The sequence below is a fragment of the Marinobacter sp. LV10R510-11A genome, from assembly GCF_900215155.1.
In the GTDB taxonomy this organism is placed as follows: Bacteria; Pseudomonadota; Gammaproteobacteria; order Pseudomonadales; family Oleiphilaceae; genus Marinobacter.
In genome coordinates this window covers 2,121,776-2,580,812 of the sequence record NZ_LT907980.1, presented here as the reverse complement: position 1 = coordinate 2,580,812, position 459,037 = coordinate 2,121,776, and the positions used below count along the sequence as shown (strand labels likewise).

The 459,037-nt window shown below is 54.0% G+C and carries 427 protein-coding genes, 13 tRNA genes, 6 rRNA genes, 1 other RNA gene, 9 pseudogenes and 1 riboswitch (2 of these 457 cut by a window edge); of the genes and pseudogenes, 306 read left to right on the top strand and 150 right to left on the bottom strand.

Annotation, left to right across the window (positions count from 1 at the left end; all coding sequences use genetic code 11):
• From CPH80_RS12360 to rpsU, 10 genes are all read right to left on the bottom strand, one after another.
• A protein-coding gene (locus CPH80_RS12360) for a hypothetical protein (protein WP_096278193.1) crosses the window boundary here: on the bottom strand, positions 1-277 show its 5' portion. 38 nt of this gene lie to the left of the window's left edge; the window shows 277 of its 315 coding nt (coding positions 1-277); the start codon lies at positions 275-277; its stop codon lies off the left edge, out of view.
• On the bottom strand, positions 271-582 hold the full coding sequence (locus tag CPH80_RS12355; protein ID WP_134032380.1) for a hypothetical protein: 312 nt from the start codon (positions 580-582) through the stop codon (positions 271-273). The genes CPH80_RS12360 and CPH80_RS12355 overlap by 7 nt, the downstream gene beginning before the upstream one ends.
• The gene (locus tag CPH80_RS21660; protein WP_134032383.1) at positions 575-811 is read right to left on the bottom strand and encodes a hypothetical protein; all 237 of its coding nucleotides are present in this window, start codon (positions 809-811) and stop codon (positions 575-577) included. The genes CPH80_RS12355 and CPH80_RS21660 overlap by 8 nt, the downstream gene beginning before the upstream one ends.
• Before the next feature lie 20 nt (positions 812-831).
• Positions 832-1,215, bottom strand: a complete 384-nt coding sequence (locus tag CPH80_RS12350; RefSeq protein ID WP_096278189.1) for a hypothetical protein — start codon at positions 1,213-1,215, stop codon at positions 832-834.
• Between the two features lie 314 nt (positions 1,216-1,529).
• Positions 1,530-1,787 carry a YdcH family protein gene (locus CPH80_RS12345; RefSeq protein WP_096278187.1) on the bottom strand — a complete coding sequence of 86 codons (258 nt, stop codon included), beginning with the start codon at positions 1,785-1,787 and terminating at the stop codon, positions 1,530-1,532.
• Between the two features lie 178 nt (positions 1,788-1,965).
• A complete protein-coding gene (locus CPH80_RS12340) occupies positions 1,966-2,775 on the bottom strand; it encodes an OmpA family protein (RefSeq protein WP_096278185.1) in 810 nt (269 codons plus the stop codon).
• Positions 2,776-3,413: 638 nt separating this feature from the next.
• A tRNA-Ile gene (locus CPH80_RS12335) sits at positions 3,414-3,490 on the bottom strand.
• Between the two features lie 94 nt (positions 3,491-3,584).
• Complete coding sequence (rpoD, locus tag CPH80_RS12330; protein WP_096278183.1) at positions 3,585-5,426, bottom strand: RNA polymerase sigma factor RpoD; 1,842 nt, start codon at positions 5,424-5,426, stop codon at positions 3,585-3,587.
• Between the two features lie 117 nt (positions 5,427-5,543).
• The gene (gene dnaG, locus CPH80_RS12325; RefSeq protein WP_096278181.1) at positions 5,544-7,271 is read right to left on the bottom strand and encodes a DNA primase; all 1,728 of its coding nucleotides are present in this window, start codon (positions 7,269-7,271) and stop codon (positions 5,544-5,546) included.
• 147 nt (positions 7,272-7,418) lie between these two features.
• Positions 7,419-7,634 (bottom strand): 30S ribosomal protein S21, encoded by a 216-nt coding sequence (gene rpsU / locus CPH80_RS12320; protein ID WP_096278179.1) that lies wholly within the window; start codon positions 7,632-7,634, stop codon positions 7,419-7,421.
• Between the two features lie 240 nt (positions 7,635-7,874).
• On the opposite strand from rpsU, the gene tsaD reads away from it, so the two are divergent.
• Positions 7,875-8,933, top strand: coding sequence for a tRNA (adenosine(37)-N6)-threonylcarbamoyltransferase complex transferase subunit TsaD (gene tsaD / locus CPH80_RS12315; RefSeq protein ID WP_096281593.1), 1,059 nt, complete (start codon positions 7,875-7,877; stop codon positions 8,931-8,933).
• 15 nt (positions 8,934-8,948) lie between these two features.
• Here the strand turns inward: tsaD and plsY are convergent, their stop codons facing one another.
• Entirely contained in the window at positions 8,949-9,539 is a 591-nt protein-coding gene (gene plsY, locus CPH80_RS12310) for a glycerol-3-phosphate 1-O-acyltransferase PlsY (protein ID WP_096281591.1), read from the bottom strand.
• A 142-nt stretch (positions 9,540-9,681) separates the two neighbouring features.
• Here plsY and folB point away from each other — a divergent pair, with 142 nt between their 5' ends.
• Together folB and folK (CPH80_RS12300) are read left to right on the top strand one after the other, a co-directional pair.
• A complete protein-coding gene (gene folB / locus CPH80_RS12305; RefSeq protein ID WP_096278177.1) occupies positions 9,682-10,050 on the top strand; it encodes a dihydroneopterin aldolase in 369 nt (122 codons plus the stop codon).
• The gene (gene folK / locus CPH80_RS12300) at positions 10,050-10,574 is read left to right on the top strand and encodes a 2-amino-4-hydroxy-6-hydroxymethyldihydropteridine diphosphokinase (RefSeq protein ID WP_096278175.1); all 525 of its coding nucleotides are present in this window, start codon (positions 10,050-10,052) and stop codon (positions 10,572-10,574) included. The genes folB and folK (CPH80_RS12300) overlap by 1 nt, the downstream gene beginning before the upstream one ends.
• Here folK (CPH80_RS12300) and pgi read toward each other — a convergent pair.
• The 10 genes from pgi to dksA form a co-directional block, all read right to left on the bottom strand.
• Entirely contained in the window at positions 10,557-12,257 is a 1,701-nt protein-coding gene (gene pgi, locus CPH80_RS12295) for a glucose-6-phosphate isomerase (RefSeq protein WP_413772269.1), read from the bottom strand. The genes folK (CPH80_RS12300) and pgi overlap by 18 nt on opposite strands.
• Complete coding sequence (panC, locus tag CPH80_RS12290) at positions 12,254-13,102, bottom strand: pantoate--beta-alanine ligase (RefSeq protein WP_096278171.1); 849 nt, start codon at positions 13,100-13,102, stop codon at positions 12,254-12,256. Before panC ends, pgi begins: the two co-directional genes overlap by 4 nt.
• Positions 13,099-13,893, bottom strand: coding sequence for a 3-methyl-2-oxobutanoate hydroxymethyltransferase (panB, locus tag CPH80_RS12285; protein WP_096281589.1), 795 nt, complete (start codon positions 13,891-13,893; stop codon positions 13,099-13,101). Before panB ends, panC begins: the two co-directional genes overlap by 4 nt.
• A 61-nt stretch (positions 13,894-13,954) precedes the next feature.
• Positions 13,955-14,452, bottom strand: coding sequence for a 2-amino-4-hydroxy-6-hydroxymethyldihydropteridine diphosphokinase (gene folK, locus CPH80_RS12280; protein ID WP_096278169.1), 498 nt, complete (start codon positions 14,450-14,452; stop codon positions 13,955-13,957).
• Complete coding sequence (gene pcnB, locus CPH80_RS12275) at positions 14,452-15,834, bottom strand: polynucleotide adenylyltransferase PcnB (protein WP_096281587.1); 1,383 nt, start codon at positions 15,832-15,834, stop codon at positions 14,452-14,454. The genes folK (CPH80_RS12280) and pcnB overlap by 1 nt, the downstream gene beginning before the upstream one ends.
• 684 nt (positions 15,835-16,518) lie before the next feature.
• Entirely contained in the window at positions 16,519-17,916 is a 1,398-nt protein-coding gene (locus CPH80_RS12270) for a sigma-54-dependent transcriptional regulator (RefSeq protein WP_096278167.1), read from the bottom strand.
• A 7-nt stretch (positions 17,917-17,923) separates the two neighbouring features.
• Positions 17,924-20,890 (bottom strand): sensor histidine kinase, encoded by a 2,967-nt coding sequence (locus CPH80_RS12265; protein ID WP_096278165.1) that lies wholly within the window; start codon positions 20,888-20,890, stop codon positions 17,924-17,926.
• Positions 20,880-21,056: a hypothetical protein gene (locus CPH80_RS21865; RefSeq protein ID WP_172898599.1), complete on the bottom strand. Its 177-nt coding sequence runs from the start codon at positions 21,054-21,056 to the stop codon at positions 20,880-20,882. The genes CPH80_RS12265 and CPH80_RS21865 overlap by 11 nt, the downstream gene beginning before the upstream one ends.
• Positions 21,057-21,106: 50 nt before the next feature.
• Positions 21,107-21,991, bottom strand: coding sequence for a tRNA glutamyl-Q(34) synthetase GluQRS (gluQRS, locus tag CPH80_RS12260; RefSeq protein ID WP_096278163.1), 885 nt, complete (start codon positions 21,989-21,991; stop codon positions 21,107-21,109).
• 63 nt (positions 21,992-22,054) lie between these two features.
• On the bottom strand, positions 22,055-22,495 hold the full coding sequence (dksA, locus tag CPH80_RS12255) for an RNA polymerase-binding protein DksA (protein WP_096278161.1): 441 nt from the start codon (positions 22,493-22,495) through the stop codon (positions 22,055-22,057).
• A gap of 181 nt (positions 22,496-22,676) precedes the next feature.
• Here dksA and sfsA point away from each other — a divergent pair, with 181 nt between their 5' ends.
• Positions 22,677-23,408 carry a DNA/RNA nuclease SfsA gene (gene sfsA / locus CPH80_RS12250; protein WP_096278159.1) on the top strand — a complete coding sequence of 244 codons (732 nt, stop codon included), beginning with the start codon at positions 22,677-22,679 and terminating at the stop codon, positions 23,406-23,408.
• Here sfsA and CPH80_RS12245 read toward each other — a convergent pair.
• From CPH80_RS12245 to CPH80_RS12235, 3 genes are read right to left on the bottom strand one after another with little or no spacing between them, the layout of a single operon-like run.
• Complete coding sequence (locus CPH80_RS12245; RefSeq protein WP_172898598.1) at positions 23,392-23,769, bottom strand: Rieske (2Fe-2S) protein; 378 nt, start codon at positions 23,767-23,769, stop codon at positions 23,392-23,394. The genes sfsA and CPH80_RS12245 overlap by 17 nt on opposite strands.
• A 5-nt stretch (positions 23,770-23,774) precedes the next feature.
• The gene (locus tag CPH80_RS12240) at positions 23,775-24,131 is read right to left on the bottom strand and encodes a pentapeptide repeat-containing protein (protein WP_096278157.1); all 357 of its coding nucleotides are present in this window, start codon (positions 24,129-24,131) and stop codon (positions 23,775-23,777) included.
• A 32-nt stretch (positions 24,132-24,163) separates the two neighbouring features.
• Positions 24,164-25,705: an AAA family ATPase gene (locus tag CPH80_RS12235; protein ID WP_413772268.1), complete on the bottom strand. Its 1,542-nt coding sequence runs from the start codon at positions 25,703-25,705 to the stop codon at positions 24,164-24,166.
• Positions 25,706-25,862: 157 nt separating this feature from the next.
• Here CPH80_RS12235 and mrcB point away from each other — a divergent pair, with 157 nt between their 5' ends.
• Together mrcB and CPH80_RS12225 are read left to right on the top strand one after the other, a co-directional pair.
• On the top strand, positions 25,863-28,193 hold the full coding sequence (mrcB, locus tag CPH80_RS12230) for a penicillin-binding protein 1B (RefSeq protein WP_096278153.1): 2,331 nt from the start codon (positions 25,863-25,865) through the stop codon (positions 28,191-28,193).
• Entirely contained in the window at positions 28,190-28,762 is a 573-nt protein-coding gene (locus CPH80_RS12225) for a tetratricopeptide repeat protein (protein WP_096278151.1), read from the top strand. The genes mrcB and CPH80_RS12225 overlap by 4 nt, the downstream gene beginning before the upstream one ends.
• Before the next feature lie 56 nt (positions 28,763-28,818).
• Here CPH80_RS12225 and CPH80_RS12220 read toward each other — a convergent pair whose 3' ends face one another.
• From CPH80_RS12220 to CPH80_RS12195, 6 genes are all read right to left on the bottom strand, one after another.
• Positions 28,819-29,739 carry a lipase family alpha/beta hydrolase gene (locus tag CPH80_RS12220; RefSeq protein WP_096278149.1) on the bottom strand — a complete coding sequence of 307 codons (921 nt, stop codon included), beginning with the start codon at positions 29,737-29,739 and terminating at the stop codon, positions 28,819-28,821.
• Between the two features lie 351 nt (positions 29,740-30,090).
• Positions 30,091-31,371 (bottom strand): glutamate-1-semialdehyde 2,1-aminomutase, encoded by a 1,281-nt coding sequence (gene hemL / locus CPH80_RS12215; RefSeq protein WP_096278147.1) that lies wholly within the window; start codon positions 31,369-31,371, stop codon positions 30,091-30,093.
• On the bottom strand, positions 31,368-32,054 hold the full coding sequence (gene thiE / locus CPH80_RS12210; RefSeq protein WP_197703542.1) for a thiamine phosphate synthase: 687 nt from the start codon (positions 32,052-32,054) through the stop codon (positions 31,368-31,370). Before thiE ends, hemL begins: the two co-directional genes overlap by 4 nt.
• Positions 32,042-32,830 carry a bifunctional hydroxymethylpyrimidine kinase/phosphomethylpyrimidine kinase gene (gene thiD, locus CPH80_RS12205; RefSeq protein ID WP_413772267.1) on the bottom strand — a complete coding sequence of 263 codons (789 nt, stop codon included), beginning with the start codon at positions 32,828-32,830 and terminating at the stop codon, positions 32,042-32,044. Before thiD ends, thiE begins: the two co-directional genes overlap by 13 nt.
• Before the next feature lie 12 nt (positions 32,831-32,842).
• Entirely contained in the window at positions 32,843-33,265 is a 423-nt protein-coding gene (gene hemJ / locus CPH80_RS12200; RefSeq protein ID WP_096278141.1) for a protoporphyrinogen oxidase HemJ, read from the bottom strand.
• A 3-nt stretch (positions 33,266-33,268) separates the two neighbouring features.
• Positions 33,269-35,059: a chloride channel protein gene (locus CPH80_RS12195; RefSeq protein ID WP_096278139.1), complete on the bottom strand. Its 1,791-nt coding sequence runs from the start codon at positions 35,057-35,059 to the stop codon at positions 33,269-33,271.
• A 145-nt stretch (positions 35,060-35,204) separates the two neighbouring features.
• Between CPH80_RS12195 and argC the strand changes: the two genes are divergently transcribed.
• The 4 genes from argC to erpA all read left to right on the top strand — a co-directional run bounded on the left by argC (position 35,205) and on the right by erpA (position 37,888).
• Entirely contained in the window at positions 35,205-36,242 is a 1,038-nt protein-coding gene (argC, locus tag CPH80_RS12190) for an N-acetyl-gamma-glutamyl-phosphate reductase (RefSeq protein ID WP_096278137.1), read from the top strand.
• A 9-nt stretch (positions 36,243-36,251) separates the two neighbouring features.
• On the top strand, positions 36,252-36,992 hold the full coding sequence (locus CPH80_RS12185) for a DUF6776 family protein (protein ID WP_096278135.1): 741 nt from the start codon (positions 36,252-36,254) through the stop codon (positions 36,990-36,992).
• Positions 36,993-36,994: 2 nt separating this feature from the next.
• On the top strand, positions 36,995-37,471 hold the full coding sequence (locus tag CPH80_RS12180; RefSeq protein WP_096278133.1) for a bactofilin family protein: 477 nt from the start codon (positions 36,995-36,997) through the stop codon (positions 37,469-37,471).
• 84 nt (positions 37,472-37,555) lie between these two features.
• Positions 37,556-37,888, top strand: a complete 333-nt coding sequence (erpA, locus tag CPH80_RS12175) for an iron-sulfur cluster insertion protein ErpA (RefSeq protein ID WP_197703646.1) — start codon at positions 37,556-37,558, stop codon at positions 37,886-37,888.
• 40 nt (positions 37,889-37,928) lie between these two features.
• Here the strand turns inward: erpA and CPH80_RS12170 are convergent, their stop codons facing one another.
• Both CPH80_RS12170 and CPH80_RS12165 read right to left on the bottom strand, forming a co-directional pair.
• A complete protein-coding gene (locus CPH80_RS12170; protein WP_096278129.1) occupies positions 37,929-39,026 on the bottom strand; it encodes an anhydro-N-acetylmuramic acid kinase in 1,098 nt (365 codons plus the stop codon).
• A gap of 5 nt (positions 39,027-39,031) precedes the next feature.
• Positions 39,032-40,414 carry a peptidoglycan DD-metalloendopeptidase family protein gene (locus CPH80_RS12165; RefSeq protein ID WP_096278127.1) on the bottom strand — a complete coding sequence of 461 codons (1,383 nt, stop codon included), beginning with the start codon at positions 40,412-40,414 and terminating at the stop codon, positions 39,032-39,034.
• A gap of 301 nt (positions 40,415-40,715) precedes the next feature.
• Between CPH80_RS12165 and tyrS the strand changes: the two genes are divergently transcribed.
• The 55 genes from tyrS (at position 40,716) to rplQ (ending at position 82,017) form a co-directional block, all read left to right on the top strand.
• Positions 40,716-41,918: a tyrosine--tRNA ligase gene (gene tyrS / locus CPH80_RS12160; RefSeq protein WP_096278125.1), complete on the top strand. Its 1,203-nt coding sequence runs from the start codon at positions 40,716-40,718 to the stop codon at positions 41,916-41,918.
• A gap of 367 nt (positions 41,919-42,285) precedes the next feature.
• Positions 42,286-43,825: ribosomal RNA gene (locus CPH80_RS12155) — 16S ribosomal RNA — on the top strand.
• Between the two features lie 104 nt (positions 43,826-43,929).
• Positions 43,930-44,006 (top strand) — tRNA-Ile (locus tag CPH80_RS12150).
• Between the two features lie 3 nt (positions 44,007-44,009).
• Positions 44,010-44,085 (top strand) — tRNA-Ala (locus CPH80_RS12145).
• A gap of 307 nt (positions 44,086-44,392) precedes the next feature.
• A 23S ribosomal RNA gene (locus tag CPH80_RS12140) occupies positions 44,393-47,287 on the top strand.
• 97 nt (positions 47,288-47,384) lie between these two features.
• Positions 47,385-47,500, top strand: a 5S ribosomal RNA gene (rrf, locus tag CPH80_RS12135).
• Together the 16S, 23S and 5S rRNA genes with 2 tRNA genes alongside form the textbook arrangement of a ribosomal RNA operon.
• A gap of 115 nt (positions 47,501-47,615) precedes the next feature.
• Complete coding sequence (locus CPH80_RS12130) at positions 47,616-48,584, top strand: biotin--[acetyl-CoA-carboxylase] ligase (protein ID WP_096278123.1); 969 nt, start codon at positions 47,616-47,618, stop codon at positions 48,582-48,584.
• A complete protein-coding gene (locus CPH80_RS12125; protein WP_096278121.1) occupies positions 48,581-49,315 on the top strand; it encodes a type III pantothenate kinase in 735 nt (244 codons plus the stop codon). Before CPH80_RS12130 ends, CPH80_RS12125 begins: the two co-directional genes overlap by 4 nt.
• Positions 49,312-49,974 (top strand): hypothetical protein, encoded by a 663-nt coding sequence (locus CPH80_RS12120; protein WP_096278119.1) that lies wholly within the window; start codon positions 49,312-49,314, stop codon positions 49,972-49,974. Before CPH80_RS12125 ends, CPH80_RS12120 begins: the two co-directional genes overlap by 4 nt.
• 31 nt (positions 49,975-50,005) lie before the next feature.
• A tRNA-Thr gene (locus tag CPH80_RS12115) sits at positions 50,006-50,081 on the top strand.
• Between the two features lie 40 nt (positions 50,082-50,121).
• Positions 50,122-50,206 (top strand) — tRNA-Tyr (locus tag CPH80_RS12110).
• Positions 50,207-50,217: 11 nt separating this feature from the next.
• Positions 50,218-50,292, top strand: a tRNA-Gly gene (locus CPH80_RS12105).
• A 14-nt stretch (positions 50,293-50,306) separates the two neighbouring features.
• Positions 50,307-50,382, top strand: a tRNA-Thr gene (locus CPH80_RS12100).
• Between the two features lie 51 nt (positions 50,383-50,433).
• Complete coding sequence (gene tuf, locus CPH80_RS12095; RefSeq protein WP_096278117.1) at positions 50,434-51,630, top strand: elongation factor Tu; 1,197 nt, start codon at positions 50,434-50,436, stop codon at positions 51,628-51,630.
• A gap of 37 nt (positions 51,631-51,667) precedes the next feature.
• Positions 51,668-51,743: transfer RNA gene (locus tag CPH80_RS12090), tRNA-Trp, on the top strand.
• A gap of 34 nt (positions 51,744-51,777) precedes the next feature.
• Positions 51,778-52,146 (top strand): preprotein translocase subunit SecE, encoded by a 369-nt coding sequence (gene secE, locus CPH80_RS12085; RefSeq protein WP_096278116.1) that lies wholly within the window; start codon positions 51,778-51,780, stop codon positions 52,144-52,146.
• Positions 52,147-52,158: 12 nt separating this feature from the next.
• Positions 52,159-52,692, top strand: coding sequence for a transcription termination/antitermination protein NusG (gene nusG / locus CPH80_RS12080; protein WP_096278114.1), 534 nt, complete (start codon positions 52,159-52,161; stop codon positions 52,690-52,692).
• A 102-nt stretch (positions 52,693-52,794) separates the two neighbouring features.
• Positions 52,795-53,226, top strand: a complete 432-nt coding sequence (gene rplK, locus CPH80_RS12075) for a 50S ribosomal protein L11 (protein ID WP_096278112.1) — start codon at positions 52,795-52,797, stop codon at positions 53,224-53,226.
• A gap of 1 nt (position 53,227) precedes the next feature.
• Positions 53,228-53,926 carry a 50S ribosomal protein L1 gene (rplA, locus tag CPH80_RS12070; RefSeq protein ID WP_096278110.1) on the top strand — a complete coding sequence of 233 codons (699 nt, stop codon included), beginning with the start codon at positions 53,228-53,230 and terminating at the stop codon, positions 53,924-53,926.
• Positions 53,927-54,159: 233 nt separating this feature from the next.
• Complete coding sequence (gene rplJ, locus CPH80_RS12065; protein WP_096278108.1) at positions 54,160-54,690, top strand: 50S ribosomal protein L10; 531 nt, start codon at positions 54,160-54,162, stop codon at positions 54,688-54,690.
• A gap of 39 nt (positions 54,691-54,729) precedes the next feature.
• Positions 54,730-55,107, top strand: coding sequence for a 50S ribosomal protein L7/L12 (rplL, locus tag CPH80_RS12060; protein ID WP_096278106.1), 378 nt, complete (start codon positions 54,730-54,732; stop codon positions 55,105-55,107).
• Positions 55,108-55,349: 242 nt separating this feature from the next.
• A complete protein-coding gene (gene rpoB / locus CPH80_RS12055) occupies positions 55,350-59,426 on the top strand; it encodes a DNA-directed RNA polymerase subunit beta (RefSeq protein ID WP_096278104.1) in 4,077 nt (1,358 codons plus the stop codon).
• A gap of 76 nt (positions 59,427-59,502) precedes the next feature.
• Positions 59,503-63,717 (top strand): DNA-directed RNA polymerase subunit beta', encoded by a 4,215-nt coding sequence (gene rpoC, locus CPH80_RS12050; protein ID WP_096278102.1) that lies wholly within the window; start codon positions 59,503-59,505, stop codon positions 63,715-63,717.
• 162 nt (positions 63,718-63,879) lie between these two features.
• Positions 63,880-64,254, top strand: coding sequence for a 30S ribosomal protein S12 (gene rpsL / locus CPH80_RS12045; RefSeq protein ID WP_096278100.1), 375 nt, complete (start codon positions 63,880-63,882; stop codon positions 64,252-64,254).
• Between the two features lie 115 nt (positions 64,255-64,369).
• On the top strand, positions 64,370-64,840 hold the full coding sequence (rpsG, locus tag CPH80_RS12040; protein WP_096278098.1) for a 30S ribosomal protein S7: 471 nt from the start codon (positions 64,370-64,372) through the stop codon (positions 64,838-64,840).
• A gap of 18 nt (positions 64,841-64,858) precedes the next feature.
• Positions 64,859-66,964, top strand: a complete 2,106-nt coding sequence (gene fusA, locus CPH80_RS12035; protein ID WP_096278097.1) for an elongation factor G — start codon at positions 64,859-64,861, stop codon at positions 66,962-66,964.
• A gap of 35 nt (positions 66,965-66,999) precedes the next feature.
• On the top strand, positions 67,000-68,196 hold the full coding sequence (tuf, locus tag CPH80_RS12030; protein ID WP_096278095.1) for an elongation factor Tu: 1,197 nt from the start codon (positions 67,000-67,002) through the stop codon (positions 68,194-68,196).
• A gap of 191 nt (positions 68,197-68,387) precedes the next feature.
• Positions 68,388-68,699, top strand: coding sequence for a 30S ribosomal protein S10 (gene rpsJ / locus CPH80_RS12025; RefSeq protein ID WP_007350503.1), 312 nt, complete (start codon positions 68,388-68,390; stop codon positions 68,697-68,699).
• A gap of 76 nt (positions 68,700-68,775) precedes the next feature.
• Positions 68,776-69,414: a 50S ribosomal protein L3 gene (rplC, locus tag CPH80_RS12020; RefSeq protein WP_096278093.1), complete on the top strand. Its 639-nt coding sequence runs from the start codon at positions 68,776-68,778 to the stop codon at positions 69,412-69,414.
• Between the two features lie 11 nt (positions 69,415-69,425).
• On the top strand, positions 69,426-70,031 hold the full coding sequence (rplD, locus tag CPH80_RS12015) for a 50S ribosomal protein L4 (protein ID WP_096278091.1): 606 nt from the start codon (positions 69,426-69,428) through the stop codon (positions 70,029-70,031).
• Positions 70,028-70,321 (top strand): 50S ribosomal protein L23, encoded by a 294-nt coding sequence (gene rplW, locus CPH80_RS12010; protein WP_096278089.1) that lies wholly within the window; start codon positions 70,028-70,030, stop codon positions 70,319-70,321. Before rplD ends, rplW begins: the two co-directional genes overlap by 4 nt.
• Before the next feature lie 17 nt (positions 70,322-70,338).
• A complete protein-coding gene (rplB, locus tag CPH80_RS12005; RefSeq protein WP_096278087.1) occupies positions 70,339-71,166 on the top strand; it encodes a 50S ribosomal protein L2 in 828 nt (275 codons plus the stop codon).
• A 23-nt stretch (positions 71,167-71,189) separates the two neighbouring features.
• Positions 71,190-71,465, top strand: a complete 276-nt coding sequence (gene rpsS / locus CPH80_RS12000) for a 30S ribosomal protein S19 (protein WP_096278085.1) — start codon at positions 71,190-71,192, stop codon at positions 71,463-71,465.
• A gap of 17 nt (positions 71,466-71,482) precedes the next feature.
• On the top strand, positions 71,483-71,815 hold the full coding sequence (rplV, locus tag CPH80_RS11995) for a 50S ribosomal protein L22 (RefSeq protein ID WP_096278083.1): 333 nt from the start codon (positions 71,483-71,485) through the stop codon (positions 71,813-71,815).
• Positions 71,816-71,826: 11 nt separating this feature from the next.
• On the top strand, positions 71,827-72,510 hold the full coding sequence (rpsC, locus tag CPH80_RS11990; protein WP_096278082.1) for a 30S ribosomal protein S3: 684 nt from the start codon (positions 71,827-71,829) through the stop codon (positions 72,508-72,510).
• 12 nt (positions 72,511-72,522) lie between these two features.
• Complete coding sequence (gene rplP, locus CPH80_RS11985) at positions 72,523-72,936, top strand: 50S ribosomal protein L16 (protein WP_096278080.1); 414 nt, start codon at positions 72,523-72,525, stop codon at positions 72,934-72,936.
• The gene (gene rpmC / locus CPH80_RS11980) at positions 72,936-73,127 is read left to right on the top strand and encodes a 50S ribosomal protein L29 (protein ID WP_071267346.1); all 192 of its coding nucleotides are present in this window, start codon (positions 72,936-72,938) and stop codon (positions 73,125-73,127) included. The genes rplP and rpmC overlap by 1 nt, the downstream gene beginning before the upstream one ends.
• Position 73,128: 1 nt before the next feature.
• A complete protein-coding gene (rpsQ, locus tag CPH80_RS11975) occupies positions 73,129-73,395 on the top strand; it encodes a 30S ribosomal protein S17 (RefSeq protein WP_071267344.1) in 267 nt (88 codons plus the stop codon).
• Positions 73,396-73,413: 18 nt separating this feature from the next.
• Entirely contained in the window at positions 73,414-73,782 is a 369-nt protein-coding gene (rplN, locus tag CPH80_RS11970) for a 50S ribosomal protein L14 (protein WP_096278078.1), read from the top strand.
• A 17-nt stretch (positions 73,783-73,799) separates the two neighbouring features.
• Positions 73,800-74,120: a 50S ribosomal protein L24 gene (gene rplX / locus CPH80_RS11965; protein ID WP_096278077.1), complete on the top strand. Its 321-nt coding sequence runs from the start codon at positions 73,800-73,802 to the stop codon at positions 74,118-74,120.
• 15 nt (positions 74,121-74,135) lie between these two features.
• Positions 74,136-74,675, top strand: a complete 540-nt coding sequence (rplE, locus tag CPH80_RS11960) for a 50S ribosomal protein L5 (protein ID WP_096278075.1) — start codon at positions 74,136-74,138, stop codon at positions 74,673-74,675.
• Positions 74,676-74,688: 13 nt separating this feature from the next.
• Entirely contained in the window at positions 74,689-74,994 is a 306-nt protein-coding gene (gene rpsN / locus CPH80_RS11955; protein ID WP_096278073.1) for a 30S ribosomal protein S14, read from the top strand.
• 89 nt (positions 74,995-75,083) lie between these two features.
• Positions 75,084-75,476 carry a 30S ribosomal protein S8 gene (gene rpsH, locus CPH80_RS11950; RefSeq protein WP_096278071.1) on the top strand — a complete coding sequence of 131 codons (393 nt, stop codon included), beginning with the start codon at positions 75,084-75,086 and terminating at the stop codon, positions 75,474-75,476.
• 9 nt (positions 75,477-75,485) lie between these two features.
• Positions 75,486-76,019 carry a 50S ribosomal protein L6 gene (gene rplF, locus CPH80_RS11945; RefSeq protein ID WP_096278069.1) on the top strand — a complete coding sequence of 178 codons (534 nt, stop codon included), beginning with the start codon at positions 75,486-75,488 and terminating at the stop codon, positions 76,017-76,019.
• A 9-nt stretch (positions 76,020-76,028) separates the two neighbouring features.
• Positions 76,029-76,376, top strand: coding sequence for a 50S ribosomal protein L18 (gene rplR, locus CPH80_RS11940; protein WP_096278067.1), 348 nt, complete (start codon positions 76,029-76,031; stop codon positions 76,374-76,376).
• Positions 76,377-76,388: 12 nt separating this feature from the next.
• Entirely contained in the window at positions 76,389-76,892 is a 504-nt protein-coding gene (rpsE, locus tag CPH80_RS11935) for a 30S ribosomal protein S5 (RefSeq protein ID WP_096278065.1), read from the top strand.
• Between the two features lie 4 nt (positions 76,893-76,896).
• On the top strand, positions 76,897-77,085 hold the full coding sequence (gene rpmD, locus CPH80_RS11930; RefSeq protein ID WP_096278063.1) for a 50S ribosomal protein L30: 189 nt from the start codon (positions 76,897-76,899) through the stop codon (positions 77,083-77,085).
• Position 77,086: 1 nt separating this feature from the next.
• Positions 77,087-77,521: a 50S ribosomal protein L15 gene (gene rplO / locus CPH80_RS11925; RefSeq protein ID WP_096278061.1), complete on the top strand. Its 435-nt coding sequence runs from the start codon at positions 77,087-77,089 to the stop codon at positions 77,519-77,521.
• Between the two features lie 17 nt (positions 77,522-77,538).
• Positions 77,539-78,861 carry a preprotein translocase subunit SecY gene (gene secY, locus CPH80_RS11920; RefSeq protein ID WP_096278059.1) on the top strand — a complete coding sequence of 441 codons (1,323 nt, stop codon included), beginning with the start codon at positions 77,539-77,541 and terminating at the stop codon, positions 78,859-78,861.
• A 30-nt stretch (positions 78,862-78,891) separates the two neighbouring features.
• Positions 78,892-79,005 carry a 50S ribosomal protein L36 gene (gene rpmJ, locus CPH80_RS11915; RefSeq protein WP_072799745.1) on the top strand — a complete coding sequence of 38 codons (114 nt, stop codon included), beginning with the start codon at positions 78,892-78,894 and terminating at the stop codon, positions 79,003-79,005.
• A 141-nt stretch (positions 79,006-79,146) separates the two neighbouring features.
• On the top strand, positions 79,147-79,503 hold the full coding sequence (rpsM, locus tag CPH80_RS11910) for a 30S ribosomal protein S13 (RefSeq protein ID WP_096278057.1): 357 nt from the start codon (positions 79,147-79,149) through the stop codon (positions 79,501-79,503).
• Positions 79,504-79,516: 13 nt separating this feature from the next.
• A complete protein-coding gene (rpsK, locus tag CPH80_RS11905) occupies positions 79,517-79,906 on the top strand; it encodes a 30S ribosomal protein S11 (protein WP_096278056.1) in 390 nt (129 codons plus the stop codon).
• Between the two features lie 18 nt (positions 79,907-79,924).
• On the top strand, positions 79,925-80,545 hold the full coding sequence (rpsD, locus tag CPH80_RS11900) for a 30S ribosomal protein S4 (protein WP_096278054.1): 621 nt from the start codon (positions 79,925-79,927) through the stop codon (positions 80,543-80,545).
• Between the two features lie 35 nt (positions 80,546-80,580).
• Complete coding sequence (locus tag CPH80_RS11895; RefSeq protein WP_096278052.1) at positions 80,581-81,585, top strand: DNA-directed RNA polymerase subunit alpha; 1,005 nt, start codon at positions 80,581-80,583, stop codon at positions 81,583-81,585.
• A 33-nt stretch (positions 81,586-81,618) separates the two neighbouring features.
• Complete coding sequence (gene rplQ / locus CPH80_RS11890) at positions 81,619-82,017, top strand: 50S ribosomal protein L17 (RefSeq protein ID WP_096278050.1); 399 nt, start codon at positions 81,619-81,621, stop codon at positions 82,015-82,017.
• A gap of 59 nt (positions 82,018-82,076) precedes the next feature.
• Here rplQ and uvrA read toward each other — a convergent pair whose 3' ends face one another.
• Positions 82,077-84,911: an excinuclease ABC subunit UvrA gene (gene uvrA, locus CPH80_RS11885; protein ID WP_096278048.1), complete on the bottom strand. Its 2,835-nt coding sequence runs from the start codon at positions 84,909-84,911 to the stop codon at positions 82,077-82,079.
• A gap of 176 nt (positions 84,912-85,087) precedes the next feature.
• On the opposite strand from uvrA, the gene CPH80_RS11880 reads away from it, so the two are divergent.
• The 21 genes from CPH80_RS11880 (at position 85,088) to CPH80_RS11775 (ending at position 106,816) form a co-directional block, all read left to right on the top strand.
• Positions 85,088-86,458 (top strand): MFS transporter, encoded by a 1,371-nt coding sequence (locus tag CPH80_RS11880; protein WP_096278046.1) that lies wholly within the window; start codon positions 85,088-85,090, stop codon positions 86,456-86,458.
• Positions 86,459-86,515: 57 nt separating this feature from the next.
• Positions 86,516-87,070 (top strand): single-stranded DNA-binding protein, encoded by a 555-nt coding sequence (ssb, locus tag CPH80_RS11875; protein ID WP_096278044.1) that lies wholly within the window; start codon positions 86,516-86,518, stop codon positions 87,068-87,070.
• Positions 87,071-87,270: 200 nt separating this feature from the next.
• Entirely contained in the window at positions 87,271-88,758 is a 1,488-nt protein-coding gene (locus tag CPH80_RS22460) for a PilN domain-containing protein (RefSeq protein ID WP_227520135.1), read from the top strand.
• Complete coding sequence (locus CPH80_RS11860; protein WP_096278042.1) at positions 88,755-89,447, top strand: type II secretion system protein M; 693 nt, start codon at positions 88,755-88,757, stop codon at positions 89,445-89,447. The genes CPH80_RS22460 and CPH80_RS11860 overlap by 4 nt, the downstream gene beginning before the upstream one ends.
• A gap of 1 nt (position 89,448) precedes the next feature.
• Positions 89,449-89,763, top strand: coding sequence for a hypothetical protein (locus CPH80_RS11855; protein ID WP_096278040.1), 315 nt, complete (start codon positions 89,449-89,451; stop codon positions 89,761-89,763).
• Positions 89,760-91,496, top strand: a complete 1,737-nt coding sequence (gene mshL, locus CPH80_RS11850; protein ID WP_227520134.1) for a pilus (MSHA type) biogenesis protein MshL — start codon at positions 89,760-89,762, stop codon at positions 91,494-91,496. Before CPH80_RS11855 ends, mshL begins: the two co-directional genes overlap by 4 nt.
• 1 nt (position 91,497) lies before the next feature.
• The gene (locus CPH80_RS11845) at positions 91,498-92,337 is read left to right on the top strand and encodes an ExeA family protein (protein ID WP_096278038.1); all 840 of its coding nucleotides are present in this window, start codon (positions 91,498-91,500) and stop codon (positions 92,335-92,337) included.
• Positions 92,334-93,362, top strand: a complete 1,029-nt coding sequence (locus CPH80_RS11840) for a tetratricopeptide repeat protein (protein WP_096278036.1) — start codon at positions 92,334-92,336, stop codon at positions 93,360-93,362. Before CPH80_RS11845 ends, CPH80_RS11840 begins: the two co-directional genes overlap by 4 nt.
• Before the next feature lie 3 nt (positions 93,363-93,365).
• Positions 93,366-95,159 (top strand): GspE/PulE family protein, encoded by a 1,794-nt coding sequence (locus CPH80_RS11835; RefSeq protein ID WP_096278035.1) that lies wholly within the window; start codon positions 93,366-93,368, stop codon positions 95,157-95,159.
• On the top strand, positions 95,159-96,388 hold the full coding sequence (locus CPH80_RS11830; protein WP_096278032.1) for a type II secretion system F family protein: 1,230 nt from the start codon (positions 95,159-95,161) through the stop codon (positions 96,386-96,388). Before CPH80_RS11835 ends, CPH80_RS11830 begins: the two co-directional genes overlap by 1 nt.
• Positions 96,389-96,391: 3 nt before the next feature.
• Entirely contained in the window at positions 96,392-96,973 is a 582-nt protein-coding gene (locus CPH80_RS11825; RefSeq protein ID WP_227520133.1) for a hypothetical protein, read from the top strand.
• A gap of 42 nt (positions 96,974-97,015) precedes the next feature.
• Positions 97,016-97,543 (top strand): type II secretion system protein, encoded by a 528-nt coding sequence (locus tag CPH80_RS11820; RefSeq protein ID WP_096278030.1) that lies wholly within the window; start codon positions 97,016-97,018, stop codon positions 97,541-97,543.
• Positions 97,544-97,578: 35 nt separating this feature from the next.
• On the top strand, positions 97,579-98,040 hold the full coding sequence (locus CPH80_RS22950) for a type IV pilin protein (protein WP_197703541.1): 462 nt from the start codon (positions 97,579-97,581) through the stop codon (positions 98,038-98,040).
• Between the two features lie 189 nt (positions 98,041-98,229).
• Positions 98,230-98,673 (top strand): type IV pilin protein, encoded by a 444-nt coding sequence (locus CPH80_RS23170; protein WP_096278028.1) that lies wholly within the window; start codon positions 98,230-98,232, stop codon positions 98,671-98,673.
• 196 nt (positions 98,674-98,869) lie between these two features.
• A complete protein-coding gene (locus CPH80_RS22945; RefSeq protein ID WP_096278026.1) occupies positions 98,870-99,313 on the top strand; it encodes a type IV pilin protein in 444 nt (147 codons plus the stop codon).
• A 365-nt stretch (positions 99,314-99,678) separates the two neighbouring features.
• Positions 99,679-100,122, top strand: a complete 444-nt coding sequence (locus CPH80_RS23165; RefSeq protein WP_197703540.1) for a type II secretion system protein — start codon at positions 99,679-99,681, stop codon at positions 100,120-100,122.
• A 165-nt stretch (positions 100,123-100,287) separates the two neighbouring features.
• Complete coding sequence (locus tag CPH80_RS11795) at positions 100,288-100,770, top strand: type II secretion system protein (protein ID WP_227520132.1); 483 nt, start codon at positions 100,288-100,290, stop codon at positions 100,768-100,770.
• On the top strand, positions 100,767-101,276 hold the full coding sequence (locus tag CPH80_RS11790; RefSeq protein WP_227520131.1) for a type II secretion system protein: 510 nt from the start codon (positions 100,767-100,769) through the stop codon (positions 101,274-101,276). Before CPH80_RS11795 ends, CPH80_RS11790 begins: the two co-directional genes overlap by 4 nt.
• Positions 101,276-102,067, top strand: a complete 792-nt coding sequence (locus CPH80_RS11785) for a type II secretion system protein J (RefSeq protein ID WP_096278020.1) — start codon at positions 101,276-101,278, stop codon at positions 102,065-102,067. Before CPH80_RS11790 ends, CPH80_RS11785 begins: the two co-directional genes overlap by 1 nt.
• A complete protein-coding gene (locus CPH80_RS11780; protein WP_096278018.1) occupies positions 102,057-102,473 on the top strand; it encodes a hypothetical protein in 417 nt (138 codons plus the stop codon). The genes CPH80_RS11785 and CPH80_RS11780 overlap by 11 nt, the downstream gene beginning before the upstream one ends.
• A gap of 80 nt (positions 102,474-102,553) precedes the next feature.
• On the top strand, positions 102,554-106,816 hold the full coding sequence (locus CPH80_RS11775; protein ID WP_157746893.1) for a DUF6701 domain-containing protein: 4,263 nt from the start codon (positions 102,554-102,556) through the stop codon (positions 106,814-106,816).
• A 377-nt stretch (positions 106,817-107,193) separates the two neighbouring features.
• Here CPH80_RS11775 and glnG read toward each other — a convergent pair whose 3' ends face one another.
• The 4 genes from glnG to glnA all read right to left on the bottom strand — a co-directional run bounded on the left by glnG (position 107,194) and on the right by glnA (position 111,894).
• Positions 107,194-108,624, bottom strand: coding sequence for a nitrogen regulation protein NR(I) (gene glnG / locus CPH80_RS11770; protein ID WP_096278014.1), 1,431 nt, complete (start codon positions 108,622-108,624; stop codon positions 107,194-107,196).
• Positions 108,621-109,715, bottom strand: a complete 1,095-nt coding sequence (gene glnL / locus CPH80_RS11765) for a nitrogen regulation protein NR(II) (protein ID WP_096278012.1) — start codon at positions 109,713-109,715, stop codon at positions 108,621-108,623. Before glnL ends, glnG begins: the two co-directional genes overlap by 4 nt.
• A 72-nt stretch (positions 109,716-109,787) precedes the next feature.
• Entirely contained in the window at positions 109,788-110,312 is a 525-nt protein-coding gene (locus CPH80_RS11760; RefSeq protein ID WP_096278010.1) for a DUF4124 domain-containing protein, read from the bottom strand.
• A 178-nt stretch (positions 110,313-110,490) separates the two neighbouring features.
• Positions 110,491-111,894 carry a glutamate--ammonia ligase gene (gene glnA / locus CPH80_RS11755; RefSeq protein WP_096278008.1) on the bottom strand — a complete coding sequence of 468 codons (1,404 nt, stop codon included), beginning with the start codon at positions 111,892-111,894 and terminating at the stop codon, positions 110,491-110,493.
• Between the two features lie 613 nt (positions 111,895-112,507).
• Between glnA and typA the strand changes: the two genes are divergently transcribed.
• From typA to CPH80_RS11730, 5 genes and pseudogenes are all read left to right on the top strand, one after another.
• On the top strand, positions 112,508-114,319 hold the full coding sequence (gene typA, locus CPH80_RS11750) for a translational GTPase TypA (protein ID WP_096278006.1): 1,812 nt from the start codon (positions 112,508-112,510) through the stop codon (positions 114,317-114,319).
• Positions 114,320-114,456: 137 nt separating this feature from the next.
• The gene (gene pip / locus CPH80_RS11745) at positions 114,457-115,419 is read left to right on the top strand and encodes a prolyl aminopeptidase (RefSeq protein ID WP_096278004.1); all 963 of its coding nucleotides are present in this window, start codon (positions 114,457-114,459) and stop codon (positions 115,417-115,419) included.
• Positions 115,420-115,515: 96 nt separating this feature from the next.
• Positions 115,516-115,909, top strand: a pseudogene (locus CPH80_RS11740) (D-aminoacyl-tRNA deacylase).
• Between the two features lie 253 nt (positions 115,910-116,162).
• Positions 116,163-117,236, top strand: a complete 1,074-nt coding sequence (locus tag CPH80_RS11735; RefSeq protein WP_096278002.1) for a porin — start codon at positions 116,163-116,165, stop codon at positions 117,234-117,236.
• A gap of 102 nt (positions 117,237-117,338) precedes the next feature.
• Entirely contained in the window at positions 117,339-118,268 is a 930-nt protein-coding gene (locus CPH80_RS11730; protein WP_096278000.1) for a CYTH domain-containing protein, read from the top strand.
• A 6-nt stretch (positions 118,269-118,274) separates the two neighbouring features.
• Here CPH80_RS11730 and CPH80_RS11725 read toward each other — a convergent pair whose 3' ends face one another.
• Positions 118,275-119,444: a potassium channel protein gene (locus CPH80_RS11725; protein ID WP_096277998.1), complete on the bottom strand. Its 1,170-nt coding sequence runs from the start codon at positions 119,442-119,444 to the stop codon at positions 118,275-118,277.
• 78 nt (positions 119,445-119,522) lie between these two features.
• On the opposite strand from CPH80_RS11725, the gene glnE reads away from it, so the two are divergent.
• The 3 genes from glnE to CPH80_RS11710 all read left to right on the top strand — a co-directional run bounded on the left by glnE (position 119,523) and on the right by CPH80_RS11710 (position 124,153).
• Entirely contained in the window at positions 119,523-122,426 is a 2,904-nt protein-coding gene (gene glnE, locus CPH80_RS11720; RefSeq protein WP_096277996.1) for a bifunctional [glutamate--ammonia ligase]-adenylyl-L-tyrosine phosphorylase/[glutamate--ammonia-ligase] adenylyltransferase, read from the top strand.
• Between the two features lie 79 nt (positions 122,427-122,505).
• Positions 122,506-123,429, top strand: a complete 924-nt coding sequence (locus CPH80_RS11715) for a branched-chain amino acid transaminase (protein ID WP_096277994.1) — start codon at positions 122,506-122,508, stop codon at positions 123,427-123,429.
• A 7-nt stretch (positions 123,430-123,436) separates the two neighbouring features.
• Entirely contained in the window at positions 123,437-124,153 is a 717-nt protein-coding gene (locus CPH80_RS11710) for a 3-deoxy-D-manno-octulosonic acid kinase (protein WP_096277992.1), read from the top strand.
• Here the strand turns inward: CPH80_RS11710 and CPH80_RS11705 are convergent, their stop codons facing one another.
• On the bottom strand, positions 124,154-125,032 hold the full coding sequence (locus CPH80_RS11705) for a lysophospholipid acyltransferase family protein (RefSeq protein WP_096277990.1): 879 nt from the start codon (positions 125,030-125,032) through the stop codon (positions 124,154-124,156). It abuts the gene before it with no gap.
• 206 nt (positions 125,033-125,238) lie between these two features.
• On the opposite strand from CPH80_RS11705, the gene CPH80_RS11700 reads away from it, so the two are divergent.
• The 8 genes from CPH80_RS11700 (at position 125,239) to pseI (ending at position 133,309) form a co-directional block, all read left to right on the top strand.
• Positions 125,239-126,129, top strand: coding sequence for a glycosyltransferase (locus tag CPH80_RS11700; RefSeq protein WP_096277988.1), 891 nt, complete (start codon positions 125,239-125,241; stop codon positions 126,127-126,129).
• A 101-nt stretch (positions 126,130-126,230) separates the two neighbouring features.
• Entirely contained in the window at positions 126,231-127,736 is a 1,506-nt protein-coding gene (locus CPH80_RS11695; RefSeq protein WP_157746892.1) for a hypothetical protein, read from the top strand.
• 10 nt (positions 127,737-127,746) lie between these two features.
• Positions 127,747-128,745 carry a UDP-N-acetylglucosamine 4,6-dehydratase (inverting) gene (gene pseB / locus CPH80_RS11690; protein ID WP_096277984.1) on the top strand — a complete coding sequence of 333 codons (999 nt, stop codon included), beginning with the start codon at positions 127,747-127,749 and terminating at the stop codon, positions 128,743-128,745.
• A gap of 2 nt (positions 128,746-128,747) precedes the next feature.
• Positions 128,748-129,917 carry a UDP-4-amino-4,6-dideoxy-N-acetyl-beta-L-altrosamine transaminase gene (gene pseC, locus CPH80_RS11685; RefSeq protein WP_096277982.1) on the top strand — a complete coding sequence of 390 codons (1,170 nt, stop codon included), beginning with the start codon at positions 128,748-128,750 and terminating at the stop codon, positions 129,915-129,917.
• Positions 129,918-130,622 (top strand): pseudaminic acid cytidylyltransferase, encoded by a 705-nt coding sequence (pseF, locus tag CPH80_RS11680; protein ID WP_096277980.1) that lies wholly within the window; start codon positions 129,918-129,920, stop codon positions 130,620-130,622.
• Positions 130,619-131,728 carry a UDP-2,4-diacetamido-2,4,6-trideoxy-beta-L-altropyranose hydrolase gene (pseG, locus tag CPH80_RS11675; RefSeq protein ID WP_096277978.1) on the top strand — a complete coding sequence of 370 codons (1,110 nt, stop codon included), beginning with the start codon at positions 130,619-130,621 and terminating at the stop codon, positions 131,726-131,728. The genes pseF and pseG overlap by 4 nt, the downstream gene beginning before the upstream one ends.
• On the top strand, positions 131,725-132,252 hold the full coding sequence (pseH, locus tag CPH80_RS11670) for a UDP-4-amino-4,6-dideoxy-N-acetyl-beta-L-altrosamine N-acetyltransferase (RefSeq protein ID WP_227520130.1): 528 nt from the start codon (positions 131,725-131,727) through the stop codon (positions 132,250-132,252). Before pseG ends, pseH begins: the two co-directional genes overlap by 4 nt.
• Positions 132,245-133,309 (top strand): pseudaminic acid synthase, encoded by a 1,065-nt coding sequence (pseI, locus tag CPH80_RS11665; protein ID WP_096277976.1) that lies wholly within the window; start codon positions 132,245-132,247, stop codon positions 133,307-133,309. Before pseH ends, pseI begins: the two co-directional genes overlap by 8 nt.
• A gap of 3 nt (positions 133,310-133,312) precedes the next feature.
• On the opposite strand, the gene CPH80_RS11660 is transcribed toward pseI, so the two are convergent.
• The 4 genes from CPH80_RS11660 to CPH80_RS11645 form a co-directional block, all read right to left on the bottom strand.
• Positions 133,313-134,287, bottom strand: a complete 975-nt coding sequence (locus CPH80_RS11660; protein WP_096277974.1) for a hypothetical protein — start codon at positions 134,285-134,287, stop codon at positions 133,313-133,315.
• Positions 134,280-135,560: an O-antigen ligase family protein gene (locus CPH80_RS11655; RefSeq protein WP_096277972.1), complete on the bottom strand. Its 1,281-nt coding sequence runs from the start codon at positions 135,558-135,560 to the stop codon at positions 134,280-134,282. Before CPH80_RS11655 ends, CPH80_RS11660 begins: the two co-directional genes overlap by 8 nt.
• Before the next feature lie 166 nt (positions 135,561-135,726).
• Complete coding sequence (locus CPH80_RS11650; RefSeq protein ID WP_096277971.1) at positions 135,727-137,583, bottom strand: DUF3413 domain-containing protein; 1,857 nt, start codon at positions 137,581-137,583, stop codon at positions 135,727-135,729.
• A 9-nt stretch (positions 137,584-137,592) separates the two neighbouring features.
• The gene (locus tag CPH80_RS11645; RefSeq protein ID WP_096277969.1) at positions 137,593-139,008 is read right to left on the bottom strand and encodes a mannose-1-phosphate guanylyltransferase/mannose-6-phosphate isomerase; all 1,416 of its coding nucleotides are present in this window, start codon (positions 139,006-139,008) and stop codon (positions 137,593-137,595) included.
• Between the two features lie 126 nt (positions 139,009-139,134).
• On the opposite strand from CPH80_RS11645, the gene CPH80_RS11640 reads away from it, so the two are divergent.
• Together CPH80_RS11640 and CPH80_RS11635 are read left to right on the top strand one after the other, a co-directional pair.
• Positions 139,135-140,157, top strand: coding sequence for a glycosyltransferase (locus CPH80_RS11640; RefSeq protein ID WP_096277967.1), 1,023 nt, complete (start codon positions 139,135-139,137; stop codon positions 140,155-140,157).
• Positions 140,154-141,179, top strand: coding sequence for an ELM1/GtrOC1 family putative glycosyltransferase (locus CPH80_RS11635; protein ID WP_157746891.1), 1,026 nt, complete (start codon positions 140,154-140,156; stop codon positions 141,177-141,179). The genes CPH80_RS11640 and CPH80_RS11635 overlap by 4 nt, the downstream gene beginning before the upstream one ends.
• 14 nt (positions 141,180-141,193) lie before the next feature.
• On the opposite strand, the gene CPH80_RS11630 is transcribed toward CPH80_RS11635, so the two are convergent.
• Positions 141,194-142,303: a glycosyltransferase family 4 protein gene (locus CPH80_RS11630; RefSeq protein ID WP_096277963.1), complete on the bottom strand. Its 1,110-nt coding sequence runs from the start codon at positions 142,301-142,303 to the stop codon at positions 141,194-141,196.
• A complete protein-coding gene (locus tag CPH80_RS11625; protein WP_096277961.1) occupies positions 142,300-143,280 on the bottom strand; it encodes a mitochondrial fission ELM1 family protein in 981 nt (326 codons plus the stop codon). Before CPH80_RS11625 ends, CPH80_RS11630 begins: the two co-directional genes overlap by 4 nt.
• 168 nt (positions 143,281-143,448) lie before the next feature.
• Between CPH80_RS11625 and waaA the strand changes: the two genes are divergently transcribed.
• Positions 143,449-144,702, top strand: coding sequence for a lipid IV(A) 3-deoxy-D-manno-octulosonic acid transferase (gene waaA, locus CPH80_RS11620; RefSeq protein WP_096277959.1), 1,254 nt, complete (start codon positions 143,449-143,451; stop codon positions 144,700-144,702).
• Between the two features lie 57 nt (positions 144,703-144,759).
• Here waaA and CPH80_RS11615 read toward each other — a convergent pair whose 3' ends face one another.
• The gene (locus tag CPH80_RS11615; RefSeq protein WP_096277957.1) at positions 144,760-146,145 is read right to left on the bottom strand and encodes a TolC family outer membrane protein; all 1,386 of its coding nucleotides are present in this window, start codon (positions 146,143-146,145) and stop codon (positions 144,760-144,762) included.
• 197 nt (positions 146,146-146,342) lie between these two features.
• Positions 146,343-146,457: riboswitch (TPP riboswitch) on the top strand.
• 92 nt (positions 146,458-146,549) lie between these two features.
• On the opposite strand from CPH80_RS11615, the pseudogene thiC reads away from it, so the two are divergent.
• The 4 genes and pseudogenes from thiC to cpdA all read left to right on the top strand — a co-directional run.
• Positions 146,550-148,331, top strand: a pseudogene (gene thiC / locus CPH80_RS11610) (phosphomethylpyrimidine synthase ThiC); the annotation flags it as partial.
• Between the two features lie 62 nt (positions 148,332-148,393).
• Entirely contained in the window at positions 148,394-149,008 is a 615-nt protein-coding gene (locus CPH80_RS11605; protein WP_096277956.1) for an NUDIX domain-containing protein, read from the top strand.
• A gap of 2 nt (positions 149,009-149,010) precedes the next feature.
• Entirely contained in the window at positions 149,011-149,496 is a 486-nt protein-coding gene (locus CPH80_RS11600) for a DUF1249 domain-containing protein (protein ID WP_096277954.1), read from the top strand.
• A gap of 43 nt (positions 149,497-149,539) precedes the next feature.
• Complete coding sequence (gene cpdA, locus CPH80_RS11595; RefSeq protein WP_096277952.1) at positions 149,540-150,346, top strand: 3',5'-cyclic-AMP phosphodiesterase; 807 nt, start codon at positions 149,540-149,542, stop codon at positions 150,344-150,346.
• Here cpdA and metE read toward each other — a convergent pair.
• The gene (gene metE / locus CPH80_RS11590) at positions 150,340-152,661 is read right to left on the bottom strand and encodes a 5-methyltetrahydropteroyltriglutamate--homocysteine S-methyltransferase (RefSeq protein ID WP_096277950.1); all 2,322 of its coding nucleotides are present in this window, start codon (positions 152,659-152,661) and stop codon (positions 150,340-150,342) included. The genes cpdA and metE overlap by 7 nt on opposite strands.
• A gap of 122 nt (positions 152,662-152,783) precedes the next feature.
• Here metE and CPH80_RS11585 point away from each other — a divergent pair, with 122 nt between their 5' ends.
• The 3 genes from CPH80_RS11585 to CPH80_RS11575 are packed head-to-tail and all read left to right on the top strand — an operon-like array spanning position 152,784 to position 155,348.
• Entirely contained in the window at positions 152,784-153,674 is an 891-nt protein-coding gene (locus tag CPH80_RS11585; protein WP_096277948.1) for a LysR family transcriptional regulator, read from the top strand.
• A gap of 45 nt (positions 153,675-153,719) precedes the next feature.
• Positions 153,720-154,112 (top strand): glycine cleavage system protein GcvH, encoded by a 393-nt coding sequence (gene gcvH / locus CPH80_RS11580; protein ID WP_096277946.1) that lies wholly within the window; start codon positions 153,720-153,722, stop codon positions 154,110-154,112.
• A 39-nt stretch (positions 154,113-154,151) separates the two neighbouring features.
• On the top strand, positions 154,152-155,348 hold the full coding sequence (locus tag CPH80_RS11575) for a class I SAM-dependent rRNA methyltransferase (protein ID WP_096277945.1): 1,197 nt from the start codon (positions 154,152-154,154) through the stop codon (positions 155,346-155,348).
• A 50-nt stretch (positions 155,349-155,398) separates the two neighbouring features.
• Here the strand turns inward: CPH80_RS11575 and CPH80_RS11570 are convergent, their stop codons facing one another.
• Complete coding sequence (locus CPH80_RS11570) at positions 155,399-156,055, bottom strand: HAD family hydrolase (RefSeq protein WP_096277943.1); 657 nt, start codon at positions 156,053-156,055, stop codon at positions 155,399-155,401.
• A 172-nt stretch (positions 156,056-156,227) separates the two neighbouring features.
• Here CPH80_RS11570 and CPH80_RS11565 point away from each other — a divergent pair, with 172 nt between their 5' ends.
• From CPH80_RS11565 to CPH80_RS11555, 3 genes are read left to right on the top strand one after another with little or no spacing between them, the layout of a single operon-like run.
• Positions 156,228-156,758: an RNA pyrophosphohydrolase gene (locus CPH80_RS11565; protein WP_096277941.1), complete on the top strand. Its 531-nt coding sequence runs from the start codon at positions 156,228-156,230 to the stop codon at positions 156,756-156,758.
• A 15-nt stretch (positions 156,759-156,773) separates the two neighbouring features.
• A complete protein-coding gene (gene ptsP / locus CPH80_RS11560) occupies positions 156,774-159,089 on the top strand; it encodes a phosphoenolpyruvate--protein phosphotransferase (protein ID WP_096277939.1) in 2,316 nt (771 codons plus the stop codon).
• Positions 159,086-160,330 (top strand): patatin-like phospholipase family protein, encoded by a 1,245-nt coding sequence (locus CPH80_RS11555; RefSeq protein WP_096277938.1) that lies wholly within the window; start codon positions 159,086-159,088, stop codon positions 160,328-160,330. Before ptsP ends, CPH80_RS11555 begins: the two co-directional genes overlap by 4 nt.
• Positions 160,331-160,391: 61 nt before the next feature.
• Here the strand turns inward: CPH80_RS11555 and hslU are convergent, their stop codons facing one another.
• The 6 genes from hslU to CPH80_RS11525 all read right to left on the bottom strand — a co-directional run bounded on the left by hslU (position 160,392) and on the right by CPH80_RS11525 (position 170,913).
• Positions 160,392-161,723, bottom strand: coding sequence for an ATP-dependent protease ATPase subunit HslU (hslU, locus tag CPH80_RS11550; protein WP_096277936.1), 1,332 nt, complete (start codon positions 161,721-161,723; stop codon positions 160,392-160,394).
• A gap of 12 nt (positions 161,724-161,735) precedes the next feature.
• Complete coding sequence (gene hslV, locus CPH80_RS11545; RefSeq protein WP_096277934.1) at positions 161,736-162,296, bottom strand: ATP-dependent protease subunit HslV; 561 nt, start codon at positions 162,294-162,296, stop codon at positions 161,736-161,738.
• Positions 162,297-162,402: 106 nt separating this feature from the next.
• Positions 162,403-162,888, bottom strand: coding sequence for an SPOR domain-containing protein (locus CPH80_RS11540; RefSeq protein ID WP_227520129.1), 486 nt, complete (start codon positions 162,886-162,888; stop codon positions 162,403-162,405).
• Between the two features lie 150 nt (positions 162,889-163,038).
• Entirely contained in the window at positions 163,039-164,724 is a 1,686-nt protein-coding gene (argS, locus tag CPH80_RS11535) for an arginine--tRNA ligase (protein WP_096281572.1), read from the bottom strand.
• A gap of 160 nt (positions 164,725-164,884) precedes the next feature.
• The gene (locus CPH80_RS11530; protein WP_096277930.1) at positions 164,885-168,541 is read right to left on the bottom strand and encodes a hypothetical protein; all 3,657 of its coding nucleotides are present in this window, start codon (positions 168,539-168,541) and stop codon (positions 164,885-164,887) included.
• Positions 168,542-168,738: 197 nt separating this feature from the next.
• The gene (locus CPH80_RS11525; protein WP_227520128.1) at positions 168,739-170,913 is read right to left on the bottom strand and encodes a primosomal protein N'; all 2,175 of its coding nucleotides are present in this window, start codon (positions 170,911-170,913) and stop codon (positions 168,739-168,741) included.
• Between the two features lie 182 nt (positions 170,914-171,095).
• Here CPH80_RS11525 and rpmE point away from each other — a divergent pair, with 182 nt between their 5' ends.
• The gene (gene rpmE / locus CPH80_RS11520) at positions 171,096-171,323 is read left to right on the top strand and encodes a 50S ribosomal protein L31 (RefSeq protein ID WP_096277927.1); all 228 of its coding nucleotides are present in this window, start codon (positions 171,096-171,098) and stop codon (positions 171,321-171,323) included.
• Between the two features lie 226 nt (positions 171,324-171,549).
• On the top strand, positions 171,550-172,815 hold the full coding sequence (locus tag CPH80_RS11515) for a malic enzyme-like NAD(P)-binding protein (protein ID WP_096277925.1): 1,266 nt from the start codon (positions 171,550-171,552) through the stop codon (positions 172,813-172,815).
• A 58-nt stretch (positions 172,816-172,873) separates the two neighbouring features.
• Here the strand turns inward: CPH80_RS11515 and CPH80_RS11510 are convergent, their stop codons facing one another.
• Positions 172,874-175,387 (bottom strand): penicillin-binding protein 1A, encoded by a 2,514-nt coding sequence (locus tag CPH80_RS11510; protein ID WP_096277923.1) that lies wholly within the window; start codon positions 175,385-175,387, stop codon positions 172,874-172,876.
• A gap of 196 nt (positions 175,388-175,583) precedes the next feature.
• Here CPH80_RS11510 and CPH80_RS11505 point away from each other — a divergent pair, with 196 nt between their 5' ends.
• From CPH80_RS11505 to hemE, 11 genes are all read left to right on the top strand, one after another.
• Positions 175,584-176,648: a pilus assembly protein PilM gene (locus CPH80_RS11505; protein ID WP_096277921.1), complete on the top strand. Its 1,065-nt coding sequence runs from the start codon at positions 175,584-175,586 to the stop codon at positions 176,646-176,648.
• A complete protein-coding gene (locus CPH80_RS11500) occupies positions 176,648-177,211 on the top strand; it encodes a PilN domain-containing protein (protein WP_096277919.1) in 564 nt (187 codons plus the stop codon). Before CPH80_RS11505 ends, CPH80_RS11500 begins: the two co-directional genes overlap by 1 nt.
• Positions 177,211-177,822 (top strand): type 4a pilus biogenesis protein PilO, encoded by a 612-nt coding sequence (locus CPH80_RS11495; RefSeq protein ID WP_096277917.1) that lies wholly within the window; start codon positions 177,211-177,213, stop codon positions 177,820-177,822. Before CPH80_RS11500 ends, CPH80_RS11495 begins: the two co-directional genes overlap by 1 nt.
• A gap of 2 nt (positions 177,823-177,824) precedes the next feature.
• Positions 177,825-178,373, top strand: coding sequence for a pilus assembly protein PilP (locus tag CPH80_RS11490; protein WP_096277915.1), 549 nt, complete (start codon positions 177,825-177,827; stop codon positions 178,371-178,373).
• Positions 178,374-178,438: 65 nt separating this feature from the next.
• Positions 178,439-180,502, top strand: coding sequence for a type IV pilus secretin PilQ family protein (pilQ, locus tag CPH80_RS11485; protein ID WP_096281570.1), 2,064 nt, complete (start codon positions 178,439-178,441; stop codon positions 180,500-180,502).
• A 141-nt stretch (positions 180,503-180,643) separates the two neighbouring features.
• The gene (gene aroK, locus CPH80_RS11480; RefSeq protein ID WP_096277913.1) at positions 180,644-181,210 is read left to right on the top strand and encodes a shikimate kinase AroK; all 567 of its coding nucleotides are present in this window, start codon (positions 180,644-180,646) and stop codon (positions 181,208-181,210) included.
• Positions 181,203-182,300, top strand: coding sequence for a 3-dehydroquinate synthase (gene aroB / locus CPH80_RS11475; protein ID WP_096277911.1), 1,098 nt, complete (start codon positions 181,203-181,205; stop codon positions 182,298-182,300). Before aroK ends, aroB begins: the two co-directional genes overlap by 8 nt.
• Before the next feature lie 35 nt (positions 182,301-182,335).
• Positions 182,336-183,763, top strand: coding sequence for an SPOR domain-containing protein (locus CPH80_RS11470; protein WP_096277909.1), 1,428 nt, complete (start codon positions 182,336-182,338; stop codon positions 183,761-183,763).
• 221 nt (positions 183,764-183,984) lie between these two features.
• A complete protein-coding gene (gltB, locus tag CPH80_RS11465) occupies positions 183,985-188,430 on the top strand; it encodes a glutamate synthase large subunit (protein WP_096277907.1) in 4,446 nt (1,481 codons plus the stop codon).
• A gap of 90 nt (positions 188,431-188,520) precedes the next feature.
• Positions 188,521-189,939, top strand: coding sequence for an FAD-dependent oxidoreductase (locus tag CPH80_RS11460; RefSeq protein WP_096277905.1), 1,419 nt, complete (start codon positions 188,521-188,523; stop codon positions 189,937-189,939).
• A gap of 128 nt (positions 189,940-190,067) precedes the next feature.
• The gene (gene hemE, locus CPH80_RS11455; protein ID WP_096277903.1) at positions 190,068-191,132 is read left to right on the top strand and encodes a uroporphyrinogen decarboxylase; all 1,065 of its coding nucleotides are present in this window, start codon (positions 190,068-190,070) and stop codon (positions 191,130-191,132) included.
• 183 nt (positions 191,133-191,315) lie between these two features.
• Here the strand turns inward: hemE and radA are convergent, their stop codons facing one another.
• On the bottom strand, positions 191,316-192,692 hold the full coding sequence (radA, locus tag CPH80_RS11450; RefSeq protein WP_096277901.1) for a DNA repair protein RadA: 1,377 nt from the start codon (positions 192,690-192,692) through the stop codon (positions 191,316-191,318).
• Positions 192,692-194,352, bottom strand: a pseudogene (gene ettA, locus CPH80_RS11445) (energy-dependent translational throttle protein EttA). Before ettA ends, radA begins: the two are co-directional and overlap by 1 nt.
• Before the next feature lie 236 nt (positions 194,353-194,588).
• Here ettA and glyA point away from each other — a divergent pair.
• The 9 genes from glyA (at position 194,589) to CPH80_RS11400 (ending at position 202,083) form a co-directional block, all read left to right on the top strand.
• Complete coding sequence (gene glyA / locus CPH80_RS11440; RefSeq protein WP_096277900.1) at positions 194,589-195,842, top strand: serine hydroxymethyltransferase; 1,254 nt, start codon at positions 194,589-194,591, stop codon at positions 195,840-195,842.
• Between the two features lie 24 nt (positions 195,843-195,866).
• Entirely contained in the window at positions 195,867-196,385 is a 519-nt protein-coding gene (gene nrdR / locus CPH80_RS11435) for a transcriptional regulator NrdR (RefSeq protein ID WP_096277898.1), read from the top strand.
• Positions 196,382-197,497 (top strand): bifunctional diaminohydroxyphosphoribosylaminopyrimidine deaminase/5-amino-6-(5-phosphoribosylamino)uracil reductase RibD, encoded by a 1,116-nt coding sequence (ribD, locus tag CPH80_RS11430; RefSeq protein ID WP_096277896.1) that lies wholly within the window; start codon positions 196,382-196,384, stop codon positions 197,495-197,497. Before nrdR ends, ribD begins: the two co-directional genes overlap by 4 nt.
• Before the next feature lie 75 nt (positions 197,498-197,572).
• The gene (ribBA, locus tag CPH80_RS11425) at positions 197,573-198,688 is read left to right on the top strand and encodes a bifunctional 3,4-dihydroxy-2-butanone-4-phosphate synthase/GTP cyclohydrolase II (protein WP_096277894.1); all 1,116 of its coding nucleotides are present in this window, start codon (positions 197,573-197,575) and stop codon (positions 198,686-198,688) included.
• A gap of 47 nt (positions 198,689-198,735) precedes the next feature.
• A complete protein-coding gene (ribE, locus tag CPH80_RS11420) occupies positions 198,736-199,212 on the top strand; it encodes a 6,7-dimethyl-8-ribityllumazine synthase (RefSeq protein WP_096277892.1) in 477 nt (158 codons plus the stop codon).
• On the top strand, positions 199,212-199,688 hold the full coding sequence (nusB, locus tag CPH80_RS11415) for a transcription antitermination factor NusB (RefSeq protein WP_096277890.1): 477 nt from the start codon (positions 199,212-199,214) through the stop codon (positions 199,686-199,688). Before ribE ends, nusB begins: the two co-directional genes overlap by 1 nt.
• A gap of 3 nt (positions 199,689-199,691) precedes the next feature.
• On the top strand, positions 199,692-200,648 hold the full coding sequence (gene thiL / locus CPH80_RS11410) for a thiamine-phosphate kinase (RefSeq protein WP_096277888.1): 957 nt from the start codon (positions 199,692-199,694) through the stop codon (positions 200,646-200,648).
• Positions 200,645-201,172, top strand: a complete 528-nt coding sequence (locus tag CPH80_RS11405; RefSeq protein ID WP_096277886.1) for a phosphatidylglycerophosphatase A — start codon at positions 200,645-200,647, stop codon at positions 201,170-201,172. Before thiL ends, CPH80_RS11405 begins: the two co-directional genes overlap by 4 nt.
• Before the next feature lie 197 nt (positions 201,173-201,369).
• Positions 201,370-202,083, top strand: a complete 714-nt coding sequence (locus CPH80_RS11400) for a DUF2057 family protein (RefSeq protein ID WP_096277885.1) — start codon at positions 201,370-201,372, stop codon at positions 202,081-202,083.
• Between the two features lie 4 nt (positions 202,084-202,087).
• On the opposite strand, the gene CPH80_RS11395 is transcribed toward CPH80_RS11400, so the two are convergent.
• Together CPH80_RS11395 and CPH80_RS11390 are read right to left on the bottom strand one after the other, a co-directional pair.
• Entirely contained in the window at positions 202,088-203,617 is a 1,530-nt protein-coding gene (locus CPH80_RS11395) for a WS/DGAT/MGAT family O-acyltransferase (RefSeq protein WP_096277883.1), read from the bottom strand.
• A 157-nt stretch (positions 203,618-203,774) separates the two neighbouring features.
• Positions 203,775-204,743: a polyprenyl synthetase family protein gene (locus tag CPH80_RS11390; protein WP_096277881.1), complete on the bottom strand. Its 969-nt coding sequence runs from the start codon at positions 204,741-204,743 to the stop codon at positions 203,775-203,777.
• A gap of 249 nt (positions 204,744-204,992) precedes the next feature.
• Here CPH80_RS11390 and rplU point away from each other — a divergent pair, with 249 nt between their 5' ends.
• The 4 genes from rplU to proB all read left to right on the top strand — a co-directional run bounded on the left by rplU (position 204,993) and on the right by proB (position 208,105).
• A complete protein-coding gene (rplU, locus tag CPH80_RS11385) occupies positions 204,993-205,304 on the top strand; it encodes a 50S ribosomal protein L21 (RefSeq protein WP_096277879.1) in 312 nt (103 codons plus the stop codon).
• Between the two features lie 41 nt (positions 205,305-205,345).
• Positions 205,346-205,609, top strand: coding sequence for a 50S ribosomal protein L27 (gene rpmA, locus CPH80_RS11380; protein ID WP_096277878.1), 264 nt, complete (start codon positions 205,346-205,348; stop codon positions 205,607-205,609).
• Between the two features lie 147 nt (positions 205,610-205,756).
• Positions 205,757-206,956, top strand: coding sequence for an Obg family GTPase CgtA (gene cgtA, locus CPH80_RS11375; protein WP_096277876.1), 1,200 nt, complete (start codon positions 205,757-205,759; stop codon positions 206,954-206,956).
• Between the two features lie 24 nt (positions 206,957-206,980).
• The gene (gene proB / locus CPH80_RS11370) at positions 206,981-208,105 is read left to right on the top strand and encodes a glutamate 5-kinase (protein ID WP_096277874.1); all 1,125 of its coding nucleotides are present in this window, start codon (positions 206,981-206,983) and stop codon (positions 208,103-208,105) included.
• A gap of 85 nt (positions 208,106-208,190) precedes the next feature.
• Here proB and rpsT read toward each other — a convergent pair whose 3' ends face one another.
• Positions 208,191-208,460 (bottom strand): 30S ribosomal protein S20, encoded by a 270-nt coding sequence (gene rpsT, locus CPH80_RS11365; RefSeq protein ID WP_096277872.1) that lies wholly within the window; start codon positions 208,458-208,460, stop codon positions 208,191-208,193.
• A 296-nt stretch (positions 208,461-208,756) separates the two neighbouring features.
• On the opposite strand from rpsT, the gene murJ reads away from it, so the two are divergent.
• The 12 genes from murJ to CPH80_RS11305 all read left to right on the top strand — a co-directional run bounded on the left by murJ (position 208,757) and on the right by CPH80_RS11305 (position 223,129).
• Positions 208,757-210,337: a murein biosynthesis integral membrane protein MurJ gene (gene murJ, locus CPH80_RS11360; protein ID WP_096277870.1), complete on the top strand. Its 1,581-nt coding sequence runs from the start codon at positions 208,757-208,759 to the stop codon at positions 210,335-210,337.
• Between the two features lie 82 nt (positions 210,338-210,419).
• Positions 210,420-211,367, top strand: a complete 948-nt coding sequence (gene ribF / locus CPH80_RS11355) for a bifunctional riboflavin kinase/FAD synthetase (protein WP_096277868.1) — start codon at positions 210,420-210,422, stop codon at positions 211,365-211,367.
• 28 nt (positions 211,368-211,395) lie between these two features.
• A complete protein-coding gene (ileS, locus tag CPH80_RS11350) occupies positions 211,396-214,215 on the top strand; it encodes an isoleucine--tRNA ligase (protein WP_096277866.1) in 2,820 nt (939 codons plus the stop codon).
• An 11-nt stretch (positions 214,216-214,226) separates the two neighbouring features.
• Positions 214,227-214,742, top strand: coding sequence for a signal peptidase II (gene lspA, locus CPH80_RS11345; RefSeq protein WP_413772233.1), 516 nt, complete (start codon positions 214,227-214,229; stop codon positions 214,740-214,742).
• A gap of 5 nt (positions 214,743-214,747) precedes the next feature.
• Positions 214,748-215,200: an FKBP-type peptidyl-prolyl cis-trans isomerase gene (gene fkpB, locus CPH80_RS11340; protein ID WP_096277862.1), complete on the top strand. Its 453-nt coding sequence runs from the start codon at positions 214,748-214,750 to the stop codon at positions 215,198-215,200.
• 2 nt (positions 215,201-215,202) lie between these two features.
• On the top strand, positions 215,203-216,153 hold the full coding sequence (ispH, locus tag CPH80_RS11335; RefSeq protein ID WP_096277860.1) for a 4-hydroxy-3-methylbut-2-enyl diphosphate reductase: 951 nt from the start codon (positions 215,203-215,205) through the stop codon (positions 216,151-216,153).
• 151 nt (positions 216,154-216,304) lie between these two features.
• Positions 216,305-216,826, top strand: coding sequence for a GspH/FimT family pseudopilin (locus tag CPH80_RS11330; protein WP_096277858.1), 522 nt, complete (start codon positions 216,305-216,307; stop codon positions 216,824-216,826).
• Complete coding sequence (gene pilV / locus CPH80_RS11325) at positions 216,823-217,269, top strand: type IV pilus modification protein PilV (protein ID WP_096277856.1); 447 nt, start codon at positions 216,823-216,825, stop codon at positions 217,267-217,269. The genes CPH80_RS11330 and pilV overlap by 4 nt, the downstream gene beginning before the upstream one ends.
• Positions 217,266-218,399 (top strand): PilW family protein, encoded by a 1,134-nt coding sequence (locus CPH80_RS11320; protein ID WP_096277854.1) that lies wholly within the window; start codon positions 217,266-217,268, stop codon positions 218,397-218,399. The genes pilV and CPH80_RS11320 overlap by 4 nt, the downstream gene beginning before the upstream one ends.
• Positions 218,396-218,950, top strand: coding sequence for a PilX N-terminal domain-containing pilus assembly protein (locus CPH80_RS11315; RefSeq protein WP_096277852.1), 555 nt, complete (start codon positions 218,396-218,398; stop codon positions 218,948-218,950). Before CPH80_RS11320 ends, CPH80_RS11315 begins: the two co-directional genes overlap by 4 nt.
• Positions 218,951-218,973: 23 nt before the next feature.
• The gene (locus CPH80_RS11310; protein WP_157746890.1) at positions 218,974-222,696 is read left to right on the top strand and encodes a pilus assembly protein; all 3,723 of its coding nucleotides are present in this window, start codon (positions 218,974-218,976) and stop codon (positions 222,694-222,696) included.
• A 1-nt stretch (position 222,697) separates the two neighbouring features.
• Entirely contained in the window at positions 222,698-223,129 is a 432-nt protein-coding gene (locus CPH80_RS11305) for a type IV pilin protein (protein WP_096277848.1), read from the top strand.
• 53 nt (positions 223,130-223,182) lie between these two features.
• On the opposite strand, the gene CPH80_RS11300 is transcribed toward CPH80_RS11305, so the two are convergent.
• The 3 genes from CPH80_RS11300 to CPH80_RS11290 form a co-directional block, all read right to left on the bottom strand.
• On the bottom strand, positions 223,183-223,740 hold the full coding sequence (locus CPH80_RS11300) for a GspH/FimT family pseudopilin (RefSeq protein WP_096281568.1): 558 nt from the start codon (positions 223,738-223,740) through the stop codon (positions 223,183-223,185).
• An 83-nt stretch (positions 223,741-223,823) separates the two neighbouring features.
• The gene (locus CPH80_RS11295; protein WP_096281566.1) at positions 223,824-225,200 is read right to left on the bottom strand and encodes a sigma-54-dependent transcriptional regulator; all 1,377 of its coding nucleotides are present in this window, start codon (positions 225,198-225,200) and stop codon (positions 223,824-223,826) included.
• 19 nt (positions 225,201-225,219) lie between these two features.
• Positions 225,220-226,860 (bottom strand): sensor histidine kinase, encoded by a 1,641-nt coding sequence (locus CPH80_RS11290; RefSeq protein WP_096277847.1) that lies wholly within the window; start codon positions 226,858-226,860, stop codon positions 225,220-225,222.
• 93 nt (positions 226,861-226,953) lie between these two features.
• On the opposite strand from CPH80_RS11290, the gene CPH80_RS11285 reads away from it, so the two are divergent.
• Positions 226,954-228,618 (top strand): NAD+ synthase, encoded by a 1,665-nt coding sequence (locus CPH80_RS11285; RefSeq protein ID WP_096277845.1) that lies wholly within the window; start codon positions 226,954-226,956, stop codon positions 228,616-228,618.
• 11 nt (positions 228,619-228,629) lie between these two features.
• Here CPH80_RS11285 and CPH80_RS11280 read toward each other — a convergent pair whose 3' ends face one another.
• A complete protein-coding gene (locus CPH80_RS11280) occupies positions 228,630-229,463 on the bottom strand; it encodes an outer membrane protein assembly factor BamD (RefSeq protein ID WP_096277843.1) in 834 nt (277 codons plus the stop codon).
• A gap of 68 nt (positions 229,464-229,531) precedes the next feature.
• Between CPH80_RS11280 and rluD the strand changes: the two genes are divergently transcribed.
• From rluD to clpB, 3 genes are all read left to right on the top strand, one after another.
• On the top strand, positions 229,532-230,509 hold the full coding sequence (gene rluD / locus CPH80_RS11275) for a 23S rRNA pseudouridine(1911/1915/1917) synthase RluD (RefSeq protein ID WP_096277842.1): 978 nt from the start codon (positions 229,532-229,534) through the stop codon (positions 230,507-230,509).
• Positions 230,499-231,266: a peptidoglycan editing factor PgeF gene (gene pgeF, locus CPH80_RS11270; RefSeq protein ID WP_096277840.1), complete on the top strand. Its 768-nt coding sequence runs from the start codon at positions 230,499-230,501 to the stop codon at positions 231,264-231,266. Before rluD ends, pgeF begins: the two co-directional genes overlap by 11 nt.
• Positions 231,267-231,401: 135 nt before the next feature.
• On the top strand, positions 231,402-233,978 hold the full coding sequence (gene clpB / locus CPH80_RS11265; RefSeq protein WP_096277838.1) for an ATP-dependent chaperone ClpB: 2,577 nt from the start codon (positions 231,402-231,404) through the stop codon (positions 233,976-233,978).
• 66 nt (positions 233,979-234,044) lie between these two features.
• Here the strand turns inward: clpB and CPH80_RS11260 are convergent, their stop codons facing one another.
• Complete coding sequence (locus CPH80_RS11260; RefSeq protein ID WP_096281565.1) at positions 234,045-234,506, bottom strand: DUF4124 domain-containing protein; 462 nt, start codon at positions 234,504-234,506, stop codon at positions 234,045-234,047.
• Between the two features lie 482 nt (positions 234,507-234,988).
• Here CPH80_RS11260 and CPH80_RS11255 point away from each other — a divergent pair, with 482 nt between their 5' ends.
• From CPH80_RS11255 to CPH80_RS11150, 21 genes are all read left to right on the top strand, one after another.
• Positions 234,989-236,707, top strand: a complete 1,719-nt coding sequence (locus CPH80_RS11255) for an acetolactate synthase 3 large subunit (RefSeq protein ID WP_096277836.1) — start codon at positions 234,989-234,991, stop codon at positions 236,705-236,707.
• A 2-nt stretch (positions 236,708-236,709) separates the two neighbouring features.
• Positions 236,710-237,201: an acetolactate synthase small subunit gene (gene ilvN / locus CPH80_RS11250; protein WP_096277835.1), complete on the top strand. Its 492-nt coding sequence runs from the start codon at positions 236,710-236,712 to the stop codon at positions 237,199-237,201.
• A gap of 65 nt (positions 237,202-237,266) precedes the next feature.
• Positions 237,267-238,283: a ketol-acid reductoisomerase gene (gene ilvC / locus CPH80_RS11245; RefSeq protein ID WP_096277833.1), complete on the top strand. Its 1,017-nt coding sequence runs from the start codon at positions 237,267-237,269 to the stop codon at positions 238,281-238,283.
• Positions 238,284-238,372: 89 nt separating this feature from the next.
• The gene (pssA, locus tag CPH80_RS11240) at positions 238,373-239,224 is read left to right on the top strand and encodes a CDP-diacylglycerol--serine O-phosphatidyltransferase (protein WP_096277831.1); all 852 of its coding nucleotides are present in this window, start codon (positions 238,373-238,375) and stop codon (positions 239,222-239,224) included.
• 425 nt (positions 239,225-239,649) lie between these two features.
• Positions 239,650-241,189 (top strand): 16S ribosomal RNA (locus tag CPH80_RS11235).
• Between the two features lie 210 nt (positions 241,190-241,399).
• Positions 241,400-241,476, top strand: a tRNA-Ile gene (locus tag CPH80_RS11230).
• Positions 241,477-241,479: 3 nt separating this feature from the next.
• Positions 241,480-241,555: transfer RNA gene (locus CPH80_RS11225), tRNA-Ala, on the top strand.
• Between the two features lie 307 nt (positions 241,556-241,862).
• Positions 241,863-244,757, top strand: a 23S ribosomal RNA gene (locus tag CPH80_RS11220).
• 97 nt (positions 244,758-244,854) lie between these two features.
• Positions 244,855-244,970: ribosomal RNA gene (rrf, locus tag CPH80_RS11215) — 5S ribosomal RNA — on the top strand.
• A 145-nt stretch (positions 244,971-245,115) separates the two neighbouring features.
• On the top strand, positions 245,116-246,666 hold the full coding sequence (locus CPH80_RS11210) for a 2-isopropylmalate synthase (protein ID WP_096277829.1): 1,551 nt from the start codon (positions 245,116-245,118) through the stop codon (positions 246,664-246,666).
• A complete protein-coding gene (locus tag CPH80_RS11205) occupies positions 246,667-247,476 on the top strand; it encodes a 2-isopropylmalate synthase (protein WP_096277827.1) in 810 nt (269 codons plus the stop codon). It abuts the gene before it with no gap.
• The gene (gene rimI, locus CPH80_RS11200; RefSeq protein ID WP_096277825.1) at positions 247,476-247,964 is read left to right on the top strand and encodes a ribosomal protein S18-alanine N-acetyltransferase; all 489 of its coding nucleotides are present in this window, start codon (positions 247,476-247,478) and stop codon (positions 247,962-247,964) included. Before CPH80_RS11205 ends, rimI begins: the two co-directional genes overlap by 1 nt.
• An 87-nt stretch (positions 247,965-248,051) precedes the next feature.
• Complete coding sequence (gene prfC / locus CPH80_RS11195) at positions 248,052-249,632, top strand: peptide chain release factor 3 (protein WP_096277823.1); 1,581 nt, start codon at positions 248,052-248,054, stop codon at positions 249,630-249,632.
• Between the two features lie 23 nt (positions 249,633-249,655).
• Positions 249,656-250,429, top strand: coding sequence for a TatD family hydrolase (locus CPH80_RS11190; protein ID WP_096281563.1), 774 nt, complete (start codon positions 249,656-249,658; stop codon positions 250,427-250,429).
• 212 nt (positions 250,430-250,641) lie between these two features.
• On the top strand, positions 250,642-251,070 hold the full coding sequence (gene rplM, locus CPH80_RS11185) for a 50S ribosomal protein L13 (RefSeq protein ID WP_096277822.1): 429 nt from the start codon (positions 250,642-250,644) through the stop codon (positions 251,068-251,070).
• Between the two features lie 12 nt (positions 251,071-251,082).
• Positions 251,083-251,475: a 30S ribosomal protein S9 gene (rpsI, locus tag CPH80_RS11180; protein WP_096277820.1), complete on the top strand. Its 393-nt coding sequence runs from the start codon at positions 251,083-251,085 to the stop codon at positions 251,473-251,475.
• A 243-nt stretch (positions 251,476-251,718) separates the two neighbouring features.
• Positions 251,719-252,312, top strand: a complete 594-nt coding sequence (gene petA, locus CPH80_RS11170) for a ubiquinol-cytochrome c reductase iron-sulfur subunit (protein ID WP_096277816.1) — start codon at positions 251,719-251,721, stop codon at positions 252,310-252,312.
• A complete protein-coding gene (locus CPH80_RS11165; RefSeq protein WP_096277814.1) occupies positions 252,312-253,544 on the top strand; it encodes a cytochrome b in 1,233 nt (410 codons plus the stop codon). Before petA ends, CPH80_RS11165 begins: the two co-directional genes overlap by 1 nt.
• On the top strand, positions 253,544-254,299 hold the full coding sequence (locus CPH80_RS11160) for a cytochrome c1 (RefSeq protein ID WP_096277812.1): 756 nt from the start codon (positions 253,544-253,546) through the stop codon (positions 254,297-254,299). Before CPH80_RS11165 ends, CPH80_RS11160 begins: the two co-directional genes overlap by 1 nt.
• Positions 254,300-254,408: 109 nt before the next feature.
• Positions 254,409-255,038, top strand: a complete 630-nt coding sequence (locus CPH80_RS11155; RefSeq protein ID WP_096277810.1) for a glutathione S-transferase N-terminal domain-containing protein — start codon at positions 254,409-254,411, stop codon at positions 255,036-255,038.
• A gap of 63 nt (positions 255,039-255,101) precedes the next feature.
• Entirely contained in the window at positions 255,102-255,512 is a 411-nt protein-coding gene (locus CPH80_RS11150; protein WP_172898650.1) for a ClpXP protease specificity-enhancing factor, read from the top strand.
• A 52-nt stretch (positions 255,513-255,564) separates the two neighbouring features.
• Here CPH80_RS11150 and CPH80_RS11145 read toward each other — a convergent pair whose 3' ends face one another.
• The 3 genes from CPH80_RS11145 to CPH80_RS11135 are packed head-to-tail and all read right to left on the bottom strand — an operon-like array spanning position 255,565 to position 258,481.
• Positions 255,565-256,155 (bottom strand): SIS domain-containing protein, encoded by a 591-nt coding sequence (locus CPH80_RS11145; RefSeq protein ID WP_096277807.1) that lies wholly within the window; start codon positions 256,153-256,155, stop codon positions 255,565-255,567.
• 6 nt (positions 256,156-256,161) lie between these two features.
• Entirely contained in the window at positions 256,162-256,530 is a 369-nt protein-coding gene (locus CPH80_RS11140) for a YraN family protein (protein WP_096277805.1), read from the bottom strand.
• 31 nt (positions 256,531-256,561) lie between these two features.
• A complete protein-coding gene (locus tag CPH80_RS11135) occupies positions 256,562-258,481 on the bottom strand; it encodes a penicillin-binding protein activator (protein WP_227520127.1) in 1,920 nt (639 codons plus the stop codon).
• Positions 258,482-258,583: 102 nt separating this feature from the next.
• Here CPH80_RS11135 and rsmI point away from each other — a divergent pair, with 102 nt between their 5' ends.
• The 18 genes and pseudogenes from rsmI to lpxC all read left to right on the top strand — a co-directional run bounded on the left by rsmI (position 258,584) and on the right by lpxC (position 278,308).
• A complete protein-coding gene (gene rsmI, locus CPH80_RS11130; protein ID WP_096277803.1) occupies positions 258,584-259,453 on the top strand; it encodes a 16S rRNA (cytidine(1402)-2'-O)-methyltransferase in 870 nt (289 codons plus the stop codon).
• Positions 259,454-259,509: 56 nt separating this feature from the next.
• An RNA gene (gene rnpB / locus CPH80_RS11125) (RNase P RNA component class A) lies at positions 259,510-259,870 on the top strand.
• 305 nt (positions 259,871-260,175) lie between these two features.
• A complete protein-coding gene (mraZ, locus tag CPH80_RS11120) occupies positions 260,176-260,628 on the top strand; it encodes a division/cell wall cluster transcriptional repressor MraZ (RefSeq protein ID WP_096277801.1) in 453 nt (150 codons plus the stop codon).
• A complete protein-coding gene (gene rsmH, locus CPH80_RS11115) occupies positions 260,625-261,608 on the top strand; it encodes a 16S rRNA (cytosine(1402)-N(4))-methyltransferase RsmH (protein WP_096277799.1) in 984 nt (327 codons plus the stop codon). The genes mraZ and rsmH overlap by 4 nt, the downstream gene beginning before the upstream one ends.
• A 2-nt stretch (positions 261,609-261,610) precedes the next feature.
• A complete protein-coding gene (gene ftsL / locus CPH80_RS11110) occupies positions 261,611-262,015 on the top strand; it encodes a cell division protein FtsL (protein ID WP_096277798.1) in 405 nt (134 codons plus the stop codon).
• A gap of 32 nt (positions 262,016-262,047) precedes the next feature.
• A complete protein-coding gene (locus CPH80_RS11105; RefSeq protein ID WP_096277796.1) occupies positions 262,048-263,787 on the top strand; it encodes a peptidoglycan D,D-transpeptidase FtsI family protein in 1,740 nt (579 codons plus the stop codon).
• A 4-nt stretch (positions 263,788-263,791) separates the two neighbouring features.
• Positions 263,792-265,276, top strand: coding sequence for a UDP-N-acetylmuramoyl-L-alanyl-D-glutamate--2,6-diaminopimelate ligase (locus CPH80_RS11100; protein ID WP_096277794.1), 1,485 nt, complete (start codon positions 263,792-263,794; stop codon positions 265,274-265,276).
• Complete coding sequence (locus tag CPH80_RS11095; protein WP_096277792.1) at positions 265,273-266,664, top strand: UDP-N-acetylmuramoyl-tripeptide--D-alanyl-D-alanine ligase; 1,392 nt, start codon at positions 265,273-265,275, stop codon at positions 266,662-266,664. Before CPH80_RS11100 ends, CPH80_RS11095 begins: the two co-directional genes overlap by 4 nt.
• Entirely contained in the window at positions 266,649-267,734 is a 1,086-nt protein-coding gene (mraY, locus tag CPH80_RS11090; protein WP_096277790.1) for a phospho-N-acetylmuramoyl-pentapeptide-transferase, read from the top strand. The genes CPH80_RS11095 and mraY overlap by 16 nt, the downstream gene beginning before the upstream one ends.
• A 15-nt stretch (positions 267,735-267,749) precedes the next feature.
• Positions 267,750-269,105, top strand: a complete 1,356-nt coding sequence (gene murD, locus CPH80_RS11085) for a UDP-N-acetylmuramoyl-L-alanine--D-glutamate ligase (protein ID WP_096277788.1) — start codon at positions 267,750-267,752, stop codon at positions 269,103-269,105.
• Positions 269,105-270,307, top strand: a complete 1,203-nt coding sequence (gene ftsW / locus CPH80_RS11080) for a putative lipid II flippase FtsW (protein WP_096277786.1) — start codon at positions 269,105-269,107, stop codon at positions 270,305-270,307. Before murD ends, ftsW begins: the two co-directional genes overlap by 1 nt.
• A complete protein-coding gene (gene murG, locus CPH80_RS11075; protein WP_096277784.1) occupies positions 270,300-271,406 on the top strand; it encodes an undecaprenyldiphospho-muramoylpentapeptide beta-N-acetylglucosaminyltransferase in 1,107 nt (368 codons plus the stop codon). The genes ftsW and murG overlap by 8 nt, the downstream gene beginning before the upstream one ends.
• On the top strand, positions 271,399-272,844 hold the full coding sequence (murC, locus tag CPH80_RS11070; RefSeq protein WP_096277782.1) for a UDP-N-acetylmuramate--L-alanine ligase: 1,446 nt from the start codon (positions 271,399-271,401) through the stop codon (positions 272,842-272,844). Before murG ends, murC begins: the two co-directional genes overlap by 8 nt.
• A gap of 1 nt (position 272,845) precedes the next feature.
• A complete protein-coding gene (locus tag CPH80_RS11065) occupies positions 272,846-273,826 on the top strand; it encodes a D-alanine--D-alanine ligase (RefSeq protein WP_096277780.1) in 981 nt (326 codons plus the stop codon).
• Positions 273,819-274,658, top strand: a complete 840-nt coding sequence (locus CPH80_RS11060; RefSeq protein WP_096277778.1) for a cell division protein FtsQ/DivIB — start codon at positions 273,819-273,821, stop codon at positions 274,656-274,658. Before CPH80_RS11065 ends, CPH80_RS11060 begins: the two co-directional genes overlap by 8 nt.
• 36 nt (positions 274,659-274,694) lie before the next feature.
• The gene (ftsA, locus tag CPH80_RS11055) at positions 274,695-275,930 is read left to right on the top strand and encodes a cell division protein FtsA (protein ID WP_096277776.1); all 1,236 of its coding nucleotides are present in this window, start codon (positions 274,695-274,697) and stop codon (positions 275,928-275,930) included.
• A gap of 95 nt (positions 275,931-276,025) precedes the next feature.
• Positions 276,026-277,067, top strand: a pseudogene (gene ftsZ / locus CPH80_RS11050) (cell division protein FtsZ); the annotation flags it as partial.
• A gap of 323 nt (positions 277,068-277,390) precedes the next feature.
• Complete coding sequence (lpxC, locus tag CPH80_RS11045; RefSeq protein ID WP_096277772.1) at positions 277,391-278,308, top strand: UDP-3-O-acyl-N-acetylglucosamine deacetylase; 918 nt, start codon at positions 277,391-277,393, stop codon at positions 278,306-278,308.
• A gap of 11 nt (positions 278,309-278,319) precedes the next feature.
• Here lpxC and CPH80_RS11040 read toward each other — a convergent pair whose 3' ends face one another.
• Entirely contained in the window at positions 278,320-278,766 is a 447-nt protein-coding gene (locus CPH80_RS11040; protein ID WP_096277770.1) for a DciA family protein, read from the bottom strand.
• Positions 278,767-278,978: 212 nt separating this feature from the next.
• On the opposite strand from CPH80_RS11040, the gene CPH80_RS11035 reads away from it, so the two are divergent.
• From CPH80_RS11035 to ribA, 6 genes are all read left to right on the top strand, one after another.
• A complete protein-coding gene (locus tag CPH80_RS11035) occupies positions 278,979-279,932 on the top strand; it encodes a M23 family metallopeptidase (protein ID WP_096277769.1) in 954 nt (317 codons plus the stop codon).
• Positions 279,933-280,111: 179 nt separating this feature from the next.
• On the top strand, positions 280,112-282,859 hold the full coding sequence (secA, locus tag CPH80_RS11030; RefSeq protein WP_096277767.1) for a preprotein translocase subunit SecA: 2,748 nt from the start codon (positions 280,112-280,114) through the stop codon (positions 282,857-282,859).
• Between the two features lie 124 nt (positions 282,860-282,983).
• Complete coding sequence (gene argJ / locus CPH80_RS11025; RefSeq protein WP_096277765.1) at positions 282,984-284,201, top strand: bifunctional glutamate N-acetyltransferase/amino-acid acetyltransferase ArgJ; 1,218 nt, start codon at positions 282,984-282,986, stop codon at positions 284,199-284,201.
• Positions 284,202-284,203: 2 nt separating this feature from the next.
• Positions 284,204-285,187 carry a Nudix family hydrolase gene (locus CPH80_RS11020; protein ID WP_096277763.1) on the top strand — a complete coding sequence of 328 codons (984 nt, stop codon included), beginning with the start codon at positions 284,204-284,206 and terminating at the stop codon, positions 285,185-285,187.
• A 78-nt stretch (positions 285,188-285,265) separates the two neighbouring features.
• Positions 285,266-285,748, top strand: coding sequence for a cyclic pyranopterin monophosphate synthase MoaC (gene moaC, locus CPH80_RS11015; protein ID WP_096277761.1), 483 nt, complete (start codon positions 285,266-285,268; stop codon positions 285,746-285,748).
• Positions 285,749-285,820: 72 nt separating this feature from the next.
• Entirely contained in the window at positions 285,821-286,435 is a 615-nt protein-coding gene (gene ribA / locus CPH80_RS11010) for a GTP cyclohydrolase II (RefSeq protein WP_096277759.1), read from the top strand.
• Positions 286,436-286,443: 8 nt separating this feature from the next.
• On the opposite strand, the gene dxs is transcribed toward ribA, so the two are convergent.
• From dxs to CPH80_RS10990, 4 genes are all read right to left on the bottom strand, one after another.
• On the bottom strand, positions 286,444-288,375 hold the full coding sequence (gene dxs, locus CPH80_RS11005) for a 1-deoxy-D-xylulose-5-phosphate synthase (protein ID WP_096277757.1): 1,932 nt from the start codon (positions 288,373-288,375) through the stop codon (positions 286,444-286,446).
• Between the two features lie 81 nt (positions 288,376-288,456).
• Positions 288,457-289,353: a polyprenyl synthetase family protein gene (locus CPH80_RS11000; RefSeq protein ID WP_096277755.1), complete on the bottom strand. Its 897-nt coding sequence runs from the start codon at positions 289,351-289,353 to the stop codon at positions 288,457-288,459.
• Positions 289,353-289,607: an exodeoxyribonuclease VII small subunit gene (locus CPH80_RS10995; RefSeq protein WP_096277753.1), complete on the bottom strand. Its 255-nt coding sequence runs from the start codon at positions 289,605-289,607 to the stop codon at positions 289,353-289,355. The genes CPH80_RS11000 and CPH80_RS10995 overlap by 1 nt, the downstream gene beginning before the upstream one ends.
• A 55-nt stretch (positions 289,608-289,662) precedes the next feature.
• On the bottom strand, positions 289,663-290,436 hold the full coding sequence (locus CPH80_RS10990; protein ID WP_096277751.1) for an NRDE family protein: 774 nt from the start codon (positions 290,434-290,436) through the stop codon (positions 289,663-289,665).
• 100 nt (positions 290,437-290,536) lie between these two features.
• On the opposite strand from CPH80_RS10990, the gene CPH80_RS10985 reads away from it, so the two are divergent.
• From CPH80_RS10985 to CPH80_RS10970, 4 genes and pseudogenes are all read left to right on the top strand, one after another.
• Entirely contained in the window at positions 290,537-291,334 is a 798-nt protein-coding gene (locus tag CPH80_RS10985) for a sulfite exporter TauE/SafE family protein (protein WP_096277749.1), read from the top strand.
• 10 nt (positions 291,335-291,344) lie between these two features.
• Positions 291,345-292,133 carry a prolipoprotein diacylglyceryl transferase gene (gene lgt / locus CPH80_RS10980; RefSeq protein WP_096277747.1) on the top strand — a complete coding sequence of 263 codons (789 nt, stop codon included), beginning with the start codon at positions 291,345-291,347 and terminating at the stop codon, positions 292,131-292,133.
• On the top strand, positions 292,130-292,969 hold the full coding sequence (locus tag CPH80_RS10975) for a thymidylate synthase (protein ID WP_096277745.1): 840 nt from the start codon (positions 292,130-292,132) through the stop codon (positions 292,967-292,969). The genes lgt and CPH80_RS10975 overlap by 4 nt, the downstream gene beginning before the upstream one ends.
• A 165-nt stretch (positions 292,970-293,134) precedes the next feature.
• A pseudogene (locus tag CPH80_RS10970) lies at positions 293,135-293,638 on the top strand (dihydrofolate reductase); the annotation flags it as partial.
• Here the strand turns inward: CPH80_RS10970 and CPH80_RS10965 are convergent.
• Positions 293,629-295,116 (bottom strand): DEAD/DEAH box helicase, encoded by a 1,488-nt coding sequence (locus tag CPH80_RS10965; protein WP_096277744.1) that lies wholly within the window; start codon positions 295,114-295,116, stop codon positions 293,629-293,631. The pseudogene CPH80_RS10970 and the gene CPH80_RS10965 overlap by 10 nt on opposite strands.
• A gap of 198 nt (positions 295,117-295,314) precedes the next feature.
• Between CPH80_RS10965 and CPH80_RS10960 the strand changes: the two genes are divergently transcribed.
• The gene (locus CPH80_RS10960) at positions 295,315-296,103 is read left to right on the top strand and encodes an acyl-CoA thioesterase (RefSeq protein WP_096277742.1); all 789 of its coding nucleotides are present in this window, start codon (positions 295,315-295,317) and stop codon (positions 296,101-296,103) included.
• Between the two features lie 41 nt (positions 296,104-296,144).
• Here the strand turns inward: CPH80_RS10960 and CPH80_RS10955 are convergent, their stop codons facing one another.
• Together CPH80_RS10955 and CPH80_RS10950 are read right to left on the bottom strand one after the other, a co-directional pair.
• A complete protein-coding gene (locus CPH80_RS10955; RefSeq protein ID WP_096277740.1) occupies positions 296,145-297,044 on the bottom strand; it encodes a haloalkane dehalogenase in 900 nt (299 codons plus the stop codon).
• A 145-nt stretch (positions 297,045-297,189) separates the two neighbouring features.
• Positions 297,190-297,537 carry a hypothetical protein gene (locus CPH80_RS10950; RefSeq protein WP_172898596.1) on the bottom strand — a complete coding sequence of 116 codons (348 nt, stop codon included), beginning with the start codon at positions 297,535-297,537 and terminating at the stop codon, positions 297,190-297,192.
• 120 nt (positions 297,538-297,657) lie between these two features.
• Between CPH80_RS10950 and CPH80_RS10945 the strand changes: the two genes are divergently transcribed.
• The 4 genes from CPH80_RS10945 (at position 297,658) to CPH80_RS10930 (ending at position 301,279) form a co-directional block, all read left to right on the top strand.
• Positions 297,658-298,737 (top strand): AI-2E family transporter, encoded by a 1,080-nt coding sequence (locus CPH80_RS10945; RefSeq protein WP_096277736.1) that lies wholly within the window; start codon positions 297,658-297,660, stop codon positions 298,735-298,737.
• 114 nt (positions 298,738-298,851) lie between these two features.
• Positions 298,852-299,256 carry a peptidoglycan-binding domain-containing protein gene (locus tag CPH80_RS10940; protein ID WP_227520126.1) on the top strand — a complete coding sequence of 135 codons (405 nt, stop codon included), beginning with the start codon at positions 298,852-298,854 and terminating at the stop codon, positions 299,254-299,256.
• A gap of 188 nt (positions 299,257-299,444) precedes the next feature.
• Positions 299,445-300,701, top strand: coding sequence for an HDOD domain-containing protein (locus tag CPH80_RS10935; protein ID WP_096277734.1), 1,257 nt, complete (start codon positions 299,445-299,447; stop codon positions 300,699-300,701).
• Positions 300,698-301,279 carry an LON peptidase substrate-binding domain-containing protein gene (locus tag CPH80_RS10930; RefSeq protein WP_096277732.1) on the top strand — a complete coding sequence of 194 codons (582 nt, stop codon included), beginning with the start codon at positions 300,698-300,700 and terminating at the stop codon, positions 301,277-301,279. The genes CPH80_RS10935 and CPH80_RS10930 overlap by 4 nt, the downstream gene beginning before the upstream one ends.
• Here CPH80_RS10930 and CPH80_RS10925 read toward each other — a convergent pair.
• The 3 genes from CPH80_RS10925 to CPH80_RS10915 are packed head-to-tail and all read right to left on the bottom strand — an operon-like array spanning position 301,232 to position 304,745.
• The gene (locus CPH80_RS10925; RefSeq protein ID WP_096277730.1) at positions 301,232-302,737 is read right to left on the bottom strand and encodes a bifunctional DedA family/phosphatase PAP2 family protein; all 1,506 of its coding nucleotides are present in this window, start codon (positions 302,735-302,737) and stop codon (positions 301,232-301,234) included. The genes CPH80_RS10930 and CPH80_RS10925 overlap by 48 nt on opposite strands.
• Positions 302,734-303,732, bottom strand: a complete 999-nt coding sequence (locus CPH80_RS10920; protein ID WP_096277728.1) for a GGDEF domain-containing protein — start codon at positions 303,730-303,732, stop codon at positions 302,734-302,736. The genes CPH80_RS10925 and CPH80_RS10920 overlap by 4 nt, the downstream gene beginning before the upstream one ends.
• Positions 303,729-304,745 (bottom strand): GGDEF domain-containing protein, encoded by a 1,017-nt coding sequence (locus CPH80_RS10915; RefSeq protein WP_096277726.1) that lies wholly within the window; start codon positions 304,743-304,745, stop codon positions 303,729-303,731. Before CPH80_RS10915 ends, CPH80_RS10920 begins: the two co-directional genes overlap by 4 nt.
• A 134-nt stretch (positions 304,746-304,879) precedes the next feature.
• On the opposite strand from CPH80_RS10915, the gene CPH80_RS10910 reads away from it, so the two are divergent.
• The 10 genes from CPH80_RS10910 (at position 304,880) to lipB (ending at position 313,948) form a co-directional block, all read left to right on the top strand.
• Positions 304,880-306,136 (top strand): glutamate-5-semialdehyde dehydrogenase, encoded by a 1,257-nt coding sequence (locus CPH80_RS10910; RefSeq protein ID WP_096277724.1) that lies wholly within the window; start codon positions 304,880-304,882, stop codon positions 306,134-306,136.
• Positions 306,137-306,141: 5 nt separating this feature from the next.
• Positions 306,142-306,780, top strand: coding sequence for a nicotinate-nucleotide adenylyltransferase (gene nadD / locus CPH80_RS10905; RefSeq protein WP_096281557.1), 639 nt, complete (start codon positions 306,142-306,144; stop codon positions 306,778-306,780).
• 81 nt (positions 306,781-306,861) lie between these two features.
• A complete protein-coding gene (gene rsfS, locus CPH80_RS10900) occupies positions 306,862-307,212 on the top strand; it encodes a ribosome silencing factor (protein WP_096277722.1) in 351 nt (116 codons plus the stop codon).
• A gap of 2 nt (positions 307,213-307,214) precedes the next feature.
• Positions 307,215-307,685: a 23S rRNA (pseudouridine(1915)-N(3))-methyltransferase RlmH gene (gene rlmH / locus CPH80_RS10895; protein ID WP_096277720.1), complete on the top strand. Its 471-nt coding sequence runs from the start codon at positions 307,215-307,217 to the stop codon at positions 307,683-307,685.
• A gap of 9 nt (positions 307,686-307,694) precedes the next feature.
• The gene (mrdA, locus tag CPH80_RS10890; RefSeq protein ID WP_096277718.1) at positions 307,695-309,593 is read left to right on the top strand and encodes a penicillin-binding protein 2; all 1,899 of its coding nucleotides are present in this window, start codon (positions 307,695-307,697) and stop codon (positions 309,591-309,593) included.
• Positions 309,593-310,735, top strand: a complete 1,143-nt coding sequence (gene rodA / locus CPH80_RS10885) for a rod shape-determining protein RodA (RefSeq protein WP_096277716.1) — start codon at positions 309,593-309,595, stop codon at positions 310,733-310,735. The genes mrdA and rodA overlap by 1 nt, the downstream gene beginning before the upstream one ends.
• A gap of 104 nt (positions 310,736-310,839) precedes the next feature.
• Complete coding sequence (locus CPH80_RS10880; RefSeq protein WP_227520125.1) at positions 310,840-311,769, top strand: septal ring lytic transglycosylase RlpA family protein; 930 nt, start codon at positions 310,840-310,842, stop codon at positions 311,767-311,769.
• 48 nt (positions 311,770-311,817) lie between these two features.
• Positions 311,818-312,996 (top strand): D-alanyl-D-alanine carboxypeptidase family protein, encoded by a 1,179-nt coding sequence (locus CPH80_RS10875; protein WP_096277714.1) that lies wholly within the window; start codon positions 311,818-311,820, stop codon positions 312,994-312,996.
• A 32-nt stretch (positions 312,997-313,028) separates the two neighbouring features.
• On the top strand, positions 313,029-313,298 hold the full coding sequence (locus tag CPH80_RS10870) for a YbeD family protein (RefSeq protein ID WP_096277712.1): 270 nt from the start codon (positions 313,029-313,031) through the stop codon (positions 313,296-313,298).
• Positions 313,299-313,303: 5 nt separating this feature from the next.
• On the top strand, positions 313,304-313,948 hold the full coding sequence (lipB, locus tag CPH80_RS10865) for a lipoyl(octanoyl) transferase LipB (RefSeq protein ID WP_096277710.1): 645 nt from the start codon (positions 313,304-313,306) through the stop codon (positions 313,946-313,948).
• Here lipB and CPH80_RS22430 read toward each other — a convergent pair.
• Positions 313,945-314,424 (bottom strand): GGDEF domain-containing protein, encoded by a 480-nt coding sequence (locus CPH80_RS22430; RefSeq protein ID WP_227520123.1) that lies wholly within the window; start codon positions 314,422-314,424, stop codon positions 313,945-313,947. The two genes, lipB and CPH80_RS22430, sit on opposite strands and share 4 nt — an antisense overlap.
• Positions 314,425-314,860: 436 nt before the next feature.
• Here CPH80_RS22430 and CPH80_RS10855 point away from each other — a divergent pair, with 436 nt between their 5' ends.
• Positions 314,861-316,306: an ABC1 kinase family protein gene (locus CPH80_RS10855; protein ID WP_096277708.1), complete on the top strand. Its 1,446-nt coding sequence runs from the start codon at positions 314,861-314,863 to the stop codon at positions 316,304-316,306.
• Here the strand turns inward: CPH80_RS10855 and CPH80_RS10850 are convergent.
• Positions 316,246-316,689 carry a YqaA family protein gene (locus tag CPH80_RS10850; RefSeq protein WP_096277706.1) on the bottom strand — a complete coding sequence of 148 codons (444 nt, stop codon included), beginning with the start codon at positions 316,687-316,689 and terminating at the stop codon, positions 316,246-316,248. The two genes, CPH80_RS10855 and CPH80_RS10850, sit on opposite strands and share 61 nt — an antisense overlap.
• Before the next feature lie 182 nt (positions 316,690-316,871).
• On the opposite strand from CPH80_RS10850, the gene CPH80_RS10845 reads away from it, so the two are divergent.
• Positions 316,872-317,126: a GrxA family glutaredoxin gene (locus CPH80_RS10845; protein ID WP_096277704.1), complete on the top strand. Its 255-nt coding sequence runs from the start codon at positions 316,872-316,874 to the stop codon at positions 317,124-317,126.
• Here CPH80_RS10845 and CPH80_RS10840 read toward each other — a convergent pair whose 3' ends face one another.
• Complete coding sequence (locus CPH80_RS10840) at positions 317,127-318,389, bottom strand: 6-phosphofructokinase (protein ID WP_096277703.1); 1,263 nt, start codon at positions 318,387-318,389, stop codon at positions 317,127-317,129.
• Positions 318,390-318,544: 155 nt separating this feature from the next.
• On the opposite strand from CPH80_RS10840, the gene mpl reads away from it, so the two are divergent.
• The 4 genes from mpl (at position 318,545) to CPH80_RS10820 (ending at position 323,903) form a co-directional block, all read left to right on the top strand.
• A complete protein-coding gene (gene mpl, locus CPH80_RS10835; RefSeq protein WP_096277701.1) occupies positions 318,545-319,939 on the top strand; it encodes a UDP-N-acetylmuramate:L-alanyl-gamma-D-glutamyl-meso-diaminopimelate ligase in 1,395 nt (464 codons plus the stop codon).
• Positions 319,940-319,963: 24 nt separating this feature from the next.
• The gene (locus CPH80_RS10830; protein ID WP_096277699.1) at positions 319,964-320,647 is read left to right on the top strand and encodes a flavin prenyltransferase UbiX; all 684 of its coding nucleotides are present in this window, start codon (positions 319,964-319,966) and stop codon (positions 320,645-320,647) included.
• Between the two features lie 85 nt (positions 320,648-320,732).
• The gene (locus tag CPH80_RS10825) at positions 320,733-321,872 is read left to right on the top strand and encodes an acyl-CoA dehydrogenase family protein (protein WP_096277697.1); all 1,140 of its coding nucleotides are present in this window, start codon (positions 320,733-320,735) and stop codon (positions 321,870-321,872) included.
• Positions 321,873-322,025: 153 nt separating this feature from the next.
• Positions 322,026-323,903: a hypothetical protein gene (locus CPH80_RS10820; protein ID WP_096281553.1), complete on the top strand. Its 1,878-nt coding sequence runs from the start codon at positions 322,026-322,028 to the stop codon at positions 323,901-323,903.
• Here CPH80_RS10820 and CPH80_RS10815 read toward each other — a convergent pair.
• Together CPH80_RS10815 and CPH80_RS10810 are read right to left on the bottom strand one after the other, a co-directional pair.
• Positions 323,895-324,278, bottom strand: a complete 384-nt coding sequence (locus tag CPH80_RS10815) for a potassium channel family protein (protein ID WP_227520122.1) — start codon at positions 324,276-324,278, stop codon at positions 323,895-323,897. The two genes, CPH80_RS10820 and CPH80_RS10815, sit on opposite strands and share 9 nt — an antisense overlap.
• 239 nt (positions 324,279-324,517) lie before the next feature.
• Positions 324,518-324,604: transfer RNA gene (locus CPH80_RS10810), tRNA-Leu, on the bottom strand.
• A gap of 253 nt (positions 324,605-324,857) precedes the next feature.
• Here CPH80_RS10810 and rnr point away from each other — a divergent pair.
• From rnr to alr, 8 genes are all read left to right on the top strand, one after another.
• Entirely contained in the window at positions 324,858-327,317 is a 2,460-nt protein-coding gene (gene rnr, locus CPH80_RS10805; protein WP_096277695.1) for a ribonuclease R, read from the top strand.
• A 15-nt stretch (positions 327,318-327,332) separates the two neighbouring features.
• On the top strand, positions 327,333-328,070 hold the full coding sequence (gene rlmB / locus CPH80_RS10800) for a 23S rRNA (guanosine(2251)-2'-O)-methyltransferase RlmB (RefSeq protein WP_096277693.1): 738 nt from the start codon (positions 327,333-327,335) through the stop codon (positions 328,068-328,070).
• Between the two features lie 230 nt (positions 328,071-328,300).
• Complete coding sequence (gene rpsF, locus CPH80_RS10795; protein WP_096277691.1) at positions 328,301-328,768, top strand: 30S ribosomal protein S6; 468 nt, start codon at positions 328,301-328,303, stop codon at positions 328,766-328,768.
• A gap of 25 nt (positions 328,769-328,793) precedes the next feature.
• The gene (gene rpsR, locus CPH80_RS10790; protein ID WP_007348899.1) at positions 328,794-329,024 is read left to right on the top strand and encodes a 30S ribosomal protein S18; all 231 of its coding nucleotides are present in this window, start codon (positions 328,794-328,796) and stop codon (positions 329,022-329,024) included.
• 26 nt (positions 329,025-329,050) lie between these two features.
• The gene (locus CPH80_RS10785; protein WP_096277689.1) at positions 329,051-329,917 is read left to right on the top strand and encodes a hypothetical protein; all 867 of its coding nucleotides are present in this window, start codon (positions 329,051-329,053) and stop codon (positions 329,915-329,917) included.
• A gap of 20 nt (positions 329,918-329,937) precedes the next feature.
• Complete coding sequence (gene rplI, locus CPH80_RS10780) at positions 329,938-330,384, top strand: 50S ribosomal protein L9 (protein WP_096277687.1); 447 nt, start codon at positions 329,938-329,940, stop codon at positions 330,382-330,384.
• A gap of 181 nt (positions 330,385-330,565) precedes the next feature.
• Positions 330,566-331,972: a replicative DNA helicase gene (gene dnaB / locus CPH80_RS10775; RefSeq protein ID WP_096277685.1), complete on the top strand. Its 1,407-nt coding sequence runs from the start codon at positions 330,566-330,568 to the stop codon at positions 331,970-331,972.
• Positions 331,972-333,048, top strand: coding sequence for an alanine racemase (gene alr, locus CPH80_RS10770; RefSeq protein ID WP_096277683.1), 1,077 nt, complete (start codon positions 331,972-331,974; stop codon positions 333,046-333,048). Before dnaB ends, alr begins: the two co-directional genes overlap by 1 nt.
• A 20-nt stretch (positions 333,049-333,068) precedes the next feature.
• Here the strand turns inward: alr and CPH80_RS10765 are convergent, their stop codons facing one another.
• Positions 333,069-333,251, bottom strand: coding sequence for a hypothetical protein (locus CPH80_RS10765; protein ID WP_143752922.1), 183 nt, complete (start codon positions 333,249-333,251; stop codon positions 333,069-333,071).
• 84 nt (positions 333,252-333,335) lie between these two features.
• Here CPH80_RS10765 and CPH80_RS10760 point away from each other — a divergent pair, with 84 nt between their 5' ends.
• Positions 333,336-334,214, top strand: coding sequence for a sugar nucleotide-binding protein (locus tag CPH80_RS10760; RefSeq protein WP_096277679.1), 879 nt, complete (start codon positions 333,336-333,338; stop codon positions 334,212-334,214).
• A gap of 40 nt (positions 334,215-334,254) precedes the next feature.
• On the opposite strand, the gene fnr is transcribed toward CPH80_RS10760, so the two are convergent.
• The 3 genes from fnr to ylqF form a co-directional block, all read right to left on the bottom strand.
• Entirely contained in the window at positions 334,255-335,010 is a 756-nt protein-coding gene (fnr, locus tag CPH80_RS10755; protein ID WP_096277678.1) for a fumarate/nitrate reduction transcriptional regulator Fnr, read from the bottom strand.
• Positions 335,011-335,092: 82 nt separating this feature from the next.
• Positions 335,093-336,307 (bottom strand): beta-ketoacyl-ACP synthase I, encoded by a 1,215-nt coding sequence (gene fabB / locus CPH80_RS10750; protein ID WP_096277676.1) that lies wholly within the window; start codon positions 336,305-336,307, stop codon positions 335,093-335,095.
• Between the two features lie 11 nt (positions 336,308-336,318).
• Positions 336,319-337,254, bottom strand: coding sequence for a ribosome biogenesis GTPase YlqF (ylqF, locus tag CPH80_RS10745; protein WP_096277674.1), 936 nt, complete (start codon positions 337,252-337,254; stop codon positions 336,319-336,321).
• A gap of 171 nt (positions 337,255-337,425) precedes the next feature.
• Here ylqF and CPH80_RS10740 point away from each other — a divergent pair, with 171 nt between their 5' ends.
• On the top strand, positions 337,426-337,869 hold the full coding sequence (locus CPH80_RS10740; RefSeq protein WP_096277672.1) for a Spy/CpxP family protein refolding chaperone: 444 nt from the start codon (positions 337,426-337,428) through the stop codon (positions 337,867-337,869).
• A 105-nt stretch (positions 337,870-337,974) separates the two neighbouring features.
• Here CPH80_RS10740 and CPH80_RS10735 read toward each other — a convergent pair whose 3' ends face one another.
• From CPH80_RS10735 to CPH80_RS10725, 3 genes and pseudogenes are all read right to left on the bottom strand, one after another.
• The gene (locus CPH80_RS10735) at positions 337,975-338,412 is read right to left on the bottom strand and encodes a hypothetical protein (protein WP_134032809.1); all 438 of its coding nucleotides are present in this window, start codon (positions 338,410-338,412) and stop codon (positions 337,975-337,977) included.
• A gap of 249 nt (positions 338,413-338,661) precedes the next feature.
• Positions 338,662-339,705 carry a lipoyl synthase gene (gene lipA, locus CPH80_RS10730; RefSeq protein ID WP_096277668.1) on the bottom strand — a complete coding sequence of 348 codons (1,044 nt, stop codon included), beginning with the start codon at positions 339,703-339,705 and terminating at the stop codon, positions 338,662-338,664.
• Positions 339,706-339,866: 161 nt separating this feature from the next.
• Positions 339,867-341,144: pseudogene (locus CPH80_RS10725) on the bottom strand (O-acetylhomoserine aminocarboxypropyltransferase/cysteine synthase family protein).
• A 181-nt stretch (positions 341,145-341,325) separates the two neighbouring features.
• On the opposite strand from CPH80_RS10725, the gene CPH80_RS10720 reads away from it, so the two are divergent.
• Positions 341,326-341,658, top strand: coding sequence for an SMR family transporter (locus CPH80_RS10720; protein WP_096277666.1), 333 nt, complete (start codon positions 341,326-341,328; stop codon positions 341,656-341,658).
• On the opposite strand, the gene CPH80_RS10715 is transcribed toward CPH80_RS10720, so the two are convergent.
• Together CPH80_RS10715 and CPH80_RS10710 are read right to left on the bottom strand one after the other, a co-directional pair.
• Complete coding sequence (locus CPH80_RS10715; RefSeq protein WP_096277663.1) at positions 341,655-342,104, bottom strand: PACE efflux transporter; 450 nt, start codon at positions 342,102-342,104, stop codon at positions 341,655-341,657. The genes CPH80_RS10720 and CPH80_RS10715 overlap by 4 nt on opposite strands.
• 91 nt (positions 342,105-342,195) lie before the next feature.
• Positions 342,196-342,272, bottom strand: a tRNA-Met gene (locus CPH80_RS10710).
• Positions 342,273-342,577: 305 nt separating this feature from the next.
• Between CPH80_RS10710 and CPH80_RS10705 the strand changes: the two genes are divergently transcribed.
• Positions 342,578-343,027: a CopD family protein gene (locus CPH80_RS10705; protein ID WP_096277661.1), complete on the top strand. Its 450-nt coding sequence runs from the start codon at positions 342,578-342,580 to the stop codon at positions 343,025-343,027.
• A 55-nt stretch (positions 343,028-343,082) separates the two neighbouring features.
• Here CPH80_RS10705 and ychF read toward each other — a convergent pair whose 3' ends face one another.
• From ychF to CPH80_RS10665, 8 genes are all read right to left on the bottom strand, one after another.
• A complete protein-coding gene (ychF, locus tag CPH80_RS10700; RefSeq protein ID WP_096277659.1) occupies positions 343,083-344,174 on the bottom strand; it encodes a redox-regulated ATPase YchF in 1,092 nt (363 codons plus the stop codon).
• 116 nt (positions 344,175-344,290) lie between these two features.
• Entirely contained in the window at positions 344,291-344,884 is a 594-nt protein-coding gene (pth, locus tag CPH80_RS10695) for an aminoacyl-tRNA hydrolase (protein WP_096277657.1), read from the bottom strand.
• A gap of 21 nt (positions 344,885-344,905) precedes the next feature.
• Positions 344,906-345,544: a 50S ribosomal protein L25/general stress protein Ctc gene (locus tag CPH80_RS10690; protein WP_096277656.1), complete on the bottom strand. Its 639-nt coding sequence runs from the start codon at positions 345,542-345,544 to the stop codon at positions 344,906-344,908.
• Between the two features lie 186 nt (positions 345,545-345,730).
• A complete protein-coding gene (locus tag CPH80_RS10685; protein ID WP_096281551.1) occupies positions 345,731-346,681 on the bottom strand; it encodes a ribose-phosphate diphosphokinase in 951 nt (316 codons plus the stop codon).
• Between the two features lie 52 nt (positions 346,682-346,733).
• Positions 346,734-346,808 (bottom strand) — tRNA-Gln (locus CPH80_RS10680).
• A gap of 19 nt (positions 346,809-346,827) precedes the next feature.
• Positions 346,828-347,691: a 4-(cytidine 5'-diphospho)-2-C-methyl-D-erythritol kinase gene (ispE, locus tag CPH80_RS10675; RefSeq protein ID WP_096277654.1), complete on the bottom strand. Its 864-nt coding sequence runs from the start codon at positions 347,689-347,691 to the stop codon at positions 346,828-346,830.
• The gene (lolB, locus tag CPH80_RS10670; protein WP_096277652.1) at positions 347,688-348,323 is read right to left on the bottom strand and encodes a lipoprotein insertase outer membrane protein LolB; all 636 of its coding nucleotides are present in this window, start codon (positions 348,321-348,323) and stop codon (positions 347,688-347,690) included. Before lolB ends, ispE begins: the two co-directional genes overlap by 4 nt.
• Positions 348,323-350,083: a tetratricopeptide repeat protein gene (locus CPH80_RS10665; RefSeq protein ID WP_096277650.1), complete on the bottom strand. Its 1,761-nt coding sequence runs from the start codon at positions 350,081-350,083 to the stop codon at positions 348,323-348,325. The genes lolB and CPH80_RS10665 overlap by 1 nt, the downstream gene beginning before the upstream one ends.
• A 246-nt stretch (positions 350,084-350,329) precedes the next feature.
• On the opposite strand from CPH80_RS10665, the gene hemA reads away from it, so the two are divergent.
• From hemA to CPH80_RS10635, 8 genes and pseudogenes are all read left to right on the top strand, one after another.
• Positions 350,330-351,619, top strand: coding sequence for a glutamyl-tRNA reductase (gene hemA / locus CPH80_RS10660; RefSeq protein WP_096277648.1), 1,290 nt, complete (start codon positions 350,330-350,332; stop codon positions 351,617-351,619).
• Positions 351,616-352,704: a peptide chain release factor 1 gene (prfA, locus tag CPH80_RS10655; protein WP_096277647.1), complete on the top strand. Its 1,089-nt coding sequence runs from the start codon at positions 351,616-351,618 to the stop codon at positions 352,702-352,704. The genes hemA and prfA overlap by 4 nt, the downstream gene beginning before the upstream one ends.
• On the top strand, positions 352,694-353,560 hold the full coding sequence (prmC, locus tag CPH80_RS10650) for a peptide chain release factor N(5)-glutamine methyltransferase (RefSeq protein WP_096277645.1): 867 nt from the start codon (positions 352,694-352,696) through the stop codon (positions 353,558-353,560). Before prfA ends, prmC begins: the two co-directional genes overlap by 11 nt.
• On the top strand, positions 353,550-354,293 hold the full coding sequence (gene moeB / locus CPH80_RS10645; protein WP_096277643.1) for a molybdopterin-synthase adenylyltransferase MoeB: 744 nt from the start codon (positions 353,550-353,552) through the stop codon (positions 354,291-354,293). The genes prmC and moeB overlap by 11 nt, the downstream gene beginning before the upstream one ends.
• A gap of 235 nt (positions 354,294-354,528) precedes the next feature.
• Positions 354,529-354,675 (top strand): annotated as a pseudogene (locus tag CPH80_RS22940) (PAAR domain-containing protein); the annotation flags it as partial.
• 38 nt (positions 354,676-354,713) lie between these two features.
• Entirely contained in the window at positions 354,714-355,502 is a 789-nt protein-coding gene (locus CPH80_RS22420; protein WP_227520121.1) for a T6SS phospholipase effector Tle1-like catalytic domain-containing protein, read from the top strand.
• Between the two features lie 11 nt (positions 355,503-355,513).
• Entirely contained in the window at positions 355,514-355,855 is a 342-nt protein-coding gene (locus CPH80_RS22415) for a hypothetical protein (protein WP_227520120.1), read from the top strand.
• Positions 355,856-355,871: 16 nt separating this feature from the next.
• Positions 355,872-356,489: a DUF2931 family protein gene (locus CPH80_RS10635; protein ID WP_157746889.1), complete on the top strand. Its 618-nt coding sequence runs from the start codon at positions 355,872-355,874 to the stop codon at positions 356,487-356,489.
• Positions 356,490-356,603: 114 nt separating this feature from the next.
• Here the strand turns inward: CPH80_RS10635 and phrB are convergent, their stop codons facing one another.
• On the bottom strand, positions 356,604-358,040 hold the full coding sequence (gene phrB, locus CPH80_RS10630) for a deoxyribodipyrimidine photo-lyase (RefSeq protein WP_096277639.1): 1,437 nt from the start codon (positions 358,038-358,040) through the stop codon (positions 356,604-356,606).
• 156 nt (positions 358,041-358,196) lie between these two features.
• Between phrB and CPH80_RS10625 the strand changes: the two genes are divergently transcribed.
• Genes CPH80_RS10625 through CPH80_RS10600 form a run of 6 tightly spaced genes read left to right on the top strand, consistent with a single transcriptional unit; the run spans position 358,197 to position 362,808 of the window.
• A complete protein-coding gene (locus CPH80_RS10625) occupies positions 358,197-359,006 on the top strand; it encodes a hypothetical protein (RefSeq protein ID WP_096277637.1) in 810 nt (269 codons plus the stop codon).
• A 24-nt stretch (positions 359,007-359,030) separates the two neighbouring features.
• Positions 359,031-359,918 carry a mechanosensitive ion channel family protein gene (locus tag CPH80_RS10620; RefSeq protein WP_172898595.1) on the top strand — a complete coding sequence of 296 codons (888 nt, stop codon included), beginning with the start codon at positions 359,031-359,033 and terminating at the stop codon, positions 359,916-359,918.
• The gene (locus tag CPH80_RS10615) at positions 359,899-360,390 is read left to right on the top strand and encodes an ATP-dependent zinc protease (protein ID WP_096277635.1); all 492 of its coding nucleotides are present in this window, start codon (positions 359,899-359,901) and stop codon (positions 360,388-360,390) included. Before CPH80_RS10620 ends, CPH80_RS10615 begins: the two co-directional genes overlap by 20 nt.
• 3 nt (positions 360,391-360,393) lie before the next feature.
• Positions 360,394-361,299: a 30S ribosomal protein S6--L-glutamate ligase gene (gene rimK / locus CPH80_RS10610; RefSeq protein WP_096277633.1), complete on the top strand. Its 906-nt coding sequence runs from the start codon at positions 360,394-360,396 to the stop codon at positions 361,297-361,299.
• A gap of 3 nt (positions 361,300-361,302) precedes the next feature.
• On the top strand, positions 361,303-362,367 hold the full coding sequence (locus CPH80_RS10605) for a succinylglutamate desuccinylase/aspartoacylase family protein (protein WP_096277631.1): 1,065 nt from the start codon (positions 361,303-361,305) through the stop codon (positions 362,365-362,367).
• Between the two features lie 15 nt (positions 362,368-362,382).
• A complete protein-coding gene (locus tag CPH80_RS10600) occupies positions 362,383-362,808 on the top strand; it encodes a secondary thiamine-phosphate synthase enzyme YjbQ (protein ID WP_096277629.1) in 426 nt (141 codons plus the stop codon).
• A gap of 787 nt (positions 362,809-363,595) precedes the next feature.
• Here CPH80_RS10600 and CPH80_RS21655 read toward each other — a convergent pair.
• Positions 363,596-363,859, bottom strand: coding sequence for a hypothetical protein (locus CPH80_RS21655; protein ID WP_157746888.1), 264 nt, complete (start codon positions 363,857-363,859; stop codon positions 363,596-363,598).
• Positions 363,860-364,088: 229 nt separating this feature from the next.
• On the opposite strand from CPH80_RS21655, the gene CPH80_RS10585 reads away from it, so the two are divergent.
• The 4 genes from CPH80_RS10585 to lnt are packed head-to-tail and all read left to right on the top strand — an operon-like array spanning position 364,089 to position 368,066.
• Positions 364,089-364,892, top strand: coding sequence for a helix-turn-helix domain-containing protein (locus CPH80_RS10585; protein WP_157746887.1), 804 nt, complete (start codon positions 364,089-364,091; stop codon positions 364,890-364,892).
• Positions 364,889-365,824, top strand: coding sequence for a lipase secretion chaperone (locus CPH80_RS10580; RefSeq protein ID WP_096277622.1), 936 nt, complete (start codon positions 364,889-364,891; stop codon positions 365,822-365,824). Before CPH80_RS10585 ends, CPH80_RS10580 begins: the two co-directional genes overlap by 4 nt.
• An 8-nt stretch (positions 365,825-365,832) precedes the next feature.
• Entirely contained in the window at positions 365,833-366,540 is a 708-nt protein-coding gene (locus tag CPH80_RS10575; RefSeq protein ID WP_096277620.1) for a lipase secretion chaperone, read from the top strand.
• Positions 366,537-368,066 (top strand): apolipoprotein N-acyltransferase, encoded by a 1,530-nt coding sequence (gene lnt / locus CPH80_RS10570; protein ID WP_096277618.1) that lies wholly within the window; start codon positions 366,537-366,539, stop codon positions 368,064-368,066. Before CPH80_RS10575 ends, lnt begins: the two co-directional genes overlap by 4 nt.
• 76 nt (positions 368,067-368,142) lie before the next feature.
• Here lnt and CPH80_RS10565 read toward each other — a convergent pair whose 3' ends face one another.
• Positions 368,143-369,045, bottom strand: a complete 903-nt coding sequence (locus tag CPH80_RS10565; protein ID WP_227520441.1) for a LysR family transcriptional regulator — start codon at positions 369,043-369,045, stop codon at positions 368,143-368,145.
• Positions 369,046-369,228: 183 nt separating this feature from the next.
• On the opposite strand from CPH80_RS10565, the gene CPH80_RS10560 reads away from it, so the two are divergent.
• Positions 369,229-369,468 carry a hypothetical protein gene (locus CPH80_RS10560; RefSeq protein WP_157746886.1) on the top strand — a complete coding sequence of 80 codons (240 nt, stop codon included), beginning with the start codon at positions 369,229-369,231 and terminating at the stop codon, positions 369,466-369,468.
• Positions 369,469-369,511: 43 nt separating this feature from the next.
• Here the strand turns inward: CPH80_RS10560 and CPH80_RS10555 are convergent, their stop codons facing one another.
• The 3 genes from CPH80_RS10555 to CPH80_RS10545 all read right to left on the bottom strand — a co-directional run bounded on the left by CPH80_RS10555 (position 369,512) and on the right by CPH80_RS10545 (position 371,390).
• Positions 369,512-369,877, bottom strand: coding sequence for a methyltransferase family protein (locus CPH80_RS10555; RefSeq protein WP_227520440.1), 366 nt, complete (start codon positions 369,875-369,877; stop codon positions 369,512-369,514).
• Between the two features lie 397 nt (positions 369,878-370,274).
• On the bottom strand, positions 370,275-370,952 hold the full coding sequence (locus CPH80_RS10550) for an HAD family hydrolase (protein WP_157746885.1): 678 nt from the start codon (positions 370,950-370,952) through the stop codon (positions 370,275-370,277).
• Positions 370,953-371,009: 57 nt separating this feature from the next.
• Complete coding sequence (locus CPH80_RS10545) at positions 371,010-371,390, bottom strand: hypothetical protein (RefSeq protein ID WP_096277608.1); 381 nt, start codon at positions 371,388-371,390, stop codon at positions 371,010-371,012.
• A gap of 179 nt (positions 371,391-371,569) precedes the next feature.
• On the opposite strand from CPH80_RS10545, the gene CPH80_RS10540 reads away from it, so the two are divergent.
• Positions 371,570-371,821, top strand: a complete 252-nt coding sequence (locus CPH80_RS10540; RefSeq protein WP_018402812.1) for a type II toxin-antitoxin system Phd/YefM family antitoxin — start codon at positions 371,570-371,572, stop codon at positions 371,819-371,821.
• A complete protein-coding gene (locus CPH80_RS10535) occupies positions 371,818-372,072 on the top strand; it encodes a Txe/YoeB family addiction module toxin (protein WP_096277606.1) in 255 nt (84 codons plus the stop codon). Before CPH80_RS10540 ends, CPH80_RS10535 begins: the two co-directional genes overlap by 4 nt.
• A 175-nt stretch (positions 372,073-372,247) precedes the next feature.
• Here CPH80_RS10535 and CPH80_RS10530 read toward each other — a convergent pair whose 3' ends face one another.
• From CPH80_RS10530 to CPH80_RS10500, 7 genes and pseudogenes are all read right to left on the bottom strand, one after another.
• Positions 372,248-372,757, bottom strand: a complete 510-nt coding sequence (locus CPH80_RS10530; RefSeq protein WP_096277604.1) for a DUF1993 family protein — start codon at positions 372,755-372,757, stop codon at positions 372,248-372,250.
• Positions 372,758-372,861: 104 nt separating this feature from the next.
• On the bottom strand, positions 372,862-373,779 hold the full coding sequence (locus tag CPH80_RS10525; protein ID WP_096277603.1) for a homocysteine S-methyltransferase family protein: 918 nt from the start codon (positions 373,777-373,779) through the stop codon (positions 372,862-372,864).
• 1 nt (position 373,780) lies between these two features.
• Positions 373,781-374,074, bottom strand: a pseudogene (locus tag CPH80_RS10520) (pyridoxal-dependent decarboxylase); the annotation flags it as partial.
• 211 nt (positions 374,075-374,285) lie between these two features.
• Positions 374,286-374,495: a BrnA antitoxin family protein gene (locus CPH80_RS10515; protein ID WP_096277599.1), complete on the bottom strand. Its 210-nt coding sequence runs from the start codon at positions 374,493-374,495 to the stop codon at positions 374,286-374,288.
• Entirely contained in the window at positions 374,488-374,784 is a 297-nt protein-coding gene (locus CPH80_RS10510) for a BrnT family toxin (protein ID WP_096277597.1), read from the bottom strand. Before CPH80_RS10510 ends, CPH80_RS10515 begins: the two co-directional genes overlap by 8 nt.
• Positions 374,785-374,912: 128 nt before the next feature.
• Positions 374,913-375,197 (bottom strand): type II toxin-antitoxin system RelE/ParE family toxin, encoded by a 285-nt coding sequence (locus CPH80_RS10505; RefSeq protein ID WP_096277595.1) that lies wholly within the window; start codon positions 375,195-375,197, stop codon positions 374,913-374,915.
• A complete protein-coding gene (locus CPH80_RS10500; protein ID WP_096277593.1) occupies positions 375,194-375,466 on the bottom strand; it encodes a CopG family ribbon-helix-helix protein in 273 nt (90 codons plus the stop codon). The genes CPH80_RS10505 and CPH80_RS10500 overlap by 4 nt, the downstream gene beginning before the upstream one ends.
• A gap of 222 nt (positions 375,467-375,688) precedes the next feature.
• Here CPH80_RS10500 and CPH80_RS10495 point away from each other — a divergent pair, with 222 nt between their 5' ends.
• Together CPH80_RS10495 and CPH80_RS10490 are read left to right on the top strand one after the other, a co-directional pair.
• A complete protein-coding gene (locus CPH80_RS10495; RefSeq protein ID WP_096277591.1) occupies positions 375,689-375,934 on the top strand; it encodes a type II toxin-antitoxin system CcdA family antitoxin in 246 nt (81 codons plus the stop codon).
• The gene (locus tag CPH80_RS10490) at positions 375,934-376,251 is read left to right on the top strand and encodes a CcdB family protein (protein ID WP_096277589.1); all 318 of its coding nucleotides are present in this window, start codon (positions 375,934-375,936) and stop codon (positions 376,249-376,251) included. Before CPH80_RS10495 ends, CPH80_RS10490 begins: the two co-directional genes overlap by 1 nt.
• A gap of 116 nt (positions 376,252-376,367) precedes the next feature.
• Here CPH80_RS10490 and CPH80_RS10485 read toward each other — a convergent pair whose 3' ends face one another.
• From CPH80_RS10485 to CPH80_RS10455, 6 genes are all read right to left on the bottom strand, one after another.
• On the bottom strand, positions 376,368-376,691 hold the full coding sequence (locus CPH80_RS10485; RefSeq protein WP_096277587.1) for a hypothetical protein: 324 nt from the start codon (positions 376,689-376,691) through the stop codon (positions 376,368-376,370).
• 274 nt (positions 376,692-376,965) lie between these two features.
• Complete coding sequence (locus CPH80_RS10480) at positions 376,966-377,271, bottom strand: helix-turn-helix domain-containing protein (protein ID WP_096277585.1); 306 nt, start codon at positions 377,269-377,271, stop codon at positions 376,966-376,968.
• Positions 377,264-377,578, bottom strand: a complete 315-nt coding sequence (locus tag CPH80_RS10475) for a transcriptional regulator (protein ID WP_096277583.1) — start codon at positions 377,576-377,578, stop codon at positions 377,264-377,266. The genes CPH80_RS10480 and CPH80_RS10475 overlap by 8 nt, the downstream gene beginning before the upstream one ends.
• 242 nt (positions 377,579-377,820) lie before the next feature.
• Positions 377,821-378,144: a HigA family addiction module antitoxin gene (locus tag CPH80_RS10470; RefSeq protein WP_227520439.1), complete on the bottom strand. Its 324-nt coding sequence runs from the start codon at positions 378,142-378,144 to the stop codon at positions 377,821-377,823.
• Between the two features lie 10 nt (positions 378,145-378,154).
• A complete protein-coding gene (locus CPH80_RS10465; RefSeq protein WP_096277581.1) occupies positions 378,155-378,433 on the bottom strand; it encodes a type II toxin-antitoxin system RelE/ParE family toxin in 279 nt (92 codons plus the stop codon).
• A 472-nt stretch (positions 378,434-378,905) separates the two neighbouring features.
• Positions 378,906-379,349, bottom strand: coding sequence for a hypothetical protein (locus tag CPH80_RS10455; protein WP_157746884.1), 444 nt, complete (start codon positions 379,347-379,349; stop codon positions 378,906-378,908).
• A 616-nt stretch (positions 379,350-379,965) separates the two neighbouring features.
• On the opposite strand from CPH80_RS10455, the gene CPH80_RS10450 reads away from it, so the two are divergent.
• The 8 genes and pseudogenes from CPH80_RS10450 (at position 379,966) to CPH80_RS10420 (ending at position 386,921) form a co-directional block, all read left to right on the top strand.
• Entirely contained in the window at positions 379,966-380,628 is a 663-nt protein-coding gene (locus CPH80_RS10450; protein ID WP_227520438.1) for a reverse transcriptase domain-containing protein, read from the top strand.
• Between the two features lie 157 nt (positions 380,629-380,785).
• Positions 380,786-382,018, top strand: coding sequence for a site-specific integrase (locus CPH80_RS10445; RefSeq protein WP_096277578.1), 1,233 nt, complete (start codon positions 380,786-380,788; stop codon positions 382,016-382,018).
• Positions 382,015-383,004, top strand: a complete 990-nt coding sequence (locus CPH80_RS10440) for a tyrosine-type recombinase/integrase (RefSeq protein WP_197703603.1) — start codon at positions 382,015-382,017, stop codon at positions 383,002-383,004. The genes CPH80_RS10445 and CPH80_RS10440 overlap by 4 nt, the downstream gene beginning before the upstream one ends.
• Complete coding sequence (locus tag CPH80_RS10435) at positions 382,991-384,001, top strand: tyrosine-type recombinase/integrase (RefSeq protein ID WP_096275471.1); 1,011 nt, start codon at positions 382,991-382,993, stop codon at positions 383,999-384,001. The genes CPH80_RS10440 and CPH80_RS10435 overlap by 14 nt, the downstream gene beginning before the upstream one ends.
• A 109-nt stretch (positions 384,002-384,110) precedes the next feature.
• Positions 384,111-384,335, top strand: a pseudogene (locus tag CPH80_RS22935) (reverse transcriptase domain-containing protein); the annotation flags it as partial.
• 45 nt (positions 384,336-384,380) lie between these two features.
• Positions 384,381-384,782 (top strand): group II intron maturase-specific domain-containing protein, encoded by a 402-nt coding sequence (locus tag CPH80_RS22930; protein WP_264754838.1) that lies wholly within the window; start codon positions 384,381-384,383, stop codon positions 384,780-384,782.
• Between the two features lie 157 nt (positions 384,783-384,939).
• The gene (locus tag CPH80_RS10425; protein ID WP_096277574.1) at positions 384,940-385,851 is read left to right on the top strand and encodes a tyrosine-type recombinase/integrase; all 912 of its coding nucleotides are present in this window, start codon (positions 384,940-384,942) and stop codon (positions 385,849-385,851) included.
• On the top strand, positions 385,848-386,921 hold the full coding sequence (locus CPH80_RS10420; protein WP_096277572.1) for a transposase: 1,074 nt from the start codon (positions 385,848-385,850) through the stop codon (positions 386,919-386,921). Before CPH80_RS10425 ends, CPH80_RS10420 begins: the two co-directional genes overlap by 4 nt.
• A 253-nt stretch (positions 386,922-387,174) precedes the next feature.
• On the opposite strand, the gene CPH80_RS10415 is transcribed toward CPH80_RS10420, so the two are convergent.
• The 10 genes from CPH80_RS10415 to betI all read right to left on the bottom strand — a co-directional run bounded on the left by CPH80_RS10415 (position 387,175) and on the right by betI (position 398,417).
• The gene (locus tag CPH80_RS10415; RefSeq protein WP_096277570.1) at positions 387,175-387,807 is read right to left on the bottom strand and encodes a hypothetical protein; all 633 of its coding nucleotides are present in this window, start codon (positions 387,805-387,807) and stop codon (positions 387,175-387,177) included.
• Between the two features lie 326 nt (positions 387,808-388,133).
• The gene (locus CPH80_RS10410) at positions 388,134-389,258 is read right to left on the bottom strand and encodes an IS91 family transposase (RefSeq protein ID WP_227520436.1); all 1,125 of its coding nucleotides are present in this window, start codon (positions 389,256-389,258) and stop codon (positions 388,134-388,136) included.
• Positions 389,255-389,407, bottom strand: a complete 153-nt coding sequence (locus CPH80_RS21650; protein ID WP_227520370.1) for a phage integrase N-terminal SAM-like domain-containing protein — start codon at positions 389,405-389,407, stop codon at positions 389,255-389,257. Before CPH80_RS21650 ends, CPH80_RS10410 begins: the two co-directional genes overlap by 4 nt.
• A 394-nt stretch (positions 389,408-389,801) precedes the next feature.
• Entirely contained in the window at positions 389,802-391,421 is a 1,620-nt protein-coding gene (locus CPH80_RS10405; protein ID WP_096277566.1) for an alkaline phosphatase, read from the bottom strand.
• A 58-nt stretch (positions 391,422-391,479) separates the two neighbouring features.
• The gene (gene choV, locus CPH80_RS10400) at positions 391,480-392,661 is read right to left on the bottom strand and encodes a choline ABC transporter ATP-binding protein (RefSeq protein WP_096277564.1); all 1,182 of its coding nucleotides are present in this window, start codon (positions 392,659-392,661) and stop codon (positions 391,480-391,482) included.
• On the bottom strand, positions 392,658-393,506 hold the full coding sequence (gene choW, locus CPH80_RS10395) for a choline ABC transporter permease subunit (RefSeq protein WP_096277562.1): 849 nt from the start codon (positions 393,504-393,506) through the stop codon (positions 392,658-392,660). Before choW ends, choV begins: the two co-directional genes overlap by 4 nt.
• Before the next feature lie 155 nt (positions 393,507-393,661).
• Positions 393,662-394,591: a choline ABC transporter substrate-binding protein gene (locus CPH80_RS10390; RefSeq protein ID WP_096277560.1), complete on the bottom strand. Its 930-nt coding sequence runs from the start codon at positions 394,589-394,591 to the stop codon at positions 393,662-393,664.
• 35 nt (positions 394,592-394,626) lie between these two features.
• Complete coding sequence (locus CPH80_RS10385; RefSeq protein ID WP_096277558.1) at positions 394,627-396,294, bottom strand: choline dehydrogenase; 1,668 nt, start codon at positions 396,292-396,294, stop codon at positions 394,627-394,629.
• A gap of 63 nt (positions 396,295-396,357) precedes the next feature.
• Positions 396,358-397,821, bottom strand: a complete 1,464-nt coding sequence (betB, locus tag CPH80_RS10380) for a betaine-aldehyde dehydrogenase (protein ID WP_096277557.1) — start codon at positions 397,819-397,821, stop codon at positions 396,358-396,360.
• Positions 397,821-398,417, bottom strand: coding sequence for a transcriptional regulator BetI (betI, locus tag CPH80_RS10375; protein WP_096277555.1), 597 nt, complete (start codon positions 398,415-398,417; stop codon positions 397,821-397,823). Before betI ends, betB begins: the two co-directional genes overlap by 1 nt.
• 437 nt (positions 398,418-398,854) lie before the next feature.
• On the opposite strand from betI, the gene CPH80_RS10370 reads away from it, so the two are divergent.
• From CPH80_RS10370 to CPH80_RS10350, 5 genes are all read left to right on the top strand, one after another.
• Entirely contained in the window at positions 398,855-399,832 is a 978-nt protein-coding gene (locus CPH80_RS10370) for a TAXI family TRAP transporter solute-binding subunit (RefSeq protein ID WP_096277553.1), read from the top strand.
• A gap of 94 nt (positions 399,833-399,926) precedes the next feature.
• Positions 399,927-402,107 (top strand): TRAP transporter permease, encoded by a 2,181-nt coding sequence (locus CPH80_RS10365; protein ID WP_096277551.1) that lies wholly within the window; start codon positions 399,927-399,929, stop codon positions 402,105-402,107.
• Positions 402,108-402,205: 98 nt separating this feature from the next.
• Entirely contained in the window at positions 402,206-404,020 is a 1,815-nt protein-coding gene (locus tag CPH80_RS10360; protein ID WP_096277549.1) for a sensor histidine kinase, read from the top strand.
• A complete protein-coding gene (locus tag CPH80_RS10355) occupies positions 404,017-405,369 on the top strand; it encodes a sigma-54-dependent transcriptional regulator (protein ID WP_096277547.1) in 1,353 nt (450 codons plus the stop codon). Before CPH80_RS10360 ends, CPH80_RS10355 begins: the two co-directional genes overlap by 4 nt.
• 136 nt (positions 405,370-405,505) lie before the next feature.
• Positions 405,506-407,200 carry a methyl-accepting chemotaxis protein gene (locus CPH80_RS10350; protein ID WP_096277545.1) on the top strand — a complete coding sequence of 565 codons (1,695 nt, stop codon included), beginning with the start codon at positions 405,506-405,508 and terminating at the stop codon, positions 407,198-407,200.
• A 55-nt stretch (positions 407,201-407,255) separates the two neighbouring features.
• On the opposite strand, the gene CPH80_RS10345 is transcribed toward CPH80_RS10350, so the two are convergent.
• The 8 genes from CPH80_RS10345 to CPH80_RS10310 all read right to left on the bottom strand — a co-directional run bounded on the left by CPH80_RS10345 (position 407,256) and on the right by CPH80_RS10310 (position 412,793).
• Complete coding sequence (locus CPH80_RS10345) at positions 407,256-408,611, bottom strand: PhoH family protein (RefSeq protein WP_096277543.1); 1,356 nt, start codon at positions 408,609-408,611, stop codon at positions 407,256-407,258.
• 92 nt (positions 408,612-408,703) lie between these two features.
• On the bottom strand, positions 408,704-409,195 hold the full coding sequence (locus CPH80_RS10340; protein ID WP_096277542.1) for an HPP family protein: 492 nt from the start codon (positions 409,193-409,195) through the stop codon (positions 408,704-408,706).
• 16 nt (positions 409,196-409,211) lie between these two features.
• Positions 409,212-409,952, bottom strand: coding sequence for an START domain-containing protein (locus CPH80_RS10335; protein ID WP_096277540.1), 741 nt, complete (start codon positions 409,950-409,952; stop codon positions 409,212-409,214).
• A 269-nt stretch (positions 409,953-410,221) separates the two neighbouring features.
• Positions 410,222-410,476 carry a cell division topological specificity factor MinE gene (gene minE / locus CPH80_RS10330; protein WP_096277538.1) on the bottom strand — a complete coding sequence of 85 codons (255 nt, stop codon included), beginning with the start codon at positions 410,474-410,476 and terminating at the stop codon, positions 410,222-410,224.
• Between the two features lie 3 nt (positions 410,477-410,479).
• Positions 410,480-411,292 (bottom strand): septum site-determining protein MinD, encoded by an 813-nt coding sequence (gene minD / locus CPH80_RS10325; RefSeq protein WP_096277537.1) that lies wholly within the window; start codon positions 411,290-411,292, stop codon positions 410,480-410,482.
• 81 nt (positions 411,293-411,373) lie between these two features.
• Complete coding sequence (minC, locus tag CPH80_RS10320; protein WP_096277535.1) at positions 411,374-412,129, bottom strand: septum site-determining protein MinC; 756 nt, start codon at positions 412,127-412,129, stop codon at positions 411,374-411,376.
• Positions 412,126-412,515, bottom strand: a complete 390-nt coding sequence (locus CPH80_RS10315) for a HopJ type III effector protein (RefSeq protein WP_096277533.1) — start codon at positions 412,513-412,515, stop codon at positions 412,126-412,128. The genes minC and CPH80_RS10315 overlap by 4 nt, the downstream gene beginning before the upstream one ends.
• Complete coding sequence (locus CPH80_RS10310) at positions 412,515-412,793, bottom strand: DUF1244 domain-containing protein (RefSeq protein WP_096277531.1); 279 nt, start codon at positions 412,791-412,793, stop codon at positions 412,515-412,517. The genes CPH80_RS10315 and CPH80_RS10310 overlap by 1 nt, the downstream gene beginning before the upstream one ends.
• 115 nt (positions 412,794-412,908) lie before the next feature.
• Here CPH80_RS10310 and dinB point away from each other — a divergent pair, with 115 nt between their 5' ends.
• The 7 genes from dinB to CPH80_RS10275 all read left to right on the top strand — a co-directional run bounded on the left by dinB (position 412,909) and on the right by CPH80_RS10275 (position 421,080).
• Complete coding sequence (gene dinB / locus CPH80_RS10305) at positions 412,909-413,973, top strand: DNA polymerase IV (protein ID WP_096277529.1); 1,065 nt, start codon at positions 412,909-412,911, stop codon at positions 413,971-413,973.
• Between the two features lie 34 nt (positions 413,974-414,007).
• Positions 414,008-415,045, top strand: coding sequence for an NADP(H)-dependent aldo-keto reductase (locus CPH80_RS10300; protein ID WP_096277527.1), 1,038 nt, complete (start codon positions 414,008-414,010; stop codon positions 415,043-415,045).
• A gap of 242 nt (positions 415,046-415,287) precedes the next feature.
• Positions 415,288-415,611, top strand: a complete 324-nt coding sequence (locus tag CPH80_RS10295) for a hypothetical protein (protein WP_096277525.1) — start codon at positions 415,288-415,290, stop codon at positions 415,609-415,611.
• 245 nt (positions 415,612-415,856) lie between these two features.
• Positions 415,857-418,067: an acetyl-CoA hydrolase/transferase C-terminal domain-containing protein gene (locus CPH80_RS10290; protein WP_096277523.1), complete on the top strand. Its 2,211-nt coding sequence runs from the start codon at positions 415,857-415,859 to the stop codon at positions 418,065-418,067.
• Entirely contained in the window at positions 418,067-418,537 is a 471-nt protein-coding gene (locus CPH80_RS10285; protein WP_096277521.1) for an FKBP-type peptidyl-prolyl cis-trans isomerase, read from the top strand. Before CPH80_RS10290 ends, CPH80_RS10285 begins: the two co-directional genes overlap by 1 nt.
• Before the next feature lie 172 nt (positions 418,538-418,709).
• Positions 418,710-419,447, top strand: a complete 738-nt coding sequence (locus tag CPH80_RS10280; protein ID WP_096277519.1) for a response regulator — start codon at positions 418,710-418,712, stop codon at positions 419,445-419,447.
• A gap of 64 nt (positions 419,448-419,511) precedes the next feature.
• Positions 419,512-421,080, top strand: coding sequence for an ATP-binding protein (locus CPH80_RS10275; RefSeq protein WP_096277517.1), 1,569 nt, complete (start codon positions 419,512-419,514; stop codon positions 421,078-421,080).
• Positions 421,081-421,312: 232 nt separating this feature from the next.
• Here the strand turns inward: CPH80_RS10275 and CPH80_RS10270 are convergent, their stop codons facing one another.
• A complete protein-coding gene (locus tag CPH80_RS10270; protein WP_096277515.1) occupies positions 421,313-422,386 on the bottom strand; it encodes an ABC transporter ATP-binding protein in 1,074 nt (357 codons plus the stop codon).
• A 5-nt stretch (positions 422,387-422,391) separates the two neighbouring features.
• Positions 422,392-423,306: an ornithine carbamoyltransferase gene (gene argF / locus CPH80_RS10265; protein ID WP_096277513.1), complete on the bottom strand. Its 915-nt coding sequence runs from the start codon at positions 423,304-423,306 to the stop codon at positions 422,392-422,394.
• Between the two features lie 234 nt (positions 423,307-423,540).
• Between argF and grxD the strand changes: the two genes are divergently transcribed.
• Complete coding sequence (gene grxD, locus CPH80_RS10260) at positions 423,541-423,867, top strand: Grx4 family monothiol glutaredoxin (RefSeq protein WP_096281548.1); 327 nt, start codon at positions 423,541-423,543, stop codon at positions 423,865-423,867.
• Between the two features lie 18 nt (positions 423,868-423,885).
• Here grxD and CPH80_RS10255 read toward each other — a convergent pair whose 3' ends face one another.
• From CPH80_RS10255 to CPH80_RS10235, 5 genes are all read right to left on the bottom strand, one after another.
• Positions 423,886-424,668 (bottom strand): energy transducer TonB, encoded by a 783-nt coding sequence (locus CPH80_RS10255; RefSeq protein WP_096277511.1) that lies wholly within the window; start codon positions 424,666-424,668, stop codon positions 423,886-423,888.
• Positions 424,669-424,748: 80 nt separating this feature from the next.
• The gene (locus tag CPH80_RS10250; protein ID WP_096277509.1) at positions 424,749-426,953 is read right to left on the bottom strand and encodes a DUF1631 domain-containing protein; all 2,205 of its coding nucleotides are present in this window, start codon (positions 426,951-426,953) and stop codon (positions 424,749-424,751) included.
• A gap of 198 nt (positions 426,954-427,151) precedes the next feature.
• The gene (locus CPH80_RS10245) at positions 427,152-427,754 is read right to left on the bottom strand and encodes a Yip1 family protein (RefSeq protein ID WP_096277507.1); all 603 of its coding nucleotides are present in this window, start codon (positions 427,752-427,754) and stop codon (positions 427,152-427,154) included.
• Between the two features lie 153 nt (positions 427,755-427,907).
• A complete protein-coding gene (locus tag CPH80_RS10240; RefSeq protein WP_096277505.1) occupies positions 427,908-429,191 on the bottom strand; it encodes an HlyC/CorC family transporter in 1,284 nt (427 codons plus the stop codon).
• Between the two features lie 82 nt (positions 429,192-429,273).
• Positions 429,274-430,080 (bottom strand): inner membrane protein YpjD, encoded by an 807-nt coding sequence (locus CPH80_RS10235; protein ID WP_096277503.1) that lies wholly within the window; start codon positions 430,078-430,080, stop codon positions 429,274-429,276.
• Positions 430,081-430,261: 181 nt separating this feature from the next.
• On the opposite strand from CPH80_RS10235, the gene ffh reads away from it, so the two are divergent.
• The 13 genes from ffh (at position 430,262) to ung (ending at position 443,843) form a co-directional block, all read left to right on the top strand.
• Entirely contained in the window at positions 430,262-431,650 is a 1,389-nt protein-coding gene (gene ffh, locus CPH80_RS10230) for a signal recognition particle protein (protein ID WP_096277501.1), read from the top strand.
• 164 nt (positions 431,651-431,814) lie between these two features.
• Entirely contained in the window at positions 431,815-432,054 is a 240-nt protein-coding gene (gene rpsP, locus CPH80_RS10225; protein ID WP_096277499.1) for a 30S ribosomal protein S16, read from the top strand.
• A 26-nt stretch (positions 432,055-432,080) separates the two neighbouring features.
• Entirely contained in the window at positions 432,081-432,608 is a 528-nt protein-coding gene (gene rimM, locus CPH80_RS10220; RefSeq protein ID WP_096277497.1) for a ribosome maturation factor RimM, read from the top strand.
• Between the two features lie 3 nt (positions 432,609-432,611).
• Positions 432,612-433,370 carry a tRNA (guanosine(37)-N1)-methyltransferase TrmD gene (gene trmD, locus CPH80_RS10215; RefSeq protein WP_096277496.1) on the top strand — a complete coding sequence of 253 codons (759 nt, stop codon included), beginning with the start codon at positions 432,612-432,614 and terminating at the stop codon, positions 433,368-433,370.
• A gap of 25 nt (positions 433,371-433,395) precedes the next feature.
• Positions 433,396-433,752, top strand: a complete 357-nt coding sequence (rplS, locus tag CPH80_RS10210; protein ID WP_096277494.1) for a 50S ribosomal protein L19 — start codon at positions 433,396-433,398, stop codon at positions 433,750-433,752.
• Positions 433,753-433,867: 115 nt separating this feature from the next.
• A complete protein-coding gene (gene xerD / locus CPH80_RS10205) occupies positions 433,868-434,770 on the top strand; it encodes a site-specific tyrosine recombinase XerD (protein WP_096281546.1) in 903 nt (300 codons plus the stop codon).
• Between the two features lie 146 nt (positions 434,771-434,916).
• On the top strand, positions 434,917-435,648 hold the full coding sequence (locus CPH80_RS10200; protein WP_096277492.1) for a thioredoxin fold domain-containing protein: 732 nt from the start codon (positions 434,917-434,919) through the stop codon (positions 435,646-435,648).
• 174 nt (positions 435,649-435,822) lie between these two features.
• A complete protein-coding gene (locus CPH80_RS10195; RefSeq protein ID WP_096277490.1) occupies positions 435,823-437,124 on the top strand; it encodes a homoserine dehydrogenase in 1,302 nt (433 codons plus the stop codon).
• Between the two features lie 26 nt (positions 437,125-437,150).
• Positions 437,151-438,551: a threonine synthase gene (gene thrC / locus CPH80_RS10190; protein ID WP_096277488.1), complete on the top strand. Its 1,401-nt coding sequence runs from the start codon at positions 437,151-437,153 to the stop codon at positions 438,549-438,551.
• A 6-nt stretch (positions 438,552-438,557) separates the two neighbouring features.
• Positions 438,558-440,291, top strand: a complete 1,734-nt coding sequence (gene recJ, locus CPH80_RS10185; protein WP_096277486.1) for a single-stranded-DNA-specific exonuclease RecJ — start codon at positions 438,558-438,560, stop codon at positions 440,289-440,291.
• 128 nt (positions 440,292-440,419) lie between these two features.
• Positions 440,420-441,515, top strand: a protein-coding gene (gene prfB / locus CPH80_RS10180; RefSeq protein WP_096277484.1) for a peptide chain release factor 2 whose coding sequence is annotated in 2 segments (ribosomal slippage) — positions 440,420-440,491 and positions 440,493-441,515 — 1,095 coding nt in all. Because the reading frame shifts where the segments join, the coding sequence is not laid out codon by codon here.
• A 52-nt stretch (positions 441,516-441,567) separates the two neighbouring features.
• Positions 441,568-443,115: a lysine--tRNA ligase gene (lysS, locus tag CPH80_RS10175; RefSeq protein ID WP_096277482.1), complete on the top strand. Its 1,548-nt coding sequence runs from the start codon at positions 441,568-441,570 to the stop codon at positions 443,113-443,115.
• 2 nt (positions 443,116-443,117) lie between these two features.
• Positions 443,118-443,843, top strand: coding sequence for a uracil-DNA glycosylase (gene ung / locus CPH80_RS10170; protein ID WP_096277480.1), 726 nt, complete (start codon positions 443,118-443,120; stop codon positions 443,841-443,843).
• On the opposite strand, the gene CPH80_RS10165 is transcribed toward ung, so the two are convergent.
• The 5 genes from CPH80_RS10165 to nadB form a co-directional block, all read right to left on the bottom strand.
• Complete coding sequence (locus tag CPH80_RS10165) at positions 443,837-444,670, bottom strand: HDOD domain-containing protein (RefSeq protein ID WP_096277478.1); 834 nt, start codon at positions 444,668-444,670, stop codon at positions 443,837-443,839. The two genes, ung and CPH80_RS10165, sit on opposite strands and share 7 nt — an antisense overlap.
• Positions 444,671-444,787: 117 nt before the next feature.
• Positions 444,788-445,798 (bottom strand): YgfZ/GcvT domain-containing protein, encoded by a 1,011-nt coding sequence (locus tag CPH80_RS10160; RefSeq protein ID WP_096277476.1) that lies wholly within the window; start codon positions 445,796-445,798, stop codon positions 444,788-444,790.
• Between the two features lie 21 nt (positions 445,799-445,819).
• Positions 445,820-446,281: a hypothetical protein gene (locus CPH80_RS10155; protein WP_096277475.1), complete on the bottom strand. Its 462-nt coding sequence runs from the start codon at positions 446,279-446,281 to the stop codon at positions 445,820-445,822.
• A complete protein-coding gene (locus tag CPH80_RS10150) occupies positions 446,265-446,537 on the bottom strand; it encodes a succinate dehydrogenase assembly factor 2 (RefSeq protein ID WP_096277473.1) in 273 nt (90 codons plus the stop codon). The genes CPH80_RS10155 and CPH80_RS10150 overlap by 17 nt, the downstream gene beginning before the upstream one ends.
• A 59-nt stretch (positions 446,538-446,596) precedes the next feature.
• Positions 446,597-448,201: an L-aspartate oxidase gene (gene nadB / locus CPH80_RS10145; protein WP_180326094.1), complete on the bottom strand. Its 1,605-nt coding sequence runs from the start codon at positions 448,199-448,201 to the stop codon at positions 446,597-446,599.
• Between the two features lie 201 nt (positions 448,202-448,402).
• Here nadB and rpoE point away from each other — a divergent pair, with 201 nt between their 5' ends.
• The 10 genes from rpoE to rnc form a co-directional block, all read left to right on the top strand.
• Positions 448,403-449,017, top strand: coding sequence for an RNA polymerase sigma factor RpoE (gene rpoE / locus CPH80_RS10140; RefSeq protein WP_227520478.1), 615 nt, complete (start codon positions 448,403-448,405; stop codon positions 449,015-449,017).
• 15 nt (positions 449,018-449,032) lie between these two features.
• Positions 449,033-449,602, top strand: coding sequence for a sigma-E factor negative regulatory protein (locus CPH80_RS10135; protein ID WP_096277467.1), 570 nt, complete (start codon positions 449,033-449,035; stop codon positions 449,600-449,602).
• An 87-nt stretch (positions 449,603-449,689) separates the two neighbouring features.
• Complete coding sequence (locus tag CPH80_RS10130; RefSeq protein ID WP_096281544.1) at positions 449,690-450,655, top strand: MucB/RseB C-terminal domain-containing protein; 966 nt, start codon at positions 449,690-449,692, stop codon at positions 450,653-450,655.
• The gene (locus CPH80_RS10125) at positions 450,652-451,119 is read left to right on the top strand and encodes a SoxR reducing system RseC family protein (protein ID WP_096277465.1); all 468 of its coding nucleotides are present in this window, start codon (positions 450,652-450,654) and stop codon (positions 451,117-451,119) included. The genes CPH80_RS10130 and CPH80_RS10125 overlap by 4 nt, the downstream gene beginning before the upstream one ends.
• A gap of 18 nt (positions 451,120-451,137) precedes the next feature.
• Complete coding sequence (locus tag CPH80_RS10120) at positions 451,138-452,619, top strand: DegQ family serine endoprotease (protein ID WP_172898594.1); 1,482 nt, start codon at positions 451,138-451,140, stop codon at positions 452,617-452,619.
• A 137-nt stretch (positions 452,620-452,756) separates the two neighbouring features.
• Positions 452,757-455,480: an EAL domain-containing protein gene (locus tag CPH80_RS10115; protein WP_096277463.1), complete on the top strand. Its 2,724-nt coding sequence runs from the start codon at positions 452,757-452,759 to the stop codon at positions 455,478-455,480.
• A gap of 105 nt (positions 455,481-455,585) precedes the next feature.
• Positions 455,586-457,388, top strand: coding sequence for a translation elongation factor 4 (gene lepA, locus CPH80_RS10110; RefSeq protein WP_096281540.1), 1,803 nt, complete (start codon positions 455,586-455,588; stop codon positions 457,386-457,388).
• 11 nt (positions 457,389-457,399) lie between these two features.
• Complete coding sequence (gene lepB, locus CPH80_RS10105) at positions 457,400-458,179, top strand: signal peptidase I (RefSeq protein ID WP_096277461.1); 780 nt, start codon at positions 457,400-457,402, stop codon at positions 458,177-458,179.
• 27 nt (positions 458,180-458,206) lie between these two features.
• Positions 458,207-458,596 carry a DUF4845 domain-containing protein gene (locus CPH80_RS10100; RefSeq protein WP_096277459.1) on the top strand — a complete coding sequence of 130 codons (390 nt, stop codon included), beginning with the start codon at positions 458,207-458,209 and terminating at the stop codon, positions 458,594-458,596.
• Positions 458,593-459,037: the 5' portion of a ribonuclease III gene (gene rnc / locus CPH80_RS10095; protein ID WP_096277457.1), read on the top strand. Its footprint extends 245 nt past the window's final position; only the first 445 of its 690 coding nucleotides appear in the window; its start codon is at positions 458,593-458,595; its stop codon lies beyond the right edge, outside the window. The genes CPH80_RS10100 and rnc overlap by 4 nt, the downstream gene beginning before the upstream one ends.

Below are 459,037 nucleotides of genomic sequence, written 5' to 3'. Positions count from 1 at the left end.
GCTGCTCTTTCGATATTTCTAGGCGGATGCGGGTGTTGGCATCAACTACTCCGTTTGCGACGGCTTCACACAGCCACGCGAACAAAACGTTACTGCACAGACCGCTGGTGTTACTGGAGGTGATATTGATTTTTCCCCTTACCTCAACATCGATTAGGATTGGATTTTCATTTGCGAGGGTAATCTGCATCCTGCCATCCTCCATGAACTTGATCTTGCCCTTGGGTGGAACGAAGTTGCCATCGCCATCCTTATCGTACCGGATGCGCATTAACATAGGGCCGGTGGCTCGCCTGCCACGAGGACGTCAAGCATGCCGTTTAAATAGATGTGCTGATCGTTCTTGCAGTCACTCCCGACCTTACAGCCAATGTTGGCACTTTGTACCAGTGTTTTGTCGTTGAGGGGGCTGACATCCGTTGCTTTCATGCGAATGCTGTTGGGTATGCTTTCTCCTGAAATGGAGCCAGCCTCGACGCCCTTTTGATAGGCAAGGTCAGCGTTTGCGTCTGCCGTTGGCAGGTTTCGCAGGGGGAGAGCGACACGATTATTTGAGGGTGCGGAGGCTCTGAATTTATTCACCAATGGGTTGCCGCCCACCCGCCGTGATAGTCGTCGGATCCATGTTCTGCGAGAAACGCACTACCAAGGGTTTGTTGCTTGGGTGCGTGGCGTCTGGTATCCGATCGTCTGAAGACTTGCCGCCGACGCATGTATCCGCTGTCACAGAACTAGGCAGCACCGGCTCCGAAAAATACACAATCACCGGATCGCCTGGGCGTATCTTGCCCTGATTGTCTTCACCGGGCACCCAGCTCTTAATAGTGGGCGCTACGTTATCTGCAAAGCTTGCCGCTGAGGGCGCATCGTCCGGGGTGCGCTCTCGTTGTCTGTGTAAGGGTTAGGCATTAGGAAGCCGTTGGCATCGGACAGAAAGCGAACCTCTACTGCTTCAGATGAGAATCCGGCAGGTAATGCTCCGGCGACGTTAACCACCACGTCAGATCCGGTCATCAGCGAGCCACGGTCGATACGAAGTGGCACGCTCATTCCTGCGTTTTCGAATTTTGGAATAAAACCTAGCTCTGCGAATAAGGTACCGGTTGCAGTGGTGGTGTTGTTGCTGCCCAGTAGTAAGGAACTCAGGCCAACCGAATTATACTCTTCGCCAGACAACGCCAGCTTTCCAACATCTGTTGAGGCCGTCTGGGTCATACGCGCGCGGACGCCCGTCGGTGAGGTTGAATCCAGTGGCTTAAAAGGCCATGGGGCTTCTGCTTGTAGCACGAGAGGTGCATCGGCAATAGTGCTGCGAATGTCGTTTTGAATAGAGCGTGTACATTTGTCTGTTTGGCTAAGATCGAAACGTTGCGCATTAGAATAATGGTCTTTTCGACACAGTATCCTGTTGGGGTGATCGTGTATTGTGAGCCGGGGCAGGATACAGGCGGAAAAGCGAAATAAAGAGGAAATAGAAGGAGCAAGCACACCCCACAGGCAACTGCAGGGCACGCCAAAACTCATTGGGCTCAGCTTGCTACTGAAGCTTCATAATCGCGAATCATTCCGTAGAGCTGATCTTTCAGGCCCAACCGTTTTTTCTTTTGCTCTTCCAGATACTCGTCAGAAGTGGTCTCGACACCCTGCTCAATGCGGCGCACCTCATCATCGGTGTCATGATAGGTTTCGAAAAGCTTCGCAAAATGCTGATCGGTCGTTTTCAGTGTATGAATGGTTTCTTTCGACTCTGGCAGTTCATGTGCAAGATTGTGTTTTTCAAGTGACATTCGTTAGTGCTCCTAGGTATGACAGCGTATTGGTCAGCTTTAGTTTAGGCCGTTTCGCATCGACATGCTTGATCCCCGTCAATGTCTCCGGAATTCAAGTGGGCGGGCTGAAATGACATTTTTGAAAGGGGGAGAGAGCTCTCCCCCTTTTTCCTCAAATGCTCGGTAGCGCTTAGTTTTACCGAGTCTCGATCTCGCCTTCTTCGTCCGAAATAACGATCTCTACGCGGCGGTTTTGTTGCCGGCCAGCGGAGGTGTCATTGCTAGCCACAGGGTATTGTTCACCGTAGCCTTTGGTTTCTACCCGGCGGCGTTCAATTCCCTGAGTTACCAGTGCAGCGCTCACTGCCTGAGCTCGGCGCTCGGACAACGTCTGGTTATAGCCGTCGTCACCGGTGCTGTCGGTGTAGCCCTCTACGCGAACTCTCCGGTCTTCATACTCCCGCATGAATTGTGCAAGGCGACCTATGGTTTGCTCTCCCGATGATTTCAGGTCGGCTTTGTTGAGATCGAAGAGAACATCGCCGAGCGTAAGTACCATGCCGCGGTCGGTACGCTCAGCTTGCAGCTCTTCCATTCTTTTGCGCAGCATTTCGGCTTCATCGCGAGCCCGGGTGGCTTCCTCGGAACTCCTGTCCAGCATTAGCTTGCGCCGGCGCTCTTCGGCAGAATCAACCTGATCTACCAGCCTTGCACGTTCGCCCTGTTCACTGGCGATTTGCGCGTGCCGGTTCGCTAGGTAAGCGGCCTGTTCAATGCGGTTTGTGTCTTCGCCGTCTTTGAGCAGAGACTCTGCCCGATTGAGTTCATCTCTTGCACTGCGCAGATGGCTGTCGCCACTACGGGCAACATCTGGGTCGTCCTTTATTTTAGCGTAAGAGGCGCGTGCCTCGTTTACCATTGTGTTGTTTGGCGGTGTTGAGGCGCAGCCGGCAATCAGTACTGACAAGCCCATAGCCATGCCCAATGTTATGTTGCGTTTGTTCATAACGGTCTCCTTTCCAGATAGGGCGCTTACTGGTCTTGGTTGATTTGCTGGCGAAGAGATTCAATATTATCATTGATCTCCTTATCCTGAAGTCAGGATTGACGGGCTCTTATGAACGGCGAGATATACCGTAAAACTGCGGAGTGCCATGCGCACCTTATTTAAGCTTAGCAGCCAGCTGGCGATCGACCATGACGCATTCGCAATAAACCCGGGTGAGGCGCCTGTGTGAACCAGCGTTATGGTGCCGGGAAAGGTGCCTAAGTGACTGAAATAAAACGTCACTGCCGCCGGGGAAGAGGGTGAATAAGATGTCACGACGGTTGTTTGTTTAGGGTTGAACAGAAGGCCGTTGTGTAAAGATTTATCAGAAGGCTCTGGGAAATCGGGAAGTTCGTTAAATGCACGCTTTGTGTGTCTGCAACTTCAGTATCGTTGGTATAAACGGGGCGATAGGATGTCTCACCAGCCTAGTCTCGTTCCCTGAAAAGCCGAGCAGTTTTCTATGCTCTCTACTTGAGTTTTCCATAACTGAAGCCATCATCGATATACTCGTTGAATCACCCATCCTTTGGATGATACTTATGCCCAATAAACAACAAAGTCCGCTAAGAAGCGGGCTAAGTCGTTGAAAATAATGGTGGGCCTTGCTGGACTTGAACCAGCGACCAATCGATTATGAGTCGAGTGCTCTAACCAACTGAGCTAAAGGCCCATTCAGCGAACGCTGTCTGGTGTGTTTCCTAGGTTGGAAACAAAGCGGGCGCCATTATACCGGGGAGGTGCGGCGCCCGCTACTGTTGTGGTGCTTAACTGTTGCCCTGATCGTCAATAAAGCCGCGCAGGTGATCGGAACGTGAAGGGTGGCGCAACTTACGCAGTGCCTTTGCTTCGATTTGGCGGATGCGCTCACGGGTTACATCGAACTGCTTGCCGACTTCTTCCAGTGTGTGGTCGGTATTCATTTCAATACCGAACCGCATGCGCAGTACCTTGGATTCGCGCGCGGTGAGACCGGCCAGAACGGAGCGGGTAGCTTCGCGCAGGCCTTCTGCCGTTGCAGCATCTACCGGCGAGAGCGCCTGGATATCTTCGATAAAGTCGCCAAGATGGCTGTCTTCATCATCGCCGATTGGCGTTTCCATGGAGATCGGCTCTTTGGCGATCTTCAGCACCTTACGAATCTTATCCTCCGGCATCTCCATGCGTTCGCCCAGTTCTTCCGGCGTGGGCTCGCGGCCCATTTCCTGAAGCATCTGGCGGGAGATACGGTTGAGCTTGTTGATGGTCTCAATCATGTGCACCGGAATACGGATGGTGCGAGCCTGATCCGCAATAGAACGGGTTATGGCCTGACGAATCCACCAAGTGGCATAAGTAGAGAACTTGTAGCCACGACGGTACTCAAACTTATCTACGGCCTTCATCAGGCCAATGTTGCCTTCCTGGATCAAGTCTAGGAACTGCAAACCGCGGTTGGTGTATTTCTTGGCAATAGAAATAACCAGGCGCAGGTTGGCTTCAACCATCTCTTTCTTGGCGCGGCGGGCTCTTGCTTCGCCAATGGATACGCGACGGTTGATTTCCTTGATGTCGGCTACGGCCAAGTCCACGCCGATTTGCACATTCATGATGCGCTTTTGAAGGCGGACAATTTCATCCATACGCTCGTTTATTGCTGCAGCGTAGGGCTTTTTGCTTTTGCCGATCTTCGCGCCCCATTCCTGGTTTGCTTCATTGCCCGGGAATGATTTGATGAAGTCTTTGCGTGGCATTTTGCATTCGCGAACGCAGATCTTCAGGATTGCCCGCTCGTTCTCGCGTACCAGCGCGTTGGTAGAGCGCACCACGTTGACCAGTTCATCGAACGCTTTATTGCCTAGCTTGAACGGTGCAAAAACTTTTCCCAGCTCGTTAAGTGCAGCTTGGGTTTTCTTGTCAGCACGGCCAAGCTTTGACAGCGATTCTTCTGCGGCTGCCAGCTTTTCTCTGAGAAGCTCAAAGCGCAGACGGGTCTCTTCGGGATTTGGGCCGCTCTCGGGTTCTTCTTCCTCTTCGTCCGAATCGTCTTCAGCTTTTTCTTCTTCTGATTTTTCGGGTTTGGGAGGTGGTTCTGGCATGAACGGCTCAGCGCCATCCGGATCCAGAAAGCCGGTTACGATGTCGGTGATTCGACCTTCGTTCTCGATAATGCGATCGTAGGCTTGGATAACCGTGCCAGCGGTGCCCGGGAAGTGGGCAACGGCTGCCATGACGTCCCGGATACCTTCTTCGATGCGCTTGGCGATAACAATTTCGCCTTGACGGGTCAGCAGCTCCACGGTACCCATTTCGCGCATGTACATGCGTACTGGGTCGGTGGTGCGGCCGGCATCGGATTCCACAGCGGCGAGGGCAGCGGCGGCTTCAGCGGCAGCGGCTTCGTCGGCAGTGGAGTCGCCATCGGTCATCAGCAGGGTATCGGCATCTGGTGCTACTTCAGACACCTGAATGCCCATGTCGTTGATCATGCGAATGATGTCTTCGACCTGATCCGGATCGGCAATGTCTTCCGGGAGGTGGTCGTTCACCTCGGCGTAAGTCAGGTAGCCTTGTTCCTTGCCCTTTGCGATAAGGTCTTTCAAACGTGATTTCTGCGAATTGCCTGACATAGACACCCTGTGAACTCGCTTAAATAAGAAAAAATGAAACAGCCATTATAGCTGTCGCTCTAATGCTCTGCCACCGAATGGTTAGATGGTGATCAGTGCGCCAAGTTTCAAGTGCTGCTAATCCGGGGTTCCCCCGCTTAGCTCTCGCAGCTCCTGCCGTTCTTCGGCGGTTAGGTTTGCGAAGTTGCGTAAAAGTGTGGCCAGTCTTTGCTGTCTGGATGCTTCCTCATTGGGGCTAAGCAGCTCTCGTGCTGCGGCTAGAGTGCTTTCCCGGCTTGGGATGTGCTCAATGCCGTCAAACAGATTGTAGAACTGCCCACGCACCTGGCTATCCAGAGCAAGTGCCGTTATAAGTGATTTCCGATCCCGGATTTCACGTTCTAGAATAAAGCTGGCAAAATTTCCAGCCTGTTTATATTTGCGCGAACCGCTTGCCAGTTCGGTGACGTCGCTGGCCAAGTCGGGAGCCTCTAGTAAGGCTAGGCACAAAATGCTGTCTTTGCTCAGTTTTACGTCGATACGTTCTTCAGTAACACGATCCCGCCGGCCACCCTTCCATTTGTTCCATTGCTGGGGCTGGCGGTTTTGCCACGGATTGCGGCCTCCGCAAAGGCGGAGCATTTCGTGCCACATGGCATCCCGTAGGGTGCTTTTGGGCATTTTGTTCAGCAGCGGTTCCGCTCTGGCTCTGAGTTCGCCGCGGTGCTCTGGCAGTGTCAGATCCAGGCCTTCGCTCTGGCGGTCAAACAGATACCGTGAAAACGGGGTGGCACCATCAATGCGCTTCTGGAATGCCTCGGGGCCTTCCTTGCGCACCAGCGTGTCTGGGTCTTCGCCCTCCGGGAGCATCAAAAACTGCAGATGTAGTCCGTCTGCCATTAACTCCAAAGCGTTATCCATCGCCCGGTCAGCCGCTTTAAATCCGGCTTTGTCGCCATCAAAACAAAACACTGCATGCCGCACTTGTCGTAACAGTGCAGCTAGGCTGTCTTGGTTCGTTGCCGTGCCCAAGGTCGCCACGGCGTAATGAATGCCGTGCTGGGCTAGAGCAATTACATCCATGTAGCCTTCTACTACGAGCAGCTTGTCTAACTGTTTCAGTGCCTGTTTCGCTTCAAACAGGCCATATATTTCCCGGCTTTTGTGAAAGACATCCGACTCCGGAGAGTTGATGTATTTTGCCTTGTCGTCGCCGAGCGTCCGTCCGCCGAAGGCTATGGTCTTGCCTCGGCTGTTGCGGATCGGGAACATGACCCGGTTTCGAAAAAAATCACGCGGCTTGCCGTACTTATCAGAGACGGTGCCGGTTTCAATAAGCGGCCCCTGCAGATCCTTGTTTGCAGCGTCAAGCAAGGAGGTGCCTGCGGCTGGCGCGTAACCCACTTGGTATTGCTGGATAACGCTGTCGTCCAGCCCCCGCTGTTTTAAATAATCACGGGCGTAGGTGCCTTGTTCGCTATGAAGCGCCGAATGATAAAAGCGGCTAGTAAAATCTAGCGCGTCGGTCAGCGTTCGCGCCTGCTGGATTTCCTGTTTGGCCGCTTGGTCGTAAGGTACTTCTAGCCCGGCTCTGCGAGCCAGCTCTTCAACGGCCTCTGTAAAGCCGAGGCCCTCAAATTCACGTATAAAACTGATGGCGTCGCCATGAACGCCGCACCCAAAACAATGATAGAAGCCTTTGTCTGGCCTCACATTGAATGATGGCGTTTTTTCATCGTGAAACGGGCAGCACGCTTTGTAATTGGCGCCGGCCTTTTTGAGTGTAATGCGCGAGCCGATCAGCTCTGCCAGATCTACCCGGTCGAGCAGGTCTTCAACAAAGCGTTGGGGGATCAGTCCGCTCATAGTGGCTCCACATCAGGCCCGTTACACACAAGGGCCAATAGCCAAAAATGCCGCCGAAGCCAAGCCCCGGCGGCATTTTGATCGCTCTGTGCAGCCTGGGCTGAACAGGCAATCAGTGCTTTGCAGTCAAGCGGCGTCTACGGTAACTCAGTACAGGCGCTCGAACTTGCGCTGTTCCCGCTGAAGCTTCTTGAGATGACGCTTAACGGCAGCGGCTGCTTTGCGTTTGCGCACGGCAGTTGGCTTTTCATAGTGCTCACGACGACGTACTTCGGAAAGTACACCTGCTTTTTCGCATGAACGCTTGAAGCGACGCAGTGCTACGTCAAACGGTTCGTTCTCTTTCAATTTAACAGCTGGCATTCGAAAATCACCTACCTGATAGATTCGGTTTCAATTTAATGCGCATCCGGCGGTGCCAGACTGGCTCGATCCCCGGCCCGATTGACTAAAACTCGACCAGTTCGTAATTTAGGGCGGCAATGATAGCGCTTGGATCCCGGCAAGGTCAATGTTTGTTCCACAAAACTGCCAGTGAGTTTAGGGTTTCTGCTAAAATGCACCTCGATTATTCATTCATGTTAACCGATGTGGCCAGGCTTTATGCTGATTCTGGGTATTGAAACGTCTTGCGATGAGACCGGCGTTGCTCTGTTTGACACAAATAAAGGGCTCTTGAGCCACGCGCTGTTCAGCCAGATCGACATGCATGCCGATTACGGTGGTGTGGTGCCAGAGCTGGCGTCCCGTGATCATGTTCGCAAACTGCTGCCGCTGTGTGATCAGGTGCTGGCTGAAGCCAAGCTTGGCCGTAAGGATATTGACGGTATTGCTTACACCGCCGGCCCGGGCCTGATTGGGGCCCTTATGGTAGGCGGCTCAGTTGCCCATGCCCTAGGGTTTGCCCTTGGCATACCCGTGCTTGGCGTGCACCACATGGAGGGCCACTTGCTGGCACCTATGTTGGAAGATAACCCGCCTGCCTTTCCATTTGTTGCTCTGCTGGTGTCTGGCGGACACACCCAGCTGGTGCGTGTGGGCGGCATTGGGGAATATGAAATGCTCGGCGAGTCTTTAGACGATGCCGCCGGTGAGGCCTTCGACAAAACCGCCAAGATGCTGGGGCTGGACTATCCCGGCGGCCCTCGAGTGGCGGCGCTGGCCGAAAAAGGTGAGTCTGGTCGCTACCGGTTCCCGCGGCCAATGACGGACCGGCCGGGCATGGATTTCAGCTTCAGTGGTTTGAAGACGTTCACTCTCAATACCGTGAATGCGGAAAAGAAATCCGCGAACGGGCTGACTGATCAAATCCGTGCGGACATTGCCCTGGCTTTTGAAACGGCTGCGGTGGATACCCTGATGATCAAGTGCCGGCGGGCGTTGGAGCACACAGGTTGCAGTCGCTTGGTGATAGCTGGAGGGGTAAGTGCTAACAAGCGGTTGCGGGCCAGCCTTGAAAAAATGGCTGAAAAACGGCGCGCCCATGTATTTTATGCCCGCCCGGAGTTTTGTACGGATAACGGAGCGATGATTGCCTACGCCGGCGCCCAGCGCATGAAGGCAGGGCAACGAGATGGCGAGCGGATTATGGCGGTGCCGAGGTGGCCGATGAATATGTTGCCACCTCTTACTGAGGCACGGCTTGCAGGGCTTATTGATTGATCTGCAGCAGTCGGCCTAAAAGCCGGTTTCTCGCCCCTGGGCGAGCCGGATTAGATTGTTCCGGTGACGCACAACAATGAGAATTGCCAACAGGCCGAACATAGGCAGGCTTTCTGGCTCTAGGAACGCGCTGATGAGAGGCCCGCTAACAATGGCTATTACAGATGCCAGTGCGGAAACTCGCCAGCGCCACAGTACCAGCAGCCACAGAGCCGCCATTGCAGCCGTGGTCGCCGGTGCTAGGGCAAGGCCTGCACCCAGGGCCGTTGCAACGCCCTTGCCACCCTTGAATCGGTAGAACGCGGGAATCATATGCCCGGTAACCGCACACAATGCGACCATTGCCTGAACCAATGCAGATAACCCTGCGTGGTGTGCCAGCCAAACGGGCAGCCAGCCCTTGGCTGCGTCCAGGGCCAGGGTGAGCACGGCGGGCAGCCAGCCACCGGTTCGGTACACGTTGGTGGCGCCTGGGTTTCCTGAGCCTTGTGCTCGAGGGTCGGGTAGCCCCATAAGTCGGCAAACCGGTAGTGCAAACAGCACCGAGCCGGCCAAATAAGCAGCCATACATAGCAGAACAGTTAGTACTGGATCACTCAGGGCCATTTTGCGAGCTCGGAGACAAAGACGTATCAGGGTAATGTGTGCGAAAATGCCGGCGCTAAATTCGCAGGCAGGTGTGGTTACAGTATCCGCAGTCTGTACGTTATTCAATCAGCAGTGAGTGGGATCTTCCCGGGAGCACCCCTTGGCAGACAGTGTTTTGATCGAAGGACTGGTTGTAGAGACCGTGGTGGGTGTATACGACTGGGAGCGTGAAGTAACCCAGGCATTGGTTGTGGATCTTGAGATGGCGTGGGATAACCGTATTCCCGGCGCGTCTGACGATGTGGCAGATGCTCTTGATTACGCAGCTGTTAGCGAGCGCACAGAACGCTGCCTGAAGGAGCTTCAGCCGAGGTTGCTTGAGCACGGTGCGGAGGTTCTGGCAGAGGTATTGCAGCGGGAGTTCGGCGTTGGCTGGCTTCGGCTTACCTTGCGCAAACCCGGAGCTGTGCCTACTGCCCGGTCTGTGGGTGTTTGCATTGAAAGGCCTGCTTTGAAGGGAGCTCGGTAATGCCAAATCAGGTTCCGGTTTATATCAGTATTGGCACTAATATCGACAGGGAGCGCTATGTTCGCGCGGCCTTGGATGCGCTGGCCGGTTGGTTTGGCGAGTTGGGCATTTCCCCGGTGTATGAAAGCGAAGCCGTAGGGTTTGACGGCTCGCCGTTTCTCAATTTAGTGGTTGGCGTGAAAACAAGCTTGTCTGTGGGCGAGCTGTCACGGCAGTTTAAGCAGCTGGAGGCGGAAAACGGCCGCCGCCCAGAAGCCCCAAAATTCAGCGCGAGAACGCTGGATCTCGATATTTTGACATACGGAGAGGCTGTAGGCCGGATGGACGGTGTGGAGCTGCCGAGAAGCGAGATTCTTAATAATGCGTTTGTACTGCGCCCTTTGGCAGATCTTGTACCTACAGTGAAGCACCCGGTGTGCCGGAAGAGTTACCTTGAGCTCTGGCAGAATTATAACACCGGCCAGAAATTGTGGCCGGTGGATTTTAACTGGCAGGGGCGAATCATTTCACAGGCGATTTGCTGAGCGGAATAACTCAATCAGGTTATTCGTAGCGCTGTCACTTGCTTCGCCCGCTGGGATCAATTCCAGTAGCCTTGGCAGAATGTCTTGGCCCAGCTGTTTGCCTAGCTCAACGCCCCATTGATCAAACGAATCAACGTCCCAGATTACGCCCTGCACAAACGTGCGATGCTCGTACAGCGCGATCAGCGCACCCACGGTTTCCGGTGTCACCTTTTTCATCATAAGCGTGTTGCTGGGCTGATTTCCGGGGATTACCTTGTGTGGCGCTAGGCGTTCAATGTCTGCCTCGCTCGCGCCACTGGCTGCCAGCTCGGCTTTGGCCTCTTCCAGACTTTTTCCAGTCATCATCGCGCGGGATTGGCCCAGACAGTTGGCGAAAAGGTCTGCGTGGTGCGTTGCAACTGGGTTATGAGTTTGCAGGGGGATGATGAAGTCTGCCGGAATCAACCGGGTACCCTGGTGGATCAGCTGATGGTAGGCGTGCTGACCGTTGGCGCCCACTCCGCCCCAGATGACAGGCCCTGAATGATACTTTAGGGCTTCGCCGTGCTGGTTTACCCGTTTGCCACTGCTTTCCATATCCAGTTGTTGCAGGTGGTCTGGCAAGCTGCGTAGGTAGTGGTCGTAAGGCAGTATGGCGTGGGTTTCCGCGCCCCAGAAGTTGTTGTACCAAACGCCTAGCATAGCCATAACAACAGGCAGGTTTTTTTCCAGCGGTGCGTCGCGGAAGTGGGTGTCCATGGCGTGGGCCCCGGCGAGCAACGCTCGGAAGTTGTTCATGCCGATGGTTAGTGCGACGGGTAGTCCGATGGCGGACCAAAGGGAATACCGCCCACCGACCCAGTCCCACATGGGGAATACGTTGTCAGGATCAATGCCAAAGCATTGGGCAGCAGCCTTATTGGCTGTTACGGCCATGAAGTGGCTGGCAACCGCCTGCTCATTCCCGCTGCGCTCGATGAACCATGTTCGGGCGACTTTGCTGTTTTCTAAGGTTTCCCGCGTGCCAAACGATTTTGACTGAACCAGGAACAGTGTGGTCTCTGGGTTTACCTTTGCGAGAGTTTCGCAGATTTCCGTGCCATCAATGTTGGCCACATAGTGGCAGCGAAGCCCGGGTGCCCGATACGGCTGCAGCGCCTCGGTCACCAGTTTAGGGCCCAGAAACGAGCCGCCGATGCCAATGCTGACCACATCGGTAAACGCCTTGCCGGTATAACCGGTGCGTGACTGGCTGAGTACCTCTTGTACGAAGGTATCCATGCGGGCCAGCGTCGCGTTTACTTCGGCGATGACATCTTGGCCATCGATGACGATGGCTTCTGTCCCGGGGTTGCGCAAGGCAGTGTGCAGTGCAGGGCGGTTCTCGGTAACGTTCACTTTCTCCCCGCGAAGCAGTGCCGTTCGGCGCTCTTCCAGCTTGCAGCTGCGAGCCAACGCTATCAGGGCCTCGAACACATCATCCGTCAGCCGGTTTCTGGAGAAATCCAGAGACAAGCCCGCACCGTCGATGAAATAACGCTTTGCCCTTTCTGGGTCGTCCGAAAAGAGGGCTTTCATAGGACTGTTTTTCAAGCTTTCCCGGTAGGCCATCAATTTTTGCCATTCGGGTGACGCTGTCAGTGCTGTGTGTGGCGGGGTCATCAGAGAGTCCTTTCCTGGTGGATTAACATAATATCTCAGCGAGTGACTGAGATATTATCAATCAGCCGGGTGGTGCCAAGTAGGGCCGCAGCCAGTAGTGTAATGCCACTGTCTTCCGGTGTGGCAGGCTTCAGGGTTTGGCTGTTGGCAATGTTGAAGTAATCCACATTTAGGCCCGCATCGCGCAGGCTGTCGCCTGCCTCTTGGGCAAGCATTTGAAAATCATCCCGTCCATCGACGATCTTCGCGGCGGTGGCTTGTAGGGCCTGGTAAATAACGGGAGCCATCTGGCGCTCTTCTTCAGAGAGATAGCCGTTACGGGAGCTTTTTGCCAAACCATCTTCTTCACGGACGGTCGGTGCGCCAATAACTTCAACCGGCATCATTAGGTCCCGCGTCATCTTACGAATGACGGCCAGTTGCTGGAAATCTTTCTCACCAAACACTGCAAAGTCGGGCTGGATCATATTGAATAGCACAGACACCACTGTTGCGACACCTTCAAAGTGTCCGGGACGGCTGGCTCCGCAATGCCCTTCACTGACTTCTGGAACGATTATGCGGGTGTGCCGGGCAAGACCGTCTGGATAGACTTCTTCGGCAGAAGGTGCATATACCAACGTGTTTCCGGCAGCGCCGAGTTTCTCTTGATCACCAACTAGGGTGCGAGGGTAGGTTTCAAGATCTTCGTTGGCACCAAACTGCATCGGGTTGACAAAAATACTGGTGATTACAATATCTGCCGCTTCGGCAGCCTTGCGAACCAGTGAAGTGTGGCCCTCATGCAGGTTCCCCATGGTGGGTACCAAGCCGATAGTTTTTTCCTGCTGGCGGTAACCGCGGAGAATGGCACGCAGTTCTTTCAGTGTATGGACGGTTCTCATGCCTTGAACGTATGCTCCTCGGCGGGGAATGTGCGCTCACGCACGGCTTTTGCGTAGGCGGTAATGGCTTCGGGAATAGAGTCGGTTTCGGCCAGGAAGTTTTTCACAAAACGTGGCTTGCGGCCTGTCGTAATGCCCAGCATGTCGTGTAGTACTAAAATTTGGCCGTCGGTATCCGAGCCTGCGCCAATGCCGATGACAGGCGCTTTAACGGCCTGGGCAATCCGGGCTGCCAGCGGTGCTGGGACACATTCCAATAGGATAACGTCAGCGCCCGCAGCTTCTAGTTCGCAGGCGTGCTTTATCATCAGTTCTGCCGCTTTCTCATCGCGCCCTTGAACCTTGTATCCGCCAAATTTGTTGACGAATTGCGGTGTCAGGCCCAAATGGGCGCACACGGGCACCGCGCGGTCGCTCAGTGCGGTGATGGTTTCTTTCATCCAGTCGGTGCCTTCCAGCTTCACCATGTGGGCGCCTGCGCGCATAAGCTCTGCGGCATTCTCCAAGGCCGCATCCACTGTGCCGTAACTCATGAAAGGCATATCTGCCATGATCAACGAACCGCGATTGCCTTTGGCCACACAGCGGGTGTGATACACGATTTGATCCATGGTAACCGGCAAGGTGCTGTCGTGGCCCTGAAGAACCATGCCGAGCGAGTCGCCAATCAGAATAACGTCTACCCCTGCTTCGCTGACTACCTGGGCAAACGTTGCGTCATAAGAGGTGAGGGCGGAGAAGGCTTCGCCCTTTTGCTTGTATTCCCGCAGGGTGTTGATGGTAACAGCCATAAAATCCTTGCCATTTGGGTAGGTGGGCCAAGACCGTGCCGAGATAACCGGCATTCAGTTGCTAAGGGTAATCCGGAGGAGGAAGCCTGCGCAACCGGTTGTCTGGGCATTGTGCCCTTAGGGTAGCAATTGCGGTGCCTTCTGGCAGCGTTAGATCGGGTTTCAGATCTAGCAGCGGCTGAAGAACAAAGTCCCGGTTAGGAAGTTCTCGGTGGGGAACGGTAAGCCGGTCGTCATTCAGCGACTGATTGCCGAATACCAGAAGGTCGAGGTCTAGGGTTCGTGGGCCCCAATGCCTGAGTCGCTCGCGCCCGTGCGCCTGCTCGATCGCTTGAAGCTGATTGAGCAGGGTGTGCGGAGCAAGCTTGGTGCTGAGCCATACCGCGCCGTTTACGAAGTCTGGCTGATCCTGTGGGCCCACAGGGCGGCTGGCGTAAAACGGCGACTGCGCGATCAGCTTGGTGTCGGGCAGCGCGGCTAGTTCAGCTACAGCCCTTGCGAGCTGGGCAGCGGGTTCTTGCAGGTTGCTGCCCAGACCAATGAAGGCGTCCGTTTTCATTAGGGCGCAGGCCGTTGAACTGGCTTACGGCGCCGGCGCTTTTTGGGTGCGTCGCTGGTGAGCTCTGAAAGCATGCGTTCCTGCCCGCGCTCATCCATGCGTTGAAATTCAGTCCACCATTCACCCAGCCCTGGTTCGATTTCACCACAGGCTTCCCGAACCAGCAGGAAGTCATAGGCTGCACGAAACCTTGGGTGGCCCATGGTTACAAAGGCCCGCTTGCCCTGACGGCGGGGCAGGCGCATCTGAAGTTCCCAGATTTCTTTCATGGGGCCTGAGAAGCGCTTGGGTATAGAGGTTGCCTGCACCTGACGCCCAATGACTTTTCCAATGGCACCGTGGAGTGCGGGTTGCACCGGCTCGCCGTTGTCTTGACGGTGGTTCCATTCTCTTTGCAGTGCGGGCCAGAGCATGGCCGCAAATAGGAAGTAAGGAGTAATGGATTTTCCTTGCGCGATACGGGCGTCGGTGTTGCGCAGGGCCTGGCGAATCAGTTCGTCAGGCTCGCCGGCCTCAATAGCCCTCACGGTTTCGGGGAATAGCGGCGCTAGTAAGTTGTAACGGGAGAGAAGCTCGTAGGTGGCTTCGCCGTGACCGGCAGAAAACAGCTTTAGAACTTCTTCAAACAGTCGCGCAGATGGAATGTGAGTCAGTAACGGCGCCAGTTCCCTGATGGGAGCTTCGGTTTTTGGCTCTATGTCAAAGCCCAGCTTGGCAGCAAAACGGACGGCACGAAGCATGCGCACCGGATCTTCCCGGTAACGGGTTTCTGGGTCGCCAATCAAACGCAGTTGCCGGTTTCGGAGATCTTCAATGCCGTTGGCAAAGTCAACGACGGTAAAATCGCGAATGCAGTAGTAAAGAGCATTGACCGTAAAATCGCGGCGCAGTGCGTCTTCTTCCTGATTGCCGTATACGTTATCTCGCAGCAATTGGCCGTGTTCACTGGTTTTGCGGTCATCATGGGCGCTGTCTTTGTCGGCATCGCTTGCGCTACCACGGAACGTGGTCACTTCAATGACCTCACGCCCAAACACGACGTGCACAATCCGAAAGCGCCGGCCTATCAGGCGGGAGTTGCGGAATAGGTCGTGCACTTCTTCTGGGGTAGCGTTGGTGGCTATGTCAAAATCCTTGGGGCGCTGGCCCAGAAGGATGTCGCGCACACCGCCGCCTACAAGGTAGGCGTCATAACCGGATTTATTGAGCCGGCTGAGAACCTTCTTGGCAGGCTCGCTAATAACCGAGCGCGAGACGTTATGCTGGTCTCTGGGGACTTCCCGTCGCTGGTAGACTCGTGCCTTTTTTTTCCCGTTTCGGGGAATGAGTGAGCGGAGCTTATCAACGGACTGCTCGAGGATGGAGGAGAATCTTTTAGGCATTGAAATCCGTGGTTGCGTTGAGCAAAACCGAGAGTTTAACGGTTTGAGCAGGATTTGCACACGTTTAACATACGCCAGATAATCAAAAGGCGGATCCGCTTTCGCGAATCCGCCCTCAAAACGTTGACGATCTGCATTGTTTTTATTTTTTGCCGGGATTTTTTTCGTTTTTGTACCCCACTGTATATCCCCAAAGCTGGGGCTTCTCAGCAGTGCAAACGGAAGGCTTTGAACACAATGAGCAGTCAAAGACATCGAGCAAGTCATTGGTAGGTGCGGTGTCACCTCAAGGGTGATTCTTTTTGCATCTCTACAACTCACACGTGCCAAGGGACTACCAAAAAAGCAAAGTACCCAAAACACTCAGTTCGCTCACGTTCTATTTTTGTTTTTGTTGCTGAACGTTTTCCCGCAGCTTTTTGTTTTTGTTGAGTCGCTGCTTTGTCACTGTTGTTTTTGTTGTTGTGCGCTTAATAGTTTGCAGTTGGTGTGCCAGTTTTTGGAATTTGTTTATTAACAGGAGGTTATGTTTTTGTAAGGGGTAAGTGTTACCCCGTACTCAATATAAGTGTTACCCGTAACAGGTAGTTTCTCTGTGAAGTGTTACCGAGAGGAACATACGGTAACAACTGAGCAAAGGTTCACACTTTTGGTTGGGTGGGTTATCGCGTTGCTTTGAAAGGGTTAGTTTCCAGAGGTTTTCTTGCGGGGAATGCCGAGGCGCTGCCGACGCTCCCAGAGAGACTTTCGGCTGATACCCAGCTTTTGGGCGAGCTCGGTTTCGCTCATGCGGTCCTGGTTTTCCAGAACAAAGTGCTGGAAGTAGTCTTCCAGGGAAAGGTCGTTGGCGCTGTCTGCACCTCGGGAGTGGCGCTGCTCATTGTTACCTTCCACGAGTGTTTCGGGAATGTATTCGTCATCACCCTCGCTGTCGAGGTCCAGCAGCGAGGGTGTGATTATGTCGCCGTCGCAGAGAATACTGGCACGCTCAATAGCATTCTCCAGTTCTCGTACGTTACCGGGCCAGCGGTACCGTTCGAGCACCCGCATGGCTTCGGGGGTGAGGCTTAGGTTAGGTTTGCCCACCTTGTTGCCTTGGGAAACCAGAAAACGCCGTGCGAGCCCCAGAATATCGCTTTGGCGTTCGCGCAGGGGCGGAATCCGTATCTGCATCACGTTCAGGCGATAGTAAAGATCTTCCCGGAATCCGCCGGTGCGGGTCATTGCTTTCAGATTTCGGTGTGTGGCGGCGATCATTCGCACGCTCACTTTCCGGCTCTGAGTTGAGCCAACCCTGCGGATCTCGCCTTCCTGAAGCACCCGCAGCAGCCTTGCCTGTGCTTCGGGCGGTAGCTCACCGATTTCATCTAAAAACAGGCTGCCGCCATCCGCAGCTTCAATCAGGCCGGTTCTTGCAGACACAGCGCCGGTAAATGCGCCTCTTTCATGGCCAAATAGCTCGGATTCTATGAGGCTTTCGGGAATGGCCGCGCAGTTTACTGAGATCAGTGGCTTTGCTGCGCGCGGGCTTAAAAGATGTAGAGCCCGGGCAACAAGCTCTTTACCGGTACCGGATTCACCCTGCACAAGTACCGTTGCTTTTGTGGGTGCTACTTTGCGTATAAGTGTGAACACCCGCTGCATGGGCTCACATTGCCCGTACATGATGCTGGCTGGGTCGCCGTTTTCTGACTGTGCGGTGTCGTCTCTTTGGTGTTCGGGGACTGATGACATAGTGCGGGCGAGAATGCCCTCCACGGCTGCCAGCATCTCATCGTGATCAAAAGGCTTGGCTATGTATTCAACCGCCCCCATTTTCATGGAGTCGACGGCAGAGCGTAGGCTGGCGTAACTGGTCATGATCAGCACCGGCGTGTTCGGCGCCCGGTTGATCAACTCCGTGCCGGCGGCACCGGGGAGGCGTAGGTCTGAAATAATCAGGTCAAACTGATCAGGTTCGTGGTGCTGCTCTGCTTCTTCCACAGAGCCGACATCTTCAACGTCATAGCCCGCATGTAACAGCAGCTTGCGAACAGCGGAGCGAATAATGTCTTCATCTTCCACGATCAGAATTCGGGGCATAACAGTCTCAGAACCTTTCGTTCGGGCGGATGGCGGAGTTGTCTGTCTCCGGCTCAAAAGCGGGTAGCTTCAGTCTGACGCAGGTGCCGAGCCCGCTTACCGGGTCTGTAGGGCTTTCAACCTGAATGTTGCCGTAGTGCTCTTCAATAATGCTGTACACCAGCGACAAACCAAGGCCGGTTCCTTTGCTGGTCGCCTTGGTGGTGTAGAAGGGCTCGAACACATGATCTAGCTGATCCACGGGTATGCCCGAGCCTTGATCAACGATCTCGATGATAGCCGAGTAGCCGTCTGCCTTGCCAGTAACCCGAACATAGCCACCCTTTGGGGAGGCATCCCGAGCATTGGCCAGCAAATTGACAAACACCTGCAAAAGCCGCTGCTCGTCGCCCAGTATTAGAAGTGTTGCAGGGCAATCATTGATGTAGTGAATGCGAAGCCCTTGGTCGCTCAGAGACAAAAGGTTTATGGATTCGTCCACGCAGCGCCGAATGCTCACAGGCTCATATAGATTGGCCTGGGAGTGATTGCCTGTGCGGGCGAAGTTCATCAGCGACTGCAGAATGGTTGATATGCGACGGGTCTGCTGCTGAATCTGGCTAGCCGTTTCCAGGATCTCTGGGTTGTCGGTTTCAAGCCTGAGGTTCTGAGCCAGCGAGGAGATGCCCGTAACCGGGTTGCCAATCTCGTGGGCAACGCCGGCGGCCAGGCGCCCAACGGACGCCAGGCGTTCACTGTGCATCAGCTCGTCTTCTAGTAACCGGGTCTCGGTTTGGTCTTCCACGAGAATAACGCTGCCCCCATCCGGGTGATCCGGGCCGCTGAGGGTAGCTTTGTGGAGGTTCAGCCAGTGGGGCCTGCCTTTTAGATCCAGCCGGTGCTTGTAACGGTGCAGGTCTTCTCCACTGTTGAAGTCATCCAGCAGGTGATGCCAGTGGTCCGGTAGCGCCATCAGCCGGGCACCGACAACATCATCAGCGGTGATGCCGGTGAGTTCTTCAATAGCCTGATTCCACATTAGGATTTCACCGTCTTCGCCAACGGAGCAGGCCGGAATGGGGAGGTTCTGAAGGGTTTGTCGGTAGTGCCGCCGCAGGTTGTCCAGTTCACCCGCCAGCCCAGTAAGGCGGTTCTGATAATCACCCAGTGCACGTTCCACGTACCGGATATCCTGGGCTGTGCCGCCCCGGGCTAAAGGTTTGAAGCCGATGTGGCGTTTTACCATATCCCGTGCGACTGCGGGCCCCAGTAATCCGGATAGGTTGACCTCAACCTGATCCCGCAGGCGCCTCAGCTGATAAGGCCGGTATTCCACGCTCGGAAGCTTTAGCTGCCCCAGTGCGCGTTCTATTTCACGCCTGGATACATCGAAGCCAAGAGGTTCGGCCAACTGGCGTACAAAGTCGGCGGAAGACCCCGCCAGCAGTTCCCGCCGCTGCGGGCGTGAAAGTGCGCCCACGGAGCAGGCTTGGGCCGCGCTGGTTTCTTCGCTGGTGCTGGTGCTGAGAACTGAAATCAGCGCGAACACCGACACGTTTGCCGTTAGGCTGACAAACGTAAATATGTGCCAGTTGCTGTAATCCGGGACCATGGGCGCGTTCAGCCAGCCCAGCAGGTTGGCGGTGTGGGAGAACGGCAGTACCAAGGTGACCAGCCAGATGACCAGCCCTGTAACCAGCCCGGCAATCAGCCCGCGTCGGTTGCCTTCGGGCCAGTAGATCACCCCTAGGGCACCAGGCAATAGCTGCAGTGTTCCCGCAAGTGAGATGGCTCCGAGAATAGACAGATCTAGGTTTTTGCCAAGAGTTTCATGGAACAGCAAGGCCAGCAAAATGATTGCGGCAATCAGCAGGCGCTTTACCCACTGCAGCCAGCGGTAAATGTCACCCTGATCTTTTGGGGTTTTAAGGGGCAGAACCACATGGTTCAGAACCATGCCGGCCAGCGCCAGTGTGCTCACGATCATCAGGCCGCTGGCGGCGGACAGCCCGGCAATGTACATGAGCAAGGTTAGTGCGGGGCTTCCCAGCGCCTGAGCAACGCCAATCGTGTAAAAGTTGGGGCCGGTGGTGACGCCTAGTGCCTGGCCTCCCCAGAGAATCAGTGGCACCGGAATGCCTAGAAATAATAGATAAAGTGGCAGTCCCCAGCTGGCTTTCGCCAGTGCTTTGGGTGATGGATTCTCGCTGAACGTCATGTGGTACATGTGCGGCAAGACCAGAGCACCGGCAAAGGACATCAGCATGAGCGCGCGCCAGCTGCCATCGTCGATACTCAGCGACATGGTCGCTATGGAGGTGGCGGCGTTGCTTTCTAGCCAGGTTTCCAAGCCGCTCATGCCGTCAAATACGCTAAAGAGAATAACGCCGCCAATAACCAGCAAGGCGATCAGCTTAACTAGGGAGTCGAAGGCAATGGCCACAACTAGGCCGGGGTGGTTGTCTGCTTCGTGGTGGCGTCGTGCGCCAAAAAGCATGGCAAATAATACAACGATCAGGCTGAACATAATGCTGATCAGGCGCGGGGAGGTGTCGGGCGCAAGAATGCTGGCGGATGTGGAAACCGCCTGTATCTGCATGCTTAGCAGAGACAATATGGCGCCGCCGGAACACAGAGTAACCAGCGTGCCTGCCCATTGGCTGCGATATCGGTAGGCGAACAAATCTGCCAGAGACGTCAGTTGGTAGGCGCGGCCAATCCGCATGATCGGGTTGAGCAGAATGGGGGCCAGCAAAAAGGCGCCACTGATCCCGAGATAGTAGGCTAGAAAGCCGTAACCGGATTCCGCAGCTAGGCCGACAGAGGCATACACAGCCCAAATTCCGGCGTAAACGCCCAAGCTGAGTGTGTAGACCAATGGGTGGCGAACCCAATGTCGGGGCAGGATGTCTCGCTCGGTTATCCAAGCAATGCCGAACAGGACACCAAGGTATAATAGGCTGGCAAATAACAGCCCGGAAGCGCTAAAACTCATTGGGATCCCGCCGCCACTCCAACCAGAACCCGATAGCAATAAGGCCTGCCCAGATCAGGAAAGGGCTGTACCAGGCGTTCCCGGGGGAAGTCCACCAGTCGAGCATGTTGGGTGAAAAGATATAAATGGCCAGAACCAGCAAAAAAACCAGTCGGTAGATATACATCAGGCATGCGATCCGCGCTGAAGTTTGTGAAAGGCTTTATACCACGACAGTCACTCGAATGTCAGGTGAACGGCCCCGCGGTTCCAGTGCGCACAGGCCCATTGCAGCAAATCTTCCACCGGGCCAGTCAATAGTGATCGTGGAGGCTGTTGGTTCAGAGCGTTCAATGCGGCAATCAGGTTCTCTACCGGAGTGCGATTATCCAGCGCGGCAGCATGGTTCTGTTTGGATAACTTCTGCCCTTTGTCATTAACAATCACAGGAATGTGAAACCAGTTTGGTGGTTTTGCTTCGAAAGCCCGGTAAAGCTGCAGTTGCTGGGCCGTCATGTCCAGTAGGTCTGAGCCGCGCACCACATGGGTAATGCCCTGGGCGATATCATCTACCACCACGGCAAGCTGGTAGGCGAAAAAGCCTTCTTTGCGCAAAATAACCGGGTCGTCTATTTCGGCGCGGACAACCTGATGCTGCGGCCCCAGTAGCTGATCATGCCAGAGGCATTGGTCTTCGTTGAGTGCAAAGCGTATGGCAAAGGGCTGATCGCGGGCGCTGTCATCGTCTCGGCAATGTTGCGGGTGCCTGCCATGATTGGCTTGCAACTGTTTGCGTGAGCAGATGCAGCGATAGGCGTGGCCTTGGCTCAGTAAGTGCTCAATAGCAGTGTGATAGGCCTCATGGCGCCGCGACTGAAAGTGTACCGGCTCGCTGGGAAACAGCCCGTGGGCGTCAAGGCTGTTAAGAATTTGGCCTGTGGCCTCTGCGGGTTCCCGCAGAGGGTCGAGATCCTCAATGCGAATTAGCCATTGCCCATTCTGGGACTTAGCTTCCAGGTAGCTTGCCAGTGCTGTAACCAGCGAGCCGAAATGAAGCGGGCCTGTGGGGGAGGGGGCAAAGCGGCCCCGATAGGTGTGAGAATAGGTGCGAGAGTTGGTCATGAATCAGACCATGTGGCCGGCAGGACCTTATTAGGCTGCGCCGGCCAGGTCAAACTTGCCGCCTTAGATGCCAGTCTGGCGCTCGCGAATTTCGGCAAGGGTTTTGCAGTCAATGCATAGTGTTGCGGTTGGGCGTGCCTCAAGGCGACGGATCCCGATTTCAACACCACACTGATCGCAAAAACCATAGTCGTCTTTGTCGATACGATCGTTCGTCTGGTCGATTTTTTTGATCAGCTTGCGCTCACGATCACGGGTGCGCAGTTCCAGGCTGAACTCTTCCTCCTGGGTTGCGCGATCACTGGGATCTGCGTAGTTTGCTGCATCTTCCTGCATGTGGTGCATGGTGCGGTCCACTTCTTCCATCAGATCCTGCTTCCATTGCAGCAGCAGATTTTTGAAGTGCCCCAGCATCTCCGCACTCATGTATTCTTCACCCTTCTTCATTTCATAAGGGGTGAAGTTTGTAAAACGTTCGCGTGATTGGTCTGCTGTGGTTGCCATATGACCTGGCCTCTTTGTATATACCTCACAAGAACGCTGTGCTTCCCTGCGCGCCAGCCCCCGCCGCGGCGCGGTTATTACTTGGATGAAGCAGTCGTCCTGAAACGGGATTTTGCGGAAAATAGCAGATTAGTCACGGAGGTGCCAGCCCTGTGATGCCTACTTCGCACTTGGAGAGCCTATGAAGTTCCCGGAACCCTTGATTGAAGGGCGTTTAATTCGACGTTATAAAAGGTTTTTAGCCGACGTGCGATTGCCTGATGGCACGGAAATAACGGCCCACTGTCCCAATACCGGCTCCATGCTCGGCTGCCAGCCGACCGATGGCAGGGTATGGCTTAGCCTTAGCAATAATCCTGCGCGTAAATTGCCGTATACCTGGGAGCTTGTCGAAACGGCCCCGGGCGTGCTGGCCTGTGTGAATACGGCAAGGCCCAATGCGCAGGCGCGGGAAGCCATTGCAGCTGGTCGTATTGGCGAACTGAGGGGCTATACCCATTGCCGCCCCGAGGTAAAGTACGGTGCGGAGAAAAGCCGGATCGATCTGCTACTCTCCGGGCATGGGTCGGAACCGGATGCCTGGGTAGAAGTGAAGAACGTAACCCTTGAGGAATCCGGTCAGGGTTTCTTTCCAGACGCAGTGACAACTCGCGGCCAGAAACACTTGCGAGAGCTTATGGCGCAGGTTGCGCTCGGCGACAGGGCTGTGCTGCTTTTTGTGGTTAACCATACCGGCATTGAAACTGTGCGGCCTGCCGATCACATCGATCGGCATTACGGTCAGCTGTTGCGGCAGGCGTGTGACGCCGGCGTGGAAGTCTTGGCCTATCGGGCAAGCCTAGGTCGAGACGACGGCCGTCCGTCTGGCGGGATGGCTTTAATGGAACCTGTCCCAGTTATTCTGGAGATCTGACTTCCAGAGTACCCTCGATTTCTCGCAGGTCTAACGCAGTGAGCGCGTCACCCTGGCAAGGCCCAGCAATACACTCACCGTCTCCTGGCTTGAACAGGGCGCCGTGGGTGGAGCATTGAAGGAACAGGTTGTCGGTGTCCATGAAGCGACCGGGCATCCAGTTCAGCTCAACGCCCATGTGAGGGCATTGATTCAAGTAGGCTCGGGGCGCTGTGCCATCGAGAAACACGAAGCCTGTTAATGGCAGGGTGTCGGCGCTTGTCTCAACGTTGTGCTCAGGGCCGGCCAGCGAGAACTCAACAAACCTGCCAGCCTGCAACTCTTGCCTGGCGCACACCGGCTGCCATGGGTTCATTTGCATACCTGTCATTTGCTGGCGCTGTACCGCATCCGCGTGCCGTGGTTTAAGGACATCACAATCTCGTCTGCTTCAAGCCTGTGCGGGAAAAAACACCCGGAAATCTTGGCGCCGGCAATGCTGGCACCTTCCATTTTCGAGAGGCTGAGGTCTATACCCCGGAGATCCGTGCCTCGGAAGTAAGCGTGGCTCAGGTCGAGGTCCTTGGCGTCCAGCCCGCGTAAATCCAACCCTCGAAAGTCCCCGTGCGCAAAGCTGGGCAAGTCAACCCGCGCTGATTTCTCGGAATTGAAAGCCTCGATATCTTCCTTGCGAAGAGTTTCGTAGAGCGGGTCATCGATATGGCGCACTGAGTCAGTTTCCATGATTCTTCCTTATGGCGTTCAGTTCCGGTTCTTCAGCGAGTATAGCCTGCAAAGTGCTGACGTATGCGGTCTGCGACAGCCTGCGCTACGTGTTCCTGGTCGCTGCGCAGGTGCATCGTATGGCTTTTTTCCACCGTCGTTAGAGGTTCAAACCAATCTTTCTGGGCGTCCAGCAGTTCTTCTGTTGCCTCGGAGGCGTCGCCCTTGCGTTTGCGTACCCATTCTTTGCGAAGCTTTTCAGGTGCTTCGCAGTGGACCAGGGCAAAGGGCACTCCCTGGCTTTCTGCAACGGCGGCAAACAGTGCCCGCTCTTTCTCTTTTAGGCAGGCGGCGTCGGCGATGACGGGCAAACCTGCGGCGAGCAGGTCGCAGGCCAGCTTTGCTAAGCGCTGATAGGTTTTTTCATTGGCCTCGGTAGAGTACAGATTTCCCCCGGCGGGCGACTGGCTGTCTTCCAGTGGTGCAAGGCCATGCAGGCGCTTGCGTTCAATATCAGACCGCAGGCGGATAAGCCCCAGCTCACCCGCCATGGATGCGCTGATACAGGTCTTGCCGCTAGCGGAGAGGCCTACCGTGGCCAGCAGGTAGCGGTTCGGGATGGTGCTGTAGTCTTCTGCCAGCTGAGCATAATCGCGATAGCGCTGCATCAGGGCCTCTTTTTCTTCTTCGCCCAGTGCTGGGTTGGCCAGGGTGAACAGTGCAATTTTCCCTCGCACCAGTGCCCGGTATGCCTTGTAAAGCGGCAGTAGGGGCAGGGCATCGAAATCGTCCCGGTACTCTAGGTAGGTATTCAGAACCAGGTTGGCCAAAGCTGCTTCACCTCGGGACTCCAGGTCCATCAGCAAAAACGCAAGGTCATTGATTACGTCGATGCAGCGGAAGGGCTCACTGAATTCAATGCAGTCAAACACCGTGACCTTGCCGTCGTAAACGGTGATGTTAGCCAGGTGTAGATCGCCGTGGCATTCACGCACAAAACCATCGCGTTTGCGCTGTGCAATCAGATCACGGTGGCGATCGAAGGTGGTCTGCGTCCATGCCTCAAGGTTGTCGAGCTGGCTCAGCAGAGCGCGATCGTCGATCATCGGCCGAAGCTGGTCGAAGTTTTCCTGCATGGCCGCGTACACAGCTTCTGGGGTACCCAGAGGTTTATCGTCTGGTATCGGTTCCAGGCTGTCGTGGAAGCCGGCTACCTGCTGCGCGAGGCTGGAAAGCAGTTCCGGTTTGAGGGAGCCCGCTTCCTGTTGCTGATCAAAAAGCGCGTTCTGGCGGAACTGGCGCATTTTCAGCACGTATTCAAACGGCTCGCCTTCGCCGCCGATAACGGGCTGCTCGGGGGTTCCGGTAATCGGGAGTACTTCCAAGTACAGGGGTTCGGCCAGGCGGCGGTTCAGGCGCAGCTCTTCCTCGCAAAAGTGTTTCCGACGCGCCAGTGTGGAAAAATCAAGAAACCCGAAATCCATAGGTTTTTTGATCTTGTAGGCGTACTGACCGGTTAGGACCACTTGGGAAATGTGGGTTTCGATAATCTGGAATCCGTCAACCGGATGGTTGTACAGAGCCGGGTTCTGCATTGCCAGTAACAAATTGCCGGGGGATGTTTCACTCACGGTGCGCTCCTCGCTTCCCTGAACTTATTGAAGTTTTATTGGCCCATCATAACGGGCAGGTTACATAAATAACACATAGATGGCCTGCCTTATGTCGTGCAGGCTTCGTTATAATCCGCGGATGAAAAAAAACAGATCTCCTTCGAAGCCCAATAGAAAGCCCCAAAGTAAAAACGGCCGGAACGGACGTCGCTCCTGGTTCTGGAAAACTTTTATCCGAGTGTTCGCCATTGGCGCTGTATTGCTGGCGGGCTGGATGGTCTATCTCGATGCGGTTGTCACCGACCGATTCGAGGGGCGGCGTTTTGAAGTGCCCTCGCGGGTTTATGCGCGGCCTCTGGAACTTTATAACGGCGCCGGTCTGAGTTCCGGCGCGCTGGAGCGGGAGTTGGCGCTTTCGGGTTATCGCAAAGGCGATGGTGCAAAACCCGGCAGTTATCGTCGCAATGGCGGCCATTTTATTATCGGCACCCGAGGCTTCCGCTTTCCTGATAGTAATGAGCCTAGGCGCAAGCTCTCATTGAATATATACGGGGACCGCGTTCAGGACTTTTCTGTGGCGGGCGGTGATAATGCTGCAATAGTGCGGCTGGAACCGGCCCGTATTGGCGGAATCTACCCAGCGCACAAGGAGGATCGGGTTCTAGTGCGCCTGGATGAAGTTCCGGTTCAGTTACCCGCCGCACTGATGGCGGTGGAGGACCGGAAGTTCTATGACCATATCGGAATCGCACCTGCCTCCATTGGCCGTGCCATGCTTGCCAATATGCGCGCCGGGCAGATTGTTCAGGGTGGCAGTACGCTGACACAGCAACTGGTTAAAAACTTTTTCCTTACCCAGGATCAAACCCTACTGCGCAAGGGCAATGAGGCCTTGATGTCCATCTTGCTCGAGCTGCATTACGAGAAAGGCGACATACTGGAAACCTATCTGAACGAAGTATATTTAGGGCAGGCAGGCACCCGGAGCATTAATGGGTTCGGGCTGGCCAGCCAGTTCTATTTTGGTGAATCACTGAAAGATCTGGATGTGCATCAGATCGCCCTGCTTGTGGGTATGGTCAAAGGGCCAAGCTACTACAATCCCCGCCGGCACCCAGAGCGGGCTACGCAGCGGCGCAATCTGGTTATCAGCGAGATGGAAGATGCAGGCCTAATCGATTCGTCGAAAGCGGCTCGTGCTCGTGGCTTGTCACTTGGTGTTAGCGCCAAACCGTCGTACTCGGAAAACCGTTATCCTGCCTATATAGATCTTGTTCGAAGACACCTGGCGCGGGATTACAAAGAAGAGGATCTGCGCAGCGAGGGGCTCCGAATATTCACCACACTCAACCCGGCTATTCAGTATGCCGCTGAGTATGCCGTTACCGATACCTTGCCGAGGCTGGCCAGTGGCGACGCCGCCGAAGCACTGGAAGCGACCCTTGTAGTCACCGCCAAGGATACCGGTGAGGTACTGGCCATCGTGGGTGGGAAAGACCCACAGTTTGCAGGATTCAACCGGGCTTTGGATGCTAATCGCCTGATTGGGTCGCTGATTAAACCATTCACCTACCTCACCGCGCTGGAGCAACCGGAGCGCTATACCTTGATGACGCCGGTGTTGGACAAGTCGTTCACCCTCGAATTTGACGACGGGCGGCGCTGGGAGCCAAAAAACTACGATGGCAAGGAGCGGGGCGAAGTTCCCTTGCATCGTGCTCTTTCGAAGTCCTATAACCTTCCGGCGGTTCGGGTAGGGTTGGATGTTGGCGTTCCGGCCGTTCGTAAGACCTTGCGAGCCTTTGGTGTCGTCACGCCCATTTCTGACTACCCCTCCATGCTGCTGGGCTCGGTTTCCATGAGCCCCGTAACAGTCGCCCAGATCTATCAGGGGCTGGCCACCTCCGGGTTTAATACCCCTTTGCGCACTATTCGGGAGGTGACGGATTCCCGAGGGAATGTGCTTTCGCGCTATAGGCTAGAAGTGGATCAGGTCGCAGACCCGGCCGCAGTGCATCTGGTGCAGTACGCCATGCAGGAAACCATGCAGGAAGGGACTGGGCGTTCGGCTTATTATTCGGTTCCCAAAGAGCTGACGCTTGCTGGGAAAACGGGAACAACGGATGACGGTCGTGATTCCTGGTTTGCGGGGTTCAGCGGTGATTTACTGGCAGTTGCCTGGGTAGGGCGGGACGATAATGGCCCGACGGCATTGACCGGTGCCACCGGGGCCCTGCCGGTGTGGTCGCGATTCATGGCGCAGGTGCCACAACATGGGTTTTCACCGGTGGTACCCGATGGCGTGAATTATCACTGGGTAAACCCCGAAAAGCAGGCATTAACCGATGAGTATTGCGATAATGCGCGCCTTCTGCCGTTTATAGCGGGTAGCGAGCCGACACAGACTGTGTCCTGTTCTGGTACCTTTGAGCGGAAAATTCGAGGTTGGTTTGAAGGATTGTTCCAATGAGTAGGCAAGGTGTTATTCATGCAGGTATGTTGGCGGCTCTTCTGAGCGTGGCGGGCTGTGCCTCCGGCCCGGGTGGTTCTATTTACGTGCCCGCAGGGGGCGGCTCGCGCGCGCCGGAACCACCACAGACGGCTGAAGACAAAGAGGAATCGCAGGTCTGGCGCAAAAGCGAACAGGCTGAAGGCCAGGAGCCAAGTCAGCGGCCTCAGCGCAGTAATAAACCGAGTTATCAGGATGCCGGGGACGACCTTTCCCCCGCGGCCCTTGGCTTGGTTCGTGAAGCGGACAATCTTTTAAAAAACGGTGACGCTCAAGGAGCCATTGTGCGGCTGGAGCGTGCGCAGCGGATCGCGCCTAGATCGGCAGAGATATACTTTAAATTGTCGGAAGCGTATGTGGCCGGTAACAAATTTGGGCCTGCAGAGCAGTTTACCTTGAAGGGGTTATCGCTGGCGGGGAATGATGCTCGGCTGCAGCGTGCGGGCTGGCTGTTGCTGGCGGATATCCGCCGGGCTAGGGGTAACGTGGCCGGGGCCAATCAGGCAGAAGAAAGGGCGTCTAACCTTTAATAAATGCAGTGCTGAACGCCTGCCCGAAGTGCTCTCCGGGCGGGCGTTAGTTACGCTTACAGCCCGGCGTTCTTCAGCCGGTTGGCGTGCTGCTTGTATACCGCCTTAGGGTCTGTCTCAAACAGGCTGTGAAGCCCCAGCAGTTGGTTAACTTCATCCAAGTGGTTCATGAAGTAGTTGTCGCGGATTACCTTACCGAAGTGGTTACTGCAACGGCCTACTAAACCATCATTTTGCTCTAGTCCATAAGCCAAGCGAGTTACGCCCAGCAACACATCTGAAGGATCCAGCATGTTGGTTAGAACGCCGGTGCCGCCCCAAGAGTAGAAACGGATGCCATTCTCTGAATAGGTGCCTTCACCGCATGCAGAGGACGGGATACCTGCAGGCGCAAGCTGATTGAAATCGGCACTACCCTGTGTAGTCAACGACTGTAAGCTGGCACTTGTATCTTGGTCGAATCCGCCATCGGACATCAAGTCGATAAGGCCGCCCAAGGCGTTACCTAGAGTGCCAACAAAGCCCTCAGCCGGTGAATCATGGAGGAGGTCTGCTACTGCGGCTCCCTTGTTTGGTGCGCCAACCGTGGTTACGGACGCAACCAGATCTGGACGAACAGCCGATATATAACGCGCAGTAGGGCCGCCATGGCTATGACCGATCAGGTTAACCTTGCCGTGAACGGCCGCGATGGCCTCCACTTGTGGCAGCAAGGCTTCGCCGCGAGCGACGGTGCTATCCAGTGCCTGAACTTGGGTGGTGTAAACCTCCGCACCATTCTTGCGCAAATCCTCTGCGATGCCATACCAGTAATCCACACCGGCGACGGAATCAAAGCCGAACATGCCGTGAACCAGCACTACTGGGTACTGAGTATCTGTGTAGCCGGAAGGTTCGGCATTCCACCACCAGGCTGCTGAGGGGGCCGACCAAGCAACGGTCAGGGCGAGTGTCATTGTTTTAATCCAGATTTTCATTGTTTTTCCTACAGTTTGAGATTGTGTTTGTTATTCAAACTGCGGCCAACCTAACGGGTTGTACCCAGATAATGCGTACCTGTGCCGTACGTGTGAATGTAACGGCTTGAGGCCTCTGTTTGCTGACTTCTATATTGTATTTGTTAGGTTCATGCCGGCAGAGCATCTCTAAAGATCCACAGAGATGTGGCCATAATTTGATCAGAAGGGAGGGCAAGTCAACGGCAGAAGAGGCAAATGTGATTTATTGGCCGTGAAAGTGTGACGATGTTCGCGAAACTAGCCCAGCAGGACATGTTAGTGCGTCAGATCCTGCTGGGAACCCGTTCGGAAAACTGTCAGTTTCGCCTTTTAAAGGGAGGCCATTACTTTTTTCGCAGCTACGACCGTATCGTCAATGTCCTTATCGGTCAGTGCAGCGCTGGTGAAGCCAGCCTCAAATGCGGACGGAGCCAGGTAAATGCCCTCTTTTAGCATGCCCTGGAAGAACTTCTTAAAGCGTTCTACATCGCATTTCATTACCTGGTCAAAGCGAGTGATACTGGGCTCTTCTGTGAAGAAGAAACCAAACATCGCGCCTGCGCCCTGAACCGCTAAGGGAATGCCTGTCGCATCTGCAGAAGCTTTCAAGCCGTCACGTAACTTACGGGTTTTTTGAGTTAGGCGATCATGAAAGCCTGGTTCTGAAATGGCGTTCAGCGTGGCAAGACCGGCACACATGGCCAGTGGATTGCCGCTGAGTGTGCCGGCTTGGTAAACCGGCCCGAGCGGGGAGATGTGCTCCATGATTTCTCGCTTGCCACCGAAGGCGCCAACAGGCAACCCGCCGCCGATAATCTTGCCTAGGGCCGTCAGGTCAGGAGTTACGCCGTACAGCTCTTGAGCCCCGCCCAGTGATACCCGAAATCCGCTCATCACCTCGTCGAAAATCAGCACGGTTCCGTGCTCATCGCAGACCTCTCTAAGCGCTTCCAAGAAGCCCGGAACCGGGGGGATGCAGTTCATGTTTCCCGCAACCGGCTCTACGATAATGGCGGCAATCTGGTCGCCCATTTCTTTGAACGTTTCACGCACGCCATCGATATCATTGAAATCCAGAGTAAGCGTGAGCTCTGCCAAACAGGCGGGTATGCCGGGTGAATTGGGCACGCCCAGGGTCAGTGCGCCGGAGCCGGCCTTCACAAGCAGTGAGTCCACGTGCCCGTGGTAGCAGCCTTCAAATTTTACGATCTTGTCGCGCCCGGTGTAGCCGCGGGCTAGGCGTATAGCACTCATGGTGGCTTCTGTGCCAGAGTTCACCATGCGTACCAGGTCAATAGAAGGTACCAACTCGCAAACTTTGCGAGCCATATCGGTTTCGATTGAGGTGGGGGCGCCGTAGCCAATCCCAAGATCCACCTGAGCGTGCAAGGCATCTTTGATGCGTTGGTCCGAGTGGCCAAGAATCATCGGGCCCCAAGAACCAATGTAATCGATGTAGCGTTGGCCGTCCTCGTCGTAAAGATATGCGCCGTTAGCATGTTTAAAAAAGATGGGGGTGCCGCCCACTCCACGAAATGCACGAACCGGAGAGTTAACACCACCGGGAATGTATTTTTGAGCCTCTTCGAACAGGGTTTCGGAGTGCGTCATTTGTGAGAGCTCCAGTTATCGGGGGATTGAAAAAGTGGGTGGTGGCTGGCAAACAGCCTCTGAAATGTTTTTGCCTTTTGTTCTGTCGCCTCGGGGCTGCCCCCGAAAAGCCCGCCGGCAACCGCCAGCAAGTCAGCACCTGCGCGGATGAGCAGCTCACCGTTCTGTGTGGTGATGCCGCCGATCGCGGTAACTGGCCGGTTGAAGCGTTTTGCTTTGGCCAGTATATCGGTTGAAGCTGCCGAAGCTTCGGGCTTAGTTGAAGATGTAAAAAAGCGGCCAAAAGCCAGATAGTCTGCGCCTGCGTCTATCGCTGTTTGTGCCAGTGCGAGATCCGCATGGCAGGTAATACCGATGATGGCATTATCTCCAAGCAGGCAACGCGCCTCTGCTGCAGAGCCATCTGTTTGGCCCAAGTGTACGCCTGCTGCGCCTACCCGCTTGGCAAGTTCCACGTCGTCGTTAATGAGCAGTGGAACGCCGGCAGCAGCGCATATTGATTGGAGGTTTCTTGCCTGTGCAAGGCGTTCTGCGGTGGGCGCTAATTTCTCACGGTATTGTACCATCACCGTACCGCCGCGAATCGCCGCCTCCACGGAAGCAATCAATGTCGCCGGAGGTGTAAGTTGGCTGTCGGTAATCGCGTAAAGCCCTATTGGGACGCGCGTGTTCATCGTTCCCACAGAATGCCTCGATCTGGAACTGGCTGGCCCTTGCCCACCGCAAGAGCGTGCAAAATGGTACGGTGCACATAGTTCTGAGCCTGGGCAATTGCGGCGCGGGGCGAAAGCCCCTGAGCTCGCCCGGCCGCAATCGCGGCTGCAAGCGTGCAGCCAGTACCGTGATACTCGCCGCCAATGCGCTCGATATCCCACGTCATGGGCGTAGGCGAATGGTTATAAAGTGTATTGGTGATGCGTATACCCGTGCCATGCCCGCCAGTTGCAAGCACCGATGTGCAGCCTTTCTCGAGCAGTTTGCGCGCAGCCTCGTCCGCGTTATCACTTTCCCCCAGTAGTGCCAACTCTATGCCGTTAGGGGTGATCATTTCGGCCAGTGGAAATAGCCGCTCTTTCATGGTGGCAAGCAGCTCGTCATCGGCCAAATCACCGCCGCCCGCTGCCTTGATTACCGGGTCGGTTATAACCGGAATGTCCGGGTACTTGCCGAGGAACTCCACCAGTACTTCCACTACCGCTGAGTTGCCCAAGGCGCCGGTTTTAATCGCGTGTATGGGGGCGTCCTCAGAGATGCACCTAAGTTGCTGGCGAATCAGTTCCGGGTTAACAGCTTCGGCACCGTATACATTCCGGGTGTCCTGAACGGTCAGGCAGGAGAGCACCGGCAACGGGTGACATCCCAGTGACGTGATGGCCTGAATGTCAGCCTGAATGCCGGCACCACCGGACGGATCCAGGCCGGAGAGAACAAGAACCTGAGGGCGGGTGTAGTGTGAGATGGCTAAAACTCCCTAGAAAGGTTTAACGACGGCGAGAATAACAACGGCTAGCAGAACGAAAACCGGCAGCTCATTGAACCAGCGATAGAATACGTGCCCGCGAGTGTTGCCGTCGTCGCGAAACACCTTAACCAGGTGTCCGCAATAAAAGTGATAAACGATCAGCAGTGCGACGAGCACCAGCTTCGCGTGGAGCCAGCCCTGGCTGAAGTAGCCTGATACATTGTAGCTAAGCAACCAAATGCCAAATATGACAGTGGCAATCATCGAAGGTGTGGTAATACCCCGATAGAGCTTCCGCTCCATGATTTTGAAACGCTCGCGCCCCGGCTCATCCTCACAGGCGGCATGGTAAACAAACAGTCTTGGCAAATAAAAGATGCCGGCAAACCAGCACACCAGAGAAATTATGTGAAAGGCCTTAACCCACAGCATTGGTCAGCTCCGTCGATATTGGTAATAGCTTTCGATATCAGATTTAAGCACTACGCCATAAACCCTTTGAATCATTGGCGCCACATGGCGCTGCACATACAGGGCCTCTGCGCTGGTAGCGTCAAACTCGTGCAACGCCTCTTCGAGCGTGGCTTGGTATTGTACCGGTGCAATATCACGCCGGTTAGCCGGGATGTCCATCAGATCAATGGATTCGATTGGCTCACCCGCCTCTTCAGCCGCCATCTCCTCAGCGTCTTCCAAGTAGCGGGCCAGATCAACTGCGGGTAGCAGAGATGTAGGGCCGTTTTTGCCCTCGACTATCAGCCATTTAGGTTCCGCTTTAAGGGCTTTTCGGGCCTCTTCAACCGTCAGGTGTCGATTAATGCGAAGAACACCCTTATCCATGATTGCCGCCACGGACACCCGGCGCAAGGCCTGGATAACTGGCGAACTTTGATAGCTCAGGCCCTGGCTTTTCAGTACGGTCAGGAACAGTGACTTCTTCCCGAATGCTTCACTGGTGATCAGTGTGGCGGTGGTAATAACCAGCATGCCAGGGAGAATTATGTTGGGGTTGCGAGTTAGTTCTAACAACGCCATAAGCGCCGCCAAAGGTGCTTGCAACACTGCGCCCATCATCGCTCCCATTCCGAGCATGGCGTAAAATCCAACGGACGAGGCATGGCCAGGTATAACCTCCGCGCCAATCAGTCCTAGAGCCCCGCCAAGCGTTGCGCCCATGAATAGCGTTGGGCCGATAATGCTGCTGGGCATGCCCAAACCAACCGTTAGGGCGGTAATCACGAGTTTCGCCACCCCTGCACTGAGCAAAAGCCAGAAGCCTAATTCGCCATTAATGGTCGCGTTGACGGTGTCGTAGCCAATTCCCATGGTCTGGGGCACCAACACAGCGACAGGCACCATGAGCGCGCCGGCAATAATGACACGGAGCAGAATCGGCCGGTGATTGAATCGCCCCATGGAATCAACCAGATGTATAAACAGCGCCGCCGAAACGCCAATTATGACTGCAAGGACCAGAATCCAGGGTATCTCAAGTAGCGAATTCATAGTCAGTGCAGGAACGCTGAAGGCGGGCTCCGTGCCATACCCAACCTGCGTTACTACCGCCGCGCTGACAGAGGCAAGCACAATGGGTGTAAAGCCCGCGATGGTGTACTCCATCATCACCACTTCCATAGCGAAAATGACTCCCGAAATGGGGGTGTTGAACGATGCGGAAATAGCGGCCGCGCAGCCGCAGGCCACAAGAGTGCGGATGCTATTATTAGGCAGTCGCATCCACTGCCCCATCAAGCTTGAAAACGCAGCTCCCAAATGCACGGCTGGCCCTTCACGGCCCGCCGATTGCCCGGTAACAACGGTTGTAACGCCCACGATGAATTGAATAAAGGCGCTTTTGGCGGAGATGTAACCTTGATGGTAGTTTAGGCGTTCCATGACATGAACGACGCCAACTTTGCGATCCTGGGTGGCAAGACGGTGTAAAAAAAGACCCAGACCAAGAGCCCCGACGAACGGCAGCAACCCTCGGGTGAGAATGTCCAGGTTCTCGAATGTTTCAGAGGCATAAACTTCAGAGCCGTCCCCCGGCAGGAAATACTCAAGGGGCCACTCGATCGCGAGGCGGAAGATCAGAATAACGCCGCCAGTCACTAGGCCAGATAGCAGACCTAGTACGGCGAGTTGGGGTAACGAGTCGACGCCAGAAAGCCTGCGCGAAAAGACATTAACCAAGTTTTCTCTAATCTCATGCCAAGTTTTTTTCATGGATGCCGGTATTCCGGTGGTCTGCCAAAGGGTTTCTCACAACATTGTAACTGTCGCCCTGTAAGCTGCAATAAGTCGTTGGTTTATCATGCTAGACTAAACTATTAAACTCCCAAATCCTGATACGAATACGCTGGAGAGCAAGTTGATTAAAGTAGGTATCGTAGGTGGCACCGGGTATACCGGCGTCGAACTGCTCAGAATCCTCGCCGTTCATCCGGACGTTACGGTTAGCTGTATTACCTCAAGGTCGGAGGCCGGGATGCCAGTGTCCGATCTGTTCCCGAACCTCCGTGGACATTTTGATCTGGCCTACTCAGAGCCGGATCCTAGCGTTTTGGCTGCGTGCGATCTTGTGTTTTTTGCAACACCCCACGGCGTTGCTATGCGAATGATTCCGGAACTGATGGCATCTGGTGTGCGAGTTGTTGATCTCTCGGCGGACTTCCGCCTTAAGGATTTGCAGGTTTGGTCTGAGTGGTACGGCATGCCCCATGAAGCGCCGGAGTGGGTTGAAAAGGCGGTATACGGGTTGCCTGAAGTCGCTCGCGATGAAATCTCCAAGGCGCAACTGGTTGCTAATCCTGGGTGTTACCCCACGGCGGTGCAACTTGGTTTTCTGCCCCTATTGGAGCAAGGCTTGATTGATCCGTCGCGGCTTATTGCCGATGCGAAATCCGGTTCCAGCGGCGGTGGCCGGCAGGGTAAAATCGGCATGTTGCACGGTGAGGTAGGAGAAAGCTTTAAGGCCTATGGTGCGTCGGGTCATCGCCATCTACCCGAAATTCGCCAGGGCTTGTCTGAGGCTGCAGGCGTTGCGACAGGCGTTACATTTGTGCCGCACCTTATCCCGATGATCCGCGGCATTGAGGCAACTCTGTACGCGGAACTGAAGAATCCGGCTGATTTCGATCGTCTACAGTTGCTGTTTGAAGAGCGTTATCGTAATGAGCCATTTGTTGATGTAATGCCTTTCGGTAGCCATCCGGAAACTCGAAGTGTCCGGGGCGCCAACTTGTGCCGTATGGCGTTGCATCGCCAGGAGCAAAGTAACGTTGTTATCATCTCCTCAGTAATTGACAACCTCGTAAAAGGTGCAGCGGGCCAGGCAGTCCAGAACATGAATATTATGTTTGGCCTCAAAGAAACCTTGGGTCTTGAAGCCCCTGCATTGCTGCCTTAAGGATCACCTGTGAGTGAACAACGCAAGCCGGCCGAGGAATATGTTGTTATCCGCCATCGGCCGGGATACAAGTTGAAGCGAACGTTGATTCTGCTGGCGTTCACGATTATTGCTGCGGCCGCCGGTTATGCTGCTGGGCTTGCGCAGGGTGGCTTTCGCTTCACCAGTGCGGAGGCTTCTAACGAGCGATTGGAAGATCAAGCCGCGACGTTGAAAACCCGTTATCGCGAGGCCCGACAGCAACTGGTTAATCTTGAACGTGGCAAGCTGATCGATGAGCAGGCGCTGAACCAGGCTCGGGAAATTATTGTTGAGTTGGAAACCCGCACTGGCGATTTGAAGTCTGATCTTACGTTCTATAAAAATATCATGGCGCCATCCGAGACCAGCAAGGGGTTGCAGGTTGATCGCTTTTCACTGGCCAGCGACCGCGAGGCTGACGTTTATAACTTTAAATTGGTGCTGACACAGGTTGGCAACAACAAGAGCTATATTTCCGGCGTCGTGGCCGTCAACATAATCGGTAAGCGTGGTGATGAGAAAGAAATCATCGCACTGCGCGATCTGTCTCAGGACATTGAAGATCTCGGCGTAAAATTCCGCTTTCGGTATTTTCAGGACGTGGAGGGTAAACTGGCGCTGCCTGACGGTTTCGAGCCATTCGAAGTGCAGGTGGTTGCCCAAGCCGAAGGAAGCAAATCCTCGCAGGCTGAACGCACATTCAACTGGGATGATTTAACGGAGAATTAAAGATGCTTGGCAAGAAAAAGCAGAAACAGAAGCCCCGCCGGCCCACTGGCAACTTTGACACACTGATTTCATCACGTACTACCGTAGAAGGCGATATACACTTTTCTGGTGGTTTGCATGTAGATGGCCATATTCGCGGCAAGGTGCTGGCTGAGGAGGGCAGTGATGCTGTCTTGCGGGTCTCGGAGGTCGGTGAGATTACCGGCGACATATCGGCACCGCATGTGATCATCAACGGCACTGTTAACGGCGATGTATATGCGACGGCTCACCTTGAGCTGGCAGAAAAGGCCGCTATTAACGGCAGCGTTTACTATAACCTCATCCAGATGGCCATGGGGTCGTCAGTAAATGGCAATCTTGTTCATCAGCGTGAATCTTCCGGGCTGCTAACCCAAGATAAAACGCCGACAGACGATGCTTTGCCCGATGCGGGGTTCGGCGAGCCATCGGAAGAGGATGGTGGAAAATCCGAATAGTTGATTGTTTTAGTCAGGAATACCATAATCACTTAAGTTGTATCAGGTAATCTGGAGGCGAACTTGAGTGTAGTTCAGCAGCAAATGGCAGCACCGCTGTTTTTCAGCGACAGTGCGGTCAATAAAGTACGTGAACTGGTTGAGGAGGAGGGTAACTCCGATCTCAGGCTGCGGGTGTTTGTCACGGGTGGTGGCTGTTCCGGGTTTCAATACGGGTTCTCATTCGATGAAAGCCAGGATGAGGAAGATACAGTTGTTGCACGGGACGGTGCGACTCTGTTGATCGATCCGATGAGCTACCAATACCTGGTGGGAGCCACCGTCGATTATCAAGAAGGACTGCAGGGTTCCCAGTTTGTGGTACAAAACCCCAATGCCAGTTCTACCTGTGGTTGCGGAAGCTCGTTCACCATTTGAGTTTTGCTAGTGGCCTGCACCCGGAGAATACATCTAGGGTTCAGGCGGGGTAGATGGCGCCAAGTATCCGGGGGCCTTTAGCTCCGGTCACTTCTGGTAGATTTCCCGGCTTGCGTTCCATCGTTTGTCGGGCCAGCCATGCAAACGCCGTTGGCTCCACCCATTGAGGGTCAAGGCCCAGCTCGTCGGTATTGAGCACACGAATGGGGCTAAGGGCTTGAGAAAGCTCCCTCATCAGCAGCCGGTTACGCGTACCCCCTCCGCAAGCATAAACCGCCATACCTGGCGACTGAGGCATTTGCCGAACGACCGTGATCACTGACAGCTGGAGCAGTGTGCGCTGAACGTCTTCCGGCCGGGTTTTACTGTGCCGCAGCACCAGAGTTTTGACCCATTCGAGATTAAATTTCTCTTTCCCTGTGCTTTTTGGCGGCAGACGCTCGAAGTAAGCATCTGAGAGCATATCGCTTAGCAGCGCCTGGTCGACTATCCCCTCTTGGGCCCACTGACCATGTTCATCGTAGGCGCGGCCGGTTTGTTCATGGCACCAGGCATCCATCAGCGCGTTTGCGGGGCCTGTGTCGAATCCTGTTACCGGGCTGTCTTGGTCAGAAGGAATCCAAGTAATGTTGGCGATGCCACCGAGATTCAGTATGCACCTGTCTTCGCTTTCGGAGCCAAAGAAATGCTGGTGGAAAGCTGGCACCAGTGGAGCGCCCTGCCCGCCTGCGGCCATGTCCCGGCTACGAAAGTCCCCCACGGTTGTGACACTGGTCTTTTCCGCAATGATAGAGGGATTGCCTACCTGAAGAGAGAAGCGGCCAAGGCCTGAAGGTTGGTGACGCAGAGTTTGCCCGTGGCTTCCGATCGCACGAATCGAGGATCTTTCTATACCGGATTTGCGGATTAGGTTTTCCGCAGCGTCTGCAAAAAGGGTTCCCGTTAGTGTATCAAGCTCACCTACTTCATCAGGTGTTGCCTGGTTCTGGCTTGCAAGGACCAAGCGTTGGCGCAAGTTTTCGGGGTAGGGGGTGGAGAGTGCTTCGTGAATACGGACAGTTTTTTCCTGGAAAGACACCAGCACGGCGTCTATGCCGTCCATGCTGGTGCCGGACATCAACCCGATCCAGGTATCCATGGGCCTCAGTCTTCCGAGGCTAGGGCAGCAAGGTGCTGGTAGTTGTTTCTGAAAGCTTCAAACTGCGCAACCTGCAGCGTTGTAGCACTCTTGAATCGAGCCATTTCAGAGGCTGGGATTGGCTGAGCGTCTGGCAGCTTTACGGTTCGGGAGTTGCGCGGTGAGCCATTAACCCGAAACTCGTAGTGCAGGTGTGCCCCGGTTACCATTCCAGATGAGCCAACATATCCGATAGTGTCTCCTTGCTTTACCCGTGCCCCCGTTTTCATGCCTTTGCCGATCCGGCTCATGTGCGCGTACAGAGTAGTAATGTTGTCGCCGTGCTTCAGAACGACTGTGCGACCATAGCCACCTTTCCAGCCGGAGAACTGAACTCTGCCATTGCCCGCTGCCTTGATTGGAGAGCCCGTAGGCGCGGCATAATCTGTGCCTTCGTGGGGGCGGACAACATCCAGAACCGGATGGCGGCGCTGCAGATTAAACGAAGAAGAAATGCGTGCACTGATCGGCGTACGTAAAAAAGCCTTGCGCATGCTTCTGCCATTGGCCGCATAGTAGTCACTGTCGCCATTGCTGTCTGTATACAGCAGAGCAATGTTTTCCTCGCCCCGATTTATAAAACGGGCCGACAGGATGCGGCCGGTGCTGAACTTTTCTCCGTCGAGATACAGTTCCTCATAAACCACCTCAAACCGATCGCCTTTGCGGACATCGTAGACAAAATCTATATCCCAGCCGAATATTCCGGCAAATTCCATTGTCAGCCGATCGTTAAGCCCGGCTTCGCGAGCTGCGAGGTAAAGCGAGCCGTCAATCGTGCCTGAAGCAAATGCTGGCTTAGGCTCGGGTTCCCGCATTTCCGTTTGGCCTTTAAATGACTCTTCCTGCTTCTCGATCTTCAGCGTTTCCAGCAAGCTGCGCTTGAGTTCAACCGAAGTAAGATTGCCTTCACTATTAGTCGCAAAGCGGATGGTCTCGCCAGCATAGAGGCGCTGCAATTTATCTGCCTCTCCCTCGCCGTGAATAACAGAAAGCATTATGCCGTCATTAAACCCCGCCTTCTTAAAGAGAGAAGACAGAGTGTCGCCTGATTTGATATCGAACGTTTGCCAGTCCAAACCTGATGTCAGCTCGAGATTAGACTGCTCCGGCACTTGCGGTGCTGCCTCAGGCTGAACCTCGGCAACGGATTGCTCAGGAGAAGTTTTGAGTTTTTGCTGCGGCTTTTGCGAGATGATCTTCGACGCGCTCCCCTGTTCAAGATCCAGGGTGTAGGACATTCGTTTGGCCTCAACACCCGCGCTGGGGCTCATCAGAATGGCGGCGGTCACTACAACGGTTGCAGCGGCAGCAATGGTAATGTGTGTTTTTGGGAGCATTTTCAGCACGTATCGCATCCGTTTTAATCGGTATTCCGGCAGCTTGTGCTACCTAGTTAAAGCTGTTGTTCAGGTGTATACCAACAGAATACCGTATAAAAAGTATGTGGAACAGCGCGGAACATTACGGTTGTTGCGCTGCCGGTCGGATTTATTGTGGCGTCATTGATATAATGCGCACGCCCAGACTGCATAGTTTTGTTTAAAAACTGAGCATTTGTACTTTAGCAGGGCGCCGGGTAACGCACAGATTTCTTTTGTTGAAGTCTGTAACTGATAATTTGTGACACTGACTGGGGATGATGAATACATGGCATCTATTGATGAAGCGCTAGCCGTTATCAAGCGAGGCGTAAACGAGCTGATACCCGAAGATGATTTGATCGCCAAGCTGAAGGAAGGTCGCCCTTTGCGTATCAAGGCGGGCTTCGACCCTACGGCCCCTGATCTTCATCTCGGTCACACGGTGCTCATCAATAAGCTGCGGCAGTTTCAGGACCTTGGTCATGAGGTTATCTTTCTGATTGGGGATTTCACTGGGAAGATGGGTGATCCTTCAGGTAAGAGTGTCACCCGACCTCCGTTGACGGATGAGCAAGTAGCTCAGAACGCGATTACCTATAAGGAGCAGGTGTTCAAGATTTTGGATCGCGAGAAAACTCGCGTTGTCTTCAACTCTGAGTGGATGAGTAAAATGACTGCCGCGGACATGATCCGGCTGGCAGGTCAGTATACGGTTGCCCGAATGCTGGAGCGCGATGATTTTACCAACCGCTACCGTGCAGAGCAGCCTATAGCGATTCACGAGTTTCTCTACCCGTTGATACAGGGTTACGATTCCGTGGCGCTAGAGGCGGATGTTGAGTTGGGTGGTACAGATCAGAAGTTCAATCTTCTGATGGGGCGCATTCTGCAAAAAAATTATGGCCAGTCTCCCCAGGCGGTGTTAACCATGCCGATCCTTGAGGGGTTGGATGGCGTTCAGAAAATGTCCAAGTCTTTGGGCAACTACATAGGCGTGAATGACTCACCCGGTGAGATGTACACCAAATTGCTTTCCGTTCCTGATGAACTGCTTTGGCGTTACTTTGAGCTTCTGAGTTTTCGCCCACTTTCAGAGGTGAGCGAGTTCCATAAGGCGGTAGATGAGGGAGCTAATCCCCAGGACTACAAAAAGCTCCTCGCAGAAGAGATCATTACTCGCTTCCATAATGCAGAGGCGGCGCAAACTGCTCACAAGTCTGCGGGCAATCGGGTGGCGCTGGGGGAAATCCCTGAAAACATACCCGATGTGACCGTTTCACTTGATGGGCAGTCCGGCATGCTCATGCCCGCAGTGCTACGCTTATCCGGTCTTGTAAAAAATGGCGCGACAGCCCGCGACGTGCTGAGTCGCGGGGCTGTGTTCGTGGACGGTCAGAAGTTTGAGGGCGATCGAACCTTTGTAGAGGGGGATCGTTGCGTGATACAGGCCGGAAAGAAGAAAATTGCCCGGGTATTGATCGCGGATTGAACGATTTCAGGTCATTTTGAGGTTTTTCAAAATGGCCGTTGACAGATCTGCGTGTGTCTGTAGAATGCGCATCTCGGTCGAGGGACGCACCGCTGAGGCGGGGAGTTCCGAGAACGGCAACTGTTTGAAAGTATTGAAGAAAACGAATTTCAAGTTTCTTTAATTAAGCAGTTGACAGGGTAGCGAAACGATGTATAATTCGCCTCCTTGATTGAGCCACGGCTCAAACGCTCTTTAACAAATTAACCAAGTAATTCGTGTGGGCGCTGGCTGGAGTATTTCGACAAGAAATACCAAGGCAAGCGACTCGTCGAACATTGAGTTTTGTCTTGAGCAAGAATTGAGATCTTCGGATCTTGTATGATTTAAACTGAAGAGTTTGATCATGGCTCAGATTGAACGCTGGCGGCAGGCTTAACACATGCAAGTCGAGCGGAAACGAAGGTAGCTTGCTACCAGGCGTCGAGCGGCGGACGGGTGAGTAATGCTTAGGAATCTGCCCAGTAGTAGGGGATAGCCCGGGGAAACTCGGATTAATACCGTATACGCCCTTTTGGGGAAAGCAGGGGATCTTCGGACCTTGCGCTATTGGATGAGCCTAAGTCGGATTAGCTAGTTGGTGGGGTAATGGCTCACCAAGGCAACGATCCGTAGCTGGTCTGAGAGGATGATCAGCCACATCGGGACTGAGACACGGCCCGAACTCCTACGGGAGGCAGCAGTGGGGAATATTGGACAATGGGCGCAAGCCTGATCCAGCCATGCCGCGTGTGTGAAGAAGGCTTTCGGGTTGTAAAGCACTTTCAGTGAGGAGGAAGGCCTTAAGTTTAATACGCTTGAGGATTGACGTCACTCACAGAAGAAGCACCGGCTAACTCCGTGCCAGCAGCCGCGGTAATACGGAGGGTGCAAGCGTTAATCGGAATTACTGGGCGTAAAGCGCGCGTAGGTGGTTGAGTAAGCGAGATGTGAAAGCCCCGGGCTTAACCTGGGAACGGCACTTCGAACTGCTCGGCTAGAGTGTGGTAGAGGGTAGTGGAATTTCCTGTGTAGCGGTGAAATGCGTAGATATAGGAAGGAACACCAGTGGCGAAGGCGGCTACCTGGACCAACACTGACACTGAGGTGCGAAAGCGTGGGGAGCAAACAGGATTAGATACCCTGGTAGTCCACGCCGTAAACGATGTCAACTAGCCGTTGGGGATCTTGAATCCTTAGTGGCGCAGCTAACGCACTAAGTTGACCGCCTGGGGAGTACGGCCGCAAGGTTAAAACTCAAATGAATTGACGGGGGCCCGCACAAGCGGTGGAGCATGTGGTTTAATTCGACGCAACGCGAAGAACCTTACCTGGCCTTGACATGCAGAGAACTTTCCAGAGATGGATTGGTGCCTTCGGGAACTCTGACACAGGTGCTGCATGGCCGTCGTCAGCTCGTGTCGTGAGATGTTGGGTTAAGTCCCGTAACGAGCGCAACCCCTATCCCTATTTGCTAGCAGTTCGGCTGAGAACTCTAGGGAGACTGCCGGTGACAAACCGGAGGAAGGTGGGGATGACGTCAGGTCATCATGGCCCTTACGGCCAGGGCTACACACGTGCTACAATGGTGCGTACAGAGGGTTGCAAACCCGCGAGGGGGAGCTAATCTCACAAAACGCATCGTAGTCCGGATCGGAGTCTGCAACTCGACTCCGTGAAGTCGGAATCGCTAGTAATCGTGAATCAGAATGTCACGGTGAATACGTTCCCGGGCCTTGTACACACCGCCCGTCACACCATGGGAGTGGATTGCACCAGAAGTGGTTAGTCTAACCTTCGGGAGGACGATCACCACGGTGTGGTTCATGACTGGGGTGAAGTCGTAACAAGGTAGCCCTAGGGGAACCTGGGGCTGGATCACCTCCTTAAACGAAGTTGAAGCTTCGGTCAGAGTCCACACGAATTACTTGGTTAATTGTAAAGAGAGCAAGGGTCTGTAGACCCGACGGTCTTGTCAGTGACAAGCAAAACCGGGTCTGTAGCTCAGTTGGTTAGAGCGCACCCCTGATAAGGGTGAGGTCGGTGGTTCAAATCCACCCAGACCCACCAAATGGGGCTATAGCTCAGCTGGGAGAGCGCCTGCCTTGCACGCAGGAGGTCAGCAGTTCGATCCTGCTTAGCTCCACCATTATTTACCTGACTTCGGTCAGTGTACAGAAACAAGTATTTCAGTTTAGCGTCTGCTAAGTCTGAAGTTTTTCTTTCTGATCACTGGGTCAGATTTGCTCTTTAACAAATTGGATGAGATAGAACACGAAGACTTTTTCTCATAATCTCCGAGAGAAAGTGTTCAATGTGATAACGATTTTTTCAAGCGTTATCCGGTGTTGTCGTTGAAGTGGTTGTTATATCACGTCAAGGCACTGTCTCCACGTATTGGCCCCCTGGTTTACCAGGATGTTGATCCATGGAGAGCAGTTGTCTTGGGGTTATATAGTCAAGCAACTAAGCGCATACGGTGGATGCCTTGGCAGTCAGAGGCGATGAAAGACGTGGAAGCCTGCGATAAGGTTCGGGGAGCTGGCAAACAAGCTGTGATCCGGGCATTTCTGAATGGGGAAACCCACCTAGTTTCGGCTAGGTATCTTGCACTGAATACATAGGTGTAAGAGGCGAACCGGGGGAACTGAAACATCTAAGTACCCCGAGGAAAAGAAATCAACCGAGATTCCCTAAGTAGCGGCGAGCGAACGGGGACTAGCCCTTAAGCTAGACAACTGGTAGGAGAAGGCTCTGGAAAGTGCCGCCATAGTGGGTGATAGCCCCGTATCCGAAACCTGAGTCTAGTGAAATCGAGTAGGACGGGACACGTGATATCCTGTCTGAATATGGGGGGACCATCCTCCAAGGCTAAATACTCCTGACTGACCGATAGTGAACCAGTACCGTGAGGGAAAGGCGAAAAGAACCCCTGTGAGGGGAGTGAAATAGATCCTGAAACCGTATGCGTACAAGCAGTCGGAGCAGACTTGTTCTGTGACGGCGTACCTTTTGTATAATGGGTCAGCGACTTATGTTCAGTGGCGAGGTTAACCGTTTAGGGGAGCCGTAGGGAAACCGAGTCTGAATAGGGCGATTTAGTCGCTGGGCATAGACCCGAAACCGGGCGATCTATCCATGAGCAGGTTGAAGGTTGAGTAACATCAACTGGAGGACCGAACCCACTGTCGTTGAAAAGCTAGGGGATGACTTGTGGATCGGAGTGAAAGGCTAATCAAGCCCGGAGATAGCTGGTTCTCCCCGAAAGCTATTTAGGTAGCGCCTCGGACGAATACCACAGGGGGTAGAGCACTGTTTCGGCTAGGGGGTCATCCCGACTTACCAACCCGATGCAAACTCCGAATACCTGTGAGTACTATCCGGGAGACACACGATGGGTGCTAACGTCCATCGTGAAGAGGGAAACAACCCAGACCGCCAGCTAAGGTCCCGAAGTACCAGTTAAGTGGGAAACGATGTGGGAAGGCTCAGACAGCTAGGAGGTTGGCTTAGAAGCAGCCATCCTTTAAAGAAAGCGTAATAGCTCACTAGTCGAGTCGGCCTGCGCGGAAGATGTAACGGGGCTCAAACTGGTCACCGAAGCTGCGGCTGCATACATTGTATGCGGGGTAGGGGAGCGTTCTGTAAGCCTGCGAAGGTGAGTTGAGAAGCTTGCTGGAGGTATCAGAAGTGCGAATGCTGACATGAGTAACGACAATGGGAGTGAAAAACTCCCACGCCGGAAGACCAAGGTTTCCTGCGCAACGCTAATCGGCGCAGGGTGAGTCGGCCCCTAAGGTGAGACCGAAAGGTGTAATCGATGGGAAACGGATTAATATTTCCGTACCTTGGATAGCTGCGATGGAGAGACGGAGAAGGCTAGGTGAGCCGGGCGACGGTTGTCCCGGTTTAAGCGAGTAGGGAGTGGGTTTAGGCAAATCCGGATCCACAATTCTGAGACGCGACGACGAGCACCCTTAACGGGAGCGAAGTCATTGATGCCCTGCTTCCAGGAAAATCTTCTAAGCTTCAGGCTATTTGAGACCGTACCCCAAACCGACACAGGTGGTCAGGTAGAGAATACCAAGGCGCTTGAGAGAACTCGGGTAAAGGAACTAGGCAAAATGGTGCCGTAACTTCGGGAGAAGGCACGCCGGTGGTATGTGACGCCCTTCGCGGGTTGAGCGGAAGCCGGTCGAAGATACCAGGCCCCTGCGACTGTTTATTAAAAACACAGCACTGTGCAAACTCGTAAGAGGACGTATACGGTGTGACGCCTGCCCGGTGCCGGAAGGTTAATTGATGGGGTTAGCGCTTGCGCGAAGCTCTTGATCGAAGCCCCGGTAAACGGCGGCCGTAACTATAACGGTCCTAAGGTAGCGAAATTCCTTGTCGGGTAAGTTCCGACCTGCACGAATGGCGTAACGACGGGGGCGCTGTCTCTACCCGAGACTCAGTGAAATTGAAATCGCCGTGAAGATGCGGTGTATCCGCGGCTAGACGGAAAGACCCCGTGAACCTTTACTATAGCTTCACAGTGAACTTTGAACATGTTTGTGTAGGATAGCTGGGAGGCTTTGAAGCGTGAACGCTAGTTTGCGTGGAGCCAACCTTGAAATACCAGCCTGGCATGTTTGAGGTTCTAACTCCGTCCCCTTATCGGGGATGAGGACATTGTGTGGTGGGTAGTTTGACTGGGGCGGTCTCCTCCTAAAGCGTAACGGAGGAGCACAAAGGTGGGCTAAGTACGGTCGGACATCGTACGGTTAGTGTAATGGCACAAGCCCGCTTAACTGCGAGACAGACACGTCGAGCAGGTACGAAAGTAGGTCATAGTGATCCGGTGGTTCTGTATGGAAGGGCCATCGCTCAACGGATAAAAGGTACTCCGGGGATAACAGGCTGATACCGCCCAAGAGTTCACATCGACGGCGGTGTTTGGCACCTCGATGTCGGCTCATCACATCCTGGGGCTGAAGCCGGTCCCAAGGGTATGGCTGTTCGCCATTTAAAGTGGTACGCGAGCTGGGTTTAGAACGTCGTGAGACAGTTCGGTCCCTATCTGCCGTGGACGTTGGAGATTTGAGGAAAGCTGCTCCTAGTACGAGAGGACCGGAGTGGACGAACCTCTGGTGTTCGGGTTGTCACGCCAGTGGCATTGCCCGGTAGCTATGTTCGGACAGGATAACCGCTGAAAGCATCTAAGCGGGAAGCCCCTTCCAAGATGAGATCTCCCTGGGCCCTTGAGGCCCCTGAAGAGCCGTTCAAGACTAGGACGTTGATAGGTCGGGTGTGTAAGCGCTGCGAGGCGTTGAGCTAACCGATACTAATTGCTCGTGCGGCTTGACTATATAACACCCAAGACAATTGCGGATATCGCAACGAAAAAATCAATATCACGGCCTAAAAAGCCAGTTCTATCTCATCCCCCAGTGATCAACCGTTTTGTCTGACGACCATAGCGGCTTGGAACCACCTGATCCCATCTCGAACTCAGAAGTGAAACAGGCCTGCGCCGATGGTAGTGTGGCATTTGCCCATGTGAGAGTAGGTCATCGTCAGACTCTTAATACCAAAAACCCCCAGCGGCTCGCCGTTGGGGGTTTTTTCGTTTTGTCTTTTTGTCCTTCCTAGTGTTTAATTCCCGCTTTACTCATTCTTCTGGCCGGATGGTATTTAATGAGATCAAAGGCACTTGTAAAGCTACTCAGTGATGGGCGGGTTCATTCCGGTGAACGTCTGGCCGGGGAGCTTGGCGTAAGCCGTACCGCGGTTTGGAAGCAGGTGCGTCGCGCGATTGATACGGGTCTCGAGATCGAGACGGTTCGTGGGCGCGGTTACAAACTAATCACGCTCGTAGATCTGCTTGACGCAGACGTCATTCTGGGCGGGCTCACCGAAGTGGTTCGTGGTCGGGTTTCTCTGACCGTTCTTGATGAAGTGGACTCCACAAACGCAGAGATTTTCAGGCAGGTAGCCTTAGGCGCCAAAGATGCGCCAGTCGCGATCGCAGATGGTCAAACGCTGGGTAGGGGGCGCCGCGGCCGAACATGGCGCAGCCCTCGAGGTGAGAACCTTTATCTAAGTGCTGGTCTGACGTTTCATGGCGGCTTTTCCGTTCTTGACGGACTTAGTCTTGTGCTTGGCGTCGCCGTCGCTGAGACGCTAGAGAAGCTAGGCGTGCCGGGTGTCTGTCTTAAGTGGCCTAATGATATTTTTCTGCCTGGCGGTAAGCTGGGAGGCGTTCTAGTGGAACTTCAGGGTGAGCTGCAGGAGGGAGTTGTTCAAGTTGTGGCGGGTATTGGTATCAACATCCACATGAGTCGTGCTGATGATGTGGATCAACCCTGGTCTAGTCTCGCCCGGTACTCCCCGGAAAACAGTTGGTCACGGAACGAGGTAGCATCCGTTCTCATTAACGCACTGTTTGAAAGTGCCGAAACCTTTGCTGAAAAGGGTTTCGGAGCCTTTCGCGAGTCTTGGCAAGCGCGCGATCTATTCAAGGGGCAACATATTGTCGCCCGAGAAGGCGAGGTTGCTGGTGTCGGCCGTGGTATCGATGGGCACGGAAACTATTTGGTCGAGACGGAGGCTGGCCTTGTTGCCATCCGCGCGGGAGAGGTTAGTTTGCGGGTGGTGGCCCCATGAGGCTGTTGATAGACGCGGGAAATACTCGGATGAAGTGGCGACTGGAGCAAGCCGGAATCGTTATTGATGAAGGTTGGTCCGCGCTAGATAGCGAGGATCCTTTGGGGGAAATTGCTGACTATCTCGGCTCGATTTCCCGTGTAGGCGTGTCGACGGTAATCCGTGAGGACATCCGGCTAAAGCTTTTGTCTTATCTGGAGCGAAAAGTCCCAGGTTCGGTGTGCTTTTACTGGGCGGAAGCGGAGCGTTTCGGGCTTCAGAACTCCTATGCTGATCCGCAAGCCATGGGGGCTGACCGTTGGCATGGTATGTACGGTGCTTGGGCATTGCATAGAGGCGGTTGCGCAGTTATCGATGCAGGTAGTGCTATTACAGTGGACTATGTGAGTCATGCAGGTCAGCACTTAGGGGGGTATATTCTTCCCGGGTTTAAAATGATGCTGAAGAGTCTGAAGACAGATGCAGCCCGAATTACGTTTGAGAAAAATCATGTTGTATCGGCGCAGCCGGGAAAGAATACGGCGGAGTGCGTAAATCACGGGCTGTCTTGGCTGTCTTTGGCCATGATTGCGCGTGTCAGAAAGGATATGGCGGAGCTTGGTCTTGCTGAGGCGCTGATTACTGGGGGTGATGCGCTACGGCTTTTGGCGCTTGGTATGGATGGAAGTCATCACCCCGCACTGGTGTTAGATGGGCTAGGGTGCATCGATAACGAAGTGTTTGGGATATGAAGCGCTTGGCCTTGATGCTGATGCTGCTTAACGTCTTTGTTTGGTACGGTTTGAATAGCTTTCCTGAATACAGCTCGGCTAGCAGCATGGCGACCGGCACTTTGCCAAGGGTGGCGGAATTAAGGGTTGTCTATTCGGATCCTCTCACCGTACCGGGGGCGTCAGAAGCGCGTAAATGCGTCATGGTTGGCTGGTTTGCCACAGTAGGTGATGCCGAAGCCATCGCTAAAAAGGAGCGTTCGCTGGAATATCTGCATTACCAGGTTGTCGAGACGGAGAGGGAGCGTTCGCCGTTGCACTGGGTAATCATTCCTCCCCAACCGGAAAAGATCGCCTTGGCCCAGTCAAGAAAGCTTCGCAAGCAGGGGGTTGATTCGTACTTAGTTACCCAGGGTAGTAACCGCAATGCCATCTCCCTCGGCCTGTTTGAGTCCCGGGAGGCGGCAATTTCCGTGCTAGAGGAAAAAAAACATCAGAATCTCAATGCAATACTGGCCAACTTCCCCCGAAATCAGATAAGCTACGCGCTGTCTTTTGAAGTGAGCTCGGAATTTGTTGAAAAGCAAATTCAGGCGGCTGAGGCGGATTATGGCAATGAATTCGACTTCGTCGAAATCAACACCTGCGAAGGTGTTGCAACGTCAGTAAAAAATCCGTAGTATACCGCCCTCGCTGAAGAGGCGATTGTGAGCTGGCGTAGCTCAGTTGGTAGAGCAGCTGACTTGTAATCAGCAGGTCGGGGGTTCGATTCCGTCCGCCAGCTCCACTTTTTTGTAGTAACGGGTGCGTGAGAGCGCGCCTAACTCGGAGGGGTTCCCGAGTTGGCCAAAGGGATCAGACTGTAAATCTGACGCGAAAGCTTCGCAGGTTCGAATCCTGCCCCCTCCACCACTTAATTGCTCGCGGGCATCGTATAGTGGCTATTACCTCAGCCTTCCAAGCTGATGACGCGGGTTCGATTCCCGCTGCCCGCTCCAATTTTATATGCAATGCTCATGTAGCTCAGTCGGTAGAGCACATCCTTGGTAAGGATGAGGTCACCGGTTCAACTCCGGTCATGAGCTCCACTATTTATCCGGTCAACGTTACGATCCAGGTTGGTTAGGGAGATTGGTCGAATGTCTAAGTCTAAATTTGAACGTATTAAGCCGCACCTTAATGTGGGCACTATTGGTCACGTTGACCATGGTAAGACGACTCTGACCGCTGCTTTGACTCGTGTATGTCACGAAGTTTGGGGTACTGGTTCTGCGAGTGCATTCGATTCGATCGATAACGCACCGGAAGAGCGTGCGCGTGGTATTACCATCGCGACCTCCCACGTTGAGTATGATTCTCCAGCTCGTCACTACGCACACGTAGACTGCCCGGGCCACGCTGACTATGTTAAAAACATGATCACGGGTGCGGCACAGATGGATGGTGCTATTCTGGTTTGCTCCGCTGCTGACGGCCCCATGCCGCAGACTCGTGAGCACATCCTGCTGTCGCGTCAGGTTGGCGTTCCTTACATCGTTGTGTTCCTGAACAAAGCGGACATGGTAGACGATGAGGAGCTCCTAGAGCTGGTAGAGATGGAAGTTCGCGAGCTATTGGCCGCATACGACTTCCCGGGTGACGACACTCCGATCATCACCGGTTCAGCCCTAATGGCGCTGCAAGGTAAAGACGACAACGAAATGGGTACTACCGCTGTTAAGAAGCTGGTAGAAGCCCTGGATTCGTACATCCCTGAGCCAGAGCGTGCGATCAATCTTCCGTTCCTGCTGCCGATTGAAGATGTGTTCTCTATTTCCGGTCGTGGTACGGTTGTGACCGGTCGTGTAGAGCGCGGCATCGTCAAGGTGGGTGGGGAAGTTGAGATTGTTGGTCTCAAGGATACCGTCAAGACAGTCTGCACCGGCGTTGAGATGTTCCGTAAGCTGCTCGACGAAGGTCGTGCGGGTGAGAACGTAGGTGTACTGCTGCGCGGCACTAAGCGTGACGACGTTGAGCGTGGTCAGGTTCTGTGTAAGCCAGGCAGCATCAAGCCGCACACCAAGTTTGAGTGTGAAGTGTACGTACTGGGCAAGGATGAGGGTGGTCGTCATACCCCGTTCTTCAAGGGTTATCGCCCGCAGTTCTACTTCCGTACAACCGACGTAACTGGTTCCTGTGAACTGCCGGAAGGCGTGGAAATGGTTATGCCTGGTGATAACGTGAAGATGGAAGTGACGTTGATTGCTCCGATCGCCATGGAAGATGGCCTGCGCTTCGCGATTCGCGAAGGCGGTCGTACCGTTGGTGCCGGCGTAGTCGCAAAGATCCTCGAGTAATTTTCTCGATAGAAAGTGCACTGAGTTGTTTCGGTGCAGGCCAGTAGCTCAATTGGCAGAGCAGCGGTCTCCAAAACCGCAGGTTGGGGGTTCGATTCCCTCCTGGCCTGCCATTTTTTTAACATCCTGATACATAAGTTGATTCCCATGGAGTCAAAAGCTGTTCAGTCAAACAGTCGGTTCAACCTAGTGAAGTGGTTGGTTGTCTTTGTGCTGATTGCCGTAGGTGTTGTTGGTAATCAGTATTTTAGCGCCGAATCTCTGCTGTATCGGGTTCTGGCTCTTGTTGGTCTCGCGATCGTTGCGGCGCTTGTCGCTTTGCAGACCGTACGCGGACGTCGTTTTGCGACGTTGCTAAAAGAAGCACGCGTCGAGATTCGGAAGGTCGTATGGCCCACTAGGCCGGAACTGGTTCAGACCACTGTAATTGTTGTGGTCTTTGTGCTGGTTGTGTCCCTGTTGTTGTGGGGTATGGATTCGATAATCAGTTGGCTTGTCGCCGGGTTTATCGGTTAACAGGAGTGGGCAATGGCTAAGCGCTGGTATGTCGTTCATGCGTATTCTGGCTATGAAAAGCAAGTAATGCGCACTCTCACAGAGCGCATCGCGTTTGAAGGTATGGAAGACAGGTTTGGTGACATTCTTGTTCCTACCGAAGAAGTTGTTGAGATGCGTGACGGGAAAAAACGCAAGAGTGAGCGCAAGTTCTATCCTGGATACGTTCTTGTTCAAATGGAAATGGATGACGGTACTTGGCACCTGGTGAAGAATACACCGCGTGTACTTGGCTTTATCGGCGGAACCAAAGATAAGCCGGCTCCAATCACCGAGCGCGAGGCTGAAGCGATTTTGCGCCGCGTTGAAAGTGGTGTGGATAAGCCCAAGCCCAAGACGTTGTTTGAGCCAGGTGAAGTTGTTCGCGTTGTTGAAGGGCCGTTTGCGGATTTCAATGGCGTAGTAGAAGAAGTCGACTACGACAAGAGTCGGGTCAAGGTTGCTGTTCTGATTTTCGGCCGCTCAACTCCGGTAGAATTGGAGTTTGGTCAGGTTGAAAAGGACTGATAGGCAATTTTTAACCGGAAGGCTCGCGCGCTCAGGCGTTGCGGGCTTTTTGTGTCTGCAAACGGGGAGCTGAAGAGCGTTTGAACCCACAGGAGTACTATCATGGCTAAAAAGATAGAAGCATATGTCAAGCTTCAGGTTGCTGCCGGTAAGGCCAACCCGAGCCCCCCCGTTGGTCCTGCTTTGGGCCAGCGCGGCGTTAACATTATGGAATTCTGTAAGGCGTTCAACGCCCAGACCCAGGATATGGAAGCTGGCCTGCCGATACCTACGGTAATTACTGTATACAGTGATCGCAGCTTTACATTTATCACTAAAACACCGCCTGCGCCTGTTCTGCTTAAAAAGGCCGCTGGTGTGAAGAGTGGTTCTGGTCGCCCGAATACCGACAAGGTTGGCAAGGTTACTCGCGAGCAGCTTGAAGAAATCGCCAAGACCAAAGAGCCGGATCTTACTGCTTCCGATATGGAAGCAGCGGTTCGTACCATCGCTGGAACCGCCCGCAGCATGGGCCTCACCGTGGAGGGCGTGTAACATGTCGAAGTTGAGCAAGCGTCAAAAGCTTATTCATGAAAAGGTTGAGTCTACCCGTTCCTACTCTGTTGATGAGGCGGTAGCGCTGCTGGTTGAGCTGGGTCAGACCGTAAAGTTCAAGGAATCCTTAGACGTTGCAATCAATCTTGGTGTTGATGCACGTAAATCCGACCAGGTTGTTCGCAGCAGCACTGTGTTGCCAAACGGCACAGGTAAAACGGTTCGTGTTGCAGTATTCACGCAGGGTGCAAACGCTGAGAAAGCAATCGCGGCCGGTGCTGATATTGTTGGCATGGACGACCTCGCTGACGAGGTTAAGAAAGGCAACATGAATTTCGACGTGGTAATCGCCACTCCAGATGCTATGCGTGTTGTTGGTCAGCTGGGCCAGATCTTGGGCCCTCGTGGCCTGATGCCTAACCCGAAAGTTGGTACCGTTACTCCTGACGTTGAGACTGCAGTCAAAAACGCCAAGGCAGGGCAGGTGCGCTACCGTACGGACAAAAACGGTATTATCCACTCTCCGTTGGGTAACGTTGAATTCTCCGCCCAGAGCATCAAGGAAAACCTTGAAGCTCTCGTGGCGGATCTGAAAAAGGCGAGGCCATCGTCGGCGAAAGGCGTGTATCTCAAGAAGATCACGGTTTCCTCGACTATGGGTCCTGGTCTGACTATCGATCAGAACGGTCTTGAAATCTGACGTTTTGATAGATAGTTGCTTTGTAGTCTAGGCGGAAGCCAAGGCTGTCAAAGACCGCAGGCCCCTGAAGCCTTTTGGCTGGAAGGGTTAAAGCAACGCCTGCGCAGACGGTGTGAAGACGTTCTCTCTGAACCCAAACACCGTTAAGGCGCCCGCAGGAAGCTATACAAAATGGTTTCCGGGGCAATGATGGGTTTGCCGGGATATCCCCGGCGAAATCGAGGAGAAATCCAGTGGCAATTAGACTCGAAGACAAGAAAGCGATCGTCGCTAAAGTCAACGAGACTGCCGGTGGTGCTCTGTCTGTGGTTTTGGCTGACTACCGTGGCGTCACCTCTGGTGACATGACGGCTCTGCGTGCCAAAGCTCGTGCCGAGAATGTTCATCTTCAGGTTGTTCGTAACAACCTTGCGAAGATTGCTATCCGTGGTACTGAGTTTGAGTGCATCGATGAGATCCTAGTCGGCCCGACTATTTTGGCATTCTCTATGGAAGATCCGGGAGCGGCTGCGCGCTTGCTGAAGGATTTTGCTAAAGAGAAAGAGGTGTTCGAGATTAAAGGTCTGGCCATTGGCGGTGAGCTGATGGGTGCAGAGCAAATCGATCGTCTTGCCAAGCTACCAACGCATCACGAAGCATTGACGATGCTGGCAGTTGTAACACAGGCACCAATCACCAAGCTGGCACGGACACTGAACGAAGTTCCTTCGAAAGTGACCCGTGCTGTAGCGGCAGTTCGCGACCAGAAGCAAGACGCTGCTTGATTCTGTTGAACACCATTTTTACTATTTTGGGAGAAAGTCATGGCTCTGTCTAACGAAGACATTTTGAACGCAATCGCAGAAATGAGCGTAATGGACGTTGTAGCGCTTGTTGAAGCAATGGAAGAGAAATTCGGCGTATCTGCCGCTGCAGCCGTTGCTGCTGCACCTGCAGTTGGTGGTGATGCTGCTGCCGTTGAGGAAGAGCAGACCGAATTTGACGTTATTCTTACCGGACACGGCGAGAAGAAAGTAAACGTTATCAAGGCTGTTCGTGAACTGACCGGCCTGGGTCTGAAAGAAGCTAAAGAGCTGGTTGACGGCGCGCCTTCCACTATTAAGGAAGCAGCGAGCAAAGCCGACTCAGAAGAAGCGAAGAAGAAGCTCGAGGAAGCAGGCGCTTCTGTTGAGCTTAAGTAAGAGTCGGCTGTTGATCGAAACTGCGCGTCTAGCGTAGATAGGCTGGTGGCTTTGTGCCACCGGCCTTTTTCTGTTGTATATGCTATAGAGTCTGGTATGCACTTGCAGGTTGGTTTTAGATCTGCAACCGGTTACCAGAGTCTTTGTTTAAGACGGCGCGATAAGCCGAGCAATTCGGCCCCGAAGCAGAACATTGGTTGCTTCTTGATACCAGGTATCAGGTCTAAAGCTGGGGAATGCAGATGACTTACTCCTACACCGAAAAAAAGCGGATTCGCAAAGATTTCAGTAAATTGCCTTCCGTGATGGAAGTTCCCTATTTGCTGTCTATTCAGCTGGATTCATTCCGGGACTTCCTGCAAATGGAAGCCGCACCTGGAGACCGTCGAGAAACCGGTCTTCACGCAGCATTCAAATCCGTATTCCCGATTGCCAGTTACTCTGGCAATGCTGCGCTTGAGTACGTGAGCTACCGTATTGGTGAGCCCGTATTTGACGTCAAGGAATGCCAGCTTAGGGGCGTAACATACGCGGCGCCGCTGAGAGTTAAGGCTCGCCTTATCATTTATGATAGGGAGTCGTCTAACAAGGCGATCAAGGATATCAAGGAACAAGAAGTCTACATGGGCGAAATGCCCTTGATGACTGAGAACGGTACCTTCGTTATCAACGGTACCGAGCGCGTTATCGTTTCCCAGCTCCACCGTTCTCCCGGTGTATTCTTTGATCATGACAAAGGTAAGACCCATTCATCCGGTAAGTTGTTGTATTCGGCTCGGGTGATTCCTTACCGTGGTTCGTGGCTCGACTTCGAGTTCGATGCGAAAGACGCCGTTTTTGTTCGTATCGACCGCAGGCGCAAGCTGCCTGCTTCGATTCTTCTGCGTGCGCTGGGATATACCTCCGAGCAGATGTTGGAGATGTTCTTTGAAACGAGCAAGTTCGCTCTGGCTGCAGAGCATTGCAAACTGGAGTTGGTGCCAAGCCGCCTTCGCGGTGATATTGCAACATTTGATATTAAAGACAACGACGGAAAATTGATCGTTGAAGAAGGCCGTCGGATCACAGCTCGGCATATCAAGCAGCTTGAAAAAGCGGGCATCGACGAGCTCGAGGTTCCCACCGAATATCTGTACGGCCGTGTTCTGGCTAAAGATATGGTGGATCAGGCTAGCGGTGAAGTTCTGGTTGAGTGTAATACTGAACTCACCGACGAGGTTGTTACCAAGATTCTGGATGCTGGCGTAACAGACATTGAGACTCTTTATACTAACGACTTGGATTGCGGTCCGTTCATGTCCGATACTTTACGTATCGACCCGACCCGCAGCCCGCTGGAAGCTCTGGTAGAGATCTATCGCATGATGCGCCCGGGGGAGCCGCCCACTAAGGATTCGGCCGAGAACTTGTTTAAAAACTTGTTCTTCTCTGAGGAGCGCTACGACCTGTCTGCTGTAGGTCGGATGAAGCTCAACCGTCGTCTGCGTCGGGAAGAGAGTACTGGTGAGGGCACGTTGACTCACGAAGACATAATCGATGTCCTCAAGACCCTGATCGATATCCGTAACGGACAGGGTAGCGTAGACGATATCGATAACCTGGGTAACCGCCGTGTGCGTTGCGTGGGCGAAATGGCTGAGAATCAGTTCCGTGTGGGTCTGGTTCGTGTCGAGCGGGCTGTTCGTGAGCGCTTGAGTCTGGCAGAGAGTGAAGGTCTGATGCCTCAGGATCTGATCAACGCAAAGCCTGTTGCAGCAGCGGTCAAGGAATTCTTCGGATCCAGTCAGCTGTCTCAGTTTATGGATCAGAACAACCCACTGTCTGAAGTGACCCACAAGCGTCGTATTTCAGCTCTTGGGCCAGGTGGCCTGACTCGTGAACGCGCCGGGTTTGAAGTTCGGGACGTGCATCCGACGCACTATGGTCGTGTGTGTCCGATCGAGACACCCGAAGGTCCGAACATTGGTCTTATTAACTCGCTGGCTACCTACGCGCGTGCCAATTCTTACGGCTTCCTAGAAAGCCCGTACAGAAAAGTAGAGGGTGGCCTGGTAACCGATGAGCTGGTTTATTTGTCAGCGATCGAAGAGAGCAACTACGTTATCGCTCAGGCCAGTGCGGCTATGGATGACGGCAAGCGTCTGATGGACGAGTTGGTCACGGTACGTCATCAGAACGAAACAACGGTCATGCCTCCTGAAAGTGTTAACTTCATGGATGTGTCGCCGCGCCAAGTTGTATCTGTTGCTGCCTCATTGATTCCGTTCCTTGAGCACGACGATGCTAACAGGGCCCTGATGGGCGCAAACATGCAGCGTCAGGCGGTTCCAACATTGCGTGCGCAGGTGCCACTGGTTGGTACAGGTGTTGAGCGCACAGTGGCGCAGGATTCCGGCGTTTGTGTGACCGCCCGCCGTGGCGGTGCGATTGAAAGCGTTGATGCTGCCCGTATTGTTGTTCGCGTTAATCATGAGGAAACCGAGGCAGGCGATGCTGGTGTGGATATCTATAACCTCACCAAATACACCCGTTCGAACCAGAACACCTGTATCAATCAGCGCTCGATCGTTCGTCAGGGTGACGAGATTGCCCGCGGTGATGTGCTTGCAGATGGGCCCTCTGTAGATCTCGGTGAGCTGGCTCTGGGTCAGAATATGCGTATCGCATTCATGCCCTGGAACGGTTACAACTTTGAGGATTCCATACTTATCTCCGAGAAAGTGGTTCAGGAAGATCGCCTGACCACCATCCACATTCAGGAATTGACCTGTGTGGCTCGTGATACAAAGTTGGGTAGCGAAGAGATCACCGCGGACATTCCAAACGTGGGTGAAAGCGCGCTGGCCAAGCTGGATGAGTCCGGTATTGTTTATATAGGTGCAGAGGTAGGCGCTGGCGATATTCTGGTAGGCAAGGTGACACCGAAAGGTGAAACCCAGCTGACTCCGGAGGAGAAGCTGTTGAGAGCCATCTTTGGTGAGAAGGCGTCTGATGTGAAAGACACCTCCTCCCGTGTGCCGACAGGCACTCGCGGTACCATTATAGATGTACAAGTCTTTACCCGTGATGGTATCGAGAAGGATCCTCGTGCGAAAGCTATTGAGAAAGAGCAGCTAAATCAGTACCGCAAGGATCTGAAAGACGAATATCGCATCGTCGAAGGCGCAACGTTTGAGCGCCTGCTGAATGCGCTGAAGGAGCAGTCTGTAATCAGTGCCCCGGGCCTGAAAAAAGGCGCTAGCCTCGAGGAAGGCTATCTTGTCGAGCTGCCGCGTTCCGATTGGTTCAAGCTCCGCATGAAGGACGAGAGCCTCAATGAGTTGCTGGAGAAATCCGAGCAGGGTCTTGAGGAGCGCAAGAAAGAGCACGACGCGCGCTTTGATGACAAAAAACGCAAGCTTCAGCAGGGCGATGACCTTGCTCCGGGCGTTTTGAAAATCGTTAAGGTTTACCTTGCGATCAAACGTCGTATCCAGCCTGGTGACAAGATGGCCGGCCGGCACGGTAACAAGGGTGTTATCTCGGCGGTGATGCCGATCGAAGATATGCCTTACGATGAGTTCGGCAACACCGTTGATATCGTTCTGAACCCGCTGGGTGTTCCTTCGCGGATGAACGTAGGTCAGGTTCTTGAGACCCATCTGGGCGCTGCGGCGAAAGGCTTGGGCGAGCGCATCAGCAAAATGCTGGATGAGCAGCGCAAGGTTTCCGAACTGCGTAAGTTGCTAGATGAGATCTACAACCACTCTGATGAAGTCTTCAAAGTGGATTTGGATTCCCTGAATGACAAGGAAATCCTCGAAATGTCTCATAACCTGCGCAGTGGTGTTCCCATGGCCACGCCAGTGTTTGACGGCGCTGAGGAAGCCGAGGTCAAGCATATGCTTGAACTTGCAGGCCTGAGCACAACAGGTCAGACCATGTTGTACGATGGGCGAACAGGTAATTCGTTCGATCGCCCGGTGACTGTAGGGTATATGTATATCCTCAAGCTCAACCACTTGATCGACGATAAGATGCACGCCCGTTCAACCGGTTCCTACAGCCTGGTTACTCAGCAGCCGCTGGGTGGTAAGGCGCAGTTCGGTGGTCAGCGCTTCGGTGAGATGGAAGTGTGGGCCCTTGAGGCTTACGGCGCAGCGTATACGCTGCAGGAAATGCTCACCGTTAAGTCTGATGACGTGAACGGTCGGACTAAGATGTACAAGAACATCGTCGATGGTGATCATCGTATGGAGCCCGGCATGCCGGAATCCTTCAACGTTCTTGTCAAGGAGATTCGTTCGCTGGGTATCGACATCGAGCTGGAATCTGAGTGAGCCGAATTGTTTTTGGCAGCGTGAGCGGGCACCTGGTGTGCCCGCCCGAGATTAACGCCATCCGGAGCTTTTACTGATGAAAGATTTGCTGAATCTTCTCAAGAGCCAGAACCAAAGCAAGGAATTTGATGCCATCCGTATCGGTCTGGCATCACCTGAAATGATCCGTTCCTGGTCCTTTGGTGAAGTTAAGAAGCCTGAGACTATTAACTACCGTACGTTCAAACCAGAGCGTGACGGTCTTTTCTGCGCCAAGATTTTCGGCCCAATTAAGGACTACGAGTGCCTGTGTGGCAAGTACAAGCGCCTCAAGCATCGCGGTGTTATCTGCGAAAAATGTGGTGTTGAAGTTGCACTGGCAAGCGTTCGTCGTGATCGCATGGGGCATATTGAGCTGGCCAGTCCGGTCGCTCATATATGGTTCCTAAAATCACTGCCGTCCCGTATCGGTCTGATGCTGGATATGACGCTGCGTGATATCGAGCGCGTGCTCTACTTTGAGTCATTCATTGTGATTGACCCGGGTATGACGACGCTCGAGCGCGGCCAGTTGCTGAACGATGAGCAGTACTTCGAAGCTCTGGAAGAGTTTGGCGACGAATTCGATGCCCGCATGGGTGCAGAAGCCGTAAAGGAGCTACTCGAAGGTATCGATCTGCAGGAGCAAGTTGACCTGCTGCGGGAAGAAATCCCTCAGACGAACTCCGAGACCAAGATCAAGAAGTTCAGCAAGCGTCTGAAGATACTTGAGGCCTTCCTGTACTCCGGCAATAAGCCAGGCGACATGGTGATGACCGTGCTGCCGGTTCTGCCGCCGGATCTGCGTCCGCTGGTTCCGCTGGACGGTGGTCGGTTTGCGACATCGGATCTCAACGATCTTTATCGCCGGGTGATCAATCGGAACAACCGTCTTAAGCGTCTGCTTGAGTTGAACGCTCCTGACATCATCGTGCGCAACGAAAAGCGTATGCTGCAGGAAGCGGTAGACGCTCTGCTGGATAACGGTCGTCGCGGCCGTGCCATTACTGGCACCAACAAGCGCCCGCTGAAGTCCTTGGCAGACATGATCAAAGGTAAGCAGGGTCGTTTCCGTCAGAACCTGCTGGGTAAGCGGGTCGACTATTCCGGCCGCTCCGTAATTGTTGTTGGGCCCTATCTGCGCCTGCACCAGTGCGGACTGCCCAAGAAAATGGCGCTTGAGCTGTTCAAGCCGTTCATCTTCTCCAAGCTTGAGCACCGTGGTCTGGCGACGACCATTAAAGCCGCCAAGAAGATGGTTGAGCGTGAAGAAGGTGTTGTTTGGGACATTCTGGATGAAGTGATTCGCCAGCACCCCATCATGCTTAACCGCGCACCGACTCTGCACCGCTTGGGCATTCAGGCGTTCGAGCCGGTACTGATTGAAGGCAAAGCCATTCAGCTGCACCCGCTGGTGTGTGCAGCCTACAACGCCGACTTCGACGGTGACCAGATGGCGGTACACGTACCGCTGACCCTGGAAGCCCAGCTCGAAGCGCGTGCGTTGATGATGTCGACCAACAACATTCTGTCGCCTGCCAACGGTGAGCCGATCATCGTGCCGTCCCAGGACGTTGTACTTGGCCTCTATTACATGACGCGTGAGCGCAAGAACGCGCTCGGTGAGGGCATGATATTTGCCGACGTCAAAGAGGCTCACCGTGCATACGGTGCCGGCCAGGTAGACCTGCAGGCAATCGTTAAGGTGCGCGTGAAGGAAGTTGCCATTCTTGAAAGTGGCGAGCGCACCGAAGAATATAAGATCGTGGACACTACGGTCGGCCGTGCGCTGCTGTTTGATATTGTGCCGGATGGCCTTTCTTATGACCTGGTCAACAAGCCAATGGTCAAGAAAGCAATCTCGAACCTTATCAATACTTGCTATCGTGACGCAGGTCTTAAAGAAACAGTTATCTTTGCAGATCAGCTCATGTATATGGGCTATCACTATGCCACGGTCTCCGGTATCTCGATCGGCTTTAACGACTTTGAGATTCCTCCGGAGAAATACGAGCTGGTGGATGCTGCTACGCAGGAAGTAAAAGATATTGAATCCCAGTACGCGTCGGGCTTGCTAACCCAAGGCGAGAAGTACAACAAGGTTATCGATATATGGTCGCGGGCCAACGACAAGGTCTCCAAGGCCATGATGGAGCGCCTGTCGAAGGAAAAAGTCATCGGTGCCGACGGCAAGCCGGTCAAAGGTGAAGATGGCGAGGATGTGATGCAGGAGTCGTTCAACTCTGTATACATGATGGCCGATTCCGGTGCTCGAGGTTCTGCAGCGCAGATACGTCAGCTGGCTGGGATGCGTGGTTTGATGGCTAAGCCAGATGGCTCAATCATCGAGACGCCGATCACTGCCAACTTCCGTGAAGGTCTGAACGTACTTCAGTACTTTATCTCGACTCACGGTGCCCGTAAGGGTCTGGCTGATACCGCACTGAAAACTGCTAACTCCGGTTACCTGACGCGCCGTCTAGTAGACGTGTCCCAGGATCTTGTTGTTACCGAGGAGGACTGCGGTACCGAAGAAGGTCTGCTGATGACGCCGCATATCGAAGGCGGCGACGTGGTAGTGGCTCTGGGCGCTCGTGTGCTGGGTCGTGTTACGGCCCGGGATGCATTTACTCCCGTAGACAAAGATAATGCCGTGGTTCCTTCTGGCACGCTGCTGGATGAGAAAGCGATTGAGACGCTGGAAGGTGCTGGCGTCGACGAGATTTGGGTGCGCTCAGCGATCACCTGTGAGACTCGTCACGGCATCTGCTCCAAGTGTTATGGTCGCGATCTAGCTCGTGGCCATCGTGTGAACGTTGGTGAAGCAGTGGGTGTCATCGCTGCCCAGTCCATTGGTGAGCCGGGAACCCAGCTTACCATGCGTACGTTCCACATAGGTGGTGCTGCGAGCCGGGCGTCTGCGGTAGATAACATTCAAGTCAAGCACGGTGGCACCGTGCGCCTGCACAACCTGAAGTCGCTTGTGAAGTCGAACGGTTCTCTGGTTGTAATTTCCCGCTCCTCTGCTCTGGCAATCGCCGATGATCAGGGACGTGAGCGCGAATGGTACAAGCTGCCCTATGGTGCGGTGCTTTCTGTGAAGCATGGCGATAATGTTGAAGCGGGCGTAGCGGTCGCCAAGTGGGATCCACACACTCACCCGATCATCGCGGAAGCCGAAGGTACAGCCAAGTTCGTTAATATGGATCAGGGCATTACCGTACGTACCCAGACCGACGAGCTCACTGGCCTGTCGACCATGGAAATCATCGATCCGAAGGAACGTCCGGCGGCGGGTAAGGACATTCGCCCTGCAATCCAGATGATTGACGAATCAGGTAATGACGTCGATCTGCCTGGTGGTGGTGCGGCGATCTTCTTCATGCCGGCAAACGCCCTGGTGACGATGGCTGATGGCGCTCGTATCGAGTTGGGTGATGTGGTTGCCCGTATTCCTCAGGCGAGCTCTAAAACCCGTGACATCACCGGTGGTCTGCCAAGGGTTGCCGATCTGTTCGAAGCGCGTCGACCGAAAGAGTCGTCCATTCTTGCTGAGATCAGTGGCATGATTTCTTTCGGAAAGGAAACCAAGGGCAAGAAGCGCTTGGTCATCACACCGAGAGATGCAGACCCTTATGAGGTTCTGATTCCCAAGCATCGCCAGATGACGGTATTTGAAGGCGAAACCGTTGAAAAGGGCGAGGTGGTTTCCGATGGTCCGTCCAACCCGCACGACATTCTTCGTCTGCTGGGCGTGGTGGCGTTGGCGAAGTACATTACCAACGAAATCCAGGACGTTTACCGCTTGCAGGGCGTAGTGATCAACGACAAGCACATTGAAGTGATTGTGCGTCAGATGCTGCGCAAGGTAGAAATTACCGATCCTGGTGACACCCAGATGATTTCCGGCGATTCTGTTCAAATCAACAGGGTACTGGAAGCCAACGAAGCGGCGGATACTGCCGACAAAGAGCCGGCACGGTTCGAGCGTTTGTTGTTGGGCATTACCAAGGCTTCCTTGGCGACCGAGTCGTTCATCTCAGCGGCTTCGTTCCAGGAAACAACTCGCGTACTCACTGAAGGTGCGGTCACAGGTAAGCGTGACTACTTGCGAGGTCTGAAAGAAAACGTTGTGGTTGGTCGTCTGATTCCTGCGGGAACCGGTTTGGCTTATCACGCCGAGCGTCGACGCAAGCGCGAACTCGAAGCTCAGGGTGTAACTGCGGCTGACGTTGAAGAAGCTCTGAGTGCCGAGCTCAACCGCGGAATTTGAGCTGGACGTGTCATCTCCGTGTAGATACTTACGCGGAGTTGGTTAAAAAGAGATCAGTCATCTTGACTGTCCGGGGGCGTCGGCTTAAACTTGCGTCCCTTAAATTTTACCCCCTTCGTTGGGGGTAAGTTTCATTGATATGGTTTTTTGGAGTTAGCTTACATGGCAACGATTAATCAGTTGGTGCGTAAGCCTCGTAAACGCAAGGTAGCCAAGAGTGATGTTCCTGCTCTTCAGGCTTGTCCTCAGCGCCGTGGTGTATGCACTCGTGTTTACACTACAACGCCGAAGAAGCCGAACTCAGCACTACGTAAAGTATGCCGTGTTCGTCTGACCAACGGCTTCGAGGTTTCCTCATACATTGGTGGTGAAGGTCACAACCTTCAGGAGCACAGTGTTGTGCTTATCCGTGGTGGTCGAGTAAAAGACCTTCCGGGTGTGCGCTATCACACTGTTCGCGGAACACTGGACACCCAAGGTGTACAGAACCGTAGGCAGGGTCGCTCCAAGTACGGTGCAAAACGTCCCAAATCCTGATATCCCAAGAGGGTGTCTTTTATCGTTGCTTGTCTGAACGGTAAGAGTAAGGCCGAGTAGCCATTGGCTATCTCGGGGGTTCCTGAAGACCTTTTAATTACATAAGGGCTTATCGATGCCTAGAAGAAGAGTTGCAGCTAAGCGGGATATTATCCCGGATCCTAAATTCGGTAGTGCGCGTCTTGCCAAGTTCATCAACCACGTGATGGAAAGCGGTAAGAAAGCGGTTGCAGAGCGTATTGTTTACGGTGCTCTGACTATTGTTGCCGGAAAGTCTAAAGAAGAGCCGCTCGACTTGTTCGAGAAGGCCCTGGAGAACATCCAGCCTACGGTCGAGGTTAAGTCCCGTCGCGTTGGTGGTGCTACTTACCAGGTGCCTGTAGAAGTACGGCCTTCCCGTCAGAACGCGCTAGCTATGCGCTGGCTCGTAGATTTTTCACGGAAGCGCGGCGAGAAATCCATGGCGCAGCGACTAGCCGGTGAAATTCTTGATGCCGCTGACAGCAAGGGTGCCGCTGTTAAGAAGCGTGAAGACGTACACCGCATGGCAGAAGCCAACAAGGCGTTCTCTCACTTCCGTTTCTAAACAGTCGAGGTTTATACAGTGGCACGTAAAACTCCCATTAGACGTTACAGAAACATTGGTATCGTTGCACACGTGGATGCGGGCAAAACCACCACGACCGAACGGATTCTTTATTACACTGGTCGTAGCCATAAAATGGGTGAGACCCATGATGGCGCGTCTACCACTGACTGGATGGAGCAGGAGCAGGAGCGTGGTATTACCATTACCTCTGCTGCTGTTACTACCTTCTGGCAGGGTATGGACAAACAGTTCGATGAGCATCGTATCAACGTTATCGATACCCCGGGTCACGTAGACTTCACTATCGAAGTTGAGCGTTCCTTGCGGGTGCTTGACGGCGCTGTGGTTGTGTTTTGCGGTTCCTCCGGCGTTGAGCCGCAGTCTGAAACCGTATGGCGGCAGGCCAATAAGTACGAAGTTCCGCGCATCGTGTTCGTCAACAAGATGGATCGTGCCGGCGCTGATTTTCTGCGTGTAGTTGAGCAGATCAAGACCCGCTTGGGTTCTGCCCCGGTTCCGTTGCAATTACCGATCGGATCTGAAGAGAACTTCAACGGTGTTGTCGATCTTCTTCGCATGAAGGCGATCTACTGGAACGGCGATGACCAGGGTATGACCTACGAGTTGGGTGACATTCCTGAAGACATGGCAGATGAAGTCGCTAAGTATCGCGAGCGCCTGGTAGAAGCTGCGGCCGAAGCCAATGATGAGTACACGATGAAGTATCTCGACGAAGGTGAGCTCACCCTCGAAGAGATCAAGAAGGGCCTGCGCTCGCGCACCATTGCTAATGAGATTGTTCTGGCATGCTGCGGTTCCGCGTTCAAGAATAAGGGCGTTCAGGCAGTTCTAGATGCCGTTATTGAATATTTGCCAGCTCCGGATGAAGTAAAGGCCATTCGTGGTGAAGTGGACGAAGACGGCACGGAAGAGACTCGTCCGGTTGATGATAAGGCTCCGTTCGCGGCGCTGGCGTTCAAGATTGCTACCGATCCGTTTGTAGGAACATTGACGTTCTTCCGCGTTTATTCTGGCACGCTGGAGTCGGGTAACGCAGTTTATAACTCGGTCAAGGGGAAGAAAGAGCGTGTGGGCCGTATGGTTCAGATGCACGCCAACGACCGGGAAGAGATTAAAGAAGTTCTCGCGGGCGACATTGCGGCGGCAATCGGTTTGAAGAACGTCACTACCGGTGACACCTTGTGCGATGAAAACCATAAGATCATCCTTGAGCGTATGGAGTTCCCCGAGCCGGTTATTTCGGTCGCGGTTGAGCCCAAATCCAAGGCGGATCAGGAAAAGATGGGTGTTGCGCTGGGCAAACTCGCTCAGGAAGATCCGTCATTCCGTGTTCGCTCCGACGAGGAAACCGGCCAGACGATCATTTCTGGTATGGGCGAGCTGCACTTGGATATCCTGGTCGATCGTATGCGCCGGGAATTCAAGGTTGAGGCAAACATCGGTAAGCCTCAGGTTGCATACCGCGAATGTATTCGTAAGTCGGTAGACGTCGAAGGCAAATTTGTTCGTCAGTCGGGTGGCCGTGGGCAGTATGGTCACGTTAAAGTCAGGATTGATCCGTTGCCGCTGGACGAAGAAGATGGTGAAAACTTTATCTTCGTGAACGAAATCGTTGGTGGCGCTGTTCCTAAGGAATACATTCCGGCGGTTCAGCAAGGTATTTCGGAGCAGATGCAGAACGGCTGTCTGGCCGGCTATCCGCTGCTGGGCATCAAGGCAACCTTGTACGACGGTTCCTTCCACGATGTGGACTCCAACGAGATGGCGTTCAAAATCGCGGGTTCCATGGCGATGAAGCAAGGCGCACTGGAAGCGAGCCCGGCTCTGCTTGAGCCGATGATGAAAGTCGAGGTTGTAACACCTGAAGAATATATGGGTGACGTGGTAGGTGATTTGAACCGACGTCGTGGCCTAATTCAGGGTATGGAAGACGGCCCAAGCGGCAAGACTGTGCGCGCGGAAGTTCCGTTATCTGAAATGTTTGGTTACGCGACGGACGTACGCTCTGCGACCCAGGGTCGCGCGTCTTACTCGATGGAGTTTTCGCGGTACGCGGAAGCGCCAAACAACATTGCCGAAGCAATCATTAAAAAGGGTTGACACCCAGGACTTAAGTAACAGGAAGAGGTGTAACTGTGTCTAAATCTAAATTTGAACGTTTAAAGCCGCACCTTAACGTGGGCACCATTGGTCACGTTGACCATGGTAAGACGACTCTGACCGCTGCTTTGACTCGTGTATGTCACGAAGTTTGGGGTACTGGTTCTGCGAGTGCATTCGATTCGATCGATAACGCACCGGAAGAGCGTGCGCGTGGTATTACCATCGCGACCTCCCACGTTGAGTATGATTCTCCAGCTCGTCACTACGCACACGTAGACTGCCCGGGCCACGCTGACTATGTTAAAAACATGATCACGGGTGCGGCACAGATGGATGGTGCTATTCTGGTTTGCTCCGCTGCTGACGGCCCCATGCCGCAGACTCGTGAGCACATCCTGCTGTCGCGTCAGGTTGGCGTTCCTTACATCGTTGTGTTCCTGAACAAAGCGGACATGGTAGACGATGAGGAGCTCCTAGAGCTGGTAGAGATGGAAGTTCGCGAGCTATTGGCCGCATACGACTTCCCGGGTGACGACACTCCGATCATCACCGGTTCAGCCCTAATGGCGCTGCAAGGTAAAGACGACAACGAAATGGGTACTACCGCTGTTAAGAAGCTGGTAGAAGCCCTGGATTCGTACATCCCTGAGCCAGAGCGTGCGATCAATCTTCCGTTCCTGCTGCCGATTGAAGATGTGTTCTCTATTTCCGGTCGTGGTACGGTTGTGACCGGTCGTGTAGAGCGCGGCATCGTCAAGGTGGGTGGGGAAGTTGAGATTGTTGGTCTCAAGGATACCGTCAAGACAGTCTGCACCGGCGTTGAGATGTTCCGTAAGCTGCTCGACGAAGGTCGTGCGGGTGAGAACGTAGGTGTACTGCTGCGCGGCACTAAGCGTGACGACGTTGAGCGTGGTCAGGTTCTGTGTAAGCCAGGCAGCATCAAGCCGCACACCAAGTTTGAGTGTGAAGTGTACGTACTGGGCAAGGATGAGGGTGGTCGTCATACCCCGTTCTTCAAGGGTTATCGCCCGCAGTTCTACTTCCGTACAACCGACGTAACTGGTTCCTGTGAACTGCCGGAAGGCGTGGAAATGGTTATGCCTGGTGATAACGTGAAGATGGAAGTGACGTTGATTGCTCCGATCGCCATGGAAGATGGCCTGCGCTTCGCGATTCGCGAAGGCGGTCGTACCGTTGGTGCCGGCGTAGTCGCAAAGATCCTCGAGTAATTTTCTCGTTGCATCAGGAAGAGGGGCTGGCTTGGTCAGCCCCCTCTTCCGTTTCAGTCGCAACCGCTTCTCCCGATCCAGTCAGGAACTATGTTTGTTGACAGGGTTGGGTATTATGCATACAATGCGGCTCCTTTTTTTGAAGGCCGGCTAACTAGTTAGTAGCTGCTACGAGTGGAGTTTGGTGCATCATGCAAAGCCAAAAGATTCGAATCAGGTTGAAGGCGTTTGATTATCGTCTTATCGACCAGTCGACGCAGGAGATTGTCGATACCGCTAAGCGGACCGGCGCTCAAGTGCGTGGACCTATCCCTCTGCCGACGCGGAAGGAAAAGTTCACAATCCTGGTTTCTCCGCACGTCAATAAAGACGCGCGCGACCAGTATGAGATTCGTACACATAAGCGTTTGCTCGACATAGTTGAGCCGACGGAAAAGACAGTAGATGCTTTGATGAAACTAGACCTGGCAGCAGGTGTAGACGTTCAGATTAGCCTCGGTTAATACCACCCGGTATTAATCTGTGTAACTGTCATAAGGCCATAGAGGGTGAGAGCCCCGTACACTATAGAGGTGAAACATGGCAATTGGTGTTGTCGGCCGTAAGGCTGGTATGACCCGTATTTTTACGGAAGATGGGCAGGCGCTGCCTGTCACAGTAATTGAGGTTGAGCCCAACCGCATTACTCAGCTCAAGACTCTTGAGAGTGATGGCTATCGTGCCGTTCAGGTAACTGTGGGCGCGCGCCGCGCTTCCCGCGTTACCAAAGGCGAGGCAGGTCATTTCGCTAAGGCTGGCGTAGAAGCTGGCCGTGGAGTCTGGGAATTTCGTTTGGCTGACGGCGAAGGTGAAGACCTGGCCGCGGGTGGCGAGATTGCTGCGACCGTTTTTGAAGATGGTCAGGCTGTTGATGCCACAGGTCAATCCAAGGGTAAGGGGTTCCAAGGCGGCGTAAAGCGCTGGAACTTCGCCATGCAAGACGCAACGCATGGTAACTCCCTATCGCATCGTGCTCCGGGTTCTATCGGTCAGAACCAGACTCCGGGCAAGGTATTCAAGGGCAAAAAGATGGCGGGCCAGATGGGTAATGCACAAGTAACCGTGCAGAACCTGAAAGTTGTCCGTGTCGACGCCGAGCGCAACCTCCTGCTGATTAGTGGTGCCGTACCTGGCGCGACTGGCGGTGATGTTGTCATCAAACCTGCGCTTAAAGCCTGAGGAGCGGTTCGATGGAATTGACTATTACAGGTAGTGGCAAGGGAATCTCTGTTTCCGATGCTACATTTGCCAAAGATTTTAACGAGTCGCTGGTTCACCAAGTGGTTACTGCATACATGGCAGCTGGCCGTCAGGGTACCAAGGCTCAGAAGTCCCGTTCAGAGGTCAGTGGTGGTGGTAAGAAGCCTTGGCGTCAGAAGGGTACAGGTCGCGCACGCGCCGGCACCATCCGTAGCCCGATTTGGCGCGCCGGTGGTGTAACTTTTGCTGCAAAACCTCGTGGGTTTGAGCAAAAAGTTAACCGTAAGATGTACCGTGCGGCGATGTGCTCCATCCTCTCTGAGCTGGTTCGCCAGGATCGCTTGGTTTTGGTTGACGATTTCGCAATCGATACGCCAAAGACCAAAGCCTTTGCTTCCAAGCTGGCAGATCTGGGTGTTTCCAATGCCCTGATTCTGACAGAAAGTGTTGAGCAGAACTTGCATCTGGCTTCTCGCAACGTTCCTCACGTCGATGTGCGTGATGTTGCAGGCTTGGATCCGGTTAGCCTGGTTGCCTTTGAGAAGGTCGTGGTAACTGTTCCCGCTCTGAAGAAGATCGAGGAGATGCTGGGATGAATCAGGAACGTATTTATAAGGTCCTTCTTGGGCCTCACGTATCGGAGAAGGCCTCTCTGGTAGCCGAGCATGGTCAGGTAGTGTTCCGGGTAGCCCCGGATGCGACTAAGTCGGAGATCGGAAAGGCTGTTGAACAGTTGTTCAACGTCACCGTAGAAGGTGTTCAGGTTCTGAATCGTAAGGGCAAGCTCAAACGTACCGCCCGCGGGTTCGGCAAGCGTAATGACATTCGTAAGGCTTACGTAAAGCTGGCTGAAGGTCAGGACATCGATTTTCTGGATGTGGAATAAGGTAAAGGGGTCGTAATATGCCGATCGTCAAAACCAAACCAACATCTGCCGGACGCCGTCATGTTGTAAAGCTTTACAACCCGGATTTGCACAAAGGGCGCCCTTACGAACCGTTGGTCGAATCTCAAAGCAAGTCGGGTGGCCGTAACAATGCTGGCCGCATTACTACCCGTCATGTTGGTGGTGGCCATAAGCAGCACTACCGTATTATTGACTTTAAGCGGATTAAGGATGGTATTCCAGCGACAATTGAGCGCATTGAATACGATCCTAACCGCTCTGCGCACATCGCGCTGATTAAGTACGCCGATGGCGAGCGCCGTTACATTATCGCTCCTAAAGGCATGCAGATTGGCGAGCCTGTGCGCTCAGGAATCGACGCACCTATTAAGGTGGGAAGCACATTGCCGCTGCGGAATATCCCAGTAGGTTCTGTGGTTCATTGCGTTGAGCTCAAGCCTGGCAAAGGTGCACAGCTGGCTCGCTCTGCGGGCGCATCCGTACAGCTGGTTGCTCGGGAAGGCGCGTATGCGACTATCCGCCTGCGTTCAGGTGAAATGCGTAAGGTGCTTGTAGATTGCCGTGCCACGTTGGGTGAAGTATCCAACAGTGAACACAGTCTCAAGCGGCTTGGCAAAGCGGGTGCATCACGTTGGCGTGGTAAGCGTCCAACAGTGCGTGGTGTTGCTATGAACCCAGTTGACCACCCACATGGTGGTGGTGAAGGGCGTACCTCTGGCGGGCGTCACCCGGTTACTCCGTGGGGTGTTCCGACCAAAGGGCATAAGACTCGTAAGAACAAACGTACTGATAAAATGATAGTACGTCGTCGTTCAGCCAAGTAAACGACTACATAGAGGTAAATGCTGTGCCACGTTCTTTAAAGAAAGGTCCTTTTATAGACCTGCATCTGTTGAAGAAGGTCGAAGCAGCTCTGGAAGTAAACGATAAGCGGCCGATCAAAACCTGGTCGCGTCGTTCAACGATCTTTCCAGAGTTCGTAGGTTTGACCATTGCAGTCCACAACGGCAGGCAGCACGTGCCGGTTTATGTTACCGAAGACATGGTCGGGCATAAACTGGGTGAGTTCGCGGCAACGCGTACTTATCGCGGCCATTCGGCCGACAAGAAAGCTAAACGCTGATTGTGAGGGGAATAGAAATGGAAGTAGCAGCCAAGTATAAGGGCGCTCGCCTCTCAGCTCAGAAAGCTCGTCTTGTCGCCGACCAAGTCCGCGGCAAGGCTGTTGAGGAGGCGTTGAACATTCTGACTTTTAGCCCAAAGAAGGCGGCGGGGATTTTCAAGAAAGCTCTTGAGTCTGCCATCGCTAACGCTGAGCATAACGAAGGTCTGGACGTTGACGAACTGCGGGTTTCCACTGTTATGGTGGATGAAGGCCCGACGCTCAAGCGGATCAAGGCTCGAGCCAAGGGGCGCGCTGATAGAATCATGAAGCGCACCTGCCATATCACCGTCAAGGTCGCCGACAAGTAGGAGATGCTCAGATGGGTCATAAAGTAAATCCGATCGGCTTTCGCCTGGGTGTGATCAAAGAGCACAACTCAGTATGGTATGCCGATAAAAAGGAATACGCGAAAAACCTGTTGAACGATATTCAGGTTCGCGAATTCTTGGACAAGCGTCTTGTAAAAGCGTCTGTCAGCAAGATTGTGATCGAGCGCCCTGCTCAGAACGCCCGTATCACGATTCATACTGCCCGCCCCGGTATAGTTATCGGTAAGAAGGGTGAAGATGTTGATCGTCTGCGTCGGGAAGTCGGCGTAATGATGGGCGTGCCCGTCCACATCAACATTGAAGAAGTCCGCAAGCCGGATTTGGATGCCCGCTTGGTAGCGCAAAACGTTGCCGGCCAGTTGGAGCGTCGTGTGATGTTTCGTCGCGCTATGAAGCGCGCGGTTCAGAACGCAATGCGCCAGGGAGCCAAAGGCATCAAGATTCAGGTTGGCGGTCGTCTCGGGGGAGCTGAAATTGCCCGTTCCGAGTGGTATCGCGAAGGTCGTGTTCCGCTGCACACATTGCGTGCAGATATTGATTACGCAACCTACGAAGCGCACACCACTTACGGCGTAATCGGCGTCAAGGTATGGATCTTCAAAGGTGAGATTCTTGGTGGTATGGAACAGGTCCGTGCTGACAAGAAAGCCTCTGGGAAAAAAGGTTCTAAGTAAAGGGGCACTCTTATGCTGCAACCAAAACGCACCAAATTTCGCAAGGTAATGAAAGGCCGTAACACCGGCCTTGCTCACCGCGCTAACAAGGTGAGCTTCGGTGAATACGGATTGAAGGCAACCACTCGCGGGCGTGTAACTGCGCGCCAGATTGAAGCCGCACGTCGTACCATGACTCGTAAGATTAAACGGGGTGGTAAGATCTGGATTCGAGTCTTCCCGGACAAGCCGATCACTGGCAAGCCCCTGGAAGTTCGTATGGGTAAAGGTAAAGGTTCTGTCGAGTATTGGGTGGCTGAAGTTCAGCCAGGCCGCATGCTCTACGAGATGGAAGGCGTGACTGAAGATATTGCGCGCGAAGCTTTCACTCTGGCTGCTGCCAAATTGCCGGTACAGACCACCTTTGTAACGAGGACGGTGATGTGATGAAAGCAACAGAGCTGCGTGCAAAATCAGCCGAGGAGCTGAAGCAAGATCTGATCGGCCTCCTGAAGGAGCAGTTCAACCTGCGCATGCGTAAAGCGACAGGTCAGCTGAATCAGTCTCATCTCCTCCCAGGGGTGAAGCGTGATATTGCTCGCGTGAAAACAGTATTGAACGAAAAGGCAGGACAGTGACATGACCGAAGCTACCCAAACTGCCAGAACTCTGAGCGGCAAGGTCGTGAGCAACAAGATGGAGAAATCCATCGTGGTATTGGTCGAGCGTCAGGTAAAGCACCCTCTGTACGGCAAGTACATGAAGCGTTCAACCAAGATCCATGCTCACGATGAGAGCAACCAGTGCAACATTGGTGACACTGTTACCATTCAGGAAACCCGCCCGGTCTCTAAGACCAAAAGCTGGGCCCTAGTGGAAGTCACTGAACATGCATCCAAGGTGTAATACGCCCGGAGAAAAACCATGATTCAGACTCAAACAATGCTTAAAGTCGCAGATAACAGCGGTGCGCGTCGGGTGATGTGCATCAAGGTTCTGGGCGGTTCACACAGGCGGTATGCTAGCGTAGGGGACGTCATCAAGGTAACCGTTAAGGAAGCCATCCCTCGCGGCAAAGTGAAAAAAGGCCAGGTACTCAAGGCTGTCGTCGTGCGCACCCGTAAGGGTGTTCGCCGTCCTGACGGATCGCTGATCCGCTTTGACGGTAACGCGGCGGTACTTCTGAACAACCAGGACGCACCGATTGGTACCCGTATCTTCGGACCGGTTACCCGTGAGCTGCGTAATGAAAAGTTCATGAAAATTATCTCACTGGCACCCGAAGTACTTTAAAGGACCAGAGGCCGGTTATGAAAAAGATCAAACGAGATGACGAAGTAGTCGTCACTACGGGGAAAGACAAAGGCAAACGTGGTAAAGTTCTGAAGGTTCAGGACGACGGCCGCGTGATTGTTTCTGGCATCAACATGATGAAGAAGCACACTAAGCCGAACCCGATGCTGGGCTCCCCAGGTGGCATCGTCGAGAAAGAAGCACCTATCCAGGCTTCCAACGTAGCTATTTTTAATCCGCAGACCGGCAAAGCCGATCGTGTTGGCTTCCAGATTAAGGAAGACGGGGCGAAATCGCGGATCTTCAAAGCTACGAAAGAAGCTGTCGATAACCAGTAAGCGGTGGTGGTTGCGATGCTTAACATGAAAGAGCAGTACAGTAAGGATGTGGTACCAGCCCTGTGGAAAGAGTTCAGCTACAAGAACATAATGCAGGTGCCGCGTATCGAAAAGATTACCCTGAACATGGGTGTCGGTGAAGCGGTCGGTGACAAGAAGCTGATTGAGAATGCTGTGGCAGATCTAGAGCGCCTAGCAGGACAAAAAGTGGTTGTTACATTGGCGCGTAAATCTGTAGCGGGCTTTAAAATCCGTGAAGGTTGGCCGATTGGTTGTAAGGTTACCCTGCGCGGCGAGCGCATGTGGGATTTCTTTGATCGGCTGATTCACATTGCGGTTCCCCGCATTCGTGACTTCCGTGGCCTGAATCCCAAGTCCTTTGATGGGCGCGGTAACTACAGCATGGGTGTGCGTGAGCAGATTATTTTTCCTGAGATCGAGTACGATAAGGTCGACAAGATCCGTGGTCTGGATGTCACCATTACCACCAGTGCCGGTACCGACGATGAAGGTCGCGAGCTTTTGAAAGCTTTTGGTTTTCCGTTCAAGAAATAAAGGAACGAGAGTAATGGCTAAGGTTTCCATGAAAAACCGTGAACTCAAGCGCGAGCAAACCGTTGCAAAATTTGCAGCGAAGCGTGCTGAGCTCAAGGCGATTATCAAGAACCCGAATACCAGCGATGATGACCGTTGGAGCGCACAGATGAAGCTACAACAGCTTCCTCGCGATGCGTCTCCTTCGCGTCTTCGTAATCGTTGCCAGGTGACTGGTCGTCCCCATGGCGTTCTTCGCAAGTTCGAGCTTTCACGGATTAAACTCCGTGAATACGGCATGCGTGGCGACGTTCCGGGCCTGACTAAAGCAAGCTGGTAAAGATGGGTGGCCTGACTTAGGTCAGGTGCCTGTTGGTAAGCGGTGCGGCAAGCCGCTGCACAACTAAAAAGATCAGGAGCCTCATACCAATGAGTATGCAAGATACGCTTGCGGATATGGTAACCCGTATTCGCAACGCCCAGATGGCATCAAAGACAGACGTTACGATGCCGTCTTCAAAGATGAAGATCTCCGTGGCCCAAGTCCTGAAGGACGAAGGTTACGTTGGCGATTTTTCCGTTTCAGCCGAGGTAAAACCCGAGCTGACGATCAACCTCAAGTACTTTGGCGGCAAGCCGGTTATTGAGAAGATCAAGCGGGTTAGCCGTCCAAGTCTGCGCCAGTATAAGGGCACCGGGGAACTGCCGAAAGTATCCGGTGGTTTAGGAGTCGCGATTGTCTCTACGTCTAAGGGCGTAATGACAGACCGCGCCGCACGAGCTGCCGGCGTGGGTGGCGAAGTCATCTGCACCGTATTCTAGGAGAATCACATGTCCAGGGTTGCCAATAATCCTGTCGTGCTGCCTTCCGGTGTTGAGGTTAAGCTGAACGGACAGGAAATTAGTGTAAAGGGCTCCAAAGGAGCACTTGAGTTTTCAATTCACCAGACGGTGGAAGTAAAGCAGGAAGACAGCATTCTTCGCTTTGCTGCCCGTGATGGTGCCCAACAGTCCCGCGCTCTTGCTGGCACAACCCGCGCGCTGGTCAGCAACATGGTGACCGGTGTGTCCGCAGGCTTCGAGCGTAAGCTCCAGCTGATCGGTGTAGGTTACCGGGCCCAGGCGCAAGGTAAGAAGCTCAATCTGACACTGGGTTTTTCTCACCCAGTAGCGTACGAGCTGCCCGAGGGGATTACCGTTGAAACTCCGTCCAATACGGAAGTTGTCATTCGCGGTATCGATAAGCAACAGGTTGGCCACGTCGCTGCAGAAATCCGCGCGTTTCGTCCGCCCGAGCCTTACAAAGGCAAAGGTGTGCGGTATGCGGGTGAGCAGGTAAGACGTAAAGAAGCCAAGAAGAAATAAGGCGGGACTATGAGCGCGAATAACGAAAGATTGCGTCGCGCACGCAAAGTGCGCATGAAGATCCGTGAACTGGGTACGACACGTTTGTGCGTTCACCGCACCCCGCGTCATATGTACGCCCAGGTTACGACCGCAGATGGCAGCCAAGTTATAGCCACTGCCTCCACGTTGGATAAGGAATTGCGCCAGGGTGCAACCGGTAACGTGGACGCCGCGAAAAAGGTCGGTCAGCTGATTGCTGAGCGCGCCAAGGCGGCAGGTGTTGAGCAGGTCGCTTTCGACCGCTCCGGTTACCGTTATCACGGTCGTGTGCAGGCTTTGGCCGACGCAGCCCGTGAAGCTGGCTTGCAATTCTAAGAGGTGGAGAAGATGAGCGTTAACGATCAGAAGGCGCCTGAGCTCCAGGAGAAGCTGGTTCAGGTTAATCGCGTCGCCAAAGTGGTCAAGGGTGGTCGCGTTTTCGCGTTCACCGCACTGAGCGTTGTTGGTGACGGAAAAGGACGCGTTGGCTTTGGCCGTGGCAAGGCACGTGAAGTGCCGGTCGCTATCCAGAAGTCAATGGAAGCTGCACGTAAGAACATGGTAGATGTGCCTCTCGACGGCACTACCCTGCAGTATGCAGTGCGAGCCCAGCATGGTGGTTCCAAGGTGTACATGCAGCCGGCTTCTGACGGTACAGGTATCATCGCCGGTGGTGCGATGCGTGCAGTACTTGAAGTTGCAGGTGTTCAGAACGTACTGTCCAAGTGTTATGGGTCTACCAACCCGGCGAACGTAGTACGTTCCACTATCAAGGGTCTCCAGGCAACGCAGGCGCCTGAAGATATTGCAGCCAAGCGCGGTAAATCCGTCGAAGACATTCTGGGTTGTTGAAGTCATGGCGAACGCAAAAACGATCAAAGTAACTCTGACCCGCAGCCCTATCGGCTGCCAGCCTAAGCACAAGCTTTGTGTGAAGGGCTTGGGTCTTCGTAAAATCGGTCATACCGTTGAAGTAGAAGATACACCTTCTATGCGCGGTATGATCAACCGGGTGAACTACCTGGTTCGGGTTGAGGAGAGCTAAGATGCGTCTGAACAAACTTAGTCCGGAACTCGGTTCACGTCCCGCCGCAAGGCGCGTCGGTCGTGGTATCGGAAGCGGTTTCGGTAAAACCTGTGGCCGTGGTCACAAAGGCCAGAAAGCCCGTACCGGGGGCAGCGTTGCTCCTGGTTTCGAGGGTGGCCAGCAGCCTTTGGCTCGTCGACTGCCGAAGTTTGGCTTTACGTCGCGTCAGCAGCGTTATGTTGCTGAAATTCGCCTAAACGAACTGGCGAAAGTTGAAGGCGATATTGTGGATCTTGCGGCCCTTAAGAAGGCCGACATCATCCGTGAGGAAATTCGCGAAGCCAAGGTTATCCTATCGGGCGAGCTCGATCGTGCAGTGACCGTGAAAGGACTTCGGGTAACAAAAGGCGCGCGCGAGGCAATTTCTGCCGCGGGTGGGAAAGTCGAAGACTAAGGCGAGTCGAGGACTAAATGGCCAAGAACGCATCATTGCCTGCGGGCGCGGGAAAAGGACTAGCAGAGCTGCGATCGCGGCTTTGGTTTGTCTTCGTGGCATTGCTGGTGTACCGAATTGGTGCCCACATTCCGGTGCCAGGTATTAACCCAGACCGTTTGGCGGCACTGTTTGAGCAAAATCAGGGCACTATCCTGAGTATGTTCAACATGTTTTCAGGTGGTGCGCTTGAGCGCATGAGTATCTTCGCTCTCGGTATTATGCCGTATATCTCTGCCTCGATTATCATGCAGCTCATGACAGCGGTAAATCCGCAGCTTGAGCAGCTGAAGAAAGAGGGTGAGGCTGGACGTCGAAAGATTAGCCAGTACACGCGGTATGGTACGGTTGTCTTAGCTCTGGTTCAGGGTTTGGGTATTTCTGTCGGGTTGGCTTCTCAGGGCGTCACCTTCAACGATAGCTTCAGCTTCCACTTTGTGGCAGTCGTCTCTTTCGTGAGTGGTGCAGTATTCATGATGTGGCTGGGTGAGCAGATCACTGAGCGGGGTGTCGGTAACGGCATCTCCCTGCTGATTTTTGCAGGTATTGTTGCCGGGCTTCCCGGCGCAATTGGTCAGACTCTGGCGCAGGCTCGTAGCGGCGAGATGAGCCTGTTGTTGGTTTTGGGTATTGGTATTCTTGCGATTGCAATTGTTGGCTTCGTGGTTTTCATGGAGCGCGGGCAGCGTCGGCTGACCATCAACTACGCAAAACGACAGCAAGGGCGCCGGGTGTTTGCCCAGCAGTCCAGTCACCTACCTCTGAAGGTAAACATGGCCGGTGTAATCCCGCCCATTTTTGCTTCCTCCATTCTGCTTTTCCCAGCGTCGCTGGGTCAGTGGTTCGGTCAGGGCGAAGGTATGGAGTGGCTCAGTGATATATCCCAGGCACTGGCTCCAAGCCAGCCGTTGTACATCATTTTGTTTGCAGCAGCAGTGGTATTTTTCTGCTTCTTCTATACAGCATTGATGTACAACCCGAAAGAAGTTGCGGATAACCTCAAGCGCTCTGGCGCGTTTATACCGGGCATTCGTCCGGGTGATCAGACAGCCAAGTATATTGATGGTGTGCTGACTCGCCTGACTCTGTTCGGTGCAATGTACATTGCAGCAGTCTCCCTGTTTCCTCAGTTTCTGATGGTTGCCGGGAACGTGCCCTTCTATTTGGGCGGCACCTCACTGCTGATTGTTGTAGTCGTGGTGATGGATTTCATGGCCCAGGTTCAGTCGCACCTGATGTCGCATCAGTATGAATCACTGATGAAGAAATCTAATCTCAAGGGCTATGGTCGGAACGGTTAATCCCGTTCCCCTTGAAAACTGGAGTCGACAATGAAAGTACGCGCTTCGGTAAAGAAAATTTGCCGTAATTGCAAAGTAATTCGTCGCAATGGCTCAGTACGAGTCATTTGCCCGGAACCTCGCCATAAGCAGCGTCAGGGCTGATTCCTTCGGGAAGCACCTTGGCACTGTAGAGGGGTATAAATAGTAGCGCTTGACTCGGTAGCGGGTCAGGCGCTATTATTTCGCGCCCTTATTAGTGGCGGAAAATTCACACAGCATAGCTTTGAGCGCGGAGTAATTTGGATGGCACGTATAGCCGGTGTCAATATACCCGATCACAAACATGCTGTTATCTCGCTGACCTATATCTTTGGTGTTGGCAAGACGACAGCCCAGAAGGTTTGCGATGCAACCGGCGTTAAGCCGGACGTCAAGGTCAAAGACCTATCCGACGAGCAGCTTGAATCACTTCGTTCAGAAGTGGGTAAGGCAATCGTTGAAGGCGATCTGCGTCGTGAAGTACAAATGAACATTAAGCGTTTGAAGGATCTCGGATGTCACCGTGGTCTGCGCCACCGTCATGGGCTTCCAGTCCGTGGCCAGCGCACCAAGACCAACGCGCGCACCCGTAAAGGTCCACGCAAACCTATTCGCAGGTAACAGGTAGGCAAACATGGCAAAGCCAGGTACACGTACCCGTAAAAAGGTGAAAAAGACAGTTGTTGATGGCGTCGCGCACGTTCATGCGTCCTTCAACAACACTATCGTGACCATTTCTGACCGTCAGGGCAACGTCCTGTCCTGGGCTACCTCTGGTGGTTCCGGTTTTCGTGGGTCACGTAAGAGTACACCTTTTGCTGCGCAGGTAGCAGCTGAAAAAGCCGGTAACGCGGCTGCTGAATACGGCCTTAAAAACCTGGACGTAGAGGTTAAAGGACCCGGGCCCGGACGTGAGTCTGCAGTTCGCGCGTTGAATTCGTGCGGCTACAAGATCACCAACATCACAGATGTGACGCCGATTCCTCATAACGGCTGTCGTCCGCCCAAAAAGCGCCGCGTCTAACACAGGAGACAGTTAAATATGGCTCGTTATACAGGCCCGAAGTGCAAGCTGTCTCGTCGTGAAGGGACAGATCTTTTTCTGAAGAGCGGCGTTCGCGCGCTGGATACCAAGTGCAACATCGAGACCCCACCGGGTGTGCATGGTGCGCGTCGTAGTCGTCTGTCTGAGTACGGCGTACAGCTTCGTGAAAAACAGAAAGTTCGTCGTATTTACGGCGTACTGGAAAAGCAATTCCGCAACTATTATAAAGAGGCGGCTCGCCTGAAAGGTGCCACGGGTGAAAACCTGCTGCAGCTTCTCGAGACGCGTCTTGATAACGTTGTATACCGCATGGGATTCGGTTCTACCCGTGCAGAGTCCCGTCAGCTCGTCTCCCACAAGGCGATCTTGGTGAATGACAACGTAGTGAACATTGCTTCCTACAAAGTCAAGCCAAGTGATGTTGTGAGTGTGCGTGAAAAGGCCAGAAATCAGCTGCGCGTTAAAGGCGCTCTGGATCTGTCTGCAAGCCGTGCACCGGTGAGCTGGGTCGAGGTCGACGCCACCAAGATGTCCGGCGTTTACAAGTCAGTGCCTGAGCGTACTGAGTTGCCGGCCGACATCAACGAGAACCTCATCGTCGAGCTTTACTCTAAGTAAAGCCCAGTTCGCAACGATAGCAGATAGGGGCGTCTATGCAGCGTTCAGCACATGAATTATTGACACCTCGTACGATCGATGTAAAAGAATCGAGTGAGATGCGCGCCAAGGTTACGCTCGAGCCTCTGGAAAGAGGCTTTGGTCACACCCTGGGTAGCGCTTTGCGCCGCATTCTTTTGTCTTCGATGCCGGGCTGCGCCGTGACTGAAGCGCAGATTGACGGTGTTTTGCACGAGTACAGTGCGATTGAGGGTGTCCAGGAGGACGTCATTGAGATTCTGCTGAATCTCAAAGGCGTTGCGGTCAAGATGAATGGTCGGGATGACACTGAGCTAACGCTCAGCAAGAAAGGCCCGGGCGTTGTTACAGCCGGTGATATCAAACTGGATCATGACGTTGAGATTTCCAACCCGGATCATGTGATCTGTCACCTGAGTGAAAATGGTGAAGTGAACATGCGTCTACGTGTTGCACGCGGTCGCGGCTATGAGCCGGCAGATCAACGTGGTCTCGACGAAGATGAAACCCGTGCCATCGGGCGTCTGCAACTGGATGCAACCTTCAGCCCGGTTCGCCGTGTAGCCTATTCCGTGGAAAGTGCACGAGTAGAGCAGCGTACCGATCTGGACAAGCTGGTTATTGATTTGGAGACAAATGGCACTATCGATCCGGAAGAAGCAATTCGCCGGGCGGCCACGATTCTCCAGCAGCAACTGGCGGTATTTGTTGATTTCGATCATGAGAAAGAGCCAGAGCGCGTTGAAGAAGAGGAAGAAATTGATCCGATTCTGCTGCGTCCGGTTGATGATCTGGAACTGACAGTGCGTTCGGCTAATTGCTTGAAGGCTGAAAATATTTACTACATCGGCGATCTTATTCAGCGCACAGAAGTTGAGCTGTTGAAGACGCCTAACCTTGGTAAGAAGTCGCTCACCGAGATCAAGGACGTTTTGGCGTCCCGCGGTTTGTCTCTGGGTATGCGTCTTGATAACTGGCCACCGGCTAGCCTTCGTGGCGACGATCGGGTTTTGGGCGGTTGATTGCCGATTAGTTTAAGGTAAGGAATAAGAGCAATGCGTCATCGTAAGAGTGGTCGTAAGTTCAACAGGACCAGTGCGCATCGCAAGGCCATGTTTCGTAACATGACTGCGTCACTGGTTGGTCATGAGCTGATCAAAACAACGCTGCCGAAAGCCAAAGAGCTTCGTCGGGTAGCTGAGCCTTTGATCACGCTCGCCAAGAAAGATTCGGTTGCAAATCGTCGTCTGGCGTTTTCTCGCCTACGTGACGATGCAGCGGTTGTCAAGCTGTTTAATGAGCTTGGCCCCCGTTACAATGAGCGTCCGGGTGGTTACCTTCGTGTTCTGAAGTGTGGCTTCCGTACAGGCGACAATGCCCCTATGGCATTTGTTGAGCTGATAGGTCGTCCGTTGGACATCGAAGCAGAAGAAGTGGACAAAGACGGCAAGTAACATTGTCATCTAGTCAGAAAAAACCGGAGCCGGAAACGCCTCCGGTTTTTTTGTGCCGGTTAGCCCGGCAAGATGGCTTTCAGGTAGTGGCCTGTGTGCGAGGCTGGATTTGCAGCGACTTGTTCTGGCGTGCCTTCCGCAATAATTTTCCCGCCTCCTGATCCGCCTTCTGGGCCTAGATCTATCACCCAGTCAGCCGTCTTGATGACATCAAGATTGTGCTCGATCACCACGATGGTGTTGCCGTGATCCCGGAGGCGCTGCAGTACGTTTAGCAGTTGCTGTATATCGTAGAAGTGTAGCCCTGTTGTGGGTTCATCGAGGATATACAAGGTTTGCCCGGTATCCCGCTTGGATAGCTCCTTGGCAAGCTTGACCCGCTGCGCTTCGCCGCCAGACAGGGTGACTGCACTTTGGCCGAGGCGAATATAGGACAGTCCCACATCAATCAGTGTCTGTAGCTTTCTGGCAAGAAACGGCACGGCGTCAAAAAACACCCGCCCTTCCTCTACGGTCATGCTCAGAACTTCATTGATATTCTTACCTTTGTAGCGCACCTCTAGAGTTTCGCGGTTATAGCGCTTGGCTTTACACACGTCACAGGGAACGTACACATCTGGCAGAAAATGCATCTCTACCTTTATCATGCCGTCGCCCTGGCAGGCTTCACATCGTCCACCTTTCACGTTGAAGGAGAAGCGGCCGGGTTTGTAGCCCCTTGATCTTGACTCTTGAGTGCCTGCGAACAGCTCCCGAATCGGTGTGAATAGACCGGTGTAGGTGGCCGGATTGGAGCGAGGGGTGCGACCGATGGGGCTCTGGTCTATGTCGATCACTTTATCCAGCTGTTCAAGCCCTTTCAGTCCTTCGTAGGGTGATGCGGTAAGGCTGGTGGCTTTGTTCAGCTTGGCAGCCGCCACTGGGTATAGGGTGCTGTTTATCAGAGTGGATTTGCCAGAGCCGGAAACGCCGGTTACGCAGGTCATTATACCCAGTGGTAGGGTTAGGGTGACATTCTGCAGGTTGTTACCAGTTGCACCGGTTAACGTGAGAGTCTGGCCTGTACCCTTATTCCGAATGCTCGGAATGGCTATCTTTTTAACTCCGCTTAGGTACTGGCCAGTCAGTGAGTTGGGGTTTGCAATCACCTGAGCAGGCGTGCCCTGAGCAATGATTTCGCCGCCGTGTACGCCGGCACCTGGCCCTATATCAATAACGTGATCGGCTGCCCTAATAGCATCTTCATCGTGCTCGACAACGATGACGGTGTTACCAAGATCGCGAAGGTGGGTAAGGGTGCTCAACAAACGATCGTTGTCGCGCTGATGAAGCCCGATGGATGGCTCATCCAGGATGTACATAACACCAACAAGGCCAGCGCCAATCTGGCTGGCGAGCCTTATTCGTTGGGCCTCACCTCCAGACAGGGTGTCAGCGCTGCGTTCCAGTGTCAGGTACTCTAAGCCCACATTTACTAGGAATTGGAGCCGTTGCCGGACTTCTTTTGTGATTTTTTCGGCAATTTCGCCTTTGCGGCCAGCCAGTTCCAGGGTATCGAAGTAAGAATAGGCTTCACCGATTGGAAGGCGGGTTAGATCCGAAATAGTGCGTTCGTCAATGAAAACGTGTCGGGCGCTGCTGCGTAGGCGGGCGCCATGGCATTCTTTACAGGCCTGGGTGCTGAGGTTACGTGCTAGCTCTTCACGCATGCTCTGAGAGTCTGTTTCCCGGTAGCGGCGTTCGAGGTTCGGAATAATCCCCTCGAAGGGGTGGGATCTCTCCATGATGTGGCCGCGAGAGTTCACATAGCGAAACGCAATCTCTTCGGTGCCGGACCCGAACAGCAGGGTTGTCTGGAAATCTTCCGGAAGCTCTTCCCAGGGTGTTTCTAAATCGACTTTATAGTGTTCGCCAACGCTGCCCAGCAGCTGAAAATAGTACACCGCCCGGCGATCCCAGCCTTTGATGGCACCGGCGGCTAGGGTTGCTTCGGGGTGCTGTACAATTTTGTCTGCATCAAAGAACTGCTTAACACCTAGGCCGTCGCAGGTAGGGCAGGCGCCGGCGGGGCTGTTAAAGGAAAACAGCTTTGGTTCCAGTTCGCTTAGGGCGTAGCCGCACTGTGTACACGCGTATTTTGCTGAGAAGGTATGCTCCGCACCTTCGCTACTTGATTCGCCATCCATCGGGGCGACCAAGGCGATGCCGTCGGCAAGCCCCAAGGCGGTCTCAAAACTTTCAGCGAGCCGTTGTTCCTGGCCAGGTTTTACTTTGAAGCGATCGACGACAACATCAATCTGGTGCTTGCGCTTTTTGTCGAGCGTTGGTACATCGTCGATGTCATACACGGTGCCGTCCACCCGTAGCCGGATAAAGCCTTGGCTGCGCATGGTCTCGACGACTTGCAGATGCTCCCCTTTGCGATCCCGTATAACCGGCGCAAGGATCATCAGTTTGCTGTCTTCCGGCATGGCTAGCACCAGATCAACCATCTGGCTTACGGTCTGCGCTTCCAGTGGTTGGCCGTGTTCGGGGCATCGTGGTTCGCCAGCCCGAGCAAACAAAAGTCGCAGATAGTCGTAGATTTCGGTAATGGTGCCGACCGTCGAGCGAGGGTTGTGTGATGTGGATTTCTGCTCGATAGAAATAGCAGGAGACAAACCCTCGATGTGATCGATATCGGGCTTCTCCATCATGGATAGGAACTGACGCGCGTAGGTGGATAGAGATTCCACATAACGCCTCTGACCTTCCGCATAGAGAGTGTCAAACGCCAAGGATGATTTGCCTGAGCCGGATAGACCGGTTATCACGATCAGCTTGTCCCTTGGGATATCCAGGTCGATGTTCTTCAGGTTGTGGGTCCGCGCCCCTTTAATCTGGATATGATCCATAATGCCTCACTTGGAAAAAACGTAAATTATACCGTGTTACGCCGGCTGCGGCGAAGATGTCGGTAAAGTCGTAGCTGTCCCCTGCCGGAGAGCGTTCTGTTACAATGCGCCGCCTGCGGGAAATATGTTCTTTCGCAAGGTCGCGCTTTCACCCCCCCGGAGAGGAGCCAACTACCATGAATGCGCTGGAAAAACGCTCCGTATCTGCGCTGGCATCTGTGTATGCGATACGCATGCTCGGGCTCTTCATGGTTATGCCGGTATTCATGCTGTTGGGTGACGAGCTTAAAGGTGCAACGCCGGCTCTGCTCGGTTTTGCCATTGGCGCCTATGGGTTGAGCCAAGCGTTGTTGCAGATACCTTTCGGTTTACTTTCAGACCGAGTTGGCCGCAAGCGCATGATCTACATCGGCCTGGTTCTTTTCGCTGCGGGCAGCATACTGGCTGGCTCCACAGATTCAATATACGTGGTGATCGGCGGTCGGATGCTTCAGGGGGCAGGCGCTATTGCCAGTGTGCTCATGGCGCTGCTCAGCGACTTGACCCGAGAGGAAGAGCGCACCAAGGCCATGGCGACGGTGGGTATCTCTATAGGGCTTTCGTTCTCCGTATCGCTGGTTCTGGGGCCGCTGCTGGGTTCGGTATGGGGCCTGTCTGGAATCTTTTACGCGACAGCCGTGCTGGCCATGATTGCCTTGCTCATTGTCAGCCGCGTTGTACCCACACCGCATCAACATAAAATCAGTGCCGATACCCATCCTGCGAAAGCTATGCTGGGGCGCGTTCTGTCTGACAAACGTCTGTTGCGACTGGATTTCGGGATTTTCGCACTGCACCTGGTACTAACGTCATTGTTTTTAGTGTTTCCATCTGTTCTGCAGGATCAGCTTGGGCTGGCCAGTAGTTCACATTGGTGGTTCTATTTGAGTGTGATGATTACCTCATTTGTTGCCATGGTACCTTTTATCATCATTGGTGAGAAAAAGCGCAGAATGAAGCCGGTTCTGTGTGGTGCTATTGCGTTGCTTACACTGGCGACAGCGGGGCTTGCCGGAGTGTCTGATAGCCTGCCCATTGCTTGGGCCGTGCTTTTCTTCTTTTTTATGGCCTTCAATTTGCTTGAGGCTAGCCTGCCGTCTCTGATCAGTAAAGAGGCGCCGGCTGCAAGCAAGGGAACGGCCATGGGCGTGTATTCTACCTCGCAGTTTATGGGCGCTTTTTTGGGCGGGGCCTTGGGTGGCTTCTTGCTGCAGCAGGTTGGAATTGAGGGTGTAGTGTGGTTTATGGTTACCGTGCTTGGGCTCTGGTTGCTGGTCGCTCTGACCATGCCTGTGCCGGGCTACACCTCGGGTTTCGTGGTACAGTTGCGGGACATGGCCAGCGACCAGTACGGCGATGTTGATGGCAGCCTGCGTAGCCTGCCGGGCGTGCAGGATGTGGTCATTATTGAAAACGCTGGCACCGCCTATCTTAAGGTGGATCGACAGCACTTTGATGAGGCGTTACTTGCGGACGTTCCATTTGTCCAGCAGGGTAGCAGTTCTTGAAATCCGGAGGCTCGCAAGGAATGCGGGCGCTCATGAAGACAGAATCGGGAGCAGAACATGGCAAGAGGCGTAAACAAAGTTATTCTTATCGGGAATCTCGGGCAGGATCCGGACACCCGTTATACCCCGAACGGCAATGCCGTGGTGAACCTGAACATTGCTACCGACGAGAGTTATAAGGATCGCCAGACGGGTCAATTGGTTCCCAAAACGGAATGGCACCGAATTGTTATGTTCGGGAAGATTGCCGAGGTGGCCGGGCAATACCTGCGTAAAGGGTCTAAGGTCTATATAGAGGGCAAGCTACAGACGCGCAAGTGGCAGAACAAAGAAGGCCAGAACGTTTACAGCACTGAGGTTGTGGTGGACATTAATGGCCAAATGCAGATGCTGGACAGTCGTGGTAGTGACGGTGGAGCAAATCAAGGTGCACCTGCCGGACGTCCTCAGCAGCAATCGACGCCAGCTGCGCCGGCTCAGAATAACCAGCAGCCTGCCCAGTCTGGCGGTTATGACCAGAACCAGAACCAGAACCAGAACCAAGGCCAACCAGCGCAGGGTAGCAGTATGCCTGAGCCAGTTGACGACTTTGATGACGACATACCCTTCTAGGGGCAAGGCTCGCCATAACTCAGAAAGCCCCCGTTTTTTCGGGGTCTTTTTTTATTAGACAGATGCAAAAAAACGCAAAAACAAACGATAAAACACGGAATTACGTTCGTTTTATCAACTATTATCCAAGGTGCATTACGATCTGTTTACTTTTTAAACACTGAGGCTGGCGAGTGGTTCTAAGCTATATAGCAAAAATTTTGCGACGTTCCGGTGGGCGCCAGCGCATCTGCTTGGAAGTGCGCGCCGACGGGATAGCGTGGGCGGAATCTGGAGGCTTGGCCGGTTTTTCTGATTGCTTACCGGCAAAGCGGGAGGATGTTCTTGGCTCTCTTTCCAGCGAGCGCGGTTGGGCCGGTGCTGATACCACACTCATTCTGCCGCTTGACCAGTACCAGGTATTCCAGCTGGAACGCCCGGAAGGTATTGATGAGTCTGAGCTTGGCGATGCCCTGAAGTGGAAGCTCAAGGATTTTCTCGACTTTAACCCCTCCGATGCCGTGTCCGGTGCGTTTCTTTTTCCCGAGGATGCTTCTCGCGGACGAGGAAACCTGGTGAATGTGGTCGCCGCGCGAAAGTCTCTGGTTAGCGAACTGGTTACGCTGGTAGAGAACTGTGGCTTGGCGCTGGTTTCGATTGATATTGCCGAGCTGGCCTTACGCAATCTGGTGTCCCGCATCGACCCTGATCGCCGGGGCGCGGCTCTGGTTTACATGCGTGAGCGCTTCGGACAGATGATCGTCTGCAAGGGAGAGGCGCTGTATTTGTCTCGGCGGCTGGACGTAACGTCCGATGATCTGCGCGATGCGTCGAGCCAAGAGAGCTCGGTGCAGTCGCTGGCGCTGGAAATGCAGCGTTCCCTGGACTACTACGAAAGCCAATTAGGGCAGGTTCCGCCTGCCGTGATCAGATTGGTCGCCCGAGACAATGTCCTGCCACTGTCATCCATGTTGGCAACCTATGTGGCTGCCTCGGTTGAAACTCTGGACTGGGCACCTTTTGGTCTTGAAGAGCCTCTGGATAGCCGCTGCCTTATTGCATGGAGTGCCAGCCTGGCAACCGCCCGGAAGGGCGACGGAATAGTCCAGCAGGTAAATCTCTATACTGACGATTTGCGCTCCCGCCAGGGAAAATTGCAGGCAGGGACAGCCCTGTCCGTTCTGGTGCTCGGGTTGGTTGCGTTGGTGGTGGCTGCTGGTGTTGTCCGTTATCAGGAATCTCAACTGCAGGCGAAGGTTGGAACGCTGCAACAACAGAGTGAGAAGCTGCAGAGCTCCGTGGAGCAACTGACCGGCGAAGTAAACGCTCGCCAACCCGATCCCGCAGTTGAAGCTGCTCTTGAAAGTGTGACGGCAACGCTAGTGCGCAGGCAGCAATTGCTGGGCCGGGTGGAAAACTTGATCGCCACAGAGGCGATCGGGTTTTCGGCGCCGTTATTGGCTCTAGCGCGTCAGGTGCCGCAAGGGCTTTGGCTAACGCAGATCCGCCTTGATGCCCGCCAGGGCAACGTTGGCCTAGCGGGCAAGGCGCAGTCAGGCCGACTTGTGCCGGTGTATCTTGAAAAGTTGGGTGATGAGCCGGCCTTTGCAGGAAAGACTTTCGGCAGCTTTCGGCTTGATCGGGAAGAAGACGGCCGCTGGATTGAGTTCCGGGTAGCCACAGATACCGATGGGGAGGTTGCGCAATGATGCAGGCTTTTCGTCAGAAGTTTGATAAGGGTGCAGTCTGGTTCAACGAGCGCCCTATTCGCGAACGGGCATTGCTAACCATAACCGCGCTTACAGTGGTTCTTTTTGCAGGCTGGAAGCTGGCGATTGCTCCGGTTACGGCGGGCAACGAACAGCTTCGGGCCCGCCAGGTGTCTTTGTCTGACACCCGTGCATCATTGTTGAACCAGCAGGAACGGCTGACAGAACAGTTGGCGTCTGATCCGTCACAGGTGTTGAGAAACCAGCTCGCGGCCCGACAGCAGAGGCTTGAACGGTTGAATAATGAGCTTGCTGAAACCACTGGGCGGTTGATTGCGCCCCAGGCCATGGTTGTGTTGTTGCGGAATATGCTTGCGGCCCAGGATCAACTGGAGCTTTTAGCTGTAGATCTCCTGGCGCCCGTACCGGTATTCGATCGGCAACCCGATAGTGTCGGAAATAGCAGCCGCAACGACGAGCCCGCCGAGCCACTGTTGTTTGCTCACGACGCGGAAATCGTCCTGAGTGGTGGCTATATGGATGTGCTTGCCTATCTAAAAACACTCGAAGCCATGGATGCTCGCTTAGGGTGGGTGCTGCTGGAATATAACTCCAGCGACTACCCTGATAACGAAGTCAGGCTTAGGGTTCGAACCCTAAGCTTGGATCGCGCATGGCTGGGAGTGTGATATGAGATTGCTACTGATCATAATGCTGGCCGTGGCAGCCTCAAATGCCTTGGCTCTGCAGGACCCGACTCGCCCGGATGGCTTTGGTGCTACTCAGCAGGCGCAGGTGCCGCAAAAAGAATTTACGCTGGCGTCGATATTTATTGGCAATGACCGCAGGGTGGCGGTTATTGATGGTGTGGCCCGCCAAGAGGGGCAGGCATTTGAGGGGGTTCGCATTAAGCGAATTCACCCGGGCCGGGTAGAGCTGGTCGATCAGGGAAGAGTGCGCGTTTTACGCCTTGAACCCCTTCCGCAAGTGCGGAGTTCGCAATGATAGACAAACGAGCTGCTATGACACTGAACCGAACCTTTCTGACACTGCTGCTGGCCATGTTTCTGACCGCCTGTAGCAATAACCCGTTGATGCGCACCAGCCAGGCCACCTCAACAGACACCGCTGCGGCGATTGATGATGCAATGGCCGAAGCTGAGGCTAACGCTGAACTGCGGAGAAAAGCGAGAGCGGCAGGCATGATCGGTAGCGTACCCGAAGATGTGAGTGCGGCATTGATGCCTTCATTGTCCTCTGCGGCGGATGACGAAGAACGGTTTGATGTGAATGCGCGGGGGCTGGCTGCCGGGCCTTTCTTTGAGGCGTTGGTGGAGGGAAGCCGATACAACGTGGTGGTTCACCCCGATGTTGAGGCAATCATCGACCTGAGGCTGGGAGGCGTAACGGTTCCAGAAGTTATGGATATTGCCAGCGATCTATATGGCCTGGATATTCAGCGCAGCGGTCGCCTGTTCCAGGTAAGGGCAGACGGCGTCCAGATGGAATTGTTCCCGATTGACTACCTCCACTTCAAGCGCAGTGGCGGTTCCGAAACCCGTGTCAGCTCCGGGCAGGTCAGCAGCTCGCGAGGCAGCTCAACGGGTGGCGGCTCAAACTCAAGCAGCTCGGGCGACAATAGCACGGCCAACCTGGTGGGTACGCGGATTTCCACAGAAACGGAATCCGATTTCTGGCAGGACATCGAGCGGGCCCTGAAGATGATCATCGGCACCGACAATGGTAGCCAGGTGGTCGTTAACGCAGGTACGGGCCTGGTAATGGTGCGTTCCGACGGTAAGTCTCTCAGACAGGTGGACGAGTATCTGCGGCGCACCCAGCTGATCATGCAGCGGCAGGTTGTGCTGGAAGCGAAGATTCTGGAGATTGGCCTGAATGAAGGGTATCAGCAAGGGGTTAACTGGTCCGATATCCAGAGTGCTTCCTCGCTCACGGCGAGCGACGGCTTACCGGCTGAGTTTACCGCCCAATCGCTGGCTGGGCTGGCGGTACAGACATCCGATATTGGAGGGCTGTTCTCTGCAACGTTCCGGGAGGGAACCTTTACCGGGCTTATTGAACTTCTGGGTGAGCAGGGCAACGTGCAGATACTGTCCAGCCCACGTATTTCTACGGTGAATAACCAAAAAGCAGTCATAAAGGTCGGTACCGATGAGTTCTTCGTGACCGATATAGAATTCGACGACAACAATTCGGCGGCCTCAGGGACGGATCGAACGTCCACTTCGGTCGAACTGACACCGTTTTTCTCCGGTATTTCCCTGGATGTAACCCCCCAGATTGCTGAAGACGGGGCAATTACCTTGCACGTTCATCCTGCGGTAAGCGAAGTGAGCGACCAGCAAAAAATCATTACCGTCGGCGATCGGGATGTAATCCTACCCCTAGCTCGCAGCACCGTTCGCGAGACAGACAGTGTGATCCGTGCCGAGAGCGGCCAGATTGTGGTGATTGGCGGACTGATTCAGGACACCAGTGAAGACAACAATTCGGCGGTGCCTTTTCTCAGTGAGATTCCGCTGCTTGGAGAGTTGTTCAAACAGCGCCGCTTTAAGTCCCGCAAGAGTGAACTGGTTATTTTGCTGCGGCCGGTGGTTACCGGTAGTGAGCAGATGAGCGCGGATGTATCGTCCAGCCGCGAACGGATGCAGGTTCTGCAAGAACTGTTGGAGTCGTCCCAGTCTGTCACCCCCCAACCGGAGAAGGCCGCGCGCTAGCATGTACGAATCTCATTTCGGACTGCAGGAAGCACCGTTTGCATTGACGCCCAATACCCGCTATTTCCTCCGGGCTCGCAGCCATAGCGATGCGCTCGAGTTGCTGCTGGTAGCGTTGCGTGAGCGCGAAGGCTTTATAAAAATTACGGGTGAGGTCGGCACGGGTAAAACATTGCTATGTCGTCTGTTGCTCAATGAATTGGCGCAGAATGCCCATACCGCTTATATCCCCAACCCGCACCTTACGCCAGACACCCTCTACGAAGCGGTTGCCGAAGAGCTGGGCGTGGATGTGGCTCGTTGTGCCAACACCCACCAGATACTCAAAGCACTGAACGCACGCCTGATTGCACTGGCCATGGAGCAACGCCAGGTGGTGCTGGTGGTCGACGAAGCCCAGGCCATGCCTGAGGAAACCATCGAGGCATTGCGTTTGTTGACCAATCTAGAAACCGAAAGTGCACGCCTGTTGCAAGTGGTACTGTTCGGCCAGCCGGAGCTGGATGAGCTCTTGCAGCGGGAAAGCCTAAGGCAACTGCAACAGCGAATTACCTTCCAATACCGCCTGGCACCCCTAGACAAGGTGTCTGTGGCACAGTATTTGAGGCACCGCCTGGCACAGGCCGGGTACAACGGCGGCGACCTGTTTGCACCCTCAGCACTGAGATTGATCTCCCGCGCCTCCGGCGGCATTCCGCGCCTCGTCAACATCCTCGCCCACAAGGCCATGCTGGCCGCATGGGGAAGGGGCGATCGACAGGTCAGCCGGTGGCATGTGATGCAGGCGATACGGGACACCGACAGTGCCCGCTTACCCAATCTCCTGATGAGGTGGATATGAGCTTGCTCAATGACGCACTGCGGGCAGCTGAGCAGCGGCAGAACTGGCCAGCGGCGCCAGGCGCCTATGTAGGTGAGCAGCAATCGCCTCGCAACGGCACGCCTTTGCTCCTGATTTCAGTGGTGGTTTTGGCGCTGCTCATCGCCGTCATGGGTGGCTACTGGATGTTTGCGCGCAGCTCATCACCGGAGCCGATGGTAGTGGAGCGTGAGCCGTCACCGGACCAGCGTGTTCAGAGAATGCCCGCAGTTATCGTGGATCAAAAACCTGAAAACGAACCAGTGGAAGCGGTGACGCCCGGGCCGCAGCCCGAGGTGGCCCAGCCCGAACTCGAACCAGAACCACAACCAGAACTCCAGCAGCCACAGGCACCCACACCGGAACCAGCCGTTACCGAACCTGAAGAAGCGCAACCTGAAGAAGTCTCTACCGCTGGCGTTAAGCACGTCCCGGAGACTCCGGACGCTAAGGATCGAAGCACCGCTAGACAGCTGGAACGGCTGGTGGCACAGGGCAATATCACGGATGCAGAGCGTGGCCTTGCGGCACTGACGCAAACACAAACCGCGCCCCGCAGCCGCTATGTAGTGGCCAGGGCGCTGTTAGTGGACGGCAAGCCGGATCAGGCCCTTGGTTGGGTGCCTAAAGGCGTTACTGCCGAGCACCCGAGGTTACGGCTGTTGCGAGCCAGGGCGCTGCATGCCAACAACAACCTGGCAACGGCAGTTGATACCCTCAGATCAAGCGTGCCGCCGGTCGAGGGCCATGCAGAATACTGGGTTACCCTTGCGACGTTGCTGCAGCAGCAGGGAGAAAATACCGAAGCCGCCCGCCACTGGGCCGAATTGATTGTATGGGATAACAGCCAGGCCCCTTGGTGGGTTGGGCTGGCGATTTCGCTGGAAGCCCAGGGTGAACAGGCCGGAGCAGCCCAGGCTTACCGGCAGGCAGCCGAACTACCGGGGCTGCCCCGCTCGCTGGCGGACTATGTGCGCCGGCGACTACAGGCATTGCGAGCAGGGTAATTTATGGCTGAAGCAAAGAAAAAAATTCGTATAGGTGACCTGCTGGTCGAGAACGACGTCATCACTGAGCAACAGTTGATGACCGCTCTGCGTGAGCAGAAGAGCACCGGGCGGAAGCTGGGCCGCACTCTGATAGACCTGGGCTATGTGGAAGAGGACAATCTTCTCAACATCCTCTCGCGTCAGTTGAACGTACCTTTCGTGCAGCTTCGTCACTTCCAGTTTAATAACGAATTGGTCAAGAAATTGCCAGAAGCCATAGCCCGCCGTTTCCGCAGTATTGTGCTGGCGCAGCAAACTAATGAACTTCTCGTGGGCATGGCTGACCCACTGGATATTTTTGCGTACGACGAATTGGTACGCGTGCTCAAACAGCCGATCAAGCAGGCCGTTGTGCGGGAAAGCGAATTGCTGAACACCCTCGACTTGGTTTACCGCCGCACCGATGAAATTGCCTCACTGGCGGAAGAGCTGGAAGACGAACTGGGCGACGATGCCTTCGACTTGGCCGATCTCAGCGCCAAATCCGAAAGCGCAGAGGCCCCGGTGGTCAAGTTGTTGCAAACCTTGTTCGAGGATGCGGTGCAGGCTCGCAGTTCCGATATCCATATCGAGCCAGATGAGACGGTGGTGCGCATTCGCCAGCGTGTGGACGGCGTGTTGCAGGAACAAGTAATGAAGGAGAAACGGGTGAACTCAGCCCTGGTGCTCCGCCTGAAGCTGATGGCTGGTCTGAACATTTCCGAAAAACGCATCCCCCAGGATGGCCGTTTCAACATTCGGGTCAAGGGCCGAAGCATCGACGTGCGAATTTCCACCATGCCGGTCCAGTATGGTGAGTCTGTGGTTATGCGTTTGTTGGATCAGAGCCAGGGCTTACTCAACCTGGACGTTACCGGCATGCCGCCGTTGCTGCTCGAGAATTTCCGCCGCATGATCAAGAAGCCGCACGGCATGATTCTGGTCACCGGCCCCACGGGCAGTGGCAAAACCACCACCCTGTACGGCGCGCTAGCAGAGCTGAACCGCCCAGAAGTGAAGATCATCACGGCGGAAGACCCGGTGGAATACCGGTTGCCGCGTATCACGCAGGTGCAGGTGAACCCGAAAATTGGCTTGGAGTTTGCCAGCGTATTGCGGTCCGCCCTGCGTCAGGATCCGGATATCATCATGGTGGGTGAGATGCGAGACCATGAAACCGCTGAAATCGGGCTGCGTGCGGCTATGACCGGTCACCTGGTGCTCTCTACCCTGCACACCAACGATTCCATCAGCAGTGCCATGCGCCTGATAGATATGGGTGTGGAACCCTTTCTGGTAGCCAGCTCTCTTCTGGGTGTCGTGGCCCAGCGCCTGATTCGTAAGGTGTGTGACAATTGCGCCGAGGCCTACGAGCCCACCAGCCAAGAAAAAGTGTGGCTGAGCCAGTTTGACCTAGCCCCGCTAGATCTGGAGGCAGGCTTTGTTCACGGTCGCGGTTGCTATCAGTGTGGCAACAGCGGCTACCGTGGGCGGATGGGTGTGTACGAGATGCTGGAGCTGAACGAGGGCATGCTGGATTCTCTGCGCCGGCAGGATCTGTCCGGATTTACCCGCGAAGCCCGTGAGAGTCATCTTTATCGCCCGCTTGGGCTGTGTGCCATGGATTTTGCGCTTCAAGGCATCACCACGCTGGAGGAAGTGGCCCGGGTGGCGGCTACCTCCGAGGGCGATATTTCCCTGGAAGAGGCGCCCGCGCGCACTCAAACACGCGGCAACGCCGAGCCGCATGATGCGCAAAGTAACGGAGGCGCCTGATGCAGTTTAGTTACCGGGGCAAAGACAGCAAGGGAGCCGTACAGCAAGGTGCACTCGCGGCGGCGAGCCCGGAGGCAGCGGCGTCCGAACTTATGCGGCGGGGCATTATGCCGCTGTCTATTCGCGAGCAGGATCAAAGCGAATCTCTGATAGATCGGTTGAACAAGCTGCCGATTTTCCGTAAGAAAATCACTCTGGATGAACTGATTGTGTTCAGCCGCCAGATGCATGCGCTCACCAAAGCGGGCATCCCGCTGATACAAACCATGCGAGGCCTGGCGGACACTACCCGTTCACAGGTGCTCAGCGAAGTGCTGAACGACGTGACCGACCGGCTGGAAGGTGGCTCTACCATGGCCACTTCCATGCAGGCGCATCCGAAGGTGTTTTCCGAACTCTTTATCGCGATGATCCACGTGGGCGAGAATACCGGTCAAATGGATGACGCCTTCAAACGCCTGTCTAACATCCTTGAGCTGGAGCGCGACACCAAGCGCCGCCTCAAGCAGGCTATGCGTTATCCAACCTTTGTTATGATCGCGCTGTTCGCCGCTCTGATGGTGGTGAACTTTCTGGTGATCCCCAAGTTTGCGTCGGTGTTTAACAAGCTGGGAGCAGACCTGCCGTTTCTTACCCAGGTGTTGGTAGGCACCTCCAATTTCCTGCTGAACTACTGGTACGTTTTACTGTTTGGCATTGCCGCGAGCATATTTATGATACGCCGGTGGAGGCAAACAGAGCAGGGCCAATTGACTTGGGACCGTTACACACTGAAAGTGCCCATTATCGGCCCGTTGCTGGAGCTAATCACCCTGAGCCGGTTTGCCCGCAACTTCGCCAGTATGCTGTCGGCGGGTATGCCCGTGACCAATGCGCTAACCGTAGTTTCAGATGCCACGGACAATGCTTGGCTATCGAAACATATTAAAGAAATGCGGTCCGGTATCGAGCGTGGCGAAAGCCTGTTGCGTACAGCCCGGCAAAGCGAGATGTTCACGCCGTTGATTGTGCAGATGATTGCCGTGGGTGAAGAAACCGGCTCCGTGGACGACATGCTGATCAATGTGGCGGACTTTTACGATGAAGATGTGGATTACAGCCTAAAGCGGCTGGCGGAATCCATCGAGCCGATATTGATTGTGGCCATGGGGATCCTGGTTCTTATATTGGCGCTGGGCGTGTTCCTGCCCATATGGGACCTGGGGGCCGCAGCCATGGGGCGGGGCTAGGGCATGGCCCGGCGGCCACAATCGGGCTCCAGCAGTATGGAGAGCGCCATCTGGCTCCGAAACCTGGTGGCACTGGTCATACTGTTCAGTCTCTGGTGGTTCCTGCTGGGCGCACTTGATCGAGCGTTACAGCGAGCCGAAGAACAGTCCGCCAGTATGGTGATCAGCCAGTTACGATCGGCGCTGGTGATCAAGGGGGCCGAAGTCATGCTTGACCGGCATGGTCGCCTAGTAGCGCACGAAGGCATCAACCCCTTTGAGTTGATAGACCATCACTGGCGAAGCTATGCCGGCCAATGCCTGGGAGATATTCCTGAGCCCGGAAACTGGTGCTTCAGGGATAGGACACAAAAAGAGACAGTAAAACAGGGCAAGGGGTGGTTAATTTATAACCCACGGCAGCCGATAACCATAAAACGGCGCCGGATTGAGTCGGACAAGCCCCTGGCCTGGAAAGTGACAACAGAATTTGCAGACCGCAACAACAACGGACAGCGGGAGCAAGATGAACGATCAACTGGCCTCAAGCTGATGCCAGTGTCGTTAACAGAAGAATCAGCGGATACGCTAAGTGCGACACGTTGACGAAATGAAACCAGAATCCAGAAACCGGGAAAAGGGCTGATTATGAGACAGGTAAACAGAAAACAGGAACAACGGGGCTTTACCCTAATTGAACTGGTGGTGGTTATTTCCATCCTGGCCATTTTGGCCGCCTTTGCGTTGCCAAGGTTTGCGCAGCTTTCGGAGCAGGCGCATCGTTCAAGTATTCAGGGCACTGCGGGCGCATTGAGCGCGGGTGTGGCTCTGACCAAGGTGCAGTGGGTATCCAATGGTCTTAGCGCAGCAACGGAAAACGTTCAAGGCTTTGGTAACGACGATGTTGATGTCAGTGGAGATGGCTGGCCTATCGCAACTGGTGGGCCAGCCAGTACAAATATGACCGCTGCTCGCTGCCGTGAAGTTTGGGCCGGCGTTCTGCAATCGAATGCCCCAACGATCGCCGGAGGAACCCCAGATTACGCTGTGACGACTCAAGGAGATGCAGACGGTGACCCGGGCAGCGACTGTGTCTTTACGTACCAGTTGGACGGATTGGGCAGCATCATTGGCTACGACGCCGACAACGGTGAAATCTCGACCATAATTAACTAAAAATCCAAGCCAAAACGGTAAAATAGAGATCTAATATGAAAGCGATGACAGCAATGGCATCAAGAAAAGAAAAAGGCTTCACCCTGATCGAACTGGTGATGGTGATTGTAATTCTGGGCATTCTGGCGGCGTTTGCGTTGCCGCGGTTTGCGGATTTGGGTGGGGAGGCGCGAGCAGCTTCTATTCAGGGCGCTGCAGGAAGTGTTAAATCAGCATCTGCAATTGCGCACTCAGCTTGGCTCGCTACTGGAAATGCATCTCCAGTGGATATGGACGGGGTCAACATTATTATGAGCGCCGCTGGTTACCCTAAGGCAGCTTTAGGAGACATCACAGCCGCCGCTCAGATCGATACAATAGATTTCACGTTCACTCCGGGGACAAAGGACGGCGTATTCACTATTACTGACTTTACAGCAGACCCTGTAAGCGAATGCCAGTTCACTTACGGCGAAACCACTGGCCAAGTGACAGGTATTGTAACTACTGGGTGCTAAAGTCGAGTGCGTATCAGGTCGGATGTTTGAAGTCTAACTTGGCCTGCGTTTAGCGGGTATTCTGGAAGATGGGAGAGGGGGATGACAATGAAAAAAGCTCCGATGTCATCGGGGTTCACCCTCGTGGAACTGGTCATTCATTAAACACTGCGTCAAGAAAACAGATCCTTAGCCTTTGGGAGTAACACTATGAAAGCAATGAACATGAAGAAAAAAGCAGGTTTTACCCTGATCGAACTGGTCATGGTGATTGTAATTCTAGGCATTCTGGCGGCGTTCGCGCTTCCGCGGTTTGCGGATTTGGGTGGTGATGCCAGGCTGGCAACGCTTGATGGTGCGAGGGGGACAGTGAAATCAGCAGCTGCCATTGCTCACTCGCGTTGGCTTGCTGATGGCAGTGTGGATTCCCAAGCTGTTGATTTGGAAGGAGCAACCGGTATCACTATGACTGCTAATGGCTATCCGACCGAAGATGATCCCGGCATTGGAGTTGCAGCTCAGATATCAGACGACTTTGATGTTACAACGGGTATGATCTCTGTTCTGGATGGTGGCACAGCGCGTACTAATTGTAATTTCACCTACGATGGGACAGATGGTTCTACCGATGATGGTGATGTGAGTGACTGTTAAACATTGGTTGTGAATCTGGTAGGTCGGATTAGCGAAAGCGTAATCCGACCTGCGTTTTTACGTTTCATGGACGGCCGAGGAGAGGGAGATGACAATAAAGCCGCCCCGATGTCATTGGGGTTCACCCTCTTGGAGCTGGTCATTAATTAGAGACTGCTTTGAAAAAAACAGATCAATAGCCCTCGGGACTAACACTATGAAAGCAATGAACATGAAGAAAACAGCAGGCTTCACCCTGATCGAACTGGTCATGGTGATTGTCATTCTAGGCATTCTGGCAGCGTTTGCGTTGCCGCGGTTTGCGGATTTGGGGGGAGATGCTAGAGCTGCGACGCTTGGAGGAGCGCAAGGTTCTGTTAAATCGGCAGCAGCAATCGCCCATTCGAAGTGGTTAGCGAAAGGCAGTACTGGTGCTGGTACTATCACTCTTGAAGGAACTAGTATCGCAATGAGCGCAGAAGGTTACCCGACAGCGGTGGCTGGGAGTATTGGTGACGCTGCTCAGATTGGCACCGATTTCACTTTGACAGATGGCACTGGCACAGCAGTCATTAGCATTGCCGGAACAACTACTGGAAGTTGCGAATTTACATATGATCAAGCGAATGGTGGCACCTCCGCAACCATCACGGGGTGCTAACTTTGATTTCAAGATATCAAATCCAGCGCTCCTGGCTCAGCGTGTTTCGGGCTTGTTGAGCTAGTGATGGATGGAAAGAATTCCGGTTAGCTTGTAGGTCGGATTTATCCGTGAAAGGCACGCTGATCACAGCGTAATTCGACAAAACTGGTCTGCCATGGCACCCGATGTCGGATTACGCTTTCGCTAACCCGACCTACGTTTTTACGTTCCATGGGTGGCAGGGAATAGGGGAGAGGGGCACGAAAACAAAGAACGCCCCGATGTCATGGGGGTTCACTCTCTTGGAGCTGGTCATTCATTAAACACTTCCCTGGGAAAAGAGATCAATAGCCTTTGAAAGTAACACTATGAAAGCGACGAGCATGAAGAAATCGGCAGGCTTCACCCTGATCGAACTGGTGATCGTAATTGTTATTCTGGGCATTCTGGCGGCATTTGCGTTGCCGCGATTTGCGGATTTGAGCAGAGATGCCAGGCTGTCAGCGCTTGATGGTGCGAGGGGAGCGGTGAAATCAGCAGCTGGCATCGCTCAATCCAAGTGGTTGGCCGATGGCAGCCCCGGTGGTTCAAATATAACGATAACGATTGAAGGCTCCACCGTGCGAATGACCAATCAAGGCTATCCAAAACCAACCCGTCTCGGTATTGGAGTTGCATCTCAGGTAACTGATGACTTTTATATGGGTACTAGCGGTAACGGTAGGATTTCTGTTTTGGATTCTGCTGGGCAGCCAATTATTGCTTGTAATTTCGATTACGACGGGACGACTGGCACGATTACGAATGAGAATATTAGTGGCTGTTAAAGAATGGTTGGGGCCCGATAGCTCGGCTTTATCCGTGAAGGGCACAATGAGCGTAGCGTAATTCGACAAAACTGGTCACCCATGGCACTCGACGTCGGGTTACGCTTCGCTAACCCGACCTAAGTTTTTAGGTTTCATGGGTGGCCGGGAATAGGGGAGAGGGGCATGAAAATAAAGAACGCCCCGATGTCATCGGGGTTCACCCTTGTCGAACTGGTCATGGTCATCATCCTGATCGGGGTTCTCTCCGCGCTGGGTGTTGGCCTTTTTGCCAGCCGCTCCGCCTTTTCTCCCTTGCTGGTCACCCAGCAACTTGCCTCCGCCACGCTGCTTGCTCAGCAGGCAGCGTTAGCGGGGAACTCATCCAATACAGTTACTATCGAGCAGGATAGTGACGCCCTGTCGTTTATCGTTGGCGGCCAGAACTTCTCGCTAAAACGCAACGGAGCCACCCTGAGCTATCGGCAGCAAAGCCAGACCCGTTTTTCCGCCGTGACTTCTGGCGGCTATTCGGTAAGCTTCGACGCCATGGGCAGGGTTGCTGCGCCCATTGCTCGCGCAAACATTGATTTCAGAATCTCAGGCGATAGCCAGTTTGATCTGTGCCTCAGTTCGCTGGGCGCCGTTTATGCCGGTACGTGCCAATGATGCCGTGCCGCTTTCCCCATACCCGAGCTTCCGGGGCCACGCTCGTTGAGCTGGTGATCACCATTGTTATTATCAGTGTGGCTATCGCGGGCGTAGTCGGAGCTTTCGCCGTCATTACTGGCCGCAGTGCGGACCCACTCAATCAGACCCGGGCCGTGGGATTGGCCCAGCTTTATATGGATGAAATACTCTCCCGAAAATACGATGAAGCCACGCCGCCCGGAGGTGTGCCTAAGACCAGTGGCTGCGCCATCAACACCGAAGAAAGTGACCGCGAGAACTACGACGATGTGGATGATTACAACGCCATCAACAGTGCAGCATCGGAAAATACCGACGGTGAACTCTTGGGCTCTGCTTACTCTGGGTTTACTGTGTCAGTAAACGTTTCCTGCGCTGGAGGGGAGGTTGGGCTTGCCGCCGACGAGGCCAAACGTATAGACATAACCATCATTGATCCGTCCAGCCAGAGCTACTTGTTCACCGCTTACAGAGCGAATTTCTGATGCGAAGGGCAGCCGGATTCACATTAATTGAATTGGTGATAGTCATTGTGCTGTTAAGCATCGTCGCGACTATTTCCGTTCAGTTTGTGGCGCTGTCTACCCGAGGAGCTATTGATGTGGCCGCCCGGCAGCAGCGAGCTCTGCAAGGGGTGGTGATTGGTGAGCAGATTAGCCGCGAGCTGCGTGAAGCCTTCCCGCTTTCTATTCGGGTTTCGGGAAATTGCCTGGAGTGGCTGCCGATTGAAGCTGGCACGGCGTATACCGGCTTGACGAAGATGCCGAACCGGGATGAAATTCCCGTTGTGCCATTCAGTGAACCCCCTCCATTTGGAACCCCTTCAATTGGAACGACCCGTGCCATTGTGTACGGCTATGGGACCTCAACCGATTCTCTTTATGGGACCGCAAATCCTGGGCCGGTTTCACCGGCGATTACCGACATAGAAAACGCTACCTCACCGGCGGTTATTACTTTGAAAAACAGCCATCGGTTTCGGGAACGCTCGCCTGAGAAGCGTCTTTTTGTAGTCGGTAAGCCGGTAAGCCTTTGCCAGAGTGGGCAATTCCTTTATCGGTACAGTGGGTATGCTCCAAATACCAGTCAGCCGTCACCTCCTGGCGTCGCTGCAGAAGTGCTGGCAGCCAATCTTACCGGCAATGTGGATTTGAAGTACATGCCGCCGACCCTTCGTAGGGCAGCGGTGGTGCAGTTCACCTTCACCCTGAAAGACCCGCAGAGCGATGAAACGACCACGGTTAGTCAGGAGGTACAGATTCGCAATGTGCCCTGATCATTCTCCCAAAAAACAACAGGGTGCCGGCCTGCCGATAGCCCTGTTCATTATTACCGTGCTGGCGTTGCTCGTTGTCGGTATGGCTCAGTTGCAGGAGCGTAGTGGGCAGGCAGTGAGTTTGCAGATTCAGTCGCAACGTGCGTTTTTTGCCGCTGAGAGTGGTGCTCAGGTCGCCGTAACAGAAGCGCTGCGCGGAGCGAGCTGTTCAAGTGTTTCCACGTCGCCCTTGTCTTTTAGTGCGTCAGGGCTCAATGGCTGTCAGGTGACCAGTTCGTGTAATTCTGTGGACGTCGATATCGATGGCGATTCTGCCGACGAGACGGTCTACACCTTGTCGAGCATCGGCCAGTGCGGCTCGGGTGTTGAGCAGGTTTACCGCACTGTGGAGGTACGTGCCCGATGATGTCTTTGCGTTCATTAAGGCCGCTTGGCCACACACTGGTGAAATGCCCAGTGTTTAGTCACGCAGTTAGGGGGTGGGGTATGACTCGTCAAATAAGTGCGGCAATGGGTTTTTTGTGCGGGCTGATGGTGGCGATGCCGGCTCTTGCTGAGGACGCGTTTTTTGAAACCGGGTCCGTTACGGTCAGCGATTCGATCGACCAGGGCAACTGGGAGACCGTTACCTTGAGTGAAAGTTACACCAGCCCGGTGGTTATCGTGGGTCCCGTCTCACACAATAATGACAACTCGCTCAGCGCCCGGGTTCGAAATGTTAACGCGACAAGTTTCGAGGTTGGTTTTCAGAGCCCCTGTGAGAGTGCGGGTGGGAGCACTGGCGGTGTCGCCTGTCCATCGGGCGGTAGCTGGAGTAACGAAACGATCAGGTACTGGGTTGTTGAAGAGGGCATCTGGGCGTTCCCGGACGGTACCCTTTTGGAAGCGGGGCGTCTGACGACATCCACGGTGCGATCGGGGGTTGGCAGCTCGAATGCGGCAGACACGGTGAGTTTTCAGCAGGCGTTCAGCTCGCCCCCAGCCGTCCTGCATTCGGTAAACAGCTTTAACGACTCAAACTGGATTGCTTCAACGTCGTTCGCTAGTAGTAACAATACGGGTGCGCGTCCGGGATCTGCGGACATGAGCCTGGCTTTGGAGGGTGCCGAAGTGACGAGCACACATGGCGCTGAAGTTATTGGTTGGGTGGCTATTGAGCCCGCATCGGGAACAAATAACGGGAATACTTATGCGTCGGGAGCACCTGCCGGACTGGATGTTGGCCGGCATTCTAATGGGTGCCAGAGCGTAACACTTGGTGGGTTCTCATCCATTCCGGACGCCGTTGCCAGTCAGAGCACGATGTCTGGTGCCAATGGCGGCTGGCTTCGACTCTGTGGAGCCGAGGTAGCTCCCAGCGGTATTGAAATTCACGTAGACGAGGACCAGGTAAACGATTCGGAACGAAGCGGCCTGGAGGAAGCGGTCAGTTTTTTTGCATTTGATGCAAACGCCGTAGGCTTGCTGACGCGGCCCGATTCGTTTTGTACTGGGATTTCGGCCGTATTCTGCGATGATTTTGACGTTGGCACCCTTGCGAGCGACGGATGGACAATTAACAGTTTTGGTGGAGGTGAAGCTGGTATCAGCAGCCAGACTAGCAGCAGTGGGGATTCATCTTTGTTCACGTCTAGCGGGGGTGTGAGTGTTGTGTCGCCGGTGATCGACTTGTCCGATGTAAGCACGGGCAGTCTTGATTATTGGTGGCGGCGCGGTGACGATTCGTTCAGTGAAAATCCCGACAACGATGAAGATTTATTCGTGCAGTACCTCAATGATGATGGGGACTGGGTGCAAATTGAGTTCCAGGCTGGCAATGGCAGTGAAGGCGAGATCGGCACCACAGAGTTCGAACTACCTGCCGACGCACTTCATGCCGATTTCCAGTTCCGCTTCTCGCAGTTGGATGGGAACGGTGGCGACTTTGATTTTTGGCATATTGACGATGTCGTGCTGAGAGCGCGGTCCTTTATCTGTGAGCCGGATGATTTTGAGCGGACAGCTCTTGGTGACGACTGGGTGACAACCACGTCGAACGGTGCCTTCTCGCCAACGATTGTGAACGGTCGCCTCCGGATGACTGAGGCCGCAGGCAATCAGGCAACTGCTGCAACCTATCAGCGGATATTTCCCGGCGCCGATAATTTCGTCCAAGTTGAGTTCGATTATTTCGCCTATGGCGGATCTGGCGCCGACGGGCTGGCCGTGGTGTTCTCGGATGCATCTGTTACACCCCAGGCCGGCGGTTATGGCGGCTCACTTGGGTATGCGCAAGTGCCGAATGGCAGTGGTGGTTTTGCAGGCGGCTGGCTGGGGATTGGTCTGGATGAATACGGCAACTTCTCCAACAACAATGAAGGCCGTGTAGGGGGCACCAACGGGCGCACACTCGACTCTGTTGCCGTGCGCGGGGCGTTGCCGGATTACGCATACATAGCCGACTCGGGCGGCTTGTCACCGGGGATCGACTCGAACAACGGCAATAATCCGTTCCGATACCGGATCACCATTGATTCAAGGAACAATATCACGCCGGTTCTGACTGTTGAGCGCAAGGGCCGGGGTACTGGTAACAGTTTTGATCTGCTGATTCAGGAAACCCTCTCGGGACAGCCGTCGATACCCGACAATCTTTTTTTATCACTGACGGGTTCCACGGGTGGTTCAACCAATATTCACGAACTCGACAACCTTCAGGTTTGTGCCGATAAAGTGGGGCCTGTACAGCCGCTGGTCGACCATTTTGAGCTTGAACACAGTGGCAACTCGCTGACCTGTCGACCGGAAGTGGTTACGATCAGGGCGTGCGATAACGCAGACTGCAGTGAGATATTTAATGATCCGGTTGAGGTGGCGTTGTCTCCATCAGGATGGGTCGGTGGCAATACCTTCACCATGACCGGTGGCACCGCGCCTCGCACATTGAGAATTACCAGCCCCTCCACAGTCACTCTTGGTGTACCCAGTTCAAACCCTGGCACAAAAGCATTTTCGCGCACGCTTTGCAGTGATGGAACACCGGGTGGTGTTAGCACTACGAAATGCGATCTGACGTTTTTCGATTCCGGATTCGATATTTCCATTCCGGATCATGTCTCGGATACCGAACAAACGGCGAGTATTGCCGCCGTCCGTAAAGACGACATCACCGAAGAGTGCGTTCCCGGTTTCGATAACGAAACAAAATCGGTATCGCTGTGGTCCGCCTATGTGAATCCTTCAACGGGCTCAGAACCGCTTATTGCAGATGGTAGCGCTTTGCCTGGTAGCTCGGGAGCAACCCGCGCGCTGGCATTTGATGGTAATGGTGTAGCCGAAGTGCAGCTGCGTTACGCAGACGTCGGCGATGTTCGCCTGAATGCCAGATACGACGGAAGCGACGAAGAAGCTGGCCTGGTGATGCTTGGTGGCAGCGATTTTGTTGCGCGGCCGGACTACTTCCGGTTGGACATTCCCGGTAATCCGGGGGCATCTACTGTGGCTGCCGGGAATGACTTTGTTGCTGCGGGTGCGGATTTTGAAATCAATGTCGCCGCAATCAATGCCAGTGGTAACGTTACTCCAAACTTTGGTCAGGAATCGCCGAACGAAGGGGTAAGCCTGATTGCAGAATTGGTTGCTCCCTCTGGCGGTGACTTTCCCGCTCTGACGGGTTCCTTTGGTTCGTCGGGCGAAGACTGTAACGGGAATGCGAGCGCGGGTGGAACGGCGTGTGGCCAGTTTAGCTGGGGTGAGGTGGGCATTCTCAAACTGACCCCTATGCTCACCAGTGGCAGTTATCTCTCTACCGACGATGTGACCGGGAATGCGGTGGACTATGTTGGGCGTTTTGTTCCGGATCGTTTTAACGTCACGGTTATTGAGCCCGGCGAGGTGAGTCCGTATTGCTCGGTAACAGACCTGTTTGCCTACACCGGCCAGGCCCTGAGCTGGGAAACGGCTCTGGAGCCCTTGCTCCAGATTGATGCGGTCAACGTACAGGGCGACATAACGCGAAATTACACGCTTGGTAATTTCCTGCGGCTGTCATCCAGCGATATTGGGCGGACTGCACGCAATACGGATCTCGTTGCGCGTAATAGTGTGGGTGATCTGTTCCCTGTGCAAACTAACCTGGATCCCGGGGCGCTGACGGTACTGGATAGAGGGCAGCTCCGGTATCGATTTGCGGCAAGCGATAGCATTGCCTATCAGAAAACAGTAGAGACAAGAGTCGCGCCAATCACGCCAGACTACCGGATCGAATTGACCGCTCTGGAAGATGCAGATGATGTGACATCTTCTCAACTTCCGGTGGCTCTTGATCCAGTGTTTGGTTTTGATATCCGCTTTGGAAGACTTCAGCTCACAAACGCCTATGGGCCAGAAACATCGGATTTGATGGTGCCATTTCAGTCCCAGTATTTCCTTTCGGAAACGGATGGCTTTGTGCCTAATACAGCCGATAGCTGCTGGGCTTACAACACAGCCTCAAGCGTTACTATCGACCCTTCCGGGCTTTCTGGCGGCAGCACGTCGGTTGCGGGAGCTTCTGGCACGTTGGATAACGGCAGTCCAGAGCCCGGGAGTGAATTGGTGCTAATGGCTCCTGGCGAGTCAAACCGAGGGGATGTTCCGGTCACCTTTACCGTGCCTGTTTGGTTGCAAGGGGACTTCGATAATGACGGCGCATTTGAAAACCCCTCAGCCTTGGCCACCTTCGGCGTCTACCGCGGCCACGACCGAGTGATCTACTGGCGGGAGAAATAGCGGTGAAGAGAAATCAGTCTCGTTCGGCAGGTGCATGCGGATAATGTTCAATCCGCACTGAGCCTTTCTTAAGCCCACACCACCGAGCATTTCTGCTTTGCCCAAGGCTCAAATTTATCGACGTATTGATTTTCAATTTTTCGTCGGCAAATTTTCATCGTCGGTGTAAGCAAGTCATTTTCCATGATCCATGGCTCGCTTTGGATTTCATCTACGGAGTATTGTTTCGTTTTATTCAGATGCGGCAAATTCGCCGCAAAAAAGTCTCAAACGCGGCACGGCCAAATGTTTTGTTTGAGATGCTTTGGCGGGCGATTGCCAACCCAGAGGCGGGGCGTATCCGCAGAAAATATGAGCGAGCTTGGCTGTTTATTCCGTCAAACTTCATCGTTCTCGGCACTTTCCATGCCCAATTCATTGATCTTGCGCGTGAGGGTGTTCCGCCCCCAGCCGAGAAGAACGGACGCATCTCGGCGCCGCCCGCCGGTGTGTTTGAGGGCGGTCTCGATCATAATTTTTTCAAACTCTGGCATGGCCGACTCGAGAATTGCCTTTTCCCCTCGCTTTAACGCCTGATCGGCCCAGTTTCTCAGTCCCTCCTGCCAGGTGGTTGCGGTAGCGAGTTGTTCACTGTGTTGCCGCAACTCGGGGGGCAGGTCATCAATGTGAACCTCTCTGCCGCTTGCCATGACCGTAAGCCATCGGCAGGTATTCTCAAGCTGTCGCACATTGCCGGGCCAAGGCAGGGTGGTGAGATAGTTCTCGGCCTCTGGCCGCAGGATCTTGGGCTCCACAGCCAGTTCGCTGGCGGCCCGTTGCAGGAAATACTGCATCAGTTGGGGGATATCTTCACGGCGCTCAGCCAGTTTGGGCAGGTGCACACGAATGACGTTCAGTCGGTGGAAAAGGTCTTCCCGGAATGCGCCAGACTGAACCAGCTTCTCCAGGTTCTGGTGCGTGGCTGCAATGATGCGGACATCCACTTTGATGGACGTGGTGCCGCCAACCCGGTAGAACTCGCCATCGGCCAGAACCCGCAATAGGCGTGTTTGAGTGTCGCTGGGCATGTCGCCGATTTCATCAAGGAATAGGGTGCCGTCGTTGGCCTGTTCGAAACGGCCCTGGCGCACCGCTGCGGCACCGGTAAAGGCGCCCTTTTCGTGGCCGAATAGCTCAGATTCAATGAGATCTCTGGGAATTGCCGACATATTCAGGGCAATAAACGGATGCCGAGCCCTGGGGCTGTGGTTATGCAGCGCCTGAGCAACCAGCTCTTTGCCAGTGCCACTTTCACCGTTGATCAGAACGGTGATATTGGAATGTGAAAGCCGACCGATAGCGCGGAAAACTTCCTGCATGGCGGGGGCTTCGCCGATGATTTCGGTACGTTTCTCCAGGGTTGTTGTTTGCGGCTCAGACACTGCGCGCTGTTCATGGCTGTGCGCGACGGCCCGTTTTGCCAGGGCAACGGCATCGTTTACGTCAAAGGGTTTTGGTAGATACTCGAAGGCACCGGTTTGGTAACTGGTCACCGCACTTTCCAGATCGGAATGGGCGGTCATGATGATAACGGGTATGTTTGGGTGTGCTTCAACAATCCGTGACAGCAGGGTGATGCCATCCACTCCGGGCATGCGGATGTCGCTTATAATGGCGTCTGGCTGCTCGCGCTCCAGCCGCTCCATGATCGTTTCTCCGCTCTCGAAGGCGGTAGGCTGCATGCCGGCCTGGCTTAGGGCCCGCTCCAGCACCCAGCGTATGCTGCGGTCATCATCTACGATCCAGATTTTGGCGTGTTCTTGGCTCATGATGTGGCCTCCAGAGGCAATAAGATAATGAAGTCTGTCTGGCCTGGCTCACTCTCACACTCAACCAGCCCATGGTGCTGGCCGATGATGCTCTGAGTAATGGACAGCCCAAGTCCAGTGCCGTTGGCGCGACCGCTGATCATTGGATAAAAAATGTTTTGGCGCAGTTCCGGTGCGATCCCGGGGCCGTTGTCGATAATGTCTACCCGGCATCCAAGCCGATGCCGCCTAGGGCCGATGGTGACCTGTCGCAGGGCGCGGGTGCGAAACGTAATGGTGGGGGTTTTTGCCTCATTGCGCTGGCTTGCCCGGCTCTCAAAGGCCGCCTCCATGGCATTGCGTGCGATGTTGAGGACGGCCTGGATTAACAGCTCTTTGTCACCCGAAAACTCGGGTAGGCTGGGGTCGTAGTCTCGTTTGAACAGCACGCGGCCCTTGCTCTCTGCTTCCAGCAGGGTGCGTACGCGCTCAAGAATTTCATGGATGTTAGCGGGTGCCAGTTTCAGCGCTTTGTTGGGGCCGAGCATGCGATCCACAAGGTTACGCAAGCGATCAGCTTCTTCAATGATGACCCGAGTATATTCCCTCTGGCCTTCGCTCAGTTCACGATCAAGCAGTTGAGCGGCACCACGAATGCCACCAAGCGGATTTTTGATTTCGTGGGCCATGCCGCGCACCAACGTCCGTGTGGTTTCTTGCTGGGCGATCAGGCCCTCTTCCCGGCTAATCCGCAGCAGGCGATCCCTGGGCTGTATCTCGACCAGTAGCGCAATCGGGTTCTCGTCAAGCAGTGAAACAGAGTAGTCCACGATTCTGCGTGAACCACTGGCAAGCAGGAACTCTGTTTCCCGCCGGGTGTATGATCGGCCAGTTTCAGCTGCTTTGCGCAGGGTTCTGAGGGCACCATCAGAATCCAGAAGTATGTCGCCGAATGTAAGGCCAGTGCTGCGGGCCATGCTGGTTTCAAGCAGGCTTTCGGCCGCGGGATTCAGATAGCGGATTGCTAGATTTTTTTCCAGCACAACAATGGCTGTGGTGAGGTTATCCAGCATGTTTTTGTATCTGTTTGCGTTGGCTAATGAGTGCGCCATGGGCATTTCCTGTTGGTTGTAACAGGATTCAGCAAAAACCGAACCAGTCTCGATGCTTTTACTGCAAAGGCGTTAGTTCTGGGTGGAGGGGCGATGAACGGTAAAGCGAACAGGGCTGCCGGTTTTAATCTGAACCCCATTTTTGTCCACAATATGAATACCGGCGTTGTGAGTGCCCCGGTACACATTGCTAACGTTAACGGAGCCCGACGTGCTCTGGCCAACTGGTTGGCCATCCAGTGTTACTTCGTATTTGTGGCCGGGCTTCAGCCCTGGCGTACTGCGCATGTCAAAGCGCACATCACCACTGCCGCTGTAAAATGCCTGCTCGTTTTCAGGGTGGGTGAATGAGACGCTTTCATACACCGAGCCTTCCCGCTTTACGTCTTCCCGGAGTTTGTCGGTTTCCCGCACGTTTTGCGGCTTCGGGAGGGTGATGGTTGTAACCGGCTTTACCTTTACCGCCTCTGCGCCTTTGGAGGGCTCATCGGAGAAGGTTACATTGCCCTGTGCATCCACATTGCGGTAAACCTCTGCGGTAACCGGCCCTGCGATCAGGAGCATTAGCCCCACGGTGATTCCTAGCCTTGGGTTCATAAGTACAGCCTGCAGTAATATTTGATCTGATTATCAATGGCCGGGCTGACCTTTTCAATGTGGCAGAGCGGAGATGATGATTACATATCGTTAAGGGCGGCGGCGTTGTGCTCTAGTCCACAAGAACAGTCCCACAAAAAAGCCCCGCTCTGTGGGAGCGAGGCTTTAGGTACTGCTATTAGCATGAATAATACAGTTCGAACTCAACCGGGTGGGTGGTCATGTTGATGCGCTCAACCTCACCACGCTTCAGATCGATGTAGCCTTGGATCATATCTTCAGTGAACACGCCGCCGCGGGTCAAAAACTCATGGTCTTCTTTCAGGCAGTCCAGTGCCTCCTGCAAAGTTTCAGCCACTTTTGGAATGCTCAGCGCCTCTTCTTTGGGCAGGTCATACAGATCCTTGTCCATGGCATCGCCAGGGTGAATCTTGTTCTGAATGCCATCAAGGCCGGCCATCATCAGGGCAGCGAACGCCAGGTATGGGTTGGCTGCGGCGTCTGGGAAGCGTACTTCCACGCGGCGGGCTTTCGGGCTGGTTACATATGGGATGCGGATAGATGCAGAACGGTTGCGGGCAGAATAAGCCAGCATCACCGGGGCCTCGTAGCCTGGAACTAGGCGCTTGTAACTGTTGGTGGCCGGGTTGGTAAACGCGTTGATAGCCTTTGCATGCTTGATGATACCGCCAACATAGAACAGTGCCATTTCGCTCAGGCCCGCGTAGCTATCGCCTGCAAACAGGTTTTTGCCGTCTTTATTCAAGCTCATGTGCACGTGCATGCCCGAACCGTTGTCACCGACGACCGGCTTTGGCATAAATGTGGCGGTTTTGCCGTAGGCGTGGGCCACGTTGTGCACGCAGTATTTCAGAATCTGGACTTCGTCCGCTTTTTTAGTAAGCGGGTTGGGGCCAACACCGATTTCACACTGGCCTGCCGTGCCCACTTCGTGGTGGTGCACTTCAATATCTAGCCCCATGGACTCCATGGCCGCACACATGGCGCCTCGCAAGTCGTGCAGGCTGTCTACGGGTGGTACTGGGAAATAGCCGCCTTTTACGCCCGGGCGGTGGCCCATATTGTTCCGGTTAAAATCATCCCCGGAGACCCAAGCTGCTTCTTCGGAAAAGAGCTCATACATAGAGCCCTGCATGTCTGTTTTCCATTTAACAGAGTCGAAAACAAAGAACTCTGGCTCAGGGCCAAACAGTGCGCCATCTGCGATGCCCGTAGATTTCAAATATTCTTCGGCGCGGTGGGCAACGGAGCGGGGATCCCGTTCGTAACCCTGCATAGTGGAGGGCTCAACAATGTCACAAGTAATGTTGATGGTGCATTCTTCGGTGAACGGATCCAGAACACAGCTGCTGTCATCTGGCATCAGGATCATGTCGGATTCGTTGATGCCTTTCCAGCCAGAGATAGAGGAACCATCAAACATTTTGCCTTCGGTGAAGAAGTCCTCATCTACCACGGTTGCAGGCATGGTTATGTGCTGCTCTTTACCCCGGGTGTCGGTGAAGCGCAGATCAACCCATTTGACTTCGTGTTCTTTGATCAAATCAACTGTCTTGGACATTATGCATGCTCCGTAAGTAATCCCGCACTGCGGGTGTATTCGTGATCGGTGTTCCGGATGGTTCTGTGAGACTGAATTCCGGTCTGCGTTACAGGTTTGCGCAGCTTAGCAAAAGCTGTTGGTTCTTACCTTCACATTTCAGCTGTACAGAAGGTTAAAAAGCCTAGTGGGTAGATTAAAGCAAGGTGCTTGCCAGGTTTAAGTAGCGACCCTGAATTGGTGGTTTTTTGCCGGGTAGCGCGCTTTGCGCACGCCGGTGAGGGGGTATTTCCCTGGGTGGACTTCTGCGGCAATGAAACCTTGCACAGTTTTGGTGCATTGCTGTGAGATTGGTTTTGAGACCGCGCGAAAGTGGTGCGTTAAGGTTGCTTGATGAAACTGATTAAGAAATAGGCGTTCTTCTGCATATAAACGGTGCAGAGTTTTCGGTATACTGCGCGCCGCTTCATTTTCTCCGCATGTGCCCGGATTATCGATCTGGTTGTCACGTGTGAGGCGCCGGGCCTTTGGGCTCCGGTGGATGAGTTCATTTTACAGATTTGGGTTGGCGTGTGCAGGGTTGCCCCTGAACGGCTTTCTCAGGTCATTGAGTGCATTCCGCAGGAATAATTTTGTGATTGAAAAACTTCGTAATATCGCCATTATTGCCCACGTTGACCATGGTAAGACCACCCTCGTAGACAAGCTACTGCGTCTATCTGGCACGTTGGATCGCAAAGAGCTCGAGAACGAGCGTGTCATGGACTCCAACGACCAGGAAAAAGAGCGGGGCATTACCATCCTTGCCAAAAACACCGCTCTTAAATGGCACGGCTACGATATTAATATCGTAGACACCCCGGGCCACGCAGATTTTGGCGGCGAAGTGGAGCGGGTAATGAGCATGGTTGACTGTGTGCTGTTGGTGGTTGATTCCATCGACGGCCCCATGCCACAGACTCGCTTTGTAACCCAGAAAGCCTTCGCGGCCGGCCTACGCCCAATTGTGGTAGTGAACAAGATTGACCGCCCGAGTGCACGCCCAGACTGGGTTGTGGAGCAAGTTTTCGATCTGTTTGACAGCCTCGGTGCTACCGACGACCAGCTGGACTTCCCGATTGTCTACGCCAGTGCCCTGAATGGCGTCGCCGGTCTTGAGCACGAAAACCTTGCCGACAATATGGATGCCGTTTTCCAGGCCATCGTGGACCACGTGCCTGCGCCGTCCGTTGACCGGGAAGGCCCCTTCCAGATGCAAATATCCCAGCTCGATTACAGCAGCTTTCTTGGTGTAATTGGTATTGGCCGCATCGCCCGCGGCAAGATCAAAGCCAACTCGCCGGTGATTGCCGTTGGCGCCGATGGTAAAAAGCGCCAGGGCCGGATTCTCAAGATTATGGGCCACTCCGGCTTGCAGCGTGTAGAAGTCGAGGAAGCTCAGGCTGGTGACATCATTTGTGTAAGCGGCCTGGATAAGCTGCACATCTCAGATACCCTGTGCGACATAAATAACGTAGAGGCCCTGCCACCGCTTACGGTAGATGAGCCCACGGTATCCATGACCTTCCAGGTTAACGACTCACCGTTCTGTGGCAGGGAAGGCAAGTTCATAACTAGCCGGAACATTAAAGAGCGATTGGAAAAAGAACTGCTGTACAACGTGGCCCTGCGGGTTGAAGACGGCGATTCCATGGACAAGTTCAAGGTGTCTGGTCGTGGTGAGCTGCACCTGTCGGTTCTGATTGAAAACATGCGCCGTGAAAACTTCGAGCTGGCGGTAGGTCGCCCGGAAGTGGTTATCAGGGAAGTGGATGGCGAGAAGCAAGAGCCATACGAAGACGTTATTGTCGACATTGAAGAGCAGCATCAGGGCGCTTTGATGGAGCAGATGGGGGTGCGTAAGGGCGATCTGACCAACATGGTTCCGGATGGCAAGGGCCGCATGCGCCTTGAATACACCATCCCTGCGCGCGGCCTGATTGGCTTCCGCAATACCTTCCTGACCATGACATCTGGCACAGGCATTCTCACCTCAACCTTCAGCCATTACGGGCCCATTAAAGGTGGTGATGTGACCAGCCGCCAGAACGGCGTACTGATATCCATGGCAACAGGCACAGCCTTGACCTACTCTTTGGAAACTCTCCAGAGCCGTGGCAAGCTCTTCCTCGATCCCGGTCAGGAAATCTACGAAGGGCAACTTTGTGGTATTCATAGCCGTGAAAACGATATGGTGATCAACCCCACCAAGGGCAAGAAGCTCGACAACATGCGTGCCTCTGGCAAGGATGAAGTCATTCCTCTTGTGCCGCCGATCAAGTTCACTTTGGAGCAGGCGCTGGAATTTATTGACGACGAGGAACTGGTGGAAGTAACGCCTAAGTCCATTCGTTTGCGCAAGAAGCACCTTACCGAGAACGATCGTAAGCGCGCGAACAAGAAGTAATGTTCCCGCTTTGAATCAGGCCGGCGCTGGTAACAGCCCCGGCCTTTTTTTGGTCTTCGCTTTCTTTAAAGGCGGTTCACTGTTTAGGTAACTCCGCTACAATGTTATGGAATTTCACCTGATCATCGGAGTGGCCTATGCTCACCTTGTACCCAGATATCAAACCCTACGCCAACCATAAGCTGGCGGTGGACGCGCCCCATGAACTTTACGTTGAGGAAAGTGGCAACCCTGAGGGTATTCCAGTTCTTTTCGTGCATGGCGGCCCTGGTGGGGGATGCGAGGACTATCATCGTCGTTTCTTTGATGCAGAGCGTTTCCGGATCATCCTGATGGATCAGCGCGGCGCTGGCCGTTCAACGCCCCTGGCCGAGCTGGCGGGCAACAGCACCGACAAGCTGGTTCAGGATATGGAAACCATCCGCGTGTTTCTGGGTATCGATCGCTGGCTGATATTCGGCGGGAGCTGGGGGTCGACCCTCAGTTTGGTATACGCGCAGACGCATACTGAGCGGGTGCTGGGGCTTGTGCTTCGGGGTATTTTTCTGTGCCGCCCGCGGGATATTTCCTGGTTTTATCAGGACGGCGCAAGCCGAGTATTCCCAGATTACTGGCAAGAGTTTGAGGCGCAGATTCCCGAGAGTGAGCGTGGGGACATGGTAAGCGCTTACTATCGTAGGCTAACCAGCAGCAACGAGCTGGAACAGATTCAGGCGGCAAAAGCCTGGTCGGTTTGGGAGGGGCGTTGCGCAACGCTGCACCCGAACCCCCGGGTTGTTGCTCATTTTAGTCATCCTCATGTTGCGATTGCGTTGGCGCGAATCGAGTGCCATTACTTTATGAATTCCGCGTTTCTTGAAAACAATCAGATTGTTAGGGATGCCCATAAGCTCCGAGACATACCCGGCATTATTGTTCACGGGCGTTACGATATGGTTTGCCCGCTGGATAATGCACTGGCTCTCAGCAGGGCATGGCCCGAAGCAGATTTACGCATTATTCGCGACGCCGGGCATTCTGCTTCTGAGCCAGCCATCGTGGATGCGCTCATGCGCGGCGTTGATGAAGTGATGGCTAAAACGAGCAAAAATGCGGGCTGATATCTTATGCCTTCAGAGGGTTGCGGGAATCCGTGTGCATGGATACACTCTTACCTGTTTTTAATCCTCATGTGATCGGGATTTCCAGAGAAGCGGATGAAAGGGCTTATCCAGCGGGTAACAAAAGCGAGCGTCGAAGTGGATGGGCGCGAAATATCGCGGATAGATACCGGCATCCTTTTGTTTCTGGGTGTGGAGCGCGGAGATGAACCGAAGTGTGCTCGATACAGGAGGTGCCCTACTGGTTGTTCCCCAGTTTACACTTGCAGCCGATACCTCCTCTGGTACTCGCCCTGGCTTCTCTTGTGCCGCTTCCCCGGAAGCGGCAAACAGCCTCTATACCCAATTTATTGACCATGCACGCATGAGCGTGGGTGTAGGAAGGGTTAAAGAAGGGTGTTTTGGCGTAGACATGAAAGTGAACCTGATTAATGATGGGCCGGTAACCTTTATGCTTCTGGTGCCAAGCAGACTTAAAATTCGACATTAAATATTTGCAAAACAGACGCTGTTGTACTAAAACAGAGTCATCAGGCAGTGCTTTAAGATGGCGCTGTAAGTCACTGAACTATAAAGACCTGGCTAGGTGCAGGCCTCAATAACAAAAAAAGTTGCTGTAATGTCATAGAGTTGACATGTTGCAACCCTAAAGTCGGAGCCATCCAGTTGACCTGGGGCGCCCTAAAAAAATCGGGATTAACCCGTTGTTAAAACCTGACATAACTCGCAAAAGGACATACAACATGAAAAAAACACTCATTGCATCCGCTATTGCTGCTATCTCATTCTCAGGCGCAGTCGCAGCAGAGATGCCTGAACCCGCCATGTCGATCTTGCACCTTACCGAAAAAATGGATGCTATGCCGAATTTTTACGGCAACATTCAGTATGTTTATACTTATTCTGACTCCGACGTCAACGGTAGTGGCGGTCAACACGCCGATAACGGCACCACTCTTGGTTTTACGCACGACCATCAAATTGCTCCTGGCATTGAAGGCTTCATGAGGGTCGAGCTGGAAGTCCGTGCAGCAGACGAAAAAGGCCCGGATAACGGCTTAGTCGACATGGACGAAGCATACATTGGTGTTCGTGGCGACAGCTTCGGTCAGGTTTGGATCGGTTCAGACGATACCCAGTACGAATCACTTCTGGGTGACTACGGTAACTGGGTCTTTGAGTATGCCGGCCTTAACCCTTACGCCAGCTACACCACTGGTGAAGGTGACATGCTTCAGTACGCCTCGCCGAGCTTCGGTGGTCTGACACTGCACGCAGGCGTTCAGATCCAAGGTGCAAGCGATGCTAGTTACCCCGGTGGCGATGAGAAGCGCCCATATCAGCTGGCTGCCAGCTACAGCGTGGACGCACTGACACTGTCTTTTGTCATGGACTCCAACGACGGCGCGGCCGACACCAGCAACGAAAACAGTTATGGTCTTTCGGCTGAATACGCCCTTGGCAGTCTGGTGCTGGACGCTTATTACGACACACGTAAGGGCGTAGACGGCTTCGTAGACGGTGATGGTACAGGCGGCAGTGACGACCAAAAGTTCTCTCTCGAAGGTGAGGAGGGTCGTGATCAGTTCGGTGTGATGGCAACCTACAGCATGGGTGCCAACACTTTCCGTGCCGCTTACGAAATGGCGTCAGCGGATACCAGCGACCTTGACGTTGACGTGATCACGCTGCAGGCCCTGCACAACGTATCTGACCACCTTTACGTTTACACAGAGCTGGCTCAGCGCAACAACGACAACGGCACTGCTGACGAAGAAATCAACCAGATCAACGTGGGTGGTGTTTACTACTTCTGATCAGCTAACCAGCTAATTAGTGAGTTAGTATTGAAAACCGGTGACCTCAGGGTCGCCGGTTTTTGTGTTTTTGGGTTCTCAGAATTTAAAGGTGCGTGAGGAATGGCTGAAGAGCTGGAAATAAAACTGAGCCTTGAGCCGGGCGGTTTAATAAAAGCGCTGAGTTGGTTGCAGGCTCAGCCCGAGGCGACAAAAGGCGACAAGAAATCCCTGGTGAACAGCTACTACGACACACCTGATGCAGAGCTTAATCATCAGCAAGCTGCCCTGCGTGTGCGCCAGGCCGGAGACCGGTATATACAGACCCTCAAAACCCGTGGTGAGTTTGTTAATGGTGCGCATCGTCGTGAAGAATGGGAATGGCCGCTCCCGGGGCCTTCGCTGTCACTGGGCTTGCTGGCAGATACGCCGCTGGGAGACCGAATAAACTTGGCCCGGCTTGCACCCGTTTTCGAAACTAATTTTACCCGCCAGGTCGTCATGCTGGACGATGGCGAGGCCGTGATCGAGTGTGCAGTGGACGACGGTGTGGTTATAGCCAGCCCCCATACTAAACCACTCCACGAAGTGGAGTTTGAGCTGGTATCCGGTGACCCCAGCCGACTGCTTGTTTGGGCAAAAAGGTTGGCACAAACATGCCCGGTTTTTCTGAACCTGATCAGCAAAGCAGAGCAGGGTTACCACCTTGCGGGAATACATAAAACAGGGGCGGTGGTTACAGAACATCTAGGTGCTAATGCCAGCGAGCACGATGACCTTGATCGGCTTTTGCAGCAGCTCAGCAATGCATGGCTGGAGCAGAAGGCTGTATCCTTTGAAGGCTTAGATCTCCAGTTGCTCGGCACTTACGCTGAAGCCAGCGGATTAGGGCAAACGTTTTCTGCGCTGCTTGAGCGCTTGGCTAATGGTGAAGCCCCCAGCGAGTTGCTCGGCGAGCCAGAGCTTGGTCAATGCCAGCTTGGCCTGCTGGCTAACCGAGAAAAGCAGTCTTCCGGCTGGAAAAGCACGGATTCCATAGACAATGCCTGGTAAATTTGCTCAGTGAGCAGTGGGCGCTGAAGAGTCGGCTATGTTGGCCTCGTCCTGCAGGTCTCTCCATTTATCCAGAAAAATGCGATAGCGGTTCAGTGCGTCTTTTATAACCTCAAGATCCGGCGGATCGTTTGATTTGACCAGCACGATAAGCCCTTTCCCCTCGATTTCATCGGTCACGGGCGGGTAGCAGATAACCTCGTCGCTAGCATTTATATACGCCAACGCAGTACCAATGCCGTGGCGAATCAGTGCGCTGACAATATCAGCCCAGTTGAGTCCGTCAAGCTCCAGATCGTAGCGGTGCGGGTGATCCTGCTCGTAATTGAACATGTCTTCCAGCACTTTTTCCGACCCCGGGGCAACCACGGAGCGCACCATAATTTCCGGATAGGTGCGAACTGGGCGAATAATCGATCGTACACCCAGTTCTTTAAAGCGGCTACGGTTCGCATCCGTAACACACTCCACAGTGGTTTTCTGGCCAAGGTTAAGCTCGCTGAGGCGATGAGATATGTCGAACGTTAGACTGTCTGAGTGCGGGTCAGTTTCGTCGGCGGCCAGCACAACAATATGCCGTGTACTTCCCGCATGTACCGCCTTCAGCGCGTCTGGATCGAACCCGGATCCATGGAAATGCACGATGCCGAGGTCAGATAGCTCGGCTGGAAGGCCATCTGGAAACTCGCGCGTGAGTATCATGATGGGAATGGTTTCGTAGCCCTGTACAGAACGGATTTGCGTGGCAAAACGCATGAAGTACGTCAGGCCGCCGTGCTTCGGGGTATTAATAATGACAATGTGGTTGTTCATTTTATAGATCCAGCGTCCGGTTAGAATTCGTTCCCGGCGGTAGAACCGGTACTCGATAAAATCGCTGACAATCAGAGTCAGCAGCGTGATGGCGCCAACGAACATGAGCAGGATGGTGCTGATCCGGCCGATGTAGGTGACGGGAGCGTAATCGCCGTAGCCTACCGTGGCGATGGTGGTCATTGTCATCCACAGTGACTCGAACAGAGACAGGTCTTCAACCGCCCAGATAATCAGTATCTGGGTGGCCAGCAGCGCGATCAGAATCATGAACAGACGCTTCACCCGCTTCCGGATGAGTCCGCCCATGGGTACGTGGCTTTTCTCATGTTCGGCGTTAAGGGGAAAGCGGTTTCTTAGCATCCGGTATTAGCCTGTTCAGTCTCGGGTAAGTTCGTTATACAGTAACGGAAATATAACAGAGAGACAGGGGTTTGCATTATGTCTGAACCATGGAGTTGCCTTCCGTTGTCGCTGGCAGGCGATGTCGCTGCCAGTTGGTCGTCGGTTTTTCCGGAAGGTTTGCCTGGCTGGCTGCTGAAAGATGCCAGAATCTCGGCCGAAGTGGTTGCTCAGGCCGTGGCCCGAAGCCTGTTTCTGCGCCAGACGCTTGAGCGGCACCCGGAGCAGGTGCAAACTCTTCTGGAGTCGCGCGTGCTGAGCGAGCCAACCACCCCAGATTATCTCCAGACGCGCTGGAATGAGTATCTTGTGGAGGTGACTGACGAGCCCGGCCTGCATGCTGCGTTGCGCCGTTTTCGTCGGGAAACGCAGTTCCGCATTATCTGGCGGGATGTGATGCGCTGGGCAGACCTTCCGGAAACCATAACAGCCACTAGCGCGTTTGCAGAGGTGTGTATTCAGGCTGCGCTCGACTGGCTGCATCAAGCGGCCTGCGAGCAGTACGGCACGCCTTGGGGGGTCGACCCAGTATCAGGTGTGGAGGCACCGCAATCCTTGATTGTTATAGGTATGGGAAAGCTGGGCGGCCGCGAGCTGAACGTATCGTCGGATATTGATCTGATTTTCGCGTTTCCCGGAAAAGGTGAAACCCGGGGCGGTCGACGCTCCCTTGATAACCAGCAATTTTTCATCCGGTTAGGCCAGCGCTTGATTCAAGCCTTGGATCAGATTACCGCCGATGGATTTGTGTTTCGTGTGGATATGCGCCTGCGCCCTTATGGGCAAAGTGGTGCCCTTGCGCTGAGTTTTGCTGCGCTGGAAACCTATTATCAGGACCAGGGCCGGGACTGGGAACGTTACGCCATGGTGAAGTCCCGGATAGTGGCTGGAGACCCCGAGGCAGGGCAAGTTCTTATGGAAAGCCTCAGGCCGTTTGTGTATCGCAGATACATAGATTTCAGCGCATTCGAGTCTTTGCGTACTATGAAGGCGATGATCAGCCGCGAAGTTCGCAGGAAAGGGCTGGAGAACAACATCAAGCTCGGCAGCGGTGGTATTCGGGAAATTGAGTTTGTGGTTCAGGCATTCCAGCTTATTCGCGGCGGTCGCGACAGGGAGTTGCAGCAGCGCGAACTGTTGGTCATCCTGAATGAGTTTGAGGCCCTTGAGCTTTTGCCTTCGCCAGTGATTAAAGAGCTTCGCGAGGCTTATGTTTTTCTCCGCAACCTAGAGCACGCTCTACAAGGCATGGAAGACAAACAAACCCAGCTGCTACCCGAAGACGAGCTTTCGCGAGCGCGGGTTGCGTTGATCATGGGCTTTGAAGGCTGGCAGGATTGCCAGAAAACTCTGGCGCAACACCGGGAAAACGTGGCCACCCACTTTGCTAATATCATTGCCACAGAAGAGAGCGAAGAGAGCGCGCAATCTGCCCTTGATGAGGGTTGGTTTGAGCTCTGGTTAGCGGAGGTTGATGAGGCCTCAGACACGCAATGGCTTGAAAAACACGGCTACGAAGATCCGGCCGGCAGTTTGAGCCTGCTTAGCAGCCTGCGCGACAGTCGCACGGTTCAAACCATGCAGACCCAGGGTCGTAAACGGCTGAACCAGTTCATGCCGGTATTGCTTGAGGCGTTGACCGAGGTAGCGAATCCCTCAGAAACCTTGTCTCGTGTTCTTCTATTGGTTGAAGCTATTTTACGCCGAACCGCTTATGTGATGCTGCTTCTGGAAAATCCGGGGGCTCGTACTCAGTTGGTCAACCTGTGTAGTGAGAGCCCCTGGATTGCGCGACAGCTGGCAGAAACCCCGCTGCTGCTGGATGAACTACTGAACGCTGAGAGCCTGTACCACCCGCCCGCAAGAGACGAATTGCAGGATGATTTGCGCCAGCAAATGCTGCGAATTTCCTACGACGACTTGGAAAATCAGATGGAATCGCTGCGGCATTTTAAAAAAGCTCATACGCTTCGCGTTGCTGCGTCCGAGCTGAAGGGCACCTTGTCGCTGATGAAGGTGAGTGATTATCTAACCTGGATTGCTGAGGTTGTTCTTGATCACGTTGTCGATGTCGCGTTTTCCAACCTGGTTGCCCGCCATGGTTATCCGGGTCGTGCTGGCGGCGCTACTAACGAAACAGATTTTGCGGTTGTCGGTTATGGAAAGCTCGGTGGCATTGAGCTTGGCTACACTTCGGACCTTGATCTGGTGTTTGTTCATACGGCGGATTCGGAGCTGGCGACCGATGGCGAAAAGCCAATTGACAACGCGGTTTTTTACACCCGTTTAGGGCAACGAATTGTTCACATACTCAATGCCCAGACGCCATCTGGCCAGTTGTATGAGGTCGACATGCGATTGCGGCCGTCGGGTAATTCCGGATTGCTGGTGAGCACGCTACAAGCTTTTGAAAAATATCAGCGCAATGACGCCTGGATATGGGAGCATCAGGCTCTGGCAAGGGCTAGAGGGGTTGCCGGGAACTCTGAAGCACTTGCCGCCTTTGAAGCTGTCCGACACAACATACTGTGCCAAAAGCGTGACAAAGAAGCGTTGCGTCAAGAAGTGGTAGAGATGCGCGAAAAAATGAGGGCAAATCTTGGCACACCAGAAAGCCGGCGCGAGGACACCTTCCACATTAAGCATGACGCAGGCGGCATTGTGGATATGGAGTTTATGGTGCAGTACCTCATGTTGGCATGGAGTGAGTCGCACCCAGAATTGACTGGGTGGTCTGATAATATCCGGCAAATGGAAGAACTGGGCCGGGCTGGGGTGTTGCCGGTAGAAGAAGCTGAGCAGCTGCGCGAAGCCTACATTGCGTTGCGCTCAAGCATTCATCGTCGGGCTCTGCAAAATCTTAACAGCCAGGTGTCAGGGGATGCGTTTTTGAACGAGCGGCGTTGTATCCGGTCTGCCTGGCAGAAAATCATGGTGGGATAGCGGGCCGGGTGTCGTTCCGTCAAAATTTCCTGCTAGAATACTGTATCCCCGAAAACCGCTTTTTTAGGAGCAACGAAGCATGTCGATGGCCGATCGCGATGGCGTTATCTGGATGGATGGTGAAATGGTTCCCTGGCGGGAAGCCAAAACTCACGTCCTGACCCACACCCTGCATTACGGCATGGGCTGTTTTGAAGGAGTGCGCGCCTACAACACTGCGAACGGCCCGGCTATTTTTCGCCTGAAAGACCATACAGATCGCCTGTTCCGGTCTGCCCACATTTTGAATATGAAAATGCCGTTCAGCAAAGAAGAGCTTAACGATGCTCAGTGTGCGGCTGTCCGTGACAACAATCTGGACGAAGCCTACATACGCCCGATGGCTTTTCTGGGCTCCGAAGGAATGGGTCTGCGCGCCGAAAACTTAAAAGTGCACGTAATGGTCGCCGCTTGGAGCTGGCCTTCTTACATGTCGCCAGAAGCCAAGGAACTGGGCATCAAGGTGCGCACCTCTTCTTTTACCCGTCACCACGTGAACATCACCATGTGTAAGGCCAAGGCGAACGGCAACTACATCAACTCCATGCTGGCACTGAACGAAGCCATTGCAAGTGGTTGTGAGGAGGCGTTGCTGCTGGATAACGAAGGTTATGTAGCTGAAGGCTCCGGCGAGAACGTCTTCATTATGCGCAACGGTGTTCTGCATACGCCAGAGCTGACCTCCTGCCTGGAAGGCATTACCCGCCAGACCATTCTGGATTTCGCCGCCGACCTAAATATTCCTGTTAAAGAGCGCCGCATTACTCGTGATGAAGTGTACGTTGCTGATGAGGCATTTTTCACAGGTACCGCGGCAGAAGTGCTGCCAATCCGAGAGCTAGACGGCCGCACTATCGGCGCGGGCAAGCGTGGCCCGGTTACCGAGAAGCTACAGGCTATGTATTTTGATGCGGTGCAAGGGAAGCTCCCGCAGCATAGTGACTGGCTGACGCACGTGCGGTAATGCCCCTGTGGGGACAAACTATACCAAACACATTGGCGACACTGGCGGTTATCTTGTGTCCCATGCCGTCAGAGAGAGCTTCCAGGAAGCCTGGTTTGACCCGGTATTCTGGGGTGAACAAGCGGTTATCGTCACCAAAGGTGGTCGAGGCGCCGCTTGGTTTGTTCATGCACCTTGTGGCGAACTTGTTTTGCGGCACTTTTGCCGCGGAGGATTGCCTGGGCGCTATATCCGACGAGCTTACGTATTCACCCATACGGATGCTGTTCGGTCGCTCGCTGAATTCCGGTTGTTGAACAAGCTCCTCAAGAAGGGTTTGCCGGTACCCGAGCCTATCGCCGCCGGCTATTGTTTGCGCGGGCCTCTGCTTTACCATGCATCACTGATTATTCGCCGAATCCCCGATGCAGTGCCGCTCTCTGAATGTGTAAGAGATGTCTCCAGTGGTGAGACATGGCATGCGGCGGGCGCTTGTGTGCGCCGCTTTCACAATGCCGGTGTATTTCACGCTGATTTGAACTGCATGAACATACTGGTTGCAGACCAGGTGTACCTGATTGATTTTGATCGAGGACGCATGATGCCCGAGCAGGCCGCCGACGGCTGGAAGGCGAAAAATATCAGTCGGCTTGAACGTTCGGTGAAGAAGTGTCTTGAGCAGCTGGGTGCTGAGGAGCGAACGCAGCTCTGGCAGGACTTTCTTGCAGGCTACCTTGGTGGCTGATCAGTATACCGATGTTTCGCCAGGGGCGGTTCGGCGAAAGCGCTTGTACTCCCACTGATACTGCTCCGGCGCCAGTTCAATGCAGCTTTCAACTGAACGGTTCAGTGCGCTAAGCGATTTCGACATATCCGTTGATGCCATGCCCGCTTCTGCTCGGCGTATTACAATTTTGAAACCTTCGCCCCCGGGCAGTCGCTGTGCAAAGGTAATCAGCGGGTGGGCACCGGTTTTATGGATCAGCTTCGAGGCGAGCGTCATAGTAGCCGTAGGGATACCAAAAAACGGCGCAAACTCGCCACCTTCCTGTCGCGGGGTTTGATCGGGCAGTACACCAACGACACCGCCCCCGCGCAGAATAGCCAAGAGGCGCATGATGCCTCGCCTGTCTGTGGCAACAAGTTCAGAGCCGCTGCGGCTCCGAACTTTCTTGATGTAGTCTTCAAGTTCTGGGCGGTTAGGGGGGCTGTAAAGTGCTGCCATCTTATAGCGTGAGGCAAAGAATAGCCCCGCCAGTTCCCAGTTCCCAAGATGCGGTGCAAGCAGCAGCAAGCCTTTGCCGTCAGCCTTGTAGTCGTTAAGCAGCTCTTCTCCCTCAATCTCCTTTATCAGGCCAAGACAGCGTTCAACCGGCCACTCCCACATGATGGGAATTTCCAAGGCTGTCGCACCCGTTTCGCGGAGGCTTTGGCTGCCCAGCTTATCTACCTGAGCATCGGACAGGTACGGGTAGCAAGCACCCAGGTTTTGGCGAGTGGTTTCCGCTGAACGGCTGCCCAGCTTCCAGGCCATGCCGCCTAGAAATCTGCCTAGGCGCTGAGCCTGGCGCAAGCGGAGTAGGGAAAGTAAGCGAAAAGCCAGTTTAATGAGTTTGCCGGACACAAGAAAATATCCAATCAGTAGGAAGCAAAGCAGAAAAGTACCATTGTCCCTTGGCGCGCACAAGTTGAGAGTTGCCGTGTTGGTGGCGGGGTTTTCTGTTTTTGAGGGGGCTCCGTGATAGAATTCTGGCCTTTCAGGAACGTCGCCGGAAGGAAATTTGATCCTTTAATCGGGCGCAAGCATCAGAAGTGGTCTAGGCAACGACTATGTGGAATCTAATCCAATTGGTTTTTTTTCGATTTGCTGCAGGTGGCTGGATACCGCCCCAATGGTTTGAACCGGATCTGCCGCTAGAAAGTGATCGGGCAGCCCGTAAGGGGCACCTCAAGGTTGAAGTGGTTAGCCACTGCTGGAACTACTCTCATTTTCTTGTGTACCAGCTCAGTTCGGTCGTGCTTTTTCCTCCAAAAAAGCTTGATGTGATCATGACGGTTTTCTACAGCCCGGAAGATACTAAAACCAAAGCGCTGCTGGATTTTTTCAGTGAGCAGGTTGTGCCTGGCGTTAGCTGGAACTGGCAGCCGCTGCCAAAGCAGCAGCTCTTTCGCCGCGCGATCGGCCGAAACCGGGCAGCACTGGCCACGAAAGCCGACTGGGTCTGGTTCACAGATTGCGACTTAATGCTTCGCGACAATTGCCTAGACGCTCTCGCTGAGGTTTTAAAGGGGAGGCAAGATGCGCTGTTGTTTCCGGAAATTGAGCGAACAACCGATCTGCTGACGGAAAACAACCCTATGCTCCAGGCGGGCTCTACTGAGCCACAAGTACTGGATATAGACACGACATCTTTTACCTCCCGACGGATATCCAAGGCTACCGGCCCACTTCAGATTGCCCATGGAGATGTTTGCAGAGCCGTAGGATACTGCCGAAACATCCGGCTGTATCAGCAGCCTGTAGAGAGCTTTGCAAAGTGCCACGAAGATCGCGCCTTCCGCTGGTTGCTGCGTAGCCAGGGCGAGCCTGTGTCTATTCCTGGAGTATTTAGAATCAGGCATGTTGCGAAAGGGCGTTACAGTGGGAATGAAACCCGGAGCCGGCTTAGAACCTGGTTGCGGGTTTGGCAGTCGCGAAGGCGGGATCGGATGCATAACTGAATGACCGGTAATCAACTCTCTGAGCAGCGATTAGCTCCCGAGTTACTGTTTCTACATCCATGCGGTTCGAGCTTGAGTCCAGCCCTAAAGGCGTTAAATTAATGAATGTTTTGTGCTCAGCAGCAAAGAATAAGTTTTGGCTCGATGTTTTTGACCAACTGAAAGGGAGTGCGTTTAAGCCAGTGTATTGGGTTGGCTCTAACAAGGTAGTGTCAAAAAAAACCAACTGCTTCTTCCATGATGTGTGGGAAGCGTTTTCGCTTCAGGGTTGTGTACCTGGGTGGGAAGCAAAGGCTGATTCATTAAGCCTTAGTTGGGTTACTAGGGTTGAATATTATAATTATTTGAAGATTCTTGATAGAGTAGATGGTAGTTGCTATTTTTCCTTTTCAGAGCGAGACGATCTCTTTAAACGGCAGTTAGCTTATTGGTCTTTCGTGCTTGATAATTTTAATATTGATTTGGTTTTTTTCTCTAATACACCTCATCTTCCTTATGACTATCCTCTTTATTTATGCGCTAGGCGTAAGGGCGTTAAGGTTTTAATGTTTAATGTTTCGTCCGTTGTCGGGTGGAATTATATTACTGAAGAGCTGGGTGGGGGGGCGCTTCGCAGCGATTTCGTAGAGGAAAACGCTAATTTAATTGATAACTTATACTTTGAGTCTGTTGAAAAGTTTATTTTTGAAAAACACCAGCAGCCTTGGTATATGAAAGCGCAGTCAAAAAGGCAAAAATCTTTGCGTCTGTTTTTGGAATCTAATAAATATGCTTCTGTTCCCTATCATTTTTTCGGCGCTTTATTTAAATTTTTAAAGCCTGGAGTTAGTTTAAAATTGGCGTTTTCGGCGAGCAATAAATATAAAACGATTAAATGTTATGAAGGGTTTTATCGAATAGGTAAGCTTGGGGTTTTTGATATCTCTCGTCTTAAGGTTATGCAAAATAGAAAGAAAAAAGAGTTGAAAGGAGAGTACTCGAGTTTTTCAAGTAAGCTTGTCCCTGAGAGTTTGTGTAAGTTTATATATTTTCCGCTTCATTACCAGCCAGAGCTAACGACAACTCCTTTAGGAGGTGAGGCGTCGGATCAGTTCTATGTGATTCGAGAGCTGAGCAAGGCCCTGCCTGATGGTGTCAAATTGGTGGTAAAAGAGCATCCCTCTCAATATGCTAAGATGTTGTATGGCGGGCAAGGAAGATACTTAGGGTGCTGGGAGGCAATTTCTCATCTGCCAAATGTTTTGTTATGTGATATGTCCGTACCTTCAATTTCACTGATTAAGCATGCTGAAGGTGTCGTTACAATAACTGGCACGGCGGGGTGGGAGGCTATAGTTAACAGGAAAACCAGCTTTCATTTTGGTGGAGCCTGGTATCAGAATTTCCCGCAAGCCAACAAGCTCGACTTTGATAACATGCGTTCAAAGCTGGTTTCCAGCTTGAACGCCCCAAATGCGAGTCCAGTTGAGTCAGCAGACCTATGTAAATATTTTGGAAATTATGCTATCAAGGCTGATATCCACGGACTCTTTAAAAAACAATCAAGAGAAGACGTGCTGAGGACGGTCAATTATATAAAGCGTTCGATAGACACTAATGCATCCTAAGAGGTTTGAGATGATTTCTGAGTCCACTATTTTAATAACTGGCGGCACAGGCTCCTTTGGTCACAAGTTCATCCCAATGACGCTGGAAAAGTACAACCCCAAGAAAATCATCGTGTTTTCCAGGGATGAAATGAAACAGTGGGAAATGGCCAAGCTGTTCCAGGGAGACGACCGCCTGCGATTCTTCATCGGTGATGTGCGCGATAAAGACCGGCTGTATCGTGCGCTGGATGGGGTGGATTATGTTGTACATGCGGCGGCAACCAAGATCGTGCCGACTGCAGAGTACAATCCGTTTGAATGCATAAAGACCAACATCCACGGCGCCATGAACCTTATTGATGCAGCCATTGACAAGGGTGTCAAAGGTGTCGTTGCACTTTCTACTGATAAGGCCAGCAGCCCAATCAACCTGTACGGTGCCACCAAGCTAGCCTCTGATAAATTATTTGTGGCTGGCAATTCATACGCAGGGGGGCATCAGACTAAATTTTCAGTTGTTCGTTATGGCAATGTTATGGGCTCCCGTGGTTCAGTGATTCCGTTTTTTATGTCTATCAAAGACAAAGGCGTCCTCCCCATAACCGATCCGAGAATGACCCGCTTCATGATCAGCCTGGAGCAGGGTGTAGAGCTGGTATGGCACGCATTTGAAGATATGGTGGGCGGAGAGATCTACGTCAAGAAGATTCCGTCTATGAATATGGCAGATCTGGCCAGCGTGGTCGCGCCAGAGGCCAAGCAGGAAGTGGTTGGTATTCGCCCGGGGGAGAAGCTGCACGAGCAGATGATCGGAGCCGAAGATTCCTATTTCACCTATGAGTACCCTGAGCACTTCAAGATTTTGCCGAACATTAATGACTGGGGCACCTGCGAAAATCGAATTAAAGATGGTAAGCGGGTACCGGAAGGCTACGTATACGCTAGCGACACCAATGCGGAGTGGATGTCAGGCGAAGAGCTTCAAGCGTGGATCAGTCGAAATTACAGCAAAATTGGTAAGATCTAATCATGATTCCTTACGGTAAGCAGGACATTAACCAAGCTGACATCGATGCGGTAGTGGCGGTTTTGACGTCGGATTTTTTGACTCAGGGCCCCATGGTGCCGAAGTTTGAGCAAACCGTTGCGAGCCATGTAGGTGCCGATCATGCTTTGGCAGTGAACAGCGCAACCTCCGCTCTGCACATCGCCTGCTTGGCACTTGGCCTTAAGCACGGCGACTGGCTATGGACCACCCCCGTTACCTTTGTGGCCTCTGCCAACTGTGGGCTGTATTGCGGATCAAAGATCGATTTTGTCGACATAGACCCGCAAACCTACAACCTGTGCCCAATGGCCCTGAAGGCAAAGCTTGAACTGGCAAAAAAGGAAAACCGGCTACCCAAGGTGGTTGTGGCGGTTCACTTGTGCGGCCAGCCGTGCGATATGAAAGCCATTGGCGCTCTCGCGACAGAGTATGGTTTCAAAGTCATTGAAGATGCCTCCCACGCGATTGGTGGAAAATACCAGGGCGAGTTTATCGGCAATTGCCGCTACAGCGACATAACCGTGTTCAGTTTCCACCCGGTCAAAATTGTGACTACGGCCGAAGGTGGTATGGCGCTTACAAACGATGCAGCGTTGGCTGAAAAAATGAACCTGCTGCGCAGCCATGGTATTACTCGAGACCCGGCCCTGATGACCAGTGAGCCAGACGGCCCCTGGTATTATCAGCAGGTGGATCTTGGCTTCAACTATCGGATGACGGAACTGCAGGCAGCCTTGGGCGTGAGCCAAGTGGATCGACTGGATGCCTTTGTAGCTCGCAGGCATGAGTTGGCAAAACGATACGATGAATTGCTGGCAACCTTACCTGTAACGATACCTTGGCAGCATCCAGACAGCTATTCCGGCTTACACCTGTATGTTATTCGCCTACAACTAAACAAGATCAGTAAGTTACATCGTCAAGTATTCGAATCTCTCCGTGAGCAGGGTATTGGTGTAAACCTGCACTACATCCCTGTGCATACTCAGCCGTATTATCAAGCTATGGGCTTTGAGGCGGAAGATTTTCCAGAGGCGATGGTTTACTACCGTGAGGCGATTAGTATACCGATGTACCAAGGTTTGACGGACGACCAGCAGGATCAAGTTGTTAGTGCGTTAAGGCATGCTTTGGCTGGAGGCGAAGATTGAATGCATCGTGTAGCCATCATCCCCGCTCGAGGCGGCAGCAAGCGCATTCCCCGCAAGAACATTAAAGTGTTTCATGGCAAGCCTATGATTGCCTGGTCCATCGAGGCAGCTAAGGCGAGTGGGTGTTTTGATAAGGTCATTGTCTCTACGGATGATGCCGAGATTGCTAATGTTGCCAGGGACTGGGGTGCGACAGTCCCTTTTATGCGGCCTCCAGAATTGTCCGATGATTATGCTGGAACCTTACCGGTTATTCGTCACGCGGTGGAATGGCTTAGTGAGCACGGCGCGGTGGTAGATTATGCCTGTTGCCTATACGCCACCGCCCCCTTTGTTACCTCAGGCGACCTCCGCCGTGGCTGGGAATTGATTCAGCAGTCCAAATGCAGTTACGCTTTTTCCGTAACCAGTTATGCATTCCCGATACAACGAGCTGTTCGTATTACTGAAAGCGGCCGAGTAGCCATGCTCAACCCAGAGCATTTCAGCACCCGCTCACAGGATCTAGAAGAAGCCTGGCACGATGCGGGGCAGTTTTACTGGGGTACAGCTCAGGCCTGGCAGGAAGAGCGAGCAATTTTTAGTGAAGCGTCCGTTCCTGTAAAACTCCCGCGTCATCGGGTGCAAGATATCGATACCCCCGAAGACTGGGCCCGGGCAGAGTGGATGTTCCGGGTGATGCAGGCCGCAGGTGGTTTGCAGTGAAGATTGCCTTTCGCGCCGATGCCTCCGTTCAGATTGGCACCGGCCACATTATGCGGTGCCTTACTCTGGCTGATGAGCTGACCGGACGGGGGCACGAGTGCCAGTTTATTTGTCGTGAGCATAAGGGCCACTTGGGTGCGTTGATTTCAGGCAAAGGATACGAACTCACCATGTTGCCAACTGATGGTGCCCCTGGGTTTGATTCAGCACGCAAAGAACCGACTACCTATGCGGATTGGTTAGGTGTAACTTGGCAGCAAGATGTAGAACAGACCGTTGAAGCTCTTATGCCATTCAAAGCTGACTGGCTGGTTGTAGACCACTACGCCCTGGATGCGTGCTGGGAGCGGGAAGTAGCCAAGTTGGGCGGTCGAATTTTGGTGATTGACGATCTGGCGAATCGAAGCCATACGTGTGCATTACTGCTGGATCAGAACCTTGGCCGCAATGCTTCTGACTACGATGGGTGGGTGCCGAAAGATTGTATGCGATTGATTGGGCCGGAATATGCACTGTTGCGCCCGGAATTTGCTGAACTACGGGAGCGCAGCCTGAAACGCCGGGCGCAGTCAGAGATAAAGCGTATCCTGATCTCCTTAGGCGGCGTGGATCGAACCAACGTAACCGGGCAAGTTCTAGATGCCTTGGCTGAAACAACCCTGCCTAGTGACACCCACCTGGATATCATCATGGGCTCGGCTGCTCCCTATCTGCAGGAGGTTACGGACCAGGCTTCTCGATTGCCCTTCAAGGCAACAGTTAACGTGAATGTCTGTGATATGGCTGAGCGGATGTGTCTGGCGGATTTATCGATTGGCGCTGCGGGGGGGACTTCCTGGGAGCGTTGTTGTTTGGGTTTACCTGCGGTACTGGTAATTTTGGCCGAAAACCAGGCTTCCGGAGCCAGCGCCCTTGAAGCGGCTGGGGCGGTGCTAACAGTCGCTGACCTCAAAGAGGCTCGGGCGGCTTTGCCTTCGGAGCTAGCCAAAGTTAGAAAACCAGATTGCCTGAGGCGAATGAGCAGTGCTGCGGCACGGATAACCAGTGGAAAGGGTGTCTCCTGCGTTGTGCAGTCCATGATGTCTTTGCCCGAGAGGTCGCAATGACCGACGAATACAGACTTCGAACTATGACTGAAGGGGATCTCGAGCAAGTGTTGGAATGGCGCAATCATCCAGAGGTTCGTCGTTACATGTACACCACTCATGAGATTAGCCTGGATGAACACCGTAAGTGGTTTGCCGGGGCAAGTATTAACCCGGCCATAGATCTAATGATTTATGAAAAGGATGGGGAAGGCCTGGGGTTTATTAATTTCACCAGAACGCGATGCCCGGAAGTGGCAGACTGGGGATTCTACCTTACTCCTCATGCCCCGAAAGGCACAGGTCGATCACTGGGTAATCATGCGTTGGCCATAGCGTTCAGAACACTGGGTCTGCACAAGGTTTGCGGCCAAGCACTTGGCTTCAACGAGCGGTCGATAGCGTTTCACAAAGCGCAGGGCTTCACCAAAGAAGGAAATCTTCGAGATCAACACTTTGATGGTAAAGAATTTCATGATGTTGCGTGCTTTGGTCTGTTGAAGCATGAGTGGCAAACAAAGGTTGAGGGTTTGAATAATGAGTGAACCGAAAATTGTAATCGCCGGTCGGGTGATTTCCCGAAATCATTCGCCCTATATCATTGCTGAACTTTCAGCCAATCATAACGGCAAGCTGGAAACGGCACTGAAAATCATCAGCGAAGCTGCTAAAGCTGGCGCGGATGCAGTGAAGCTTCAAACCTACCGCCCGGACACCATTACCCTGGATTCCGATGCAGAGGAATTCAAAATCAAGGGCGGCCTTTGGGATGGTCGTACTCTTTATGAGCTTTATGAGGAGGCTCATATGCCATGGGAATGGCACAAGCCCCTATTTGAGCATGCGTATGAAGTCGGCATTCCGATTTTTAGCTCACCTTTCGACAATACCGCCGTAGATTTACTCGAAGACCTGAACGCCCCAGCATACAAAATCGCCTCGTTCGAAGCGGTCGATCTTTCTCTTATCCGCTACGTGGCAGCTACCGGCAAGCCAATGATCATCTCCACGGGTATGGCAGATGCAGAAGAAATTGAAGAAGCCATCACGGCAGCGCGGGACGGTGGATGTAAAGAATTGGCGATACTCCACTGTGTAAGTGGATACCCGGCCCCAGCGGAGGACTACAATCTCCACACCATACCAGACATGATGGAGCGCTTTGGGTTGGTGACAGGGTTGTCTGATCACACACTGGATAACACCACAGCCATCGCAAGTGTGGTTTTGGGTGCATCAATTATTGAAAAGCACTTTACCCTAGACAGAAACGGTGGTGGGCCAGATGATAGTTTTTCGTTAGAGCCTGCGGATCTAGCCGCGTTGTGCCGGGATAGCAAAACCGCTTGGAAGTCATTAGGCAAAGTAGACTACGGACGAAAGTCGAGCGAAAAAGGGAACGCTCAGTTCCGTCGCTCATTGTATTTCGTGAAAGATATGAAGGCGGGCGAGATAATAACGTCTGATTGCGTTAGGAGTGTGAGGCCTGGTCACGGATTGGCTCCGAAAGAGCTTATGAATATAATCGGAGCCAAAGTCATGGAGGATATTAACGCCAACACCGCCGTTCAAACAAAACTGATCAAAAAAATAGATTTATAGCGGCTAACTAGTAAGTTCATGCAAGGTGACCATTGGGTTGTGTTCGAAATGTTCATAAAGATGTTTAAATGATTCCCCCAAGGTTGATTTGGCAAAGCCATCCTTGTTGAGCTTTATGATGTTAAATTTTGTTTCTGGACTGATTAAGGTCAGGGTGTCAATTGCGGTTGATCCGAATGTCCATACACTAGGCTGATTTTTTTTCCAAAGGTACAAAAAATAAAGCTCAATAGGTAAGTTGATTTTAAATGCTTGAAAATTATACCGTTGTGCTAAAGAACTCATTAAAGAAGCGTCGTCGTACCTATGCATGAGATAAATGCAGTCTTCTAAGCCAACCTGTGTATCTAGTTGATCAAAAATTTGCTCAATGTTTTCATAGGAGCTAAGGATGTTTGTCCCGATAAATATTTTTTGGTTTTGGCTTGCTGGTACCATTTTTTTGAGATTTTTTAGCTTGGAAATGTTGTGACTAGTTTCGCTAAGAGTATTCTCAATGCAGGTTTTTTTTGAATCTTTTGCTTGCTGAGAATAATAAGTGAAAAATGTACTTTTCTTTAAGTAGCTCTTGTTAAGAAATCTTAATATAGGTTTTCTGAAAAAATTTGAGTTGTCATCTAATTGAAGTAGGTTGATTGTCCTGGTTCCATCGTCTACATGTATAAGCTCCCTTGGTTTAATTTTATTTATGAGGAAGGAGGTGTAAGAAGTTGTGTTGCCGAAATAAATTTTTTGATAGTTGGTTCTAGCTTCGGTGCTTAGAATAAATGGGAATAGAAATTTAAACGATTTATTAATTTTGTATTTAATGAAGTTCTTCAGGTCGAATAAATCAATGATTGATTCGATGGCTTCCATAGACTGATCGTCACGAACAAAGATCAAGTGCTTTCCGTGACTTTTTTCTAATTTTAAATATGCCTCAATGTTGTTAATTAATTGAAGAGGGCTTTGAGAGATGTATAAGATATTATCCATGAATTTTTTCTTTCTTATGAAGGTTGGTGAAAAACATTCCTAATATTAGAAAGTATGTTGGGGCCAGCCCTCTTGTCTCCATGGCACTTTGAGATAAGCTGTTAACGATTAAGGCCAAAAAAACGCTGATAAAAAATCCTGTTATAATAAAAGCTCTATTTTTTTTCTGCTGATTATAGAGCAGTATTGTTAAGGCCATGATTAGGAGAATGCCAACGTAGCCGAATTTTAAAAGGTTCATTAAGAATTGACTGTGAAGGTCTCTAAACCGATTCCATCCTTGAGCGTCTTCTTTGCTTTTCCTTAAGCCGGGTAAGGTCTCTTGTTTTTTTTCAATGAATGCATTGAAGTCATTCACATAGTCACCTACTCCGCTGCCTATGACCTGTTCCGTGAAAGATCTTTCCAATTGCAACTCGATAGTGTTTTGATAAAAACTTATTCGAACTCCCGTAGAGGTTAATGGGTTGGCTTCATAGAGGTATATGTCATTGGCTGCTTGAGAGATGCGCGTCTGAAGGCCGTCACTAAACTGGACTGACACAAATATCGTTGAGAGGAAAACTGCAATGCCAACCGCACCTAATAGCCTTTTTTTCTTCAAGACGGAAATGTAAAAAATGCTGGTTAAATTAAGGGTTATTAGTACAGCATGTCCTGTCCGAGATGTGTTTAGAAGTACCGTTATTAAAAGTAATAAAGCCAGAAATAATCCCGAAAATTTATAAAACCTGATCCAGGTACCTGTTATTGTCAGATAGATCATCGAGATGCTTGCTATGGCAATAAGTGGTCCATACGTGTTCCTGTTACCACTTATGGCAGGGTCGTTAATAGTTGAATTTAAGATATTAAAAATGTCGAAATATCCTAAGTAGAAAAACATCGCGTGAATAGATGCACCGGCAACGAAGCTTGAAAGGTAAGGTCTAAACTTTCCACCTTTATACTGTGAAATCGCAATGGCAATAAATAAAATCCAGACATAGTCTAAGGAGCGTTGTATGCCGAAGTTGATGTTATTACTCCAAAGGAGTGATAATGGGTGTATAAGATAAAAAATTATTAATATGATACTAAGATTGTTTGTTTTTAGCTGGGCCAGTTTGTTTTTTGAAAGCTCAATGAACCACAAAACGGTAAATAAAAAAACAAGAATAAGCGGAGCACTCTTTGATAATGGTAGCGTGAAAAACGTAAGTAATAAAATCCATTCCCGAGTGCTGGCTATCCAGTGGTCATAGGTTTTAAAAAAAATTTTCAGGTGGCTCATTTTAAATCCATAATTTTCATTATTATTTCTAGCCCATATTTCTCATTTAGGCATAAAGTCTGAGTTTATGTAATAAGTGCAGTATCACTTTTTTCGAGGGCGCCTGAGCGCTTTCCTCAAAATACCTCTGCCGCTGTTCCAGAGATACTCAATTGAATAAAACTTGCTATTTGTAGAATCTGGACAGTTCATCGAGAACCTGTTTTGTAATGCCGGGTTTCAATGTGTAGTCCGTTATCCGTTGCATATCGTTGCCGATTACGTCGACGTCTCCGGAGGGGGTTCTCACGATGTTCAGGTCATCCAGAAGCAGGGCGTATTCCATATAACTGTGGGCAATGCTCCAGTCTCTTTGGCGTTCGCTAAACATACCGTTGCCTGTTGCGTAAGTGCTGGCTGGCGACGCCCCGCAGCCCAAAACCTCAGTCATTAGGGTTGGGGCAATGTCAAAGTTCTCAGTGCGGTACTCGATGTGCGCACTGGTTTTCCCCGGCCAGTGTACCACCATGGGTACTCGCAATTGGTACTCGCCAAAATTACTCCCATGTCCCCAATAATTCATTCCGTATTCGTTAAACTCCTGACCGTGGTCGCCGGTGATCATGACGACTGTGCTGTTCAGCAACTTGCGGGCCCTCAGGTCATCGAGTACTCGGCCGATTTGGTTATCAACCAAATGCAGAGTCGATTTGTAGTTGTTCTTGATGAGTTCCGGATTAAAGTCTTGGTTAAGTGCAAGCTTGTTGACCGTTTCCCAATAGGGCTGGAACTTTACGGGATAATCATCAGGGACGGCGTGATTGTGGGTGGTGTCATAAAAAAGGAACCCGAAAAACGGATCGTCCGTTTGGCGTTCGGTGCTTGTAAACGCTAGCCAATCATCGGTGATCTGAGCATCTCTGTCCCAGGATTCAGCACCGGGCGTATGCAGCCTTATGTCGGGAATGGATGAGAAAACATTCTTGTCAAAAGCGGGGCTGATGAGCGTTGCCGAACTCAAAATCTTCATTTGATAACCAAGTTCTTGCATCCGACTGATCGCGACGGGTGGTTTTTTTGCAGTAGTAAATGCGTCCCAGTAACTGGCTGGCAGGGAGTAGAAAAGTGTAAAAATGCCGGGTTTGGTAGCGTTCCCGTTACTATAGTGCTGATCGAATATGAGGCTATTTTTGGTGAATTGATAGATATTGGGTGTCCATTCAGGCGCGAGCATATCCCATCGAGCCCCATCAATTACAATCAGTAGAACATTGAGGGCGCGCGCCGGCTGCTTGCACGTTAGCGGTTCAGTGGGGTAATTCAGAGCTCCCGCGGAAGTTGTTCGCGCTAGTGACTGAGCAGTCTCGTTTTTCCGGGCTTTATTTTGATCTATCAGTTCGTGCCGGCTCATAAACCGTTTGGCAGTGGCCCCGTAGTAAAGCGGGACATGCCGGGTAATACCGGTTATCTGGCTGTCGTAGTTCGCATCCGCCCAAGCGTGCCAACCGTGTGCGCCCAGCTGCATAAACAACATGATGGCAAATCCGGTCCCCAACCATTGCGCTTTGGGGCTTTTTCTCCAAATCAAAGCTGCTAGCAGGCTCTCGACGAAGAGTATGGCAACAAAAATACCGAGAGAGGTGGCCCACAGTTTCCATGAGAACGAAAAAATCTCTGTGCCTGCCCCCATTGCAAGCTCCAGTACGAAGCCAGAAAGATGAAAGCGATAAAGGGAGTAAATTACTGTATCAATGAGCAGCAGGGCGATGCCCAGGCTACTGTAGATCACTGCGATTACAGATAATGACTGCTTAGGCAGTATCAGGCTGAAAGCGAGCAACGGTAAGCCTGCCAGCCAGGCTAGAAGCAGGAACTGTCCAGGTAGAAGCAGCGCCACATAGGCTGCTGTTGCGGTATCGGGCACGGTCATCCAAGGGAGGAAGCGTAATCCGACCAGAAGACATAGAAGACCATTGGCAAAAATGAACCATGAAGCCCAGTTTGAGCGCAAACCTGCGTCAGGCGAAGGTTGTTTTATTTGCATACAGATTTGTTATTTTCTACCGTACCGGTCTTCGTATCTAACAATATCATCCTCACCAATATACGAGCCTGATTGCACTTCAATTAGTTCCAGATCAATAACGCCTGGGTTTTCCAGAGAGTGCACCTGTCCTATCGGGATGTATGTGGACTGATTTTCTGTGACCAGATAGGTTTCTTCACCGTTGGTCACTCTTGCGGTGCCACTTACTACAATCCAATGCTCAGCGCGATGGTGGTGCATCTGAACGGAAAGCTTGGCACCGGGCTTTACGGTGATTCGTTTTACTTGGTAGCGCGGGCCCTTGTCTATGGAGTCGTATATACCCCATGGGCGATAGACTTCGCGATGATTCATGTGCTCGTGTCGGCCATCATTGCAGATTTTCTCAACCACAGCTTTTACATCCTGCACGCTGTCCTTGTGGGCAACAAGAACGGCATCCTTGGTTTCGATTATTACAAGATCATCGACACCAAGCGTCGCAACAAGGCGGTTAGTTGAGCGAACAAGCGTGTTGCGAGTTTGGTGAGCAACCACATCGCCGCCGAGGCTGTTTCCATTCGAGTCTTTGTCGCTGACATCCCAAAGGGCGGACCAAGATCCGATGTCGCTCCACCCGGCGTCCAGAGCCACAACCGCAGCATGATCGGTTTTTTCCATGACTGCATAATCCACAGACTCAGACGGGCATTTAGAGAACAGCTCCGAATTCACTCGGATAAAGTGAAAGTCTGCACTGGTGTCCGTCATTGCTGCGCGGCAGGCAGAGAGAATGTCAGGGCGGTGTAGCTCCAGCTCTGTCAGGTATTGCCGCGCTCCAAACAGGAACATACCGCTGTTCCAAAGGTACTCGCCGGATGCAAGGTAAGCTTCGGCAGTCTGAATGCCGGGCTTTTCCACAAAGCCATCAACGGAGTAACAATCCGCGGCGAGTTCATTACCCCGGTGTATATAGCCGTACCCGGTTTCGGGTTGGTGGGGAACGATGCCGAAGGTGACAAGCTTGCCTCCCTTTGCCAAAGGTACAGCCTTAGCCACGCCTGCCTGAAACGCCTGCACATCTTTGATCAGGTGATCAGCAGCAAGCACCAGCATAAGTGGGTCATCGCCATCGGCGTTCTCGCATAGCTGAAGTGCTGCCAATGCAATAGCCGGAGCGGTATTGCGACCGCAGGGTTCAAGGATAATGCAGCTATCCTCGTGGCTAGATTGGCGCATTTGTTCCGCAGCCAAGAAACGGTGCTCTTCATTGCAGATCAGGAGCGGCTCATGTACATCCATTCCGTCAAGCCTGGCCACTGTCGATTGCAGCATCGAAAGCGGGCTGTCTGTCAGTTTGAGAAATTGCTTTGGATTCAGTTGTCGTGACAGCGGCCAAAGTCGAGAGCCGGTGCCGCCAGCCATAATGACGGGATGAATCATGCAATTGCTCCAGGCGTAGCTTTCAGTCAGCATTGGCATCTTTGAATGGCGAGATATTACCACAGGCTTTCTTGCCTGGCAGTGGAGTTGCGCCAATTCTCGTGACTGTAACAGAGGGGTTTCCGGATGAAAGTATGTCAGGTTATGGCCGGAGATGGAGACGGTGGGCTTGAGAGTCATTTTGTGGAGCTTAGCAACGGTTTGGCGGCGTATGGCTGTGAAGTTGTCGCCATAGGCCATGAAAAATACAGAAACCGCTTTGAGCCGTCCGTGAAGTTTATTCCGCTCGACCTCAGCGCGGGGCGTCGCAATCCACTTCTTTTAGGGCGTCTCGCCTGGATTCTGCGGCAAGAAACTCCGGATATTGTCCATGCCCAGGCTAACAAGGCTGTTGAGATGCTGGCGCGTATCCGGGCGATGGTGCCCGGGCATAGGGTTGGTACTATTCATAACAGCAAGCGTTCGACGGGGATGTTCTCTCGGATGCACACGGTGATAGGTGTTAGCAAAGGAGTGGTCTCAAACCTGTCGCATCCGGATTTGCACGTTGTTTATAACGGTATGAATTCTTATTCCGGGCCTGCATTTGATCGAAGCGCCCTGGCTCTGCTCTTCGACCTAAACCCAAATCAGCCAATATCTCTGTCGGTCGGTCGGTTGGTGCCCACCAAGGCATTTGATAATCTTATTTCAGCGTGGCAGCCCAGCCATGGACAGTTAATTATTGTTGGAGACGGGGCTGAGCGAGAAAAGTTGGAGGGGCTGATTCGTCAGCGTGGCTTGGAGCAGTGCGTTAAGTTGGCAGGCTTCAGGTCTGATGTCCGGGGAATGATGCCGGCAGCCGATCTGCTTGTTTTCGCCTCTCATCGTGAGGGTTTTAGTTATGCTTTGGCAGAGGCCTTGCTCAGTGGTTTGCCGGTATTGTCTACGAAAGTACCGGGTGCTGAGGAGGTGCTGCCGCCGGAGTATTTGGTTGAATGCGACAATGTTGAGGCGCTTAGTGGCAGCCTCACCCGCGTGACTCAGAATCTTGAGGCGGTCAGGCAGGATCAGGCTTCCCTGTTCCAATGGGCTCAGCAGGCACTCGCGGTAGATCACATGGTCGCAGAAACTTACAGTATCTATCGACAGGTAATGAGCCCCAAGTGACTAAGTTGAGGGTATTGATTTTATCTGATGGTGTTCCCGGCCACGTCAATCAGGCGCGGGGTCTGGTGCATTGGTTGTCGAAGCATCGCGAACTTGTTTGCACGGAGCAACAGGTCAGCTTACGTGCCAGACCTGCGGCTCGCCTTTTGTTGCCTTATGCGCTCAAGGTGCGCGGCTTTGGCACTGCCGTTGGAGCGGCTTTTTACCGAAGCAATGGTGTTGAGGGTGCACGGCCGGATTTGATCGTTTCCGCTGGCGGTAACACCTCGTTCCTTAATATTGCGCTGGCGCGAAAGTGGTCGGTGCCGAATATTTTTCTGGGCTCCAAACGTAGGCTGCATTCGAATGACTTTTCTGCGCATTTAACTCTCGAACCAACCCGGGAGCCTCACAACATCGTTATGGATCTGGTTCCAACTGGAACAAGCTTGAGCGATCAGAGGCATAGAGGGTGGGTTCTGCGTGGTAGCTTGCAGGTAGAGCCTCGGCAACCGCTTTACAGCCTTATTGTTGGCGGTGATGGCGTTGGTTTTGTTTATGATGAAGCCGCGTGGGGGCATATTGGTAAGCTTGTTGGGCAATTATCCAAGCGGGATAATTGCAGGTGGCTTGTTACCACTTCGCGGCGTACTGGCTATGCGGGTGAGCAATTGCTTAGAAGGGCGTTGCCTCAGCCGTTATTGGCAGATTCAGTTTGGTGGAGTGAAGAGCCTAGAAGAGTGATGAATAGTTACCTTGGCGCGTCGGATGCAGTCTTTGTCACGGCGGATAGCATGACAATGGTCAATGAGGCAATTGCGAGCCAAAAGCCAACCGTTGTGCTAGAGCCAGAGAATGCGAAGCCATCTGAGCGACATCAGACAGCGCTTCAGCGTTTTCAGAAGGCTGGCTACTGCAAAGTGCACCGGTTGGGTTCGGGCACGCCCAGCCTACCAACCAACGCCAATAATGATGGTCACGCGAGTGATTTGGTGCTTTCCCAGTTAGAAAAACTGATCCCCTGCCTGCAACGCCCGCGGTGATTTCGTGCGCGCACTCAATCAAAATTTTGCTGCATTACTCTCTGGTATATGTCGAGCGTCGACTTCGTTTGCGCCTGCAGCCGAAACCGGTACGGAATTTCAATATTCGGCGCCTTGTCATTCAGCAGCGTGATAGCCACCCGGGCGAACTCATGGGTGTCATCGGGTGTTACAAGGCCGTCACGGAAGCATGCCTGTAAGGTTTCTGCCGCGCCGCCACGGTTAAACGCAGCGACGGGCGTGCCGGATGAAAGCGCCTCTGTGACCGTGCGACCGAAGGGTTCTGGCTTTGTGGACATGTGGCACACCAGGTCGGCGAACAGATACAGCTCTGCCATATCGTCGCGCTGCCCAAGAAAGGTCACCTTGTCGGCAAGTCCGAGTTTTGCCCGCTGCTGCTCAAGTTCTCCCATAAAGCGCTCTTTGCCGGGCTCCACTCCACCAACAATGATGCCGTGGCAATCTGGCTCTTTGCGGGTTATTTCCGCCATTGCCTCAAGAAACTGCAACTGGCCTTTCCATCGGGAGATGCGCCCTGGCATCATCAGAATGCGCTTGTTTTTGAGCTGCGGGAACTGTGCAAACAAAGCCTGTTGCCATGGTTCACATAACTCCCGTTGCTGAAAGCAGTCTACATCCACGCCGCGCTGTATCACGGTCAGTTTGTGATCTGGAACCTGAAAATTCTGGATAACGTAGTTGCGCACGCAATTTGAAACCGCAATCACATGGTCAGATTTAGCCATGATGGCGCTATAAGGGTTCACGGAGTACATGCCGTGGAAGGTTGAAACAATCGCAGGCCGCTGATGCGCCGGCAGCCCCTTCCACGCTAAGCGAACAATCCAGGCCGGCATGCGCGAGCGCACGTGAATAATGTCTGGCTGCAGTTCACGAATCAGGCGTCGCATGGGCCGAATCTGCCCAAAAGATGCAGGTGATTTGCGATGAATGGGCATCTGAATATGCGTTGAGCCTTGTTCTTCAAGGCGCGCAGCCAAGGGGCCGCCGTTAGAGACGACAAACGATTCATGGCCGTGCCTTACAAGGTCGGCGGCAAACTCTACGGTTCCTCTTTCTACACCGCCACTATAGAGGGCCGGCAATGCCTGAAGAATTCTCAAGTGTTGCTCCTCTTTTGTCCCTTCTGCATGGTGCCGGTGCTTGGCGTAAGCCAGCGCTGGATTACCCATTGAGCGGCCCGGTTAGCCTCCCATAGAGGCGTCTCCTGGCCGGTTTTGCCACCCATTACGGTAGCATAATCACTCCAGCGAGCCACATAGCCTGTTTCAACCAGCCGCTGCACGCCGCTTGCAACACGGCTACCGGCGCGCTCCTGCAATTGAAGCAACCCGGTTGGTACACCAGATGTAGCAGCTTCGCATACCATAGACATGCTGTCTGGGGTTACCCAAATTGCGCGAGATGCAGCAACACGGTGGTTTAGCCAGTCTTCATGGGTGTCGTCAGGGTCTGCCACGGTGATTCTTGGGCCTGCCAGCTCACCAAGCCTTGCCTTGAGTGCAGTTGGGGTTCGCCTTGAGCCACTGATTGTCCAGCGCCATTGGGGATACTCACCAATCAGGTGGGTAATCTGCCCGAAAACAACGTCATCTTCCCAGTCAAAATGCGGGGAAGGCCCGCCGAGTAGCATTAGGGCTTCGGGCTTGTCAGTAATTTTGGCCAGGGGTGTAACGGTATTTATAACGCCCTGTGTTATCAGGGTTTTCTGGTTCTGGGCTACCTCGTCATGGGCGGGGATAATCGCTCCGTCGACCCATGTGCGCGGGAACCCGGGCTTCATGAGAACCAGCGTTTTGGTATTTTTAAGCCGTCGCAGAGAAAGCAGGAGCTTGTGAGTGCCCGTGCCGGCGGCAATGACCAAATCCGGGTGGGGGAGCGCTTTGTCCAGTGCAGGGGGTATCGCCAGCAGTGCGCGCCATAATGGAACGCTAACATCCTGAGCGTTGACCCAGTATAGGCTGGCGCCAGCTTTTACTCGCAATCGGTTGCCCAGGCCTTCCAGTTGATTCCGATGCCCAGGTTTGTTGTCTGTGAGCAACCATATTACAGGCGCCGCTGGCAGGTTATTTGTCGCCATAAAAGTCCGGGTCGTTTTTTGTCTGGCTGTGGTATTTCTTCTTCACTTAAAACGTATCCTGGGAACTCAGTAGGTTGCTAGCCAGGCTATGTTGCCCGGCAGGGTCAGTCGGAAGCAAATGATTAGGGTTTGCGATATGATACCGCACCGATTTGCCGGGAGTCTTGCGTGCTTCAATTTATCTATTCACAGCTTATACGGTTGGCATTGCCATTTATTCTTTTGCGATTATGGTGGCAGGGCCGACACTCGCCTGAGCTGCGCATTAATTGGCGGCAACGCTTGGGCTTCGTGCCGCAGGCCAGCGGTACCGTGGTTTGGGTGCATGCGGTGTCGGTGGGCGAAACCATTGCGGCTGCGCCCATGATTCGGCGCCTGCTCGCCCGTAACCCTGATATAACCATTCTGATGACGGCTATGACGGACACGGGCTTAGCCCAAGCCATGAAAATGTTCGGTGACCAGGTTCAATATGCTTACGCGCCCTACGATACACCCGGGTCGATACGCCGGTTTCTGAACCGGGCCAATCCTAGGATTCTGGTTATCATGGAAACGGAAATATGGCCGAACATGATACGCCAAAGCCGATCCCGCCGAGTTCCTGTTTTCCTTATCAATGCGCGGCTTTCCGAACGCTCTGCACGGGGTTATGAGCGTGTCAAAAGTCTAGTCGCGCCAATCATGCGCAGTATCAGTTGGGTGGCTGCCCAGGCGGAAAAAGACGCTGAGCGCTTTCGCCGGATTGGGGTTGCGGCATCCAAGGTTGATGTTACGGGCAGCGTGAAATTTGATGTGGATATCCCCGAGGATGTGCGTGAGGCATCGCTACAGTTCAGAGCATCGTTGGCAGGCCGCCCGGTCTGGATTGCCGGCAGTACTCATGAAGGAGAGGATGCTCAGTTGCTGGCGGCGCACCGCCAACTTTTGGGGGCTTACCCAAATGCTCTGCTGATAATCGTCCCTCGTCATCCTGAGCGTTTTGAATCTGTGGCAGAGCAAATCATCCGGCAGGGGTTTTCTCTGGCCCAGCGGTCCCAGGGTGATGAACTTGCGGGGGCTGAAGTGTATCTCGGGGATACTATGGGCGAGCTGATGATGCTTTATGGTGCCAGTGATGCAGCGTTTGTAGGGGGCTCACTAATTGAGCGAGGGGGCCACAATCCGCTGGAACCTGCAGTATGGGGTATTCCAGTCATTTCCGGGCCCAACGTGTTCAATTTTGAAACCATTTATCAGCGTCTTCTGGATGACCGAGGTGTTGTTATCGTTGGTGGTTCCGATGAGTTGTTTCAACATCTTTCGGCATTATTTGGTGATGACGATGAGCGCCGGGCCAGCGGCCAAAGGGCGTTGTTAGTGGTCAACAAAAACAGGGGTGCGCTGGACATGGTGGTCGACGGGATTATTGAGCGGGTATAGGGGCACGCGCCCCTTACCCGGTATTCATTACGTTTAATTGCGCCTTATCAATGCAGGTTAGCGGGTTGGATCGTCCAGAGTTTCCTGGTCGTTGGCCAGGGCTTCAATGCCCGGGGCGCTTGCGCTGAGCCAGTTGTTCAGCTCAATTATATCTCTCGGGCTGAGTGTGCCGGCGGCCTGCTTTAACTGGAACGTATTGTTCACATAATCATAGCGGGCGTTAGCGTAATCCCTCAGCGCAACATAGTAAGCCCGCTCTGCATCCAGAACTTCAACAATATTTCGTGTGCCCACATCATAGCCGGCGCGCGTAGCATCCAGTGCACTGCGGCGGGAAATAATCGTCCGCTCCAGGGCTGACGCCGTTTCAATGTTGTTGTTAACGGTCAGGAACAGGCTTCGGGTATTCACCCGCACGTCGCGGCGTACGGTATTCAGAGACTGTTCGGCCACGGTAACCAGAGAGCGCTGCTGGCGCACACCGGCCTGGGTTCCGCCGCCGGAATACAGTGGAATATTGAGGCTGAGGCCGATAATAGCCTGGGTGCTGACGCCGTCACGCTGGGCGCTGGCGCTGGGTGGAGCGGACTGCTCAATCCCGTCGACATCGGATTTGCCGTAAGAGGCATTCAGGTCCAGAGTCGGATAGTGGCCGGCCTTAGCTTGTTTCAGGCCGGCTTCGCTGGCATTCAGGTCATACAGAGCTGACTGAATTGACCAGTTCTGCTCAAGAGCGGTCATCTCCCAGGCGGTCGGATCCATTGGGTCGGGCCGTCCCAGAGGGAAGTTCTGGCGCAGGTTCTCCAGGTCCTCCGAGTATTCGCCTGTTAGCCGGGCCAGCCGCTCCCGGGCAATGTTCGTCTGGTTTTCTGCGGCAATCCGCAGGCTTCTGCTGTCGTCGTAGCTGGCGCGTGCTTCGTACACCGCAGTGATAGCGATCAGGCCCACATCAAAACGCTCCTGGGCCTGCTCGTATTGGCGCTGGATCGCTGCTTCGGTTGCCTGGGCGGTCGTTACCGTATCCTGAGCCCGCAAAACGTTAAAATAAGCGGTTGCGACATCTACAATCAGTTGCTGCTGTGCCAGATTGTATTGCGCACGCGCAGAATCTGTCTGAAACTGGCTGGCGTCATAGCGAAACCATGCGTCGGCACGGAACAGCGGCTGGGTCAGCTGCACACCGTAATTCAGTTCCCGATAGCTGTTGTCCTGTATGGGGCTGTCTGAATCAATATGACGGGCTTCGCCATAGGCGCCAATCTGCGGCAACAGAGCACTCTGGCTTACATCGCTGGCTGCCTGCTGAGATTCAAACCTTGCCTGTGCTGCGGCAATGCCAGAGTCGTAGGAGAGTGCTTTCTCATAGGTCTCTACCAGATCCAGGGAAAGGGCGGGTTGTGCCGCCAAGAGGCCAACAAGTCCGGAAAGCAATCGTTTCTTCATTGTTACTCCTGAATACATGTGCACCCACCCGGGGCGCTTGAAAGAAATGCCGGATCGCCCCAGATTACATGAAAGCGACATCCGTGGTGGCATGGATACATCAAGCCGGCCTAAACTGGCGGCTATTATGGACAATAATCGTCCCCAGCTCTACACTTGCAAATAGCACTCAGTTTGAGGGCTATGCATTATAGACTCGCGTCTTGACGGGGTGCTGGCTGCCAGACTTTTTGGCAACCGGCTGAGATTGCAACGCAGAACCCGCGACCTGATCCGGATAATACCGGCGTAGGGATTGAGACCAGACCATCGAAGAGCCAGCGTTGCCTTTAAAATAAAGGTAAAGCTGCTCTCTCCGTCATGCGCGACCCGAATATCGTCACAAAAAATTCCGGGAGCAAATGATGACAGATCTGCCAACTTACCTCAGTGATTCCGCCCGCGTAGATTCCGCCGCGATACAACCGTTGCCAGGGTCGCGCAAAATATACGTACAGGGTAGCCGTTCCGACCTGCGTGTGCCTATGCGGGAAATCACAGTGCAGGATACACCTACCGAACTGGGCGGCGAGAAAAACCCGCCCGTAATGGTGTACGACACCTCAGGCATTTACATGGACCCAGATGCCACCATCGACTTGCGTAAAGGGCTACCCGCCATTCGTGCCGCTTGGATAGCCGAGCGTGAAGACACCGCCACCTTGCCCGGTTACACATCGGAGTTCACCCGTCGCCGCATGAAGGATCCGCTGCTTGATCCACTGAGATTTATGGATGAACGCAAGCCACTGCGTGCTAAAGCGGATAAAAACGTAAGTCAGATGCACTACGCACGCCAGGGCATTATTACCCCAGAAATGGAATACATCGCGATACGCGAAAATATGAAATTGCAGGAAGCCCGTGAGACAGGGCTAATGAAAGACCAGCACCCGGGCCAGTCGTTCGGTGCCAGCCTACCGCCAGAAATCACCCCGGAGTTTGTGCGTGATGAGGTAGCTCGGGGCAGGGCAATTATCCCCGCCAACATTAACCACCCGGAATCCGAACCGATGATTATCGGCCGCAATTTTCTGGTGAAAATAAACGGCAACATCGGCAACTCCGCTGTTACCTCCTCCATTGAAGAGGAAGTAGAAAAACTCACCTGGGGCATTCGCTGGGGCTCCGACACCATCATGGACCTGTCCACTGGCAAGAACATTCACGAAACCCGGGAATGGCTCATCCGCAACTCACCGGTGCCCATCGGCACCGTACCCATTTACCAGGCGCTGGAAAAAGTAGGCGGCGTTGCCGAAGACCTGAATTGGGACATCTTCCGGGACACCCTGATAGAACAAGCAGAGCAAGGCGTGGACTACTTCACCATTCACGCAGGCGTACGCTTGCACCACGTACCCATGACCGCCAAGCGCACCACAGGCATCGTCTCCCGTGGCGGCTCCATCATGGCAAAGTGGTGTTTGGCTCATCATCAAGAAAGCTTCCTTTACGAGCACTTCGAAGACATCTGCGAAATCATGAAAGCCTACGATGTCTCCTTCAGCCTAGGCGACGGGCTGCGCCCCGGCTCCATAGCCGACGCCAACGACGCCGCCCAATTCGGCGAACTGGAAACCCTAGGCGAGCTCACCAAAATTGCCTGGAAACACGACGTGCAGGTGATGATAGAAGGCCCCGGTCACGTGCCCATGCACCTGATTAAAGAGAACATGGACAAACAGCTGGAATGCTGCGACGAAGCGCCGTTTTACACTCTTGGGCCGCTGGTCACCGACATAGCCCCGGGCTACGACCACATAACCTCCGGCATTGGCGCCGCCATGATCGGCTGGTACGGCTGCGCTATGCTCTGCTACGTAACCCCCAAAGAACACCTGGGCCTACCTAACAAAGACGACGTAAAAACCGGCATCATCACCTACAAAATTGCCGCCCATGCAGCCGACCTCGCCAAAGGACACCCAGGCGCCCAGATACGCGATAACGCACTCTCCAAGGCTCGATTCGAATTCCGCTGGGAAGACCAGTTCAACCTCGGCCTGGATCCAGACACAGCCCGCGCCTACCACGACGAAACCCTGCCCAAGGACTCCGCCAAAGTGGCGCACTTTTGCTCCATGTGCGGGCCGAAATTCTGCTCCATGAAAATCTCCCACGAAGTCCGCGAATACGCGAAGGAGCGCTTGCAATAAATGTCCTCAAGCGGCTATCGTTCAAAATCGATTCCACCGCAGGGTAAACCATGACCGAGCCGTTCCAATTTAAAGCCAGCGACGTCAACATAGAAAAGCGTGAAACCGTCTTTCAAGGCTTCTTCCGCATGGACAAGCTCTGGCTGACACACCCGCGCTTCGATGGCCGGAACATGCCCCAGTTTACCCGCGAACTCTTCATCCGCGGCGACGCCACCTGCGTACTCCCTTACGACCCAGATCGCGACGAACTCGTCCTGCTTGAACAATTCCGCCTGGGCGCACTCGGGCGCGACCAATCACCCTGGTTGCTAGAACTCGTAGCCGGCATGAACGAAGAAGGCGAAACCAACGAAGACGTCGCCCAGAGAGAAGGCCAGGAAGAGGCCGGGCTTAGCTTCAGCACACTTGAAAAAATATGCAATTACCTGGTTTCGCCAGGTGGCACCACCGAAATGATTCACCTCTACTATGGTCGTGTAAGTACCGAATCCTCAGGTGGCCTCTACGGCCTCGAACACGAGCACGAAGACATACGAGCCCACGTGGTTTCGGCCGATGAAGCCATAGCCATGATCAGCGACGGCCGCATCAACAACGCAGCGGCCATCATCGCCATTCAGTGGTTACAGCTTAACCGGCCCAGATTGCGGGCGGGGAGGTAGTTATGGGTGAGTGGACAATGAAACCCAAACGCTATGTGCCGGATCTGCGTCAACTGGGGGCCCTGTGTGAGGGCAACTATCAGCGCCTTTTCAGATTGCGCCAGCTAAGAGTTGAAGGGCGCCCCGTGTGCGACATTGAACTGCACCGGGAAAGCGAATATCTGGGCCGAGTCCGAATGCAGGTGCTGCAAACCGCGCGGTATACCGAAACCCTCTTGCTCGAGCAGATCCATAATAGCGGTCGCTGGCTCAACAACCCACGGATGACCGTGCGGGTGTACCACGATGCCATGATGGCAGAGGTCATCAGCTGCTACCGGGATACGCAAATTGCGGCCGTTAACGATTACCCTAACCGCTTTATGCACCACCCGGATGAAAAAGTTCAGGTCAACGGATTTCTCGTCGACTGGCTTGAGTACTGCCTGAAGTTTGGCCACCTGCCGCTTGAGCATGCGGTCTGGAGTGCCGGCGAGGGCGTAGACTGAACTCTACCCATCAAACGATGGACTGCGAGCAGATCAAAGCATTATGACCTCAAAGCAAACCACCCGGCCGCTTCGGGTACTGCAACTAACAGATCCGCACCTTATGGCCAGTGCTGATGGCGCGTTGCTCGGCGTAAATACCCGTGACAGCCTCGATGCCGTTATTAAGGAGGTGCTCAAGTCCCATGGGCAACCGGATCTGATTCTTGCCACCGGCGATCTGGCCCAAGACGGCTCAGAAGAAGCCTATCGCGTTTTGGGTGACCGTCTTGAAGCCTTTAGCGGCGATTGCGCATGGATTGCGGGGAACCATGATCACGTGGCGCGCCTGACCAACGTTGCAGAAAGCTATGATGCAGCGCATCGGCACATTATTCAGGGTGGCTGGCAATTTATTCTTTTGGATTCTTCGGTGCCTGGGAAGGTATATGGTGAGCTTGCGGAGTCCGAGCTGGATTTTCTGGCAGGAATGCTGGAGGAGCATTCGGATTTGCCTGCGCTCGTCACGCTGCACCATCACCCGGTTGATATAAGTGCGAACTGGATGAGAGATATTGGCTTAAGGAATCGGGAAGAATTTTGGCAAGTGATTGATCGTTTTCCGCAGGTAAAAGTGGTGCTGTGGGGGCACATTCACCAGACCCATGAGCGGCAGAGAAATGGCGTGCAACTGCTGGCAACGCCGTCCACCTGTATTCAGTTTGCCTCCGGCTCGCGCAAATTCTCTGTGGAAGATTTGGCCCCGGGTTACCGCTGGTTTGAACTCCAGGCCTCCGGCAACTTCACCACTGAAGTGTGCCGGGCCCTGGATTTCCAGTTTGAACTCGATCAAAACAGCTCTGGTTACTGAGCTGCTTCTGCGAGCTCTACACCTGCAGTTTTGCTCTTCGGGTTTTGCGCCCGCAGCTCTTTAGCGGCAGAAACCATCGCTTCGAGTGCCGGAATCACTTCTTCCCAACGACGGGTTTTCAGGCCGCAATCTGGGTTTACCCACAAACGCTCCGCCGGAATCCGCTCCGCTGCTTTTTTCATTAAGTCAGTCACCTGTTCCGCTTGTGGAATGTTTGGTGAGTGGATGTCATAGACGCCAGGGCCGATATCGTTGGGATACTCAAAGCCCTTGAACGCGTCCAGCAGCTCCATGGCCGAGCGGGATGTTTCAATGGTAATTACATCCGCATCCATACGGGCGATGGCGGCAATGATGTCGTTGAATTCCGAATAACACATGTGCGTATGAATCTGGGTGTCATCCTCTACGCCGTTGGCGCTGATGCGGAAGGCTTCGATGGCCCATTCCAGATAGGTGTTCCAGTCTGACTGGCGCAGTGGCAGGCCTTCGCGTAATGCTGCCTCATCAATCTGAATGATGCCCACGTCGGCTTTCTCAAGATCTTGCACTTCTTCACGTACCGCCAGTGCCAACTGCAGGCAAGTATCTCGGCGCGGTTGATCGTCACGTACGAACGACCAGTTCAGGATGGTAACAGGCCCGGTCAGCATGCCTTTCAAAGGCTTGTCCGTCAGCGACTGGGCGTACTTGATCCAGTCTACGGTCATGGCGTTCGGGCGGGTGATATCGCCAAACAGGATGGGTGGCTTCACGCACCGTGAGCCATAGGACTGCACCCAGCCGAAGCGACTGAATACATAACCTTCCAGTTGCTCGCCAAAATACTCCACCATGTCGTTGCGTTCGGCTTCGCCGTGCACCAGCACGTCCAGGCCAAGGGCTTCCTGCTGTTCTACGCAGTAGGCAATTTCCTCGTGAATGCGCGCAGTGTAATCCTGCTGGTTCAGGTTGCCCTGGCGGAACTCTTTACGAACCTGGCGGATTTCCGGAGTTTGCGGGAAAGAGCCAATGGTGGTTGTAGGGTAGGCTGGCAGCTGGAAACGATCCTGCTGCAGCTTGGTTCGAGTGCTGAACGGGCTCTTGCGCTGGCCATGTTCCGGCGTGATAGCTGACAAGGCCTCGGCAACCGCTGGGTTGTGAACCCGTGAAGACTGGCGGCGGCTCTCGATAGCTTTCTGGTTAGTGTCCAGCTCTTGAGCGACGGCATCACGACCTTGATCAAGCGCTTTCGCCAGTGTGCTCAATTCCTGCAGTTTTTGGCGAGCAAAAGCCAGCCAGTTGCGGATTTCAGCATCCAGCGTAGTTTCGCTCTCCAGATCAACTGGCACATGCAGAAGTGAACAGGAAGGCGCAAGCCAGAGGCGTTCACCCAGTTTCTCTTTCAGTGGTTCTAACAGATCCAGAGTGGCGTTCAGGTCGGTTTTCCAGATATTGCGCCCGTTAATCACACCGAGGGATAACACCTTATGGGCTGGCAGCCAGTCGGCCAGCTGCGAAACTTCCCTAGGGGCGCTAATAGCATCCAGGTGAACGCCCGCTACGGGCAGCTCGCAAGCAAGCTGTAAGTTTTCCCGCAGCTCGCCGAAATAGGTCGTCAGCAGCAGTTTCACCGGGGCTGTTTTTAATTCGTGATAGGCGAGCACAAACGCATGCTTCCATTCAGCGTCGAGTTCTGTAACCAGCGCTGGTTCGTCAATTTGTACCCACTGTGCGCCGGCTGCAGCCAGCTTTTCCAGCAGCTCGCTGTATACCGGCAGTAGTCTTTCCAGCAGGGCTAGGCGATCAGACTCATCTTTTGCCTTGCCCAGCCACAGATACGTAACCGGGCCGATGATGACAGGTTTGGCGGTTATGCCTTGGGCGCGAGCTTCTGCCAGCTGCTCCAGAATGCGGTCGGCATTCAAGCTGAAGCTCGTGTCGGCACTGAATTCCGGCACGATATAATGGTAGTTGGTGTCGAACCATTTGGTCATTTCACCGGCGTGCACGCTGCAGCAGGCAGTATCACTGGGCGAGCGGCCCCGTGCGACACGGAAATACTCATCCAGCGCGGAGCCTTCATGGGTGCTGGCCCGCTCAGGCAAGTTGCCGAGTGTGGCACTCATGTCTAGCACCTGATCGTACAGCGAAAATTCACCAACGGGTGCCAGCGAAAGGCCTGCCTGTTGTTGCCAGTTTTGCTCTCGAAGCCCAGCGGCGGTTTCCTGCAAGGCTTCTTCGCTGGATTTGCCATTCCAAAGCGCTTCCAAAGCAAATTTTAGTTCCCGGCGGGCGCCGATGCGCGGGTAGCCGAGGTTGTGAGTGGTGGTCATCCGGAACTCCTGATTCTGTGTTTAATGAGCCGTTGATAGGAGTGGCCAGATTAGCGTTACGATTCAATGAATAATAATGGTATTATTTCAGGGTTTTATTAATTTCACTCATGGGTCGTCGAATGATTGAGCGTAACCACCTGGAAGTGCTTCGGGCCGTGGAAGCTGAAGGCTCGCTGACTGCCGCCGCCAAGCGCCTTCACCTTACTCAATCCGCGCTCAGCCACTCCGTACGCAAATTGGAGCAGCAGCTCGAAACCCCGCTTTGGCTTCGGGAAGGGCGACAATTGCGGCTGACTCAGGCGGGGAGCCACCTATTGGCATTGGCTAACCGCTTGCTACCGCAGTTTGAGCACGCGGAAATGCAGGTCGGCCAGTTCGCCAGGGGGCAGGCTGGTACTCTTCGTATCGGAATGGAATGCCATCCCTGTTATCAATGGCTGTTGAAGGTGGTAGGGCCTTATCTCGAGCAGTGGCCATCCGTGGATGTGGATGTAAAACAGAAATTCCAGTTTGGCGGCATTGGTGCGCTGTTTGGCTATGATATCGACATGCTAGTAACCCCCGACCCTTTGCATCGCCCAGGCTTGGTATTCGAGCCAGTGTTTGATTATGAGCAGGTGCTGGTGGTTGCCGCCAACCACCGTTTAGCGGGAAAACCTTGGGCGGAGGCTGCGGATCTGGAACCAGAAACCCTGATTACCTATCCCGTGGCTATAGAGCGCCTGGATGTGTTCAATTATTTGCTGGTGCCCGCAAACATGCGCCCGGCCCGCCATAAAACCATCGAGACCACCGATATCATGCTGCAAATGGTTGCGGCAGGCCGTGGGGTGGCCGCGTTACCACGCTGGCTGGTGCATGAATATAGCGATCGGTTAGGGGTGGTTCCGGTAAAGTTAGGCAAAGAGGGAGTCTCCAAACAGATTTTTCTAGGCTGCCGCAAACGTGATGTGGGGGTGCAATACCTAGATTCCTTCATGAAGTTGGCACGAGAGGTTAGCTGGCGCTAACGTCTTCGGTTACACTGCGCAAAAAACCCGTCAGGAATTACCCTTATGAGCGATATCCCTTCTGATCTAAAATACATCGACACCCATCAGTGGGTGCGTGTGCACGCCGATGGCTCCGCCACCGTCGGCATCACAGACTTCGCCCAAAAGCAGTTGGGTGACGTGGTTTATATTGGCGTTCCCGAGGTAGGCGAAACGGTAACCGGTGGCGAAGAAGCAGGCGTTGCTGAATCCGTAAAATCCGCATCTGATGTGTTCAGTCCGGTTACGGGCGAGGTTCTTGCGGTCAATGACAGCCTTGAAGATGAGCCAGAGAAGGTGAACGAAGACCCTTACGGCGACGGCTGGTTGTTCAAAGTAAAGCTTGCGGATGAGGGCGAGCTCGATGGACTGATGGATGCGGATGCTTACGCGGAGCATGTAGCTGCTGCTAGTTAATGTATAATCTTTGCCCCGTTTTCCGATCAGGTGGTCGCAATGAATTTCCCAGTTTTATATTTACGCAAAGGCGCGGAGCGCAGGCTTCGGGCTGGCCATCTGTGGGTTTACAGCAACGAAGTTGATATCCAGCGTTCGCCGTTAACGGAGTTTGAAGCCGGTACTCAGGCTGAGCTGCGTGCATCTAATGACAAACCAATTGGTGTGGTTTTCGTGAACCCCCATGCACTCATTTGCGGCCGCTTGATCAGCCGTGATGCAGCACAAGGCATGACGCCGAACCGGCTGGCCCAGCGCATGGAAACGGCGCTGGTATTACGAGAACGGCTGTTTGATAAACCCTTCTACCGCTGGGTGTTCGGGGATAGCGACGGGCTTTCTGGGCTGGTGGTGGATCGGTTTGGCGATACCGTGGTGGTGCAAATTTCTACCGCCGGTATGGAGCAGATGAAAGAGTCGATTATTCGGGCGATTCAGCGGTTGGCGCATCCGAAGGCCATTATTCTCAAGAACGATGGCAAGATGCGCGCAGTTGAAGGGCTGGACACCTACGTTGAGCAGGCCCACGGCCCAGAGGCGACTCTGCTGGAAGTGGAGGAAAACGGTGTTCGCTTTGAGGTGCCCCTTGAAGGCGGCCAGAAAACCGGCTGGTTTTACGATCACCGAATGAATCGCCAGCGTCTGCAAGCCTACGCGCCGGGTAAGCGGGTATTGGATGTGTTCAGTTACGTGGGTGGCTGGGGCATTCAAGCAGCGTGCGCGGGTGCCACTCAGGTTACCTGTGTCGACAGCTCTGCCGCCGCTATCGATTCCGTGCACCATAATGCGAAGCTCAATGGTCTGGATAATGTTGAGACCCTTGAGGGTGATGCATTCGAGGCGTTGAAGGCGCTGGCGGACGAGAAAGAGAAATTCGACATTGTGGTGCTGGATCCGCCGGCATTCATCCCCCGCCGGCGTGACCAGAAAGCCGGTGAGCAAGCGTATGCGCGGCTGAATCAGCTGGGTTTGCGGCTGCTGGAGCGGGATGGGCTGCTGGTGTCGGCTTCCTGCTCTATGCATCTCTCCCAAGAGAAGCTGGTTGATATCATCCGTGGCAGTGGCCGCAAGATTGATCGGTTTGTGCAACTGCTGGAGCAGGGGCATCAGGCGCCGGATCACCCAATCATTCCTGGAATTCCGGAGACGGACTACATCAAATCCTGCTTTGTGCGCTCACTAACCGGCTTTATGTAGCGTTGGCGCTGACCCTTGAAAAAAGGGGTCAGACTTCCTGCTCCCAGGGATTACCCGCGCAGTGACATAACTTTCCATCCCCGATTTTTCGCATACTCGTCCAGCTTCGGGTCGGGATCAACCGCAATCGGGTTGGGCACTATTTCTAACAGCGGCAAGTCATTGTGCGAATCGCTGTAAAACCAAGCGCCGTCCAGACTTTCACTGGTAGCCGCCAACCAGTCGTTCAGCCGGGCAACTTTGCCTTCCTGAAAGCTTGGCGTGCCGGCAATTCCGCCGGTATAGCGGCCGTTGACCATCTCGGGCTCGGTGGCAATCAGGTGCTCAATGCCCAACACATCTGCAATGGGTTCGGTCACAAATCGGTTGGTGGCCGTGATAATCATTAGGGTATGGCCGCGCGCCCGATGGCTGTTTAAAAGCTCCTCGGCCTTTTGCAGCAGCATGGGGCGCACTTTTTTATCCATAAAGGTGGCACGCCATTCCAGCAATTCATTCATGCTATGGATTGAGAGGGGTTGAAGGGCGAACTCGAGGTAGGTCTGTATGTTTAGCTCGCCATTCAGGTATTCCTGATAGAAGCGATCGTTGGCCTTGCGGTAGGTCTCGGCATCAACAATACCTTCCTCTACCAAAAACTCTCCCCAAGCATGATCACTGTCGCCAGCCAGTAGGGTATTGTCGAGATCAAAAATTGCGAGCGTCAAACGATTACCTCCAGGAACACAGGGCTTGCACAAAGCCGGTATCTTACCACGGGCGCCTGCATGCGGATGCGTTTGCCGAAGCCTTGGGATTCTGTAAGAATGAGCGCAACTTGGAAAAATCCGACCGGTAACTAACTGACCGGTCTACCGACTCTATTAAAAGGACTGTGCCGTGATAGATTCAGACGGTTTCAGACCCAACGTCGGAATCATTCTGGCCAACCACCAGGGAGAAGTTCTCTGGGCAAGGCGCATAGGGCAGGACTCCTGGCAGTTTCCACAAGGCGGTATCAACCATGAAGAATCGCCGGAAGACGCGCTGTATCGGGAGCTTGGAGAGGAAGTTGGCCTAGGCGCCAATGATGTTGAAATCATCAGTTGTACCCGGGGCTGGCTGCGATATCGCCTTCCTCGAAGGATGGTACGGCACCACTCGCTTCCCATCTGTGTGGGCCAAAAACAGAAATGGTTCCTGCTGAGGATGTTATCACCAGACGCTCAAGTGCGTGTTGACGGTACGGATTCACCGGAATTTGATGGTTGGCAGTGGGTAAGCTACTGGTACCCGTTGGGTCAGGTGGTATCGTTCAAGCGTGAAGTATATCGACGTGCGCTGAGAGAACTTGCGCCAAGGCTGTTCTACAACATGGAGCAGTGGCAACGAAGCGAGCATAACCGGCGTTTAAAGGAACAGGCGAAATAACGGACTGACACACCCATGCTGAGCATTCTGCGAAGTCTTGTACAAGAGGTAAACAGTGCCCGGGATCTTCACGAGGCGCTGGGCATCATTGTATCGCGTGTGCAGAAAGCTATGGCAACGGAAGTGTGCTCTGTTTATCTGCTGGATCCCGCCTCCAACCGCTACATTCTGATGGCGACAGAAGGCCTGTACCCGCAGGCCGTGGGCAAGGTGAGCCTTGCGCATTCCGAAGGGCTGATCGGGCTTGTGGGCTCCAGGGAAGAGCCCATTAACCTAGAAGATGCACCGTCCCACCCCCGCTATAGATACTTCCCTGAAACCGGCGAAGAGCGCTTCCGGTCTTTTCTCGGGGTTCCTATTATTCACCATCGCCGGGTACTCGGCGTGCTTGTGGTTCAACAGCGGGAAAGCTCCCGGTGTTTCGACGAGGGTGAAGAAGCGTTTCTGGTTACCGTGTCTGCTCAGCTTGCCGGCGTTATCGCCCACGGCGAAGCAACCGGCGCCATCAGCGGCTTGTCTTTGACCGGTGAAGAAGCCCACGACGTGAGTTTCGACGGTGTGCCCGGCTCGCCAGGCGTGGCGATTGGCCGTGGCGTGGTGGTTTACCCTGCCGCAGATCTAGATGCAGTGCCCGAGAGGCCGACGGAAGATATTGAGCAGGAATTGAAGCTGTTCCAGTATGCAGTGCAGGCGGTCTGTGAAGATATCGAAGCCGTTGCAAAACGGCTGACCTCACGCTTGCGCCCGGAAGAGCTAGCGTTGTTTGACGTGTATCTTCGAATGCTGAGCGATGAAGCCTTGCCCGGAGAGGTCAATAACAGGATTCGGGAAGGGATCTGGGCGCAGGGGGCTCTAAAGCAGGTGGTTCTGCAGTATGTCCGCCAGTTTGAAATGATGGATGACCACTACCTGCAAGAAAGGGCAGTGGATATTCGCGATCTCGGCCGTCGCCTGCTTTCCTACCTACAGGAAGGCAAGCAGGAAGATGTGGTCTACCCAGAGCGTACGGTTCTGGTCAGTGAAGAGCTAACCCCAGCCATGTTAGGTGAGGTGCCCCGAGGGAAGCTGGTGGGTCTGGTGTCCGTTAAAGGCTCCAGCAACTCTCACGTGGCCATTCTTGCCCGTGCGATGGGTGTGCCCACCGTTATGGGGCTGGTGGATATTCCGGTTAATCAGCTCGATGGCAAGGAGCTGATTGTGGATGGTTTTGAGGGGCAGATTTTTGCTTCGCCCTCGGCCGAGCTTCGGGCATTTTTCCAAGACATCTGTGATGAAGAGTATGAGATCGACCGGGGGCTGGAAGCGCTTCGTGATCTGCCCTGCGAAACAACCGATGGCCACCGGGTCCCGCTACTGGTCAATACCGGGCTGATGACTGATGTGGTGCGCTCGTTGTCTCACGGCGCCGAAGGCATAGGGCTGTACCGCACCGAAGTGCCTTTCATGATCAAGGATCGCTTCCCGTCGGAACAGGAGCAGCGTCAGTATTATCGTGAGCAGTTGGAGGCGTTTGCACCCAACCCAGTAACCATGCGCACCCTGGACGTCGGCGGCGACAAATCCCTCTCCTACTTCCCGATTGAAGAAGAAAACCCGTTTCTGGGTTGGCGGGGTATTCGAGTTACATTGGATCATCCCGAGATCTTCCTTGTTCAGGTGCGGGCGATGCTGAAAGCCAGTGAAGGCCTGAACAACCTTCAAATCATGTTGCCCATGATCAGCAATATTTCCGAAGTTGAAGAATCCCTGCACCTTATTTACCGGGTTTACCATGAGGTGAGGGAAGAGGGTTATGACATCCACATGCCCAAAGTGGGCGTAATGATAGAAATACCCGCTGCTGTGTACCAGATTCGTGAGCTGGCCGATCGTGTGGACTTTCTCTCAGTTGGCTCCAACGATCTGACTCAGTATTTGCTCGCGGTAGACCGCAACAATCCCCGCGTTGCGCAGCTTTATCACTCTTACCACCCAGCCGTACTGCAGGCGCTGGTGCGTATCGCTCAGGATGCCCATGCGGTGGGTAAACCCTTGGGTATCTGCGGTGAATTGGCCGGAGATCCCGGAGGGGCAGTGCTATTGATGGCCATGGGCTACGATTCCTTGTCTATGAACGCGGCCAGCCTGCCGAAAGTAAAATCAGTGGTTCGCAGTGTTAGCAAAGAGTGGGCGGTGAAGCTTTTGAAAGATGTGCTGTTGCTGGATTCGCCCCACGTTATCAAAAGCTGCGTGGATCTTGCGTTGCGTAACGCCGGCTTTGGTCGCTACCTTCGGCCGAGTAAACCCAAGACGGCAGCGCTGGCTATTTATCCGGAAAAGGAAAGGCTATGAAAACGCCAACCGATCTGAAACCTACTCCACGCATCGGGCTCGCACTCGGTGGAGGCGGCCCGTTGGGTGGCATTTATGAGATTGGCGCGCTCCGGGCGCTGGATGAAGCGCTGGATGGGCTGGATTTCAACAACCTTGATGTCTATGTAGGCGTTAACACCGGTTCGTTTGTTGCGGCCAACCTGGCGAATCAGATGACCACTGCGCAATTGTGCCGTATCTTCGTGCGCAATGAAGCTGAGGTTCATCCTTTTCACCCAGACGTGTTCTTTCGCCCCGCGTTCAAAGAAATCGGAAGCCGGCTGTTGGCCGTGCCCGGGCTGCTTTCTACCGCCGTTCGCAGCTTTATTAGTAACCCTTACGACCAGAGCCTGTTAGAAGCTCTCACCATATTGGCGCAGGCAGCGCCCGCCGGGCTTTTTGATAACGAAGGGCTGCATGAGTATCTCAAGCGTGCGTTTTCTATGCTGGGGCGATCAAACGATTTCCGACAGTTGAAGCGCAGCCTGTATATTGTGGCCGCAGATGTGGAAAGCACTGAGGCTGTGTGTTTTGGGGCGCCTGGGTTTGATCACGTACCGATTTCCAAAGCCATTCAGGCGAGCACGGCATCACCTGGGCTGTATGTACCGGTTGATATCGATGGCAGGTATTATGTGGACGGAACGCTGCGCAAAGGCTTGCATGCCTCAGTAGCGTTCGAAGATGGCGCAGATCTGGTTTTTGCAGTAAACCCCCAGGTACCGATTGACGCCAGCGCGGCCGTTAGAGCCGGAACCATGGCTCCCGGAGAATTGACCCGTTCGGGCATGCCCAACCTGCTGTCACAGATGTTCCGCACCATGGTTTACTCGCGCATGCAGTCGGGCGTGGCCCATTACGCAACGGATTACCCGGATAAAGACCTTCTCCTGTTTGAGCCGACAAGAGACGATGCCATGCTGTTTTCCTCTAACGTATTCAGCTTCCAGTCGCGCAGAATGGTGTGTGAGCACGCCTACCAAATGACCCGTCGCGATCTGCTGAACCGGGCTGATGAGCTAGAGCCAAAGCTCGCAAAGTACGGCATAAAGCTGCGTCGGGATCGTTTGGAAGACGAACAGCGCACCATCAGCACCAGCCTCTATGGCGAAATGCTGCCACTTTATGTGGCTAAGAGCAGAAAGAAAAAGGCGGCGGAGAAAGGTAAGCTGGCGACAGGGCTGGAAAACGTCACCCATCTGTTTTCAAAAGCAGAATAAATAACCAGGTCAGGCGCACAGTGCACGCTTGACCTGGTGGTTTCCGATTCGCGCTCGCGAATCAGAGGATATAGCGGCTCAAATCCTCGTCTTCCGACAGTTCTCCAAGCTTTTCATTTACGTAATCAACGGTCACTTCAAACACTTCCGTTACGTGATCACCTGCATCAAACGACAGGCTTTCCAGCAGCCGCTCCAGAACCGTATGAAGGCGCCGAGCACCGATGTTCTCAGTGGTTTCATTCACCTTCCAAGCAATCTCTGCAATGCGGGCGATGGCGTCTTCGTTGAACGTTAGCTTAACGCCCTCAGTTGCCATCAAAGCCACATATTGTTGAACCAGCGAGGCATCCGGCTCTGTGAGAATGCGTTTGAAATCGTCTGGGCTAAGAGGCTGAAGCTCCACGCGGATTGGCAGACGGCCTTGAAGCTCCGGAATCAGATCCGATGGCTTAGACAGGTGAAACGCGCCTGAGGCTATAAACAGAATATGATCCGTGCGCACTGAGCCGTATTTAGTGCTCACAGTGCTGCCTTCAATCAGAGGCAGAAGATCTCGCTGAACGCCTTCCCGAGACACATCCGACGAGGTGTTTTCCGAGCGCTTGGCTACCTTGTCAATTTCATCGAGAAACACAATGCCGTTCTGTTCTACTGCAATAATGGCTTTCTGCTTGATCGCTTCCTCGTTGACCAGTTTGCCTGCCTCTTCTTCCTTCACCCGTTTAAGGGCATCGGCTACCTTCATTTTCCGGGGCTTGGATTTGTCAGAAGCCATGTTGGAAAACATGCTCTGCAACTGATTGGTCATTTCTTCCATGCCCGGAGGCGCCATGATTTCAACGCCGGCCCCGGAATTACGCAGATCAATCTCGATCTCCTTGTCGTCCAGTTCACCTTCGCGCAGCTTCTTGCGGAACATCTGGCGCGTGGACGAGTCCTCAACAGGCTTCTGGCTCTCTTCGTTAAAGCTTCTGGCTGGCGGTATCAAAGCATCCAGAATGCGCTCTTCAGCAGCGTCCATCGCGCGCTCTTCGTGACGTTTCATTTCCTGAACGCGCAGCATCTTAACGGCCATGTCCGCTAGATCGCGAATAATGGATTCCACATCGCGCCCCACGTAGCCCACCTCAGTAAACTTGGTGGCTTCCACTTTCAGAAAAGGCGCGTCGGCCAATTTGGCCAGGCGGCGGGCAATTTCGGTTTTACCTACGCCGGTGGGGCCGATCATCAGAATATTCTTTGGCGTAACCTCATCGCGAAGGCTGCTGTCCAATTGCATGCGGCGCCAGCGATTTCTTAGGGCAATTGCCACCGCTCGCTTGGCTTCTTGCTGGCCCACGATGTGTTTGTCGAGTTCGTGAACAATCTCACGGGGAGTCATTGCAGACATGTTTGCTCCGGATCAATCGTTTTTGGAGGGTGGTTCTGTGGCGGCTACACTGGTAGAAAGCGTTTCAATGGTGCGGTTGTGGTTCGTATAAATGCAGATATCCGCAGCTATATTCAAACCTTTTTCCACAATATCATGGGCGGAAAGATCGGTGTTCTCAAGCAGTGCGCGGGCTGATGCCTGAGCAAACGGGCCGCCAGAACCAATCGCAATCAACCCCTGTTCAGGTTCGATCACATCGCCATTACCAGTAATAATTAAAGATGCGGTTTCATCCGCCACGGCCAAAAGCGCCTCCAGTCGTCGCAACGCCCTGTCTGTGCGCCAGTCTTTGGCCAGTTCAACGGCTGCTTTCGTTAGGTTGCCTTGGTACTTCTCAAGCTGGGCTTCAAAGCGCTCAAATAGAGTGAAGGCGTCTGCGGTGCCACCTGCAAAACCGGCGATCACCTTGCCGTTGTAAAGACGGCGAACTTTGCGGGCGTTACCCTTCATTACGGTGTTGCCCAGAGAAACCTGGCCGTCGCCACCCATGGCAACTTCGTCATCGCGTCTGACGGAAAGTATGGTAGTCATTCTGGCTCCAATTGCCGGATAAAAATCAGTATTGGCAAGTTATGGAGGCAGGATAGGATAATTCAAGTGGGATTGATGCATGAGGCAGCGGCGCTTTCGAGAACGGCTAGTTCGCCTTTGGGATTTTCCGGGCAAGCGGCTGAATGTTGATAGACACAAGCTTGTCCATGGCGGAGCTCATCTGGCTCCGTGAAGTGAACGGGCCTACATTCACGCGGTACCACACAGAACCGCTATCGAGTTCAATATGTTGTACCGAAGCTCTGAGACCCTGAAACGCAATCTGTGCCCGCTGGCGCTCTGCGTCTTCTTTACTGCGGAAAGAGCCGGACTGCACTATATAATCGAAGTTCTGCTTGGATGGGTCGGGGGCGTACTCGTCGACATTGGAGGGGATAACCTCCGATTCGGGAAGCATGTCGTAAAACCGGAAGCGTTGCTTCTTTTCTTGCTGCTTAGCGGTTTTTTCCGCCGGTTGTTGTGCCGGATTTTCGGCAGCAGGTTGTGGCCCGGTGCTGGGTGGTACGGAGTTCAGGTAGACAATAAACCCGATAAAACCGCCGACCGTAGCCAAGGATAAGATCCACTTCAAGGATAGGCCACCACGCTGGGAGCGAGCCGGTGCCGCAGGCTTTGTGCGCTTTTTAGGGGCGCGCGCAGCCTTGGTCGGCTTTCCTTTTGACGTGGTGGACGGCGTGGCCGACCGTTTTTTTCGAGCGTAATCTTGGGCCATTGTTGCTACTTACATCTCTTTTGGTGCGCTTACGCCCAATAGGCCAAGCCCATTGTCGATTACCTGGCGCACAGCAAGGTAAAGGCTTACACGGGCATCACGTACTGCTGTGTCTTCAATCAGTACTTTGTGGGCGTTGTAATAGGTGTGAAACTGGCCAGCCAGATCCCTCAGGTAATGCGTAAGGTGATGCGGTTCGCGCTGGGCGGAAGAGCTGGCAATCAATTCGGGATATTTTGCCAGTTGGTTTGCCAGTTCCTTTTCTTCATCCAGAGTGAGCAAAGACAAATCGCCCACGCACTCATTGAATCCGCGATCAACACCTTCCGTTGCCAGCTTGCGCAGCACGCTGCAAATGCGCGCATGGGCATACTGAATGTAATACACCGGGTTTTCATTGGTCTGGGAGCGGGCCAAGTCGATATCGAAGGTCAACTGAGAGTCGACACGCCGTGCCGCGAGGAAAAAACGCGTAGCATCCCGGCCTACTTCGTCGATCAAGTCGCGGATGGTCACGTAAGTACCGGCGCGCTTAGAAATTTTCACTTCCTGGCCAGATCGGGTAACCATAACCATCTGGTGCAGAACGTAATCCGGCCAACCCTGGGGGATGCCCGCGTTCAATGCCTGTAGCCCTGCGCGAACCCGCGTAACGGTCGAATGGTGGTCGGCGCCTTGCTCGTTGATTACGGTGGTAAAGCCGCGCTCCCACTTGTCCAAGTGGTAGGCCACGTCTGGCAGAAAATAGGTGTAGCCGCCGTCTTGTTTGCGCATCACCCGGTCTTTATCGTCACCGAACTCTGTGGTCTTCAACCACATGGCGCCGCCGTCTTCATAGGTGTAACCGTTCTCCTGCAGGCGTTTTACGGTAGCTTCTACCTTGCCGTCTTGGTACAGGGACGACTCCAGAAAATACATATCAAACTGAACGCCAAAGGCCTTGAGATCCAAATCCTGCTCACGGCGCAGATAAGCCACAGCAAATTCCTGAATGGCGGCGCGATCCTCAGGATCGGCGCTGGCGGTCACTTCACGGTCATCTGCGGTCACGGTGCCACCAGCCAGGTAAACATTGGCAACATTGGTAATATAGTCGCCGCGGTAACCGTTTTCGGGCCAGCTTTCGTGTTCGGGTGTCAGGCCTTTAACGCGAGCCTGTACCGAGAGCGCGAGATTATTGATCTGCGCCCCAGCGTCGTTGTAATAAAACTCCCGAGTAACGTTATAGCCGTTAGCTTCCAGCAGGCGGCAAAGGCAATCGCCAATGGCCGCGCCCCGGCCATGGCCCACATGCAGCGGGCCGGTGGGGTTGGCAGAAACAAACTCCACCTGAACTTTCTCACCCTTACCGTTGCTGTTTCGGCCGAACTGTCCGGCTTCATCGAGAATCGTATTCACGATCTCAAACGCGCTGGAGGTGCTCATAAAAAAGTTGATAAAGCCGGGGCCGGCAATTTCCACCTTCTCCACGGCACTGCTTTCCGGCAGCTTCTCGATCAGCATCTCAGCCAGCTTGCGAGGCGCACAGCCCGCCGTTTTGGCAGCAACCAGTGCAATGTTGCAGGCGTAATCACCGTGGGACTTATCCTTGGTGTTGCCCACTTGCGGCGTGTAGGTCTGGTCGGCAGGCAGCGTACCCTCAGATTGAAGGGAAGCCAGCGCGGACTGGAGCAGGTCGGAAACGATCTCTTTCATGCTGTTGGACGGCTCGGGTTGCAAAAATGAGGAGGCGGTAAGCAAAAACGCCCACCGGAAATTCGATGGGCGCTATTATCGCGGAAACTCGTTTTGTAAGCAAAAGCCCGGCGCGAGGCCGGGCTTTTTGGTTTCGTTAGTTTACTTTTATCAAAGTGAGCTATTCGCTCGCGCGGTCGAAATCGCTGCTGCCTCCCGGTGTAGTGACAGTCACTGTTAGCTTCATGAGCTCTGAGCTAGCTGGGTCAGGCTCTATAAAGGTGCAGCCAGTAAAGCTGTATGGTTCATCCAGCAAAGCCGAGGATGATCCCAGTGTATAGCTGCTGGAAGAGGTGGGAAGAAGTGTCCCGTTGGTTACTTCAAACGTCAGCTCTGTGCCAACTGGTGGAGAGTAGTCGCTGCTAGGACTACCCAAGTCAACAGAGGCTTCGGCACAGAACTCGCCACCTGTTGCAGGGATCGTATTTGAATTCAAAGATACAGTCACACCTGTGGATGTTGTCATCAACATGCGGACCTTGGTCTCGATTTCTCCAGTGCTACCATCCGCCAGGCGGCCATGGGTATAGGCCGTTATTTCAGCATAATTTGTGTTAATGCCCAGGCTTTCCCAGGTAACGGAACAACGACCCTGGTCATCCAAAACGCACTCCGGTTCAATGCTGCCGATGTCTGTTCTGAAGTTGACCACGGTATTGCCACGAATGCGATTGCCTTCGTCGTCCGCCGCCAGCAAGGTTAGCGGAACTTGAACGCCATCAATCCCGCGGGTATCTGGTGCAAAGTTGCTGGTGCTGATGGAGAATCTATCGGCGTATGGCAGCTTCGAGTTAACGGCGATCGGCGCTGAATATGCTTCCAGTGTGTTGCCGCTGCCGTCGTCATAGCTGGCAATAACCCGGAATACAACGTTGTCAAAGTTTTCGATAGCTTTGATTTCAACGGTAGCGAAGCCGTCGGCATCGGTTATACCGCTATCAACCGGCGAAAGGTCGGCTACATCAACGCTAGCTGGGTTGTCCAGGCGAAAGGCAATGGTCTCGTTCGGAAGGCCGTTGCCATCATTATCTTTCAGCTGAAACTTCAGTTCTGAAGTAGTTTCACGACCGTCAGTTGGTAAAAAGGCGGGAGCAATGGAGTTGGGCGTCGGTAACCCGGCCGTAAGTGAGTTAGCAGGAGCTTTATCGAGCGTGATTTTCGCTTCAGCTTTTGCTGACAAGCCTTCTGCGCCCGTAAGCGTTGCGGTGATTGTGTCTTCTGTCAGATTGCCACAGCTTTTGGCTGTGTACAGAATTTCTGTATAGCCCAGGCTGATAGTGCTCGTGTTGGTAGACAGCGGTGACTCGGCGCCGGGTTGCTCACCACACAAGGATACAAAGTCCACCGTCAGTGGCTGCCCCTGAACCTGCTCATCTGTAGCACCGTCTAAAATGGAGACATACAGCTTGGTTTGTGCACCAGGCAACAGTGCGGTGGCACGGTCATTGCCAATCACGCCTTCGCTGAATGGGTTGCCGGAGTTGTCGAAGTGCCCAAGCTGGAGATCCAGCCCCTCTTTTGCCTTGATGGTTATCTCGGCAGACGCAAGATCCGTTGTTCCGGCAATGCGGGCATATATTGTGTCTGTTCCTACGCAGCCATCAGCTGTGTAGGTGCTAATTAATTCACCCGACTGTGTTGTTCCACTGCTTGTTATCGTGGAAAGGTTGGAGTCAGAACAGATTGAGAAAAACTCGAGGTTTATCTCCGCTCCGGCCAAAACCTCAAAGTTGCCTTGATCGTCAACCTTGGCAACAACCGAACGAATCTCGGTTTCAGGTGATGCGTTGGTATTGTAGTCAAGCTCACTGCTACCGGTACGCAGAACTCCCTTGTCAAAAAGGCCGGCACCGTCTAGTGAGCCCAGAGCCAAAGACGTTGTCGATACGAAGAGATCGGTTGATGCTCTAAGCTCATTGTTGCCATCAACAATAGCGTAGACGGTATCTGTACCGAGACATTCTGCGCTTGCTGTGTAAGTTGCCAGAACTTCACCGCTGTCAGTGATTCCGGTTGTGTCGTCTATCGTCGCTCTGCCAGCGTCGAGGCATACAGACGTGAAGGCGACATTATATGATGTCCCGATTATTTTAGTGTCGGTCTGATCGACTACTGCTACCCGAAGTTGAGTTTCTGCTACACCCGAAGAAGGAATCGTTAAGACTGGGTTGCTCGCTCCGATGACATCGAGCTGAAAATTATCGCCGTCGAAAGAGCCCACTTTAAGCACAGGAGCCGGGGTTGCTACTTCAGGCGTATTGGTGAAGGTAACGTCGGCCTTAATTTCATAGTTATCATTAAGTCTGGCGAATAGGGTATCTTCACCTATGCACCTTTCGTTAGGTGTGTACTCGGCAAGTACCGTGCCGGCTTCGGCTGATATTGTTGGTGGTGTAATTTGTGCCCACTCGTCTCCAGAACTCGCGCAGGCAGAGAAAAATGTAATCTGGTTGTCACTGTCTAAAACTAAAGAGTTGCTGTTCTTCGTATCAACCACAGCAACCTCCAGGCTCGCCTTGCGCGGCTCGCTTTCGTCACTCGTGATTGTTAACGCAGTGAGGTTAGCCTTGATTTTTCCAGCGATGAAATCACCATTGCTATCAAAGTACCCAAGCTGGAGATTCTGTCTCTGAGGTTCTAGCACCGTAATTTCAAGTTCTGCTTTTACTTCGTCATTAGCATTCAAGCGGGCACTGATGGTATCGGTCCCAACGCAAGCTTCTGCTGGTGTGTAATTTGTGAAGACAGAGCCTTCAGAAATGCTCAGATTGTTGTTTTCAAATGTTGCTGCGATACCGCCATCGGTGGAGTTGGCACACACTGAGCCAAGAACAACTTGGTCGGCTGCTTCAGTTACTTTTTCACCGTTAGTGTCGAAGGCAGATATGGTAATTCTTCTACTGTTGCCAGCGGTCACTTCTGCAGGGTTGGCGGTAATTGTGAGAGTAGAGATAGTGCGCACAGGAGTTTGTGGTTCCTGCACTGTAATGACAACTTCTGTTTTTATATCATCGTCGCCATTCCAGCGAGCGCTTATGGTGTCAGTGCCACTACAAGCCTCTGATGGTGTGTAGTTGGTAAAAACCGTTCCTTCAGTAATGCTCAAATTCGTACTGTCAAATGTCGCGGTATTGGATGCAAAGCACACAGAGTTGAGGGTAACTTGGTTATTTCCGGTTATTTTATTCCCGTTAGCGTCAACAGCCGATACGGTGATTTGGCTGCTATTGCCAGCGATGACTGGCGAGGGGTTGGCGGTAATTGAAAGAGTGGGTGTCAAACCGGGAGACGGAGGTGCCGCTTGTACCGTAATGTCAAGTTCTGCTTTTACTTCGTCATTACCATTCCAGCGAGCACTGATGGTATCGGTACCGATGCAAGCTTCCGTTGGTGTGTAATTTGTGAAGACAGAGCCTTCAGAAATGCTCAGATTGTTGTTTTCAAATGTTGCTGCGATACCGCCATCGGTGGAGTTGGCACACACTGAGCCAAGAACAACTTGGTCGGCTGCTTCAGTTACTTTTTCACCGTTAGTGTCGAAGGCAGATATGGTAATTCTTCTACTGTTGCCAGCGGTCACTTCTGCAGGGTTAGCGGTAATTGAAAGAGTTGGTGTTGGGGTATTGGTATCAGCGTCATCCTGCCCCGTGTCCGGTGATGTGTCAGGATTATCCGAACCAATGCCGGCAAGTGGGGTAGAGCTATCGTCGCCACCACAGGCGGCTAAAAATACCGCCAGCGACAACGCCGACGCACGCGCAAGAAATTTCCTTGACATTTTTTTCTCCAGTTTCCGTTACAGCACAAGCCCCTAAATGCGTATTCCCCGCGTGAACGCTGCAAGCTAAGGTACATTTATAGGTTTCGATTATAATTTGCCGAAAAGCATAGCATAGGTTCTATCCTCACAATGCTGATTAGTATTCATTTGTGCAATTGTTTGTAACACGGCTTAGCCCTTTGAATCAGGGCGGCTTAGCCGGTTTCCTGGGGATCCACATCAATCATCCATTTCGCACCTTTGGGTGTTCTTTCTTGTTCGAGTGTTTGGCAAATGCCGGTCAGCAGCCTATTGAGCCTCAACCGATTGTCGGTGTTTAGTACAAGTTGCGCTCGGTATCTGTCGGCCCGGCGTGCGATCAATGCGGGTAACGGGCCCCAGGTTTCGATGCCCGGTGCGTTAGTGAGTGGTTTTATGCGATCCAGTATTTGCAGGCTGTGTTCCATGGTTTCCGCTTCGGCGCGAAAGATTGCCATGGAGCGAAACGGAGGAAACTGTCCGGCTTCGCGTTCCTCAAGAAGTTGATCCGCCATGTCCAGGTAGCGGCCATTGCAGAGCGTTCTGAGGAGGGGGTGGTCGCTGTGACACGTTTGTACAACCACTTTGCCGATTTTCGTGCCACGCCCGGCCCGACCGCTTACCTGCAGTAGTGTCTGGAGCAATTGCTCTGGAGCCCGGAAGTCGATGCTGAAAAGCCCCCCGTCGGCATTTATTACAATTACCAGGGTTACATCTGGGAAGTCATGGCCCTTGGCTAGCATCTGGGTTCCCACGAGGATGCAGGGTTTTCCGGTGTGTACCTGTTTCAAGATGCTCTGGATGCTGCCTTTGCGCTGTGTGCTATCCCGGTCGACACGAACGATGGGCGTATCCGGAAAGCTGGCCGCGAGAATATCTTCCGTTTGCTCGGTGCCTTGGCCAACCGGCTTGAAGGCTTCACTTTTACACTTGGGGCAGGTTTCGGTTGCCGCGGTTTGGTAGTCACAGTGATGGCATCGCATCGCCCGGTCACGGCGGTGATAGGTAAGGCGTGTGTCGCAGCGCGGGCACTCAACCATGTGGCCGCAGTCAAAACACATCATTACCGGGGCAAAGCCCCGACGGTTTACAAACACCAGTGCTTGGTTGCCGCTGTCCAAAGTTTGTTTAAGTGCCTGTAGTGCAGGGCGGGAGAGGCCTCCCTCAAGCGGTCGGCTGCGAATGTCCAGTAGGCTGATGGAGGGTGGCAGGGCGTTCCCTGCACGCTCTTCAAGCCGGATAAGTCGGTATTTTCCGCCAAGGGCATTGTGGTAAGACTCGAGAGAAGGCGTAGCCGAACCCAGAATAACCGGGCAGCGGTTCAGGTGAGCGCGATATACAGCTACGTCTCGGCCTGAGTAACGAAAGCCCTCGCCCTGCTTATAAGAGCTATCGTGTTCTTCGTCTACGATCAGGGTTTTCAGCCCAATAAACGGAAGCAATACGGCAGAGCGGGTGCCAATAAGAATAATTGGCTCCCCGTTGCGGATTTTCAGCCAGGCGTTCAGGCGCTCGCTGTCGTTCAGGGCTGAGTGCCACACGAGAATGCGCTCGCCAAAATAGCGCTGGAACCGGGCAACGGTTTGCGGTGTCAGGTTTATTTCCGGAACCAGTACCAGCGCCTGATCCTGGGATGAGAGATTATTTTTTAAGTAATGTAGATAAACCTCTGTTTTGCCGCTGCCAGTGATGCCATATAGAAGGGAGGCGCTAAAGCCGTCCTCGGGGGGCGGGAGCTGGGTGGCCGCTTCTTGCTGTGCAGCGGATAGCTCTGGAGCCGCTACGGTTTCATTGTATTTCTGGCCTTGAGTGCTTACCTCCGCAGGCGCTACCGCCCGAATTAATTCCTTGTCGCTCAGGGATTTAAGCTGAGCCCGGGTGAAGCCCGCTCTAACAGTGTCGCTGCCTTTTACACCAGATTCATGTTGTGCAACCCAGTCCAGCAAGTTTTTCTGCTTGTGGGCGTTTGCTGGCAAAGTGGCACTGCTGCCGCAGGCCTGCCACCAGTCTTCGGTCTTCTCGATGGCTGGCCGGCCCCGTCGTAATGCTGGGGGGAGGGCGGTGAATAGGCATTCACCCAGTGGGTGCTGATAATAATCGCTAGCCCAGCTCAGCAGCTTAAAAGTTTCTTTGGGCAAAGCAGGCCAGTCTTCCAGGGCATTTTGGACAGGTTTGAGGATGATGCCTTCGGGTGGGGTAATATCAGTTTCCACAATCAGGCCAATGGCTTGCTGGCGCCCAAAGGGAATTCTCACGCGCTGGCCCGGTTTTAGAGTGAGCCCCGGCGGAACGGTATAATCGAATAGCCTTCTGAGTGGACGGTTCAGTGCAATTCGTGCGGTGGGTGGCACTGAGTGCTCCTTGTGGTAAGGCTTGCCTGCCAGGATAATTGCAAGTAAGATTCGCGGTCTGTTTCCGGCAGGGCATGGATTGTGCCCGGTCTTTTCCATTGATTCAAATATGCGGTGCCTGGCACCAGGGCGACAATGATCGCCCCGTGATCAGGTGGCGGCATAACCCACAGAGGTTCCCCATGAAAGAAGGTATTCACCCCAAGTACAACGAGATCACTGCAACGTGTTCATGCGGTAGCGTGATGAAGACCCGTTCTACTTTTAATCAAGATCTGCAGCTTGATGTTTGCTCACAGTGTCACCCATTCTACACTGGCAAGCAGAAGGTTATGGATACAGGTGGCCGTATTGACAAGTTCCAGAAGCGTTTTGGTGGTCGTATCGCTGGCGGTAAGAAAGAAGACTAATCCTGTCGCAGAGTTAAAAAAGCGCCTGAGGGCGCTTTTTTTGTGCATGGCCAAAAATAACCGTTTATTTCTTGATCGTACGCAATTGGCCGTATTGACTGATCATAATTTGTTCGATGGCCCCTTGTCGTTTTGGGATAGGCGCGCCATAATGTCGCGCTCCTTTAGGTAGGCTCTTGCCCCTGAAGGCTTATTATCTTTTAACGTGACAAACGGAACAGTGGCAATGTCTCAAGATCTGAAAGAAGCAGCCCTTGAATATCACGCCAAGCCGCGGCCTGGAAAGATTAGTGTAGAAATCACCAAGCCGACCGCGACCGCCCGTGACCTAGCTCTGGCATACAGCCCCGGCGTTGCCGAACCGGTTCGCGAGATCGCAAAGGACCCGGAGAACGCCTACAAGTACACTGCCAAGGGCAACCTTGTGGCGGTTATCTCCAACGGCACTGCGATTCTTGGTCTGGGTAACCTGGGCCCGCTGGCAAGCAAGCCGGTAATGGAAGGCAAAGGCGTACTGTTCAAGCGCTTTGCGGGGATTGACGTGTTCGATATCGAGGTCAACACCGAAAACCCGCAGGCGTTCATTGAAACCGTTGAGCGTATTGCCGACACCTTTGGTGGTATTAACCTTGAAGACATCAAGGCACCAGAGTGTTTCGAAATTGAGCGCGCGCTGATCGAGAAGTGCAATGTGCCCGTCTTCCATGATGACCAGCACGGTACAGCGATTGTTACAGCGGCTGGCATGATCAACGCGCTTGAGCTGCAGGGTAAGAAAATTGAAGAAGCGAAAGTGGTTTGCTTGGGCGCCGGTGCTGCTGCAATCGCTTGCATGAAGTTGTTGATCAGTTGCGGCATTCGCTCTGAAAACATCTTTATGGTCGATCGCAAGGGTGTGATCCACTCAGGTCGCGATGACCTCAATCAGTACAAGGCCATGTTCGCCAATAATACTGACAAGCGTACTCTGGACGATGCAATGGAAGGGGCTGATGTGTTTGTCGGCCTGTCAGGTCCAGACCTTCTAAGCGGTGAGCAGCTCAAGAAGATGGCGCCGAATCCCATTGTATTTGCCTGCTCCAACCCGGATCCGGAAATCGATCCGGCGATAGCGCACTCAGTTCGAGACGATCTGATCATGGCTACCGGCCGTTCAGACTACCCGAACCAGGTGAACAACGTTCTTGGCTTCCCGTTCATCTTCCGTGGTGCGCTCGACGTTCGTGCGAGCTGCATCAATGAAGAGATGAAAGTGGCTGCGGTAGATGCCATTCGTAAGCTTGCCAAAGAGCCGGTGCCGCAGGAAATCTGCGAAGCCTACGGCGCTGACAGCTTCGAGTTTGGTAAAGAATATATCATTCCCAAGCCCATGGATGTTCGCCTGCTGGAAGTTGTTCCGGCTGCCGTGGCCCGTGCCGCTGTGGATTCTGGCGTTGCTCGTAAGGAGTACCCAGCTCACTATCCGTTGAAGAGCATGGCCGACATCATCTGATCGATGACGTTATGAGCTTATAAAAAAACCGGCGGTGATCCCGCCGGTTTTTTTGTGGTTAGAAAATCTGGCGCGAGAGGTCATCCCCGTTTCCGCGTGTGCCACCCGGTCCCATATCATCCGCGGCCAGTGGCGCGGGCGCATCTTCTTCCTTGAATATCTCGAAAACACCCTCCTCGCCGGGCCTTGCACGCTCACCGGTTTCGGCGTTGATGCGGATGTTAACGATACCGTTTGGCCTGGGCATAAAGGTCGGGGGCATTCCGTCCAGCGCTACCTTCATATAGTCCATCCAGATGGGCAGGGCAGTGCTTGCGCCGAACTCTCTGCGGCCCAGGGGGGCTGGCTGGTCAAAGCCTACCCATACGGTGGTGGCAAGGTTGTGGTTGAAGCCGGCGAACCAGGTATCCCGCTGTTCGTTGGTTGTACCTGTCTTGCCTGCGATGTCATCTCGGCCGAGAGCCAGAGCACGACGTCCGGTTCCGAGTTTGACCACGTCCCGAAGCATTGAGTGCAGGATATAAACAGAACGCTCATCTGCGAGCCGTCGCATGACTCGCGTTTCCGGTGCAGCTTTTGCTGTGATAGCCCGAGAGATGTCAGTTCCGCCCGTAGGGTTTGCTGGGGCATTTTCAGTCGTGTTGCAGTTCGTGTCACAAAGGATGACTTCCGGGGCCTGGTATATTGTTTCGCTGTTAGCGTCCGTAATGCTCTGAATCAGGAAAGGCTCGACGTCGTAGCCTCCGTTGGCGATAACGGCTAGACCTCTGGCGAGTTCCATGGGTGATAGCTGTCCGCTACCCAGGGAGAGAGATAGGTCTTTGGGCATGTTCTCAGTGGGAACCTTGAGTTGCTTAAGGTAATCCAGCGTCTGAGGCACGCCGACATCCCTGAGCAGCCGGATGGAGACCAGGTTTCGTGAGCTGTATAACGCTTCGCGAAGCGTGGTAGGGCCATAGAACTGTCCGGAGGAGTTCTGCGGGCGCCATGCGGTTTCGAGTTCCGAATCATCAAACACAATCGGTGCGTCGTTGTAGATTGTTGCGGGCGTAATGCCGCTTTCCAGAGCCGCAAGATACAGGAACGGTTTGAAGGTTGAGCCAGGTTGCCGCCTGGCTTGCATGGCGCGATTGTATTTGCTCTGGCCGAAGCTGTAACCGCCGGCGAGGGCTTCAATGGCGCCTGTTTTTGTCTCGAGTGAGATCAGTGCGCCTTCAGCTTGGGGTACCTGCATGAGCGAAACCCTGACCGACTCGACAGTTCCGGGCGCGGCATTGTCTGAGGGTTCGCCTTCTGAGGGCATTGTCGGCGCGCTCGGTAGCTCCTCTACCCGAACGTAAACAACGTCACCCACGCTGACAACATCGGAGGGCTTTTCCGGTTTAGGGCCGGTCAAGTTTTCTGTTTTATAGCGCTGGGCCCACTGCATGGACTCGAACGGCATTATAGCCGGGCCAAACCGACGAACGTGGGCGCTAGCTTCGCCCTTGTCATCGTTGACTGCTGTAATAACTGCAGGCATCAGGGATTCAATTCTAGGGTAGTTCAGCATGGCGCTAGACAGGTCTCCGCCCCCCAGGGTTTCGGCATCTAGTTGGCCGATCGGGCCCCGGAATCCGTGTCTGCGGTCGTAAGCTTCAAGCCCGCTTCTGAGGGCATCTGTTGCCGTTTGCTGTTCTGTGCCGTCGACGGTCAATATAACAGTGTAGCCGTCGGTGTAGGCCTCGTCGCCAAAGCGCCCGACCATTTCGGCGCGGGCCATCTCCGCGACATAGTCGGCATCGACTTCCGCTTCAGTGGCATTGTAGGTTGCTGTAAGCGGCGCTTGGATGGCGAGCTCGTAGGCGTCGGCGCTTATGAAGCTGAGCTCCTTCATGCGGCCAAGAATCCAGTCTCTGCGGATCATTGCGCGCTGTGGATTGGCGAGCGGGTTGTAAGCGGACGGGGCTTTGGGCAGGCCTGCTAGCATGGCCATTTGCGCAAGGGAGAGCTCGTTTACCGCTTTGTTGTAATAAACGCGGGCCGCAGCGGCAATGCCGTAGGCGCGGTTGCCGAGATAAATTTTGTTCAGGTATAGCTCAAAAATCCGATTTTTATCGAGTTCACGCTCTATCTGAAGAGCGAGAAGTATCTCGCTGAACTTGCGAATAAACGTCCGATCACGTGACAAAAAGTAATTTTTTGCAACCTGCATTGTGATGGTACTGCCGCCGGATTGGATCGAGCCGGTAGAGACCAATTCGATTGCAGCCCGCGCCAGCCCTTTGATGTCGACCCCGTGGTGCTCGTAAAATCGGGAGTCCTCCGCTGCCATAAAGGCTTGTAACTGAATTGTTGGGATCTGTTCGATTGTGATCGGTGCCCTTCTCTTTTCACCGAATTCTGCTATTAATCTGTTGTCTTTGCTATACACCCGCAATGGCGTCTGGAGTTTTATTTCCAGAAGTTGTTCGACAGGGGGGAGGCCAGGACGAAGGTAAAGATAGAAGCCTGAGCCTACGATAACGGCGACACTCAGACCGGTGAGAAATAACCAGGCAAAAAGGCGAGATGTACGCAACAAATGGGACATTTTTTTCTGACAACTGTTGGATATAGGTCTATCATTTGAGAAATTGCTTTAAGTAAGGATGAGACTCTTCACCGTTGCAATCGTTCTCATTTCAAGGAGAGCGACCATTGTAGACGGAATAATGAAGAAGTTCTCTTAAATAAAAAACACATAAGTCATATAGCCGGGTGCATTTAGCCAGGTATAGGGTGAGCGCGTGGTCGGATTGTTCGGAAAGAAATCCAGTGCAGTATTGGGCGTAGATATAAGCTCAAGCTCCGTCAAGCTCCTCGAGCTGTCGAAGCAGGGAGACCGTTATAAGGTCGAGAGCTACGCCGTCGAGCCGTTGCCGGCTAACGCCGTCGTCGAAAAAAACATCACGGATGTAGAGGCCGTTGGTGAGGTTCTCAAACGGGTGGCCTCTAAGTCGCGCACCAGCGTAAAGCAGGTGGCCGTGGCCGTGTCTGGCTCTGCCGTCATTACCAAGGTCATCCAAATGGATGGTGGCCTCAACGAATTTGAAATGGAAGACCAGATAGCCCTAGAGGCAGATCAGTACATTCCATACCCCCTTGACGAGGTTGCGATTGATTTTGAGGTGCAAGGCCCTTCGGAAACGAATCCGGATCAGGTCGATGTGCTTTTGGCCGCATGCCGCAAAGAAAACGTGGATATCCGTGAGGACGCGCTCGAGATTGCCTCCCTCAATACCAAAATTGTAGATGTAGAAGCCTACGCCCTTGAGCGTGCTTATGCCTTGGTTGAGTCTCAGCTCGACTCTCAGGGCGAAGATCTTGTGGTGGCAGTGGTTGATATTGGCGCAACCATGACCACCCTGAGCGTTTTAGCGGAAGGAAAAACGGTATACACCCGAGAGCAGATCTTCGGTGGCAGGCAGCTTACCGAAGAGATCCAGCGCCGTTACGGCCTGTCTGTCGAAGAAGCGGGGCTTGCCAAAAAACAGGGTGGGCTGCCTGATGATTACGATTCCGAAGTGCTTACACCGTTCCGGGAGGCCGTAGTTCAACAGATCACGCGCGCGCTTCAGTTCTTTTTCGGCGCCAGTCAGTACAATGCGGTGGACTACGTAGTGCTCGCAGGTGGTACTGCTTCGATTCAGGGGCTGACAGAAATGGTGGAAGAGAAGACTGGAACGCCGACATTGGTCGCGAACCCGTTTGCAGAAATGGCGGTCGGTTCGCGGGTTAACGCATCGGCTCTGAGCAACGATGCTCCCTCGCTGATGATTGCCTGTGGTTTGGCAATGAGGAGCTTCGACTGATGGTAACGATTAACCTCAGACCCTGGCGCGAAGAGCTCCGAGCGGAGAAGCAGAAGCAGTTTGTTGTGATGATTTTGGGTGCCGCTATTATCGCGGCCGGTCTCACATTCCTCTGGAGTTCGAACCTAGACAACGGTATTTCGTATCAGCAATCCCGGAATGCATATATCGAATCTGCTACCAAAAAACTGGATGAGCAGATCCGCGAAATTGAAAGCCTCAAACACAAGCGTGATGAGTTGCTAGCCCGTATGAAGGTTATCCAGGACTTGCAAGGCAAGCGCCCGGTGATCGTTCGTGCCTTTGACGAACTGGTACGCACATTGCCAGATGGCCTTTTCTATACAGACCTGAAGAAGACGGGCGACCAGGTGAGTATCGTTGGTATGGCAGAATCGAATAGCCGAATATCAACACTGATGCGGCAGTTTGATGAATCCGACTGGTTCACCAGCCCGAACCTCTCAAATGTATCATCGGCGGATGGCCGCCGTGCGGGGTACAGTCAGTTCACTATGACTGTTCAACAAAAAACACCTGAGCCCGAAGGGGAGGATAAATAATGAGCCTCGCGGACTCACTTAAAAGCCTCAAAGAATTTGACGTCAATGATCTTGACGTTAACAACGCAGGCATCTGGCCTGCGCCCATCAAGGCCATTGTTGTTTTGATCATTTTTGGCCTGATCATGGGCGGCGGGTACTGGTTCTTTGTCAAGGATCAGTACGTGCAGCTCGATCGGGTTGAGAAGACCGAGCTGGATCTGCGCAAAAACTACGAAGAGAAAGCTTATCGGGTCGCGAACCTGGAGGTTTTCAAAGGGCAGATGGTCGAAATGGAAGAAACGTTTGGCGCACTTGTGCGGCAGCTTCCGAGTGAAACAGAAGTTCCGGGGCTGCTTGAGGATATTACCAATACGGCTCTGGGTAGCGGTTTGGCGCTTCAAGAAGTAAAACTCCAGTCCGAGAAAAAGCGCGACTTCTATTCCGAATTGCCGATCAATATCCGTGTTTCAGGCTCGTATCATGAGCTGGCATCGTTTGTAAGCAGTGTCGCAGGCCTTCCACGAATTGTGACTCTGCATGATTTAACCATTAAACCAACTGGCGGAGACGACGAGCAGCTTGATATGCAGGTTGTTGCTCGTACATACCGCTACCGGGCTGGAGAATGAGCATGGCGACAAAGCATGCGGGAAAGGCCTGGCTGGGTGTTTGTCTGGTAACACTCCTGACAGGTTGTTCCCAGGGCAGCGGTTTTTCCGATCTGGATAAGTTCATGGCAGACACTCGAGCCAAACCTCGAGGACATGTCGAGCCATTACCTGAGTTCAGCGCTTACGAGGCATTCAGTTATTCGGCAGCAGACAGAAGGGCACCGTTCGCGGCGCCAATTGATGTTCAGCTAACCATGATCGATGAAAAGCCGGTTAGTGACGTCGAGCCCAACTTGGATCGGCCAAAAGAGGTGCTTGAGAACTTTGATCTCAAAAATCTCGGTATGGTGGGCACGCTTCAAAGCGTGTCGGGAAGCCTATTTGCGCTGATCCGGGATAATACCGGCGGTATACACCGGGTTCGTTCCGGGAATTTCATGGGGCAAAGTTACGGCCGTATTATCGGTGTGAGTGAAACCCGGATCGAGCTTATCGAAATCGTTCCCAATGGCCAGGGTGGTTGGGTAGAGCGTCCTCGCTCTCTGACCCTGGACGAGGACGCTGGCTAAGGAGCGGTTGGATGAAGATTGAAAGAAAAATGCATATACAAAAAAGTTCGGGGTCGAGGCTAGCGATGTTCAGAAAACTCAATGTATACGTCAGCGTGATTGCTTTAGGGTTGTTATCCGGCCTGGCCAATGCGGTCACGTTGGAAGACGTGTCGTTTTCGTCGCTACCGGGAGAGCGCCTGGAAGTGACACTTAAATTTGATGGTCAACCACCCAAACCATCGGGTTACACCATTGAGCGCCCCGCGCGCATCGCGGTAGATTTGCGCGACACTACAAGTGGGCTTAACAGCCGAAGCATTTCGCTTGGATCTGGTAATGCCCAGAGCATGACCGTGGTAGAGACAAAGGATCGCACTCGCCTGATTTTTAACCTGATTGAGCTTGTGCCTTACGAGACAGTCCGCAATAACGACTCTCTTGTGATGACCATTGGTAGTGATTCCGCAGCTGCTCCGGCTACAGCCAACTCAACTGGAACAACGGCGGCTACGCAATCGGCTTCTACGCCTGATACGCTAGCCGGCGTTGATTTCCGCCGCGGCAACAACGGCGAAGGGCGCGTTATCATAGATTTGGGCAGCCCTAGGGTACCCGTTGACCTTTCTGAGTTGGGCGGCAAGATTCGCCTTACAATGGACGGTATTGCGGTACCTGCAGACCTGCGTCGTCGCCTTGATGTCACCGACTTTGCAACACCTGTAAGTCGCATTGACACCTTCGTTGAAGGCGGCAATGCGGTGGTTGAAATTCGCCCTGAAGGCAATTACGACTACATCGCTTATCAGTCTGGAAGTCAGTTCACAGTGAGCGTCGAAAAGCTGACTGAAGAGGAAGCGGAATCACGCCGTGAACAGAAGTTCCCGTACTCTGGCGAAAAGCTCTCCCTGAACTTTCAGGACATTGAAGTGCGCTCCGTACTGCAGCTTATCGCTGACTTTACCGGGCTGAACTTGGTAGCCAGTGACACAGTAAGCGGCAGCATTACGCTGCGATTGCAGAATGTGCCTTGGGATCAGGCTCTGGATCTTATTCTGAAAACCAAGGGGCTGGATAAGCGCCAAATCGGTAATGTTTTGCTGGTTGCGCCGGCCGATGAAATCGCCGCCCGTGAGAAACTTGAACTGGAAACGACCAAGCAGATTGCAGAACTTGCACCGGTTCGGTTGGATATCATTCAGGTTAACTATGCCAAAGCTGGCGATATTGTTGGGCTTATCAAGGAAGACAAAGAGCTTATCACTGACCGTGGTTTTGTGTCCTCTGATGTGCGTACCAACACCATCAGCGTTCGTGAAAGCACTGGCAAGCTGGAGGAGATTCGTCGTCTCGTGTCTACCTGGGACGTACCGGTTCGTCAGGTCTCTATCGAAGCCCGCATTGTGCGCGCTCAGACAAACGTGGCAGAAAACCTAGGTGTTCGCTGGGGTGGTGCAGGCTACGATGTAAGCGGGAACAACGTATTCTCTGTGGGTGGTTCTCAGGGCGCTGTGGGCGAAGCACGTGATGCCGCAGGTGGCGGTACGGGTGGCATTACCTTCCCAGGCGCGCTGGCTGTTGATCTGGGTGTAAGTGGCGATGGCGCTTCTTCCTTCGCGGTAGGCTGGGGCAGCAAAAACTTCCTGGTAGATCTCGAGTTGTCAGCGCTTGAAACGGATGGTCAGGCGGAAGTTGTCTCTCAGCCGCGAGTGGTAACTGCAGATCGCCAGACAGCCTCTATCAAATCGGGTGAAGAGATTCCGTATCAGGAAGCCTCATCCAGCGGCGCGACCTCCGTATCGTTCAAAGAAGCCGTGTTGTCTCTTGAAGTGACCCCGCAGATTACACCGGACGACAAGATCATCATGGATCTGATGATTAACCAGGATTCTCGCGGTGAAGTGACTGGGGGCATTCCTTCTATCAACACCAACGAAGTGACCACGCAGGTGTTGGTTGGCAATGGCGAAACAGTTGTTCTGGGCGGCATTTTCCAATCAGAAGTCGCCACCCAAACCACTAAAACACCGTTCTTGGGCGACATCCCTTACCTTGGGCGTCTGTTTAAGCGCACTGAGCACATTAACGAGCGCAGTGAGCTGCTGATCTTCATCACACCGAAGATCATCAAGAACGACTTGGTTCAATAACAAGGTCTTAGCAAAAAAAGCCGCCGCGATAAAACCGGCGGCTTTTTTGTGTCTGTATGGTCCGTGATGCTAACCCTGAAGCTTATGCAATCTGTAGCCCTGTGATATTCTCACCCGCCTGAACATTATTGAGCGGAAGTTATGTCTTTGCCCAAACGCGTTGTCTTGATTGGCCCAATGGGCGCCGGTAAAAGTACGATTGGCCGGATGCTCGCCCGAGAGCTGGGGTACCGTTTTCTTGATTCTGACCGGATCATCGAGGCGCGTTGTGGAGCAAATATTCCCTGGATATTCGATGTTGAAGGAGAGGGCGGCTTTCGGCTGCGTGAAACAGCGATGCTGGACGAGCTGTCTGCGGAGCCGGAGTCTGTTTTGGCCACCGGTGGTGGCGCGGTTATGCGGGCCGAAAACCACCCGCTGTTGAAAAAAGATGCGGTGGTCATCTACTTACGCACATCGATAGAGCAACAGGTGGAACGCACCCGTAAAGATCGGAACCGGCCATTGCTTCAAAACGACGATCCTGAAGGCGTTTTGCGCCGGCTGTTTGCGGTCAGGGATCCGCTATATACCGAACTTGCCGATATTATTATGTATACAGATCGCAAAAGCCCCCGGCTTGTGGTTCGACAGCTTGTTAATCGAATAAATCCGAAAACGCCGAAACAACAAAGGCAAGTACGTAAGGAAGGCCGTAACTATGTATAACCTGCTTCATGAACTCCCGGTCGATCTGGGAGAGCGCAGTTACCCCATTATGATCGGCGAAGGCATGTTGGGGCAGTACGACCTTTCTGGTTACGTTGGCGGCTCTCAAGTAATGATTGTGACCAACGATGTGGTCGGTCCTTTGTACCTTGAGCAGGCCAAAGCCAGCTTTCCCGGCAAGGCGGTGGATACCGTTGTGCTGCCGGATGGCGAAAAACATAAAGACTGGCAGACGCTGAACCTGATTTTTGATGCCTTGCTGGAAAAGCGGCACACCCGAAAAACCACACTGGTGGCGCTGGGCGGCGGTGTTGTGGGCGATATGACTGGGTTTGCGGCGGCTTCCTACCAGCGCGGCGTGCCGTTTATACAGATCCCAACCACGCTGTTGTCCCAGGTTGATTCATCTGTGGGTGGCAAGACCGGCATTAACCACCCGCTCGGGAAAAACATGGTAGGGGCTTTTCACCAACCAAAAGTGGTGATGATTGATACCGATACGCTGCAGTCTCTGCCGCCGAAGGAAGTGTCTGCGGGGCTTGCTGAGGTTATCAAGTATGGCCTGATCCGTGACACCGCTTTTCTGGGCTGGTTGGAAGGGGCAATTGAGCAGTTGGTAGCCTGCGACAGCCAAGCTCTGGCAGAAGCTATATTGCGCTCATGCGCCTGCAAGGCGGATGTTGTGGCGCAGGATGAACGTGAGAACGGGCTCCGGGCTACGCTAAACCTTGGTCATACATTTGGCCACGCCATTGAGACCTTTGCCGGCTACGGCAACTGGTTGCATGGAGAGGCGGTGGGCACGGGTATGATCATGGCAGCTGATCTATCGGCACGGGAAGGTTTGATAAGCCCGGCTGATTACGATCGCGTTGTGCACATTATTCGTAGGGCCAGCCTGCCAGCGCAGCCGCCGATGGAGATGACGCCCGCAGACTTCATGAGCCTGATGGCCGTTGATAAGAAGAACATCGACGGCAGGTTAAGGCTTGTATTGCTTCGTTCCGTTGGCGATGCGGTGGTTACATCGGAGGCGTCTCCGGAAAACCTCACGGCGACGCTTAATGCATTCTGCCAGCAGGAAAGCTGAGCAGACGTTGTAACATTGAACAGCAAGGACTTTTTGTGACTGACGACAGCTTTAACAGCCTGGATGGTGGAGGGTTATTCCCCAGACTACAGCAGCGATACGGTCTGAGAGATAACCCATTGGAAATGGATACGCCGTTCTTTCCGGATGGCATGCGCCATCACGCCTTGGAAGCGCTCCGTCATCTTTGTGGCTTTGGTGATATGGCACTGTTGCTCACTGGCGCCCCTGGCTCAGGCAGGAGCCGGTTGTTGGCAGAGTTGGTGCGCAGTGAATCGTCACGGTTAGGTTTTCATCGCCTGTCTGCGGCTGCCATAACAAGCTCCAGTGCACTGGCAAGAGACCTTAAGCAGGTAGCCCGCTCTGGTGCAAGTTCAGACGACAACCCCCGTGAAGCCGTGTATCGCTTTTTTCGGTGGTCGGAAGGCAGAGTTGGTAAGGGCCAGCGAATGGTGTTGCTCATTGACGATGCCGATCGTGCTCCGCCTGAGCTCCTGAGACTGATCCTTGAGGGCTTTCTGGCTGCTGACCGTGCTAAGGCAGCGGTTCCGGTATTCGTCGGTGAGGATCGTCTTGTCACGCTTCTGGGCCTCGAGGATTCATCGGTAGCTGTTCACCAGGTTCACTTGCGCCCACTTACTAGGGAGGAAGTGTTCTCCTACCTTGAGCCGCGAGTGCACAAAGCCGGCGGCAAGGTGAACGAACTCCTGAGCCCTGCGCGGCTTGCCCGAATACACGACCTCAGCCATGGCAGCTTTTCCCGGTTGAAAAGAGTAACGCCCGGCATTTGGCTCGACATTGTTTCTGAGGCTTCAAAGCAGAAGCGCTGGCCGAGTTTCAATTTTAAGCAGCTTCGCTTGCCTGCATTGGCACTCCTGCTTTTGGGGGGTTCTTGGTGGTTTGTATCCCAGCAGTACGACGAGACAGTCGCTTTGGAGCAGGAGGCCATCCCGAAACCCGAGCCGGTGCGTAAGAGCATCACTATAGGCCCCCAAGTGGTAGAAGAAGAGGTGCCGGAAGATGCGGAGCCAAACGAAACACCCCAGCCATTGACAGAACTTGAAACCCCGCCCGAACCTGAACCTGAACCTGAACCTGAACCTGAACCCGAACCTGAACCTGAACCTGAACCCGAACCTGAACCTGAACCTGAACCTGAACCTGACTTTATACCAAAAAACGCCAGTAAGTATGTGGGCATAGCGCAGCTGCGCAGTCGCAGCCAAGGCTGGACGATTCAGCTGGTGGCTGGAAACCTGGAGCAGACAGCGCTGAACGTTATTTCCCGCTATCCATCTCTGGATGAGATGGTTTACACCATGGGTGAGCGTAAGGGCAAGCCGTGGTTTATGGTGTTTTATGGGGACTATTCTTCTAGGGAAGAGGCCCAAAGAGTAGCCTCGCGCCTCCCCGATGCACTAATTTCGCGCACTCCTTGGGTGCGGACAACCGAAGCTTTGTGATCAGATAGTAAAATAGCAGATGCACGGTAACTCCCTGTTTTGTATCGAACAGGGCTTTTATCAGTGAAACCTTCCCCCAAAAGTATTGTCAAACCTCTTTGAGTAAGTGTTTATACGTGTGTACAATCATTCGCCCGTTTTTTTAATGTCGGTTGATTTTTGTGCGCTATTTTGGTGCATAAGTCGCTGATAAGAATGCATCTATATGCAAGAGGGCGCTTATGAAGTCAGGTCTGTATCACCCCGACGAATTCAAAGACAACTGCGGATTTGGATTGATCGCCCACATGAAGGGCGAGACTAGCCATAAGTTGTTAAAAACGGCCATCGAGTCGCTTACCTGCATGACTCACCGTGGCGGCATCGCTGCAGACGGGAAAACCGGTGACGGTTGCGGCCTGCTGGTTCAAAGCCCTGACGCCTTCCTGAAAAAAGTGGCAAAATTGGCATTTGGCAAAGAGCCCGGTGGGTTGTTTGCCGTTGGCCAAGTATTCCTCAGTCCCGATCCGGGCAAAGCCACCCACGGGCGCACCGCTGTCGAAAAACGACTGGTCGAACAGGGCCTTGATGTAATGGGCTGGCGTGAAGTGCCGGTTGATGACAGCTGCTTGGGCCCGATAGCTCTCGATAGCATGCCTCGGATCGAGCAAGTGTTTGTAACGCCTGCCGATAAATCGGAACAAGAATTTGCCATCAGCCTGTTTGTCGGGCGTCGCCATGCCGAGCTGGATATGGCGGATGACCCCGAGTTTTATATCTGTAGCCTCTCTCATCGCACGCTCGCCTACAAAGGCCTGATGATGCCAGCGGATCTGGCAAACTTTTACAGGGATTTGGGCGACCCGGATTTCACCACCGCCATTTGTGTGTTCCACCAGCGCTTCTCCACCAACACCATGCCGCGCTGGCCGCTGGCTCAGCCATTTCGCTACCTGGCTCATAACGGTGAAATTAACACCATTGACGGCAACCGTAACTGGGCCATAGCCCGGGCTGCCAAATTCAGCTCCCCGAACCTACCGGATCTACAAACCCTGCAGCCGCTGGTTAATTTGGCAGGCTCCGACTCTTCCAGTATGGATAACATGCTGGAAATCCTGCTGGCAGGGGGGGTGGATTTATTTCGCGCAGCGCGCATGATGATTCCACCGGCCTGGCAGAATGTCGACACCATGGACTCTGATCTGCGGGCGTTCTATGAATACAATTCCATGCACATGGAGCCTTGGGACGGCCCTGCAGGTTTGGTTATGTCGGATGGCCGTTACGCCGTCTGCATGCTGGATCGCAACGGCCTAAGGCCAGCGCGCTGGGTGGTTACCAAAGACGATTTCATTACTTTGGCATCGGAAATTGGCACTTACAGTTACAAGCCGGAAGACGTGGTCGCAAAAGGTCGTGTCGGGCCAGGGCAGATGCTGGCTATTGATACCGAAACAGGTGAGGTACTGCACACCCAGGATATCGATCAGCGGCTTAAAACGGCAAAACCCTACAAGCGGTGGCTGCGTGAAAATGCGCTGCGAGTGGAGTCAACCCTGAACCAAGCGCCTGATTTCCGGCTGATGGATACGGACGAATTGCTGGTACATCAGAAAATGTTTTTGGTGTCCTACGAGGAGCGTGACCAGATTTTGCGCCCGCTGGCGGAAAATGCCCAAGAGGCTGTCGGCTCCATGGGGGACGACACGCCCATGGCCGTGTTATCCAGCAAGGTGCGCCATGTTGCAGACTATTTTCGCCAAAAATTTGCTCAAGTAACCAACCCGGCGATTGATCCTTTGCGGGAAGCAATCGTGATGTCTCTGGAAACCTGCCTGGGGGCAGAGCGTAACGTTTTCGAAGAAACCGCCGAGCACGCTAACAGAATCATTCTGACCACTCCGGTTCTGTCACCGGCCAAGTTTCTTCGGATTGCTAACAACGAGCGCCCAGGGTTTACGGTTGCCCAGATTTCTATGGGCTATCTTCCTGAAGAGGGGCTTGAGCAGGCTATTCGCCGCGTGTGTGATGAGGCCGAGCAAGCGGTACGCAGCGGCAAAGTACTGCTCATTCTCTCGGACAAGGATCTAAAGCAGGGCGAATTGCCTGTGAACGCTTTGATGGCAACTGGAGCGGTTCACCATCACCTATCGGAAAAACGTTTGCGGTGTAATTCCAATATCATAGTGGAGACTGGCTGGGCCAGGGATCCTCATCATTTTGCGGTGCTGTTTGGCTTCGGCGCCACTGCGGTCTACCCGTATTTGGCCTATCAGGTGCTGAACGATCTGATTCGCACCGGCGAATTGCAGATGGACCCCATTGAAGCCAAGAATAACTACCGCAAAGGCATCAACAAAGGGGTGCTAAAGATTCTGTCCAAGATGGGCATCTCCACTATTGCTTCTTACCGGGGGGCTCAGCTTTTCGAAGCGATTGGCCTTGCGGATGACGTTGCCAACCTGTGCTTCAAGGGTGTGCCCTGTCGCGTTCAGGGTGCAGGGTTTATGGATTTTCAGCAGGATCAAGAGCAACTGGCATCTGTCGCCTGGAAGCCGCGTAAACCCATTGCACTTGGCGGTTTGCTGAAATACATGCACGGTCAGGAATACCACGCGTTCAATCCCGATGTCGTGGCTAAGTTGCAATATGCAGTCGCTTCGGGTGAGTACGGTCACTACAAGGAGTATGCGGCACTGGTAAACGAGCGCCCGGTGACCACACTGAGAGATTTGTTTGGCTTCCGAGAGGGCATAGAGGCCATCGGGATTTCCGAGGTTGAGCCAGTGGAGCAAATTTTCCCCCGATTCGACTCCGCAGCCATGTCCTTGGGCGCTCTGTCACCGGAGGCTCACGAGTCGCTGGCTATTGCTATGAATACGCTGGGTGGTCGCTCGAACTCTGGTGAGGGCGGTGAAGATCCAGCCCGTTATGGCACCGTAAAGCGATCCAAGATCAAACAGGTAGCCTCCGGTCGCTTTGGTGTCACCGCAGAATACCTGCGCAGTGCCGATGTGATGCAGATCAAGGTTGCCCAAGGCGCCAAGCCGGGCGAGGGTGGTCAGTTACCGGGAAGCAAGGTAAATGAACTGATTGCACGCCTGCGTTACTCGGTGCCTGGCGTAACGCTGATTTCTCCGCCGCCGCACCACGATATCTACTCCATTGAAGATCTGGCCCAGCTAATCTTTGATCTCAAGCAGGTCAATCCGCAAGCGTTGGTCTCGGTGAAGTTGGTTTCTGAGCCTGGTGTCGGCACGATTGCGGCGGGTGTCGCGAAGGCCTATGCCGATCTAATTACCATCTCAGGCTACGACGGTGGCACGGCTGCAAGCCCGCTGGCGTCCATACGCTACGCAGGTTCGCCCTGGGAGCTGGGGCTAGCCGAAACCCAGCAGGCGCTGCGTGCCAATGATCTGCGTGGAAAGATACGCCTGCAAACCGATGGCGGCATCAAAACCGGCTTGGATGTGGTGAAAGCTGCCATTCTGGGTGCCGAGAGTTTTGGCTTTGGTACCACGCCCATGGTATCTCTGGGTTGTAAGTTTCTGCGTATTTGCCACCTAAACAACTGTGCAACCGGGGTGGCGACCCAGAACGAGCACCTTCGCAAAGAACATTTCACAGGCACCGCAGTAAAGGCCATGAACTTTTTTCGCTTTGTAGCGGAGGAAACCCGTGAGTGGATGGCCATGCTGGGCGTTCGCAGCCTGGAAGAACTTGTTGGCCGTGTCGACCTTCTCGTTCGCCTGCCGGGGGATACCGAGCGACAGAAAAAACTGGATCTCACGCGGCTGATATCTAACGACCATATTCCAGCTGACAAGCCTCAAACCTGTCAGGTTGAGCGCAATCCGCCGTTCGACCAGGGTCTGCTGGCGGAACAATTGCTTGCGGCAATCACACCTGCGATTGAGGGCAAGACCGGGGGTGCGTGGAGTTACCGGGTAACCAACTGTGATCGCTCAATCGGTGCCCGTCTTTCCGGCGAAATTGCCGCGAAGCACGGAAACCAGGGCATGGCCGATGCGCCAATCACGCTGGATCTTGTGGGCACCGCCGGTCAGAGCTTTGGCGTGTGGAACGTTGGTGGGCTTAACCTAATTCTTGAGGGCGATGCCAACGACTATGTGGGCAAGGGCATGACCGGCGGCAAACTTGTTGTTAAGCCGCCCCGTGGCAGCGCCTTTAATAGCCAAGAAACGGCAATCATCGGTAACACCTGCCTGTACGGAGCCACCGGCGGCAAACTGTTTGCAGCAGGCACGGCCGGCGAGCGCTTCGCCGTTCGCAACTCCGGCGCCCACTCGGTTGTTGAAGGCGCCGGCGATCACTGCTGCGAGTACATGACTGGCGGACTAGTGACTGTGCTTGGCTCTGCCGGCGCCAACTTTGGCGCCGGCATGACCGGCGGGTTCGCTTACGTGCTGGATATGGACAATACCTTTGTTGATAAATACAACCACGAATTGGTGGAGATTCAGCGTATTTCCCGCGAAGAAATGGAAGCTTACCGCAACCATCTACGCAGTGTGATTCGTGAGCACATCTCGGAAACCGGCAGCACTTGGGCTGAGCATATCCTTGAAGATTTCGACGATTACATCGGCCGGTTTTGGCTGGTGAAACCCAAAGCTGCGAGTTTGAGTAGTCTATTGGCAAGTACCCGTGCGCGCCCTGAATAAGCTCAGTCGGTTGAGTTTGATTATTTGCCAGGGTTCAGGGTTGCCGGCAGGGGCAGCCCTTGTCGAAATTGAGTTGATGAGAGCGTCAATATGAAAGAACGACTTAGTAACGATTTTCAGTTTGTGGAAGTAGGGCGGGTAGACCCGAAGAAAGTCCCGGCGAAGAAGCGCAAGAAAGAGTTTGGCGAGATCTATCGCCCGTATACCGCCGATACGGCAGCTTCTCAGTCGCACCGTTGCATTGAGTGCGGTAATCCATATTGCGAATGGAAGTGCCCGGTACACAATTACATTCCGAACTGGCTGAAATTGGTTGCTGAAGGCAACATCATGAAAGCTGTTGAGTTGTGTCATCAGACCAACTCTCTGCCTGAAGTGTGTGGCAGGGTTTGCCCACAAGACAGGTTATGTGAGGGTGCCTGCACCCTTAACGATGGCTTCGGGGCCGTTACCATTGGCTCTGTCGAGAAATACATTACCGACACGGCTTTTGCCTTGGGCTGGAAGCCGGATGTGTCGCAGGTTAAATGGACCGACAAGAAAGTAGCGGTGATCGGCGCCGGCCCCGCGGGCCTCGGCTGTGCCGATGTGCTGGTTCGCAACGGTGTAAAACCGGTGGTGTTTGATATCTATCCGGAGATTGGTGGCCTGCTAACATTCGGCATTCCCGAATTCAAACTGGAAAAATCCGTAATGACCCGGCGGCGCCAAGTCTTCGAGGAAATGGGCGTCGAGTTTCGACTGTCCACTGAGGTGGGTAAAGACGTTCAGCTGAAGGACATCCTGGAAGACTATGATGCGGTATTCATGGGCATGGGCACCTACACCTACATGAAAGGCGGCTTTCCGGGCGAAGGGCTGCCAGGGGTTTGCGATGCCCTGCCGTTCCTGGTGTCTAATGTGAACCGTCGCCTTGGCTTTGAAAAAGACGCGGCTGATTTCATTGATCTGAAAGGCAAGCGAGTGGTGGTGCTGGGCGGCGGTGATACCGCCATGGACTGCAATCGCACGTCGATTCGACAGCAGGCCCAGAGCGTAACCTGCGCCTATCGCCGCGACGAGGCCAACATGCCGGGTTCTCGTCGCGAAGTGTCGAATGCCAAGGAAGAGGGTGTTAAATTCCTTTTCAACCGTCAGCCCATTGCTATTGTCGGCGAAGGCCAGGTTGAAGGGGTAAAAGTGGTCTCGACCGAGCTTGGTGAGCCGGATGAAAACGGCCGTCGTCGCCCAGAGGTAATTCCGGGCAGCGAGGAAGTCATCCCTGCAGACGCCGTACTGGTCGCCTTCGGCTTCCGCCCGAGCCCGGCGGACTGGTTTAGCGAACTTGCGATCAATATCGACGATTCTGGCCGTGTGACCGCCCCGGAATTGGCGGAATACGGCTTCCAAACCAGCAACCCCAAGATCTTTGCAGGCGGCGATATGGTGCGCGGCTCGGATCTGGTGGTAACCGCGATTTGGGAGGGCCGTCAGGCGGCCGAGGGCATCATGGATTATCTGGATATCTGACAAACCCTTCGATCCGGATCGGCAGGCCGGCTTGCTAAGGGTAAGCCGGCCTTTTTTATTATGGCAAACGGGGTATCATTGCCCCCGTTCAATTAATACAAACTGAAAGAGCCAATGCTGGGGCCCCTATGACCGAGTTGAAGAATGACCGCCTCCTGCGCGCGTTGATGCGCCAGCCTGTTGATCGTACCCCGGTATGGATGATGCGCCAGGCCGGCCGTTATCTGCCCGAGTATCGCGCTACCCGTGAAAAGGCCGGCGACTTCCTTAGCTTGTGCAAAAACACACCGCTGGCGTGTGAAGTAACCCTTCAGCCCCTTAAGCGCTTTCCGCTGGATGCCGCGATTTTGTTCTCGGATATCCTGACCATTCCGGATGCACTGGGTCTTGGGCTTTATTTTGAAACCGGGGAAGGTCCCAAGTTTAAGCACACCATTCGCTCCAAGGCGGATGTGGATGCACTGCCCAAGATTAAGGCAGAAGTCGATCTTGATTATGTGATGAACGCCGTTTCCACCATCCGTGGCGCACTCAATGGCAGCGTTCCCCTGATTGGCTTCTCCGGTAGCCCTTGGACGCTGGCAACCTATATGGTTGAAGGCAGCGGCTCCAAGGACTTCCGCGAAGCCAAAAAGCTTATGTACAGCGAGCCAGAGGTGATGCACCAACTGCTGGATCACCTTGCGGACACGATCATTGATTATCTCAACGGCCAAATTAAAGCAGGCGCCCAGGCAATTCAGATTTTTGATACTTGGGGCGGCGTGCTCAGTAGTTGGGCGTATGAAGAGTTTTCACTAAGGTACATGCAAAAAATCGTGGACAACCTGATCCGCGAGAACGATGGACGCCATGTTCCGGTGATTCTGTTCACCAAAAACGGCGGTCAGTGGCTGGAGTCTATCGCTGATACGGGAGCGGATGCCGTTGGTTTGGACTGGACCACAGATATTGGCGATGCCCGCGCGCGAGTAGGTGATCGTGTTGCCTTGCAGGGTAATATGGACCCAACCATGCTTTACGCGCCACCGGCACGTATTCGCGAAGAAGTGGGCGACATTCTGCGTCGCTACGGCTCAGGCCCAGGGCATATTTTCAACCTCGGTCACGGCATCACTCCCGAAGTGAACCCCGATAACGCCAAAGCGTTCATCGAGGCCGTTGTTGAATTGAGCCCGGAGTACCACCGCTAGTATTTGCTATCCTCGTTTCCTGGCCTTCGTGCGCTGGGAGGCGGGGGTTAAGTCTTCGATTCCAAAAACCGCTACGAGCACGTCCATGTGCGCTTGTCTCCGGCCGTCCATGGCCTCCGACATTTTTGGAATGCGCCTTTCAATACTGTCCATGCTCCAAAGCTCAAAGTCTGGGGCCCAAGCTTAAAGTTCCTCCAGTGCCGTAATGGCATCACTAAGCTTGGTCACAGGAATCACCTTCATCCCCGCAATAGCCTTACGTGGCGCGTTGGATTTGGGCACTAAGGCACGAGTAAACCCATGCTTCGCCGCCTCATTAATCCGCTCCTGACCATTAGGCACCGGCCGAATCTCCCCCGATAACCCGACTTCCCCAAAAATCACCAAATCTTGGGGCAGGGCACGATCACGGAACGAAGAAACGACCGCCGCCAGCAGCGCCAAGTCAGCGCTCGTCTCGCTAACCTTCACGCCGCCAACCACGTTCACAAACACATCCTGATCCGAAACATGCAAACCGCCGTGCCGATGCAGCACCGCCAAAAGCATCGCCAAACGGTTTTGATCCAAGCCAACCGCCACACGCCGCGGATATCCACCCTGCGCCATATCCACCAGCGCCTGAATCTCCACCAGCATCGGCCGCGTACCTTCCCAGACCACCATAACCACACTGCCCGGAGCCGCTTCTTCGCCCCGGTTCAGAAAGATCGCGCTGGGGTTTTTAACTTCCTTCAAGCCCTGCTCCAGCATGGCAAATACGCCCAACTCATTCACCGCCCCAAAGCGGTTCTTGATGCCTCGCAGGGTGCGGTAACGGCTGTCACTGGAGCCCTCCAGCAAAATGGAGCAGTCAATCATATGCTCCAGCACCTTTGGGCCGGCAAGGCTGCCGTCTTTGGTGACGTGGCCAACCAGAAATAGAATGGTGCCCGTTTGCTTGGCAAAGCGAGTCAAATAGGCCGCGCTTTCGCGAACCTGAGACACTGAGCCCGGGGCAGATTCTGTATCCGCCACATGCATCACCTGAATACTGTCTACCACCAAAATCCGTGGTTTCTCCGCTTCTGCGACCTGTATGAGCCGCTCGACACTGGTCTCGGAGAGCATTTTTAGATCTTTGGTGGGCAGACTCAAGCGTTTGGCGCGCATGGCTACCTGCTGCAAGGATTCCTCACCGGTCACATACAGTGCCGGAACGCTGGCGGCCAAGTGGCAAACGGCCTGAAGTAGCAGGGTGCTCTTGCCGGCGCCAGGGTGGCCGCCCATAAGCACGGCGGAACCTTCAACAAGGCCACCGCCAAGAACCCGGTCGAACTCCTGCATGCCCGTGCTGATACGTTCCTGCTCGGCAAGGCTTACGTCGTCTAGGCTTTGGACGGCCGAGAGGCTGCCGGCGAAACCTTCAAAACGCACGCCACGGCCGCCTTTGGCAGTGCTACTGACGCCACGGACTTCGCTGATGGTGTTCCAGGTCTGGCAGGCCGTGCACTGGCCCTGCCATTTGGAATAGTCTGCACCGCATTCGGTGCAGACATACGCGGTTTTAGCTTTTGCCATCAGGCTAGCTTCTTGTACTTCATGCGCTTGGGCACCATGGCAGAATCCCCTTTGCGCTTCTTGTGATCTTCGTTGTAGTCGCTGAAGTTGCCTTCGTAGTAGATCACCTCGCCGTCATCCTCAAATGCCAGGATGTGTGTGGCTACACGGTCTAGAAACCAGCGGTCGTGCGAGATAACCATGGCGGAGCCGGGAAAGTTCAGCAGAGCTTCTTCCAGGGCGCGCAAGGTTTCTACGTCTAGGTCGTTGGTAGGTTCGTCCAGCAGCAATACGTTGCCGCCTTCTTTCAGCAGTGCTGCCAAGTGCAAACGATTACGTTCACCGCCAGACAAATCGCTTACGCGCTTTTGCTGATCCGCGCCTTTGAAGTTAAAGCGGCCGGCATACGCCCTCGAAGGGGTTTGGTAGTTGCCGACTTTAATGATGTCCTGGCCTTCACTGAGCAGTTCCCAGACGGTTTTTGATCCGTCCAGGTCGCGGCTCTGATCCACATGGGCCAGCTTGACCGTTTCGCCCACAGTGATGGTGCCGGAGTTGGGTTTGTCGTCGCCGACGAGCATGCGGAACAGGGTGGACTTACCGGCGCCGTTACCGCCGATGATGCCCACGATGGCGCCCGGTGGTACGGAGAAGGAAACATTTTCATAAAGCAGATGGTCACCAAACGCTTTGCTGATACCTTCCACTTCGATAACCTTGTCGCCAAGGCGGGGGCCAGGCGGGATATAGATTTCGTTGGTTTCGTTACGCTTCTGGAAATCCTGCGAGCTCATTTCTTCGAAGCGGGCAAGGCGGGCTTTGCTCTTGGATTGCCGGCCTTTGGCGTTGCTACGCACCCACTCCAGTTCCTGTTTAATGGCCTTCTGATGGGAGGCTTCCTGTTTGGCTTCGGTGCCCAGGCGCTGTTCTTTGTTTTCTAGCCACTGGCTATAATTGCCCTCAAACGGAATGCCTTGGCCGCGGTCCAGTTCCAGAATCCAACCCGCCACGTTGTCGAGGAAGTAGCGGTCGTGGGTGATGGCAACCACAGTGCCTTCGTAATCGAGCAGAAAGCGCTCCAGCCAGGCTACGGATTCGGCGTCCAGGTGGTTGGTAGGCTCGTCCAGAAGCAGCATGTCCGGGCCCGAAAGCAAAAGGCGACACAGGGCTACCCGGCGGCGCTCGCCACCGGAGAGGTTTTTCACCGGCTGATCCCAGGCGGGTAGGCGCAGCGCGTCGGCGGCAACTTCCATTTTGCGTTCGATGTCGTGGCCATCGGTGGCCTGAATCAGTGCTTCAAGTTTGCCCTGCTTTTTGGCCAGAGCGTCGAAATCCGCATCTGGCTCAGCGTAATCTGCGTAAACCTGATCCAGCTCGGCCAGGGCGTTGTGAACGTCGGCGACGGCCCATCAACAATTCCTTTCACGGTTTTGCTGTCGTCCAGCTCCGGCTCTTGCGGAAGGTAACCTACATTAATGCCCGGTTGGGGGCGCGCTTCACCGATGTAATCCTGATCCACGCCAGCCATAATGCGTAAAAGTGTGGATTTGCCCGATCCGTTGAGGCCGAGTACGCCGATCTTGGCGCCCGGGAAGAAGCTCAGGGAAATATCTTTGAGAATTTCACGCTTGGGCGGAACCACTTTGCCCACGCGGTTCATGCTATATACGTACTGGGCCATAAAGACATTACCCTCTTTGCAAACGAGATATGATTAGGGTTGTAAGGTATCTAAACCCGGAAGCTATAGCAATTTCAGGAAAACGGCCGATATCGGTATGACGGTATCTGCGAACCGCATAAAGGGTGATTTTTGACCCGTTAATGGGCTAGAATAGCGACCCAAATTTTTAGAGATCCCCGGGGCTGTTTTTCAGAGCTTTCCGGGCCAGCCAAGCACACAGGGGCAGCACGCCGATGTTTAATCGTGATATGAAAATCGCCGGTTTTGACGACGAACTCTGGAACGCAATGCAGGCGGAAAGCAAGCGTCAGGAGGCTCATATTGAGCTGATTGCATCCGAGAACTACACCAGCCCACGGGTTATGGAAGCCCAAGGCAGCGATCTTACCAACAAGTACGCTGAGGGCTACCCCGGTAAGCGTTACTACGGTGGTTGCGAGTTCGTGGATATCGCCGAGCAACTGGCTATCGATCGCGCCAAGGAGCTGTTCGGTGCTGCCTATGCCAACGTACAGCCGCACTCGGGCTCGCAAGCTAACGCAGCCGTGTTCATGGCACTGGTTAAGCCGGGTGATACAATTCTGGGGATGAGCCTGGCCCATGGTGGTCACTTAACCCACGGTGCGAGCGTAAGCTTTTCCGGCAAAATGTATAACGCAGTGCAGTACGGTATCAACACCGACACCGGCCTTATTGATTACGATGAGCTGGAAGCCATGGCGGTTGAACACAAGCCGAAAATGATCATTGCCGGTTTCTCTGCCTATTCACAGGAGCTGGATTTTGCCCGCTTCCGCGCCATTGCAGACAAGGTTGATGCCTACCTGTTTGTAGACATGGCTCACGTAGCCGGTCTGGTTGCGGCTGGCGTGTATCCCGACCCGGTACCCCACGCCCACGTGATAACCACCACCACGCACAAAACACTGCGCGGCCCCCGTGGCGGCCTGATTCTGGCTTGCGACGATGAAGCACTGCACAAAAAGCTGAACTCAGCTGTGTTCCCAGGCAGCCAGGGCGGCCCGTTGATGCACGTAATTGCTGCCAAGGCGATCTGCTTCAAAGAAGCCATGAGCGATGAGTTCAAGGTTTACCAGAAACAGGTGGTTAAGAATGCCTCAGCCATGGCTGATGTGTTTGTGGCTCGCGGCTACGATGTGGTTTCTGGCGGCACCAAAAACCATTTGTTCCTGGTTAGCCTGATCAAGCAGGACATCACGGGTAAAGATGCCGATGCGGCTCTGGGCCGCGCGCACATTACGGTGAACAAGAACGCGGTTCCCAACGACCCGCGCTCGCCGTTTGTCACATCTGGCTTGCGTCTTGGTACGCCTGCGATTACCACGCGAGGTTTTGGCGAGGTTGAATGCCGTGAACTGGCGGGATGGATCTGCGATATCCTTGATAACCTAGACGATGAGGCCGTTAATGACCGTGTTCGCGGGCAGGTGGAAGCCCTGTGCGCGCGTTTCCCGGTTTACGGCTAAGCGTCCTCTTCGGAGTTCCTGATTATGCATTGCCCTTTCTGTGGTGAAGCGGATACCAAAGTTGTTGACTCGCGCCTTGTGGCCGAGGGCGATCAGGTGCGTCGCCGTAGAGAGTGCCTTTCATGCCGTGAACGTCTGACCACCTTTGAGTCAGCCGAGCTGGTTATGCCTCGAGTGGTGAAGCAAGACGGCGTGCGACAGCCTTTTGATGAAGAAAAGTTACGCTCGGGGATTATGAAGGCTTTGGAAAAGCGCCCGATTAGTATTGAGCAGATTGATGCGGCGCTAAACCGCATCAGGTACCGCCTGCGCGCAACCGGTGAGCGTGAGGTGAAATCCATGCAGCTGGGTGAAGAGGTGATGACTGAGCTGCGTCAGCTCGATAAAGTCGCCTACGTCCGGTTTGCTTCCGTTTATCGCAGCTTTCAGGATATCAACGAATTCAAGGAAGAAATTGAGCGGCTTTCGGCGACGAGTGGCGAAGTGGCGGTTGATGTTGCAAAGGCCCTGGCGGGCAAGCAGTCGCCTGAAGGAAAAAAATGACCGAACTCCGGGAACGGTCCATGATGGCCCGTGCCGTGCAGCTTGCATGGCGGGGCCGCTATTCAACGCACCCCAACCCGCGAGTGGGCTGTGTGATAGCCCGTGGTGACAAGATTCTAGGCGAAAGCTGGCATGAGCGAGCAGGAGAAGGCCATGCGGAGACTCGTGCGCTTAGCCAGGCGGGCCCGGCTGCCCGAGGCGCCACCGCCTATGTCACGCTTGAGCCGTGTAGTCATTTTGGCCGTACGCCGCCCTGTGCCCGGGCGCTGATTGATGCGGGCGTGTCCCGTGTATTTGCGGCCACTAAAGACCCGAACCCGGCGGTCTCTGGAAGGGGGCTGGATATGCTCCGTGAAGCCGGAATACGAGTTTACGAAGGACTCTTGGCGGAAGAAGCGGCGCGCCTGAACCCTGGGTTTATGAAGCGCATGAACACCGGCCGACCTTGGGTTAGGCTTAAAATGGCTGCCAGCCTAGACGGGCGCACCGCCATGGCCTCTGGCGAGAGCCAGTGGATCACCGGAGATGAAGCCCGCCGTGATGTTCAGCGACTAAGGGCGGTCAGTGATGCCATTCTTACCGGTGTAGGAACCGTGCTCGCAGACGATCCCTCATTAACCGTTCGCCGTGAGGAGCTCGGGGATATAGGGGATGCCACAGAACCTTCCCGGCAACCGTTACGTGTGATCGCCGACAGGGACGCCAGAACACCTCCTTCCGCAACCATTCTGCGCGGCGGTAAAGTGCAGGTGTTCTGTGCTTCGTCCACGCTTGCAACGGCCGCTGCGCAGGATCTTGCCGCACTGGGGATCCGCCTGAAGGGCGTGACTTGGAAAGATAACGGCATTGACGTAGCGGAGCTTTTGGATTCCTTGGGCGAACTGGGCATTAACGAGCTGCTGGTTGAAGCCGGGCCAACGCTGGCAGGAACCTTTATCAGCGAACAGCTTGTCGACGAGCTCTGGCTGTACCAGGCGCCGGTTTTCTTGGGCAGTACTGGCCGGCCTACGGCTCATCTACCGCTGGAGACCATGGCCGATAAGATCGAATGGACCGTACAAGACCGGCGACAGGTAGGCGAAGACCAACGTCTGATCCTGGTTCGCCGCTAAGCGTTTAAATTCACGGTGCATCCCGTAGCTGCTATCTGAAGTGGCAATGGGTGCATTGAAAGGGTGCAAAACAGTATGGCACTGAACAAGGTTGAAGAAATCGTTGAGGACATCCGCCAGGGTAAGATGGTAATCCTGATGGATGATGAAGACCGGGAGAACGAAGGCGACCTGGTGATGGCTGCTGAGCATTGCTCTGCCGACGACATCAACTTCATGGCGCGCTTTGGCCGCGGTCTCATCTGCATGCCCATGACTCGTGATCGTTGTGATCAGCTGGGCCTGCCGTTAATGGTGCAACAGAATGCGTCGGGCTTTGGTACCAAGTTTACGCTGTCCATTGAAGCGGCTACCGGCGTGACTACCGGGATTTCAGCGGCGGATCGCGCCCGCACCGTGCAGGCAGCGGTAGCCCGTAACGCCAAGGCGTCGGACCTGGTTCAGCCGGGGCATATTTTCCCTTTGATGTCTGATCCAGGCGGTGTACTTAGCCGCGCAGGCCACACAGAAGCATCCTGTGACCTTGCCTCTCTGGCTGGTTGCGAGCCGGCGGGCGTTATCTGTGAAGTGATGAACGATGATGGCTCTATGGCACGTCGGGAAGATCTTGAGCGCTTTGCGCAAGAGCACAGCCTCAAAATCGGCACCATTGCTGACCTGATTCACTATCGCACCACCCATGAGCGCACCGTTGAGTGTGTTGAAGAGAATCAGCTAGACACTGAGTACGGTGAGTTCAAGCTGCGCACCTACCGGGATATTATCCAGGGCTCTACGCACCTGGCCATGGTATTTGGTGAGATCCCGGTAGATGCGCCGGTGCACGTACGCGTTCATATTACCGATACGCTTCGGGATCTGCTTGGGGCGCGTCGCAAGGATTCCCGCAGCTGGCCGCTGCACCATGCGCTTGAGAAAGTAGCAGCAGAAGGCTGTGGTGTTGTGGTTCTGCTCAACAGCGCTGAAGACAGCTACGACCTGGAAGACCGTATTCAGGAGTTCTTTGATCAGGGGCAGAGGCCTGCTGGCAAAGGCAGTTCCGGTGTTTATTTCACCGTGGGCACTGGCTCCCAGATTCTGCGGGACCTAGGCGTAAGCAAGATGCGCTTGCTTAGCCCGCCCGTAAAATACTCAGCAATTTCTGGATTTGATCTGGAAGTGGTGGAGTATATTCCTTACACCCCAGACTGATAAACCTGGCTGCAGCACTATGTCTGCAGCCCGTGAAGGAGCCACCGATGGCGGATATCAAAGTAATTGAAGGTGATTTTACCCAGTGCACTGGGCGCTACGCGCTGGTGGTTGGTCGTTTTAACGGTTTTGTTGTGGAAAGCCTGGTAGAGGGTGCCATCGATATACTGCGTCGCCACGGTATTGCCGACAGCGACATCACGATCGTGCGCGTACCTGGGGCCTATGAAATGCCTTTGGCCGTAAAACGTGTCGCAGAAACCGGCGGCTATGACGCCATCATCGCTCTGGGTGCGGTTATTCGTGGTGGCACCCCGCACTTTGAGTATGTGGCGGGTGAGGCCTCAAGCGGTATTGGTGCCGTGAGCTTGGAAACAGACATACCGGTAGCCTTTGGTGTGTTGACCGTTGATTCTATCGAACAGGCCATTGAGCGCTCCGGCACCAAGGCCGGTAACAAAGGCGCTGAGGCGGCTATCACGGCGCTGGAAATGGTTAGCCTGTTCAACAAGCTGGGTGAGTAATGAGCGACACTGAAGATACGACATCCCGCCCCGCGCCGTCGGGCCAGCCAAAAGCTGGCGATCGACGCCGTGCACGGGTTCTGGCAATGCAGGGGCTTTATCAGCGCCACTTTACCAAGAGCCCGATTTCAGATATCGAAGCCGAGTTCATGGTCGACAACGACATGACCAAGGTGGATACCCTGTTCTTCCGTGATGTTCTGCGCGGTGTTCACCGCGAGCAGGCAGAGCTCGACAGGTTGATTGAACCATTTCTTGATCGCCCGCTGCAGGAGGTAGATCCTGTGGAGTTGGCCATTGTTCGTGTGGGTGCCTATGAATTGCGCCACCGCTTGGATGTGCCCTACAAAGTGGTGATCAACGAAGGCATTGAGCTGGCAAAAAGGTTCGGCGGCACAGAAGGGCACAAGTTCGTTAACAGCGTGCTGGATAAGTTAGGCCGGCGTTTGCGCTTTGCCGAGACCCGTCCGAGCTAACGGATGGGTGAATTTGAGCTGATTCGGCAGTACTTTATGCCGTTAGCCGGTTTACGCGGTTCCCACTCTGTTGTAGTGGGGCCGGGCGACGACTGTGCGGTTCAGAAAGTACCTTCCGGTTCCGACTTGGTTTTTTCTATCGATACGCTGGTTGAAGGCGTACATTTCCCCCTCAACTATCGCCCCGATTATCTTGCTTGGAGAACACTCGCGGTTGCCGCCAGCGATCTTGCGGCCATGGGCGCCGACCCTGCCTGTTTTACGCTTGCGCTGACACTGCCCGAGGTCAATGAGCCCTGGTTGCGCGATTTTACTCTTGGGCTTGGTCAAGCTGCCGAATCGTTTGGCCTAGCCCTCGCCGGGGGTGACACAACCCGCGGCCCTCTGACGCTAAGCGTACAGGTGCATGGCTTCGTGGAGCAGGGCAGCGCCATCTGCCGTTCTGGAGCTAGGCCCGGTGACCTGATTGTGGTATCCGGAGCCTTGGGCGATGCCGGCGCAGCCTTGGGCTATCTTGAGTCCCAGAGCCCCACGGCGGATGAACAGTTTGTGCTGGAGCGTTATCATCACCCCGAGCCAAGGCTGACATTAGGCGTCGCCTTGAGGCACCTCGCGACGGCCGCCATTGATATATCCGATGGTTTACTTGCGGATCTCAATCATATTCTCGAAGCTTCCACGGTAGGCGCAAGTATTAAACGTGCGCGCGTGCCGGTATCTCCAGCGCTTACTCGCTTGAAGGGCAATGCTGCCATAGATTATGCGCTGCACTCGGGCGATGATTACGAGCTATGCGCGACCATCCCAAAATCAAGCTGGGCGAATGCGCCGACGTTGTTGAAACAACAACTCACGGTTATTGGTGTGATTGAATCGTCCCCTGGTTTGCGCCTTGACGGGGCTGATGTAAAGTCAGGCTCAGGGGCTGTGGGTTTTGACCATTTTAGGAGAAAAGCATGAGCCAGGAAGATCAGTGGCCAGAGCCGGATTTACCCCAAGCCATCCTGCCGCCGGGGTTTCTAAAGAATCCGGTACACCTTTTGGCCTTCGGGTTTGGCAGCGGCGCAGCGCCACGCGCCCCCGGAACCTGGGGCAGCTTGGCGGCTATTCCTTTATGGTATGGCTTCGCTTGGTTGCCGCCCGTTGCCTATTGGCTTGTTGTTGCGCTGGCGTTCGTGGTGGGTATTTGGTTGTGTGGCAAAACGGCCACGGACCTTAAAGTACACGACCATGGCGGGATTGTGTGGGATGAGTTTGTAGGGATGTGGATTGCTTTAGGGCTTTTTCCGGACCAGATCTACGGCGTACTACTGGCGTTTGTACTTTTCCGGTTTTTCGATGTTCTCAAACCTTGGCCGATCAGTTGGCTGGATGAGCGTATGCCCGGGGGCTTGGGAATTATGGTGGACGATGTGGTTGCAGGTGCCATGGCGCTTCTGTGCCTGCTCGCAATTGATGTCTGGCTTATGCCTTACATCCTATAGAGAGCTCCCCGGGCTTTCGGGCGCTGCGTTGTTGGTAGGGTTTGTTTAAAATTAATACAAATTTGGGTAACTTCAACATTATTTAACAAATATGTGATGGCGTATTCAGTTGCCCTCTTCGGGCGTGGTGTTCAGAATGCACCTTAGCTGGCCGAACGCTTCCTTCCAGGCCTTCCCCGTACCGTAAAGGAGATAGCATGAGTATTGTTCACGTTATGCGTGTAACCAGGTTTGAGATAAGCCGTTCTCGCAGGTGGCCGCAGATGGCCCAAGCCATGTTATCTGCTGTGCTCTTGTTGGCTCTTGCCGGTTGTTCATCGGCGATAACCAAGCTTGAAACTTGGGAGGGAAGCCCCGCCACTGCAGTAAATGCAGCAACGTTAAAAGCGCCGGGTGCCATTCACGTTAGCCGGGTTAACGGGCGCTCAATGACCAATTATCTGATGGATGATCTGGCACTAGATTATGCATTGCTGCCAGGTGAGAACCAGGTGGTATTTACCTACAAAACCATCTGGGCCAAAACCGGCGTGGTGCAAAATGGCGAATCGAAGGTTCACGTGATCGAAAGTGAGCCTCAGGTTGTGAGTTTTGAGGCGGCGCCCAATGAGACATACCATTTCGAGTTTGATAAGCCGGAATCTCGCCGGCAGGCAGAAGAAATGATTCCCAAGTTTTCTGCGGCGGTTGTAGGGGGCAGTGGCCAGGCCTTGGCTCAATCGTCAAGCTGGTCGCCCGGCGACAGCGCTTTGGTAGCGCGGACGCCTATGCCTGATGAACCCAATACGCAGGCTGCTGATGGCGAGTACTTCCCTAGCAAAGGCGAAAGCTCGCTGAATCGTTTAAAGGCAGTTTGGGAAACCGCTACGGACGAAGAGAGAAAATCGTTTCTACGCTGGGCATTTGAGTAAGCACTCAGCGCTTGAAGCGGCCCATAAGCTTCTTCAGCGCACTTTCTGCTAAACCCATGGCATCGTCTGCCAGTGTTTGGTTCCGAGTTTCTGCGAGAGGCGTGTGCATCTCCTCCGGGTCCAGTTTGTTGGCGGCGTCCTCAATGGCATTGAGGCTGTCCCACACATGATGGCGCAGCGACTCACCCTGGGTGACAACGTCGGGGCAAATGGTGAAGTTGAGTGTCAGGCTGCCCTGGTAGCTCACGGCCACAATAACCAGCCCCATGCTGTCGAACAGCGGAGCGGCGTTATATTGCTGCACCAGCCTCGCACCCTGCAGGTACAAAGGTACCTGGGGGCCGGGAACGTTGGTAATGGGCAGGTTGAACACGGGCTGATAGCGCTGGGCAATCTGCAGTTCGGAGTACAGCCGGGCGGCTAGCGCCAGCATGGTGGAGGGCAAAATCTCCGTCAGCCGATCTGCGGCAATGGCCTCACGGTAGGGTTCTGAGGCCACCGCATTCCAATGAATTCTACGAACGCGCCGGGCCGGGTTTTGCTCGTTGGTGGCAAGATCCAGAAGCATCGCAGACATCTGGTTGCCGGTGGTTCTGCGCAGCGTGCTGGAGCGCACCGAAATGGGCGTCATGGCAATCAAAGACGCGTCGGTGCCCGCTCCTTGCTCGCTGAGGTATCGCCGCAGTGTTTCTGCGCAAAGCCCTAGCACCACGTCGTTGAGAGTCACATCCCCGAGAGACGCTTTGATGGCTTTTAGGCGGGATAATTCAACTTTGGCCGAGATGATCTGGCGGTTGGCCGTAATCTGACGGTTGAGCGGACTTTTCGGTGCGGAAAACAGCGGGAATGGCAGGGGTATCTTCCGTAACTGCTTCTGGATCAAGCCCCGGGCCGTTGCCTCTATGGCCCCGACGGCCGACGAGGTGACTCGCAAGGGCGTACGCAACATGTTGGCGCCGGCCTGGATCATTACCCGTTCTTCTGATGGCTCGGGGCGCGATTGCCAGGGGCGTGGCGGTTTAATTGGCTGTGGCTCGGGTGTGTATTCCAGCAGATTGCCGATTATTTCTTCACCGCTGAACGCATCAATAGCTGCATGATGCAGTTTGACGATGAGTGCGAAGCCTGCTTTGCCCTCTTTCCCGTCGCCCAAGCGAAAGCCATCCACGAAGGTTATGTGCCAAAGCGGCCGATCCCGTTTCAGAGGCTCTTCCAGAATCTTTGAGGCAAGCGTCATCAGGCTCGTCTCCCGGCTGTTTTCGCCGAGGCTTACATAGGCTAAGTGCCGTTCAAGACTGAAGTTTGAGTCGTCAATCCAGTATGGGCGGCCCAAGCGCAGGGGTATTTCTTTGAGGCGCTGGCGGAAAACCGGTACAACATGAAGGCGGCTTCTCAGATAAGCAACAAAGGTGCTGAACGCTAGGGGCGTTTCTTGCTCACTGGCATCAAAGAGGTAGATGCTACCGATATGCATCGGCGCGTTTTCAGATTCCAAGTATAGAAAGGAGGCGTCCAATTCCGAAAGCTGCCGCATCAATGGGCTCCGTTCGTTGTTGAGAGTTCTGGCAGTATAAATGAATTGGCTGCTGATCCCGTTGACTCATTTGCCTTTGAGGGGTCTGCGGCGGAGCCATTCTGACACTTGTCTATTTCACGACATTGGTTCGTTAGCCTGCCCATTATGGATGGTATTAGCTAACTCGCGCCACGGCGACCTGGGTCAGCAGCTCTAAAGCTTCTTTGTGCGGCGAGGCGGCAAGAGCATTCAGGGCGTCTGAGGCTTTAGCCGCTTCGGCTTTGGCCCGCTCCATGGTGTATTCCAGTGCGCCAGAGGCCTCAACACGTTTTAGAACCTGCGGCAAATCATCCAGCCCGCCTTTGCGGATGGCCTGGCGAATAAGCTGGCGGTCTTCTTCGTTGCTGTGGGCCATGGCGTGGATCAGGGGCAGCGTGGTTTTACCTTCTGCCAGGTCGTCGCCGACGTTTTTACCCATGGTTTCGGCGTCGCCGCGGTAATCCAGCACATCGTCTACCAGCTGAAAGGCCAGCCCCAGATGTTTGCCGTAATTTTTCAGTGCCTGCACTTGCGCATCGTCGGCATTGGCGAGCAAGGCGCCGGTATGAGATGCCGCTTCGAAAAGCATAGCGGTTTTATTGTGGATGACGGTCATGTACTGATCTTCGGTAAGATCCGGGTTCTTTATGTTCATCAGCTGCATCACTTCGCCTTGGGCGATCACCGCCGTGGCGTGAGACAAAATCTCCATAATAGGGAGGCTCTTCAGCTCTACCATCATCTCGAACGCGCGGGCGTATAGGAAATCACCTACCAGCACGCTGGGGGCGTTTCCCCAGTTAGCATTTGCTGTGCTCCGGCCCCGGCGCATAGCAGATGTATCCACAACATCATCATGGAGCAGGGTAGCTGTATGCAGGAATTCGATCACCACGGCGAGCTTTAGATGTTCATCTTTGCTATAGCCTGCAGCGCGGCTGGAAAGTAAGACCAGTAGGGGCCTCAGGCGCTTACCGCCGCTTTCAATAATATGCTGGGCTATTTTCTCTACCAGAGGAACGTCTGAAGAAAGCCGCTGGATGATCAGGTCATTAACGCGGTTGAAGTCGTTCGCCACGGTGTCGTAAATGCGCTGGGCTGTCATGCGGCTTGTAGATCCCTTGCTGGAGTCGTAGTGATGTAGCTATCTCGTGTGCTGATAATACAGGCAGGACGCGGCAATGCTAGATATTGCACCCGTTAGTGTCAACCTAGCTTGTGTTTCTGGTCGCCTTTTCGTACAATCACGCGCCCAACTCATCCCAACCTGCGCTCCCTGTTATAGGGTTGCCAAAGCGCTTCCCTTAGAATCAGGCGGATAAGAGCAGGGATGGGTCAATCGCGGAGAAAGTTAATGTACGCAGTTATTGTAAGCGGTGGTAAACAGCACCGTGTTAAAGAAGGCGAAACTCTGAAGCTGGAAAAGCTGGAAGTGGAAACTGGCGGCAACATCGAGTTCGATCGCGTTCTGCTGATCGCTGACGGCGACAACTTTAAAGTTGGCGTGCCAGTTGTTGATGGTGCCAAAGTGACTGCAGAAGTGGTTAGCCACGGTCGTCACGATAAGATTAACATCATCAAGTTCCGTCGTCGTAAGCACTCAATGAAGCGTCAGGGCCACCGTCAGTGGTTTACTGAAGTCAAGATTACGGGTATTCAGGGCTAGTCTCGATAAAAACCCGAAAAACCCCTTAACAGGAGGCTCTCATGGCTCACAAAAAAGCAGCAGGTAGTACCCGTAACGGTCGCGATTCCGAGTCGAAACGACTTGGCGTGAAGCGCTACGGCGGCGAATCAGTATCTGCAGGCAGCATTATTATTCGTCAGCGCGGAACCCGTTTCCACCCAGGCGTTAATGTTGGCTTGGGCAAAGACCACACGTTGTTCGCGAAAGCAGACGGCCAGGTTAAGTTCGAAATAAAAGGTCCGCAGAACCGCAAGTTTGTAAGCATCGTTCCAGCGGCTGCGTAAGCAGCGGCGATTCGGTTCTGTCGAACCTTGGGTAGCCCTGATATTCTACTAATACAGTCAGAAGTCAGAGCCACCCGGAGCCCCGCAAAGCTTCCTTGAGGCTGCGGGGCTTTTTAGTTTATGCGCCACGCGCAAAGGGTTTATTTCATGAAATTCGTAGACGAAGCCACCATTATTGTAGAAGCCGGTAAAGGCGGGCACGGCTGCCTGAGCTTTCGGCGTGAAAAATACGTTCCCAGAGGTGGCCCCGATGGTGGCGACGGCGGGGATGGTGGCTCCGTATATCTTGAGGCGGTCGATTCCCTCAATACTCTGATTGATTATCGCTTTCAGCGTAAGCATAAGGCCCATGGCGGTGAGCAGGGTTCTGGTCGTAACTGCACGGGCACCAAGGGTGAGGATTTGGTATTGCCGGTGCCAGTCGGTACCACGGTGGTTGATATGGATACCCATGAGGTGCTCGGCGACCTAGCCCGTATTGGTCAGCGCTTAAAGGTAGCCCAAGGTGGTTTCCATGGCCTTGGCAATACTCGTTTTAAATCTTCTATCAATCGTGCGCCTCGCCAAACCTCCAAAGGCTCTGAAGGCGAGCTCCGGAATCTGCGTTTGGAGCTAAAGGTGCTGGCGGATGTTGGCCTTTTGGGGCTGCCCAACGCGGGCAAGTCCACGTTTATACGTTCTGTGTCAGCCGCTACGCCCAAGGTTGCGGACTATCCGTTTACCACACTAATCCCTAACCTGGGTGTGGTGAGCGTGCAAGCGCATCAGAGCTTTGTAATTGCGGACATTCCCGGCCTGATTGAAGGTGCTGCAGAAGGGGCAGGCTTAGGTATTCGTTTTCTGAAGCACCTGGTTCGCACCCGCTTACTGTTGCATCTTGTAGACGTGGCACCTTACGACGGTTCCTCGCCAGCTCATGCGGTCACTACGATTGTTCATGAACTGGAAAAGTTCAGTGAAACCTTGGCCAGCCGCGATCGTTGGTTAGTGTTGAACAAAGTCGATATGGTGCTGGAAGATGAACGTGAGGCTCATTGTCAGGCGATCATTGATGAGCTTGGCTGGCAAGGCCCGGTTTTCCGTGTTTCAGCGTTGACCGGTGAGGGCACCAAGCCGCTGACTCAAGCGATCATGCGCTGGATTGAAGAGCGCGCAGAGGAAGAGGCTGAGAACCCTGAGATCGCCGAGCAGGAAGCCGCAAGGCGCCAGCGGATGGACGAAGAGGCCCGAGTCGGTATAGAGGAAGAAAAACAGGCTATCCGGGCTGCTCGCGACGAAGCTGATGATGGCTTCGACGAAGACGACGACGATGATTACGATGTTGAAGTGGTATATGCGCCGGACTAAATTGAAAGGAACAGTGTCTGCACCATGACTGAGCGTGCCCAATTGCAACAGGCTCGTCGCTTGGTTGTAAAAATCGGAAGTGCCTTGCTGACCAATGATGGCCGTGGCCTGGATGTGGATGCGCTGGGGCTTTGGGTTGATCAGATGGCTGCGCTGGTAAAGCAGGGCGTAGAGTTGGTGGTGGTTTCCTCAGGTTCCGTGGCGGAGGGCATGAGCCGCTTGGGCTGGAAAAAACGCCCGGAGCGGTTGCATGAGGTACAGGCCGCCGCTGCCGTAGGCCAGATGGGGTTGGTGCAAACTTGGGAAGCGCAATTCAAGCGCCACGGTATTCATACCGCCCAAATTCTGCTGACCCACGACGATCTTTCTGATCGTAAGCGCTACCTGAATGGTCGAAGTACGCTCAGGGCGCTGCTGGATTTTGGCGTTGTGCCTATCGTAAACGAGAATGATACGGTGGTTACCGATGAGATCCGCTTTGGCGATAACGACACCCTAGGAGCTCTGGTTACCAACGTAGTTGAAGCCGATGGCCTGATTATTCTTACCGATCAGCTTGGTTTGTTTGATAAAGACCCTCGCAAAAACCCAGATGCCAGCCTGATCACAGAGCGCTTTGCCGGTGATCGTGAGCTGGATGCCATGGCGGGTGACAGCGCTGGTGCGCTAGGCCGAGGCGGCATGCAAACCAAGCTTCGTGCTGCGCGTTTGGCGGCGCGGTCGGGAGCGTTCACGGTCATTGTGGGCGGCCGTATTGAAGGTGTTCTCAGCCGGCTACGCCAAGGTGATGTTGTTGGCACTCTGCTGCTTCCGGAGCAGGGGCGTATCGCAGCACGCAAGCAGTGGCTGGCCAGCCATTTGCAGACCCGCGGCAAGCTAACGCTGGATGAAGGTGCGGTAAAAGTGCTTCGCCAAGGTGGTCGCAGTTTGCTTCCGGTTGGTGTGAAGGGTGTTGTCGGGCGATTCCGGCGTGGCGAGATGGTGTCTTGTGTGGGCGAAGATGGCAATGAGATTGCCCGCGGGCTTGTAAATTATGGTGCGGATGAGGCGAGTGCAATAGCCGGCCGCTCAAGCAGTAGTATTGCCGACATTTTGGGGTACATTTCCGATGAGGAAATGATTCACCGAGATAACTTGGTTATTGTGTAAACGGAAACGGGTTATCTAAACCAAAAAAACCGGCTAAAAGGCCGGTTTTTTATTCGCAGTAAGAGCTTTCTAGCGCTGTGCGCTATCAGTCGCTCTTCAGCGCCTTGATCTTAGTGACCATACGGCTCTTCTGGCGGGCAACCTTGTTTTTGGTGAAGATGCCCTTGTTAACCATGCTGTCCATGATTGGCTGGGCAGTCTTGAAGGCAGCCTGAGCTTCTTCGTAGTTGCCGGACTCAATTTTGGTCTGAAACTTTTTCATGTAGGTACGAGTCATGGAACGCAGGCTGGCGTTGTGCTTGCGGCTGTTCTCGTTCTGACGTGCGCGTTTTTTGGCTTGCGGGGTATTTGCCACCGTAAAACTCCTGAGTACTGAAAGTTCGTTACTGAATGATTCGTACGGAAAGCTCTGAGCAACATACCATCCAGAGGCTCCCTAAATCGCGGGCGCGCCATAACCGGCGCGTCGAATTAAATGACGCGGAACTATGCCGCTCAAACCCGTAAATGTCAATACCGGGCTCCATATAGATCCACGGCACAAAAGGCCTGTGGTAAACTCGCGGCTCGCCGGACACGGGTGCAGCAGGGAAGCAGGTAATTCCCGAGATACCCGGCCGAAAGTGTGTGCAACCCCGGATAAAAACCCGCATGTCATCGCAACCCGAAACGTCACCGGAAAAACAGCCACCTGCCCGAGCGCCCGGCCTGCTTCGTTCTTCTGGCTTAGTGGGCATTATGACCATGTTTTCCAGGGTTTTGGGCCTGGTGCGAGATATGGTGATTGCGCGCTATTTCGGCGCTGGTGCCGGGGCGGATGCGTTCTTTGTCGCGTTCAAAATACCCAATTTCTTACGCAGGTTGTTTGCCGAAGGCGCGTTCTCTCAGGCGTTTGTGCCTGTGTTGTCTTCATATCGTGCGAAGCAAGAAATTTCTGAGGTAAAACGCCTGGTGGATGCAGTTGCCGGCTCTCTGGGTCTGGTTCTGCTGGGCATCACGCTGGTCGCCATGTTGGGCGCGCCGCTTCTCACCGCCGTTTTTGCCCCTGGCTTTCTGGGTGACGACGTTAAATTTGCGCTGACCAGCGACATGCTGCGCATCACCTTCCCCTATTTGTTGATGATTTCTCTAACGGCGTTTGCCGGCGGCATCCTCAACAGCTATGACCGCTTTGCGGTGCCGGCCTTCACGCCCGTGTTACTCAACCTCTCGATGATCGGCGCGGCCGTTTACCTTGCCCCCCTGATGAACGAGCCGATTATGGCTTTGGCCTGGGGGGTGCTCATTGCCGGCGCATTGCAGCTGTTCTTCCAGTTGCCATTTCTAATGCGGCTAGGGCTTATGCCTCGGCCCCGAGTTGATTACCGGCACGAAGGCGTCAGCCGCATACTCAAACTGATGGTGCCCGCTCTGTTTGGTGTGTCGGTTAGCCAGATAAATCTTCTGTTGGATACCGTTCTGGCGTCGTTTCTGCAAACAGGTAGCGTGTCCTGGCTGTATTATTCAGACCGGCTTGCGGAACTGCCCTTGGGTGTATTCGGAATTGCGATTGCAACCGTTATTCTGCCAAGCCTGTCTCGTAAGCATGCGGCCTCTTCAACGGATCAATTTGCCGCTACGCTAGACTGGGCAGTTCGTGCGGTGCTAATTATCGGTGTTCCGGCGGCGCTGGCGCTGGTCTTACTGGCCGAGCCATTGATTGCGACGCTGTTCCATTATGGCGAAGTCACCGATATGGATGTGGCCATGTCGGCCCAGAGCTTGCGAGCTTACTCCGCCGGGTTGCTGGCTTTCATGGTTATCAAGGTGTTGGCGCCGGGCTTTTTTGCACGGCAAGACACCCGCACGCCGGTCAAAATCGGCATTATTGCCATGGTTGCCAATATGGTGTTCAACCTGGCGCTCATTGTACCCCTGGCCCACGCGGGCCTCGCACTGGCAACGTCGCTATCAGCCTGGCTTAACGCCGTGTTGCTCTGGCGAGGTCTCAAGCGACAAGGCGCCTGGAAAAGCCAGCCAGGTTGGGGGAAATACCTCACTCAGATTGGCCTGGCTAACGCTGCTATGGTCGCTGTTATCCTCTGGCTTAATATGCCTGTAATGCGCTGGCTGTCGGCGGATGGCATCGAGCGTTCTTTGTATATGGGTATGCTGGTGGTTGCTGCTGGTGGTGCCTACTTCGTTGTTCTGGCGTTGACGGGGGTGCGGGTAAGACATTTCCGCCAGAGGTGAGGTATAATCGCGCGTTTTCTCGACAGTGCTTTGCCCATGGGTAAGCGCTGAAAGCCAACTGGCAAATGAAGGTTCGCATTGCATGCGTCTGATCCGGGGCCTGACCAACCTGAAAATGCTTTCCAGGCAGGTGAATGCACCGCTGGCAGAAGGCTGTGTTGCCACCATCGGCAACTTCGACGGCGTTCATCTTGGCCATCAAACCATCATCGATCAGGTAAAGCGCAAAGCCACGGCTTTAAGTTTACCTTCGGTGGTTATGGTTTTTGAGCCTTTGCCAAGGGAATTCTTTCAGGGTCTGGAAGCGCCTCCCCGGCTTATGGGGTTCCGACAAAAGCTTGAAGCTCTGCTGATCGCAGGCATTGATATCGTGTTATGCGTGAGATTCGATGAAACCTTTCGCAGTTATTCCGCCATGGATTTCATAAACAACGTTCTGATTGACGGGCTGGCAGTGCGCCACTTGGTTGTTGGCGATGATTTTCGTTTTGGCTGCGACCGTGCGGGGGATTTTGCGCTGTTGGAACAGGTGGGTAAAACCGCCGACTTTTCCGTGGAAAACACGTGCACCGTAACCGTGGCAGGCGAGCGTGTGAGCAGCACGGGAGTTCGCAACCTGCTGCTTGATAATCAGCTGAGCAAGGCCGAGTCTTTGCTTGGGCGCCCATACGTTATTCACGGTCGCGTCGTTTATGGCAGGCAGTTGGGCCGCCAAATTGGATCGCCCACAGCAAATATCCTGCTACACCAGATGCCGGCTTTGCGGGGCGTTTATGTGGTTGGCGTTACGCTTGACGACGGAACCACACACGACGGTATTGCCAACATCGGCCTGCGCCCCACGGTGGATGGCAAGCAGCCAGCGCTGGAAGTGCACCTGTTCGACTTTACTGGCACACTTTACGGCCAGCATATTAGCGTTGTGTTCCGCCACGGGCTGCGGGATGAAGAGAAATTTGATTCTATTGATGCGCTCAAAGCGCAGATCGCCAGGGATTTCGACGCTGCACGAGCGTGGCTGACCAAATAAACTGACCTAAAGAGTACGCACACGAACCATGAGCGACTATAAGCACACCCTGAATCTGCCGGAAACCGCGTTTCCCATGCGTGGTAATCTAGCCAACCGTGAGCCTGAAATGCTCAAGCGGTGGCAGGATCTGAACGTATACGCCAACCTGCGCAAGCAGCGCGAAGGGCGTGAAAAGTTCATCCTTCACGATGGCCCTCCCTACGCCAACGGCAGCATTCACATTGGTCATGCGGTCAACAAGATTCTGAAGGACATGATTGTTAAATCCCGTGGCTTCATGGGCTTTGATGCGCCCTACGTGCCAGGCTGGGATTGCCATGGCTTGCCGATTGAACACAAGGTTGAGCAGAAGATTGGCAAGGCCGGTGTGAAGGTCGACTACAAAACCTTCCGCCAAGCGTGCCGGGATTACGCCACCAAGCAGATCGCTGGCCAAAAAGCCGACTTTATTCGCCTAGGCATCATGGGTGAGTGGGATAAGCCCTACCTAACCATGGACCCGAAAGTAGAAGCGGGCATTGTGCGGGCGCTGGGCAAGATCGTCGCCAAGGGCCACTTGATTCGGGGTTACCGGCCGGTTTACTGGAGTGTGGTGGGTCAGTCCGCGCTTGCAGAGGCCGAAGTGGAATACCAGGACAAAACCTCGACGCAGATTGATGTGCGCTTCACCGCCGTAGATCAGGCAAAAGCCCTGTCGCTGTTTGGCACAGACAAAGGCGAAGGTGATGTGTCCGTGGTTATCTGGACCACCACGCCCTGGACTATTCCTGCTAACCAAGCGGTATCGCTCAATGCCGATCTGGATTATGCGCTGGTACAGGTTGACGCGGGCAATGGCCCAGAACGGATGATTCTGGCGGCTGCCTTGGTCGAAGGCGTTATGGCGCGCTGGGAAATTGAAAACTTTGAAGTGCTAGGCACCTGCCTGGGCACAGGTCTTGAGCACCTTGCGTTGCACCACCCGATTTATGACAAGCAGGTACCAGCAATTTTGGGTGACCACGTGTCTCTCGATGCCGGTACCGGCGCCGTGCACACAGCGCCTGATCACGGCATGGAAGACTTTGTGGTCGGCAAAATCTACGGCATTGGTACGTTGAACATGGTTCAAGCCGATGGCACCTACACCAGCGCCACCGGTGAGTTCGCAGGTGTTCATGTTTACAAGGCCGACGATCCCGTATGCGATGCACTGGTGCGCGAAGGCAAACTGGTTCGCAAGGAAAAATTCCGCCACAGCTTCCCCCATTGCTGGCGTACCAAAACGCCTCTGATTTACCGGGCCACGCCGCAGTGGTTTATCAGCATGGAGAAAGAGAACCTCCGCGCAGACGCATTGGAAGCTATTAAGGGCGTGCGCTGGATTCCTGCCTGGGGCCAGAACCGTATTGAAGGCATGGTCCAGCAGTCTCCGGACTGGTGTGTCTCACGCCAGCGCACCTGGGGCGTGCCGATCACCCTGTTTATCCACAAAGAAACTCAGGAACTGCACCCGGATACCCAAGGCCTGATTGAGAAAGTAGCCCAGGCCATTGAAACCGGTGGCATTGACGCTTGGTACGAGATTGATACCCGTGAACTGCTGGGTGACGATGCCGACCACTACGAAAAAGTTCTGGACACGCTGGATGTGTGGTTCGATTCCGGCGTGACTCACGACTCCGTGTTGCGCGTGCGACCCGAGCTGGGCCAGTTCCCGGCGGATCTGTACCTAGAAGGCTCTGACCAGCACCGTGGCTGGTTCCAATCCTCACTGAAAACCTCCATCGCAATGAACGGCGTGGCGCCCTACAAGCAGGTGTTGACCCACGGGTTCACCGTGGATGGCAAAGGCCTTAAGATGTCCAAGTCGCTGGGCAACGTGATCGTGCCCCAGGAAGTTATGAATGAGCTGGGCGCAGACATTCTCCGCCTGTGGGTTTCAGCAACCGATTACAGCGGCGAGATGACGGTTTCCAAGGACATCTTGCGGCAAACCGCCGACGGGTATCGCCGTATCCGCAACACCTCGCGCTTCCTGTTGAGCAACCTCACAGGCTTTGATCCGAAGCAGCATGCGGTCGCGCCAGAAGACATGATTGCGCTGGACCGTTGGATGGTCGATCGCGCCCTGCAATTGCAGAACGAGCTGCATGAGGACTACCAGAACTACGACTTCCTGAGGATTTACCAGAAAGTATATAGCTTCTGTGAAGCTACGCTGGGCGGATTTTATCTCGATATCATCAAAGATCGACAATACACCACCCAAGCCGATAGCCTGGCGCGGCGTTCTTGCCAAACTGCGCTTTACCAGGTGGCCGAAGCACTGGTGCGCTGGATTGCACCCATTCTGAGCTTTACCGCCGATGAGATCTGGCAGCACTTGCCGGGTGAGCATGGTGATACCGTGTTTTACGAAACCTGGTACGAAGGCCTGACGGCACTTCCTGAAAACGCCGAGCTGGGACGCGACTACTGGCGCCGGATGTACGGCGTGAAAGAAGCTGTAAACAAATGCCTGGAAGAATCCCGAGCACGTGGTGAAATCAAGGGCTCTCTGAGCGCCGAGGTCACGCTCTATTGTGAAGGCGATTTGGCGGCCGATCTAGAGAAGCTTGGAGAAGAGCTCCGCTTTGTGCTGATTACGTCCGAGGCAACTGTGAGGCCAGTATCGGAAGCGGGCAGTGCCGAGATGACCAGCTGCGAAGGTTTGCGGCTAAAAGTGGCGCCTGCTACCCACGCCAAATGCGAACGCTGCTGGCATCATCGGGAAGACGTAGGTACCCAGCCCGGGCACGAAGACCTGTGCGGCCGCTGTGTGACCAATGTGGAAGGGGCGGGTGAAACCCGATCGTTTGCCTAATGGATACGGCAATGATGAGTGAGAAAACAACCGGAACCCAACTGAAATGGCTCTGGCTGGCGGCGCTGGTGCTGGTGCTTGATCTGGGCACCAAAGCCATAGCGACAGCCATGCTGACCTACGGTGACCCGGTGCCGGTTATCCCCATGTTTAACCTCACTTTGCTGCACAATACCGGGGCCGCATTTAGCTTCCTTGCCGGTGCGGCCGGCTGGCAGCGTTGGTTCTTCGTAACGCTGGCGTTGGTGGTTAGTGTAGTGCTGGTCGGCTGGCTGAGAAAGCTGCAGCACCATGAAACCTGGTCAGCCATCGCCATCGTGCTGATTTTGGGCGGTGCCCTTGGTAACGTATACGACCGGCTTGTGCATGGTTATGTTGTCGATTTCCTGCATTTTTATTGGCAGGACTGGCACTTTCCCGCATTTAATCTGGCCGACACTGCCATTACCATAGGTGCAGCCATGATGATTCTTGATATGTTCCGCAAGCCTGCCGATTCCGGCAAGCCGGCGAACGGGAGCGAATAAAGCCCATGAAAGAACTGCCTGTAGATAAGGGAACACGCGTAACCCTGCACTTTGCGCTGAAATTCGAGAGCGGCGAAGTGGTTGATACCACCTTCGATAAAAATGCGGCGACGCTGGAAATAGGTGATGAAAGCCTGCCGCCGGGCTTTGAAGCCTATCTGATGGGTATGAAAGCCGGCGACAAAGCTAGCTACGAAGTGCCACCTGAAAAAGCCTTTGGCCAGCACAACCCTAGCAATGTGCAAACATTTAAACGGCACGAATTCAGTGCCGATATGGTGCTAGACCCAGGCGTAATGATCTCCTTTGCCGACGCGCGCCAGCAGGAGTTGCCAGGAGTAGTCAGCCGCGTGGAAGGGGATGAGGTGGAAGTGGATTTCAATCACCCGCTGTCCGGGCGTACACTGACCTTTGATGTTGAAATTGTTGACGTAGAACCGGCAGGGCAGACGCACTGACTATGCACATTAGATTGGCAAACCCCCGTGGATTTTGTGCTGGCGTAGATCGCGCCATCGAGATAGTGAATCGCGCTCTGGATGTATTCGGTGCGCCCATTTACGTGCGCCACGAGGTGGTACACAACAAGTTTGTTGTTGACGACCTCCGCAATCGCGGTGCCATCTTTGTGGAAGAACTGGATGAAGTGCCAGACGACAAGCTGGTTATCTTCAGCGCCCACGGCGTCTCCCAGGCCGTGCAGAAAGAGGCGGCCCGCCGTGGCCTGAAAGTGTTCGATGCCACCTGTCCGCTGGTCACCAAGGTACATCTAGAAGTCGTGCGCTACAGCCGCGACGGCCGCGAGTGCGTACTAATCGGGCACCAAGGCCACCCGGAAGTGGAAGGCACCATGGGCCAGTACGATCACAGTACCGGTGGCGATATCTATCTGGTTGAGAATGAAGCAGACGTCTCACGCCTGGAAGTAAACGACCCAGCCCGCGTCTCCTATGTTACCCAAACCACGCTTTCCATGGACGATACCGCCCGCGTGATCGACGCGCTGCGTGAGCGATTCCCCGAGATTGAAGGCCCGCGCAAAGACGACATCTGCTACGCCACCCAAAATCGCCAGGATGCCGTAAAGCAACTGGCCGGCGACTGCGACTTAATGCTGGTTGTGGGCTCCCCAAACAGCTCCAACTCCAACCGCCTGCGCGAGCTGGCGGAACGCATGGGCACCCCTGCCTATCTGATCGACGAAGCCTCACAGATTGATCCTCAATGGCTGGAGGGTAAATCCTCCATAGGCGTTACCGCGGGTGCCTCCGCCCCGGAAGTTCTGGTTAACGATGTGATTAGCCGCCTGCAGGATCTTGGAGGTAGCGTGCCGGAGGAGATTGCTGGGCGTGAGGAGAATATTGTTTTTTCTATGCCTAAAGAGTTGCGGATTGATGCGGTGAATGTGTGATGTGTATCACGCATTAAAACCCTGAAGGCCGCTCATCCTCTGCAAACCGCCACTTGTCTGGAACAACTGGCGGTTTTTTAGTGCTGTTGTATCTTACAAACATGAAAATTTGTTCAGGAACCGAGCCCATGCGCAAGAGAGGGGTGTTTTGATGAGAAGTGTGAATGGTTTCACGCTGATTGAAATGATGGTGACTATTGCCGTAGCGGCGATCCTGATCAGCATCGCGGTGCCATCATTCCGTAACCTGATCGTGAGTAATCGGTTGAATACACTTTCCACTGAAATGGTAGATGCGATCAGCTTTGCCCGCTCCGAATCAATCAAACGCAATAGCCCGGTTGTTCTTTGCCGCGTCGCAAGCGCTACCGCGACCGCTTGCAATTCGGATACCCTGTGGACGCATTGGGTCATTCTTTCAGGTACGGATGTGATCCGTCGGGGTGAGGTTAACAGCCACAACTCAACGATCGAGGTGTCCTCTGATCTGACGGATGACGAAGTCGTTTTCGGAGGCGACGGCCTGGCCCGCTCAGGTGGAGTGATCGTCAGTGAGAGTGGATCCGAAATTTCCATCTGCAGTACTTCTGGCCCTAGTGAGTCCATTAGAAATGTCACTTTTGGGGCTGCAAGCCGGGTGTCTACGTACAAAATTGCGGGTACCTGCTCATGAATACACTAAAAGCAACGACAGGCCTTAACACACAACACGGGCTCGGCCTCATCGAGGTGCTGATTACGGTTCTTGTGCTGGCCATTGGTTTGCTCGGGTTGGCGTCGCTTCAGCAGGCGTCCATACGCAATAACCAGAGCGCTATGGAGCGTTCGATGGGGGTGGTGCAATCCTATTCCATCATCGAAGCAATACGAGCCGACCCGGACTCCGCGAAGAGCGGGCGCTTCAACATAGCTATAGGTGATACACCCTCAGGCAGCACTTTCCCAGCGAATACTCTGACGATGTGGCGTAGCGAATTGACACAAAATCTGGGCGCCGCCGCGACTGGGTCGGTCGACTGTGATGGAACTAGCTGCACCGTGATTATCCAATGGGACGACAGCCGCGGGCTGGCTGGCGACAACACGCAGGAAATTATGACCGAGGTGCATTTATGAGCCGCAATTTTTCTCGATCTATAACTGCATTCTATTTTCGTAGCCGGGGTCTGGCGCTAGTGGAACTGATGATCTCCCTCGTACTGGGTCTGGTCATTATTAGTGCAGTGACCGGCATCATGCTTTCCAATATGCAGGGGTTTCGCACCACGCGCGGTTTGTCGCAAGTGCAAGATGCCGCAAGGGTAGGTTTTGAGCTACTTGCGCGAGACATTCGCCAAGCAGGTAACGTTCCATGTGGAAATGACATACCGGTCGTTAATGTACTGAACGATGCTCAAGGGGATCCTGATGATGTGCCATGGGAGTACGACTTTAATAACGCATTTATTGGTTTCGATGGCGACACCAGCCTAGAGGGCGTTAATAACCAGATTCAGAATACCGAATCAATTGTAATGCTGTCTGGCGCCGCATCGGACATCTATGTATCGGACTACCCCATAAATAACAACGGCGCCTCTTTCACTATCGACACCGCTAGCGGTGGACCGACCGGACTGGCTGATGGTGAGATTTTAATGATATGCAATGAAAAACAGGCAACTATCTTTCAGCTAACTCAATCTGGAAACAGCGGAAACAGCGGAAACAGCGGAAACAGCGGAAATGGAGGTGGCGGTAATTCTGGCGAAAACGTGGTCGTCAATACAGGCGGTAGTACTAGTCCCGGCAACTGCAGCAAGGGACTCGGACCTGTCATACCTGGGAACAATTCCAGCCAGCCCTGCGACACGAATGGGAACGCCGGTCCTTTTGATAAGAATGCGGTGATTGCGAGTCTGAGCAGCGTTGCATGGTACATCGGTGATAATGGCCGGCCTGACGAAGGTGGTCGATCTCTTTATATGGCGCGTCTAGGCACTAATTCCGGAGATGCGGTTCTGCGCCGTATTGAAATAGCCTCTGGAGTGACCGACCTGAATTTCCGTTTCAGGCTGATTGATACTGCGGATTTTGTGGATGCCGACACCATTACAGCTGCTAACCGATGGGCTGATGTTAATGCGGTCGAAGTCTCCATGAGCCTTCTAAGCCAAGATCAGAATATATCCACGTCAGATGCTGAAAATGGCCGTCTTGAGCGCAGTTTCACCAGTGTTGTAGCCATTAGGAGCCATTCGTTATGAATACGTATCAATCGGCAGGTAGACAATCCGGCGCTGCACTCTTGGTCGCCCTTATCATGCTTCTGATATCGACAATGGTCGGGCTGGCTTCTATGCGGGGTACCACGATGAATGAAAAGATGAGTTCGAATATGTACGACCGCTCGCTTTCCTATCAAGGAGCAGAGGCTGCACTCCTTGCTGGCGAGGCTGCGCTACTGGCCGACCCCGACATCGCAATAGACTGTACCCTTGTGAATGTTGAATGCCCCCCTTCACCAGGCACCACTTTTACCAGCACTACTACCGGTTGGACCTCGGTAGGCGCGGACTTCGAGGTGAATGAGACTCTGCTAGGCTCAACGCCGCAGTTTTACGTTGAGCGGATGGGTGTTGTTGGTGGTAGTGACGAGTTTGGGTTAGATGGCAGCGCTAACTGCTCTAATTACGGGGGGTGCGATGAGGCACCGCCAAGTGCGGCCTCATTTCGTATTACCGGCCGCAGCGGAACACCTGCGGCGGACGGGCGTTCGGTTGTAGCGCTTCAAATTACTGTCAAACAGAATCTGTGATGCACCAGAGAGGAGAGTCATCCATGAGCATTTCAATGCGTGAGCGCGTACGGTCAGGTACCGCGGCTTTCCTGGTTTCATTGTTGCTCGGCGCTGGTAACGCCTATGCCAGCGTCACTATCGACCAACAACCTTTGCTGGTGGCCAAGCCTGTGCCGGGCAATATGGCGATCATTGGTTCGTTTGAGTTTCCGACAATGGTAACTCGTGCTTACAAGACAGGCTTTGTTACTACTGGAGAATATGTCGGTTATTTTGATAATGCTAAATGCTACAAATACAGTTATAGCACTACAGAAACTGATCGACATTTTTATCCTGAGAGGTTTGGCACAGATTGTGATCGGCCTGACGAGTGGAGTGGTCAATACCTTAACTGGGCGACCATGCAGTCGATCGATATTTTCCGGCATATTTTGACCGGCGGTTACCGCCATGTAGATACGGGCACTGAGACCTGGCTGGAGAAGGGTGTCCAAACTGGGCAGGGCGCTTCTGGTAATAACTTTCCCGACGCTGTTCTTTCATCGAATGTGTCGAGCGCAACGCCGACCACTTGGTCTGGGCTCACTACTCGTATTGGCAGATCTGGTACGCGGATGGGTAACAAGATGCGGTTTACTCGCAACGGTGGCCTGAATAACAATAATCCTACTGAGTATGATCCTGCCGTACATGGTAACGATAACGAGAGCGGCCAGACATTTAGTGACTCCACCGTCTATGAGGCTTCCGTTCGTGTAAAGGTTTGTGTGGCTGGACTGCTGGAGTTTAATTGCCGTCAGTACGACAATGGATACAAGCCGGAAGGGTTGATTCAGACTAATTCTAGTAACATGCGGTATAGCGCCTTCGGTTATATAAATGACAACTCGTCCGGCAGCAATAACCGCAACAGCGAGGGCGGTATCATGCACGCCCGTATGAAGTATGTGGGCCCTCAGCGGGTTGATGACAATAATAATGAACAGTCCAATCTTAATAAGGAGTGGGATGAGATTACCGGGGTCTTTATAGCTAATCCGGATCCCGCAGATGCATTGGCTACACCTAGTGGCAACTCGACCATTGTCAATAGTGGGGTTATCAGTTACATAAATAAAAGCGGTATGATTCGAAACGACACCGAATTCAAACGATTTGATAATGTTAGTGAGCTTTTTTATACTGCCTATCGATATATGAAAGGTTTGGGTAATCGCGCAGAATATATCGACTTGCCCTCCAATATGAACGCCCGCGCTAGCCGGGTAGGTGGGCTACCCATCATTGACTGGACTGCAAGCGAAGCTGACGACCCCATTCAGTTTGAATGTCAGAACAACTTTTTCTTGGGGATCGGTGATACAAATACGCATCGAGATACCAAATTGCCCAAGGATGATGATCCGTTGAGTGCTGCTGATTTTGCCCTCCTGCGCGCCCAGATCAGCAACGAAGAGGGAGGTGTTAACGTTACAGGGGCTGGCACAGGTTCCGACTACATCTCCGCACTTGCATATGACGCCAACACGTCAGACCTCCGTCCTAACATGAACGGCAAACAGACTGCATCGACTTACTGGATTGATATTCTTGAGTCGGGGCTGAAAGGTCGACAAAATAACGCCTACTGGCTCGCCGCGAAGTATGGGGGTCTTAAGGTTCCGGATGAATTCGATCCCTATTCAATCCCGAGTACTTTCCCCAACTCATGGTGGCATACCACCGGCGAGACACTGTCGAATGAAAACCTGCGGCCTGATAACTTTTATGTCGTTGCCAGCGCGCAGGATATGGTAGATGGTCTGACCCAAGCCTTTACCGACATCCAGAAAGAGCAAACTGGCAACCGCTCTTCATTGGCGCTGAACTCAACCACGCTCAAAGCTGGCTCGGCGACCTTTCAGGCGGAGTACACCAGCGGTATCTGGACCGGTGAACTGAATGCGTTTACCTTGGATGAGGATACAGGTGAGTTAACCTTGGATGAAAATACGGGTGAGTTGATCCCGGCCTGGACGGCATCGTCGAAACTTCCTTTACCGGCAAACCGTAAAATCAAGACTTGGAATGGTAGTGCTTTTGTCAACTTCGATACCATCGCCGGCGGTATCGACAATGCAACACTGACCGGTTTGTTGAAAACTGACTCCGGCACTAGTTCCAGCTATACCGCTTCAGACGTTGTTAACTATCTGCGAGGCGTACGTACTAACGAAAATAATGCAACCGGATTACGAGTGCGCCAGAGCGTGCTAGGCGATATCGTCAACTCTCAACCGGTTTTCATTGGCAATCCAAAGCCCGGTTTATTCCGTGGCCAGACCTTTAGTGGTTCGAGCGACTATGATAGTTATGCAGGGAACTCGAGTCGGACGCCCACGGTTTATGTCGGCAGCAACGATGGTATGTTGCATGGCTTCAACGCGACTACTGATGAGGCGAACAGCGGTGTCGAGACGTTCGCCTACATCCCCAAGACTGTCATCGAGAATGGGCTTGGGGAGCTGGCAAATCCTGCATACAATCACAGATACTTTGTGGACGGCGAGCTGACAGTTGCAGACGCTTACGACGGAATAAAGTGGCGCACCATTCTCGTAGGTACCTTAAGTGCCGGCGGTGTGGCTAAGGATCGCTCTACCACCCGTAATGCGATTTTTGCTTTGGATGTAACCGATCCGACCAACGTGACATTTCTGTGGGAGAAAAACTCCACAGACATTTCCGAGCTTGGTATCAACATAGGTAAGCCGATCATAGCGCAGATTGCCGATGGCAACTGGTCTGTGTTGCTGGGCAATGGGCCCAACAGTAGCGGTGGTAAAGCGCAGGTTATCTCGATTGGTCTATTTAACGGCACTGTAAAGACTACGGAACTGTCCGCTGATACCAACAATGGACTTTCAGCGGTAAGGGCCTGGGATGGCGACGGAGATGGCCTCACAGACACACTTTACGCGGGTGATCTGCAAGGCAACCTCTGGAAGATGACAGATCTGGACAACAGCAACCCAACTGTGCAGAAGCTGTTTCAGGCGGTGGATGCCTCTAACAATCCTCAGCCAATCACGTCTTCGCCTTTAGCGGGAAGATCGCCTTACAGTCAAGAAGTATGGTTGTTTTTCGGTACTGGCCAGTATCTTAATAATAGCGATCTGTCCGATACCTCGGTCCAGACCTGGTACGGTATAAATGATGATGGATCGACCACCGCTGCCAGCCGTAGTGATTTGTTGGAGCGTAAGATTTTGCTCGATGTTGAAGTGTCTGAAGACGCTTCGGCACGGATCATAGAGTCCGGCGCCCGGGAAGATCTCTTGGGCAAGCGCGGGTGGTATATCGAACTCTTGCCTAACGGAACCGGCCCGGCTGTTGGTGAGCGTATGGTGACGCAAAACCAGTTCCAGGGCAGTGCCTTGATCGGTAATACTCGGATTCCGGATGCAAGCGACCCCTGCGCTCCTTCCGGTCGCGGCGTTATCATGTCGATCGATCCGTTCACCGGGGCACGGCTCGTCGAAACGTTTTTCGATATCAATGGTGATGGTGTCTTCGATGCAGGGGACATGGTTGAGATTGATGGGGTGCTCACTGTGGTCTCCGGTTTGGGATTGAATACAGGATTCAGCAATCCGTCCTTTCTCGACAAGAAGATGTATATTCCAACCGATGACGGCAGTATTTCAACCCAGGACATCAATCCATTCAGCACCGGCGCCAGCAGAACCTCCTGGCGCGAACTGATCAATACAGGAAACTGAAATGACGCCGATAAGCGAATGTTGCGGAGCGACGAGCACAATTAAACGCCAAGCGGGTTTCACCTTGATCGAGATCATGATCGTGGTTGCCATTATCGGTATCGTGGCGGCGATTGCCTTGCCGGCCTACCAGCAGCATGTCGTTCGTACCTACCGCGATAGCGCGAAAGCCTGTCTGGCTCAGCATGCTCAGTTCATGGAGCGCTATTACAGTACTAACCTTACGTATGTGGGGGCTGCACCTGCTCTGGGGTGTACGACTGAGTCGAATATGGCCGGTCGCTACACCTTTGCTTTGAGCGACCTGGCCCAGAGTACCTATACGGTAACGGCTGCAGCTGTGGCGGGGTCTGCCCAGGCGGGCGACTCTTGCGGCAGTCTGGGGTTGACACATACCGGCACGAAAACCGCTGACGGTACATCCTGCTGGTAAGTGCTTAATAGATGCTGAGCGTCAACGGCACAGGCAAGTTGATTGTAGAAAGGTCAGCAGCGTAGTGGGCGCCCTCTTGAGTCCTCGGGGGTGCCGTCATTATCCGTATCTCTGGCGATTCTTATCTGACCGCCTCTGTTGATTATAATCTGACCCGCGAGCGAAGCGTCCCGTGATTTAGGGCACCATGTTATGTTTCCCAAGTCACTGTAGACCAACCCTGTGGGCCTGAACTGAAAAAAGCTGCGGTTTAATGAGCGGACGATAAGGCGCCCGTTGCCACTCGGCGAGATTGTTCTAAGCAGGACTTCATTTGCACCCAATTTTCTGGTGTTATTAGGGTCCAGAAAAGCGTGGATGTCGCCGTTCCAATCCTTGCCACAAGTGTTAGTGGTGTCAAGCGGGCAGACCGTAACAATTGCCCCGTTCATCACAGCATGTTGCCTTGCAAAAGCAAATATGCCCATCAGGCCATACAAAGCACTTTTTCGCTCCTGATTATTTATAAAAGAAGTGAATGAGGGTAGCGCTATATTCATAAGTATTGCCGCGACAACCACTACAATCATTAATTCCAAAAGCGAAAAGCCACGATTTTTGCGTGCAAACATTTCTCAACATCCTTGTATAAACCGTTATATAACGACCGCATCCTGCGTATCGCTGCCATTATAGTTTCAAAATACCTTGAAACTCACTCCATCCCCAACTTCTTCAACCGATACCGCAAAGCCCGAAAACTAATCCCCAACTTCTTCGCCGCAGCCGTTTTGTTCCAGCGGGTCGCTTCCAGCGCCTTCTCAATAGCCTGCCGCTCGATAGATTCCAAATAACCCTCAAGGTCAATATCACCCTCAGGCACCAGCGACGGGCAGGCATCGGAAATCGCGCTACCGCTGGCACTACCTGACCCCTCCAAACCATTGCCAAGATGCAGGTCTGTAGCGCTAATTTGCTCTGCATCACACAGAGTAAAAGCACGTTCAAGAATGTTTTCCAGCTCCCGCACATTCCCCGGGAAGTGATGCTCTTTTAACCGATCGACGGCATCCTGGGTGAGTGTCGCTGGGTCGCATTCATACTCTCGGGCTATCCGTTCCAGTATGTGGTTGGCGAGAAGCGCAATATCATCGGTGCGATCCCGTAAGGGAGGTACAGCCAGTTCGATCACGTTAATTCGGTAAAACAGATCCTGTCGGAAGCTTCCACCCTGAACCAGTTCAGCGAGATTACTGTGGGTGGCGCTCAGCAATCGTATGTCGACAGGTAGTTCTTTGGTGTCGCCTACGGGTCGTACTGCTTTTTCCTGAATAGCCCGCAGCAGTTTTACCTGCATGGCTAGGGGCAGGTCGGCGACTTCATCCAGAAACAGAGTGCCGCCGTTGGCGGAGCGGAATAGACCATCCTTGTTTTCCACTGCCCCTGTAAAGCTGCCTTTTTTGTGGCCGAAAAATTCACTCTCCATCAATTCTGAAGGTATAGCGCCACAGTTAACGGCAATAAAGGGCCCGTCACTGCGGGGGCCCTGCAGGTGAATCATCCTAGCTACCAACTCTTTTCCGCTTCCGGATTCACCGCTGATAAAGACCGGCGCTTGGCTTCTGGCGAGTTTGCGGGTTTGGTTGCGTAGTTTTTTGATTTGTATTGAGTTGCCGAGGAGGAGGCCAGGCTCGTCAGTTTCATCGTCTGTGACGGGGCCGGGTTCCGAGAGCCTCAATGCGCTGCTTACCAGGTCTCTAAGCCTGGTGAGCTCCACCGGTTTGGAAACAAAATCAAACGCGCCGGCTTTCAGTGATTCAATTGCCGTATCCATGCTGCCGTACGCGGTAATAACGGCAATAGGGGTGGCTGGCCGGTGTTTCTGAATCCATTGCACCAGCTCGATACCGCTGCCATCTGGCAGGTTCATGTCCGTTAGGCAGAGTTGAGGCGTATGGGTTTCCAGCAGTTTGAGTGCGCTGGTAAGGTCTGGAGCTGTCAGGGTTTTAATACCCATACGGGTAAGGGTGATCTCAAGAAGATCCCGGATATCCGGTTCATCATCAACAATCAGCGCTGTGGGAGTGGTCATCTTGTTGTGTGGGTCCATGTCAGATCATTCGCCCTGGGTGGGCAAAGGTAATGCGAAAGCAGCAGCCAAGTTGGTCGTCTTGCACCAAGGATAGGTGAGCTTGATTAGCCTCGCACAGTTCCCTTGCCAGATAAAGCCCGAGGCCGGTGCCGCCCTTGTCGGTGGTGTAAAACGGCTCAAAAATTGAGTGGCTGGTGCCTGTGGCGACTCCGGGGCCGAAATCCCTCACATCCACATAAGCGCGTTCGCCATCGGCGGTGGCACCTGCACGCAGTTCGATTTTGCGTTCGCCAGACTGCTGCTGGCTATAACGCAACCCATTGTCACACAGGTTTACCAGCACCTGTTCAACTTGGCTTTTATCAAATCGGCCCTCTGGCACCTTGGATGCGATTTTCAAAATCACGTTGGTGGGGGGGCTGGTTGTTTCCTGAGTTTGGAGGAAATCGGCCCGGAACTCTTTCAGCCAGCCGGCTAAATCAACCCGGTCGGCATTGGCCTGCTCGCGCCGGGAAAGGCTGAGCACATTCTCTATAATCCCGTTCACACGACGGGATTGGCGTCGGATGATGTCCAGCATCTGTAGGTCACTGGCATCAATGTGAGGTGACTCTTCCATTAGTTGAGCCGCATGGCTTATAGCCCCAAGCGGATTGCGTATTTCGTGGGCGATGCCGGCAGTCAGTCGCCCCAGGGAGGCCAGTTTCATTTGCTGGGCCTGCTGGGTCACTTTGCTCATATCCTCGATAAACACCAGAATCTGGTCGCCGCGCTCTTGGTCAAGTTGGGTAAAGTTAGCTTGCAGCAGTGGAGAGGTGGGGGCCGGTTGAAACGGCTCTGTGCGCATTTCAGGATTATTCAGCCAGGCCTCCAGCCCCAATTTCAGGGGTTGGGGGAGGGTTCGGGATCGGGTTGCTGGTTTATCTCTGTCTGTTGATGTGCCAAACAGCAGTTCCTCGGCTGCAGCGTTCGCCAGGCGCACCTGGCCATATCGGTCGAGCACCAGAATGCCGGTGCGCATGCGCTGGATAATTTGCTGGTTGATTTGCTCCAGCTCCGCGATGCTTTGCGCCCGGCTGGTGGCGAGCGCATCACTGCGCATCATTCGCCGGGAAATGTTCTGCAAGATAAATGCAGCTGCAAAGTACAGAATGCCGAGCGAACCGGCACGCACGATATCATCGCCATGGGCATTGAGGGTTAGTACAGCCCAGCCGGAAATGCTGAGTGAGCAGATGGCGGCGAGTGCTGCATAGAACGTACCCATGCGGCTAGGGTTAAGAATATTACCCGCCGCAACGGAAATAATAACAAGGTTGGCCAGCCCGTTGGTGATGCCGGTGCTGGTAAACAGCAACCCGTGCATGATCAGAATGTCCAGCAGAATTGAGAGGGTGACGTGCCGCGTCCCAGGCTGAAAGCCTGCCAACATAATGAGAGCAACAAAGCTGTTCAGAGCTAGGTAGCCCACTACGCCAAACTGGTAGTAGTCCAAGAGCCGGAAGCGGGTGTCAAAATTCACCGGATCAACAAATAACAGAGCCACCAGCATCAGGCTGATGACAAGCCGGTAGTAGTTGTAGATGCGGAACAACTTGGCCTGTTGTAAGCCGGATGTTTTTTTGCCGGTACTGACTGCTGATACCGTATCTGTCGCCATGGTTTTCAGAAATCCGTTGTTGAGCGGAAGAAATCAAAGTCTGTGCGGGGTTATAATAGCCTTTTCGTGGCAATCAGTTACAGGAGCCTAGCTATGTCTGTTCCCGGGAGCACTCCGCTTTCCAGTACATCACCCCGCACGTTACGGGTTGTGATGGCGCAGTTGGATTTTCTTGTGGGGGATATTCCCGGCAATACTGATCGAGTTATAGAAGCGGCGAAGCGTGCCTACTCCGATCACAAAGCAGATATTGTTGTGTTCCCCGAGCTTTGCATTACCGGGTATCCGCCGGAAGACTTGTTACTGCGCCCCAGTATGGACATCAGGGTAGATGAGGCGCTGGAGCAACTGCAAGCTGCTCATCTTGATGCGGCGATCGTTATCGGTGCGCCTGTTCGACGTGATGGCTTGCTATATAACGCGGCGATAGTGATTGAAAGCGGTAAAATTACCGGCCGCTACTTCAAGCGGTTTCCACCTAATTACCAAGTGTTTGACGAGAAACGTTATTTTGCCGATGGTGCGGATGCGGTAGTAGTCGAAATCTGTGGCGTACCGGTGGGCCTCATGGTTTGTGAAGATATTTGGGAAGATGGCCCGGTTGAGGATTCTGTGGCGCTAGGTGCACGCTTGATCATTAATCTGAACGCGTCGCCTTATGATATCCATAAACAAGCACGGAGAAAGGCGCTGCTTGAGCGAAAATCCCGTGAGAACCAAGTGAGCATTGTCTACGCCAATCTAGTGGGAGCCCAGGATGAGCTGGTATTTGACGGTGGCTCTATGGTTTTCGACGCTACTGGCTCCCTTGCTGTAGAAGCGCCGCAGTTCGTAGATGGACTGTTCCCGGTAGAGTTTCTGTGTGACTCCCATTGCCAACCAGCCTCCCAGTCACTGCCAGAGGAGCCGGCGCTGGAGGCGAGCATTTACAGCGCGCTTGTTACCGGTGTTCGCGATTATGTAAATAAAAACGGGTTCAAATCTGTGGTGCTTGGGCTTTCTGGTGGTATTGATTCTGCCGTCACCTTGGCTGTGGCGGCGGATGCGCTGGGGCCGGAGCGGGTTCGCGCGGTGATGATGCCGTTCAGGTATACCCAGGGTATCAGCCTAGAAGATGCAGAGGCCCAGGCTGCAGCTATGGGAGTTCAGTACGATGTGTATTCCATAGAACCCATGTATGAGTCGTTCATGGCAACCCTCGCCGCACCGTTTGAAGGCACAACCCTCGATACCACCGAGCAGAACCTGCAGGCCCGTATTCGTGGTGTTTTGCTTATGTCGCTTTCCAACAAGTTTGGCTCGTTAGTGCTTACCACCGGCAATAAAAGCGAAGTGGCTGTGGGGTATTCCACGTTGTATGGCGACATGGCTGGTGGTTTTGATGTGCTGAAGGATGTTTCGAAAACGCGGGTGTTTCGCTTGGCTTGGTACCGTAATTCATTGTCGCCGGTGATCCCTGAGCGGGTGATTACGCGCCCACCGTCAGCGGAGTTGGCTCCAGACCAAAAAGATGAAGATAGCCTCCCCGGCTATGACGTGCTGGATCAGATTCTTAGCCTTTACGTAGAGCAGGATTTTAGCGCGGATGCGATTGTTGCGAAGGGTTTTGATGAAGCAGACGTTAAACGTGTGATTCGTCTGGTGGATATCAACGAATATAAGCGCCGGCAAGCGCCTATAGGCGTGCGCATTACCGAGCGTGGTTTTGGCAAGGATCGCCGCTATCCCATTACCAGTGGCTGGAAGAGCGGCAAGTAGCAGATTTTGGCTTACTCGTCGCTCATAAGCCCGAAGGTAACTACGCTGGAGAGTGAGCGGTTCTCACGCCGCAGCAGGTTGGCCTCAAACTCGCCATCGCTGTTGAACGCATCGCTCTTCGGGAAGTTCTGGCGCAACAGGGCCACTGCATCCTGAGAGCCTTTTTTGAGCTTCAGAAAGTCAAAGGTCTCCGCCAGAATAATCAGCGCCTCTTCAACGGCCGGTGAGGTGGGGTAGTTTTCTGCGATGTAGCGCGCCCGGTTATTGGCTGCTACATAGGCTTCGCGCTTGATGTAATAGCGAGCGGCATGAAGCTCCAGTTCCGCCATGCGGTTGCGTACGGCAATCATGCGCTGGCGGGCATCGGCCGCGTATTCGCTTTCTGGGTAACGATTCAGCAGTTCGCTGAAATCACGGAATGCCTGTTGCTGCTCCCCTGCATCCCGGGCGGCCACGTCAATTGGGAAATAACGCGCTGCCAAGCCGATATTCAGGTTATAGGAAGCGAGCCCTCGTATGTATAGTGCATAATCAGCGTGGTCGCTTTGGGGGTTCAGGCGCAGGAAGCGGTCTGCCGCTCCTCTGGAACCCTCAAGATCCAAGTTTTGGTAGCGGGCATAAATAAGATCAAGCTGTGCTTGCTCTGCGTAACGCCCGAACGGATAGTAGGTTTCCAAGGAATCGAGGTTCTGCTCGGCTTCGTTGAAGTTGCCGGAGTTCATGGCCTGTCGCGCATTGTCGTAATAGGTTTTTTCCGGTAGCACTTCCTCCTGCTTGTTGGAGGCGCAGGCACTGATCAGGACAGCCAGTGCAGAAAGTAGCAGTAAACGAAAACCTGATCTCATGCCGAAATCCCGTATAATGTCGATAAATTCGAGTGCGTCATTATATCACACACAGGCCCGGGGGCTTAATGTCATCTGAAAACCGAATAACTGCCAGTTTTGATGTGCCGCCGAGTTTGAGTGACCGGCGGCTGGATCAAGCGGTGTCTGAGCTCATGCCCGAGCACTCGCGCTCGCGGCTGCAATCCTGGATTCGCAGCGGTGCGTTAACCGTGAACGGAGAAACTCGCAGGCCAAAAGACAAGGTGATGCTGAGTGATCGGCTAGAGCTTGATGCCGAACCTGAAGCCCAGGTGACCTGGCAGGCAGAAGAGATAAGCCTAGATGTCGTTTATGAAGATGAACACCTGCTTGTTATCAACAAGCCTGCAGGTTTGGTTGTTCACCCTGCGGCAGGCCACGCGGATGGCACCTTAGTAAATGCGGTGCTGAACTATGCTCCGGAGGTGGAGAACCTGCCCCGTGCGGGTATTGTTCATCGCCTCGATAAAGACACCTCCGGTGTGATGGTGGTCGCGCGTAGCTTGATTGCTCACACCTCGTTGGTTGACCAGTTACAAACCCGCAGCATGGGCCGAGAGTATGAGGCAGTTGTGGTTGGCACGCTTACGGGGGGCGCCACCGTCGACGCGCCTATTGGTCGCCACCCTCATGAGCGCAAAAAAATGGGTGTGGTCAAAAGCGGTAAACCCGCGGTCACCCATTATCGTTTGATCGAGCGCTTCGCGGCTCACACTCATGTGCGCTGCATACTGGAAAGCGGGCGCACCCACCAAATCCGTGTGCATATGGCCCATGTAAAGCACCCGTTGGTTGGTGATCCTCTTTACGGTGGCCGGCTGCGCTTGCCCAAAGGCACAACGGAAGCGCTGCGCGAAGTGCTGGCAGCCTTTAACCGGCAGGCGCTGCATGCGCGCAAACTCACACTGGAGCACCCAGAAACCGGCGAGATCCTGAGCTGGGAGGTGCCATTGCCAGAGGATTTCGTGGGTTTGCTCGTAGCGTTGCGTAAGCATGTTCAGGATCTGGAGAGCAATGAGCTCTGATGCCGTGTCGGGGTTGTCGCTTATCCGCCCGGATTGGCCTGCTCCCTCGAACATCCGTGCGGTGTGTACCACCCGGTTGGGTGGGGTCAGCCAATCCCCGTGGGCGAGCCTGAATCTGGGTGACCACGTGGGTGACGCCCCAAGTGATGTGCGCGAAAATCGCATAAAATTGGCCGAGGCCTGTGGTCTTCCAGTTGATGCATTCGGTTGGTTGAATCAAGTTCACGGCATTGAGGTTGTCAATTTGCCCGCAGAAGATGCCCGTGCGGTTCCGGAGGCAGATGCAAGCTATACCCGTTTAGTTGGTAAGGCCTGTACCATTCTCACCGCAGACTGCCTGCCCGTGATTCTCTGTGATCACAATGGAACCACCGTAGCCGCTGCTCATGCCGGCTGGCGCAGCCTTTGTGGCGGGGTTCTGGAAAACCTGGTGGCCAGTATGGCGTTGCCGGGGAATGCGTTGATGGCGTGGCTTGGGCCGGCAATAGGCCCGCAGGCGTTTGAAGTTGGGCCGGAAGTTAAAGCGGCTTTTTTGACGCAAGACCCGCAAGCCGAAGTTGCTTTCAGTTCAGTGGGCGCTCGTGAGGGGCATTATATGGCCGATATATACCTGCTTGCCCGGCAGCGCTTGAAAAAATTAGGCGTAAAGAATATTTACGGCGGTGCCTTGTGCATGGTTACCGATAGCCAGCGCTTCTATTCCTATCGCCGCGATGGCCAAACCGGCCGCATGGCAACCGTTATCTGGAAAAACTGAGCCTTGTCAATTTTCTGACGTTTACTCTCCGTGTTGACCTTGAAGTTTCCCCGATTGCCCCTACATTAGTTGTCAAAGCAAACCGAGTGTGTGCTAACTGACCGCATTTACCGAACAAATCGGGGAAACAAATCCATGAGAATCGATAAACTCACCAGCCTTTTGCAAACTGCACTGTCCGATGCGCAGTCACTAGCGGTGGGCAAAGATCATAACTTTATTGAGCCGCTGCACCTTATGCAGGCCATGCTTGACCAGCAAGGCAGCTCCATCAAGCTGCTCATCAAGCAAGCCGGCGCTGAGCCAGGTCGTGTGCGCCAGGCCGTCGCGCAGGAAATCGAGAACCTACCGGAAGTAAGTGGCAGCGCGGGTGATGTTTCTATGTCCAACGACATGGGGCGTCTGTTCAACATTGCCGATAAATTGGCACAGAAGCGCAAAGACCAGTTTGTTTCTAGCGAGTTGCTGCTGCTGGCTGCTCTGGAAGACCGTGGCACGCTCGGCCGTGTGCTGCGCGAGCAGGGCGTGGATAAAGCGGCGTTGGAAAAGGCGATTGATTCTGTACGTGGAGGTGAAGCCGTGGATGATGCAGGCGCTGAGGAAAACCGACAGGCCCTTTCGAAATACACCATCGACCTGACCAAACTGGCGGAGGCTGGCAAGCTCGACCCGGTGATTGGCCGTGATGACGAGATCCGCCGCACCATTCAGGTCTTGCAGCGTCGTCGCAAGAACAACCCGGTGCTGATTGGTGAACCAGGGGTGGGTAAAACCGCCATAGTGGAAGGGTTGGCCCAGCGTATTGTGAACGGGGAGGTGCCAGAAGGCCTGAAAAATAAGCGTGTTTTGTCGTTGGATATGGGTTCCTTGATTGCCGGTGCCAAGTTCCGGGGCGAGTTCGAAGAACGCCTGAAAGCAGTACTGAATGAACTAACAAAACAGGAAGGCCAGATCATCCTGTTTATCGATGAAATCCACACCATGGTCGGTGCTGGTAAAGCTGAAGGCTCTATGGACGCCGGCAATATGCTGAAGCCAGCACTGGCCCGCGGTGAGCTTCATTGCGTAGGTGCGACCACTCTGGATGAATACCGCGAAAATATTGAGAAGGATGGCGCTTTGGAACGCCGTTTCCAGAAGGTGCTGGTGACCGAGCCGAGCGTAGAAGACACCATTGCCATCCTGCGCGGCCTGAAAGAACGTTATGAGGTTCACCACGGCGTAGAGATAACGGATGGCGCGATTATCGCGGCGGCCAAGCTCTCTCATCGTTATATTGCTGATCGCCAGCTGCCGGATAAAGCCATTGATCTGGTGGATGAGGCCGGGAGCCAAATCCGCATGGAGATGGATTCCAAGCCGGAGCCTCTGGATCGTTTGGAGCGTCGCCTGATTCAGCTCAAAATTGAACGCGAGGCATTAAAGAAAGAAACGGATGCAGCGTCGAAGAAGCGCCTGGAAGAATTGTCTGACGTGATACAGGGCGTTGAGCGCGAGTATGCCGATCTTGAAGAAGTCTGGAATGCTGAGAAAGCCGCACTGCATGGTTCTCAGAATGTAAAAAGTCAGCTCGAGCAGGCCCGTATTGATTTGGAAAGCGCCCGCCGGGCAGGCGATCTGGGCAAGATGTCCGAGCTGCAGTATGGCCGCATTCCGGAGCTGGCGCGCCAGCTGGATATGGCCGGCCAGGCTGAAATGATGGAAATGACGCTTCTGCGTAACCGGGTTACGGATGAGGAAATTGCAGAGGTTGTTTCGAAGTGGACGGGCATTCCGGTATCCAAGATGCTGGAAGGTGAGCGCGACAAACTGATACGCATGGAAGACGAGCTACACAATCGCGTTATTGGCCAGAACGAGGCTGTAGAAGCGGTATCGAACGCCGTTCGTCGTTCCCGATCGGGTTTGGCTGACCCACATCGGCCTAACGGTTCGTTCCTGTTCCTTGGGCCGACGGGCGTTGGTAAAACAGAGTTGTGTAAGGCTCTGGCCGCATTCCTTTTCGATACCGAAGAGGCCATGGTGCGCATCGATATGTCTGAGTTTATGGAGAAACACTCCGTTGCCCGTTTAATAGGTGCACCCCCGGGGTACGTGGGCTACGAAGAGGGCGGGCACCTTACGGAAGCCATTCGTCGTCGCCCATATTCCGTGCTGCTGCTGGACGAAGTTGAAAAGGCGCACCCGGATGTATTCAATATATTGCTTCAGGTGCTAGATGATGGCCGCCTTACAGATGGGCAGGGACGTACAGTCGATTTCCGCAATACGGTTATCGTGATGACGTCGAATCTAGGCTCGAGCATTATTCAGCAGAAGGTCGGAGAAGAGAATTACGAGGCCATGAAAAGTGCCGTAATGGAGGAAGTAGGAACGCACTTTCGCCCCGAGTTTATTAACCGTGTGGATGAAGTGGTTGTGTTCCACCCGCTGGCGGGAAGCCAGATTCACGGTATTGCAAAAATCCAGATAGAGATTCTCAATAAGCGGCTACAGGAGCAGGATCTGAAGCTTGAGCTGGATGAAGCTGCAATGAATTTGCTGGCGGAAGTCGGGTACGACCCAGTATACGGCGCCCGGCCGCTCAAACGGGCGATTCAGCGCATGATCGAAAACCCGCTGGCGCAGAGGCTATTGCAGGGTGACTTTGTTCCTGATGACACAATTCGGGCTACTGTGGATGGAAGCAAGCTGGTCTTTGAAAAGGCCTGAGTGAAGAAGGGAAGTAAGGGGGCAGAGCCTTAGGTTCAGCCCCCTTATTTTTACTAGACTTAAAGCCTATTGCTGGGCATCAGCTTCGCAGTTTTCAGCGGTAACCTCTTCCAATTTATTGCGCTTTTCGGCGATCTCGTCCGGGGTCAGGTAGCGCATTTCGCCGTTTTCCTCAATCCGGATACGGGCATTGTCTTCTATGATCTTCAGGTTCGAGAGAGCGGTCTCGCAGTTGGCTTCACGCTGCTTTCTGCGGGCCGTCTCTACCGTGGTTTCCTGCTTTTTTTCAGCGTCGGCCTGTTGCTGCTCTTGAAGCTCACCGAGGCGCTGCTGAGCGCTAGGCCGGTTGTTTCCTCCGGTAGAGGTGCCGGAGCGAACGTTGACAGTCTCAGAGTTGGCCCCCACAGGTTGACGATCACCAAAATGGGTTATGCCGTTTTCATCCGTCCATTTGTACACGGAGGCGCTCATTGCCATGCCGGGTGCTATGGCCATCAATAGTGTCAGCATCAGGGTTGTTTTGTTCATGGCTCTACTCGTGGTGTGTTCTGTTTTACGTGTGTCTATCATGCCATTTGTGCGAAGCATTTTCTTCCGCCTGGTTCAAAACTCCGCACCCTTATTGTGAATAATAGTTGCGGATAATTATGGCAAACCTTGCATCAGTATGAACACACAAAGCAACAGCGGCTATTGACAGGGAGTTTCGCGCTGTCAGAATTGCTAATTGCCTGAAGACTGGGGTCAATACGGCAGGCAATCCCGTGCGAGTATCCCCCGTTATTTACCACACTGAGCGTGCCGCGCATCTGTCGCGGAATAGTGGTTGCATCGCAACCCGTCGATTGGCCGTTCTCCGCAACCCTCAGGAGGGCGGCTGGCCAGGAGACAACCTCTTACAAGGTGTGGAGCAGCAGCCGGTTCCGCTTTCACAAGAAGCAGGGAAACCGTGAATCCAGGCAACCGGGCGTGTGCCCGGCTCATTCACTCGTAGAAGAGGGTAGAAAATCGTGGAGTTATTGTCTGGCGCCGAAATGTTGATCCGTTCCCTACAGGATGAAGGGATCGAGTACATATACGGCTATCCGGGTGGTGCAGCCCTTCATATATATGATGCGCTGTTCAGACAGGACAAGGTCAAGCATATTTTGGTAAGGCACGAGCAGGCAGCCGTGCACATGGCTGACGGCTATGCTCGCGCTACCGGGCTACCAGGAACCGTGCTTGTGACCTCTGGCCCTGGAGCCACCAACACCATTACGGGTATCGCCACCGCTTTTATGGACTCCATCCCCATGGTGGTTCTGTGCGGGCAGGTTGCATCTACCCTAATTGGTGAAGATGCTTTCCAAGAAACCGACATGATTGGTGTTTCCCGCCCTGTGGTTAAGCACAATCTTAGTGTGCGTCATCCTTCGGAGATTCCTGGCGCTATCCGCAAGGCGTATTACATTGCCTCGACCGGCCGTCCGGGCCCCGTTGTTGTGGATATACCCAAGGACATGACTGCGCCGAACGAGCGTTTTGAATACGCTTATCCTAAAAATGTGAAGCTGCGCTCCTACAACCCAGCCATACGCGGCCACGCGGGCCAGATTAAAAAAGCGGTAGATATGATGCTGGCGGCGCGCCGTCCCATTATCTATGCCGGTGGCGGGGTGATTTTGGGTAAGGCCTCCGGGCAGCTGACAGAGTTGGTGCGCAATCTGGGTTATCCGATCACCAATACTCTCATGGGCATTGGTTGTTACCCAGCGAGCGACAAACAGCACCTCGGCTGGCTTGGCATGCATGGCACCTATGAAGCCAATATGGCGATGCACCATTCGGATCTGATTCTCTGCGTTGGTGCCCGGTTCGATGACCGAGTAACCAATGCCACGGAGAAGTTCTGCCCCGGGGCCCGCATCATTCACATCGATATTGATCCTGCGTCCATTTCCAAGACAATCGACGCAGATGTTCCGATTGTTGGGCCGGTAGACGCGGTCCTTAAGGAAATGCTTGCGCTTGTTAAAGAAAGCAAGGAAAAGCCGGATGCAGAGGCGATCGCGTCTTGGTGGAAGCAAATCGATGAATGGCGCGCATTCCATGGTATGCGTTACGAAACCAGCCCGGATGTGATCAAGCCGCAAGAAGTGGTCGAAATGCTGTGGCGCCTCACTAACGGAGATGCGTTTGTTACCTCCGATGTGGGGCAGCACCAAATGTTCGCAGCCCAATACTACAAGTTTGACAAGCCTAACCGCTGGATCAACTCCGGCGGTCTCGGCACCATGGGCTTTGGCTTTCCCGCGGCTATGGGTGTCAAACTGACCCATCCGGATCATGAAGTGCTTTGTATTACCGGTGAAGGCAGTATCCAGATGAACATTCAGGAGCTGTCCACCTGTAGTCAGTACAAGTTGCCGGTGAAAATCATCAACCTGAACAACGGATCTTTGGGAATGGTGAGGCAGTGGCAGGACATGAACTACGAGTCCCGTCATTCGCATTCGTATATGGAATCCTTGCCAGACTTCGTCAAGCTGGCGGAAGCCTATGGTCACGTGGGTATCCTGATCGATAAGAAAGAAGACCTGGAGTCGAAGCTAAAAGAAGCTCTGGCCATGAAGGATCGATTGGTTTTCGTGGATATTAAGGTGGACCCTTCCGAACATGTGTATCCGATGCAAGTGGCCCGCGGAAAAATGAACGATATGTGGCTCAGCAAGACGGAGAGGGTGTGATCATGCGTCGAATCATTTCTGTGTTGCTTGAAAACGAACCTGGCGCGCTGTCCCGTGTCGTTGGGCTGTTTTCACAGCGAAACTACAACATCGAGACGTTGACCGTGGCGCCGACCGAAGACGAAACCTTGTCTCGGTTGACGGTTACAACATCTGGCTCGGACCGGGTGATTGAGCAAATCACCAAGCAGCTCAATAAGCTTGTTGAAGTGGTCAAGCTGGTGGATCTGACTGAAGGCCCCCATATAGAGCGGGAGTTGATGCTGGTCAAGCTGAAAGCAACCGGTTCCCAGCGTTCTGAAATCAAGCGCACCGTGGATATATTTCGGGGCCAGATTGTTGATGTCACCAGCTCGATTTACACCGTTCAGTTGGCGGGCGACAGCGAAAAGCTAGATGGCTTTATTCAGGCTATTGGCACCTCGGGGGTGCTCGAAGTGGTGCGCTCGGGTGTTTCCGGGATCGCCAGAGGCGAAAAGGTTTTAAGCCTTTAAACTATTTTATATATTATGAACGCTTTGGCCTCCTGAAAGGCCATCACAAATAACAGAGGTTTCTCATGCAGGTTTATTACGATAAGGATTGCGATCTTTCCATCATTCAGGGCAAGAAGGTTGCCATCATCGGTTTTGGTTCGCAGGGCCACGCCCACGCGTGCAACCTGAAAGAGTCCGGCGTTGATGTAACCGTGGGTCTGCGCCCTGGTTCTTCCTCTATCGCCAAGGCCGAAGCCTACGGTCTTAAAACCAGCGACGTGCCATCTGCCGTTGCTGCGGCTGATGTGATTATGATTTTGACTCCGGATGAGTTCCAGTCGCAGCTGTACACAGCAGAGATCGAGCCCAACCTGAAGCAGGGCGCTACCCTCGCATTTGCTCACGGCTTTGCGGTCCACTACAACCAGATTGTTCCGCGCAAAGATTTGGACGTGATCATGATCGCCCCCAAGGCGCCGGGCCACACTGTTCGCACCGAGTTTGCCAACGGTGGTGGCATTCCTGACCTGATTGCCATCTTCCAGGACTCGTCGAGCAACGCCAAGAACCTAGCGCTTTCTTATGCCAGCGGCATTGGCGGCGGTCGTACCGGTATCATCGAAACAACGTTCAAAGATGAAACTGAAACGGATTTGTTCGGTGAGCAGGCGGTTTTGTGTGGCGGTACGGTTGAGCTGGTAAAAGCAGCTTTTGAGACCCTGACCGAAGCAGGTTATGCCCCGGAAATGGCGTACTTTGAGTGTCTGCACGAGCTGAAGCTTATTGTAGACCTGATGTACGAGGGCGGTATTGCCAACATGAACTATTCCATCTCTAACAACGCAGAGTATGGCGAGTACGTGACTGGCCCCGAAATCATCAACGAGCAGTCCCGTGAGGCCATGCGCAATGCGCTGAAGCGTATCCAAAACGGTGAGTACGCGAAGATGTTTATCTCGGAGGGTGCTCTGGGCTACCCGTCAATGACTGCGCGCCGTCGCCAGAACGCGGCTCACGGCATTGAAGTAACAGGCGAGAAATTGCGCGGAATGATGCCATGGATCTCGGCCAATAAGATCGTAGATAGGGACAAAAACTAAGCGGAGTTAAGCTTGGTTTAACAAAACGCGGCCCGGGTGGCCGCGTTTTTCGTATATACTTTGCCCAAATGCTTTCCGGAGTAGTGGGAATGACTGAAAAAAGAAAAAGTGCCGAGATGAGCTCCAAAGACAGCGATCCAGAGACTTCCTCAAAGTCCGCGGCGGAATGCGATATCGAGCCCGGTGAAGTGGTAGAGGAAGAGTTTGTTGAGGGGGCGTCAGTGCGCAGGAAGGGGATATATCTTCTGCCAAATGCTCTGACAACAGCCTCTTTGTTCTCTGGCTTCTACGCCATCGTGTCGGCGGCAGGCGGGGTTTACGACAACGCTGCGATTGCGATTTTTGTGTCCATGATCTTAGATGGGCTTGATGGGCGCGTGGCTCGTATGACCAATACACAGAGCAAATTTGGCGAAGAGTACGACAGCCTCGCGGATATGGTGGCGTTTGGTGTCGCGCCCGGGTTTGTTGCGTTTTTCTGGTCCCTGAATGGGCTAGATAAAATCGGTTGGGCGATTACCTTCATATATGTGGCTTGTGCGGCCCTTCGTCTTGCGCGATTCAACACGCAGATTGGTTCTGTAGATAAGAAGTTCTTCGTTGGATTGCCTAGCCCTGCGGCGGCAGCGTGTGTTGCAGGCTTGGTGTGGTGCTTTAATGCATTTGAGCCATCTGCGTGGCTTACCTTTCTCACTGTAGTGGTTGTTGGTGGTACGGGTATGCTGATGGTTAGTAATGTGCTCTATCGTAGTTTTAAGGATCTCGATCTCCGTGGCCGTGTGCCGTTCGCGGCTATATTGCTTGTTGTCTTGATCCTTGTAGTGATTGCGCTAGATCCAGCAACCGTGCTGTTTACCGGCTTTCTGATCTATGCGTTGTCGGGGCCGGTTCGTGCATTGTTCCGTGACAAGCTGCGTCGTCCCACCAAGGCTAAGGACTAGCGCTCTGGAGTTTTGCGTAATAGTGTGATTTTTGAGCGGTTTTCACCATATTGATAGGTGGAAACCGAGAGAGTTTAGAATTAGCTGAGATTGGCCGTTGACACCTTCGCCCAGCTCTGTAGAATGCGCATCTCGCTTGAGGGATACGCCAGAACAGCGGGGTGTTTTGAGAGAGTTAACTGTTTGAAAGTGTTGAAGAAAACGATTTAAGCTTTCTTCGAGATAACGGTTGACAGGGTAGCGAAACGATGTATAATTCGCCTCCTTGATTGAGCCACGGCTCAAACGCTCTTTAACAAATTAACCAAGTAATTCGTGTGGGCGCTGGCTGGAGTATTTCGACAAGAAATACCAAGGCAAGCGACTCGTCGAACATTGAGTTTTGTCTTGAGCAAGAATTGAGATCTTCGGATCTTGTATGATTTAAACTGAAGAGTTTGATCATGGCTCAGATTGAACGCTGGCGGCAGGCTTAACACATGCAAGTCGAGCGGAAACGAAGGTAGCTTGCTACCAGGCGTCGAGCGGCGGACGGGTGAGTAATGCTTAGGAATCTGCCCAGTAGTAGGGGATAGCCCGGGGAAACTCGGATTAATACCGTATACGCCCTTTTGGGGAAAGCAGGGGATCTTCGGACCTTGCGCTATTGGATGAGCCTAAGTCGGATTAGCTAGTTGGTGGGGTAATGGCTCACCAAGGCAACGATCCGTAGCTGGTCTGAGAGGATGATCAGCCACATCGGGACTGAGACACGGCCCGAACTCCTACGGGAGGCAGCAGTGGGGAATATTGGACAATGGGCGCAAGCCTGATCCAGCCATGCCGCGTGTGTGAAGAAGGCTTTCGGGTTGTAAAGCACTTTCAGTGAGGAGGAAGGCCTTAAGTTTAATACGCTTGAGGATTGACGTCACTCACAGAAGAAGCACCGGCTAACTCCGTGCCAGCAGCCGCGGTAATACGGAGGGTGCAAGCGTTAATCGGAATTACTGGGCGTAAAGCGCGCGTAGGTGGTTGAGTAAGCGAGATGTGAAAGCCCCGGGCTTAACCTGGGAACGGCACTTCGAACTGCTCGGCTAGAGTGTGGTAGAGGGTAGTGGAATTTCCTGTGTAGCGGTGAAATGCGTAGATATAGGAAGGAACACCAGTGGCGAAGGCGGCTACCTGGACCAACACTGACACTGAGGTGCGAAAGCGTGGGGAGCAAACAGGATTAGATACCCTGGTAGTCCACGCCGTAAACGATGTCAACTAGCCGTTGGGGATCTTGAATCCTTAGTGGCGCAGCTAACGCACTAAGTTGACCGCCTGGGGAGTACGGCCGCAAGGTTAAAACTCAAATGAATTGACGGGGGCCCGCACAAGCGGTGGAGCATGTGGTTTAATTCGACGCAACGCGAAGAACCTTACCTGGCCTTGACATGCAGAGAACTTTCCAGAGATGGATTGGTGCCTTCGGGAACTCTGACACAGGTGCTGCATGGCCGTCGTCAGCTCGTGTCGTGAGATGTTGGGTTAAGTCCCGTAACGAGCGCAACCCCTATCCCTATTTGCTAGCAGTTCGGCTGAGAACTCTAGGGAGACTGCCGGTGACAAACCGGAGGAAGGTGGGGATGACGTCAGGTCATCATGGCCCTTACGGCCAGGGCTACACACGTGCTACAATGGTGCGTACAGAGGGTTGCAAACCCGCGAGGGGGAGCTAATCTCACAAAACGCATCGTAGTCCGGATCGGAGTCTGCAACTCGACTCCGTGAAGTCGGAATCGCTAGTAATCGTGAATCAGAATGTCACGGTGAATACGTTCCCGGGCCTTGTACACACCGCCCGTCACACCATGGGAGTGGATTGCACCAGAAGTGGTTAGTCTAACCTTCGGGAGGACGATCACCACGGTGTGGTTCATGACTGGGGTGAAGTCGTAACAAGGTAGCCCTAGGGGAACCTGGGGCTGGATCACCTCCTTAAACGAAGTTGAAGCTTCGGTCAGAGTCCACACGAATTACTTGGTTAATTGTAAAGAGAGCAAGGGTCTCGACCGACCCGCTGAATTAGCGCGACAGATTGTTGAGTCTGGCAAGGCGCGGATGGAGCGAAGACGGGAGCGTACATTAGTACGTGACTAACTGAGCGAGAGTCGCAACGCAGTCCAGGCACAACAAGATGACGTGATAATCGGGTCTGTAGCTCAGTTGGTTAGAGCGCACCCCTGATAAGGGTGAGGTCGGTGGTTCAAATCCACCCAGACCCACCAAATGGGGCTATAGCTCAGCTGGGAGAGCGCCTGCCTTGCACGCAGGAGGTCAGCAGTTCGATCCTGCTTAGCTCCACCATTATTTACCTGACTTCGGTCAGTGTACAGAAACAAGTATTTCAGTTTAGCGTCTGCTAAGTCTGAAGTTTTTCTTTCTGATCACTGGGTCAGATTTGCTCTTTAACAAATTGGATGAGATAGAACACGAAGACTTTTTCTCATAATCTCCGAGAGAAAGTGTTCAATGTGATAACGATTTTTTCAAGCGTTATCCGGTGTTGTCGTTGAAGTGGTTGTTATATCACGTCAAGGCACTGTCTCCACGTATTGGCCCCCTGGTTTACCAGGATGTTGATCCATGGAGAGCAGTTGTCTTGGGGTTATATAGTCAAGCAACTAAGCGCATACGGTGGATGCCTTGGCAGTCAGAGGCGATGAAAGACGTGGAAGCCTGCGATAAGGTTCGGGGAGCTGGCAAACAAGCTGTGATCCGGGCATTTCTGAATGGGGAAACCCACCTAGTTTCGGCTAGGTATCTTGCACTGAATACATAGGTGTAAGAGGCGAACCGGGGGAACTGAAACATCTAAGTACCCCGAGGAAAAGAAATCAACCGAGATTCCCTAAGTAGCGGCGAGCGAACGGGGACTAGCCCTTAAGCTAGACAACTGGTAGGAGAAGGCTCTGGAAAGTGCCGCCATAGTGGGTGATAGCCCCGTATCCGAAACCTGAGTCTAGTGAAATCGAGTAGGACGGGACACGTGATATCCTGTCTGAATATGGGGGGACCATCCTCCAAGGCTAAATACTCCTGACTGACCGATAGTGAACCAGTACCGTGAGGGAAAGGCGAAAAGAACCCCTGTGAGGGGAGTGAAATAGATCCTGAAACCGTATGCGTACAAGCAGTCGGAGCAGACTTGTTCTGTGACGGCGTACCTTTTGTATAATGGGTCAGCGACTTATGTTCAGTGGCGAGGTTAACCGTTTAGGGGAGCCGTAGGGAAACCGAGTCTGAATAGGGCGATTTAGTCGCTGGGCATAGACCCGAAACCGGGCGATCTATCCATGAGCAGGTTGAAGGTTGAGTAACATCAACTGGAGGACCGAACCCACTGTCGTTGAAAAGCCAGGGGATGACTTGTGGATCGGAGTGAAAGGCTAATCAAGCCCGGAGATAGCTGGTTCTCCCCGAAAGCTATTTAGGTAGCGCCTCGGACGAATACCACAGGGGGTAGAGCACTGTTTCGGCTAGGGGGTCATCCCGACTTACCAACCCGATGCAAACTCCGAATACCTGTGAGTACTATCCGGGAGACACACGATGGGTGCTAACGTCCATCGTGAAGAGGGAAACAACCCAGACCGCCAGCTAAGGTCCCGAAGTACCAGTTAAGTGGGAAACGATGTGGGAAGGCTCAGACAGCTAGGAGGTTGGCTTAGAAGCAGCCATCCTTTAAAGAAAGCGTAATAGCTCACTAGTCGAGTCGGCCTGCGCGGAAGATGTAACGGGGCTCAAACTGGTCACCGAAGCTGCGGCTGCATACATTGTATGCGGGGTAGGGGAGCGTTCTGTAAGCCTGCGAAGGTGAGTTGAGAAGCTTGCTGGAGGTATCAGAAGTGCGAATGCTGACATGAGTAACGACAATGGGAGTGAAAAACTCCCACGCCGGAAGACCAAGGTTTCCTGCGCAACGCTAATCGGCGCAGGGTGAGTCGGCCCCTAAGGTGAGACCGAAAGGTGTAATCGATGGGAAACGGATTAATATTTCCGTACCTTGGATAGCTGCGATGGAGAGACGGAGAAGGCTAGGTGAGCCGGGCGACGGTTGTCCCGGTTTAAGCGAGTAGGGAGTGGGTTTAGGCAAATCCGGATCCACAATTCTGAGACGCGACGACGAGCACCCTTAACGGGAGCGAAGTCATTGATGCCCTGCTTCCAGGAAAATCTTCTAAGCTTCAGGCTATTTGAGACCGTACCCCAAACCGACACAGGTGGTCAGGTAGAGAATACCAAGGCGCTTGAGAGAACTCGGGTAAAGGAACTAGGCAAAATGGTGCCGTAACTTCGGGAGAAGGCACGCCGGTGGTATGTGACGCCCTTCGCGGGTTGAGCGGAAGCCGGTCGAAGATACCAGGCCCCTGCGACTGTTTATTAAAAACACAGCACTGTGCAAACTCGTAAGAGGACGTATACGGTGTGACGCCTGCCCGGTGCCGGAAGGTTAATTGATGGGGTTAGCGCTTGCGCGAAGCTCTTGATCGAAGCCCCGGTAAACGGCGGCCGTAACTATAACGGTCCTAAGGTAGCGAAATTCCTTGTCGGGTAAGTTCCGACCTGCACGAATGGCGTAACGACGGGGGCGCTGTCTCTACCCGAGACTCAGTGAAATTGAAATCGCCGTGAAGATGCGGTGTATCCGCGGCTAGACGGAAAGACCCCGTGAACCTTTACTATAGCTTCACAGTGAACTTTGAACATGTTTGTGTAGGATAGCTGGGAGGCTTTGAAGCGTGAACGCTAGTTTGCGTGGAGCCAACCTTGAAATACCAGCCTGGCATGTTTGAGGTTCTAACTCCGTCCCCTTATCGGGGATGAGGACATTGTGTGGTGGGTAGTTTGACTGGGGCGGTCTCCTCCTAAAGCGTAACGGAGGAGCACAAAGGTGGGCTAAGTACGGTCGGACATCGTACGGTTAGTGTAATGGCACAAGCCCGCTTAACTGCGAGACAGACACGTCGAGCAGGTACGAAAGTAGGTCATAGTGATCCGGTGGTTCTGTATGGAAGGGCCATCGCTCAACGGATAAAAGGTACTCCGGGGATAACAGGCTGATACCGCCCAAGAGTTCACATCGACGGCGGTGTTTGGCACCTCGATGTCGGCTCATCACATCCTGGGGCTGAAGCCGGTCCCAAGGGTATGGCTGTTCGCCATTTAAAGTGGTACGCGAGCTGGGTTTAGAACGTCGTGAGACAGTTCGGTCCCTATCTGCCGTGGACGTTGGAGATTTGAGGAAAGCTGCTCCTAGTACGAGAGGACCGGAGTGGACGAACCTCTGGTGTTCGGGTTGTCACGCCAGTGGCATTGCCCGGTAGCTATGTTCGGACAGGATAACCGCTGAAAGCATCTAAGCGGGAAGCCCCTTCCAAGATGAGATCTCCCTGGGCCCTTGAGGCCCCTGAAGAGCCGTTCAAGACTAGGACGTTGATAGGTCGGGTGTGTAAGCGCTGCGAGGCGTTGAGCTAACCGATACTAATTGCTCGTGCGGCTTGACTATATAACACCCAAGACAATTGCGGATATCGCAACGAAAAAATCAATATCACGGCCTAAAAAGCCAGTTCTATCTCATCCCCCAGTGATCAACCGTTTTGTCTGACGACCATAGCGGCTTGGAACCACCTGATCCCATCTCGAACTCAGAAGTGAAACAGGCCTGCGCCGATGGTAGTGTGGCATTTGCCCATGTGAGAGTAGGTCATCGTCAGACTCTTAATTTTTAAAGCCCTTGCAGAAGTTCTGCAGGGGCTTTTTTTTGCTTCGAATTTAGTATGCAGTGTAGTGGGGGCGCTGCTCCTTATACCTCCCAGTGATATACTGTCTGCACAAAACCAAATGCGATATGGAGCACTTCAATGTCTGGCAACGATCATCTGGTTATCTTTGATACGACGCTCCGGGATGGTGAGCAAAGCCCCGGTGCCACCATGAACAAAGCTGAAAAGCTTCGGATTGCCAAGATTCTTGAGAAGCTTCGTGTGGATGTCATTGAAGCTGGCTTCGCGATCGCAAGCCAGGGTGACTTCGATGCTATTAAGTCCATAGCCGAGACAATCAAAGGGTCAACAATCTGCAGTCTCGCGCGCGCTCTGGATAAAGATATTGACCGTGCCGCAGAGTCCATACGCCCCGCTGAGCGAGGGCGCATCCATACGTTTATTGCTACCTCGCCTATCCATATGAAGCACAAGCTGCAAATGCAGCCGGATGACGTAGTTGAGCAGGCAGTCCGGTCTGTAAAACGCGCCCGAAGTCATGTAGATGATGTTGAGTTTTCCTGTGAAGATGCTGGCCGCTCGGAGCTAGATTTCCTTTGCCGGATTATCGAAGCCGCCATTGATGCAGGTGCCACTACAATCAATATCCCGGATACAGTTGGCTACGCGATTCCAGAGCAGTTTGCCGAAACCATTCATCAGCTTCTTAACCGCATCCCCAATGCCGATAACGCCGTTTTTTCCGTGCATTGCCATAACGACCTAGGGCTTGCAGTGGCAAACTCATTGGCCGCTGTGACCCGTGGCGCTCGGCAGGTAGAGTGCACGATTAACGGGCTAGGTGAGCGTGCGGGCAACGCGTCTTTGGAAGAGATTGTGATGGCCGTTCGCACTCGACAGGATCTGTTCAAAATAGATACCCGGATAGATAGCCGTCATATCGTGCCAGCCTCGCGGCTTGTTTCAACGATTACGGGTTTCCCAGTGCAGCCGAACAAGGCCATTGTGGGAGCAAACGCGTTTGCTCATGAGTCGGGTATTCACCAGGATGGTGTGCTTAAGCATCGTGAAACCTATGAGATTATGCGGGCGGAGGATGTTGGCTGGCACACAAACAGTTTGGTGCTTGGCAAACACTCCGGTCGCAATGCTTTCCGTACTAGGTTATTGGAATTGGGGATTCAGTTTGAAACCGAAACGGAGCTGAATGAAGCGTTTACTCGGTTCAAGGCATTAGCTGATCTGAAACATGAAATTTTTGACGAAGACCTTCAGGCGATTGCGAGCGACACCCGGCAGAAGGACGAAGAAGGCCGTTATGGCCTAGTGTGTCTTCAGGTGTGCTCTGAAACAGGCGTAATGCCAAAGGCCGTTCTGACGCTAACAATGGACGGAAAAGAGCATAAGGTAGAAGCCGAAGGCAGTGGCCCCGTGGATGCGACGTTCAAAGCCATTGAATCGCTGGTCGATTCTGGTTGTAACCTGCAGCTCTACTCAGTGAACAACATTACCAGTGGTACAGACTCTCAGGGTGAAGTAACGGTGAGGTTGGAGCGTGGTGGGCGGATTGTAAACGGCGTGGGCGCGGATACAGATATTATTATTGCCTCAGCCAAGGCCTACATTGAAGCGCTTAACCTGATCAGCCGCGGTGGCATTCGGCATCACCCACAGGTTGCGGATGTTTGAATGATACACACTGAGGCACAGAGGCAGTTCTACCTCGGTGTTGCGGGCATCCGTCTATGGTATGCGCGTGAACCTTTGCCAGGAGCTGCACCTAGCCCGGAGTTTCAGTTTCCGGAGCCGGACGAGCCGGTGCGACAACCTGTACTCGGGGAGGTTCCCGTTGCCGGGTTGTCTGCAAAACCTAAGACCGCACCGCCGCCATCCGAGGCTAATCAGCGGGGAATCCAGCGAATTGCCAGCCTCCAAGCATTGATGGAGATCAAGAAAGAGCCGGCGTCAGACAAAGAGCCCCAAGAGCGGCAGCCGTCTGTGGCCGCAGATCCGCCCCCAGAAGGTTCTGAAAATAATGTTCCGGCAGCACAGGAGTCCCAGGCGAACACTGCTCAGACATTTAACCTGAGTTTGGGGATATTTCCATGCGATCGGCACATTCTTGTAGCGCATATCTCCAAAGAAGCAAGCCTGCGCCTGCAGGAAACTCTTGCTACCAATATATTGAAAAGCCTTGGCGAGGAACGGCCGGGCGGCCCGGAATGGATTCACTGGCCGGTGTTCAATAATCGCCTTGTGCCGGGAAGCTCTTTGGCTGATCTAAAATCCGTTATGGCGCAGGTTCTTAGCAGTGCCAGCGGCAAAACAGTGGTTGTTCTAGGTCGCCTAGAGGGTGCAGGTGCAAGCAACGGCTGGCTGGCTGAGGTTCTTGAACGAGCTCCCGATATTGAATCTGAACACTCCCTGACAGAGCTTGCCAGCAACCCGGGCCTGAAACGCTCTTTGTGGCAACAGCTTAAACCTTTGGTCAAAAACTGATGCAGAAAAGAGAAAGCTTATATAACTCCTCCCTAGGGCTTGAGCTAACGCTACGGCCGCTGGTGTCCGAAGACCTACCTAGGATGCTAGATATCGAGCATCAGGGCCACTCTCACCCTTGGGCCGAAGGGGTGTTTCTGGACTGTTTCAAACCAAGTTATCGTTTATGGGGGGCTTGCCTAGATGATTTGCTGGTTGGATACGCGGTAGTGACTTATATACTTGATGAGGTTCACCTCCTGAATCTTTGTGTCCACCCGGACGCGCGCGGCCATGGAGCCGGAAAACGTTTGTTGCGTCACCTTGTTGCAGAGGCGCTCCGCGAGAGCATGAATCAGGTTCTTCTGGAAGTCCGGCAGAGCAACAGCGTTGCGTGCAAGCTCTATCGCAAAGAAGGATTTGAGGAAATAGGTCGTCGCCCTCAATACTATCCTGCTTCTTCGGGGCGAGAAGATGCGCGGATAATGTCCCTGCTCATACAGCCTTGAAGGTTGTCGCTTCTGTTCGCGTAATGACCCCTTAGTCCCTATAATGACAGCCTTTCCCGAACATTTGACGCAGGTTGCTCTTTGACTATGTCTGACCTTTCCCAGGAAGTGGCCAAACGCCGCACCTTCGCAATCATTTCTCACCCAGACGCGGGTAAAACCACGATTACCGAAAAAGTTCTTTTATTCGGGCACGCTATACAGAGAGCGGGCACGGTCAAGGGTAAAAAATCCGGGCAGCATGCCAAATCTGACTGGATGGACATGGAGAAGGAGCGGGGCATTTCGGTAACCACGTCCGTGATGCAGTTTCCTTACGGTGGCAAGCTGGTGAACCTGCTAGATACGCCGGGCCACGAGGATTTCTCAGAAGATACTTACCGCACTCTTACGGCCGTAGACTCTTGTCTGATGGTAATCGACAGCGCCAAAGGTGTTGAAGAGCGCACCATCAAACTGATGGAAGTTACGCGCCTCAGGGACACACCTATTCTGACCTTCATGAACAAGCTGGACCGCGATACCCGTGATCCAGTTGAGCTTATGGATGAGGTTGAGGACGTTCTGAAAATTGCCTGCGCGCCCATTACTTGGCCGATCGGCATGGGTAAGAGCTTTAAGGGCGTTTATCACCTGCTCCGGGATGAGGTCATTCTGTACCAGGGCGGGCGCGGCCATACCATTCAGGACGTTCGAGTAATCAGTGGGCTGGATAATCCGGAGCTTGATACCGTTCTTGGTGAATACGCCAGCGAGTTGCGAGAAGAGGTAGAGCTGGTTAAGGGTGCTTCTCACGAATTCGATCTTAAGGCGTTTTTGGCGGGCGAACTGACCCCGGTATTTTTCGGCACAGCGTTAGGCAACTTTGGCGTTGATCATATGCTGGAAGGTTTGGTCGACTGGGCACCAGAGCCTCAGCCCCGAGAGACTGATCAGAGGCTGGTGCAGCCCGACGACCAAGGCTTCTCCGGTTTTGTTTTTAAGATTCAAGCTAATATGGACCCGCAACACCGGGACAGAGTTGCGTTTATGCGTGTTGTGTCTGGCAAATACAGTCAAGGCATGAAAGCCCGCCATGTTCGAATTGCAAAAGATGTTCGCTTCTCGGATGCGCTGACGTTTATGGCTGGTGACCGAGCACATGCAGAGGAAGCTTACGCCGGTGATATCATCGGCCTGCACAACCACGGCACTATCCAGCTGGGGGATACGTTTACCGCCGGTCAGGATATGAAGTTTACTGGCATTCCCAACTTTGCGCCTGAGCTGTTCCGTCGTATCCGGCTGAAAGATCCCTTGAAAGCTAAGCAGCTCCAGAAAGGGCTGATTCAGCTCTCAGAAGAGGGCGCTGTGCAGGTCTTCCGGCCGTTACGTAATAACGATTTAATTGTAGGCGCAGTGGGTGTACTGCAGTTTGACGTAGTCGTTAGCCGTCTCAAGACTGAGTACAAGGTTGAGGCCATGTATGAGCCGATCAACGTTGCAACCGCGCGCTGGGTAACCTGCGCCGACGATCGCAAGCTGGACGAGTTCCAACGAAAGAATAACGATAACCTGGCGCTTGATGGTGGAGATCGCTTGGCGTATATCGCACCGACCAGAGTAAATCTCAACCTGGCTCAGGAGCGCTACCCAGACGTCGAGTTCCATAAGACCCGCGAGCACTGATCCTGTAGCCTGTGGAGGTTGGTTTGAAACTGGTTGATGCCCATTGCCACTTTGATTTTCCACAGTTTGATGGGCATCGCTTCAGTGCGCTTGATGCTGCTTTGAGTAACGGTATTGTCGGGTTGGTCATTCCCGGCGTGCGCCGCCCGGACTGGGGACGTGTGCAGGAAACGGCTCTGGCGCATTCTGGATTGTATTATTGTCTCGGCATCCACCCGTGGTTTGTGGATGAGCATTCCATCGCAGATCTGGAGAGTCTAGAGCAGATTCTAGGGTCACGGCCGGAGCGCTGTGTGGGTATCGGGGAGTGCGGGTTGGATCGTTTGCGGGGCGATATGAGTGCTCAATACCCCTGGTTTGAATCTCAAATTGAGCTGGCGTCAAAGCTTGGATTTCCTCTGATTATTCATTCAGTCAAAGCCCACGACGAAGTTCATGCCACCCTAAAGCGTGGGAGCTGGGGCGGTAGGGCGCTGCTGCACGGGTTTTCCGGTAGCTATCAGCAAGCCACAAAGCTGGTAGGCCAGGGGTGTTTTATCGGGGTAGGAGGGGTCATTACGCACCCCCGTGCGCGCAAAACCCGAGATACCGTTGCCCGTTTGCCACTGGAATCCCTAGTGCTTGAAACAGATGCGCCAGACATGGCGCCAGAGGGCGTTGAGGCGGGTGCAAATTCCCCAGTATACCTTCGCAGAATTTTTGAATGTCTGTCTGAGATACGGAGCGAGAAACCCGATTTACTGGCTTCTGTTTTATTTGCCAATACGCAACTGTTATACGGCCAGTCTTTATGGTGATATTAGAGCAATAAAACTACACAAAGCAGGGTTGGTTTTCATTAATCGTTCGAGTATACTTCGCCACCTGGCTTTTCATGGCGATGCCACTATCTCAGCCCCGAATAGTGTCACTGCCGATCAAATTATAGGTACAGAACTTCCTCCGGGTGGACTACACTTTCCGGTGGCGGTTTTTAACGTTTCTTTTTATAGCGTTCAAGGCGGAATTAATGAAGACTCTGAGTGCGAAACCAGAAACCGTAAAACGTGACTGGTACGTTGTAGACGCAGCCGGCAAGACGCTGGGTCGTCTGTCAACCGAAATCGCCCTTCGTCTGCGGGGCAAGCATAAGCCTGAGTATACCCCTCATGTAGACACTGGCGATTACATTGTTGTTATCAATGCAGGCCAGGTGCGGGTTACCGGCAATAAGTCATCTGACAAGATGTACTACAGTCATACCGGGTTTCCGGGTGGGATCAAGTCAATTAGCTTTGAAAAGCTGATTGCAAAAGCGCCTGAGCAAGTAATTCAGAAGTCTGTCAAAGGCATGCTTCCGAAGGGCCCGCTTGGTCGCGCCATGTTCAGGAAGCTGAAAATCTATGCTGGCACTGAGCATCCTCATACAGCCCAGCAGCCCAAAGAACTCGACATTTAACGGAAGGCGGATATGTCTGTAGCACAAAATTACGGTACTGGTCGCCGCAAAACGTCCACGGCTCGGGTGTTCATCAAGCCGGGAAGCGGTAACATCTCCATTAACGGTCGCACGATTGAAGAATTCTTCGGTCGCGAGACTCTTCGCATGATCGTGCGTCAGCCTCTGGTTCTTTCTGAATCCGTGGATCGTTTTGATCTGAACATCACCGTTAAAGGTGGTGGCAGCAGTGGTCAGGCAGGCGCTATTCGTCACGGCCTGACTCGCGCGCTGATGGATTATGATGAAACTCTGCGTCCGGCGATGCGTAAAGCGGGTTATGTAACTCGTGATGCTCGTGCAGTTGAGCGTAAGAAAGTTGGTCTGCGTAAGGCGCGTAAGCGTCCTCAGTTCTCCAAGCGTTAAGTTTCGCTGGAGCAGATCTCAAAAAACCCGGCTATTTTGGTCGGGTTTTTTTGTTTCAGGATCAATGTTATCCAAATTGATCTGGGGCAGAGAACAGGCTCTGGTGGCGGCTTTCTGACTTGTAAGAACATGGTAATTTCATTACCATTTGAACGCTTATATTTTTGGGTTGAGAAGTTCTTTTTGATGCGCACTGTCGGCTTTCTGGCGGGCTGTGACATCGCCTGATGGGAGAAAACCATAATGAATAATGGCGACGTGAGCCAAGGTCGACGCCGATTTCTGATCGGCGCTACGGCTGCGGTCGGTGGAGTCGGCGTCGTCGGTGCGGCAGTTCCTTTCGTGGCATCCTGGAATCCCAGTGCCAAAGCGGAGGCGGCTGGTGCGCCGGTAACCGTCAATATCAGTAAGATTGAACCGGGTCAGCAGGTCACCGTTGCGTGGCGGGGTATGCCGGTCTGGCTTATCCGCCGCACAGACGAGATGCAGAGCAACATAATAAAGCTCAACGACAAGATGAGGGATCCTCAGTCTGAAGAGCCGCAGCAGCCGCCATACATTGACGGCATACTGAGGTCGCTGAAGCCCGAGATGGCCGTTCTGGTCGGTATCTGCACCCATCTGGGCTGCGTACCCTCGTATCGCCCGGAATTAGCTCCGGCAGATCTGGGTGATGAGTGGCTTGGCGGCATGTTCTGTCCGTGCCACGGGTCCCGGTTCGATATGGCCGGGCGGGTATATACAGGGATGCCTGCTCCGCTGAACCTGCAGGTTCCGCCTTATCGTTACGACGATGACGCGACTCTCACGATTGGTCTTGATCCGGAGGACGCGTAATGCAGAAGCTTCTAAATTGGGTAGACGAGCGTCTGCCAGTTGTTGATGCCTGGAATAAACACCTGGCAAAATATTACGCGCCGAAAAACTTCAATTTCTGGTATTTTTTCGGATCTTTGGCGATGTTGGTACTGGTTAACCAATTGGTGACTGGTATCTGGCTCACTATGAGCTACAACCCGACGGGTGAAGGTGCGTTCGCCTCCGTTGAGTACATCATGCGTGATGTTCAATGGGGCTGGCTGTTGCGCTACCTGCACTCCACGGGTGCTTCCGCTTTCTTTATTGTGGTTTACCTCCACATGTTCCGTGGTCTTATGTACGGTTCTTATCAGAAGCCCCGGGAGCTGATCTGGCTGTTCGGTATGCTAATTTATTTTGTGCTGATGGCAGAAGCTTTCATGGGCTACTTGCTGCCTTGGGGGCAGATGTCCTACTGGGGTGCTCAGGTCATCGTGAACCTGTTTGGTGCCATCCCTGTTATTGGTGAAGATCTGTCTCTGTGGATTCGTGGTGATTACCTGATCTCCGGTATTACACTGAATCGGTTCTTTGCCCTGCACGTAGTTGCTCTGCCGATCGTTCTGCTCGGCCTTGTGGTTCTTCACATTCTTGCGTTGCATGAAGTGGGCTCCAACAACCCCGACGGTATCGAGATCAAGAAGAATAAGGATGAAAACGGCATTCCGAAAGACGGTATCCCGTTCCATCCCTACTACTCTGTGCACGACTTGGTGGGCGTGGCGGTATTCTTCTTTATCTTCTTTGTTGTGGTGTTCTTCTTTCCTGAGATGGGCGGTCTCTTTATTGAAAAGCCAAACTTTGAGCCTGCGAATCCGCTGAAGACGCCTGCGCATATTGCACCTGTGTGGTACTTCACGCCCTTCTACGCCATGTTGCGCGCAGTCACGATTGATCTCTTCGGGTTGCCGGCGAAGTTCTGGGGTGTGGTTGTCATGGGTGGTGCCATTGCGATTCTGTTTGTGTTGCCTTGGCTTGACAGAAGCCCAGTGCGTTCCATTCGCTATAAAGGGTGGCTGAGCAAGATCGCGCTGACGCTGTTTGCAGTGAGTTTTGTTATTCTCGGTTATCTCGGCCTTGTGCCGGCGACCGAAGGTCGTACCACTGTGGCGCAGATTCTTACAGCCGTGTACTTCCTCTACTTCATTCTGATGCCGTTCTATACGCGCATGGAGAAAACTAAGCCAGTACCAGAGAGGGTGACAGGATAATGAGAAAGCTGATTTTTGGTCTTTTCATCGCATTCCTGCCGGTTCTCGGGCTGGCAGCCGGTGCTGGTGTTCCGCTTGATCATATTGAGACGGACCACACCAATAAGGCATCTCTCCAGCGTGGTGCTGCTATGTTCACCAACTACTGTATGGGGTGTCACTCCATGCAGTACGCTCGTTACAAGCGGGTTGCTGACGATCTTGAGATTCCTGTTGATCTGTTCAAGGAGAATCTTATCTTCACCGGCGCCCAGATTGGCGAGCTGATGAAAAACTCCATGGATAAGGATGTGGCTGCGGACTGGTTTGGTGCTCCGCCACCGGATCTTACGCTGGAAACCCGCTTGCGCGGTGAGTCCTGGGTTTACTCCTACCTGCGTGGTTTCTATAAAGATGAATCACGCCCGCTGGGTGTAAACAATGTGGTGTTCGACAACGTGGGCATGCCCCACGTGATGGTAGGTCTGCAGGGGTTGTGTGCGGTCGAGCCCAACATTGGCACAAAGCCTAGTGTTGAGCCGTTGAGCGGCAACATCAATAACGCGAGTGCGTGCCCGGAATACGCTACGGAAGGCAGCATGTCTGGCGCTGAATTCGACAGTGCAATGTACGACTTGACCAACTTCATGTCCTACATGGCGGATCCGATCAAGGTTGAGCGTGAGCGCCTAGGGATATTCGTACTGATCTTTGTTGCTATTTTCTTTGTCTTCGCTTACTTGCTCAATCGTGAGTACTGGAAGGACGTACACTGAGAAATAGGGTATAATCCCGTTCCCTGAGTTCCAGCGGGCGTTAATCGGCCCGCTGGAACTTTTGCGTTTTTCAGGGCCATTTCGGTTTGTTTACTGGTGAGGTAGTTCTATGGGCGTTGTTACCAAGCGGTCCTCGATGACGTTTTTCTCAGATCCGACCAGCCACTATAGCCATAGAGTGCGTATTGTGTTGGCAGAGAAGGGCGTTACCGTTGATATCGTTGATGTTGACCCGGATAATCCACCGGCAGAGCTGGCTGATCTGAATCCGTATAACGCCCTGCCGACTCTGGTGGATCGCGATCTGATTCTGTATGAGCCCAACATCATGATGGAATATCTTGATGAGCGCTTCCCGCATCCACCGCTGTTGCCGGTTTATCCGGTGGCCCGTGCGAACAGCCGGCTGATGATCCATCGGGTCCAGAAAGATTGGTGCGGCTTGGTAGATCAGATTCTAAACCAGCCAAACGTCAAAGCATCAGAGGTGGCTCGTAAGGAATTGCGTGAAAGCCTGCTCGCAACCGCGCCGCTGTTTGGTGAAATGCCGTTTTTCCTCTCTGAGGAATTTACCATTGTGGATTGCTGTATTGCTCCTATACTCTGGCGTTTGCCGTCACTGGGCATAGAACTCAATGACAAGCAGGCTAAGCCCTTGCAGAAGTATATGGATAGCATTTTTGCGCGTGAAGGTTTCAAGGCAAGCCTTTCCGATCTTGAAGAAGACATCCGTAGCTGATTTATTTGGCAGGGTTCCGCTTTAGGGAACAGGAGACTAGCAGTGCCTGATAACAAGATCACCATGACATCCAGCCGCCCGTATCTGGTTCGTGCGTTCAATGAGTGGATACTGGATAACGACTGCACGCCATACATAGTGGTGGATGCAGGCATTCAAGGTGTTCAGGTGCCTACTGAGCACGTGGCGAACGGACAAATCGTTCTAAATATCTGCCCCGGGGCCGTGCGTAGCTTGGTAGTTGGTAATAGTGCACTGGAGTTCAGCGCGCGCTTCGGTGGAGTACCGATGCAGGTGTTCATCCCTCTCCAAGCTGTTTTGGCCATCTACGCCAAGGAAAACGGGGAAGGCATGGTGTTTGGCAGCGAGCCGGGCTCTCCTGATCCTGATGGTACCGATGATGGTGAGAGTTCTAAGCAGTCTGGCAAAGAAGATCGGCCTTCTGGTCGACCCACGTTAAAGGTCGTGAAGTAGGCTTTAGCGAATAGCAGTTCTAACAAAAAAGCCGGCCGTGCCGGCTTTTTTGTTAGCCCCCGAAAAGTTTTCCGTCCACCAACGAGCACAGAGCGTTAATCACAAGCAGTAACAGTGGCGTGGCCTCTGTGGGCGAGAGGTCATTCAGAGCGATCTCGTGGTCTTCAGCGTGCATCAGGGAAGTAATGTCAGACTTTTCCCGTGCACTCAAAACCACCACGTTCATTTCCCGGTCATGGGCTGCCTGAATGGCCTGAATGAGATTCGCTTTGTGGCCATTGTCTACAATCACGAATAACAGGTCGCCGGGCTTGCCAATGGCTTTAACCTGGCGTGAGAAAGTATCGTTGAAACGGTTATCACGGCAAATAGCTGAGTAGGTGGTTGCGTCGGCTCCCAGATTGATGGCAGGCAGCGCCGGCCGATCTTGCTCAAAGCGGTTCAGGAATGCCGTACAAAAATACTGAGCAATCACGTTGGCGTTACCGTTGGCGCAGGTAACGATTTTCCCGTCATTTAAGAGGGCATTTACGAAGGCGTCTGCAGCCTGCTCAATAGCCGGTCCAACGCTGCTGGCTGCCTGAGCAGTATGCTCCATGTGGCTCGCAAACAACTGGTTAATCAGGTTTTCCGTTTTGCTCATCAGAATTTATACGTCCGCCTGGATTGCATTTTTGATCCATTGTACCCGGTATTTTTTAATGGTTCCTGGGCTGATTGCCACTACGTCTATACGGCAGAGGGTGTCCCATAAGTGGTGCCGGTGCAGATAAAACGAAGCGGCTTTCAATAGCCGCTGCCGTTTTGGGTATGAAATGGAACCCGCCGGGTCTACGAGACTACCGCTGCCTCGGTAACGAACCTCAAAGAAAACGAGCGTATTCTTGTCCTGCCCTATCAGGTCAATTTCACCGCCTCGGTTATAAACGTTGCGCTCCAGAATCCGCACACCTTGAATGGCGAGATACCGCGCCGCTACGCCCTCAAAATGTGTTCCGATAGCTTTGCGGCCTTCCATGGCTCTGCTGTCCTTTTATTTCGGGATAATGTCAGTTGTTCAGGGTCTGCGGGCTTTGGTTGTCTTCGCCGCCAGAGGCCGCTGGCTGAGGTAGCAGGTTGGGCGTTCCGCTTCGGAACTCCGCCCAAAGCTGGGTTCGGTGGATGCTGCCTTCACGGGTCATGGTTAGCAGTCCTGTTTGGCCATCGACTGTTGCGGTCTGAACCTGGCGAAGCAGGGGGAGGCGTTTGCTGAGCTGCCATGCGTCGGCTCCCATGGCAAACAGTCTGCCTAGCTGGCCGCGAGTGCCAGACAAAACTCTGCTGGCTTCCTCGCGCAGTGGGTTCTTGTCGTCAAGCACCCAAGGAATATCGGTGAACATTACCTCGTTGAGGTCGCGATCCCGACCGGCGTCTGGTGCACCTTCGTAAACAATCGAAGGTGAGTAAACGGGCAGGTCGCCACCGAAGTAAAACGCAAACAGAGGCTTGAACTGACGAGCCACCGCAGGCTCGGCGACCATAATAATGGCTTCGGCATCTTGGCGGCGTCGTGGTTCAAACTCGACGTTCAGGCCAATGGTGCGCTCCACCTGGATAGCCCGATCCCGGGATACGGTAATGCCCAGCAAGTCTGCAGTGACTGCCCGCAGATTATCCTCGCGAAAGAATCGTTTGATATCCAGAGCCACCGCACCGTTTTGTTGCATGCGCTTGAGCAGGGCTGCCTCCACCCGGTCGCCCCACTCACCATGAGGGATCAGCACCAGCACCTGATTGATGCTTTGCCCAGCAAGTCGGTCTGCAATTTGCCGGGCTTCGTCCTCTGCCGAAAGGCCAAACTGATACAGGCCGTCGGGGGCGTTTTGGTCGTCGCGCAAATAGTTGAGCCCCAAAGCGGGAACCGGAAGGGTTCTCATGCTGGTAAGGCTTGCCAGCGCCTCCTTCTCAAGAGGGCCTATGATCAGGTCTATATTCTGAGCGGCCAGCTCCTTATATAGTTCATCAAACGGCTGGCCGGAAGTGTCCACAATCCGGATGTCGGTCTTGCTGCGGTCTACTGAGTCATCCTGGTAATAGGCAGCCAAGAAGCCATCGCGGATAGCCTTGCCAGCGCTGGCCAATGGCCCCTGGAGGGGGAGGGCTAGGGCAAGTTTTTCGGGCCGATTTTCGGCCAAGCTCGCAATGAGTTGTAGCTCGGAAGGTGGTATCTGGGCAGCGGGGTGGCCGGGCCAGTTATTTTGCCAGCGCCGTATGATGCGGCCTTGATCATCAATGCTCAGTTCCGGTGCCCGAAGACTGGCTGCAAGCTCTAACCAGCCTTCGGTTTCAAAGCCGATCGAGTCCGTGCCTGCGGAAGTAAGTTCCTGATCCGGAACCGCTTTCAGAAAATCCCAGATCTGATCGTGAATTTGTTGCGGGTTAACCTTGCCATCTGTCTGGGACAGCAGCATCAGTGTCATGGCCGCTGAGAGGCGGTCGCCTACCAATGCATAGGTTTCGGCCTGAAGGCTGGCCGCCCGGTTAACCAGATCTGAGCGGTAGCTTCTGAAGTTGTCTGGCGAGAGTTTCGTGACAATGTTGCCGGCCCACTCACGGTCTTCGAGTGCCACCGCACTCGCCATGGCGAGTAGCTGCTTCTCTACCTGTAGTGCCGGTGCAGGTTGCGCCAGCTGAGTGCTCTGAAGTAATGTTCGGGCCGCCCGGTGTTCTCCGCGATCCTGAAACCGGCGGGCGACTTCTAATAAGTATTTTTGCGCCGTTTCAGTGTTGCTCTCCTTTGCTGCAAGCTCAAGAGCCTGGGAGGGAGACTGGGCAACCTGCGCATCCAGGTTGATACTGGCGCAACCGGCAAACAGCAGGGACAGTGTAAATATACTGGCCAGGGCGCGATGGTTAATACGGTTCTTGGTCATGGCAAGCTCTATAGATTCCGGAGTTTTGGGCTTGTGGCGCCGATCTGATGGTGGCAAGTTTAACAGCTCCCGGGCCAATTCACATGACGCAGGTGTCATGCTGACGCCGTCTCTATACGCGAGGCACACATTTTGAAATCTGAATCGGATCAGTCAGTCATGCAGGTAATAAAGCCAGGCGATAACCAGGGGACGCTCTATATCGTCGCTACCCCCATTGGCAATCTGGAGGATCTTTCTCCCCGCGCCGTTAAAGTGCTCTCGGATGTGGCGGTTATTGCGGCGGAGGATACCCGCCATAGTGGGCGACTGCTGCAGCATCTGGGTATCAGCAAGCCGTTGATTGCATTGCATGATCACAATGAGCGCGGCAGAGTTAAGAGTATTGTAAGCCAGTTAATGGCGGGCGCGGATGTGGCGCTGATTTCAGATGCCGGTACGCCTCTGATCTCCGACCCAGGCTATGTACTGGTGCGGGACGTAAGAGCTGAAGGGCTAAGGGTGAGCCCAATTCCTGGGCCCTGCGCACTGGTTGCTGCACTGAGTGCGGCGGGTTTGCCCACCGATCGTTTTTTGTTTGTTGGGTTTTTGCCAGCAAAACGTACCGGCCGGCGCACAGCTCTGGAGGAGCTCCGTAAGGAGGTTGCGACTCTAGTGTTCTACGAGTCGCCTCACAGGATACTGGCCACCGTAGCGGATATTGCAGACGTTATGGGAGCGCAAAGAGAGGTTGTACTGGGGCGGGAAATCACTAAAACCTTTGAGACCTTCTATTCTGGTGGTGCCGCGGATGTACATGCCGCACTGACGGAAGACCCTCATGGCAGCCGTGGTGAGTTTGTTATCGTGGTGCGGGGCGCTGAAAAGACTGAAAGTGGTTTGATGGCCGGCGCGGTGGATGTAGACCAGTTGCTGAACCTTTTGATGGCGGAGCTGCCGCTAAAAAAAGCCGCAAAAATGGCGTCTGAGCTGACGGGGCTGGGTAAAAACGAACTGTATCAGCGTGCCCTTGGTCTTAAGGAGAGCTGAACCTTGAGCCTGCGCTTTTCCTTGCATGGTGCGTGGCGCAGTAGTATTGTCTCGACCGAGCTCGCCAGGCAGTCGCCGCCGGTTTACCGGGGGAGGAAAGTCCGGGCTCCGCAGGGCAAGGTGCCAGGTAACTCCTGGGCGGCGTGAGCCGACGGAAAGTGCAACAGAAAGCAGACCGCCTAAGTGCTCGTGACTTGTTCGCGAGCACCGGTAAGGGTGAAACGGTGCGGTAAGAGCGCACCGCGTGACTGGCAACAGTTCACGGCGATGGTAAACCCCACCTGGAGCAAGACCAAATAGGAGTCCTATGGCGTGGCCCGCGCTGGACTCGGGTAGGTTGCTTGAGGCCTGTGGTGACGCAGGCCCTAGATGAATGACTGTCCAAGACAGAACCCGGCTTATCGGCGAGCTCGTTTTTTTCCTCTCTTTTATGGGGCGTGTTTATTCTCACAGCACGCCTCTTATGCCCAAAAAATCTTAAACCTCACTTGTCTTCTTCAGACCTTTCTGCAGGTAGTTGATTTCACTTCTTTTCTTTTCTGTAATGTCACCTTTCTCTTACGTCTCTGGCTGTAACTTGTTGTCATAAAAGGAACTTTCCCACGAGGGCCGCTGTTTGCGGCGCTTGCATTGTGAATTGCGTGTTTCTATAGTGTGCACAAGTGGGAAAAAGTGGTTTCTAGTGGTTATTTGTGGTTTTCGAGTCCCCAGAGACGGATTAAATGAGTAATTTTCTCGGCAGTCATGCCATCAATATGGATGCGAAGGGTCGCTTGGCGATCCCTACCAAGGTGCGCGAAGGCCTCGCGCAAGCCTGTGGTGGCCGCATTGTATTGACGGCCAATGCCGATGATGAGCGGTGTCTGCTGGTTTACCCGGAGCCCGAGTGGGATATTCTCCGCCCTAAAATTGAAGCACTTCCCAACATGAATAAGGCCGCACGACGCCTGCAGCGTTTGCTGCTTGGTAATGCCGCGCCGATGGAGATGGACTCTGCCGGGCGTATTCTGGTGCCGCCCACGTTACGCAGCTATGCCCATCTTGAGAAAAAATTGATGCTGATCGGGCAGGGCAAAAAACTGGAGCTATGGAGTGAGGAACGCTGGTTTGCATGGCTTGATGAGTCGTCCTGTGATGAAGATATGCCACCTGAGATGGAGGCGCTTTCCCTATGACCTCTGATCGCAAGCCGGAGGCTGGAGCGGAGTTTTCCCATCGCTCGGTACTTCTGGATTCGGCGGTCGACTATTTGGTCAGTGACCCCGATGGCAAATATGTGGATGCCACGTTTGGTCGCGGCGGTCATAGCCACCTAATTCTGGGGCGCTTGGGCGCGTCTGGCCAGTTGCTGGGTATCGACAAAGACCCTGAAGCTATCAGTGTGGCTGAAGAACTTGCTGCAGATGATCCCCGCTTCGGATATTTCCATGGCTCGTTTGCTGAGCTCAGCCGCGCGGTATCGGAAGCAGGCTGGGAGCAGGTCAATGGCGTTTTGATGGATCTTGGCGTGTCGTCGCCACAGCTTGATGATGCCTCGCGAGGCTTCAGTTTTATGCGTGAAGGCCCGCTAGATATGCGCATGAACCCGCAGCAGTCGCCAAGTGCGGCTGAATGGCTCGCCAGTGCAGAGGAGCGTGAAATCGCTGATGTGATTTTTCGCTACGGTGAAGAGCGGTTTTCCCGCCGCATCGCCCGTTTGGTTGTCGAGCGCCGGCAAGAGGCACCGATTGAAACCACGCTCCAGCTTGCCGAGCTGGTGAGTACGGCGGTACCGAAAAAAGAGAAGCACAAGCATCCGGCAACCCGCACCTTTCAGGCCGTTCGCATTTTTATTAACCGCGAGCTGGAAGACCTTGAGGTTGGGCTGCAGGCGGCAGTCGACCGGCTTGCGCCTGGTGGGCGCCTGGTTGTTATAAGCTTCCATTCGCTGGAAGACAGGTTGGTGAAACGCTTTATGCGAGACCTTGCTCGCGGCCCTAGGTTGCCCAAAGGCATACCCGTGACGGCTGATCAGGAGGCTTCGGATTTCAGATTAATAGGCAAGGCCAACAAGGCCGGTGCCGGTGAGGTTAGTGAGAACGTTCGTGCGCGCAGCGCTGTTATGCGGGTGCTTGAGCGCATTGATCATGAACAAAATTCTCAGGGGAGCGCGTAGATATGGGCGCGGTAGCCATAGAGCCGGCAGTAAAGCCGGCCAAGCTGAATAAAGAAAAGGTGCGCGAAGGCGTAGTTGCAGCCGTCCGGATTTCGCGGCGAGTGTTCGATGCCACGCGTCAGAAGAGGGTTCTCGTGTCGCTGGCACTAGCCGTACTGCTTGTAGGTTCATCGATTGGCGTTGTCGTTAGTGCCCATGAGAATCGAACGCTGTTCAATACGCTGTCTCAGCTTCACGCCGAACGTGACGGCTTTCAAGCCGAGTGGAGTCAGTTGCTTTTGGAGCAAAGTGCTTTGGGTGGCTATGGTCGGGTAGAGAAGCTTGCAGCTGAGCGTTTCAGCATGGTGGCACCGGGGCGTCAGGATATTGTTCTGGTGCCTCTGATGTCGCCGTTAGCGGCTCGGTAATTCACGATACAACAATTTGTAGGGTGATCTGATTGTCCAAGCAGGAATCAGCAAGAACATTGATCCAAAAAGTGGCGGCAGGCTTGAAAGCCTGGCGCTTTGGTTCTGTGTTGGGCGTTTTCTTGTTGGTTGTATTGGCGCTGGGCTGGCGATTGGTGGATTTGCAGGTTGTCGATAATGATTTTCTGCGTCAGCAGGGTGATGTTCGTACCATTCGTGTAGAGGCAATTGATGCTCACCGTGGTGTGGTTACGGACCGTTATGGTGAGCCGCTGGCCGTGAGCACTCCTGTGCAAACACTTTGGGCAAATCCCTCAGAGACAGATCCTGATGAGCCTCGCCTAGCTAACCTTGCACGGTTGCTGCATATCAGTGAGGCGAGGCTGCGCGAGCGCCTAGTTACCTACGCGGGCCGTGAGTTTATTTACCTGCGCCGAAAAGTTCAGCCGGGGCTGGCAACGAAGGCGATGGACCTGGATATCCCGGGCGTTTATACGCGCCAAGAGTACCGGCGCTATTATCCGGCGGGCGAGGTCACTGCCCATGTTGTCGGGTTTACCAACATTGATGAGCGTGGCCAGGAAGGTTTGGAACTGGCCTACAACGAGTGGTTGTCTGGCGAGTCTGGCCGCAAGCGTGTGCTGAAGGATAATCGCGGACGCGTCATCAAAGACCTTACGCTGATCCGGGATGCTAGCCCCGGTCGCAATCTTGAGTTGAGCATTGATCTGCGTCTGCAGTATTTGGCCTACCGCGAGTTGAAGGCCGTTGTTAGCGCTCACGATGCCCACGGCGGAACCCTCGTTATGCTGGATGTTGAGACCGGCGAGGTGCTGGCCATGGTCAATCAGGGGTCATATAACCCTAACGATCGCAGCCAGCTTGCACCGGGAAATCTTCGCAACAAAGCCATCACGGATTTGTTTGAGCCAGGTTCAACCATGAAGCCAATCTCGATGGCTGCTGCGCTTGAATCGGGGCAGTACTCCCCTCAGACAACGATTGATACCTCGCCCGGCTATAGGCGCTTTGGCAGGTTTACGATTCGAGATTATCGGAACTACGGCGTCATCAGCCTTACCGACATTATTGTGAAGTCCAGCAACGTGGGTATCAGCAAGATTGCCACTGAGTTGGGTGGTGACACGATTCGCAACCTATACGCACGGCTTGGGCTTGGCCAGCCAACCGGTACGGGCTTCCCGGGTGAGGCTGTTGGTGTATTGCCAGCACCGCCTAAGTGGCGCCCCTCAGAAGAAGCTACTCTCTCATACGGTTATGGGATGAGTGTGAATGCGCTCCAGTTGGCCCAGGCCTATATGGTTATTGCCAATGGCGGCATGCGGTATCCGCTAAGCCTGATGAAGCTGAATGAAAAGCCCGTTGGCGAGAGAGTGCTCTCGGAGCGAGTAACCAGCCAAGTGCGAACCATGCTGGGAGAAGTGGTTTCCAGGGGGTCGGGAAAGCGGGCTCAGCCGGGCTTTTACAGCGCAGGAGGCAAAACAGGAACGGTTCACCTGGTGGGCGCTCAAGGCTATGAAGACAGTCAGTATAAGGCGATCTTTGCCGGAATGGCGCCCATTGATAATCCGAGGATTGTAACGGTTGTGGCCGTGGATGCGCCGCAGTCTGGGGAATACTACGGTGGTGAAGTGGCCGCGCCGGTATTTTCGCGAGTGATGAACGGTGCACTTCGCCTCCTAAACGTAAAGCCCGAACTGGAAGTTGGTGCCGCCGGCCTGCGAGCGGGAAAAACTGGGGAGAGGGGGTAAGCCTATGTGCATAACATCTCTCAGCACCTTGTTGCAGGGCATTGTATCTGTGCCGTCAGTCTTTGATGTAACCATCCATGGGCTGCAAACCGATAGCCGTGAAGTCAGATCTGGCGATGCCTTTGTCGCATTGGCTGGTGCCGCTACGCTGGCTGAGCATTACGTGGATAAAGCCATAGCCGCAGGTGCGACTGTTGTCATTCTTGAGTCGGAAGGCGAGAGGGAGTGCTGGGAACATCACGGGGCACTTGTGGTGCCGGTCCCGGGGCTCCGACAGCTGCTGGGCAAGATTGCTGCGCGGTTTTATGAGCATCCATCACGCAGACTCCGGTTGATAGGCGTGACTGGCACCAACGGTAAAACCTCCGTTAGCCATTACGTAGCGCAGTTGCTGGGCCATGCAGGAACGCCTTGCGGTGTTATGGGGACCCTGGGTTATGGCATGCCGGAAGCCTTGCAGAAATCGTCCCATACCACGCCCGATGTGGTTCAGATCAACCGAGCGCTGTCGAATATTCTTGCCAAGGGCGGTCGGGCAGCTGCGATGGAAGTGTCGTCCCATGGTCTAGATCAGGGGCGCGTGGATGGCTTGACCATATCCGGGGCCATCTTCACTAATCTGACACGGGATCACTTGGACTATCACGGTTCAATGGAGGCCTATGGGGCCGCCAAAGCACGCCTGTTTGAGCGCGAAGATGTGCATTTCTCGGTGATCAACTTCGACGACCCGTTTGGCCGCCAATTATACGAAACCCTTGATGGCAAATGTGATCGCATTCGTTACAGCCTTCATGAGCCACAGACAGAGTTGTGGCTGAAAGATTTCCAATCTACAGATGATGGCTTTGATGCCGTGGTCGATGGTGAGTGGGGCACTTTTGACTTGTCTGTGCCCCTGATGGGCAGCTTTAACGCCAGCAACGTACTTGCCGCTGTTGCAACGGTTATGACACTGGGTGTGACTGTCGAGCAGGTTCAGAGCGCAGCGAAACAATTGGTTCCACCTCCGGGCCGGCTTGAGCGTTTTTGTAGCGCAGATGGCGTCCGCGCGGTTGTGGACTATGCCCACACACCGGACGCCTTGGCTAATGCCTTGGCTGCATTGCGCCCGCATGTAACTGGCCGGCTGATTTGTGTGTTTGGTTGTGGTGGTGATCGCGACAGCGGTAAACGCCCAGAAATGGCCAAGGAAGCAGAAAAGTGCGCGGATGTCATCGTCGTTACGGATGACAACCCCCGCACTGAGTCACCTGTGGTTATTGTGCAGGATGTTCAGGCTGGCTTCTCCAGCCCGGGCTCGGCAACGGTCATTCATGATCGGGCTGAAGCCATCCGTTTTGCCATTAGCATGGCAGCACCGGAAGACCTGGTGCTTATAGCGGGTAAGGGCCATGAGTCCTGGCAGGAAGTCGCTGGTAAAAAGCTGCCATTCAGCGATGCCGCTCAGGTTCGACAGATGCTGAAGCTTGAAGGAGGTGCAGCATGATAGGCACTTTCTCACTCGCCCAGGCCGTGAAATTTACCGGCGCCATCTGTACATCTCAGGGGCTGGATGCTGTCTCATATGCGGGTGTGTCCACCGATACGCGTGCTTTGAGGTCGGGAGATTTATTTGTTGCTCTGCGTGGCGAGAATTTTGATGGCCACCAATTTTTGCGGGCCGCACAAAAGCATGGGGCCTGTGCAGCGGTCGTTGACACGTTTGACCGCACTCTAGATATACCTCAGCTGGTCGTGACTAGCACCGTTGACGCGCTGGCGGGTTTGGCATCGGGTAACCGCAGCCAAAGTGATGCACGGCTGATTGCGATAACAGGCAGTAGCGGGAAAACCACTGTTAAAGAAATATGCGCGGCCATCTTGGTTCGTATGGGCAATACCCTAGCGACTCAAGGCAATCTGAATAATCACATTGGTGTTCCACTGACACTGTTTGGCCTAGAGCCTACGCACCAGTATGGCGTTATCGAACTTGGCGCCAGCGGCATTGGCGAAATTGCCCATACAGTTGCCATCACCCAGCCGCAGGTTGTGATCCTCACGAACGCGGGCCAAGCGCATCTTGAAGGTTTTGGCAGCTACGAAAATATTGTGCAGGCCAAGGGTGAAATCATTGAAGGCGTTGCCGAGGGCGGCCTAGTGGTTCTGAATCGGGACGACTCTGCGTTTGATCAGTGGCTTGCCTGTGCCGGCAACCGTCGGGTTGTCAGTGTCAGCCGGTGTGGTCACCCCGAGGCAGACTATCACTCTGTTATAGAGCAGCCGCACGCTCAGAAGCCGGAAATCGTGGTGACCGGGCCAGATGGCTGGTCTTGTGCCGTCACACTGCTACTGGAAGGCGAACACAACGTAACTAATACCCTGCTTGCTATCGCGGCAACCCGGGAGTTGGGCGCGACAGATATCGCAATTGCCGACGGGCTGGCGTGCATGGAGTCCATTCCGGGGCGTCTGCAGGAGATCAACCTGCCTAGGGGCTTTACGGTTATTGATGACAGCTACAACGCTAATCCCGCTTCCATGAAGGTGGCGCTGAGTGTTCTGGCAAAACGTGAGGGTAAGCGCATTGCGGTTTTTGGCGCCATGGGAGAGCTCGGGCCAACTGCACGTGAATTGCACAGCGAGGTCGGAGGCTTTGCCTCCGACCTCGGAATTGAACGCCTGCTGACCGTGGGGGCTGGCTGCGACGGCTATGCCGACGGTTTTGGTGAAACCACCGAGATGTATCAAACACACGACGAGGCCATACAGGCCATCGTTTGCACAAATGAGCCGCCGATGACCGTGCTGGTGAAAGGATCCAGAAGTTCTGCCATGGATCTCGTGGTGGAAGGGATTAAAAACAAGGTGAGTAACGCATGCTGCTCTGGCTGACAGGGATTTTATCAGAATATTTTTCAGCGCTGACGGTGTTTCAGTACCTGACCCTGCGCGGGATCCTGGGAATACTGACGGCTTTGCTGATCTCTCTGGTTATCGGGCCGCTGATGATCCGCAAGCTGAGCCAGTACCAGATTGGCCAGGCCATCCGGGAAGATGGGCCGCAGTCGCACCTTAGTAAGGCCGGAACGCCGACCATGGGCGGTGCGTTAATTCTGGTGGCAATAGGTATCAGTACACTGCTGTGGGCGGATTTGAGCAACCGTTACGTCTGGGTGACCTTGTTGGTCACTATGCTGTTTGGTGCGATTGGCTGGGTGGATGATTATCGTAAGGTCGTTGAGCGCAACCCCCGCGGGTTGCCCGCGCGCTGGAAGTATTTCTGGCAGTCGTTGATTGGTGCCGCTGCGGCCATCGTGCTGTATTTCAGTTCGGTACTGCCTCAGGAAACATCCCTGTATCTGCCGTTTGTTAAAAACGTGTCGCTGACCCTCGGGCCAGTGTTTTTCATCCTGCTGACCTATTTTGTGATCGTCGGCAGTAGCAACGCGGTGAATCTGACGGACGGTCTGGATGGCCTGGCAATTATGCCAACAGTCATGGTCGCCGGCGCGCTGGGCATTTTCGCCTACGTTTCTGGCAACGTTCAGTTCGCAAACTATTTATTGATTCCGCATTTGCCTGGAACCGGCGAACTCATTGTTTTCTGCGGAGCACTCGTTGGCGCTGGGCTCGGCTTTCTGTGGTTTAACACCTATCCCGCCCAAGTCTTTATGGGCGATGTTGGTGCTCTGGCCTTGGGTGCGGCACTGGGCGTGGTCGCGGTAATCGTGCGCCAGGAAATCATTCTTTTCATCATGGGCGGTGTGTTCGTGATGGAGACAGTCTCTGTAATTCTACAGGTGGCGTCCTTCCGGCTGACCGGTCGACGCATTTTCAGGATGGCGCCACTGCACCACCATTTTGAACTCAAAGGCTGGCCCGAGCCACGTGTGATCGTGCGCTTCTGGGTCATCACCGTGGTTCTTGTTCTGATTGGCTTGGCCAGTCTGAAGATACGATAGGAAATCGGACGAATTATGAGTGTCATCACGTCAGATCGTCGCACATTGGTAGTAGGGCTCGGTAAAACCGGGCTCTCCTGCGTGCGCTATCTGTCTGCACAGGGTCGGGAAATCGCCGTAGCTGATAGCCGCGAAGCGCCGCCGTGCTTGGATGACCTGCGTGCCGAGTGGCCCGACATTCCTGTTTACCTGGGCCGGTTTGATCCAGAACGGTTTGCCGGATTCAACGAGCTTATTGTAAGCCCGGGTATCAGTATTGCTGAGCCGGCTATTGCCCACGCCGCTAAACAGGGCGCGCGTATCCGGGGCGATATTGATTTGTTTGCTGAAGCTGCCGAAGCGCCCGTTGTAGCCATAACCGGCTCTAACGGTAAAACCACCGTCACTACATTGGTGGGTGATATGGCTCGCGCTGCCGGTCGACGAGTTGAAGTTGGCGGAAACATCGGAACCCCAGCGTTGGATTTGCTGGGCAGAGGTGCCGAGCTGTACGTGCTTGAACTCTCCAGTTTCCAATTGGAAACCACCGCGCAGCTGAATGCGCTGGCGGCCACTGTATTGAATGTCAGTGACGATCACTTGGATCGCTACCCAGACAAGATGGCTTATTTTCAAGCCAAGCAGCGAATTTACCGTGGCTGCCAGAATGCCATTGTGAATCTGGACGACGCACTGAGCACGCCCATGGAGCGGGATAACTTGCGGTTTCTTTGTTTTGGATTTCACCGCGTTAATCCGGAAACCTTCAGCACCCGGGAAGATGACCAGGGTGTTTGGGTAACGTTCGGGTTCGACAGCATTCTAAACTCCGGGGAGCTGAAGCTGTTGGGCCGGCATAATCTTAGCAACGTGATGGCGGCACTGGCGCTAGGTCACGCAGCCGGGCTACCCATGGACGCCATGCTGGGTGCCGCGCGGCAATTCAATGGCTTGCCGCACCGGTGTGAGTTCATACGCAGGCTTGCAGCTGTTGATTACATCAATGACTCCAAGGGGACGAATGTCGGAGCTACCGTCGCAGCCTTAAACAGTCTGGTGCCCGAAGGCAACGGGAAAATAGTGTTGATTGCGGGTGGCGAAGGCAAAGGCGCTGAGTTTTCTGAGTTGGCGTCGCAGGTCAGAGCCTGTTGCCGGGCAGTGGTATTGATCGGGCATGACGCAGATCGCATTGCTGAAGCTGTCGGCTCCGACCTTCCGGTTTACCGTGCCGACACGTTGGCGGAGGCGGTAGAAAAATCTGCAGAGCTTGCGCTGGAAGGAGATCGCGTACTGTTTTCTCCGGCTTGCGCAAGCTTCGATATGTTCCGGGATTATATAGACCGCGGTGATCAGTTCCGCGCACAGGTTCAATCTCTTGGGGAGGTGCTGTGATGCAGGCAGGACTGTCAGCGGCACCCTCACGGACTCAGTGGTTGGGCGAAATTCAACCGCTGGTGGCCCTGATACTCAGCTCGGTAGCTCTGCTGATTATTGGGGTTGTGATGATTTCTTCGGCCTCCATGGATATAGCGGTCGAAACCATGGGCAATGGCTACCACTATGTGATTCGCCAGCTTATGTTCGCCGTCATGGGCTGCATGCTCGCGCTGGTGTCGGTCAATGTGCCAGTGGCCTGGTGGGAGCGCAGTGGATGGTTGTTGCTCGGCATAGGTCTGCTGGTGCTGGTGCTGGTTCTTACACCACTGGGCCACACGGTAAACGGATCAACACGGTGGATTCCGTTTGGCTTGTTCAACGTGCAGGTGTCGGAAGTTGCCAAGCTGTGCCTAATCGCTTATCTGGCGGGATATGTTGTGCGGCGGCGTGATGAGTTATTGAACACCTGGCCGGGTTTTTTGAAGCCGCTCGGGGTTTTGGGCATAGCGTCGGCGTTGCTGGTTATACAGCCTGACTTCGGAGCCACCGTTGTATTGGTTACGGCTGCCGCAGGTATGATTTTCCTAAGTGGGGTGCGCCTTAGTCGGTTTGTGCCGCTGATTGCGACGCTGGTGGTAATCGGCGTTGTTCTGATTCTTACCCAGCCCTACCGCCTCAAGCGCGTGGTGAGTTATCTCGACCCCTGGAAAGATCAGTTTGATACCGGCTACCAGTTAACTCAGTCGCTGATAGCCTTCGGGCGTGGCGAATGGACCGGTGTGGGTCTCGGTAACTCGATACAGAAATTGTTCTTTCTGCCGGAGGCCCATACAGACTTTATTTTCGCGATTATCGCTGAAGAGTTCGGGTTGCTGGGCTCGTTAATTGTGCTCGGGCTGTTTACGGTTCTGGTTGTCACCGGTTTTGTGATTGCTCGCCGCGCCGAGAAGGCTGATATGCCGTTTGGTGCCTGTTTCGCCTACGGCATTACGCTGCTGATTGGCCTGCAAGCGGGTATCAACATGGCAGTCAGCACCGGATTGTTGCCAACCAAAGGGCTGACCTTGCCACTGGTGAGCTACGGCGGCTCCAGCCTGATGATCAGCTGTATTTGCATCGGAATTCTAGCTCGGGTTGAGATGGAACGGTTAGATAAGGAAAAACTGGCGACCGAAAAGACCAGCCCGCGAAAGCGGGGAGGAGCGCGCTATGACTGAATCGCGCCGGTTTTTGATAATGGCCGGCGGTACCGGAGGCCATGTGTTCCCAGCGCTGGCCACTGCCCGGGCGCTTGAGGCCAAGGGGCACGAAGTGCACTGGCTGGGTGCCATTGGGGGCATGGAGGAGCGGTTGATAGGTGACACGGGTATTCCGCTGGCGCTGATTCATATCTCCGGGCTTAGGGGCAAAGGCAAGCTGGCATTGATCATGGCGCCGTTCCGGCTGATGCGTGCGTTGGGCGAGGCATTTACTGTCGTGCGCCGCATTCGCCCAGATTGTGTGGTTGGTATGGGCGGGTTTGTGACTGGCCCTGGCGGCGTGGCGGCATGGCTAACAAAAACGCCGTTGGTGATTCATGAACAGAATGCCATTGCCGGAATGACCAATCGCATTCTGGTGCGGTTTTCTAAAGCGGTACTAGAGGCGTTCCCGGGGAGCTTTGGCTCGGATGTGATTACCCGATGCACGGGCAACCCCGTACGCGAAGACCTAGTGAACCTGCCGGAACCGGAACAAAGAATGGCTGAGCGTAAGCGTGGGCAGAACGATCAGGAACATGCACTTCGTGTTCTGGTAGTGGGCGGTAGCCTGGGGGCCCAGGTGTTCAATCAGCAGTTGCCAGAAGCTCTGGCAATGCTGCCCGAGCAAGAGCGGCCGCAGGTTCGTCATCAGTGTGGTGAAAAGCACATTGAAGCGGCGCGAGCTTCTTACGCGGAGCACGGAGTAAAGGCCGATGTTGAGCCATTTATTAAAGACATGGCGGAAGCCTATAGCTGGGCCGATATTGTGTTGTGCCGCGCGGGCGCCCTAACGGTTTCAGAGCTTTGTGCTGCAGGTATCGGCGCGGTGCTGGTGCCATTTCCCCACGCGGTGGATGACCATCAAACAAAAAACGGCGAGCAAATGGTGAATGCCAAAGCGGCCGTACTCATACCACAGTCGCGGCTGACACCAGCCGTGCTGGCAGAAACCTTGGGCGATCTTGTCCGGGATCGCGCTAGGGTCATGGATATGGCCAAGGCTGCACGTACTTTGGCTCGCCCCGGCGCAACGGAGCGAGTTGTAAATTATTGTCTGGAGGCCGCTAATGGCTGATTCAACCAATACGCCGCTTGTTTTTCAAGTACCGGAAATGCGCCGGATTCGCCACATTCACTTCGTGGGTATCGGTGGCGCCGGCATGAGTGGCATTGCGGAAGTACTGAAAAACCAAGGCTATGACATATCTGGCTCAGACCTGAAAGAAGGTGTGGTCACAAACCGCCTAAAGGCTATGGGTATTGAGGTTCAGATTGGTCATCGGGAAGAGAACAGCGCGAAAGCCGACGTGGTCGTGGTCTCGTCCGCCGTGGCATCTGACAACCCTGAAGTGGCTTCAGCCCGCAGCCGGAGGGTGCCTATTGTGCCTCGGGCGGAAATGTTGGCTGAGATCATGCGGTACCGACATGGCATTGCCGTAGCCGGAACCCACGGCAAGACCACCACCACTAGCCTGATTGCTTCGGTGCTCGGTGAAGCGGGGCTTGATCCTACGTTCGTGATCGGCGGCAAGCTCAACAGTGCAGGTACCAACGCCAAACTGGGTGGTTCCCGTTATTTGGTGGCCGAAGCGGATGAGAGCGATGCCTCCTTCCTGCATCTGACCCCGGTGATCTCGGTGGTGACGAACATTGAAGCCGACCACATGGACACCTACGACGGCGACGTTGAAAAACTGAAGCAAACGTTTGTGGATTTTCTCCACAATTTGCCGTTTTACGGCCTGGCCGTTATGTGTGTCGATGATGATTATGTGCAGGAGATAATTCCACGGATTTCTCGAGCCATTATCACCTACGGCATCAGCAACCCAGATGCGGATTACCGGGCCGAGAACATAGTGACCGATGGTCTGAGAACCCATTTTGTCGTGAAGCGCCCTGGGGGACGCAGTGATTTGACCGTGGAACTGAAAATGCCGGGTCGTCACAACGTGCTGAATGCGCTGGCAGTGATCGCCGTAGCGACCGATGAGGGCGTTGCAGACGAAGCGATCTGTCGTGGCCTGGCCGTTTTCGAGGGAGTTGGGCGTCGTTTTCAGGTTTACGGCGATTACAAAACGCCGAAGGGCACGATCACACTGGTTGATGATTACGGGCACCACCCCACAGAGGTCGAGGCTGTCATTTGCGCAGCCCACGATGCTTGGCCGGGCCGGCGTCTGGTGATGCTGTATCAACCCCACAGGTTCTCCCGAACCCGTGATCTGTATGAAGATTTTGTGCGCGTTCTATCGGAAGTCGATGGTCTGTTATTAATGGATGTGTACTCCGCCGGTGAGGCCGCTATTCCAGGTGCGGATGGCCGGGCGTTGTGCCGGAGCATACGGCAGCGCGGCAAGATAGAGCCGGTGTTTGTAGAAGATAATCGCAAAATCGAGAGCTTGCTGGAAAGCATGCTACAGGACGGTGACCTCCTGATTACACAGGGTGCAGGAGACATCGGTGGCGTAGCGACCCGGTTGGCAGCGGCAGGAGTAATTGCAGGTGAGTGATATGCAGCATCCCGAGATACCAGCGTATCAGGCTGAGCCAGAAGTGGTTCGGGCGCTGGGACGTGTGGCTGTCTTTATGGGGGGAGACTCTGCCGAGCGCGATGTTTCTCTCAAAAGCGGCAAGGTGGTTCTTGCGGCGTTGATATCTGCAGGCGTCGACGCCTTTGCCATGGATGTTCAGGGCTGCCTGTTAAAGACCGTAGAGAAGCCTGAGTTTGATCGGGTGTTTATAGCCCTGCACGGTCGTGGCGGCGAAGACGGAACGCTACAGGCCATTTTGTCTCAAGCGGGAATTCCCTATACCGGCAGCGAAGTGCTGGCTTCAGCTCTGGCGATGGACAAATTGCGCACAAAATACGTGTTTGCAGGCTGTGGCCTGCCAACACCGAAATTCAGAACCATGTCGGCTGCGGACGACGCTGAGCAGATTATTCAGGAGCTGCGTCCGCCACTGAGTGTTAAGCCGTCTAGGGAAGGTTCCAGCATCGGAATCCGCAAGGTGAACACGGCTGCTGAGCTGGCAGAAGCCTACGAGACCGCAGCTGCGCTGGATAATTTGGTACTGATAGAAGAATGGATAGAAGGGCCGGAGTTTACGGTCAGCCTGCTGCAGGACAGTGCTCTGCCGGCCATCGGGCTGAGCACGGATCACGTGTTCTACGACTACGACGCAAAATATCTGGCGGACGACACCCGTTACCGGATTCCCTGTGGCCTAGCGCCTCAGGACGAAGTGAGGTTGCAGAACCTCGCACTGGAAGCGTTCCGGGTAGTGGGCTGCCGCACTTGGGGCCGGGTAGACATCATGCAGGATGCCGATGGCGAGTTCTGGCTCCTGGAAGTAAATACCGTGCCGGGCATGACCGATCACAGCCTAGTGCCCATGTCTGCGAGAGCCGCGGGCATGAGCTTTGAGGAATTAGTTGTGCGGATCCTTCAGGACACCTTGGAGGGTGACAGCTTGGAGAGTGCCAATGCTTGAGACACTGCTGATCCGGAGTGGGGCGATACCGTCCGACCCTCCCCGGCGCCGGGGAGCAACCTCCCTTGGCCCGGAGAAAGACCGGTTTGGCGTGTTTAGGGCTGTGCTGGACGCTGTGCCCTGGCTGCAAGCTGGTATGGGTATCGCGATTTTGCTGGCGGCGGGCCTGGTGCCTTGGGGAACTGGCAAAGTGCTGGGCGCCATGGATCAGCAAATTCTGGCCATTGATGTAAATGGCGATTTCATCGGCGATAGCCGAGTTGCCATTGAGCGCCAGGCCGGGAACTGGATTGGCAAAAGTTACTTCTCGACGGATCTTTCCGACATAAAGGTCGACCTCGAGAAGCGCCCGTGGGTTGAGACAGTGGCGGTACGCCGAGTATGGCCGGATCGTTTGGAAATCAACATTCGGGAGAAGAAGCCCCTGGCCTACTGGACCGACGGCCGCTTGGTTAGCCGCACTGGCGAGCTGTTCATGCCGCCCAATCCAGCAGTGGCAGGGCGTTTACCGAAGCTTTCCGGGCCTGATGAGCGGGTGCGCGATGTGATTGGCATGGCCCGTACCATGAGCGACAAACTGGTGGGGCACGGTCTGGGGTTTTCAGGGCTTTCACTGGAGCGGCGGGGGGCTTGGACCCTTCGTCTCTCAAATGGAATTGAAGTGGTACTCGGCCGGGATCAGGTCGCGAAGCGTTTTGAACGCTTTATTACAGTGTATGAAAACCGGCTGGCATCACGGTCGGACGAAGTTAGCCGGGTAGATGCCCGCTATACCAACGGTGTAGCGGTTCAATGGAAGCCGGCCCAGGCCGCTTCCGGCCCGAAAACATAGAAACAACAAATTCAGACCTACGGTTTGGTGGAACACATGTCATCGGTTGAAACGGAAAACATGATTGTCGGTCTCGATATCGGAACCTCGAAGGTGGTTGCGATCGTCGGCAAACGCAAGATGGACGGAACCATTGAGGTGGTGGGTATTGGTTCTCATCCGTCCCGGGGACTGAAGCGGGGCGTGGTGGTCAATATCGAAACCACGGTTCAGGCGATCCAGCGCGCGGTTGAGGAAGCCGAGTTGATGGCGGGTTGCCGCATTCACTCCGTGTACGCGGGGATTGCGGGCAGCCATATTAAAAGCCTCAACTCCCACGGCATTGTTGCCATCCGCGATCGGGAAGTGACCCAAGCGGATATCGATCGGGTAATCGATGCAGCTCAGGCCGTAGCCATCCCTGCGGATCAGAAAATTCTGCACATTTTGCCGCAGGAGTTTGTGATCGATAACCAGGAAGGCATCAAAGAACCCATGGGGATGTCCGGTGTACGCTTGGAAGCGAAGGTGCATCTGGTGACCTGTGCTGTAAACGCCGCCCAGAACATCGAAAAATGCATTCGCCGCTGCGGCCTTGAGGCAGACGACATCATTCTGGAGCAACTGGCCTCCAGCCACGCGATCCTCACCGAGGACGAAAAGGAACTGGGTGTTTGCGTGGTGGATATGGGCGGCGGTACCACGGATATCGCTGTGTTCACTGGCGGCGCCATACGCCACACAGCCGTTATACCCATTGCCGGCGACCAGGTTACCAACGACATAGCTATGGCTCTTCGCACGCCCACGCAGAACGCCGAAGAGATTAAAATCAAGTACGCCTGCGCCTTGACGCAACTGGCGGGCGCTGACGAAACCATCAAGGTGCCCAGCGTTGGCGACCGTGCGCCCCGTGATCTCTCACGTCAGGCGCTGGCGGAAGTTGTTGAGCCACGCTACGAGGAGCTGTTTGCCCTCGTGCAATCAGAGCTGCGCCGCTCAGGTTTCGAGGATCTAATTCCGGCAGGCATCGTGATTACGGGTGGCTCCGCCACCATGGAAGGTGTGGTGGAGTTGGCTGAAGAAGTTTTCCATATGCCGGTTCGGCTGGCCTGTCCGCAGGCAGTTTCCGGTATGACAGAAGTTGTTAATAACCCCATCTACGCCACCGGCGTCGGGTTATTGATTCATGGTTTCCGGCAGATGGATCTTGGCCGGACACCGGCGCTCAAGGGTGAAGATGCACCCTCGCTGTTTGAGCGCATGAAAGCCTGGTTTACCGGTCATTTCTAACGGTTCCCGGGCGGCAGTAAACGAAGGTATCTCGAAAATACAATCTCTATTAAACAGTCTGGAACAAGGCTGAAACAGCACGAAGGAGAAGGGGAATGTTTGAACTTGTCGATAATGTCCAACAAAACGCAGTCATCAAGGTAATTGGTGTTGGCGGTGGCGGCGGTAACGCCGTGCGGCACATGCTGAACAGTGACATTGAAGGTGTAGATTTCATCTGCGCCAACACAGACGCCCAGGCATTGGCTGGTATGGATGCCCGCCAGATCATTCAGCTCGGTGGTAGCATCACGAAAGGGCTGGGTGCAGGGGCAAATCCGGAAATCGGTCGCCAGTCTGCTCTTGAGGATCGCGATCGTATCGCCGAAGCCCTGAAGGGCGCGGATATGGTGTTTATCACCGCCGGCATGGGTGGAGGTACCGGCACAGGTGCAGCACCTGTCGTTGCCGAAGTTGCGCGGGAAATGGGTATTCTGACCGTTGCCGTGGTTACCAAACCTTTCAATTTTGAAGGTGGCAAGCGGATGAGTTTGGCCGACGTCGGGCTCAAAGAGCTGGAAGAATGCGTTGACTCGCTGATCACCATTCCCAACGAAAAGCTGCTTGCTGTGCTGGGTAAAAAGACCAGCCTGCTAGACGCTTTCGCTGCTGCGAATGATGTTCTGCTGGGTGCGGTTCAGGGTATTGCTGATCTGATTACCCGCAATGGCATGATCAACGTCGACTTTGCCGACGTTAAAACCGTTATGTCCGAAATGGGCATGGCAATGATGGGTACGGCGACCGCTACCGGCGAGAACCGCGCACGAGAAGCTGCCGAAGCCGCTATTCGTAGCCCATTGCTGGAAGATGTCAACCTGCAGGGTGCCAAGGGTATTCTGGTTAACATTACCGCGGGTATGGATTTGAACTTGGGCGAATTCTCCGAAGTTGGCGATATCGTGCGTGAGTTTGCATCTGATACAGCTACGGTTGTAGTGGGTACTGTTATCGACCCGGAAATGACCGAAGAGCTGAAGGTAACCGTTGTTGCAACAGGCCTTGGTGGGGATCGTGAAAAGCCGACCAAAGTGGTGGATAACACCCGCACTCTGGATGGAAAAACAGATTATAACCAGCTGGATCGCCCTGCAATCCTGCGTCGTCGCGCGGTATCACGCGGCAATGTGGCGATTGATCAGAGCAAAGAAAGCGAAGAGCAGGGGGTCGACTATCTCGATATCCCCGCATTCCTTCGTAGGCAGGCTGACTGATAATCTAGTGCGATTGACATCCGATTTGGGTAGATATCTGTAAAGATACATCACGAATTCGGATAACGATGCGCTGACTGCCGACGGCCATATTGCATGAATTTCAGGCAATATGGAGTTGCGCAAATGGTACTCAGTCGTATTTTTTGATATTCTGTATTTAAGTTTTTTTTGGAATATCGCAATTTTTTACGGAATAACGAACCGATGATCAAACAACGGACACTAAAAAACACGATCCGTGCTACCGGCATCGGGCTGCATTCGGGGGAAAAGGTTTACCTTACCCTGAAGCCCGCTCCGGTAGATTCGGGAATCATTTTCCGGCGTACCGATCTTGACCCTGCGGTTGAGATTCGTGCCTGCGCCGAAAATGTGGGTGAGACCATGCTGTCCACGACGCTGGTAAAAGACGGTGTCCGTGTGGCGACAGTTGAGCATCTGCTGTCAGCCATGGCTGGTCTCGGTATCGATAACTGCTTTGTTGAACTGAGCGCTGCTGAAGTGCCGATCATGGACGGCTCCGCCGGCCCATTCGTCTTTTTGTTGCAGTCTGCCGGCATTGCCGAGCAGGAAGCTGCCAAGCGGTTCATTCGCATCAAGCGGGAAGTCACCATTGAAGAAGGCGATAAGAAGGCTACCTTCCTGCCGTTTGAAGGCTTCAAGGTGAGCTTTAGCATCGACTTTGATCACCCTGTGTTCAAAGGCCGTGCTCAAACCGCGACCGTCGATTTTTCGAGCACGTCTTTCGTGAAGGAAGTTAGCCGCGCAAGAACCTTCGGGTTCATGCGTGATATTGAAAAGTTGCGGGCGATGAATCTGGCGCTGGGTGGCAGTGTAGATAACGCCATTGTGGTAGACGACTACAAAATCCTGAACGAAGACGGTCTTCGTTATGAGGACGAGTTCGTTAAGCACAAAGTACTGGATGCAATCGGGGATCTATACCTGTTAGGCAACAGCCTGATCGGTGAGTTCCGTGGTATCAAATCTGGTCACGATTTGAATAATAAGCTACTGCGCAAGCTTAGGGCAGAAGAGGATGCATGGGAGGTGGTTACCTTTGACAATGAAGAAACCGCGCCTATCTCCTACATGAAGCCTGTGCTGGCGGTACCGGTTTAAGGCGGGATGCCTTAATCTCGGACATGGCTTGCGAGTTTTTCGAGAACCTCGCGTAGTTTTTGATCCTTCGTGTGCCCGGCTTCCTCTTGGAGGAGTCGGGCGTTTTCTTTGCTAAGCGGAATTTTTTTCGCGGGCGGTTTTTCATGAAACCGTGGTGGTACCACTTTTACTTTGAGCTTCCACACAAATCGGAATAGCTCGTTCTCGCGTAATTTTTCCATGATCTCGTGCTGGCGGAAACGAATCTGACTGGCTTTTCCTGCATTTTCTGCCGATAAGGTAAGTTCCCCCTCCAGGCAACAAACAAACCGAGTGCCCGGTGCCAGCGCTGGTGGTAGTGAGGAAATAACCTGTGCCTCTGCCATACTGTGGGTGTTGGCTTTTGCTACCAGTTCTCGCAAAACTGGGGTTCTTCCCAGGTTGTCGAAGGTCATTCTTTGCTCATTTTTTCGTTTCATAAGACGTTTTCTTCTCGACGGCCACGATAACGATTGGTTACACTTCGGCACGTTTTGTGCGTAGTGCCAGTGATGCTCTTGTTTTACCTTGTTGTAAATGAGTATGTCTACCGGGCGCTACGATTTATCAGTACGTAGTTGTTGCTAAGGATGGCAAACCCGCTCGGATTATTCCGGGCTGCAACACTACAGGAAACGGTTGCGGCTCATCTATGAAATCTGAAGACAATATGAATATCATTCTTGTTGGTAAAAACCATGGGAAATCCCGTGTGCTGGCGCTAAATGGCACGGTTGCTTTTACCCTAGCGTTTGCGGCGGCAGCATTAATTGTTGCTGCAGGCTGGGCTGGATACAGCGTAGCGGTAAGCCAAGCGGATGCCCGTGAACCTTCGGATTCTGAACTCGTAGCAGAATGGCGAAGCAAGCTAAATGAACAAAAGACGGAACTGGCCGGGCTACAGCAGAACGTTCAGTACCAGGTAGATGCACTGACACTGCGTCTTGGCCAGATTCAGGGTCGTCTTTTGCGGCTTGATGCGTTGGGCCAGCGTTTTGTGGAATCCGGCTTGGTTGCCAGTGATGAATTCGATTTCAACCAACCGGCGGCGGTTGGTGGCCCTGAAGACGCGCTTCCTGCGGATTCCTTCTCGGCGCCTGAGCTCACCCGGATGATCGATGAGCTGGAACGCAAGATGCTGGATCGTGAGCAGCAATTGCGGCTGCTGGATCAGGTTTCTTCTCGCCAAAAACTGGAAGATGAGCTGTATCTCGAAGGTCGCCCGATTACGTGGGGCTGGTTGTCTTCGCGCTATGGATATCGGTCTGACCCGTTTACCGGAAAGCGTACTTGGCACGCGGGAGTGGATCTTGCAGGCAAAGACGGCAGCGATATTATTTCTGTTGCGGGCGGCGTAGTAACGTATGCAAGCGAGCGTAACGGTTACGGCAACCTGGTTGAGGTTGACCACGGTGATGGCCTGGTGACCCGCTACGCGCACTGCAAGACGGTCAAGGTTAGGGTTGGCGATGTTATTCAGAAGGGCCAAGTGCTGGCGCTTATGGGAAGTACCGGCCGCTCTACCGGGCCCCATGTACACTTTGAAGTCATTCGTAACAGCAAAACCGAGAATCCCGAAACGTACATTAAAAGGGCAAGTCGATAATTTTCAGGTTCTGCCTGACGTTTGCCCCAGTCCCCACCAACGCCATTAAGTTCGTTAGCTCCCGGTATTTGGCACAGGATAGCCCCTGAACACCGGCTATGTGAGCCCTACCTTTTGCCCTACCGCGAAATAAGGTTAGAATGTCGGCTTCCTCCGTTTAATCAAAGAAGCAGTGGTCTATGTTCTCAAAGTTTGCAACCAAGATGTTCGGCAGTAAAAATGCCAGGGAAATCAAGAGAATGCGCAAGTGGGCCTTGCGTGTTAATGAGCTTGAAGAGCAGTTTGGCAATCTAGCGGACACCGAGTTGCAGGGCAAAACGGCCGAGTTCCGTCGCCGGCTCGATGAAGGCGAGAGTCTAGATGCACTGCTGCCTGAGGCTTTTGCGACGGTTCGTGAAGCAGGGCGCCGCGTTATGGGCATGCGCCACTACGATGTACAGCTGGTTGGCGGTATCACCCTGCACGAGGGTCGGATTGCGGAGATGAAGACCGGTGAGGGTAAAACACTGGTCGCAACCGTTGCTGTGTATCTCAACGCCCTGCCTAGCAAGGGCGTACACGTTATAACCGTGAACGATTACCTAGCCAGCCGCGACGCGGATTGGATGGGTAAGCTCTATAGCTTCCTTGGGTTGCAGGTAGGTGTCATCGTTGCCGGCCAACCGCCGGAAGACAAGCGCGCTGCTTACCAGGCGGACATCACTTACGGTACCAACAACGAATTCGGCTTTGATTATCTGCGCGATAACATGGCATTCAGCACTGACGACAAGGTGCAGCGTGGCCTCTACTACGCGATTGTGGACGAAGTCGACTCCATTCTTATCGATGAAGCACGTACGCCACTGATTATTTCGGGTGCCACAGAAGACAGCTCTAAAGCGTACTTGGCCATTAATGAATTGATCCCAAGCTTGGAGCAGGGTGAGGAAAGCGAAGAGGGCGAGCCCTCTGGCGATTTCACCATTGATGAAAAATCGCGCCAAGTTGAGCTGACTGAGGCGGGTCATGAAAGAGTTGAAGAGCTGCTATTAAGCCGCGAACTGCTGCGAGAAGGTGAGAGCCTCTACTCGGCCGCCAACCTTAGCCTGCTGCACCACGTGCACTCAGCGCTCCGTGCTCACCATTTATTCCAAAAAGATGTGGATTACATTGTTCAGGGCGACCAAGTTGTCATTGTTGACGAACACACAGGCCGTACCATGCCAGGCCGGCGCTGGAGTGAAGGCCTGCACCAGGCAATGGAGGCCAAAGAAGGCCTGACGATTCAGGCTGAGAGCCAGACCCTGGCTTCAACCACATTCCAGAACTACTTCCGGCTTTACGACAAGCTAGCAGGTATGACGGGTACCGCTGATACGGAGGCCTTCGAGTTCCGCCAAATCTACGGCCTTGATGTGGTGGTTATACCGCCCAACAAGCCAATCCAGCGAATTGATTACAACGATCTTGTTTACCTGACCCAGGATGAGAAATTCCACGCCATCATTGATGAGATCAAGGATGTCACGGGCGAAGGCAGGCCCATCCTGGTGGGTACCGCTTCTATTGAGGCCTCTGAGCTGCTCTCTATGCTTCTGAAAAAGGCGCGCATTGAGCACAAAATCCTTAACGCTAAACAGCATGAGTCAGAAGCGCAGATTATTGCCCAGGCAGGCCGCCCGGGTGCTGTGACCATCGCCACTAATATGGCTGGCCGAGGTACAGATATTGTATTGGGCGGTAACTGGGAGCACGAAGCCGATGCCATGGGCTCTGCGACGGAAGAGGAAGCTGCGCGCCTCAAAGCCGAATGGACCGAGCGGCATAATCAGGTGTTGGACGCCGGCGGCCTGCACATTGTGGGCACCGAGCGCCATGAGTCCCGCCGTATAGATAACCAGTTGCGCGGCCGTGCCGGGCGACAGGGTGACCCAGGTTCTTCCCGTTTCTTTCTGTCCCTGGAAGATAATCTGATGCGCATCTTTGCGCCGGATAAGGTTAAGAGCCTGATGCAGGCGATGGGCATGAAGAAGGGCGAGGCCATTGAGCATCGCATGGTCACGAACGCCATTGAAAAATCCCAGCGAAAGGTTGAAGGCCGTAACTTCGACATGCGTAAAACGCTGCTTGAGTACGATGACGTAGCCAACGATCAGCGCACGGTCATTTACGACCAGCGTAACGAAGTTATGTCGTCTGAGGATGTCTCTGAGATGGTTAACACCATCCGTGAGGACGTCGTTGATGTGTTGATTAGCGAGCATATTCCACCCCAGAGCATGCCCGAGCAGTGGGACGTGGGTGGCCTTGAAACTCAGCTGCAATCGGAAATGTCAATCGACCTGCCAGTTCAGGCCTGGCTGGAAGAAGATAAAAAGCTTTTCGAAGACAACCTGCGCCAGAAAATTCTGGACGAAATTGTGGCAGCTTACCGAGCCAAAGAAGAGGTTGCCGGCGCTGAATCCATGCGCAAATTCGAGAAGCAGGTGTTCCTGCAGGTTCTGGATACGCTATGGAAAGAACACCTCTCAAACATGGATCACCTGCGCCGTGGTATCCATCTGCGCGGCTACGCCCAGAAGAACCCCAAGCAGGAATTTAAGCGTGAAGCGTTTAGCATGTTTGAAACCATGCTTGAAACCATGAAGCGAGATGTAGCCCGTGTTCTTTGCCATGTTCGTGTGCAGAGCCGCGAAGAGTTGGAAGAGGTTGAACGTCGTCGTAAAGAGGAGCTTGAACAGGAGCTTGCCAAGGCACGCCTGCGTCATGATGAGACCAGTGTTACCCAGAGCGAAGGCGGAAGAGGGAATGGTGGTGGCGCCGGCGATTCGCGGCAAACGACTCCCGAAACCTTCGTGCGACAAGAGCGCAAGGTGGGCCGAAACGAGCCCTGCCCATGCGGATCTGGCAAAAAGTTCAAGCAGTGTTGTGGAAAGGTGAGCTAACTCCGCCGCGCTGACAGAAAGTAAAGAATGGAGGAGCCCGCAATCGACCAGTTGACTGGCAGGCTGCGGGTTTTTCGTTTTAAGACATATTTATATTAGAAACAGCATCAAAAGGAGTGGCAGGATGGCGGTCGGACCCGGAACCTTACCCGAATTTTTCCCAGTAGCGGGTGTTAAACTGGGCATTGCCAGCGCCGGCATTAAAAAACCCGGGCGCAACGATATAGTGGTGTTTGAGCTAGCACCGGGTAGCCGGGCTGCCGGTCTGTTTACCCGCAACCAGTTCTGCGCTGCGCCGGTCACCTTGAGCCGTAGGCACCTGGCGGAGAAAGCGCCGCGTTACCTTTTGATCAATACTGGAAATGCCAACGCGGGCACGGGCGCGCGCGGCGTGGAAGACGCTCTTGCTTGCTGCCAAGCGCTGGCACAGCAAGCCGGCGTGAGTGCCGCCGAGGTGCTGCCGTTCTCAACGGGGGTGATTGGTGAGCCGTTGCCGGTGCAAAAAATCGTAAATGCACTGCCGTCGGCCCTGGCTAGCACTGGGGACAACCGCTGGGCGGAAGCAGCCAGCGGCATCATGACAACCGACACCCGCCCAAAGGGCGCCACAGCGCGGATCGATCTAGGTGGTCACATAGTCGCTATTTCCGGCATCAGTAAGGGCGCGGGCATGATTCGACCCAACATGGCTACTATGCTGGGTTTTATTGCCACCGACGCCTGTATTGCGCCAGACGCGCTCCAGGCACTGGCATCAGAGCTTGGGGAACAGTCGTTTAACCGCATTACTATCGATGGGGACACCTCCACCAACGATGCCTGCACGTTGATAGCCAGTGGCCAGTATGACGGGCCGGAAATTACTCTGGACAGCCCGCACTTGCCGGTGCTTCGGGATGCGTTAAAAGAAATTTATCTGAATCTCGCGCACGCCATTGTGCGTGATGGCGAAGGTGCAACCAAGTTTGTCACCATTCATGTTAGCGGTGCTGCGGCTCAGCAAGAGGCGTTGGATGTGGCTTATACAGTTGCGCACTCGCCACTGGTGAAAACCGCGTTGTTTGCATCGGATGCCAACTGGGGGCGGATTTTGGCAGCGGTCGGCCGGGCCGGCGTTGCAGATTTGGACGTTAATGCCCTGGAAATCTTCCTCGGGAACGTATGCCTCGTGCGGGATGGCGGTCGAGCGGAGGATTATTCTGAGGAGCGCGGGCAGGCGGTTATGGATCAGGAAGAGATCACCATTGGCATTGACCTTAAACGGGGAAATGTCAGCGAAACAGTTTGGACCTGCGATTTTTCCCATGACTACGTAACCATTAACGCCGACTACCGTAGCTAAGCATGACCAGAGCAGAAGCGGATGTTCAGGAAGTGCATGTAGCAGTCGGCGTTATTATTCGGGAAGGGCGAGTGCTTATCGCCCGCCGGCCCGACTATGTTCACCAGGGTGGCTTGCTGGAGTTTCCCGGCGGTAAGGTTGAGCCGGAAGAAACGGTACAGGCTGCGCTGGTTCGTGAGATTGCCGAGGAAACCGGGTTACATATCCCGTTGGACAGTTTGCATCCAATGATTGGTATTCGCCACGATTACGGCGACAAGCGAGTGTTTCTGGATGTTTGGAGAACGGAGCAGGCCCAAGGTGAACCCCATGGTCGTGAAGGGCAGTCCATAGACTGGGTGAACCCAAACCGTCTGCGGGACGAAGACTTTCCTGCGGCTAACCGGCCCATTATCCGGGCGCTGCAGTTGCCATTCTTGCTGGCTATAACCGGCCATGTGCGCACGGGTGATGCCGGCCTACAGCAGCTGCATAAGGCACTTGCCAAGTTGCCAGCGAGTGATCGCGCCAGGTTGGTACTGCTGCGGGCGCCGGGGTTGGCCGCAGAGGATTATGATTGCTTGGCTGAGTCTGCGCTATACGTTTGTGAGGCGGCCGGTGCCGGCCTTATGCTTCATGGGTCGTCTGGAGTTTTTGATGGCAACCCGGATGCTGCGGGGCTGCATTTGCCCTGGCGTGAGGCCGAAAAGTTGGATGCGAGACCTGTGCCAGATGGGGTTTGGTTGGGGGTTTCCTGCCACAATGCCCGCGAGATAGATCATGCGGTCGCCATTGGAGCGGATTATGTGACCTTGGGCCCGGTAAAGCCGACGGCTACCCATCCTGAGGCTCCAGTTATGGGGTGGGCGGAATTCCGCGATCTGGTTTCCCATGCGCCGATCCCGGTTTTTGGGCTAGGCGGGTTGGGGTTAGCTGATCTTGATGAGGTGCAGCAGGCGGGCGGTCAGGGCGTGGCTGGTATTCGTTACTGGTGGCCACAAAGCTGATTATAATTCGTCGCTTTGATCCTTATTTAAAACGCCCCGTATTTAACCCTATGTTGAATCTGAACCCCGGGAGACACAGTGAGTAAATTGACACATCTTGATGACAAGGGCGAAGCCCGAATGGTCGACGTAACGGACAAAGCCGTAACAGAGCGAGAAGCCCGTGCCGAAGCAAGGATTCACATGAACGGGGAGACCCTCAGGATGATCACCGAAGGGGAGCACCCAAAGGGTGATGTGCTGGCTGTTGCCCGTATTGCTGGGATTATGGCGGCCAAAAGAACACACGATCTAATTCCATTGTGTCACTCCCTAAATCTCACCTCGGTGAAGGTAGAGCTCACCCCGGGGGCTGATGGCGCATCGGTGCACATATTGACCCGCTGCAAGCTTTCGGGCCAGACAGGTGTCGAAATGGAAGCGTTGACTGCAGCGAGTGTGGCAGCGCTTACGCTGTATGACATGTGCAAAGCTGTCGACAAGGGTATGGAGATCGGTGGCGTGCGTCTACTGGAGAAAAAGGGTGGTCGCAGCGGACATTGGATGGCCGGCAACCCGTAATAACGGATCTGCACAGTGCCCCGGCCCATGGTAGAATGCGCGCCCCGATTTACTGAACCACGAGGAAACATTGTGGCTGTTCGTTACATCGAATCTTGCCGGTTGCCGACCCCTTTCGGGGTATTCGACATGCACGGCTTTGAAGAGCTGGACACGGGAAAGGAGCATGTTGCTCTGACCCTGGGATCGCTGGATGGTGACGAACCCATGCTGGCTCGAACGCACTCCGAATGCCTGACCGGCGATGCGCTATACAGCATGCGTTGCGATTGTGGTTACCAGCTAGAAGAGGCATTGCGCAGCATTGCCCGTGAAGGGCGAGGCGTTCTGATGTACCTGCGCCAGGAAGGTCGCGGTATTGGTTTGCTCAACAAGATCCGTGCGTACAATCTGCAGGACCAGGGGGCGGATACCGTGGAGGCAAACGAGCGACTTGGTTTTGCGGCGGATCTACGTGATTACAGCATGTGTAAAGATATGCTGGAGCACTTGGATATCAAAAGCTTGCGCCTGATGACAAACAATCCCCGTAAGGTGAATGCTCTGACCTCATACGGTATCGAGATCACCGAGCGGGTTCCCCTGAACGTGGGCCGAAACCCCCATAACGAGCACTATCTGAATACCAAGCAGAGCAAGCTCGGACATTGGCTGGAGAGCCATCAGGACGATGATCTCCAGGGTTAAGGGACGTTTTATTTGACCGCTTTCAGTCGCTGATGCTGTAGCCGCTCCATTCGAGTGCTGATGGCAGAGAATATGCCATCAGCATTCAGCCCGCAGTCTTTGAGCAGTTCTTCGTGTTTGCCGTGATCAATAAAGGTGTCCGGCAACCCAAGTTGAAGCACCGGCATGGACACTTCCTGGCGGTTCAGGCATTCGGTGACGGCACTGCCCGCACCACCGGCAATGGCGTTCTCTTCCAGGGTTACTAGAAGCTCGTGCTGTTCTGCCAGCTCAAGGATCAGGGCCTCATCGAGCGGCTTAACGAAACGCATATCGGCCACCGTCGCCCCCAACCTTTCTGCGGCCTTCAGCGCCGGAGCGAGCAGCGTGCCAAAGTTGAGAATGGCAATGTGGCTGCCTTCGCGAACCTTGCGCCCCTTGCCGATCTCCAAAGGAGTAAGTTCTTGCTGAATGTCTGCTCCTGGCCCGGTTCCTCTGGGATACCGAACGGCTGCCGGGCCTTCAAACAACATGCCGGTATGAAGCAACTGGCGTGTTTCGTTTTCATCTGAGGGCGTCATCAGAACCATGTTGGGAATGCATCGCAGGTAACTGATGTCAAAGGCGCCTGCGTGGGTAGGGCCGTCTTCGCCTACCAGCCCGGCGCGGTCGATTGCGAACAGTACATCTAGGTTCTGGATCGCCACATCGTGTATTAACTGATCGTACCCCCGCTGTAAAAACGTGGAGTAAATCGCAACCACCGGCTTTGCGCCATCACAGGCCATACCCGCTGCAAGTGTTACGGCATGCTGCTCGGCAATGGCCACGTCGAAATAACGATCCGGGAAGCGCTCGGAGAATGCCAGCAGATCGGACCCTTCGCACATTGCAGGCGTAATGCCGCTTACGCGCTCATCCTGCTCCGCTGCATCGCACAGCCATTGTCCGAACACGTTCGCGTATTTTTGCTTCGAGGGTGCAGGTTTGACCGGTTCGGGCTTGCTGGCTGGCACTGGCTCAATCTTGTTGATGGCGTGGTAACCGATTGGGTCAGCCTCAGCTGGTGCGAAGCCTTTGCCTTTGGTGGTCACCACATGGAGAAACTGTGGGCCTTCCAGCTCGCGGATATTCTCAAGGGTTTCGACCAGCAGTGGCAGGTCGTGGCCATCAATGGGGCCGATGTAATTGAAACCCAGTTCTTCAAACAAGGTGCCCGGCGCCATCATACCTTTGAAGTGTTCTTCGGTTTTCTTGGCCAGAGCCATCAGGTTTGGCGTGCCCTGAAGGACTTTCTTGCTGCCATCGCGCACTTGGTTATAGGTGCGGCTTGAAAGCAGTTTGGCAAAATAGTTAGACAAGCCGCCCACGTTGCGCGAAATCGACATGTCGTTGTCGTTCAGAATTACCAGCATGTCGGCGTGCAGGTGGCCGGCATGGTTCAGTGCTTCAAAAGCCATACCGGCAGTCATGGCGCCATCACCGATAACGGCAATGCTCTTGCGGCCGGTGTTCTGCTGGCGAGCAGCTACGGCCATGCCCAGCGCGGCACTGATGGACGTACTGGAATGACCTACACCAAAGGTGTCGTATTCGCTTTCAGTGCGTTTTGGGAAGCCGGCCAAGCCGTTCTTGCGCCGGATGCTGCCCATCCGCTCACGGCGGCCTGTAAGAATCTTGTGAGGGTACGCTTGGTGGCCAACATCCCACACCAAGCGGTCTTCCGGTGTATTGAACACATAGTGTAGTGCCACAGTCAGTTCAAGTACGCCGAGCCCGGCACCAAAATGGCCGCCGGTCTGCCCCACGGACCATAGCAGGAATGCCCTTAGCTCTCTGGCAAACTGAGTAAGCTGGTCAGACGGCAGCTCCCGCAACTGGGCGGGTATGTCAACCCGATCCAGCAGCGGTGTGTTTGGCCGATGTGACGGGATTTCCTTAAAAATATACGTGTCCTGCATCTGCTCGGGTCTTTTCCGGAATGTGGTGAAAATGTATTTCTTCAGTGTGCGCTCTGGTGGCACCGGGCTTCAATGGCCGATTTAATGTGTTCTTGCCACCACATAGTCTGCCATGGCCCTCAAGGGGTCTGCTTCTGGCCCAAAACCCTGCAGGTTCTTAAGCGCGTTGTCGAGTAGTGCGGCGAGGTGCTCCCGTGCGCCTGTCAGCCCTAGCAAAGCGGGATAGGTCGGTTTTGCGCGGGCAATGTCAGACCCCTGCGGTTTTCCGATGGTTTCTGTATCCCCTTCAATGTCTAGCAGGTCATCCTGAACTTGGAATGCCAACCCAAGAGCCTGGGCGTAACGTGTTAGCGCATTCAGTGAGTGTTCACTAACCCCGGGCACCGTCAGTGCTCCAATGCGCACGCTGGCTTCAATCAGCGCCCCGGTTTTATGTCGGTGCATGGTTTCGAGCTGAGCCAACGTCAGGATTTTGCCTACGGACTCCAGATCAATGGCTTGGCCACCCACCATGCCGCCATGACCGCTTGCCCGGGCCAGTTCCTGAATCATCGTCAGCCGTGCAGACGCTTCGATGCCGGGGGCTTCCGCAAGCCACTCAAAAGCCAGCGCCTGCAAGGCATCACCGGCCAGAATGGCGGTGGCTTCGTCGAAGGCAATGTGTGCGGTTGGTCGGCCCCGACGTAATTCGTCGTTATCCATCGCCGGTAGGTCGTCGTGCACAAGCGAATAGGCGTGGATCAGCTCGATGGCACAGGCAGGCACCAAAGCGACATCAATGCTTTGCCCCAGTGCGTTTGCAGCCGCCAAGCTTAGCGCAGGGCGGATACGTTTTCCGCCGCCCAGAACACTGTAACTCATGGCGGCCTGAAGCCGCTCAGAGGCAGATCCGGATGCAATGCGGCGATCCAGTTCTGCGTCCACGCGGCTGCGACAGGTTTCCAGAAAATCCATGGTAGACGGGTTCTCGTTATGCATTAGCTGGCGTCATCCGGCGAAAACGGACGGGTTTCCAGCGTGCCATCATCGTTCTGTACCAGTTGCTCAACCCGTTGCTCGGCGCTTTTCAAGGCTTGCTGACAGGCGCGGGTCAGCTTTACACCTCGCTCGAAGGCAGCCAGGGATTGCTCAAGGGAGAGTTCACCTTCCTCTAGGTTGCGAACCAACGTTTCCAGCTCATCAAGAGACTTCTCAAAGTCGGCAATGGATGTGGCGTCTTGTTGACCGGCCATCGGTGGCCCTCCGATCGGGTGGACGAATTTCGCGGATTATATCAGAGGCAGAGCGCTATCGCTGCCAGTGGAATTCCCGGTATTCCTCCGGGCGGCCTTCAGGCGCCCAACTCTGCTCGGTAACATGGATTTCGCCGGTGCGGGAGACGCTAACGATTGTGGTGGCGCGAGTGCCATATTCTGCGCCGGTTATAAATGGCGACGAAAGAAAGCGCTCGGTGTCACGGTGTATGCCAGTGTTAGGGAGCAGATGATCCGGCGCCGGCGTTGTATCCTGCAGCAACCGGGTAAGGTCTTTGTGTAGATTCCCCGCACTCCCCCCGGCGGATGTCACGGTGTGGCCCACGGCTTTTCTGAGCCGTAAAAGCTTGGGCCACGGAGTTTGAAGCAGGTGATTGCTCAAACCATAAATGCCCCGGTGAATGCTGCGGCCTGGCCGAGCGTCGCGGTTGCTGAAGTACCAGCCGGCGGTATTGCTGAGGCTTACAAGGTTGAACCCTGCGTACCGTGCAGAGGTGTTCGCCAAGCTTTCTTGTAGCTGTGATTCTTGTTCCCGGAGTGCCCTCAGGGGCAACTCACCACGGCTCGCAAGGCCCGCTTCTGGCGTGCCTTCACGAACATTCGTTACGGCGGTCACGTGGCCTTCGGGGGACACGGCCAGCCAGGTACCTCCGGATTGCAGATCCCTGCCGGACAGCACCCGGTCACCGGCTTCTGTTGTCCACCACTGCAGCGGCGCCGTGGGCCGGCGGAAAAACTCATCTCGGTTGGCGGCAACCACCAACGGAAAACGCGCGCTCTGGCCAAGAGAAAATGCGATTAGGCACATGCTAAGTTGCTCTCCGGGGGCTAATGGGGCATTCCTAGATGATGAAATTGTTGCTGGTGTGTATCATACCAGCCTTGTTTTCCCGGATGTGTGAGTGACTATGTCCCTGTTATCCGTATTTGCCATTTATATGGTGCTTGGAGCCTTTGCCGGCACCCTTGCAGGCCTGTTCGGCATTGGTGGCGGACTTATTATTGTGCCGGTACTGATTTTTAGTTTTGGGGCGCAGGGCTTCGGTCTTGAGGTTGCCGCTCACATGGCCGTTGGAACGTCGCTGGCGACCATTGTTTTCACATCCCTTAGCTCCATTCGTTCTCACCATGGTCATGGGGCTATTCGCTGGGATGTTTTCCGGCCAATGGCTGTTGGCATTGTGGCCGGTGCTTTTATCGGTGCCTGGACCGCTGCGTTGCTGAGTGGTGCCGCTTTGGAACTGATAATCGGACTATTTGTCATTCTGGTGGGCATCAAGATGCTGCTCGACGTAAACCCACCGCCGGGCAGGGACGTTGCGGGCAAGCCGGGTCTTGGTGTGGCTGGAGCAGGTATTGGCTGGGCCTCGGCCATATTTGGTATAGGCGGCGGAACGCTCACCGTGCCATATTTGACTTGGAGCAACGTTCGAATGCAGCAAGCAGTGGGTACCTCTGCTGCTTGCGGGTTACCGATTGCTATTGCAGGTGCTCTTGGCAATGCCTGGACTGGCTGGAATGAGCCAGCGCTGCCGGAATACAGCCTTGGCTTTATCTATTTGCCTGCCTTGATCGGAATTATTATCACCAGCGTGCTGTTTGCGCGGGTAGGAGCTAATTTGGCACACCGGCTCAACGCCAAGGTGCTGAAGCGTGTTTTTGCCATCTTGCTATTGCTGGTTGGCCTTCGTTTTCTACTAAGCTAAGAGGTTATTGATGCTTCAGCATCCACAGATAGACCCGGTTGCCCTCGCCATCGGGCCACTCAAGATTCATTGGTATGGGTTGATGTACTTGGTCGGCTTTCTGGCTGGCTGGTGGCTGGGGCGGATACGTACACGTAAACCCTGGTCCCCGGTTACCGAAGAGCAGATGGGCGACCTTCTGTTTTATCTCGCCCTTGGCGTTATTTTGGGTGGGCGCTTTGGCTATGTCGTCTTCTACAACTTTGATCTCTTCCTATCAGACCCGTTATGGCTCCTGCGGGTATGGGAAGGCGGCATGTCCTTCCATGGCGGATTGTTGGGTGTCACGTTCGGCATGTGGTGGTACGGCCGCAAACTTGGAACTGGGTTCTGGCGCATTGCCGATTTCGTGGCCCCGTTGGTGCCGGTAGGCCTTGGAGCAGGGCGGATTGGTAACTTTATCAATGGCGAACTCTGGGGTAAGCCTACCGACATGCCTTGGGGCATGGTGTTCCGCCAAGCACCAGATGCGCTGGCCCGTCACCCATCCCAGCTTTACCAGTTTGCCCTTGAGGGGGTGTTGTTATTTATCATTCTCTGGTGGTTCTCCGCCAAGCCTCGCCCAAGAATGGCAGTGTCTGGGCTGTTCTTGGTTTGCTACGGCGTTTTCCGCTTTTTGGTGGAGTTTGTACGCGAGCCTGATGCGCAGCTGGGCTACCTGGCATTCGATTGGCTGACCATGGGGCAGGTGCTTTCCTTCCCAATGTTTCTGGGCGGGGCGGTTCTGATGTTTATTGCTTACCGGAGAAACGCCGAATGAAAGCCTATCTCGATCTGATGCAGGACGTCGTAGATAACGGGTTCGACAAGGGCGACAGAACCGGCGTGGGCACCCGTTCCGTCTTCGGGCGCCAAATCCGCTTTAATCTCCAAGATGGTTTCCCTCTGGTTACCACCAAAAAAGTGCACCTGCGCAGCATTATTTATGAACTGCTCTGGTTCCTGAAGGGCTCCACAGACAACAACTGGTTAAAAGAGCGAAAAGTCTCTATCTGGAATGCGTGGGCGCTGGAAAACGGCGATCTTGGGCCGATTTACGGCAAGCAGTGGCGAAGCTGGCAGTGCCCGGATGGCCGGGTGGTGGATCAGATCAGCGAAGTCATCAATCAGATACGCAATAAACCAAATTCTCGGCGCCTGATTGTCTCCGCCTGGAACCCGGCGGAACTCCCGGATGAGTCCGTTGGCCCCCAGGAAAACGCCCGTGAAGGCCGCATGGCACTGGCACCCTGCCACTGCCTGTTCCAGTTCTATGTACTCGACGGCAAGCTCTCCTGCCAGTTGTACCAGCGCAGTGCAGACCTGATGCTCGGCGTGCCGTTCAACATCGCATCCTATGCACTGCTAACGCACATGATCGCTCAGCAGTGTGATTTGGAAGTCGGTGAATTTGTACATACCTTTGGCGATTGCCACTTGTACCAGAACCACCTGACAGACGACATCGTGTTTGAGCAGCTAAAGCGCAAGCCAAAAGCCCTGCCGAAACTGCTTATTCAGCGGAAGCCAGACTCAATTTTTGATTACGAATTAGAAGACTTCGAATTTGAGGGCTATGACCCTTATCCCGGTATAAAAGCACCCATCGCTATCTAGTACTGGCAGGCCGATCTCACAATTCGACCGCAAGGATGCGGGAAGGGCTCTCCAAAAATGTGCGGAGCCATGGATGGCGGAGCCAAGCGTACACGGACGTATTCACAGCGTTTTTTGGAGAGCCCTTCCCGCATCCTTGCAACCCCCGAATCAGAGGAAAAACACATGCGCAAGGCACTCATAGTAGCCATGTCCCGAAACCGGGTTATTGGCCGGAATAATAATCTGCCTTGGTATCTACCGGGCGATTTGAAATATTTCAAGCAAGCCACCATGGGCAAGCCCATCATCATGGGCCGGAAAACCTGGGATTCTATTGGTAGACCATTGCCGGGCCGGATGAACGTGGTGATTTCGAGGAATGCAGACCGTGAAGCGCCCGCAGGAACCGTTGCCGCCCAATCGCTGGAACAGGCACTAGTAAAGGCTGAAGCGCAGGCCGAACTGGATGGTGGTGATGAAGTGATGATTATCGGGGGAGGGCAGATCTATATCGAAGCGCTACCCATGGTAGACCGCATTTATATCACACAGGTGCACGCCGAAGTGGATGGCGATGCGTATTTCCCGGAAGTGAACTGGGGTGAGTGGGAAGAAATCGGACGGGAGGATTTCTCCGCGTCCGATAACAATCCTTACGACTACAGCTTCGTCGTCTATCAGCGCTTACCGGCTGGCTTGCCACCTTTACCCGGTGGTTTGCCACGGGCACCAGCGCCTCCTGGCCCACCGCGACCCTTTGGTGGTCCCTTGCGGAACTCGCCTGGGCGTCCGCCTTTACGGTCACGACGTGGAGGTGGAGTTGCAGACACCACCGGCAGTGCTTCCGGTTGCTCCAGAGGCAGTAAGCCAGGTTGCATTGCTTCCATCCAGCAGGCGAGAGCGCCGGCAACCATGGCTATATCCATTTCGTTGCGCTCGGCGATGTCGTCCAGCAAGCCCATGGCCTTGGCAAGCTTCTTGTCTTCAGCGAAGCCCAGAAGCTGGCTTTCAAACTGCTCTTCGCGCATTTTTTTCAGTTCAACGGGCGAGGGCAACTGGTAAGCTTCCATTGGCGAGTTGGTGGCACGCTCAAGCGTGCGCAGCCAGCTTCGCTCACGGGGGGTTACCAGCAGAATAGCCTTGCCCGTGCGCCCCGCACGGCCGGTACGCCCAACCCGATGGATATAGGCTTCGGTGTCGTAGGGCACATCGTAGTTGATGACGTGTGAGATTCTGGGCACGTCCAAGCCGCGGGCGGCTACGTCGGTAGCAACGATGATGTCTTTCTTGCCACGCTTGAGATCTTCAACAGTTTGCTCGCGCTGCCGCTGGTTCAGATCTCCGTTTAGAGGGGCTACTGTGTGGCCGCGGGCGCTGAGCTTCTCGGCCAGAAGTGTCGTTTCGGCCTTAGTGCGCACAAAGATAATCGCGGCTTCGATTGGCTCTACTTCCAGGATACGGGTTAGGGCATCCAGTTTGCGCTCTGCATAAACCGGCAGAACAAACTGAGAAATGCCTTCAACCGTACGAGTTGCGCTCTCGATTTTTACTTCGACTGCGTCGCTCAGGTAGGTTTGTGCAACTTTTTTGATTTGCGGCGGCATGGTGGCAGAAAAGAGCGCGCGCTGGCAGTCAGCTGGCGTTTTGGCAAGAATAGCCTCTACGTCATCAATAAAGCCCATGCGCAGCATTTCGTCTGCTTCATCCAGTACCAATGCCTTCAGGTTACCTAACCTCAGTGTACCTTTACGAAGGTGATCGAGCATACGGCCGGGGGTGCCGACAATAACTTGCGCGCCACGCTTAAGGCCTTTGATCTGCGGGTAAAAATCTTGACCGCCGTAGATCGGTAATACATGAAAGTGGCGGAATTTTGCGGCGTAGGACGTAAACGCTTCTGCAACCTGAATTGCCAGTTCCCGCGTGGGTGCCAGAACCAGAATCTGAGGTTCGGTTACTGAGGCGTCAATTCGGCTCAGTAGTGGTAGTGCAAAGGCTGCGGTTTTACCCGTGCCGGTCTGGGCAACGCCCAGAAGATGTTTGCCAGCGAGCAGCGCAGGAATGCACTGAGCCTGGATGGGCGTTGGGGTTTCGTAGCCAATAGCGGATACAGCTTCCAGTACGGCTGGATCAAGCCCCAGTTCGGCAAAGGACAATTCAGACATTGATTTACTCGGAATTCGGAAGGTAGAGCATTGCCGGGCAATGCATTATGTGGCGATATTATAACCGCTTTTGGCTGACTTTAATACGTAAAATATTTTGTGGTCTGTAGGTAGTTGCCGGGGCGCTGGGATTGCGTTGTTTCCGTATTTTGGGCAATCTTTCTGTTTTCACCGATAGGTTGCTAACAGGAATGTGCTATGACCTTTGATGAACTGATTGCCGCTGGCCGTGCCAGCAAAGAGTTGGTTATGCCTGCGGGCTGGTCTCAGGGGCGTGCGACGTTTGGCGGCTTGGTGACGGGCCTACTGTTTGATCGTATGGAGCGCATGGTTGCTGAAAACAGACCCGTGCGCTCCATGCACGTGTCGTTTGTGGGTCCGGTAGAGCCTGATGTGCCATCTGTTTTTGATGCCCAGGTTCTGCGGGAGGGCAGGTCGGTAAGTCAGGTAGAGGGCCGGATTATCCAGAATGGAGAGCCTAAGGTCGTATGCCTTGCGGGTTTTGCCGGTGATCGGGAGTCGGCTGTGCGGATTGATGGCGTGACTGCTCCGCAAGCAAAGCCCGTGGGCCAATGTCAGGAGTTGCCCTTTATCGAGGGCTTGACCCCGGGATTTATCAATTACATCGAGATGCGCTGGGCCTACGGGAGCATGCCGTTCACCGGCGGAAGCGGGCGTGAAATGGGTGGGTGGATGCGCTTTCGAGAAGTGCCAGCGGTGCTAACAGATGCTCATATTCTGGCGCTAGTCGATGCATGGCCCGCGCCGGTTCTCCAGCATTTCAAAACCGCAGTGCCAGCCAGTTCACTCACCTGGATGCTCGACATTATCCACCCAAGGCCTGCCCTAGAAGCTGACGATTGGCTATTATACAAGTCCAAGATTGATCAGGCAGGCAATGGCTACTGCCACTATGACGCAGAGATTTGGACATCTCGGGGTGAGCTGCTAGCAATTAGCCGCCAGACGGTGACCGTATTCGGTTAATCCAGTCAATGCGGCCTAGGGTGCAGTAAAGAATGGGCGGCTCAGGCCGCCAGTTCTGCCTTTAGCGCATCAATTATAATCCGCGCAAAATCTTCGGGAGAGTCTTCCTGCAGGAAGTGCCCGCCTCGCAGAGTGATGTGGGGTTGCCCTAGCGCGCCCGGAATACGGCGTTGCATGTAGCGGTCTCCGCCGCGGGTTATTGGGTCGCCGCTGCTGAAACAGGTAATGAACGGCTTCCGCCACTTCTCCAGAACTTTCCACGCGGCTTTGTTGGCGTTACTTGCCGGGTCGTCTGGCGACATAGGCACCAGTTTGGGGAAGGCTCGCGCACCAGCCTTGTACTCTTTTGAGGGGAAGGGCGCCTCGTAGGCTGCCAGTTCGTGTTTGTTCAGTGTTCTCTCGGTACCTAGCTGCACAATCCGGCTGACCGGAAACCAAGGGCTGTGGGTAGCGAAAGCTTTCCATACGCTGAATGCCGCAGGTGCACGGGTCTCGCCGGTTGGCAGCATGCCATTACCAACAATGATACGTTGGAATCGGTGTGGCAGTTCTGCTGCAAGTCGCAAGCCCAGAAGCGACCCCCAGTTTTGGCAAACCAGAGTTATGTTTCTGAGATCCAGGGCTTCCAGCCATTGAGTGAGCCATGAAATATGGCGGTCATAGCTGTAGTCGTCGATGGCCGCCGGTTTGTCAGACTTACCGAAGCCTACAAGGTCTGGTGCCAATACTCGGTGTCCCGCAGCGGCGACAACAGGAATCATGTGGCGATACAGATACGACCAAGAGGGTTCGCCATGGAGCATTAGAACCGGCGAGGCAGCAGCTGGACCCTCATCAACATAATGCATTCGGAGGCCGGGCTCGACATCCAAATAATGCGGGCGAAAAGGGTAATCCGGGAGGCCTGCAAAGCGGTCTTCATCGGTTCTCAAAATACGCATGCCATCGACTGTCCTGACTGATTGGTTGCGTGATTGTTATGGGTCGCTCGTGTCCGGAGCCACGACAACAATCTTAGTCCAATAGGATAAGCCAGTTGGCGATTTCATGTGTTTGAGTTACGTAACAGCGCGTTGCGGCTTTGAATCAAGCCTTGTCGGGGTCGACTATTGGCAGTCGGTTAGAGCGCTTATCTTCCCAGTCCAGGTTTTTTGGGTCGTACCAGCCGATAGCGCTGAGTACTTTCTCGCGTGTCGCCGCTGACAGCGTTGGCCAGAGATCCTGAAAGTCGTCCAGCCCCTGGTCTCGAAAACGTTGCTGCTTGCTCTGGAGGCGGTTAATAATTCGCGGCAGTTGCAGAGCCTCGCCCAGCTGCCCCGGCACCAGAATTTCTTGGCCAAGAAACTTTCGGCGATGGGTTCTGGCAGCCAGCACTCGGCTTAGCTCCGCTGCAGCATCCAGAGCAGTTTCCGTGGTAAACGTTTCCAGTTCCAATACCTTGACCTGTTTAATAGTTGATCAACAACCTTTCACTATACGCTGAAGCGTGCGTCAGTGGCCATGCGGTCATGTTAAGATAAAGCGCGACTGAACCTAGCTGGGATAAACGGAATTATGTACGCAAAACTTGAGGCACGAACTTTTCTTGCCATGCTGGTCGGAGTATCTCTGGCTTTCGTGCTTCTCATGAAGCCTTTTTTCGGGCCCATCTTCTGGGCGATCGCTATCGCGGTGATTTTTCATCCGTTCCAAATGTTTCTGGTGCGCAGGCTTGGCGATCGGCCAAACGTGAACGCGCTGATTACCTTAACCGTGTGCATGTTGATTGTGGTGATTCCGGTGCTGGTGTTGGTGACCTCCCTGGTGGCTGAGGGGCTGGGAATCTATCAGCAGATTCAGGACGGAGAAATAAAGCCCGGCGAGTATATCGATCAGGTGAACAATTCTTTCCCCGCCATACAATCGTTCTTGGCGCAGTTTGATATCAGTTTTAGTGAAATCCGTGACCGAGTGGTCAGCCTATTTGTGGGTGGTAGCCAGTTTCTTGCCAAGCAGGCTCTGGGCGTTGGCCAAAATACTTTCCAGTTTTTTCTCGGGCTGGCTCTTATGGTGTACTTGGCGTTCTTCCTACTGCGCGATGGCAGCAAACTGGTTGACCTGTTGATCCTCGCGCTTCCCCTAGGTGATGAACGTGAGCGCCTGCTGTTTGCCAAATTTGCCGAGGTAACCCGTGCAACGGTCAAAGGCAACCTGTTGATTGCCATTATTCAGGGCGCTCTGGGGGCTGCTATTTTCTGGATTCTGGGTATTGGTGGGGCGTTGCTCTGGGGCGTGGTGATGGCCATCTTCTCTTTATTGCCAGCCGTTGGCGCAGCGTTGGTGTGGGTGCCAGCAGCGATTTATCTGGCCGCTGTAGGCAATGTCGTTGAGGCCGTGGTGCTCACCATATTCGGTGTGGTAGTGATAGGGCTCGCCGATAACGTTTTACGACCGATTCTGGTTGGGCGCGATACAAAACTCCCTGATTACATTGTTCTGTTATCTACCTTAGGCGGCCTTGCAATGTTTGGTATTAACGGTTTTGTGATGGGCCCGCTGGTCGCAGCACTGTTTATGGCGTTCTGGGGGATTTTCATTCGGGAGTTCAGCGAAGAGTCGCAAAGAACCGAAGGTCAGAATGATGATGTCGGTTAAGGCGATACAAGACAAAAGTATGCTAGGCTTTTACTGATTCGCCCCAGCCCGTGGAGATTGGCACCACATAACAAGAAAGAAACGGATATCGCAGAGATATCAGGAGTAAAGCAGGTGAGTATCATAAATAATGCGACCAACCTTTTGGGCCGCTTAGCGCTCGCAGCCGGCACAGTAGCAATACTGGGTTTGGCGCCCGCTGCGTTCGCCGATGAAGCGATTGCGCTCAAAAATGCCCTGTACGGCGCCGGTTACAATATTACCAACGTCGGCTCCGGAATGGATGATGCCACCCGATCTGAACTGTCTCGTTTCCAGAAAGACAACGGGCTCCAGGCGAACGGAATTTTGGATGAAGCAACCAAAAAAGCGCTGGGTATGGTCAGTGTTCAGGTTGCCGCTGCCGCGCCTGCTTCTAAGCCGAAAAATGCCCAGCCTGCGGCCACCACTAAGCCTGAGCCGGTCGTCGAGGAAGAGGTCGTTGAAGAAGAGGATGATGGCGGCTGGTCATTCTTTTGATACAAGCATCTAATAACAAAAAAACCCGCGCAGACCATCTGCGCGGGTTTTTTTGTATGAGAGTTTGTATTAGCCGAACTTTCCCAGATCCCTCACGGCGCATGGTTGTTTTCCGGCGACGTGGTTACAATAGCTAATAGATACCATAAATCAACGCCCCCGCCCTGAGCCGACTAAGGAGTTTTCTTATGGCTAGCCAGAACAGCCTGCCGCTACGCCGTTTGAAGGAGTTTCAGCCGCTAAACCGGCTGACCGATGGCCAGTTGGTATTGCTCGCCAGTCGCGCCGAACGTAGGTCTCATGGCGCAGGCCAGCGTGTGCTGGAACGCGGTGCGCGTGATGGGCTGGATTATTTCTTGATAACCGGGAAGGTCGAGCTGGAATCGATGGACGGTCGCACGTCGGTCATCGAAGCCGAAACCGAGAAAGCGCTGAACCCCATCGCCAGGTTGCAGCCAAGAATGTACGACGTCACCGCGTTAAAGCCCTGTGAGTTTCTGGTGGTGGAGCAAGATGTGCTCAACCAGCTTTTGCGGGCAGCGCCGGTTGCCCAGGTGGAGATGGACTCAGGGGAGGGTAGTGGCGACGGTGAGAGCGAGGAGCATCATCTCCTAATGGAGTTTTACGCGGAGCTTCGATCCAACCAGCTGAAATTGCCCAGCGTTCCTGACGTGGCGTGGAAAGTGCGCCGCATGGTAGACAAAGACGACTCCACTGCGGATCAGATAGCCAGCGCTGTGTCGGCCGATCCTGCCATGGCGGCCAAGCTGGTGCGGGCGTGTAACAGCCCACTTTACCGAGGGTTCAGTGATGTGCGTAATGTTCGCGAGACGGTAATTCGGCTGGGCATGCGAACGACTCGCCAACTTGTAACCGTGTTCTCGCTGCGGGAAGTGTTCAAAAGCCAGCGCCCGTCGCTACAGAAAGAAATGGAGAAGCTATGGCGCCACTCCCGTGAGGTGGCGGCGCTTTGTTGGGTATTGGCAGATCATGCCACCCGCCTGAACCCAGAGGAGGCGCTGCTGGCCGGATTGCTTCACGATATAGGTGTGGTTCCCATTTTGGTGCAGGCGGAGCATCACGTAAACTTGTTTGCCGACGACACTAACCTACAAAATGCCATCAGTGAACTTCGGGCGGATGTTGGCACCGCCGTTCTGGAAAGCTGGACGTTCCCGCCGGCCTTCGTAAATGCTGTACGCCATGCAGAAGACTGGGGTTTTGAGAGTCGGGAAGCGGAGCCACAGTTGGTGGATGTTGTTATCGTGGCGCAGCTTCACGCGATGATTGGCTCTAGCCAAAATGAAGGCCTGCCGTCATTCGACCAGGTGCCAGCTTATCGCAGGCTCGGTAGCCTTGAACTGAACGCATCCCGCAGCCTGGAACTGCTGACTGAAGCGCGGGCGCGGGTAGATGAAGTTCAACAACTGTTGTCCATACGATGAAGGTTCCGATTTTTCCTCTTAATTCGGTTGTGCTGCCTAGAGGCAAGGTTCCGTTACAACTGTTCGAACCCCGCTACATTGATATGCTGACACGTTGCCTGAAGGATGATCATGGGTTTGTTATAACCTTGTTGCGTGAGGGTGCGGAAACGGGGCGTGTGGCGTCTTTTTATGAGACCGGTACTTATGTACGCATCATCGATTTTCAGCAGTTGGACAATGGGTTGCTGGGAATTACCGTGGAAGGCGATGCCAAGGTGTCGATTACGAACAGCTGGCAGCAGGATGACGGGTTGAACCTAGGCGAGATAGAGTTTTTACCCGCGGAGGCCCCGGCGGACATCCCCACCGTATTTCACGAGCTACCATCTGTGTTGCGTGCTTTGTTCCGGCACCCGGTTATTCATGAATTGGGTATGAGCGTTGATTATGAAGATGCTCGTGATGTTGGCTGGCGGCTGACCGAGCTGCTACCACTGGATAGACAGGAAAAGCAGCACCTCATGGAGATGCAGGATCCACTTGCCCGGCTAAGTCATTTGCAGGCATTGCTGGAAGCCCTCGAAGAGGGGCAGTAGCGAAACTCGCAAAACCGGTGCGTAATGTTGTACGGCATCTGGCCACATGAGCCAGATGTAGCCGCCGCAAAAAACTAACCAGGCCAGTGCGGCCGACCTGGTCAGTACATCTGGGGCAATAGGCACCCGGTCAAACCGGCTGAAACTGGCTCTTGTTGCGCCGGTGATCGCCAACCCCAGTAGTAGCCCTCCCACAATATCGCTGAACCAGTGTACGCCCAGATAAAGCCGGCTGAGTGCTACCGAGATTAGCGGTAATGAGAACAGTATATATGTTTGCCAGCGCTTGCGGTTGCGGGTTTCCGCAGCCACAAAGCTGGCCAACAATGTGACAAACACCGTGATGCCCGCAGTATGGCCGCTGGGAAAAGAACCGGATGACGGTGGGTTTACGACCTGATCTGGGCGCACAGTGCCAATGGCGGCCTTTAATGCCCAGACCAACACAATAGTCATAACCGCGGCCAGCAGGACATGAGTGGCAGCCGCGTAGTGCCCTCGGAACGCGAGAGCCAGACACGCCAGCACCGCCGCAGTCGTCAGAACAGGTGGGTCGCCCAGAAGAGTTGCGGCTATGGCCGGTGCATCAAGCAATGGCTGGCGTAGCTCACTGAACCACTGCATTGCCAGTTGATCGAACGGCGCAATCACGTTGGTCATGGTTGCCAGCTGGCCCCAGAGGAAGAATAAAGCAAGTGATCCCAAGGCAAGCATCAGTGAAGCTAGCGGAAACTCGCCCTCTTGTGCTGGCCGTTCGTTGGTGTAAAGCCGCCAAAAGCGATGGGTGGTTTCATATTGCGCCATCTTTCGCTGAAGCCATTGGTAAAGGCGGCTGCTGTCGCCAAGGCCTAGCTGAAAACGAAACATAACCAAGTAGATCACCGCCAGCGTCGCCAAACTGATACCTGTGACCAGATACACATGTGCTGGCGGCTGCACATCACTTGCCAGTGCGCCGCCCACTAGAAACCCGGGCAAAATATAAATCGGAGCCCAGGCAATGGCCGACCCTATGTTGAACGCCAGAAAACGGCGCCAAGGCATCAGGAATGCCCCTGCGATCATGGGTATTACAGGTCGCAACGGCCCCACGAAGCGCCCGATAATGACGCTTTTCCCACCGTGCAGCTGGAAAAAGCCTTCTGCTTTTCTGATTTGTTCTGGGTAGCGGCTTAAAGGCCATACGCTTGTTAGCCGGCCTTGAAAGAGCCTGCCAATGGCAAAGCTCAGCGAGTCACCAGTGATCGCGCCCAGCCCAGCCCAGACCAGTACTTCCATTAGGGGCATGTCAATTTGGGCAGCCATGACGGAAATGGTAAATAGGAACGCAACGCCGGGTACAAGAATGCCCGCAATCGCCAGGGACTCAATAAACGCGGTGCTGAATAATGCCAGCGACAACCATCCAGGGTTGGCGCTTAGCCATGCGGTTACATCCGTAAGCCAGGCGCTGCTCATGTCCGGAGCGTTTCTCCCGGACTGAACCAGGCAGAGTCGGCCCCGCGCCGGCGGGCTTCAAGCATGGCCTGGTGAGCACGATTGCGCAGGATGTCGGTGCGGGTGTCGCTGGTGCTTCGGGTTGTGCAGCCGAGGCTGACCGTTGCCCTACCGATCATCGGCCAATGATGTTCGGAGATGGTGCGCCGTATGCGCTCAGAAATCACGCGAACGCCTTCTTCTGGAGTGAAAGGCAGGATCAGAAAGAACTCTGAGCCGTTCAGCGTATACAGAGTGTCGCCGGCACGAATAACCCCGAACAGATGCTGGGTCATGTTATAAAAAAGCGCCTGCATGCTAGGCTGGCCGTGGAGGTCGGCCGCTTCGTCGGCGTAATCTATGGTGAGGTCGATCACCGAAAGGCTGTGGCCGGTAGCAATGGCCCGGCTGATTTCTTTTTGCAGTGTCTCATCCAGAAAACGGGCGTTGTGGGCACCGGTGACCGGATCGGTAATGGCAAGGTCTTCTGCGGATTGCGCCATATGGTCGTATTGCCATATATAAAGTGCTGCAACGGTCAGAACAATAAGTAGGCCACTAACAGCTGTAAGGGCCTCTGCGGGAGGCTCCTTCACAAAAAGCAGAATCGCCATGGGGGTTAGCAAAAGCAGGGACAGCATCAACGCCTGACGGAGTGGCAGTATCAGCAGGTTAAGCACCAGTAACGGCATGGCCCAGTGGGTAATGCCCGAGCTGTTCATTGTCAGCATCGCCGCCAGAAGGCCGCTGTTTAGGCCAGAGAGAATAATGAGGTGACCAGGTGCAGAGAGCTGATGCCTGCGGCTCAGGAGCGTATAGGCAACGCCAGCAAGGGTTAGGATAGCCATGCCGGTTGCCAGGTAGAAGAGCTCATAAAAACCATAGCGAAGATTTTGCAGGGCCAAGGTAAATATAAACAGGGTGGCGAGGCTATAGCCAACACTGTGTGTCCAGGTTCTCAGCCGAGTTTCTGTCATGGCGCAGATCCTTCCGCACGTGGCTTTGTAGGGGGGTTGGTGGGTTTCCATGCGCTGTAGGCTTGAGTTCGGTTTCCGCCCTGTTGCAGCGCGCGGCGCAGTGCATTGGCTGCGCTCTGTTGCAGGCTGTCGGCATCATCACCGATGTTCAGCCCGGCGATGCCGGTGCTGACGGTAAGGCCCATGCCATGGGTTTCAAGGAGTGCGCCAAGTCCTTTGCGGATGGATTCGGCCCGGGTGATGGCCTCGTGGGTGGGTATGCCAGGTAAGATCACCAAAAATTGCAGGTCCGCTGCCCGGTAATAGGTATCAAAATCCCGTATCTGAGAATGCAGGAAGCGCCCGATTCTCGGTAGAATTGAGCGGATATCTTCGCCTGGGTCGTTATCGCTGGCATGGGTGTCAAGGCCGATCATAATAATGGACATGTCGGTTCCTTCGCGTTCGCTGCGCTGGATTTCCTTGTGTAAATCTGCCGAAAGGTATTCGCGGCTGGCGGCCTGAGTGAGTTCGTCGGTGCGTCTTAAGGGCGCCAGTTGGCGGGTTTTGTATTCGCGCAGGAATATCAGCACAGTAGAAAGAAGAATGGTCAGCAGAAACGCACTGATCATTTGGTGGCGATCTGCAATACCTTGTGCCCAATGGGCTGCGGCCATGGCTAGAACCACCATAACCACGGTTACCAGGGTTGCGATGCCTCGGGGCACGAGTGCAAATGCAACGAGTACAAGCCCGTAGAGCCAGTGGCTGAGCGCCCAGGGGCCTGTCCAGAAACTGGTCATCAGCAGCAGAATCAGCATTGCAAAAAACAGTTTTTGAATGGTTGGCCACGGGTTGTTACCGCGCCCGGAATGGAAGCTGCGCCCGCTGGCCACGACGCCTGCCGCAGCTGCGGCGCAGGCAGCAGTAAGTGGCTCTCCAAATAAGGCGCACAGAACCGCTATGGCCACAAAAACGACTAGGCTGGCGCGTGATAACCGGTTCAGCAAAAACTTGTCGGCCGTTTGGGCCATGGCATTCGTCCTTTTTCGGAGTTCCCGTTGTACCGCAACGGTATAATATCTGTTTGGGGTGCGTACTTGAAACGGGAAAGGTAAAGTTAAGCTCTTATTCCTGAATTCTGGCAGAAAACACATAAGGTAAAGGGATGGATATTGCAGTTTATATGACCGAAGTCGGGCAGCAGGCCCGGGCAGCGGCGACACTCATTGCGCGCTCTACCACGCAGGTACGGAATCGTGCGCTGCTAGCTACCGCCGAAGCGTTGGATGGCGCCCGCAGTGAATTGGCTGAGGCAAATGCCCGCGATCTTGCCGGCGGGAAGGACAGTGGTCTGGATGCCGCCATGCTGGATCGGCTTGAGCTCACGCCCGTACGTATTGATGCCATGATTGAGGGGCTTCATCAGGTTGCCTCTTTGCCCGACCCCATTGGGGCAATTACCGACATGACCTATCGGCCGTCTGGCATCCAAGTGGGCAAAATGCGTGTGCCTCTGGGTGTTATCGGCATTATCTACGAGTCCCGCCCTAATGTGACGGTTGAGGCCGCAAGTCTTTGTTTGAAATCTGGCAACGCCGCTATTTTGCGTGGTGGCTCTGAATCCATTCATTCTAATCAGGCCATTGCCTTGTGCCTGGCCCGTGGGCTTGCAGAGGTCGGTTTGCCAGAATCGGCGGTGCAGGTTATCAAAACCACCGACCGGGCCGCTGTCGGCGAGCTAATCACCATGCCGGACTACGTGGATGTGATTGTGCCCAGAGGCGGAAAAGGGTTGATTGAGCGAGTCAGCCGAGACGCACGGGTGCCGGTTATCAAGCATCTTGATGGCGTGTGCCATGTGTACATTGACAGCCATGCCGATCCAGAAAAGGCGTTGAACGTGGCCGTTAATTCCAAAACTCATCGCTACGGCACCTGCAACACCATGGAAACTTTGCTGGTGGATAAGGAAATTGCCGCCGATATGCTGCCGCTGTTGGGTTCTGCCTTTGCTGAAAAAGGTGTGGAATTGCGTGGGTGCGAGCAGACTCGGGAAGTTCTCGCGAATATAAGTGTGGCCACAGAGGCAGACTGGGAGGAAGAGTATCTGGCTCCTGTGTTGGCCATTCGCGTAGTGGATGGGCTGGATGGTGCGATAGCGCACATCAACCGTTACAGTTCCCAGCATACCGACAGCATTATCACGGAGAACTACACTCGGGCCCGGCGATTTATCACAGAGGTGGACTCAAGCTCGGTGATGGTCAACGCCTCAACGCGCTTTGCTGATGGCTTTGAGTATGGCCTGGGTGCCGAGATTGGTATCTCTACAGACAAAATACATGCCCGCGGGCCGGTTGGGCTTAAGGGCCTAACCTCGCAAAAATACGTGGTGTTTGGCGATGGTCACATCCGGGCCTGATGCCGATGCATGTGATTTATGGCGGCACCTTCGACCCGGTACATCATGGCCATCTGCGCCTTGCGCTAGAAGTTAGCGACAGGCTCGGAGGCGTGCCTATCAATCTTGTGCCCTGTCATATCCCCCCTCATCGGGGCGAGACCGGCGCAACGGCGGCGCAGCGGTTGCACCTGTTGGAGTTGGCGATAGCTGGCGAACCTTGTTTGCGCATTGATGATCGAGAACTGCGCCGTGAAGGTGCATCCTATACGGCGGATACTTTGCACCAGTTGCGCAAGGAATTGGGCGGAGATACCCCGCTGGTGATGGTTGTGGGCACGGACTCATTTGCCGGTTTTGACCGTTGGAAAGAGTGGCAGCAGATTCCGAACCTTGCCCACATTATTGTTGTGCGACGCCCCGGCATTGCACTGGATCCCGAGGGTGAGCCTGCTCGGCTGCTTGCTGAGCGTGGAGTGGAAAGCGTTGAAGCCCTTAGTGGCCAAGCGTCGGGGCTTGCGCTTGAACTGGATCCGCCCTGGTTAGACATCTCCGCAACCGGCATTCGTGAGCGTATTGGCCGTGGCGTGTCACCCCGTTATCTGGTTCCCGATACGGTATTGGCGGAGATTCGGCGGATAGGGCTTTATGGGCGTGCCCCGTAGCGAAGTTTTAGTGGTACAATCGCGATCAATTATGACTTTTCGGGTGGCCATTCCGGCCGGCACCCGAACAACAGGGTGATTATGCAGGCAGAACAACTTAAAAATCTGATAGTGAACGCACTTGAAGATGTGAAAGCACAGGACGTCAGTGTTGTTGACGTACGGGATCGCACCAGCGTTACCGATTTCATGGTTCTGGCATCCGGAACATCCAACCGACACGTTAAATCTCTTGCCGACTCTGTTGTTGTCGATGCAAAAGAGCAGGGCGTTCGTGTCAACAGTGTTGAAGGTGGCGGTGGTAGTGACTGGATACTGGTGGATCTGGGCGATGTGGTTGTACACGTCATGCTGCCTGCCGCCCGTGAATTTTATGATCTGGAGCGCTTCTGGCGTGATGCACCGGATCCCGGTGCTGCGGGCAGCGAATAATCATGCGATTGCGCCTGATCTGTGTGGGGCAGAAAATGCCCGGCTGGGTCAGTGAAGGCTACGACGACTATGCGCGTCGTATGCCTCCGGAAATGCCTCTTGAACTGGTAGAAATTGCCATGCCCCATCGTGGCAAAAATCCCGACATTCCCCGGCTTATGCAGCGCGAAAGCGAGGCAATACTGGCCGCGACCGGCCCCAAAGACAACGTTGTCGCGCTGGAGGTGACGGGCCGCCCTTGGTCTACTGAAAAATTGGCCAGCCAGCTGGAAAACTGGCAGCAGGACGGGCGCGATGTGAGCTTTCTTGTAGGCGGCCCGGATGGACTGGCTGAACCCTGTCGCCTGCGCGCAGGCAAGCAGTGGTCGCTCTCTCCTCTTACCTTGCCCCACCCTCTGGTGCGAATCCTGCTGGCGGAGCAGTTATATAGAGCCTGGTCTATTACTCGTAACCACCCGTACCATCGGGCTTAGGACGCATCCATGCCGTGGGGTGAATTCAAAGACACTGCCGCCGAGCGCAGGCTATTCCAGCGCCGCGTCACCGCTATGCTGCTGTTCGTGTTCCTGCTTATGGTGGGGCTTGTTGCGCGGATGTATCAGCTTCAGATCGTAGAGCATGACATCTACACCACTCTTTCTGATAAAAATCGGGTACAGGTCCAGTCAGTGCCCCCGCCGCGCGGGCTTGTATACGATCGCAACGATGTACTTTTGGCGGAAAATCGCCCGGTGTTCAGCGTAACACTGGTGCCGGAGCGGGTTGGCGATATGGACGCTACGCTGGAGCAGCTTGTCCGGATTATTGATGTTTCCGAAGAGGATTTGGATCGGTTTCAGCGCCGCCTGCGTGAACCGAGACGACCCTTTCAGGAGATTCCGCTGCGCTACGACCTAACCGAAGACGAAATTGCGCGCCTGGCGGTACACCGGCACGAATTGCCCGGTGTGGAAGTGGAAGCAGAACTGGTTCGATATTACCCGCACAGCGAGCTGACGGCCCATGCGCTGGGTTTTGTCGGCCGCATTAACCGTGAAGAGTTGCAGCGGATCGACCCGGTTAATTACGCCGGTACCAACTATATTGGCAAATCCGGTGTTGAGCGATTTTATGAAGAAATGCTGCACGGAAAGGTTGGCTACCAGCACGTAGAAACCAACGCGCGGGGTCGCACACTTAGAGTTCTGGAGCACGAAAACCCGGTGCCGGGTGACGATCTGCAACTGCACCTAGACCTGCGATTGCAGAATAAAGCACACGAGCTTTTGGATGGCCGCCGGGGTGCTATCGTCGCTATCGAGCCCGCAACGGGCGGGATACTGGCGCTCGCCAGCGTGCCCGGCTTTGATGCCAATAAGTTTGTTACCGGCATCAGCGTGCCAGACTACCGCGAATTGAGTGAAAGCCGAGATAAACCTCTTTTTAACCGGGCCCTGCGTGGGCAATACCCTCCCGGCTCCACTTTAAAACCCATGCTGGCGATCGCGGCCTTGGATAGTGGTGCTGTAACGAAGGATCACACCATCTGGGATCCTGGGTACTTTCAGCTCAACTCTGGGGGTCGTCGTTGGAGGGATTGGAAGCGAGGAGGGCATGGCTGGGTCGATCTGACCTATGCCATGGCACAATCCTGTGACGTCTATTTTTATGAGGCCGCTGTGGAAATGGGTGTAGACACCATGCACAGCTATCTCGCTCGCTTCGGTTTTGGTGAAGATGCAACCTTGGATGTATCCGGCGCCCTAAGCGGGCTCTTGCCATCTCGGGACTGGAAAAGGGCGGTGCGCAACGAACCCTGGTATCCGGGGGACACGGTAAATATGGGCATTGGCCAAGGCTTTATGCTCGCGACGCCTTTGCAACTTGCGACGGCAACGGCGCTGATTGCAAACCGGGGTGAATGGGTTCAGCCGAGATTGCTAAAAAGTATTCTGGGAGGCAGGTCGGCAGATGAGTTTTTGCCGAGTGAAACCCATGAGCCATTGAAGCTCAAAGACCCAAGTGATTGGGAGTACATCACGGAGGCCATGGCCGAAGTGATGCATGGTTCTAAAGGCACCGCCCGAGCCTCGGGCCGGGGAGCTTCTTACCGTATGGCCGGAAAAACCGGCACGGCACAGGTGTTCAGTCTTGCAGAAGATGAAGAATACGATGCCGAAGAAATCCGTGAACGGTTGCGGGATCACGCCATGTTTATCGGCTTTGCGCCGGTAAAGAATCCGCAAATCGCGGTTTCCGTGATTGTTGAAAATGGCGGTGGTGGCAGTAGCACTGCAGCACCGGTGGCGCGGGCACTGTTTGATGCCTGGCTAGTGGAGTTTGCAGCGACGGAAGATGGCTCGCTGAACGGTAAAACCGATTCAGAAGACGAGGTTCGTTAATGGCTACCCGGGAAGTGTTTAGCTCAACTGCCAGCAATCCCCTTGGGCGCCCGAGAGGCCTATGGTCGGCCCTGCATCTGGATCCCATTCTGCTTGTGCTGCTTGTTGGGCTGATCTCTGCGGGGCTGTTCGTGCTTTACAGCGGCGCAGACCGAAATCTTGATGTGGTCAAGGCGCAAGGTGTGCGTTTTGGCATTGCCTTTATTGTGATGCTGGTATTCGCGCAGTTGGACCCCTCTGTATTCCGCCGCTGGGCGCCTTGGCTATACGGCCTTGGCTTGATCGGCTTGGCGGCTGTGCTACTTGTCGGTATCGGTGCTAAAGGTGCACAGCGCTGGCTGGCTCTGCCGGGATTGCCGCGGTTTCAGCCGTCAGAGCTTATGAAGTTGGTGGTGCCTATGATGGCAGCCTGGTACCTGTCACGGCATTTTTTGCCGCCGAGGTTGTCTCGCATAGGTGTCGGCCTGGCGATTGTACTGCTCCCCATGGTCCTGATCGTGAGGCAGCCCGATCTCGGCACATCGCTTTTAGTGGGCATGGCCGGCCTGTTTGTGGTATTTTTCGCCGGCATGAGCTGGAAGCTGATTACTGCATTTTTCGCGTTGGTTTCGGTAGCGGCACCGGTGATGTGGTTTTTTGGAATGCGTGAATACCAGAAACAGCGTGTACTGACACTGCTGGACCCCCAAAGCGATCCGCTGGGAGCAGGCTGGAACATTATCCAATCCAAAACTGCCATTGGCTCCGGCGGTCTCAATGGTAAGGGCTGGCTTCAGGGTACTCAATCGCACTTGGAATTCCTGCCCGAAAGCCACACAGATTTTATTGTTGCCGTTTTGGCCGAGGAATTCGGGTTCATCGGAATCTTGGTTCTGCTCAGTGTTTATTTCCTGATTATACTGCGCTGCTTCTATATTTCGGTTACTGCTCAGGATTCGTTCAGCCGATTGGTGGCGGGCGCACTGACGATGACTTTCTTCATCTATGTGTTTGTAAATGTTGGCATGGTGAGTGGTCTGCTGCCTGTGGTCGGGGTACCCTTGCCTCTGATTTCCTACGGCGGTACGTCAATCGTAACGCTGATGGCGGCGTTTGGCATTCTGATGTCCATACACACCCATCGCAGGATGATCACGGCCTGATGTCACGCTGGTAATGGTGATAGGCGCCGGGAACCCGTTACAATGGTAGCGGTTGGTGCGTTTACGTTTATCCGCAGGCATGTATCTCAGAGGACATCCAGGCAGTGATCTCAAATCGCTCATATATATGGTTGGTGATACCGGCAGTTCTTGCACTGGCTGGCTGTGCGTCGACACCTACTTCGGCACCGGCCGGCACTGATCATTCATCACGTTATACCATCACCCAAGACAGAGCCCCCACGGGCAACTTTGATGCCACTGGGTTGTCAGATGCCGTGCCCGTATACCAATCGCCGGTTAGAGCCGGAAATAAATCGCCTTATACGGTATGGGGTAAACAATACACTGTGCTAAATAGCAGTGATGGTTATGTCGCTCGTGGTACTGCAAGCTGGTATGGCGAGAAGTTTCACGGCCACAAGACATCCAACGGCGAAACCTTCGACATGTATCAAATGTCGGCGGCTCACAAATCCCTGAGGATTCCCAGCTACGCAAGGGTGACCAACCGGGATAACGGTCGTTCCGTGATCGTTCGGGTTAACGATCGTGGCCCGTTTCATGGGGATCGTCTGATCGACTTGTCCTACGCGGCGGCCAAGAAACTAGGCTACCAGTCGCGGGGCACCGCTCGAGTAGAGGTAGAATCAATTACCGTTAAACCGGATGGCAGCATGTTCATTGCCGGCCAGCCGTTTGCTTCCGATGGTCAGCCACGGGTGCAGCCAGCCCCGGCAACGGAAAATGCTGTCGCTGTAAAGGGCAGCCAAGATGTTGGTGGCGGGCTTTTTGTTCAGCTTGGTTCGTTCAGCAGCCCTGATCCTGCGGAGAAACTGCAGGGTCGCGCCAAGAGCGCACTCAGCAACTCGTTCGACAACCCTGTGCGGGTGCGTGCGGTGAATACAGCGTCCGGGCGCTTTCACCGGGTACAGGTTGGCCCTTTCCAGGATGAAGGCAGTGCGCGAAAGACGCAGAACCTGCTGGAAGCAAAGGGGTTTTTCCAGTCAATTGTGCTGACCGACTCTGACTAAGCGTTAGATCACACATAAAAATACACTTAACGACGAATGAATAGACCCATGGCCTTAAAATCAGTTTTTCGCTCGCTTTCCTTTCTTTCAGCGATACTCGCTTTTGTACTGATGCTTTCGGTATCAGGCAACGCAATGTCCCAGACTGTACTGATTCCGTCTCCGCCACAGATCGCTGGCAGCTCCTACGTACTCATGGACCCGAAGAGCGGCAGCGTCCTCATGGAGGAGAACAGCAACGAGCGGCTCCCACCAGCCAGCCTGACCAAAATGATGACGGCGTACATTGTTGAGCGTGAGTTGGACGAAGGCCGGATCAAAATGTCCGACCTGGTACCGATCAGCGTAAAGGCCTGGAAAACTGAAGGGTCGCGGACGTTCATTAAAGAAGGCACCAGCGTCTCCGTAGAGGATCTTCTTAAAGGTGTCATCATCCAGTCTGGTAACGACGCATCGGTCGCGCTGGCTGAGTTTGTTGCAGGCAGTGAGGGCGCGTTCGTGGATATCATGAATCAGCAGGCTCAGCTGCTAGGTATGAAGGACACCCACTTCGAGAATGCGACTGGCCTGCCTGCTCCCGATCATTTCTCCACCGCGTATGATTTGGCTGTATTGGCACGAGCAATTATCAATGATCACCCAGAGAACTACCCGATCTACGCGGAAAAGCACTTTACCTACAACAATATCCGTCAGCCTAACCGCAATAGCCTGTTGTGGCGCGACGAAAGTGTTGATGGCCTGAAAACCGGTCATACCGAAGAGGCAGGGTATTGTCTTGTTGCTTCTGCCAAACGAAATGATACCCGCTTTATTGCGACGGTAATGGGTACCCGCAGTTCACAGTCGCGCTCGCAAGAAATTCAGAAAATGCTGAACTATGGGTTCCGCTACTTTGAGAGCGAGCGGTTGTTCCGTGCGGGTCAGGAGCTCATTAAAGCAGATGTATGGGGCGGTGAGTCGGATCAGCTCTCTGTAGGTATGCTTGAAGATGCTTACGTGACCATTCCTCGCGGGTCTCGCGACAGCTTGGAGTCCAGCGTGGATCTCGATTCGGTGATCAAAGCTCCGGTTCGGGCCGGCGATGAGCTCGGGCGAGTGAAGGTGTCGTTCAATGGTGAGGTACTGATAGATCAACCAGTACTCGCGCTCACAGAGGTGCCCGAGGGCGGCCTGTTCAAGCGCATCTGGGACGCCATCAAGCTGTTTTTTATTCAGTTGTTTTAGTAAGGGCGAGTTGAGCCCGGGAGTAAAGCGGCATGAGTGAGCCGAAAGCACCAAAAATTGAGTTTCCCTGCGATTACGCCATCAAGGTGATAGGCAACTCTGCTCCGGATTTTAAGGAATTTGTGGTTGGGGTTGTTGAGCAGCACGCCCCGGGTCTTTGCGAGGCGGATGTTTCTATTCAAGACAGCAGCAAGGGGCGGTTCTGTTCGGTTCGTCTGAACATAATTGCGACGGGCGAGCCGCAACTAAAAGCCCTGTTCGAGGAGCTCAAGGCCAGTGGTCGTGTGCACATGGTGTTGTAAGCGCAATGCCTGAACTGATTGTCAGATCATTGGGCCAGCAGCCCTATCTGGAAACCTGGGAAGCGATGAAAAGCTTCACAGCGGAAAGAGACGATCACACCAAAGACGAGCTCTGGTGCCTTGAACACCCTAAGGTTTACACCCAGGGGCAGGCAGGTAAGGCCGAACATATTCTGGCGCCGGGCGACATTCCGGTTATTCTGGTGGATCGTGGCGGGCAGGTAACCTACCACGGCCCTGGCCAGCTAGTGGTTTACCTGATGTTGGGTCTAACCCGGCGTAAGATGGGGGTAAGGGAGCTGGTAGACGTTATTGAGCAGGCTATCGTGCGTTCACTGGCCGAGCTTGGTATTGCCGCGGAACCCCGGTCGGATGCACCCGGTGTGTATGTGGGTGATGCGAAAATTGCTTCCCTCGGGTTGCGGGTGCGCCGTGGCTGTTCTTTCCATGGCTTGGCACTGAACGTTGATATGGACATGGAGCCCTTCCAAAGAATCAACCCCTGTGGTTATGCCGGATTGGCCATGTGCCAGGTTCGCGACTTTGTATCCACTGCGTCCATTGTAGATATTGAAAAGCGCTTGGTGACCCAGCTGGTCTCCGGCATGGGTGAATCCACCGTGAGTTACCGCAAGGGCTGGGAGAGCTAAGCCAACGATTCTTCTTGATGGGCGCAAACACGGTTGCGCCCGAGAGATTTTGCACGGTAAAGGGCTTCATCTGAACGTTGAAGAAGCTTGTCGATCGACTCGCGCCCGCCGATGCTTGCTACCCCAATACTAGCCGTGCAGGTCACTGGCTTCTGCTCTACCATCACTGCATTTTCAGCGATGGCCTCACGAATCCGGTTTGCAATGTGTACCGCCTCAGTTGGGTCTGTTTCCGGTAGCAGCACCAAGTATTCCTCGCCGCCCCATCGCGCGATAGTGTCGACCTTTCGGCACTGGTCCAGAAATGTCTTCCCAACCTGCACAATTAAGTCATCGCCTACATGGTGCCCATAGGTATCGTTGATGTTCTTGAACAGGTCGATATCCGCAAGCAATACGGCGAACGGCCGGCCATTGCGCAGGTAGCGCTCATATTCCGCTTCTAGTTGCGCCAGCGCTTCGCGACGGTTTGCCAACCCGGGCTTCGCTGATATAAAACACAATGGGCGGATAGGCAAAGAGCCAGATGATCGCCGATCCGTCCTCCACCGCCTGAACAGTCAGGTAGGTAAATAGAATCGTCGTAACGATCATAAAAACCCTACGGTGGAAGGTTTTATGACGAGATATTGCTAGCCATCATGGTTGCAAACAGTGCGAGTAGCACTGATGTTAGCTGATCGCCACGACCGAACGAGCGCCACGCATAAAAAACTAGCAGTAAAGTGGTAGTCGCGCTTATCCAGTTGATAAGAATCGGAACTGTGTCAAAACGTAAGTAGATATAAACTGGTAGGCGTCTGCGCACAATGGCCCCCAGGCCGCAAATTTGGGTCGAATCAGAGAGGGCAGGTGGTTACAGTATCCGTATAATGTTAAAAGGTTAAATTTTCCGATTTGGGCAGGTCGCATATGTCATCCAAGCGTTCAGGTAAGTCAGTGTCCCGCATCAAGACAGGAAGCTTCGAACGCCGCCTGAGCCTGACCCGTGCGGGGCTCTTTGCAGGAACCCGTATGGCCTCGCACATGGCCACCAATTGGATCGGCAACAAGGAGAGGCGTGATGAGCGCCACCGGGCCATGCTCTCCAGCCAGGCGCGTTTTCTGGTGGATGAGCTTGGCCAGCTGAAAGGCAGTGTGGTCAAAATAGGCCAAGTGATGGCGCTATACGGCGAACATTTCTTGCCAGAAGAAGTGACCGAAGCGCTGCATACCCTAGAAGACCAGACCACCTCTTTGGAGTGGGCGGCTATCGAGCGCGTGCTTAAAGCTCAGCTGAGTAGCGAAAGACTGGCAGAGCTTGATATAGACCCCGAACCCATAGGCGCGGCTTCGCTCGGGCAGGTTCATCGAGCTGTTCGGCGCAGCGATGGCTTGGAACTCGTACTCAAAGTTCAGTACCCAGGTGTTGCAGACGCAGTAGATAGCGATCTAAATGCCGTGGCTCAGCTGCTTAGGGTTGCCCGGCTGGTGAACTTTGGGCCGGAGTTCGAGGACTGGCTCGAAGAGGTGCGGCGAATGATGCATCGAGAGGTGGATTACCGCCTAGAAGCCCGCACAACAGAAAAATTCCGACAGATGCTCGCGGACGACCCACGTTTTGTGGTCCCCAGAGTGTTGCCAGAGTACTCCACAGACCACATTATTGGTGCTACCTACGAGCACGGCCATTCCATTAGCTCTGCGGTGGTCGGTGATTTACCGCTTGAGCGTCGTAGTGATCTGGGCAAGGCTGCTTTGGAGCTGTTTTTCCGGGAATTGTTTATTTGGGGCGAAATCCAAACAGACCCAAACTTTGGTAATTACCGCATTCGTATCGCTGGAGAAGAGGGTGGGGATGATGATCACGATCGCATCGTACTGTTGGATTTTGGCGCGGTGCAGTCGTATTCCAGAGAGTTTCTCGACCCGGTTATTCAGATGGTTCGGGCCTCCTATGAAGACGATCTTGAAGCCGTGATCGACGGCGGCGTAAAGCTTCGCTTCATGAGCTCAGATTGGCCGAAAGAAGTGTTGGAGAAATTTGGTCAGGTTTGCATGTCGGTTCTGGAGCCGCTTTCCAGTGATCATGAAAGTTGGCCAGAGGGAGCGGTTAACAGCAAGGGGCAGTATCGCTGGAAGCAAAGCGACCTGCCATCCCGGGTCGCGCGACAGGCGGCACGGTCGGCCATAAATCGCTACTTTCGGGTACCGCCCAGCGAATTTGTATTTCTTAACCGCAAGCTGATTGGGGTGTATACCTTTATTGCCGTGCTTTATTCAGAGTTCAATGGCGAACCATTGTTGCGTAAGTACCTTTACGGTGAGGGTGATGATACCCCCGACGCTTCAGCGACCAGCCAGATTACAAAAGCATAGCGCAGCCCTTTTCCGATACCCACTAGCACAATAAAATTGAGCCAGGGCACGCGCATGATCCCGCCTACCAGCGTCAACGCGTCGCCACCCAGAGGTAACCAGCCCAGCAGCAAAGACCACTGTCCGTAGCGGTTAAAACTGTTTCTGGCCTTGTGAAGCTGAGCCTCGCTAATCGGAAACCAGCGCTTGTGCTTTAGGCGGTCAATCTGCCTACCAATAATACCGTTAACCACAGACCCCAGCGTGTTGCCCAAGGTTGCCCAGAACCACAGCCACCACAGTGAGTATCCCTGAACAACCAGCGTGCCTGTCAGTATTTCCGAATAGGCCGGCAGCAGGGTGGCCGCCGCGAATGAAACCAGAAATAACGTCAGGTAAATCAAAGAGTTTTCCTTGCTCGGGTGTGCATGCCTCTGCTTTCAGGGATTAACGATCCCCTAGGTATCATCTGGTACTATGGTTGTCATTCAAAACGTCAATTTTTAGTTTCTCAGAATCATGTCATCATGAATTCATAATTTTTAACACTCCGGAAGGTTCCGGAGAACACTATCTTGGAGGTTTTATGGAGCAGGTCACTATTTATGGTCGCCCAAGCTGCGGGTTTTGCGCGCGTGCAATGAGCCTTTGTGAATCTCGCAATATGCCATATACCTGGGTTGATATGATCGAGCATGACATGACGAAGGCCGACATAGCAGACAAAATTGGGCGCCCTGTTCACACCGTGCCGCAGATTCTTGTGGGGGACACGTACATAGGTGGCTACGACGAGTTCTCTAGCTACGTGCAGCAGCTAGAGGTGGATCAGGCCCGCTAATCAGAGCTGAAAGTCGGCTCTCAGTTTTTTCTCGGTCAGCGTATTTTTGAGTTTCGCGACCCGAGGCAGCCCGTTGTCGAACGGAGGGAAGTTCTCGCCGGCAATTAGCGGCTCGAGGTATTCGCGGCATTCCTTGGTAATACCGAAACCATCATCAGTGATGTAGTGGATCGGCATTTTCTTTTCCTGGTTGGCCACTTCGCTGAGCTGAGCCTCGCCAATTTTCCAGACGTAGGGCTTCGTCTGTACCCGCACGATAATGGGCATAACGGCTTGTTTGCCGTCCAGTGCCATTTCCACGGCAGCTTTGCCAACCGCGTAAGCCTGCTCAACGTCGGTCGCAGAGGCGATGTGCCGTGCGCTGCGCTGCAGGTAATCTGCAACCGCCCAGTGATACTTGTATCCCAGTGCTTGTTTAACCATGTTAGCCAGCGCGGGCGCTACGCCACCGAGTTGGGTGTGACCGAAAGCGTCTTTGGCTCCGGCATCCGCCAGAAAGCGGCCGTCTTCATACTGAGCGCCTTCGGAAGCCACAATCACGCAGTAGCCGTATTCCTTCACGCAGAAATCAACCCGCTCCAGGAAGGCATCGCGGTTGAACGGAATTTCCGGGAATAGAATAATGTGGGGCGCCTCGTCTTCGCTCTGACCGGCGAGGCCTCCGGAAGCGGCAATCCAGCCCGCGTGGCGGCCCATGACCTCAAGAACAAACACCTTGGTGGACGTCTCGCACATGGATTTGATATCCAGGCTGGCCTCCAGAGTGGAGGTGGCAATGTACTTGGCAACCGAGCCAAAGCCCGGGCAACAATCGGTAAACGGCAGGTCGTTATCCACCGTTTTGGGTACACCGATACAGGTAATGGGGTAACCCATCTTCTCGCCCATTTGCGAAATCTTATAAGCGGTATCCTGGGAGTCGCCGCCACCGTTGTAGAAAAAGTAGCCAATGTCGTGGGCGCGGAACACCTCAATAAGGCGCTCGTATTCGCGGCGGTTTTCTGAGATGTTTTTCAGCTTATACCGGCAAGACCCAAAGGCGCCGCCAGGTGTGTGGATTAGCTCCCGAATGGACTCGTCACTTTCGAGGCTGGTATCAATCAACTCTTCGTTCAGCGCACCCAAGATGCCGTTGCGCCCGGCAAAGACTTTGCCGATTTTATCTGGGTGCTTGCGGGCGGTCTGAATCACCCCGCAGGCACTGGCATTAATGACGGCGGTAACACCGCCCGACTGAGCGTAGAATGCGTTCTTGATGGCCATCTCGGGATGGAGCCTCCTGCTGGTTCGACAATGGCGCAGATGATACGCCAAATGCTGATCATTTTCATGGCAAGAAGTATGGATAGCAGTGCTCTTGACGGAGTCGGGCGGATACGGGAGGCTTGTCGGGTTTCAACGGAGAGGGCAGTCGGCGAATGCATATTCATATTCTGGGAATTTGTGGCACATTTATGGGCAGCCTGGCTGTTCTGGCAAGGGAGCTTGGCCACACCGTTACCGGTTCTGATCAAGGCGTTTATCCGCCCATGAGCACGCAGTTAGAGGCGCAGGGCATCAGCCTGATGGACGGCTTCAGCGCGAAGCATCTGGAGCCAAAGCCCGATCTTGTGCTGATCGGCAATGCCATGTCCCGGGGTAACCTTGAGGTTGAGGCGGTACTTAACCGCAATATTGATTACATGTCGGGCCCAGAGTGGCTGGCCCGTGAGGTGCTCCGGCACCGCTGGGTGTTGGCCGTTGCGGGCACTCACGGCAAAACCACCACTACCGCCATGTTGCTTTGGATCCTTGAGCAGGCAGGGCTTGCGCCTGGTTATTTAGTGGGTGGCGTGCCTAAAGACTTCCCCGTATCGGCAAGGCTTGGAGACAGCGATTTCTTCGTTATTGAAGCAGATGAGTACGACAGCGCCTTCTTCGACAAGCGCTCCAAGTTCATTTATTACCGCCCCCATACGCTGATACTGAACAACCTTGAATTTGACCACGCGGATATCTTCGATAACGTTGAAGCCATTGAGCGCCAGTTTCATCACCTAGTTCGCACGGTTCCTTCTCAGGGGCTGATCATCCGCCCGAGCCTAGACACTCATTTGGATAAAGCGCTGGCCATGGGATGCTGGAGCCCGGTTCAAGACACAGCCATTGGTAGCGAGATAGCGGGTACCGTCGACTGGCGCGCAGAATTGCTTTCTGAAGACGGCAGCCGGTTTATGGTGATTCACCACGAGCAACCTGTCGCCGTGGTGAGATGGAGCCAGACAGGCCTGCATAACGTTCGCAACGCGCTGTCAGCCATATCAGCGGCAAAGCACGTGGGCGTAACGCCGGATCACGCGATAGCGGCTTTGTGTCGGTTTTCTGGCGTAAAGCGCCGTATGGAGTTGCTGGCGGATATTAACGGTGTAAAGATCTACGACGATTTCGCCCATCACCCGACAGCCATAGCGACCACCCTAGATGGCTTGCGCAATCAGGTGGGCGAAGAGCCAGTGATAGCGCTTATCGAGCCACGATCAAATACCATGAAGCAGGGCGTTCATCAGCATACGTTACTGCCGAGTGCCGCGTTGGCCGATAAGGTTTATTGGGCCAACCTCAACAACATGGACTGGTTGCCGGAGTTGGTGTCTGCGTGGCAAGCAAACTACCCGGAATCCCGGCAACACCTTGTGGAATCTACAGTAGAAGGGCTTGTCGAGCGTGTGCTGGCGGATCTTCCCAGCCCCTGCCATATCGTCATCATGAGTAATGGTGGCTTTGGCGGTGTGCACGGCAAACTCATTGCCGAGCTTGAGCGTATCCGTGGCTAATCTGGCCAATAGGAAATCATTACCATGACAAACACCACCCGTAATAATGTATCGCAAGCGCGAACGGTTAACTTAGCGTTCACCGGTGCGTCTGGCGCCCAGTATGGTCTGCGCCTTCTGCAATGCCTGGTGGCGGCTGGTTGCCGGGTTCATGTGATGATAAGCAAAGCGGCTCAGATCGTGATCGCAACGGAAACCGATCTGAAACTGCCGGGAACCCCGCCGGCCATGCAGAAAACCCTTTCTGAATACGCCTCTGCAGAGCCGGGCCAAGTTCTGGTGTTTGGTCGGGAAGACTGGTTTTCTCCGCCGGCTTCGGGATCTGGTGAGAAAGCACCTTTGGTGGTTTGCCCCTGCAGCACCGGCACTCTTTCTGCGCTGGCCACCGGCGCCAGCAACAATCTGATTGAACGTGCCGGCGATGTGGCACTTAAAGAACGGCGCCAACTGATACTGGTGCCCCGGGAAGCGCCGTATTCCGAGGTGCACCTAGAGAACATGCTAAAGCTAACCCGTATGGGCGCTGTGATCATGCCGGCCAGCCCCGGGTTCTATCACCGGCCAGATTCGGTGCAGGATCTTGTGGACTTTATTGTGGCGCGGATTCTCGACCATCTGGGCGTGCCTCAAGACTTGATGCCTCGCTGGGGAGAGGCGCGAGTTAACGCAAAAGTGGATCGTGACGATGGTTTTGGCCAGCATGATTGATGGTTTTCATCATTGAGCAAACCCGCCTGCCACTAGAGACTTGGTGAACGTTAATCACAACACTGTTCACAAACTGAGGTTCACCATGATTCCACGTAAGCTATTCGACGCTGATCTTGATGGCTTTCGGGATTCCGTTCGGAAATTCCTGGAGCAAGAAGCTGCGCCCTACCACGCGCAGTGGGAAAAAGATGGACAGGTTAGTCGCGAGCTATGGGAAAAAGCCGGCGCGTTGGGCTTCCTGTGCCCAGGCGTACCCGAAGAGTACGGTGGCGTTGGCGCCGACTTCCGCTACAGCGCGGTGGTGATGGAAGAGATCTCCAGTGCCGGGCTTTCTGGCATCGGCTGGACTCTGCACTCTGATATCGTTGCACCCTACATTCTGAACTACGGTTCGGAAGAGCAGAAGAAACACTACCTGCCGAAAATGGTCTCCGGTGAGATGATTACGGCTATCGCCATGAGCGAGCCGGGTGCTGGTTCTGACCTGCAGGGCGTGAAGTCCACAGCGCTGAAAGATGGCGACAACTACATTCTGAATGGTTCCAAAACCTTTATTACCAACGGCCAGATGGCAGATTTGGTGATTGTGGTGGTTAAAACCGATCCGAAGGAAGGCGCAAAGGGCATCAGCTTGCTGCTGGTTGAAACCGCATCAGAAGGTTTCCAGAAAGGCCAGAATCTGAACAAGGTGGGTATGAAAGCCCAGGATACGTCTGAGTTGTTTTTCCAGGATGTAAAAGTGCCGGTAGCTAACCTGATCGGTCCTATGGAAGGGCAGGGCTTCTTCCAGCTGATGCAGGAGCTTCCAGCTGAGCGCCTGCAGATTGGCTTAACCGCGATTGCCTCCGCTGAAGCGGCATGGCAGTGGACGCTGGACTACGTTAAAGAGCGTAAGGCGTTCGGCAAGCCGGTTATCAAGTTCCAGAATACCCGTTTCAAGCTGGCTGAGCTGAAATCTGAACTCACCGCAGCTCGGGTGTTTACCGACCGCTGTCTGGAACTGCACCTCGACAAAAAGCTGGATATCCCCACAGCCGCTATGTTGAAGCAGTACACCACGGACCTGCAATGCAAAGTAATGGATGAGTGCGTTCAGTTGCACGGTGGCTACGGCTACATGTGGGAATACCCGATTGCCCGCGCCTGGGCAGATTCGCGGGTTCAGCGCATTTATGGCGGAACCAACGAAATCATGAAAGAGATTGTTTCGCGCGCATTCTAAGCCGCGTTAAACAAAAACCCCGGGGCCAGTTGAACTGACCCCGGGGTTTTCTTGTTACTAAACTTTACAGATTGCCAAACCTATCAAGGTCTCTGACAGCCACATCCCCTAAAGTAACGGCACAACCTCTAACAAGGATAAATGGTTGCCGTGATGAAATCTCTGATTTTCCTGCCTGTTTCCGTACTTTTTCTCGCCATTGCCGGCTGCGGCAAGGAATCCGATGAGCTGCCTGTGGATGGGCGCGACTTTGATGGTGTGCAATACAGCGTACCAGCCCCTTATACAGGCAAGGTAATAGACGGCTACCTGAAAAATGCCCGGGTGTGGCTGGATATGGACGGCGATAGCCAATACACACGCGGGCCTATGGAGTTTGAGCTGGCCTCTGGCCGAAAGATTACCTTGCCGTCCGGGGAGCCGACAGCCATGAGCGGCGAAGGTGGCCAGTTCTCATTGGATACCTTGGAGCTTGTGGTAGGTCCGACAGTGGGCCCCAATATTGATCCGCGCAAATTTCCTTTATATGCTTTGGCCATTCCCGGGAAAACCCTAGAGCAAACATTTAGGGGCGATGTGCAGGTTCCTCGTGCGTTTTTGCTCTCTGCAGCGCCGGGCGTGCGCAACATTACCCCGCTTACCACCCTAGCTCGCTATCGCCGCCTTGCGGCGCTCGGCCCCTTGCTGAACTCCACAGATACCTCTCTTTCTAGCCTGGCCGGTATCAATCTGCTGAAGGATTATGTGCTCGCCGAAGATGATCGCGCCCATGCTTATGCGCGAGCTATGGCGCGCTTTATGGCCAGCCAGTTTCCCGACGCTTACAACAATGCGCTGGCCGAGCCTGGGAGTGATGGCACAGAGCGTTTTCTAAGCCGCCCAGGCGCGTTCCTTCTTGGTATCTCTCTGGTGCAGAACGCCGGTGATGTGATTGCGGCCGTTGATTCAGAGGCTCAAGGCAACTACGCAAACATTGGTGTAGACCTGATCGATTTGCCTGAGGTACCTGTGGAGTTGAGTGACCCGGTACTGCTAACCAGTCAACGTGTTTACGCTCAGCCAAAACAGTCGGGTGAGCTTCCGGCCAACCGGTCGAGTTTGCTGATTTCGGCAGAACTGAAGTTTGACTACAGCGAAGACGGGCGGCTGCAATCTATCAGCGTCGATGGCTGCCTTGCGCCTTCTATGCAAGAAATTGCGAGGTTGTTGAGCGTTAAAGGCTATATGGCAAAGCTTAGTACCCAGTGGTTGCCGTCAGCGTCCTTATCGCCCCAGAGCAGTATTGCTTATTCCAATCCGGGTATTGATGAGCGCTTGGTGTTTGACTGGGCTGCAGGCACGGCTACCTTCGAAACCGGCACCACCTGCCACCTACTTGAAAGCATTCAGCCGGGTTCGACTGAGCTGGGAGGAAATCCGGAGGTAACTTACAGTTGGAGCTATAGCGATGGAGAGCTAGCAGAACTGGTCGCCCAAATTCCCCAGCAAAACAGCACGCTTACCCGAACACTGATTCCAAAGTTATCTAGCGCCCCCGACGGTTTCCCCGGGTATCAGCTCAAAGAAGACGGTGTTGAGCAGGAATCCCTGATCTACAGCGGAGGGCTCCAGAGCTGCACAATTGAAGAAGATGCCGAGAACGCAGCTCAAGTAGTGACCGGGTTTCATGGCTATGCATTCTGGGGCTATGAGCCCCAACCAACTGGGTTTACCGGGCTTTCTCTGGAATTTGATACCCGAGGCGAACTTATTAACCGGCCCCTAAGGTACGGGTTCCTCGCCCCAGAGATGGCAGGCCTCGATAACGTCGATGCCGAGGAAGGTTTTGAGTGGGCTTTGTATTATCCAGACAGAAATGCTGAGACCCCTCTTGGTGGAACACCCAACCTTATCCGCGAGGCATATCTCAAAAGCTACGGCAGCAACCGCTCCTGTGGTCGCAAGTTTGAGGATGTGCCCTCTGGTGTGTACGCGCGGGTAGACTACACCTACAAAAACTTGTCTGAATACCTTGTGGAACGGCTAAGGTAGCCGCGTAGTGTCTTGTCGGGTCTGAAAAGCATCGCTGAAGGCAGCTGCAAGTATTCCAGTGGGCATAGCAACAATGCCGATGCCAGAAATGGCCGTGAGACTCGCGAAGAATTTGCCGGCAGCGGTGATAGGCGTGACGTCCCCGTATCCAACTGTTGTCAGCGTAGCTACGCTCCACCAGAAGGCCCTGGGGATGCTTTCAAAAGCCTCCGGCTGCGATTCCGCCTCGAACAAGTAAAGAAATGCGCTTGATACGAGAAGTAAAATAAAGGCGATGGCTGCACTCATGAGCAGTTCAAATTTGCGTTTGGCGGTGGCCTCCCAAAGCAGATCCCAGGCTGTAGTGTCTACATATCTGTAGAGAAGCCTACGCATTAGGTCTTCCGGATAGGCTGGTTTTTGTTATTGCTGCCGATGACGACTCAAAAATAAAGGTACTTTACAAGACGAAGATTACCCGAGCCGCCGGCGCTAATTTTTTGACGGGGAGGTATGGTGGGCGCATTTTCAATGCCCACAACAAGACATCTGTGGGCAAGCTTTGTGTGCCAGAGAGAGAATTAAGCCATTGGCTAGGGTGTAATTCGTTGATCTGGGAGGCCATTCAATTAGAATGGTGCCGAGGAGAGGACTTGAACCTCCACGCCCTTGCGAGCACTAGCACCTGAAGCTAGCGTGTCTACCAATTTCACCACCTCGGCAGGTGATTTGCAGATTTACCGTTAGTTTGTTGAAAACTGGGGGTTTCTGCCAAAGATGATATGATGACTCACCTGATGGCGCGTACTTTAATAATTCCCGCTGAAGCTGTCAAACAATTTCTTGGTAAATGAATGTCACGTATTTATGCGTATAAAAGGTGGGTTGTTAGTCAGCCGACCTGTACCAACGTATACTATATTGTAAATAAATATGAACAGCGCCGCTGTGGCGCCGTATTGAACAAGGATCCGAATGGTTTCCAAGAATAAAGAGCACAAAGACCTCCACGCTGACCGAGAGGCTCAGAATTATGAAAACCCAATTCAGAGTCGGGAGTTCATTCTTGCGCACCTGAAAGAGCGGGGGGCGCCGGCAACACACGAGACGCTGTGTGCCGAACTTAGCCAAACAAGCCCGGAAGGCATCGAAGCGCTCAGGCGTCGCCTGATTGCCATGTGCCGCGACGGCCAGCTTATCTGTAATCGCCGCGATGCGTTTTTGCCCATCGAAGAGGCCGATCTGGTTAGTGGTCGGGTTATCGGTCATAAAGATGGCTTTGGCTTTTTGGTGCCAGACGATGGCGGGTCGGACTTGTTTCTTACCGCCCGCCAGATGCGCCAAGTCTTTCATGGTGACCGGGTGGTTGCGCGTGTAGACAAGGTAGATGATCGTGGCCGTCGCGAAGGCGTTATTGTTGAGGTGATTGAGCATCGTACGCACCAGACAGTCGGGCGTTTCTTTAAAGAAAGTGGTATCGCTTATGTGATGCCAGAGAACGCGCGCATCAACCACGAAGTGCTGGTAGCGGAAGAGCATGTGGGTGAGGCGTATCATGGCCAGTATGTAGTTGTAGATATTTTGCGCCAGCCTACGGTTCGTACTCAGCCCACCGGCAAGATCGTCGAGATTTTGGGTGAGCACTTGGCCCCGGGGATGGAGATCGATGTGGCTATTCGCTCATACGACATCCCTCACAGCTGGCCCACAGAGGTGGGTGAGCAGGCAGCGGCTATTCTGGGTGAAGTGTCGGAGAAGGATAAGAAGCACCGAGTGGACATCCGCAATATGCGGTTAGTAACCATTGATGACGAAACCGCTCGGGATTTTGACGATGCGATTTACTGCGAGCCGCGAGGCCGAGGCGCGTATCGCCTGGTAGTGGCTATAGCCGACGTATCTCACTACGTGCGCACCGGTTCACCTCTTGATGAGGAGGCGTTGCGCCGAGGTAACTCCGTTTACTTCCCGGATCACGTAGTGCCTATGCTTCCGGAGAAGCTGTCCAACGGCCTGTGCTCTGTGAACCCAGATGTAGACCGCCTGTGCATGGTGGCCGACATGACCATCAGCGCTGCCGGTAATATCAGTGGTTACACTTTTTACCAGGCAGTTATCCGCAGCCACGCACGGCTAACCTATAACAAGGTTAGTGACATGCTGGAGCGGCCAGATTCAGAGTCTGGTTCGCGGTTGTCTGCCCAGTACGCCGATGTGCTTCCGCATTTGCATAACTTGTACGATCTTTACAAGTTGCTGCGCAAAGCGCGAACAGAGCGTGGTGCTATTGATTTTGAAACCACCGACACCCGGATTGTTTTCGATGCGGAGCGCAAAATAGAAGAGATTGTGCCGGTGCATCGCAACGATGCTCACAAAATTGTGGAAGAGAGCATGCTGTGCGCCAACGTAGCGGCGGCGCGTTTCCTTAAGAAGCACAAGATGCCCGCGCTTTACCGAGTGCACGATGGCCCCGCGGAAGAGCGGCTCAATTCCGTGCGCCTGTTTCTCGGGGAGCTTGGCCTGCAGCTGGGTGGGGGAGATAAACCGGTCTCAGGCGATTATCAGGAGTTGTTGTCCCAGATAGCGGACAGGGCAGATGCCAATGTCATCCAAACGGTTATGTTGCGCTCGCTTAGTCAGGCGGTATACAGCCCAGAGGAGCGTGGTCACTTTGGCCTTGGGTTTCCAAGCTACGCTCACTTTACGTCACCGATTCGACGCTACCCCGACCTTATTGTGCACAGGGCTATCAAATCCCGGATTCACAATCCTGAGGTAACGAAGGATGTGGTGTCGCCGGCTGTGTTTGATCCGGAACTGATTGAGTACCCATACGATTATGCCCGTATGGTGCAGTTGGGCGAGCATGTATCTATGACTGAGCGGCGCGCTGATAACGCCACCCGCGATGTTATGGCTTGGTTGAAATGCGAGTTCCTCAGTGACCATGTGGGCGAAGAATTTGACGGGGTGATTGCTGCTGTTGTGCCCTTCGGGTTCTTTGTTGAGCTGTCGGGTGTTTACATCGAAGGCCTGGTGCACGTTTCTACTCTTAATGGTGATTATTTCCATCACGATTCGGCTAAGCATCGCCTGATTGGCGAGCGCACGGCTATTAGTTTCCGCTTGGGTGACGAGCTGCGCGTTCGTGTGATGCGGGTTGGCATGGAGGATCGCAAGATCGATCTCGAGCTGGTCAGCGAACCAAAACGTCGCCAGGCAGATCGTGACGCTCTGGATGTTGCGAAGCGAGATACCCGAGGCAAGGACGGCAAGCGGGCCGATAAAGGCCGTAGCCGACGCGGTGCGCCAGCGGGTGCGGCTGCTAAATCAGGGAAAGGCGGAAAAGGCGGCAAAGACGCGAAGCCTGGAAAAGCGAGCAAGCCCGCCGGTGCCAGCAAGCCGCGGAAACCACGCAAGACAGACAAGTAATAGGAAGCTGAATCAGTGTCCGACGAATATGTATTTGGCTGGCACGCAGTTGAGGCTGTCCTCAAACGCGAGTCGGGAAGGTTGCAGCAGGTTTGGATTCAGACCGGCCGGCAGGATAGGCGGGTAAAAACCATCACAGATACCCTGGACGAGCTCGGGGTTAAGTGGGGAGTTGTCCATCGCCGAGAGCTAGATGAGCGGGTCGGTGGAGTTCACCAGGGCGTTGTTGCGGCGGTTAGTGAGAGCCGCGAGTGGACAGAAGACGATCTTCTGGCCCAGCTCGCAGCAAGTGATAAGCCGCCGTTTTTGCTGGTGCTGGACGGCGTAACCGATCCTCATAATCTGGGCGCGTGTATGCGTACCTGCGACGCAGCTGGCGTGCAAGCCGTTATTGTGCCCAAAGATAAGTCCGCTTCGCTAACGCCGGTGGCCCGTAAAGTTGCCTGTGGTGCTGCGGAAACCGTGCCGTTTGTGCGTGTAACCAACCTGGCCCGTTTTCTTCGCACTCTGCAGGATCAAGGGGTTTGGCTGATTGGTACCGCGGGCGAAGCCAAAGCAACACTGTACCAGGCCGATTTCAAAGGCCCAGTTGCGCTGGTTATGGGCGCGGAAGGAAAGGGCATGCGCAGGCTCACCCGCGAGCACTGCGATCAGCTGATCAATATACCCATGCTTGGCCATGTAGATAGTCTCAACGTTTCTGTTGCGACGGGTGTCTGTCTGTACGAAGCTTTACGCCAGCGTCTGGGTTAGCTCTTGCACAGAAGGCTGTGTCCGCCTAGAATGCGTCACCCCTTTTCTTAGGGGGAGGTTTAGTATTGCCTTTTGTCAGGTGTGCAACGCCTCGCTTTTGATCAAGCCTTTCTTGTAAAGCTTCATTGATAAAGCAAAAAAACCGGCGGCTCAGGCTGCCACCTCCTTGCTTTCATAGTTCCCGGCGAGTCCGCGAATATGGAAAGCTGCCCAAACCGTAGGGAGAACTCATGCGTCACTACGAAATCGTGTTTATGGTACACCCGGATCAGAGCGAGCAAGTGCCCGCGATGATCGAGCGTTATACCGCCCTCATCACTGAAGATGGCGGCAAGGTAAATCGCTTGGAAGATTGGGGTCGTCGTCACATGGCATACCCGATCAACAAGATTCATAAAGCTCACTATGTGCTGATGAACGTAGAATGTTCACAGACAGCAATGGACGAGTTGACTCACAACTTCCGGTTCAACGATGCCATTATCCGTGACCTGATTCTGCGTCGCGATGAAGCCGTTGTTGATATCTCTCCGATGAAAGCCGCTGAGTCCCGTGAGGACCGTCGTCCGAGCGGAGATGATCGTCCACGTCGTTCAGCTGAACCTTCTGAAAAGCGCCAAGCTGAACCTTCTGAGGAGCGTCAAGAAGAGCCCAAAGAAGACAGCCAGAAAGCTGAAACCCAGGACGAAGAAGAGTAATTAACCGGAGTTGAGGAGTTACGTTATGGCTCGTTTTTTCAGACGTCGAAAGTTCTGCCGGTTCACGGCAGAAGGTGTTAAAGAGATCGATTATAAGGATCTGGACACCCTGAAAGGGTATGTCACTGAAACCGGCAAAATCGTGCCCAGCCGTATTACCGGCACAAAAGCACGTTATCAGCGCCAGCTGGCTACCGCTATCAAGCGCGCCCGCTTCCTGGCACTGCTGCCGTACTCGGACAGCCACGATAACTAAGTAACAGATAAACAGGACTTGGGACCATGCGTGCTCTAGCACAATTTGTAATGCGCGGTCCCCTGCAGGCCAGCGGGGTAGCCGCAGTCACAACTGCGATACCTTTGCTGTTCTGGATTGGCGCGGCGGTTGTCGGCTTGGTTATTCTCAGGCTTGGCATCAGCCAAGGGCTTACCATTGGTCTCTGGGCATTACTTCCGGCTCTTGGCTGGGGTGTGTTTGGAGGCGATCCAACGGCCTTGGCGGTGTTGCTGCAAGTGATGCTGATGGCGTCATTGATCAGAGCAACGCTGTCTTGGGAAAGAGCCCTTTTAGGAGGGAGCTTTCTGGCGATCGTTATGGGGCTTACGTTGCCCATGATGTATCCTGGCTTGATGGACGAGCTCGTGCGCGCCGGGATCAGTTTTTACGAACAATACAATGCTGAAGTGGCCCGCGCGCTTGGGAGTGATCTCGAGACGGTTATACGGGACACGATGAACGCCAGTATGGCCGGTAGTTATCTGGCAGTGGGCGTGGGCATGACAATGCTTGCAAGGTCGTGGCAATCGGGGTTGTATAATCCCGGAGGTTTCCGAAAGGAATTTCATGGCCTTAGGTTGTCACCCCCCGTTGCTGTGGTTTTTACCGTCACCATGGTTGTAGGCCCGTTTATTGGGCTGAATGCCATGCTACTGGTCTGGGTAGCCGGAACGCCGATGTTTTTGGCAGGACTGGCACTCATTCATGGCATTGTTGGGCGTAAAAAACTGAGCTCCCAGTGGCTTGCAATGTTTTACGTTGCGCTGGTGCTTCTGGGCCCAAGCCTGATGATTCTGTTAGTGGTTCTGGCTTTTGTGGATAGCTGGCTAGATATCCGGGGGCGAATAAAGCCTGCCGGGCCGGCTGAATAAAGCACGAAGAGGTTAACGAGATGGAAGTTATTCTGCTCGAGAAAGTTGCAAACCTTGGCTCCATGGGCGACAAGGTAAAAGTTAAGTCTGGTTACGGCCGTAATTTTTTGCTTCCGTATGGTAAAGCTGCGCCCGCCACTAAAGCAAACCTGAAGGCGTTCGAAGAGCGTCGTGCCGATCTTGAGAAGGCTGCGGCCGACAAGCTGGCAACAGCTCAGTCCCGCGCTGAGGCTCTGGAAGGTGCATCCTTCACTGTAAGCTCCAAAGCCGGTGACGAAGGTAAGCTGTTCGGCTCTATCGGTGTGCGTGATATTGCAGACGTAATCACCGCTGCAGGTACCGACGTTGAGAAGAGTGAAGTTCGTCTGCCGGAAGGCCCGCTACGGGCGACCGGTGAGTACGAAATTGAGCTTCACCTGCACTCAGACGTTGAAGTGACTGTTACGCTGGCGGTAGTTGCCGCGTAATCTGCTTTCTTTGAAAGCCGTGCTGGGTTTACCCCGGCACACCCAACAGGCCCGAACCGTGTAATACGGCTTTCGGGCCTGTTGCTTTCTGGTATGCTGTTAGCATCCAGTAACCCCCTCCCATTGCTGCGACATTCCTCATGCACTGTCGTGGTTGTGACGTTCAACTGAAGATGTGTTCATGGCTAAGCCTACTCTGAAATCCGCAAATACCGACTTGGAAACCAGCCGCATCAAGGTGCCCCCGCATTCAGCAGAAGCGGAGCAGGCAGTGCTTGGTGGTCTTATGCTGGATAACCGTCGATTTGACGAGATCACCGAGATAATCTCTACGGCCGATTTTTATCGCCAGGACCACCGGCTGATTTTTGGTGCGGTTGAGCGCCTTGCCAACGAAAACGAACCCCTGGACGTTGTTACCCTTGCGGAGTTTTTGGAGCGAGCGGGAGATATTGAAGACGCTGGCGGGTTGTCTTATTTGGCCGAGTTGGCCGAAAAAACACCGGGCGCTGCCAATATCCGCGCCTACGCTGAGATTGTTCGTGAGCGCTCCATCCTGAGGCAGCTTGTGGAGGTTTCAGGCAAGATTGCAGACTCTGCGTTCAATCCCGAGGGGCGCAACAGTAACGAGATTTTGGATGAAGCTGAGCGCAACGTCTTTAAGATTGCAGAGTCTAGGGTTAAGGAAGGTTCGGGGCCCCAGTCTATTAACCCGATTCTGACCAAAACCCTTAGCCGTATAGAAGAACTGTTTGAATCTGGCGAACAAACAACGGGTTTGACCACCGGCTTTAAAGATCTTGATGAGCAGACGTCTGGTATGCAGCCTGCAGACCTCATCATCGTGGCAGGTCGCCCCTCTATGGGTAAGACCACGTTTGCCATGAACATTGTCGAGAATGCACTGATAAGCACGGGCACTCCGGTTCTGGTGTTCAGTATGGAGATGCCTGCAGATGCGCTGGCTATGCGTATGCTTTCGTCGTTGGGGCGAATTGATCAAACCAAAATCCGCGGCGGTAAGCTTGAAGAAGACGACTGGCCCCGGTTGACTTCCGCCGTTAGCCTGCTCAAAGACAAGCCTTTGTATATTGATGACACGCCCGGCCTCAGCCCTACTGAGCTGCGCTCCCGCGCGCGCCGGATTGCCCGGGAGAACGGGGGCAAGATCGGCCTGATTATGGTCGATTACCTACAGCTGATGCGAGTGCCAGGCAACACCGAAGGCCGGACGGCAGAGATCTCTGAAATCTCCCGATCGTTGAAGGGCATTGCCAAAGAACTCAGCTGCCCTGTGGTCGCACTTTCTCAGCTTAACCGAAGCCTTGAGCAGCGCCCCAACAAACGCCCCATTAACTCGGACTTGCGGGAATCTGGCGCGATTGAGCAGGATGCGGACGTTATCATGTTTGTTTACCGTGATGAGGTGTACAACGAGGACACGCCGGATAAGGGCATTGCCGAAATCATTATCGGTAAGCAGCGTAATGGGCCTATCGGCACTCTTCGCCTGGCGTTTATCGGTAAATACACAAAGTTTGAAGACTTGGCCCATGGTGACTACGGCGATTATGGTGGTGAGTACTGATGCCGCGTAGCACAACCGCTCGCATTGATCTGGATGCGCTTCGCAACAACTATCGCGCAGCGTGCGAGCGTGCGGGCAGCGCTAAAACAATGGCTGTTGTAAAAGCGGATGGTTATGGCCACGGTATTGCCCGGATCGCCTCTGCCCTGTCGGATGTTGCACCTAAGTACGCCGTTGCCTGCATTGAAGAAGCGGTGGCTATTCGAGCTGCCGGCCTTTTTCAGCCAGTGGTGCTGCTCCAAGGTGTGCATGCCGCTGATGATTTTGCGGATTGCGTGCATCGTAATTTTGAGCCGGTGCTACATGTAGAACATCAGCTGGACTGGTTGGAGCAGGGGGGCTACGCACCCGATGTTTGGTTGAAGGTTAATACCGGCATGAACCGCTTGGGCTTTCGGCCGGATGACCTGCCTGCGGTGATGGCCCGGCTGGAGAAAATGAGCGCTGGCGCCAAGCTGCAGGGTTTTGTAGGCCACTTTGCTTGCGCCGACGATGCCAGCAGTCCAATGACCGCTGCACAGACGGCCACCTTTGAAACGGCAACCTCTCCCTGGCCCTTGCTGATGAAAAGCGTGGGTAATTCTGCAGCCCATTTCATTCCCGGCCAACCACTGTTTGACTGGAGCCGCCCGGGTATCATGCTCTATGGCGGATCACCCATAGTCGGCAAGACGGGGCCCGATTTGGGTCTTGAGCCCGTAATGACCTTAGAAGCGCCGCTTATTACGACGCGGGTGGTTAAAGCCGGTGAAAGCGTGGGTTATGGGGGTGCCTGGGTTGCAGAGCGCGATACTCGAATGGGTATGGTGGCCATTGGGTATGGCGACGGCTACCCCCGCCATGCTGGCACCGACACACCAGCCGCGATTGGTGGTCGCCGGATTCGGCTGATCGGCCGGGTGTCTATGGATATGCTGGCGGTGGATTTGAGCAATGCGCCGGAGGCCGGCGAAGGCGATCTCGTTGAGCTTTGGGGGCGCACGGTAGGGGTAGATGAGGTTGCCAGCTGTGCCGGTACCATCTCTTATGAGTTGTTAACGGGTATTACCAGTCGGGTTCCCCGTACTTCTTATTAGTATTTTTTTGCATTCGAGCTTTAGCTTTCGGGCTCGTGAATGATTTCCTCGATGAAATCGAGAATGGAAGCTAGGCTGCGATCATCCAGTTTTTTGAGAACTTTATGGATGATCATTTTACTGCCTTTTAGCATGCTACTGATGCCTACTCTGGCCATGCCCAGCATCATGGTGCTATGGCTGTATCGCGTTGTTTGAAGCATTGTATAAACTGGTGATGGGAAACCATTGGCCTGATCGAATTCTGAATCCGTCAACTAAGTTATATCCGGAGGCATTGAGCTCTAGTGCATGTACTTGTTGTTCACGATTACGGCCCGTTGGGGAAAGTTCTGCTCGAGCGACTTCGGGAGACATCTCTGCATGTTAGCCCCTTGCTGGTCAGCAACCCTGTTACTGCCGATTTCAGTGCTTTGGAAAACTGGATCCCGGAAGACACGGATCTCATTGTTAATGCGCTGTGGCTGACCGATCCAGAGGCCGCAGAACGGGACCCCGAAGGCACTCATAAAGCGGCATTTTCACTACCTGTAGCCATGGCGGAATATGCCCGTGACCGAGGCATCGCACTGTTTCAATTATCATCGTGTTATGTCTTTGATGGCCGTAAACAAAGTGGCTACCTGGCTTCTAATCCTGGCCAGCCGGTTAATGAGCTGGGTAACTGGCAGTGGGAGTGTGAGCAGGCGCTGCGCACGCTCTTACCCAGACATATCATTTTACGTACTGGCTGGAGCCTAAGCCGCTTTATACGCAAGATTCAGTCGAGCACCGCCACTACCGAACCCCTACTATTGCCGGGGCGGTGTGTGGGTCAGCCTGTATCAGTGAGAGATCTCGCTAGGGTTATGACCGCTGTTATACGGCAGTTAGATTGTGGTGCAGAGGTGTGGGGAACATTCCAGTATGCCGGTGCTGAGGCCATTAGCCTGTACGAGCTGGGCCTAGCAATTGTAGGCCTGCCGGAGATTTCGGAAGATTTTCACGTAGTGGACGGCATGCCGTCATGGGGCCATCTGGAGCCACCAAACACCAAACTGATCTGTACAAAAATCCGCAATACATTTGGCATCAAACAGTTCCCTTGGCGCTCAGGGCTGCTTGGTGAGCTGGAAATTTTGAAGGATGAGGCGATGCGTGCGGAGGTCGGAATATCGACCAATTAGTACCGACCACTTAGTATAGGCCGGTTCCGGAAAAGGCCGTTTACTGCTGGCAAACCTGGCGGGAAAACTCCCGGGTTACCAGTTGCAGTGCTTCAACATCCAGCAGTTCCACTTCGCGGCCCCTTGCCCGTATGATGCCCTGGTTCTGAAAGCGGGTAAAAACCCGGCTGACCGTTTCTACAGCAAGCCCCAGAAAGTTGGCGATGTCGTTTCTGGCCATTGGCAGGCTAAAGTTAGTGGGGGACATGCGCCGACGCTCGAAGCGGCTAGACAGCGACAAAAGTAGGGATGCAATGCGCTCTTCGGCCGTGTTCTTGCTCAGCAGCATAGCAAGCTGATGGCTTTTCTGGATTTCCTGGCTCATCAGACGGTACATATGGTGCTGCAAATCTGGCAGCTTGCCGGTGAGTTCCTCCAGCTTGTCTATCGGGAACTCGCACACGCTGGTGCGTTCTAGAGCCTTGGCTGTGCAGACGTAAGATTCATCGCTCATGCTGTCCAAGCCCACAAGCTCACCGGGCATAAAGAAACCTGTGACCTGCTCTTCACCACTTTCGGTAATAATCGATGTTTTGATTGATCCGCTCTTTACGGCAAAACACGAACGAAACGGCGAGTTCTGCTCAAAAATATGTTCGCCGCGATTGTAAATGCGGCCCTGTTGAACGATGTCTTCCAAGCTGTCTAGGTCGTTATCCTGAACGGCGAGAGGCAGGCACAAGTTGCTTAGGCTGCACTGGTGACAGGAAGCTTTGAGAGGAGAGGTAGCTTGGCGGAATTTTAGTGCTTGGGCCATTACTTATAAACCGTCCAATTTGATGCAAATCAAGTTACCACTTTAATACGCGGGGGTCGAAGAGTCGACCCCCGCGTATTCATCAGACTGGTAGTCGTTCAAACACCAAAGATGCGTTTGTTCCACCAAAGCCGAAGCTGTTGGACATAACGGCATTGAGCGTTGCGCTCTGGCCTCCAGGGCCTACCAACGGCATATCACCAATGGCCTCATCTACCGACACGAGATTGGCGGTGCCTGCAATAAAGCCGTGCTGCAGCATCAACAGGGAATAGATGACTTCATGAACCCCTGCAGCACCAAGGGAGTGCCCGGAGAGGGACTTTGTGGATGAAATGGCAGGGATGTCTGCCCCAAAGGTTTTCTGCACCGCGCCTATCTCGGCTGCATCGCCGACAGGTGTGCTGGTGCCGTGGGCATTGATGTAGTCAATCTTGCCGCGAACGGTTGCCATGGCCTGTTTCATACAGCGCTGGGCGCCTTCACCCGAAGGTGCCACCATGTCGTAGCCATCGGAAGTGGCACCGTAGCCGGTGAGCTCCGCAATAATGTTGGCGCCGCGCTTCTTTGCATGCTCAAGCTCTTCCAGCACCACCATGCCGCCGCCACCGGCGATCACAAAGCCATCTCGCCCTGAATCGAATGGGCGGGACGCGGTTTCGGGTGCGTCGTTGTACTTGGTGGAAAGTGCGCCCATGGCATCGAACATCATGGTGAGGCTCCAGTCCTCTTCCTCGCCACCACCGGCGAATACAATATCCTGCTTGCCGTATTGGATCTGCTCCATGGCGTGGCCGATGCAGTGCGCGCTGGTGGCGCAAGCGGAGGACATGGAGTAATTCACGCCGCGAATTTTGTAAGCGGTGGCTAGGCAGGCAGAAACCGTACTGGTCATGATGCGCGGTACCATATAGGGCCCAATGCGCTTTACGCCTTTTGCGCGCATGATATCGGTTGCTTCTACCTGGCTTGAGCAGGATGAGCCGCCGGAACCGGCAATCAGGCCCGTGCGGTCGTTGGAAATCTGCTCTTCACTAAGACCCGCTTGGGCAATTGCCTGCTCCATAGCGAGGTAGCTGTACATGGCAGAGGGGCCCATGAAACGGCGCATTTTACGGTCGATAACCGTGGTATCTATTACCGGGGAGCCAGAAACTAGGCTGCGAAAGCCCATTTCTTTGTAGGCTTCATTAAAGCGGATGCCAGATGTTCCATTTTTAAGGCTTGTATGAACCTCATTAAGGGAGTTACCTAGGCAGGAAACAATGCCCATGCCGGTGACGACGACTCGTCTCATACAGTTCTCCTCTAGTGGCGGCGGCCAGAACGGGATGCTTTGGAAGCGGCCTTCTTTTCTGCCAATTTAGACTCTTTTTCTGCCTCAGCGACGGCGGCTTCCTGGATTTCGCGCTCAACCATCTCTGGCGTTTCCAGAGTAATCCTCCCAAGAGTGCCTGCGCGGAATTCATTGAGCAATACTTCTGCGACCTTATTGAAGTTGGGCACGCCACCGCGCCCCAGGAACCGGCGCTTCGCAGCAATGCCGTCCATCACGGCCAAGCCATCTACGGGCAGTTCATCAAAGCCGTAACGGGCCATCAGCAGCTCTGGGTAGGCCTCTCGCAGGTAGTCGGCCTCAAACAGGGCGATATCATCGAAATCCAGCACAGAACTGCGTATGGCGCCGGTAATCGCCAGCCGGTAGCCGCATTCTTCTGGCGAGAGCTTTGGCCACAGAAACCCTGGGGTGTCATAAAGAAGGATGTTGTCTGGCAATTTGATGGTTTGCTGTGCCCTGGTCACTGCCGGTTCGTTGCCGGTTTTTGTAGCCGGGCGCCCGGCCAACGTATTGATCAGAGTGGATTTCCCTACGTTGGGTATGCCTAGAATCATTACCCGCAGAGCGCTTTTCTGGCGATCGTGGTTCGGTGTCATTTCACCGGCTAACCGAAGGATATCCAGTGCCTCACCCCGTTGGTTTTGTGTGAGGGTAATGGTGCGCACGCCGCGCTCCTTCTCCAGCCAGGTCTGCCATTGTGCGGTGATATCCGGATCGGCCAGGTCGCGCTTGTTCAGCACTCTGATCAGTGGCGTTTCTCCACGCAGGGCTGGCACCAGCGGATTCTCGCTGCTGAAGGGAATGCGTGCGTCTAGGACCTCAATGATGAGGTCCATCTGAGGCATGATCTGTTTGATCTCCTTACGGGCCTTGTGCATGTGCCCTGGAAACCAGTTAATAGCCATCTTGATACTCTCTTGGTATTCAGCGTGATATTCAGGCGCCGGTAGAACCGCGCCATTATGAAGGGGAATGACTAAACTTTCACATTTGTTTCAATGCGCTTATGGGGCGGGATGCTTTAGGGTGTTAATCCAGTTGATCACCTTTAAACTAAATCGTTAACGGAGATTTCTATGACGCTCGCAAAACTGTTCGGTACCGCTCTTGTAGCATTGAGCCTGTCAGCACCGGCATTGGCCCAGCAAGCCGCTGGTGGCCAGCCTGATCAAGTCGCTCAGTTAGCACAGATGGTAGGGCTTTCAAAGGATCAGCAGAAAGAAGTCCGTGGCATTCTTGATGAAATGCAGGGCGAGATCGAACCCCTTCGTGAAGAAGCCAAAACACTGCAGCAAAAGATGCAGGGTGAAATCAAAGCGGATTACGATGAAGACGCTATCCGCGACCACGCTGAAGATCTTGGTGAGGTGACCGGTGAAATCGCAGCACTTTCAACCCTGATGCAGGCCAAAGTAGACAGCGTGTTTACTCAGGAGCAGCGCGACGAACTGGATAAGAAAATGCAGCAGATGCGTCAGCAAATGCAGCAGCGCCAGATGATGCAGCAGCAAGGCCAGTAAGCTTTGGCCTGTCGTCTCATCTACCCTGCAGTGGTGGGTGAGGTTTAAGATAGGAAAGGGGCAGTGCGCAGCCAATGTGCGCACCGCCCCAACTCAACTGACTGATTAGAAGTACAGGTTGAACATTACGTTGGCGGTGCCCAGTTCGATAGTGGTGTCGCTATACTCACCACCGTCATCACCGATCTCCGCGCCAACTTGGCCACTGATGGATATGCCGTCAGTGATCATGGCTTCTGCACCAAAGAAAGCACCAATACCGAAGCCGGTATCTTCGGCGCTAGTGATGCCAAGGGCACCACCCGCGAAGGGGCGGATGCGGGTCGACATGTCGCCCAAATACAAACGCGCACCGCCGCCCAAGCCAATCCGGGTGTCGCTATCGCCGCCACGGTCTGTCAAAGATGCATAAGCGAACGGCATTAGTTGCTCGCTGGCCTTGAAGCCAATCATGTAGGAGGGTGCTGAAACGCTGGTGCTGTTAGAAAACGGGTTGAAACCCATCATGATATCGTTCGACTCAGATTCCTGTGCGGAAGCCATGCCAGCGGCCAGCACAGCCGTGGTATCGGTTGCGGCAACTAGGAGAGATTTAAGTGGGAAGTTTTCATCGTCAGAATTCCATTCTTTGCTATTAATTTAACAACCGGAGCAGCCCCAATCTCGCAACCAAAGATGCATCCGAATGGTGGGTCACGCACGGCGTGCGAACCCGGAGGTTTTCGGTGCTTTGGCAGTGAAACGCAAGCTGGAGGGATAGGGCAGCCCTAAACGAAATTCTCGAGTTGTGCGCTATTCAACGTGTTTGATTGGAATCTGCATGGCATTGCTGGCACAGGGTACTTCCGGTACCGCCAGCCCCAGATTGTTTCTGTCGAATACCCTGTCTGCCCGGTAACTGGAGCGCACCATAGGCCCGGAGGGCACTTCCATAAAGCCTTTTTCTAGACCAACCTCGCGATATCTGTTGAACGCTTCTGGTGTCACGTACTGCTCTACAGGCAGGTGATTCGGCGTAGGGCGTAGATACTGGCCCAGAGTTAAGATGTCCACGCCAATGGCGCGCAGGTCGTCCATCGTGGCATGGATCTCTTCCTCGGTTTCGCCCAAGCCTAGCATCAGGCTGGTTTTGGTAAGCACATCGGGGCGGTATTGTTTGGCATGCGCTAACACGCTGAGGGTTTTCTGGTACCCGGCGCGAGGGTCACGTACCCGGCGCGTCAGCCGTTCCACGGTTTCCACATTCTGTGCAAACACTTCAAGGCCGGAATCGAGCACCTTCTCCACATCGGACATCACTGCGTCAAAGTCTGGCGTCAGCGCTTCCACAGCAACTTCGGGCGTACGTTTTTTGATGGCTGATACGCAGGCTGCGTAATGGGCTGCGCCGCCATCATCCAGGTCGTCGCGGTCTACCGAGGTTAGCACAATGTAGCGCAGCCCCATGAGCTCGACGGACTTGGCTGTGTTTTCGGGCTCGTCTTTGTCCAGCCAACCATTGGGATTGCCGGTATCCACCGCACAGAAGCGACAGGCGCGAGTGCACACCGAGCCCATCACCATGATAGTGGCGGTGCCGGCTGTCCAGCACTCACCTATATTGGGGCAGTGAGATTCTTGGCATACGGTGCTCACCCGGTTGTCGCTGACATTTTTGCGCACGGCTTCGTAGCGCTCACCGCCGGGCATTCGCGCCCTTAGCCACTTGGGCTTGCGCTCAATTGGTGCAGATTCCTGGTTTGCCGAGCGCTTTACGCCATCTTTGATGGCCGAAAAGCCATGCTCGTTGCGGAATTTGGAACCACTGGTGACGCGGGGCTTTGCGCTTTCGCTCATTGCAACCGGACTCTCATTAAGGCTTTGGGAGACTAAGAGAATAATCCGCTGGCGGGGCAGTTACAAGGTGGGTAAGGGCAATCACGGGGTGTTGGAAGAGCGTTAGAAGGGTGCAAGAAGGAATACTGGGTACGATTTTCGTCGTGCCCAGTTGAGGATAATCAAGCCTGGGCTTTTTCCAGAGCTTGAATAATGTCGGCCAATATATCGTCTACGTGTTCAATGCCGATAGACAAGCGCACCAGGTCTTCACTTACACCCGCGTTTTCGAGCTCTTCCGGGCTCAACTGGCGGTGGGTGGTGGTTGCCGGGTGGCAGGCCAGTGATTTAGCATCGCCGATGTTCACCAACCGGTAGATCATATCGAGCGCATCAATGAACTTGGCGCCCGCGTCGCGCCCGCCCTTAATGCCGAAACTCAGAATGCCAGAGGCCTTGCCGCCACAGATTTTCTCGCAAGTGGCTTTGAATGGGCTGTTGGCCAGCGTGGCATAGTTAACCCACGCCACCGCCGGGTGATCCTGCAGGAACTGAGCAATCTTCTCAGCGTTCTCGCAGTGACGATCCATGCGCAGCGCCAAGGTTTCCAGGCCCTGCATGATCAGGAACGAGTTGAACGGCGAGAGTGCAGAGCCAGTATTACGCAGCGGCACAACGCGGCAGCGACCGATAAACGCAGCGGCGCCCAAGGCTTCGGTGTAAACCACGCCGTGATAAGACGGATCCGGCTCGTTCATCATTGGGAACTTCGCGCCGTTGGCTTTCCAGTCGAACTTGCCTGAATCCACTACGGCACCGGCTACGGTGGTTCCGTGGCCGCCGATGTACTTCGTGAGGGAGTGAACTACGATGTCTGCGCCGTGTTCAAACGGGCGGCAGAGGTAGGGTGTGGCCACGGTGTTATCAACAATTAGAGGGATACCGTGTTTGTGGGCAATCTCGGCCCAGCGTGCAATGTCTACCACGTTGCCGGCAGGGTTGCCGATGGATTCGCAGAACAGAGCACGGGTTTGGTCATCGATGGCCTTTTCGACGGCGTCGAAGTCGTCGTGGCGGGCCATGCGGCACTCAATGCCCTGATTGGGCAGTGAGTGGGCAAACAGGTTGTATGTGCCGCCGTACAGCTGGCTGGTGCTGACGATGTTATTGCCAACCCGGCAGATGGTTTGCAGGGCGTAGGTAATAGCTGCCATGCCGGAGGCGACGGCCAAGGCGCCTACGCCGCCTTCAAGTGCGGCCAAACGCTCTTCGAGCACAGAGTTGGTTGGGTTCATGATTCGGGTATAAATGTTGCCCGCAACCTTCAGGTTGAACAGATCTGCACCATGCTGGGTGTCGTCAAACGTGTAAGACGTGGTTTAGTAGATCGGTGTGGTGGCCGCCTTGGTAGTAGGGTCGCCTTTAAAGCCGACGTGTAGGGCGAGCGTTTCGAATTTCATGTTAACTTCCTTGCGAATGAGTAGTCGGTGTTATTCGTTTCGGGTGCCAGTATGCCATATAGATTTGGCGGGGTTTATAACGGTATGCAATCGTGACATGCCTGAAGATAATATGGGTGCCCAATAAGGCCCGAAACAAGGCCAAGTGGCAGCAAACTATTGAGAGCGGAAGGTATATTTGATGAATAACTGGGTTTTACTGGGGATAGCCATAGTGGCGGAAGTTATCGCCACATCTGCACTGAAAGCGAGTGAAGGATTTACTCGGCTTGCGCCATCGGTGATTGTAATCCTCGGTTACGGTGCCGCGTTTTACTTGCTGTCTCTGGCCTTACGCTCCATTCCGGTGGGTATCGCATACGCGATCTGGGCAGGGCTAGGCATAGTGCTGATGGCCGCAGTTGGCTGGCTGGCGTTCGGGCAGAAACTCGATGCCTGGGGCATGGTTGGTATGGCGCTGATTGTGTCTGGTGTGTTTGTGCTGAATGCTCTGTCCCGGGCCGGCGCTCACTAGTTGGGTGGCGCTTTTTTACTGGGTGAGGCCTCTGTATCTGTGTCTGGGAAAATTGTGTCGTAGCTCCAGGTGAAAATAAAGGCGTACACCAGATAAAACAGGGCAAACGACACATCCACTAAGAGTGCATCTAGCAATCCGATATCCATCCACCAAGAAATAACCGGAAGAAACGCCACTAACAGCCCCAGTTCGAAACTGGATGCGTGCAGGAAACGAACTTTTAGGGATTTACGTGTTGAGCCGGTCAGCCGTTTCAGCGTGTGATCAAAGCCAAGGTTGAAGATGTAGTTCCACGTGGTGGCGAGAGTTGCGCCAATCAGCCCGAGCACGCCGATTTTTTCGAGAGAGTAGCCGAAGACAAAAGCTGCAAGGGGAACCGAAATCAGCAGGCCTATAACTTCAAACGAAACCGCTTGCCGGATTCTGTCGCCGGTGGTTCTCATGATGCATCTCCGCAAAGGCAGGGCGCTGCGCGTGTTCATTGCCCGTAAATAAAAAAAGGCCGCGACGTGAATCGCGACCTTTTTCGAATACTGGTAGCAAGGGGCGGAGTTGAACCGCCGACCCCGGCATTATGAGTGCCGTGCTCTAACCAACTGAGCTACCTTGCCACTTCGCTTCACCAAAGGAAGCGGCGCGTATCTTATGAATGGAGGGCTGGCGTGTCAAGCGGTGGCCGTAGCATCTGACCTTGAAACTGCCCTAAAATGTTCGTGCACTCGACTATAAATACTTTTAAAACAGTGGCTTGAAGTATTTTTGGTGTTTTAAAAAGTGACTTGGAATATATTCAGTACGCGGCGCAGCTCGTCTATAACCGGGATCTCTAGGATAACCTCCCTTTTCCTAGCGGGCCCGTAGTCGGTTGCCGTGTTAGTGTGATGCTTCTGAATTTCTATCTGCCAGGAGGCTTTTTATGAGTTTGGCGATTGCGCTGCACGTGTTGTCCGCGGTTATCTGGGTTGGCGGTATGTTCTTCGCCTACATGGCGATGCGCCCGGCGGTAGTCGAGGTGGTGGAAGCATCCCAACGTGGTGTGCTCTGGTGTCAGACTCTGTCCCGGTTTTTCCGTTGGGTCTGGCTGTCGGTCGCGTTGTTGCTGGTAACCGGTTACTGGATGATTTTCAACGTATTTGGTGGTATGGCCGGGGCAGGGTGGCACATTCATGTGATGCAAGCTCTTGGCCTGATCATGATGCTTCTATTTTCCCATATTTATTTCGCGCCTTTTCGCCGGCTGAAGCACGCGGTTGCTGAGAAAAACCCCGAAGAAGGTGCCCGCCGGGTAGGTCAGATCCGCAAGCTGGTGGGCGTCAACCTGATCATCGGCATTGTGGTGGTTGTGATTGGTGCCGCCGGGCGCTAATGTCCGGTAGAACTAGGCTGAGGCTGCGGATGTCCCGCAGCCTCAGCCATTTTACTTAAACGTTAAAGCGGAAGTGGATAACGTCGCCGTCTTTAACGATGTATTCTTTGCCTTCCAAACGCCATTTTCCGGCTTCTTTGGCCCCGGCTTCGCCATTGTACTGCACAAAGTCGGCATAACCGATGATTTCGGCACGTATAAACCCGCGCTCAAAGTCGGTGTGGATGACGGCTGCGGCCTGCGGTGCCGTGGCGCCAATTTTAACGGTCCAGGCGCGCACTTCCTTTACACCTGCAGTGAAGTAGGTCTGCAAGCCCAGTAGGCTGTAGCCGGCGCGGATAACGCGGTCAAGGCCTGGCTCTTCCATGCCCATTTCGCCCAAGAACATGCTTTTCTCGTCGTCTTCCAGTTCTGAGATTTCGGACTCCATCTTGTTGCAGATGGGAACAACCACGGCGTTCTCGGCACTGGCGATTTCACGCACGATATCCAGGTATGGGTTGTTCTCGAAGCCATCTTCGCTGACGTTAGCAATGTACATGGTGGGCTTGATGGTAAGCAGACATAGCTCACGAATCAGCAGCAGTTCATCTTTATCTAGACCCATGCTGCGTACCGGTTTGCCTTCGTTCAATACTGGCAACAGGCGCTCAAAAATTTCAATCTGCGCTTTGGCTTCTTTATCACCACCTTTGGCAATCCGCTGAACACGCTTGATGGATTTCTCAACCGTGTCCATGTCGGCCAGAGCAAGCTCGGTATTGATGATCTCAATATCGGCAGCCGGATCGATTTTATTGGCAACGTGGATTACGTTGGGGTCGTCGAAGCAGCGCACCACGTGGGCAATGGCCTCAGTCTGGCGGATATTGGCAAGAAACTGGTTGCCCAGGCCTTCGCCTTTGGATGCGCCTGCGACCAGGCCGGCGATATCCACAAATTCCATAGTCGTGGGCACGGTGCGTTGCGGTTTGACGATTTCGGCCAGTTTATCAAGCCGCGGGTCAGGCATAGCTACCACGCCGGCATTGGGCTCAATGGTGCAGAACGGAAAGTTTTCCGCGCCAATGCCTGCTTTGGTCAATGCATTGAACAGGGTGGATTTGCCGACGTTAGGAAGGCCGACGATGCCGCAGTTAAAACCCATGGAATGCCTCTGTTGGTACGGGGAAGTTTGGCCGGATTATACCGGTGTCGGGCAGTGGGTGCGAGTAAGGGATACCAGCGGTGGCGGATTAGCCGGAAGTGCTGTCGCGCAGGTGTTTAGGCGGTGGTGGTTTTGAAACTGTGTAAACGGTTCATGGCTGCAGCGAGATTGCCCGAAGCCGCGTCGGGTAATACCCGCATGGTTTCGTCGAATACCGCGTTTAGATCTTCCGTTTCGCGCTTGCCCAGACGGCCCAGTACGTAGCCGGTTACTTTACGGCTGTCGCCGGGGTGCCCAATGCCAATGCGCAGTCTTTGGAATTCCTTGGTGCCCAAGTGGGCGATGGTGTCTCGCAGCCCATTGTGTCCGCCATGACCTCCGCCTTTTTTAAGCTTAGCGGTGCCAGGAGGCAAGTCGAGCTCGTCGTGGGCGATCAGAATCTGGGAGGGGGGAATCTTAAAGAAGTCCGCGAGAGCTTTTACAGACAGACCACTGCGGTTCATAAAGGTTGCAGGGTTCAGTAAATGAAGCTCAATGCCTTGCCACTGAATGCGGGCATGGTGCCCAAGATACTTCTTTTCGGGGCGGAGCGACTGGCCCGCATCACGGGCCAGTGCTTCAACGAAGAGGGCGCCGGCATTATGGCGAGTATTCTTGTAGTCGGAACCGGGGTTACCCAGCCCAACCACCATGACAATATCCTGTGCCATCTGCCAACGCCTCCGGAGCTATTACTCCTTGCTTTCACCTTCTTCTGCTTCGTCTTCTGCGTTGTCATCCTTGACGCCTTTCGGCTTGCTGACAGACATGACAGGCTGGTCGTGCTCGTCGCCGTGCTGCAGAGCCGGAATACGAACGCCCTTCGGAAGCTTCAGATCGCTCATGTGAACAATCTGATCCATTTCGACGTCAGCCATGTCGATTTCAATGAACTCAGGCAGGTTCTGCGGCAGACAAGCTACTTCAACCTCGGTCATCAAACGGAACGCAACGCCACCAAAGGTCTTGATCGCAGGTGCTGAGTCTTCGTTCAGTAGGTGCAACGGAACGTGAACAAAGATTTCATGATCTTTTTCAACGCGCTGGAAATCAGCGTGGGTCAGCAGCAGCTTGTACGGGTGCCGCTGAAGATCCTTCATGATCACGCTCTCTTTCTTGCCATCCAGGTCAATGGTCAGGATGTGAGAGAAGAAGGCTTCGTTTTCCAGAGCTTTTTTCAGCTCGTTGTGCCAAATGGAAATCGGAGTGGCTTCTTTGCCGGCGCCGTAAATGATGGCCGGGATCTTACGCTCTTCGCGACGCAGGCGGCGGCTCGCACCTCTCCCCTGTTCGTCACGAGGAAATGCTTGAATAACAAAGTCCTGAGACATGGTTTGTACCTCAATCGTCACCTGAACTGCCCGCGACCAGGCGTTGGGACAGGTGATGTTTTCGAAAAGCCGGATATTTCCGGCTGACTAAAAGAGTCGGGAGCCTGTTTAGGCTCCCGACTCGGTAACTTGTTGGTGGCTTCCAATAACGTCCTGTTTTCCCGAGTGTTATGACCTAGCGCCTACTCAGGCGTTCTCAAACAGGGCGCTGATGGATTCTTCGTTGCTAACGCGGCGAATGGATTCCGCGAGCAGTCCAGCCATACTAAGGGGGCGGATTTTAGCACAGTTCTTCGCTTTGTCACCCAGTGGAATCGTGTCGCACACTATCAGCTCGTCTAACTCCGAGGCATTGATGTTTTCAATAGCCGGGCCGGAGAGAACAGCATGAGTAATGTAAGCGACTACACGGGCCGCCCCGCGTTCTTTAAGCGCGTCGGCAGCTTTGCACAGGGTGCCTGCGGTATCCACAATGTCGTCGACCAGAATGCAGGTCTTGCCCTTAACGTCACCAATAATGTGCATAACCTGGGACACGTTGGCTTTCGGGCGACGCTTATCGATGATGGCAAGATCTGCGTCGTCTAGTCGCTTGGCAACGGCACGGGCGCGCACAACGCCGCCTACGTCCGGGGAAACGACCACAAAATTCTCGAACCGCTGTTTGTCGATGTCTTCAATCATCACCGGCGTGGCGTAAATATTATCTACCGGCACATCAAAAAAGCCTTGAATTTGATCGGCGTGAAGATCTACGGTCAGTACGCGGTCAACGCCAATGCTGGAAATCATGTCGGCAACAACTTTGGCACTGATGGCAACACGGCTAGAGCGTACACGGCGATCCTGGCGAGCATAGCCATAATACGGGATAACGGCCGTGATACGTGATGCAGAGGCGCGGCGCAGGGCGTCGGCCATCACGATCACTTCCATCAGGTTGTCATTGGTGGGGTAGCACGTGGGCTGGATGATAAAAACATCGTGGCCACGTACATTTTCGTTGATTTCTACGGTGGTTTCGCCATCGCTGAACCGGCCTACCGTGGCCTCTCCCATAGGGATGTGGAGTTTTTTGGCGATAGCATGGGCAAGCTCTGGATTGGCGTTGCCTGAGAATATCATTAGTTTTGACACGATGGCATCCTTCTCGTTTTCGGCGTTAGAGTCAGAAGAATCGGAAGAAAAATGGCTGGGGTGGCAGGACTCGAACCTGCGCATGACGGGATCAAAACCCGTTGCCTTACCACTTGGCGACACCCCAGTATCGTGCTTCTTTGGCATCATTTTAGCTCTGTTAGCTTTTGGTGAAGAGGTGATACGTTCACCCCTTTAGCTACGAACCCGGTGATGCCGGAAGGTTTGCTTTCCCAGATGATCCGGGTTGCGGATTCTGTAGGGAAACGTCCAAATATGCAAGCCCCGGTTCCGGTTAATCTTGCAGGTCCGAATTGTGTGAGCCATTCCATGCTCGTGCTGACTTCCGGATATAGCGTTTTAACTACGTTTTCACAGTCGTTTCGGTACCTCGAGGCGTCTCCCTCAAAAGCGGGCGCTATATTGATTCTCGGGGTGTCCCTTGTCAAGGCTTGCGCTGAAAATATCTTACCGGTGTTGATGTTGCAGTCGGGTTTTAGAACCAAAAACCAGTCTTCAGGCGGGTGCGCGGGGGTCAGTTTTTCTCCCACACCTTCACCAAAGGCGGCATGGCCACGCACAAAAACCGGTACATCTGCACCCAGAGCCAGTCCCATTTCAGCCAGTTCATCAAGCCCGAGATTGAGTTTCCATAGGTGGTTTAGCCCTAGCAGTGTGGTGGCCGCGTTGGAGCTTCCGCCGCCGAGCCCGCCGCCCATGGGTAAGCGTTTCTTAAGAGCGATGCTTACCCCAGGCGGGTCTCTAGGAGCCTTCTGAGCAAGCGCCAAGGCCGCTTTGATAATCAGGTTGTCTTCGTCTGGAACGCCGGGGATGGGGGTTTCTAGCCGTACCCCGGGGTGGTCTGGGGTCAGGGTCAGGGTAATGTCGTCGCCGTAATCAAGAAACTGAAACAGTGTCTGGAGCTCGTGGTAGCCATCTGGGCGTTGGCCAACGATGTGTAGAAAGAGATTCAGTTTGGCAGGTGAGGGCAGTGTGATGGATGCCGTCACGGGTTCAAGTCCTTCCAGCGGCTTACAGCCACACGTATTCGCTTCTGCTCTTTCAGGGCGGTAACCCGTGCAGGTAAGGCGGGTCTGTCGCCTTGTGGCTCGTGCCAGCGGTCGTAGCGGATCTCCCAGCCGGCCTGGCGAATCATGGCCAGCTTGCCTTGATCGTCAAACAGTAGGAGGAAATCGCCATCCAGGGCAGGCAGGCCGCGTATCCACCGTGTCAGGCTCTGCAATGGCAGTTGCCAGCCGGTGGCGGCCTTCACCAGAGCCTCTGGGTCGCCAGAGCGATATGTTTCGCCGTTAGAGAGTGTTAGCTCAATGAACCCGGGCACGCCTTTTAGAGTCGTGCTGCCCATTCCGAGAAAGGATGATGACAAGGCGAGGTCATAGGCTTCGCCTTGCTGTATCCAATGATTGATGATGGCGGTGCCGCTGTCTGAGGGCTGGCGTACGGCCAGTTTCCCCCGCAGTTGCCAGTGATCAAACTGGCTCAGTTTTGCAGAGCGATCCTGCCAATCGAATGGCGGTTGATCAGTAAGCCCGTCTGGAACCGGCTCTAGCTGAATGGTTGTGCAGGCGCTTAGGCCTGCGATCAGTAAAAGGGCAGAGCATGCACGAAAAAGCCTGTGCATCACTGCTCACCATTGTTGGTCAGTCGCTCAATGGTTTCCCTCAGTACAGCGTGATCTTCATCCTGATCAAGCCCTTCTTTCCAAATAATCTGGGCTTGCTCTTCCGCACCACTCATCCACAAAGCTTCGCCGTAATGAGCAGCAACTTCCGGATCTGGGTAGGCTGCCCATGCGCGGGACAGGTGATCCAGTGCGGGTTCAATTTGGCCTTCCTGAAGAAGAACCCAGCCCATGCTGTCGAGAATGGCGGGGTTTTCAGGGTCCAGAGCCAAAGCTTGCTCAATGTAACCACGGGCTTCGTTTAGCCGACCAGGTTGGGTTGTGAGTATATATCCCAAGGCGTTGAGGGCGACGGCGTTTTCGGGATCATTTTCAAAAATTTGCTTAAGGTCCGCCTCGGCTTTGCTGGGCTGCTCTAGGGCGTCGAACAGCATGGCCCGTGCATAGAGTAACTGGAGGTTATTTGGAAACTCTTTAAGTGCGCTAGAAGCTGATTCAAGAGCTTCTTGTCGCAGGCTTTGGTCGAGTAGCAGGTTAACTTCAAGCAGCCAGAATTGTTCTGCCTGTTTGGGGTTGGCGCTGCGCATAGAGCGGATGTTCTCTAGGGCCTCATTCAGCTTACCCTCTGCGGTCAGCAACGAGCTGGCGCGGGCGAGAGAAGGGAAGTAATAGGCACCCTGTTCCACACTCTGGTAGTACTCGATAGCTTGCTCTGTGTTGCCGGCTTGGTCTTCAATTCTGCCGAGGTAGTAGCTGGCTTCACTGGTGTGGTGGCCTTGTTCGGTTAGTTGGGTGAGCTCTTCTTTGGCAAGATCCAGCTCTCCGTTTTCTAGGGCGACAAGTGCGTGTGAAAGCCGTATGCCGGGATTATCCGGGTAACGCTCCGCCAGTCGGCTGAATTCATCCTGAGCGGCCTGTAGCTCGTTCTCACTGATCAGCATGCGCCCATAAAGCGTGCCCATCTGGCGGTTTGCCGGAAAGCGCCGGGTGTTTACCATCAGGTGCTCAAGGGCTTCGATTACTCTGTCGGTCTGGTATAGAAGATCGCCTCTCAGGATGATGGCAGGCTGAAAGTTGGGCTTTGCAGCAAGTAGAGGCTCCAGGCGGTTAAGAGCTGCTTCAGGGTTGCCCGTAATTTTTAACAGCAGCGCGATGCTGTATTCCAGCTCTGGGGTATCTGGGTGGCGGCTCGCCATCTCCTCATATAGCGCAAGCAGTTCCTGCTGCTGTACCGGCGGCAGGTTTCCGGCCATGGCTGCAAGGCTATCGAAATCTGCGTCTTCACCTTGGTCCAGAATATTTTCCATGTACCTTAGGGCAGCTTCAAGCTCATTGCGCTTGACGGCTTGAATGGCAGAAACTCGCAGTGCCTGAAGGTTGTCTGGGTCTACTTCAAGCCATAGCTCCGCCAGTTGCTTCTGGGCATTGTCGCCATTGAGTGACTGAGCAATGTGCATGGCCCTTTCAATGACTTTCTTATCCCGGGACTGTTGGGCGGCCCTGAGATAATTAACAAGCGTGACGTCGTATCGGCCCCGCTGTGCGGCAATTTCGGCTGAGAGCAGCAGGTATAGTGTTTCTGGTTCAAAGTCTGCGTACTCTATGGGCAGCTCGCTATTAATCTGTTTGATATTTTTCGGTGTGTCCGTGGCGATTGTTTCATCGACAACAGGCGAGTGCCCGAAATCGGTTATACTGGCGCAACCTGACAGCGAAAGGCCGAACAGACAGGTAACCAAAAGCGGTGCGGATTTGTGCATGCAACTTCCCGTGATTTATTGACTACGCACCCAGGTTAACCCAGAAACCCTCTTTTTTTTGAGCTGAGCCGGGCTCCGGCGTGCGCCGATCCCCTATAATGGCATAAGCTCTTGTTCTTGCCCAACCTGTCCGCACTTCCCGAAGCGTAGATGGTTTTGGGTGGCAGCTGAGGGCTCTGGCCGCTAAAATGCCTGCACAATGGCGTTTATACACACAGCCACCTTAGAGGATTGCAAAACCAAGAAATGGCATTGCTAACGCTGGGAATCAATCACCGCACCGCCCCTGTCGAGTTAAGAGAGCGGGTCGCGTTTACGCCTGAGCGTATGTCAGAGGCGTTTGCAGAGTTGCGGGCGGCGTCTGGCGCCAGTGAGGCTGCGATTCTTTCTACCTGTAACAGGACCGAACTTTACCTTGCGGGCGACGACGATTGCGCGCCGCTGGTGCTGCGCTGGCTGGCCGGCTTCCACGGGCTGGAGGCCGCCGAGCTTGAGGAAGTACTTTATATACACCGCGATGCAGATGCCGTGCGGCACATGATGCGTGTTGCGGCCGGGCTGGATTCAATGGTTCTGGGCGAGCCGCAAATTTTTGGCCAGTTAAAAGATGCCTATGCTCTGGCCCGGGAACACGGGGGCAGTGGCTCTTTCCTCTCCCGTATGTTTGAGCACACATTCTCTGTTGCCAAGCGAGTTCGCACGCAAACAGCCATCGGCGAAAACCCAGTTTCTGTTGCTTATGCCGCCGTAAGCATGGCCCACCGCATTTTTGCGGATATGTCACGCAATAAGGCATTGCTGATCGGTGCGGGTAAAACCATCGAACTGGTTGCACGCCATCTTGCAGATGCCGGTGTAAAAAACTTCATTGTGGCTAACCGCACGCTGGAGCGAGCCCAAGCGTTGGCAGAATCCAGAGGCGGCCGGGGTATTCTGCTTTCGGAAATTCCGGACTATTTGGCAGATGTCGATATCATCATTTCGTCCACGGCCAGCCCGCTGCCGATTCTTGGCAAGGGCGCGGTTGAGCGCTCCCTGAAGAAACGCAAGCATCGGCCAATTTTCATGGTTGATATTGCGGTGCCCCGGGATATCGAGCCGGAAGTGGCCTCTCTCGCAGACGTTTATCTTTATACCGTGGATGATCTGCGCCAGGTTATCGAAGAAAACGTCCGTACCCGTGAGGGTGCAGCCCGTGAAGCGGAAAATCTCATAGCAGCCGGTGTGCAGGAGTTCCTCAGCCAGCTTCGCGCATTGGATGCGGTTTCTACGTTGAAGCAGTTTCGGCAGCGTGCCGAAGTGTTGCGAGACGTAGAAACGAAAAAAGCCTTGCGCGCCCTGCGTAATGGCGGCGATCCTGAAACCGCTTTGCGCAGCCTAGCGCGAGGCCTTACAAACAAACTCCTGCACGAACCGTCTATTCAGGTTCGCAAGGCCACCACCGAAGGGCGCACCGAGGTGACTGAATGGCTGAGAGAGCTGCATCAGCTCGATGTGTTGGACGCAGACGCGACGACCACCCCGGAAAAACTATGAAATCATCAATTCAGTCCCGCCTCGAGCAGCTCGTTGAACGCTTCGAGGAGGTGAGTGCGTTGCTCAGCGACCCAGCTACCATTGCCCGCCAAGACAGGTTCCGGGAATTATCCCGGGAGTTTGCCGAAATTGAGCCTGTTGTGCAGTGTTTTCAGGCTTGGCAGCAGTCGCTAGGCGATATCAGAGAGGCAAAAGAACTGGCCAAAGACGGCGATGCGGATATGCGCGAAATGGCCGCAGAAGAGCTGGGCATTGCCGAGCAGAAAACCGAAGAATTAGATGAAGAGTTGCAGCGGTTGATGCTGCCGAAAGATCCCAACGATGGCAAAAACGTGTTCCTGGAAATCCGCGCAGGCACCGGCGGTGATGAGGCTGCCATTTTTGCCGGGGATCTGTTTCGTATGTACAGCCGTTACGCCGAGCGCAAGCGCTGGCAGATTGAAGTGCTGAGCGAGAATGAAGGCGAGCATGGCGGTTACAAAGAAATTATTGCCCGGGTTGCGGGCGATGCTGTGTATGGCGCACTGAAATTCGAATCCGGCGCACACCGGGTGCAGCGGGTTCCAGAAACGGAATCCCAGGGGCGCATCCATACCTCGGCCTGCACCGTTGCGGTTATGCCAGAGGCGGATGAGGCCGAGGCCATTGAGATCAACAAGGCAGACCTGCGCGTGGATACCTTTCGTTCTTCCGGCGCGGGTGGTCAGCACGTTAACAAAACCGATTCCGCCATTCGGATTACTCACCTGCCAAGTGGAATAGTGGTGGAGTGTCAGGAAGAGCGCTCGCAGCATAAAAACCGAGCCAAGGCCATGAGTTTTCTGGCATCTAGATTGCAGAATATTGAAACCGAGCGTCAGCAAAAAACCATGGCAGAGACCCGCAAAAGCCTTGTGGGCAGCGGCGACCGCTCTGAGCGTATTCGTACTTACAACTTCCCCCAAGGCCGGGTAACCGACCATCGAATCAACCTTACACTTTATAAACTTGACGACGTAATTGCCGGCGATCTGGGCTCTGTGGTTGTGCCTCTTCAGCAAGAGCACCAGGCGGATCTCCTGGCCTCACTTTCCGATGATGAGTAAGCCTTCACTAACCTGTGAGGCATTGCTGGGTGATGCGGTTCGCCGAATTGCCAGTGATACGCCCAGGCTGGATGCGGAGCTACTTCTTGCCCACGTAAGTAGCCTGAGCCGATCCAGCTTCCGTGCCTATCCGGAGCGGGAACTAGATTCGGAGCAGGCGGCGCAATTTGAAGGTTTGGTGGCGCAGCGAGTGCTAGGCGTACCTATCGCCTACCTATTAGGTTATCAAGAATTCTGGTCACTGCCTTTCATAGTGAGCAACAGCACCCTGATACCCAGGCCGGATACCGAGTGCCTAGTGGAGCAGGCGCTGGAAATACCCCTGGCAGACAATGCCAAGGTTCTCGACCTGGGTACCGGCACGGGTGCCATCGCCCTGGCACTGGCCAGCGAGCAGCCAAACTGGTTAGTCACGGCCTGCGATTTTCAAGAAGAAGCGATTACACAGGCCCAGACCAATGCCCGGGAGCTACAGTTGCCGGTAAATGTGTTTCAGAGCGGTTGGTTTACCGGGTTGCCAGCCGACAGTTTTGACCTGATTGTATCCAACCCTCCTTATATAGCCTCTGGCGATTACCACCTTGGCGAGGGCGACGTGCGCTTTGAGCCCGCCTCCGCACTGGTAGCCGGCGTGGATGGCCTTGATGACATTCGCAAGATTGTGGACGAAGCACCGGCTTGGTTGAACAGCGGCGGCTGGCTGTTACTGGAGCACGGCTTTGATCAAGCTAAAGCTGTTCGGGATTTGTTTTCTGGCCGCGGGTTTACGAACGTAGAGAGCCGGAAAGACTACGGCGGTAACGATCGCATGACCCTGGGGCAGTGGGCACCCCAAGGAGACGACGATGCTGAGTGATGAAGAGCTTCTGCGTTTCAGCCGTCAAATACTGATGCCACGTTTCGATATCGCAGGCCAAGAGGCGTTGAAATCCGCTCGGGTAGTTGTGGTTGGGGCGGGTGGCCTTGGTTGCCCGGTTGCGCTGTATCTGGGCGCGGCGGGTGTGGGCCATTTAACACTGATAGACGATGACGTAATTGAACTGGCCAATCTACAGCGCCAGATAGCGTTTGAAACCGCGCAGATTGGTGAATCCAAAGCAGAAACCTTGGCGGCGAGAGTTCGCAGTATCAATCCGGGGGTGTCCATTTCTGTGGTGAACCGCCGCCTTGATTTGGAGGGCTTTGCGGAAGAGGTAGCCGAAGCCAGTTTGGCCTTGGACTGTTCAGATAATTTCAGCACCCGGTTCGCTTTGAACCGCGCTTGTGTGGCTGCCGGCGTGCCGCTGATCTCCGGCGCAGCCATCCGTGGCGAAGGCCAGCTCAGTGTTTACGACAGCCGGCAGGCGGACTCCCCCTGCTATCACTGCCTCTATCCCGAGCAGGGCAATGAAGACCTGACCTGTTCCGAGGCGGGAGTGATTGCGCCACTCGTTGGCATGATCGGATCTGCCCAAGCCATGGAAGCCATTAAGGTCATTTCAGGCGTTGGCCGCTCGCTTGTCGGTAGACTTTTGATACTGGATGCCTGGGAAATGCAGTGGCGCGAAATGAAGCTAACCAAAGATCCTGATTGCCCGGTTTGTGGCTAGGAGTAAGCCGGCCCGAAGCAGGTGGAGGAGTACTCTCCAAAACACGCTGTGAATACCTCCTTGTACGCTCGGCTCTGCCATATAGCGCTAATGCTTCTGCTTCGCACTTCACCCATGGCTCCGCAAGGTTTAGGAGAGTGTTATGTGGTGCCAGCCATGCTAATCTCGCGGGTTTTGAACAATGTTTAACAACGAGTAGCCAGGAAGCTACGAGCCACAGAAAGGAATTCTGACTATGAGCAACCTGATTGCCGCCTGCGTTGGCGACCAGCATGTCTGCCCGATTCCCGGGCACGGCTCATCCCCCATAATGCCCAACGGTTCCAGCATCCTTGTTGAAGGCAAGCCCATTGCCCGGGTAGGTGATGTGACAGGCTGCGGTGCCGTAATTACCCAAGGCTATCCGTTTATGCCTCAGGTGTGGGTACCAAGTTTGGTCAGCCCGATGACGGCCAAAGTATGGGGTTGGGACTGGGAGAGCAAGGCATCCTCAAGAAGGTTAAGGAAGGTGCAGAACAGCTCACCTTTGAGATCGCTAACCGAGTCAATGATCCTGTTGATGAACTGGTCATCGATGTATTTGGTTTTAGCAGGGGCGCGGCAACGGCACGGCATTTCGTCAGTCGGGAGGTTTATGACACAACAGGCTCTTTGTACGGTGAATACAAAGGGGCATTGGTCAGAGCTTTCGAGCGAGAAGGCATCCCATGGCCTGAGAAAGTTACCGTTCGGTTTCTGGGATTGTTTGACACTGTTGCCGGAGTCGCCGATGTGGGTAATCTGGAATTCTCCGCTCACGATGCTGAAACGGGACGCGTCAACGTCAACGTAAAATCGGAGCATGCCCAGCGAGCAGTCCAGTTTGTTGCCTGGGATGAGCGCCGGCACAACTTTTCGTTAAACAGCCTTCGAAGTGAATCGGGTAACTTGCCTGAGAATTTCGACGAGTGGGTTTTACCGGGCGCACATTCGGATATCGGTGGAGGGTATCCAGACAGGTTTCGTGAGCGAATTGAAGTTTGCCCGCCATTGGTGATCACAGGCAAAGACCGCCGAAACCCTGAGGCCAGCTTTGAGTTCTCGCGCATGTTGCAGGAGCGGGCGCTCATTAGGGGCGAGGGCTGGATTGGTTCACACGACCCACTGGCGACTCTGGAAATTGAGCAGAAACGCCTGCCAATGCTGCCAACCCAACCCAGCCGAGTCTGAGTGGAAATAATGTGGCTTTGCACCTCTGGCTTGACCGGGAGGTTCGGGGCGAATACTCCAGAATTCCTTTGTATCTGATGCACAAATTGGCTGTTGATGCCGGTGTGCCTTTTGAACCAGTTCCCGCAGACAATCCTCAGTTTGTACTTCCCAACGAGCTAATGACTGTCGCCCGAAATCTTGCCGCTTACGTCTGGCATGGCCAGAACTTAGTTATATCATCTGAGTCAAAAGCCCTGCTCAAGCAAAGGTATATCCATCACTCCGATCATTATCTGGAGCTCGGGCCTCTGTACCCGTTCAGGCCAACAAAAAGTGGCCGTCGGGCCATTCACCCCAACAAGAGCCAGTGAATGGATGGAGACTAATATGAGCATCAAGCGCTGGATGATTAGTATCTGTATTCTGATTCTGGTCGGGTGTTCGGAACCCACGGAATCAGAGGGGCCAAGACACGGACCAAACAGCACATTCCGCAATATCAATGTCGTAGCACCGAAACACTACGATGTCTGGGTGGATAAGTTTTTCGTTGAATCCTTATCCGAGGACATTGGCTGGCGCGCACCTATAGGCATTGTCTCATGTTGCTGGAAAAAGCCCCACGGCGCTTCTGCCGACTGGCAAACGATGCCAGAAGTATTCCTTATCCGCTGGTTCTCGTTCGCGGAGCAGCAATCCTATGAAGCGCTGATCAAGCTGGAGAATCCAGAAAAGATAGAAAGAAAAATGAAAGAAGTTGCTCCATTCGAGCGCTTTGGCGAGGTAGTGGAGCGCCCGCGATATAACCTTGTTCTTGGCTTGGCACCGGGCGGAACGGTTGTAGCGTGGATTATGAACCGAGGTGAGAACGCTATCGAAGTCGGGCGGTATCAAGGAAAAAAAATTGAAACCCATCGAGAGCACTATCGCGAGATTACGGAGCGCTATAATCACGATCACCGCCAATTTTTACAAGAAAACGGCATCGAGCTTGAAGGTTGGTAATCCGGGCTGTGAGTTAGTCACCACATAACCAGTGCAGGCACGGCGACACCCTTTCCATTGCGCCTTCGGCTCCATTCCAAGGGTGCGCATGCTGCAAGCGTTCACACGCCGCTTCTACATTGGCTCTCTGGTCTCGTTTTTTAGTGCCTGAAACTTCGCTATCGCCTCTTTCCTGCTTTCTTTCAGATCAACGATCGGCCTTGGGTACCCGCCGGGTATAACGCCGCCTTTAGACGGATCGTGTATGCGCTTGTTATCGAGCTTTGCCAGCTCCGGCACCCACTCACGGATAAACTCACCCTTCGGATCAAAACGCTCGCTCTGGGTAACCGGGTTGAACACGCGGAAGTAAGGCGCTGAATCTGTGCCGGTGGATGCGCTCCATTGCCAGCCGCCGTTGTTGGAGGCCAGAAAGCCGTCCACCAGTTTCGACATGAAGTAAGCCTCTCCCAGTCGCCAGTCGATAAACAGGTTTTTGGTCAGGAACATCGCCGTAACCATTCTTAGCCGGTTGTGCATCCAGCCGGTCTGGTTAAGTTGGCGCATGGCAGCGTCAACCAAGGGGATGCCGGTGTTGCCTGATTTCCACGCCTCAAAATGTTGACTCGGATCGTTCCATTGCAGCCTTTCGGTTTCCGGTTTGTAAGCGCGGTGCATGCTCACTCGCGGATAGTGATACAGAATATTAATGTAGAAATCCCGCCAGGCAATTTCGTTTACCCAAGTGAATAGGCCCTCCTGATTGCCGCCCATGCCTTGCGTTTGTCGCGCTGCGATCAGGCACTGGCGGCCGGATATCACGCCATTGGCCAGGTAAGGGGAGAGCTGGCTGGTGCCATCTAAGGCAGGAAAATCTCTTTGTTCTTTGTAGGCGCCACCGTCCTCATTAAGAAAGCGCTCCAGCTGATCGTGTGCAGCATCTTCTCCGATGTCTACCAGGGCGGGAGGCGCATCCTCAAAGCCTTCCGGAATGTTCGTTATGCGTTCCGGCTGTATGGCCTCACCCTGGGCTTCAGGAACCGGATAAAGCGTTGGTTGGTTGTCGTCAATCCAGGTGCGCCAGCGGCGTGAGAAGGGGGTGAATACGGAGTAAGGCTCGTGTTGGCCCGTCAGTATTTCGCCCACCGGTGCCACGGTCTGGTCGCGGTACTTGCGCGTCGCGATACCCAGTTCGTCAAAGCGGTGCTTTACCGCCTTGTCGCGCTTGCGTTCGTTGATGCCATACTCTTCATTGAAGTGGAGTTGGCCGATGCCATGCTCCCGGCAATGGGTTTCAAGCGCTGTAATGCTGTCGCTGAAGCGATCAGCCTCTATAAAAGAAAGCGGTATGCCGAGCTTGGCCAGTTCCTCAGCCAGTGTGTTCGCGTGGGCGACAACAAAATGAACCCGAGCAGGCGACCAATCGTGTTCCTGCCATTGTGCCGGGGTAAGAATGAAGCAAGCACGAGTGCCTGCACGAGCTCCCGTTTTGCCGGATTCTTTGCAGGCGGCGGTAAGGGCGGGGTTATCGGCGATTCGCAGGTCGTTTCTGAACCATACCAGTTGCGTCATGGGTTATTCCGTATCGGGTGCCGGCTTTGAGTGTAGTGGTAATTACATCGCACTGCGGCAATAAAATCACGTAGTTAGATATTCGCCCGGGGTCACTGATTGGATTATAGTTGTCTCAACTTTCCCAGCCGTATTCGTAAGGGATTTACAGGGTTTATGGACAATGAAACTGAAAACCGGCGTGACGGTAATTGGGCCCAGCCTTATGAGCTCGCCTCCGGCCAAACTCAGCATCACAAACTGGGGCATGTGCGGCTGTGGGTCACCCTGCTGGACAAAGAGTGGCAGGTTCGCTCCGAAACCCGTGCGCCAGAAACCGACCCTGTGGGCTGGACGGAATCCATAGACCATCAGCGGCCACTGGCAAGTGTGTCCTTGCAACGGTTTATTCGAGAAGGAGACTCGTCAACAGTCACCTTCATACCGGCCGTGGCTAATCTTCCGACGGTGATTCGTCCTTTTCATCCGCTAACCATCCCTGGCGGCGCGCGGTGCACGATTTACGTGGGAACGGTTATCTGGATGAAAGTCTGTGCCGGGCAGGATCAGACCCTTCTCACGGAGGTTCCTTTGGCGGTGCCATCGTTTACCTGGGTGGGGCGAAACACCATGGAAGGCGAGCTGTGCTATTCGTCGGCGAGCTTTGGCCGTTTAGTGCTTGAGGCAGTGCCGAAGCGATCATGGCGCGCCGTAACTCCGGTCACGATTATTAACCGTAGGGCTGAGCCCTTGCTGCTGGAGCGCTTCAACCTGCCTACACCGCTACTGTCACTGCATCAGAATGGGCGCGGGGAGTTGTGGACGCCGGGCGTGGTTGTAGAAGTGGCAACCGATATGAATTCAGCAAGCCTACATGTGGATGAAGGCTTGCTGGTTGCTGCCGGCCCCTGCCAGCAAGTGGCGCCAGCCCGGGAAAAGACCTCCAGAGGCCGCTTGGTGCGAGCCATCGACCGGGTATTTGGTTAATGCCGATTTTGCGGAGTAACAATTGTGGTTGAAGAGCTGAAAACAGATGCAGTGCAGGGGTTTACTGGTATTGCATGGGGGCAGTGGGTCAGTTCTGGGTTTTTGCTGATACTAGGCTTGATTCTCGCATCGCTGGCGGCACGCAGCGTATCGCGGGTGATGGCAAAGCGCAGCTCCCGGCACCATACCGTTATGGTTCGCCGGTTGGTGTTTTACGTCATCTTTTTGCTGTTTGGTGTAGCGGCGCTTCGCGAGGCTGGTTTTTCACTGGATGTGGTGTTGGGCGCGGCCGGTATTCTTACCGTTGCCATCGGTTTCGCATCGCAGACATCCGCGTCGAATATGATCAGCGGGCTATTCCTGCTTGTTGAAAAACCCTTTGAAATCGGCGACTTCATTGAAGTGGAAACCATTATGGGGGAAGTCGTAGGTATTGATATGCTCAGTGTAAAGCTGCGCACAAGAGATAACCTTTATGTGCGTATCCCCAACGAAACGCTAATTAAGACTCCGGTCGTTAACCGTTCGCGATTTCCCATACGCAGGATCGACCTTCAGGTAGGGATTGCCTATGCTGAAGATGCAGAGAAGGTAGAAACTTTGCTATTGGCGCTGGCAGAAAATGATCCAGCCTGCTTGGAGGAGCCCAAAGCGTTTGTGTTGGTCACCGCGTTTGGCCCATCCTCGGTGGAGCTGCAATTTTCTTTTTGGGTGCCAAAAGACAAAGTGCTTGAGGGCAAAAGCGGCATGCTCGTTGCCATCAAGAAAACCCTAGATAGGGAAGGTGTAGAAATACCCTTCCCACACACCAGTATATACGCTGGCAGTCATTCTGAGCCCTTCCGTGTACAACTGATGGGGCCGGAACAAGCCATTGAAAAGGAAAGGTTTGATGTCCAAAAAGACAGCTGAGGTTATTAACACGGAAGCGCCGATACCGGCTGAGAACAAGGTAAGCCTGGGTTGGCGGGAGTGGATAGCGCTGCCGGAGCTGGATATTAAGCGCATTAAGGCAAAAGTGGATACGGGTGCCCGTACCTCTTGTTTACACACGTTTCGAACGGAGCCATACACACAAGACGGCGAGCGCCGGGTGCGTTTTTGGGTTCATCCGGTTCAGAATGATATGCATCAGGTGGTGGAGTGTGATGCCAAAGTTCTTGATGAGCGCGATGTATCGGATTCCGGTGGCCACAAAGAATTACGGCTGATGGTTGAGACCACTCTAGTGCTTGGTGACCAGAGCTGGCCTATCGAAATGACACTAACAAACCGCGATTCCATGCAGTTCCGTATGCTGCTTGGGCGCACCGCGATGGCGGGCCGCGCGATTATTCACCCCGAAGCATCCTATCTCGCCGGAGAGCCGGCTTTTAAAGCCTGAAAAATGAAAATTGCAGTTTTATCCCGCAACCGGCACTTGTACTCAACCCGCCGACTGGTGGAAGAAGGGGTTAACCGTGGCCATGAAGTGAAGGTGATTGATTGCCTGCACTGTTCCATGAACATTACTTCGGCCAATCCCCGTATCCATTACCACGAGGACGTGCTGGAAAATTTTGACGTTGTGATTCCTCGTATCGGGGCCTCCGTTACCTTTTACGGCACGGCGGTGTTGCGTCAGTTTGAAATGATGGGCACGTTCCCGGTAAACGAATCAGTGGCCATCACCCGCTCCCGTGACAAGCTGCGCTCTTTGCAGTTACTTGCCCGCAAGGGTGTGGGCATGCCGGTAACAGGCTTTGCCAACAAGCCAGATAACGTGCCCGAACTGCTGAAAATGGTGGGTGGTGCACCGGTGGTTATCAAGCTTCTCCAGGGTACCCAAGGCATTGGTGTGGTGCTGGCGGAAACCCGCACAGCCGCAGAGAGCGTGATTGAGGCTTTCATGGGCCTCAAGGCCGACATTCTAGTGCAGGAGTTCATCAAAGAAGCCGGTGGCGCGGACATTCGCTGCTTCGTAATTGGCGACAAAGTGATCGCCGCCATGAAGCGCCAAGGTGCTGAAGGTGAGTTTCGCTCCAATCTACACCGGGGTGGAACCGCTTCGCTGATACGTATTACGCCAGAAGAACGCCGCACCGCGATTACGGCCGCCAAGGCCATGGGGCTGAACGTGGCGGGTGTTGACCTGTTGCGCTCAAGCCGCGGGCCTCTGGTGATGGAAGTAAACTCATCGCCCGGCTTGGAAGGTATTGAGAACGCCACGGGCAAAAACGTCGCTGGCATGATCCTTAATTGGATTGAGAAAAACCATGCGCCTTGGCGCACAAAAACCAAAGGCAGAGGTTAATCGATGGCGCGAGCGCCCTTTGAAATGGCCGGCGTGCAAGTTCAGCCCGGCACCCGGCAAACCATAGAAATTACCGTGGCGAAGCTGTATACCCATACGCCCTTGACCATACCCGTGGAAATTGTGCACGGGCGCCGAGATGGCCCGGTATTGATGGTTTGTGGCGCGATACACGGCGATGAAATCAGCGGCGTAGAAATTGTCCGCCGCGTACTGATTAACTCGGCGCTTCGCCATGTGCGCGGCACATTAGTAGCCGTGCCCATTGTGAATATCTTCGGTTTTTTGCAGCGCACCCGTTATTTGCCAGACAGGCGGGACCTTAACCGTTGTTTTCCCGGCACCGAATCCGGCTCGCTGGGCGGGCGAATTGCTTACCTGCTGCGCACCCAGATTATGGAGCAGGTAAGTCATATTATTGATTTACACACGGGTGCCATTAACCGCTTCAACCTGCCGCAGATACGTGCAGAACTGAAGAGCCCAGATACCACGCGAATGGCCGAAGCCTTTGGGGCGCCGGTTATTATTAATGCCGGCTTACGTGATGGCAGCCTGCGCGCCTATGCAGATTCTCAAGGCATTCCCGTTATCACCTATGAGGGTGGTGAAGCGCTGCGCTTTGACGATGTTGTTATCGGCAGCGGCGTAAAAGGCGTGATGCGCGTTATGCGCGAATTGGAAATGTTGCCGCCACTGAAAGGCCGTAAAAACCCGAAAAAGCGCTCGGAAATTGCTGCCAATTCCCAGTGGGTGAGGGCGGATATAGACGGCATTATGCGGCCCGTTGCCAAGCTCGGCCAAAAAGTGCGCAAAGGCCAAAAACTGGCTATGGTGGCTGATCCTTTTGGCGCGTCCGAAACAGCCATTACCTCGCCCTGTTCCGGTATCGTGATTTGTGTGAACAACCTACCCTTAGTAAATGAGGGAGAGGCGATTTATCACATCGCACGATTTGATGAATTGAACGAAGCAGAAAAAGCCATGGATTACTTCCGTAGCACCTTTGATGCTGAAGCGACCGAAGCCTCTGTGCCCGTGCACCCTTGGGATGACCCTGAAAAATAATCTACAGGAGCCGTCATGATCTGGGATCAAACATTCGTTGAGCTGGCGCCCCTGCCACGAGGGTTTCACTTAGTAACTAATGAAATCCTCGCCCAAGCGCCGGACATGAGCAACTGCGAAGTAGGGCTGCTGCATCTGTTTATTCAGCACACCTCGGCTTCGCTGGCGGTGAATGAAAATGCCGACCCAGATGTGCGCGGCGATCTGGAACGCCACTTTAATGTGATGGTGCCAGAACGCGCACCGCACTATGAGCATATTATGGAAGGCCCAGACGACATGCCGGCGCATATCAAAAACATCCTGATTGGCCCTTCACTCACACTGCCCGTGAATCACGGGCGCCTGGCGCTTGGGAATTGGCAGGGGTTATATCTCTGTGAGCATAGGGATAAAGCCGATGGCCGCCGGATCGTTGCAACGTTGCAGGGGCGTTGGTGAGAGATCCCGCATGGCCGCCAGCTTTCCGATGTCCAGAGTGTGATGCAGGTCCGGTACTAGTGCCAGAACGTGAAAGCGGCACTCTATTGGCTTGACGTAACGTTTACTGAGGATGGTCGTCATCCCGAACAATAAATAAAACTCGACCCCTCAGGTGACTCGTATGACAATAATAAGCGTTAGAAAGTCAGCTCTATCCGTTTTTGCAGCAACGGCTGTGCTGTTTTCAATGTCTGCTTTCAGTTTTAACCCGCCGACAGATCCCAGCCCCGATCCAGACCCCAATCCTTGCCAAACAGACTGTGGGTTCACTCGGGGGCCGAACCCTTCCGAGTCGTACCTTGAGGCATCAAGCGGCCCTTATTCCGTGCAGACAATCGACGTTTCCCGATCTGCAAGTGGGTTTGGTGGCGGCACGATTCATTATCCAGCGGGCACCACCGGCGAGATGGGTGCGATTGCGATAGTTCCGGGGTTTCTGGCGCCGGAATCCTCCATTCAATGGTGGGGGCCTCGGTGGCATCCCACGGCTTTGTCGTTTTTACGATCAGTACGAACTCAGTATTTGATCAGCCCGGTAGCCGGTCATCGCAGCTTGAGAGCGCGTTGGACTATGTAATTACGCGAAGCAATTCGCCCACGAGCGCCATTTTTGGAATGGTTGATAGCTCCCGGGTGGGCGCTATGGGGTGGTCGATGGGTGGTGGGGGTGCGCTCCGGCTTGCCTCCGGCGGGCGGTTGAGTGCGGCTATTCCTCTGGCACCGTGGAATACTGGCAGCAACAGTTTTAACCAGATCGACACCCCCCACCCTGATCTTCGCCTGCGAGAATGACGGCACTGCACCCGTGGGTCAGCACGCCTCGCCCTTTTACAATCGCATCCCCGGCACCACCGCAAAGGCCTTTTTTGAGATCAACAATGGCCAGCATTCCTGCGCCAATGGCGGTGGTAGCAACGGCGGATTGCTGGGCAAGTACGGTGTGTCCTGGATGAAGCTCCATATCGATAAAGACAATCGGTATAACCAGTTCCTGTGTGGGCCGAACCATGCCGCAGATTCCGCTATTTCTGAATATCGTGGAACCTGCCCGTATTAAATATCGGTTCGTCTGTAAGCTAGCGTGTATCACCCGGGCTGAATAAGCCTAGGTGATTTCGCATTATGAGCAGTTAACGGTGAACGACACAGGTTGATACAGCGGGTCAAACATGAGCGGCCACATAAACCAGCAGTCTGCCCTTGCGGCGACACCGAAACTCTATATTTGGAACGGTGAAATGCTGTTTCTGGGAATCTTCAGCGTTCCCCATCGCGCCCACAGAGTTGTTCAGGAAAAACTCATCGTCTGTCTTGAGGGTACGCTATCGCTTTACTGCCCGGGAGGTAAGTGTATCGTCGCCCGCAGCTGCCTTCTACAAACCGGGGTCTATCTGGATACCACCCAGATCGATGTGGGACAGGCGGTGGTGGCGGTGTACTATTTTCAGCCCTTCTCTCAAGACTACCCCGCACTGGCGAGCGTCATGCAGCATGCTTTTGCTGGTGTGTCCTTCGGCCATCCTTTGGAAGAATCGTTAATTGAGTGTCTGCTGTCGCTTCGCGACGGGAAGCCGATGCCGCCAAAAGAGACCTACACAACGCTGCGTGAGGTTTTGGTGCCTCCTGACTTGGGCGCCAGAACTTACAGAGAGTTTGACCATCGGGTTTTGAGTGTGACGCAGACGATTCGGGGCGCCGTCAGTGAGAACCACACGTTAAGTGATCTGGCCGCCAGCGTTCACCTCTCGGACTCTCGACTGATGAAACTGTTTAAAGACCAGGTAGGGCTGCCGGTGACACAATATCGTTTGCGATACCGGGTATTTATTAGCGTGGTCCTACTGGCGCTTGGCTACTCGGTAACCGAAGCTGCGCTGATCGCCGGATTTTCAAATTCAGCACATTTTTCGCGGTCTTTTAGCGCCATCAACGGGATGCCACCGTCCGCCACATTCATGAAGCCTCCGTTTCTGGAAACATTTATTGACGACGATCTTCAAACACTCGTGGAATCAATGACCGATAGGCAGCCTACACCATGACACAACCAACTCCGCCCAAACGTATTGGCATCATTTTGGGCATTGTCGCTCTCGCCATTCTGCTTGTACTCGCGGTTGCCAATTTTTTGAAGCCAGCTCCAGAGCCAAACAGCGCAGCGGTGGCAACTGAACCGAGCCCCAGCACCCAGAATAACACTGACAAAGCGGGAACCGTTGCTGCCATCTGGCAATGGCACACACCTGCAGACGCTGCGGCAGAACGCGACCCGTTAAACAACATGGACACGATTCCGTTCAGTGCCGACGCACTCTACGAGGCGCTTCAGAACGTCAGAATCGACAAGAATGGAGATGTGGTTCTGGATAATGAAGCACTGGAAGCGCTTAATCGCACCCTGCAATACGGTGAGGTGGAGTTAAACAGACAGAATCTTGCGGACTTGCAGGAGCTCATCAAGGTGGGTGTGCCTGGAAAAGCGGGTGAACAAACCGCAGAAATCGTCGTTGATTACTACCGCTATCTGGAAGCGGAAGACGAATTCAACGCTTTGTACGAACAGCAAGGCTCGACGGCTGACCTGAGCAACGACGCGTATGCGCAGCAGTACGAAGAGTTAAAAGCACTTCGAACCTTATACCTTGGGCAGGAAGTAGCGGCCGAGCTGTTCGCCACTGCCGACGCCAGCGCATACTATATGTTTGAGGCACAACAACTGGAGGCGGACACCACGCTCAGTGCTGACGACAAAGCTGAACGGCAAAAAACGTTAAACGATCGATTAACCGATGCGACTGTTCCCGTCGACAATTGGCGCCAACGCTACAGCGTTTTTCTGGCCGACAAACAGCGCATTGTGAATGCGGGCCTTGCTGACCAGGAGAAAAAGGCGCAGGTCGAGAGGCTGATGAAGCAGCATTTCAACCCTGACGAACTCGCCAAAGTCCGGTACCTGCAGTTGGATAGTTTCTGACCTTTTCTATGATCAAAAGCAGCCGCAATAGGATTAAGAGCTTGGTGCTGGCGGCCATTGTGTTTGCGGCCGCCCTTGGAATCATAGCCGCGACTCTGCCCGAAAAACGGGCATTGGGAGGCAGTGATCAGGATTGGGTTCAGCCTGACGAAGTCACACGCAGGCACCCGGTGCCAATATCAAACCATCAGTGGGGGTTTGATTACCAGCCCGTTGAAGCTCTGGTGCAAGCGCTGGTGCCCGGTTCCGATAGTGATCTTGAGTTGACCAACTATACCGCTGAGGTGTTGGGCCGCATTGCCTCTGCACTGCCAGAGAACCTGACGCAAGCGGACATTCAGCGCATCGGGTTTTTAAGCCGGCAGGGTTTGCCTGGCTCTATTGCCAGTGGTGTTGCCGACGATCTAGCCAGCACGCTCACAGGGTTTCTCCGCTATCGACAGGCTGCACGCGCCCAAGAGCAGGCCGCTCATAATGGCAGTGGTCCGGCAGCGGCGCAGGCTCGCTTTGAACGATCGGTGAACCTGCAAAATCAGTATCTGGGTACTGCCGCCGCTCAACACTTGTTTGGCCAGCAGCGACGGTTGCAACAGTATCTGATCGCGCGACAGGCCATTCAGGCCAATCATGATCTGACTGCAGCCCAGCGCCAAGAAGCGCTTGGTCGCGCCAGTGAGCAGTTTCGATCGGGCACTGACTTGGAGAATACACCGTGACTGCGCTCCTCGCTGGCTGGCAGCGACTTTTCCTGGCGCTACTGTCCGGGGTACTGGTCGCCATTCCTTTTCTCTACCCAGCGCATTACTGGATCACCTGGGTTGCGTTTGTTCCCCTCCTTTTGGCTATTGAGCAGGTCAGTCTGCGGGCCTCCTATGGTCTTGGCTTAGCCAGCGGCCTGATCTTCAGTATGATCGCAGGCTATTGGATCACCGATTTTCTGGTGATCGCCAAAGGTTACGGCATGGCGCCAAGCCTCCTGCTGGGCGGCGTTTTATGGCTTTTCTCCGCCCAGATTACCGCTCTGATTGCGGTCGCTCTCAATGGGCTTAGACGATGGAGCAAGCGTTACCTTTCCGTACACGATTTCGTGTTGTTCCCGCTGGTGGTGGCGACAACGTATGGCGTGATGCCCATGCTGTTTCCGTTCCATCCGGCAGATACTCAAAGCCGATTCTTGAGTGCGCTTCAGGCCATCGAGTTCACCCGGCTCTACGGCCTCGATGCCTTGATTGCCTTGGTCAATATCATGGTGTACAGGGGGCTGTCTGGGCAATTCAGGCGCTCATCAATTGCATCGACGAATAGGCCAACGTCACTGTCGATAAGGACGGTATGGATGCCCTGGGGACTGTCATCGTTCATCGTGGTGTCGTGGTTCGTGTACGGCGCTGTAGTCACGCGGGCTTGGGATGAGCAACTCGCAAGCTGGGCGACGGTTACCGTGGGCATTGTCCAGCCAAATGAAGCGCCTTCCCTTGCCAGGCCCGCGCTCTTTCCGGGATACAGCCTCGCTTATCCGCCGGAGATGGCGATGACAGAACGACTGGCCCAAGCTGGCGCCGAACTGGTTGTCTGGCTCGAAACCCGCTACAAGGGCTACTTCGATCGGCCCCACGTGCAACATGCCTATGCGGCTCGGCTGGCTGAGGCTGGCGTAGCGCTATTGTTTCAGGATGCAGAGCAGGTGGCGCATCGGAAACCAGGGCAGGCAAACCGGCACTCCGACCAGTACAACTCCGCGGTGATGGTACAAAATGATGGTCAGGCGCTCGCCCATTACCGGAAAATGAAAACCATGCCGTTTGGCGAGTCGGTGCCTTTGGCCGAAACCTTTCCAATTCTAAAATCTGCAACGAACAGCGTATTGGCGGGCTTTACCACATCGCTCCAGCGGGGCACGGAGCACGCGGCCTTCAACCTGGGAGCCCTCACTGTAATCCCTCTGATCTGTTATGAAACGCTGTTCCCCGGCTTTGTTCAGGCAGCAGTGCCGCCGCAAACCCAGGGTACCGTTTTAATTGGCCTTTCAAGCAACGGCTGGTTTGGCGATACCGTGCAACCCTACCAACATGTGAATGCGAGCATTCTGCGCGCCGTTGAAAACCGACTGCCTTTCGTTCACGTGATGAACAACGGCCCGTCGGTGGTGGTGCTGCCGAATGGCCGCGTTGTATTCCAGTCACAATTTCGGGAGGCCGGCGGCTATTTGGTGGATGTGCCGTATCTGGCGCCCAGCTCATAACCTATGGAAAACTCGATTGAAGAAACGAAGCCTGTGTTCTTGGCCGATACACTAGCGTTTAAAAGGCTCGACTCCTTCATAAAGCTCGGCGACAAGGTTGTCCGGCCAGGCGCTGTTTCTGTGCCCGGACAGCTTCCGTCAGAAAATCCATCAATGCATGAATCCTCACTACGCCTCGCAGGTCTGGATGCATTAGAAACCACAGTCCGTATTCCAGTTCGGGGATAGGGTCGGTGAGCTGGATTATGTCCGAGTCTTCGTCCGCCAAATAGCACGGCAACACAGCCAGCCCCATGCCAGAGCGAATAGCGCTGAGTATGCTCACCAGGGTATCAACGCGGTAAATACAGGCCGCTTTCAGCTCGTTGCTATCCATCCACTGATCCAACGCTAAATCCTGTAGTCGTGGCCCTGCACCAATCCAAGGCTGGCTGGCAAGTGTCTCGATGGAAGCACCCGGGGTTAGGCCGAGGCTTCTGTGTCCGTAGACAGCCTGGCCAATGGTGGCCAGCGGTCGGCCAATCAGGTTTTCAGGGGGGCGGTTGGACGGACGAATGGCGACGTCCGCTTCCCTGCGCGTCAGGTTGAACAGCTGGTTGGAGATGGCAACATCCAGCACGATGCTTGGATATTTATGCCGGAATTGTGTGAATAGAGGTGTCAGCAGTCCCATCAGCAAAGAGTCAGTTGTGGTAGTCCAGATTTCTCCGGTGGGCTCCAGGTCGCGACCAGCGACTTTACGCTCGGCAGCCAAGGCGGCCTCATCCATAATCCTGGCCGTGTCGGCGAGTTCTTCCCCCGCAAGAGTTGGCCGATAGCCGGTACGGCTCCTCTCAAAGAGCGTAACGCCCAGCCGCTGTTCGATATCACCCAGCCGCCGGAAAACAGTGGCGTGACTTACATCTAAGGCGCGAGAGGCGCCAGACAGCGAGCCTGCGGTCACAACGGCAAGGATGGTCTCAAAGTCATTCCACGCCAAATGACTCCGTGTTTTCTGCGTAGTGGGAGAGGGCTGCTTACTCAACCTCACTGTTCGTTTTTGCAAAGTTCGCACTCACTTTTATGGAATAGCTTGCAGTATAGAACAGGACTAGCATGCAAATGAACCCATGAGATAACTAATGCCCCTGTGGTCAGGGGTGACGTTATGGAGGTCAGAGGCATGATGGTTTCAGATGAAGAGCAGTACTTTCAGGGCAGGGGCCCGTTAATTTGCAGGGAAGACGGTGAAGTGAAAGAAAGGAGTGTCGATGATTCGCTCGAGGGATCCATCCCGCTTAGATATCAGAATGGGCAAGGAGGCATTGATCTTGAGCAGGTGAGGCGCGATCAGCTTCAGGCGAGGCGACAGGTTGTCCGGGCGATGATAAGGCGCCTGGAAAAACTACTGCGTCGACGCTGAGGGATGGTAGGCGCGAATGCGCTCTATGCAGCCGGGTTGGGTTTCACAGCCATCGACGCACGCTAGCCTTGTACGACTCGAACTCCTTGCCAAATAGCTCTGAGAGCGCGTGTTCTTCTGGCGCTATTTGAAAGTGATTCATGTAGAGCACGAAGCCTACCGCCGCGAGCAGGCCCCAAGCCGAAGACAGAAAGAGCGCCCACGCGACCAAGACTAATAAGATCCCCAGATACATGGGGTTTCGGGTGACCCGGTATATGCCTGTACTGACCAACGCGGAGGCTTTTTCTGGCCTAGAGGGGTTAATCGTCGTTCGCGCGAGCCGAAACGATATGACACCTGCGACGCTGAAAGCGACGCCCATTAAGAGGATTGCGAGAGACACCGACAATCGGAGGCCAGAGGGCATAGCTACCTGTGGGGCAAACCAAGAGATGCCCCAAATGATAACTGCGGCAGCTACCGCGATCACGGGAGGAGGAACTTTAGCTTCGAGGGACATTTTCACCACCTTGTTGCTTAAGACTCGGGATTTGTAGGGCCGTCAGCTGCAACTACCGTTTCTTCCAAACCCAACTCTGGGGGTATGGCGCGTATGGTTACACACCGATCTTAACCTCTTGAATCAAGGCGGCCAAGTCCGGCGCAATTGGCATTCGCCAGCTCGGCTACAACGTAGGGAGCTACTCGCTTTGAAAAAGCACGCTGCATAAAAAACTCCTCCTAGGGGGATAACGTTGAAATAGGCGGCGGCGCGATAGGAACGCCCGGCGACCGACGGGCCGGGAACGTACTGTAGCGATTAGTTAAGCCTCACGTGCGCCATCCAAGTAAACCCTTTGAATATACTCACATGCGGCGTTCATATTTGGAAGAACCACTGAGGCTAAAGAGAAATCGTGATGCCTGGACATTTCGGTAGGAATAGCGAGGCATTTAATGCCGGCCACCGCTGCTGCGCGAAGTCCATGCTCCGTATCCTCGATCGCAATGCAATCTTCTGGTTGCAGGGAAAGGCGTTCAAGAGCCAGCAGGTAGCAATCTGGTTCAGGTTTGCTTCTGAGCACATCGTCTCCTGAAACAGTAAGACTAAATAGCGATTCGAACTCGTTGGCACGAAGCGTTACACCCACGCCATTGGCGCTCGCTCCGGTGACAACGCCGAGTTTTAAACCTAGTTGATGGAAAGACGAAATTGTTTGGGCAACGCCCGGCATCAAAGGAAAAGATTGCTGCTTCAGATACCGCACGGTTTCAAGGTTCTTCGCTTCCACAAGAACGACTGCATCGGTCGGGATGCCAAACCGACTGACCAAATCAGATGCATTCGCGGGGGTCGGAACGCCAGCATATAAGTCCTTGTATAGTTGATCCGACAGCTGAACCCCGTATGTACTAAGAACCGCATTCCAGAGCTCTAGGTGAACTGGTTCTGAGTTGACAAGTGTTCCGTCGTGATCGAAGAGTACAGCCTGGATGGACAATTTGCGGAGGATCCTATGTGGGGTTTAACGCGAAGCGCGCCCGTGTGACGCGTATTGTTATGCATTTTCCAGCAGTTTGGCCAGATCTCGAGTGCTTAGTGGGTTACCAACCCAAACAGCCACTTTTCTCGCGCCAGCACTTAAACATAGTTCCTTAAACAGCCGCGCTTCAATTTCGCTGAGACCACCGTCAACCATTTCCTCTGGATGGACAACAACCCTTACGGATTTGGGTATGAGGCTTTTGCCTACCATTGACGAAATGGCGTCTTTTAGACAACGTTCCGCAATGGAAAATTGACCAACCAGAAGCCTCTGTGTTGTAAACGCTTCGGAAGGAGTAAACACCTGCTCGCGACTGGGATCAGATACCGAGGATATCTTGAAAAGGTCTCGAGAGACTTTAACGTAGAGCTCGACTGTGAATGCCTTCTTCAATGTTCACATCCTTATGCATAACGCGGAGCACAGCGGTGGCCATAGGCCGCGCACTGCTGCGAATTGTTAATTGCCAATGGGTACTCCCGGCTCCAACGCCGGTTGTTGTGCGGCTGATTGTTAAGTCTTTATGCGTACGGTATCCTGTACATGGTCGACATATTGTACAGGAGCAACCTATGGATGCAATTAGCTACACAGCCGCCAGAACCAATTTAGCCAAAACCATGGATCAGGTCTGTGAAGACCGTTCACCAATCATTATTACCCGGAGCAAATCGCAATCCGTGGTAATGATCTCGCTTGAAGACTACGAAGCGCTGCAGGAGACCGCCTACCTTCTGCGTGCACCGAAGAATGCCCGCCGATTGTTGGAATCCGTTGCCGAATTGGAGCAAGGCGGCGGACAGGAAAAGGAACTTCTTGAATGAAACGCATCTTCTCCGAGAATGCCTGGGAAGATTATCTGCATTGGCAAAAAACCGAAAAAAAGGTTCTCAACCGAATCAACAAGTTGATTAAGGAAACCAAGCGCGAACCGTTCGAAGGTATTGGTAAACCAGAGCCCCTAAAGCATAGTCTGGCTGGCTACTGGTCTCGCCGAATCAATGAAGAAGATCGCATGGTCTACAAGGTCACAGATGACGCTCTGCTTATCGTTCAGCTCCGGTATCATTACTGATTTAATAACGCTTGCACTTGCTCGAAATTAAACGGTTCAAACTAACACCAGATTCAGCAGCTTGAATCGCAAGTGACACCCAGCGGCGGCCGAAGGGTGAGGGCGTGCACGCTGATGAGCCACGCGCAGACTCTTAGGTAAGAGAAAGGCGTAGCTCACGTAAAAACCTATTGTGTCAGTATGCGCCCATGTAATCACGCTTGCCGATGGCTATGCCGTTGTGGCGCAAGATGGCGTAGGCGGTGGTGACGTGAAAGAAGAACTGAGGTAAACCGTAGCTGGCCAGATAGGCTTCGCCGCTCAGCTTCCTTTCTTTCGGCGTACCTGGCCGCAGGAGGATCTCGCTATGCTCTTTGCTTTCAAATTGCGCCGGGTTCGCGCTGTCCAGAAAAGCCAAGGTCTGCGTCAACAGAGCGTCAAGCTCAGCGAAGGTCGTCTGATTGCTCTCGACAGTTGGCACCTCGACACCCGCGAGCCGCGCAGTGATACCGCGTGAAAAATCAGCAGCAACTTGCACCTGCTTTATCAGGGGAAACATGTCTGGAGACAGACGAGCCTGTAGCAGAGCGTCTGGCTCTATGCCTTTGGCTGCAGCATGCTCGCCTGTCTTCACGAGTATGGCTTGCAAGGCCGTCAGCATTTGCTTTAGGACAGGAACGGAGTACGTGTACATCGGACTGTTCATGGAGCTTTCCAGTGGGTATGTGAGGTCTCAAGCGTATTAGGCCGCGCATTTTGTTATTACGCCACTTAACTACGCCCAATTTTGAATCAACTAATGAATGTATGTTAAAAAACAGCAACTTGCAAAGCGAGCTTAGAAAATCGAATGAACTCAAACTCGTCTGCGAGCACGTTCGCCATATGCCTGATGTGCGCAGGCGTGATATCGCAACAGCCACCGACAACCGTTGCGCCATTGGCCAGCCACTGCTGCACATGCGCAATATAAGCCGCCGGAGTAAGATCCTCCCGAGCTTCCAGCGCATCCACCGAACCACCCTTTGCCAAGGTTTCTACGGACTTAAAGGCGTTGGCATAACCGCCAGTGCATGAATACATACCGACAAGTGCGGGCATGGCAGCAGTCATCAACTCGGGATCGCAGCAATTCAGCATCACCGCGGTGGGCGCGTAACAAGTAACAGCAGCTACCGCTTCGGCCAGAGTCTCACCAGATTTAAGCTTGCCATTCGCCTCTAATCTAAACGCGATGCCGTAGGGTTTGCCCAAATCACTGGCGGCGGCGCAGGCGGCCCGCGCTTCCAGAGTGTTTGTCATGGTTTCGATCAGGAATACATCGGCAGAGCCCTGCAGCCTTGCCAGCAGGGCGTACTCATCCCGTAAATCCTCAAAAGAGCGTGGCGGTTTGCCCTGATAGCTCGCAGCTAAAGGCGGCAAGCACCCTGCAATATCCACCTCCGCACCGGTGGTTTCAATTGCCCGCCTCAGTGCATCAAAAGCCTGCTGATGAATTGTCGCCAACTGCTCCAACATGTCCTGCTTGCGCAAGCGGCTCGGTGTCGCCGTGTAGGTGTTCAGCGTCAAAGTTTTTGCCCCGGCGCGGATAAAATCCGCATGCACGGCCGTTACCACCTCGGGTTGCTCTTGCATCACTGCAACAGACCACAGCGGCGAGCTTACATTGCGTGCACGCCGGTAAATTTCCTGGCCCAGGCCACCATCAAGAAGCACCACAGATTGCATCTTACCGACACGCCTCCATTATCGCCCCGTAGATTTGATTGACGTTGGCCATCGGGCTAGCCGCAGCCACACGGGAACCCTGTACACCGACGTTTGGTTTTGCAAGATAGCCTCCACCGAAGCTGATAGCTGCATGCGCGAGTTCGACATCCTTGAAAAACACAATTGCAGATTCTTTGGGCTGGAACAACCACTTGTGCGCAGACACTGCTACTGAATCAGCCGCCTCAATACCTTCGAGCAAATGGGCATATTCGGAACTAAGGCGCAGCGGCCCCGCCCATGCGGCGTCAACATGTGTCCACTTGGCGCGCCCCGCAACAACTCAAGTGCGCGCTCATGGCCATCGGCTGCCATAAAACTCGTGTCATAATCGCTCACGCTGCCTCCAGACTAAATGCATAACACCCCAGCCCAGCATTGCTGCGGGCAGCAAGCATCCGACGCATCGGTGCAGAGTGTTGAGGGGGCTGGGGGTTAGATACCCCCGGCTACCCGATTAACTATCACTGCCACTGAAGCTTAAGATCTCTGTTTGAAGCTGCGCAATCCCTGAGGTACAGATTGATAAGACTTTGGTACGGGATTCCTTTCTGCTCCGACATTTGCTTGAAATACTGAACAGTGTCTTCGTCGAGACGGATCGTAACCTGCTTCTTCAGTTTCGCTGCGTAGGGGTTGGGCTTGGATTCTGAAAAGTCATAGTGATCACGCATAACGGAACCTCTCGTAAATTTGTCGCTCGTTCTTGTTGGCCTTCCTAGCAGAGATGATGCGCACAGATTCAGCTTCTCTGACGCAGTGACAGACAACAAGCAGCTTCGACCGAAGGCTGGACCCCAGCAGGAGAAAATGATCTTCTGCAATGCCGGAATGCTCCGGGTCGCTTAGCAGGCGACCGAATTCGTCTGTGAACACAGTCTTGGCCTCTTCGAACGAGACACCATGCTTGCTCAGATTGGAAGCGCTTTTTACGGTATCCCATTCAAATTTCAAGTGCTGCATAACTACACTATACCTACACTGTAATTACAGCGCCAGTGCCGCTTGAATAGTTAACTCTAAGCTTTGCGGTAATTTTGGAGCAGCAAAGCGGTGGAGAAATTGTCCGACAACAGCGACTGGTTAAATTGCTATCGTTCACCTTCCAGACCATGCCATATCCGGAGAATGATTATGGCACTGGCATGTACTGAATAGCGGACAACATACTTGCCAAAAACCATGTCGCGGACTGATTCAGGCACCGGAGCTAATTCAACTGGTACTCCCAATTTGGGGAATTCTGGAAGTAACTCAATTTTGCCAACAACTAGCTCTGCAGCTATCTTGGCTGCCACAGAACGGTTGTGGACTTCGATGAATTCCCTGAGGCGTTTCAGATCTTTAATGGCTTCATCCGTGTAAACCAGTTTCACTTACCTGACCTTGGCGCATCCTGCTCGTTATTGGTGCCCCAGCTATTGAGCCAACTATGGACCTCGCTGGCATCAACTACTTTCCCTTGGGCAGCAGATTCCATTGCCTCCAGCGTTTGATTCCAGCGCTCTTGCTCAAGCTGCTGCTTTTCTATGTATTCCGACAGTGCCTGATTGATCACCCAGCCTTTGCTCCGATGGAGCCGGCCAGCGATTGCTTCCAGGTGCTGCTCAACTTCTGCCTGTAGACGGACTGTAGTGACACTCATTTCTGTATCCTCAAACTCATTAACTACAACGTATTACATCATAGTCAATGAGAGAGCGCCAAAGAATTTAACGCTGAAATAAGCGGCACCCTGACAAGGGCGTCCGATGGAGGCCTAGAGGGCCGGAACGAACTTGATTGACGTGTTAAATGCATTTGAATGCGCATGCATATACGCATAAACTATATTAACGTCAGAAAATAGTTCTCTGCGGAGGCCAAAATGCACGAGCTCTACGATATAGCTTCTCCTAAAAAAGCAACGAATCTGTCCGTGAATAGCGACCTTCTTGCAAAAACACGAGCGCTGAACATCAATCTCTCGGCCACGCTAGAACGAGCATTGAGAGAAGAGCTGGCAAAATGCAAAGCAGCTCAATGGGCCGACGAGAACCGCGCCGCCATCATAAGTTACAACGAATTCGTTGAGCAGCATGGTTGCTTCGGCGACGAATTTAGGGAGTTTTGATGGTCCAATTCGACGTATATTCCAACCCTAGCAAAACCAGCAAATCGTTCTATCCCTACTTAGTCGACATTCAAAGCCCGCACTTATCTGAACTGGCAACGCGCATTGTTATTCCGCTTGGCAGACTCTCATCCTTCGGGAACCAAACGATGCAGGGCCTGACGCCAGAAGTCACCTTCGATGGCCAGAGACTTCTCTTGCTGACACCTCAAATTTCTTCAGTGCCCACCAAACAACTGAATAACGCCGCAGGCTCATTAGCCCACTATCGAGACCAGATAGTAGGTGCCCTGGACTTCGCGATCACCGGCATTTAACGTCAAGCTGAGCGGTGCCCGACTAGGGCATCCGGTGGGCGGCCTTCAGGCCGGGAACGTACTTGAATGGTTGGCTATGTGATTGCTGCACCTAGCACCTGTGTTGGTCGAAAACCTCACCAAATGAAAATCTTCAGCACGCAGAGGATCGAGAGAACCAGCAACAACCCAAGCCAACCCAGAAACCGCGTTACTCTGACTGGAAGCCTCTCATTCAAGTCCGGAAATAAAATCACCCCAAAAGACACTGCCGGCACAAATCCAAAAATTTGGCCTAGATATGTGGATGTTATCGCCAGTTTTGGAGGAACACACAGGTAGACCACCAGATAGGTCGCCATGATGACTGATGCGAATACGGCCTGAACCTCGTAGGCCTCCCCACGATTAAAAATCAAGTACAGAACGAGCAGTGCAACCGCCACGGTAATTTCAATCAATTATCACGCTCTCCATGCGTCAATCTCCTCATACGTACATAACGTGAAAGCTCAGTTGCTGCCGTGTAGCGAAGCAGCGGTCAACTGCAGCGCCGTGTGTACGCCCAGCATGGGCATGAACTAATGGGGCGGCCTCCCGCGAAGCCGCGTGATCTAACGGCCACCGCAAATGATGCGGTTGTGCAGTGAAAGTGCATGTTCTTATCTGGGGCGGTCCGACGTATCGGTGGAGGGTGTTGTGGGGGCTGGGGGTTAGATACCCCCGGCTACCCGATTAACCCCTGAGTGTCAGGCCCTCTTTGATAACCTCAGGATGGCGAAAAGCTATTTGAATAAGTGCTTTGGCAGCACCTGAAGGCTTGCGCCGACCTTGCTCCCATTCTTGCAAAGTACGAGCAGAGATATGCAATACGTCGGCAAACTGACGCTGTGAAAGCCCTGTTTTACTTCGGGCCTCGGCAACCTCGTTAGGCTCTACTTCGGTGATACGGGCTGCCTTACCCGCTTTCATCTCCTTCACGGACTGGAGCAGCTTATTGCCAAGTTCTTCAGCGCTGAGCGTCTCGGTTACTTTACTCATTTTCCAATACCTCGCGAATTGACTTCAGGATGTGAACAGGCATGTTCTCTCTGGCGGCTTTTTTGTAGATCACCAATAGCCAGATTTCTCCATTTGCCAATCGGGTGAAGTAGATAACACGTACCCCACCTCGCTTTCCTGTGCCTGCAGTAGACCACCGAACCTTCCTGCACCCGCCACTACCAGGAATCACATCGCCAACTTCCGGGTCAGCAGCAAGCCAGGCAAAGAAAGCGTTTCGCTCATCATCTGACCAAATTTTTCGGGCGTCTTCTTCAAATGTTGGGGTTTCGATGACTGTATACATGAATATAAATATACGTCAATGACGTAGTTTCGGCAAGGTGCATTGAAGGGTTAACGCCCGGCGGAGCCGTTTGTGTACGCCCAGCATGGGCATGAACTAATGGGGCGGCCTCCCGCGAAGCCGCGTGATCTAACGGCCACCGTAAATGATGCGGTTGTGCAGTGAAAGTGCATGTACTTATCTGGGCCGATCCGACGTATCGGTGCAGGGTGTTGTGGGGGCTGGGGGTTAGATACCCCCGGCTACCCGATTATGCCCTGTGCCCAATTTCTGACACCGAGTTCCATGGACGAATATTTTTTCAACTGGCCCTCAAGAGCCTCTTCCGCAATCTCTGTGTCGTAGGCTGCCTGAGTCCGCAGCCAATACCCATTAGACAAACCAAAGAAGCGGCACAGTCGCAGGTCAGTGTCTGCGGTTATCGAACGCTTACCCGCAATAATCTGGCCTATTCTCTGGGCAGGCACGCCAATTTCTTTAGCGAGGCGATATTGAGAAATGCCCATCGGCTCAAGAAACTCTTCTTTCAGTAACTCGCCTGGCGTTATGGGTTCAATGTTGCGCATGAATTACCCCCTAATGGTAATCAACAATTTCGACCTCTTCCGCACCGGCCTTGATCCAGCGGAAGCAAACCCGGAACTGCCTGTTGATTCGAATGCTGTGCTGACCTTGGCGGTCACCATGCAACGGCTCCAACATATTACCGGGCGGAACTTTAAGATCATCCAGCTTGCTTGCAGCCTGGAGTTGCCGAATTTTCCTCAAGGCAACGCGCTCGTAATTAACAAAGCGCCTGACGCGGCGACCGCTTGCCAACTTCTCGGTGTCCTTACACTTGAACGTTATGATCATGGGGTAATAATGACGCAACACACTAGTAACGTAAAGCGTTACTATCTGGAGAGCGGTCTCCGAAACGCCGGCCGGAAGTAAGCCGCTAGTAAAACTGGCACTGGGGTGTGTCGATGCACTGCCAGCTCTTCAGGACCCGCCGTCGCGTCCGGATGGCTTATTGGAGACAGTGGCGCAAGCCACGCACCAAAGTGAGAAATCTGATGAGGTTGGGTGTTCACGTGCAGTCGGCCGTGGCCTGTGGCATCACCAGTAAAGGTCCATGGCGCAGTTCCAAAACTCCGGGCATTCAACAGGCTCTGTCGAATGACTACCTGAAAGCCGAGGGATTGGTATCGCTGCGCGATGGGTGGATCAGGCTTCACCATTCCCGGTGAAACGCCCTGTGCGGAACCGTCGGTCCGACGCATCGGTGCAGGGTGTTGTGGGGGCTGAGGGTTAGATACCCTCGGCTACCCGATTAACGAAGCTCTCAAATCCCGTTCACATTATCAGAGGTTGGAATTTCTCGGATCAAGAACTCTTCCAGAGCCGCGGCCTCAAATGACGTGGTTCGAGGGACACCAATTATGAACACATATCGCGGCTGAACATTCCAACCATCGTGCTTTAGTTTACAATTTTTCTCGGGGCCGTATCTGGTGTATGCGTTCAATCTCGCACTAACCGAGCTCTTCATTGATGACTTCCCGATATAGATCAAGGTGCCATCACTATCGAGAAATGCATATACTCCAGCCTGGCCGTTACTCGGCCAAGTTTGGTTCCATTCGCGTTCAGCACCTACCGTGCCGCCTTCTTGCTCCGGAAACAAATCGTACAGAGGGCCTAATGTGAAGGCCTCTAAGTCAGGGTGCCGATAATTTGCACAGTATTCAGCAATCTTATCTTTTAGGTCTTCCAATGTTCCGATCATATGAAGCTCGTTAACGCTGAGCGCACCGGTGGCCTTTACAGAGCGAAGCGGCGTAAAGGGCATCCGAGTGGCGCGTATTGTGTACGCCCAGCATGGGCATGAGCTAATGGGGTGAAAGTCCCCTGTGGAAAGATCACCGTTCAGCCGGTTTTACCGATTGAACGCTAACCACTAGCGAATGGCAAGGGCCAACCCGCGAGGCGCGGTCTGGAGGAAGCCGCTAGCAAAGCTGCGAGCTGATGAACAAGAACATCATATGAGGCGTAGGCCGGAGGCGAGTTGGCACAAGACGACGAAGCCACGTGATCTGACGGCCACCGTAAATGATGCAGTTGTGCAGTGAAAGTTCATGTTCTTATCTGGGGCGGTCCGACGCATCGGGATCTGCTCAACGAGCGATCGGTCAATTACCAGTCAGGACACTGGTCGATCAAGCCTGGGCGCACCCGTTGCCATCGGCGGTTGCGAGCGAACGAGGTGGACACCGATAGCGCCGATGGGGGCAATCCCGCCGGTGATTGAGCAGAAGTCAGCAGACGGCATAGTAGCCAAACGCCCATCGTAATGGTTGGGACACGGTGAAGGCCTGAACACTTAGTTGAATAAAGGAGGAGCCATGACAGACTTGAACACACGAACACCGTCCGGTGATGACGTGATTCAGCGTATGGATATGAAGCCAGCCTTTAGCGAAGATCTACTCGGACAAGCGTTGCAACCTGAAAACCTTCAGGCGGCATGGAAACGCGTTCGAGCCAATAAAGGGGCGGCTGGCATCGACGGGATGACCGTTGATGAGTTCCCCTCTTGGGCAAGGTGTGGCCGTTGGAAAGAGGTCGTTGAGGAACTGGAAACAGGTCTCTATTATCCCTTTCCGGTCAGACGTGTTGAAATAGATAAACCTGATGGCGGCAAACGCCAATTAGGGATACCCACGGTCACTGATCGTGTTATTCAGCAAGCCATTGCCCAAATACTAACTCCCATCTTCGATCCAGACTTCTCGAACAATAGCTTCGGGTTCCGTCCAAATCGTAATGGGCAGCAAGCGGTTAAGCAGGTTCAAGGCATCATCAAAACGGGTCGCCGTTTTTCTGTTGATGTTGATCTGTCTAAGTTCTTTGATCGAGTTAACCATGATTTACTGATGACGTACCTTGGCTACAAAGTGAAGGATAAACGGCTTCTTAAATTGATTAAGCGTTATCTCCGAGCTGGGGTTATCGATAACCAGCTCTATAGTGAAAGTCATGAGAGTGTTCCTCAAGGTGGGATATGAAAAGCTTTTCATATGCCACCTTATGTATATCTACTCGTTATGCAAAGTATTGCGCTGGAGAGCAGCAGGTAGCTGTATTCTCGTCTGATTGACTTTGCATAAAACCTGACTGCTGTGGTGAGAATGGAGACTCCCATTAACGCAGGAGTCAGTAACCATGTCCGTGCTTACATTTGATGAGTTGACTCATCGTCTAGAGAAAGAACTGCACCGATTGCATTACACCGAGGGTTCGATTGCCGGGTATCGCAGAGCCTGGAAGCACATAGCAAGCTTCCTCGATAACGAGTGCTTATCCGGTTTTAGCGAAGAAGCTGGGATGCGCTTCCTTGACGCTAAGTACGGTTTTTCAGAGTTGGAAAGAACGGGCGCATTGACTCAGTCACTGATCAACCAACTACGAATCGTCAGAATGCTGGGTGATTTCCAGCAACACGGCAGTATATTACGTCGTTATTTCAAGCAGAAAATACGGCTGAACGGCAAGCCTTTCCAGCAATGGTTGAAGCGCTTCGAGACTCATTGTCAGGAACGGGCGTATTCAGGTGTCACGTGCAATCATTACAGAAAAGCGACAGATAGATTTCTTGCCTTCGTTGAGTCACAACGCGTGTGGCAGGTTGAAGATATCGTTGCTAGACACGTTCCTGACTACGTCAAAACCTTACTGGGCTATAGCTACAAGAGCGTCGAGCTACAGCTGTGTGGCCTGCGCTGTTTTCTGCGTTTTCTAATTCTGCAGGATGTGCCTGCACAGCCCTTGCTTGATGCGGTACCAACGGTAAAGGCGCGGAAACAAAACAGGATCCCATCAGTCTGGACCAAAGAAAACGTCGAGAAACTGATTCAGGCCATTGATCGGGGCAACCCCGCTGGCAAGCGAGACTACGCCATCATTCTGTTAGCAGCTCGCCTGGGTATTCGCACACTTGACATCAAGCGCTTGAAACTCACGGATCTCAATTGGGCAGATAGCCGGATTGAACTGCGAGTATCAAAAACAGGGGCCTTGGTTCATTTGCCACTACTGCCAGATATTGGTTGGGCCATCATTGAGTATCTGAAAAATGGACGCCCAAAAGTCGACTCCCCTTACGTTTTTCTGCGACATCTAGCACCTCTGGAACCGTTCTCAGATGAACATCGCCTGCATCAAATCATCATTAAGTACATGAGGATTGCCAGAATCCCCATTTCGCCAAACAAGAAAAAGGGCATGCACTCCTTGCGCCATACACTGGCGAGCCGTCTGTTGGCAGAGAACACACCACTGCCAATCATCTCTGACATTCTTGGTCATGCCAGTACGGAATCCACGGCTGTTTACTTGAAGGTGGATATCCAACAGCTACGTCAGTGTGCGCTGGATTCTGCCGGGGAGATGGAATGATGAGAAAACTTCCCTTTCAGAGTTCGTTGCATGAGTTCATCAGTGGCTGCATCCTTGAGAAACGCGCTGTGGGGTACAAATACACCACCAGCGCTTGGTCTCTCTACAAATTTGATCAGTTCTGTATCAGCCAGAGTTATACAGAAACCGTGATTACTCGGGATCTGGCCCATGCCTGGATCCAGCGCAAACCCAATGAAGCGCTCGCCACCCAGCAAAACAGAGCTGGGGTCCTGAGGCAGCTAGCCCTGTATATGACACGACTCGGCCTTCCATCCTATGTGTTACCGCCAAAAATACTGCCGCGCAAGGAGCACTACCAACCCTATATATTCAGCGACGCAGAAGTCACTGCGATCTTGAGCAAAGTCGACGCCTGCCATTACTGCTCGCAAGTGCCATTGCGGCACCTCATCATGCCGCTGCTGTTCCGTCTGCTGTACGGCTGTGGTTTACGCCTTTCTGAGGCACTGAATTTGCACCGGAGTGACGTTGACCTCGACGAAGGTGTTCTGACCATCATCGATGGCAAGTTCAACAAAGACCGGTTGGTCCCCATGTCGATGAATAACCTGGATCGTTGCCGCCGCTACGCCCAGGCAGCGCACACCCTGTCGGATGATCAAGCCTACTTCTTCCCTTCGCCAACTGGCAATCCGATGACCATCGGGAACGTCTACAAGAATTACAGGCGTTTTCTTTGGCAAGCAGGTATATCGCACGGGGGCTGGGGAAAGGGTCCTCGGCTGCATGATCTCAGGCATACACACTGCGTTCACTGCCTGAGGCGATGGGTTCTCGAAGGTGCAGACCTTGCCGCGTACTTGCCGATTCTAAAGACTTACATGGGTCACTATTCGTTCCAGGATACAGCGCATTACCTACGCCTGACCGCAGAACTCTTCCCAGATATTACAGCCAAATCCGAGCGGGCTTTTGGTGACATTGTTCCAACACTGGGAGGAGATGGCAATGAAACCAACTGATTTTGCCAAGGCGCTGTCGCACTATCTGGGGATCTATCTACCTGGACAGCGAAACGTAAGCACGAATACTATCAAGTCCTATCGTGACACGTTCAAGTTGTTGTTGATCTATTGCCAGCAATCGCACCACCGATCTGCGGATAAACTGTGCTTAAAGGACATCGACAAGTCATTGGTGCTGGGCTTTCTGGACTGGCTTGAACAACAACGGCACAACGGTATCTCGACTCGTAATCAGCGACTCGCCTGCATCCATGGGTTCTATCGGTACATGCATATTGAGGATCCAGCAGGGTTACTTCAATATCAGCAGATCTTGTCAATTCCCAGCAAAAAAGCACCTGCGGCAGCGGTGTCGCACCTGTCGCCTGAGGCATTAACACTGATACTGGCTCAACCAGATCTGTCAACGTCTTCTGGACGGCGGGATCTGGCGTTACTCAGCGTTCTCTATGATACAGGAGCGCGTGTGCAAGAGCTGGTTGATATCAGGGTCCGTGATGTCAGGTTTGATCCGCCAGCCATTATTACTTTGACAGGAAAAGGGCGGAAAACACGGCAGGTGCCGTTAATGCTCAACACCGAATCTCTGCTGAAGCAGTATTTTAGCGAGGCTTTTAGCGAACTTGCGGGTGTGGCTGATCAGCCTCTATTTTCCAATCGCATGCGTACCAAGATGACACGTGCTGGAATCTCGTACATCCTCGGCAAATATGCATGCCAAGCTCGTTCAACGTCACCACTCATTCCCGAAAAGGTAACGCCGCATATTTTAAGACACACCAAGGCGATGTTGTTACTTCAATCGGGAGTGAACCTTATCTATATACGCGATCTGTTGGGACACGTTGATATCGCGACCACAGAGGTCTATGCCAGGGCTGATACCGAGATGAAGCGCAAAGCGCTTGAGGGCGCGTATCCAGACATCGTCACCAGCACTTTACCCCATTGGACAAAGGACCGTAATCTTCTCTCGTGGTTGAGCACGTTGTAGCATACGCATCACCTCGTTATGCAAAGTGTTCTCTCCAAGTCAGTACGCACTACGCGGATACAGCGATCCACTTTGCATAACGAGTAGCTATACATAAGGTGGGCCTCTTTCGCCACTATTGGCGAACATCATGCTCGACCCACTAGACAAAGAACTTGAGAAGCGAGGCCACAAATTCGCCCGATACGCAGACGACTTTACGATCTTAGTGAAGAGTAAGCGTGCAGGCGAACGTGTACTTCATAGTATCAGTAAATACCTGCAACGCCGTTTGAAATTGATCGTTAACACGATCAAAAGCCGCGTCGTTAAAACCAATGATAGTAAGTTCCTGGGATTCACTTTCCGATCAGGGAACATTCATTGGCACCCGAATACGTTGAATAAGTTCAAACAACAAGTTCGGAAACTAACGAATCGCAACTGGGGTGTATCAATGCGATACCAACTCTTCAAGCTGAGCCAGTACTTACGTGGCTGGATCAATTACTTTGGTATCGCCAAAGGCTATCAACTCTGTGTCGATCTAGATCAATGGATTCGGCGCAGGGTCAGAATGGCTTACTGGCGACAGTGGCGCAAGCCACGAACCAAGGTAAGAAACTTGATGAGACGAGGTGTGCATGTGCAGTCAGCAGTTGCGTGTGGCATTACCAGCAAAGGGCCATGGCGTAGCGCTAAAACTCCAGGGATCAATCAAGCATTGTCTTTAAAATATTTGAAATCTGAGGGGCTTTATTCGTTGCGTGATGGTTGGATCAAGCTTCACTATCCTAAGTGAAACGCCCTGTGCGGACCCGCATGCAGGGTGTTGTGGGGGCTGAGGGTTAGATACCCTCGGCTACCCGATTGAACGAAGCCGCTACGCGGCAGAGGTTAAATTCGTCTGTACTTCCCTGACCCACTCCATTCCGGAGGGGCCTGTCAGGAGAAGTGTGATGAACGCTAACGAACACGCTCGTTTTCAAGCACTGCACCAACGCTACCTCACCGAACTCACCCTGCGCGGCAAAAGCCCCAAGACCATCGATCTGTACACCCGTTGCCTGCGACAGGTCTGCGACTATTTCCAGACCTGTCCCGATCAGCTTAGCACCGATCAGCTCCAGCAGTATTTCATGCATCTGGTCCAGCATCGGTCCTGGAGTCTGGTCAAGATTGCCCGCAATGCGTTGCAGAGTTTCTATCAGTATGTGCTGGGCAAGCCCTGGGAATACGTCCCTATCGTCAAGGCCCCCAAGGTTCAGACCCTGCAGGACGTGCTCTCCCTGAAGGAGGTCGAGCGCCTGATTAGTCGCACACGCAAACTCAGTTATCAGGTCTATTTCCTCACCACCTACAGTCTGGGCCTGCGACTGAGCGAGTCCCTGAACCTGACCATCGCCGATGTCGACAGTCACCTGATGCGGGTGCATGTGCGCTGTGGCAAGGGCAAGAAGGATCGCTTCGTGCCTTTGCCGCTGATGACACTCAAGGCCTTGCGGCGCTATTGGGCCACTCACCGTCATCCGGACCTGCTGTTCCCCGGGGGGCACCCGCCGTATGCGTCGGTTGCCACCTCCGGCAAGCCCCGAGTGATGGACCGGGGCGGGGTGCAGAAGGCCATCAAGCAGGTCGCCCTGAACTGCGGTATCCGCAAGCATGTTCACATTCACTCCCTGCGTCACAGCTTTGCCACTCATCTGCTGGAGAATGGCGTCAATCTCCGGTCGATCCAGACCCTGCTCGGCCATGCCAGCCCGGTGACCACCGCCCGCTATACCCGGATGACCCAAGAGGCCCAGCAGAACAGCGCCCTGATGATCAATGCTCTGATTGATCGGCTGCAGGTCGACTGGGTGTCTTCATGATCACTCTGGCGCAGATTCTGGGCGATCATCAGGTGGGTCTGCAGCACCGTTATGGTGAGCGGATGCGTCCGGAGCACCATGCCGCCATTCAGTCGATCCTCGCCCGCCACACTCCAGAGTGTGGCGAAGTCCGCTATCAGTGCATGCCCTGTCAGCAGGTGCAACAGGCGTACCCGTCCTGCGGTCATCGCAGTTGCCCGGCCTGTCAGCACGGTGCCAACAGCCAGTGGCTGGACCGGCAGCGGCAAAAGCTGTTGCCGGTGGACTATTTCCTGGTGACCTTCACCCTTCCTGCCCAGTTGCGGGGCTTTGCCTGGCACCACCTCCGATGGACCTGCCACACCCTGTTCCAGGTCGCCCGGGATGTCCTCGCCCAGTTCGCCCGTAACGATAAACGCCTGGGGAGCCAGCTCGGGCTAGTCGGGGTGTTGCACACCCACTCCCGGCGTCTGGCTGTCCACCCCCATGTCCACATCGTGGTCCCCGGGGGCGGGCTAACGGGCCATCACTGGCACGCCCGGGCCGGGCGATACCTGTTCAACGGCCGGGCCCTGGCCACCGTGTTTCGCGCCAAATTCCTCACCCGGATGCGCGAGCAGGGCTTTGCCTTACCGAAATCGATTCCGGGGCACTGGGTCGCCCAGTGCGAGCAGGTCGGCCGTGGCGACCAGGCGCTGACCTATCTGGCCCGCTACCTCTATCGCGGCGTACTCCGGGAGCAGAACATCGTGGATTACGACGGTGAGCAGGTCACCTTCCGCTACCAGGACAGTCAGACCCGGCGCTGGCAGACCCTGACCGAACCGGCGAGCCGGTTCCTCTGGCGGGTTCTGCAGCACGTCCTGCCCAAGGGGCTGCGACGGGTGCGGGAATACGGGTTCCTGCATGGCGGTGCCCGCAAAACCTTACACCGGCTGCAGTTGCTCTTGCGGGTCGCGCTACCCGGGATCGTCACCCAACCCCGGAAACAACGCATTTGCCCCTGCTGTGGCGAGCCCATGGGCATCACGCTTTGGCGGCGCCCCTGCCGGTGGCCCGTGCTGATAACCCGACGACGATGTCTGGCATAGGCCCACATCCGTCCGACATGCACCTCACAGGGAGAGATCAGAGCATCCTATGACACCACCAGGACAGATCGGCTATCGGTTTCACCGAGGGTCACGGGAACCTCTGGCCTGACGAAAATGACCGCCCAATGCCAGGGCCAAAGCACCTCTCAGTTCGCCGATGATATTTCCTTAATAGAGAAGCACCGGGCTCGTCCAACACCGGATCAGGTCGCGGCTGCGCGCGACCTATCCTTATTTGTTAGGCACTTGGTTACACTAATAACTTTAGGTCAGAGATAGCATCCGCGCTGCATTTCCATTCTAGTGCGCCAAGTATAGATAAGCAGTTATTCGTTTTCGCTTCTATTGTTATTCCCATATCTAGTACCAGTGCGTCCAGCATTGCCTTCACTTTGGCTCGAGGAGCTCCTTCATCCCAGTGCATTCCGTGATTCCTACCTTCCCAGATAACTTCAATAATGCTTTGCGAGCCAATTTTTCTGGCCAAAGGCAAACTTGGTTTACCCGAATGAGAGAGGCTGATTGCTTGTTTTGCTATTTGTAGCACCGCTGCAGCTAGGCTGGACATAGATTCTACAGTTGAGCCAATTCTCAATAGGGCACTTTCTATTTTTTCATCAGTGCCTTTTGCAGCTTCGACCTTTTCTTTTTCCAAGGCCTCCGTGCGTTTCATATATTGCGCATAGTGGTGATTCGCGTTCGGAGACCATTGATCTCGATACATGAATAAATCTGAGAGAAAGTCCTGTGATTTTTTGAGCTTCTCAACGGTGATTTGCGAATCACTTAGTATTTTTCCATATTCACCTATAGCGTCAAATAAATGACTTAACGCATGTTCGGAATCGGATAAAAACTGGGTAGCTTGTGGGGTATGAGTCATATTTTAGTGCCTAACACTTAAGCATTTAATGGTCGTGCGCAGCATGACCATTAAATGTCTGTTGGACTAAGCCGCCAACTCCGCAGCTATCGAACGATGCTTAAGGATAAAGTAATTTGAAGGCGAAGCCTGAACGGTACATCTGGGGCCAGGCGCGAAGCAATGCCGGCAGGTTTTGGTCTCATTCGATCCTTCACGCGGCGGTTCCTTATTGTGATTCCCCTCAGATTACCTCTCAGATACCCCTTTTTCCAGCGTTGGCCCGCAGAAACTCCCAGCTCCTTTAGAACTGAGGTTTTCCACGCATCGAACCAGGTGGGGATGGGTTAGCCCGTTAGGATCACCGCTGGTTTAAATCGTGGGATCTGACGAATCATACGAACCAGACCGTTGTCGCAGAGGAGGCACGGCCAGCATCGCTGAGACGCCGGGCTCTCCGATGTCGCTTCTGGCTTGGGCGGCTGCGATAAACAGTGTCGGATAACCGCCAGTTTGCGGCGTCGGGTGCGGTTGCTCAGGTAGCCAAAATGGCGAATGCGCATGAAGCCTTTGGGCAGGATGTGCATCAGGAACCGCCGCACGAACTCCTGGCCCTCCAGCCATTGGGTCTTAATTCGGGAACCATCGCGGTAATCCTTATATCGGAACGAGATCCGGTCACCGTCCATCGACAACAAGCGCCCGTTACTGATGGCGATTCGATGAGTGTAGCGAGCCAGATAGTCCACCACGCTATCGGCCTGGTTTAGGCAATGTCGAGTGTAGACAACCCACTCCTGCTGCATCAGGCCGTCGAGCACACCATCAATCTCACCGTTGCGGGTAACCCGGTGCAGTTCGTCTGCGTTCACCGACGCTCTCAGCAACGACACCATGCGCCCTCGAAAACGCCGGGATAGGGCCCGTACCGGGAACAGGTAATGGCTTTTGGCTTTGTGCCAGTCACCGGTGCCGGTCAACACCCCGCCGGGGATCAGGCAATGCACGTGCACATGACGGCTCAGGTTCTGTCCCCAGGTGTGGAGCACCGCCGTCATACCCAGTTCGCCGCCGAGGTGCCGGGTGTTGCGCCCAAACTGGTTAAGCGTGTCCCAGACTGCGGCGAACAGACAGCGATAGATCACGTCGGGATGGAGCTGAACCCAGCCGTTCAAGGTATGGGGCAACGTAAACACCAAATGGAAGTAAGGCACCGGCAACAGCAGTGACCGCTGACGTGCGCTCCACTGCTGGCTCGCTCGCCCCTGACATTGCGGACAATGCCGATCCCGGCAGCCGTAATAACAGATGGAACGGGCCTGGCAATGATCACAACGCATTTCCATACCGCCCATCTGTGCGGTTCGGCAGCCCGTTAAACGAGCGCAGACCTTGCGACGGTGACTGTCCAGTGTCTGACCGGGCAGAAATCGCGCCAGTATGTTTTGAACGCTCAGTGTGCCTGCCATCATGCACCTCCGAGATTTGCGATCAGGTCAGCGGGCGAGCGCCGATAATAACGGGCCAGCGCGGTGACGACGTAAAGATAGCTGTGCTGGGTTCGGGGGGAAAAGCCATGTTGGCACATGGCTTGGATCATGGTCTGACGTAATGGTGTCATGACAGTCACTCCTCTTCTGAATAGCCCAATTGGGCTTATCAAAAGTATCCGTCAAGACACCCAATTTCGCAGGAAATGATCGGGCGTAGTCGCTACCGCGAAGCGGTTTAGTTCAACACCACACTTACATCGCAGTTGGAACACTGGCCAGATTCAAATTAAACAACAGCTTAGCCCACTTTTCCGGCCTCCACCATGTAATCGCGTGACCTCTCTATTTTGCGCAAGCAATCATGCTGTATAGAAATACCGTTATAGGAATCGAGGGGGGGGGAGAAACATAGACCCCAGCGGGTCTCAATCAGTGTGCGGAAGGTAAAGAAGGTACGAAAGCTACGGAAGGTAGTCCGGCCCCCGATAAGGATCGGGAGCCGGTTAGATCATAAGGCGGGTATTAGTCTTCTAGCGCTTCAATAGCGTACTGACCTACTTCTGTGTGGTGCAGCACGTTGCCGAAGGGTGCGGTGGTGTCTCCCGGGCCTTGGGTGAATACCAGTACCGGTGTGTTGGTATGGGTGCCGGTGGCCCAGACTACGTTTTGCTGTTCGGCCACTTCGCGGGCCAGCAGGTTCTGGCGGTTGTCGTCAGTTTGGTAAACGAAGAAGGCGCCGTTAACGTCCATTTTCGGAACGGTTTTGGTGCTCAGGTAAGGGTGGTCTTCGGTGTAGAAGGGGTTGTCCTCGGTTGCGAGTACGCGCGCGGCTTGGGCTTCGGTGATGTCGAAGCCGGTTTCAGCGTTTACGATGCGAGCTAGGCTGGCAGGGGTTTGCTGGTCTGCTTCCAGTGCGTCGAACTGGCTGTAGAAGATATCGCCGTAGGAGGACTTCTGCTCGTACAGTGTGTCTAGGGTCGCTACGTCGCCGAAGTTGAAGCCAGGTTGGAACTGTTGCTCTTTGAACACATCGCCCGGTAGGTCACGCCCGTGGGGCAGGTCGTTGGCGGAGTAGCTGAAGCCAAAACCACCGGTTTCGTGATCGGCGGTCACCACAATGAGGGTGTCGTCACGGCCTTCTGCCCAATCCAGTACGTAATTGAGTGTCTCGTTCAACCGCAGCATTTCGTGCAGCATGGTGCCGGTGTCGTTGTAATGCCCAGCCCAGTCGATTTGCCCGGCTTCGATCATCAGGAAGAAGCCTTCTTCGTTTTGCGACAACGAGCCAATCGCCTTTTCGGACATCTCTTTCAGCGTTGGTATGGTGCGGGCAGGGTCGTTCTTGGTTTGGTGCTCGGTGATGGCGTTCGGTAACGCCGAGTAAGCAAACAGGCCTAGAATTTTGCCGTCGGCTTTTTCCATCTGCGAGCGGTTGAACGCTAGGTCGTAGTTCTTCTGTTGTGCTTCGGCGATCAGGTTGCGGTTGTCCTTACGCTTGGATTTGATGCGCACGCTGCCTTCGGACAGCGCTTCCAGTTCCTGGCGCGCGGCTGATTGCTCGTCATTGGCGGATTCGGGAATCCAGTAACGCAGGCCGCCGGACAACATTACATCTACGTTGTTGTTCAGCAGGTCTACTGCAATTTCATTTTCCAGGCTGCGGTGGCTCTGGTGCGCGGCAAAGCCGGCCGGGGTTGCATGGGTAATGCGGGTGTCAGAAACCAGCCCGGTGGATTTGCCTAGCTTTTTGGCTTTTTCCAGAATGCTTTCTGCGCTGTTACCGTCTTTATCTGCGCCAATCATCTCGGCGCCGGCTAGCTGACCGGTTGCCAGTTGTGTGGCAGAAGCGGCGGAATCTACCACCAGATTGTTGTTGGCGTGGGTCGTGGAAATGCCCATGCGGCCGTTGGCGGCGATTCGGTCAAAGGCGGTGGTGCCGTCGGTGATTACCGAATTTGGCGCCTGCTTGGCATATGCCAATAGTAGGCCGATTTGTTGTGGCCCCATGCCATCGCCGATGATCATGATCACGTTTTTGGCTTTTTCCGGTGCTTGCGGTGCGGATTGCATGGGTGCACACGCTGCCAGCATGAGGGAGGATGTTATCAACCCTGCTGCTACTGTGGCTTTACGGACGTTCATACTCAAATCCTTTTTCGGTTGGCGTTTTTATGGCTATTTGGGTGCAGTTGTTGCCGCCTTAGCTGTCGTCTAAATGTTTGCCCAGCATGGCGTGATATAGCTCCCGGTCGCCGATGGCGCCGGTGATTTGGCCGTTCTCTACCACCAGCAGGCTGTGGCCGGTGAAATATCGAATCTCCACGGCATCCCGCAAGGGTGTGTCTGGCGCGATGCGGGTGGGCTGCTTGGCCAGGCCTTCGATGTCTTGGCCTTCTTGCCAGGCTTGGGTCTGGAAGGTTTGGCCACCGCTGGTGACCACCGCTTTTTCCGCCACATCGGGTGTATGTAGCCAGGTGTCATAGCGTTTGTTGATGCAACGGTTACCGCTTGCGTCTTCCTGTATTTGCCCGATGGGCAGCGCCAGGGAGCGCGCTGCCAGAACGTTGAGTGGGTTGGTGCTGGCAACAAAGCTTTTGACGTAATCGTTCGCCGGTTCCAGCACGATGGCTTCTGGTTTGCCATGCTGAACGATTTGGCCGTCTTTCATGATCGCGATGTGAGAACCCAGTTTCAGTGCTTCATCTAGGTCGTGGCTAACGAAAACAATGGTTTTCTGCAGTTCTTCCTGCAGGGTTAGCAGCTCGTCTTGCAGCTGGTGACGAATCAGCGGGTCAAGGGCGGAGAAGGGCTCATCCATCAGCAGGATTTCCGATTCCGTGGCCAAGGCCCGGGCCAACCCAACCCGCTGAAGCATGCCGCCAGACAGCTCATTTGGTCGGCGCTTGGCCCAACCGTCGAGGCCAACCAGCTCCAACTGACGCGCGACCTTTTTGCGGCGCTCGGCTTTGCCCAGGCCTTGCAATTCCAGGCCGAAAGCGACGTTGTCTTCTACCGTTAGCCAGGGCATTAGGGCGAAGTTCTGGAACACCATGGAGATGCGACGGGTGCGGATATCTCGCTGAACTTTCTCGCTGGCCTGGGTGAAGTTCACCATCTCGCCATTGTGTCGAACGTGAATGGCACCACTGGTGACCTCGTTCAAGCCATTCACACAGCGCAATAGGCTGGATTTGCCAGAGCCAGACAGACCCATTAAAACGCAGATCTCACCCTTTTTAACGCTCAGGCTGGCGTTCTGAACACCGACCACTAATCCGGTTTGGTCACGGATAGCGTCTCGGTCCATGCCCTGCTCAATCATGGGCAGGGCGCGCTTGGGTTGTTTGCCAAATACGACGTTTACATTCTCAAATTCGATCATGACGACGTCTCCTTAGCATCACTTTGGCGGAAGAACCGGTCCATCCAGATGGCTAGTAATACAATTGCCAAACCGGCTTCAAAACCTTTGCCGATATCGACCGTATTCAAGGCTCTAACCACCGGCACACCTAGACCATCTGCGCCAACCAAGGCGGCAATAACAACCATCGAGAGCGATAGCATGATGCACTGGGTAATGCCGGCCCCGATGGAACTCATGGCGGCGGGCAGCTCAACCTTGAACAGCAGTTGTCGGTTGGTGCAGCCAAAGGCCTTGCCTGCTTCAACCAATTCTTTCGGCACTTGGGAGATGCCCAAGTGCGTCAGCCGCACTGGGGCAGCAATGGCGAAGATCACGGTGGAGATCACACCGGGGACCACCCCCAGGCCGAATAATGTCAGCGTTGGGATCAGATAAACAAAGGGTGGGATGGTCTGCATCAGGTCCAGCACCGGTTGCAGAAATTTGTATAGCCAACGGCTATGGGCGGCATAAATGCCCAGGGGAATGCCGATCAACACACACAGCATGGTGGCGTACAACACCAGCGACAGAGTCGCCATGGTGTCTTCCCAGTATCCAATGTTCCAAATCAGCATAAAGCTGAAAGCGGTGAAGGCGGTTAATCCCCAGCGGCGATGACGAAGATGCGCCGCCACGGTTAAAAGCACTACCAGGACGCCGGGCGGTATCCATAACAGGCCGTCGGTCAGGCCGTGGATCATAGCTCTCAGGGTTTCGGAAACGGCGTCAAAAAAGCCGCTGAAATTGACGACTAGAAAATCAACAATGTCTTCTACGAATTCGCCGAAAGGCAGTTGATGCTCAGTTATCCAGCTCATGGCGTTTAGTCTTGTTGGGTGCAGGCCAAGGCCTGCACCAGAAATGGGAGGTGTTCGTTACTATAAACAGGCGCTCTGAACCGGTCAGCTCAGAGCGCCCGCAAGGTACTCTTTCAAGTACCATTCAAGTACCATTTTCAGTACTACTTTTACTGTTACTTAAGGGATGCCTTAACTGCAGGCAGTGCTGCATCGCCGTTCAGGGTTGTGACACCCTTCAGCCAGCCGTCCAGTACCGATGGGTTGTTGGCCAGCCAAGTGTGCGCAGCGTCCCGTGGCTCTTCGCCGTCGTTCAGGATGGCGCCCATCACTTCGTTTTCCATGGCCAGCGAGAACGTCATGTTTTTCAGCAGTGCGCCCACGTTCGGGCATTCGTTAAGGTAGTTTTTGCGCACATTGGTGTGCACCGTTGCGCCGCCGTAGTTGGGGCCAAAGAAGTCATCACCACCCTCGAGATAGGCCAGATTATGATTGGCGTTCATTGGGTGCGGTTCCCACGCCAGGAAAACCACCCACTCATCACGACGGGTTGCGCGGCCAACTTGCGACAGCATGCCAGCTTCGCTGGACTCTACGACTCGGAAGCCACCCAGGCCGAAAGCGTTCTGATCGACCATGTCGAGAATCAGGCGGTTGCCATCGTTGCCTGGCTCGATGCCATAAATGCGGCCATTAAACTTATCGCTGTGCTTGGCGATGTCGGCAAAACTGGTCACGCCTGCGTCGTACACATACTGCGGTACGGCCAAGGTGTATTTGGCGCCTTCTAGGTTTGTGACAACGGTTTCAACATCACCGCTTTCCAGGTAAGAGCGCACGTCGCCTTCCATGGTGGGCATCCAGTTGCCCAGGAACACGTCAAGGTCTTTGTTCTGAAGCGACCGGTAGGTAACGGGTACTGACAGCACTTTCGCTGTTGGCTCATAGCCCATGCCTTCCAGCACTTCGGAGGCCAGCGCGGTGGTGGCGGTGATGTCGGTCCAGCCAACATCGGAAAAGCGGACGGTTTTACATTCGGTGTTCGGCGCAGCCACTGCGGCGCCACTGATCGCAAGGCCAGCACAGGCCAGAATAAGTTTTTTCATTGGTTGTTCTCCTTTTTAGGTTATCGGTCACAGCGTTAGCGTTGTGCGTTCTTCCATTCAGGGTGCTCCCACACGGGGGCAGATGAAGGCGCAAGAGGATCAAGGCCACGGATGTGATCCGCGCATTTTTCCGCCAGCATAATGGTGGGCGCGTTCAGGTTGCCGCTCACCAAACTTGGCATGATAGAGGCATCCACCACACGTAAATTCTGAACACCATAAACCCGGGCCTGTTCGTCTACCACAGCCATGGGGTCATCGGCTGCACCCATCTTGCAGGTGCAGGAAGGGTGATAGGCGCTGTCTGCGTATTCACGCACGAAGGCATCAATATCTTCGTCGGAGGTGGCTTTGGCCCCTGGCCGCAGCTCTTCACCCCGGAACGGATCGAACGCCGATTGGGCAAAAATCTCACGGGTTAGTTTGATGCTTTCGCGCATTTCCCAGCGATCCTGCTCGGTGCTGAGCAAGTTGGGCTCAATGATCAGGTGGTCACCCGGTTTGCCGGATTTCAACTTCAGGTAGCCGCGACTGGTGGGCCGCATGGGGCCAACATGAACTTGAAAACCGTGGCATTCCGCGTCTTTACGGCCGTGGTCCAGCACCTGAGATGGCAGAAAATGAAACTGAATATCCGGGTGCTGCACACCGGCCTTCGAGCGGATAAAGCCTCCCGCCTCTAGGTGCGCGGTGCGACAGGCACCCCAATTATGGTTCAAGAACCACTTCATACCCGCGAGGGTTTTACCGGGCTGGGTGGTGTACTTGTAGAGCGTGACCGGTTGGGTCGATTTGTGCTGAACGTATATTTCCAGGTGGTCTTGCAGATTTTTGCCGACCCCAGGCCGATCCGCCACCACGGGAATGTTGTGTTCTTCCAGCTCGGCTGCTGCGCCAATGCCGGATAGCATTAATAGCTGCGGCGAGTTGATGGCGCCACCACTAACAATCACTTCCTTGCGGGCTGCCACCCGGATGGTATTGCCTTTTTGAACGTATTCAACGCCGACGGCGGTGTTGCCATCAAATAGAATGCGTGTGGTCATGGCGCCGGTTTCGGTGGTCAAGTTCGGACGCTCCAGTACTGGCCGTAAATAGGCCTGGGCCGCACTCCAGCGTTTGCCATTGCGGATGGTCATGTCCATCTCACCAACGCCTTCTTGCTGGTAGCCGTTCATATCCTTGGTGTAAGGGTACCCCGCCTGCTGGCTCGCTTCTAAGAAGGCACCAAACAAGGGGTTCGGCTCGTCGCCGGTGTGCACATTGAGTGGGCCATCACCGCCGCGATAGTCGTCTGCGCCCTGTTCCCGGCATTCCGCCTTCTGAAAGTATGGCAGCACATCCTGGTAGCGCCAGCCCGTCGCGCCCTCGTCGTGCCAGCGGTCATAATCGTAGGCGTGGCCACGAACATAAACCATGGCGTTTAGAGTTGAACCGCCGCCCCAGACTTTGCCCCGAGGCCAGTACAGTTTCCGGTTGTTTAAGAACTTCTGCGGTTCGGTGTGGTAATACCAGTTGTACTTGTCGTCCATCAGATTGAACATCAGCGCCGCTGGCATGTGGATCTTCCAGGTGTTATCCCGGCGTCCGGCTTCCAGTACCAGCACGTTGTCTTGCTCGTTCTCACTCAAACGATTCGCTAATACGCAGCCTGCTGAGCCGGTACCGACGATCACATAGTCAAATTCATGATCAAACTGCAAAACTGTCTCCTTCACACGGACGCGGACGAACAATCCGCAGCGACGATGGCTTGAATAGCGTTATCAGAACGGCGCCTCAAGAGGAGCCATGCCCACATAAACTGATTTAGTCTGGGTATATTGAGCGAGCCCCTCGCGGCCGTTCTCACGACCAAGCCCTGAGAGTTTATAGCCGCCCACGGGCATTTCGGCGGGCGAGGCGCCAAAGCTGTTGATCCAGCAAATCCCGGCCTCGAGTTGATGAATGACACGGTGAGCACGGGTGATGTCCGCCGTGAAAATACCGGCGGCGAGGCCGTACTCGGTGTCGTTGGCGCGCTGGACAACTTCCTCTTCGGTATCAAAAGGCAGCACCGACATCACCGGGCCAAAGACTTCTTCGCGCACAATGGTCATGTCGTCGGTGCAATCGGCGAACACCGTGGGGGCCACAAAGTAACCGTTTTCACAACCTGCGGGCTGTAACGTGGCGCCGCCGGCTAGCAAACGTGCACCTTCGGTTTTACCGCTGTCGATATACTTCAGGACCAAGTCCCGGTGGCCTGCGCTGATAAGGGCGCCGAAGTTGGTGTTTGGGTTTTCGGGATCACCAGCAATGATGTTGTTCTCGGTGCGCTCTACCAGCTCAGCCAGAAAAGCGTCGTAGATCTTGCGCTGGACAAACACCCGGGTGCCATTGGTGCAGACCTCGCCCTGGGTGTAGAAGTTACCCAGCATCGCGGCCGATACCGCCTGTTCCAGATTGGTATCGTCAAAGATGATCAGCGGCGACTTGCCCCCGAGTTCCATGGTGACGGACTTGAGTGTGCGTGCAGAATCGGCCATCACGGTGCGACCGGTTTTCGCCTCCCCAGTAAAAGACACCTTGGCGATGGCGGGGTCTGAGGTCAGCATTTGGCCGACCCGGTAATCACCCTGCACAACGTTAAACACACCTGCCGGCACGCCTGCGGCTAGGTAGATTTCTGCGAGCTTGATGGCCCCCAGTGGCGTCTCCTCAGACGGTTTAAAGATCATGCTGTTGCCACAAGCCAAGGCTGGTGCTGATTTCCAGCAGGCAATCTGCAAGGGATAGTTCCAGGCACCGATACCGGCACACACACCCAGGGGTTCCCGGCGAGTATAGAAAAAATCTGGCCCGACTTGCTGGCTTTCACCCACAATGCTGGACGCTTGGCCACCAAAATACTCGACGGCGTCAGCACCGGTTACGACATCCACCACATTGGCTTCTTGCCAGGGTTTGCCGGTATCTCGTACCTCGATCATAGCCAGTGCATCGTTTTGTTCACGCAGCATGGAGGCGGCCCGGTTGAGGATGCGCCCGCGCTCCATTCCCGTCATGGCAGACCAAGCCTCAAAACCTTTCTGGGCGCTGGCAACGGCGGCCTGCATGATCGATTCATCGGCCTGTTCAACTTGATAGATCACTTGGCCGGTGGCTGGATTCACAACGTCGAACCGCTCACCGCTTTGGTTTGCCAGGGGTTGGCCGTTGATAAACGATTGGTAGATGGGCAGCGTCATTAGGAGGCTCCGTTATTCGCGTGAATGGCTTGGTCGATGTAGGTTTTGCACAAGGCAACCGCCTGATCCGGCTCAATACGGCCTTCACTCATAGCTGCACGCAGCCAGAAACCGTCGATCAGCGCGGCGATGGTTTGCGCCGTTGCACGAGACTGCTCGGCTGGCATCAACTGGCGCAGGTAGAAAATCAGATTGGACAGCAGACGACGCTCGTTGACTCGCTGCAGCCGCATCAAATCCGGGTTGTGCATGGCCTGGGTCCAGAAACCCAACCAGGCTTTGGCAGACTGGGCGTCGGTTTGAACACCAGAAAAATTGGCATCCACGATGGCCATCAGGCACTCGCGGGGGGCATTAGGGCGCCCGGCCATTGAGGTTTTCACATCGTTCTGCAGGGACGACAACAAATACCGCATGGTTGCCTCCAATAAGCCCTGCTTACCGCCGAAGTAGTGGCTGACAATACCAACCGACAACTCCGAGGCGCCTGCGATCTTGCCAATCGTGGCGCCCTGAAAGCCGTGCTCTTCAATCACCTTCAACGTTGCGTTGATCAGCTGCTGACGCCGAATGGACTCCACCCCTAATCTTGCCATGCCATCCTCGAGTTACGCTCATTTTGAATGTGTATTCAAAATTTTGAACAAGTATTCAATGAACGAAGGTTAATGGTTTGAAGACTAAATATCAAATAAGCAAAAAAAGTCCGAGCAATCGGGCTTTAACGCTAAAAGTCATTAAAATCGGGCAGAATAGCGGGAAAAGTCTTTAGAATACGAAAGAGCGGCCGCTCTGAAAGACGAAACAATTTTTAAGTATTTGGCCGCGGTTATGGCGGAATTTAACCCATGGCTCATCATTAATGGGTGATAACGTACCCATTTTTCAGCGTTTGTATTTCAGTTTTCTAGAAAGTATTTGTTTTATAAGCACTTTTTCAACCTGGCCTGCTCCTTGCTGCTTTCTTTCTATCGAAGCCCTCTCGGGCTCCGTTGAGCACCCAATAAATAAAATGAACCAGGGAGCATTCTCTATGAAAACCCAAGCCATTATGGCGGCGGCATTCGCCTCTACTCTTGCTGTTGCTAATCCTGTAGTTGCCCAGGATAAGGCCGGATGGCCAGATAACTTTACTGTTGGAACAGCCAGTCAGGGCGGTACCTACTTCGCCTATGGTTCTGGCTGGGCTAACTTTGTTGCAGAAAGCCTGGGTGTTTCCGGCGGTGCTGAAATTACAGGCGGCCCGATGCAGAACATGGCACTGGTGCACACCGGTGACCTTAAGTTCGGCCTGACCACCATGGGCCCAGCTCAGGAGTCTATGGATGGCAACAGCCCGATTGCCCCAGGCCTGAAAATGGACAATGTTTGCGCCATGTTCCCCATGTATGAGACGCCTTTCTCGGTGACTGCGCTGAGCAGCTCGGGTATCACCTCTATTTCTGATATTCCAGATGGTGCCACCATCGGCTTCGGCCCGGCGGGCTCAACGTCCGATACTTATTTTCCGCGCATGATGGAAACCTTGGGGGTGAACTTCGAACGCCGTAACGGCAGCTGGTCTGATCTTGGCAGTCAGCTTCAGGATGGCTTGATTGATGTTGTGGCCTTTGCCGCAGGCATTCCTATTCCAGCCGTGAGCCAGTTGGAAGTTCAGACCGATGTAAACATCATTGGCATGACCGAGGCTGAAGCGAAAAAGGTGACAGATAACTTCCCTGTTTCTGAGTTCATTATTCCCGCCAGTACTTATCAGTCGCTGGATGAGCCTTCGCGTGTTGTCTCCATGTGGAACTTTGCCATGGTGAACTGCGATATGCCGGAAAGCTTTGTGTATGAAATCACCAAGCTGACCATGGAGCAAAACGACCGAATGGTTTCTATCCACAAGGCTGCCAGTAACTCCATTCCTGAGAACTACACCAAGAACAAGGTTCTGCCTTGGCACCCGGGTGCGGCTCGTTGGTTCAACGAGAACGGTTACAAAATCGAAGAAAGCAAGATCAAATAAGCTGTTGATTTGAAGAGCTTAAATAAGGGGGCCGCAAGGCCCCCTGTACAATAGCTGGCACCTTGCCGGCTCCGATTCGCTGGCAGGACCCCCAATGACACTCGAACGACACCCCAAAGATTTTTCCGACGTGGAGGTGGGCGAAGACCACGCGCTTGCCCACGACGTCGATGAAGAGCCTGTAGAAGCAAACCGCAGGCAGTTTAAAGGCGGCCTGCTAAAGTTTGTTTCTTTGCTTGCAATTCTATACTCCTCATTCCATCTGTATTCGCTGAATATTGCGCCGTTGGAAACCTGGTCGTTCCGGATTGTGCACATTGCCGGGACATTGGTTCTGGGTTTTGTTTTGTTTGCCGGGGCTCGGTTTGTTTCTGCTGAAGAGGGCTCGGTGCGCCACCGATGGACAACATGGATTGGCGCGGTTGCGCTCATACCTGCCTTTTATGTGCTGTATCAAACATTTTCGTTCTGGCAGATGGTTCAGAATGGCGCCCTGCGGATTCCCGTAAACCTAGAAACCTGGCACTTTGGCTGGCCGTTACTGGCTACAACGGCTACCGGCATTGTAGTGAGCTGGTTCCATCAGCGTGAACGCTCACGTTTCAGTGTGCCGGATCTGGTTTTGATTGTGTGTTCAATCGCCGTCGCCGCGTATTTCCTTGTGGCTTATAACACCTCTATGCGCATGTCTACGGGCACTTCGTTCGCACCTATAGGCATTTCGTTCGCTGCGGTTGCTGGCACCGCGCTGATTATGGAGCTTACCCGCCGGGTTGCCGGCTTGGCTTTGGTGATTATTGGGTTGATATTTCTGTTGTACGTATTTGCGGGGCCGTATCTGCCGGGCTTTCTTGGTTATCCTGGGCTGTCTGTGCAGCGCTTCTTTAGCCAGGTTTACACAGATGCCGGCATTCTTGGGCCCACCACAGCGGTATCATCTACTTATATTATTCTGTTCATTATTTTTGCAGCGTTTTTACAGGCATCCAAAGTGGGCGACTATTTCGTAAACTTCGCGTTTGCGGTAGCCGGTCGCTCACGGGGTGGCCCCGCCAAGGTATCCATCTTTGCTTCCGGCCTGATGGGCATGATCAACGGCACCAGCGCCGGTAATGTGGTGTCCACCGGGTCACTGACTATCCCGCTGATGAAAAAGGTGGGTTACAGCAAAAAATCGGCCGGCGCTGTGGAAGCGGCGGCGTCTACCGGTGGCCAGATCATGCCGCCGATTATGGGGGCAGGCGCCTTCATCATGGCGGAAATTACCGGTATCCCTTATACCGAGATTGCCATTGCAGCCATCATCCCCGCGATACTGTACTTTGCGTCCGTTTATTTCATGGTCGATTTTGAAGCTGCAAAAACCGGCATGCGTGGCATGCGCGAAGACGAGCTGCCAAAGCTGCGAGCGATGGTGAAGCAATGCTACTTATTTTTGCCGATCATCATTCTGGTCGTGTCGCTGTTTATGGGCTATTCGGTAATACGTGCGGGTACGTTGGCCATGGTTTCGGCGGCGGTTGTTAGCTGGTTCTCACCGAATAAGATGGGCATTCGTCAGATTTTGCACGCGCTGGAAATTGCCTCCTATATGGCAATACAGATTGTTGTAGTGTGTGCGGCCGCGGGCGTTATTGTCGGCGTTATTTCCCTGACCGGCGTTGGTGCCCGCTTCTCGGTGTTGCTGCTGGATGTGGCAGAGGCGAGTCAGTTGCTCGCTCTGATCTTCGCTATGTTCATCTCCATTCTTCTGGGCATGGGAATGCCGACAACGGCGGCATACGCGGTTGCCGCTTCTGTGGTGGCGCCGGGGCTTGTGCAGTTGGGGATTGACCCGCTGACGGCGCATTTCTTCGTGTTCTACTTTGCGGTTGTCTCTGCTATTACTCCGCCGGTTGCGCTGGCTTCCTATGCGGCCGCTGCGATTTCCGGTGCCAAGGCCATGGAAACCTCTGTTGCATCCTTCCGGATTGGCATTGCAGCGTTCATCGTGCCCTTCATGTTCTTCTACAACGGCGCGCTGTTGATGGAAGCTGGGTGGTTTGATATTGCCCGTGCACTGGTTACCGCATTGTTTGGTGTGTACATGCTGTCTGGCGGTGTGCTGGGCTGGTTTGGCAATGTGTCGGCCTCTTGGGTGGCTCGTTTGCTACTGATTGGTGCTGCGTTGTTGATGATTGCAGGCGGCTTTGTATCCGACCTGGCAGGTATCGCGCTTGCCGCGATCGTGTTCTTGATGCAGCGCCAGCGCAGGGGTCGCCTAGCGGCCGCCTGAGCTTTCCAGCGATTGCCGGCACTCATCCCCCGGCTCTTGTCCTTCAAAGGGCCGGGGGATACTCTGGCGTCCTTTAATGGTGTTGCGGGAACCGGGATATGTCTTACCGGATAGGCGCTTTTGTTGTATTTGTATTCACCCTCGTGGTGTCCTGGATGCTGGGTGGCTGGGTTGGCTACCGGCAGGTTGAGCAGGACAGCCTTGAGGAATCTTTTCGCTACCGCCAGCTTGTGGGCAACGAGCTAAACCGATACCTGCCCATTCCCGAATTGATGGCGGAGCACCCATTGTTGGCGGCGGCCCTTTGTTCTCCAGATAACCCCGCGATCATTCATCAGGCGAATGAAAAAATGCAGCGCATGGCCACTATTGTTGGCAGCTCTGATGTGTACCTGATGGACACAACTGGCCTAACTATCGCCGCCAACAACTACCAGCAAACGGGCAGTTTTGTGGGGCGCAATTTCAGCTTTCGGCCTTACTTCTCTGAAGCCATGGATAACGGCGGCTCCGCCATTTACTTCGCCTTGGGTTCTACCTCGGGGGTTCGCGGGCTGTACTTTTCTCACCCAGTGCGTGGTGGGCAAGGGCAGTTGCTAGGCGTGGTGGCGGTGAAGGTGCTGGTGCACGAGCTGGAATCCCAGTGGCATAGGCCTGCATCTTTGCGTGAGGCTGAAATGGTGGTGTTGGATGAAGCCGGTGTGAGCTTTCTGGCCAGCAAGCCTGATTGGTTGTACCGGGATTTCACCGGTGATGCAGAAGACGCGCCGGGTGAGGCGTCGCGGCAACGTTATCCAGACAGGGATCTTAGGCCTGTATCCCTAAAGTACCTTGGTAAGCCTTCAGGGTTGTCGGGTTCATCTGGAACGTTGCGCATTCGGGAAAATGGCGGGGGCCGCGAGTATCTGAGCGTTCGCACACCCTTGCCCAGGTTGGATTGGACGCTTCAGGTCATGGTGAGCACGCGCTCAGTGGTCTGGACGCGGCTCGGGTTTGTGGCAGGCGGTATTGCGATATTCTTTGGCGGCCTGTTGGCCTGGCTGTACTTACGAGAGCGTTACCGTCGCGAAGCAGAACTGGCCCTGAGAGGGGAACAGCTTGAGCTCAGCGTTACAGAACGAACGGCGGACTTGGAGAGGTCTAACCGCAAACTGCTGGATGAGATACGCGAGCGCGAGCGCACTCAGGGCGAGTTGCGAGAAACTCAGCAGGAGCTGATTCAGGCGGCTAAGTTGGCGGTGCTGGGGCAGATGTCTGCTGGGCTTAACCACGAAATGAGCCAGCCCCTTACAGCCATCCAAACCTACGCAAGAAACAGCCGCCGTTTTCTGGAGCGAGGCGCCGCCGATGTGGTGGATGCAAACCTCAATGAAATAGTGCTTCTGTGCGACAAAATGGCAGAGCTCACGCGCCAGTTTAAGGTGTTTGCCCGGAAGTCCGAAGGGCCACCAACCCTTGTGGATTTTCGCCTATCGGTGGATGCGTCCCTTAAAATTATTGCGGCACAGAAAAGCAGCGCAGACATTGATATTCGATGGAACCGTCCTGAGCAGCCGGTTTGGTGCCACGGTGACCTGATCCGCATCGAGCAGGTTATGGTTAATCTACTTGCCAACGCAGTACAGGCCGCTGAAAATCAGGAGCAGCCGAAAATCACTATAGATGTGGAAGAGCAGGGGCAAATCTGGCGCTGTTTTGTGCGGGATAACGGCTCTGGGTTGCCGGCGAATACAGAGCAGATTTTTGAACCTTTCTTCACCACCAAGTCCGTCAAGCAGGGGCTTGGGCTAGGGTTGTCTATCTCAAGGCAAATTGCTGATGCCCTGGGTGGCCGGCTTACCGGGCGCAATCGCATGAATGCGCCGGGTGCGGAATTTGAATTTACCCTAACAAAGCGGGAGGCCACGGAATGACAGAACCCTCGGTAATCTTTGTGGATGATGAGCCTCACATTCGCAAGGCCATTGCCCAAGCGCTCATCCTTGAAGATCTGCCTGTGAGCTGTTTTGCGGATGCAGAATCGGGCCTTTCCGCCATTACCGCAGAATACAACGGTGTGGTGCTGTGTGATTACAACATGCCGGGGATGGACGGGCTTGAGATGCTGAGCGCGATTCACGCTCTGGACAACACCATTCCCGTCATCATCCTGACCGGTCAGGGCGATATTAGTACGGCGGTTTCTGCCATGCAGCAGGGCGCCTATGACTTTATAGAAAAGCCGTTCAACCACGATGAGCTGATTGAGCTACTGCGGCACGCGCTGGAAAAGCGGCATCTTGCCTTGGAGAACCGTCGGCTCAAGGTTCAGCTACGCCACTTGGCCAGGCCTGGCCCCAGGATTCTTGGGGACTCACCCAGCATGAAGAAGGTGATGGATACCATCACGCCGATTCTGGATATTTCTGCCAACACTCTGTTGTTTGGCGAGACAGGTTCCGGCAAGGATGCGCTTGCTCGATATATCCACGAGAACAGCCCGCGGGGTGCCCACAACTTTGTGGCGATTAACTGCGGCGCTGTGCCGGAAAACCTGATTGAGAGCGAGCTTTTTGGCCATGAGGCGGGGGCGTTCACCGGGGCTGACAAACGCCGTATTGGTAAAATTGAACATGCCCACCGGGGCACGTTGTTTTTAGATGAGGTGGAAAGCATGCCCGTGCCGCTGCAGATCAAGCTGCTTCGGGTGCTTGAAGAGCAAAAGGTGGAGCGCCTGGGCAGCAATCAGGTGCAGGATGTGGATGTGCGCATTATTGCGGCCACCAAAGCGGATCTCAAACAGCTTAGCGACGAAGGCAACTTCCGCCCCGATCTCTATTATCGGCTGAATGTGGTGAAAGTGGACATTCCGTCGTTGCGCGAGCGCAAAGAAGATATACCGATGCTGTTCCATCACTTTGTGCTGATCGCCGCCGCTCGTTATGATCGGGAGAGTATTCCACTGGATGCCAGCCAAGCTGCACGGTTAATGCATCACACCTGGCCCGGAAATGTCCGCGAATTGCGCAACCTGGCTGAGCGTTATGTGCTGCTTGGCCCAGCGGCGCTGGATGACAATGAACCAGCAGCCAAGGCCGATGTAAGCGGCCGGCGAACCCTCACAGAGATGATGGACAGCTTTGAGCATTCGGTGCTGACCAGCGCCCTCAATGCTTGCCAAGGCAGTATCAAAGACACCATGGTACAGCTGGGAGTAGCCCGCAAAACTCTCTACGACAAAATGAAAAAGCACGGCCTAGACAAGGCTCAGTTTAAGGACTGAGCCCGGTTACATTCGGTATACAAAATACGCAGGATCCTCAGTGATAATGTACGAGGGTACTCTGTATTATCGTGTTTCTTTGCTGCGGGCGAATGCTTCCGTCCATTCTCTGTAATAGATAGAAGACCTACCAGATATGAAAAACCTGACCATTCAGACAAGGGTGCTGTTGCTGGCACTCGTGCCCGTGATCGTGCTTACCGTGTTTCTGACTACGTATAACCTGAATCAAGCCCGGAGCATCGGTGACGGAGCTGTAGCGGGGTTTTCAACAGATATGGAGGCGAGTAAACGCCAGGAACTCAGAAACTATCTCGAGCTAGCACGTACTTCAATCGCCCATCTATACAATCAGCCAGGATCGGCTAATGATCCTGAAATGCGCAAGCAAGCGTGGGAAATTCTTCGCCAGATGCGTTTCGATGATTCGGGCAGTGTGGGCTATATCTTCGCCACTGACACCAGTGGCCTTACAGTTATGCATGGCGCAAAGCCGGCATTGGAAGGCAAGAACCTCTGGGACTCTCAAGATCCCAATGGTACTTACCTGATCCGCGAACTGGTAAAAGTGGCTCGTAGCGGCGGTGGCTATGTTCCCTATGAGTGGCAGAACGAGAGAACAGGCGAAGTCGCGCCGAAACTTGGCTATGCAGTGATGATTCCGAAGTGGGATATCATGATTGGCACGGGGTTTTGGGTAGACGGTCTGGAAAAGCAGGTCGTCGCTATGGACAAGAAAGTCGGGGACTCCCTAGGCAGTGCGGTAATCGGTTCAATAACCACCTCACTGATCGCATTGGCTATCATCGTGTTCTTAGCCCTGATCGTTGTACGCAGCATAATCCGGCCGCTGAAATCGGCAGTGTCTGCCATGAACGATATCGCCAACGGCGATGGTGACCTGACCCGCCGATTGGAGATAAGCGGCAAGGACGAGTTGAGCCAGCTAGCGACGGCCTTCAACAGCTTCGCCGATCAGGTCCACGGACTGGTGGAGCGGGTTCTCTCATCCACCCGCACGCTGAACGAAGCTTCTGAGGAGCTGAATCAGGTAATGGGAGAGACCGAGCAAGGCGTAGAACGGCAGAAGTCTGAGAGCGACCAAGTGGCGACGGCCATGAACGAGATGACGGCCACAGCTCAAGAAGTGGCCAACAATGCCAGCGAAGCTTCCGATGCAGCAGACCACGCCAATGTTCAGGTATGCGATGCTCAGGGCTTGGTGCACCAGACCATTGTGGTGATCGGTGGCCTGTCCGAACAGGTTGAAGAAGGGGTTAAGGTTATTGAGAAACTGGGTGCCGACTCCCGCCAGATCGACACCGTATTAGAAGTAATAAGGGAGATTGCCGATCAGACAAACCTGTTGGCCCTGAATGCGGCCATCGAAGCGGCTCGTGCTGGGGATGCTGGGCGCGGGTTTGCGGTGGTTGCGGATGAAGTTCGCACGCTGGCGAGCCGGACTCAAAAGAGCACTCAGCAAATCCAGGAAACGATAGAGCGGCTGCAAGCTGGAGCCGACAATGCGGTGAAGCTGATTGGGTCGATCAGTGAACGCAGTGAAGCCACAGTTGCGGAAACCCGTCAGGTGGATGAAGCCCTGCAGCGGATTAACCAAGCGGTTGGCACTATAAATGAAATGAATACTCAAATTGCCAGTGCTGCAGAAGAGCAGACCAGCGTCTCTGAAACCATTAACCAGAATGTTCACGAGATTGTTGCGATCACAGAACAGACTGCTCAGGGAACTCGTCGGGCTGGAGCGGCAACACAGCGTCTTAAAGGGCTGGCGAAAGATATGTCAGATCAGGTCAGTCGCTATCGTGTCTAACTTATAGAACGTACAAAAAAGCCGAGCTTTAGCTCGGCTTTTTTGTACGTCTGTATCAAAGGTTGGCTTCCGCAAACTCCGCCAGTATTGATCGCGGCACACCTTGCAGGTGAATGTGTCCGCCGTGGCTGAAGGTTTTGAAACGCTCGGTCATATAGGTCAAGCCGGAGCTCAGAGCGCTCAGGTAGGGCGTGTCGATCTGCGCCAGGTTGCCCAGGCAAATTACTTTGGAGCCATTGCCCGCACGGGTAATGATGGTTTTGATCTGGTGCGGTGTTAGGTTCTGGGATTCATCAATAATGATCAGGCTGTGCTGGAAGCTGCGGCCACGAATGTAGTTCATGGATTTGAAGTGCAGGGGCACCTTGCTGAGAATGTAGTCCACACTGGCGGTCATGTTTTCGTCGTCTTCGTGCAGTGCTTCTAGGTTATCTACGATGGCACCCAGCCAGGGCGCCATTTTTTCCGCCTCGGTGCCGGGCAGGAAACCGATGTCCTCATCCAGCCCTTGGGTTGAGCGCGTTGCAATAATCCGTTTGTAGAGCTTACTGGCAACGGTCATCTCGATGCAGGCAGCCAGCGCCAGAATGGTTTTGCCAGAGCCCGCCGACCCGGTGAGGTTAACCAAGTGTATGTCCGGATCAAGCAGAAGGTTCAGGGCCATGGCCTGATAGATGTCCCTCGGCACCAGGCCCCACACTTCTTCGTTCATCAGATCGTGCTGATGCAAATCCCGGATAACAATCTGAGTGCCGGTGATGTTGACGGCTTTGCCTATAAACCCCTGCTCATCAAGAACAAATTCGTTGATATTGAGTTTGGCCAGTTCACCTTCGCGCTTGAGAGTGTGCTCGGTTACACCTTCGCGCTGCACGGTTTCCACTTTGGCGATGGTGTCCCAGAACGAGTTCGGGAACTTGCGATAGCCCCTGGGCAGCAAATCGATGTCGTCCAGCAACTGATCGTTGTGATAGTCCTGGGCTTGAACACCAAAGCCACGGGCTTTCAGCCGCATGTTGATGTCTTTGCTGACCAGAATGATATCTCGGAATGTGTGCCGTTCCTGAAGTGCCGCCAGCGAGTTGATGATTTTGTTGTCGTTCAAGTGCTCGGGCAGTGAATGATTACCCGTGTGCTCAGCGCTCATCAGAATAGAGAGGGTGCCCAGAGGTTTCGCCATCTTGGCTCGTACGATGGGCACGCCTTTTTCTATGTCCTTTGGGCTGGCATCGCCAAGCAGCCTGTCGATGGTGCGAATAGCCTGGCGACAATCGGCCGCGACGCTTTGCTTGCCGGATTTAAGGCCGTCGAGCTCTTCAAGGACTGTCATTGGGATGATGACATCGTGTTCTTCAAAGTTGAGGAAGGCGTTCGGATCGTGAATCAGGACATTGGTGTCGAGGACGTACATTTTTCTTCGAGCTTGCGGTGCTCTTTCTGGTGTTCTTTGCGGTGCTCTGGGTTCCGGTGTTCTGGGCATAGGGGCGCTACCTCAGTGGTGGTTCAGTCATTACGGGCGCAGCGTTCCGTAAGCTCCTCATCCGAAATGACTTTTAGCATGTCGTATGTGGTCACAATACCGGTAATCTTTGAATCCCGAGTGATGAAAATCCGGTGAAGGTGCTCGCTCATCATGATATTGGCAATGTCGCGCACCGGAGTAGTCTCGTCAACCGATAATACAATCGGCGTCATGATGTCCCGAACTTCTACCGGTACTTTGCTCATTTCCTCAAACAGCACCATGCGCAAACGTCGGGCTTCGCGCTGATCTTCAGCCGTGAGTTTGTGCGCCGTGTTGGACCGGCTAGCGTTCCAGCGAAATTCTGTAATGTCTTTGAGAGTGGCAATGCCGATAATTTCGCCAGATTCGTCTGTAACAGGGCTGCCGGTGATTTCGTTGTCGGTCAGAAACCTAGCCAGGCAATCCATTGTCCAAGATTGGGGTACGGCCTTAATGCTAGGCGTCATTATCTCGTAAGCGCGCACGGTCATTAGGTGTTTTCTGCCTTTAGGTGTCGGTCGGTATTCTGACATCCATCAGTTGGCCGTTCTGGTCGTATATCAAGCGGAAGCCTTGATAACGCGCCAAGCGAGCGACTCGTTCCAGCTCCTCTATGGAGCTTACCGGTATATCAACCAAAAGTGTGTTAACCAGCCAGCCGGGCAGGGCGCCGTTGGGGTCTGTGTGTTGCAGCCATATCATTCGGGTTTTGCCGTTCTCGGGGATGAGGCGGTACAAGGTGTCTGAGCGATCAACCCTTACGCGGTTGCTGTTCTCTGCTCGCTTGCCCGGTGTGGCGCTCATTTCCATGACGACTTCGCCGGAAGCCTTATTGCCTTGTGTGCGAATGTGCAGCACGTAATCGCGATCTGTTACCGGCCAGGGCATGTCGTTTACAGAATAGGCGTAACGGTCATTAAAGTTGCCTTTACCCACACCGTAGGATTCAGAGCAATTAAGCACCCACTCCATACAGGATGTTGGGTCCACCAGAACCGCCATAATGGCTTCAATGGGGGCATCAAGTACGGTCTCGGCTTTGAACACCTGAAAGCTGGAGTTGTCCTGATCCATGGTGTAAATGCGGATCGCGCCGGCTTCCTTGCTCAGGCTCCATGCCTCACTGTCTTCAGCAGGCAACGCCGCGCGAGCAGTGGCAGCCGCCATAGCAGAAACCAGCAAGGCGCAAATGACGCCGCTGATGACTGAGGCCCAGCCTTTAATGCTATGGGCTTCGGGCTTTCTCATAAGCTACACTTCCTTAATGATCATGGGTTGAGTCTAACATGAGGTGTTGGGCATTATGGCTCTGAAGTAGGGGATTGTGAACTAGGTATCCGCCGGGTTAAGCAGTTAATTTGATTGGCCTGATTCGATGAAGACCATGACCACAAAAAAACTGATTGATGCAAAGGGACACATCACGCCCGGCGTGCTGAGCCAGCCGGTAGTCCGTGTGGTAATAAAAATGCCTGCCCACAGAGACAGGCATTTTTTTAGCCGCTGCTAGGTCGGCCTCAGCGCTCGGGCAGGGTGACGTTCAGCTCCAGAACGGAGCAGCTGCCGTTGCGATCTACCTCTACCTGAACCATATCGTCACTGATTTGCACGTATTTGCGGATTACCGCCAGTAGTTCCTGCTGCAATTGCGGCAGGTAATCTGGTTGGTCACGCTGGCCGCGCTCATGGGCCACGATAATTTGCAGACGTTCTTTCGCCACGTTGGCGGAGGAACCTGGTTTTTTGCTTTTGAAATAATCGAGGAAACTCATCCGTCAGCCTCCCTTAAACATCCGTGAGAAAAAGCTCTTTCGCTGCGTCGTCATGAAGCGGTGTTCCCGCTCCTCGCCCAAAAGGCGTGCAACTGCGTCATCGTAAGCTTGGCCAGCATCACTCTCTTCTTCGAGAATAACAGGCAAACCCTGATTCGACGCGTTGAGAACAACCTGGCTTTCCGGAATAATGCCCAGCAGAGGAACCGCAAGAATTTCTTCGACATCTGCTACCGAAAGCATTTCGCCCCGCTCAACCCGCTCAGGGTTGTATCGAGTCAGCAGCAGGTGCTCTTTGACTGGATCCTGACCCATCTCCGCCCGGCGGGATTTGCTTTGCAAAATGCCAAGAATCCGATCGGAATCCCGCACTGATGAAACCTCGGGATTGGTCACCACAATGGCCTCATCTGCATAGTACAGCGCCATCTGCGCCCCGTGCTCGATACCGGCAGGGGAGTCGCAGATAACGTAGTCGAAGCGTTCAGACAGCTCGTTGATAACTTTCTCTACGCCTTCTTTGGTGAGGGCTTCCTTTTCCCGCGTTTGGGAAGCAGGGAGGATATAAAGCGTATCAACGCGCTTATCGCGGATCAAAGCTTGGTTCAGCGTTGCTTCGCCTTGTATGACGTTTACAAAGTCATACACCACACGGCGCTCGCAGTTCATGATTAGGTCTAGGTTGCGCAGGCCCACGTCGAAGTCTACCACCACGGTTTTGTGGCCGCGTTTGGCAAGGCCGGTGCTGATGGAGGCGCTGGTGGTGGTTTTGCCAACGCCGCCCTTTCCTGAGGTAACGACAATAATTCTAGCCAAGGTCTATTTCCTGTGTCTCGTTGGATTCGTCGTGTCTGCCGGAGTTATAGCCCGGTCAAATTATTTTGTTCGATTCCTGTATCAGGCCTTGTCCAGTGGTGTTAACACTAGTAGGTCGTCCCTGAGCTGAATCTGTACAGCGGTTTTCCAGCCGTTGTCCTGGATATCTTCGGAGATTTTATAGTGTCCAGCGATGGACACAAGCTCTGCCTCAAGGGATTGGCAGAAAATTCTCGCGGATTCGACACCATGAATACCTGCCAGGGCTCGACCTCGCAGCGGGCCATAAACGTGAATATTGCCCGCTGCCAGCACTTCCGCCCCCGCCTGAACCGGCGCCAAAATAATGAGATCACCCTCTGGCGCGTGGACTTGCTGGCCCGATCTTACTGGTTGGGTGATGATCTTGGCCGGGGTCGCCTCCGGTGCTGCCTGAGGCGCCGGCGCAACAGGCGATTCTGCATTCTCGGCTGTGGGTGGGGCTTCGTGATCCCGGTCTCGCTGGCTGCCTCCCGGCACTAAGGCCAGAGAGGCCCCCCGAGCAAGACGTTGCTGGTCGTCGTTGCCGCCGCGAACGCCTATTACGTGAATATTATTGCGCCGGCAAGCGCCGATGATTTTGAAGAAATCCAGCTCACTGTCGAGACCTTCGTACTTTTCTAGGCTGATAACGAGAGGGATGTCCCGAAAAAAACCAGGTGCCTGGTTTATCTTGCCTCGCAACGTTTCTTCAAATTCGTCGCTGTCGAAATAGTAGAGCTCCAGCGCGGTCATGGATACGCTGGCACTTTTCAGCCGGAACACTTGTTGTACTCCGGAGGTGGCGGTGTCGCTCATGAATGGGTCTCTTCCCTGGTGTCTGGCTCGGATGGGGTGCGGCGTTGGCGCAGCGGCGTATCTTCAAAATGTATACCTGACCAGCCGGAACTGATGAACTGGCGAATATTACTGTGGCTTTCCCCGGCGGGATCGTTCAGCACCTGCTGGTAATGTTGAGCAAACAGTTTCAACGTGTCTGCTTCGTTCAGGCTGCAGTGGCGGCCTAGGCCAAATACCCGGCATGAGCCGGCATTTTCACCGGCAGCGTTGAATAGCGGGCCGTTGTGAAAGCTGGCAGGGTTGTAGTCGAAGTATCGCTCGATCAGCGCCAAGGTGTCATCAAAATCTGCATGTCCGCCATCCAGTGACGCTAAGTGGATGCGTACGGCTTCGTTTACGTTCATTACTTGTGATCCTGTTTCGGACCTGCCTGGTGTATTGCTTTCCACTGGTCGTACGGCATGCCGTAAATCTCTTCCCGGGCGGCCGGATCGGAGATTTCGTGGCCCCGCTCGCTGGCTTCCGCCCGATACCATTTGGAAAGGCAGTTACGGCAGAACCCGGCCAAATTCATCAGGTCAATGTTCTGAACGTCGGGGTTGTCTCCCAAATGCTTAACCAGGCGGCGAAAAGCTGCGGCTTCGATCTCAGTGCGCTCAGAATCTGGAATGGGGTTCGACATGGGGCCTCGTCATGGTATTGAGTGGTTATCATGGAGATTCCTGACATTCTCAGCATCTTACTTTAAGATACAAGGCTGTATAAATGTACAGAAACCCGACGCGAGCCCAGTGATTATGCCTCAACGCAAGATCATTCACGTGGATTGTGACTGCTTTTATGCAGCAGTCGAGATGCGTGATGACCCAACATTGCGGGAGGTTCCGCTGGCGGTAGGCGGTGAGGGTAGCCGTGGCGTGGTGACGACCTGCAATTATAAGGCCCGGGCTTTTGGTGTGCGCTCGGCTATGCCGGGCAGTGAAGCCCGCCGGCTATGCCCCGGCTTGGTTACGGTGCCGCCGGACATGGCTCGCTACCGCGTGGCCTCGCAAAAGGTGATGGGCATCCTCAGGGAGCTAACCGATCTGGTTGAGCCTTTGTCGCTAGATGAAGCCTTTCTGGATGTATCCGATATTACTGACCACAAGGGCAGTGCCACGCTGATGGCCCGCTACCTGCGAGAGCGGGTAGAAAAGGAGGTGGGTATCACCATTTCTGCGGGAGTCGCCCCCAATAAATTTCTTGCCAAGATTGCCAGCGACTGGCGAAAGCCCGACGGGTTGTTTGTAGTAAAACCTGACGAGGTAGACGACTTTGTCCGCGAGCTTAAGGTAGAAAAGCTGTTTGGGGTAGGGCAGGTGACGGCCGGAAAGCTGCATGCCCTTGGGGTTCAAACATGCGGAGACCTGCAGGCGCTTGGCGTTGAAGTGTTGATTGAACGTTTCGGTAAACAGGGCTACCGGCTGCACGAAATGGCCCATGGCCGGGACGAGCGCTCGGTGGTGGTTTCGCGGATCGCCAAGTCCCTCAGTTTAGAGCGCACCTTCTCCCAGGATTTACCGGATATGGCAGCGTGTGAAACGGTATTGGTATCGCTGGCGGCCGATCTCAATTTACGGCTTACCCGCAAGGCGCGGGAGAAACCCATCCACAAACTGTTTATCAAAATACGTTATAGCGATTTTTCTACCCATACCTTAGAGCGCGTGCGGGAAAATATAAAAGAGCCGGGGTTTGATGATTTCCTGCCACTGCTCACAGAACTGGTGACCAATCGCGAGCGGCCTGTTCGCCTGCTGGGCCTGGGTGTGCGTTTTCGTAACGATGATGCTCCTGTTACCCAGCTGCGATTGTTCGACTGATAAAATTGCGCCATTAAATAAACTTGGAGGCTGTATGCAAACGCGAAAACTTGGGAAGACCGATATTGATGTCAGCCTGATCTGCCTGGGAACCATGACCTGGGGGGAGCAGAATACCGAGCAGGAAGCTTTTGAACAGCTGGATTACGCCACCTCTGAAGGTGTGAACTTTATTGATGCTGCTGAGATGTACCCGGTACCGCCACGGGCAGAGACTCAAGGGCTGACCGAGACCTATTTGGGCAACTGGCTGGCAAAGCGCGGGCGCCGTGACGACCTGGTAATTACCTCGAAAGTCGCTGGGCCGGGTAACGGGTTGGGTTATTTGCGCAACGGCCCGCGCCTTACCCGTGACCACATTATTGAAGCCTGTGATACCAGCCTGAAGCGCCTGCAAACCGATTACATAGACCTGTACCAAGTGCACTGGCCGGATCGCAATACCAATTTTTTCGGTAAGCTCGGTTATGAGCATGATCCCAAAGAGCAATCTACGCCCATCGAGGAAACGCTAGAAGCGCTCAATGAGCTAGTTGAAGCAGGGAAAATCCGGCATATCGGGCTCTCCAATGAGACACCCTGGGGCACCATGGAATATCTGCGCCTAGCGCGGGAAAAAGGCTGGCCGCGGGTCGCCAGTATTCAGAACCCCTACAACCTACTTAACCGGTCATTCGAATTGGGCATGGCAGAGATTGCACACCGGGAGCAGGCGGGCTTACTAGCTTATTCGCCGCTCGCTTTCGGTATGCTGTCTGGTAAATACATGGGTGGCAAATGGCCTAAAAAGGCTCGCCTGACCTTGTATGAGCGGTTCAGTCGCTATACCAATGGAAGCGGATTGGATGCGACACGCGCATACGTGGAGCTTGCCCAGCAGAACGATTTGTCTCCGGTTCAGATGGCCTTGGCTTATGTGAACACCCGAAGCTTTGTAACCAGTAATATCATTGGTGCCACCACCATGGAGCAGCTTCGAGAGAATATAGGCTCGCTTAGCGTGAATCTCAGCCCTGATGTGCTGGAAACCATCGAGACGATTCACCAGGAATTTACCTATCCCTGCCCTTAGGGGCGTGGATTATCCAAAATTAGCCTAAGGTGTTGAGCCAAAAGGAATTGGCCCAGACTGAGGAAGTTGGTCGTTACATTCTGCAACAACGAAGATCATTTTTTGACAAAAAACGGGTGATCTGGTGACAAAAAAGCCACGCAACTGTGTGCGATTTCACATTTTTTTGCCGCTCAGGGGTTAGACTTTGGCCTAAGGTATAAGTAAACTTCTTTTCCGGTTAAAAGGTCTTCGTAAGTATCATGATTATTCGCATCTTTATCGCTCTGCTTGTTCTTAACGTCGCCGCGTTTGTGGTTCGCGCCGATGCGTCTGAGCGTGCGTTTGATGAGCTAAGCGAAATCACGACGACCGAGGATGTTTATCAGTTGCAGCAGCAGATGTCTGGCGATTTCGAAGACGACAACTCCGATGCCGTTACCGAAATCGGTTCGCGTTTGTTGAGCCTCTCGCTGGTTCGCACAAGCAATACCGGCAAGCAGTACGCCTCCCAGTCTGCCCAGGCGGATCATGGCATTGCGCTATTAAATGAGGGAGCCTGCCTGAACCTGAAGTGGAACTTCTGAATTCATAGTGTGTAAGATTCAGCTAGCCGTTACGCTCTTATTGTTTTTATCCTGAGTATTACCTGACTTCCCCTCATATTCCTTTTACTCCCTGTACTCTCTATATTCCCTGTACTCTCTGTCTGTTTCCTGGGCCAGCGATATTTAGCACCGAATTCATGATCTGGTGCATTGTCTGCGCGCATACGTCATGTGATGATTCCCAAACGGTTGTTACATGCTAGTTGATCAATGAGGATCCTTATATGACGGTAAATGGCAGGCAGCGCCTGAGCGACACAGAACGTTGCGTGGATGAAGTCATCCGTCGGGTAGGTAAGACAATTACGCTGGGGCTGCCCCTGGGCTTGGGAAAACCCGTCCGCTTCGTTAACGCGCTTTATCAGAGGGCCAAGGACGATCCGGAGATAAATCTGCACATATTCACGGCGCTCTCACTGTTGGCACCCGCCGGAAGCTCTTCATTGGAAAAACGTTTTATGGCCCCGTTCGCGGAACGTCTTTACGGCGACATTCCAGAGCTACACTATGCTCGGGATGTTTTAAAGAACCGCCTGCCCCCAAATGTTCAGGTGTCGGAGTTTTTCTTCAAGGCGGGTAGTTACCTTAATAACCGCAGTCAACAACAGAACTACGTATCCACCAACTATACCCATGCCGTTCGTGATCTTGTGGATCTGGGGGTTAATGTGGTGGCACAAATGGTATCGCCGGGCGAACTGCACGATGCACCTGGCATGGTAAGCCTGAGCTGCAACCCGGACCTGAGCCTCGACCTGCTGCCGCGGCTGCGGGAGCGAGAGGCGGCAGGGACTCCCGTGGCGATCGTGGGCGAAATCAATCGCCAGTTGCCCTGGTTCGGTCGCGATGCTGCTATCCCTGAAGATCAGTTTGATGTGATGTTTGAGCATCAGGCTTCGGAATACCCGCTGTTTTCTGCGCCTCAGATGGCCATTAGCCCAGCAGATCACCTGATTGGATTTTATGCCAGTACTTTACTGAAAGATGGCGGCACGCTGCAGTTGGGCATAGGTTCGCTGGGGGCGGCGCTTGTGCATAGCGCTTTTCTGCGCCATAAACATAATGATTCCTGGCGGGCTATTTTTGACCACTTGAAGGTTGCCGAGCACTTCCCTCTGGCAGAAAAAGTAGGTGGAACCGGAGCGTTTGAAAAAGGCCTTTACGGTTGCAGTGAGATGATGGTCGACGGCTTTTTGTACCTTATGGAGGCGGGCATTCTCCGGCGCGAGGTGCATGATCACGCCGATCTGCAAATACTGATTAATAACGGCGATATTGGTGAGTTGGTTTCCCTTGAGACCCTGGATGTACTGCGGCGGGAGGGGCTTATTGATTCACCCATGCGGGCCCGGGATGTGGCTTGGCTAACGCAGTACGGCATTCTTTGTGATGCGGTTGAGTTCAAGGGTGGCCGGTTACGGATTGGTGAGCGCTCACTGGATGCCGATCTGGATGATCCAGAGGCGAGAGAGGCGATTGCGGCCTTGGCGCTCGGGGAGCGGCTCACTGGCGGCGTGGCCATGCACGGCGGCTTTTACGTGGGCCCTCAGCAGTTCTACCAATCACTGCGAGAGCTTTCAGATGCCGATCGTGATCTTATCTGCATGACCAGTGTCAGCTTTATCAACCATCTCTACGATCATCGTTTCGGTAATCAGCGCTTAAAAGCGGCGCAGCGGATACACAGCCGGTTTATCAACACAGCCATGATGTACACGCTCAGCGGTGCAGCAATTTCCGATGGGCTTGAGGATGGCCGGGTAATAAGCGGCGTGGGCGGTCAGTACAATTTCGTTGCCATGGCCCATGAGTTGCCCGATGCCCGGTCCATTATTACCTTGCGCAGTACGCGGGAAACTAAGGGCGCGGTGGTGTCGAACATTGTGTTCAATTACGGCCATTGCACAATACCCCGCCATTTGCGGGATGTTGTGATCACCGAATACGGAATCGCAGATCTGCGCGGCCAGCCAGATGAGCAGGTATACCTGCGCTTAATCCGTATCGCAGACTCCAGCTTTCAGCAAGGCCTGCTTGCTCAAGCACAGAGAGCCGGTAAGGTGGACGCGACGTTCCGGTTGCCGGCTAGCTGGCGCAACAACACGCCAGCTAGTATCACCAAGGCGTTTGCAGCGGCGGGCGGTCAAGACTGGTTTCCAGCGTTTCCCTTTGGGCGAGATTTTACAGACCAAGAGCTGGTGCTGGGCAAAGCCTTGAGCAAACTCAAGTCTGAAACGGCTACCCGCCGTGGTAAGGTATGGGCCCTCTTGCAGGCCATTCGAGCCAAAGATGACGAGGGCCGTTTTACCGAACTGCTGAAACGAATGGGCCTGAACCAACCCTCAGGGTTGCGAGAAAAACTGGATCAGCGTCTGGTGATTCATGGCCTGCAACTGACAGAAAATCCACCGGATACAGGAAACTCGAAAGCCTGATGCAAGCTTCTCAAGAAAAACCTGACATTTTTACGGTTCACTACGTACTGAAGAATAAGATCGGCGAGCTGGTTGATACTTCAGAGGGCAGTGAGCCTCTGCATTTTCTATACGGTAGCCCCGATGTTATCAAAGGCATCCAGGAGGCGGTGAAAGATCGCAATGCTGGAGATTGTCTGGAAGTGACTGTGCCACCCACCATGGCTTACGGTGAACACAAGGCAGAGCTGGTTCGAAAGGTTCCCCGCTCAATGTTCGAAGGCGTGGAAAACCTGAAGGTTGGCATGAAATTCCAGACCAATACCGGCGACAACGCACAGGTTGTTAAGGTGATGGGCATGGATGGAAATCTCATCAGAATAGATGCCAACCACCCATTGGCCGGTTTTACTCTGTATTTTGATCTGGAAATCATCGAGCGCCGTGAAGCAACGGATGAGGAAATTGATCAGGGCTGGCCGTTATTCTAAGCGAGTTGGCGCTGTGGGCACTTGGGTACTAGAATTTAGTGATTGTGACTGGATGTAACGGCAAGGCGGTTCCATGTATATTTCTGAATAACATGTATAATTGCTGTTACATCACGTTGTCTGTATTGTCGGATGCAGGCGAAAAACTGAACCCGGAAAAACAAAATCAGAGATGGACCGCGTGGAACTGACAAACGAAAGTTGGCGAATTCTTATTGTCGAAGATGATGAGCGGCTGGCCGAGCTGACTCGAGAATATCTCGAGAGCAACGGCTTAGCTGTATCAGTCGAAACACATGGGAGCCCTGCGGTAGAGCGGATCCGTACCGAACAGCCTGATCTTGTCGTGCTGGATTTGATGTTGCCTGGGGAAGATGGGCTTTCTATTTGTCGCCGTGTGCGACCGTTTTATTCCGGTTCTATCATTATGCTTACTGCGCGCACTGACGATTTGGATCAAGTGCTTGGTCTTGAAATGGGAGCAGATGACTACATCAGCAAGCCCGTCAAGCCTCGTGTGCTGCTGGCACGCATTCGAGCCATGCTGCGCCGTATTACGGAAAATGCGCAAAAGAATGCAGATGAAGCAAATGGCGAAGAGCCTTCGCGCCTGCAGTTCAACGATCTGGTGGTAGATCGCTCCATGCGTGAAGCTTGGCTTAGCGAACAAAGCATCGACCTTACCAGCGCCGAGTTCGATCTGCTCTGGTTGCTGGTAAGCAATGCCGGCCGGGTATTAAGCCGAGAAGAGATTTTCACCGCCTTGCGGGGCATAGAGTACGACGGCCAAGACAGATCCATTGACGTTCGGGTCTCCCGGATTCGCCCCAAAATCGGCGACGATCCTGTTCACCCCCGCAGAATTAAAACCGTTAGAAGTAAAGGTTATCTGTTTGTGAAAGAAACCTGACGATTCAGTTTTTGGCGTCGGTACGGTTTTTTCGGCCGACGCTTCCCTGCCAGGGTTCGTCGACATGCCCCTGAAGTTTTTCCTCAAGCTATACGCCCGTCTTGCCAGCCTTACAGCGTTGGTAATACTGCTTTGCATTGTTCTGTTTTTTGGTATCAATTCCGTACGTTCACAATTCTGGAATGAGCGCTTTTCCGAGCCGCTGATGCGCTGGCTAGCGTCTTCACCTTCACCAGGGCAGCAGTACCACTGGCTAGCCTTCCAGTACGATTTCGGTGTTGCAAGTGCCGGGGAACTGTCGCTTTCTCCGGTTATTCGGGAGCGCCTAGGTTATGGCCAGGTGGTGGCGGTTGAAAGCAGCCTGGGTTACCGCTTTCTGGTAACGGGGTTTCACGGCGAAGCTCTGCAACTGAGGGCGACTCAGCCCTATCGTGATATTGCTGTTGCCTCCGCACAGATCTTACGTGTGCACCTAGATGCTGCTGATCCAAGTGAGCGTAAACAAGCGGTCGACCGGCTTACAGAAGGTTTGAACGTTGGTGTTCTAAGAGTACAGGGCCCGGCAGCACTGCCGGATGATGAGGTTCTGGAACGGGTTTACACCCAGGGCGCAGCCTTTTACCGGGTTAACGGAGAGGGGCGAGTGCTTGTGCAGTTATCAGACGGTGAACTGATTCAGGTTACTTTACCGGCGCCGTTTAGTCCGTGGGCATGGCCGGTCATCCTATTGTTACTGGTGGTGTCGGGCAGTGTTTTGGCTCTGGCGCTTGTTTTGGTGCTCCGAAGCCTGGATAGCAAGCTGCGTAAAGTTGAATCCGTGGCTGTGCGCATTGCCCGGGGGGAAATGGGTGCCCGTGTAGAGGCCGGCGAAGGCACTGTTGTCTCCCGGTTGGCAGCGGCGTTTAATGGGATGGCTGAACACATACAGCGTCTCGTGAACGTTCAGCGCGAAATGATTCATGCGGTTTCCCACGAATTGAGAACGCCGGTTGCTCGTATTCGCTTTGGCGTACAGATGATTGAAGACTGTCAGGGTCAGGAAGCCCTGCAGAAACAGCTTGATGGTATTGACGGCGATATTCAGGAATTGGACGAACTGATTGATGAGATCCTGACCTATGCGCGACTGGAGCAGGGCGGCCCTGTTTTCTCCCTTGAAGAAGCATCCGTCACTAACATAGTGAGACAGGTTGTTGGAGAGCAGCAACTTGTTCGTCCGGCTTTGAGTATTCTGGGTGAAATAGACGAGGCCACTGAGCACATGGAGTTAGCTGATGTGGAGCCGCGCTATATTCACCGGGCTATCCAGAATCTTGTGGGGAATGCTGGGCGTTATGCGGCTGGCAAGGTGCTTGTCCGTTGCCATATTGATGAAGATCACTGCCGTGTTGATGTGGAGGACGATGGCCCGGGCGTTCCGGAAGACGAGTGGGAGAAGGTGTTCACTGCGTTTTCCCGGCTCGATGACAGCCGCACCCGCACCTCCGGCGGGTATGGGCTCGGCCTCTCTATCGTGCGACGTATTCTTTATTGGCATAACGGGCAGGCCTTTGTGAGCCGAAGTGATAGCCTTGGTGGCGCGCGCTTCAGTTTGGTTTGGCCGCGCAAGAAGCCACTGGAGCCGGATTTATGAATGAGTGTGAAATAGATCTCGGGTCGTCACCTGATGTAACAAATCGACTACACAAGCACTACTGAACACTTCTGCAATTCCCCCTCTGCATTTCTTTTTAAGCTGTACCCATGTTCTTCTTCTTCGAGAGTGCCTGACGTTCTCGATAGCGCCGCTGATTGGCCATGTCACCACGGTGGCTTACCGCCATCGAGCGAGTCTGCAACAACTGACGAACCTGCGATAAGGTTTTTCAGCTGTTGCGCTCAAACGCAATAAGGTGGTCGGCTTCGACCCTTACCGGCACTGTCTCGCCCAGGTGGAAGTCCAGGTGGCTGCGAAACAGCGTCTCAAACTCCGTGCTTTCAGAAACGCGAAAACGATAGAGCGTTGAGGTGCCTGCAAAGGTCTTCTCCACCACTTTTGGGCGCAAGTCTGAATCCGCATCGTAAACAATATCATCAGGGCGGATAAGCACGTCTACTAGCGTGCCAGCGGGCCATTTGTAGGCCCGGTTTCCGTGAATGATGCCCAGTTCAGATTCTATAATGTCTGGCCCCACGGCCGTGCCCGGAACAAACCCACCTTGCCCTACAAAGCTTGCCACAAAACGGTTCACAGGCTCGTGGTACAGATTGTATGGCACATCCCATTGCTGGATTCTACCGCTCTGCAGTACGGCCACTTGGTCGCACATGGCGAAGGCTTCCTGCTGGTCGTGAGTCACCAAAATAGCGCTGATGCCAAGGGTTTTCAGAATCTCACGAACGTCGAGGCTGAGCCTGCGGCGCAGATCGGCGTCCAGGTTGGAGAACGGCTCGTCGAGCAAAATCAGCGTTGGCTCGGGGGCAAGTGCCCGTGCCAGTGCAACCCGTTGTTGCTGACCACCCGAAAGTTCGTGCGGATAATTGTCCGCCAGATCCTGCAGGTGAACAACGTGAAGCAGCTCCATGACTTTGTTGCGTTTCTCGGTTTTGTTCAGCCCACGCAATCCGAAGCCCACGTTATCGGCAATACTTAGGTGTGGAAACAGGGCATAGTCCTGAAAAACCATACCGATGCGGCGTTTCTCTGGCGCCAGTGTGCGGCCAGCGAGGCTGATTTGCCGAGACTCCAGGCATATTTCACCTCCGGTCAGCGGGAGAAATCCCGCCAGCGCCCTCAAGATGGTGCTCTTTCCGCAACCGCTAGGCCCGAGCAGGCAACCGATATCTCCGTGTCTGAGCGCGAAGCTGACATCTTTTACAACGGCGTCTCCGCCATAGCCACAGACTAGGTTGTTTACCTCTAGCAACCAGTTGTGGGCGGTCGTTTCCGGCGTGCTCATAAATCTTAGTCCAGGCGGTTCAGGATCAGGAATTCCAGCAAAGCTTTCTGGGCGTGGAGCCGGTTTTCGGCCTCGTCCCAGATTACGGAGCCTGGGTGATCTATCATATCTGCCGAGATTTCCTCGCCACGGTGGGCGGGCAGGCAGTGCATGAGTAGTGCGTCTGTTGCTGCGATATCCATCAGCGTCGGATTGATCTGGTAGTTGCTGAACGCTTTTTCGCGGGCTTTTTGTTCGTCTTCTTGGCCCATAGAAGCCCATACATCCGTTACCAGCAGATTTGCATTGCGGGCCGCTTCTGCGGGCTCTCGCATGAGGGTTACACGGTCGCTATGGGCCTCTACCAGCTCCAGGTCTGGCTCGTAACCTTGGGGCGTTGCTATGTTCAGGTGGAAATCGAACTGTGTAGCAGCATTGATATAGGAGTGGCACATGTTGTTGCCATCACCGATCCAGGCCACCGTAGCACCTCGTATACTGCCGCGATGTTCGCGATAGGTCTGCATGTCGGCCAGCAACTGGCAAGGGTGGAAATCATCCGTCAGGGCATTGATAACAGGTGCCCGCGAAGCCCTTGCAAACTTTTCGACTGTTTCATGAGCATAGGTGCGGATCATTACAGCATCCACCATGCTGGAGATTACAATGGCGGAGTCTTCTATGGGCTCTCCGCGATCAAGCTGTGTGTCCCTTGAAGAAAGAAACATGGCAGAGCCGCCTAGCTGGGTCATGCCGGCTTCGAAAGAAACCCGGGTGCGGGTAGAGGACTTATCAAAAATCATCGCCATCACGCGATTTTTCAGTGAGTCTCTGACCTTGCCCTGGCGCCATTCGTTTCGGAGCTTGGTGCCATGATCGACCAGACTCTCCAGCTCGGTCGTGGTCATGTCATTCAATGTCAGAAAATGCCTTGCTGCCATGGGATGGCCCTTACCTTGGTGAAGCCCAGGATGAGTATAAATACTGGTGAAAAAACGGGGGCGTCAAGTCTAGCCCTTCGCGCCAACGAAGACAACGCTGGAGGGGCTGGGGGCTTGCCTTGAGTCAAATTGCGAGGTTTGTTGAGGAGCTCGCCCGACGTGTACAATGGAATTCAGTGAAGATAGATGCATCAGCGCAAACAGGCTGTTCCTTTTAACCAGAGGTGAATGTTCATGGACATTAACGAAACCATTAAATCCCAGCTCTCAGAAAACGCGATTATCCTGTATATGAAGGGATCACCCCAAGCCCCGCAGTGTGGCTTTTCATCTAAAACATCACAGGCCCTGATGGCATGCGGCGAGCGTTTTGCATTTGTGAACATTCTTGATAACCAAGAACTTCGCGAAGGCCTAAAAATTTACTCTAGCTGGCCGACTTACCCGCAGCTTTACGTTAGCGGTGAGCTAGTTGGTGGCTGTGACATCATTATGGAAATGTCCGAAAACGGTGAGCTAGCCACGTTGTTAAAAGAGGCGACCAAGCAAGCTGAAGCCTAATTCCGTTTTCCCTGCCGGTTAAAGCCGCGACGGAGCGAACACCAGCTTTACTTCGAAGTGGCTTTCGCCGCCCTGATCTAGCGGTGGCTCCGGGTAGGGGCTGGCTGATAGCGCGGCCCGGTAGGCTGCGCTATCTATCTGTTCAATGCCTGTCGATGTGATCACTCTCACCCTAGTAAGTGCACCATTCTCTAGTAGTTGAAGCTCCAGTTCCATGGTGCTTGAGCCCGTAAGTTCTTTGATTGCCGGTATCCGTAGCGTTTCTAGCTGAGTGGCCAGATGCATGGCCAGTTTGATCAGGTAGGGATCCTGCTCGGTGGGTGACTGGGTAATTTGGGTGGGCTCCTGCGAGCTGTCTTTCTCCGCAACCTGTGAGCGGGCTCCTGATGTTGATGGCGAACTGGAAGGGTGTGAAGGCGTTGCAGGCTTGGCCAGATCCGACGTTTGCTTTGTTGCCGGGGCTTGTGAGCCTTTGCTGTATACCGTTTTTTGTTTCGAGTGGCTTGTCGAAAGCACGGGCTCTACCGGCTGGGAAACGCTGTTGTCTGGCGTTACCTCAAATGGTGGGTTGCGACTGACGCTTTTTTCAGCCGACTCTGGTGTGTAGGCGGTTGGTGTCTTAGAGTTACTCTTTGTCGCGACCAGCTCTAGGTTTAATTGCTGGCGGTGTCGAACGGGGGGATCCTTCACAATGGAAGGAACGCCCGACAGCAACAGCGTATGAATTAGGAAAGCGGTTGATAAGGCGAGGGCGATCCGATACGTCGCCGGAAGGCTATTGTTGCTGCCATGCTCCAGCATTGATCTCAGGGTGCTCCATTATTACCGGATGACCGCTGAGTTGGCTTGGGCTCGCAGAATAATTGCGCGCCCAAGCCAACTCAGGCAGTTTTGCTGCGCAGAGAGCCGACCACGGCATCCAGTGCCCGGTCAATGAATGCCCCTTGCTCAAGCAGTGTCATTCTGCCACGCCGCATTTCATGGGCGAGATCCACTCGGGTCTTTTCGATGACCTTTAGGCCCATGCGGTTCACAAAGACGAAGCAGTCTGCTTCTTCAATGATTGCGGAAAGCTTGCACCGGAAGCTTGCACCATTAATCAGCCGGAACTCAACCCAGTTACCTATCTCGATGCTGTCAATCTGTGTCATGAACTCGGCAATAGCAGAATCTTCAGGCTGAAGCTCTGCCATGTTTCTGGCTTCATCTGGGTCTTCATCTTGAACCGGCGGCTTTTCAGTCATTTCCATGCTGGAGCTGGCTCGGAAGGCTTCAGCCAGTTCGTGTTTAAGCTGCCCCATGGTGCCGTCGAGCTTTGAGGCATTGTACGAAACTTCTTCCAGCCCTGCGCGCAGTGATTTGAGCAGGCTGGGAACAACGCGAACCCACTGATCTCTTTCGGAATCTTCCTGGTGCGGGTGGAGGCACCAGATTAGATCATCGACAATTTTTACGCTCGCCTGCCAGCGATGCTCAACATCGTCCCGGAGGTAGGCTAGAAACATGACCCGGCTCCAGCCGTTGATCAGAATGGTATATACAGGCTCTGGAAGCCGGTAACGAGCCACTCGCTCCTGTATGATTCGATCGACCAGTTCTTGGGCTTTCTGAGATTTTATGCGGCCACGTTCAGATTCACGGGTACGCTGCTCCACCAGAGAAGATTTGCGGTTCTCCCGGGCAAGAAACTCTTCAAACTCCTCGTTCAGCGTTTCAAACAAGGTTATGTCGCCGTCAAACTCACTGAGGATTCTCTGCACAATGCCGTGAATCATCTCGTACAGCTTGTCCCGGGTTTTCTCGTCGCTGTTGCTCCAGCCGATGCCGGCTCGGGCAAGGGCGTTGAGCAGCTTACGCGCCGGATGCGTGGTCTTGCTGAAAAAGCTCTTATCCTTGATGACAACTTTCAGTATGGGTATCTGTAATCGGCTGATCAGCACCTGGACCGGGGCAGACAAATTGTAGTCATCAAGAATGAATTCAAAAAGCATAGATACAAGGTTTATCAGATCCTCGTCTATTTCCTTAAGTGCTGGCTTTTTGCCGTCGGGGCTGTTGGCCTGGGCCAAAATTTGTTGAATCGCGTCGCGCAGATCAATGGTAAGCGGCTCACCTTCGCTGAGGTTTTTTTCCGTGCCAGCTTGAGTGTTGAATGACAGTGAGGTCAGCAAGCCTACTAGCTCAGTGCCCCCAATAACCCGAATGTCGGGATCATGCTGTCGTGACGGTATGCCGGCATTGGCTCTTTGGCGGGCCAGTAACTGATGGATATGCTCAAATACGGCGTTGCTGGCAGCACCGCTGTCCTGCTGCTTTTCAGCGGATGTAGCGGAGCCTTCTGAGTTCCCGGGTTTCGGTTGATCTTCCGCAGCACTGTGTTGGTGGCCGCTTTTCCCGTGATAGCGGAAATTGGGGATAACGCCCGCCTGAACGAGAATTCTGTTTGCTTCATCCAACAGCATACCCAGATTGGACACAACGTAGCGGTCAAACTGCTTGAGCAGGATTAATCGCTCACGGATCTGGATTTCCAGCGCTTGAATGGCTTCAGTGAAAGCGCTGCAAAGGTGTTCTGGCGCCAGGGGGTTGACTGGTGATTCGTCGGAAGCACCGTCATAGACCTTGCTGAAGCGGGCTTGGAGTTGCAAAAGCGGCCCTTGGAAATGGGCCTTGGCCTTGGTGATCATGGCGTTTAGAGCAACTTGCTCTTCTAGGTCATCATTGCCAACGAGCGCGAGATCGTCTGCATTTGCTTGCTTCCCCAGGGAGTCTTCGTGCAGTTGACCTGTATGGGAAGGGTTAGCAAAAAACTGCGCAACCGTATTCTGAAAATGGCGCTCTACGCCTTTGCGCTTGATGCGGATTTCCCGCATGGCTTCAAAATAGCGATTTTGCTCGTTGTTGCTGCGAGCATTGTTGGCCAATTCGAACAGCGAATCATCGACCGCATCAAACGCGCCCTGCAGCAGATCTCCTAACCCGGCGACAACGGTGTCGCGGATACGCGTGACCTCTACAGGAACCGGTTTGCTGCTACCTGCTTCCCTGTGTTCACGGAGGTAATGTATGCCGGACTGCTTGTTCATGGCCGACTCCTGTTTACGGCTCAACCGGGTACATGACCGAGCTTGACTGTCTATTTTTTGATTATAGGTTAAATTTACCGCATTTTTGGCTGCGTTAACATGAATAAAACCTAACCTAGGCGCTATTTTGAAAAACAAAGGGTGTTCCGTCGGAACACCCTTTGTTGTTTCGCTGGTAGTAAGATCGCACGTTAATCTTCAGGAAACATATATCGGGCCTATACCCATGCTCCAGATCACTACACTGATGGCAAGCAGAGCTACAAACATGATTAGCCCAACCGTAAGAATCGCGGTGGCAAACATAAATCCGCGATCTTCTGGAATTCTCATCAGAATGGGAAGCCCCTGGTAGAGCAGGTACACCGCGTAGGCAATGGCAACGAGCCCGGCCAGCATATTTACCCAGATATTAGGATAAACCGCGATAACTCCGATCAAAAAGATAGGTGTGGCGGTATAGGCGGCCATTGCAATGCCGCGTGGCGTTTGGTCCACCGCATCATAGGTTGCCGCAAAGAAATCAATGAACTTGCCGAGAATGAATATGCCGGCCAGCATGGCAGCATAAAACAGCACGGACAAACTAAGCGCGCTGTTGATAGACAGGCGTGTAACCTGGCCATCACCGATTTGCCAGCCAATCTGGGAGGTTCCGTAGAAGCCCGCCACGGCAGGTATTAGTGCAAGAAGCAGCACGTGTCCTGTATAGAGGCGAGTAACGGATTCTGATTCTCTTCGGATAGCTTCCCATGCCTGGTCAGGATTGGTCAGAAGGCCAAAGGTATGTGTCAAGCTCATGGACAAACTCCTACCGATTATTGTTGTTTCGAACTAACCCTTAGTGTTAGCAGAAGATTGACATGCGTCAAGGAGCTGATTACATTTTGATCGACCAAGAAAGCGCTCTGCTATAACCTAATCGTCTATAGCGGAGTGCAGAAGCTTGCGACGTCAAGCAATGGCGCGTGTCCGTTTTTTGCGTTTTCTGGGATGCACGATTGCAGCCTTTACAACGTTGTCTTTGATTTGAAGAACTTCAACCCGATGGCCGTCTACCTTCAGGCAAACGTTGGTGTCTGGAATGTTTTCAAGGGTTTCGGTGATCAGGCCGTTGAGGGTTTTCGGGCCGTCCGTAGGCAGTTTCCAGCCTAGGGTTTTGTTGATGGTGCGCACGGAGGCTGTGCCATCAACAATGAAGGTGCCATCGTCTTGGGGGATGATGTCTGGGCTTGTCGCCGCATAATCCGTTGTGAAATCACCAACAATCTCTTCGAGAATGTCTTCCAGGGTAGCGAGCCCGAGCACATCGCCATATTCGTCCACCACAATGCCGAACCGGCGCTTTCCTTTCTGAAAGTTGATGAGCTGCGTGTTCAGCGGTGTGCTCTCGGGAACGAAGTAAGGCTCCTGGCAAAGTTGTAGAATCATGGCTTTGTTGATCTCGTCCTGCTGCAGTAGCTTGGCTGCACTGCGCAGATGCAGGATGCCCTGAATATCGTTGATATCCCCTTTGAATACCGGCAATCGTGTGTGCTGGCTGTTTCTCAGTTGTCGCAAAATGGTGTCGGTGTCGTCATCCAGGTCGATACCCGAGACTTCATTGCGCGGCACCATGATGTCATTCACGGTTACCTTCTCGAGATCTAGGATGCTGACAAGCATATCCTTGTGCTTTGCGGGGATCAGTGCGCCCGCTTCGTTTACCATGGTTCTGAGTTCTTCACGGCTGAGGTGATCGCTGGCCGCATCGTTTGCGGAAATTCTCAAAATCCTGAGGATGGCACCTGTAAATAGGTTTACCGCCCAAACGATCGGATAAAGGATTTTCAGCAGCGGCCCGAGTATGTAGCTCGCGGGGAAAGCAATTTTTTCCGGGAACAGGGCGGCAAGCGTCTTAGGTGTGACTTCGGCAAAGATCAGGATGATGATGGTCAGTAACAGGGTGGCAATGGCAATGCCTGCGTCACCCCAGATGCGAATGGCTATAACGGTGGCAATGGACGACGCCAAGATGTTGACGAAGTTGTTGCCAATCAGAATGATTCCGATCAGTTGGTCGGTGCGCTGCAACAACTTCTGCGCTCGTTTTGCGCCTTTGTGACCGGTTTTCGCCATATGCTTGAGGCGATACCGGTTGAGGGACATCATTCCGGTTTCGGAGCTGGAGAAGAATGCCGATAGCATGATCAGCCCGACGAGAATAATCGACAGCGCAGTAAGCGATGTACCGTCCAAACTAAGGGTGTCCTTATATTGCTTATAAGTGGCGAAAATAGGTTGTAATTGTGTCTGGTGTCAAGACGTTGTGTATGGCGAATCAGCCGCCTTTCTGAAATACGAGCTCAAGGGCGAACTTGCTGCCATAAAAGGCCACCATCAGAAGAGCGCAGCCGGCCAGTGTCCAGCGGCTCGCAGTGATACCGCGCCAGCCTTTTGTGTAACGCCCGATAAGTAACGCAACGAATACCAGCAGCGAAAGCAGGGAGAATACCGTTTTATGAGCCAAGTTCTGGGCGAACAGGTTTTCGATAAAGACCGCCCCGGTCACAATGGCGAGAATCAGCATAACGACGCCCGCCCAGACCATTTCAAAAAGCAGGGATTCCATGGTTTGCAGCGGCGGCAGGTTACGTACCGGGGTGCTGTTGTAGTTTTGCTTCAGTTGGCGGTTTTGGAAGTAAAGCAGAGAGGCTTGTATGGCCGCCAGGGAAAACAGGCTGTAGGCTGTCACTGATAATGCGATATGAGAAAGTACGCCATAGCTTTCATCAGAGACAACGCGCGATGGCGTATGTGTGATTAAGGCTGCGATGATGGTGAAAGCTGCCAGCGGGTAAACGCCGAGGAACAGGCTTTGAACTGGCTTTTTAAGATTCAGACCCAGCAGAAGAAAAACGATGAGCCAGGAAATTAGCACTGAGCTTTTGAAGAATCCGAGGTCTACGCCACCATCGTGGTGTATGGTCTGAGTAATCAAAAGCCCGTGAGCGGTGAGCGCCAGCATGCCAACTAGGGTGGTGATGGCAATGTTACTTTGCACGCGCCCACGAAAGTGAAGCGCCTGCAGAGCGGTGCCGACGCTGTACAGAAAAAGAGAGGTGACCGCGAGAATCAGCGTTCCCATGACTTCCTTATTAACGGCTGTGCTGGCTGGAGATCGGCAGGGATAACTGCCGATTTGACCGGGTTGGTCGTTTCAGAGCGATAGTCTGGTTATAATGTCGCGATTATGCAACAGGAATCAAGGAGCCACAGCCGGCTCTGAGGTTTATGCACTCAATTTATCCGGGGTACGGAAGAGCAACATGTTTGAGAACCTCCAAGACCGACTTTCCGGTAGCCTGCGCAAGATTTCCGGTCAGGCGCGGCTTACCGACGACAATATAAAGGACACGCTTCGGGAAGTGCGCATGGCGCTGCTGGAGGCTGACGTTGCCTTGCCGGTAGTAAAGGACTTTGTTGAAGGCGTTCGCCAGCGAGCTGTCGGGCAGGAAGTTCAGCGTAGCCTCAGCCCCGGCCAGGTATTTGTAAAAGTTGTACAGCAGGAGCTTGAGCGGGTAATGGGTGAGGGGAATGAAACCCTCAATCTCGCCGTTCAGCCTCCCGCAGTTATCATGATGGCTGGCCTTCAGGGCGCGGGTAAAACCACCACGGTTGCAAAGCTGGCGCGATTCCTGAAAGAGCGCCAGAAAAAATCAGTCTTAGTGGTGAGTGCTGATATCTATCGGCCGGCTGCTATCAAGCAGTTGGAGACCTTGGCGGGTGAAGTGGGTGTTGAGTTTTTCCCCAGTACCGCCGATCAGGATCCTGTTGCCATTGCCGAAGGCGCGGTTTCTGCCGCCCGCAAGAAGCATATCGATGTTGTGATTCTTGATACCGCGGGTCGTCTGCACATTGATGAGCAAATGATGGGAGAGATCGGGCGCCTGCATAAAGCAGTCAATCCGGTTGAAACCCTTTTTGTGGTCGATGCGATGACCGGGCAGGACGCCGCGAACACCGCCAAGGCGTTTAACGACGCGTTGCCTTTGACCGGTGTGGTGCTGACCAAGACGGACGGTGACGCCCGTGGCGGTGCCGCGCTGTCCGTAAGGCACATTACAGGTAAGCCGATCAAGTTTCTGGGGGTTGGTGAAAAATCTGATGCCCTAGAGCCGTTCCACCCAGATCGGGTGGCATCCCGTATTCTTGGCATGGGCGATGTGCTTTCCCTTATAGAGGATGCAGAGCGCAAGCTGGACCAGAAAAAGGCCGAGAAGCTCACCAAAAAGATCAAAAAAGGCAAAAGCTTTGATCTTGAGGACTTCCGTGACCAACTTCAGCAGATGAAGAATATGGGCGGTATCGGTGGGTTGATGGACAAGCTGCCGGGCATGGGGCAGATGGCGCAGGTAGCGCAACAACAAGTTAATGACAAGTCCATGGGCCAGTTAGAGGCAATCATCTGCTCGATGACCTCTAAAGAGCGTCGTTACCCGGATGTTATCAACAACTCCCGTAAGCGCCGCATCGCCACTGGCTCGGGAACCCAGATACAAGACGTGAACCGACTGCTTAAGCAGCACAAGCAAATGCAGAAAATGATGAAAAAGTTTAGTAAAAAAGGCGGAATGGCGAATATGATGCGCGGTCTTGGTGGTATGATGCCGCCGGGCGGTGGCGGCGGTGGAATGCCGCCAACGGGTCGTATGTAAAAAGCCTTACATGGAAAACCTAGAATCAGTGGGTTTTCCTGTTTTCTTTGACGCGTATTTAGCATAGAATAGCGCCCCTTTCGAGTATGGGTATTCGCATCAGCCACCACTGTGGTCGTCGTGAAACGTACAAAGTTCGTATAACTGAACAGGATATTGGTTAAATGGTAACAATCCGTTTGGCTCGTGGCGGTTCCAAGAAGCGCCCGTTCTATCATCTAACAGTCACCGACAGCCGCAAATCACGTGATGGCAGCTTCATCGAGCGTGTTGGCTTCTTCAACCCGATTGCACGGGGCCAAGAAGAGCGTCTACGTGTTGATCGCGACCGTGTAAATTACTGGGTTGGCCAGGGTGCACAAGCTAGCGATCGCGTTGCACAACTGCTCAAGACTGCTGAGTAAGTTTTACTGACCACCGGGGTTGTTGTATGACGCAGAATTCGCAGGAAACTGTGATCGGTCGGATTACCTCGGTATTTGGGGTTAAAGGGTGGCTTAAGGTTTTTTCCTTCACCGACCCCAAAGAAGGGATACTTGATTATACCGACTGGGTTTTAGACCTGGACGGCAAACGTATTCCTGTAAAGCTTGAGGAAGGTCGTCGCCAAGGGCAGGCGATCGTTGTCAGGCTAAAAGGTATTAATGATCGTGATCTGGCGCGCACGTATTCTGGCGCTGAGGTCAAGGTTCCGACAGCTGAGCTGCCTGAGCTCCCTGATGGGGAGTATTACTGGCGTCAGTTGCAGGGACTTGAGGTGTTTACGGTTGAAGGTGAGTGCCTCGGTCGTGTGGATCACCTTATAGAAACCGGTTCCAACGATGTTCTGGTGGTGCATGCAACGGCGGGCTCCATAGATCAGCGCGAGCGCCTGATTCCTTATCGTCCTGACCAAGTTGTCAGGGAGATTGATCTGGTGGATCGCAAACTGGTCGTAGACTGGGATCCGGAGTTCTGACGGATGTGGATTGGCGCAGTCAGTCTGTTTCCGGACATGTTCCAAGCGGTAACGGATTACGGGATAACGAGCAGGGCAGTACGCGATGGTCTTCTGACTTTCGATAGCTGGAACCCTCGCGATTATACCCAAGATCGTCACCGTACCGTCGATGACCGTCCTTATGGGGGTGGTCCCGGCATGCTGATGAAAATTCAGCCGCTCAGGGATGCCATTCACGCAGCACGGGAAGCGGCGCCAGGAAGAACTTGTGTGGTTTATCTTTCACCTCAGGGTGAAACGCTAAATCAGGCTGTAGTTGAATCGCTAGCTGCGGAAGAACGTTTGATTCTGGTAGCGGGCCGCTATGAAGGTGTTGATGAGCGCCTGATAGCGGCAGAGGTCGACCGGGAAATATCACTGGGCGACTTTGTGCTTTCCGGTGGCGAGCTGGCAGCTATGGCTGTTATTGATGCGGTTACACGCCTCATCCCCGGAGCGCTGGGTCATGCGCAGTCGGCAGAGCAGGATTCTTTTGCTGACGGTTTGCTGGATTGTCCGCACTACACCCGGCCCGAAGTTTACGAAGGTCAGGCGGTGCCGGATATTTTATTGGGCGGTCACCATGGTCAGATCCGGCGTTGGCGACTAAAGCAGTCGCTGAGGCGAACCCAGGAGCGACGCCCCGACCTGCTGGAAAAGCGGGTGCTTACGGACGAAGAGCGTGAGCTACTGGGTGAGATTTTAAACGAACCGTGTGCCTCTGAATCATCAGGGCATTAAAAGATTGAGTATCAGGAGCATTACGATGAGCGGCAAGAACAACATCATCAATCAAATTGAAACAGAGCAGATGACCAAGGAAATCCCCGCGTTTGCGCCGGGTGATACCGTGATTATTCAGGTTCGTGTAACCGAAGGTGCTCGTGAGCGTCTACAGGCTTTCGAAGGCGTTGTAATCGGTAAGCGTAACCGTGGCATGAACTCGTCCTTCACCGTGCGGAAGATTTCTTACGGCGTAGGCGTTGAGCGTACTTTTCAGACCTTCTCTAAGCTGATCGATAGCATTGCTGTGAAGCGTCGCGGCGATGTTCGCCAAGCCAAGCTTTACTACTTGCGCGAGCTTTCTGGTAAGGCAGCACGTATCAAGGAAAAGCTGGGCTGATCAGTTATTTGCCGAGTAACCTTGCAGTGAAAAAGGCAGCCTAAGGGCTGCCTTTTTTGTTTCTGGCGAGCCAGAATGCGATCATTGTAAATGAAGGTTGTCAGAGGGCGATGGTGTGAGACCAGAGGACGAAGCGGTCATTGTCCGGTTTGTTGATGCGATCTGGCTTGAGGATGGCCTGGGTGAAAAAACCAGGCAGGCCTATCGCAGCGATTTGCAGCGCTTGGCAGCATGGTTGGAAAACCAGCCCGGTCGGCCGTTGCTGACAGCGGCGCAGCGAACGGATTTGTTGGCGTGGATGGCCGGTGGGCTCGCGGAGGGCATCAAAGCCTCTACGGCCGCGCGTCGTCTATCGGGTATCCGCCGTTTTTTCCGGTTTCTACTTCGCGAGAGGCTGATTTCGGAAGACCCCACGTTGCGTATCGATAGCCCCCGGTTACCCCGGCGGTTGCCAGATTCGTTAACGGAAGCAGAAGTCGATGCACTTTTGGCTGAACCAGACCCCAGCCTGCCGATTGAGCAGCGGGATAAGGCCATGTTGGAGATTCTCTATGGCTGTGGATTGCGGGTGTCTGAGCTCACAGGTTTGCGCGTCGATCAGGTGAACCTGCGCCAGGGTGTTATACGGGTTACGGGTAAAGGTGATAAAGAGCGCCTGGTTCCACTGGGGGAAGAGGCGATAGATTGGTTGCTCCAGTATATGAAAGAGGGGCGCCAAGAGCTTCTCAAAGGGCGAGCCTGCGATGCGCTTTTCCCCGGTAACCGGGCGGCAGCTATGACACGGCAAACGTTTTGGCACCGTGTTCGCCATTACGCCACCCGTATTGGTATTAACAAGCACTTGTCACCCCATACGCTCCGGCATGCCTTCGCAACGCACTTGCTTAACCATGGTGCAGATCTGCGGGTGGTTCAGATGTTGCTGGGCCACTCGGATCTTTCTACCACGCAGATCTACACTCACGTTGCACGGCAGCGCTTGCAGTCGTTGCATTTGGCTCATCATCCCCGTGGTTGAGTCCGGGGTTTTTAGGTAAGGTAGCGTTTTGAACTTTTGTGGCGAGCCGGTGTCGCAGGGTTTTAGCTTAATGGCTCGTTTCATGGCTGGTGTGAGTGACCCCGCAAGCCCAATAAGTATCTGACTGAAAAGGTGTGTTTGCCAGGATGAATGTAAAACGTTTTATTATGGTGGCAGTAATGGCTGCAGGTGTTCTGGGTTCGCCCTTAAGCGTTGCCGGTGATGTTGAAGATAGCATCAGCGAGCGACTTTCCAATTCCGTGCCTGGGCTAAAGATATCGTCTGTGCGGGAATCCGAGGCGAAGGGGCTTTACGAGGTTCAGAGCAATAACGGAGATACTATTTATACCACGTCGGATGGCCAGTACCTGCTTACCGGCGATTTGCTGAAGGTTACTAGCGATGGCATCGCCAACGTCACAGAAGAGGCCAGAGCTGGTGGCCGGCGCAACACCATGGAGAACTATGGCGATGAGGGTGTTATCAGTTTCAAGGCCAGCAACGAGAAGGCGGTGATCGATGTGTTTACTGACATCGACTGCCCCTATTGCCGCAAGCTTCATGACGAGGTGCCTCAGCTTAATGATTACGGTATTACCGTGAATTATTATGCCTATCCACGCTCCGGCCCGGACACACCATCGTTTGTAAAGTATGTTTCCGTTTGGTGCGCAAAGGATCAGAAATCTGCGATGGATTCCGCCAAGGCCGGTAAAACAGTTGCAACGGCCACCTGCGAAAATCCTGTTCTGGAGCAGTTTCAGCTTGGCCAGCAAGTTGGTGTAACGGGTACGCCGGCAATTGTGCTGGAAGACGGAAAAGTCGTGCGTGGTTACGTGCCAGCGAAGAACTTAGCAGAAGGCCTGGGCCTGCTTTAATGCTGGCATAAACTAAGGCGCCGTTCGGGTGGCTCGGTTATGTGACAAGCTTTTGGTTCAGGGCTTATTCAGCAGGCCCTGAACCGGTATACTATGCGGCCTTCCAGCGGCGCAATATTGCAATGCTGCAAAACTACAATTCATCAGCCCCCCTTCGGGATCAGAGGTGAGAGCTTGAAAGACGTCAATGTCGGAATCTGCGGACTGGGAACCGTTGGCGGCGGTACATTCAATGTACTGACGCGCAACGCAGCGCTTATAGCGGGCCGTGCGGGCTGTAATATCCGGATTACCCGGGTTGCAAGTCGCCGCAGTCGTGACGATATAGATCTTGGCGACGTAGCCTTCAGCACCGAGATTTTCGACGTGGTGAATGACCCTGCCGTCGATGTTGTCGTAGAGCTAATCGGCGGTTACGACACCGCGCGGGAGCTCGTACTGGCGGCCATTAAGAATGGCAAGCACGTCGTCACGGCCAATAAAGCGCTTATTGCCGTTCATGGCAACGAGATTTTTGAAGCGGCCGAAAAAGCCGACGTTGTGGTTGCCTATGAGGCAGGTGTTGCGGGCGGTATTCCGGTTATGAAGGCCATTCGTGAAGGTATGGCAGCGAACCGTATCGACTGGATTGCGGGTATTATCAATGGCACCGGCAACTACATTTTAACCGAGATGCGTGCAGGCCGTGCCTTTGCTGAAGTTCTTAAAGAAGCCCAGGATCTTGGTTACGCAGAAGCAGACCCTACCTTTGATGTTGAGGGTATCGACGCGGCCCACAAACTGACCATTCTGGCTTCGGCTGGCTTTGGCGTTCCGCTGCAGTTTGATAAAGCCTTTACCGAAGGGATTTCGTCAATCACTCCCTACGATATCGCCCATGCGGAGCAGCTCGGTTACCGTATCAAGCATCTGGGTATTGCCCGTCGTCGTGAAAACGGTATCGAGCTTCGGGTGCATCCGACATTGGTTCCTAAAAGCCACCTGATTGCTCAGGTTGATGGCGTACTTAACGCTGTCCTTATGGAAGGCGATGCTGTTGGCCAGACTATGTATTACGGCCCAGGCGCTGGCGATGAAGCGACGGCTTCTGCTGTCATTGCCGATATAGTTGATGTCGCTCGGGTTGTGGCAAGTGAAGGCGCGTTGCGAGTGCCTTACCTCGGTTTCATGCCAGAGGCCATGGAGAACTTAGAAGTGCTCCCCATGGAGGAGGTTCAATCTGCCTACTATCTGCGCATCACCGCTCTGGATCGGCCAGGTGTGTTGGCTAAAATCGCCTCGATTCTGAGTGAGCACGGCATCAATATTGAGTCGATCATGCAGAAGGAATCTGAGCTGAAGGATGGCCGCATCCCGGTCATTATCCTGACCCATACGGTGCAGGAACGGCAGATCAACCGGTCTATCGAAGAGCTGGAATTCCTCTCGGATATTGATGGCAAAGTTATTCGCATCCGCGCCGAAAACTTTAACTGAGAAAACTATAACCAACAGGTACGCACGTGAGATATATCAGTACTCGGGGAGAAGCCCCCGCACTGGGTTTTGAAGACGTTTTGCTCACGGGGCTGGCCCCTGACGGCGGCCTATATGTCCCGGAATCGCTTCCGCATTTCAGCTTGGAAGAAATTCGTAGCTGGCGTGGGCTTCCGTATGCCGAGCTGGCCTTCAATATCATGTACCCTTTTGTGGAAGAGGCCATTCCTGAGGCTGATTTTCGGCAGATGCTGGATGACACTTACGGTGTGTTTGCCCACAAGGCCGTTGCACCCTTGGTTCAGCTTGATACCAACGAATGGGTGATGGAGCTGTTCCGTGGGCCGACCTTGGCCTTCAAGGACTTTGCGCTGCAGTTGTTGGGTCGCTTGCTGGATTACGTGCTCGAAAAACGCCAAGAACATGCGGTCATTATGGGCGCAACCTCCGGGGATACCGGTTCTGCGGCCATTGAAGGCTGTCGCCGTTGCGAGCATGTGGATATCTTCATTCTGCATCCTCACGAGCGCGTGTCGGAAGTGCAGCGCCGCCAGATGACCACAGTTAAGGGCGACAACATTCACAATCTGGCGATTCGTGGCAATTTTGATGATTGTCAGCGCATGGTTAAAGAGAGCTTTGGTGACCAGTCATTCCTGGGTGGTAAAGCCAAACTGGCCGCGGTTAATTCGATCAACTGGGCCCGGATCATGGCCCAGATTGTTTATTACTTTCATGCTTCCTTGGCGCTTGGTGGCCCGGATCGCAGCATGGCCTTTTCTGTGCCCACCGGTAATTTCGGGGATATCTTTGCGGGCTACCTGGCAAAGAAAATGGGCCTGCCGATATCGCAGCTGGTTATTGCCACCAACCGAAACGATATTCTTCATCGCTTCATGAGTGGCAACAAATACGAGCAGCACACACTTGAGCACACGCTCTCGCCGAGCATGGATATCATGGTGTCCAGCAACTTTGAGCGCTTGCTATTTGATCTTCATGGCCGCGATGGGCTGGCGGTTAAGCAGCTGCTGGAGAACGCAGCCAAAGGCCCGGTGAGTATCGAAGATTATCGCTGGAAGCAGGCTCGCAGCCTCTTCGACAGTGCGGCGGTTGATGACAAAGCAACGTGTGACACCATTCGCGAAGTCTACGAGCAGAACGAATACCTGCTGGACCCGCACACGGCTATCGGCGTGCACGCTGCCCGAGCCTGTCGTCGGGATTCCCAAGTGCCGATGATCACCCTTGGAACAGCCCATCCAGCCAAGTTCCCGGATGCTATCAGGGAATCCGGTCTGACTGTTAAACCAGAGCTTCCGGCGCACATGGCGGATTTGTTCGATCGCGAAGAGCGCTATACCGTGGTTGATAACGACCGCGAGGGTGTTCAGGCATTCATCGCAAAACACTGGAAGAATACCTGACTCGGTATGGCACCAAAAAAGATACTACGTCGCCCCCAGCTGGATAATATTCCGGCTTGGGGCCAAGACCTGCCCCCCTTGCTTCGCCGTCTGTACGCTGCCCGCGGTGTTACCTGCGACGAACAGTTAAGTTATACCCTCAGGCACCTTGCCTCACCCTTTGAGTTACGAGGCATTGACCGTGCCGTCGAGCTGCTCGCGGATGCTATAGCGCAAAACCAGAAGGTTCTTGTACTCGGGGACTTCGATGCGGACGGCGCCACCAGTACCGCTGTCGCCATGCTCGGGCTTTCCATGCTTGGTTTGCAGAGTATCGATTTTCGAGTGCCCAGCCGCTTCGCGGATGGTTATGGGTTGACCCCCGGCATCATCGAGCGCCTGCAGCAAGAAAGCGAACTGCCCGACCTTATGGTGACGGTAGACAACGGCATCTCTGCAGTTGAAGGGGTTAAGGCGGCCCGTAATCTGGGAATCAAGGTTCTGGTTACGGACCACCACCTGGCCGGCGAGGTGTTGCCAGATGCCGATGCCATCGTGAACCCCAACCAGCCCGGGTGCGCTTTTCTCAGTAAAAATGCCGCAGGCGTGGGCGTCATGTTCTACGTGCTCACGGCACTGCGCAAGAAGCTCCGGGAGGCCGGCAGGCTGCCACAGCCGGAGCCCAATCTGGGCACCCTGCTGGATTTGGTAGCGCTGGGCACCGTGGCCGATGTTGTTCCGCTGGACCATAACAACCGCATTTTTGTTGAACAGGGCCTGCGCCGCATTCGCCAAGGCGAAGCCCGCCCCGGAATTCTCGCGTTGCTGGAAGTTGCCGGCCGGGAATACGCAAATATTAGCTCTACCGACCTCGGGTTTGTGGTTGGCCCACGGCTTAATGCCGCGGGTAGGCTGGATGACATGAGCGTCGGCATTGCCTGCCTGCTGGCAGACAGTCCTGATGAAGCACGGCGGCTCGCCCGCGAGCTGGACACCTTTAATCGTGAACGGCGTACCATCGAAAAAGACATGAAAGCCCAGGCGCAGGATCTGCTCGCCTCCATGTCTCTGGATCTTGAAGGGCTCCCGTGGGGGCTGGTCTTGTTCGATCAGGATTGGCACCAGGGCGTTATCGGCATCCTCGCGGCCCGTATTCGGGAACAGACCAACAGGCCGACCATTGCGTTTGCCCCCGATGAAAATGGCGTAGATGTAAAAGGTTCTGCGCGATCAATTCCCGGGCTTCATATTCGCGATGTGTTGGCGATGGTCGATTCTCGCCATCCTGGGGTAATGAAAAAATTCGGCGGCCACGCCATGGCAGCGGGTATGACTTTGGCTCGCAGTGATTTTGATGCCTTTTGTCAGGCGTTTGATCGGGCGGTGAGGGATGTCTTGACTGCCGCCGATTTGGAGGCGGCCATCACCACTGACGGGCCGTTGAGTTCTGATGAGTTGTCGCTAGAAACGGCGGCTTTGCTCAAGCGCGCTGGCCCTTGGGGGCAGCATTTTCCGGAGCCTTTGTTTGATGGCGAGTTTCGAGTGGTGAGCCAGCGTATTGTTGGCGAAAATCACTTGAAGTTGGTTTTGCAGCCGGTTGATGGAAGCGGCATCATCGATGGTATAGCGTTCAATACGGGTCCAGAGGTTCCGGACTATACGCGTACGGGTGCTCGGGTAGTTTATAAGCCGGATGCTAATACGTTTCGTGGTCGGACTAATTTGCAGCTTTTGGTGAATTATTTGGAGCCGCTTTCTTAGCTGGCCTGGCTGCACAGATAGACCAGCGCTTCCACTATGCCAGCGAGCAACGGCTGATTTGCAGCCAAAAATCCGGTAGAATCCCGCCACAGTTTTACTTACCATTTTCCAACGCGAGTAAGGTTTTCATGGAAATTAATCCCATTGTGACGAAGATTAAAGAGCTTCGTGAGCGTACTGAATCGCTCAGGGGGTATCTTTGACTATGATCAGCGGAGTGAACGGCTGGTCGAAGTAGAGCGAGAGATGGAGATGCCCGCAGTGTGGGATGATCCTGAGCGCGCTCAGGCGCTGGGCAAGGAGCGCTCTGATCTTGATTTGATCGTCAGCACCATCGACAACCTCACAGTCGGCCTGTCCGATGCAAAGAGTCTGCTGGAAATGGCGGTTGAGGAAGATGACCCAGATACAGCAACCGAGATCGAGTCGGATCTGGAAGCGCTTGATGCCGAGCTTGAAAAACTTGAGTTCCGTCGTATGTTTTCCGGTGAGATGGACGCCAATAGCGCCTATCTTGAAATTCAGGCCGGCTCGGGGGGTACCGAGGCTCAGGATTGGGCAAATATGCTTCTGCGCATGTACCTGCGCTGGGCTGAACGTCGTGGTTTCAAGGCAGAGATTGTAGAGTTGCAGGAAGGTGATGTGGCTGGTGTGAAAAGTGCCACCATTCACATTCAGGGTGAGTATGCGTTCGGTTGGGCGCGTACGGAAACCGGCGTTCATCGCTTGGTTCGTAAATCGCCTTTCGACTCGGGTAATCGCCGCCATACGTCTTTTTCTTCGGTGTTTGTTTCGCCGGAGGTGGACGACAGTTTTGTGATTGAGATTAACCCGTCAGATTTGCGGGTGGATGTTTATCGTGCTTCTGGCGCGGGTGGCCAGCACGTTAACCGGACGGAATCTGCGGTGCGTTTGACCCACAACCCAACGGGTATTGTTGTGGCCTGTCAGGCCGGCCGAAGCCAGCATCAGAACAAAGATCAGGCTATGAAGCAGCTTAAAGCCAAGCTGTATGAGCGTGAGATTCAGGAACGTAACGCCGAGAAGCAGAAAGCCGAAGACGCAAAATCCGATATTGGTTGGGGCAGCCAGATTCGCTCCTACGTACTGGATGATGGCCGCATTAAGGATTTGCGTACCAAAGTTGAAACCAGCAGCATCCAATCGGTGTTGGATGGTGATATCGACAAGTTCATCGAAGCCAGCCTGAAGATGGCGCTGTAATCAGCGCCATTACCAAGCCAACCCGGACACCCTGATTTTCTAGTGAGCCAACATGACTGAACACACCAAGAATGCACCGCCAGAGGACAACAAGCTGATTGCTGAGCGCCGCGCCAAGCTGTCAGAGCTGCGTGAGAAGGGCAATCCGTTCCCCAATGACTTCCGCCGCGATGCCACCGCCGCCGAATTGCAGGCGAAATACGGTGACTATAGCAAAGAAGAGCTGGAGTCCATGGGCATTAAGGTTGCCATTGCAGGCCGCATGATGCTTGACCGAAAAGCATTCAAAGTGGTTCAGGACATGACTGGCCGCATGCAAATTTATGCGACCAAAGATGTGCAGAAGGATACCAAGCACTGGGATCTGGGGGATATTGTTGGTGTGCAGGGCAACCTGACCAAATCCGGTAAGGGCGACCTTTACGTGACTATGGATGAGTATGTGTTGCTCACCAAGTCTCTGCGCCCGCTGCCGGAGAAGCACAAAGGCCTAACGGATACTGAAACCCGTTACCGTCAGCGGTATGTGGATTTGATGGTGAACGAAGACAGCCGCCGGGTGTTCCTTGCGCGCTCGAAGATCATTACCACCATGCGTCAGTTCTTTGCAGACCGGGACTTCATTGAAGTTGAAACTCCCATGCTACAGGTGATTCCCGGTGGCGCGACTGCGCGGCCATTTGTTACCCACCACAATGCGTTGGGTATGGACATGTACTTGCGTGTTGCACCGGAGCTTTTCCTGAAGCGGCTGGTTGTGGGTGGCTTTGAGCGGGTATTCGAAATAAACCGTAATTTCCGGAACGAGGGGCTTTCTACCCGCCATAATCCGGAATTTACCATGGTCGAATTCTATCAGGCGTATGCCGATTACAACGATCTGATGGACCTCACTGAAGACATGCTGCGCGTTATCACGGAGCAGGTTTTGGGTAGCACCACGGTAGTGAATACGCGCACGCTGGCCGACGGTACTGAAGAGCGTCTTGAGTACGACTTTGGCAAGTCCTTTGAGCGCCTGACGGTTGTGGATGCCATCCTGCGCTACGCTCCGGATGTGAAAGCCGAACAGTTGACGGACGACGCATCAGCGCGGCAGGTTGCCAAAGATCTAGGTATTCACGTGAAAGCTGGTTGGGGACTGGGCAGGGTACAGATCGAAATTTTTGAGGCGACGGCAGAGCATCGTTTGATGCAGCCAACGTTCATTACCGAGTATCCGAAAGAAGTATCCCCGCTGGCACGTTGCAAAGATAGCAATCCGTTTGTGACTGAGCGCTTTGAGTTCTTCGTGGGTGGTCGTGAGATTGCCAACGGATTCTCCGAGCTTAACGATGCGGAAGACCAAGCAGAGCGCTTCCGGGCTCAAGTTGCGGAGAAAGACGCCGGCGACGACGAGGCTATGTTCTACGACGAAGATTATGTGACGGCTCTGGAATATGGCTTGCCGCCTACTGCGGGCGAGGGCATTGGCATTGATCGTTTGGCAATGCTGCTGACCAATTCACCGTCCATCCGCGACGTTATACTGTTCCCGGCCATGCGCCCAGAGCATAAAGTGGAGAGTGCGAAAGGCGCGCGCGCGGAAGGTAAAGAGTAGTCATGCACCCGGTTGAGGTACTGGCAAGTCATCTCAGGCCTGACCGGGGCTGGAAAGAACACCTCGAAGACGAATTTCGTCAGCCCTACATGCAGGCGTTGGCGGAATTTCTGACTGCTGAAGAAAGCGCCGGGAAGGTTCTCTTTCCGGCCAGCTCCCATTGTTTCAATGCCCTGAACAGCACGCCTCTTGATCAGGTGCGTGTTGTTATTCTGGGGCAGGACCCCTATCACGGCCCGGGTCAGGCCCATGGCCTGTGTTTTTCAGTCAGGCCGGACGTTCCCCCGCCACCTTCGCTCGTCAATATGTTCAAAGAGATCCAGAGTGATTTGGGTATCGCGCCGCCAGATCACGGCTACCTGCAGCCTTGGGCGGAGCAGGGCGTTTTGCTGCTTAACAGTGTGCTTACGGTGGCTCAGGGCCAAGCGGGTGCGCATCAGGGCAAAGGTTGGGAGACGTTTACGGATCGCGTAATCGAAACCGTGAATCGTGAATGTGAAGGTGTAGTGTTTTTACTTTGGGGTAATTACGCCAAGAAGAAAGGCCAGCACATTGATCGTAACCGGCATTTGGTGCTGGAGGGGCCGCATCCGTCACCGCTCAGTGCATATCGCGGTTTCTTTGGCTGCAAACATTTCTCCCAGGCCAATGAATGGCTCCGGGAGCAAGGGCAGGGGCCAGTAAACTGGGAATTGCCTTCTAAAAAAGAGCTAAACGTCAGTTATTGAAGCAGCGCCATTGCTGCTTCCATCTGGGCGTTGAGATCTTCTTCTTCGCTCATATCCATATTCGGATCTATGCCAAGGCGGCCGAAAGCTGAAATTTTAGACCAGTCCATTTCAGCCCAAGGGTGCTTAGAGCCGGCAACCAGCTGAAGATTGGCGATCATCACCAGATCTGCATAGTCTGCTGTGGGCACATCTCTTTGGAAACTGGCGAATTCCAACGGAACGTTCTGCAGGTCTTTCGGGAAATTCCACTTTTTAAGAATAGTCGCACCGATTCTTGGGTGCAGTTCCTCAATGACGTTATCCAGCATGATGCTACTGATCTGCACCTCTTCGTCTTCCACGTAGCGAAGGATGGGCAGCACGCCAATCAAGTGCACCAAGCCGGCCAGTGTGGCCTGATCTGGCTTCAGTTTTGTGTAGTGCTGAGCCAGTACGTGGCAAACGCCAGCTACTTCAGTGCTGGCCTGCCATGTTGCGCGCAAGCGCTTGTCGATCATGTCTGAGGTCGCCTGGAACATCTGCTGCATGGCCAGGCCCATAGCCAGGTTGCTGGTGTAGGCCATGCCGAGCCGGCTTACGGCCATGTTCAGGTTCTCTATCGCGCGGTTACCCCGAAAAAGTGGGCTGTTACACACGCGAATGATGCGAGCAGAGAGTGCCGTGTCGTTGCTGATAACCTTAACCAGGTCACCAATGGCGGAGTCTTCAGACTCAGCGATTTCACGTACCTGAAGCGCGGCTTCGGGCAGTGTGGGGAGTACCAGTTTGTCGTTTTCGATGGCGGCTGTAAGATCCGCTTTAATGGTTTCAGAAATATTCGACATGGTTTGGTATGGATCCGCTTGTCAGTTCGGGAGGCCCGCTGTGTTATTAGGCATACACCCGAAGATCAGAATGGTGAACTCTATTTATAGCAAATTCTGGCAAGTTTGCCTGTCAACTTATGTATCCTTTGGTGCACTGACTTCCCGTTCGGTAACGGTGTAGGGCAGAGGTTGATGCTGTAGAACCACCTCTGGCAAGCCATCTGCAGTCAGTTTTTCGTCGGCGGCGCTATGCTTGATGACTGCAAGCAATTCACAGGAACCATCATTGAAACCGACTGCATTGACCACGTCGCCCACTGAGCGTTCGCCCGCCATGATGGACGTTCCGGGCGTAGGTATGGCGTCGGCTTTAGCTATGCGGAAGCGAAACAGGCTTTTTTTGAGCTGCCCGAGAAAATGCATCCGCGCGATGATTTCCTGGCCGGTGTAACAGCCTTTCTTAAAATGCACGCCGCCCAGGTGTTGCCAGTTGAGCATTTGCGGCACATAGGAGTCGCTGTTCGTGGTGTTCAGCACGGGTACGCCCGCCGCAATTTCAGATGCCTGCCAGTCGGCAAGCGTCTTCTCTGGAATGCTATTCAGCTCCAGATCGCTTTTGGTGGGTTGCCACAACTCAAAGCGGGGCAGCCCTTCACCTGTGTTTTCAGTCCGGATTAGGAATCCTGAACCCAGTGCCAGAGTGTCCCCCGGGGATGCCAGGCTGTCCAAGCCATCCCCAGCTAGGCTCGACGCAGCTTCATTGCCCAGCAGTGCGATGATGTGTCCCTCGGTTTGTGCCGCCATGGATGTGCCGCGAAAGAGCATCATGTATTTGCGCAGGTGAGCCATGATCGGCTCGGCCAGTTCGGCCGGCAGATCCATCAGTACGTCGTTACCATCCCGTACCAGTCGTGTTAGGCAGTAAGCCCGGCCTTTGGGCGTCGCAGCTGCGGCGCGGGGCGATGTACCGGCTTTAACGTCATCAAGGTTTTGGCTTAGTTGGCCCTGCAGGAACTTGTCAGTACCCGGGCCGGAGATGCGAACCAGAACACGATTGGTCAGCACAATGCGGCCCGAAACCGGGGGTGGAAATTCGGCTGATGCGTAAACAGGCGTGGCTGAAACAGGTGTTTCTGTACCAGTCATGGGAGAACTCCGGGCAAAATGCTATTCAAATGATTGCTGAGCGCGGCCCAGTCGGAGCCACATTCTCAGGCGACGAAACTGATCTTCCGATACGTTACCGGCAACCCGCATGCCCGAGAGTAACACAACCGGGTACGAAGCAGATCTGGCGGCTATTGGCTGTAGTTTCAAGAGCACAATCGTTGAACTGATGCGGCTCGACGGGCAGGCACTCACAGCCAGCGTTTGCCCATTTCCGAGTCGTGCGTAGAGGGTGTTCTGATCCAGGTGCAGCCCCAGAACGGCCGACGGCCCCGCGAGTAAGCCGTTTAGTCGGTACTGAAATATTGCGCCCGCGAGGGTCAGCGGGGCCAGTGCGTACATCCAGTTTTTGCCAGACGCGCCGGCAATCAGTACGAAGGCACTGGCAATCAGCCATGGTGCAGCGGCCAGACAGCCTACTGCACCACAGCGTGATAATGTTAGGTCAATCTGGTTGGACACGGGAAAGAATGATGTCAACGATGCGCTGGAGATCTGCATCGTCCGGACGGCTGCGCTGCATGAACCACTCGAACATGTCGACGTCTTCACAAGTCAGGAGTTTGCTGTAGCGCGCCTGATCTTCCGCATTCAGATCCCGGTAGGCTTCTTCCAGAAACGGAATTAGCAACACATCCAGTTCCAGCATGCCGCGGCGGCTATGCCACCAAAGACGATTGAAGTCTGAGTTGTCCGCAGGGGCTTTGGGGTCTTGCATAGTTGCTCTCTTTGTTACTCTCTTAGTTTCTCTTTTCGTTACGCGCTTAGCTGCTGTCTTTACTGAGACGGGGTTCTGTAGGTCGTTGGTATCAGTACGGTATCACGAGCCTCGTGCAGTAGTCCCGGATAATCCAGTGTGTAATGCAGGCCCCGGCTTTCCTTGCGTTGCAGCGCTGAGCAGATAATTAGATCAGACACGGTTACCAGGTTTCTCAGCTCCAGCAGGTCGTTGGTTACCCGATAGTTGCTGTAAAACTCGCCGATTTCTCCTGATAAGAGATCCACCCTGTGTTTTGCCCGTTGCAAACGTTTGGTTGTGCGTACAATGCCCACGTAGTCCCACATAAAGTGCCGCAATTCGTCCCAGTTGTGGGAAATCACAACATCTTCATCTGAATCCCGCACCTGGCTTTCATCCCATGCCGGGGCATCTGGTGGGGGCGGGATATCGGCCTCCCGGCGCGCAATATCGATGGCAGCTGCCCGGCCATAAACCAGACATTCCAGTAGCGAGTTGCTGGCCATGCGGTTGGCGCCGTGAAGCCCAGTAAACCCGGCTTCACCTACCACGTAGAGCTGATTGATATCGGTGCGTGCCCGTTCATCACTGACAATGCCACCACAGGTATAGTGGGCTGCCGGGACCACGGGAATGGGTTCGCGGGTAATATCGATGCCAAACTCTAGGCACTTTTCATAAATAGTCGGGAAATGATGACGGATAAAGTCTGCCGGTTTGTGGCTTATATCCAGTAATAGGTGGTCTGCGCCCAGCCGTTTCATCTCGTGGTCGATGGCGCGGGCGACTATGTCACGGGGCGCTAGCTCTCCGCGCTTGTCAAAGCGATCCATGAAACGGGAGCCGTCAGGCAGTTTTAATAACCCGCCTTCACCCCTTACTGCTTCGGTCACCAGGAACGATTTGGCGTGAGGATGGTACAGACAGGTTGGGTGGAACTGGTTGAACTCCATGTTGGCAACACGGCAGCCGGCACGCCAGGCCATGGCAATGCCATCTCCGGATGCGCCGTCTGGGTTCGTGGTGTACCGATACGCCTTGGAGGCGCCACCCGTTGCAATCACGGTGAAGCGCGCGCGGAACAGTTCCACATGGTTATCTTCAAGGTTCAATATATAAGCGCCCACGCAGCGGTTGCCCGGTAATGCCAGCTTGCGGTTGGTGATCAGATCCACGGCAACACGGCGGGACCTGAGCTCGATGTTTGGCCGAGCTTGGGCTTGGGCGGTCAACGTTGTGGATACGGCATGGCCGGTGGCATCAGCGGCATGAATAATACGCCGGTGACTGTGACCGCCTTCGCGAGTGAGGTGAAGCTGGGCGTCTGTGTCTCGGGTAAAGTCAACGCCGTTCTCAATAAGCCATTCAATGCTCTTTTTGCTGTGCTCTACGGTAAACCGCACGGCCTCTTCATTGCACAGGCCCCCGCCTGCAATCAGCGTATCCTGCACATGGTTTTCGGTGGAATCCTGGTCGTCCAGAACGGCGGCTATGCCGCCCTGGGCCCAAAGTGTGGCGCCGCTGCTGATGTCGGCTTTGCTAACAACGCATACCTTCAAATGCTGCGGAAGATTAAGCGCAACGGTCAGGCCGGCAGCGCCGCTGCCGATAATGAGAACATCGTATTCATAGGACTGTGGCATCGTGTCGTTATCGCAGGCCATAATGTAGACGTGTATTGAACTAAACTTTACGCTTGCTGTCTACTTGGCCTGACAGATGATCTGCCTTAAATGGCGGATCGTCCTTTCATAAACGGGCGCCGGATAGAGAGCATGTACCATCAGAAACTCGTATCGGCCGAAAAACTGGCCATGAAACCAGAGAGTACCGGCGCAGCGCCCATGGCCCCCAATGACCAAAAAGAAGCTGAGCTCTCAGACCGCCAGACCGATTTGCAACTTGTTCGCAAAGTTCGGAACGGGGATCGTGCAGCCTTTGATTTGCTGGTTGTTAAGTACCAGTCGAGGGTGGCTTCTATTATCAGTCGGTACGTTTACGACAGTCAGGAAGTCATGGATCTTTCCCAGGAAACGTTCATCAAGGCTTACCGGGCCATTGAGCGTTTCCGTGGTGACAGTGCCTTCTATACCTGGCTGTACCGCATCGCAGTAAATACCGCCAAGAATTATCTTGAATCCCGCAGTCGCAGGCCTCAGGGAACGGCTGATTCGGCTGAAGCAGAAAATTATGATGACGGCAGGCGGTTGCGCGATATTGCTTCGCCCGAACGTTTGCTGCAACGCGATCAGTTACAAAATGAACTCAGTAACGCGATAGCCTCTTTGCCAGAGGAGCTGCGGTCGGCATTCTTGCTGCGAGAGCATGACGGCCTTAGCTATGAGGATATTGCGCGAATTCTGGAGTGTCCCATTGGGACCGTGCGCTCGCGTATCTTTCGGGCCCGAGATGCTGTTGATCGGCACTTGGGCCCCTTGCTAAACCATTCTGTTACGTAATTGAAGGTGCATCCTATGGATGATCGTCTCCGAGAAACACTGTCTGCCATGATGGACGATGAAGCCGACGAGCTTTCAGTTCGGCGCCTACTATGCCATGAGGATCAGGGCCACGTGCGAGATCAGTGGCAGCGATGGCAGGGTATCCATGACCTGATGCACAGAGGCCATTCGCCAGCTGACGGCGTGGATGTTAGTGCAGCGGTGCGCGAAAGGTTAAATGGCCGCGCTCATTTGCGAACACCTGGCGTTGTTGTGGGTCGAGAGGTGTCGCAGCCGTGGCGCTGGTCTGCCGTTGCAATGGTCACGACCGCTTTACTGGTAGGGTTTGGTGCCGGGGCTGGCTGGGAATCGGGAGAGCCTTCCGCTGAAGCACTGGCGTCTGCCATCGCAACAGAACCAGCCGGTGCTGTGTATTCTGGTGAAGTCGCACCGGTTCAAGAGGTGGCCCTGCAGGGGCTTGATAAGCAACAGTGGGAATACATGAACCGCTATCTGCTTGAACATGCTCAGCATAACAGTGTCGGTGCCGGGCAGGGCTCGGTGGGCTATGCCCGTCTTGTTAGTGCTAGCGGCGATCACTGATTGAGAGCCATAAAGGTGCACATGAGCAAAGCTCGTTACTTCAGCCTGAACTTGACTAGCCGGTTATTGCCTAGGCTTCTTGCGCTTATGTTGGCTATGGCCATGCCGGCTTATGGGGTTGCGCAGGAAAAAACAGCGGCCTACTGGCTGGAACAGTTAGGGCCTGCTCTGAACATGACATCTTATCGCGGTGTGTTCGTGTACGCTAGGGGCTCCAGCGTACATTCCATGCAGATAGCCCATCGTTACCTTAATGGAATTGTGGAGGAGCGCCTGGTTTTGCAGGATGGGGGCCGTGGGGAGATTGTGCGGCGGGGTATGAATGTGGTTTGCGTGCTGCCTGAGCAGGGCAAGGTACGGTTGGAGCAGATCATCCCTTCCGGTCCGTTTGCAGAGGCGTTTACTAGTCAACTTATTCCCGTAAGCCGTTGGTATAGTGCCGAATTGCAGGGTGAAGGCCGTGTTGCCGGCTACGATGTGGTGACTGTGGCGCTGACGGCCAAAGATCAACATAGGTACAGCCATCGTCTGTGGCTGGAAAAGTCCACCGGACTGTTGGTGAAAAGCAACGTGCGAGCAGCTAGTGGCGAAGTGCTGGAGCATTTCCAGTTCACCAATCTCGAGATTACCGACGATATTCCGGATAGCGAGTTCGAAATCCGCTCTGAAGGCCGTGAGATCTCCCGCGCCCTGAATGACACAGGTGCTCAGGACGAATTTTCAAGCACAGCGCGTTTGCATGGCTGGCATCTTGATTGGCGCCCGGACGGTTTTGAACCTGCCGCAGCGCCTAGTTCTGGCAAGGGCCAAACCGTTGCGTTTTCAGACGGGCTGGCGGCATTTTCTGTGTTTGTTGAGCCCACGGGCTCAGTGAGTATGCCCACGGGCGCTTCGCGCATAGGCGCAACAACGATCTATATGCGCCAGTTGCAGAGCGGAAACAGGGCATTTCTGGTGACCGTTGTGGGTGAACTTCCACCCACTTCGGCCCGCCAAGTTGCCGAATCCGTGCGAATTGACGAAGCTTTCGCTTTGGGTGCGGGTGAGCAATGATTACAGAGTCTGGAAAAGTCGTTGCCGTTACCGGTGAACATGCTTGGGTTCAGACCATTCGCACCAGCGCTTGCCAGAGCTGTGCGGCACGCAATGGCTGCGGACAAAAGATGCTGGCTTCAGCGACCGGTGGCCGGGCTAATCAGGTTCGCGTATTTAATTCCGTGAATGCCTGTGTCGGCGAAGAGGTGACACTTGGCATTGATGAAAGCGCTCTCCTAGGCGCTTCGTTGCTGGTGTATGCTCTTCCGTTATTGCTTATGGTGATGGCGAGTATGATTGGACATCATTTGTCCGATGGCAGTGATTTCGCAGCTATGTTGGGCGCTGCGGCCGGTCTTGCATCGGGCTTTCTGATAAGCCGACAATTACAACGCGGGAATGCCGGAGGTTTTGAGCCCAGACTGCTCCGGGTGAACCGTATCCCGGCTGGAATGGTTGCTCATCCCGACTCGCCAACATGACACACAGGGGATTCTGACATGCTAAAAACCACAACCGCAGTTAGCCGGTTTTCCCCGGCACCACTCGCTCAGAAGGTGCTGGGTTCACTGATGCTGACGCTGCTCGCTATCGTATTGATGACATGGGGCCAAGCGGGTTTCGCGCAAGGATTGCCAGATTTTACCGGGCTAGTTGAGGAAAATGCGGGTGCGGTCGTTAATATAAGCACCACCAGTACGCCTGCTCCTGCTGCCGAAAATAAGCGTTTTCACGGTTTACCCTTTGATGAGCGGCAGCTCGATCAGTTGCCAGAGTTCTTCCAGGAATTCTTTCGCGGCCCTCAGTCCCCTTTCGGCGGTGCACCGGGTAACTCTCAGCCGAGTCGCTCCATGGGGTCGGGGTTTATTGTGTCTGCTGACGGTTATGTGCTAACCAATAACCATGTGGTTGAAGGCGCTGATGAGATTATCGTTAGGCTGAATGATCGCCGTGAGCTGCCGGCAACACTCGTTGGCACAGATCCTCGGTCGGACATGGCCGTTTTGAAAATTGAGAATGGGGCTGACCTGCCCGTTGTGAAAACAGGGCGCTCCAAAGACTTGAAGGTTGGCGAATGGGTGTTTGCGATCGGCTCACCGTTTGGCTTTGATTACACGGTTACAGCCGGCATCGTCAGCGCACTGGGTCGCTCGCTCCCATCAGAAAATTACGTTCCGTTTATCCAGACCGATGTGGCCATCAACCCAGGTAACTCTGGTGGCCCGCTATTTAATCTCGACGGTGAAGTGATCGGTATTAACTCGCAGATCTACACCCGCTCAGGGGGATTTATGGGCGTTTCTTTTGCCATCCCCATTGACGATGCCATGAGCGTGTTTCGCCAGATTCGGGACAACGGCGCGGTATCCCGTGGCTGGTTGGGCGTTCTGATTCAGGAAGTGAATCGTGATTTGGCAGAATCGTTCGGGCTCAAGCGCCCTAGAGGCGCGCTGATTGCCGAAGTTATGGACGGTTCCCCGGCTCAGGGAGGCGGCTTGCAGTCTGGTGACATAGTTCTTAAATACGATGGCGACGATGTTCAGCTTTCGTCGGATCTGCCGCCCTTAGTGGGTCGTACCCCGGTGGGTGAAACGGCGCACCTTACCGTTCTTCGTGGCGGAAAAGAAATCACGCTCAATGTGGAAATTGGCAGGCTGCCGGACGAAAATAACGCTCAGCAACCGGCTTCTTCTGACGGTGGTTCAATCACTTCGCCCTTGGGGCTGATTGTTGAACCTTTGCCATCCGACTTGGCCGATTCTATGGGCGTATCCGGCGGTGTTGTCGTAACGGGTGTAAACAGAGGGCCGGCATACAATGCCGGCATTCGCGCCCAAGATGTGATCACCGAGATCAACAGAAAAACGGTGTCGTCGGTTGAGGATTTCCAAAAAGCGATCGAAACACTGCCAGAGGGGCGGGCGGTATCCGTTCGGGTAGTACGCCAGGGCAGGGCAATATATTTGGTAATGAAGCCCTGATAGTATCGGCCAGAACGATCATCGTATTATTACCGAAAGCCTCCAGGCATGATGTTAAAAACGACAGACTTGGAGGCTTTTGCTATACTGCCCGGCGTCGATAATAAGAGCGGTCACGGAATGGACCAGGTTGTTTTATGAACAGAAAGGATCTCCCCCTCCTGCAACTTTTGAAACCCCGTAATGCTTGGCTCGCTTGGCTGCTTTTGGTCGTGGCGATCGCGGTAACCGTTATGTCCTGGCAATTTTCGGTCCGGTTGGTAGACGATCGCACTGAAGCCAGGTTTCGGACCCAGGCGCTGCAATTGAAAACCGCCATTGAGGAACGCTTGCTTAACTATGAGCAGGTCCTTGCAGGCAGTGCCGGCCTTTTTTCGGTCGCCGGCGAAGTTTCCCGTGAACAGTGGCGTGAATATGTTCACAAGGTTGATATCAATCGTTATTATCCGGGCATACAGGGCATAGGGTACGTTGAGCGTATTGAGGTACGGGAGATGGCCGATCACATTGCGTCGGTGCGCGCAGAGGGTGTGTACAAATATTTGGTTAAGCCACTGGGAGTCGGCCCTTTTTATTACCCCATGGTGTATCTGGAGCCTGGCACCGTAAGCAACCGGAAAGCACTGGGCTATGATGCGTTCAGTGACCCGGTTCACCGAAAAGCCATGGAGCGGTCGCGGGACAGTGCCATTCCGACGGTAACGGCCAAAGTGATTCTGATACAAGAAGAGTTGGCGGAAGGGCAAGCCAGTTTCCTTATGTACTACCCGGTTTATCAGGGTGGGCAGGTGCCGGAAATACGGTCCGAGCGCCGCATGATGTTGGCGGGTTTTGTATTCAGTGCGTTTCGTATGAACAACCTGTTTGACGGCATCATCGGACTGATTTCACCGTTTCTTGATGTCCGTATCTACGATAATGGCGTAGATGCTCGCGAAAACCTGATGTACGGCTCAAACCTCGGCTCTCTGGACAATGAGTTCAGCTTCGACATGAGCCAGACCGTAAGCCACGGTGGGCGGGACTGGCTGCTGCAAACCCGTTCAACTCCTGCCTTCGACTATCTGGCGTCAGATCCGCGCCCGTCGATTGTGCTTGGCAGCGGTGTCGCTATCAGCCTGCTGCTGTTTGTTGTAGCGCTGGTGCTGATTCGTTCGCGCCTCATGGCTCAAATTAGTGAAGGGCGTTGTCGTGCCATTACAGAGGGGGCCGCCAATGTAACTCTGGTTATGGACGAAGTGGGTATGCCCCTTTATGCCAGCCCGTCCAGTTTTGACATTCTCGGATTTGACCCAAGCGAAGTGCAGGTGCTTGCACTGGAAGGCCTTGTGCACGAAGACGACTGGCCGCAGCTGAAACAGGGGTTTGATGACGCAGTTCAGGCACCGGGTAAGCAGATGCCCGTTATCCGGGCGCGCATCCGCGACGCAGCGGACAACTGGCGCGATATGGAAGGTACCTATACCGACATGCTGATGGTACCCGGCGTAACGGGGGTGGTGCTTAGCCTGCGTGACATGACCCAGCTGAAAGCCGCCCAATCTGAACTGCACCGGTTGGCGTTTTACGACCCTCTTACGGGGCTTGCTAACCGTCAGCTGTTCCGTGATCGCCTCAACAATGTGGTGCGTCGGAGCCGCAGAAGCGGTGAGCCTGCGGCCTTAATGTTCCTGGATCTTGATGGCTTTAAGCGTATTAACGATACGCTTGGTCATGACGCCGGTGACGAACTTCTGCGACAAGTGGCGCAGTGGCTTGAGGGCTGTGTGCGTGAAGAGGATTCCGTGGCCAGGCTTGGTGGTGATGAATTTGTTGTGCTGCTCCCACAAATCAGTGGCACAGATGCGGCCGCGAAGGTTGCAGAAACCATTCTGCGTAGGCTGTGCCAGCGGATTCGCCTGAGCGATCATGAGGTGGGTATTACCGTCAGTATCGGTATCACCATGATCCTTCATGATAGTGAAGACCCGGGCGCCCTGATGAAGTTTGCTGATTTGGCCATGTATCGAGCCAAAGAACTGGGTAGAAATACCTATCAATTCTTTACTCCGGCGATGAATATCAAAGCTGCGCGCCGGCTGCTGCAACAGGAGGAGCTGGCGAGTGCGCTGGAAGGTGACCGTTTTGTTCTACATTACCAGCCCAAAATAGATCTAGTCAGTAAGCGGGTGATTGGTGTGGAGGCGTTCCTTCGCTGGCATCATCCGGAAAAAGGTCTGGTCTCGGCGCAACAATTCATTGGTCTGGCGGAAGAAACCGGGCTGATTGTGCGCCTGGGCGAAATGGCGCTGCGCCAAGCCTGTATTCAGATACAGGCACTGGAGCGGGCGGGCTTTGAAGCTTTGAAGATGGCGGTAAACCTGTCGGTTCGGCAGGTTACAGATTCCCGTTTTCTTGAGATGGTTCGGCAGGTGATTACCGAAACCGGTGTCTCCCCTGAAAAGCTTGAACTGGAAATGCCGGTGGAATTATTGAATGAAGACCCACGTATGTTGCGCGAGCTTCTTGTGTCGCTCAATGATCTGGGCGTTTGCCTGATACTAGATGATTTTGGAGCTGGATCGTGTTCTCTTGTTGCGTTGCAGCAGCTTCCCCTCGATGTCATAAAAATTGATCACCGCTTTATCCGCGATATTCCGTACAATGTCAGTGCAACAGATGTGGCGTCTGCGGTTATTGCGCTGGCGCAAAAACTCCATCTTACGGTTGTGGCTGAAGGTGTAGAAACACCGCAGCAGTTGAGCTTCCTGAAATCGGCCGGGTGTACCCAGTGCCAGGGCAATCTGTTTAGCTACCCGCTGGACGAAGATGCGCTGATTGGCTTCTTGATCCGGCAGTATGAACGGCCGCTTATTTCCTGATCATGGCAATGGTGGCCGGTAACCGGTAAAATCACGCCGGCCCCGGATTGCGGTAGCGGCCTCTCCGGGCTCAATCCTTCGTCTTTTTATGAGTATTCATTGTCTGTGACTGAACTGAGCCGAATCCGTAACTTCTCCATTATCGCCCACATTGACCACGGCAAATCCACCCTTGCAGACCGTTTTATCCAGGTTTGCGGAGGTCTGACCAAACGGGAGATGGCCGAACAGGTGCTGGACTCCATGGACCTGGAGCGAGAGCGGGGCATCACCATTAAGGCCCAGTGCGTCACGCTGAATTACACAGCGCGGGACGGCCAAGAATACAAGTTGAACTTCATCGACACGCCAGGTCACGTGGATTTCTCCTATGAGGTGTCACGGTCTCTGTACGCATGTGAAGGCGCGCTACTGGTTGTAGATGCCGGCCAGGGGGTGGAAGCCCAGTCGGTTGCCAACTGCTACACCGCCATCGAGCAGGGCTTGGAAGTTGTGCCGGTTCTGAACAAGATGGACCTGCCCCAAGCTGAGCCAGAGCGGGTCGCCGCAGAAATAGAAGACATTATCGGTATTGATGCCTCGAACGCAGTACGTTGCTCGGCCAAGAGCGGCATGGGTGTTGAAGACGTTCTGGAAGACCTTATTCAGAAAATACCGCCACCTCAGGGTGATCGTGCGGCTCCGTTGCAGGCGCTGATCATCGATTCCTGGTTCGATAACTATCTGGGTGTTGTCTCTCTTGTCCGGGTTACCCAGGGCATTTTGAAAAAAGGCGACAAGATCGTTATAAAATCCACGGGCAAGGCGTGGAATGCGGATAAAGTAGGGATTTTTAACCCTAAACCTTACGATACCAACATATTGGAGGCCGGCGACGTAGGTTTTGTTGTTGCTGGTATCAAGGATATACACGGTTCGCCTGTGGGTGACACCATTGTGCATCACAAGTTTGCCGCAGACACGCCGATATTGCCGGGGTTCAAGAAGATTCAGCCGCAGGTTTATGCCGGCCTGTTCCCGGTAAGCGCTGACGACTACAACGATTTCCGCGACGCGCTGGAAAAACTCACACTGAACGACGCCTCACTGTTTTATGAACCTGAAAGCTCCGACGCTCTGGGCTTTGGATTTCGCTGTGGTTTCTTGGGCATGCTGCACATGGAGATCATTCAGGAGCGGCTGGAGCGTGAATACGATATTAATCTGATTACCACCGCGCCCACGGTTATATACGAAGTGCTGAACCACCAGGGCGTGACGCTGTCGGTAGACAGCCCCTCAAAATTGCCGGATATGGGCTCGATTGAGGAAATGCGTGAGCCCATCGTGGAAGCGAACATTCTGGTGCCCCAAGAGCACCTAGGTAACGTGATTGCCCTGTGTGAAGAAAAGCGCGGGGTTCAGAAGCATATGCACTTTACGACCAACCAGGTGCAGTTGACCTATGAGATTCCGATGGCAGAGGTGGTGCTCGATTTCTTTGATCGTATCAAATCGGCCAGCCGCGGATTTGCCTCACTGGACTACCACTTCATACGTTTCCAGCAGGCGAACCTTGTGCGTCTTGATGTGCTCATAAACGGCGAGCGCGTAGATGCTCTGGCCCTGATCGTTCATAAAGAACAGGCGAACTACAAGGGCCGTCAGCTCGTTGAAAAAATGAAAGAGCTGATTCCTCGGCAGATGTTTGATATCGCAATTCAGGCCGCCATTGGTAACCAGATTGTGTCGAGAGTCAGTGTGAAAGCACTGCGCAAAAACGTAACCGCAAAATGTTATGGCGGTGATATCAGCCGCAAGAAAAAGCTGCTCCAGAAGCAGAAGGCAGGCAAAAAACGTATGAAGCAGCTGGGTAATGTTGAGGTGCCTCAGGAAGCGTTCCTTGCCGTATTGAAAATCGATAATTAAAAGGCATCTGGATGGATATTGATTTTCCACTGGTTCTGGTTGTTCTGACCTTCGTGTCCGGACTGATCTGGCTGGCAGACATACTGTTTTTTCGTAAGCGTCGCCTTGCTGCGTCCCCAACGAACGTTGCAAATGAGGAAGACGAGCCCAAAGAACCCTATCTGGTCGATCTCAGCCGCTCGTTTTTCCCGGTACTGGCGGTCGTGTTGGTACTCCGATCGTTTCTGGTGGAGCCCTTCCAGATACCCTCTGGCTCCATGCTGCCGACGCTTGAAGTGGGTGATTTCATTCTGGTTAACAAGTATGCCTATGGCCTACGCTTGCCGGTTATCGGAACCAAGATTCTGGATGTTGGGGATCCCGAACGGGGTGATGTGATGGTATTCCGTTACCCAGTAGACGGCGAAACCAACTACATCAAGCGCGTGATAGGCCTTCCAGGTGATACAGTGCGTTATCGTGACAAGAAGCTTTTTATAAACGATCAGATAATTGAGAGTGAGTTTGTTGTGCGCTTGCCGCCGGTGGAAGTGCGCAGGGAAGATCTGGGTGCGATAGAGCACGATATTTTCCACACGATGGGGCGCTCGGGTGTTGCTGGAGAGGGTGAATGGCAGATCCCCGAAGGCGAGTATTTCATGATGGGTGATAACCGTGATAACAGTAACGACAGCCGTTACTGGGGCACGGTTCCGGATGAGTTGATTGTGGGCAAGGCCTTTGCAATCTGGATGCACTGGACGTCTATCACCAGTTTGCCATCCTTCAAGCGTGTTGGCGGTATTGAGTAATTCTGACTATTTTGGAGTTCAGTTGTAATGAAGAAAAATAATCTCTCCGCCATGAATCGCCAAGGCGGTGCTTCCGCGCTTGTTATCCTAATCATGGTGCTGTTTTTCGGCAGTTTGCTCTCCCTAGTTATCAAAGTCGGGCCAACTTACATGGATGACCTTACGATTCAGGAGGCACTTGAGAGCTTGGACGGCACAGCGGGTTTGTCGCAAATGGGGCCGGCGCAAGTTCGGACGCTGATCAACAAGCGTCTGAGCGTTAATAATATCCGTGGTTTTGATGCCAAGGATATTTCCGTTGATAAAGACGGTGGGCTTGTGTTGATCAATGTGGACTATGAAGTGCGTAATAACCTCATCCGTAACCTGGATACTGTGGTGCATTTTCAACACAGTTATGAGATGAAGGGCAAGTGAGCTCACAGCCGGATCTGGATCATTTACAGCGACGTATTGGTTATCAGTTTAGGTCGCCGGAGCGCCTTATGTTGGCGCTTACGCATCGGAGTTTTGGCAACCAGAATAATGAGCGGTTGGAGTTTCTCGGCGACTCCATCGTTAACATGGTTATCGCAGAGAATCTGTTTTTGAGCTTCGATAAAGCTAGAGAAGGGCATTTGAGCCGTTTGCGGGCGCGAATGGTGAAGGGCGTCACTCTGGCTGAGATTGGCCGGGAGTTCGAACTGGGAAGCTATATGCGACTGGGTTCTGGCGAGCTGAAAAGCGGTGGTTTTCGTCGCGAGTCCATACTTGCCGATGCAGTAGAGGCCGTTATCGGTGCTATCTATCTCGACAGTGATTTTTACACGTGTCGGGAGCAGGTGTTGCGTTGGTTTGAGCACCGATTAGAACAGCTTG

What these genes read in the sequence shown, in the direction of transcription:
- CPH80_RS12350 (WP_096278189.1), bottom strand. Translation starts at nt 1,215, where the DNA reads ATGACCCAGACGGCCTCAACAGATGTTGGAAAGCTGGCGTTGTCTGGC.
- CPH80_RS12345 (WP_096278187.1), bottom strand. Translation starts at nt 1,787, where the DNA reads ATGTCACTTGAAAAACACAATCTTGCACATGAACTGCCAGAGTCGAAA.
- CPH80_RS12340 (WP_096278185.1), bottom strand. Translation starts at nt 2,775, where the DNA reads ATGAACAAACGCAACATAACATTGGGCATGGCTATGGGCTTGTCAGTA.
- rpoD (WP_096278183.1), bottom strand. Translation starts at nt 5,426, where the DNA reads ATGTCAGGCAATTCGCAGAAATCACGTTTGAAAGACCTTATCGCAAAG.
- dnaG (WP_096278181.1), bottom strand. Translation starts at nt 7,271, where the DNA reads ATGAGCGGACTGATCCCCCAACGCTTTGTTGAAGACCTGCTCGACCGG.
- rpsU (WP_096278179.1), bottom strand. Translation starts at nt 7,634, where the DNA reads ATGCCAGCTGTTAAATTGAAAGAGAACGAACCGTTTGACGTAGCACTG.
- tsaD (WP_096281593.1), top strand. Translation starts at nt 7,875, where the DNA reads ATGCTGATTCTGGGTATTGAAACGTCTTGCGATGAGACCGGCGTTGCT.
- plsY (WP_096281591.1), bottom strand. Translation starts at nt 9,539, where the DNA reads ATGGCCCTGAGTGATCCAGTACTAACTGTTCTGCTATGTATGGCTGCT.
- folK (WP_096278175.1), top strand. Translation starts at nt 10,050, where the DNA reads ATGCCAAATCAGGTTCCGGTTTATATCAGTATTGGCACTAATATCGAC.
- panC (WP_096278171.1), bottom strand. Translation starts at nt 13,102, where the DNA reads ATGAGAACCGTCCATACACTGAAAGAACTGCGTGCCATTCTCCGCGGT.
- panB (WP_096281589.1), bottom strand. Translation starts at nt 13,893, where the DNA reads ATGGCTGTTACCATCAACACCCTGCGGGAATACAAGCAAAAGGGCGAA.
- folK (WP_096278169.1), bottom strand. Translation starts at nt 14,452, where the DNA reads ATGAAAACGGACGCCTTCATTGGTCTGGGCAGCAACCTGCAAGAACCC.
- pcnB (WP_096281587.1), bottom strand. Translation starts at nt 15,834, where the DNA reads ATGCCTAAAAGATTCTCCTCCATCCTCGAGCAGTCCGTTGATAAGCTC.
- CPH80_RS12270 (WP_096278167.1), bottom strand. Translation starts at nt 17,916, where the DNA reads ATGCCCCGAATTCTGATCGTGGAAGATGAAGACATTATTCGCTCCGCT.
- CPH80_RS12265 (WP_096278165.1), bottom strand. Translation starts at nt 20,890, where the DNA reads ATGAGTTTTAGCGCTTCCGGGCTGTTATTTGCCAGCCTATTATACCTT.
- CPH80_RS21865 (WP_172898599.1), bottom strand. Translation starts at nt 21,056, where the DNA reads ATGTATATCTACCGACTGGTTTTTTTGCTGGTTCTGGCCATTTATATC.
- gluQRS (WP_096278163.1), bottom strand. Translation starts at nt 21,991, where the DNA reads ATGACCAACTCTCGCACCTATTCTCACACCTATCGGGGCCGCTTTGCC.
- dksA (WP_096278161.1), bottom strand. Translation starts at nt 22,495, where the DNA reads ATGGCAACCACAGCAGACCAATCACGCGAACGTTTTACAAACTTCACC.
- sfsA (WP_096278159.1), top strand. Translation starts at nt 22,677, where the DNA reads ATGAAGTTCCCGGAACCCTTGATTGAAGGGCGTTTAATTCGACGTTAT.
- CPH80_RS12245 (WP_172898598.1), bottom strand. Translation starts at nt 23,769, where the DNA reads ATGCAAATGAACCCATGGCAGCCGGTGTGCGCCAGGCAAGAGTTGCAG.
- CPH80_RS12240 (WP_096278157.1), bottom strand. Translation starts at nt 24,131, where the DNA reads ATGGAAACTGACTCAGTGCGCCATATCGATGACCCGCTCTACGAAACT.
- CPH80_RS12235 (WP_413772268.1), bottom strand. Translation starts at nt 25,705, where the DNA reads ATGCAGAACCCGGCTCTGTACAACCATCCGGTTGACGGATTCCAGATT.
- mrcB (WP_096278153.1), top strand. Translation starts at nt 25,863, where the DNA reads ATGAAAAAAAACAGATCTCCTTCGAAGCCCAATAGAAAGCCCCAAAGT.
- CPH80_RS12225 (WP_096278151.1), top strand. Translation starts at nt 28,190, where the DNA reads ATGAGTAGGCAAGGTGTTATTCATGCAGGTATGTTGGCGGCTCTTCTG.
- CPH80_RS12220 (WP_096278149.1), bottom strand. Translation starts at nt 29,739, where the DNA reads ATGAAAATCTGGATTAAAACAATGACACTCGCCCTGACCGTTGCTTGG.
- hemL (WP_096278147.1), bottom strand. Translation starts at nt 31,371, where the DNA reads ATGACGCACTCCGAAACCCTGTTCGAAGAGGCTCAAAAATACATTCCC.
- hemJ (WP_096278141.1), bottom strand. Translation starts at nt 33,265, where the DNA reads ATGCTGTGGGTTAAGGCCTTTCACATAATTTCTCTGGTGTGCTGGTTT.
- CPH80_RS12195 (WP_096278139.1), bottom strand. Translation starts at nt 35,059, where the DNA reads ATGAAAAAAACTTGGCATGAGATTAGAGAAAACTTGGTTAATGTCTTT.
- CPH80_RS12180 (WP_096278133.1), top strand. Translation starts at nt 36,995, where the DNA reads ATGCTTGGCAAGAAAAAGCAGAAACAGAAGCCCCGCCGGCCCACTGGC.
- erpA (WP_197703646.1), top strand. Translation starts at nt 37,556, where the DNA reads ATGGCAGCACCGCTGTTTTTCAGCGACAGTGCGGTCAATAAAGTACGT.
- CPH80_RS12170 (WP_096278129.1), bottom strand. Translation starts at nt 39,026, where the DNA reads ATGGATACCTGGATCGGGTTGATGTCCGGCACCAGCATGGACGGCATA.
- tyrS (WP_096278125.1), top strand. Translation starts at nt 40,716, where the DNA reads ATGGCATCTATTGATGAAGCGCTAGCCGTTATCAAGCGAGGCGTAAAC.
- CPH80_RS12130 (WP_096278123.1), top strand. Translation starts at nt 47,616, where the DNA reads ATGAGATCAAAGGCACTTGTAAAGCTACTCAGTGATGGGCGGGTTCAT.
- CPH80_RS12125 (WP_096278121.1), top strand. Translation starts at nt 48,581, where the DNA reads ATGAGGCTGTTGATAGACGCGGGAAATACTCGGATGAAGTGGCGACTG.
- CPH80_RS12120 (WP_096278119.1), top strand. Translation starts at nt 49,312, where the DNA reads ATGAAGCGCTTGGCCTTGATGCTGATGCTGCTTAACGTCTTTGTTTGG.
- tuf (WP_096278117.1), top strand. Translation starts at nt 50,434, where the DNA reads ATGTCTAAGTCTAAATTTGAACGTATTAAGCCGCACCTTAATGTGGGC.
- secE (WP_096278116.1), top strand. Translation starts at nt 51,778, where the DNA reads ATGGAGTCAAAAGCTGTTCAGTCAAACAGTCGGTTCAACCTAGTGAAG.
- nusG (WP_096278114.1), top strand. Translation starts at nt 52,159, where the DNA reads ATGGCTAAGCGCTGGTATGTCGTTCATGCGTATTCTGGCTATGAAAAG.
- rplK (WP_096278112.1), top strand. Translation starts at nt 52,795, where the DNA reads ATGGCTAAAAAGATAGAAGCATATGTCAAGCTTCAGGTTGCTGCCGGT.
- rplA (WP_096278110.1), top strand. Translation starts at nt 53,228, where the DNA reads ATGTCGAAGTTGAGCAAGCGTCAAAAGCTTATTCATGAAAAGGTTGAG.
- rplL (WP_096278106.1), top strand. Translation starts at nt 54,730, where the DNA reads ATGGCTCTGTCTAACGAAGACATTTTGAACGCAATCGCAGAAATGAGC.
- rpoB (WP_096278104.1), top strand. Translation starts at nt 55,350, where the DNA reads ATGACTTACTCCTACACCGAAAAAAAGCGGATTCGCAAAGATTTCAGT.
- rpoC (WP_096278102.1), top strand. Translation starts at nt 59,503, where the DNA reads ATGAAAGATTTGCTGAATCTTCTCAAGAGCCAGAACCAAAGCAAGGAA.
- rpsL (WP_096278100.1), top strand. Translation starts at nt 63,880, where the DNA reads ATGGCAACGATTAATCAGTTGGTGCGTAAGCCTCGTAAACGCAAGGTA.
- rpsG (WP_096278098.1), top strand. Translation starts at nt 64,370, where the DNA reads ATGCCTAGAAGAAGAGTTGCAGCTAAGCGGGATATTATCCCGGATCCT.
- rpsJ (WP_007350503.1), top strand. Translation starts at nt 68,388, where the DNA reads ATGCAAAGCCAAAAGATTCGAATCAGGTTGAAGGCGTTTGATTATCGT.
- rplC (WP_096278093.1), top strand. Translation starts at nt 68,776, where the DNA reads ATGGCAATTGGTGTTGTCGGCCGTAAGGCTGGTATGACCCGTATTTTT.
- rplD (WP_096278091.1), top strand. Translation starts at nt 69,426, where the DNA reads ATGGAATTGACTATTACAGGTAGTGGCAAGGGAATCTCTGTTTCCGAT.
- rplW (WP_096278089.1), top strand. Translation starts at nt 70,028, where the DNA reads ATGAATCAGGAACGTATTTATAAGGTCCTTCTTGGGCCTCACGTATCG.
- rplB (WP_096278087.1), top strand. Translation starts at nt 70,339, where the DNA reads ATGCCGATCGTCAAAACCAAACCAACATCTGCCGGACGCCGTCATGTT.
- rplV (WP_096278083.1), top strand. Translation starts at nt 71,483, where the DNA reads ATGGAAGTAGCAGCCAAGTATAAGGGCGCTCGCCTCTCAGCTCAGAAA.
- rpsC (WP_096278082.1), top strand. Translation starts at nt 71,827, where the DNA reads ATGGGTCATAAAGTAAATCCGATCGGCTTTCGCCTGGGTGTGATCAAA.
- rplP (WP_096278080.1), top strand. Translation starts at nt 72,523, where the DNA reads ATGCTGCAACCAAAACGCACCAAATTTCGCAAGGTAATGAAAGGCCGT.
- rpmC (WP_071267346.1), top strand. Translation starts at nt 72,936, where the DNA reads ATGAAAGCAACAGAGCTGCGTGCAAAATCAGCCGAGGAGCTGAAGCAA.
- rpsQ (WP_071267344.1), top strand. Translation starts at nt 73,129, where the DNA reads ATGACCGAAGCTACCCAAACTGCCAGAACTCTGAGCGGCAAGGTCGTG.
- rplN (WP_096278078.1), top strand. Translation starts at nt 73,414, where the DNA reads ATGATTCAGACTCAAACAATGCTTAAAGTCGCAGATAACAGCGGTGCG.
- rplX (WP_096278077.1), top strand. Translation starts at nt 73,800, where the DNA reads ATGAAAAAGATCAAACGAGATGACGAAGTAGTCGTCACTACGGGGAAA.
- rplE (WP_096278075.1), top strand. Translation starts at nt 74,136, where the DNA reads ATGCTTAACATGAAAGAGCAGTACAGTAAGGATGTGGTACCAGCCCTG.
- rpsN (WP_096278073.1), top strand. Translation starts at nt 74,689, where the DNA reads ATGGCTAAGGTTTCCATGAAAAACCGTGAACTCAAGCGCGAGCAAACC.
- rpsH (WP_096278071.1), top strand. Translation starts at nt 75,084, where the DNA reads ATGAGTATGCAAGATACGCTTGCGGATATGGTAACCCGTATTCGCAAC.
- rplF (WP_096278069.1), top strand. Translation starts at nt 75,486, where the DNA reads ATGTCCAGGGTTGCCAATAATCCTGTCGTGCTGCCTTCCGGTGTTGAG.
- rplR (WP_096278067.1), top strand. Translation starts at nt 76,029, where the DNA reads ATGAGCGCGAATAACGAAAGATTGCGTCGCGCACGCAAAGTGCGCATG.
- rpsE (WP_096278065.1), top strand. Translation starts at nt 76,389, where the DNA reads ATGAGCGTTAACGATCAGAAGGCGCCTGAGCTCCAGGAGAAGCTGGTT.
- rpmD (WP_096278063.1), top strand. Translation starts at nt 76,897, where the DNA reads ATGGCGAACGCAAAAACGATCAAAGTAACTCTGACCCGCAGCCCTATC.
- rplO (WP_096278061.1), top strand. Translation starts at nt 77,087, where the DNA reads ATGCGTCTGAACAAACTTAGTCCGGAACTCGGTTCACGTCCCGCCGCA.
- secY (WP_096278059.1), top strand. Translation starts at nt 77,539, where the DNA reads ATGGCCAAGAACGCATCATTGCCTGCGGGCGCGGGAAAAGGACTAGCA.
- rpmJ (WP_072799745.1), top strand. Translation starts at nt 78,892, where the DNA reads ATGAAAGTACGCGCTTCGGTAAAGAAAATTTGCCGTAATTGCAAAGTA.
- rpsM (WP_096278057.1), top strand. Translation starts at nt 79,147, where the DNA reads ATGGCACGTATAGCCGGTGTCAATATACCCGATCACAAACATGCTGTT.
- rpsK (WP_096278056.1), top strand. Translation starts at nt 79,517, where the DNA reads ATGGCAAAGCCAGGTACACGTACCCGTAAAAAGGTGAAAAAGACAGTT.
- rpsD (WP_096278054.1), top strand. Translation starts at nt 79,925, where the DNA reads ATGGCTCGTTATACAGGCCCGAAGTGCAAGCTGTCTCGTCGTGAAGGG.
- CPH80_RS11895 (WP_096278052.1), top strand. Translation starts at nt 80,581, where the DNA reads ATGCAGCGTTCAGCACATGAATTATTGACACCTCGTACGATCGATGTA.
- rplQ (WP_096278050.1), top strand. Translation starts at nt 81,619, where the DNA reads ATGCGTCATCGTAAGAGTGGTCGTAAGTTCAACAGGACCAGTGCGCAT.
- uvrA (WP_096278048.1), bottom strand. Translation starts at nt 84,911, where the DNA reads ATGGATCATATCCAGATTAAAGGGGCGCGGACCCACAACCTGAAGAAC.
- CPH80_RS11880 (WP_096278046.1), top strand. Translation starts at nt 85,088, where the DNA reads ATGAATGCGCTGGAAAAACGCTCCGTATCTGCGCTGGCATCTGTGTAT.
- ssb (WP_096278044.1), top strand. Translation starts at nt 86,516, where the DNA reads ATGGCAAGAGGCGTAAACAAAGTTATTCTTATCGGGAATCTCGGGCAG.
- CPH80_RS11860 (WP_096278042.1), top strand. Translation starts at nt 88,755, where the DNA reads ATGATGCAGGCTTTTCGTCAGAAGTTTGATAAGGGTGCAGTCTGGTTC.
- CPH80_RS11855 (WP_096278040.1), top strand. Translation starts at nt 89,449, where the DNA reads ATGAGATTGCTACTGATCATAATGCTGGCCGTGGCAGCCTCAAATGCC.
- mshL (WP_227520134.1), top strand. Translation starts at nt 89,760, where the DNA reads ATGATAGACAAACGAGCTGCTATGACACTGAACCGAACCTTTCTGACA.
- CPH80_RS11845 (WP_096278038.1), top strand. Translation starts at nt 91,498, where the DNA reads ATGTACGAATCTCATTTCGGACTGCAGGAAGCACCGTTTGCATTGACG.
- CPH80_RS11840 (WP_096278036.1), top strand. Translation starts at nt 92,334, where the DNA reads ATGAGCTTGCTCAATGACGCACTGCGGGCAGCTGAGCAGCGGCAGAAC.
- CPH80_RS11835 (WP_096278035.1), top strand. Translation starts at nt 93,366, where the DNA reads ATGGCTGAAGCAAAGAAAAAAATTCGTATAGGTGACCTGCTGGTCGAG.
- CPH80_RS11830 (WP_096278032.1), top strand. Translation starts at nt 95,159, where the DNA reads ATGCAGTTTAGTTACCGGGGCAAAGACAGCAAGGGAGCCGTACAGCAA.
- CPH80_RS11825 (WP_227520133.1), top strand. Translation starts at nt 96,392, where the DNA reads ATGGCCCGGCGGCCACAATCGGGCTCCAGCAGTATGGAGAGCGCCATC.
- CPH80_RS11820 (WP_096278030.1), top strand. Translation starts at nt 97,016, where the DNA reads ATGAGACAGGTAAACAGAAAACAGGAACAACGGGGCTTTACCCTAATT.
- CPH80_RS22950 (WP_197703541.1), top strand. Translation starts at nt 97,579, where the DNA reads ATGAAAGCGATGACAGCAATGGCATCAAGAAAAGAAAAAGGCTTCACC.
- CPH80_RS23170 (WP_096278028.1), top strand. Translation starts at nt 98,230, where the DNA reads ATGAAAGCAATGAACATGAAGAAAAAAGCAGGTTTTACCCTGATCGAA.
- CPH80_RS22945 (WP_096278026.1), top strand. Translation starts at nt 98,870, where the DNA reads ATGAAAGCAATGAACATGAAGAAAACAGCAGGCTTCACCCTGATCGAA.
- CPH80_RS23165 (WP_197703540.1), top strand. Translation starts at nt 99,679, where the DNA reads ATGAAGAAATCGGCAGGCTTCACCCTGATCGAACTGGTGATCGTAATT.
- CPH80_RS11795 (WP_227520132.1), top strand. Translation starts at nt 100,288, where the DNA reads ATGAAAATAAAGAACGCCCCGATGTCATCGGGGTTCACCCTTGTCGAA.
- CPH80_RS11790 (WP_227520131.1), top strand. Translation starts at nt 100,767, where the DNA reads ATGATGCCGTGCCGCTTTCCCCATACCCGAGCTTCCGGGGCCACGCTC.
- CPH80_RS11785 (WP_096278020.1), top strand. Translation starts at nt 101,276, where the DNA reads ATGCGAAGGGCAGCCGGATTCACATTAATTGAATTGGTGATAGTCATT.
- CPH80_RS11780 (WP_096278018.1), top strand. Translation starts at nt 102,057, where the DNA reads ATGTGCCCTGATCATTCTCCCAAAAAACAACAGGGTGCCGGCCTGCCG.
- CPH80_RS11775 (WP_157746893.1), top strand. Translation starts at nt 102,554, where the DNA reads ATGACTCGTCAAATAAGTGCGGCAATGGGTTTTTTGTGCGGGCTGATG.
- glnG (WP_096278014.1), bottom strand. Translation starts at nt 108,624, where the DNA reads ATGAGCCAAGAACACGCCAAAATCTGGATCGTAGATGATGACCGCAGC.
- glnL (WP_096278012.1), bottom strand. Translation starts at nt 109,715, where the DNA reads ATGGCGCACTCATTAGCCAACGCAAACAGATACAAAAACATGCTGGAT.
- CPH80_RS11760 (WP_096278010.1), bottom strand. Translation starts at nt 110,312, where the DNA reads ATGAACCCAAGGCTAGGAATCACCGTGGGGCTAATGCTCCTGATCGCA.
- glnA (WP_096278008.1), bottom strand. Translation starts at nt 111,894, where the DNA reads ATGTCCAAGACAGTTGATTTGATCAAAGAACACGAAGTCAAATGGGTT.
- pip (WP_096278004.1), top strand. Translation starts at nt 114,457, where the DNA reads ATGCTCACCTTGTACCCAGATATCAAACCCTACGCCAACCATAAGCTG.
- CPH80_RS11735 (WP_096278002.1), top strand. Translation starts at nt 116,163, where the DNA reads ATGAAAAAAACACTCATTGCATCCGCTATTGCTGCTATCTCATTCTCA.
- CPH80_RS11730 (WP_096278000.1), top strand. Translation starts at nt 117,339, where the DNA reads ATGGCTGAAGAGCTGGAAATAAAACTGAGCCTTGAGCCGGGCGGTTTA.
- CPH80_RS11725 (WP_096277998.1), bottom strand. Translation starts at nt 119,444, where the DNA reads ATGCTAAGAAACCGCTTTCCCCTTAACGCCGAACATGAGAAAAGCCAC.
- glnE (WP_096277996.1), top strand. Translation starts at nt 119,523, where the DNA reads ATGTCTGAACCATGGAGTTGCCTTCCGTTGTCGCTGGCAGGCGATGTC.
- CPH80_RS11715 (WP_096277994.1), top strand. Translation starts at nt 122,506, where the DNA reads ATGTCGATGGCCGATCGCGATGGCGTTATCTGGATGGATGGTGAAATG.
- CPH80_RS11700 (WP_096277988.1), top strand. Translation starts at nt 125,239, where the DNA reads ATGTGGAATCTAATCCAATTGGTTTTTTTTCGATTTGCTGCAGGTGGC.
- CPH80_RS11695 (WP_157746892.1), top strand. Translation starts at nt 126,231, where the DNA reads ATGAATGTTTTGTGCTCAGCAGCAAAGAATAAGTTTTGGCTCGATGTT.
- pseB (WP_096277984.1), top strand. Translation starts at nt 127,747, where the DNA reads ATGATTTCTGAGTCCACTATTTTAATAACTGGCGGCACAGGCTCCTTT.
- pseC (WP_096277982.1), top strand. Translation starts at nt 128,748, where the DNA reads ATGATTCCTTACGGTAAGCAGGACATTAACCAAGCTGACATCGATGCG.
- pseF (WP_096277980.1), top strand. Translation starts at nt 129,918, where the DNA reads ATGCATCGTGTAGCCATCATCCCCGCTCGAGGCGGCAGCAAGCGCATT.
- pseH (WP_227520130.1), top strand. Translation starts at nt 131,725, where the DNA reads ATGACCGACGAATACAGACTTCGAACTATGACTGAAGGGGATCTCGAG.
- pseI (WP_096277976.1), top strand. Translation starts at nt 132,245, where the DNA reads ATGAGTGAACCGAAAATTGTAATCGCCGGTCGGGTGATTTCCCGAAAT.
- CPH80_RS11660 (WP_096277974.1), bottom strand. Translation starts at nt 134,287, where the DNA reads ATGGATAATATCTTATACATCTCTCAAAGCCCTCTTCAATTAATTAAC.
- CPH80_RS11655 (WP_096277972.1), bottom strand. Translation starts at nt 135,560, where the DNA reads ATGAGCCACCTGAAAATTTTTTTTAAAACCTATGACCACTGGATAGCC.
- CPH80_RS11650 (WP_096277971.1), bottom strand. Translation starts at nt 137,583, where the DNA reads ATGCAAATAAAACAACCTTCGCCTGACGCAGGTTTGCGCTCAAACTGG.
- CPH80_RS11645 (WP_096277969.1), bottom strand. Translation starts at nt 139,008, where the DNA reads ATGATTCATCCCGTCATTATGGCTGGCGGCACCGGCTCTCGACTTTGG.
- CPH80_RS11640 (WP_096277967.1), top strand. Translation starts at nt 139,135, where the DNA reads ATGAAAGTATGTCAGGTTATGGCCGGAGATGGAGACGGTGGGCTTGAG.
- CPH80_RS11625 (WP_096277961.1), bottom strand. Translation starts at nt 143,280, where the DNA reads ATGGCGACAAATAACCTGCCAGCGGCGCCTGTAATATGGTTGCTCACA.
- CPH80_RS11615 (WP_096277957.1), bottom strand. Translation starts at nt 146,145, where the DNA reads ATGAAGAAACGATTGCTTTCCGGACTTGTTGGCCTCTTGGCGGCACAA.
- CPH80_RS11605 (WP_096277956.1), top strand. Translation starts at nt 148,394, where the DNA reads ATGACCGAGCCGTTCCAATTTAAAGCCAGCGACGTCAACATAGAAAAG.
- CPH80_RS11600 (WP_096277954.1), top strand. Translation starts at nt 149,011, where the DNA reads ATGGGTGAGTGGACAATGAAACCCAAACGCTATGTGCCGGATCTGCGT.
- cpdA (WP_096277952.1), top strand. Translation starts at nt 149,540, where the DNA reads ATGACCTCAAAGCAAACCACCCGGCCGCTTCGGGTACTGCAACTAACA.
- metE (WP_096277950.1), bottom strand. Translation starts at nt 152,661, where the DNA reads ATGACCACCACTCACAACCTCGGCTACCCGCGCATCGGCGCCCGCCGG.
- CPH80_RS11585 (WP_096277948.1), top strand. Translation starts at nt 152,784, where the DNA reads ATGATTGAGCGTAACCACCTGGAAGTGCTTCGGGCCGTGGAAGCTGAA.
- gcvH (WP_096277946.1), top strand. Translation starts at nt 153,720, where the DNA reads ATGAGCGATATCCCTTCTGATCTAAAATACATCGACACCCATCAGTGG.
- CPH80_RS11575 (WP_096277945.1), top strand. Translation starts at nt 154,152, where the DNA reads ATGAATTTCCCAGTTTTATATTTACGCAAAGGCGCGGAGCGCAGGCTT.
- ptsP (WP_096277939.1), top strand. Translation starts at nt 156,774, where the DNA reads ATGCTGAGCATTCTGCGAAGTCTTGTACAAGAGGTAAACAGTGCCCGG.
- CPH80_RS11555 (WP_096277938.1), top strand. Translation starts at nt 159,086, where the DNA reads ATGAAAACGCCAACCGATCTGAAACCTACTCCACGCATCGGGCTCGCA.
- hslU (WP_096277936.1), bottom strand. Translation starts at nt 161,723, where the DNA reads ATGTCTGCAATGACTCCCCGTGAGATTGTTCACGAACTCGACAAACAC.
- hslV (WP_096277934.1), bottom strand. Translation starts at nt 162,296, where the DNA reads ATGACTACCATACTTTCCGTCAGACGCGATGACGAAGTTGCCATGGGT.
- argS (WP_096281572.1), bottom strand. Translation starts at nt 164,724, where the DNA reads ATGAAAGAGATCGTTTCCGACCTGCTCCAGTCCGCGCTGGCTTCCCTT.
- CPH80_RS11530 (WP_096277930.1), bottom strand. Translation starts at nt 168,541, where the DNA reads ATGTCAAGGAAATTTCTTGCGCGTGCGTCGGCGTTGTCGCTGGCGGTA.
- rpmE (WP_096277927.1), top strand. Translation starts at nt 171,096, where the DNA reads ATGAAAGAAGGTATTCACCCCAAGTACAACGAGATCACTGCAACGTGT.
- CPH80_RS11515 (WP_096277925.1), top strand. Translation starts at nt 171,550, where the DNA reads ATGTCTCAAGATCTGAAAGAAGCAGCCCTTGAATATCACGCCAAGCCG.
- CPH80_RS11510 (WP_096277923.1), bottom strand. Translation starts at nt 175,387, where the DNA reads ATGTCCCATTTGTTGCGTACATCTCGCCTTTTTGCCTGGTTATTTCTC.
- CPH80_RS11500 (WP_096277919.1), top strand. Translation starts at nt 176,648, where the DNA reads ATGGTAACGATTAACCTCAGACCCTGGCGCGAAGAGCTCCGAGCGGAG.
- CPH80_RS11495 (WP_096277917.1), top strand. Translation starts at nt 177,211, where the DNA reads ATGAGCCTCGCGGACTCACTTAAAAGCCTCAAAGAATTTGACGTCAAT.
- CPH80_RS11490 (WP_096277915.1), top strand. Translation starts at nt 177,825, where the DNA reads ATGGCGACAAAGCATGCGGGAAAGGCCTGGCTGGGTGTTTGTCTGGTA.
- pilQ (WP_096281570.1), top strand. Translation starts at nt 178,439, where the DNA reads ATGTTCAGAAAACTCAATGTATACGTCAGCGTGATTGCTTTAGGGTTG.
- aroK (WP_096277913.1), top strand. Translation starts at nt 180,644, where the DNA reads ATGTCTTTGCCCAAACGCGTTGTCTTGATTGGCCCAATGGGCGCCGGT.
- aroB (WP_096277911.1), top strand. Translation starts at nt 181,203, where the DNA reads ATGTATAACCTGCTTCATGAACTCCCGGTCGATCTGGGAGAGCGCAGT.
- gltB (WP_096277907.1), top strand. Translation starts at nt 183,985, where the DNA reads ATGAAGTCAGGTCTGTATCACCCCGACGAATTCAAAGACAACTGCGGA.
- CPH80_RS11460 (WP_096277905.1), top strand. Translation starts at nt 188,521, where the DNA reads ATGAAAGAACGACTTAGTAACGATTTTCAGTTTGTGGAAGTAGGGCGG.
- hemE (WP_096277903.1), top strand. Translation starts at nt 190,068, where the DNA reads ATGACCGAGTTGAAGAATGACCGCCTCCTGCGCGCGTTGATGCGCCAG.
- radA (WP_096277901.1), bottom strand. Translation starts at nt 192,692, where the DNA reads ATGGCAAAAGCTAAAACCGCGTATGTCTGCACCGAATGCGGTGCAGAC.
- glyA (WP_096277900.1), top strand. Translation starts at nt 194,589, where the DNA reads ATGTTTAATCGTGATATGAAAATCGCCGGTTTTGACGACGAACTCTGG.
- nrdR (WP_096277898.1), top strand. Translation starts at nt 195,867, where the DNA reads ATGCATTGCCCTTTCTGTGGTGAAGCGGATACCAAAGTTGTTGACTCG.
- ribD (WP_096277896.1), top strand. Translation starts at nt 196,382, where the DNA reads ATGACCGAACTCCGGGAACGGTCCATGATGGCCCGTGCCGTGCAGCTT.
- ribBA (WP_096277894.1), top strand. Translation starts at nt 197,573, where the DNA reads ATGGCACTGAACAAGGTTGAAGAAATCGTTGAGGACATCCGCCAGGGT.
- ribE (WP_096277892.1), top strand. Translation starts at nt 198,736, where the DNA reads ATGGCGGATATCAAAGTAATTGAAGGTGATTTTACCCAGTGCACTGGG.
- nusB (WP_096277890.1), top strand. Translation starts at nt 199,212, where the DNA reads ATGAGCGACACTGAAGATACGACATCCCGCCCCGCGCCGTCGGGCCAG.
- thiL (WP_096277888.1), top strand. Translation starts at nt 199,692, where the DNA reads ATGGGTGAATTTGAGCTGATTCGGCAGTACTTTATGCCGTTAGCCGGT.
- CPH80_RS11405 (WP_096277886.1), top strand. Translation starts at nt 200,645, where the DNA reads ATGAGCCAGGAAGATCAGTGGCCAGAGCCGGATTTACCCCAAGCCATC.
- CPH80_RS11400 (WP_096277885.1), top strand. Translation starts at nt 201,370, where the DNA reads ATGAGTATTGTTCACGTTATGCGTGTAACCAGGTTTGAGATAAGCCGT.
- CPH80_RS11395 (WP_096277883.1), bottom strand. Translation starts at nt 203,617, where the DNA reads ATGCGGCAGCTTTCGGAATTGGACGCCTCCTTTCTATACTTGGAATCT.
- CPH80_RS11390 (WP_096277881.1), bottom strand. Translation starts at nt 204,743, where the DNA reads ATGACAGCCCAGCGCATTTACGACACCGTGGCGAACGACTTCAACCGC.
- rplU (WP_096277879.1), top strand. Translation starts at nt 204,993, where the DNA reads ATGTACGCAGTTATTGTAAGCGGTGGTAAACAGCACCGTGTTAAAGAA.
- rpmA (WP_096277878.1), top strand. Translation starts at nt 205,346, where the DNA reads ATGGCTCACAAAAAAGCAGCAGGTAGTACCCGTAACGGTCGCGATTCC.
- cgtA (WP_096277876.1), top strand. Translation starts at nt 205,757, where the DNA reads ATGAAATTCGTAGACGAAGCCACCATTATTGTAGAAGCCGGTAAAGGC.
- proB (WP_096277874.1), top strand. Translation starts at nt 206,981, where the DNA reads ATGACTGAGCGTGCCCAATTGCAACAGGCTCGTCGCTTGGTTGTAAAA.
- murJ (WP_096277870.1), top strand. Translation starts at nt 208,757, where the DNA reads ATGTCATCGCAACCCGAAACGTCACCGGAAAAACAGCCACCTGCCCGA.
- ribF (WP_096277868.1), top strand. Translation starts at nt 210,420, where the DNA reads ATGCGTCTGATCCGGGGCCTGACCAACCTGAAAATGCTTTCCAGGCAG.
- ileS (WP_096277866.1), top strand. Translation starts at nt 211,396, where the DNA reads ATGAGCGACTATAAGCACACCCTGAATCTGCCGGAAACCGCGTTTCCC.
- lspA (WP_413772233.1), top strand. Translation starts at nt 214,227, where the DNA reads ATGATGAGTGAGAAAACAACCGGAACCCAACTGAAATGGCTCTGGCTG.
- fkpB (WP_096277862.1), top strand. Translation starts at nt 214,748, where the DNA reads ATGAAAGAACTGCCTGTAGATAAGGGAACACGCGTAACCCTGCACTTT.
- ispH (WP_096277860.1), top strand. Translation starts at nt 215,203, where the DNA reads ATGCACATTAGATTGGCAAACCCCCGTGGATTTTGTGCTGGCGTAGAT.
- CPH80_RS11330 (WP_096277858.1), top strand. Translation starts at nt 216,305, where the DNA reads ATGAGAAGTGTGAATGGTTTCACGCTGATTGAAATGATGGTGACTATT.
- pilV (WP_096277856.1), top strand. Translation starts at nt 216,823, where the DNA reads ATGAATACACTAAAAGCAACGACAGGCCTTAACACACAACACGGGCTC.
- CPH80_RS11320 (WP_096277854.1), top strand. Translation starts at nt 217,266, where the DNA reads ATGAGCCGCAATTTTTCTCGATCTATAACTGCATTCTATTTTCGTAGC.
- CPH80_RS11315 (WP_096277852.1), top strand. Translation starts at nt 218,396, where the DNA reads ATGAATACGTATCAATCGGCAGGTAGACAATCCGGCGCTGCACTCTTG.
- CPH80_RS11310 (WP_157746890.1), top strand. Translation starts at nt 218,974, where the DNA reads ATGAGCATTTCAATGCGTGAGCGCGTACGGTCAGGTACCGCGGCTTTC.
- CPH80_RS11305 (WP_096277848.1), top strand. Translation starts at nt 222,698, where the DNA reads ATGACGCCGATAAGCGAATGTTGCGGAGCGACGAGCACAATTAAACGC.
- CPH80_RS11300 (WP_096281568.1), bottom strand. Translation starts at nt 223,740, where the DNA reads ATGTTTGCACGCAAAAATCGTGGCTTTTCGCTTTTGGAATTAATGATT.
- CPH80_RS11295 (WP_096281566.1), bottom strand. Translation starts at nt 225,200, where the DNA reads ATGACCACTCCCACAGCGCTGATTGTTGATGATGAACCGGATATCCGG.
- CPH80_RS11290 (WP_096277847.1), bottom strand. Translation starts at nt 226,860, where the DNA reads ATGGCGACAGATACGGTATCAGCAGTCAGTACCGGCAAAAAAACATCC.
- CPH80_RS11285 (WP_096277845.1), top strand. Translation starts at nt 226,954, where the DNA reads ATGTCTGTTCCCGGGAGCACTCCGCTTTCCAGTACATCACCCCGCACG.
- CPH80_RS11280 (WP_096277843.1), bottom strand. Translation starts at nt 229,463, where the DNA reads ATGAGATCAGGTTTTCGTTTACTGCTACTTTCTGCACTGGCTGTCCTG.
- rluD (WP_096277842.1), top strand. Translation starts at nt 229,532, where the DNA reads ATGTCATCTGAAAACCGAATAACTGCCAGTTTTGATGTGCCGCCGAGT.
- pgeF (WP_096277840.1), top strand. Translation starts at nt 230,499, where the DNA reads ATGAGCTCTGATGCCGTGTCGGGGTTGTCGCTTATCCGCCCGGATTGG.
- clpB (WP_096277838.1), top strand. Translation starts at nt 231,402, where the DNA reads ATGAGAATCGATAAACTCACCAGCCTTTTGCAAACTGCACTGTCCGAT.
- CPH80_RS11260 (WP_096281565.1), bottom strand. Translation starts at nt 234,506, where the DNA reads ATGAACAAAACAACCCTGATGCTGACACTATTGATGGCCATAGCACCC.
- ilvN (WP_096277835.1), top strand. Translation starts at nt 236,710, where the DNA reads ATGCGTCGAATCATTTCTGTGTTGCTTGAAAACGAACCTGGCGCGCTG.
- ilvC (WP_096277833.1), top strand. Translation starts at nt 237,267, where the DNA reads ATGCAGGTTTATTACGATAAGGATTGCGATCTTTCCATCATTCAGGGC.
- pssA (WP_096277831.1), top strand. Translation starts at nt 238,373, where the DNA reads ATGACTGAAAAAAGAAAAAGTGCCGAGATGAGCTCCAAAGACAGCGAT.
- CPH80_RS11210 (WP_096277829.1), top strand. Translation starts at nt 245,116, where the DNA reads ATGTCTGGCAACGATCATCTGGTTATCTTTGATACGACGCTCCGGGAT.
- CPH80_RS11205 (WP_096277827.1), top strand. Translation starts at nt 246,667, where the DNA reads ATGATACACACTGAGGCACAGAGGCAGTTCTACCTCGGTGTTGCGGGC.
- rimI (WP_096277825.1), top strand. Translation starts at nt 247,476, where the DNA reads ATGCAGAAAAGAGAAAGCTTATATAACTCCTCCCTAGGGCTTGAGCTA.
- prfC (WP_096277823.1), top strand. Translation starts at nt 248,052, where the DNA reads ATGTCTGACCTTTCCCAGGAAGTGGCCAAACGCCGCACCTTCGCAATC.
- rplM (WP_096277822.1), top strand. Translation starts at nt 250,642, where the DNA reads ATGAAGACTCTGAGTGCGAAACCAGAAACCGTAAAACGTGACTGGTAC.
- rpsI (WP_096277820.1), top strand. Translation starts at nt 251,083, where the DNA reads ATGTCTGTAGCACAAAATTACGGTACTGGTCGCCGCAAAACGTCCACG.
- petA (WP_096277816.1), top strand. Translation starts at nt 251,719, where the DNA reads ATGAATAATGGCGACGTGAGCCAAGGTCGACGCCGATTTCTGATCGGC.
- CPH80_RS11165 (WP_096277814.1), top strand. Translation starts at nt 252,312, where the DNA reads ATGCAGAAGCTTCTAAATTGGGTAGACGAGCGTCTGCCAGTTGTTGAT.
- CPH80_RS11160 (WP_096277812.1), top strand. Translation starts at nt 253,544, where the DNA reads ATGAGAAAGCTGATTTTTGGTCTTTTCATCGCATTCCTGCCGGTTCTC.
- CPH80_RS11155 (WP_096277810.1), top strand. Translation starts at nt 254,409, where the DNA reads ATGGGCGTTGTTACCAAGCGGTCCTCGATGACGTTTTTCTCAGATCCG.
- CPH80_RS11150 (WP_172898650.1), top strand. Translation starts at nt 255,102, where the DNA reads ATGACATCCAGCCGCCCGTATCTGGTTCGTGCGTTCAATGAGTGGATA.
- CPH80_RS11145 (WP_096277807.1), bottom strand. Translation starts at nt 256,155, where the DNA reads ATGAGCAAAACGGAAAACCTGATTAACCAGTTGTTTGCGAGCCACATG.
- CPH80_RS11140 (WP_096277805.1), bottom strand. Translation starts at nt 256,530, where the DNA reads ATGGAAGGCCGCAAAGCTATCGGAACACATTTTGAGGGCGTAGCGGCG.
- rsmI (WP_096277803.1), top strand. Translation starts at nt 258,584, where the DNA reads ATGCAGGTAATAAAGCCAGGCGATAACCAGGGGACGCTCTATATCGTC.
- mraZ (WP_096277801.1), top strand. Translation starts at nt 260,176, where the DNA reads ATGAGTAATTTTCTCGGCAGTCATGCCATCAATATGGATGCGAAGGGT.
- rsmH (WP_096277799.1), top strand. Translation starts at nt 260,625, where the DNA reads ATGACCTCTGATCGCAAGCCGGAGGCTGGAGCGGAGTTTTCCCATCGC.
- ftsL (WP_096277798.1), top strand. Translation starts at nt 261,611, where the DNA reads ATGGGCGCGGTAGCCATAGAGCCGGCAGTAAAGCCGGCCAAGCTGAAT.
- CPH80_RS11100 (WP_096277794.1), top strand. Translation starts at nt 263,792, where the DNA reads ATGTGCATAACATCTCTCAGCACCTTGTTGCAGGGCATTGTATCTGTG.
- CPH80_RS11095 (WP_096277792.1), top strand. Translation starts at nt 265,273, where the DNA reads ATGATAGGCACTTTCTCACTCGCCCAGGCCGTGAAATTTACCGGCGCC.
- mraY (WP_096277790.1), top strand. Translation starts at nt 266,649, where the DNA reads ATGCTGCTCTGGCTGACAGGGATTTTATCAGAATATTTTTCAGCGCTG.
- murD (WP_096277788.1), top strand. Translation starts at nt 267,750, where the DNA reads ATGAGTGTCATCACGTCAGATCGTCGCACATTGGTAGTAGGGCTCGGT.
- ftsW (WP_096277786.1), top strand. Translation starts at nt 269,105, where the DNA reads ATGCAGGCAGGACTGTCAGCGGCACCCTCACGGACTCAGTGGTTGGGC.
- murG (WP_096277784.1), top strand. Translation starts at nt 270,300, where the DNA reads ATGACTGAATCGCGCCGGTTTTTGATAATGGCCGGCGGTACCGGAGGC.
- murC (WP_096277782.1), top strand. Translation starts at nt 271,399, where the DNA reads ATGGCTGATTCAACCAATACGCCGCTTGTTTTTCAAGTACCGGAAATG.
- CPH80_RS11065 (WP_096277780.1), top strand. Translation starts at nt 272,846, where the DNA reads ATGCAGCATCCCGAGATACCAGCGTATCAGGCTGAGCCAGAAGTGGTT.
- CPH80_RS11060 (WP_096277778.1), top strand. Translation starts at nt 273,819, where the DNA reads ATGCTTGAGACACTGCTGATCCGGAGTGGGGCGATACCGTCCGACCCT.
- ftsA (WP_096277776.1), top strand. Translation starts at nt 274,695, where the DNA reads ATGTCATCGGTTGAAACGGAAAACATGATTGTCGGTCTCGATATCGGA.
- lpxC (WP_096277772.1), top strand. Translation starts at nt 277,391, where the DNA reads ATGATCAAACAACGGACACTAAAAAACACGATCCGTGCTACCGGCATC.
- CPH80_RS11040 (WP_096277770.1), bottom strand. Translation starts at nt 278,766, where the DNA reads ATGAAACGAAAAAATGAGCAAAGAATGACCTTCGACAACCTGGGAAGA.
- CPH80_RS11035 (WP_096277769.1), top strand. Translation starts at nt 278,979, where the DNA reads ATGAAATCTGAAGACAATATGAATATCATTCTTGTTGGTAAAAACCAT.
- secA (WP_096277767.1), top strand. Translation starts at nt 280,112, where the DNA reads ATGTTCTCAAAGTTTGCAACCAAGATGTTCGGCAGTAAAAATGCCAGG.
- argJ (WP_096277765.1), top strand. Translation starts at nt 282,984, where the DNA reads ATGGCGGTCGGACCCGGAACCTTACCCGAATTTTTCCCAGTAGCGGGT.
- CPH80_RS11020 (WP_096277763.1), top strand. Translation starts at nt 284,204, where the DNA reads ATGACCAGAGCAGAAGCGGATGTTCAGGAAGTGCATGTAGCAGTCGGC.
- dxs (WP_096277757.1), bottom strand. Translation starts at nt 288,375, where the DNA reads ATGCAGGACACGTATATTTTTAAGGAAATCCCGTCACATCGGCCAAAC.
- CPH80_RS11000 (WP_096277755.1), bottom strand. Translation starts at nt 289,353, where the DNA reads ATGCATAACGAGAACCCGTCTACCATGGATTTTCTGGAAACCTGTCGC.
- CPH80_RS10995 (WP_096277753.1), bottom strand. Translation starts at nt 289,607, where the DNA reads ATGGCCGGTCAACAAGACGCCACATCCATTGCCGACTTTGAGAAGTCT.
- CPH80_RS10990 (WP_096277751.1), bottom strand. Translation starts at nt 290,436, where the DNA reads ATGTGCCTAATCGCATTTTCTCTTGGCCAGAGCGCGCGTTTTCCGTTG.
- CPH80_RS10985 (WP_096277749.1), top strand. Translation starts at nt 290,537, where the DNA reads ATGTCCCTGTTATCCGTATTTGCCATTTATATGGTGCTTGGAGCCTTT.
- lgt (WP_096277747.1), top strand. Translation starts at nt 291,345, where the DNA reads ATGCTTCAGCATCCACAGATAGACCCGGTTGCCCTCGCCATCGGGCCA.
- CPH80_RS10975 (WP_096277745.1), top strand. Translation starts at nt 292,130, where the DNA reads ATGAAAGCCTATCTCGATCTGATGCAGGACGTCGTAGATAACGGGTTC.
- CPH80_RS10965 (WP_096277744.1), bottom strand. Translation starts at nt 295,116, where the DNA reads ATGTCTGAATTGTCCTTTGCCGAACTGGGGCTTGATCCAGCCGTACTG.
- CPH80_RS10960 (WP_096277742.1), top strand. Translation starts at nt 295,315, where the DNA reads ATGACCTTTGATGAACTGATTGCCGCTGGCCGTGCCAGCAAAGAGTTG.
- CPH80_RS10955 (WP_096277740.1), bottom strand. Translation starts at nt 297,044, where the DNA reads ATGCGTATTTTGAGAACCGATGAAGACCGCTTTGCAGGCCTCCCGGAT.
- CPH80_RS10945 (WP_096277736.1), top strand. Translation starts at nt 297,658, where the DNA reads ATGTACGCAAAACTTGAGGCACGAACTTTTCTTGCCATGCTGGTCGGA.
- CPH80_RS10935 (WP_096277734.1), top strand. Translation starts at nt 299,445, where the DNA reads ATGGCTAGCCAGAACAGCCTGCCGCTACGCCGTTTGAAGGAGTTTCAG.
- CPH80_RS10930 (WP_096277732.1), top strand. Translation starts at nt 300,698, where the DNA reads ATGAAGGTTCCGATTTTTCCTCTTAATTCGGTTGTGCTGCCTAGAGGC.
- CPH80_RS10925 (WP_096277730.1), bottom strand. Translation starts at nt 302,737, where the DNA reads ATGAGCAGCGCCTGGCTTACGGATGTAACCGCATGGCTAAGCGCCAAC.
- CPH80_RS10920 (WP_096277728.1), bottom strand. Translation starts at nt 303,732, where the DNA reads ATGACAGAAACTCGGCTGAGAACCTGGACACACAGTGTTGGCTATAGC.
- CPH80_RS10915 (WP_096277726.1), bottom strand. Translation starts at nt 304,745, where the DNA reads ATGGCCCAAACGGCCGACAAGTTTTTGCTGAACCGGTTATCACGCGCC.
- CPH80_RS10910 (WP_096277724.1), top strand. Translation starts at nt 304,880, where the DNA reads ATGGATATTGCAGTTTATATGACCGAAGTCGGGCAGCAGGCCCGGGCA.
- nadD (WP_096281557.1), top strand. Translation starts at nt 306,142, where the DNA reads ATGCATGTGATTTATGGCGGCACCTTCGACCCGGTACATCATGGCCAT.
- rsfS (WP_096277722.1), top strand. Translation starts at nt 306,862, where the DNA reads ATGCAGGCAGAACAACTTAAAAATCTGATAGTGAACGCACTTGAAGAT.
- rlmH (WP_096277720.1), top strand. Translation starts at nt 307,215, where the DNA reads ATGCGATTGCGCCTGATCTGTGTGGGGCAGAAAATGCCCGGCTGGGTC.
- mrdA (WP_096277718.1), top strand. Translation starts at nt 307,695, where the DNA reads ATGCCGTGGGGTGAATTCAAAGACACTGCCGCCGAGCGCAGGCTATTC.
- rodA (WP_096277716.1), top strand. Translation starts at nt 309,593, where the DNA reads ATGGCTACCCGGGAAGTGTTTAGCTCAACTGCCAGCAATCCCCTTGGG.
- CPH80_RS10875 (WP_096277714.1), top strand. Translation starts at nt 311,818, where the DNA reads ATGGCCTTAAAATCAGTTTTTCGCTCGCTTTCCTTTCTTTCAGCGATA.
- CPH80_RS10870 (WP_096277712.1), top strand. Translation starts at nt 313,029, where the DNA reads ATGAGTGAGCCGAAAGCACCAAAAATTGAGTTTCCCTGCGATTACGCC.
- lipB (WP_096277710.1), top strand. Translation starts at nt 313,304, where the DNA reads ATGCCTGAACTGATTGTCAGATCATTGGGCCAGCAGCCCTATCTGGAA.
- CPH80_RS10855 (WP_096277708.1), top strand. Translation starts at nt 314,861, where the DNA reads ATGTCATCCAAGCGTTCAGGTAAGTCAGTGTCCCGCATCAAGACAGGA.
- CPH80_RS10845 (WP_096277704.1), top strand. Translation starts at nt 316,872, where the DNA reads ATGGAGCAGGTCACTATTTATGGTCGCCCAAGCTGCGGGTTTTGCGCG.
- CPH80_RS10840 (WP_096277703.1), bottom strand. Translation starts at nt 318,389, where the DNA reads ATGGCCATCAAGAACGCATTCTACGCTCAGTCGGGCGGTGTTACCGCC.
- mpl (WP_096277701.1), top strand. Translation starts at nt 318,545, where the DNA reads ATGCATATTCATATTCTGGGAATTTGTGGCACATTTATGGGCAGCCTG.
- CPH80_RS10830 (WP_096277699.1), top strand. Translation starts at nt 319,964, where the DNA reads ATGACAAACACCACCCGTAATAATGTATCGCAAGCGCGAACGGTTAAC.
- CPH80_RS10825 (WP_096277697.1), top strand. Translation starts at nt 320,733, where the DNA reads ATGATTCCACGTAAGCTATTCGACGCTGATCTTGATGGCTTTCGGGAT.
- CPH80_RS10820 (WP_096281553.1), top strand. Translation starts at nt 322,026, where the DNA reads ATGAAATCTCTGATTTTCCTGCCTGTTTCCGTACTTTTTCTCGCCATT.
- CPH80_RS10815 (WP_227520122.1), bottom strand. Translation starts at nt 324,278, where the DNA reads ATGCGTAGGCTTCTCTACAGATATGTAGACACTACAGCCTGGGATCTG.
- rnr (WP_096277695.1), top strand. Translation starts at nt 324,858, where the DNA reads ATGGTTTCCAAGAATAAAGAGCACAAAGACCTCCACGCTGACCGAGAG.
- rpsF (WP_096277691.1), top strand. Translation starts at nt 328,301, where the DNA reads ATGCGTCACTACGAAATCGTGTTTATGGTACACCCGGATCAGAGCGAG.
- rpsR (WP_007348899.1), top strand. Translation starts at nt 328,794, where the DNA reads ATGGCTCGTTTTTTCAGACGTCGAAAGTTCTGCCGGTTCACGGCAGAA.
- CPH80_RS10785 (WP_096277689.1), top strand. Translation starts at nt 329,051, where the DNA reads ATGCGTGCTCTAGCACAATTTGTAATGCGCGGTCCCCTGCAGGCCAGC.
- rplI (WP_096277687.1), top strand. Translation starts at nt 329,938, where the DNA reads ATGGAAGTTATTCTGCTCGAGAAAGTTGCAAACCTTGGCTCCATGGGC.
- dnaB (WP_096277685.1), top strand. Translation starts at nt 330,566, where the DNA reads ATGGCTAAGCCTACTCTGAAATCCGCAAATACCGACTTGGAAACCAGC.
- alr (WP_096277683.1), top strand. Translation starts at nt 331,972, where the DNA reads ATGCCGCGTAGCACAACCGCTCGCATTGATCTGGATGCGCTTCGCAAC.
- CPH80_RS10765 (WP_143752922.1), bottom strand. Translation starts at nt 333,251, where the DNA reads ATGCTTCAAACAACGCGATACAGCCATAGCACCATGATGCTGGGCATG.
- fnr (WP_096277678.1), bottom strand. Translation starts at nt 335,010, where the DNA reads ATGGCCCAAGCACTAAAATTCCGCCAAGCTACCTCTCCTCTCAAAGCT.
- fabB (WP_096277676.1), bottom strand. Translation starts at nt 336,307, where the DNA reads ATGAGACGAGTCGTCGTCACCGGCATGGGCATTGTTTCCTGCCTAGGT.
- ylqF (WP_096277674.1), bottom strand. Translation starts at nt 337,254, where the DNA reads ATGGCTATTAACTGGTTTCCAGGGCACATGCACAAGGCCCGTAAGGAG.
- CPH80_RS10740 (WP_096277672.1), top strand. Translation starts at nt 337,426, where the DNA reads ATGACGCTCGCAAAACTGTTCGGTACCGCTCTTGTAGCATTGAGCCTG.
- CPH80_RS10735 (WP_134032809.1), bottom strand. Translation starts at nt 338,412, where the DNA reads ATGGCTTCCGCACAGGAATCTGAGTCGAACGATATCATGATGGGTTTC.
- lipA (WP_096277668.1), bottom strand. Translation starts at nt 339,705, where the DNA reads ATGAGCGAAAGCGCAAAGCCCCGCGTCACCAGTGGTTCCAAATTCCGC.
- CPH80_RS10720 (WP_096277666.1), top strand. Translation starts at nt 341,326, where the DNA reads ATGAATAACTGGGTTTTACTGGGGATAGCCATAGTGGCGGAAGTTATC.
- CPH80_RS10715 (WP_096277663.1), bottom strand. Translation starts at nt 342,104, where the DNA reads ATGAGAACCACCGGCGACAGAATCCGGCAAGCGGTTTCGTTTGAAGTT.
- CPH80_RS10705 (WP_096277661.1), top strand. Translation starts at nt 342,578, where the DNA reads ATGAGTTTGGCGATTGCGCTGCACGTGTTGTCCGCGGTTATCTGGGTT.
- ychF (WP_096277659.1), bottom strand. Translation starts at nt 344,174, where the DNA reads ATGGGTTTTAACTGCGGCATCGTCGGCCTTCCTAACGTCGGCAAATCC.
- pth (WP_096277657.1), bottom strand. Translation starts at nt 344,884, where the DNA reads ATGGCACAGGATATTGTCATGGTGGTTGGGCTGGGTAACCCCGGTTCC.
- CPH80_RS10690 (WP_096277656.1), bottom strand. Translation starts at nt 345,544, where the DNA reads ATGTCTCAGGACTTTGTTATTCAAGCATTTCCTCGTGACGAACAGGGG.
- lolB (WP_096277652.1), bottom strand. Translation starts at nt 348,323, where the DNA reads ATGCACAGGCTTTTTCGTGCATGCTCTGCCCTTTTACTGATCGCAGGC.
- CPH80_RS10665 (WP_096277650.1), bottom strand. Translation starts at nt 350,083, where the DNA reads ATGCACAAATCCGCACCGCTTTTGGTTACCTGTCTGTTCGGCCTTTCG.
- hemA (WP_096277648.1), top strand. Translation starts at nt 350,330, where the DNA reads ATGGCATTGCTAACGCTGGGAATCAATCACCGCACCGCCCCTGTCGAG.
- prfA (WP_096277647.1), top strand. Translation starts at nt 351,616, where the DNA reads ATGAAATCATCAATTCAGTCCCGCCTCGAGCAGCTCGTTGAACGCTTC.
- prmC (WP_096277645.1), top strand. Translation starts at nt 352,694, where the DNA reads ATGATGAGTAAGCCTTCACTAACCTGTGAGGCATTGCTGGGTGATGCG.
- moeB (WP_096277643.1), top strand. Translation starts at nt 353,550, where the DNA reads ATGCTGAGTGATGAAGAGCTTCTGCGTTTCAGCCGTCAAATACTGATG.
- CPH80_RS10635 (WP_157746889.1), top strand. Translation starts at nt 355,872, where the DNA reads ATGAGCATCAAGCGCTGGATGATTAGTATCTGTATTCTGATTCTGGTC.
- phrB (WP_096277639.1), bottom strand. Translation starts at nt 358,040, where the DNA reads ATGACGCAACTGGTATGGTTCAGAAACGACCTGCGAATCGCCGATAAC.
- CPH80_RS10625 (WP_096277637.1), top strand. Translation starts at nt 358,197, where the DNA reads ATGGACAATGAAACTGAAAACCGGCGTGACGGTAATTGGGCCCAGCCT.
- CPH80_RS10615 (WP_096277635.1), top strand. Translation starts at nt 359,899, where the DNA reads ATGTCCAAAAAGACAGCTGAGGTTATTAACACGGAAGCGCCGATACCG.
- rimK (WP_096277633.1), top strand. Translation starts at nt 360,394, where the DNA reads ATGAAAATTGCAGTTTTATCCCGCAACCGGCACTTGTACTCAACCCGC.
- CPH80_RS10605 (WP_096277631.1), top strand. Translation starts at nt 361,303, where the DNA reads ATGGCGCGAGCGCCCTTTGAAATGGCCGGCGTGCAAGTTCAGCCCGGC.
- CPH80_RS10600 (WP_096277629.1), top strand. Translation starts at nt 362,383, where the DNA reads ATGATCTGGGATCAAACATTCGTTGAGCTGGCGCCCCTGCCACGAGGG.
- CPH80_RS21655 (WP_157746888.1), bottom strand. Translation starts at nt 363,859, where the DNA reads ATGGTTCGGCCCACACAGGAACTGGTTATACCGATTGTCTTTATCGAT.
- CPH80_RS10585 (WP_157746887.1), top strand. Translation starts at nt 364,089, where the DNA reads ATGCTGTTTCTGGGAATCTTCAGCGTTCCCCATCGCGCCCACAGAGTT.
- CPH80_RS10580 (WP_096277622.1), top strand. Translation starts at nt 364,889, where the DNA reads ATGACACAACCAACTCCGCCCAAACGTATTGGCATCATTTTGGGCATT.
- CPH80_RS10575 (WP_096277620.1), top strand. Translation starts at nt 365,833, where the DNA reads ATGATCAAAAGCAGCCGCAATAGGATTAAGAGCTTGGTGCTGGCGGCC.
- CPH80_RS10560 (WP_157746886.1), top strand. Translation starts at nt 369,229, where the DNA reads ATGATGGTTTCAGATGAAGAGCAGTACTTTCAGGGCAGGGGCCCGTTA.
- CPH80_RS10555 (WP_227520440.1), bottom strand. Translation starts at nt 369,877, where the DNA reads ATGCCCTCTGGCCTCCGATTGTCGGTGTCTCTCGCAATCCTCTTAATG.
- CPH80_RS10540 (WP_018402812.1), top strand. Translation starts at nt 371,570, where the DNA reads ATGGATGCAATTAGCTACACAGCCGCCAGAACCAATTTAGCCAAAACC.
- CPH80_RS10535 (WP_096277606.1), top strand. Translation starts at nt 371,818, where the DNA reads ATGAAACGCATCTTCTCCGAGAATGCCTGGGAAGATTATCTGCATTGG.
- CPH80_RS10530 (WP_096277604.1), bottom strand. Translation starts at nt 372,757, where the DNA reads ATGAACAGTCCGATGTACACGTACTCCGTTCCTGTCCTAAAGCAAATG.
- CPH80_RS10525 (WP_096277603.1), bottom strand. Translation starts at nt 373,779, where the DNA reads ATGCAATCTGTGGTGCTTCTTGATGGTGGCCTGGGCCAGGAAATTTAC.
- CPH80_RS10515 (WP_096277599.1), bottom strand. Translation starts at nt 374,495, where the DNA reads ATGCGTGATCACTATGACTTTTCAGAATCCAAGCCCAACCCCTACGCA.
- CPH80_RS10510 (WP_096277597.1), bottom strand. Translation starts at nt 374,784, where the DNA reads ATGCAGCACTTGAAATTTGAATGGGATACCGTAAAAAGCGCTTCCAAT.
- CPH80_RS10500 (WP_096277593.1), bottom strand. Translation starts at nt 375,466, where the DNA reads ATGAGTGTCACTACAGTCCGTCTACAGGCAGAAGTTGAGCAGCACCTG.
- CPH80_RS10495 (WP_096277591.1), top strand. Translation starts at nt 375,689, where the DNA reads ATGCACGAGCTCTACGATATAGCTTCTCCTAAAAAAGCAACGAATCTG.
- CPH80_RS10490 (WP_096277589.1), top strand. Translation starts at nt 375,934, where the DNA reads ATGGTCCAATTCGACGTATATTCCAACCCTAGCAAAACCAGCAAATCG.
- CPH80_RS10480 (WP_096277585.1), bottom strand. Translation starts at nt 377,271, where the DNA reads ATGAGTAAAGTAACCGAGACGCTCAGCGCTGAAGAACTTGGCAATAAG.
- CPH80_RS10475 (WP_096277583.1), bottom strand. Translation starts at nt 377,578, where the DNA reads ATGTATACAGTCATCGAAACCCCAACATTTGAAGAAGACGCCCGAAAA.
- CPH80_RS10470 (WP_227520439.1), bottom strand. Translation starts at nt 378,144, where the DNA reads ATGCGCAACATTGAACCCATAACGCCAGGCGAGTTACTGAAAGAAGAG.
- CPH80_RS10465 (WP_096277581.1), bottom strand. Translation starts at nt 378,433, where the DNA reads ATGATCATAACGTTCAAGTGTAAGGACACCGAGAAGTTGGCAAGCGGT.
- CPH80_RS10455 (WP_157746884.1), bottom strand. Translation starts at nt 379,349, where the DNA reads ATGATCGGAACATTGGAAGACCTAAAAGATAAGATTGCTGAATACTGT.
- CPH80_RS10450 (WP_227520438.1), top strand. Translation starts at nt 379,966, where the DNA reads ATGACAGACTTGAACACACGAACACCGTCCGGTGATGACGTGATTCAG.
- CPH80_RS10445 (WP_096277578.1), top strand. Translation starts at nt 380,786, where the DNA reads ATGTCCGTGCTTACATTTGATGAGTTGACTCATCGTCTAGAGAAAGAA.
- CPH80_RS10440 (WP_197703603.1), top strand. Translation starts at nt 382,015, where the DNA reads ATGATGAGAAAACTTCCCTTTCAGAGTTCGTTGCATGAGTTCATCAGT.
- CPH80_RS10435 (WP_096275471.1), top strand. Translation starts at nt 382,991, where the DNA reads ATGAAACCAACTGATTTTGCCAAGGCGCTGTCGCACTATCTGGGGATC.
- CPH80_RS10425 (WP_096277574.1), top strand. Translation starts at nt 384,940, where the DNA reads ATGAACGCTAACGAACACGCTCGTTTTCAAGCACTGCACCAACGCTAC.
- CPH80_RS10420 (WP_096277572.1), top strand. Translation starts at nt 385,848, where the DNA reads ATGATCACTCTGGCGCAGATTCTGGGCGATCATCAGGTGGGTCTGCAG.
- CPH80_RS10415 (WP_096277570.1), bottom strand. Translation starts at nt 387,807, where the DNA reads ATGACTCATACCCCACAAGCTACCCAGTTTTTATCCGATTCCGAACAT.
- CPH80_RS10410 (WP_227520436.1), bottom strand. Translation starts at nt 389,258, where the DNA reads ATGATGGCAGGCACACTGAGCGTTCAAAACATACTGGCGCGATTTCTG.
- CPH80_RS21650 (WP_227520370.1), bottom strand. Translation starts at nt 389,407, where the DNA reads ATGACACCATTACGTCAGACCATGATCCAAGCCATGTGCCAACATGGC.
- CPH80_RS10405 (WP_096277566.1), bottom strand. Translation starts at nt 391,421, where the DNA reads ATGAACGTCCGTAAAGCCACAGTAGCAGCAGGGTTGATAACATCCTCC.
- choV (WP_096277564.1), bottom strand. Translation starts at nt 392,661, where the DNA reads ATGATCGAATTTGAGAATGTAAACGTCGTATTTGGCAAACAACCCAAG.
- choW (WP_096277562.1), bottom strand. Translation starts at nt 393,506, where the DNA reads ATGAGCTGGATAACTGAGCATCAACTGCCTTTCGGCGAATTCGTAGAA.
- CPH80_RS10390 (WP_096277560.1), bottom strand. Translation starts at nt 394,591, where the DNA reads ATGAAAAAACTTATTCTGGCCTGTGCTGGCCTTGCGATCAGTGGCGCC.
- betB (WP_096277557.1), bottom strand. Translation starts at nt 397,821, where the DNA reads ATGACGCTGCCCATCTACCAATCGTTTATCAACGGCCAACCCCTGGCA.
- betI (WP_096277555.1), bottom strand. Translation starts at nt 398,417, where the DNA reads ATGGCAAGATTAGGGGTGGAGTCCATTCGGCGTCAGCAGCTGATCAAC.
- CPH80_RS10370 (WP_096277553.1), top strand. Translation starts at nt 398,855, where the DNA reads ATGAAAACCCAAGCCATTATGGCGGCGGCATTCGCCTCTACTCTTGCT.
- CPH80_RS10365 (WP_096277551.1), top strand. Translation starts at nt 399,927, where the DNA reads ATGACACTCGAACGACACCCCAAAGATTTTTCCGACGTGGAGGTGGGC.
- CPH80_RS10360 (WP_096277549.1), top strand. Translation starts at nt 402,206, where the DNA reads ATGTCTTACCGGATAGGCGCTTTTGTTGTATTTGTATTCACCCTCGTG.
- CPH80_RS10355 (WP_096277547.1), top strand. Translation starts at nt 404,017, where the DNA reads ATGACAGAACCCTCGGTAATCTTTGTGGATGATGAGCCTCACATTCGC.
- CPH80_RS10350 (WP_096277545.1), top strand. Translation starts at nt 405,506, where the DNA reads ATGAAAAACCTGACCATTCAGACAAGGGTGCTGTTGCTGGCACTCGTG.
- CPH80_RS10345 (WP_096277543.1), bottom strand. Translation starts at nt 408,611, where the DNA reads ATGTACGTCCTCGACACCAATGTCCTGATTCACGATCCGAACGCCTTC.
- CPH80_RS10340 (WP_096277542.1), bottom strand. Translation starts at nt 409,195, where the DNA reads ATGACCGTGCGCGCTTACGAGATAATGACGCCTAGCATTAAGGCCGTA.
- CPH80_RS10335 (WP_096277540.1), bottom strand. Translation starts at nt 409,952, where the DNA reads ATGAGAAAGCCCGAAGCCCATAGCATTAAAGGCTGGGCCTCAGTCATC.
- minE (WP_096277538.1), bottom strand. Translation starts at nt 410,476, where the DNA reads ATGAGTTTCCTCGATTATTTCAAAAGCAAAAAACCAGGTTCCTCCGCC.
- minC (WP_096277535.1), bottom strand. Translation starts at nt 412,129, where the DNA reads ATGAGCGACACCGCCACCTCCGGAGTACAACAAGTGTTCCGGCTGAAA.
- CPH80_RS10315 (WP_096277533.1), bottom strand. Translation starts at nt 412,515, where the DNA reads ATGAACGTAAACGAAGCCGTACGCATCCACTTAGCGTCACTGGATGGC.
- CPH80_RS10310 (WP_096277531.1), bottom strand. Translation starts at nt 412,793, where the DNA reads ATGTCGAACCCCATTCCAGATTCTGAGCGCACTGAGATCGAAGCCGCA.
- dinB (WP_096277529.1), top strand. Translation starts at nt 412,909, where the DNA reads ATGCCTCAACGCAAGATCATTCACGTGGATTGTGACTGCTTTTATGCA.
- CPH80_RS10300 (WP_096277527.1), top strand. Translation starts at nt 414,008, where the DNA reads ATGCAAACGCGAAAACTTGGGAAGACCGATATTGATGTCAGCCTGATC.
- CPH80_RS10295 (WP_096277525.1), top strand. Translation starts at nt 415,288, where the DNA reads ATGATTATTCGCATCTTTATCGCTCTGCTTGTTCTTAACGTCGCCGCG.
- CPH80_RS10290 (WP_096277523.1), top strand. Translation starts at nt 415,857, where the DNA reads ATGACGGTAAATGGCAGGCAGCGCCTGAGCGACACAGAACGTTGCGTG.
- CPH80_RS10285 (WP_096277521.1), top strand. Translation starts at nt 418,067, where the DNA reads ATGCAAGCTTCTCAAGAAAAACCTGACATTTTTACGGTTCACTACGTA.
- CPH80_RS10280 (WP_096277519.1), top strand. Translation starts at nt 418,710, where the DNA reads ATGGACCGCGTGGAACTGACAAACGAAAGTTGGCGAATTCTTATTGTC.
- CPH80_RS10275 (WP_096277517.1), top strand. Translation starts at nt 419,512, where the DNA reads ATGCCCCTGAAGTTTTTCCTCAAGCTATACGCCCGTCTTGCCAGCCTT.
- CPH80_RS10270 (WP_096277515.1), bottom strand. Translation starts at nt 422,386, where the DNA reads ATGAGCACGCCGGAAACGACCGCCCACAACTGGTTGCTAGAGGTAAAC.
- argF (WP_096277513.1), bottom strand. Translation starts at nt 423,306, where the DNA reads ATGGCAGCAAGGCATTTTCTGACATTGAATGACATGACCACGACCGAG.
- grxD (WP_096281548.1), top strand. Translation starts at nt 423,541, where the DNA reads ATGGACATTAACGAAACCATTAAATCCCAGCTCTCAGAAAACGCGATT.
- CPH80_RS10255 (WP_096277511.1), bottom strand. Translation starts at nt 424,668, where the DNA reads ATGCTGGAGCATGGCAGCAACAATAGCCTTCCGGCGACGTATCGGATC.
- CPH80_RS10250 (WP_096277509.1), bottom strand. Translation starts at nt 426,953, where the DNA reads ATGAACAAGCAGTCCGGCATACATTACCTCCGTGAACACAGGGAAGCA.
- CPH80_RS10245 (WP_096277507.1), bottom strand. Translation starts at nt 427,754, where the DNA reads ATGAGCTTGACACATACCTTTGGCCTTCTGACCAATCCTGACCAGGCA.
- CPH80_RS10235 (WP_096277503.1), bottom strand. Translation starts at nt 430,080, where the DNA reads ATGGGAACGCTGATTCTCGCGGTCACCTCTCTTTTTCTGTACAGCGTC.
- ffh (WP_096277501.1), top strand. Translation starts at nt 430,262, where the DNA reads ATGTTTGAGAACCTCCAAGACCGACTTTCCGGTAGCCTGCGCAAGATT.
- rpsP (WP_096277499.1), top strand. Translation starts at nt 431,815, where the DNA reads ATGGTAACAATCCGTTTGGCTCGTGGCGGTTCCAAGAAGCGCCCGTTC.
- rimM (WP_096277497.1), top strand. Translation starts at nt 432,081, where the DNA reads ATGACGCAGAATTCGCAGGAAACTGTGATCGGTCGGATTACCTCGGTA.
- trmD (WP_096277496.1), top strand. Translation starts at nt 432,612, where the DNA reads ATGTGGATTGGCGCAGTCAGTCTGTTTCCGGACATGTTCCAAGCGGTA.
- rplS (WP_096277494.1), top strand. Translation starts at nt 433,396, where the DNA reads ATGAGCGGCAAGAACAACATCATCAATCAAATTGAAACAGAGCAGATG.
- CPH80_RS10200 (WP_096277492.1), top strand. Translation starts at nt 434,917, where the DNA reads ATGAATGTAAAACGTTTTATTATGGTGGCAGTAATGGCTGCAGGTGTT.
- recJ (WP_096277486.1), top strand. Translation starts at nt 438,558, where the DNA reads ATGGCACCAAAAAAGATACTACGTCGCCCCCAGCTGGATAATATTCCG.
- lysS (WP_096277482.1), top strand. Translation starts at nt 441,568, where the DNA reads ATGACTGAACACACCAAGAATGCACCGCCAGAGGACAACAAGCTGATT.
- ung (WP_096277480.1), top strand. Translation starts at nt 443,118, where the DNA reads ATGCACCCGGTTGAGGTACTGGCAAGTCATCTCAGGCCTGACCGGGGC.
- CPH80_RS10165 (WP_096277478.1), bottom strand. Translation starts at nt 444,670, where the DNA reads ATGTCGAATATTTCTGAAACCATTAAAGCGGATCTTACAGCCGCCATC.
- CPH80_RS10160 (WP_096277476.1), bottom strand. Translation starts at nt 445,798, where the DNA reads ATGACTGGTACAGAAACACCTGTTTCAGCCACGCCTGTTTACGCATCA.
- CPH80_RS10150 (WP_096277473.1), bottom strand. Translation starts at nt 446,537, where the DNA reads ATGCAAGACCCCAAAGCCCCTGCGGACAACTCAGACTTCAATCGTCTT.
- nadB (WP_180326094.1), bottom strand. Translation starts at nt 448,201, where the DNA reads ATGCCACAGTCCTATGAATACGATGTTCTCATTATCGGCAGCGGCGCT.
- rpoE (WP_227520478.1), top strand. Translation starts at nt 448,403, where the DNA reads ATGGCCCCCAATGACCAAAAAGAAGCTGAGCTCTCAGACCGCCAGACC.
- CPH80_RS10135 (WP_096277467.1), top strand. Translation starts at nt 449,033, where the DNA reads ATGGATGATCGTCTCCGAGAAACACTGTCTGCCATGATGGACGATGAA.
- CPH80_RS10130 (WP_096281544.1), top strand. Translation starts at nt 449,690, where the DNA reads ATGTTGGCTATGGCCATGCCGGCTTATGGGGTTGCGCAGGAAAAAACA.
- CPH80_RS10125 (WP_096277465.1), top strand. Translation starts at nt 450,652, where the DNA reads ATGATTACAGAGTCTGGAAAAGTCGTTGCCGTTACCGGTGAACATGCT.
- CPH80_RS10120 (WP_172898594.1), top strand. Translation starts at nt 451,138, where the DNA reads ATGCTAAAAACCACAACCGCAGTTAGCCGGTTTTCCCCGGCACCACTC.
- CPH80_RS10115 (WP_096277463.1), top strand. Translation starts at nt 452,757, where the DNA reads ATGAACAGAAAGGATCTCCCCCTCCTGCAACTTTTGAAACCCCGTAAT.
- lepB (WP_096277461.1), top strand. Translation starts at nt 457,400, where the DNA reads ATGGATATTGATTTTCCACTGGTTCTGGTTGTTCTGACCTTCGTGTCC.
- CPH80_RS10100 (WP_096277459.1), top strand. Translation starts at nt 458,207, where the DNA reads ATGAAGAAAAATAATCTCTCCGCCATGAATCGCCAAGGCGGTGCTTCC.